Origin of the sequence: Tessaracoccus sp. MC1679 (genome assembly GCF_014164775.1) — a bacterium.
GTDB lineage: Bacteria > Actinomycetota > Actinomycetes > Propionibacteriales > Propionibacteriaceae > Arachnia.
On record NZ_JACJGB010000006.1, the window covers coordinates 1 to 364,303 of the forward strand.

The window sequence follows — 364,303 nt, forward strand, 5'->3', positions numbered from 1 at the left end:
AGCCACCAACCAGACCAGCAGTCGACAACGGGACTCTGGACAACGGCCGCCCGGACATCGACTCACGGCTCACCGCACCCGACCATGAGATTCGCACGAAGGTGGTAGTCACGACCCTTCGAGACGGGCCTCGCCGCTCCGCGGGCGGCCCTCCTCAGGGACCGAAGGGACGGGACACGCTCCGCGGGCGGCCCTGCTCAGGGAGCGAAAGGGGACGGGCCTCGCCGCTCCGCGGGCGGCCCTCCTCAGGGAGCGGGAGTCGACCTGCCACGCCGCTCCGCGGGCGGCCCTCCTCAGGGAGCGGGAGTCGACCTGCCACGCCGCTCCGCGGGCGGCCCTCCTCAGGGAGCGGGAGTCGACCTGCCACGCCGCTCCGCGGGCGGCCCTCCTCAGGGAGCGGGAGTCGACCTGCCACGCCGCTCCGCGGGCGGCCCTCCTCAGGGAGCGGGAGTCGACCTGCCACGCCGCTCCGCGGGCGGCCCTCCTCAGGGAGCGGGAGTCGACCTGCCACGCCGCTCCGCGGGCGGCCCTCCTCAGGGAGCGGGAGTCGACCTGCCACGCCGCTCCGCGGGCGGCCCTCCTCAGGGAGCGGGAGTCGACCTGCCACGCCGCTTCCGCGGGCGGCCCTCCTCAGGGAGCGGGAGTCGACCGGCCACGCCGCTTCCGCGGGCGGCCCTCCTCAGGGAGCGGGAGTCGACCGGCCACGCCGCTTCCGCGGGCGGCCCTCCTCAGGGACCGAAAGGGGACGGGCCTCGCCGCTCCGCGGGCGGCCCTCCTCAGGGAGCGAAGGGGACGACCTCGCCGCCAGAACCAGGACCCCAAGGAACCAATGAGGATGCCCCCTAGCCGCCAGGGGTGTCCTCTGCGGCGAGGACCAGACCGTGGTCGCCGTCGACGGTGACCCGCCGACCCGTTGCCAGCGTCGAGGTGCCGTCACCGACCCCCAGCACCGCAGGGAGGCCGTACTCGCGGGCGACGATGGCAGCGTGCGACGCGGGACCGCCGTGATCCACCACGACGGCGGCCGCCACCGCGAACAGTGGCGTCCAGGACGGGTTCGTCGCGGGGCACACCAGCACCTCGCCGGGGCGAAGGGTGGGGAACTCGCTCTGGTTCCTGATGACCCGGACCGCGCCAGTCGCGAGGCCCCCGCCCCCGGGCATGCCCGCAGCGAGGGCCTCACCCGAGGGGCGGCGTGGATACAGCGTCGACGACGCGATGAGGGGGGCGCCGGAGAGTGCCGCGGCAGCGCGTTTCCTCCGCGCGATGGCGTCCCGCAGACTGCCGTCGACGGGGTGATTCGCGGGATCGGGCAGCCGGTCGACCTCGCTCCACACGAGGAACCAGGCGTCCTCCGGCTCGTCGATCGCTCCCTGGAGGGCCATGCGACGACCCATCTCGAGCACCGCGCGGCGGACCGCGGGCATGGTGCGGACCAGCTCGAAGTGTGTGTCCTCGCGCAGCCCGATCCCCTCGCGGGCGTCGCTCAGCAACGAGCGGAGCGGGCGGCCGAGCCGGAGTCGGCGCACCCGGGGAAGCTCGAGGACCGCGCTCGCTCCGCTGCCCTCGTCCCTCGACTCACCGGCCGGCTGCCTGGCCAGCACCTGAACCAGGCCGAGGACCGTCGACGGCGAGTCTCCCCACGACGGATCCATCGGGAGGAGGATGCTCCCCGTCTCGCGGTGCCCGAAGCCGGCCATCAGCGCGTCGAGGCCTGTGCGGAACTCGCCATCGCGGGGCAGCGCCTCGACGACGGGGACGAGCTCGGCTGGCGAGAGTGCGGAGAAGTCGCGGGCCAGCGCTGCGTTCGACCGCACGATCTCGGCGAGGGCCTCCAGCGCGGCGTTGGCGCGCATCGTGTCGGTGGTGGCGCCGAGCGCCGCGGTCATCGCGCCCTCCGGGGCACCCAGGCGCGGGAGGATCAGACTGAGCACCGCGAGGGCCCGCCCACCCGCGGGGAGGTAGCGGCCGCGGAGCTCGGCGAGCTCGACAGCGAGAACCGAGGCCCGGTGCGGGATGGCGGTCAGCTCCGCCCAGGTCGCCCGCTTGACAGGAAACGCCTGCAGTTCCCTCCCACGGCGAACGATGTCCGGCCATCGAGGGTCGAGGCGCCAGTCCTTCGCCCGGTGCCGCGCGGCCCGCACGAAGGTGCGGACGAGTCGCGCGGGGGTCCTGCGCGTGGGGCGCGGGCTCGGCGGGACCAACTCTCTGAGGACGCCGTCGTTCGCCAGCAGGGCGTCGGCCACGCCCATCCTGACTCCGACGATTGCGTCGGTGAGGCGCTCCAGGTGCGGGAAGACAACCGGCTCGATCCAGGCCGTCAACTCCATCGGCAGGGGGCGGCGGGGCAACAGCTCGAGTACCACCGGCCCGGTCAACCGCTGCACGCGGCTGAGCCGGATCGGCGCAGGCGGCAACGCCGTCATGGGGCGCGACTGAGTGAGAAGGATCGCGTCGCCTGCCAGGGCCCACTCGATGTCCTGCGGGGCGCCGAAGTGCCCGGCCGCCCGTCGGCCCTGCTCCGCCAGGCGGCGCAGGATGGCGTCCGGCAACTCGTGGACGCCCCTGTCTCCCCGCGCCGTCGTCGTCCCGCCACCCGCGGCCGGGAGCACGACCGACTCCCGGTGGCCGATCCGCCGGTCGACGACCGCTCCGTCCGGGCCCACCACCGCGTGGTCCGGAGTCACCGCGCCCGACACCACAGACTCCCCCAACCCCGGGTTGGACTCGACGACGACCCGGTCCCGCGCCCCCGTCACCGGGTGCGCGGTGAACATCACCCCAGCCCACTCCGCGTCGACCATGGTCTGCACCACCACCGCCATCGCGACGGCGTCGTCGGGGATACCGAGCCGGGAGCGATAGGAGATCGCCCGGTCGGTCCACAGTGACGCCCAACAGCCGCGCACCCCGGCTACCACCGCATCGGCCCCGATCACATTGAGAAACGAATCCTGCTGCCCGGCAAAGGTGGCCCCCGGCAGGTCCTCCGCCGTCGCGCTGGACCGCACAGCCACAGGGCCCTCCCCCAGGCTTCGGTACGCCTCCCGGATGGCCGTCTCCACTGCATCCGGTATGGGTGCCGCGGCGATCGCCGCCCTCGTCGGCTGAAGCGGGCCGACGGCGAGCTGGTACGCGTCGGTGGTGACCACGAACCCGGGCGGGACGTCGAACCCGGCGCCGATCAACTCACCGAGGTTGGCGGCCTTGCCACCTGCCAGAGCGAGGTCGTCGCGTGTGAGGTCCGATAGCGGACGGCAGAGGCGCACCATGGGGCCACGCTACCCCCGGCTGGGCGCGGCCCGTCGGCTTCGGGAGTCACAGACATCTGCCGGCGCTGAGGGGCAGAATGACGGCATGGACATCAAGGAGATCCTGCTCAACCACCTCCGATCCTCCCGAGAGGCGCTCCTGTGGAAGACCGAGGGTCTGAGCGAACGCGAGCTCAGACTCCCCCGCACCGTCACCGGGACCAACCTGCTGGGGCTGGTCAAGCACTGCGCCTTCGTGGAGCACGGATACTTCATCGACTGCTTCGCCAGGACCTCCCCCATCGTGATCCCGGCACTGGACTACGGCGCCGACCCCAATGCCGATTTCTACGCCACACGCGACGAGCGGGCCGTGGACCTCGTCCGGCAGTACCGCGAGGTGGGCCAGGTGGTGGACAGCGCCATCGAAGAGATGCCCCTGGAGACGCCTGGCCGCGTCGCCTGGTGGGGCGAGAGGGGCGAGACCACGCTGGCCAGGATCCTCGTTCACGTTCTCAACGACATCACCCGGCACGCGGGGCAGGCCGACATCATCCGGGAGGGGATCGACGGGGCCGCCGGACTACTCAGCGGCAACACGAACCTGTGGGTACCGGCCGAAGGGTGGGCGGCCCACCGCACGATGCTGACCCGGCTCGCGGACGAGGCGTGACCGAGGCTGCTCAGTGAGCCGCGGCGACCAGGTTCTCCACGTCGGCAGGCTTCCTGAGGAACAGCCCCGCGACAACGGCGGCGGTCCAGATGGCTCCGGCCGCCATGAAGGCCCACCGGGCACCCACCAGCAGGGCCTCGGCCTCTGAGGCGGCCGTCGGGGCGGCCGCCGCCGACTGGATGGCGAAGATCGTGACGAAGATGGCCGTGCCCGTGGCGCCCGCGACCTGCTGCACCGTGCCCACGACGGCGGACCCATGGGAGTACAGGTGCCGCGGCAGCGAGCCCAGCGCCACGGTGAACAGCGGGGTGAACATCGACGCGAACCCCACGCTCATCACCACGTGGCCGAGCATGATCGCCCACCACGGGGTGGCCAGGCTGATCGTGGAGTAGAACACGAACACGCCCATCACGACGACGCTCGCCGGCACCACGAGAGCCCTCGGCCCGACCCGGTCGTAGAGCCGGCCGACCACCGGCGACAGGAGCCCCATCGCGATTCCGCCCGGCAGCAGCATCAACCCGACCTGCAGAGGCTCAAGCCCGAACGCCCGCTGGAGCAGGAGCGGCAGCATGATGATGGTCCCGAACAGCGCCATCATCGCGATCGCCATCATCACCACCGCCACCGTGAAGGTGGCGTAGGTGAAGGTCCGCAGGTCCAGCAGCGCCGCGCCGCGGGCCTGGAGCGCGGACTGTCGCGCCACGAAGGCCGCGAGGCCCGCGACGCCGATCCCGATGGCCAGCAGGGGCACCCAGAACTCCACCTCGTCGGACCCGACCAGGCTCAGCCCGTAGACCAGAGGGCCGAACCCCAGCAGGGTGAGCGGCACCGAGACGAGATCCAGGGGCGTGTCCTTCGTCTCCCCCACGTTGGTCAATCGGCGGGAGCCGAGCCACAGCATGAGGAGCGCGATCGGGAGCACGACCCAGAAGATCCCGCGCCACGACGCCACCTGAAGGATCACGCCGGACAGGGTGGGGCCGACGGCGGGGGCCACCGAGATCACCATCGAGACGTTGCCCATCACCCGGCCGCGATGCTCCCGGGTGACGAGTTGCATGATGGTGGTCATCAGCAGCGGCATCATAATGGCGGTGCCGGTGGCCTGGATCACGCGCCCCAGCACCAGGAACCCGAAGCTCGGCGCGACCGCGCATGCCAGTGTCCCGAGGCTGAACAGGCTCAGGGCGAGGACGAACACGCGGCGCGTCGGCAGCCGGTCCAGCAGCCAGCCGGTCACCGGGATGACGACGGCCATGGTCAACATGAACGCGGTGGTGAGCCACTGGGCGGAGCGCTCGGTGATGCCGAGATCGGACATGATCGAACTCAGGGCGACGTTCATGGTGGTCTCGTTCAGGATCACGACGAACGCGGCGACCAGGAGGATGGGGATGACCCTGCGGTCGGTGGGCCGAGGCATATCGGTGGACATGGGAGAGTCCCTTCGTGGCGGTCGGAGTGCGTCCCGCCACACTGCAGCGGTTCGCTAGCGGCGGTACCGCAGCGGGTTGGGACAGCCCGGCGCCTCGGAACCGATCGCCAGGCCCGGGGCAATGAGCCCGCGCCCGCGCAGATCGAGGAGAGCGCTGACCACCCGATCACGCAGCGTAGCCGGTGCGATGGTGTTGAGGTAGACCTTCGTGGCCCCCTCGAACCCGGCCAGCGTCGAGATGCGCCACTTCAGCATCACCCGCCACGGCATCGGGAGGGTGACGTCGATCGGGCGGTAGTGCCATTCCTCGTTGCAGGGGATGGCCGACCCTGTGGCGGCGTGCATGGCGTGGATCATGTCCGACATCCCCCGCACCTCGTCGTCGCGCTGCTCCCACGGGTCGGAGGCCTCGCTGGTGGAGTGGATCTCGATGGTGGGATACCGATGCCCGAATCCCGCGAAGGCGACGGCATAGCCGCTCTCGGCGATGACGAGGTTGCGGCGAGCCGCGTAGTTGGGGCCGGCCTCGTTGAAGAGGTTCGCGTTGCCCCTCAGCCGGGCAAGGGTGGCCTCGTGGTGCGCGCCCCTCTCATCGATGGTCACGAGTTGTTTGTGCAGGTGGTCGAACGAGGCGCCCGCGGGCTTCAACCAGTTCTGGAACACGGCCACGTAGCGCGCGTACCGGTTGATCTCGTAGGCCATCCGGGCCGACTCGATCGTGTAGGCGACGAATCGGGCGTGCTCGTCCGGGGTGAGGGTCCCGGACGAGGCGAGCTGGGAGTCGTCGGTGGCACCGTCGACGAAGTGGCGACGGGCCACGATGAGGTCGTGGCCGCCGCCGAAGAACCCGGAGGCGCGGCCGATCCTCTCCTCCTCGGGGAGGGCCGCGATCTCGGCGTCGGTCATCCCGGAGGCGCGCAGCTTGGCGCCGATGACGCTGAGGACGTGAGCCTTGCCCTCGGCTGAGGCAAGGTACGCGTCGCGGCGCAGGCGCACCCGGTCCGGCAGCTCGAACCCGTAGTTCTGATGCCAGTAGTCGAAGCTCAGGATCTCGAACAGGTTGGGGACGCGCCGGAACTCAGCGACGGTGGCGAAGAGGTCCTCCGCGGGGTTCCGGTAGATCGTCTTCCAGCCACGCTCCCCCAGGATCACGCGGGACTTCTCCGGCGGAGTCTCCAGGTAACGCTCCTCGCAGAACGGGCAGTGCCGGCCGTGCAGCCCGGGATCCACCGGCCGCGGTTCGTGGACGGGAAGGCCGAGCGGGCGGTTGGCCCGCCCCGCGACCGTCCACACCTCGGTGCCGGTGAGGGGATTGATCTGCTTGACGGTGCCATCGCGCAGCACAGTGACGTAATCCGGCTCCCGGGCGAAGGGCTGCATCCCCCGACGATAGTGCGCAGTGGCGGGCTGCGGAGGCTTGCTCGGCAGCTCCTACTGTTCGTCGAGCGAGGAGAACGCGGCGAGGCGCCGCTGGGGCGCCGTCAATCGCAGCGAATTCTGGCGCAGGACACTAGAACAGGAGCGGGTCGATGGCCACCGCGAGGAACAGCAGGGCCAGATAGGTGTTGCTCCAGTGGAACAGCCGCATTGCCTTGAGCTGGGGCCCCTCGGCGCCCGCCCTGGCTCTACGCCACAGCGCCACGGCCTCGGCGAGGAACACCGCGCCCAGCACGCCCGCGACAATCGGGTACAGCGGCCCGGTGGGGGTGACGGGCCACAGCAGCAGCGACACCACGACGGTGGCCAGCGTGTACCAGAAGATCTGAGCGGCGACCCGCGGCGGGGTCGACACCACCGGCAGCATCGGCACCCCGGCTGCCGCATAGTCCTCGCGGTAACGGAAGGCCAGCGCCCACGTGTGCGGTGGCGTCCAGAGGAAGACGACGGCGAACAGGATCAGCGGCGGCCAGGCGACGCTGCCCGTCACAGCTGTCCAGCCGATGAGCGGCGGGAAGCAGCCCGCGATGCCGCCCCACACGATGTTCTGCCAGGTGCGGCGCTTGAGCCACATGGTGTAGACGAACACGTAGAACGCGTTCGCGGTGAGCGCCAGGACGGCGGAGAGCCAGTTGGCGCCGAATCCGAGCACGAGCGTGGCAAGGACTCCGAGCACGACACCGAAGACCAGCGCGTTGCGCGTGGAGACCTGGTGTCGCGGGACGGGTCGGCGGCGGGTGCGCCGCATCACCTCGTCGATGTCCGCGTCGATCACGCAATTGAAGGTGTTGGCCGACGCCGCGGCGAACAGCCCGCCGATCATGACCACCACGATCAGCTCCCACGGCGGCAGCCCGCCGGCCGCCAGGAACATCGCCGGAGCGGTGGTGACGAGCAGCAGTTCGATGATGCGCGGCTTGGTCAGGGCAACATACGCCTTGACCACATCCCAGAAGCGGGCCCCCGAGGACGCAGCGACAGAGCCGACCGCCACATGCACCTCATTCCCTCACCTTCGCTCCCGGCAGTCTATCTCGCCCGATGGGGGGCACCCAAAGCGCGGCGCGGGATCCGTTCCCCCGCTGCCCTCGCAGGGATAGGGTTGGCGACGATGAACAGCTACGAGAACCCACTGCGCGATCCGCAGGACCGACGGCTCCCCCGGATCGCCGGGCCCTGCGTCCTCGTCATCTTCGGGGTGACCGGGGACCTGTCCCGCAAGAAGCTGATGCCGGCCGTCTACGATCTTGCCAATCGCGGCATGCTTCCCCCCGGCTTCGGCCTGGTGGGATTCGCGCGCCGGGACTGGGCGGACCAGGACTTTGCGCAGGTCGTCCACGATGCGGTGAAGGAGAACGCGCGCACACCCTTCCGGGAGGAGGTGTGGGAGCAGCTCCTGGAAGGCATCCGGTTCGTCTCCGGCACGTTCGACGACGACGAGTCGTTCGAGCGGCTGCGCGGCACCATCCGGGAGCTGGACACTGCCCGCGGCACCGGCGGAAACCACGCGTTCTACCTGTCCATCCCCCCGTCGAGCTTCGAGCAGGTGATGACGCAGCTGCGGCGCCACGGCATGACCGAGCGCTCCGAAGGCAACTGGAACCGGGTGGTCATCGAGAAGCCGTTCGGCCACAACCTGGCCTCGGCGCGCGAGCTCGACGACGTGGTCTCAGCGCTGTTTCAACCCCATGAGGTGTTCCGCATCGATCACTACCTGGGGAAGGAGACGGTGCAGAACATGCTGGCGCTGCGCTTCGCCAACCAGATGTTCGAGCCGATCTGGAACAACCACTACGTCAGCCACGTCGAGATCACGATGGCCGAGGACATCGGCATCGGTGGCCGCGCCGGCTACTTCGACGGGATCGGCATCGCCCGCGACGTCATCCAGAACCACCTCCTCCAGCTCCTGGCGCTGACGGCGATGGAGGAGCCCACCTCGTTCGAGGCCAGCCAGCTGCGTGCCGAGAAGCAGAAGGTCCTCGCCGCGGCCCGCGTCCCCTCGCGATACGACCTGCACACCGCGCGCGGCCAGTACGCCGCCGGATGGCAGGGCGGCAAGCCCGTGATCGGGTACCTGCAGGAGGAGGGCGTGCCGGAGGGCTCGAAGACGGAGACCTACGCCGCGATGCGCGTGGACATCGACAACCGCCGCTGGGCCGGGGTGCCCTTCTACCTCCGCTCCGCCAAGCGCATGCCCCGCCGCGTCACGGAGGTGGCGCTGAGCTTCAAGCGGGCACCCCACCTGCCCTTCACCGCCACTGATACCGAGGAGCTCGGAACCAACGCCCTCGTGATGCGGATCCAGCCCGACGAGGGGGTCACGCTCCGGTTCGGGGCCAAGGTCCCCGGCACCCAGATGGAGATCCGGGAGGTGTCGATGGACTTCGGCTACGGGGGGTCGTTCACCGAATCGTCCCCGGAGGCCTACGAGCGGCTCATCCTCGACGTCCTGCTCGGCGACCCGCCGCTGTTCCCGCAGCAGGAGGAGGTGGAGCTCAGCTGGAGCATCCTGGACCCGGTGATCGAGTACTGGGCCTCCGTCGAGGGTCAACCTGAGCAGTACGCGTCCGGCACCTGGGGCCCCGCCTCCGCATACGAGATGCTGGCCCGTGACGGTTTCAACTGGCGTAGGCCCTGAGGAGGATTGTCATGATCATCGAACTGACCGACACGTCGTCCCGAGAAGTGGCGTCCGCCCTCATCAGCGCCAAGCGCACCGCTGGGGCCAGCGGCCTCGTGCTGACCCTCCTCATCGTCACCACTGACGGGCACTTCGACGAGGTGCTAGAGGCCGCGAAGGCCTCAGCCACCGCCCACCCGTCGCGGGTCATCCTCGTGACCTACGTGGAGGCCGACCAGGCCCGGCTCGACGCGACCATCGAGGTGGGCGAGGGCCTTCCCGGGGATCTCGTCGTGTTGAGGCTCCACGGGGAGCTGCGCCACCACGGGGACTCGATCTGCCTTCCGCTGCTGCTGCCGGACTCCCCGACCATCGTGTGGTGGCCGCACGAGGCGCCGGACCATCTCGCCGACGACCCCATCGGTGGCCTCGCCGATCGGCGCATCACAGACGCGGCCGGCTGTCACGACCCTCAGGATGCGCTGCTGCGCCGCGCCCGCAACCACGCCCCAGGCGACACTGACCTCACCTGGACCCGGCTGACCCGGTGGCGCGCCCTGCTCGCGGCGGCCATGGACCAGACGCGCTCCGAGGTCATCGGCGCCATGGTCTCCGCCGCCCCGGACAACGCCCCCGCGACACTCCTGTCCGCGTGGCTGAGCGACAGGCTCGACGTCCACGTCGAACGCCGTGACGGCGACCAGCCCGGCGTCAACGAGGTGCGGCTCACCACCCTCGAGGGCGACATCACGGTGCGTCGCGTGGCGGAGGGCACCGCCCTCTACCAGGTGCCGCATCAACCGCAGCGCACCGTCGCACTCAGGCGCCGGCCGCTGACGGACCTCCTGACCGAGGAACTGCAACGCATGGACGCCGACGACATCTTCGAGGCGGCCACGAGCCGTCTCGTGGCCGACGCCGAGGGGCGCTGACGTGTACACCCGAGTGGTCCGGATGCCGGGCGCGGACGAGGTGAGCCACCTGGTGGCGCAGCGGTTGCTGGACCGCCTCGTCGAGCTTCAGGACACCCAGCCGATCGTGCACGTCTGCCTGACCGGGGGCAATGCCGCCAACGCCATGTATGAACGCTTCGCCGAGCTGGCCGTGGGCTCAGACCTCGACGCCGCGAAACTGCAGCTGTGGTGGGGCGACGAACGGTTCGTCCCCGCGACGGATCCGGACCGCAACTCGCTGCAGGCGGTGTCGCGGCTGGCCCGAACCGTGTCCATCAAGTCGGCCGACACCCACATGATGGCCGCTCAGGACGGGCGGAAGGACTCGCACGAGTGCGCCGCGGAGTACGAGGCCGAACTGGGTACCACCCATTTCGACATCATGCTGCTGGGCGTCGGGGAGGACGGACACGTCGCCTCGATCTTCCCGGGGCACCCCAGCTTCGATCCCACTACGCGCAGCGTGATCGGCGTCACGGATGCACCCAAGCCCCCGACGGAGCGGATCTCGCTCACCATCCCGGCGCTCAACAGGTCCACGGAGATGTGGATCATGGCCACCGGTGCGGCCAAGGCCGGCGCCGTCGCCGGGGCCCTGCAGGGGGATCGGAGGCTTCCCGCCTCTCACGTGCGCGGGGAGAAGGTCACCCTGTGGTATCTGGATGACGCCGCCGCGAGCGGCCTTCCTGCGCAGTACAGCTGCCCGTTCTGAGCAGGCAGCTGCACCGCAGGGGACTCAGTAGATGACCTCGCCGGAGGCGCGGCGCGCGCGCAGGGCGGACACGGCCTCTTCCAGGATCTGGGCAGCTTCCGCGTCGGTGCGGCGCTCCTTCACGTAGGCCAGGTGCGTCTTGTAGGGGGTGATCTTCGGCGGCGGCGGCGGATTGTCTGCGTCCATGTTCGCCGGGAGCCCGCAGCGGGGGCAGTCCCACGACTCGGGGATCGGTGCATCGACGGCGAAGGCCGGCCGGGTCACATGCCCACTGGCGCAGAAGTACGAGACGTGGAGCCGCGGCGCGGTATCGCCACGCTCTGCCTCACCCATCGGTCCGGCGCCGACACGGCTGCCGCGAATGGCGTTGCCACTTGCCACTTGTGTTCTCCTTGAGACGTGATGAAGGGGTCGTGCCGGGTCAGGCGCCGATGCGGTACAGCACCAGCAGCCCGATGATCGTCAGAAGCCAGACCAGCGACAACACGACCGTGATCCGGTCCAGCCGGCGCTCCGCCGTCGACGCTCCACCCATGGAGGTCGACATGCCGCCGCCGAAGAGATCAGACATTCCGCCGCCACGACTTTTGTGGAGGAGGACGGTGGCCGCGAGGAGGACGCTGAGGACAATCGCGATGATTGAGAGCGTCGTCACCGGCCAAGACACGAGGGGGACAATCACGCCGTACAGACTATCCGACGACGACCGGTTATCCACATTCGCCCCCGCCTGTCCGGCCCTGGACGGCGCGGTGGGCCGCAACGCCGAGCGGCGCGGGACCTATCGTCCCGCGCCGCCCGCCTGCTTGCTTTTCTCAGAGCTGGTAGAACCGCACGATGGCCGCGAACTCATCGGGCTTCAAGGCGGCACCCCCGACGAGGGCACCGTCGACGTCCGGCTTGCTCATGATCTGGGCCACGTTGTCCGCCTTGACGGAACCGCCGTACTGGATGCGCACGGACTCGGCCGTGGGCTCGTCGTAGAGCGCGGCGACCTCCTTGCGGATGGCGCCACACACCTCCTGCGCGTCGTCCGGGGTGGCCACCTCGCCGGTGCCGATGGCCCACACGGGCTCATAGGCGATGACGAGGCCGGCGACCTGCTCGGCCGTCAGACCGGCCAGGGTGCCGCGCACCTGATCGAGGGTGTACTCGACGTGGCGCCCCTCCTTGCGGATGTCCAGACCCTCGCCCACGCAGATGATCGGCGTGATGCCCGCGGCCAGGGCCTTGGCGGCCTTGGCGTTGATGATCTCGTCGGTGTCGCCGAAGTACTGGCGACGCTCGGAGTGGCCGACGACCACGTAGCTGACGCCGAGCTTCGTGAGCATCGAGGTGGAGATCTCGCCGGTGTAGGCGCCGTTGTCGAACTGCGAGACGTTCTGCGCGCCCAGTTGGAACGGCAGACGGTCGCCGTCGATCAGGGTGCGCACGGTGCGCAGGTCCGTGAACGGTGGGATGAGGACGGCCTCGGACTTCGACGCGTCGTAGTCCTTGTCCAGGAGTGCGTAGTGGATCTTCTCCACCAGTCCAGTGGCCTCGATGTGGTCGACGTTCATCTTCCAGTTACCGGCCATGATCGGCTTGCGGGTCATCAGTTGTCCTCCTCCAGAACGGAAATGCCGGGCAGTTCTTTGCCCTCCAGGAACTCGAGGGAGGCGCCGCCGCCCGTCGAGATGTGGCCGAACTCGTCGTCGGCGTGGCCGAGGACCCGCACGGCCGCGGCGGAGTCTCCTCCACCGACCACCGAGAGACCCTCGACCTTGGTCAGCGCCTTGGCCACAGCGGCCGTGCCGTGCGACAGTGCCTCGATCTCGAACACGCCCATGGGGCCGTTCCAGAACACCGTCTTGGCGCCGGTGATGGCGTCCGCGAACAGCTTTTCGGACTCGGGGCCGATGTCAAGGCCCTGCTTCCCGGCGGGGATGGAATGAGCCGAGACGACGTCCACGTCGCCCTTGACCTCCCGGGCGTCGAAGTCCATCCCGTCGGCGATGCGCACGTCGACCGGCAGCAGGATCGTCTTGCCCTTGGCCTTGGCCTCCTCCAGGTAGCCGCGGCAGGTCTCCAGGTTGGTCTCGTCGAGCAGGGAGTCACCGATCTCGTGGCCCTGGGCCTTGAGGAACGTGAACACCATGCCGCCGCCGATGACGAGAGTGTCGGCCACCTTGAGCAGGTTGTCGATCACCGACAGCTTGTCCGCGACCTTCGCGCCACCCAGCACCACGACGAAGGGGCGCTCGGGGGTCTCGGTGAGCCGACGCAGCACGTCGACCTCCTTGGCCACGAGGTAGCCGGCCGCGTTGGGGAGCAGTTTCGCCACATCGTAGACGGAGGCCTGCTTGCGGTGCACCACGCCGAAGCCGTCGGAGATGAACAGGTCACCGAAGGCCGCGTACTTGGCGGCGAGCTCCTGGCGGGCTGCCTCGTCCTTGGACTCCTCGGCCGGCTCGTAGCGCACGTTCTCGAGCAGGGCCACCTCGCCGTCGGCGAGCGCGTCGACGGTGGCCTTGGCGGACTCGCCGACGACGTCGTCGGCGAGCTTCACCTCGGCGCCGAGCAACTCACCGAGCCGCTTTGCGACCGGAGCCAACGAGTACTTGGGGTTGACCTGCCCCTTGGGGCGGCCGAGGTGGGCCATGACTACGACGCGGGCGCCGGCGTCGCGCAGGGCGTTGAGGGTGGGGAGCGCGGCGCGGATGCGGCCGTCGTCCCCGATGTTCTTGTCAGCGTCCAGGGGGACGTTGAAATCGCAGCGGATGAGTACCCGCGTGCCGTGGAGATCGCCCAGATCTGCAACAGACTTCACAGTGAGCCTTTCTTTGGTCGGTGTTGTTCGGTGGGGCGACGACGGCCCTGCGACCCCCGCGGGGATCACAGGGCCGTCGTTCAGACCACTGGGAGTCGGATCAGAGCTTCGAGCCGACCAGGACGGACAGGTCGACGAGGCGGTTGGAGTAGCCCCACTCGTTGTCGTACCAGCCGAGCACCTTGACCTGGTTGCCGATCACCTTGGTGAGCTTGGAGTCGAACACGCAGGACGCGGGATCCGTCTCGATGTCCTTGCTGACGATCTCGTCGTCGGTGTAGACGAGGAACCGGCCGTCTGCGGCCGCCTTGACGATCGCGTTGATCTCCTCGACGGTGGTCTCGCGGGCGGCCTCGAAGGTGAGGTCCGTGGCGGAGCCGGTGGGGGTGGGCACGCGCATGGCGTAGCCGTCCAGCTTGCCCTTGAGCTCGGGGAGCACGAGGGACACGGCCTTGGCCGCACCGGTGGTGGTGGGGACCATGTTGAGGGCGGCGGCGCGCGAGCGACGCAGGTCCTTGTGCGGGCCGTCCTGCAGGTTCTGGTCCTGCGTGTACGCGTGGATGGTGGTCATGAGGCCCTTGACGATGCCGATGCCGTCGTTGAGCGCCTTGGCCATCGGGGCGAGGCAGTTGGTGGTGCAGGAGGCGTTCGAGATGATGTTGTGCGCGGCGGCGTCGTACTTGTCGTCGTTGACGCCCATCACGATGGTGATGTCTTCGTTCTTGGCCGGGGCCGAGATGATGACCTTCTTGGCGCCGGCGGTGATGTGGGCCTTGGCCTTGGTGGCGTCGGTGAAGAAGCCGGTGGACTCGATGACGATGTCGACGCCGAGGTCCGCCCAGGGGAGCTGGGCCGGGTCGCGCTCGGCGAAGGCCTTGATCTCCTTGCCGTCGACGGTCAGGGCGTCGTCGTCGTAGCTGATCTCGCCGGGGAAGCGACCGAGGATCGAGTCGTACTTGAGCAGGTGGGCCAGCGTCTTGTTGTCGGTCAGGTCGTTGACTGCGACGACATCAAGATCGGCACCCGACGCGACGAGCGCGCGGAAGAAGTTACGGCCGATACGGCCAAAGCCGTTGATTGCAACCTTAACGGTCATGAGGAAATCGATCCCTTTCAGCTACCTTGCGCGAAAAAGCGCATGTGGACGCCTTCATCCTAACCAGTTGTGGCCTCCAGGGAAGGTGGGGGGTCAGTTTGGCCTGACCTCTACTTCGCGGTCATTCGTCGTCGCGGAGATCCGCGGGCAGGCTGGCCTCCGTCGTGGGGATGCCCATGTCCTCTGCCTGCTTGTCCGCCGTGGCCAGAAGCCGACGGATGCGGCCCGCCACCGCGTCCTTGGTGAGGGGCGGTTCGTGGAGGCTGCCCAGCTCCTCCAGGCTCGCCTGGCGGTGCGCGAGGCGCAGCTCGCCTGCGGTCCGCAGGTGCTCCGGGGCATCGTCGCCGAGGATCTCCAGGGCGCGCTCCACCCGTGCGCTCGCCGCGACAGCCGCGCGGGCCGACCGACGGAGGTTCGCGTCGTCGAAGTTGGCCAGGCGGTTCACGCTCGCTCGGACCTCGCGCCGCTTGCGCCGCTCCTCCCAGGCGAGCCGGGTCTCTCCCGCGCCCATGCGGGTGAGCAGCTCGGCGATGGCGTCGCCGTCGCGGATGACGACCCGGTCGATCCCGCGCACCTCGCGCGCCTTCACCGCGACACCGACCCGTCGGGCGGCGCCGACGAGCGCGAGCGCGGCCTCCGAGCCGGGGCAGGTGATCTCCAGCGCCATCGACCGGCCGGGTTCGGTGAGCGAGCCTCGGGCCAGGAAGGCACCGCGCCACATGGCCACGGCATCAGCCACAGACCCGCCCACGACCGAGGGCGGCAGGCCGCGGACGGGGCGGCGGTGCTGGTCGACCAGGCCGCTGAGCCTGGCCAGCTGTTCGCCGTCGCGCACCACGCGCAGCGTGTAGCGGGGGCCGCGCCTGACGCCGGAGCCGTTGATCACGAGCAGATCGCTCTCGACGTTGTAGAGCTCGGTGATGAAGGTGCGCAGACGGCGGGCCGCGGCGCCGGTGTCCAGCTCGGCCTCCACGACGATCCGACCCCCCACCAGGTGCAGCCCTCCCGCGAACCGCAGCAGGGCGGCAACCTCCGCGCGGCGCACTGACGGGTGAGGCGCGACGACCGTCGCGAGCTCGGACTTCACCTTCTGTGTCAGCGCCATGCTCGCAGTGTGCCACACCCTTCCGAGCACCCGTCAGCCGCCGATGACCTCACTGAACACGGCCGCCAGCCGGTTGGGGTCGTGCGAGGGAGAGCCGTCGCGGGCCATGATGTCCGCCGTGACGAGGCGTCCCCCGAGCGAGTGGACGTAGGCCGCGAGGTGCTCGTCGGTGTCGGCGAAGCGGCCGTCGGCGATCACCACGTCGAGCCTGAGGCCAGGGGCATGCTCCGCCAGAAGCTCGATGTGGCGCGACGGTGAGAACCCGTCGGTCTCTTCGGCGGGAGCGATGTTGAGGACCAGAATCCGCTGCGCGGAAGTCTCGAGCACGGCGCGCGCGAGGTCCGGCACGAGGAGGTGCGGGATCACGCTGGTGAACCATGAGCCGGGCCCGAGCACCACACTGTCCGCCTCGCGGATCGCGGCGATCACCTCCGGGCGCGCGGGGGGACGGTGGGGAATCAGCCTCACCGACTGGACCGTGGCGCGCGTCTTCGCGACGGTGGCCTGCCCGGACAGGGTGCACACCTCGTCGGGGGCCATCGGGTCCAGCCCCACCACGTCGGCCTCGATCTCCAGCGGCACGGAGCTCATCGGCAGCACCCGGCCGCGGGTCCGCAGGAGGTCCCCGACCATGTCCAGGGCGGCGACCGGATCGTCGAGTTGCTGCCAGAGGCCGGCGATGAGGAGGTTGCCGATGGCGTGACCGCCGAGCGGACCCTCTCCATGGAAGCGGGCCTGCAGCACACTGGCCCAGGTCCGGCCCACGTGATCGTCCGAGCAGAGCGCCGCCAGCGCCATCCGGAGGTCACCGGGCGGGAGGCAACCCAGCTCCTGACGCAGACGACCCGACGAGCCGCCGTCGTCGGCGACCGTCACCACCGCCGTCAACCGGTCGGTGACCCGGCGCAGGGCGGTCAGCGACGCGGCCAGCCCATGCCCACCCCCCAGCGCGACCACTCGGGGAAGCCGCTGAAGGGTCATTCCTTGCCCAGGTCCCGGTGGAGAACCGTGGTGGGGAAGCCCTTCTCGCGGAGCCTGACCGCGAACTCCTCGCTCATGGAGGTGGAGCGGTGCTTGCCGCCCGTGCAGCCGATGGCGACGGTGACCTGGCGCTTCCCCTCCGCGAGGTATCCGGGGGCAACCGTCTCCACCAGGTTGAGCATGGCCCCCAGGAAGTGCTGGGCCGCGTCGTGCTTGAGCACGTACTGCGCCACGTCCTTACTGAGGCCGGACTTCGGGCGCAGCTCCGGGATCCAGAAGGGGTTGGGCAGGAAGCGCACGTCGAAGACCATGTCGGCGTCGATCGGCACCCCGTTCTTGAAACCGAAGGAGATCAGCGCGATCTTCAGTTTGTCCGTCGCCTCGTCACCGAAGTGGTTCGACACCCGTTGGGTGAGCTGCCGCGCCGACAGGTACGTGGTGTCCACGACGATGTCGGCCTCCGCGCGGAGGTCGGCGAGCAGCCGCCGCTCCCGGTCGATGCCCTCGATGAGCCGGTCCCCACCCTGCAGCGGGAGGGGACGACGGTTGGACTCCTGCCTGCGCACGATCACGTCGTCGGCGGCCTCGAGGAACACGCTGGTCACCGAGGCCCCTTCGGACTTCAGCCGCTTGATGGCGTCGGGCAACTGCTCGAACTGCTCGCGCGAGCGCACGTCCGCCACCACGGCGATCCGCACCACCCCGTAGCCACGCAGGGTCTGGGCGAGCGTCGGCAGCATCACGGGCGGGAGGTTGTCCACGACATACCAGCCCAGGTCCTCCATGGTGTGAGCTGCGGTGCGACGGCCCGCGCCGGACAGGCCGGTGATGATGGCGATCTCCTGCGTGGCATCGGTCATGGCGTCAGCCTAGTAGCCGGAGCGCCAGTGAGCGCCCCCACGCTGGGCGAACCCGGACCCTATGCTCGGTCCATGTCGCTGACCTCTGCCGCATCGTCGACCGCCGGGCCGCACTCGGTCTCCCTTGCCGCCGGCCCCGGCATCGGGCCCGCCGGGAGGGTGGAGAGTCCGCACTTCTTCTCCGGAACTGTCGTCGACGCCGAACAGTGCGCTCGGGGGATCCTCGCCGTCGCCGACGTGGCGGCCACCAGCTATTACCGGCGGATCGAGTGGAGTTCGTTGGACCCTGTGGTCACCAGCGACGGGGAGCGCCTGCGGTTCGAGTCGTTCTCTGGCTGCGGCGGGGTCTACGCCCGTTTCGACCTGCTGCCAGAGGCCCTGTCCGGAGCGCCCGGCGAGCTGGGGACAACGAACATCGACGTCAACCAGCCCCTGCGACACGCGCTCGCCACGGTGCGCTCGGGCGAGCCGCTTCGGCTCGAGGTGGGCGCTGACTCGCTCAAGGCGTCCACGGTCACCGGGGAGGTCACCGAGCGCAAGGTGAAGCTGCCGGAGCGATGGATCCGCGGGTTCGGGGAGGCCTCGGTCGCGGCCTCCTCCATGAGACTTCGTGCGGAGGTGGGGCCGGCCGATGCGCTCCGGTTCCTCCGGTCACTTCCGCGCGACGGCCGCCGCCTCTGGATCGTCCCCTCGGGTCGGTCGCTGCGGGTCTCCGCCGTCGCCTCGCCAGGCGCGATCCACCTCGACGGCGTCGCCCGCCTGACCGAGCTGCAGCCGCTGCTGCGCTGGGCGACCGCACTGCGGGTCCACGCGCCTGAGTCCCCCGACGCGTCCCCGACAGCGAGCGCATGGGAGCTGGTCCTTCGGTCGGCCCGGCTGACCCTGACCATCTCCCCCGAGGTCCCACGCGGATTCAGCGGGGAAGGGGCTGTCCTGACGGACCTGGCCGCGGGAGACCCGGAGGATGCCGACGCCGTGCTGGAGCAACTCGCATGGACCCCCGGTGCAGCCTCCGACACAGTGGCGTTCGCGCTCGGCTGGGACGAGTCGCGGGTGGTCCGCGCACTCACGCTGCTGGGCACGTCGGGGCGCGTCGGCTTCGATACGGCAGAGAGCACCTACTTCCACCGCGAGCTGCCGTACGACTCGGCAGCGGCTGCGCGTCGGAACCCCCGGCTCGTCGGCGCCCAGCGGCTCGTCGCCGCGGGCGCCGTGACGTGGGAGGGTGATCGTGCTGTCGTCGACTCCGACGGCACGCTCTACCGGCTGCGCCGTCACGGCGATGGATGGGCCTGCACCTGCCCGTGGTGGACCCGCTACGAGGGCCATCGCGGCCCCTGCAAGCATACGCTGGCCGTGGAGCTCACACGATGATCGACCTGCGGCGGCTGGAGGCAGCCCTGCGCAGCGACGATTCCGCCGCTGTCGCCTCGGCGTTCACCGGCGCCTCCGAGGCGGATCGAAAGCAGGTCCGCCCGTTCCTTCGCGCTCTGCAGAAGGAGCGCTCCGAGTACTGGCGCACCGGACGCCGACCGGCGCGACCGGTGGGGGAATTCGCCCTTGACACCGCGCGGCTCGCCACCACGCCGTCGGCGGAGGGTGCGGCGAGCGTGCTGCGCGGGGGCGACCACCCGGTCCGCACTCAGGTCATCCTGGAGCGGCGGGTGAGCTGGCTGCCGAAGCTTCTCGTTCTGCTGACCACCGTGAGCGTGAGCGCCGAGACTGGGCGCGCGGAGGTGCCGTGGCAGGTGGTCGACGCGCTGCTGGACCGCTGCGGCCTCAGCCACCTGGACACGCCGGACTACGCCTTGAACTATCTGCGGAGGCAGGATCCGCGGCTCGACGCCGCGGCGCAGCTCGCCGTCGATCCCGCGCTGCCACACCTGCTGCTGCGCGCCCTTGAGTCGGATCGCCTGCACGACGCAGTCGTGGCCGACTGGGTGAATCCCCACGCCAAGGGCCGGGAGCGGCGCTGGGCCGAGATCGCCGCGGCCTGGGCCGCCTGGGGCGCGCTGGACCGCGCCGAGCTGCACCGTCGGGTGGTCGCCGCCCTGATCCGCGGCGGGATGCAGCCGCACCTGCGCGTTCTGGTGTGGATCCTCGAGGAGTTGGCTCCTGACCCCGCTGAGCTGCGCCCCCTGCTGCGCGACTATCTGGCACTCCTGGACAGTCGGCAGGGATTCGTCGCCGCTCGCGCCCTGCGGTCGGTCCGAGCCATGGACGCGGAGGAGCACCTCGTCGCCGCGACACTCACCGACGCGTGTGCCCGACTGCTGTCCCGCGCGGACACCTCGCTGCCCCAGGCGGCGCTCTCCTGGCTGCGGCTCCTCGCGGCACGGGAGCCGGCAGCCGTCTCGGAGGTCGTTCGAGCGGCCACTCTCGGACTGGGCCACCCCAAGCGGGCCGTCCAGGAAAAGGCTCTCGCGCTCATCGAGCACCTGGGCCCCGTCGACGACGCCTCATCCGCGGAGGTGGCGTGGGCCTTGGAGGGCGTGGACGCGACGGTGCGCGGCGCCACGGTGCGCGCGTCCGACCTGCTCCCGGAGCGGCCGCCGCTCCCCGCCTGCCCGCCTCTTGAGCCTGTGACCTCCGGCGATGAGCTGGTGGACCTTGCTCGGCGCATCGCGAGCGTGGAGGGGCGCTTCGGCGACGACGAGCGCCTCCTCAATGGCGTCGCCGCGTTCGGCGCCCGGCTCACCCGGGAGCAGAGGGCGGAGCTCTCGCAGCACCGTCCCGGCTGGGGGCTGACCGATCTCCTCATCGACGGCCTCACCAGACCGGCACCCGGCCTCCTCGGGAGGCTCCTGGGTTCCGTGCCTGGCACGCGACGCAACGGAATCACGCGAGGACAGGGCGAGCGGGCCGACGACGTCCTGGCCGCCGTCCGCGCCGGCACGTCCGCGCCGTTGGTGTCGTTCCCCCGGGACGCCTCCGGCCTGGTCGACCCTGACGCCGTGATCGCGGGCCTCGAGCGTGCGCTGTCCGAGCGGCGCCGGGTCCCCGCCACCGACCTGGAGGTCGCCTGGCTCCGGCTCCCCCTGAATCACTCCGCCGACCTGGCCCCCCGGATCGCGGCTGTGGGCGGCCCCGATGCGGCGTGGCTGTCGGCGCAGCTGGGGCACAAGCTGGAGCCTCCGGTCCTGGCTCTGCAGAACGTCCAGCGGGAACGCGGCGCCGGTGAGGAAGTCCGCCTGAGAGGTTCCTGGCCCGGGGCGAGGGGGCGCGGCGGAAAGGTGCTGGCCAGTTGGGGGGACCTGCCGGCACTGGACAGGTACGACCTGTCGACGCAGCTGCCCGAGGTGGCGCTCTTCCCCACACAGCGGGAGTTGCTCGCCGCGTATCTCCTCCGCACCGTCGCCTTCTGGATGGGCGACCAGACCCCAGCGCTGGCCCTCCTCCCCCACCAGCAGGGGCCGACCGGTCCCGTGACGGCAACGCTGCTCGCCCTGGGCGCGTCGAGCGATCAGATCCCGGCCCGGGCTGGAGCCATCGACGCCACCCTGGGCCTGCTGGCGAGGGGGCAGCTCACAGGCGACGCGGCGGGCGCCGCCTGGGCGAGGCTCGTCCCCCATCACCAGGTCAAGCTGCCTCGCTGGCACGCACACCTGCGCGACGTGGCGGGCTCCAGCGTCGCCGGAAACGAGTACGTCTGGGACGTGCTCCGGCAGGTGCTCGCGCTCGGGCTCCCCACAGGCCTCGCGAAACGTGCCGGGGCGGCGGACCTGGTGGGCCTGGCTGCGGAGGCTGCGCTGGCCATCGGTGCAGGAGGCGAGGTTCCCGGGCTGGACGAGGTGGCCGAACGCCCGGGTCGAAGCCGAATCGCCACAGAGGCGCGGCGCCTGCGCGACGTCCTCCGTGGCGGCACAGGCGCCGGCTAGGCCCCGTCGTCGGGGAGGCCCCTGGCGTGGAGGGCTTCGCCTGTGCGCTCCGCGTAGGCCACGGCCCCCACCACCACCGGGGTCAGCAGCAGGGCCGGATTGCGGTCCCGGCCGCGGGCGCGGGCGGCGTCGCGCGCGTCGTCGATGGAGCCGATGAGGTACGGCACTGAGCGGATCATCAGGGCGACGGCAAGAGCCACCTGCTGCGGGTCGATCCGCAGCCACCGCACCGGGGCGAGGCCGCGGGCCAGCGCGTCCATCAACACCGGGGTGGAGGTGGTGAGGGTGAGCATCCGCGCAGCCAGGACGGCGACGAGGATGTTGCCGGACTGCACCACCGCCGCTGTCGGATTGAGCGAGATCAGGTGGTAGGCCGCCATCACGGCGAGCAGCATCCAGAGCACCCACCCGATCCGCAGCGCCCGCACGGGCGTGATGCCCGAGGTCCACAGCAGCCCCAGCACCACCGCCAGAGCGGCGGCCGTCACCCACCATGTGCCGGCAGCCAGCGGAGGGATGGTCACCGCGAGAAGAAGCAGGTACTTGGCCCCCGTGCCGAGCCGGAACAACCAGCCCTCCCCTGGCTCGTAGAGCCCCAGTAAGGACGCGTGCGCGTTCACACCACCACCGCCTCGTAGGCCGCGAGCGCCTCGGCGGGGACTCCGTCGGCCACGACGCGGCCCTCGTGCACCACGATCACCCGGTCCGCATCGGCGGCGATGTCGAGGTCGTGGGTGGAGAAGATGATCTGTTGACCCAGCTCGGCGAAGGTCCTGCGCAGCTCCCGCCGGTTGCGGAGGTCGAGGAGGGTGGTGGGTTCGTCGGCGACGAGGATCGACGGCTCGACTGCCAGCACGCTGGTCAGCGCCACCAACTGGCGCTCTCCACCGCTGAGGTCGTAGATGCTCTGGTGCGCCAGGTGCCCCAGCCCACGGGCGTCAAGCATCTCCTGCGCGCGGCGGTTCCGCTCGGCCCGACCCCTGATCCGGCCACGGAGGCTGAGCTCGACGTCCTCGATGGGCGTCGACATCAGCAGTTGGGCGAGCGGATCGGTGAAGACGAAACCGACCCGCGCACGCACCGCCCTGGCGTCCTTGACCGTGTCCAGGCCGTCGACGGTGACCGTGCCCACCGTCGGACGCCGGAGGCCGTTGAGCAGACGCAGCAGGGTGGACTTCCCCGATCCGTTGGCGCCGACCAGCGCGATGCGCGGCTCGGCGAGGTCGAGGGTGACGGGATGGAGGAGCACGCGGTCGGCGTCGCCCCGGCGCACGGCCGGGATGACGACGGTGACCCCGCGCAGGCTGATCATCGGCCGAGCAGCCTCGGGAATGCCTTGTGCACGGCGAACGCGATGACGGCGGCAACGATTCCCTTGAGGATGTCGCCGGGCCAGAAGGCCAGGTCGCTCAGCCAGATCTCGCCGATGGGCTTGCCGACCGCGCGCGCGATGCCCGCCACGCCGAGCGGCCAGATGATCAGCACCCGGGCGGCGAAGACACCGAGGAAGAACAGCACGGGCGTCCACCTGCTCAGACCGCGGCGGACCGCCCACTGGGCGACGAGGCCCACCGCGAACGTCGAGAACAGGAAGGCCACGAGGTAGCCGCCGGTGGGGCCGACCAGCACGGCGAGGCCGGCGCGCCCCCCGGAGAAGACCGGCAGCCCCGCGAGGCCGACCAGCAGGTACAGCCCAACCGCGGCGGCGCCGCGCCAGGCCCCGAGGCAGAGCCCGGCAAGCGCCACGCCGAGCGTCTGCAGCGTGATGGGCACGCCCAGGCTGCCGATCGGGATGGGCGGTGTCAGCGCGAGGGCCGCGATCAGCGCCGCGAAGACGGCGACGTAGGCGAGGTCCGCCGGGGCGAAGCTGCGGACAGTTGGTGCGGTGGTGGCGCTCATGAAGGGCTCCTGTGGTGAGGTGTCGCCCCATCCTGCATCAGAGTTTGAACGTTGTTCAAATCGGCTCACGTCTCGGTCACCTCGCCGGTGGTGAGATTGATGGCCTCGCCGCCCGTATCGGCCACCGCCGCCTTGACGGTGAGCGCAAGCCGGGGTCCGAATCCGGGGACGGCGGCGATCTCGTCGACGCTGGCCTGCCGCAGCTTGCGCAGACTTCCGAAGTACGTGAGGAGCGCTTTGCGGCGCAGCTCGCCCAGGCCCGGAACGTCGTCGAGGACGGATTCGACGACCTGCTTGGCCCGTCGCGACCGGTGGTGGGTGATCGCGAACCTGTGGGCCTCGTCGCGCAGCCTCTGGAGGAGGTAGAGCCCCTCCGACGCCCGGGGCAGGATCACCGGGTACTCCTCCCCCGGCACCCACACCTCCTCGAGCCGCTTGGCCAGGCCGCAGAGCGCGATCTCACCGTCGAGCCCCGCCGCGGCCAGCGCGGCCGCGGCGGCGTTGACCTGCGGGAGGCCGCCGTCGACCACGATGAGCGCCGGAGGATAGGAGAACTTCGCCGCCTCGCCCGTGGTGGCGTCCACCTTGACCTCCGAGGCGCGGTCGTCGACCAGGCGGCGGAGCCTCCGCTGAAGCACCTCGCTGATGGCCGCCACGTCGTTGGAGCCCTCGAAACTCTTGATGATGAACCGCCGGTACTGGCTCGTGCGGGGAAGCCCGTCCTCGAACACCACCATCGAGCCCACCACCTCCTCGCCCATGGTGTGGGAGATGTCGTAGCACTCGATGCGCAGGGGCGGCTCGGACAGCCCGAGGGCGTCGGCGATCTCGTCGAGAGCCATGTTGCGGGTCGTGAGGTCTGAGGCGCGCCGGAGTTTGGCCTGGGCGAGCGCCATCTCCGCGTTCCTCACCGCCGTGTCCAGCAGCGCCCGCCTGTCGCCGCGGAGGGGGACCTTGATGCTGACGCGCGCCCCGCGCCGCGCGCTCAGGTGCTCGACGAGGGTGTCCTCGGCCTCCACGGAGGTGAGGATGTGCGGCGGGATCTCAAGGTCGTCGGTGTAGACCTGCTCGAGGAACACCTCCAGCAGCTCTGTGAGCTCCGTGTCGTCGGCGCGGTCCGCGATCCAGCCGCGCTCCCCCAGGATGCGCCCGTCGACGACGTGGAAGACCTGCACCGCCACCTGCTGCCCGTCGTCGGCGAACCCGACGATGTCCGCACGGGTGCCGTCGGCCAGCACCACCGAGTTCTTCTCCTGCACCCGCTTGAGCGCCCCCAGCGAATCCCGCAGGACCGCCGCCCGCTCGAAGTTGAGCTCGGCGGACGCCGCGTACATGTCGCGCTCGATCCGGCCGATGATGCCACCGGTGTTTCCGCCCATGAAGGAACAGAAGTCCTCCGCCACGGCCCTGTGCTCCTCTGCAGAGACCCGCCCCACGCAGGGCGCCGAACACTTGCCGATGTCTCCCAGCAGGCACGGCCTGCCCGAGGAACGGGCGCGGTTGAACACGCCCTGGGTGCAGGAGCGCATGGGGAAGACGCGCAGGAGAAGGTCCACCGTCTCCCGGATGGCCCAGGCCTGGCCGAAGGGCCCGAAGTAGCGGGTGCCGCGCTTCTTGGCACCGCGGCCCACGAAGACGCGCGGGTACTCGTCGCTCATGGTGACCGCGAGCCACGGGTAGGACTTGTCGTCGCGGTACTTGACGTTGAACCGCGGGTCGAACTGCTGGATCCAGGTGTACTCGAGCTGGAGCGCCTCGAGCTCGTTGGCCACCACGGTCCACTCCACCTTGGCGGCTGTGCGGACCATGGTCTGAGTGCGGAAGTGCAGCGCCGACGGGTCAGCGAAGTACGAGTTGAGGCGTTGGCGCAGGTTCTTGGCCTTGCCAACGTAGATGACATTGCCGAACGCGTCGAAGAATCGGTAGACCCCGGGACCTGTGGGAATGCTGCCCTGTGGGGGGCGATAGCTCGCGGGATCGGCCATGCGCGCAAGTGTAGGTGCGTAGGCTGAGGCCATGAACACGCGGAGAGAGCTGATCGCCGGCGGCGCCGCCATCGCCGCTGCCCTCCTGGCCGGATGTGCGGCGGATGAGACGTCGTCCAGCTCGGCCCCCGCCGACGAGGTGACGGTGGCCAAGGATTCGGTGCCAGTCGGCGGCGGCCTCGTGCTCGACGGCGGGTTCGTCGTCACCCAGCCCGAGGAGGGCTCGTACTTCGCCTTCTCGTCGCGCTGCACGCATCAGGGCTGCACGGTCTCCGACGTGCGCGACGACGGCATCTTCTGCAAGTGCCACGGCTCGCTGTTCGCGCTCCTCGACGGCACTCCGCTTCAGGGCCCGGCCACGGACCCGCTGGTGCGCGCCACCCTCACCGAATCGGGCACCGACCTGATCGTCACCGCCTGACCCGACGCGGCAGACCGGGAATACCCCCGCGCTGTCGGGGTTGGGACGCCCTGCGAGCCGATCGACGGGGTCCGACAGCCTAAATGTCACTTCTGGTGTCGACTACGGCACCACCTCTAACGTTTAGCGGGAGGAAGTTGGAGGCAAGGGCGCTAACCGTCACTTCTGGTGTCGACTACGGCACCAGAAGTGACAGCCAGGCGACAGCGACAGCTGCGGGGCACATTGGAAGACGACGCGAGGGTGAAGGACGGCAGCGTTGGCGCCTGCGGTAAGTCTGGCCGCCCGCGCAACAGCGCCGGCGGCTGAACCCAGGGCAGGCGGCTCCGGGGCGCCTGCGATCTAGCGCAGGCGCCGGGACACAAGCCAGGCGACTCAACGCAAGACAGGCGCCGAGACATAAGCCAGGCGACTAAACGCAAGACATAAGCCAGGCGACGAGACGGGGACAGCAGGACGGCGGGTGGTGGGGGCCGGGGCAGGTTGGGTGGGCGTTGATGACGGCGCGGCAGCGCGAAGCGCCGCCGCCGGCATCATGGGCGGCCCGGCCCCCACCACCCGCCGTCCAACCCGACCCCGCGCCAACCTCGGGTCCCATCGTTCAATGTCGCGAAGCCCCTCGCGGTTCCTGTTCCTCCAGAACGATGGCCGGGAGCCCTGGGGCATCGAGAGCCGATCTGGAGGAACAGCAACCGCGGGCAGGGCGGGCGCCCCAACCAGATGCGCTGGACGATGGGAACCCAGGGCTCCTCAGGAGCGGTCGAGAAGGGTCTTGAGGAACGTACCGGTGGCGGACCCCTCGGTGACGGCGATCTCCTCAGGGGTCCCCGTCGCGATCACCTGGCCTCCACGGTTGCCACCGTCGGGTCCCATGTCGATGACCCAGTCAGCCGACTTGATCACGTCCAGGTTGTGCTCGATCGTCACCACCGTGTTCCCGGCGTCCACCAGCCTCTGTAGGACCGCCAGGAGCCGCCGGATGTCCTCGAAGTGCAGGCCCGTGGTGGGCTCGTCGAGGACGTAGAGGGTCCGCCCGGTTGAGCGCTTCTGCAGCTCGGCGGCCAACTTGACGCGCTGCGCCTCTCCGCCGGAGAGCGTGGTGGCGGGCTGTCCAAGCCTCACGTATCCGAGGCCGACCTCCGTCAGGGTGCGGAGGAACCGCGCGATGGACTGGATGGACTCGAAGAACTCCACCGCCTCGCTGATCGGCATGTCCAGCACTTCGGCGATGGTCTTGCCCTTGTAGTGCACCTCGAGTGTCTCCCGGTTGTACCTGGCGCCGTGGCACACCTCGCACGGCACGTAGACGTCGGGAAGGAAGTTCATCTCGATCTTGATGGTGCCGTCGCCCATGCAGTGCTCGCACCGGCCACCCTTGACGTTGAAGGAGAACCGGCCCGGCTGGTAGCCGCGCACCTTCGCCTCCGGCGTCTGGGAGAAGAGGGTCCGGATCTTGTCGAAGACGCCGGTGTACGTGGCGGGGTTGGACCGCGGGGTGCGACCGATCGGCGACTGGTCCACCTGGATGACCTTGTCGATGTGCTCCAGCCCCTCCAGCGACTTGTGCCGGCCCGGTACCGCCTTCGAGCCGTAGATGGCCTTCGCCGCAGCGGTGTAGAGGATGGAGTTGACCAGCGAGGACTTGCCCGAGCCGGAGACGCCGGTCACGGCGATGAACTGGCCCAGGTTGAAGGCTGCGTCGATGCCGCGCAGGTTGTGCTCGCGGGCGCCTTTGACGACGATCTGGTGTCCGTTTCCGGGGCGCCGCACCGCTGGGACCGGGATGGACAGCCGGCCGGAGAGGTAGGCCCCGGTTCGTGATTCCGGATGGTTGAGGAGGGCCTCGACCGGGCCGGACACGACCACCTCGCCGCCGCCCTCCCCGGCGCCGGGGCCGATGTCGACGGCCCAGTCCGCGGCGCGGATGGTGTCTTCGTCGTGCTCGACGACGATGAGCGTGTTGCCGAGGTCGCGGAGCCGGTGCAGGGTCTCGATGAGGCGCAGGTTGTCGCGCTGGTGTAGTCCGATGCTCGGCTCGTCCAGCACGTAGAGCACCCCGACGAGGCCGGAACCGATCTGGGTGGCCAGCCTGATGCGCTGCGCCTCGCCGCCGGAGAGGGTGCCGGCCGCCCGCGACAGCGTGAGGTAGTCCAGCCCCACGTCGAGCAGGAAGCGGAGCCGGGCGTTGATCTCCTTGACGAGTCGCTCGGCGATGGCGGCGTCGCGCTCGGTGAGTTCCAATGCGGCGAGGAAGCTGGACGCTTCACCGATGGAGAGGCTGGACAGGTCCGCGATGGTGCGGCCGGCCACCGTGACCGCCAGGCTGGAGGGCTTCAGCCGCGCCCCGCCACATGCGGCACAGTTGATCTCCCGCATGTATCCGCCCCAGCGGTCCCGTGCCGAGTCGGTCTCCGCCTCTTCGTGGCGCCTGCGGATGAAGGGAATGACACCCTCATACTTTTGTGAGAAGGACCGCACACGGCCGAAGCGGTTGCGGTAGCTCACCACCACATTGCCCTTGGCGCCGTGCAGGAGGAGCTTCCGCGCCGCCGGCGACAGCTCGCGCCACGGCTCGTCCACCGAGAACCCGTGCTCCTCGGCCAGGGAGCGCAGCACGTGCTCGTAGTGTGACTTGATGGTGGGCGTGGTCCAGGGCGCGATGGCACCCTCGGCGACGGACAGGTCGTCGTTGGGGATGAGCAGCTCGGGGTCCGGGTCCAGCAGCGTGCCGAGGCCTGAGCATTCCGGGCAGGCGCCCCATGGCCCGTTGAAGGAGAACTGTCTCGGCTCCAGTTCGTCGATGTTGACATCGTGCTCGTTGGGGCAGCCCATCTTCTCCGAGAAGCGGCGCTCCCGTTCCGGGTCGGTCTCGGGCAGGTCCACGAAGTCGATGGTCACCACTCCGCCGGCCAGGCCCAGCGCGGTCTCCACGGACTCGGTGATGCGCTGCTTGGCGTTGGGCCGCACCACTGCGCGGTCCACCACCACCTCAACGTCGTGCTTGCGGTTCTTGTCGATCGACGGCAGTTCCGTGAGCGGGTATGTCTCACCGTCGATGCGGACCCGGCTGTAACCGTCCCCGACGAGCTGGCGGAACAGCTCGGCATGTTCGCCCTTGCGGCCGCGCACCAGCGGGGCGAGGATCTGGAAGCGGGTCCCCTCGTCCATCGACATCAGCCGGTCCACGATCTGCTGCGGCGTCTGCCGCCCGATCACGGCCCCGCACACCTCGCAGTGGGGTACACCGATCCTGGCGAACAGCAGGCGGAGATAGTCGTAGACCTCCGTGATGGTGCCGACGGTGGAGCGCGGGTTGCGGCTGGTGGACTTCTGGTCGATCGACACCGCGGGTGACAGCCCCTCGATGAAGTCCACGTCCGGCTTGTCCATCTGACCGAGGAACATGCGCGCGTAGGCCGACAGCGATTCGACGTAGCGCCGCTGCCCCTCCGCGAAGATCGTGTCGAAGGCCAGCGAGGACTTGCCGGAGCCGCTCAACCCGGTGAAGACGATCAGAGAGTCCCTCGGCAGCTCGAGGGAGACATTCTTCAGGTTGTGCACGCGGGCACCCCGCACGACGAGCCGATCATTCACGCCCGCCATGGTACGGCTTTGCTAGGTTGGGGCCATGCCCACGAGCCGTGCCCCCTTCGTCGACGTGGTTGCCGCGGTGCGCGAGCACACGTCCCAACTGCTGGGGCGGACCATCGGCCTGTCGGACGAGGATTGGGCCGCGCCGACGGCCTTGCCCGGCTGGACCCGCAGCCACGTGGCCGCTCATCTCGTCGACGGGGCCCGTAGACTCGTGCGCGTCATCGACGGGCTCCACTCCGGGCAGTCGCGGACGATGTACGACTCCGAGGCCGAGGAGCGGCGCACCATCGAGTTGGGCGCCTTGGCCGGCGGATTGGAGCTGCAGATTCAGCTGGACACCACCGCCAGCGAGCTGCAGGAGCTGTTCGGCTCGCTGGAGGGCGATTCGTCGCCGGTGGATCTTCGACCCGGATACCGCATCAAGGCGTGGCAGATCCCGCTGTCCCGGCTCGGCGAGGTGGTCGTGCACGAGATGGATCTCGACAGCCGCTCCACCACCATGGACCTGGCATCTGAGACCGCGGTGTCGCTGCTGGCCTTCCAGGTCGAGCGGCTGGCGCATCGCCACGACCGCCCTGCCGTTCGCCTGGTGGCCGACGAGGGCTACGAGGCCGTCCTCGACGGCGAGGGCGACTTCACCGAGGTGCGCGGCCCCGCCGCGGACCTCATCGCGTGGCTGGCGCGGGGCGTCAATTCCCCCCGCCTGATCCGCACCTTCTCCTGACGGGAGCCTTCCCTCGGGCGGGCTGTCGGTGGGCACTATTACCCTGGCTCTCATGCGTCCTCTCGAAGAGCTTCAGCGCCAGGTGGCGCCGCTGCAGGTGATCTCCGACTACGAGCCTGCCGGGGACCAGCCGCGCGCCATCGCCGAGTTGCAGCGCCGGATCGGGGCCGGGGAGAAGGACGTGGTGCTGCTGGGCGCCACCGGCACGGGCAAGACGGCCACCGTCGCCTGGCTCGCAGAGCGGCTGCAGAGGCCCATGCTGGTGATGCAGCCCAACAAGACGCTTGCCGCCCAGTTCGCCAACGAGCTGCGGGAGCTCCTGCCCAACAACGCCATCGAGTACTTCGTCTCCTACTACGACTACTACCAGCCGGAGGCCTACCTCCCCCAGACGGACACCTACATCGAGAAGGACTCCTCGCTCAACGAGGAGGTGGAGCGGATGCGGCACGCGGCCACCAGCTCGCTGCTCACGCGGCGAGACGTGATCGTCGTGGCCACGGTCTCGGCCATCTACGGTCTGGGCACGCCTCAGGAGTACCTGGAGCAGCGGGTCACCCTGCGCGTGGGCGACGAGATGGACCGGGACCAGCTGCTGCGGCACCTGGTGGACATCCAGTACGCCCGCAACGACATCGGCGCCGGCCGCGGCACGTTCCGGGTCAAGGGTGACACGCTGGAGGTGTTCCCGATGTATGAGGAAAACGCGGTGCGGGTGGAGTTCTTCGGCGATGAGATCGAGCGGATCGCCACCATGCACCCCCTCACCGGGTCCGTGATCCGGGAGGAGCAGGAGACCTACATCTTCCCTGCCACGCACTACTCGGCGGGCGCGCACCGGATGGAGCGGGCCATCTCCACCATCGAGGTGGAGTTGGCGCAGCGGCTCGCCGAGTTCGAGTCGCAGGGCAAGCTCCTCGAGGCGCAGCGCCTCCGGATGCGCACGAGCTACGACATCGAGATGATGCGCCAGATCGGCACCTGCTCGGGCATCGAGAACTACTCGCTGCACATCGACGGCCGAGCCCCCGGGTCGGCGCCGAGCTGCCTGGTGGACTACTTCCCGGAGGACTTCATGCTCGTCGTCGACGAGTCCCACGTCACCATCCCCCAGATCGGTGGCATGTACGAGGGCGACGCCTCCCGCAAGCGCACCCTCGTGGAACACGGCTTCAGGCTGCCGAGTGCCATCGACAACCGGCCGCTGAAGTTCGACGAGTTCGTGGAGCGGATCGGGCAGACGGTCTACCTCTCGGCCACCCCCGGGCCCTACGAGATGGAGCGCTCGGACGGCTTCGTCGAGCAGATCATCCGTCCCACAGGCCTCGTGGATCCGGAGGTGGTCTTGAAGCCCACCAAGGGCCAGATCGACGACCTCATGGCGGAGGTCAAGCAGCGCGTCGAGCTCAACGAGCGGGTGCTCGTCACCACCCTCACCAAGAAGATGGCCGAGGATCTGACGGACTATCTGATGGACCACGGGATCCGGACGCGGTACCTGCACTCGGACATCGACACGATCCGGCGCATCGAACTGCTCCGCGAGCTGCGCCTGGGCGAGTACGACGTGCTGGTGGGGATCAACCTGCTGCGCGAGGGCCTGGACCTTCCCGAGGTGTCGCTGGTGGCCATCCTGGACGCCGACAAGGAGGGGTTCCTGCGCTCGGCGCGATCCCTGATCCAGACCATCGGGCGCGCCGCCCGGAACGTGGCGGGCCAGGTGCACATGTACGCGGACAAGATCACGCCGTCGATGGCGCAGGCGATCGACGAGACCAACCGACGGCGGACCATCCAGGTGGCCTACAACCAGGAGCGCGGCCTGGATCCGCAGCCACTGCGCAAGCGCATCGCTGATGTCTCTGAGATGCTCGCGCGGGAGGACGCCGACACGGATCAGCTGCTTGAGGCGGCCAAGCCGTCGGGCCGTAAGGGCCTGGATCCGACGAGGCTGGCCCAGGACGAGCTGACCACACTGATCGCGGACCTCACGGCGGCGATGCACCAGGCTGCCGCGGAGCTGCACTTCGAGGTGGCGGCGCGGCATCGCGACGAGATCTCGGACCTGAAGAAGGAACTCCGCGGCATGATCGAGGCGACGAAGTAGGCCCTCAGGGCGCGCCCCTAGACTTCACCACACCCCATCACCTTCCTGAGAGAGGCCACTATGACCGTGCGTTTCGGTATCCTCGGCGCCGCCGGGATCACCCCGTCCGCCCTCATCGCACCCGCCCACGCCAACCCTGATGTGCGGCTGACGGCAGTGGCCGCCCGCAACCGGGCCCGCGCGGAGGAGTTCGCCGCCGAGCACGGCATCGAGCAGGTGTTGGACTCCTACGACGACCTTCTCGCCTCCCCGGATGTGGACGCCGTCTACATCCCGCTTCCCAACTCGGCCCACGCCGAGTGGACCGTGCGTGCGGCGCGCGCCGGCAAGCACGTCCTGGTGGAGAAGCCCTACGCCTCCAACGCCGAGGAGGCCCGGCGTGTCGTCAGCGAGATCGCGGGCCTGCCTGTGGTGGTGATGGAGGCCTTCCACTACCGCCACCACCCCCTCATCCACCGGGTTGAGGAGATCCTCGCCGCCGGCACCATCGGCACCGTCACCTCCGCGAGCGCCGTGTTCGACGTCCAGGTGCCTGACCGCAGCAACATCCGGTACAACTGGGAGCTCGCCGGGGGCGCCACCATGGACCTGGGCTGCTACTCCATCCACCTGCTGCGCACTCTGCTCAAGGCGGAGCCCACCGTCGTGTCGGCCCAGGCCCGGCGGTTTGAGGGGGGCCAGATCGACGAGGCCCTCACCGCGCAGCTGGAGTTCCCGGGCGGCGTGACGGCCACGGCGTCGAGTTCGCTGCTGGAGGACGTCCAGGCCCAGACCGCGCGCCTGGTGGGCACGCTCGGCACCATCGAGTTCGAGGGCTTCGTCAAGCCACACGGCGGGAACAGCCTCACGGTCACGGTGGGAGACCACTCCACGACGGAGACCGTGGCGCCGGATGTGACAAGCTACGGGGCCCAGCTGAGCGCCTTCGTGGCGGCCGTCGAGGAGGGCGGCCCCGTGGTGATCGACGCCGCGGACTCGATCGCCACCATGGAGGTCATCGACGCGTGCTACCGGGCGGCAGGGCTCGAGCCGCGGCGAGCCGTCCCCTGGGCCTGACGCCCCGGTGTCCATGGACTGAACAGAGTTGCCGGGGGTCACCTCGAGGACTTAGCCTTACCTAAGTTACATTTTTGCAATGTTCTTAGGAGCTATTTATATGTCGCGGACCCTTCTTGCTCTTCCCCTTGTGGTGAGCCTGTTAGCTCTGGGGGCCTGCTCCCCGGAGACGCCCGCCACCGAGGCGACGCCGGCGGCCGACGCATCGCTGGATGAGGCGACCACCCTGACGCTGTACTCCGGCCGCAGCGAGGATCTGGTGGCCCCGCTGCTCGAGAAGATCGAAGGTGCCACCGGCGTGACGGTGGAGGTCCGCTACGCCGGCACCGCAGAGTTGGCCGGCCAGCTGCTCGAGGAAGGCGACCGTTCACCCGCCTCGCTGTTCTTCTCCCAGGATGCCGGGGCGCTCGGTGAGCTGAACAAGGCCGGACTGCTGGCCCCGATGCCGCAGGACATCCTGGACACCGTCGAGCCGGCCTTCCGCGACCCCAATGGCAGCTGGGTGGCCACGTCCGGGCGGATCCGGGTGCTCGCCGTCAATCCCGAGACGGCGCCGGAGGCCCTCGGCTACTCGACCATCGACGACCTTCTCGATCCCGCCAACCGCGGCCAGATCGGCATCGCCCCCACCAACGCCAGCTTCCAGTCGTTCGTGACCGCGCTCCGCGTCGCCAAGGGAGAGGCCGCGGCCGAGGAGTGGCTCACCTCGCTCACCGCCCTCGAGCCGAAGACCTACGAGAAGAACACCGCGATCCTCGAGGCGGTGGATTCCGGGGAGATCGGCATCGGACTGATCAACCATTACTACTGGCACCAGCTGCAGGCCGAGGTGGGCGATGACATCGTCGCCGAACTCGTCTACCTGGACGCCGGGGACCCGGGTGCGCTGCTGAACGTCGCCGGGGTCGGCATCCTCAACTCCGCCGACGATCAGGAGGCCGCCGCGAAGGTCGCTGCCTTCCTGGTCAGCGACGAGGCGCAGCAGTTCTTCGCCGACGAAACCGCCGAGTACCCGGTGGTGTCGGGCATCACCAGCGAGTTCGATCTCGCACCCATCGACGCGTCGAGCCAGGAGGGCGTCGATCTCAACGACCTCGATTCCCTGGCCGACACCCAGGCACTGTTGAGGAAGGTCGGACTGATCTGAGCGTCATGAGCGTCGCGCTTCAGCGTCCGCACCTCCCGCGCATCGCGCTGTGGGTGTGGACGCTGGCGGTCGTTCTGGTGACCCTGATTCCGGGGATCTACCTTGTGGTCCGCGCCGGCCAGGCGGGGCTGGGCGGGCTGGTGCAGATCCTGGTTGAAAGCCGGGCGGCGGAGCTGCTGGTCAGCTCGTTGCTCCTCGTGGCGGCCGTCACCGCGGTGGCCTGCGTGGTGGGCGTGATCCTGGCGTTCCTCGTCGAGCGCACCGACCTGCGGGGGCGACGGGTGTGGCGCGTGGCCCTCGCCCTGCCGTTGGCGGTGCCCAGCTACGTGGCGGCCTACGCCTGGGTCTCCACCGTCGGCGCCCAGGGGTTCTGGTGGTCGGTGGTGGTGTTGGGGCTGGGCACCTACCCCTATGTCTTCCTGTCCGTGTCCGCCGCTCTGCGCCGCGCGAACCAGAACGCCGAGGACGTGGCCCGCAGCATGGGCCTGTCCGGCTGGGCGGTGTTCGGGCGGGTCACCTTCCCCCATCTGAGGCCATCGATGGCAGCGGGCGCCCTGCTGGTGGCCCTCTACGCGCTCTCGGACTTCGGCGCCGTCTCACTGCTGCGTTACGACTCGTTCACCCGCGCGATCTTCATGAGCTACCGCGCCTCCTTCGACCGGACCACCGCGGCCGTGCTGGCGTTGCTCCTGATGGCGTGCACGCTGGCGATCACCTGGGCGGAGATCCGGATGCGGGGCCGGGCGGCCCGATCCGACGCGGTGGCCCACCGCACCCAGCAGCCCCTGCTCCTCGGGGCCTGGTCGACACCCGCCTCGACCGCCGCCGCCGTCGTGCTCGGGCTCAGCCTCGCCTACCCGCTGAGCGTCGTCACCGGGTGGACGTTCGTCGGGCGGAGCGCCGGCGTGGACTGGGCCGACCTGGGCCTGGCGACGTGGTCCACGCTCTGGATCTGTACACTCGCCGCGGCCGTGATCGTGGCCGTGTGTCTGCCCGTCGGGTGGGTCACCGGCCGCTCCGAGTCGAGGGCCTCGGCGTGGGTCCAGCACAGCCTCTACGTCGCCCACGCGTTGCCTGGCCTGGTGGTGGCCTTGGCGCTGGTCTTCTTCAGCGTCCGCTTCCTCGAGCCCTGGTACCAGCGCACGCCGGTGCTCATCCTGGCCTACCTGGTGCTGTTCGCCCCATTGGCCGTGGGGGCCATCCGGAGCGCCGTTCTGCAGTGCCCCCCGTCGCTGGAGGAGGTGGCAGGCTCCCTGGGCCTTGGCCCGCTGGCCACCTTCTTCCGGGTCACCCTCCCTCTGGCTACCCCAGGGGTGGTCTCGGGGTTCGTTCTGGTGCTGCTGACCGCCATGAAGGAACTTCCCGCCACGCTCCTCCTCAAGCCCACGGGTGTGGACACGCTCGCCACCCGGCTGTGGATGAACACCGACAACCTCGCCTACGCGGCCGCCGCACCCTACGGTGTGGCGCTCGTGCTGGCCGCCGTCCCCGCCACCCTTGCGCTCTCGCTTGCAGAGCGCGGAAGGAGAACCCCATGAGCCTCCAGATCAGCGGAGTGAGGCACGCCTTCGGCGCCAACACCGTGCTCCGCGACGTCGACTTCACGGTGCAACGCGGGCACCTGGCCGCCATCCTCGGGCGCTCCGGCTGCGGGAAGACCACCCTGCTGCGCATCATCGCAGGCCTCACCCGCCCAGACCAGGGCAGCGTCGTGCTCGCCGGTCGGGATCTCACGGGGATCCCCGCGCAGCACCGACGCATCGCGCTGGTACCCCAGGAGGGCGCCCTCTTCCCCCACCTCAGCGTGGCCGGCAACGTCGGTTTCGCGGTGAGAGGGCGGCATCGTCAGAGCCGGATCGCTGAGATGCTTGAGTTGGTGGGCCTGCAGGACCTGGGCGACCGCATGCCGCACGAGATCTCCGGCGGCCAGGCCCAGCGGGTGGCGCTGGCACGCGCCCTTGCGGTGCAGCCGGACCTGGTGCTCCTCGACGAGCCCTTCTCTGCGCTGGATGCGGCCACCCGCACGGCGATGCGCAGCGACGTCCGGCGCGTCCTCCACGACGCCGGCGCCTCCGCGATCCTGGTCACCCACGACCGCGAAGAGGCGCTGTCCCTGGCCGACCACCTGATCCTGATGGCGGACGGGCGTGTCATCCAGGACGGACCCCCGAGTGACGTCTACGACCACCCCGTCAGCCCACAGGCCGCGCTGCTGGCCGGCGATGCGTTCATGATCCACGCGACGGCGCGCGGCATGGCCGCCGATACCTCCGTCGGCCGAATCCCACTCGGGGTGTCCGCGCACGGCGAGGGCATGGTCCTGGTCAGGCCGGAACAGATCACCCTTGACCCGGAGGGTGCGGTGTCGGCCCGGGTGCGCGACGTGACGTTCTACGGTCACGACGCCGACGTCCAGCTCCACGGGCTGCCGGGAGGCATCGAGATGGTGGCACGCGTGCAGCGGGCCACCTGCGCCCCCGGCGACGAGGTGCGGATCAGGGTGTCCCACGCCGCGCTCTTCTGCGCGGCGTGATCCTGGCCGGGGGCCGATGACGCCGGGGCCCTCGATCGCCTAGGATGGGCGCGTACGCGGGAGAATCGGCCGAGGCCGATGCCGAAGGAGCAACCGCCCCGGAAACTCTCAGGCCCCAGGACCGCGCACGCACTGCACTCTGGAAAGTGGCCGCCAGGCCCGCCGACGGATATCAAGATCTCAGGCACCGCGACAGAGGGGGCGCTGACTATTAGGGTGGGACACGCCACCCGACGGCGCCGGTACCCGGCGGAAGGGGCAGAGAAACATGACCTCGTCATTGACCACTGCGCTGCACAGCCTCCACCTCGCCACAGGCGGGAAGATGGTCGAGTTCGCCGGATGGGAGCTGCCCGTGCAGTTCGCCGGGGTGATGCCTGAGCATCTGCACACGCGGGCGCACGCCAGCCTGTTCGACGTCTCGCACATGGGCCAGGTCCTGGTCCGCCCCGTCTCGGGCTCGATGGAGGACGCTGCCGCGGCCCTGGAGCGGCTGATCCCCTCGAGCATCCTGGGCCTGGCTGAGCACCGGCAGCGCTACGGCCTGTTCACCGATGAGCGCGGCGGCATCCTCGACGACCTGATGGTCTCCCACCACGGCGACCGGTTCCTGCTGGTGGTCAACGCCGCCCGGACGGCCCACGACCTTCAATGGCTGGCGCAGCTCGACGGCGTCACCGTCGAACACGTCACCGATCGAGCGCTGCTGGCCCTCCAGGGCCCGGAGGCCGAGGCGGCCCTCGCCACCCTGATCCCCTCAGTGACGCGGTGCACCTTCATGGACTCCCTTCCCATGGAATGGGACGGCCGCGAGGTGTGGGTGTCGCGGTCCGGCTACACCGGCGAGGACGGCTTCGAGATCTCGGTGCCCGACACGGATGCCGAGCGGTTCGCCCGCGCCCTCCTCTCCGTCGACGGCGTGCTCCCAGCCGGCCTCGGCGCGCGGGACTCGCTGCGGCTGGAGGCCGGCATGCCCCTGTACGGGCACGATCTCTCCCCAGACGTGACCCCCGCGCAGGCCGCGCTCGGGTGGGCCGTCCCGAAGGTACGCCGCGAAGGTGGGTCACGCTCCGGCGGCTTCCCCGGCGCTGACGTGGTCCTCGCGGAGCTGCGCGACGGTGCCCCGCGGGTGCGCCGCGGTCTCCGGCCCGACGGCCGCGCCCCCATCCGGGAGGGCGTGCCGGTTTACGCCGACGACGCGGCCACCGAGCCGATCGCCACCGTCACCTCGGGCGGGTTCGGCCCCACCGTCGGCGGCCCCATCGCGATGGCCATGCTCCCCGCGGGCACCGGGCCCACCGTCGTGGCGGAGCTGCGCGGCAGGCGCGTCCCCGTCTCAGTCGTCGACCTCCCCTTCATCACCCCGTCCTACAAGCGTTGAGGAGACCAGCCATGATCAAGTACACCAAGAGTCACGAATGGATCGACACCACCGGGCCCGAGTTCGCCGTCGGCATCACGGAGTACGCCGCCAACGAGTTGGGCGAGATCGTCTTCATCGAGCTGCCCGAGGTGGGTACCGAGGTGACCGCGGGGATCGAGGTGGTGGTCATCGAGTCCGTCAAGGCGGCCTCCGAGATCATGTCGCCGCTGAGCGGGGTGGTGACCGCCGTCAACGAGGAGCTCACCGACAATCCCGCGCTCGTCAACGAGGACGCGGAGGGCACCTGGTTCTTCCGGGTGGCGCCGTCGGATCCCTCCGAGGCCGAGGAGTTCCTCGACGAGGTCGCCTATGCGGCGCACATCGGCGCATGACGGGGGCCTGGCAGAGGGTCGACTACAACCCCGACGACTTCGCTCACCGTCGCCACATCGGCCCCAGCCCGGCAGAGATGCAGCGGATGCTCGAGGCCATCGGTGTCGACTCCCTCGATGAGCTCATCGATCAGACCATCCCTGAGGGGCTGCGCCAGTCTGAGCCCCTCACCTGGGAGCCACTGACCGAATACCGGCTGACCCAGAAGCTGCGCGCCGTCGCGGCCAGGAACCAGGTGGCCACCTCCCTGATCGGCCAGGGCTACTACGGCACCGTGACGCCACCGGCGATCCAGCGCAACGTGCTGGAGAACCCGGCCTGGTACACGGCATACACGCCCTACCAGCCCGAGATCGCGCAGGGCAGGCTCGAGGCGCTGCTCAACTTCCAGACCATGGTGGAGGACCTGACAGGGCTGCCCATCGCCAACGCCAGCCTGCTGGACGAGGCCACCGCAGCCGCCGAGGCCATGGGCATGGCCAAGCGGACCGCCAAGTCCAAGAGCTCGCGGTTCTTCGCGGCCGAGGACCTGCACCCGCAGGTGCTCGCGGTCCTCGCCACGCGCGCCGAGCCCCTGGGCATCGAGCTCGTGACCGGCCCGGCGGAGGACTTCGTCGCCGACGACCTGTGCGGCGCGATCTTCGCCCACCCCGGTACCCACGGCCACGTGCGTGACCTCACCGCGCAGTGCTCCGCGCTGCGCGCCGCGGGCGCGGTGTCCATCGTGGCCACGGACCTGCTGGCCCTCTGCGTGGTGAAGGAACCCGGCGCCATGGGCGCCGACATCGCCATCGGATCGGCGCAGCGGTTCGGTGTGCCGATGGGATTCGGAGGCCCACACGCCGCGTTCATGTCCTGCCGAGACGACCTGAAGCGCGCCATGCCCGGGCGGCTCGTCGGCGTCTCCGTCGACGCGGCGGGCACCCGTGCCTACCGGCTCGCCCTCCAGACCCGCGAGCAGCACATCCGCCGCGAGAAGGCCACCTCCAACGTGTGCACAGCCCAGGCGCTGCTGGCGGTGATGGCCTCGTTCTACGCCGTGTTCCACGGTCCCCTCGGGCTCAGGGCCATCGCCCAGCGCACGCACCTGATGGCCGCCACGCTGGCAGCCACGCTCAGGGCCAACGGCGCTGAGGTGGAGCCTCGGCACTTCTTCGACACCATCACCGTGCGGGTCGGCGTGGGCCAGTCCGGGATCCTGGCCGCAGCCGAGCAGCGGGGCATCAACCTGCGCCGGGTCGGCCGGAGCCGGGTGGGCATCTCCGTCGACGAGACCACGGACCTCGACGTCGTGTGGCGGGTGCTGGACGCGTTCGGCATCGACGAGCGGCCGGACCTGGGCGAGGAGCCCGCCATCCCCGACGAGCTGCTGCGCACCAGCGACTACCTGACGCATCCGGTCTTCCACATGAACCGGGCCGAGTCGGAGATGATGCGCTACATGCGGCGCCTCAGCGACCGCGACCTGGCGCTCGACCGGGCGATGATCCCGCTCGGCTCGTGCACGATGAAGCTCAACGCCGCCGCCGAGATGATGCCACTCACCTGGCCGGAGTTCGGGGCCCTGCACCCCTACGCGCCCTCGCACCAGGCCGCCGGGTACGCGGAGATGGTGGCGGACCTGGAGCAGAAGCTGTGCGCGATCACCGGCTACGACGCGTTCTCCATGCAGCCCAATTCGGGCGCCCAGGGCGAGTACGCGGGACTGTTGACCATCGCCGCGTACCACCGTGCACGCGGTGAGCGGCGCGACGTGTGCCTCATCCCCACCTCTGCCCACGGCACGAATCCCGCCTCCGCGCAGATGGCGGGGATGAAGGTGGTGGCGGTCAAGGCCACCGCAGATGGCGAGATCGACGTCGACGACTTCCGCGCGAAGGCTGCCGCCGCCGGGGAGGCGCTCGCGGCGGTGATGATCACCTACCCGTCGACGCACGGCGTGTTCGAGGAGTCGGTGCGACAGGTGTGCGACATCACCCACGAGTTCGGCGGGCAGGTCTACATCGACGGCGCCAACATGAACGCGATGGTGGGCCTGGTACGGCCGGGCGACATCGGCGGCGACGTGAGCCATCTCAACCTGCACAAGACCTTCGCCATCCCCCACGGCGGCGGCGGCCCCGGCATGGGTCCCATCGGCGTGAAGAGCCACCTGGTGGAGCACCTTCCCTCGGATCCGCGCACCGGTGAGGCGGGGGCGGTGTCGGCCGCTCCGCTGGGCTCGGCGTCGATCCTGCTCATCTCGTGGGCCTACATCCTGCTCATGGGCGGGGCCGGCCTGACCCAGGCCACGCGGGTGGCCATCCTGAGCGCCAACTACCTTGCCACCCGGCTCGGCGGGGCCTTCCCCATCCTCTACCGCGGGGCCCGGGGCCGCGTCGCGCACGAGTGCATCCTGGATCCGCGGGAGTACGCCCACCACGGGATCACCGTCGACGACATCGCCAAGCGCCTGGTGGACCACGGCTTCCACGCCCCCACCATGTCGTTCCCGGTGCCGGGCACCCTCATGGTGGAACCCACCGAGTCCGAGACCCTGGCCGAACTGGACCGGTTCGTCACCGCGATGCTGGACATCGCCCGCGAGGCCGACGTGGTGGTCGCGGGCGGCATGAGCGCTGAGGAATCCCCGCTCAGGCGCGCCCCGCACACCGCCCAGGACCTGGTGGGCGAGTGGGACCGGCCGTACTCCAGGGAGCAGGGATGCTTCCCGCCGGGCGCGTTCCGGGTGGACAAGTACTGGCCCCCCGTCGGCCGGGTGGACAACGCCTACGGCGACCGGAACCTGGTCTGCGCCTGCCCTCCCTGGGAGGGGACCGACGCCTGAGCCTGACGGCTCAGCCGCTGAGGGCGACGAGGGCGGGCCACAGGGCCTCCACCTGACGCACGGTGGAGGCCTGGTCCCCCGAGTTGTCGATCACCCAATCCGCCGCCGCGCGCCGGTCCGCCCGCGACGCCTGGACCCGGACCCTGGCCCACGCTCGGTCCAGGCTCAGGTTGTTGCGCTGCATCAACCGCCTGACCTGGGTCTCGGTGGGCACGTCAACGCAGATGATGTGGTCGAAGGCCTTGTCCAGGCCGGTCTCGACCAGCAGCGGAATCACCTGGACCGCCACCGTGCCTGGCGGGGCGGCTGCCACCAGCTCGTCGGCGCGCTGCCGCACGAGCGGATGGACGATGGCGTTGAGGTCCGAGCGGGCCTCGTCGTCGACGAACACCAGGTCGCCCAGCTTGGTGCGGTCCAGCGTCCCGTCGGCGTTCAGCATCCCGGAGCCGAAGCGCTCAACGATGCGGTGCAGCCCATCGGTGCCGGGCTCCACCACCTCCCGGGCGACAAGATCCGAGTCGATCACGACGGCGCCCAGGCGGGCGAGCTCGTCGGCCACCATGGACTTGCCCGAGGCGATCCCGCCGGTCAAAGCGATGCGTGCCATGGCCCGATGCTACTGGGGTTAGGCTGGATGCACGATCATCCCACCTCAGGAGGTAAATCATGGCAAGGATTCTGTGGATCGTGTTCGCAGTCATCATCGCACTCTGGCTCATCGGGCTGATCGCCAAGGTGGCGGGCGGGTTCATTCATCTGCTGCTGCTGGTGGCCCTGGCCATCCTCGTCTACAACCTGATCACCGGCCGGCGCGCACTCTGACAAAGCAAGGAGCCGCCCCCTCTCATCGAGAGGGGGCGGCTCCTTGATGCTACGAGTCAGCGACCGCCGGTGAGCTTGTCCCGCAGTGCCTGCAGGGTCTCATCCGAGGCGAGCTCGCCGGAGCCCTCGGACTCGGTGGTGTAGCCAGCAGCCGCAACCGTGGCCGCATCGCGGTCCGCGGTCTCGGCCGATTCGACCTGACGCTTGTGGGTCTCCCACAGGGCGTGCGCCTGGGCGTACTGGGCCTCCCAAGCAGCGCGCTGCTCGTCGAAGCCTTCCTTCCAGTCGTTGGTCTCCGGATCGAAGCCCTCGGGGTAAATGTAGTTGCCCTGGTCGTCGTAGGACGCCTGCATGCCGTAGAGCAGCGGATCGAAGTCGTCAGCTGCGACGTCGACGCCCTCGTTGGCCTGCTTCAGCGACAGCGAGACGCGACGGCGCTCCAAGTCGATGTCGATGACCTTGACCATGCGGTCGTCGCCCACGGAGACAACCTGCTCGGGGATCTCCACGTGACGCTCGGCCAGCTCGGAGACGTGCACCAGGCCCTCGATGCCCTCGCCGACCCGCACGAACGCGCCGAACGGAACGAGCTTGGTGACCTTGCCGGGGACGATCTGCCCGATCTGGTGCAGGCGGGCGAACGTCTGCCACGGATCTTCCTGGGTGGCCTTCAGCGACAGGGAGACGCGCTCACGATCCATGTCCACCTCGAGCACCTCGACGGTGACGGGCATGCCCACCTCGACCACCTCGTTGGGGTGATCGATGTGCTTCCAGGAGAGCTCGGAGACGTGCACGAGGCCGTCGACTCCGCCGAGATCGACGAAGGCGCCGAAGTTGACGATCGAGGACACGACACCCTTGCGGATCTGGCCCTTCTGCAGCTGCGTGAGGAACGTCTGGCGCACCTCGGACTGCGTCTGCTCCAGGTAGGCGCGGCGGGACAGGACCACGTTGTTGCGGTTCTTGTCCAGCTCGATGATCTTGGCCTCGAGCTCCATGCCCACGTAGGGCTGAAGGTCGCGGACGCGCCGCATCTCGACAAGCGAGGCGGGAAGGAAGCCGCGGAGGCCGATGTCGACGATGAGGCCGCCCTTGACCACCTCGATGACGTGGCCGGTGACGACGCCGTCCTCTTCCTTGACCTTCTCGATCGTGCCCCAGGCGCGCTCGTACTGAGCCCGCTTCTTGGACAGGATGAGGCGACCCTCCTTGTCCTCCTTCTGCTGAACGAGGGCCTCGATCACATCGCCGACCTGGACCACGTCGAACGGGTCCACATCGTGCTTGATGGAGAGTTCCTTGGAGGGGATGACGCCTTCGGTCTTGTAACCGATATCGAGCAGGACCTCGTCCCGGTCGACTTTGACGACGGTGCCAGAGACAATGTCTCCGTCGTTGAAGTACTTGATGGTGGCGTCGACCGCGGCCATGAAGGCCTCTGGGGTGCCGTAGTCATCGACCGTAACGGTCGGTGCCTCAGTGGAGGAGGTCATGTAGTAAGGGCTCCGAAAGTGAATGACAGTGCACAGCAGCCCTGCCGAAACGCGCGGTCCCCACTCCGTCCGAGGGATCGCAGGCCACAATGCCTCCCCAGCCTAGCTTTGATGGGGTTCAGGAGCAACCTGGGTCAGTCCCTGCCACGGTGGGTTGTCCACAGGGCTTCTCGCCGGTCGTGGGCGCTGCCTAAGCTTGGTGTGTGACCACTCCTCCGCAGCAGTCGCGCTCGCGCCTCCCCCTGCTCATCGTCCTTGCCGCGGCGCTCGTGGTCGTTGCGCTGATCGCGCTGATGATTCCCAGGGGCGAGGACACTGACGCCCTCCCCGTCCCGGCCACCTCCACGCCCGTCCCCGCCGCCTCCGCGCGGCCCTCGCCGTCGACGGCTCCCCCGACGCCCTCCGTCAGCCCCTCTCCCCTGCCGGCGAGCTCCTCTCCGGCTGCCGGGCCCCCCACCCTCGGCACCGCGACGCCTGACTGCACGGATCCGGCCGCCGGCTTTGTCCCAACCCGCTTCGCGATCCCGGCCGTCGGTGCTGACGAGCCCGTGGTCTCGCTCAACCTCGACGAAGACGGCAACATAGCCGCGCCGCCCAAGGACGAACCGCGAACCGCGTCCTGGTGGAACGCCGGCCCGATGCCCGGCGGCGACGCGGGGAAGGCCCTCCTCTCCATCCACACGTACCGCACGGGCAAGGCGTTGGGCAACGAGCTGTACGCCGGCGGTGAGCCGCAGCTCGTGGCCGGGGACCTGATCAAGCTGTACGGCGACGACGGCGTGGTCCAGTGCTACGAGTTCACCAGCTCCACCAAGGTGTGGGTGGCGGACTACGACCCGAACTCCGACGTGATGGTGGACTTCGAGGGAGCCCCGCAGCTGGCCATCATCATCTGCTGGGACTACAACCGCTCCAGCGGGGAGTGGGACTCGCGGATCTTCTTCTACGGCACGCCGGTCAGCGCCTCGGCCTGATCCTCAGTGGGCCGCCGACTGCCACGAATCGCCCACCCCAACGGAGACTTCCAGCGGAACCGCAAGGCTGAACGCACCCGTCATCTCCGCCTGGACCAGGTCAGTCAACCGCTCGCGTTCGCCTGGGGCCACCTCGAACACGAGCTCGTCGTGGACCTGGAGGAGCATGCGGCTGGCCAGTCCCTCCGCCTCGATGGCCCGCGCCACGTTGATCATCGCCACCTTGATCACGTCAGCCGCGGACCCCTGGATGGGTGAGTTGAGCGCGGCCCGTTCCGCCATCTCCCGGCGCTGCCGGTTGGTGGTGGTGAGGTCCGGCAGGTATCGGCGTCGGCCGAGCATCGTCTCGGTGAAGCCCCGCTTGCGGGCCTCCTCCACGACGGCGGCCAGGTACTCGCGCACGCCCCCGACCCGCGTGAAGTAGTCCTCCATCAGGGTCTTGGCCTCGCCCACCGAGATCTTGAGCTGGTTGGACAGGCCGAAGGCACTCAGCCCGTAGGCCAACCCGTAGTTCATGGCCTTGATCTTGGCGCGCATCTCCCCGGTGACGTCCTGCGGCTCCACGCGGAACACCAGCGAGGCCATCTCGTTGTGGAAGTCGCGACCGGAGGTGAACGCCTCGATCAGGCCCTCGTCGCCGCTGGCGTGGGCCATCAGCCGCATCTCGATCTGCGAGTAGTCCGCCGACATCAGCGACTCGAACCCCGCCCCCGGCACGAACGCGGAACGGATCTGGCGCCCCATGGAGGTGCGGATGGGGATGTTCTGCAGGTTGGGATCCGTCGAGGACAGCCGGCCGGTGGCCGCGATGGTCTGCACGTAGGTGGTGTGGATGCGGCCGTCGTCGCCGATGGCGGCCAGCAGCCCGTCGACGGTCTGGCGCAGCCGGATCTGGTCGCGGTGGGCCAACAGGTGACCCAGGAAGGGATGCTCGGTCTTGACGAACAGCGACTCCAGGGCATCGGCGTCGGTGGTGTAGCCGGACTTCGTCTTGCGGGTCTTGGGCATGCCCAGCTCGTCGAACAGCACGGACTGCAGCTGCTTGGGGGAGCCGAGGTTCACCTCGTGCCCCAGCACGTCGAAGGCCGCCTGCTGAGCGGCCGCGACGGCGCCGTCGAACTCATCGCGGAGGGCCTGCAGCCGGGCGATGTTCACGGCCACACCCACCCGCTCCATCGTCGCCAGGGTCCGTTGGAGCGGAAGCTCGACGTCGGCCATCAGGGCCGCCGCGTTGCGCTCCATCAGCTGGCCTTCCAGCGCCTCGGCCAGGTCGAAGACGGCCCGAGCAAGCAGGAGCGCCCGCTCCATGGACCCGTCGTCGGGCTCGCCGAAGTCCAGCGTCGCCTGCGCGTCGTCCGGGGCCATGGGCTCTGCGGAGAGGTCGCGCTGCAGGTAGCGCACAACCAGGTCCCCCAAGTCGTAGGTCCGCTGGTCCGGGCGCAGCAGGTAGGCCGCCAGGAGGGTGTCCTGCGCGACGCCGACCAGATCCCATCCGCGGGCCCAGCACGCCAGGGTGGGTCCCTTGGCTTCGTGCACCAGCTTCCCGCGCGACGGGTCCGCCAGCCAGGCGGCAAGCGCGGCGTCGTCATCGGGGGTGAGGTCTGCCGTGTCCACATAGGCTCCGGCACCGTCGGCGGCTGCCAGCGCCAGCGCCGTGACGTCCCCGGTGCCGCCGCCCCAGCGACCCACCAGGTGCAGCGCGGTGCGCTCCGTGGCGTGGGCGTCGAGCCAGGCAGCGACCTCACCCTCCGCCAGACGGTCCCCCTGCACAGCGAAGCTCTCGGTGGCCACGGGCTCGGCGGGCGCCAGGTCCAGGAGCCGCTCGCGCAGCACCCGGAACTCGAGCGCGTCGAAGAGCTGGTGCACCCGCTCGCGGTCCCACTCGTGGCGGGCGGTGGCGTCGAGGGTGATGTCGAGGTCGAGGTCGCGGACGAGCGCGTTGAGTCGGCGGTTGCGCACCACGCCGTCGAGGTGGGCGCGGAACGACTCCCCCGCCTTGCCAGGCACCTGCTCGGCCCGGGCGACGAGGTTGTCCAGGCCGTCGAACTGGTCCAGCCACTTGGCTGCGGTCTTCGGGCCGACGCCCGGGACGCCTGGGAGGTTGTCGCTGGTCTCGCCGACGAGCGCGGCGAGCTCCGGGTATCGACTGGGGGCAACCAGGTACTTCTCGGTGACGGTCGCGGGGGTCATCCGGGCGAGGTCGGAGACCCCCTTGCGGGGATAGAGCACGGTGACGTGGTCGGTGACCAGCTGCATGGCGTCCCGGTCCCCCGAGACGATGAAGACGTCGTAACCTTCCGCCTCAGCCTTCGTCGAGAGCGACGCGATGATGTCGTCGGCCTCATAGCCCGGCATCTCCAGGTAGGGCACGTTGAGCGCGTCGAGGACGTCCTTGACAAGCGCCACCTGCCCCTTGAACTCCTCGGGTGACTTGGCGCGGTTGGCCTTGTACTCCGGGTACTGCTCAGTCCGGAACGACTCCCGCGCCACGTCGAACGCCACCACCAGATGCGTGGGCTGCTCGTCGCGCAGCACATTGATCAGCATCGAGGTGAAGCCGAACACCGCGTTGGTGTGTTGCCCCGTCGTGGTGGCGAAATTCTCCACGGGCAGCGCAAAGAAAGCGCGGTAGGCCACCGAATGGCCATCGATCAACAGCAGCTTGCCCGAGTCAGTCACACCGGCGAGCCTACCGAAGGTGTGGAAGAGTGCGGCCCATGAACAGCGTGCCCCCCTGGCTGCCCGACATCACCTCGCCCCTCGACGACAAGCTGGGCGTCGAGATCACCGAGCTGACGCCCGAGCGCGTCGTCGGCTCGATGCCCGTGGAGGGCAACCTGCAGCCGTTCGGGCTCCTGCACGGGGGAGCTTCGGGCGTCCTGGTGGAGACGCTGGCGTCGATGGGGGCGATGGCGCACGGCTATCCGGACCGCGTCGGTGTAGGGGTGGACCTGAACGTGACGCACGTTCGGGCGGCCAGGACGGGGCGCGTGACGGGGACGGCGACCGCGATCCACCTGGGCCGGTCCATCGCCACGTACCGCGTCGACATCGTCGACGACGAGGGTCGGCTCACTGCGACGGGTCGGTTGACGTGCCACATGATCTCGCCGCCCCGGTAGTTCGGTCGCTCTCGCCCCACCGTCGAGCCCGCTCCGAGCCACCCAACTGAGCACGACACGCCGCCCGAGTCCGCTCACACCCACACCCCTGGCCAAGCAACGCGCTTCCGACGGCGTTTCGTGCCCACCCCACCGATGCGCCCGCCCCACCGTCGCGCCCCATGCCGAGGCACCCACCGGAGCACGACACGCCGCCCGAGTCCGCTCCCACCCACACCCCTGGCCAAACAGAGAGCTTCCGACGGCGTTTCGTGCGCGACCTGCGGCCTGTCCACAGCCACGCGACGGGGTGGGAAATGGCCTGCGCGCTCCACGAACAAGGGCAGGTGAGGATCTACCATTCCCGCGGCGCCGGCGGCGTTGTCACACGCAAGGAACTTCTGGCTGAAGGTATGTCCCGCAGACAGATCGAGGCAGCAGAGCTCGACGGTTCACTCCTCCGCGTTGACAGGTGCAGGTATGCACGCGCCAACGCTATTCCGGAGGTCGTCGCCGCAGCGCGCGCTGACGCCACCCTGACATGCCTTTCTGCCTTGGCCGCACACGGCCTGTGGACCCTTCCGTCGACCGGTCTTCATCTGCGACGGGGTAGCTACGGGATGCGCAAACGCGACCTGCCCCCTGGCGGTCGGCTGTGTTTCAGTCCTTCAGCGCCGACGGTCAAACCGCTCGACTCGATACCTGCCGCGCTGGGTGCCGCTGTCCGCCACCACAGTGCCGAGGAAGCTGTCATGGCGATGGACTCGGTCCTGCATCGCCGACTGTTGACAAGGGCTGAGCTGGAGTCCCACTTTGCGGGAGAGGGGCCGCGGGCCAGGGAACTTCTGGCGCGCGCCGACGCTCGGACCGAGTCTGCACTTGAGTCCATCGCACGGCAGCGTCTCCGTGCTGCCGGCTTTCAACCCCGTGTCCAGGTGCCGATTCCACGGCTCGGGCGCGTCGACATGATGATCGGGCGGCGCCTGATCATCGAGACCGACGGTCATCAGTTCCACACCGGCGAGGACAGCTTTGAAGAGGACCGGCGCAGGGATCGTGTGGCCGCAAGTCTTGGGCTGGTATCCGTCCGGCTGACATGGACGCAAGTCCTCAACCAGTGGGACGAAGCGCTCGCAGACATCCGCGCCATTGCGGATCGCACGAGGCGCCGTCGGCCCTGACGGAGCTGTCACAGCGTCAGGGCCAAAGCCACCGAACGGTCCGTGCACGAATGTCCGGCCGAGTGCCCCACCGCCGCCACCGTCGTACCCGAGGAGCGGTTCCGACGGCGTGTCGTGCACAGGGGGGCGGCCCACACCCAGTCCTGTGGAGCGGGACCCGGGACCTGGGTGCGCACGAATGTCCGGCCGAGTGCCCCGCCGACGCCACCGTCGTACCCGAGGAGCGGTTCCGACGGCGTGTCGTGCACAGTGGGGCGGCTCACTCCCCGGCGTGTGCAGCGGAGACCCGGGGGATCCGGGTGCGCACGAATGTCCGGCCGAGTGCGCCGTCGGTGCCGTAGTTGCACACGAGGAGGGGTTCCGACGGCGTGTCGTGCACAGGGGGGCGGCCCACACCCAGTCCTGTGGAGCGGACTCGGGACCTGGGTGCGCACGAATGTCAGGCCGAGCGCCCCGTCGATGCCGCAGTTGCACACGAGAGGCGGTTCCGACGGTGGGTCGTGCCTCAGGGAAGGAACAGGGACTCGTACGGCGCAATGCGGACCAGCCCGTCGGCGCGCCCGGCCAGCCGCGGCTCCCCACACACCAGGGCATCCGCCGCAAGCCGGGTCACCGCGACATACTCCGCATCCCGCAGCGACTCCCAGCCGTGCTCGAGCGCCATCTCCCAGGCCAACCGCCGCGACACCCGGTCGTTGAGTACCCGAAGCTTCGCCTCAGCCACCCGATCCAACAGTCCCAGCGCATCCCGCCTGTCCAACCCGTCGCGGACGCGAGCGAGCACCAGCTCGAGGGCCTGGGCCCGGACAGGGTTGGGCGCGACGAGGCTGTGGTCTGGGTGGACCGGAACCCCGCCGTCGATGATCGACAGCAGGACGGGGGCGTCGACGACGAATCGAGTCACCGCGACCCCGCGCGTTACTTCTTCTTGTGCGAGATGACGCCGTCGGCGACGTCGCGCATGGACTTGCGCAGGTCCATGGCGGTCTTCTGGATCCAGCGGAACGCCTCGGGCTCTGTGAGTCCGAGGTCCTGCTGCAGGATGCCCTTGGCCTGGTCGATGACCTTGCGCGACTCGAGGCGCTCCTCGAGCGAGACCAGCTCGTCCTCGATGGCCTTGATCTCCTGGAAACGGCCCAGCGCGATCTCGATGGCGGGCACCACATCGGAGGCGCCGAACGGCTTGACGACGTAGGCCATGGCGCCGGCCTCGCGCGCGCGCTCGACGAGGTCACGCTGGCTGAAGGCGGTCAGCATCACGACGGGGGCGATGCGCTCCTCGGCGATGATCTCCGCGGCGGTGATGCCGTCCATCTTGGGCATCTTGACGTCCATGATCACCAGATCCGGCTCCAGCTCACGGGCCAGCTTGACGGCCTCTTCGCCGTCGCCGGCTTCGCCGACCACCTCATAGCCCTCCTCGGTCAGGAGTTCCACCAGGTCCAGGCGGATCAGCGCCTCATCCTCGGCGACGATCACTGTGGGCTTCTTATTCATCCGTTGGTCACTTCTTTCTGGCGGCCGGCCGCAAGAGGGCCTGAAATACCTGCGCTGATCCTACTCGGCATTGCCGCGGGATTCCCACTCAGCGCCGAGGGTGGGCGGTGTGGCACAATGTTTCACGCGCTGCGCCCGGGTGGCGGAATGGCATACGCGGACGGCTCAAACCCGTCTGGCCGAAAGGCCTTAGGGGTTCGACTCCCCTCCCGGGCACGAGCAGGAACGCAGAAAGGGAGCCCCGAGGGGCTCCCTTTCGCTGTTGTGACGGGCTCAGCTGAGTTCGCCGAGCTCCTTGACCTTGTGCACGCGCAGGGTATTCGTCTTGCCGGGGATGCCCATGGGCGAGCCCGACACGATGACGATGCGCTCGCCAACTTCGATCATGCCGCGGTCACGCAGGTGGCGGTCGACGGCCTCGACCATCTCCTCCTGCTCCGCGAACTCGGGCGTGATCTGGGTGTCCACGCCCCACGACAGGGTCATGGTCTGCTGGGTGGAGCGCTCCGGCGAGAACACCAGCATGGGGATGGGGGAACGAAGCCGCGACAGCCGGCGCCCCGTATCGCCCGACTTCGTGAAGGCCACCAGGTAGCGGGCGCCGATGCGCTCGGCCACCTCGGCGGCGGCCTTGGCCAGGATGCCTCCGGTGGTGTGCGGGTCCCAGTCGATGATGTGGATCTCGGCGTGGCCCTCGCGCTCGGTCTTCTCGACGATGCGCGCCATGGTGGAGACGGTCTCTACCGGGAAGTCACCGACGGAGGTCTCGCCCGAGAGCATGACCGCGTCAGCCCCGTCGAGGATGGCGTTGGCGACGTCAGAGGCCTCCGCGCGGGTGGGCCGCGGGTTGGTGATCATCGACTCCAGCATCTGGGTGGCGACGATGACCGGCTTGGCCCACTTGCGGGCGGCGCGGATGATGCGCTTCTGCACCAGCGGGACGTCTTCGAGGGGCAGTTCGACGCCCAGGTCACCGCGGGCGACCATGAACATGTCGAACGCGTCGATGATGTCCTGCAGGTTGGCGATCGCCTGCGGCTTCTCGAGCTTGGCGATGACGGGGACGTGGCGCCCCTCCTCGTCCATGATCTCGTGCACGCGCTTGATGTCGTCGCCGGAGCGGACGAAGGACAGCGCGACCATGTCGATGTCCTGGTGGAGGGCCCAGCGGAGGTCCCGCTCGTCCTTGTCGCTCAGGGCGGGGACGGACACCGCGACACCTGGCAGGTTGATGCCCTTGTTGTTGGACACGGGGCCGGGGACGGTGACGACGCACACCACGTCGGTGTCGGTCACTTCGAGGGCCTGGAGGCCCACCTTGCCGTCGTCGATGAGGATGTGGTCACCCACATGGACATCGCCCGGAAGGCCCTTGTAGGTGGTCGAGCAGCGCTCGACGGTACCCAGGATGTCGTCGGTGGTGATGGTGAACTGGGCGCCGGTGGCGAGGAAGACCTTCTGGTCATCCACGAAACGGCCCAGGCGGATTTTGGGGCCCTGGAGGTCCGCGAACACACCCACAGTCTTGCCGACGGCTTCTGAGGCGGCCCGCACATTCCTGAGGCGGTTTCCGTGCTCCTCGTAGTCTCCGTGGCTCATGTTGAGACGGGCGACGTTCATGCCCGCGTTCATCAGCTCGATCAGGCGGTCAACGGTCTCGGCGGAGGGGCCGAGGGTACAGACGATTTTTGCTCTACGCACGGGGCAACCCTACCGGAATGGGTGCCGTGGCGCAGCGGGGGTGGCGCCAACGACACCACAGGCGGGCTCAGCCCTCGCGGACGATGTCCAGCGCGCGACTGAGGTCCGGCGGATACGGCGACCGGAAGGTGACCTGCTCCCCTGAGGTCGGGTGGGTGAACCCGAGCTCGACGGCGTGCAGCCATTGGCGCACCAGCCCCAGCCGGGCCGCGAGCACCGGATCTCCACCGTAGAGGGGATCGCCCGCGCATGGATGTCCGATGGCGGTCATGTGGACCCGGATCTGGTGGGTGCGCCCGGTCTCCAGGTGGATCCGCAGCAGGGTGGCGGAGCGGTGTGCCTCAATGGTCTCGTAGTGCGTCACGGAGTGGCGGCCCCCCTCGACGATCGCCATCTTCCAGTCCGACCCGGGATGGCGTGCAATGGGGGCCTCGATGGTGCCTTCGAAGGGATCCGGATGCCCCTGGACCAGGGCGTGATAGGTCTTGGCGACGGTGCGGTCGCGGAACGCCTGCTTGAGCACGCTGTAGGCGATCTCGGACTTGGCCACCACCATCAGCCCGCTGGTGCCCACGTCGAGGCGTTGGACAATCCCCTGCCGCTCCGCGACACCCGAGGTGGAGATCCGCACCCCGGCCGCCGCCAGGTGCTCCACCACAGACGGCCCGTCCCAGCCGACGGTGGGGTGCGCCGCCACGCCCACCGGCTTGTCGACGACCACCAGGTCCGAGTCCTCGAACACGATCCGGACCCCGTCTGCCAGGTGGGGGGAGACCCGCACCCCGGCGGGGGCCGCATCGTCGGCCAGTTCCAGGAGCTCTCCGCCGGATACGCGTTGGGACCCTTTGGCCACCAGCACCCCGTCGAGCTGCACTCCCCCGGCCTCGATGATCGACTCGATGCGGGACCGGCTGTACCCGGAGACTCGGGCGGCCGCGGCGTCGATCCGCTCGCCGGCGAGTGCGTCCGGGACGATGAAGACGCTCACGCGTCCGCCTCGGCGGCCTGCTTGGCCTCCGCACGCTCGTCGCGGAATCCACCGATGACGATGAGCGCGGCCGCGGCGGTGATGCAGACGTCGGCGACGTTGAAGATCGCGCCGAAATACTGCAGCTGGAACATGTCGATGACGTGTCCGCGGAGGAACGAGGGCGGTTGTGTGATGCGGTCCACCAGGTTTCCGGTGATGCCGGCCAGCAGCAGGCCCAGCGCCACACCGTGCCACAGCCTGGTGATCCGGGGAAGCGCAACGACGAGGCAGACCGTGAGGGCCACGATCGCGAAGATGGAGAACACGATGGTGGCCTGCGCCCCCATGCCGAAGGCGGCGCCAGGGTTGCGGATGAGGTTCAGCTTCAGCAACTGGCCGACGAATTCGACCGGTTGGCCGGGCTCGAGGAAGGCCACGCTGGCGATCTTGACGAGCTGATCCACACCGAGGCCGAGGAGCCCGATGCCGACGGCGATCCGACGGATGCCGCGGCGTCGGGGGGTCAGCGCCGTTCCTCGCGCTGCTTGCAGGTGACACACATGGTGGCGCGGGGGAACACCTGGAGGCGACCCTTGCCGATGGGGTTGCCGCACACTTCGCAGTTGCCGTACTCGCCGCTGTCGAACAGGTGGATGGCCAGCCTCAGCTGCTCGGCCATCTCGCGCACGTTCTGTGCCAGCGACAACTCCTGATCCCGCTCGAAGTTGCTGGAGCCGACGTCTGCCGGATCTCGTCCGGCGCCGTCTGTGCCGCCCTTCAGGAGCGCCTCCAACTCGGCTTCGGTGACCTCGATCCGGCGTTCGAGCCGCTCCAGTTCGTCCTGAAGTTCGGCGCGCTGCTCTGCGACCTCTTCGGGCGTCCAGGGCTCCTCTCCCTCGAGGACCGGCAGCACCGCGTTGGGGTCTGCGGCTTTCTTCGACGTGGGCATTCTGTGCTCTCCTGTCAGGGCTGTTCGGGAAGGGTACACCACCGGCCGGTCAAGTCAACAGGCCGACGCCCGTGGGCGCCGGCCTGTGTGGTGATGCTGGGGTGACTAGTGGTTATCACCGTTAGTTCGTCGGGGGGATGGGTGGTCCAGGTGCGTGCAGTGCAAGGCGGAGGAGTGAGGCGATGCGGGGGTATCGTCGATCGACGACAACGAAGGAATGTGCGTGCCTGGGCCGGCTAGACCCCCGGTGACCTAGCGGTGATGACCACTAGCCCTGATCGCCGCCTGCCAGCGCGTCGAGGCGCGGGGTGCCGGACTGCCCCTGGGCAAGCTCGGGCACGTCCTCCGGCTCCGACTTCGCCCCGTCCAGGGTGCTCATGAAGCGGTGCAGGACACTGGACATGTTCTCGCGGAAGCTGGCTTCGAAGCCGCGCAGGTGGTCCACCTTGGTGGTGAGCTCGCCCTGCTCGCGCTCCAGGTCCGCGAAGAGTTCGCGACGACGCTCGGCCGCCTGGTGGTCCACCGCAGCGGCGCGTGTGGAGGCTTCGTGGGTCATCTGCTCCGCGTTGACGCGGGCCTCGGACTCGATGCGCTCGGCCTTGGTGCGGGCATCGGTCTTGATCTCACCGGCGCGCTGTTCAGCCTCATCCAGCTTGCGCTGAGCCTCCACCTGGGCCTCGTTGACGAGTGTGGTGGCCTGCTCTGTGGCCATCTGCAGCAGGCGGGTGACCGCGGGCGCGGCCTCGGCGCTGGAGGTGACGGTGAGGTGCTCGGCGCCGCCCACGGAGGTGACACGCTCGGAGCGCAGCCTGTCGTACTCGGAGCGCACCTGCTCCAGCTGGTTGCGCAGCTGCTCGTTCTCTGCCGTGAGCTCGCGGATCCGCTGCTCGGAGGCCGAGAGCGCTGCGTTGGCGTCTCCACCCTCGCTGAGGGCGCCGTTGAGCCGGTCCACCTCTGAGCGCAGGGACTCGATCTCGCGGTCCTTCTCCTGGAGCGCGGGCCCCGCCGAGGCTTCGTCGCCGCCCGAGACGCTGGCCTGCTGAACCGACTCGAGCTCGCGGCGCATGCGCTCGCGCTCCTTGTCGAATTCGTCGAAGGTCAGCTCCACCTTGTCGATGAACGTGTCAACGTCACCCACCTGATAGCCGGTCTCGCCACGGCGCGACATGCGGAAGCGGATCTGGCGAACCTCATCCAAGGTCAGGCTCATTGTTGCTCCAATAGATCGAAAGGAATCGGGCCGGACAAGCCCGGCTCAGTTTCAGGCTAGCGTAGCGCTTCGCGCCTGTGCCAACAGCTAACGGACGGGTTCAACCTTCTGTTAGAAGGGAATGAATCCCACGAATGACTGCAGGATCTGCAATCCGATGAACAACACCAGCACGCTGAGATCCAGCGACACGTTGCCGATGCGCACGGGCTTGATCACCTTGCCGAGCGCCTTCACGGGCGGGTCGGTCAGCGTGTAGACGAACTCCACGATGACGAGGATCAGCCCCTTCGGGGTCCACTGGGGCGCGAACATGGGGATCCATGAGAGGAGCACCCGGGCCAGCAGCACCCAGATGTAGAGGCCGATCAGCCACCAGAGGATGTAGGCGACCACGGGTCAGCTCTGATTGAAGAAGCCACCGGTTGCGATGCGCTCCTTGTCTTCAGGCCCTACCACAAGGTTGTGCGGGCACAACAGGAACACCTTGCTTGAGACTCGTTCGATGTTTCCGCGCAGACCGAAGATCAGCCCCGCTGCGAAGTCCACCAGCCGCTTGTCGTCGCCGTCCTCCATGTCCGAGAGGTTCATGATCACTGGGATCCCGTCGCGGAAGTTCTCCCCGATCACCCGGGCCTCGTTGTAGGAGCGGGGCCGGACGCTGACGATGCGGCTGAGATCGGCCACTTCCTTCTGCGCGGCCGGCGGCACCACGGTGGGGCGGCGCGTGGGAAGTGAAGCCACCTTGCTCATCTCTTCGCTCTCCTCATCCACGTAGACGTCGTCGGTGAGCTCCGCGTCGTCGTCACGATGGTCCTCGTCACGATAGCGGCCGTCCTCGACGAGACCCATCCACGCGGCAAGCTGTCGAACGCCCACGGTGCCTCCTTCATAGATATGGGAATGAGGCTAGCGCCCGTTTGCAACTGTGGGGCGGGCGACGCACCGAAGCGCGCCGATCACTTCATGAAGTCGGGCACGTCCAGGTCGTCGTCGTCCATCGGGCGGGGCGAAGGCTGCGCCGTCGGTGCGGGGCGCTGGCCAGGCATGGGGCTGACCTGCGGCGCGTTGCTGACCGGAGGCTGCGAGGAGGGGCGCGACGGCTGGCCCGCACGCTGCTCGACCGGGCGGGCCTGGCGCTTCTGGGGCTGGCCACCGTCGAAGCCGGCGGCGATGACGGTGACCCGTACCTCGTCGCCGAGGGCGTCGTCGATCACGGTGCCGAAGATGATGTTGGCCTCGTCGTGCGCGGCCTCCTCGATCAGCTGGGCCGCGGCAGAGACCTCGAACAGGCCCAGGTCCGAGCCGCCCGCGATCGACAGCAGGACGCCGTGTGCGCCATCAATGCTGGCTTCCAGGAGGGGGGACGAGATGGCCATCTCGGCGGCGGCGCGGGCGCGGTCCTCGCCGCGGGCCGAGCCGATGCCCATGAGGGCGGAGCCGGCCTGGCTCATGATCGATTTGACGTCCGCGAAGTCCAGGTTGATCAGGCCAGGGGTGGTGATGAGGTCCGTGATGCCGGAGACGCCCTGCATCAGCACCTGGTCGGCCTGCTTGAACGCGTCCAGAATGGCCACCTGGCGGTCCGTCATCTGGAGCAGCTTGTCGTTGGGGATGACGATGAGGGTGTCCACCTCTTCGCGCAGCCCCTCGATCCCGGTCTCGGCCTGGGAGGAGCGGCGACGGCCCTCGAAGGAGAAGGGGCGCGTCACCACGCCGATGGTCAGCGCGCCCAGCGAGCGGGCGATCTTGGCCACGATGGGCGCGCCGCCGGTGCCGGTGCCGCCGCCCTCTCCGGCGGTGACGAAGACCATGTCGGCGCCCTTGAGCGCCTCCTCGATCTCATCGGAATGATCTTCGGCGGCCTGGCGGCCCTTCGACGGGTCTGCCCCGGCGCCGAGCCCGCGGGTGAGTTCGCGGCCGATGTCCAGCTTCACGTCGGCGTCGCTCATCAGCAGCGCCTGCGCATCCGTGTTGATTGCGATGAACTCCACACCGCGGAGCCCGGCCTCGATCATGCGGTTGACGGCGTTGACGCCGCCGCCCCCGACGCCGACGACCTTGATCACCGCGAGGTAGTTCTGAGATGCGCTTGCCATGCCCCGAAGGCTATGGGAGCGCCACGTCCAGCGTCCAACGCCACGTCGTATTCGATCAGGATTGACCTCAAGTGCTACTTCAGGGTTGAGACATCGGCGCGCCGACGCTTCAACCCACCCGCGCGCGAAGGTAGTTGTCCAAGGGCCGACGGCGGTGCCAGCCGAGCGACAGAGCCGCCGCCAAGCTCGCCCCCAGGGGCGCCGACAGCGCGATCGGCAGCAGCTCGGCGAGCGGCACAGCGGCCGCCGCGGACCACCGGAAGGCGGCGGCGATCACCAGGATCGACCCTCCCAGCGCGGCACCGGCGGTCCCCCATGCCAGGGACTCGATCAGCGACTGGGCCGCATGGGCCGCCGCCGGGACCCCCGCTGCCCGAGCGGAGATGGCTTCGACCGCCCTAGCCCGCCAGGAGAGCCACCCGACGACGGCGCCACAGATCAGCGCGAGCAACCAGGCATAGGCGCGGACACCGCCCGTCGGCGCGCTCAGCACCCCGCCGGCGGCCGGATTCAGCGGCGTCACGGCCAGGTTCGCGTCCTCGGTGGACGCCAGCGCCACCACCGTCAGCCACGAGGGGGCCTCGCGCCTCGGGTCCGCGAGCCGGACCCAGCACTGGTCGGCGGCGTCGGTCAGGCCGCCCTGCACGATGCCGGCCCCGACAGGGGATCTGCGTCCGTCCTCGGGCCAGGCGAACGTCGCGTCGACGGGGGTCAGGTTGCCCTCCATCATCAGGCGGGCGCCCAACGCATCGCTGAGTGCCGACGCCGCCACCACCGACGCGGCACCTCCGGTGTGCCACTGAATCCAGGAGCGCGAGGCCGAGAAGAGCTCCAGGTCGTGGGCGGGCAGAACGGTGAGGGCCACGGCCCCCTCGCGGCGCACGGCGCCCGACGCCTCCACCGCGGACGACCCACGCAGAGCGTCGCAGCGACGCACGTCGATCGCGCCGGGTGCCTCGACGATGACGACGTCGCCGCCCATGGCGACATAGCGCTGCTCCTCCGCCTGGACGACCCAGGACTCCTCCATGGCCACGAGCCCGAGGACCGCCACGATGACGGCCACCGCGAGGCTGAGGGGGACGGCGTGCGCGGCCCCGGTGATCAGGTTGACGCGCGCCTCGCGCGCCACGAGCCGGGCCCTCACCCGTCCCCCGACGGTCCCGACAAGCGGACGGCCTGGCCACAGGCGTCCGCCACTCGTGGGTCGTGGGTGGCCACGACGAGGGTGGCGCCCAGGTCCGTGACGCGACGCAGCGAGGCGACCACCGACATGGCGTTGCCGGCGTCGAGGGACGCCGTCGGCTCGTCGGCGAGGATGAGGTCGGGTTGCTCGGCCATGGCGACCGCCAGCCTGATCCGCTGCGCCTCGCCGCCGGACATCTCAGAAAAGGGTCGGTGCAGCGCACCGTCGAGTCCCAGCGTCGCGGCGATCCGTTCGGCCTCATGCCAGCCCGTCGTCAGGTCGGCGCCGCGTGCCCACCAGGGCAGCGCGATATGGTCGACGACCGTCCGCGGACCAACGCCGTGGGGGGTCTGATGGACCAGGCTGATCCTCGTCGTAGGCGGGATCTCCACACTCCCCTCGGTCGGAGCCAGCGTTCCGGCAAGGATGCGCAGCAGGGTGGACTTCCCGCTCCCGGACGGACCGACCACGGCCACGCTCCCCTGCTGCGGTACCGAGAACGAGACGTCCCGGAACAGCCACGCATCGCCGAATCGGTGCCCGAGCGCACGCACGCTCACGGGCATCGCGACGCCACATCGGGGTCGAGTCGAACGGCCGATGGTGCCGATCCGCCCGGGAACTCCACGAGTGTCCTGCCCAACCTGGAGCTCACCACCGCGACGGACAAGGCGGTTCCCGAGTCCGAGATCACGCAGGGGGCAGCCGTGCCGGGCAGGACGGCGGATGCGGGGACGACCCCGACCTCCAGCGTCTCCGCCAACCGATACGTGCCCACGATGGGCACCTGCCCACCGGTCAGCCTCCACTGGGAGTAGGCCGCCGTGCCCATCAGCGCGGCGATGTCGGGCTGGCTGGTCACCCGGTCGTCCTCGACGACGACCTCGATGTCTTCCACGACGATGTGTCGGGGCCCCTCGATCGAGCCGACGGCGGTGGGGTCGACGGAGAAGGCCGTGACCGAGGTCAGCCCTCCGATCCGCTGATCCATCGCGACGCGCGACCCTCGCGGGCTCGCGCAGCTCTGCCAACTCATCGGCGACTCCGGAAGCCACAGCAGCGCTGAGGCCGGGATCTGATCAGCCTCCTCGGAGACCTCGACCAGCGCGGTCAAGGCCCGCCAGCTGGCGTCGGTGAAGGCCTCGCCAGGGTTGTCGGCGAGCGCGCCCGCCGCGACCAACGCCGCGTGCACATCGGCCACGGCCGCGCCGCGGTCCAGCCTGCCCACGGGTCTCGTCCACGGCAGCTGCGTGGAGAGCGCGACGGTGGTGGTCGTGCCCTGGGCGGACCGCACCCGGAACACGGGAGCCGCGGACGCCAGCTGCAGGCCGGGTTCGCAGGCGGTCCAGATGAGGATCCCCTCCGCCCGGGCGTCTACGGCCAACTCCGGACCCTGGGTGACGGTGAGCGTCACCTGGCGCGCGTCGTCGAAGCCCTCCAGGCTCACGGCCACCGAGTCCGGCCTCGACGACACCGCCTTCGCATGCCGCCCAACGACCATCGCCCCCACCGCCACGGCGGCGCCGGCGAGGAGCGCCGACAGCAGCATCAACAGCACCACCACCGAGCGGGCCGGCGGCTGGGCCCCGGCGGGGCGCGTCACCGGCTACTCCCCCTTGGGCAGAGCATCGCCCAGGGTGAGGCAGTCGAGGTAGAGCTGGAGTCCGGGCCCGAACGCCGTGTCGGCGGACGTCTGGTCGCGCTCCAGATCCGCCACGCTGTAACCCTCGCCGACGACGCCCATCCGCTTGAGGCACCGGACCGTGACCTCCGGCTGGGAGTCTCGCGCCGGATTACCACGAATCTGCACGAACCAGGGCTCGATGATGTCGATCGTCCCTGGGCGACAGGTCTCCGCCGCCTGGTCCGCGTCACCGCTTCCCGTGCTGAACCCCGCGAACTGGCCGTGGCTCTCCGTCATCTCGATGGCGACGCCGAGTCCATCCATGCACTCCTGGAACGCGGCGAACGCCTCGCGGAACTCCGCTTCGGTGATGGCACCGTCGCTCAGGATCTCGCGCTCCAGCGGCGAGGTGGCCTCCTCGGCCGCCCGAATCACATCCTCGCGCCATGCCGACGGCTCCGGCTCAACGGTGGGCGAACACCCTCCGGCGAGGAGCAGAGCCGCGAGCGGGAGGAGCGCCAAGCGCCAGATCAGCGACGCACTCCTCTTCATTGCATTCATTCGACCCCCGCGGTGAATTTTCGACGCGGCATTGCATCGTGACGCACCATAACAGGCGGGGTGGGTCACTTCACTTGGTGGTGGGGTGGCGGGGGGCGGAAACGTCGTAGACCTCCGCCTCCACCGACGCCAGCAGCGCCGCAGCCACCTCCGCCTTGAGCTCGGACTCCTCCGCGCTCCCCCACACCAGCGTCCGTCCCCCGTCGAGGGTGAGCGTGATCCTGTCCACCGCCTCCGCCGTCATCCTGCGCACCTCGGGCAGCAGGTCCTCGGGCACGTGCGCCGCGACGACCGCGACGTCGCGCAGGAGCCGTTCGTCGGTGCTGCTGCTGGTGACCTGGATGGTGCCCGGGCGCGGATCCGCGGTGCGGTGGAACACCACGCCGTCGGCATCCACCCAGTCCCACTCGCCCTCCCGCCGCCGCTGGAACGCTACCTCCCGCTCGGTCACCTCCACCGCGACAGTGTTGGGCACCCGCCGCGACACCCGCACCTCGCGCACCGGGGTCAACGCCCGGACCCGCTCGGTGATGGCGGCCACGTCCTGGCGCATCAGCGGCACGCCCAGCTCGACGCCGGCCGCGGCGGTCACCTCGTCGACCGTGAGCAGCGAGGTGCCCTCGACGACGACGGCGCGGGCCTCGAACACCGGGGAGAAGAACGCCAGCCAGCCACCCGCGAGCAGCAGGACCACGGCCGCGGCGAGCGAGCCGCGGATGATCCAGCGACGGCGCCGCTCCGAGGTCCGCTTCTCCTGCAGCGCTTTGGCGAACTCACCCGGCGGCAGGGCCTCCGTCACGAGGCCCGGGCGTCCGGCCGCTGCTTCAACAGGTCCGCGAGCAGGGGGCCGACGATGGTCACGTCGCCGCAGCCGAGCGTGATGATGAGGTCTCCGGGGCGGGCGATCTCGTCGAGGGCGGCGGGGAGGTCGTACTTCTCCTTCACGTAGACCACGTCCTTGGCGCCGTGACGGATGGCGGCGTCCACCACGAGTTCGCCGGTGACGCCGGGGACGGGATCCTCGCGGGCGCCGTCGACGTCGTTGATCACGGCGACATCCGCCAGCGTCATCACCTGCCCGAATTCGTCGGAGAAGTCCACGGTGCGGCTGTAGAGGTGCGGCTGGAAGCAGGCGATGAGGCGGCCCTGAAGCCCGGTTGCCTCGTTGCCGGCGGCGGTGGCGCGGCGGGCGGCCGTCAGCGCGGCGCGGATCTCGGTGGGGTGGTGCGCGTAGTCGTCGTAGACGCGGATCCCGGCCGTGTCCGTGATGAGCTGGAAACGGCGCAGCGTCCCCTCGAAGCGGCCGAGCGAATCGATGGCCTCCTGGTGGCTGAGCCCCAGGATGCGGCCCACCGCGTAGGCGGCCGACGCGTTGGCCAGGTTGTGGTTGCCCGGCACCTGCAGCACGATCCGGCCGGCCTCCTCGCCGTAGGTGAGGGTGGCCGCGACACCGTTGCCGTGGGCCACCACGTCGGTGATCCGCACGTCCGCGTCCGCGGACTCGCCGTAGGCGATGATGTGCTTGGCCTCGCCGATCAGGTCGTGGGCCAGCGCCCGGGAGCCCGGATCGTCGACGTTGATCACCACGTGCTGGACGTGCGGGCGGGTGGCGTAGGCGCGGAAGCCGTCCGCGTAGGCCTCGGGGGTGCCCCAGTTGATGAGGTGGTCCGCCTCCACGTTGGTGATGACGGCGATCTCGGTGGGGTACTGCAGGAAGGACGCGTCCGACTCGTCGGCCTCGACGACGAACGCCGGCCCCGATCCGATGGCGGAGCTGGCGCCGGTGGTGGACAGCGGCGCGCCGATCACGTAACTGGGGTCCCGCCCGGCCTCGCTCAGCATGACGGCCGTCATGGCCGTGGTGGTGGATTTGCCGTGGGTGCCGGAGACCGACACGCCGCGCTTGCCCTGCATCAGGGCGGCGAGCGCCGCGGAGCGGTGCCAGATCCGCAGGCCCCGCCGTCGGGCCTCCACCAGCTCGACGTTGTCCGGCCGGATGGCCGAGGAGATGACGACGGTGCGGGCGTCTCCGAGCTGCGACGCGTCGTGGCCCACGTAGGTGGTGACGCCGGCGCGGGCCAGGCTCCGCAGCGCCGTCGAATCCGAACGGTCAGACCCGGAGGTCTTGATCCCCAGCTCGGCGTAGAGGCGGGCGACGCCGCTCATGCCTGATCCGCCGGCGGCGATGAAGTGGACGGGGCCGACCTGATCGACCGGGACGACCTCAACGGGATTGAGGAGCATCACTCACACCTTTCCATCTGAGGCCACCGCAAGGACGGCCTCTGCAAGCACATCGGCGGCGTCCGACGGGTACATCCCTCGGCACGCCTCTGACATGGCGGCCAGCCGCCCGGGATCCCCGAACGTGTCCAGCACCAGCGCGGTCAGTCTACTCGGCGTCAACTCGTCGTCCGACACGAGGAAACCGGCCCCCGCCGCGACGAGCTCGGCGGCGTTGCGCGCCTGCTCACCGTTGCCGTAGGGCAGCGGGACGAAGATCACCGGCACCCCGGAGACCGCGGTCTCCATCACGGTGCCCGCCCCGGCCCGGCCCAGCATGAGGTCCGCGGCGGCGTAGGCCAGGGCCATGTCGTCGACGAACTCGACCGGGAGGTAGACCGCGCCGGAGGCGCCGCGGACTGGCACCAGGTCCGGGGTGAAGTTCTTCGGCCCCAGCACGTGCAGGATCTGGATGCCGGCGGCGAGGATGGCGTCCCTGGCCTCGGTCACCGCGACATTGATGCTCCGCGCACCCTGCGACCCCCCGCTGACGAGCAGGGTGGGGCGGTCCGGGTCCAGCCCGAACGACACCCTCGCCTCCGCCGGGGCGACGGTGGGGTGGGTGATGGAGCGGCGCATCGGCATCCCGATCAGGCGCGCGCCCTTCATGGTCGTCTCCCGGAAGGTGGTGCCCACGAAGCGGGCGAACCGGGCGCCGATCCGGTTCGAGATGCCCGGCAGCTTGTTCGCCTCGTGCACCACCACCGGCACGCCCGACAGGCGGGCGGCGAGGTAGGCCGGGATGGAGACGTAGCCGCCGAAGCCCACCAGCACGTCGGCGCGCGCGTCGGTGAGGATGCGGCGGGCCTGCCGCACGGACCGGGTGAGGGTGACGGGCAGCTTGAGCAGGTCCAGGTTGACGGTGCGCGGCAGCGGGACCGGGTCGATCAGGCGCAGCTCGAGCCCGGCCTCCGGGATGACCCGGGTCTCGAGCCCCTTCGCGGTGCCGACGCAGACGATCGACACCTCCGACCGCTCCTTGATGGCGTTGGCCGTGGCGATCAGCGGCGAGGTGTGCCCCGCCGTCCCGCCGCCGGCCATGACGATGCTGGGCATCTCAATCCTCCTTGGTGGCAGCCATGACGCTGGTCATCCGGGGCCGCGCCTTCCTGGAACGGGAGGCGATGAACGCCCGCGCGTCCGGTGTGTCGCGGGCGAGCGCCAGCAACACCCCGACCGCCATCAGGCTGGAGAGCAGCGCGGATCCGCCGTAGGAGACGAACGGCAGCGGCACGCCGAGGACTGGAAGCAGGTGCAGCACGACGAAGATGTTGATCACGGCCTGCACGAGGAACCAGCCGGTGATACCCGCGGCCACCACCTTGTTGAACATGGCATCCGAGCGGATGGCCACCTCCAGGCCGGCCCAGCCGAGCAGCGCGAACAGGGCGATGATGAGCAGCACCCCGAACAGGCCAAGCTCCTCACCGATCACCGCGAAGATGTAGTCGGTGTGGGCGCCGGTCTTCAGGCCACCCCACTTCTGCTTGCTGGCCCCCAGCCCCAGCCCCCACCATCCGCCGGAGGCCAGCCCGTACAGAGCCGCCATGGGCTGGGAGGAGAGGTCCGTATTGGACTCGGGGTTGAGGAAGATGCTGATCCGGTCCATGCGGTTGCCGGAGCCGTAGACCAGCAGGCCGACGAGGCCGAGCGCCAGGGCGCCGAGCGGCACGAGCACTCGCATCGAGGTGCCGACGAAGAAGAGCACCATCACGAGGATGGCGCCGATGATCAGGCCGGTGCCGAGGTCCCGGCCCGCCAGCACGAGCGCGAGGATCAGGCCGCCGAGGGGCACCAGGGGGATGGCCAGCTGGGCGGGCTCGTGCAGCCGGCCACGCTTGATGTGAAACACCGCCCCGCACCACACCACCAGGGCGAGTTTGGCGAACTCGGAGGGCTGGAACTGGAATCGCCCGAAGGCCAGCCAGTTTCGGTTGCCGTTGATCTCGGCGCCCATCACCACCACCAGGATCAGCAGCACCACGGCGAGCGTCCAGGCCGGCCAGGCCAGCCGTCGGAGGTAGTCGGGCTTGAGCCTGCTGAGCACCACCGCGGCGGCCACGCCGACGACGAGGAACTGCAGCTGCCGGATGATGAAGTAGTAGGGGCCGTCCTCGGTGGCCTGGGCCAGCACGGAGGAGGCCGAGAGCACCATGAGGGAGCCGACGAGCACGAGGACGGTGACGCTGGCCACGATGAAGTAGAAGGGTGCCATCGGGGAGGCCGCCAGGGCCTTGGCCTCGGACCAGAGGCTGACCGGCCGGGCGGGAGACGCTGCGTCGGACGCCATCAGGTGCTCTCCTCCCCTACCCGGCCAGGTACCGCTGGACCGCCTCGGCGAACTTCTCGCCTCGTGCTGAATAACTGTCGAACATGTCGAGGCTGGCGCAGCCCGGGGACAGGAGGACGGTGTCCCCCGGCCGGGCCATGGCGCCCGCCAGGGCCACCACCTCGTCCATCACCCCAGTCTCAGTGCTGTCCAGCACCCGCACGGGGACCTCCGGCGCGTGTCGGGCAAGCGCGTCGGCGATGAGGTGCCGGTCCACGCCGATGACCACGGCGCCGCGCATCTTGTCGTGGTGGCGGGCGATCAGGTCGTCGAACGTGGTGCCCTTGGCCTGGCCGCCCGCGATCCACACGAACGAGGGGAAGGCCTGCATGGCGGAGTTGGCGGCGTGGGGGTTGGTTGCCTTCGAGTCGTCCACCCAGCGGACCCCGCCGTCGTCGGCGATCTGCTGGATCCGGTGCCCGCCTAGCTGAAGTCGCTTCAGGCCGGCGGCCACGGAGGTGGCCTTGACCCCGTAGCTGCGCGCCAGCGCGGCCGCGGCGAGCGCGTTGGCCACGTTGTGGGGGGCGTAAGGCTGGACATCCGAGACCTTGGCCAGCTCCAGGGCCGAGTCGCGGCGCTGAGCCACGAACGCGCGGTCCACGATGAGGTCGTCGACGATCCCGAGCATCGAGACCGCGGGGGTGCCGAGCGTGAAGCCGATCGCGCGGGCGCCCTCCACCACGTCGGCGTTCTCCACCATGGTCTCGGTGGCTTCCTCGGCCACGTTGTAGACGCAGGAGTGGGTGACACCGGAATAGATCTTGGCCTTGTCCGCGGCGTAGAGCGCCATGGCCTCCGGGTCGCCCTCGTACCACTCGAGGTGGTCCGGGTGGAGGTTGAGCACCGCGGCCGAGTGCAGGTTCACGTTGTTCATCCAGTGCAGCTGGAAGCTGGACAGCTCGACGGCGAACACGTCGTAGTCGGTGTCGTCCAGGATGGCCTCGATGATGGGCCGGCCGATGTTGCCCACCGCGGCGGCCTTCCTCCCGTCGGCGATCAGCATGGATTCCAGCATCTGGGTGGTGGTGGTCTTGCCGTTGGTGCCCGTGATGCCGAGCCACGGGATGGCCCGGTCCGGCTGCATCATCCGCCAGGCCAGCTCGGTCTCGCCCCAGATCGGGATCCCCTCGGCGGCCGCCTGCCCCAGCAGCGGCGCGCTGGGCCGCCAGCCCGGGGAGGTGACCACCAGGTCCGTGCCCGGCGGCAGCTGCGCGGTGGCGCCGGGGCCAAGCACCACCGTCGCGTCGAGGTGCTCCAGCAGCGTGGCCTTGTCCGCGTGCGCCGTCGACTCGTCCAGCACGATCACCTTCGCGCCCAGCGAGATCAGGCCGTCCGCGGCGGCGAAGCCGGAGACGCCCAGCCCGGCCACGACCACCTGCGCGGAGGGCCAGTCCGAGAGCCGGGTGGCCTCGGTCATCCAGTGCTTCGTCACTGACCCACCACCCATTCGGCGTAGAAGATGCCCACGCCCAGCGCCACGCAGAGCCCGCCGATGATCCAGAACCTGATCACGACGGTGACCTCATCCCAGCCGAGCAGCTCGAAGTGGTGGTGGATGGGGGACATCTTGAAGATGCGCTTGCCCTTGGTGGCCTTGAAGTAGCTGACCTGCAGCGCCACCGATCCCACCTCGATCACGAACAGCAGGCCGAGGATGACCAGCAGCAGCTCGGTGCGGGTCATCATCGACAGGCCGGCCAGCGCGGCGCCGATGGCCATCGAGCCGGTGTCGCCCATGAAGATCTTGGCCGGCTTGGCGTTCCACCAGAGGAACCCGAAGCAGGCGCCGGCGAAGGCCACCGCCACGACGGCCAGGTCGTGCGGGTCGCGGACCTCGTAGCAGCGGGGCCCGGCGGTGGAGGTGCGGGCGCACCACTGGTTGAACTGCCAGATGTTGACGATGGTGTAGGCCGCGAACACCAGCGTGGCGCTGCCGGCGGCCAGCCCGTCGAGGCCGTCGGTGATGTTGACGGCGTTGGACCAGGCCATGATGAGGAAGATGATGAACGCCACCGCCACCACCAGCGGCAGTGTGAGCCATGGGACGTCGCGGAGGAACGAGATCGCGGGCGACGCGGGCGTCAGGCCCCGCTCGTCGGGGAAGTTCAGGGCGAGCAGCGCGAAGACGCCGCCGATGAGGAACTGGCCGAGGAGCTTCCCGCGCGGGGTGAGGCCGAGGCTGCGTTCCTTGGAGATCTTGGACCAGTCGTCGAGGAAGCCGAGGAAGCCCATGCCGACGGCGAGGCCGAGCACCAGGATCCCGGACAGGCTGGGCGCCTGCCAGCGCACCAGGTGGGACAGCGCGTAGGCCAGCACCGCGGAGCCGATGATGATCAGGCCGCCCATGGTGGGGGTGCCGCGCTTGACGTAGTGGGCCGTGGGCCCGTCCTCGCGGATGAACTGGCCGTACTGGCGGCGGGTGAGGAACTTGATCAGCATGGGGGTGCCCACCATGGCGAACAGCAGGGACAAAGCCCCCGCTGTGAGGATGTTGATCACTTGACGCCTCCGTTTCCGTCAGCCAGTTCGGCCGCGACGGTTTCCAGTCCGACGCCGCGGGACCCCTTGATGAGGACCACGTCGCCGGGGCCAAGGCTAAGGGAACCGGCCACGTTTTCCCGATCCGAGACCCGTGCCGGTAGCCCCTCGGCGGCGGCGCCGGCCACGACATACCCGGCCAGGTCCCCCACCGCGACCACCTCGGAGATGCCGAGATCGGCGGCGAGCCGGCCGAGTTCCTCGTGCAGCTGCGGCGCGAGGGGCCCCAGCTCCAGCATGTCGCCGAGGACGGCGATCACGCGCGCATCGGGATGCTCGGCGCGGGTGCCCTGGCGCAGCTCGACGGCGGTGCTGAGGGCCACTGCCATCGAGTCCGGGTTGGCGTTGTAGGCGTCGTTGAGGATCAGGACGCCGTCGGCGCGCGGGTGCAGCTCCATCCGCCAGTTGGAGCGGGGCGCCGCGCCGGACAGCGCGGCGGCGATCAGCTCGAGGTCCAGCCCGACGGCGAGGGCGGCCGCCGCGGCGGCCAGTGCGTTGCCCACCTGGTGGCGCCCGATCACCCGCAGGGTCACCGGCGCGGCGCGCTCGCCCGAGCCGTCGTCGGCCACCAGCTCGAAGCCGGCCTGGCTGAGGGCGTTGAGGGAGACGCCACGTGCCGTGACGCGCAACTGCCCGGCGGGGAGCTCCCCCTCGCCGAACCAGGCGATCCTGGCGCGGGTCCGGTCGCGCATCGCGGCCACGGCCGGGTCGTCGGCGTTGAGGACGGCCCAGCCGTCCTCGGCGAGGTCCGCGACGATCTCTGACTTCGCCTGCGCGGTGGCCTCCAGGCCGCCGAACTCCCCGACGTGGGCGCGGCCCACGTTGAGGCAGACGCCGACGTCCAGCCCCACCAGCGAGGTCAGCCACGCGATGTGACCCACCCCGCGGGCTCCGAGCTCGGAGACCAGGTAGGCGGTGTCGTCGCCGACGCGGCAGGCGGTCAGCGGGACCCCCACCTCGTTGTTCTGGGAGCCGACGGGGGCGACGGTGGGGCCGGCGGCCTCGAACACCTGCGCCATGAGGTCCTTGGTGCTGGTCTTGCCGGAGCTGCCGGTGACGCCGATGCTGACCATGCCGCGGGCGCGGGCCTCGCGGACGATGCCGCGGGCCAGCCAGCTGAGAGCGGCCACGGAGTCCTCGGCCAGGATGTGCGGGACGGGCGCCTCGGTGACCGTCATGCCCAGCACGCCCCCCGCGCCGGACTTGGCGGCGGCCGCCGCGTAGGCGTGGCCGTCGACGCGCTCCCCGGGGATGGCGACGAACAGGGCACCCTCGGTGGCCTCTCGGTTGTCGATCACCACGGCAGGACCCACCACGGCGTCCTCCCCCACGAGTTCGACGGGGGCGGGCTGCATCAGGTCGACGAGTTCACTCATCAGGCGAGGCCTCATGGGTGGCTCCTTCCTGCCTCAGGCGGCGCCAGGCGCGCGTCGCTTCCTCCACATCGTCGAAGTCGACGACGCGGTCGGCCAGAATCTGGCCTCGTTCGTGTCCCTTGCCGAGGATGGCCACCACCGTACCGGCGTCGGCCCCCCGCAGCGCCGCTTCGATGGCGGCGCGTCGGCCGGCCACCTCGAGCACGCGGGCGCCGTCGCGACGGGCCGACTCGGCTCCCGCGAGCGTCTGGGCGCGAATGAGGGCGGGGTCCTCGGTGCGCGGGTTGTCGTCCGTGACGATGGTGAGGTCGCTCCCCCGCGCGGCCGCCGCACCCATCTCGGGCCGCTTGTCCGCGTCCCGGTCCCCGCCGCAGCCGAGCACCGTGACCACGCGCCCCAGGCCGGCCAGGGACTCGACGGCCGCGCCCACGGCCTGCGGCGTGTGCGCGAAGTCCACCACCACCAGAGGGGCGCCCGGCCCCAGGTCCACGCGCTGCATCCGGCCCGGCACCTGGGCGCGGCGCAGCCCGGCCAGGGCGGCGTCGGCGGGGACCCCGACCGCCTCCAGCATGGCGAACGCCACCGCGCCGTCGATCATGTTGTAGGCCCCGGGGAGGGTCAGCTCCAGCTCCAGCCGTTCCCCGTCCCTGGTGAGGCTCGCTCGGCCGCCCAGCGGGGCGACGCCCCGGTAGTCCGAGAGCACGTAGTGGGCGTCGGGGGTGCTGCCGACGGTGACGAGCCGGCTGCGGCCGTGGGTCGCCACCCGGTGGGCGATCTCGCGGCCCTTGGGGTCGTCGATCCAGACCACGCTCGCCTTCGCCCGGCCGGGGGCGAAGAGGGCGGCCTTGGCCTCGAAGTAGTCCTCAAGGCTGGGGTGGAAGTCCAGGTGGTCGCGGCCGAGGTTGAGGAAGCCGGCCACGTCGAACTCGATCCCGTCCACGCGGCTGAGCGCCATGGCGTGGGAGCTGACCTCCAGGGCCACCGAGTCAGCCCCGCGCTGCTGCATGACGGCCAGCAGCGCCTGAAGGTCCGGCGATTCGGGTGTGGTGACCGTGGTGCGGGCGGTCCGCAGCTCCTCCTCGCCCAGCCGGAAGCCGATGGTGCCGATGGTGCCGGCCAGCCGGCCCGCCGCGGCCAGGCCCGCCTGGAGCAGCGCCACTGTGGTGGTCTTGCCGTTGGTGCCGGTGACGCCGAACATGGTCATCGCCCGGGAGGGCTCGCCGTAGAACCTGGCGGAGATCACGGCCGCTGCGTGCCTGGGGTCCTCGGTGTAGAGCACAGGGACGCCCAGGGCGAGATCGCCCCCGGCGTCGTGGTCCGTGAGGATGGCGGCAGCGCCGGCAGCGACCGCGGCGGCGGCGAACGCGGCCCCGTGCGTGCGGGTGCCGGGGAGTGCCACGTACAGCCAGCCGGGTTGCACGGCCCGGGAGTCAAGCGTGACCCCCGACACCGCGACATCGCCCTGCGCGTCGCCCAGCAGGCCCAGCCCGGCGGCGAGCACCGCGAGCGGCGCCGGCGGCGTGGTCGCGGGGCGGAGCGTGTGGTTCATTACTCGAACGTTAGCGGGATCTCGGGCGCCGGCGTCGTCGACGGGGCGACGTTATAGCGCGGGAGTGCGAGCTCGAGGATGTCGTTGACGGCCGGCAGGGCCAGGCGGCTGCCGAGGTTGCCGTTGGTGGGCTGATCCAGCACCACGTAGACCAGGATCTGGGGGTCCTCGGCGGGTGCGACGCCCACGAAGCTGGCGGTGAAGCCGTTGTAGCACTTGCAGGAGGGGTCGAAGCGCTGGGCGGTGCCGGACTTGCCGGCGGTGCGGTAGCCGGGGATGGCACGGTTTTCGTTGAGGGTGATGACCGATTCCATCATCTCCAGTGCGGTGTCCGCGGCCTCCTCGGAGACCACGCGGCGCGTGACGGGCTCGGGCAGCTCGACGGGGGTGCCGTCGGCCTGCGTGCCGGACTTGAGGATGGTGGGCTGGACGTAGACGCCGCCGTTGGCGACGGCGTTGACGGCCGCGGCCATCTGGATGGCGTTGACCGACAGGGCCTGGCCGAAGGAGATCTGGTCCCTGGTGTAGTCCGCCATGTCGGCGCCCGGCAGGCTGCCGGAGGTCTCGCCGGGGAGGCCGACGCCGGACTTGGTGCCGAGGCCGAATCCGGCGAGGTACTCGGCCAGCGTGGCCTTCTCCATCTGCCGGGCCAGCAGGATGGTGCCGATGTTGGAGGACTGCGCCACCACGCCGGCGCCGGTGAGCTTGATGCGGCCGTGATCGAAGGAGTCGCGCACGTAGCCGGCGCCCGAGGCGATCCGCTCCGGCACGACCACCTTCGTGGTGGGCGTGACCAGGCCCTGGTCAGCCAGGGCGGCCATCGTCAGGACCTTCTGCACCGATCCGGGCTCGTAGGCCTCCGTGACGGCGCGGTTGCCCAGGTCGGAGGTGTCCGCGCGCCCGGGATTGGCGGCGTCGTAGCCGGGTCCGTTGGCCAGCGAGAGGATCTCGCCGGTCTTGACGTTCATCACCAGGGCCTTGCCGGTGGTGGCGCCCGCCTGCTTCACGTACTCGGCCAGGATCTGCTCGGTCATCCAGTTGAGGTCCGAGTCCAGCGTCGTCTGGTAGGAATTGCCGTCGACGGCCGGGGTCATGATGTTGGTGCCCAGCGGGATGCGTCCGTAGGTGGACCAGTCGTAGACCATGCTGCCGGCGGTGCCGTTGAGGTCCGCGTTGAGCGCGTACTCAAGCCCGGCGGCGCCCTCGCCCTCACCGTTGACGAAGCCCACCACGTTGGCGGCCACCGAGCGGTTCGGGTAGACGCGGATGGGGTCCGGGTCACCGAAGACGCCCTTCCAGGGGCGGCTGCCGTCGCCGCCGAAGCCTTCCTTCATGTCCTTCTGGATGGCGGTGTAGGTTGCGGCCGGCACCTTCCGCTTCACGATCTCGTAGAGCGAGTCCGGCGTGTTGATCAGCTTGAGGTAGGTGGACTTCTGCCCGCCGAGGTGCTCGACGAGGATGTCGGCCACTGCGCTGGGCGCGGCTGCGGCCTCCTCCTGTTTCTTGGCGCTCATCGCGTAGCGCTTGTCCGCGCCGTTGGTGCGGATCATGTCCGGGTCGATCGAGACGATCATGGCGGGCTCGGTGGCCGCCATCACCGCCCCGTTGCGGTCGGTGATGGTGCCGCGGGTGGCGGGCAGGTCCCTGGTGGACTTCATCTTGGCAGCGGCCTCCGCCGCGAACGCCTGGGCGTCGATCCCCTGCAGCTGGACGGCGCGCACGCCGGCGATCCCGAGCAGGACCGCGAGCGTCACCATGAACACGCGGATCCGGACGCTGGTGCGTCCCACCGGGAGCCGCAGGGTCTTGCGGTAGCGCCGAGCCTCGGCCCGACGGCTGGGCGCGCCCGGGCGCGACGACGAGGCTCGCTTGGCAGACGACCTGCCGGCGGGCTTGGCTGCCGGGCGCGCGGTGGAGCGCTGGGTCGGGTCGCCGGAGGGCTTCCTCCCGCCCGCGGCGGCGCCCTTCTGGGGGCGCGAGGACGATGACGCACGAGTCCCGTTGGTGGCCCGCGGCCGCCCTTTGCGTTCCGCCATGGCCTTACTCCCCCGTCGTTCCGGCCGCGACGAGATCGTCGGGCAGCTCTACCACCGGCGCCTCCGGCCTCGGCGTGGTGACTGGGGCCGCCGTCGAGGGCGCCTCTGAGCGGCGGCCGCGCAGGTAGGGCAGCTCGTCTCCGGTGACGGCCGTCGGCACGCCGGTGACCGTGTGATCCGCCAGGTGGATGAACGCCGGGTACGGGTTGGGAACCATGCCGAGCTGGGAGGCCCGCAGCGCCAGCGCGTTGGCGCTGGAGACGTTCTGGAGCTGGGAGGTGAGGGCGGCCTGGGTGTAGCCGAGCTCGGTGGCCTCCCTGCGGAGGCCGGCCAGCTCGCGGGACTGGGCGCCCACGGAGGTGGTGACGACCATCACCAGGCCCAGGCCGGCGGCGATCAACAGGACCACGATGACGGCGAAGCCGAGGGGGGAGACGGTGCCGCCGGGCATCCTGACGACGCGCAGGCGTGGGGCGGGCGGGCTCCCGGCGGCGGTGATCGGCTGGGCGCTCATGCGGTGGCCTCCCTGATTCGTGTCGCTGCCCTGAGCCGCGCGGAGGCGGCCCGGGGGTTGCTGGCGGTCTCGTGCTCGCTGGGCCGTTCGGCGCCGCGGGTCAGCAGCATCAACTCGGCCTTGAGGTACTCGGGGACGACGGGGAGGTCGCGGGGTGCGCGGTCCGCGGACTTCGCGGCCAGGGTGCGCTTGACCAGGCGGTCCTCCAGCGAGTGGTAGCTGAGCACCGCGATCCGGCCGCCCACGGCCAGGGCGTCGACGGCCGCCGGCAGGACCCCCTCGAGGGCGGCCAGCTCCCGGTTGACCTCGATCCGCAGCGCCTGGAAGGTGCGCTTGGCGGGGTGGCCGCCGGTGTGGCGGGCGGCGGCGGGGATGGCCGCCGAGATGGTCTCCACCAGGCGCCCCGAGCTGGTGAACGGGGCGCGCTGCCGCTCGTCGACGACGGCGCGGGCGATGCGGTCCGCGAACCGCTCCTCGCCGTACCACTTGAGGATCCGCGCCAGCTCACGGGCCGGGTAGGTGTTGAGCACGTCAGCGGCGGTGGGGCCCTCCGTCGGGTTCATCCTCATGTCCAGGGGCGCGTCGACGCGGTAGGCGAAGCCGCGCTCCAGGCGGTCGATCTGGAGCGAGGAGAGGCCGAGGTCCAGCAGGATGGCGTCCACCTTCGCGACGCCGAGATCCTCCAGCACCTCGGGGAGCTCGTCGTAGACGGCGTGCACGAGGGTGGCCCGCTCGGCCAGCGGGCCCAGGCGGTCGCGGGCGACGGCGTGGGCGTCGGGGTCCCGGTCGATGCCGATCAGGCGGGCCTCCGGGCAGGCCTCCAGCACGGCGATCGCGTGGCCGGCGAGGCCGAGGGTGCCGTCGACGTAGACCGATCCCGGGCGCTGCAGGGCCGGGCGCAGGAGTTCGACGATGCGGTCTTTCATGACCGGTTCGTGAACGTCCGCGTAGCCCTGCATGTGTCTCGACCCTTGTCTTCTGATGGAAATTCGTCCGTCTCGTGCGCCCCACCCGGAGGTTCCCTTCCGGAGTGGACCTGACATCGGGGAAGTGAGGTCAGGGCCGCCGGCCGGGAGCCACCGGGTGGGCCGTCAGAGCCTGTGGAAGGCGCTGAGTTCGTCGTCCATGCCGGCGAAACCCTCTTCGCTGGCCGCGGAGTAGGTCTGCCAGGTCTCGGCGTCCCAGATCTCGGCGCGGTTCATCGCTCCGATCACCACGACGTCGCGATCCAGGCCGGCGTAGTCGCGCAGGATCTGGGGGATGGTCACCCGCCCTTGCCGGTCCGGAACTTCGAAGCTGGCGCCCGCCGTCATCATGCGCTGATAGTCGCGGACCTGCTTCACGGTGCTCGGGGCGCTCATGGCCTCTGCCATCAGCGCCTCGAACGTGTCCTTGGGGTAGACGGCCAACGCCCGCTCCTGGGTGCGGGTGACCACCAGTCCGGCCTCCAAGGCGTCGCGGAACCTGGCGGGCAGGATGAGGCGCCCCTTCTCGTCCAACTTGGGTGTGTAGGTCCCCAGAAACATCGGTGTGCGCCCCCCTTCGCTCCACTAGCCATCCACTTCGCTCCATTTCGCCCCACCGTACCCCACTTCCCCCCACCGGGGCACCACTTTGTGGCGTGTTGGCTGGTCGTTGCCGCTGGCAACTACGCTGGAACCGCCGTCCCGGCCCGCCACCAGAAGGAGTCCCGGTGAACCAGCCCGTCACCCCCTCGCTCGCCGAGGTCTCCAAGCTCGCCCGCGACATCGCCGCAGAGATGGGCCGGGTGATCGAGGGCAAGCCCCATCAGATCCGGATGGCCGTGGCGGTGCTGCTCGCTGAGGGCCACCTGCTCATCGAGGACGTCCCCGGGGTGGGGAAGACGGTGCTGGCGAAGTCGCTGGGCCGCGCCATCTCCGGCAACGTCAAGCGCATCCAGTTCACGCCGGACCTGCTGCCCAGCGATGTGACCGGCGTGTCGGTGTTCAACCAGGCCACGCGCGAGTTCGAGTTCAAGCCGGGCGGCATCTTCGCCCACATCGTGCTGGGCGACGAGATCAACCGCGCCTCCCCCAAGACGCAGTCCGCGCTGCTGGAGGCCATGGCCGAGGGCCAGGTGTCCGCGGACGGGCACACGTATCAACTGAGCGAGCCCTTCATGGTGATCGCCACCCAGAACCCCATCGAGATGGAGGGCACCTATCCCCTCCCCGAGGCGCAGCGCGACCGGTTCATGGCGCGCATCACCATGGGCTACCCGGCGCGGCAGGCCGAGGTGGCGATGCTCACCCACAACGCCGGCGGGGACCAGTTGGCCAGCATCTCGCCGGTCACCGACGCCGCCGCCATCGCCGCCGCCGTCCGCACCATCCGCAGCGTCTACGTGGCCCCGGTGATCAACGACTACATCGTCGCCATCTCCGAGGGCACCCGGCGCCACCCGGACCTCCGGCTGGGGGCCAGCCCCCGCGCGTCGCTGCACCTCATGCGGGCCTCCCGCGTGGAGGCTGCGCTGGCGGGCCGGGACTACGTGATCCCCGAGGACGTGCGCAGCCTCGCGGTGGCCGTGCTGGCGCACCGGGTGCTGCCGACGGTGGAGGCCCAGGTGTCGCGGCGGGACCCGGAGAGCATCATCGGGGCCATCGTCGACGCCACCCCCGCACCGAACCGGGGCTGAGGCGTTGCCCAAGCGGGGAACCCGGCTGACGGGCCGCGGCATCATGCTGCTGGTCCTGGGTGTCGCGGCCACCGCCGGGGCCGGCTACCTGGGTGAGCGCGACCTCATGTGGGTGGCGCTGACCCTGGCGGTGCTGCCCCTGCTCGCCGCGGGCTACCTCGTGCTGGCGCGCCCACGCGTCAGCCACCAACGCTCGCTCACCCCGCCCACCATCCCCGTCGGCACCTCCACCCGGGTGGTGCTGCAGGTGGCCAACCAGTCCCCGGCGCAGGCCAGCGCCCTGCGCTTCCTGGACACCGCACCCGACCCGCTGGGGGGTGGGGCGGCCTTCGTGATCGCCCGCGGCTTCGGCCGGTGGCGTCAGGCCGTGGGCTACACGTTGGAGGCTGCGCTCCGGGGGCGGTTCGAGATCGGCCCGCTGCTGGGCTCCGCCGCGGACCCGTTCGGCCTCGCCCTGCGCACGTTCACGGCTGCCGGCGAGACGACCCTCCTGCGGGTCACGCCTCGGGTGTGGCCGCTCGGCGAGCTCACCGGCGGGGCGGGGCTGGGCGCGGCGGGCGACGCGACCCCGCAGCGGATCGGGCAGGCCGGTCAGGACGACGTGCTGGTGCGCGAGCACCGCCACGGCGACGACATGCGTCGGGTGCACTGGAAGATGAGCGCCAAGCAGGGCGACCTCATGGTCCGGCTCGAGGAGCATCCGTGGGACCCGTCGAGCACGCTCATCGTGGACAACAGGCTCGACGCGCACCTCGGCGAGGGCCCCACGGGCAGCCTCGAGTGGGCGGTCTCCGCCGTCACCTCGATCGCGGCGCTGCTGGTGGAGGGCCGCTACCGGCTGTCCGTGGTGGCGCCGTCGGGGACGGTGTTCGAGTCTGGCCACGCCGTCGGGCACGGGGCGCGGCACGCGATGGTGGAGGCCATGACGGACCTGGCGCCGTCGGAGGAGACGTGGCTGGGGCGCGCCGTCACGGACACCGAGGCGCTCACCTCGGCGTCCTCGATCGTCGCGGCCACCGGCCTGCTGCGGGCGGCGGACGCGGCGGCGCTGGTGGCCGCCGGGGGGCGGGCGCGGAGCCTGGTGGCGCTGGTGCCGGACGCGCGCGCCTGGGGGGCCGCCGACGACGAGCACGACGACGCCTGCAGGCTGCTGCGCAACCACGGCTGGACCATCGAGGCCTACGCGCCGGGGGAGCCGATGCCCCAGGTGTGGAAGCGGGTGTCGCGGTGAGGTTCAGCTACCACCCCTGGACCAGCCTCGTGGCCGCGGTCGCGCTCTGGCTCGGGCTGCTCCCGCTCTCGACGATGGTGCAGGGCGCGGGCTACCTCGTCGAGTCCGCCGTCGTGCTGGGGATCGTCGGTGTCACCGGGGCCGCGCTCGCCGCGCTCCACCTGCCGCGGATGCTGGTGCTGATGCTCCAGATCCTCGCGGGCGGCGCCTACGTGGTCTGGCGGGCAACCTCCCTTGCCGGCGCGGGCATCACGGATCCGCTGGGCTCGATGCAGGCGCTGGTCGCCGAGGGCGTGGTGACCATCCGCACCAGCGCCGCGCCCGTCGAGCCCACCCCCGGTCTGATGTGGCTCATCGTGGCGCTCACCGGGCTGCTGATCCTGGTGGTGGAGCTGCTGGTCAACGTCCTGGAACAGCCGGCGTGGGCCATCGCGCCGGTGGCGCTGGTGTACGGCATCGCGTCCATCGCGGTCATCGACGAGCTGTCGTTCGTGTTCGTGCTGCCCGTGGTGGTGGGCTACCTGGCGTTGCTGGTGAGCGCCACGGGGCTGGCCGACGAGGTCACCGGCAAGGCGTCGCGCGTCGGCGCCTACCTTCTGTCGCGGGCGCAGGTGGCGGTGGCGTTCGGGGCGGTCGCGGTGGCCCTGGCGCTCGTGCTCGCCCCGCTGGTGCCGCTCGGGCAGAAGCAGCCCTGGAACAGCGACGGCCCGGACGGCCCCATCCAGCTCAGCGACCCCACCGTCCGCCTGGAGCAGGATCTCAAGCGGCCCGCGGACACCCGCATCCTCACGTATCGCACCTCCAACGACGAGAGCGTCTACATGCGCACCGTCGCGCTGCCGGAGCTCACCACCGCAGGGGCGCGCCTGCTCCCCATGCGCCTCTCGCGGATCGGGCTGGCGGGCGCCCACACGTTCCCCGGCGAACGCGTCGAGATCGACGTGGCCATGGCCGGCGTGCCGTCGGAGTACCTACCCGCCCCGTTCGCGGCCGAGTCCATCGACGCCGACGGCAGCTGGAGCTTCGACCCGGACACGATGAGCATCGTGGCCTCCGGCCCGGACCGCCTGGAACAGACGATCGACCTCAACTACTCCGTGGTCTCCACCCTGCCGTCCCCGTCGCGGGAGGACATCGAGGCGGCCGAGGCAGGCGGCGGCGTCAACGCCGTCACTGTCGCGGTGCCTGAGGGGCTCGCCCCCGTGGTCACGGACCTGACCGCCGACGTGGTCTCCGAGGCCGCCACCGCCGGCCAGAAGGCGCTGGCCATCCAGGAGTTCCTCCGCTCGGACGCCTTCACCTACTCGCTCGAGGCCCCGCCGTCGACCGGCTCCGACGCCATCAGCGCCTTCCTCCTCGAGGAGCGGGCAGGCTACTGCATCCACTTCGCCGCGGCCATGATCACCATGGCCCGCCTCGAGGGGATCCCCGCGCGGATGGCCGTCGGGTTCGCCCCCGGCGAGCGCCTCGAGGACGGCACCTTCGAGGTCACCGCGCACGACGCCCACGCCTGGCCGGAGCTCTTCCTCGACGGGCTCGGCTGGGTGCCGTTCGAGCCCACCCCCGCGTTCGACGGCCCTCCCGAGTACACCGATCCGGCCACGCAGCCCTCAGGCGCACCGTCGGATTCGCCGTCACCCAGCCCGTCGACGCCCACGACCCTGCCGTCTGCGCTCCCCTCCGAGGAGCCGATGCCCACGTTCCAGCCCAGCGCCCCGGGCGGCGACGGCGACGTGGGATGGCTGGACTGGCTGCTCGCCGGGATCGCGCTGGTCGCGCTGAGCGTGCCCGCCGCGGTCCGGCGGGGGCAGCGGTGGTGGAGGCTGCGCGGCGGCCAGGAGGCGAGGGTCGCGGCCGGTTCGGCGTGGACGGAGGTGGAGGCCCTGTTCCGGGACTTCCGCCGGCCCTGGCCGGACGGCTCCCCCGGGCCGGTGTCGGAGTCCGTGGACCTTCCCCCCAACGGCGCGGCGGCGCTGCGGGAGCTCGCGCACACCGTCGAGGTGAGTAGGTTCTCGCGTGACGCGGCGGATCCTGGGCGGCTGCCCGCCCAGGTGCGCGCGGTGCGGGCCTCGCTCTGGGCGGACTCCTCGGCCATGGTGCGGGCCAGGGCGATCCTCCTGCCGGCCTCTCTCTGGCGTCGACTTCCCGCCGGTTGACCCGGCGCATAGACTGGAACGAAAGGTCGACGAGGGAGAACCAATGGCGCTTTCTGAGCAGGAACGAAAGCTGCTGGAGCAGCTTGAAGCGTCCCTCATGGCCGAGGACCCCAAGCTCGCTGACACGCTGAGCGGGTCGTCGACCATCCGCATTCACCGCCGCAGGGCGGCCATCGCCGGCGTGGGGTTCATCGCCGGCGTCGTGGTGTTGTTGGTGGGGGTCCAGGTGCACCCCGCGGTGAGCGTGCTCGGCTTCCTGCTCATGCTCGGCGCGGCGCTGATCGGCATCAACTCGTGGCGCAGGGTGGGTGACGAGGGCGCCCAGCCCAGCAGGCGCGGGCCCAGCGCGCCGCGGCCCTCGCCGTCGACCAACCCATCGCAGGACTTCATGGACAAGCTTGAGGAGCGGTGGCGCCGTCGCCAACAGGGCGACCTCTGATCCTCCTCAGGCGCTCGCGCGGGGTGCCTCGGTGCTGCGGATGTGCGCGGCCAGCCAGCCCAGCAGACCGGTGAGCTGATCCGGCTCCGCCCCCTCGTCCTCCGGGTGCCATTGCACCGCCAGGACGGGGCGGTCCGGGTCCTCGATCCCCTCGATCACGCCGTCGTGAGTGGCCCACGCCGTGGGCCTCAGGCCCTCGCCCAGTCGTTCGACGCCCTGATGGTGCGAGCTGCGCACCGTCAACCGCTCAGCTGGGAGCGCGTCCGCCAACCGCGACCCGGCCTCCACGTCGACGAGGTGGTCCAACATGCCGCGCTGGCCGTCGGGGAGCCGGTGGGTCTGGGCGGTGAACAGGTCCGGAGACAGGTTCCCCCCGTAGGCCACGTTGATCAACTGCATCCCGCGGCAGATCCCCAGCAGCGGGCGGCGGTCCGCGCGGCAGGCCTGCACCACGGCGATCGAGCGGCGGTCCGCGGTGCCCAGGTGGTCCCCGGACCCGGGATACTCGTTCCTGCCCTTGTAGACGCGCGGGTCCACGTCGTGCCCGCCGAGCAGCACCACCGCGTCCGCGGCAGCGAGCGCCGCGTGCCACACGTGATCCCCGCAGTCCTGCATGCCGATGAGGGTGGTGATCCAGCCAGCCTCGCGGGCGAGGGCGACAGTCCGGTCCGCCAGCGCCACCAGGAGCTCGCCGAAGTGGCCGGGCTGATAGCGGGAGGCGGGCGCGATGACAAGGAGTTTCATCTCCCCCATGCTGCTGGGGGACCGTTGCGAATGTGTATCAGGCATGGATCAGGTGTGGATCAGTTCGCTCATCCCTTCGGCGGGTGAGGGTGGCCCGCCGCACGGCGTGCGGGCCGAACCGCAGCACCGCCTTGTCGATGGCCTGCTCTGCCTCCGTCCATCCGCGGGCCGGCTCGTCCAGCGCGGGCTGCTCGTAGGTGCTGGCCTTCGGCACCAGCTTCTCCATCCGGACCCCCACCCTGCGGATCCGGGCGCGCTGCAGGTTGAGCTTGGTGAACAGCCGCATCGCCTCGGCGTAGATGTCGTTGGTGCGGTCCGTGGGGGCGGAGATCGTGCCGGTGCGGGTGATGGTGGTGAAGTCCGCGAACCGCACCGACAGCGTCACCGTGCGCCCCACCATGGACTGCGCCCGCATCCGCGACGCGGTGCGGTCCGCCATCCGCAGGATCTCCGTGGCCACCACGCCCGCGTCGTCGGTGTCCTGCGGGAACGTCTCCTGCGAGCCGACGCTGTGCTCGGCGGGCTCTCGGGCCAGGACGGAGCGGTCGTCGCGGCCCCAGGCAAGGTCCAGCAGGAGCGCGCCCTGCCCGTCGCCGAGCGCCCGCTGCAGGGTGGAACGGGGGGTGTTGGCGATGTCGCGGACGGTGCTGAGGCCCAGCCGGTGCAGCCGCGCCGCCGTCGCCTCCCCCACCCCCCAGATGGCCTCCACCGGCAGCGGGTGCAGGAACGCGATGACCTCCTCGGGGCGGACCCGCACCAGGCCGTCCGGCTTGGCGGCCTTCGACGCCAGCTTGGCGATGAACTTGCTGGGGCCGATGCCCATCGAGCAGGGCACCCCCTGCTCGTCCATCACCTGGGCGCGGAGCGTCTCCCCGATGGCAACCGGGTCCCCGCCGAGGCGGCGCAGCGCCGTGGTGAGGTCGATGAACGCCTCGTCGATGGAGGCCATCTCCACCCGGTCCGTCACCGTGTCGAAGATCTCGCGGATGCCGTCGGAGACCGCCGTGTAGTGGTCGAAGTCCGGGTGGATCACGGCCACCTGCGGGCACAGGCGCCTGGCCCGGCTCGACGGCATGCCCGCGCCGATCCCGAACCGGCGCGCCGGGTAGTTGGCCGAGAGCACCACCCCGCGGGTGGAGCCGCCGACGAACATCGGCACCTCCCGCAGCTCTGGGTGCCGGGCCATCTCCACCGACGCGTAGAAGGCGTCCATGTCCACATGCGCGATGACTGGCATCTCATCTCCCTGAGCTTCCCGGGCTGGAGTGCCACAGCTTGCGTGGTGCCTCGGCCGCGCCGGTGCCCGCCGGCTTGATGTCCGCGTAGGGCGACTGCGTGAACCCGCTGGCGTGCACCAGCACCCGGCGGCGCCCCATGCCGCCCGCGCGGGTGTGTTCCTGCGGGTCCGGGGGCGGCTCCTCGTCGACGCCCGGTGCGGGCTGGGCGGCCGGGGCCTGCCGCTCGGCCGGCGCGGGGTGCCACTGGCCCACCAGGGAGTAGCCCACGGGCACCTCGTCGATGATGGCCGCCACCGCCGCGACAGCCTCGGCCTCGGTGGCCCCCTCGGACAGCGCCGCCCGCCACGCCTCGTCCAGCCTGCCCAGGTCCCAGCAGCCGGTGGCGCGGATGGAGACCCCCCGCGGGCCGGTGCGGCGGACCTTGCCGCGCACCAGCACCATCCAGGAGGCGAACACCGTGGCCGCGTACGGGCCCTGCGCGTCCTCGAAGAAGGTGGCGTCCACCGGGCCGGTGGAGTCATCCAGGGTGACGAAGATCACGCGCCGCCCGGAGCGCACCGGGGGCGTCTGGGTGGCCACCTTCACGCCCGCGACGAGGATCTCGGCCTGGTTGCGCTGCTGCAGCAGGGTGCGCGAACTGGTGGCGCCGAGCGCCCGCAGCAGCGGCAGGTAGCGCTCCATGATGTGGTGGCTGACGTCCAGGCCGAGGATCTCCAGCTCCGCCTTCAGCCGCTGCTCGTCGTCCATCTCCGGCAGCCCGGTGACCGGCACGTCCGCCGTCGGCTCCGTCTCACCGACGCCGAAGTCCAGCGCGCCCTGCACCGCCTGCGGCGGATGGCCCGCCCGCTGCCGCTGCGCCCAGGCGAGCTCCCCGGGGTCCGTCCCCGCGACACTCCTGCGCCGCCCCTTCGCCCGCGACACCACCCGCTCGTCCGCCCGCCGCTGGCGGTGCAGGTCCGCCAGCGCCAGCAGCAGGTCCCGGCGGGTGATCTGGCCGCGGCGCTGCACCGCGGCGTGACGGCCGATGCGGTAGAGGGCGTCGAAGGCGCCGGCCAGGATGAGCCGTTCGACGACGGGCTCGGCCACCCGGGCCCGCCCCCAGAAGTCCGTGAGCGAGGCGTAGGGCTGCCCGGCGACGATGCGCTCCATCTCCGCCTCGGCGATGCCCTTGACGTCTGCCAGCGAGAGCCGGATGCCCCAGCCGTCGACCTGCGGCAGCCCGTCCATGGTGGGCGGGGCGCCGATGGCGAGGTGCTCCGGCAGCGCCATCGGCTCCTCCGCGGCCTCGCCGTCGGCCAGCGCCTCGGCGCGGTACTGGGCGGTGCTGCGGTTGACGTCCAGGCCGAGCACCGCGATGTTCATGCGGCGGGCCTCCTCCAGCAGCAGCCGCTTGGGGTACATGCCCGGGTCATGGGTGAGGATGCCGGCGAGGAAGTGCGCCGGGTAGTAGCGCTTCAGCCACGCCGACTGGTAGGTGGGCAGCGCGAACGCGGCGGCGTGCGCCTTGCAGAACCCGAAGGAGGCGAACGAGACGAGGATCTCCCAGATCTGCTCGACGATGTGCTCGTCGTAGCCGCGGGCGCGGGCCTTGGGCCAGAACCACTCCTTGACCTGCGCCTGGCCCTCCTTGTCTCCGAGCGCCCGGCGCACCTCGTCGCCCTGGGCCAGGGTGCAGCCGGTGGCCACCGAGATGATCTGGATGATCTGCTCGTGGAACACGACCACGCCCTGGGTCTGCTCGAGGGCCGGGATGAGGCTGGGGTGCAGGTATTCGGGCTGCGCCCAGCCCTGCCGCGCCTCCAGGAACGGGGTGATCATGTCCGACTTCACCGGGCCGGGACGGAAGAGGGAGATGTCGACGATGAGGTCGTGGAAGGTCTCGGGGCCGAACTTGCCCACCAGCTCCCGCTGGCCGGGCGACTCGATCTGGAAGCAGCCGAGCGTGGCGCGGTGGGCGATCATGTCGTAGACGGCCGGGTCGTCGAAGGGGTCCAGGTCGTCGATGAGCGGCGGGGGCCCGGCCGGCGAGGTGCGCGCGATCTCCGTCAGCGCGTGCGACATGGCCGACTGCATCCGGATGCCGAGGACGTCCAGCTTGAGCAGGCCCAGGTCCTCCACGTCGTCCTTGTCGAACTGGCTCATCGGATAGCCGCCGAAGCTGGCCTCCAGCGGGGTGCGCTGCCCGAGCGACGAGTCGCTGAGGATCACGCCGCAGGGGTGCAGGGCGATGTGCCGGGGCAGCCCGTCGAGCGATTCGACCAGTGAGAACAGCACATCGAGGCGCTCCTCCCCCAGGCCTGCGGCGCGCAGCTCGGGCAGGTCCCGCAGGGCGGCGCGGGCGTCCCGGGCGCGGATGTGCGGGAACGCCTTGGCCATGGCGTCCACCTCCACCGGCGGCAGGCTGAGCGCGGCGCCCACATCCCGGACGGCGTGGCGCACCCGGTAGGTCTCGATCATGGCCACGCAGGCCACCCGCTGGCCGCCGAACGTGGCGAGGATTTTGTCGTAGACCTCGGTGCGGCGGGCGGATTCCACGTCCAGGTCGATGTCCGGCAGCGCCACCCGCAGCGGGGAGAGGAACCGCTCCATGATCAGGCCGTGCCGGATGGGGTCCACCCCGGAGATCCCGAGCGCGTAGTTGACCAGGCTGCCGGCGCCCGAGCCGCGGGCCGCGCAGCGGATGCCGAGCTCCCGGATGAGGCCCACCACGTCTGCCACCGTGAGGAAGTAGGACTCGAACCCGAGCCTGCCGATCACGGACAGCTCGTCGTCGAGACGGCCGGTCACCTCGGGGGTGAGGGTGGCGTAGCGCTGCGCCAGGCCCGCCTCGCAGCGCGCGCGCAGCACCCCGGGCGCCTCGACCAGCGTGGTGCCGAGGGTCTCGAACTCGGGCAGCCGGATCTCCCCCAGCCCGACGTCGCCGACGGGGTCCAGCCGGCAGCGCTCGGCCAGGTGCCGGGTGGCGCGCAGCAGCGCCGTGCCGTCCGGCTCACCCGCCAGGCGGGCCGCCTCCTCCGCCGCGGCCGCCATCGCCTCCCCCGGCTTCAGGTAGCCCTCGGCGTTGCGCCTGTCGATGGTGCGCACGTCCAGCGGGGCCAGCCGGCGGGCGGCGTCCAGCACGTCCGCGGTGGCGGCCTGCTCCCGCCGCGCCATCCGCGCCGCGTTGGTGAGGACGACGGGGACCGCGAGCCGGCGCGCCAGCCGGATCATGCCGGCGGCCTGGTGGGCCGACGCGGCCCCGCGCCCGCCCGTCTGATGGTTGGTGGCGGCCAGGACCAGCCCGTGCCCCAGCTCGGAGCGCCACCGGGTGGCGGCGTCCTCCGCGAGGTCCGGGCGGCCGGCGGCCAGCGCCTCGCCCACCTCCGAGTCCGCGCCGAGCAGCACCACCGCGTCGCGCCCCGCGCAGTGCCGCGCGATCATCTCCAGGGTGACCGCCGGGTCCCCCCGCTCGCCGGTGAGCTGGGCGGCGGTGATGAGCTCGCACAGCGTGCCCCACCCGGCCCGGGAGGTGGCCAGCACCACGAGCCGCGGGAGCCGCTCGTCGCGCAGTTGCCCGCCGCGGGCCGCCGTGGGGCGCCTGGTGGGGCGCCAGCCGTCCGGCCGGACCGCCAGGTCCACCCCGACGATGGGCGCGATCCCCGCCTTGAGGCAGGCCTTCGCGAACCGCACGGCGCCGTAGAGGCCGCCGCGGTCCGTGAGTGCGAGCGCGTCCATGCCGTGGCGCACCGCCTCGGCCACCAGCTCGCCGGGGTGGGAGGCGCCGTACTGGAAGGAGTAGCCCGAGGCCACGCGCAGGTGCACGAAGCTGTCCATCACGACGCCTTCGCGGCCGCCTGCTGCCGTCCCGCCTGCTGATGGCCCGCCTGCTGACGACCCGCCTGCTCCCGGCCTGCCTGCTGATGGCCTGCCTGCTGCCGTCCCGCCTGCTCCCGGCGGCCCAGCCAGCGCGCCGTCTCGGCGAGGTACTGCTGCGAGTCGCGGACCAGGTCCGCGGCGTCACGCTCGGTGACCAGCGCCCTGGCGCCCGCCTGTACGGCACGCGCCTTGGGCGCCACCGCGGCGAAGAACCCGGCCCACTCCCCGAACTCCGGCGCAACCCGGTAGAGCAGCGACCACACGTCCTGGCGGGGCCGCGTGCCCACGGGGGCTGCCGAGATGGCGGCGATGGCCACCTGCTCCGCCGAACGGTAGGCGGCCAGGTAGCGCTCCGTCGGCAGGTCCGCGTGCTCGGCCTCGGCGGCGAGGCGCCGGGCCTGGCTGAAGTCGATCATCAGTCAAGCACCGCCTGCAGCACCCAGTTGTCGGCATCGACGGTGCGCGCCAGCTCGTAGACGCCGCGATGGCTCCCGTTTCCGGCCTCCACCCGCCACACCTCCCGCTCGCTGAGCAGGTCGCCGCGGGCTGGCGGGACTTCGGCTCTGGGGGGCTCCTCCCCGTCCCGGGTGGGGGCGGGGGCGGGGGCGACCTCCTCCCCGCGGGCGGCGCGCACCTGCCGGCCCGACCACCACGGGGTGGCCTGGCTCCAGCGGCCCTGGACCTCCTTGACCAGCAGCAGCCGGTCACGCCAGATGAACTGCCGCGGCTCGTCGCGGAACAGCACGTGGATGGGTTCCTGATATGTGCGCATGGGTGCCTCCCGGGGATCGTCTGATGGACTGTGCGATTCGACCCGGGAGCCCCGGCCCGACGCAGGGGTCGAGGCTGCGCCGGGCCGGAGCGGCCCATACCGCGGCGCCGTGCCCAACCAGAGCTTCCCCGAACTAATCGAACAGGCGTGCGGTAGTTCCTACTATATGCCCCCCCTCCGACAGAACGTCAAGCCCTATCCTGGGCCGCATGCTCACGATCCGAGGCGGCACGCTGGCCGGCATGGCCTGCGCCGCGCGGCTGGCAAAACTGGGCCATCCGGTGCGCCTGGACCTGGCCGGCGGACCGCTCGGGGGGCGCTGGGCGGCGGAGCGCGGGCAGCTGCCCCCCGTCGTCACCCTGCCCGCCACCTGGCGCGACCTGTTCAAGAAATCCGGCCGCCCGCTCGAGGCCGAGCTGGCACGGGCCGGCCTGGCGATGGTGGAGGCGCCACCCGCCGTGCACCGCTTCGACGACGGCGCCGAACTGGCGCTGCCCACCGAGCGCGGGCGGCAGTTCGCGGTGCTGAGCGGGCGGTACGGGCAACCCGTCGCGGAGCGGTGGCGCGACCTCCTCGACTCCCTCGACGGGGCCTGGCTGGCCGCGCGGCGGTTCGGTGTGGAGCGGCCGGACGCGCCCCGGACCGCGGAGGACCGGCGGGCGCTGCTGCTGGACCGCCCGCTCGCCGATGTCGCGGACCGGGCGGGGCATCCGCACCTGGCGCGGATCGTGCTGGACCTAGCGCCGGTGGCCGGCACGCGGTCGCGGCGGGCGCCCGGGCTGCTGGCCACCCGGCTGGTGGTGGAGCGCACGTTCGGGCGGTGGCAGGTGGTCGACGACGCCGGTCGCGCGCAGCCGGGCGGGTGCCTGATCGAGCTGCTCGAGGGCCGCCTGGCCACGCGCCGGGTGGAGATCGTCGACGGGGTGGCCGGTGACGGGGTGGCCGTGGACCGCGTGGTCGGTGAGCCCGCCGTCGACTGCCTCCCCCGTCGGCCCCGGTGGGGGCGGGCAGCGCTGGCCCCCGCCGTCGGGCAGGCGGAGGTGGATGTCGCGGGCGAGGGTGCGGATGTCGCGGGCGAGGGGGCGGCCGAGACGGTGGACCACACCGGGCAGGCGCCGGTGCTGCGCTGGCGGATTCCCGGGCGCGAGCTGACGTGGGACTTCGGCCGGGCCTTGCCTGATGTCGAGTGGGGGGTGGAGCCGCGGTCGGCACGGGCGGTGCTGCGGCGGGCGCCGGTGGCATCGGGGAGGCCGGCCGCGTCGTCGTGCTCACCCGCCGGCCCGGAGCCCTGGGCGGAGCTGGCCAGCGCCGCGCTGGCCGTCTACGAGGTGCATGAGCGCCTCACCGGCGAGGACGCGCGCCCGACGAACAGGGCGCGGCGGTAGCTCAGCCCGCGCGTCGACCGATCCGGCGGTCGTCGTTGACGTAGGCGTAGTAGATGCCGATCAGCACGCCGCCGCCGATGAAGTTGCCCAGCAGGGCTATCGCCACGTTGCCCATGGCGGGCAGCACGTCGATCCCCTGGGTGAAGCCCACGATGGTGAACAGGACAGTGTTGGCCACCGAGTGCTCGAGCCCCAGGAACGCGAAGATGAACACCGACATCACCATGGTCAGCGCCATGGTGATGGAGTCCTTGAGAAAGCCGTTGTAGACCAGCAGCATCGCCACGTTGATCATGAGGTTGCAGAGGATGGCGCGGACGAACAGGTCGCCCATCCCCGACGCGGTGGTCATGTAGCCCAGCTTGACCTCCACCGCTCCCAGCATCTTCTCCCCGACGTGCCCGGCGGTCAGCGTGGAGAAGCGCGCCATGGTGGCGAGCAGCAGGCCGCCGATCGCGTTGCCCAGGAAGCACAGCACGAGCAGCATGAGCCCGCGCAGCTGCCCCAGCCGGCGGTGGTAGACCGCGATGGAGGTGACCATCATGTTGGAGGTGAGGAGTTCGGACTTGGTGTAGTAGATGAACACCAGCGCCCAGCCGAACACGAAGGCGCCGACGGCCTTGCCGAGCCCGTAGCCGCCCTCGCCGAGGGACTCGATGGAGTCGAAGACGGACAGCACCGTGAAGTAGGCCAGGTAGAACAGGCCGATGAGGATCCCCGCCATGGCGGCCCGCTGGAGGTACTGCAGCGTGATCCGGCTGGACATTTCCGCCTTGGTGTCGGCGGCCTCCAACACGGCGTCGATGAAGAAGAGGCCGGGGAACAGGCGTTGGCGAGAAGGGTCCACGCGACAAGTTTGACATGACTAACTTCTGGGGAATAGAGCAGCCCCGACATTGGTTTCGGCGCATTTGCGTGCACAATTCCGGGACCTACTGGGCTGGGCGGGCGGGGAGGCGCCGGCGTTACTTCTTGCCGCCTGCGCTACTTCTTGCCGCCTGCCCTCCTGCGCTCGGGACCGGACGGCGCCTGCGCTACTTCTCGCCGCCTGCCCTCTAGCGCTGGCGGCGAGACGCAAGGCAGGCGTGTAGGAGGCGCCAGCGCTAGATCGCAGGCGTCTGGACCTACCGCAGGCGTCTGGACCTATCGCTGGCGTCGAGCGGGATCGCTGGCGTCTGGACCTACCGCAGGCGTCTGGACCTACCGCTGGCGTCGAGCGGGATCGCCTGTCGTCGGCATGCACGGTGGGCACCCGGGGAGCGCCCAGCGTCGGCACACCTCCCACACCACGAACGCCGGTGAACCCCGGCCCATGAACCGAGTAGGCTTGACTGTCTGTCTCAACCGGAGGATGCAAAGAAGTTGACTACATCGCGCGCGGGACTCGAACAAGAGATCGCCCTGGAACAGGGCCACGTCGACAAGGTCTACGCCAACCTGTCCACCGCCACTGCCAGCGCCAAGTCGATGGCCCAGGCGGGACGGGAGATCTTCCTCACCGACCGCACCAACTTCCTTCGCGAGGAGGACGGCACCGCCCTGTTCGAGCGCGACGCGTTCGCCTACCAGGCCGCCCGACGGCTCGCCATCCTGGACGCCGAGCACGACGGCCTGGTCTTCGGCCGCATCGACCTCACCACGGAGGAGACCCGCTACATCGGCCGCATCGGGGTGCGCGACGAGGAGTACGAGCCGCTGGTGATCGACTGGCGCGCCCCCGCCGCCGAACCGTTCTACCGCGCCACGCAGGCCGAACCGATGGACGTGATCCGCCGTCGCGTCCTCCGCTGCCGCGACGACCGGGTGATCGGGCTCGAGGACGACCTCCTCGACGGCTCCGCCGAGTCCGAGCTGCCCATCTTCGGCGAGGGCGCCCTCATGGCCGCGCTCAGCCGGGCCCGCGGGCGCACCATGCGAGACATCGTCGCCACCATCCAGGCCGAGCAGGACGAGGCCATCCGTGCCCCCTACCAGGGAGTCACGGTGATCGCGGGCGGACCCGGCACCGGCAAGACGGTGGTGGCGTTGCACCGCGCCGCCTATCTGCTCTACACCAACCGTGCCCGCCTGGAGAAGGGCGGCGTGCTGGTGGTGGGCCCGTCGAACGTGTTCATGAACTACATCGAGCGGGTGCTGCCCAGCCTCGGCGAGGACACCGTGACGCTGAAGGCCATCGGCGGGATCGCGGGCGACGTGCTGGGCCTGACCAGCGAGCGGGTCGACGGGTCGGCCGCGGCGACCATCAAGGGCAGCCTCGGCATGCTGAAGGTCCTGCGGCGCCTGGTCCGCACCCCGATGATCGCCCACCCGGAGGCGCTGCGGGTGCGGGTCACCGTCAAGGGTGAGGTGCTCGGGCTCGGCGAGTCCGAGCTGAGCCGCATCCGGGATCAGGTGCTGTCCAACACCAAGCTCAATCGCGGCCGCAAGCAGGCCACGGATCAGGTGGTGCACGCCCTCATCCGGAAGTTCCCCGACGACGTGCCCATCGAGCCCGCCGAGCTGGAGGACAGGGTCCGCGAGCATCCCAGCCTGGCGATGTTCATGCACGCCTGGTGGCCCACCCTCACCGCCACCCGGGTGCTCGCCAGGTTGGCGGACCCCGCCGTCGTGGCCGCGGTGGCCCCGGAGCTGTCGGCCGACGAGCAGTCGGCCCTGGTGCGCTCCTACGCGTGGGTCGCGGGCGGGGACGAGGGGCCGGAGATCGTGCGCGGCTGGTCTGTGGCGGACATCGCGCTGCTGGACGAGCTGATCGACGTGCTGGGCGCGGCCCCGGAGGATCCGGAGCCCGAGATGGACGTGTTCATCGAGGGCGGGGACGTGCCGGAGGTGCTCAGCACCACGGATGTGCTGCGCTTCGAGCGGGTGGTGGACCCGGACGAGGATCCGCAGACCACCTACGCGCACATCCTCGTCGACGAGGGCCAGGACGTGACGCCCATGCAGTGGAGGATGCTTCGCCGACGGGGCCCCCAGTCGTCGTGGACCATCGTCGGGGACCCTGCGCAGAGTTCCTACCCGGACCAGGAGGAGACGTCGCGGGCGTTGGCGGACCTCGTGGGTCGCGGGCCCAGCCGGACGTTCACGCTGAGCACCAACTACCGCTCCCCCAGCGAGGTGTACGCGATGGCGGCGAAGGTGATCACCAAGGTGTTCCCGGGCGCGGAGCTGCCGAAGGCGGTGCGCTCGACGGGGGTCGAGCCCAGGCTGGTGCACGCCACCTCCGACGCGCTGCACGGCGTGCTGCGCGACGAGCTCATCGAGCTGGCCGGGCAGGTGAACGGCACCATCGGCGTGATCTGCCCGCCGTCGCTGATCCAGGACGTGCAGCGGTTCGTGATGCAGGACGTGCGGCTGCGCGAGTTCGAGAACCGGCTCATCGTGGTGACGGCGCTGCAGGCGAAGGGGTTGGAGTACGACGGCGTGGTGGTGGTGTCGCCGGACGGGATTGTCGCGGAGGCCCCGGGCGCGGAGCGGGTGCTGTACGTGGCGTTGACGAGGGCGACGCAGCGGATGGTGACGGTCGACGTCGACACCTCCGCTTGGCGCTCCCTCCTCGCCTGATCACTCCCTTGGGAGGGACCCGATCGATCCCTGAGGAGGTCCAGCCGCGCAGCGGCCTGGGCCGTCTCGAAGGGTCGTAACCTGACCTGACAAGCAGTCTTGCTCACAGGGTTGCGACACAACCCTTCGAGACACCGCCCGCGCCTCCGGCGAGGCGGCTCCTCAGGGAACGAAGACCGACACCGCCCGCGCCTCCGGCGAGGCGGCTCCTCAGGGAACGAAGACCGACACCGCCCGCGCCTCCGGCGAGGCGGCTCCTCAGGGGGCGGGGGCGGTGCCCTTCAGCTCGGCGAGGACCTCACGGGTCGCCTTCGAGCGGTTCTGGGTGAAGAACTGCAACCCGGGGGCGCCGGCGTCCAGCAGCCCGCGACACAACCGCACCGCGGCAGCCAACCCCGCCTCCCGCACCTCCTCCTTCGACGAGCAGGCCCGCAACTCCGCGACCAACGACGCCGGCAACTCCCGCCCGGACAGGTCCGCGAACCGCTCGATCTGCGACAAGACCGTCAACGGCATGATCCCCGGGATGATCGGCACCTCGCAGCCCAGCCCGCGCATCCGCTCCACCAGTTCGCCGTAGCGCTCCCCCTCGAAGAAAAGCTGCGTGATGGCGAACTCGGCGCCCGCCTCCACCTTGTCCAGGAGGATCTGCGCGTCGAGGTCCGGGTCGTTGCTGGTCTCGTGCGGGTTCGCGAACGCCGCGACACCCACGCAGAAGTCGCCCTCCGCCTTGACGAACTTCACCAGCTCGGTGGCGTTGGCCAACCCGTCGGGGTGCGCAGTCCACGGTCCGCCGCCGGGCATGTCTCCGCGGATGGCCAGGATGTTGGTCACGCCCGCCTCGCGGTACTCGGCCAGCGCCTCGGCCAGCTCCGCCTTCGACTGCGCCACGCACGTCAGGTGCCCCACCGTCAGCGGGCCTCCGGAGGCCGCGATCCGACGGGTGGCGCGGATGGTGCGGTCCCGCCGCGACCCGTTCGCCCCGTAGGTCACCGACACGAACGACGGCTCGAGCGGCGCCAGCGCCTCGACGGCGGCCCACAGCACGGGCTCCTCCTCCTCGGAGCGGGGAGGGAAGAACTCGAACGAGTACAGGGGGCCGTGGGCTGCGCGGATCAGCTCGCCCACGCTCCGCAGGCTCGTCTCGGTGACAGGCATGGGCCAACAATACGAGCCGGGCTACTAAGCTCGAACCGTGAGCCGCTCCCTGGACCCCTCCTCCCCGCTCGGTGCGCCGCTGCTGTCCGCGGTCAGCGAAACGATCGACGCCTACCTGGCCGCCCAGGAGCCCATGCTCACCGCCATCGGCGCCACCGCGCTGCTGGAGGTGGCCCGCGAAGGCACCTCCGGCGGGAAGCGGCTGCGGCCCGCCTACTGCTACTGGTCCTACGTGGCGGCGGCCGGGCACCCGCACGACGACGCGCCCCTCCTCAAGGTGGCCTCCTCCCTGGACCTGCTGCACGTCAGCGCCCTGGTCCACGACGACCTCATCGACGACGCCGACACCCGCCGCGGCCTCCCCGCCGCCCACAAGCGCTTCGAGCAGCTCCACGCCGGGCAGGAGGGTCGCGGCGCCGCCGCCGAGTTCGGCACCTCGTCGGCCATCCTGCTCGGGGACCTGCTGCTGATGTGGAGCGTGGACCTGGTGGATTCCTCCGGCGCCGCGCACCTGGACCGGGCGCGCCCGCTGCTCAGCCTCATGCGGGCCGAGGTCACCGCCGGGCAGTACCTCGACGTCGCCGCCCAGTACGGCGTGACCGGCGCGGTCACCGTCGCCGAGGAGCTGGACGTAGCGCAGCGCGTGCTGGAGTACAAGTCCGCCAGCTACTCCATCCGTCGGCCCGCCCAGATCGGGGCCGCGCTCGCGGGCGCCGACGACGCCCTCATCGACGCGCTCGGCGAGTTCGGCTCCATCATCGGGCGCGCCTTCCAACTTCGCGACGACGTGCTGGGCGTCTACGGCGACGAGGCCGTCACCGGCAAGCCCTACGGCGGCGACATCCGCGAGGGCAAGCGCACCGTCCTGGTGCTGCGCGCGCTCGCCGACTCGGCCCCGCAGGCCGCGGCCGAGCTGGAGGGCATCCTCGGCGCGCCGGGCCTGACCGACGCAGACGTCTCCCGCGCCGGCCGGCTCATCGACGAGTCCGGCGCCCGCGCCCACGTGGAGGGCATCATCGACGACAGCCTCACCCGCGCGCTCGCCGTGCTGGACCGGGCGAACCTCACCCCCGACGGCCGCACCGCGCTGGGCGAGCTCGCCGCGCGGAGCGTGCAGCGTGCCCACTGACCCGGAGCTGAGCGTGCAGAGTGCCCACTGACCCTGAGCTGAGGGGGCTGAGCTCTGCCGAGGTCGCGCAGCGGGTGGCCGCCGGGCAGGTCAACACGCTGCCGTCGCGCTCCGGCCGGACCACGTGGGGCATCGTGCGGGCCAACGTGGTGACCCGCGTCAACGGCATCCTGTTCGTGCTCTTCGTCATCGTGCTCAGCACCGGCAGCCCGAGCCAGGGGTTGTTCTCAACACTCATCGTTTTCAACTCCATCATCGGCATCATTCAGGAGCTGCGGGCCAAGCGCACCCTGGACAATCTGGCGGTGGTCGGCGAGGCGCACCCCGTCGTCGTGCGCGACGGCGAGCGCCGCCAGATCGCCCGCGACGACGTGGTGATCGACGACCTCATCGTCGTCCATCCGGGGGATCAGATCGTCGTCGACGGGACCGTGGTGGCAGCGGACTACCTGGAGGTGGACGAGTCGCTGCTGACGGGCGAGGCGGACCCGGTGGCCAAGGGCCCAGGCGACGAGGTGCTCTCGGGCGCCTTCGTCGTGTCCGGGTCGGGCGCCTACACCGCGGAGAAGATCGGCGCCGAGGCCTACGCCGCGCAGATCGTGGCGCAGGCCGCGAAGTTCACGCTGGTGCACTCGGAGCTGCGTCAGGGCATCAACCAGATCCTCAAGTACGTCTCGTTCCTGCTGGTTCCGGTGGGCGCGCTGACCATCTACGTCCAGTTCAACCAGCCGGATACGACGTGGCAGGAGTCGGCGCTGCGGATGGTGGGGGCGCTGGTGCCGATGGTGCCGGAGGGGTTGGTGCTGCTGACCTCCATGGCGTTCGCGCTGGGCGTGATCCGGTTGGGTCGGCGGCAGTGCCTGGTGCAGGAGCTGCCGGCGATCGAGGGCCTGGCGCGGGTGAGCGTGGTGTGCGCGGACAAGACCGGCACCCTCACCCAGAACGCGATGACGCTCGGCGAGATCGTGTGCCTCGCCGGCGACGACGCCCGCGCCCGCGAGGTGCTCGCGCAGCTGGTGGCGGCGGATCCCGCGCCCAACGCGTCGATGCAGGCCGTGGCCGCGGCAATCGGGCCGGCAGCGGAGCCGTGGCCGGTGACCGCCCGGGCGCCGTTCACCTCGGCCAAGAAATGGTCCGGGGCGAGCTTCGGCAGTGGCGAGACATGGGTGCTGGGCGCGCCGGACGTGCTGGCCGAGCCCGCCGTCGCCGCGCACGCCGACGCCATCGCCGCGTCAGGGCGCCGCGTGCTGATGCTGGGCAGCTGTGCCGCGCGGGTGGACGACGATGACGCCCCCGGGCACCTCACCCCCTTGGCGCTGGTGGTGCTGGACCAGCTGACCCGTCCGGACGCGGCGGACACGCTGGCCTACTTCCAGGAGCAGGGCGTGCGGGTGAAGGTGATCTCGGGCGACAACGCGGCCTCCGTCGGGGCCGTCACCCGCTCGCTGGGCGTCGACATCGGCGACCCGATCGACGCCCGCTCCCTCCCCGCCGGCGGCTCCGAGGAGCTGGCGGACGCCGTCGAGGCCAACGACGTGTTCGGCCGGGTGGTCCCGGAGCAGAAGCGGCAGATGGTCCGGGCGCTGCAGCACCGCGGGCAGGTGGTGGCGATGACCGGCGACGGCGTCAACGACGTGCTGGCGCTCAAGGACGCCGACCTGGGAGTGGCGATGGGATCCGGGGCGCCGGCCACGCGGGCGGTGTCGCAGATCGTGCTGCTCGACGACAGGTTCGCCACGCTCCCCTACGTCGTCGCGGAGGGGCGGCGGGTGATCGGCAACATCGAGCGGGTGGCGAAGCTGTTCCTCACCAAGACGATCTACGCGGTGGGTCTGGCGCTGGTGATCGGGCTGATGGGGCTGCCGAACCCGTTCCTGCCGCTGCAGATGACTGTGGTGGGGTGGTTCACCATCGGCATCCCGGCGTTCCTGCTCAGCCTCGCCCCCAACCGGGAGCGGGCGCGGCCGGGCTTCGTGCGCAGGACGTTGACGGTCGCGGTGCCCGGTGGCCTCACGGTGACCGCGGTGGCCACGGTCACCTACGTGATGACCCGCGGCTTCGGCGAGGTGTCGGACACGGTGCAGCAGCAGGCGTCGACGGCCACCCTTATCGCGCTGATCATGACCGCCACGTGGGTGCTGGCCACCGTCGCGCGGCCCTACTACTGGTGGAGGGTGGGGCTGGTGGCGTTCGCGTACGGGTTCTACTTCCTCATGTTCTACATCCCCGTGTGGCACGACGCGCTGCAGCTCGACACGACGAATTCGGCGGCGCTGACGGTGGGCCTCGTCGCGGGCGCGACGGGCATGGTCGCGGTGGAGGCGGCGTGGTGGATCACGGCGGTCATCCGCGGGGATTCGACCCGCCTGTGGGCTCCGCCCGTCAGGCCGTGAAGGCGTCCTGGCCGTAGGCCTCGGCGCCCGGCTCCGCGACCCACGCCGCCTTGAGCGCGTCGGCCAGCGCCTGCGTGACGGCGAACGGCTCGTCCGAGCGGAACACCGAGCTCGACACCGTCACCCTCCGCGCCCCCGCCGCGATCACCGCGGCCACGTTGCCCGGATCGATCCCTCCCGCCGCGAACCACACCGGCCCGGCCGGGAGCGCCATCGGCGGGTAGCGCCGAGCCATCTCCTCCAGCGCGTCCGTGACCCGGTCGTCGTCGACGGCGGGCCCGACGAAGGCGAAGTTGAACGGATCGCCGTCCACCGTGTCCCCCTGGTCCGCGCCGTCGATGGAGCGGCCCAGCAGGGAGTACTCGTGCGGCCTCCGGAACCCGAACGGGCGCCAGCCGGGCCGTCGGTAGTACACGACGTCGGCCTTGGACGCCTCGCCGACGTCCGCCGAATCCGTGGCCACGATGGTCTGCAGCCCGAAGAGCCGCCTGCGGGCCACGTCGATCACCTCCGCGGCCTCCTCCACGCTGCGTTCACCGCGCGTGAAGAGGAGCAGGTCGGCGCCGTGGGCCGCGAAGTCCGCGGCCTCCGGCTCAGCCTTGTCCGGCGGGATGACGACGGCGAGGCGCGCCAGGCGCAGGCGGGTCTTGAGTCCGACGAGGGCTGTCATGAAAGCCCAATTTAGCCGCAGGCGGGGCGGCGCGACCCCCTTCTTGGCCGACTCGCCGCGCCTCCGGCGTGGGCTGGACCCCGCGACGGCACTACACTCGGGGTCCAGACGGGCTCGTACGGCCTCTTCCCCGACCGTGCATGGAGTGGTATGAACAGCACTTTCGACCCGTTGGTCGGTCACGTGCTCGACGACCGCTACGAGATTGTGGCGAAAGTTGCGCGCGGCGGCATGGCCACGGTCTATCGCGCGCGCGACCTACGCCTGTCGCGCGCGGTGGCAGTCAAGGTGATGCGCAGCGACCTCGGCGAGGACGACGAGTTCGCGGCCAAGTTCGACCGCGAGGCCCGCTCCGCCGCCGTGCTCAGCCACCCCGCCGTCGTCAGCGTCTTCGACCAGGGCACCTCGCAGGGGCAGCCCTACATCGTGATGGAGTTCATCGACGGCGAGACGTTGCGCCGGGTGATCAGCCGGGAGGCCCCGCTGCCCCCCGAGCGGGCGCTGGAGATCTTCGAGCAGGTGGCCGCGGCCCTGGCGGCCGCGCACGAGGCCGGGGTGGTGCACCGCGACATCAAGCCCGAGAACGTGATGATCACCACGCGCGGGCAGGTGAAGGTGGCCGACTTCGGGTTGGCGCGCCAGGTGGGTTCGCCGCAGATGACGGCCACCGGCGTGCTCGTCGGTACCGCCAGCTACCTGCCGCCGGAGCTCGTGACGCACTCGCGGCCGGATTCCCGCAGCGACATCTACTCCGCCGGCGTCGTGCTCTTCGAGATGCTCACCGGCCGCAAGCCCCACACCGGCGAGAACAACTACCAGATCGCCTACCGGCACGTGAACGTCGACATCGAGCGGCCGTCGGATCGGCTGGCGGAGATCGGGCACGCGGCGGACTGGCAGATCCCGGACTACATCGACACGATCGTGCTGGCCTGCGTGGCGCGCGACCCGCGGGCCCGCATCGCCGACGGCCGGGAGCTGCTCACCGCCGTGCGGCGCGTGCGGCACGAGCTGGCGCGCACCGGCGGGTCGGACAACCCTGCGCTAGCGGCCGCGATCCTGCCGGCGAGTCCGGCGGAGGACGAGACGGTCGCGGGGTACCCGCGGACCTCGGAGCGCCCCAGGCCGGTGTCGCCGAACTCGCCCGAGACCGTCGTCGTGCGGCGCGAGGGTGACCAGTGGCGTCCGCAGGGTGGAGGTGTCGCGGGGGGTGGTGTCGCGGGGGCTGGGCTCGCCGCTGGGGTGTCGATGCCGGGTTCGACGGCTGGGTCGCGGCCTGGGGCCGGGGCTGGGTCGCGGTCGGGGGCGGCCGGGTCGCGCACGGGGCAGTCCCCGGTGTCGCCGAGACCTCAGCCGAGCTCAGCTCCCCGCAGCCACCGCACGCCCGTGTTCCCGCAGCTTCACATCTCCCACGACCCTGTGCACCGACGGCGACGCGGGGTGATCGCGGTGCTGCTGGTCGTGATGCTCACCGCGGGGGCCGGATTCGGCTCGTGGTGGTGGATGGCGGGCCGGTTCACCACGGTCCCCACGATGACCAACCTCAACGCCGCTAAGGCCGGGGAGGCCGCCACCGCCAATGCACTGGAGGTGTCCTCCAGCGAGGCGTACTCCGAGACGGTGCCCGCCGGGCTGGTGATCAGCACGGATCCGACGGCGGGTGACCGGCTGCTGCGCGGCTCCACGGTCAGCATCGTGATCTCGAAGGGCCCGGAGCGGTACCCGATGCCGGAGGTGGTGGGTGCCGCGCTGCCGGATGCTGAGCGGGCCATCGTCGAGGGCAGGATGACGGTGGGCACGGTCACGGAGGCGTTCTCCGAGACGGCGCCGGTGGGGCAGGTGCTGACGGCGTCTCAGGAGGTGGGGGCGCAGCTGAAGCCTGGCACTGAGATCAACCTGACGGTCTCGAAGGGGCCGGAGCCGATCGCCATCCCCGACACCACCGGAGAGGTGGCCGACGATGCCGTCAAGCGGCTGGAGGAGCTCGGGTTCAAGGTCAAGGTGCAGGAGGAGAACTCCCCCACCGTCGAGGCCGGCCGCGTGATCCAGCAGGACGTGAAGTCCGGCAACGGTAAGCGCGGAGACACGATCACGATCACGAAGTCGCTGGGGCCGGTGATGGTGACCATCCCTGAGGTGCGGTTGAAGAGCACCGAGGAGGCGACGAAGCTGCTGGAGGACCTGGATCTGAAGGTGGAGGTGCGGTTGTCGTCGGACTTCCCGATCGCGTTGAATATCGCCTCCGGCACCGATCCCGCCGAGGGGACGTCGGTCCCGGTGGGCTCGACGGTGGTTCTCTTCATCGCCTGACGCCTGCGTTCAGTCCCCTCGCCTGCGATAAGTCCCGACGCCTGCGTTAACTCCCCACGCCTGCGTTAACTCCCCACGCCTGCCCTTTATCGCAGGCGCCTCGCAGTCGCCTGCGTTAAGTCACACCGCCCGTGCTACAGCGCGGGCCGCGAGACTTAGCGCAGGCGCGAAGGCGGGACAGCGATTTCACACAACCGCAGGCGCCGCCAAGGCACCCGTCGACCACGCTCGGAGCCCGTCGAACGACAGGCACGCGCTAGCGTGTCCCGGTGACCTACCCCCGCGGCGCCTGTCTGCCCGTCGCCGCGCTGCTGGTGGCCGCCGTCGCGTGGGGGTCCACCGTCGTGGTCACCAAGAGCGCGTTCGCCACCCTCTCCCCGCTCGGCGTCGTCTCCCTGCGGCTGATCCTCACCGGGATCACGCTCGCGCTGATGTTCCCGCACCGGTTGCGGATGCCGCTGCGGGAGGCGGCCACCGGGGCGGGGCTCGGGTTGCTGCTTCTGGCCGGGTTGGCCACGCAGACGCTGGGCCTGCAGCTGATCGCGCCGTCGACCACCGGATTCCTCACGGCCACCTACGTGGTGTTCACCGCACTGATCACGGCAGTGTTCCTCCGCCAACGGCAGCCGGCGGCCACCTGGGTGGCGGTGGGCTTGACTGTCGCGGGGATCTCGGTGCTGGCGCTGGGGCATGACGGCGGCTCGAGCAACTTCGCCGTCGGCGCCGCGCTCACCCTGCTGAGCGCCGCCATCTATGCCGTTCACATCGTGCTGCTCGGCCGGCACGTGACCAGGCGCAACGTCATCCAGCTAACCCTCGCCCAGGCAGGGTCCGGCGCGGTGGCGAGCCTGGTGATCTGGGCGTCGCTGCGCGAGCCGCTGCCGACGGATGCGGTGACGTGGGCCCAGTTGCTGTACCTGGGGATCGTCTGCGGGGCGGTGGCGTTGCTGCTGCAGAGTTGGGGGCAGAGCCAGGTCGCGGCCACCCCCGCGGCGGTGATCATGTGTACCGAGCCGCTGTGGGCGGCGGTGTTCGCGGTGGGCTTCGGGTTCGAGCCCTTCACGGTGACGATGGCGGTGGGCGGGTCGCTCGTCATGGCCGCGCTGCTGCTCGCGGTCCTCCCCCGTCGCCCCTCGACGATTCCTGAGGTCGCGTCCATCCGCTGACCGTTGCCCCTCTGCAACTTGCTATCCATAGAGCGGCTTCTGTGGATATACGCAGATGCCGCTCTATGGATAGCAAGTTGCAGGCCCACCCCCGGTCCAGATGCTCCTCGAGTATGTGTAGGTTCGGGCCACGACCCTTCGAGACAGGTCCTCGCCGCTCCGCGGGCGGACCTTCCTCAGGGAGCGAAGAGATAGAGACAGGTCCACGCCGCTCCGCGGGCGGACCTTCCTCAGGGAACGAGAAAGGAACAATCCCCCATGTCCGAGATCGTCTGGATCCTGTTCGCCGTCGTCGCGCTGGCCGCCGCTGCGGGCGCCGTGTGGGGCATCCGGCGGCATCTGTACGTCAAGGAGCTCACTGAGCGCGGCTGGACCTTCGTCACGTCCCCGTCGATCGCCATCGCGTACGGACTCAACGTGCCGCCGTTCGGGATGGGGTTCAAGCGCTCTGTCGACGATCAGATCATCGGCCGTGCCTCCGACGGGACCCAGTTCTCCGCGTTCCGCTACAAGTGCTCGCAGTGGAAGTCGGGCGGCTACGTCGTGACCGTGCCGCTGGGCCGCTCCCTCCTCCCCGCCGAGGTGTTCCACGGCCCCGCGCCGAAGCTGAGCCTCCCCGGGCAGACGATGGTGCTCGGCGAGCTCACAGCCGCCGCCGGTGATCCGGCCTACGCGGAGGCCCTCGTCGAGGCCGCCGCCCCGGCGCTGACCGGGCCGTACCGGGTCACCGTCGACGGCGAGCACCTGGTCCTCGTCGACGCGCCGAAGGAGGCCGACGGGCTGGCCGCGGCCGTCGAGCAGCTCGCCGCGACACGCGCCCGGATCCTCGCCTCCCCCGCCGCGACATTCAAGGCCCCGCTGCCCCCGCCGTCGCTCAGCTTCTACGGCCGCCCGGACTGGACCTACGTCCCCCGCGACGACTCGTACCTGCAGCTCCTCGACCACTCCGGTGGCGGCCGCAACCACCAGGCCCACGACATCATCTTCTCCGACAACGACGGGCTCCCCTTCCTCCGCCTGCGCCACGAGTGGGAGACCACCCACACGCGCACCGACGCCCAGGGCCGCACCCACACCGAGACCCGCCATCACAGCGAGGAGCTGTGCGAGTTCCGCACCACGTTCCCGTTCCAGGACCTGTCGGTGAACTGGGAGTTGCTGGGGCCGTCGCAGAAGTTCGAGTGGGAGGACTTCAACCGGCGCTACAAGGTGCGCACCCCCGCGCCGCGGTTCGCCTCTGACGTGATGCATCAGCGCCAGATGGAGTACCTGATGGCTGGAAACGCGCCGAAGTTCGCGATCTCCGGGGACCGGATCATGGTGGGTGGCGGCGGGAGTTGGGAGCCGGAGGACATCGACGCCGCGTCCAGGTTCCTGCACGGCTTCTTCGCCCGCGTCCCCGACTTCGTGTGGCGGCAGCTCGGCGCCTGGCCGCGGCCCATCCCAGAGCTGGCCTACGACGCCTGACCCACCGCCTCTGCTGCGGGAGCGGGGGGGGCGACGTGGCCTGGGTGGGGGGAGGGTTTGAGCAAATGGCAGGGTTCGCGGTGCGGACCACGCTCAGTTCACGCGGGAGGCTCTCCGCGAACCCTGCCATTTGCTCAACGCCCCCCGGTCCACCGCCGAGGAGAGGGGGGTCAGGCCGGCGCCGCAGCTAGGCCGACGCCGCAGACAGGCCGACGCCGCAGTCAGGCCGACGCCGCAGACAGGCCGACGCCGCAGGCAGATCGACGCCGCAGTCAGGCCGTCGCCGCGGCCAGCGCGGCGCCGATGAGGGCGCCCGCCCCGCGACACTCCTCCTCAGTGACATCCATGTGCGTCACGGCCCGCAGCGACGACGGCCCGAGCACGCTGACCTTCACCCCCTGCTCGGCCAGCCGCGCAGCCACCGCAGGGGCCCCGGCCACCGGGATCAGCACGATGTTTGTCTCCACCGAGGCCTCGTCGACCGCGCCCGGGCACGCCTCGTTGATGGCCCTGGCCAGCGTCGACGCCGCCCGGTGGTCATCGACGATCCGATCCATGTTGTGCTCGATCGCAAACAGCCCCGCGGCCGCCAGCAGCCCTGCCTGACGCCACCCGGCGCCCAGCCGCTTGCGCTGCACGCGGGCCCGCGCCATCTCGTCGGCCGTCCCCACGAGGACGCTTCCGACGGGGGCGCCGAGCCCCTTGGACAAGCAGAAGGAGACGGTGTCGAACAAGGACCCGTAGTCGCTCAACGCCCGGCCCGTCACCGCGACAGCATTGCCCAACCGGGCCCCGTCGAGGTGCGTGGCGACACCGAAGCCCCGCGCTCCCTCGCTGAGGGCGCTGAGCTCGGCGAAGGACTGCACGGTGCCGCCGCCGAAGTTGTGGGTGTCCTCCACCGCGACACAGGCGGTCTCCACCAGGTACGGCCGACAGTTCACGGCCACCAGGCTGAGGGCGTCGTCGGCCACCAACCGCCCCGACGTCGAGACCCACGTTCGCATCGTCACCCCGTGCAGGGCGCCGTGCGCGCCCATCTCGGCGCGCGCGATGTGCGCGTACGCGTCGCACAGCACCTCGCGGCCGGGCTCGGTGTGCAGCCAGATGCCGAGCAGGTTGGACAGCGATCCGGTGGCGCAGAACAGCCCCGCCTCCTTGCCGAACAGCCCGGCCACGCGCTGCTCCAGCGCCGCGACACTCGGGTCCTCGCCGTACACGTCGTCGCCGACGGGGGCCTCGACCATCGCGGCCAGCATGCCGGCGCTGGGCCGGGTGACGGTGTCCGAACGGAGGTCGATCACAGCTCCCTCGCCATGTATTCCTGGACCGGGTTCACCCGCTTCAGCCGTCCGGAGCGCAGCCGTTGGGCGACGGTGAACGCCAGCTCCAGCGACTGGTTGCGGTTGAGGCGGGGGTCGCACACCGTCTCGTAGCGGTTGGCGAGGTCCTCCTCCATGAGGTTCATCACGCCGCCGACGCACTCGGTGACGTCGTCGCCGGTGAGCTCCACGTGCAGGCCGCCGGGCCAGGTGCCGAGCTCCTCGTGGACGTCGAAGAAGCCGTTGACCTCGTCGACGACGTCGGTGAAGGAGCGCGTCTTGTAGCCGTTGGCGGCCTCGAAGGTGTTGCCGTGCATCGGGTCGCACACCCACGCCACCTTGCGGCCCGTGGCCTCGACGCCCTTGATGACGCCGGGCAGGACGTCGCGGACCTTCTTCGCGCCCATCCGGGTGATGAAGGTGATGCGTCCGGGGACGCGGTGCGGGTCCAGCCGGTCCGCGAGCGCGATGGCCTGTTCGGCGGTGGTGGTGGGGCCGAGCTTGATGCCGAGCGGGTTCTGCACGCGGCGCAGCAGCTCCACGTGGGCGCCGTCGAGCTGCCGGGTGCGTTCCCCGATCCACAGCATGTGGCCGGAGCAGGTGTAGAGCTCCTGCGAGCGGGAGTCGACGCGGGTCAACGCGCGCTCGTACTCGAGCAGCAGCGCCTCGTGGGAGGCGTAGAAGTCGACGGTGTTGAGGGCCGAATCGTGGACGCCGCAGGCCACCATGAAGGCGAGCGCGCGGTCGATCTCGGAGGCGAGCTCCTCGTATTCGGCCTCGACGGCGGAGTCGCGGACGAACTGCCCGTTCCAGGTGTGCACGCCGCGGAGGTCGGCGAAGCCGCCCTTGACGAAGGCGCGCACCAGGTTGAGGGTGGCGGCCGAGGAGTTGTAGACCTGCAGGAGGCGGCCCGGGTCGTGGGCGCGATCCTCGGGGGTGAAGTCGAAGCCGTTGATGGCGTCGCCGCGGTAGGCGGGCAGCGACACGTCTCCGCGGGTCTCCATGTTGTTGGAGCGCGGCTTGGCGTACTGGCCGGCGATGCGGCCCACCTTGACGACGGGGACCTGCGCGGCGTAGGTCATGACCACGGCCATCGAGAGCTGGACCAGCAGCTTGGACTTGATGTTCTGCGCGGTGACGGCGTCGAAGGTTTCGGCGCAGTCGCCGCCCTGCAGGAGGAACGCGCGCCCGTCGGCGACGTCGGCCAACTTGGCGCGGAGGTCGTCGCACTCGCCGGCGAACACCAGTGGGGGCAGCGACTCGAGTGCGTCGATGGTCTTGTCCAGGGCGGCCTGGTCCGGGTACGACGGCTGCTGGACCATCGGCAGCGCGCGTAGTTCTTCCCGGGAGATGATGCTCGACATGGTGCGTAGGTTACTGCACCGCCCGTAGACCCCCCGCCCCGGGAACCGACGGTGGACCGACGGTGGACTCGTCACGGCGTTTCGACGCGCGCTGCGCAGCTCCGCTGCTTTGCGCGGCTCAACGAGCGGGGGGTGCGGGGACTCAGGCCGAGGGGTCGTGCCACCCCTGATCGATCGCGTACAGCGTCAACTCAACCCGGTTGTGCAGCTGCAACTTCCGCAACACGTTGTGCACGTGGTTCTGCACAGTCCGGTGCGACACGAACAGCTCGTCGGCGATCTCCCGGTACGCCATCCCCTTCGCCACCCGCCGAAGCACCTCGATCTCCCGCGACGTCAGCCCCGGGCTCTCCTCGTTGAGCGCCCGCGCCACGTTGACCATGCGGCGGAACTCCCCCAGCACCAGCCCGGCCAGCCCGGGCGTGAACACCGCGTCGCCCGCCGCGGTCCGACGCACCCCGTCGATCAACTCCTCCTTCGACGCCGACTTCACCAGATATCCCTTCGCGCCGGCCTTCATGGCCCGCAGCACGTCGTCGCGCTCCCCCGACGCGGAGATCACCAGCACCTGCAGGTCCGGGAACTCGCGCAGCAACAGCTCGATGCAGGTGGCGCCGTCGGGCTCGGGGATCTTGAGGTCCATCACCACGATTTCCGGCTTCGCGGCCCGCGCCCGTGCGACGCATTCGACGCCGCTCTTGGCCACCGCGACAATCTCGAATCCCACCTCGGTGAGGTCCTCGCTGAGGGCGTCGATCCACATGGGGTGGTCGTCGACGAGCATCACGCGTCGACGCTCGTGGACCTCAGGCGTGTGCGTCACTGCTGCTCCCTGCCTTGCCATCGATGGGGAACCGCAGCTCCCATTCCGTCCCGGCGCCCGGTGAGGTCTTGAGCATCGCGGACCCGCCGAGGGCCGCCATCCGCCCCACGATCGAATCCTTGATGCCCATCCGGCCGGACTCGGCGGCCTGAACCACCTGCTCCGGGGTCATGCCGACTCCATTGTCGCGGACCCAGAGGATCACTTCGTCGTCTCGTTCCTGATCCAGCAGGATCCAGGCCTGGGCATCCGCGCCGGCGTGGGAGGTGACGTTGGTGAGGATCTCGGTGAGGGCCGCCTCCACCTCCTCGGCGAGGCCGCGCGGCACGGTGACGCCGCTGGCCATCGTCGAGACGGTGACGTTGCCCGAGTGGTATCGGTCAAGGGCGGCGGCGAGGTCCACGCGTTCGGTGTGCTGGACGGGGGCGTATTCGCGGTCCTGGAGGAGCACCCGCAGCTGGGCCTCGGACTCGCGGGCCAGGGCCGCCAGCCGCACCCCGCGACCCCCGAGCGACGGCCCCTCCCGCTCCACGAGCGCCAGCACCTGGAGGGCGCCGTCGTGGACGATGCGTGAGAGTCGCTGCCTTTCGGCGAGCGCGGCGGAGCGGGCGCGTTCTTGTTCCTGTTCGACGAGGGTGGCGCGGAACTGCTCGATGAGCACCCCGAGGCAGGCGATGAGGACCACCGTCACGAACGACGCCCCCAGACGTTGCAGCTCGAAGTGCGACGGCGCCCCCAGCAGCGCCGCGGAGGTCACCAGCGCGAACCCGACGCCCCACCGGGTGCCGAGGAAGATGGCGGCGTAGGCGGCGCAGCCGCTGATCCAGTAGCCGGCCAGCGACAGCGGCGCCCCGCCGGGCGGCACCGTGAGCAGGGTGGTGAGGATGAGCGCGACCGTCACGCCGAGGTCCGCCACATGCGCCTGCCAGGTTCGGTGCGCGGGGGTGCGCATCCGCCACGAGATGAAGCAGTGCCAGGCGATCAGCGCGACGGTGGCGGCGACGACGCCCACCGGCCGGTCCGTGTAGTGCACCACATAGAAGAGGTTGACGAAGACGGCATGCAGTCCGAGGAGGGATCTGGCCACCACCGCGACGCCGTAGACGCGGCCGAGGAGGTCTGAGGGGTCGCGGAATCCGTGGGTCCCCACGGGCGGCCGGCCCAGGGTCGACGGCGGCCGGGGCCGGTCACTCACCCGGCTCCCTGGCCTCCACCTGGGGCTTGGGCCCGCCGCCGGGGCGCGGGAGGAGGTAGGCGTCGGAGCCGGGGACTTCGAGGTCGCCGTGCTTGACGCGGGCGGCGTAGACGTCCGCGTACTCCTGCCCGGTGAGCTGCTGGATGGCGGCCAGGACCTCGTCGGTGACCCAGCGGAGGACCTTCGTGTTGCCCGGCGTGTGCCGGAACTCGGAGAAGTCGAGCGGCTTGCCGATGATGACGACGGGACGCTTCGCCCACGGGATGCCGAGGGGGCCCTTGTGGGATTTGGTGCCGATGACGCCGACGGGGATGACGGGCACGTCGTTCTGGAGCGCGATCCGCGCCATGCCGGTCTTGCCCTTGTAGAGGCGGCCGTCGGGCGAGCGGGTGCCCTCCGGGTAGATGGCGACGACGCGGCCCTGGGCCAGCACGTCGGAGATGGCGCCGAGCGCGTCGGCGCTGGCCCGGCCGCCGCTGCGGTCCATCGGCACCATGCCCACCACGGTGAGGAACCAGGCCATGGCCTTGGCTCCGAGCCCGCCCTGGCCGACGAAGAGTTCGGCTTTGGCGGGGAACGTGAGGGGTCGCGGCATCATGGCGGGGACGACGAGGGAGTCCAAGGCGCCGATGTGGTTGCTGGCGAGGATGGCACCGCCGGTGCGCGGGAAGTTCTCGGCCCCGATGACCTTGGCCCCGTAGCCGTACTTGACGAGGGGGCGGGCGAGGAGGGTCTTGAAGAAGCGGTACCACATGGGTGGCAGTCTATGGCAGCGCTCGGCCGCTGATCCGGTCCCTGACGGGCCCGGCGCCGCACCGCGGTTGGCTGCCTGCCGCTGTCCGCGCCTGCCTTGGGGACCGACGCCTGCCTTGGGGACCGACGCCTGCCTTGGGGACCGACGCCTGCCCTACTGACGAACGCCTGCCTTGTGGGCGACGACGCCAGCGGTAACTCTGGCCGCCAGCGCTACAGAACAGGCGCCAGAAACTAGCGCTGGCGTCACGCTCGCCACCCCATCGCGCCTGCCCTACAGATCGACGCCAGCCTTACTTACCGACGCCTGCCCTGGGCACGGACGCCTGCCGTACTGACGGACGCCAGCCTTGCGGGCGACGACGCCAGCGGTAACTCCGGCCGCCTGCGCTACAGAACAGGCGCCAAGAATTTGCGCAGGCGTCACGCTTACCACGCCTCACTAACGCAGGCGTCCGTCACCTAGGCAGGCGTCCGTCGGTAGGGCAGGCGCTCACCACACCCTCACAAACGCTGGCGTCCGGCTGTAACGCTGGCGTCCATCTCTAAGGCTGGCGTCCGGCTGTAACGCTGGCGTCCGGCTGTAACGCTGGCGTCCATCTGTAAGGCTGGCGTCCGTCGGTTAGGCATGCGTCCGCCACCCAGCCACCCAGCCACCCGCGACCCAACCCCGGGCGATCCGCATCGGGCCTATCCTCGATCCATGTTCTTCTCGACGCCGTTCTCCCGCCCCGCCGCGACGCCCGTCTGGCCCGAGGCCCGGCCCCTCCATCTCGGCGACGGCGACATCGGCGTGGTGATGTGCCACGGCTTCACCGGCTCGGTGGCGTCCATCCGCCCGTGGGCGGAGGCCCTCGCCGCCCCCGCCGAGGAGTACCCGGGGGTGCGCGTGGTCGCGCCGAGACTGCCCGGGCACGGCACGTCGTGGCAGGACATGGCGCGGATGCGCTGGTGGGACTGGTTCGGCGCCGTCGAGGACGCCTATCTGGAGCTGGCGGGCGAGCAGAAGCGGGTGTTCGTGGCAGGTTTGTCGATGGGCGGGGCGCTGGCGCTGCATCTGGCCGCGCGGCACACCGTCGCGGGGGTGCTGCTGGTCAATCCGGCGATCGCGTCGCGGGATCCGCGTTACCCGGTGGCGTCACGGCTGCGGCACGTGCTGCCGCCCCAGAAGGGGATCGCTTCGGACATCGCGCAGCCGGGTGTGGTGGAGCCGGCCTACCCAAAGTTCGCTGTGGCCAGCCTGGGCACGATGATGGATCTGTGGAGGGAGGCCCGCTCGGGGCTGCGGCGCATTGACGCGCCGGTGCTGTTGATGCGCTCCCCGCAGGACCACGTCGTCGACGATCTGAGCTCGGAGATCATCAAGCGCGAGGTGCGCGACGTTCGCTTCGCCTCGTTGCAGCGGAGCTTCCACGTGGCGACGCTGGACTACGACGCGGACCTGATTGTCGCGGAGTCGCGGCGGTTCATCACCAGCGTCCACTGACGCGGGAGTGGAAGAAGGCCGCCGAATCCGGCGGCCTTCTCACAGAAGCAATGCTCAGCCGACGACGCGGCGCACGCCCGTGATGGGCATCGAGTGCAGGCTCGTGACGTTGACGCCGCTGCGCGGGTTGGCCGCGTGGACGATCTTGCCGTTGCCGATGTACAGCGCAACGTGGCTGACGGGGCTGTAGTAGAAGACGAGGTCGCCGGGCTGGATCTCCGACAGCGACACCTTGCGTCCCTCGCTCGAATACTGCGTCCTCGACGAGCGGCTCAGCGTGATGCCGACCTGGCGGTAGGCGTAGCTGGTGAGGCCGGAGCAGTCGAAGGTGTTGGGTCCGGAGGTGCCCCACACGTAGGCGCTGCCCACCTTGGCGAGGGCCGCGTTGATGGCACCCTGGACGCGCGACGACGACGCGGCGGTCACGGGAGCCGTCTGGGTCTCTGCCTTCGGCGCCGACGACGCGGTGGTCTCACGCGATCGGCTGGTGGTGGCTGCTTCCGCGGCGCGTGCCTCGGCCGCGGCCTGCTCGGCTGCGGCGCGGGCCTGACGCTCGGCCTCGATGGCGGCGAGGCGCTGGCGCTCCTCCTCCGAGAGGCGGTCGTAGACGCGCTGGGCCTCGGCCTCCTTGGCTTCGAACTCCTCGGCGAGCACGGTCTTGGCCGCGAGTTCCTTCTTGACGGTGGCCTCGGTGGCGGCCGCGTCTTCGCGGAGGGTGGTGAGCTTGGCCTGGTCCAGCTGGAGCTGCTGCACGCCTGCGTTGGAGCGGTCTAGCTCGCTCTGGTAGGTGGCGAGCCCGCTGAGGAAGTTGTCCGAGGAGCCGCTGGTGAGCAGCTGCGCGGTGACGCTGAAGGAGTCGTGGCGCATCTGGAGGGTGGCGACGTCGCCCATCTCGTCTGCGAGCGTCGACACCTTCGCCTCCTGCGTCTGCAGGTCAGCGGCGATGGTCTTGAGCTTGGCCTCGGCCTGCTGGGCGCGCTCGCTGGCCTCGATCAGCTCCTGATCGATGGCCGACGACTCCTGCTGGATGCGGGCCAGCTCTTCGCGGGCCTTCTCCACAGCGGCGGGGTCAGCCTGGGCGGCGACGCCCATGGTGGCGACGAGGGCGGCAGCGACGATCCCGGTCAGGGCGAGTCGGACTCGGTTCACGTGTAACTCCAAGCGTTGGGCAAGTCTGAGAGAATCTTAAGCGCCCTCAGGCTTTTCTCAAAATGTTTACGGAAGTTAGTGTCCCCCGTCGGACGTGCCCGCCTGGAGGCCTTGTCAGACTCACATTGCCTGATGGCGTATGTCGTCGTCCGGGTGGCTCAACCGCAGCGGTGGGACCAGCCCGGCGTCGGCCAGGACGGTGAGCGCCCGTTGTTCGGAGTCCTCGAGGCCCACGCCGGGCGGGCCGAGGAGGACGGAGATCACGCAGTCCGCGCACGCGTCTCCGCGCACGGTGCAGGTGGTGCAGTCAACATGCAAGGTAGCCATGACGCCACCCTTGCCCACCCCTCCGACAGTTTCTGTCAGACCCTGCCCCTACCGTGATCCCATGCCCGAGATCTCCGCCGCCCAACCCTCGTTCGAGGACCTCGGAGTCCACCTCTCGCAGGTCACGTTCGTCGTGGTGGACCTCGAGACGACCGGCGGCGCGGCGGACTCCGAGATCACCGAGGTGGGCGCGGTGAAGGTGCGCGGAGGCCAGGTGATCGGCGAGTTCCAGACCCTCGTCCGCCCCTCCACCCCTATCCCCGCCATGATCCAGGTGCTCACGGGCATCACCAACCAGATGGTGGCCACCGCTCCCCCACCGTCGCAGGTGCTGCCCGCCTTCGCGGAGTTCGCCGCGGGCGCGGTGATCGTGGCGCACAACGCCCGCTTCGACACCGGCTTCCTCAAGCGCGGCTACGAGCAGCTCGGTCTCGCCTGGCCGCGCCCCACCGTCGTCGACACCGTCGCCCTGGCCCGCACCGCCCTCCTGCGTGACGAGGTACCCAACTGCAAGCTGGCCACCCTCGCCCGCTTCTTCCGCGCCGGCACCGAGCCCAACCACCGAGCTCTCAGCGACGCGCGCGCCACCGTCGACGTCCTCCACGGCCTGCTGGAGCGGGTGGGCAACCTCGGCGTCCACACCCTGGAGGACCTCACCGAGTTCGCGCTCCAGGTCTCCCCGGACCGGCGCGCCAAGCGCACCTGGGCCACCAACGCCCCCGAGTGCGCCGGCGTCTACTTCTTCTACACAGATTCCGTCACCCCCGACGGCGAGAAGAAGCGCGAGATCCTCTACGTCGGCAAGTCCACCAACCTGCGCCGTCGAGTCCGCTCCTACTTCTCCGCGGCGGAGAAGCGCGGCCGCATCCACGAGATGGTGCGGGTGGCCTCCGGGGTGGAGTTCGTGAAATGCGCCACGGACCTGGAGGCGGAGGTGCGGGAGCTGCGGATGATCGAGTCGCTGGCCCCGCGCTACAACCGTCGCTCCAAGAACCAGCGGAAGGTGAGCTGGCTGAAGCTCACCGACGAGGCGTTCCCGCGGCTGTCGATCGTCACGCAGGTCAAGCAGGAGGGCACCTACTTCGGCCCCTTCCGATCCCGCGACGCCGCGGACGAGGCGGCCCTCACCCTCTACGACGCCTTCCGCCTACGCCGCTGCACCACGCGCCTCTCCCCCAAGAAGGCCTCCGCCTCCTGCGCGCTGGCGGAGATGGGCCGCTGCGTGGCGCCCTGCGAGCTGGGCGACGGCGCCGCCCAGTACCCGGCCATCGCCCAGGCCGTGTCCAGCAGCTGGCTGGGCGACGTCCGCCCGGTGCTGCGGAGCGTCCGGGTGCGGATGCGCAAGCTGGTGGCGCAGGAGCGCTTCGAGGAAGCGGGCACCATCTCGGACCGCCTGACGGCCTACTACCGCACGTCCATCCGCTTCCACCGCCTCCGTTCCCTGGCGCTGTGCCGGCAGCTGGTGGCGGCCATCCCGTCGGCGGCGGGTTGGGACATCCACGTCATCCGCTACGGCAAGCTCGCCGCCGCCACGACGGCGCCCTCAGCCCGCGCCCGCGCCGCCGCCGAAGGGGCCATGGCAACGGCGGAGACGGTCCTCGCGCCCCGCGGCGGACTGCCGGCGGGCAGCGTGGAGGAGGCGGAGCGGATCGCGGCGTGGCTGGAGCTGCCGGGTGTCCGGCTCATCGAGACCGACGGCGAATGGGCCTGGCCCCTCCACGCCGGACTGCCCGACGGCGCCCTCGCCGACGAGCTCCTGGGCCCGGCCCCGCCCCTGCCTGTGGACGATCCGCTCGGACGGACGGTCGCAGCCCTCCTCGCGTCCTGACGGTAATCATCATGTCACTCAGACATGTACATTCTTGGCCTCAATTCGTACATGTCCTGCGGACATGTCGACGCCGTCACCATGTCGATGCCGATCGAGCAGTCACGGGATGACTCTGGCTCTCGCCCTGGTCACCGTCCTTCGCACCTTCGTGCGCAGCTCCGCCGTCCAACCCGACACCTCAGCGGCCCCCCGGCTTGGGCGGGGACGCCCCTCGGACCCAAAGAGCGCTAGCGCATTGACGGCGCCGGGCGTGAACCGGGGAGCGTAGGCAATGGCGCTGAACCCGGCGGCCAGGAACGCCGCTGCATGCCGTTGGGTAAGCCCATAGCCAGCCCCCGCCGAGATCTCGCGTGTGACGTAGCCGGCGGCTTCGACACTTTGAGTATCTGCGATGTCCTCAGGCTCGCAGAAGGGCCTGAGGTCGACGCTGGAGACGGTGGTGCCGTCGAGTGCGACGGGTGGGAGAATGGGATGCGTCCCCCACACCTCCCCCAGCCGCTCTCGCACAGCGGCCTCGATGTTGTCCGCGAAGTAGCAGGTCCCTTCCGGCTGCGCCAGGTCGAAGCGCCCGTCTCCTGGCGGAATGGACGCGAACCACCAACAACCACGATCTGGCTCCGCCGGGTACCCGTCCGAGTGGGCCCGGTACCAGCGGCTCAGATCCACGCCCGTGCACCTGGGGAAGTCCGCGGCAAGTTCCGTCGAGGGATGCGGTTCTCCGAGGCTGATGTCCTCACGGCTCACCGGAGCATCCTCTCGACGTCGGCATGCGCGAGCGCGAGGACGGCGGCCGGATCCCTACCCTGGGCCAGCCAGTTCGCCGCGGAGACCTGGCCCAGTGCTCCTTGTGGTGTGGTCAACCAGAGCGCCTTGGACAGGCCATCCTTTGCCACCCGGTTCAACTCGCTCAGAACCTCCGACAGTCCAGCCAGCGGCTCGAGGTCTGGCGTGAACTGCCACGTGGGGTAGAGAAGGGCGCCGTCATCAGCCGGGACGGCGAGCAGCGTGTTCCGCTGGACCCGACCTGTGAGCGCCTGACGCGTGACGCCCAGGCGTCGCCTGAGCCCTTGCGTGTCGAAGTAGGGACCCAGGGCCTCCGTGGGGTCATCGTCGTCGGGGAGGCGGTTGGCGAACGCTTCGACCGCGGCTTCCGCCTCGCTTTCGGTCAGGGTGCCGGCGCCGACCCGTTGAACGAGCACATCGTGGAGACGATGAAGCACGGCTTCCGGACGGACACGCCCGGGCGCGGCCGTCAGGTCATCGTCATCGACGAGGCGGACGAAGGAGCCGGTCTTTTCGACGGAGACGCGCAGGACGCCGCCCACCGCCTTGGCGTGACCACTCTTCCCTTCCTCAACCAGCAGCAGGCGGTCCTGCTTGCCCGAATGCGACCTCTCCAGCAGGAGCGTGACAGGGACGAAGTCCGCATCAGTGACATCCTCCACCTTGGTGATCCCGCGCTCCCGCTTCGCGCCCATCCTCGTCCTGAGAGCCTTCCTCCGGGGACTCTTCAGCGATCTGGCCACATTGACCCCCTTGCATCCATCGTCAATTGAGTCAAGGCTACACCCGTGAGGAAGTCTGGGACTAGGCTTGACTAGTGGCGAAGGCGCCACGACGGACCCCGTCCACAATCGCGCCTTCAGCCCGACAGAAGGGAACCACCATGACGTTCGATCAACTCCTCGACCTCCCCACCGGCGTCCTCGTCCTGCTCGGCATCCTCATCGTCATCGAACTGGCGCTCCTCATCGTGGGCGTCGTCGCGTGGGCCCGCACGCCGGACGCGCAGATGCCCAGGCCCAACAAGTGGGTCTGGCTCGTGCTCATCCTCTTCGTGCAGATCCTCGGCCCCATCACCTTCCTCCTGGTCCGGCGCAGCGAGGCCAAGTACGCCTCCGCTGCCGCCCAGCCGGAGGCGCTGCCCGGGGCCCGCCACGCGGCGGGCCGCACCGCCGCCGACACCGCCGACCTCCTCTACGGCCAACGCGAGGACAAGGACCCCAAGTGAACGTGGTCGAGACCAACGGCCTCACCAAGCAGTACGGCGAAGTCCGCGCCCTCGACGGCGTCTCCCTGACGGTGCCGGAGGGCTCGGTTTTCGGCTTCCTCGGCCCCAACGGCGCGGGGAAGACCACGATGCTGCGCATCCTGCTGGGACTGGCGCGGCCCACCTCGGGAGGCGCCACGATTTTCGGCCATGACACCGAGTCCGGCCGCGACGCCATCCACGCCCGCGTCGGGTTCCTGCCGGACGTGCCGGGCTTCTACCCGTGGATGACGGGCGCGGAGTTCATGCGGTTCGCCGGCTCCCTCTTCGGAATCGCGGAGCCGGTCCTCACCGAGCGGGCCGACGCTCTCCTCGAGATGGCGGGACTGGCCGGGAACAAGAACCCGGTGGGCGGCTACTCGCGCGGCATGAAGCAGCGCCTGGGGATCGCGCAGGCCCTCATCAACGCCCCGGACCTGCTGATCCTCGACGAGCCCACCTCCGCCCTGGACCCCCTCGGCCGCGCGGAGGTGCTGCAGATGATCGCCTCGCTCCGCGGCCGCACCACCGTCCTGTTCTCCAGCCACCTGCTTGGCGACGTGGAGCGGATCTGTGACCAGGTGGCGGTCCTCGACCGCGGCCGGCTCGTCGTCCAGGGCACGGTCGCCGACCTCCGCCGCTCCCACGGCGGCTCGACGACGGTGCGCATCGCCGTCACCGACGGCATCGAGGCGCTCACCGCGACTGTCGCGGCCGAGCCGTGGTGCGTCCGCCACACCCCCGTGTCTGGCGACGATCAGGCCATCGACGTGATCGTCAGCGATCTCGACGCCGCACGCCAGGCCACCCCCGGAATGCTCGCCGGGCTGGGGCTGGGGCTGCGCCGCTTCGATGAGCTCGAGGTCTCCCTCGAGGACGTGTTCGTGGGTCTCGTGGGGGTGAACCGATGAGCTTCCGAGCCTTCCTGTCCAAGGACCTGCGCGAGATCCTCCGCACGTGGCGGATCATCGTGCTTCCGGGGATCCTGCTGTTCTGGGCCGTCACCGGGCCCCCGACAGCCGCCTACACCCCCGAGCTCCTCGCCACGCTGGGCGGCGACGTCTTCGCGGGCGTGATCCCGGACCCCACATGGGTGGACTCCTACGCCCAGTGGACCAAGAACCTGAGCCAGATTGTCGGCTTCGCCCTCATCATCATGCTGGGCAGCGCCATCTCGGGCGAGAAGCGTGCGGGCACCGCGATCATGGTGCTGACCAAGCCCGTGTCGCGCGCGGGCTTCGTGCTCTCGAAGTTCGTCTCGACGGCGATCCTCCTCATTGGCGCCACCCTGGCCGGGATGCTGGTGACCTGGGGCGTGACGCTGATCTGGTTCCCCGACGCGCCGTTCGGCCCGCTGTTGGCGGCGACGGCGGCGTGGCTGCTGTTCGCGCTGCTGCTGGTGGCTGTGGTGCTGCTGGGCTCGGCCGCGGTGGACTCTGGCGCAGGCGCGGCCGGCATCGGCCTGGGCTTCTTCTTCCTTCTGATGCTGTCTGGGATCTGGGGCCCGATGCTCCGCTGGACGCCTGCGGGGATGGTCAACGCCCCGGTCGCGCTCGGGGCGGACGTCGAGGTGGACATTCTGTGGCCCGCCCTCACGACGGCAATCCTCATCGTGGCCCTGGTGTGGGCGGCGGTGAAGGTCTTCGAGCGTCGCGAGCTCTGACCCTTTCCTCGTTGGCTGAGCCCCTCCGCTGGCTGAGGTGCGAGGAGCGAAGCGACGAGCCTCGAAGCCTATGAAACGCGAGCTGACAAGGTCACCCTTCGTAGGCTTCGAGGCCGCTGCGCGGCACCTCAGCCAGCGGGGGCGGGCCCGCTGCGGACGCTACCGGGACTGCTCGACGAGGGTGATGTTGTTGGCGTCTGCCCACTTGCGGGCGATCCTGGTGAACTGCTCGTCGCGGTAGCGGTACCAAGCATCGGCGAGGTCGTGGCGGTGGACGAGATCCTTGAACCGTCGGAACGCCCCGGCGCGGTGCAACCCGTCCCACAACCGTCGCCTCAGCTCCGACTCTGGGAGAGTCGCGGTGAAGTCGACCATGATGGAGTGCTCGTCGACGTCGAACTTCGTCGGCAGGGGCACGAACCGGTCGGTGGCGTCCTCCAGTATCAGCAGCGCGAGCTTGAGGGAGTCCACGTCGCCGCTGTTCGTGTAGGTGGCCGCTTCGGCCAAGTCGGCGGCTTCGGGAAGGTCCTCTGCGGTGGAGAGTTCGTCGCCCAAGACCCAGACCAGTTCGTCGTCCTGCCGGTCGTAGTAGATGCGGCAGTCATCGCCCATGGTCAGAGCGTCTGCCACGTCGGCGAGTCGCACAGCCACATCCACTCCACATCTGATGAGTCGCTTCAGCGTAACCCTTTCCGAGCCTGCCTGGAACACCGTCAAAGGCGGGATCGTCGGCGACATCGTCGTGGTGGTGGCTGCGGCCGCGGCGGGTGGCCCGCCCCCTTCGTTGGTTGAGGTGCTCGACGCGCAGCGGCAAGCCCCCCTCGTTGGCTGAGGTGCCGCGTAGCGGCCTCGAAGCCTATAAAGCGCGAGCTGACAAGGTCACTTTTCTTAGGCTTCGAGGGCGCTCCGCGCCGCCTCAGCCAGCGGTAGGGAGGCCTTTGCCTGTACTGAGGCGCGAGAAGCCAAGTGGCGCACCTGCACCGCGAGTTCTGACTCCCGCTGCCTGACTGACCCGCTGCACGCGCCCACTGCAATACTGAGGGCGCTCAACCCGCCCCACCCAGCACCGAAGGCCTCACCGTGATCCAGCGCCGCGACACCGGACGGACCCCGCATGGTCGCCGGTGACTCCGCCGGCGCCGAGTCCCGACGCCAGCTCGCCCTCGCCGACGCCCACGCCAAGGCCGCCGCCGAGGCCCGCGCCGCAGCGGGCCGCTTCGGGATCGCGGAGACCACGGAGCGTCAGACCGCGCGGACCCTCGCTCCCCTCTCCGCGCTCGGCTACTTCCTCCTGCCCGACCGCCGCTGGCCCGGCACCCGACGCGCCCAGGTGGATCTGGTCGTCGTCGGCCCCGGCGGCGTCTTCATCGTCGACACGAAGGCCTGGAAGGAGGTCGGCATCGACAACGGCCGGGTCCTGCGCGGCGACGACGACGTCACCGACGAGCTCCTCATGCTCAACGACCTGGTGGACGTCACCCAGGCCGACCTCGCCGAGGTTGGGCTCGCACCCGGGGAGGTCCGCTCCCTCGTCGTCATGGCGGGACGCCGCGGCCTCGACGCCACCGTCAGCGGGATCCGCATCGTCGGCGAGCGGGACGCTCTCAGCGCCATCGCCCGCCACGGCAATCGGCTGACGCCCACGCAGGTCGACACCGTGATGGGCCGCGCGCTCAGCTTCTTCCCTCAGGCCTCCGCCCCCGCGCCGGTGAGTGTGACCATCCCCGCGCCTGTCGTCCCAGCGGCCCCCAGCCCCGTCACCCCACCCCCGCCACACCAGGCCCAGCAGGACGCGCTCCTCACCCCCGAGGAGGTCAACGACGCCCTCCTCGAAGGCATCCTCGCCCAGCCCATCGAGGAGTGGATGTCCTTCCTCCATCCACAGCAGGCAAAGCTCGTCCGACGCTCCTTTCCCGGCCCGTCGCGCATCCGCGGCCCGGCGGGCACCGGCAAAACGGTCGTCGGCCTGCACCGCGCCGCGCACCTCGCCCGCAGCCAGCCGGGACGCATCCTGGTCACCACGTATGTCCGCACGCTGCCTGACGTTCTCCACGAGCTGCTCCGACGGTTGGCGCCGGAGGTGGTGGACCGTGTCGAGTTCGTCGGTGCGCACGCCTTCGCGCGCCGGATCCTGCGGGAGCGCGGGGTCCCTCACCGCATCGAACCCGCCCAATCACGGGAGGCCTTCGACGCCGCGTGGCACCGCGTCGGTGCCCCATCAGTCCTCGGCAGCTCGCAGGACCGGCGCTACTGGGAGGATGAGATCGAGCACGTGCTCAAGGGCCGAGGCATCACCCGGTTCGAGGACTACGCCGATCTCTCGCGCACCGGGCGGCGCCGCACCCTGCAGCTCTCGGGGCGTGAGGCCGTCTGGCGGCTCCACGAGGCCTACGATGCCGAGCTGCGCAGCCGCGGGATCATCGACTACGCGGACCCGATCCTCCTGGCCGAGGCCGAGCTCCGCCGGGAGCCGATGACCGGTGCGTACTCTGCGGTCATCGTGGACGAGGCGCAGGACCTGTCCTGCGCCATGATCCGCATCCTGCACCTGCTGGTCGGCAACGAGCCGGACGGGTTCACGCTGATCGGCGACGGGCAGCAGTCGATCTACCCCGGCGGCTACACCCTGGGCGAGGCCGGGATCTCGGTCGCGGGCCGTGGCGTGGTGCTCGACATCAACTACCGCAACACCGCCCAGATCGTGAACTTCGCCCAGCGACTCGTGGCCGGCGACGAGTACGCCGACATCGAGGGCGTCCTCGCCCGCGGCGACGTGCCGGCAAGCGTCCCGCGGAAGGGGGCAGACCCCGTCATCGCGCACTGCGGCAGCCGTCGCGAACTCAACGATGCCCTCATCGCCCGGGTCCGCACCGTCACCACGGACATCGGCACCGGCATCGGCGACGTGGCGGTGCTGTGCATCTCGCGGTGGGCGGCCCGCGACGCAGCCCGGGCCCTCGAGCAGGCCGGCTTCCCTGTCGTGGACTTGGAGAAGTACAGCGGCGTCCCTGTCGACGCGGTGAAGGTGGGCACCATCAAGCGCGCGAAGGGCCTGGAGTTCAAGCAGGTCCTCATCCCAGACATCCGCAACGAGCACACCATCACAGCGCCACCGGCCGACGACACGGCCCGCGAACGATGGGACCTCACCCGGCGCGAACTGTATGTCGCCATGACGAGGGCCCGTGACGGCCTCTGGGTCGGCATCTCCAACTGATCACACCCTCCCGCGGGCTGATGAGTCTCGACGCGCCCCCTTGGTGGCTGAGGTGCTCGACGCGCCACTTCGTGGCTGAGGTGCTCGACGCGGCAGCCGCGGCCCACTTCGCTGGCTGAGGTGCCGCGAAGCGGCCTCGAAGCCTCTGAAACGTGAGCTGACAAGGTCACTCACCTTAGGCTTCGAGGGCGTTCCGCGCCACCTCAGCCAGCGGTAGGGAGCCGCTCCGCGGCACCTCAGCCAGCGATATGGGGCCCTTCGCGGCCCTCATCCATCGAGGATGAGAAACGCCCGCCGGCGTCAGCCGGCGGGCGTTCCAGACGATCAGGTCAGGCGACCGTGACCGAGTTGATCACAACCGGCTCGACCGGGTTGTCACCCCGACCCACCTTCGTGGTGGCGATCGAGTCGACAACCTTCTGGCTGGCCGCGTCCTTCACCTCACCGAAGATGGTGTGGCGGCGGTTGAGGTGCGGGGTGGGGCCCACGGTGATGAAGAACTGGGAGCCGTTGGTGCCGGGGCCGGCGTTGGCCATGGCCAGCAGGTAGGGCTTGTTGAACGTGAGCTCCGGGTGGAACTCGTCGCCGAACTGGTAGCCCGGTCCGCCGCGACCGTCACCGTTCGGGCAGCCGCCCTGGATCATGAATCCGTCGATGACGCGGTGGAAGGTGAGACCGTCGTAGAAGTTGCCGGTGGTCTTCTTCCCCGTGGCGGGGTCGGCGTATTCCTTGGTGCCGGTGGCGAGGCCGACGAAGTTCTCGACGGTCTTGGGGGCGTGGTCGGGGAACAGCTCGATGACGATGTCACCGTGGTTCGTGTGGAGCGTAGCGGTGCTCACGCGTGTCCTTTCGTTGCCTTCTTGGTCGGGTCCAGTGTGTCAGAGCGGGGCAAGCGGGTCACTCCGCCGGAGGGAGCTGGGCCTCGATGTCGGCCACGAACTGCTCCACCTCGTCGATCCCGGTGACGGGTCCCCCGGCGATCATCCCGTCGGCGCCCAGCAGCACCGCGGCCACCTGCCCAGTTGCGCCGAGGGCCTTCGCCGCGAGCCCGGCGTGGTCGTACAGCGACACCTTCTCCACCTCCGCCGGGATGGTGCCCGCCGAGCGGGGGCGGATCGACGGCACCAGCCGCACCTGCAGCACCGGCAGCCGGCTCTGCCACTCCTCGATCCCGGCGATCCCGGCCCGCGCCGGCGTGCACAGGCAGTTGATGGTGACCAGCAGCTGCGCCTGCTGCCCTGCCAGCGCCCTGAGCGTGACGGGCTCGCCGTCGGGGCGCAGCAGCACGCCGTCGGGGATGGGGATGCGCTCGTAGTCCTCGAGGCCGTCGTCCTCCACCTCGACGACGGCGGGCTCAGCCACCACCGGCTCAGGCTCCACGGGCTCCCGCTCGGCCTCAACGGCCGCTGCAGCGGCCTCCAGCACCGGGCGGAGGATCAGGTCCCGCACCTGCTGCTCGCCCGTCACGGGGGCACCCACCACGGACCCAGCGGCGTCCAGCTCCACCGCCGACGGGGTGAACGCGCCTCCCAGCGCCTGGGCCACGTTGGAGCCCCAGTCCTCGTGGAGGTGGGCGAGGTCCTTCCACTTCGGGTCGTCCCGCTCGGAGCCCGACGGCCGCACTGGGATCACCGCGCGCCCGGGCACCTGCTCCAGCCACTGGGGAAGCTGGTCGAGCACACGCTCGCATCCCCCGCAGCCGGACACCACGAACAGCAGCACCACCCCGCCGTGCTCACGCGCCAGTGCCCGGAGCCGAACCCGCTCGCCGCTCTCGACGTCGGTGAGGGCGAGGTTCGGCGCGAAGCCGAGCGCGCCCGCCCCTGGACCTTCCGCCTGCTCGGACTGGGGCCCGGGCAGCAGGGAAAGCGTGACGACGAGCGCGCTGAGGGCGGACATCGCCAGCCATCCCCAGCCGTTGGCGTCCAGCCCGTAGACATCCTCGCCGGCAATCACGGCCATGAAGCCGAGCAGGGCCAGCAGCAGGAAGAGGACGTTGCGGGCCAGGGTCCGCGGGGACACGTCGTGCGAACCCAGGGCTCCGAAGCAGTTGCAGCGCACCGGCTCGTCGAACCGGAGAGCCCGCGCGATGATAACGGTGTAGGTGCCGAACAGCGCCACCGACGCCACCGCTCCCCCGACGAGCACCCAGCCGGACCCAACCACCAGCACCAAGGCCAGCAGAAGTTCCCCCCAGGGCAGCAGGGCCGGCGCGGGCGAGCGGCGCAGCCACCCGGGCAGCCGGAGCGCCTGGAAGGCGTCGCGGGTCTCGCTCCTGGCGGCCAGCTTCGCCATCCCGGAGATCGCCAGCAGGACGGCACACGTCAGGTTCCCCAGCACCAGATAACTCACTCGACGACCATATCCGTTGGCTGAGGTGCCGCGAAGCGGCCTCGAAGCCTATGAAACGCAAGCTGATCCGCTGGCTGAGGTGCCCCCGAAGCGGCCCTCCCCCGCTGGCTGAGGTGCCGCGAAGCGGCCTCGAAGCCTCAGAAACGCGACCTCTCCCGCTGACCCGACCACGCAATCCCCCAACCCCCTTGCACGAACCCCACAAACGGGTAGCGTAGAAACTGCTCGATTACGAGCCACAACAAGGGAGGAACTTGTGAAGAAGTCACAAGAGCTGAAGAAGGCCGCCGCGGAATCCGCTTCCGCCGCCGCCGAATACGGACAGCACGCACTCAAGGAAGGCCTTGAGCGTGCCCAGGACCTTTTGGACGAGGCCCGCCACCAGGCCGGCCCGCTCCTGCACGACGCCAAGGTACGTTCCGCCGACTTCGCGTCACGCCGGCTCGATGACCTTGAGCCCCATCTCAAGGACGCGCTGGACAAGGTGAACCCGGCAGTCGAGGCCGCCCGCGAGCTGCTGGAGGACGATCTCCTGCCGAAGCTCCAGGATGCCCTGCACGCCGCTGCCGAGCACCCCGCCATCGCGGAGGCCTCCAAGCGTGGTGGCGCTGCCGTCGCGGCACTGAAGGGTGAGCTGGAGGTGAAGCCGAAGAAGTCCAAAACCAAGGCGTTCTTCCAGTTCCTCGCCATCGGCGCCATCGTCGCCGGCGCGGTTGCCGCAGTGCGTCATTTCCTGGCCCCCAAGGACGACGGCTGGACGGCGCACGAGCCGTCGAAGGCGTATGTCAACAACAACGACACCTTCTCCACCGCCGCCAAGTTCGCCGCCGACACCGCCCCCGAGCCTGAGGCCGACGAGGTGGTGGAGCCCGCGGAGGAGCCCGAGACTGAGGTCCCAGCCGAGACCGAAGCCGCCGAGGCGAGCATCTCCGAGGTTGCGGCCGAGGAGCAGCCGAACGACGGCGCCACCGAGGAGACGGTCGACGAGCCGGGTGTCGCGGCCAGCGAGTCTGCCTACGGTGAGGGCGCCTACGTGGGCACTGAGCCGCCGGAGGGCTTCACCATCAAGGGCAACGAGCGCTCGAAAAAGTACCACGTCGAAGGCAGCGGTGGGTACGACCGCACGATCGCCGAGGTGTGGTTCAACTCCGAGGACGCGGCCAAGGCCGCAGGTTTCACGAAGGCCCAGCGGTAGTCTCTAACCACAACTGACAAGGGTGGCGCTCCCCCTTCGGGGGCGCCACCCTTGTTCGCACCCACCACCCGCGGTGTGATCCGCGGGTCAATATTCAGAGATGTCCCCGATGGGCGCGAATGCGTTCGAGCGCAGCATTCACCGCGTGACGGCAGGGCATCGGAGGGCCGGCTGGCTTAGTCGCGTGCCCTGATCGTTGATGTCGAAGACCTGGGCGAGCATGAGGATGAGATCAATGACGATGATCTGGACGCGGATCCCTACGTAGCCGTCCTCTGTGTCGACGATCCCGGTGATTCGATCTATGACGTAGGACTGGCCCGCCTGCCGGCGGCCGCTGTTGGTGGACCCCATGCGTGGACGCCGCAGGTTCCCGGCACGGGTCAGGCGTCCAGCCCGCTTTGAGCGGTAGGTCGTCTTCACTTCGAAGGCCACCAACTCCCCCTCAACGATGGCTATCAGGTCCAGATCCTGACGTCCGTCGACGCGTGGCATGCCGGCGTCGCCCAGAGCGACCACCGTCGCGCCGAGGTCCTCCTCGACAAAGACGGCCGCTGCCTCCTCGCCGAGAGCTCCCAACTGACCATCGGTCGCCCCGCCGAGTTCGGCCGCCAACCGATCCTTGTCCTCGATGTGATCAAACCGATTGCGGAACACCTGTGACTTGCCCCAGTTTGGGCCAAGGATTGCCAGCTGCACGAAACATGGCAGTGAAGACTGGTCCCTATAGATCAGGTACACAGCAAACTGGGCAGGCTGCGGGGCGGTTAGAGCCCGTCTCTCCATGTCGCGGTACCTTCGACCCTCACGGGACCAGCCTCGGTTGAGCGCACGGTCCTGAGCGAACAGATTCGGGCCGTAGCCACCACCGGCGGTGTGAGGCAGGAGGTGGCCTCGGGGACGGCGAAACCTTGGCGGATGCGGCGCAGGCGGAGATCGCGCAGCAGGTGGTGGACCAGCTCAGGTAGCAGCGGATCTAGGCAGGGCTCCTGCTCGTAGACACACAGGATGCCTTCCGCGACGGGTCCCACCGTGGCCACTCGAAATCGCCCGCGATCGGGGGCTTGAGAGTGGCGTTGGGCGCACCACGTACGAGCAGCGGCCAGCCATCGCGAGGTGACCGGCCGCTGCCGTCGGTGCTGGACCGGCTACTTGAAGACGTCCTTGACCTTCTCGGTGGCCTGCTTGATGTCGGCCGAGACCTGGTCGGCCTTGCCCTCGGCTTCGAGGCGCTCGTTGTCGGTGGCCTTGCCGAGGCCTTCCTTGACCTTGCCTCCCGCTTCCTCAGCCGCGTTGCGGATCTTGTCGTCGGCTCCCACGATGCCTCCTGTGGGATAGATGGTTACCTGTCTCGTACCCAGGTTGGAGGGGGCTCAAACCTCGTGGAACAGGCGGGGTCGCGTATGATCCGATGCCAGTAGCAGGACAGGCAGCAACGAGGAGGACCTGTGTCGTTGAACGGCGCACGCCCTTCAGTGATCGTGATCGGCGATCTCTGCCTCGACCACAACGAGGTGGCCGGGCGCGTGCTCGAGCCGTCGTGGGGGTCGCCCGCGCTGTTCATCGCCAGACAACTCCAGCAGGAGTACAGGCTCCGCGCCCTGGTCAGCGGGCCCTACGGCGAGGACCTGCTGCCGTTCCTTGGCGACATCGCGTGCGATCGTGGGCCGTCGGGCCAGCGCTCCTTGTCGTACAAGAACGTCGCCGAGCCGGCCCCGCCGGGCGACAACGACGCGGCAGCCGCCCCAGGCAGAGTCCAGCACTGGCGCCCCGCGGACCGCCCCCTGCAACCGATCAGCCCGAGAACCAACTGGGCCGGCTTCGATCTGGTCTACTTCTGCCCACTCGTCCCGGATCAGGATCGGGCAGCCGACATCGATGAGTTCCGCGCCGCGCGACAGGACGGCCACGCCGTCCACGTCCTCGTGGCGCAAGGCCTCATGCGGGTCAGCCGCGAGCCCAGCGGCGACCACTACAGGCGGGTGGAGCGCCGCGACATCACCGACGCCGAAGCAGCCACCTGGTCGTGCTTCGACATCGTCGTCTTCTCCGACGAGGACCAGACAGACGCGCTCGCCAAGGCGATCCGCTGGTCGGCCCATGGCGGGGCGGGCGGCACCGGCTTCGTGGTGACCCAAGGCCGGCGGGGCGCCACCCTGTGCTTCCAGGGCAGGGCCATCCCCATCCCGACGCGGCCGGTCGCCGACGAGTCCACCTCGGTGGGCGCCGGGGACGCTTTCGCCGCCACGATGGGGCTGGAGTTCTACCAGGCCTACGTCGTCGAAGCCCTGAGCAGATCCGCAGCCCTGCATCGGGCGACGGTGAGGGCCACGGCGGCGGCCTCCGCGCGCGTGCTCGCCGGCGTGTCCCTATCGACAGAAACTCGGTAGAGGGGTCCTGGCGGACGCGGGGGTAGAGTGAGGAATCCTCCGGGCCGCCGTGGCTCTGGACTTCACCTGAGGGTGGTGATCGGATGGCTGAGCAGGTGACGGATCACTCTGGCCTTGACGGATCAGAGTTCGACGGGTTCCTCACCTTCGCCGAGGTGGCGGCGCAGTTCGATCAGTTGTCGGACCGCCTCCGGGCGACGGAGAAGCCTCTGGCCAACGCGTTGGTGGAGGCCGCCATCGAGATGGCGGGCGCCCAATGGGGCACCATCACCCTCCAGGACGGAGACGAATTCCGTTCCCTGGTGGTCAGCGACGACTTCTCCCTCCAACTGGACCTCCTCCAGTACGCCTTCGGCTCCGGGCCATGCCTGGACGCCATCAAACACGACACCCCCTTCATGGTGCCCGACCTCCGTCACGAGAACCGCTGGCCGGAATACACCGCCAGCGCCCGCAAACTGGGCGTGCGCAGCATCTTCGCCCACCCCCTCCATCTCATGGATCAGGACCGCACCATCGCGAGCCTCAACCTGTATTCGGCCACCGAAGACGCCTTCCGCGACAGGGCGAACTCGGGCGAGGCGGCGGTGGTGTCGACGTTCGCCGCCATGGGCACCTCGATCGCGCTCAGCCAGTCCAAGGCCGAACAGCTGGAGAACGCGCTGCGCACCAACCGGGAGATCGCCATGGCGATGGGCGTGCTCATGGGCCGCCACTCCATCAGCCGCGACGCCGCCCTCAACCTCATGCGGCTGGCGAGCCAGAACTCCAACCTGAAGATGTCGGTCATCGCCGACGAGATCATCACCACCGGCGAACTGCCGATGGACCGCGTCAGACGCGGTGGCGCTGCAACCACATCTCCAACACGGTCAACTGCCACAAGCCGTTGACGCCGGCCGGGAGCAGGCTCCCCCGCTGCGCCGCCAGCAGCGTCTCCATCACCTGAGGCTGCAGGAGATGGAACGCGGGCGCCCTAAACTGGGGCGCGCAAGTGCCGACGCGATCAGGGAGGCCCACCAGCGTGCTCGTTCTCCACGCCCTCTGGATTCCCGGAAAACGGAACGCCGCAGTGTGGGCCGAAGACTCGGAGGCAATGATCACCAGCCCGAGCCAGGCCCTGCGGCAAGCCCGCCCGCACCCCTTCGCGGCCACCACGGGGGCCCTCGAGGCCCTGGTTCCCGGAACTCCCTCGACGGCGACGGTTCTCCTGCCATCACTGCGGAAGGCGCCCTTGGACTCCCCTGTCCTGTTCCGCATCACGCCGCGACGGCAGCCCGCCACCCGGCCCTCGGCGCTTGAGTGGAGGGTCCCGGTGCTCATGCTGGACCCGGCGAAGGTCGAAACCAGCCTCGCCCCCCTCGTCGACCCCGCCGCAGCTGACACCCCACCCGGACAGTGGCAGGACGTCGACGTGCGCGCCGCCCCGTCGCTGCGACACCTGTTCGACGTGGCCCGCTACGCCGCCGAGCTCGTCGAACGTGGGCGGGTGCTGCCCACTCTCGCGAACGCCCAGGCAGGTCCCGAGGCGCGTTGGAGAGCCGTACTGACGGGGCAGGACGCCGCGGCAGCGGTAGCGCTCATCGCCGCCGCTCCCCCGTCCGTCCGCGCCGCTAGCCCAACCTCCAGTGCCGCCGCGCTCGTCTCCGAGGCGCTGGACACCATCGCCGACGCGCTCGCCCGCACACAGCTGGTGGGATCGATCCTTCCGCCACGACGAGGCCGGCGCCCCGCTCGCCTGCCCGCCGCGGAGGCATGGCTGGAGGCCCTCACCGGACCGGATGCGCGGTTCGACGCCGACCCTGACGAGCTGCGAGAGCTCGCCGAGCGGCTGCAACCATGGGCCGACGCCCGCGTGGAAACCCCCGGCCCGGCGCAGCTCGTCCTGCGGCTGCGAGACCCGAACGTGCACGCTTCGCCGGAGGACGCATTTCTCGACGCTCAACCGGCGACCGCCCCGCCCGCGGCCGACGCAGGCCCGGACGCGGCAGCGGCACCCACCTGGGAACTGGAGTTCCTGCTGCGCTCGCGCACTGATCCGAGCCTGCTGGTCGACGCCCCGCGCATCTGGGGCGGCGACGGCTCCCTGGCCCGCTGGCTGGAACGACCACGCGAGGTACTGCTGACAGAGCTCGCCCGTGCCCAGCGCGCGTTCCCCCGCTTGGAGGCCGGGCTCCGACAGGCCCAGCCATCCGGCCTCAGCCTCGACGCCGAGGCCACCTACGACTTCCTCACCCAGGGCGCCACCGCACTCGACGACGCCGGCTTCGAGGTTCTGCTCCCCGCCTGGTGGCGTCGGCCCGTCCGCGTGGGGCTGCGCCTCAGCGCCACACCGTCGGACCACGGTGAGACCGGCGTCGGGTTCGGGCGCGAACAGTTGTGCGAGTTCCGCTGGGACCTTGCCGTCGGGGAACACGGGCTGAGTGACGATGAGATCGCGGTGCTCTCCGCCGCGAAGTCCCCGCTCGTGCAACTCCGCGGCCAATGGGTGGCCATCGATCCCGCCCAGCTGGCGCGTGGCCTGGAGTTCCTGCGCAGCGAAGGCACCGGCCGCCGGTCCGCCGCCGAACTGCTCACCCTCGCGCTCAGCCATCCCGACGACCTCGAGCTACCCCTTCCTCTGACGGACGTGGCTGCCGAAGGTTGGCTGGGCGACGTGCTCGTCGGCACCGTGCCCGACACAGTGACCGGCATCGAGCCGCCAGACAGCTTCACCGCCACGCTGAGGCCGTACCAGCACCGCGGCTTGGACTGGCTCTCCTTCCTCGGCCGTTTAGGGCTGGGCGCTTGCCTCGCCGACGACATGGGACTTGGCAAGACCATCCAACTCCTCGCCCTCGAGGCGACGGCCCGCCACCGTGCCGCAGACAGCGCGGACCGCCCGTCGGCCCCCACCCTGCTCCTGTGCCCGATGTCGCTGATCGGCAACTGGGAGGGCGAGGCGGCCAGGTTCGCGCCGGCGCTGAGGGTGCACGCGCACCACGGCCCGGAGAGGCTGCGGGACGAGGACCTCACCGCCGCTCTGGCCGGCACCGACATCGTCGTGACCACCTACGCCACCGCCCTGAACGACATGGACCAGCTCGCGGAGGTCGAGTGGGAGCGGGTGGTGCTCGACGAGGCTCAGGCCATCAAGAACCGGCTGTCGCGTACCGCCAAGGCCGTGCGCCGCCTGCAGGCCGGCCAGCGCATCGCCCTCACCGGGACACCGGTGGAGAACCGGCTCACCGAGCTGTGGTCCATCATGGACTTCCTCAACCCCGGCGTCCTCGGCTCGCCCGAGCTGTTCCGCGCCCGCTTCTCGACCCCGATCGAGCGCCACCGCGACGACGACGCCGCCAAGCTGCTGCGACGCGTGACCCGCCCCTACATCCTGCGCAGGGTCAAAACCGATCCGGCCGTCATCGACGACCTGCCCGAGAAGATCGAGATCAAACAGCACTACCGACTCACGGTCGAGCAGGCCTCCCTGTACCAAGCGGTGGTCGACGAGATGATGCAGCGGATCGAGGGATCCGAGGGCATCGAGCGGCGCGGCAACGTGCTCGCGGCGATGACCAAGCTCAAGCAGGTCTGCAATCACCCGGCGCAGCTGCTGCATGACCGCTCGCCGATCGGCCGACGCTCCGGCAAGCTCATCCGGCTGGAGGAGATCCTCGACGAGATCCTCGCCGAAGGCGACCGCGTCCTGTGTTTCACGCAGTACACCGAGTTCGCCGAGCTCCTGGTGCCGCACCTCGCGGCGCGATTCGACACCGACCCCGCCTACCTGTCGGGCGGCACCTCGCGCGAGCGGCGCAGTGAACTCGTCGAGCGGTTCCAATCTGGCGAGGGTTCGCCGCTGTTCGTGTTGTCGCTGAAGGCCGGCGGAACCGGGCTCAACCTGACGGCCGCGAACCACGTCATCCACCTCGACCGGTGGTGGAACCCCGCCGTGGAGGACCAGGCCACGGACCGGGCGTTCCGGATCGGTCAGAAACGCAACGTCCAGGTGCGCAAGTTCATCGGCACCGGCACAGTGGAGGAGCGCATCGATCAGATGATCGACGAGAAGAAGGAACTGGCGAACATGGTCGTCGGCGACGGCGAAGCGTGGCTGACCGAGCTGTCCTCCGCCCAGTTGCGCGACCTGTTCGCCCTGTCGAAGGACGCCGTCGGTGAATAGCGGCTTCGATCCGCGGTTCTTTCCGCCGTCGACGCCTCGCGCCGTTGAGGGCGGCCTGCGGGCGAGGAGTGCTCGGGGGAAGATCGCCAGCACCTGGTGGTCCACCCGTTTCATCCAGGTGCTTGAGGCCACCGGGATGGGGGGTCGGCTTTCGAGGGGCCGCAACTACGCCCGTCGGGGCCAGGTGATCTCACTCGAGCTGACCCCCGGGCAGGTGAGCGCCGCCGTCCAGGGTTCACGCGCCCGCCCGTACCGGGTGCGCATCGGGGTCACGGCCTACGGGAAGGACCAGTGGGCAAGGGTTGAGGAGTCGTTGGCCGCCGATGCCTGGTTCGTCGCCCAGCTACTGGCAGGTGAGATGCCGCCCGACATCGAGGGGGTCTTCGAGAGTCTCGGCCTGGCGCTGTTCCCGCAGAGCGCCAACGACCTGTCGCTGGATTGCTCGTGCCCTGACTGGAGCGTGCCCTGCAAGCATCTGGCCGCGGTGTTCTACCTGCTCGCCGAACGATTCGATGCCGATCCCTTCGAGATCCTCGCCTGGCGTGGCCGCGACAGGGAGGATCTGCTCTCCCGCCTCGACGCCGTCGCCTCCGATGCCTCGGAGGGCTCGGATGCGGCAACGCCGCTGACGGAGCTGCTCGAGGTGTTCTACGTTGCCGCGGCGCCGTCGCTCCGGCCGCCGACCGTGACCGGGCCGGACCTGCTGGATCAGCTCCCTCCTGTGCCGGTCACGGTGCGCGGCCGCCCGCTGACCGAGGTGCTACGCCTTTCCTACGACGAGTTCGCGGCTCTCCACGACGGCGGTGCCACCCGACGCCGGGGAGTCCCTCGTAGCGACGCCTGAGGCGCCCCGGGAGGCCAAGGCCACTCGAATCTACTCTAAGCGGTTTAGAGTAGATTCGAGAAGGTCTAAGAGTGGGTGTGCATCCTTCCTGAAGATGTCCGTCATCGCCGACGAGATCATCACCACCGGCGAACTGCCGATGGCCCGCGTCAGACGCGGTGGCGCTGCAGCCACATCTCCAGCACGGTCAACTGCCACAGGCCGTTGACGCCGGCGGGAAGCAGGCTCCCCCGCTGCGCCGCCAGCAGCGTCTCCATCACCTGAGGCTGCAGGATCTCCCGTCCCCGGGCCGCCCTCGAGGAGAGCGTGTCGCGTACCAGGCCCAGCACCGGGCCATCCAGGTTCATCAACGCAGGCAGCAGCAGGTGACCCTTCGGGCGGTGCACCACGCCGTCGGGCAGCAGGTGCCGGCCCAGAGCCGCCAACACGTCCGACCCGCCCCGCTCCCGCTCCGGGTGGTGGGCCGCCAGGTCCACCAGGTGCCGGTCAAGGAACGGCACCGTCGCCTCCACCCCCCACACCCTGGTCATCCGAGCCGCGTCCCCCAGCGGCTCGAGCTCCGCCCCGAAACCATTGCGGTAGTCCAGGGTGCCGCCGAGGACCTCGTCGGCGCCCTGCCCGGACATCACCGTGTCGGTGTGCTCCGAGGCGTGACGGGCCAGCAGATGGAACGCGGGCGCCTCGTGGGCGGCCATCGGCTCGGCCATGTCCTCCACCGCGGCGGCCACCGCGGGCACCAGCTTCGCTGTGGGGACGTGCAGGCAGTGATGGGTGGTGCCGAAGCGCCTGGCCACCACGCTGGAGTACTCGAACTCGTCCCCCGGAACGTCCTCCGAGCTGTCGAAGCCGATGCTGAACGTGTTGACCCCGCCCCGATGGCAGTCGGCGAGCAGGGCCACCAGCAAGCTCGAGTCCAGCCCTCCCGACAGCAGCACCGACACCGGCCCAGACCCCGGCAGCCGGCTCCGAACCGCCCAGAGCAGGGCCTCATGGGCGGCCTCATGCCACTCGTGTTGCGACCAGCGCTCGAGGTCGCCGTCGTCCCGGGAGTCCGGCCGCCAGTAGACGCGGTCGCGGGTGCCGTCGGCGTCGATGACCCGCAGGGTCGAGGGCGGGAGCTTGCGGACCCCCTTCACGATGGTCCGCGGCGCGGGCACCACCGAACTCCGGCTCAGGTAGTGATGCAGCGCCTCCGGATCGATCGAGGTGTCCACTCCCCCGGCCGCCAGCACCGCAGGCAGGGTGGAGGCGAACAGCAGGCTGGCGGGGGTGTCGGCCACATACAGCGGCTTCACACCCAAGGCGTCCCTGGCCAGCAGCACCTTCCTCTTGGCCCGGTCCACCAGCACCACCGCGAACTCGCCGTCCAGGTGCTCGACGAAGGCCTCGCCCCAGCGGGCGTAGGCGGCCAGGATCAGGTGGGCGTCGCCGTCGCGGGCGGCGCCCAGCTGTCGGCGGAGCTTCTCGCGGTTGCCGAGATGCGCGTCCACCACGATCGCCATCCCGGAATCGACGTCGACGACGGGCTGCAGATCGCTGCAGTCAGGGGTTCCGGCGTAGCGGTAGGCGAGCACCGCGTGCCCGTCGCCCCAGATCCGTCGCGGCCCCCACCGTCGACCCTCCAGGGCCTCCAGCATCCGGCTGACTGCGTCGACGTCGGGGCGAACCCCGCGGCCGAGGGTCACGGCCCCCGCGAGGCCGCTCATGGCGCCGGGTGTGGCACGGGGGGTTTTCGGTCTACACCACAAATGCGCACAGGTCTCACCTTCCAGCAGGAGGGGAGACACTCGTCGGCTCCCCTGACATGTCGCGGGGAGGAAGGGTCGCAGAAGCGGCCACCCCAACCGCGGGGCAGTGAGCCGGCTTCTTGACTCATCGAGCACCCTAACCCAGGCGGGGTGGGAGAGGGAATAGACGTTCGCCGTCAGAGGAGGGCGCGAGCGGGGATGCCCGCGTGGCGAGGGCTGGCTGCCGGTCGATCAGGGCCCCAGCGCGCCGATCGGGATGGCGACCACCCCGTCGGGCCTGGTGTAGCCGTAGCCGCCAGCGGTGATCACCCCTAGCACGGCCGGCTCCCCCACCTTCACCGTGTCGACCTTCGCAGCGAAGCTCAACAGCGATGCAGCCGCCCGGTCCACCTGCCCCGCACCCAGCTTCACCTCGAACGCGCCCCAGGTCCCATCCCTGGACTCGACGATGATGTCGACCTCGAGCCCGTCAGAGTCCCTGTAGTGGTACATGGAAGCGTCCGCGGCCTCGGCGTATACGCGGACATCGCGGACCGCGAGTGACTCGAACAGCAAGCCCAGAGTGTTGAGATCGCGGAGGAGCTTCGCGGGGCTGGCGTCGAGTGCGGCGGCAGCGAGAGACGGGTCGACGAGATGCGTGCGTGCCCTTTCACGCAGCCTCGCCCGCGATCGCAGGTGCGTGGACCAGGCCGGCTGGACCTCCAGGAGCATGAGCCGGGCCAGTGCATCCTGGTACTGGTGCGCCGAGGGACGCGAGAGCGAGATGTCTGGGCCATCAGCCTCCGCCGACAACTTGGTCACCACGTGTTCCATCGCGGTGTTCCGGGCGAGCGCCTGGATGAACCGCAGTACTCGAGCCGGGTCTCGCCGAGGTCCTGCGACCTGTCGAAGGTCCACTTCGGCGACGGTGCGCAGATAGTCGCGGTTGGCCGCAGCCGCATCCTGGACCGACAGGCCGAGGTTGATGGGCCACCCACCCCGGACGATGAGCTCTGCGGCGTGCTGAGGGGTGACAGTGTCGGAAGGCGACGTGGGTCGCTCGCCGGCGAGCAGCGCGCGGAGGGACATGGCGCCCGTGGAATCGGACGACTCGAAGAGGGTGAGCGGACGCATCACGAGACGCGCGAAACGCCCCGCGCCGGAGTGGCGGCGCACGTCGTCATTCGGCACAGCCGACCCGGTGAGGATGAACTGCCCGGGCTTCCCTCGCCGGTCCACCTCAGCCCGCACGTGATTCCACAAGCGGGTGCCGTCCAGCTGCCATTCGTCGACCAATCGCGGCGAAGGTCCGCCCAGTACGAGTCCCGGCTCAACGTCCAGCGCACGGATAGCTGCTTCATCGCGGTCCAGGTAGACGGCACTGGCGGCTGCCCGCTCGGCGCTGCGCGTCTTGCCGCAGGCCTTCGGCCCCTCGATGAGGACCGCGCCGGCGGAGTGGAGCCGCTTCTTCAGAAGGTCGTCGAGGATTCGGGGCTGGTAATCCACAATGCCTCCGATCAGGGTCGCATGACGAGAGTTTACACTTTGCAGAACTCAACGTTGACACTTTGCAGGACTTATCGTTGACAGCCTGCAGAGTGCAGGACGCAGGGTTCACACCGTGGGCAGGGGTGCGCGTAGGAGAGACGTCCTTGTCATCCCCATTGTCTCGAGTGAGTCCCGACCAACAGCAGCCCACTTGTGCGATTATCACGATCGGGTAACAGTCGTGCTGTGCGGCTTGGACCGGCACGTTTGTTCGATTAAAATGGGGCCATGCACCAACGGCGGCTCACCACGGACCAGGCGCTCACCGCGCTGGAATCCACGCTGTCGCTGGTTGATCACGCCGAGCGGGCCGCGCTTGATGCGCCAGCCAGGCTCCAGCTGATGCAGCGGGCACGGAGGCTGTCGGAGCGGCTTGAGTCGCTGGCCCACGTGCTGACAGACGAGGCCAACCGGGCGCAGGCGTCCATGAGGGCGGCAGGCACCCCCTTGACGTCCTTCCTCGCGGTGAGTGAGCAGCGCGATACCAGAGAAGCGGCCGCGCAGGTGTTCCGGGCGAGCGATGTGGCGGCCCACCCCCAGGTCAAGCAGGCCGCGCTCGACGGTGACGTCTCCCCCGCCCACGCCATGGCCATCACGAAGGGCATGGCGCAGCTGCCGGCCACCTTGAGCCCAGAGCAGCTGCAGCGGGCGGAGGAGGTGTTCCTCGGCAGGGCCGGGAGCACCACCCCGCGGGAGTTGTCGAAGCTGGCACCGGTGGTGCTGGCGGAGGTCGCGCCGGAGCAGCTGCCCACAGCGGAGCAGCGCGTGGCAGACGTGGAGGCGCAGGCGCGGCGAGCGAAGGCGAAGCGGTCGTTCAGCTATGGCGACGACGGCGACGGCTCTGTCTGGTTCCGCGGGTCGCTGCCGGCCGTGGACGCGGCGCCGCTGATCGCCACCGTCGAGGCCTACGTGCAGGCCGATCGACGGGCGGCGCGGGATCGGCTCACTGGTGTCCGTTCGCTGCGCCCCGGCCCGCAGGTGCTGCGCGATCACGCGGCGGCGGATCAGGGCCGCACCCCCGAGCAGCGCCGGGCGGACGCGTTCACGGTGATGGTCTCCCAGCATCGCGGGGCGCCGACGGTGGCCGGAGACCGGCCCCGGATCGTCGTCACCATCCAGGAGTCAGACCTACGCGAGCGCGCCGAGGCCGTCGGCGTGTTGGCCTCCGGCGCGGTGGTCGCGCCCGGGGACCTGCGCAGGCTGTGCTGCGACGCAGACCTCACCCCCGCAGTGCTCGGCGGCAGGTCCGAAGTGCTGGACCTCGGGCTCACCGAGCGGCTCGTCACCCCCGGCCTCCGCAAGGCGTTGACCATTCGCGACGGCGGCTGCATCTTCCCCAACTGCACCACCCCGGCCATCGCCTGCGAAGCCCATCATGTGGTCCCCTGGTACCTCGGCGGGCCCACGTCGCTGGGGAACATGGTCCTCCTCTGCGCCCACCACCACGCGGTGGTCGAACCGCAACGCTTCAACGACACCGCGGACCAATGGACCATCACCTTCGACCCGGTCACCCGGAAACCAGGCATCGCACCGACGAAACGGATGCAGCTCTACTTGAGCGGCAACGGCCGACGACCTGACCGGGATTCGCGACGCCCGTAGGTTCTCGCGCGCCTCGGCGCGGACAGCAGGCCGGGCCCGGGCCTCGAAACCTCGACAGGTGACCGTGCCCGTCTGAGTTTCCGAGGCTTCGAGGCCGCTGCGCGGCGCCTCAGCCAACTGTAAGTCTTGCCAGGGCGGGGGCTAGGGTGCCGGGGCCCGTGACCGCGACGTCCGACAGCCCCTGCCACTGGGCGGCCTCGGATAGGAGGGGCGCGACCCGGCTGGCCACCTCGTCGATCCTCCCCTGCTGGGCGGGCTCGATGTGGGCGTGCTGGACGCGCAGGACGCCCGCCTTGCGGTCGCTCTTGAGGTCCACGCGGGCCACGATCTGGTCGTCGAGCAGCACCGGTAGCACGTAGTAGCCGTGCTCGCGCTGCTCCTTGGGCGTGTAGATGGAGATGCGGTAGTGGAAGTCGAACAGCCGCTCCGCGCGGGGGCGGAACCAGACCAGCGGGTCGAACGGGCTGAGCAGTGCCGCCGCCTCGACCCGTCTCGGGACGCGCTGGCCGGCGGGCATCCAGGCGGGCTTCGCCCAGCCGTCGACGGTGACGGGCTCGAGGATGCCGTCGGCTGTGAGGTCGTCGACGGCCTGGCGGGCGGTTGCGGTCTTGAGTCGCGGGTAGTCGGCCAGATCCTCCAGGGTGGCCACCCCGTGCGCGACGGCGGCGCGGCGGATCAGCTCGCGGACGGCGTCTGGCTTCGGCATTGGGGCGAGGGTGTGGGGTGGGAGGGTGATGGCCGCCGGAGCGAGGATGCGCTCGAAGCGCTGGCGGCCGACGGTGACCAGCTCGCCGGTGTGGAACAGGTACTGCGCGGCCCAGTGGACGTCGTTCTTGTTCCACCAGCCGCCGCCGAGCGACACGTTCTCCGGATGGTCCAGATCGCGGATGCGCAGCGGGCCGCGGTCGGCGAACTCGGCCAGGACGTCGGCGATCAGGGACTGGTGTTCGCTGGCCCAGTTCTCGAAGCCGGGGCGCTTCGGGGCGGTGCGGTGCCAGTGCCACAGCGGCCAGTCCGCGACGGGGATGATGGTGGCCTCGTGGGCCAGGTACTCGGTGAAGCGGCCCAGGCGGGGCTTGGGGATGCCGTGGTGGAGGAGAGCGTCGAGCGTGACCTTGGGGTACGGGCCGAGGCGTGCCAGGAGGGGGAGGTAGTGGGAGCGCTCGAAGACGTTGACGGTGTCGAGCTGCAGGACGCCCATGCGGGCGATCGCTCTGGCGAGTGTCGCGGGGGTGGGGGTCGCTGGGCGCGGGGCGGCGAGGCCCTGGGCGGTGATGGCGACGCGTCTGGCTTCGGGGAGACTCAGCTGTCGCGGCATTGGGACAGGATAGGCGGCTAGGGTCAGGGGATGGAGATCCCGGGGCTGACCTTCGTGCCGCTGACCGTGCAACGCGACGAGGACGGCTGGTTCGCGGAAGCCTGGAACGAGGCCAGGATGAACGTGCTCGGGCTGCGCCACTTCCGGCCCGTGCAGCACAACGTGCGCCACTTCCACCGCAGCGGCGTCACGCGCGGGCTCTACGCCGAGCCGTGGGACCGGCTGATCACCGTCCTGCGGGGGCGGGCGTTCGGCGCGTGGGTGGATCTGCGCCCCGGGGAGTCGTACGGCGCGGTGGTCACGGCCGAGCTCGACGCCGACACCACCGTCTTCGTCCCCAGGGGCGTAGCAAACTCGGTCCAGATCCTCGAGGACGACACCACCATCTCCACCCTCCTCGACCAGCACTGGACCCCCGAGGCCCGAGCCCGGTACTCCACCGTCAACCTGTTCGACCCCGCGCTGGACATCCCCTGGCCCATCCCCGAGCGGCGCGCAACCGTCTCCCCCGACGACGCCGCCAACCCGATGCTGGCCGACGCCGTGCCCTTCCGCGTGGCAGGCCGGAGGGAGCAGCCGGCCGTCGACGCGCAGCGGGGCGCTCGGGGGACGGATCCTGGGCCTGTGGGCGAGGGTGGGGGCGCGGTCGGGGCGTTCGGGTCTGGCGGTTCGTTTGGGTCGGGTGGGTCGGGTGGGTCGGGCGATGCGCAACGCGGCTTCGGGCGGTGGGCCGACGCTGCCCCCCGTCGGGAGGAGGCGGACTCCCCCGCTGCACCCACCTCGCCCCGCCGTCGGGCATACAAGGTGCTGTTCGTGTGCACGGCCAACATCTGCCGCTCGGCGTACGCGGATGTCGCGGCCAACGCGGTGGCCCCGGCCGGGGTCCAGTTCTCGTCGGCGGGCACGAGGGCCCTCGTCGGGGAGGGCATCGACCCGCCCATGGCGCAGGAACTGAAGGTCGACGGGGACCCTGGGGCGCACCGGGCGCGTCAGGTCACCCGAGACCTCGTGGAGGACGCCGACCTCATCCTCACCATGGCCGGCGAGCACCGTCGCTACCTGCTCGACGAGTGGCCGGCGGTGGGGCGGAAGACGTACGTGATCGGGCATGCGGCGCGGGTGCTGGCTGAGCTTCCTGAGGGTGTCACCCTGGAGGGTTTGGCCGGGCACCTGTGGAGGAACCGGACGGTGCAGGCGGGCGACGAGGTGCGCGACCCGTACCGTCGGGGGCAGGAGGCGGCGGGTGTCGCGGCTCGGGAGATAGACGGGCACTTGTCGGTGGTTGTGGGGGTGTTGGGGACTTTAGTGTCGCGGCGGTAGGCAGGGCGGTGCCTCGGCCGGTGGGACGCTTGCGTTTCATAGCTTCGAGGCCGCTGCGCGGCGCCTCAGCCAGCGGGGTGGGCCGGTTCCGCGGCTCAAACGTCACCTTTCCGCGTCCACAAACGATACCTCTCCGACACGGACGGCCCTGGCCACCTGAGAATCGGCACTTCCTCAGTAGCAACTGACCACACTCTAACCGGACATTGCTGTCCGGTAGGCTGGGTGCGCGGCCCAGCGCCGACGAGCCAGAGTCCGGGTCGATGGCGATCCGGCAGAAGCGATGGAGGATCCGGCATGCAGATCAACGGCAAGGTGTTCGTCGTCACGGGAGGCGGACAGGGAATCGGGCGCCAGGTGGCACTCGGACTCCTGCGCAAGGGGGCCGAGGTGGCCGCCGTCGACCTCAACGCCGCCAAACTGGAGGAGACGCGCGAGCTCGCGGGGCGCGAGGCGCACCGCCTGTCGCTGCACGCGGTCAACGTCACCGACCGGGGCGCCGTCGCGGCGCTACCCGAGGCCGTCATCCAGGCGCACGGGCAGGTGGACGGGTTGCTCAACGTTGCAGGGATCATCCAGCGGTTCGTGAAGGTGGTGGACCTCTCGTTCGAGGACATCGACCGTGTCCTCGACGTGAACTTCTGGGGTGTCGTCGCCATGACGAAGGCGTTCCTGCCCGAGCTACTCAAGCGCCCGAAGGCCGCCGTCGTCAACGTCTCCAGCATGGGCGGATTCATCCCCATCCCCGGACAGACCCTGTACGGGGCGAGCAAAGCGGCTGTGAAGATGTTCACCGAGGGGTTGCATGCGGAGTTGCGGGAGACGAATGTCGCGGTGACGGTGGTGTTCCCCGGCGCGGTGCGGACGGGAATCACGGCCAACAGTGGGGTGACGACGCCCGGCGGCGGGTCGGGTGGAACGGAGGGCCAGGGCCGGATGAAGCTCACCTCCCCCGAGGAGGCGGCTCGGCTCATCATCCGTGGCATGGAGCGCGGGAGCTACCGTGTCGCGCTGGGACGGGACGCGCAGATGCTGGACCTGTTCACCCGGTTGGCGCCGGAGCGGGCGATGGCGCTGATCTCTGACCGGATGGGGTCGCTGCTGGACCGGTGAATCGGGATGCCTTGCGCCCTCGAAGTAGGGCCCGCGGACTGCTGAAACCTCGACTTCGATACTGCTGAAACTTCGAGTGGTGGCGCGGAGCAGGGATTGTTCGGAGGCCGCCATTGATTCCCGGTGAGATTCCGGGGAGATGGACCGCATACAGCGCCATCTCCCCGGAATCGCACTGGGATGGTGACGTTGGGTCACCGACCCTGGGACAGCCGGGGCGGCTGCTTGGACTGACCAGGGGGCGGACTGGGCAGGGGCTAGGGTCGGGGCATGGTGTGGGTGGCTGCCGGGGTGGTCGCGGTGGTGGCCGCCGTCGTGATGGCGTTCGCGGTGCCGCGGGTGCGCGTCCTGGACGACGACGAGGCGCCGGACTTCGCCCTCCTGGTCACGCCGTCGAGCGTGGTGGGGGTGACGGTGGCCGCGTTCGTGGCGGCGACGGTGCTGTGGGTGCTGCCGACGGAGCTGTGGTGGCTGTGGGTGCCGTACCTCGGGATCGGCGCTCCCCTGGCCTACATCGACCTCCGGACCACGTTCCTGCCCCGGCAGCTGCACTACGTGGGTGTCGCGGCGATGGCGCTCGGGCTGGTCGGGCTCGCGGTGCTCGACATCTGGGCGGCGCTGGGCGCCGTCGTCGGGGCGCTGGCGGCGTTCGGGCTGCTGTATCTGGCGTGGCACCTCTCCCCCGGGCTGGGGTTCGGGGATGTGCGGTTGGCGCTGTTGATCGGGGCGGTAGCCGGGCAGGGCGGGGTGTCGATGTGGACGGCGTCGCTGTTCTTCGGCACCGCCCTGGGCGCCGTGCACGCCGTCGGGCATGCGGTGTGGGCGCGGCGGGATTCGCGGCGGCCGGCGTACTTCCCTTACGGACCGGCGTTGTGGCTGGGCCCGATTGTCGCGGCGGGGTGGATGGGGCTGGTGTGAGTCGTCGCGAGCTGACCGGGGTTTGAGAGCTGGCCCCGCTCGACCTATCGTCTATCAGTCCTTTGTGTGGTGGCGCCACTATTACGATGACTCAGGGGCCTCCCTCAGATTCACAACCCATTGACAGGTGTGGCCATAGCCCTATCTTTAGCTCAACCTGCGCCCAGGGTGACAGCCGGAGGAACACCATGAATCAGGACGTTCTGATCGCAATTCTGGTCACTGCATTGGCTGGAGCCATCGGCGGCTTTCTGGCCCGAGTGGTACCCAATGGCGTGGGCAAGAAGCCACTCAAGGACGCACCCGCTGAGGCTGGGACAGTTGTCTCAACTCTTGCGGGTGCCGCGGTTGCCGTCGCGGCTTTTCTCGCCACCGAGCCCATCTCTGCTGTCGCTGTATTCGCCACTGCCCCTCCCGTCGAGCCCGCCACCGTCTGGATGTTCACCTGGGGCGATGTGGTGAATGCCTTCGTGGCCGGCTTGGCAGGCATCAAACTGCTGCTCACGTACCAGGACTCGAAGACACTCCGAACTGCGTTGGGAGTGGCCGCAGCCCGTCCTCCGAGCCCCGATTTGGCCGCCGCGGTCACCGCGACGCCGCGTGAAGTTCTGGCGACCGCTCGCGGCACCAGCCATAACTGACCAATTGTCGAGTGGGGGGAGAAGGCAATGCCTGAGAAGGTACGGATTGCGCTGGTCATGAACGGTGGGGTGAGTCTCGCGGTGTGGATGGGGGGCGTGACTCACGAGATCGACAGGCTGCGCAACGCCACGGTGAATGACCTGAGCCCCTGGGGGGTAATCCTCGCTGCCGCCAAGAGGGAGGTCGAGGTTGACCTGATCGCCGGTAGCAGTGCAGGCGGACTGAATGGTGCCATGTTGGCCACTGCCATCGCACGAGGCGGAGAACTTCCTCTGCTGCTCGACATGTGGCGAGCGCAGGCACGACTCCAAGGAGGAAAGCTCCTTCGAAGCGATCCTGGAGAATCGCCGAACTCACTTCTCGACGGCGACTTCTTCAGTAAATCGCTCACCATCGTGATGAATGGGATCAGTGCTTCGCAACCCGGAGGCGCGGACGTCACTCTCATGGTGACGGCTTCAGCGCTCCAGGGGTCGAGCAGGGCCGTGATCGATGCTTGCGGCGAGAAATTCGTTGCCTCCGACCATCGGCGGGTCTATCGATTCCGCAGGCGAAACGGCAAGAAAAAGTGGGATCAGATGCTTGGAGCCTTTACCCCATTGCCACTGGACGAGTTCACACCCCCACCAGAAGGTATCCATCCACTGATAGTGGCCGCACGGGCATCGGCCGGGTTCCCCGTCGCGTTCGAACCCGTCCAGGAGACCCCGGCCCTGCACGCGCTCAACGTTGTGGATTCAGAAGGCGAGCCGGCATGGCTGATGGATGGCGGTGTCCTGGACAACGCACCATTCGGCCCCGTGCTTGACGAACTCATCGAACGGCCCCGCGGAGACGCTGGTCCCCGATGGGTGGTCTACGTCGTCCCGCATACCGATATCCCCGCCCTCCCTACACCTGCCGACCCGAACCCCCGGCCCCCAGCGTGGAGCAATGTCCTGGGCGCGGTGCTCACGTTGAGCCGCGAATCCGACCTCCGTTCCGATGTGATGTCGGTCAGCGATCGACACCGGTCGGCGCACAGCACCGTCGCACGCCCCGAAGAGCTGCTCGGCGACGGAGTTCCGGGGGTGAACTGGGCCGACGCAGTTGCGCTGGCTAAGGATCTGCTGCCCGTGTACCGTCGCACCACTGCGAAGGAGACTGCCACCGATGTCCTCGGCGCCGGGGCGGCCGGCAGCCCCGTGGCTGCTGTTTCCGTCGCCCCGGTCTCGATTGATGCGGTCCTGGCGCTCAACCCGTTCTGGATCGCCACGAGCTTGAGTCCAACACGACTCATCGGCGGCAACCCACAGTGGCAGTGGGGCGTCGGCCGGGCCAAGCAGATGGCTACCTGGATCTCGCGGGCAGTTCGACAGCTCGATCTGGAACCGGCGGAAGCGGAGGTGGCGCTGGCGCAGATTGTCGCGCTGCAGGAGGATCTACTGGCGCTCCACGAGGGGTTCTCTGCGCTGCACTCGGAAGCATTCGCCGCGCCCGAGCCGATCGTGGGCAACCTCGTCGGGTTCAACGAGGCCGTTCAGGAGTCCCCGCTGCTGCCTGCACTCACCACCACGATGAGCAGCCTCGTCAACGTGTGGGAGACGTCCGCCGGCCTCAACGGTGGGGAGGGCATGCAGCGGCTCCTCACCGTCGAAGTCTTGAGTCATGCGCTGTCCTGGGGGCAACCCATGACCCCGCCCTTCGATCTGGTGCTCCTGGGGCCCAAGACGCCCGACGGACCGTGGTTGAGCCCCTATGAGATGCGCCCCAGCCTCTCCAAGCTCGACGGGTGGCCCAACCCGAAGTTGTACGGCGACCGCTTCATGAACTTCGGGGCGTTCGGCCGGGACAGCTTCAAGGAGTGGGACTGGATGTGGGGTCGGCTCGACGGAGCCATCACGCTGGCGAAGGCGCTGCTGCCGGACTCCTTGTCGGACGAAGCGACGTCAGCACTGATCACTCCCTTGGTTGACGAGATTCTCAGCGCCTGCGAGATGGATCTGAGCGCGGTGTACGACCACTGTGTCGAGGTTCTGTCGATGAAGCCGTCAGCACTGATTGCGTCCTCCCGCGACTCGGAAGAGACAGATCTCGAGCTGTTGATCGACCGCGCGGCGAGGATGCTGACAGAACATCAGATCGTGACCAGTCTGACGCTGCGTCAACGCCTGGCCACGCGAGGTGCAGTCTGGTGGCTGTCCCGGAAGGCGAAGCGAGCCGCCCGCAAGCCCTGATTACCCCGCAGGCATAGGTCCTTGCCAACGGCGTTTGCTGCTTCGACCGAGATCCTATTGCCGTACGACTGTTCGATTATCACGATTGGGTAACAGTGCCTCCCCGTGCTTGGATTGGTGCTTGTGTTCGATTAAAATGGGGGCATGCATCAACGGCGGCTCACCACGGATCAGGCGCTCGATGCGCTGGAGTCCACGCTGTCGCAGGTGGATCACGCCGAGCGCGCAGGGCTGGATGCCCCGGCGAGGCTGCGGTTGATGCAGCGTGCGCGGCGGCTGTCGGAGCGAGTGGGGACGCTGGCCCTCGTGCTGACCGACGAAGCCAACCGGGCGCAGGCGTCCATGCGGGCGGCCGGCACGCCGTTGACGTCGTTTCTGGCGGTGTCGGAGCAGCGTGACACGAAAGAAGCCGCAGCGCAGGTCTTCCAGGCGCGGGATGTCGCGGCCCACTCCCATGTGAAGCAGGCGGCGCTCGACGGCGAGGTGTCTCCGGCGCATGCCGTGGCCATCTCGAAGGGCATGGCAGAGCTTCCGGCCTCGCTGACCGCGGAGCAGCTGGAGCGAGCGCAGGAGGCGTTCCTCGGACGGGCAGGCACCACCACACCGCGGGAGTTGTCGAAGCTGGCGCCGCTGGTCCTGGCCGAGGTTGCGCCGGAACAGGTGCCCACCCGGGAACAGCTGGTCGCGGATATGGAGGCCCAGGCCCGGCGGGCGAAGGCGAAGCGCTCATTCTCCTACGGGGACGACGGCGACGGCTCGGTGTGGTTCAGGGGGTCGCTGCCCGCGGTGGACGCGGCACCGTTGATCGCCACCGTCGAGGCCTACGTCCAGGCGGATCGACGAGCGGCGCGAGATCGGCTCACCGGTGTCCGTTCGCTGCGCCCCGGGCCGCAGCTACTGCGCGATCACGCGGCCGCAGACCAGGGCCGCACGCCGGAGCAGCGCCGCGCCGATGCTTTCACCACCCTGGTCGGCGAGCACCGCGGGGCCCCGACTGTCGCGGGAGACCGGCCCCGGATCGTGGTCACCATCCAGGAATCCGACCTCCGCGGTCGCGCCGAAGCCGTCGGCGTGCTGGCCTCGGGCACGAAGATCTCCGCCGGGGAGCTGCGTCGCCTGTGCTGCGACGCAGACCTCACGCCCGTGGTGCTCGGCGGCGGGTCTGAGGTGCTGGACCTCGGCCTCACTGAGCGCCTCGTCAGCCGCGGCCTCCGCAAAGCGCTGACCATCCGCGACGGTGGCTGCATCTTCCCCAACTGCACGGCACCAGACACAGCCTGCGAAGCCCATCACGTGATCCCCTGGTACCTCGGCGGGCCAACCTCGATGGGAAACCTGGTCTTGTTATGCGCCCACCACCACGCCGTCGTGGAGCCACAACGCTTCAACGACGCGGCGGACCAATGGACCATCACGTTCGATCCGGTCACCCGCAACCCGATGATCTCGCCGACGAAACGAATGCGGCTGTATCTGCACGGTCGTGATCGACGGCCGGGCGAGGTCCACCGTCGGCCTTAGGACCCGGCCGCCCGGGTCTGAACGCGCGCGACACGACCCTTCGAGACAGCCGACGGTCGCTCCGCGACGCCGGCCTCCTCAGGGAGCGGGTGCAGGGCCGACCTTCGCGACGCCGGCCTCCTCAGGGAGCGGTGCAGGGCCGACCTTCGCGACGCCGGCCTCCTCAGAGGGCAGGCAGGAACCCGATGGCACTTCGCCTGCGAGGGTGCGTTACGACCCTTCGAGACAGGGCCACGCCGCTCCGCGGGTGGGCCCCTCCTCAGGGAGCGGGAATGAGCCCCCGCGGTGCCTCAGCCAGGGGGTCTTGAAGGTCGCGTTTCAGAGGCTTCGAGGCCGCTGCGCGGCACCTCAGCCAGCGGTAGGGGCCCTGCGCTGTACCTCAACCAGCGGTGATGGGCTGGTCCGGAAGGTCACGTTTCATAGGCTTCGAGGCCGCTGCGCGGCACCTCAGCCAGCGGTGGGGGTGCCTCAGCCAGGGGGAAGGCGGTCTGAAAGGTCACGTTTCATAGGCTTCGAGGCCGCTGCGCGGCACCTCAGCCAGCGGGAATGGGCAGCTCGGCCTGCGGGAAAGGGGCCCTGCGCCGTACCTCAGCCAGCGGAAAAGGGCAGCTCCGCCGGCGGGAAAGGTCTCGTCAGCGGTTGGTGGCTTCCACCCAGCGGTCGAGGGTCGAGGCGGCGGCGCCGGAGTCGACGGCGTCCTGGGCCGCCTTGAGAGGCTCGCGCATCTGGTCCACCAGCGGCAGCACCGTCGAGATCCCCCGATACGCCAACAAGGCCGCGGCCGCGTTCAACACAACGATGTCGCGCACCGGGCCCGGCTTGCCGGCCAGCATGTCCCTGGCCACCTGCGCGTTGTGCGGCGCGTCACCGCCGTGAAGGTCGTGCGGTGCCGCCGGCTCCAGGCCGAGCTCCTCCGGGTTCAGCACCGTGCGGTGCACCCGCCCCTCAGAGATCATCCACACGTCAGACTCCGACGTGGTGGTCAACTCGTCCAATCCGTCGAACCCGCGGAACACCATGCCCCGCGTGCCGCGCTCGGCGAGCACCCGCGCGATCACCGGGGCCACGTCGTCGTTGGCCACACCCAACGCCATCGCCCGCGGCCGGGCCGGGTTGGCCAGCGGGCCGAGGAAGTTGAAGGTGGTCTGGATCCCCAGCGCCTTGCGCACCCCCGCCACGTTCTTCATCGCCGGGTGGTAGAGCTGCGCGAAGAGGAACACGATTCCCACCTCGTCGAGGATCAGCGCCTGCTTCGCGGGCTCGACGTCAATCCGCACCCCCAGCGCCTCCAGGGTGTCCGCGGTGCCCGCCATCGACGACGCCGCCCGCGACCCGTGCTTGACCACCTTCGCGCCCGCACCAGCAGCGACGATGGCGGCCATCGTCGAGATGTTGACGGTGTTGGCGCGGTCGCCCCCGGTGCCCACGATGTCCACCGCGTCAGGATCCAGCGCGATGGGCAGCGCGTTGGCGAGCATCGCGTCCGCCAGACCTGCGATCTCGTCCTCGGACTCGCCCTTCGCGCGCAATGCCGTCAGCAGCGCCGCGATCTGCACCTCGGAGGCGCGACCCGCGAGGATCTCGTTCAGCGCCCAGGTGGCTGCGGTGGACTCAAGGCCCTCGCTGCGCACCAGGCCGGTCAGGATGTCGGGCCAGGTGTAGCCCGACATCAGCCGACCTGCGCCAACCGGGCGCGGATCAGGTTGGCCGCCTGGACGGGCATGGTGACCGGGTCGATCGGGAATGGGGCCACGGCCTCAGCACGCGCCCAGGACGCCAACCAGGCGTCCGCCTCGCGGGAGACCAGCAGCATCACCGGAGGACAGTCGGCGTACTCCTCCTTCACCTGGTGCGCCAGGCCGAACCCGCCCGAGGGCTGGGCGTTGCCGTCGAAGATCATCACCGCGTAGTCCGTGCCGGCGTCCAGCGTGCGCAGCAGCGCACCCTGGGTGGCGACCTCGAAGATCTCGATCGGCGGCAGATCGCGGGCGACGCTGCTGCCCAGGGTCAGCCGGACCTGTTCGCGCACCGTTCGGTCGTCGGAGAACACCAGCACCTTCGCGGTGGCTTCGCTCATCTTGGGTCTTCCTTCGCGTTGTCGCCGACAACCGTCGGCCGAGGATCCTTCTGGGGGTCATCGTAGCCAAGACCCGGCCGCCTGGTGCGCTGGGCCTCCTCCCGGTCCAGGGCCCTGTCCACCCGCTTGGCCTCCCGGTTGGAGTCCTTGATCCATTGGATGAAGATCGTGATCATGGCCGCGAACATCGTGATGTCCCCCGTGGCCCACATCAGTCCCCCCGCCCAGGACTGATCCTCCATCGGCGACAACCCCCACGACCGCTCAAAGGCCAGGTACCACTCCTCCGCGATCAGCCGCGTCGAGCCCATGATCGTCACGCCCAGGAAAGCGTGGAACGGCATCGTGAGCAGGAACAGCAGGATCCGGATGGGATACGGCATCTTGATCGGCACCGGATCCACCCCCAGCAGCGGGAAGAAGAACAGGCAGCCCAGAGTGATCAGGTAGAAGTGCAGGAAATCGTGCCAGAAGTCGTTCTGCAGCGTGATCTCGTACCAGCCCGACATGTACAGCGCGAACGGGCTGGCCACCATCAGCCCCGTGGTGAGCGGCGGAAACAGCAGCACCTTCGCCACCGTCGAATGCAGCACCGCCAACAGCCAGCCCCGCTGCCGCTTCGGGAGGGTGCGCAGCGCCAGGGTGGCCGGCGCCCCGAACACCAGGAACACGGGCGCGATCATGTTCAGCAGCATGTGCTGGAGCATGTGCACCCAGAACAGCACCGTGTCGTAGACGCCCAGGAAACTGAAGATGGCCACCGCGATGGTGCCCAACCCGAGTCCGACGAATGACACGGTGCGCATGACCGGCCACCGGTCACCGCGACGGTGCAGCGTCCACACGCCCCACAGGTACAGGCCGCCCACGACGAGCAGGCCCAGCACCGCGTAGAGCGGGAATTCCCAGGCGGTGAAGTAGCGCGCACCCACCAGCGGAATGATGTCGTCGTCGGGCTTGGCGTGCAGCGGAAGTGCGGCCAAAGCCTGGACAAACATGCGCGGATTATCGCATGCCCCTCCGCCGCGAAACCAGGGGGGTACCCCTAATCCGGCCGCTGGCGTGACCTCAACGGGTTTTACCGCAATAATGACCTCGTGGCGACCAATCATGACACCCTCATCGCACCGACGGAGCTGCCCACGGGCGCACTCCACGCTGTCCCCTCCGCACGACTGAACAAGCCGATGGGCAGGCCGGACACGGTCGCCGTCGGCACCATCGTGTGGCTCGCGAGCGAGCTGATGTTCTTCGCAGCCCTGTTCGCCGCCTACTTCTGGATCCGCAGCATCACCAACGACGCCGCGGCCGCCGCCGGGGTGACGTCGCTGTGGGACGCCAACACGGTGCACCTGGACACCACCTTCGCCGCCATCAACACCGCCATCCTGGTGCTGTCGTCGGTCACCTGCCAGCTCGCCGCAAACGCGGCCGAGGCCGGCCGGGTGTCTGGCTCCTGGCTCAACCCCATCAAGTGGGGCATGCGGCAGGGCTTCATCGTCACCGCCACCCTGGGCTCCATCTTCGTCGCCGGCCAGGTGTGGGAGTACTTCACCCTCTTCGGCGAGGGCTTCACCATCTCCACCAACCAGTACTGGTCCGTGTTCTTCCTCGCCACCGGCTTCCACGGCCTCCACGTCATCGGCGGCATCGTCGCCTTCTGGTTCATCCTGGCGCGCTCCTACATGACGCGCACCCACACCCACGAGCAGACCGTCGGCGCCCACGTCGTGTCCTACTACTGGCACTTCGTCGACGTGATCTGGATCCTGCTCTTCGGCGTCCTCTACTTCCTCCGCTGACCGCACTAGACCTGGAGACACCGTGAAGTTCCTGACCAACCTCCGGCGGCATGCGGCGGCGCGTCCCTTGCTGCTGATCTTGGCCCTCCTCGTCGTCGGCCTGGGCTACAGCGTCGTCAGCCCCCAACGGTCCTCCGCCGAGACCGAGATGACCCAGCAGATCGAGGAGGGCAAGGCCCTCTTCGACTTCACCTGCTCCTCCTGCCACGGCCTCGGCGGCGAAGGCACCTCCCAGGGCCCGTCCCTGGTGGGTGTGGGCGCCGCGTCCGTGGACTTCCAAATGGGCACCGGCCGCATGCCGGCGGCCCGGGAGCAGGCCCAGCTGCCCGCCCGCCAGGTCAACTACTCGCAGGAGCAGATCGAAGCCGTGGCGGCCTACGTCGCCACCCTCGGCGCCGGGCCCGCCATCCCGACGGAAGACCAGTACTCCCCGGAGGGCCTCACCGAGGAGGAGATCGCCCGCGGCGGTGCCCTCTTCCGCGCCAACTGCTCCGCCTGCCACGGCATCGTCGGCGGCGGCGGCGCGATGCCCAACGGCAAGTACGCCCCCTCCCTGGTGGAGACCGCACCGGTCCACATCTACGAGGCCATGCGCACCGGACCCCAGCAGATGCCCACGTTCTCCAAGGACGTCATGCCGGACCAGAGCGTCCGCGAGATCATCGGCTACCTCGACGAGGCCAACTCGCAACCCAACTACGGCGGCCTCACCATGGGCGACGCCGGGCCCGTCTCCGAAGGCTTCTGGGCCTTCGTGATCGGCATCGGCGGCCTCGCCATCGTCGCCACCTGGATCGCTAAGAAGGGGGCCCGGGCCCGATGAGCCACGACAACCTGCCGGTGCGTGACCCCGAACTGGGTCACAGCGTCGCCAACCCCGGCCTCGAGGAACACGTCGAGCGTTACGCCGACGCGGACAAGGGCGCGGGCAACCGCGCCTACACAGCCATCCTCCTCATGCTCGGCGCCGTCCCCCTCCTGTCCATCGCCTTCATCGTGATCTACTTCGCCGTCCCGCGCGACATGGTCATCGACTTCGGCATCCTCCGGGCGAACGCGCAGAACGTGGGCTTCGGCCTGACCGGTGGCCTGTCGGCCGTGCTGATCGGTGTCGCGGTGATCCAGTGGGCGCGCGTCATCATGGATGACCGCGAAATGGTCGAGACCCGCCACTCCGCCTCCTCCTCCCCGGAGGAGATGCGCACCATGCTGCAGGGCTGGGACGACGGCGTCGAACAGTCCGGCGTCCGCCGTCGCAAGCTGATCCTCGGCGCCCTCGGTGGCGCCGTCGGCATGTCGGTGGTTCCCCTCGTGGTCCTGCTGGCGGACATGGGGCCGCATCCCACCAAGGCCGTCCGCGCCGAGACCATCGAGCAGACCATCTGGGCCGAGGACGTCCTCATCCTCAACGACGAGAACTGGCTGCCGATCCGCCCCGAGATGCTGGAGGTGGGTCAGCTGGTCAACGCCCAGCCCGCCACCCTGCGGGACCTGCACGGCGTGGAGGCGCACCAGGCCAAGGCCAAGTCGTCGCTCATCCTCGTGCGGATGGACCCCAACTCGATCCAGATCCCGGAATCGCGCCGCGACTGGCACGTCTCCGGCATCCTCGCCTACTCCAAGATCTGCACCCACGTGGGCTGCCCCATCTCGCTGTGGGAACGCCAGACCCACCACCTGCTGTGCCCATGCCACCAGTCGACGTTCGACCTCGGCAACAGCGGCGTCGTGGTGTTCGGGCCCGCGGCCCGCTCGCTGCCGCAGCTGGCCATCAAGGTCAACGCGGACGGCTACCTAGTGGCCCAGGGAGACTTCACCCTCCCCGTCGGCCCGAGCTTCTTCGAGCGCGACTCGAGCAACGACTTCAAGGATGGTGACCAGTAATGGCCGATCCCACCACAGTCGCCCCGTCGTCGCCGACGATTGAGCCGAAGGTCGCGCCGGTGACCAACCCGGAGGCACCCGGCCTCGTCAAGTGGGCCGACGAGCGGGTCGGGCTCACGAAGCTCACCAAGCCCCTCCTGCGCAAGGTCTTCCCCGACCACTGGTCCTTCATGCTCGGCGAGATCGCGCTGTTCTCGTTCATCGTCCTGCTCCTCACCGGCGTGTTCCTCACCATCTGGTTCGTGCCGTCCATGGCGGAGATCGAATACGACGGCTCGTACCAGCTCCTCAAGGGCATGCCTGTCTCCGAGGCGTTCGCCTCCACCCTCAACATCTCCTTCGACGTGCGCGGCGGCCTGCTGGTGCGCCAGATCCACCACTGGGCGGCGCTGCTGTTCGTGGCGGCGGCCACGGTGCACATGCTGCGCGTGTTCTTCACCGGCGCGTTCCGCAAGCCGCGCGAGGTCAACTGGCTGATCGGCGTCGGCCTGCTGTCGCTGTCGCTGATCGCCGGATTCGCCGGCTACTCCCTGCCTGATGATCTGCTGTCCGGCACCGGCCTCCGGTTCGTCAACGGGCTCGTGCGCTCCATCCCGATCATCGGCACCTGGGCCGAGTTCTTCGTCTTCGGCGGCGAGTTCCCCGGCGACATCCTCATCCCCCGGCTCTACATGGTGCACATCCTGCTGGTGCCCGGCATCCTGCTCGGCCTGATCTCCGCGCACATGGCGCTCATGGTCTACCACAAGCACGGACAGTTCCCTGGCCCCGGCCGCACCGAGAACAACGTCGTCGGCTACCCGATGTTCCCCGTCTACATCTCCCACATGGGCGGCTTCTTCTTCATCGTGTTCGGCGTCCTGGTCCTCATGGGCGGCCTGTTCCAGATCAACCCGGTGTGGCTGTACGGGCCCTACGACCCGTCGAAGGTCACCGCGGGCTCCCAGCCCGACTGGTACATGGGCTGGGTGGAAGGCGCCATCCGCATCATGCCCGCCCTCGAATCCAGCTTCTGGGGCACCACCTGGACATGGAGCGTGTTCCTGCCCGGCGTCGGCCTGATGGGCGTGCTGTTCACCGCGCTCGGCGCGTGGCCGTTCATCGAGGCGTGGATCACCGGCGACAAGCGCGAACACCACCTTCTGGACCGTCCGCGGAACGCGCCGGTGCGCACGGCGCTGGGTGTCGCGGGGATGACGTCCTACGGCATGTTCTGGATCGCCGGCGGCAACGACATCATCGCCACCCGGTTCGCCTTGGATCTGAATGCCATCACGCTGTTCACGAGGGTCGCGGTGTTCGTCGGTCCCATCATCGCGTTCATGGTCACGAAGCGCATCTGCCTCAGCCTGCAGCGTGCGGACCGCGAACGTGCCCTGCACGGCTCGGAGGACGGCGTGATCGTGAGGTCGCCGTCGGGCGGGTACTCGGAGTCCCACGTGCCGGTGTCGCACGGGGAGCAGTTCGTGCTCACCCAGCACCTGCAGCACAAGGTGCTCGTCGCGGGGGCCGACACGGACGCCGCGGGTGTCCGCCGCAAGGGTGGAGTGTCGCGGCTGCGGGCTCGACTGTCGCGGTGGTACCTCGGCCACGACATCGCCAAGCCGACCGCCCAGGAGCTTGAGGCGGCTGCGCATCATGGGTCGCATGGGGGCCATGGGTCGCTCAATGGGGTCGGTCCGGATGGCCACGCCGTCGACGGTGTCGCGGTGGAGGGTCGCGAGCTGGACGGTCCTCGCCACGGGGCCGGAGCCGACAAGGCGGGTCTGCACCACTAGATGGGTTGAAGAGTTGGCCGGAGGGCGTCGTCTGAGGACGGCGCCCTCCGTCGCGTTGGGGGTCGCGGCCTTGGGGTCATGTCGGGGCCGCGCGGCTGATGTTCCTCCAGAACGCATGTCGACCCCCCAGGGGGCCCGAGGACCGGTCTGGAGGAACGTCAGCCGCGCGGGCCTGTCCCAACCGCCTGGGGAGGGCAGGCAGGATAGGCGGCGGGTTAGGCGCGACGGCGGCGGAAGCGCGGCTTGAGCCTCGCCGTCGGGAGGGGTGGGGCCTCGAGGCGCTGCGTGGCGCCCTTGTAGCCGCGGACTCCGCCGAACCTGTCGTCGCCCGCCTGCCACGCCTCACGCAGCTCGACGATCTCCTCGTGGCTGCGGCCGATGAAGTTCCACCACATGACGATGCCCTCCTCGAACGGCTCACCGCCGAGCAGCATGAGGCGGGCGTCGCGGTCTGTGGGGTTCCGGAGGCGGAGATGGTTCAGGCCGGCGTCGCGGACACCCATGGCGTCCTTGTCGATCAGCACCCCGTCCACCTCGACGGCGCCGACGTCGACCAGCACGCCGTGTTCGTAGCCGGGCTTCACCTCGAACTCCCACTCCGCCCCGGGCCGCAGGATGATCTCGGCGCCCAGCAGCCCGGTCTCAGTGGTGATCGGCGAGGATGCCCCCGCCAGGTCCCCCACCATGACCCGCGCGCTGCCGCCAGGAATCTCGATGACGTCGGGGCGGTGATGCTGAAATCCGCGCTGCATGTCCTTCGCGTGCTCGGGCAGCACCACCCACAGCTGCACGCCGTGGAGGTACTCGGTCTGGGCGGTGGTCACCTCAGAGTGCGAGATGCCGAAGCCGGACGTCATGAGGTTGACCTCGCCGGGGCGGACGAGGTCGTGGATCCCGCCGGAGTCGCGGTGCTCGATCTCGCCGTCGAACAGCCAGCTGACCGTCTGGAGCGAGGTGTGCGGGTGCGGCGCCACGTCCATGCCGCCGGTGGCCTCCACGAGGTTGGGGCCGTAATGGTCGGCGAAACACCAGGCGCCGACGAAGGACCGTTCGAGCTGCGGGAGGGTGCGTCGGACGGTCATCGCATCGGGTCCCTCGCCGAGGCTGACGAGCCTGGGTGCCAGCTGCTGGACTTCGGTGGGCGGATGGTTGTGGTGTGCGCAGTCGACGAACTGGGGCGAAGACTCGGTGTTGCTCATGCCACTCCTTACCACGGGTGCCTCCACGCTACCCGTTGGATGCTTCCTGCGCCGGGCACCACAGGCTTCGACACGATCGCGGCGCTACGCGCGCGCCCGGCTCACCCAGCGGGACTCAGGTAGACTCACCCGACGTGCGATTCCTTCACGGTGACCCCAGCTACGACCTGACCTACAGCGACGTCTTCATGGTCCCGAGCCGATCGAGCATCAGCTCCCGGCTTGACGTGGATCTCACCTCCACCGACGGCCTCGCCACCCCCACTCCCCTCGTCGCGGCCAACATGACGGCGGTCTCCGGCCGCCGCATGGCCGAGACCATGGCCCGCCGCGGCGGACTGGCGATCTTCCCGCAGGACATCCCCAGCGACGTCGTGGCCCGGTCCATCGACAAAGTCAAGGCCGCACATCCCGTCTTCGACACCGCCGTCACAGTCTCCCCCACCACCACCGTGGGGGAAACCCTCAGCCTGATCGGCAAACGGGCCCACGGCGTCGCCGTCGTGGTGGACAAGGACCGCCGCATCGTCGGCCTCGTCACGCCGCAGGACGCGTCGGACTCGGACCGCTTCGCGCAGGCCAAGGACGTGATGACCAGCGACGTCACGCGCGTTGCTGCGGACACCAGCCCCGCCGGGGTCTTCGCGACGCTCAGCGAGCAGCACCAGAAGGTGGCGCTGGCCGTCGACGCCGACGACCGCCTCGTCGGCCTGATGACCCCCAAGGGCGCCCTGCGATCCGCCATCTATTCCCCCGCCGTCGACCACGAGGGCCGCCTGCGCGCGGGTGTCGCGGTGGGCATCAACGGCGACATCTCGGCCAAGGTCAGAGCCGCGCTGGAGGGTCGCGCAGATGTGATCGTGATGGACACCGCCCACGGGCACCAGGAGAAGATGATCTCCGCGCTGAGTCTCGCCCGCGACGCACGCGACGCGTTCGAGGCCGAGACCGGCCGGCGGGTCCTCATCGTCGCCGGCAACGTGGTGACCACCGACGGCTGCGACGACCTCATCGACGCCGGCGCCGACATTCTCAAGGTGGGCGTAGGCCCGGGCGCAATGTGCACCACGCGGATGCAGACTGGGGTCGGGCGGCCGCAGTTCTCCGCCGTGCTGGAGTGCGCCGAGGCGGCGAAGGAGCGCGGGAAGTCGGTCTGGGCCGACGGCGGGGTCCGCCACCCCCGCGACGTCGCCCTCGCTCTCGCCGCCGGCGCCGGCTCGGTGATGATCGGCTCCTGGTTCGCGGGGACGCACGAATCCACGGGCGACCAGCTGATGGACAACCAGGGGCGCGTGTACAAGGAGTCGTTCGGGATGGCGTCGTCGCGGGCGGTGCGGCAGCGCACGCGCGAGCAGTCGGCGTTCGACCGGGCGCGTGCCGCGATGTTCGAGGAGGGCATCTCGTCGTCGCGGATGTACCTCGACCCGAGGCGCCCGGGGGTGGAGGATCTGATCGACTGGATCACCTCCGGCGTCCGTTCGTCGTGCACCTACGCAGGGGCGAGAAGCCTCGACGAGTTCGCCGAACGTGCCGTGGTGGGCGTGCAGTCGGGTTCGGGGTACGAGGAGGGTCGCCCGCTCGATCAGAGTTGGTGATCGTTCCGTTCGCGGACGCTAGCTTCGGTGCGGACCCGCTTGTAGGTGCGGTCACGACCCTTCGAGACGAGCCCCGCCGCTTCGCGGAGGGCTCTCCTCAGGGAGCGGGGGTGGTTCAGCCACCGCTCGCACGAAGGGCTCCTCAGGGAGCGGGGGGAGGTTCAGCCAACGCTCCCCCGGAGGGCTCTCTCTTCAGGCTGCGGGGGGGCTCCATCGCTCGCCCGGAGGGCTCTCCTCAGGGAACAGGGGGACGTTCACCATCGGCCAAACCTCTCCGGTGACACGCCTGTGGCTTGCGTTGGACCTGTATTCTCTCAAGGCCCTCTCAGGTGTTAAGGTGAGCTAGACCATACGCCTCGGTACAGACGTACCGTTTCAGAGGGGGATCCCACCATGGCTTTTGACTCAGCCGCACCTATTAATCGTCGCACCGTGGCCAAGGGCATCGCCTGGTCGGTGCCCGCCGTCGCCGTCGCCGGCGCCGCTCCTGCCTTCGCAGCCAGCCGCTGCGTTCCCAAGCCGGTAGTTGACGGCACCAAGTCCTGCAAGAAGGCTGGGTCGGAACAGTCCTACAAGCTCTACTTCGGGATCAGTGGAGCCGGTTGTGACCTTGGCACTTGCACCGGCACGATCACCCAGATCAAGGAGAAGACCGGACAGGCCACGGTTCTTTGGACTGGCAGCAGCCCTGCTGATGGGACTACAGCACTGATCGTGTGCAACACGAACAACATGGCGAGCAGTGTGCTGGTGAACGCCACCATCACGTGCGGCACCACCATCAGCACGTTCACAGACTTCGAAGTGAGCATGCCGAACTTCAACAGCGCTGGCAATACGTGCGCTGACAGCACATTCTGTGGCTGAGGAGTGAGTGACGAGGCGATAGCGGCCGATACGACCTAACCGTGATCGGCTTGGCGAAGAAGGGTTGACCATAGGTCAACCCTTCTTCGTCGTTAAAGGAATATGGAGACCCTACAGGGCTGTGACAGCACCGGAGGGCCGGTCTAGCATTGGACCGCGCCCTTCCCTGTTGCGCGGCTCAGTGCTTGTAGTCGCCTCGGTAGAACTCGAGGATCCAGCCGCTGGCCGACCAGATGCCGATCCCGAAGCCCACAAGGCTGATCCACGGCTGCGACAGGGCTGGCCCGAGGAAGATGACCATGACGGTCACCGCAGCGAAGAACGGCCAGATGCTCTTGGGTGCGAAGAAACCGATGGTGCCGGCCCCCTCGATCACCTCGGCGTCCTCACGATCCTCGGGACGCGGGTCGAAACTCCGCGCCGTCAGAGTCAGGTAGCCCGCGATCATCAAGCCCAGCAGCCCGCTGAAGCCCAACACGAACGTGCCGGCGATCTCCTGCGCCATGAACCAGTAGATGGGCGTCACCACCGCGAAGAAGACGAAGATGAACCAGAAGACGTACTTCTCGGGCCTCACAGCTTCTTACCTTCCGGCTCGACGATGGGGTTGACGCGGTCCAGCAACTCGCCCGGGTCTTCCGCGTGCAGGTTCGCGGCCTCGACCAGCTCAGGCCGGTGCATGTCCAGCGCGGGGCTGAGGGAGCGGATGCGCGGCAGCGAATCGAAGTTGTGCCGCGGCGGCGGGCAGGACGTGGCCCACTCCAGCGAGCGGCCCCAACCCCACGGGTCGTTGACGCCCACCATGGGCGACTTCCGCGTGATCCACACGTTCCACAGGAACGGCAGCATCGACACACCGAGCAGGAACGCGCCGAACGTAGAGAGCTGGTTGAGGAACGTGAAGCCCTCCCAGGCGCCGTAATCGGCGATGCGTCGCTGCATGCCCTCGACGCCCAGCCAGTGCTGCACGAGGAAGGTGGTGTGGAAGCCGACGAACAGGAGCCAGAAATGCACCTGGCCCCACGTCTCGTTGAGCATCTTGCCGGTGAACTTCGGCCACCAGTAGTAGAAGCCAGCGAACATCGCGAACACCACAGTGCCGAACAGCACGTAGTGGAAGTGCGCGACCACGAAGTAGGTGTCGGAGACCTGGAAGTCCAGCGCCGGCGCCGCCAGGATGATGCCCGTCAGGCCGCCGAACAGGAACGTGGTGAGGAACCCGATGGCGAACGTCATCGACGTATTCAACGTCAACGACCCCCGCCAGATGGTGCCGATCCAGTTGAAGAACTTCACGCCGGTGGGCACCGCGATCATGAACGTCATGAACGAGAAGAACGGCAGGTTGACCGAGCCGGTGACGAACATGTGGTGCGCCCACACCGACACCGACAGCGCCCCGATGGACAGCGTCGCGAACACCAGGCCGTAGTAGCCGAACACCGGCTTGCGGCTGAACGCGCTCAGGACCTCGGTGATGATGCCGAAGAACGGCAGCGCGATGATGTAGACCTCGGGGTGACCGAAGAACCAGAACAGGTGCTGCCAGAGGATTGGGCCGCCCGACGCGGGGTCGAACACGTGCGAACCCAGGACGCGATCCGCCTCGAGCACCAGCAGGCCGGCCGCCAGCACGGGGAAGGCGATGAGGACCATCAGCGAGGTGACCAGGATGTTCCACGCGAAGATCGGCATCCGGAACATCGTGAGCCCGGGGGCGCGCATGGTGATGATCGTGGTGATGAAGTTCACCGAGCCGAGGATGGTCGACAGGCCCAGCAGGTAGAGGCCCATCAGCCACAGGTCGTGCCCGATGCCGGGCGAGTGGATGGCGTTGGAGAGCGGCGCGTAGGCGAACCAGCCGAAGCTGGCGGCGCCGTCGGGGCTGAGGAAGCCGGCGCACGCCATGAGCGAGCCGAACATGTACAGCCAGAACGAGAACCCGTTCATGCGCGGGAACGCCACATCCGGGGCGCCGAGCTGAAGCGGCAGGATGGCGTTGGCGAAGCCCGCGAACATCGGCGTGGCGAACATCAGCAACATGATGGTGCCGTGCATCGTGAAGAACTGGTTGAACGTCTCGTAGTTGACGAACTGCATGCCCGGGGCGGCCAACTCAGCGCGGATGTACAGCGCCAGGATGCCGCCGAACATGAAGAAGCCGAACGCGGTGACGAAGTACATGTTGCCGATGACCTTGTGGTCCGTCGTCGTCAGGTACTTCATCACGGTCTCGCCGAGCCGGTGCGGCTCGGTGCGGGTCTCCTGCTGGATCGCCGTGCGCTCTGTGATGGTTGCGCTGCTCACTGGTGCTCCTCCGGTGCTTCCGTCGGCAGAACGGCCTGAAGGGCCTCCTGCAACTCCCTCTCGCCCGCGTTGCCGTTGGCGGCGAGCTCCCGAACGTGCTCTGCGTACTCCTCCTGAGTCACCACATGCAGCTTGAACAGCATCAGCGCGTGATACTCGCCGCACAACTCCGCGCACTTACCGTCGTAGATACCCAGACGGTTGGGCGTCACCTCAAAGGAGTTGGTGGTCCCGGGAATGACGTCCATCTTGAAGTAGAACGACGGCACCCAGAAAGAATGGATCACATCGGCGGACTGCAGATTGAACCGCACAGTCTGATCGACGGGCAGATACAGCTCCGGAATGGTCTCCAGCGTTCCGACGGTGAACGCATCAGTACCGATGTCCGGGTTGTCCGCCTCCAGGTAGTTGAACGTCCACGACCACTTCTGACCGATCACGTTGATGGTGACATCCGGATCCTCGGAGGTCTGCAGCACGGCGTCGGAGGCCTTGACGGTGTAGAAGAACAGCACGCCGATGATGAGGAACGGCACCAGCGTGTAGAGCAGTTCGAGCGGCAGGTGGTAGGTGGTCTGCCGGGGAGCCGGAGCATCGCCGTCGCGGCGGCGGTAGCGGATGACCGCCCATCCGATCAGGCCCCAGACCAGCAGGCCGATCACCAGGGACGCGATCCAGGCACCCACCCAGACGTCGCCCATCACGGGCGCCTGTTCGGTGGCCGCGACCGGAAGGCCGAACCGCGCCGCCTGCTCGGAACACGCCGTCAAGCCCATCAGGGAGAACGGGACTCCGACAAGCAAGGCTGCACGAACCATCCGCCGACGCGATGGAGCAGGATTGCCACTCACAAGTTGCCCTTCCGTAGACCGAACAGCCCTGCGAAAAACCATGATGGATTCACAGGACACCACTGCTGGGGCCCACCTTAACGCAAAAAGCCACCCCCGCGGAGATGTCTCCACAGGGGTGGCCTAGCATAGGAAGTTTCAGGCGAAACTCAGTGGAAGGAGTCTCCACAGGCGCATGACCCTCCCGCGTTGGGGTTGTCGATGGTGAAGCCCTGCTTCTCGATGGTGTCCACGAAATCGATGCTGGCGCCGCCCAGGTAAGGGGAGCTCATCTTGTCCGTGACGACGACCACGCCGTCGTAGTTGGTCGCGACGTCACCGTCGAGCTGACGGTCGTCGAAGTAGAGCTGGTAGCGCAGGCCGGAGCAGCCTCCGGGCTGCACCGCGATGCGCAGCGACAGGTCGTCGCGGCCCTCGGCGTCCAGCAGGGCGCGCACCTTCTGCACGGCCACGTCGGTGAGGACGACGCCGGTCTGGATCTGGGTATCGGTCACGCTTGACTCCAAATGTTGTAAGTACGTGTGGTGTGACGATTCTACGCCGCTTCTGAAGGAAACCCCATCCCCGTATCGCGGAGGGCGTAGGTTTCTGAGGCTTCGAGGCCGCTGCGCGGCACCTCAGCCAGCGGGAGCGGAACCGCGGAGGGCGTAGGAGATCTTCACCACGACCAGGTGGCGGCCACCTTCGCGGCCACCTCGGCCAACTGCTCCGGGGTCGACGGTTCGTCGCCCGCGCCCGGAAGCAGGGGGTAGGCGGACTCCAGCCCGGCCAGGCGCAGCTCTCTGGCGGAGACGAAGTTGCGGCCCACCACCGCGATCACCGGCCGCAACGCCTCCCCCGCCAGCGACACCACCCGCTTCACCACGGGCCCGCCGACGGCGTGGAAGTCCAGGGACTCGGCCCCCGTCACCACCACATCGGCCTGCCCCAGGGTGCCAGCGAGCCCGTAGCTCTCCTCGAGGAACGTCAGCGGGTCCGTCACCACCCCGCCCATGGCCTGGATCAACAGCCCCGCTCCCCCGGCGGCCCCGGCCCCCGGCCCGGGGACCAGCCCCAGATGAGCGGCCCAGCGCCCGGACACGGAATCCGCCGCGAGCACCGCCGCGAGGTCAGCGCCGCGCTCACGCCCCTCCGTCGCCGCCATCCCCGTCAGGCCGGTCAACGGCCGCTCGGGCTGGCCCTCGGGGACGAGCGCCACGAGCCGACGACCCTCCCACGCCTCCCCCGCGACCTTCAACGCCGCGACAGGCTGCGCATCGAACGCGTCCAGCGCCTCCCGGGCCAGGTCGTCGACCCGGCAGCCGGTGAGATCCACCACGAGGTCGCCGTCGGCCTCGGCAAGGAACCGACCCAGCTCGACGGCGTCCACCGGCGACGCCAGGGTGGCCGCTGGCGCCGCCACCGCGACCGCCGCGGCCAATGCCTCGCCCTCCACGCCCAGTGGGACGACGACCACCTGAGCGCCACGCTCCATGAACGCCCCGGCGATGAGTTCGGACGCCCCGGCCGCGCTGAGCCCGGCCAGGGCGTCCGAGGCAACAACGACTCTCAAAGCTCCGTCGACTCCGGGTCCGACTCGCTCAGCTCATCGTCGGCGTCCGGGATCAGCCCGTAGTACTCGCTGATCTCCTCCAGCAGCTCGCGCATCTCCTCAAGGGTGACATCCACGTCCGGCAGCACCAGATCCGACTCCGCCAGGACGTCCTCGGGAACCTCGATGCCCCGGGCGCGCACACCCTCGACGAGGCCCTTCAAGGCCTCGAGCATGCCGGGCTCGTCGCCCGCCGCCACCCGATCCTCCAGCGCGCGGTCCAGCTCGTTGAGCTCCATCAGATGCTCAGGCTCCAGGACCCACTGACCCTGGCCCATGATCCGCACGATCATGCCTGCGACTCCTGGCCGGGTGCCGGCTGCGCGGCGGGCTGCTGCGCTTCCACAGGGGTCGCGGGCGAGGCCGTCGTACCGTTGGCCGGCGCCGAGATCTCCGCGCGCGGCGCCGGGGCGCCGGTCAGCTGAGCCTTCAAGGCGGCGAGCTCGTCCTCGACGACGGAGTCAGAGGCCAGCGCGTCCAGCTCGCGGGTGATGTCGTCCTTGTACATGCCGCTGGGGTCCTCGAGCGCGCCGGAGGCGAGCAGCTCGTCGACGGCGGAGGCCCGCGCCTGCAGCTGCAGGGTCTTGTCCTCGGCCCGCTGAATCGCGAGGCCGACGTCACTCATCTCCTCGGAGATGCCGGTGAACGCCTCGTTGATGCGGGTCTGCGCCTCCGCGGCCGAGTAGGTGGCCTTGATGGTCTCCTTGCGGGTGCGGAACGCGTCCACCTTCGCCTGCAGGCGGGAGCTGGCGCGCACCAGCTTCTCCTCCTCGCCCTGAAGCTGGGCGTGCTGGGTCTGCAGGTCATCGAGCTGCGTCTGCAGGCCGGCCTTGCGGGTCAGCGCCTCGCGGGCGAGGTCCTCACGGTTGGCCTCCAGGGCGCGCGCCGCCGCCGCCTGCAGCCGCGCCACCTCCTGGCTCATCTTCGTGGCCTGCAGCTCCACGCGCTTGCGACTGGTGGCCACATCCGCGACGCCGCGGCGCACGTTCTGCAGCAGCTCCAACTGCTTCTGGTACGAGTAATCGAGGGTTTCACGGGGATCTTCGTACTTGTCCAGGGTCTTGTTGGCCTTGGACTTGAAGACCAGAGCGATGCGCTCAAAAATGCTGGCCACGGGGTGTCCTTCCACGGAAGTGCAATGTGCGCCTCCACGGTAGCGCGGCGCCGGTCCGCCTGGAGTGGATCGCTCCCCTGAATCAACCCTGAGGCGCCTCGGGTAGAATGGGCAGCCGTACCCGCCCCTCGCGCAAGGACACCAGCACCGTGGCACTGTTCCGCCCCTACGAGCGCTCGCAGAAGACCAGCTCAGCAGATCACATCTCGACGCTGACCCCCAAGGGGGAGAAGGCGGCCGCGAAGAATTCCTCCGGCGCCGCCCCCGCGCCCGCCGTCGAGCAGGGCACCCCGGCAGCCGCGCCGAAGCAGGCGGTGCGCAAGAAGGAAGGCGCCACGCCCACGCGTCGCGCCGCCGAGGCCGCCCGGATGGAGCGCCTGCACCCCACCCTCACCCCGAAGCAGCAGCGCAAGGCCGACGCCAACTCGAAGGCCCGCGCCCGCAACGAGGCCTGGGAGCGGGTGGAGAAGTCCCCCGAGCGCCAACTGGTGCGCGACTACGTCGACACCCGCTGGACTGTCGCGGAGTTCATGCTGCCCGCCATGATCCTCGTCATGGCCGCCGTGATGGTCACCATGAACAACGTCGTGCTGTCCAGCTGGATCTCGATGAGCCTGTGGGTGCTGCTCGGCCTCGTCATCATCAACGTCGGCATCATGTGGCGCGGCTTCAAGAAGCTGCTCGCCGAGCGCCACCCCGACGCCCCCACCAGGGGCCTGCTCGTCTACATGTTCAACCGCTCGCTGATGATCCGGCGCTTCCGCCAGCCGTCGCCCCGCATCAACCGTGGCGACCCCATCTGATGAGCTACCACTGGAAGCCGGAGACCGGCGCCTTCTCCCTCGCGGATTTGGAGGCTGTCGGGCTGCTGCACCGCTTCGAGGATCAGGCCGCAGCCGAGGAGTGGCTCGGCGTCTTCTACGGCGACCTGCTGGAGCAGGGTGTCGCGGAGGTCAGCCTCTACGAGGAGGACCGCCTCATCTACGGTCCGATGTCGCTGCATCCGTGACCCGCTGCTGACGCGCCACCACCACCCCGAAGGCCACCATGCCCAGGCCCGCCGCCACCGCGAACGGGGCCTGCTGCCTGGCCACCGCAATCCGATCCTCGTAGCGCTGCACCTTGCCGCCCCGCTCGTTGGTGAGGCTGGAGTACTCGCAGACGTCGCCGGGCCCCATCTCGATGCCGCGGCAGGACGTCGACGGCGCCGCCCACGACACCACACCCCACGCGGCCACGGCCAGGCCCGCCACGACGAACGCCCACAGGCCCACCCGCTTGATCATGGGCGCAAAGGTACCCGCGGGATGCGGACCGCCCCAACTCCCATGTCGGTAGGCTTGCGCGGGTGAGCCGGAACCCAAACCTGACCCTGACCAAGTCCCTCCCGAAGGGCGTCGACGTCGTCGTGCTCGGCCTGGTGACCATCAACCAGGCCGGCCAGGCCCTCGTCGGCCTCGTCGGAGACCTCGACAAGACGTGCTCGAAGATCTACGGTCGCGGCGTGGCCGATCTGGCCGCGGCGCTCGGCGCCTCCGCCAAGCGTGAAGAGGTCACCTTCCTCCCCGTCGTCGACGGCGCCCGCCTCGCGGTGGTCGGCCTCGGCGACGCGGACGTCACCCCCGCCGGGGTGCGGCTGGCGGTGGGCACCGCCCTGCGGAAGATCGCCGAGCTCCCCGAGGCTCAGGGGCTGGACGTGGCGGTGTCACTGGAGCTGACCGACCCCGAGCTGCTGCGCGCCGCCGGCGAAGGCGCGCTGCTGGGGGCCTACGCGTTCCAGCCGATCACGGCCACGTCAAAGGTCGCGGCGGTGGGCTCGGTGTCGCTGGTGTCGTCGATGCTCGGCGCCGAACAGAAGGACGCCGTCACGCGCGCCAAGACCACCGCCGACGCCGTCTGCCAGGCCCGCGACTGGGGCAACACGCCCCCCAACCTGCTCTACCCCGAGACGTTCGCCGAGGCCGCGCGGCTCCACGTACGCGACGAGCGGATCAGCGTCGAGATCCTCGACGACAAGGCCCTGGATCGCGGCGGCTACGGCGGCATCATGGCGGTGGGCGGAGGCTCCGCGCGCGGACCCAGGCTGGTGCGGTTGAGCTACGCGCCGCGGGGCGCCGAGACGCACCTGGCGCTGGTGGGCAAGGGCATCACGTTCGACTCCGGTGGCCTGGACATCAAGCCGGCCGGGCAGATGGCCGGCATGAAGTTCGACATGTCCGGGGCAGGCGCGGTTGTCGCGGCGACGCGCGCCATCGCCGCCCTGGGCCTCAAGATCAAGGTGACCGCCTACGCCGCGCTGGCGGAGAACATGCCCTCCGGCAGCGCGTACCGCTCGAGCGACGTGCTCACCATGTTCGACGGCCAGACGGTGGAGAATTTCAACACCGACGCCGAGGGCCGCCTCGTGATGGCCGATGCCATCGCCCGCGCCGGCCTGGACAAGCCCGACCTCATCGTCGACGTCGCCACCCTCACGGGCGCCTGCATGGTCGCGCTCGGGCTGCGCACCGGTGGGCTGCTCACCAATGGGGAGGCCACCTCGGACCTGCTGCTGGACGCGGCGGAGGCCGCCGGCGAGGATTTCTGGGAGCTGCCCATCACGGAGCACACGCGCGAGCAGCTGAAGTCCACGGTCGCGGATATGAAGTCGGGCGCCGGACACCGCTGGGGCGGCGCCCTGGTCGCGGCGGCGTTCCTGGAGCGCTTCGTGCCCAACGGCGTGGCGTGGGCCCACCTGGACATCGCCGGCCCGGCGGAGAACCCGGACGCGGCGTACGGCTACGTGCCGAAGGGCGGGACGGGTGCGGGTGTGCGGACGTTGGTGTCGCTGGCGGGGTTGCTGTCGGCCTGACCTGTTGAGGGGTGCCCCGGTTCCCGTTGCCCGGTCCCCTTTGCCCGGTCCCCTTTGCCCGGTCCCCGTTGTCGGTGCCGAGAGGCGTGACTCAAGGCCCGGGCGGCCGTTATCCACTCCTTACACCGTCGACGGTGCAGGGAGGTGGGAGTCGAGGCCGGGTCAGGGCGTGTGCCCGCAGGGCGGCCCTGGCATAGGTCTGCTCAGGCGGGATCCAGTTGAGTGATCCTCGGGCTGGGCATCCCGACGCGCAGCCGCCCTGCCGTCCCCCACCCTCGCGCACATCTCACGATCCGCCCTGCCGTCCCCCACCCTCGTACCCAACCGGCCTCTGGCGTTGGCCGGCTTCGGGGCGGTGGGACCCATTTGGCGCCTGCGTTGAGTCTCGCCGCCGGCGCTACAGCGCCGGCGGCCGAACATAGGACAGGCGGCTCCGGGCCGCCTGCGATACAGAGCAGGCGTCGAGACGCAAGCCAGGCGTCGGGACGTAAGGCAGGCGACGAGACATAAGCCAGGCGTCGGCCCGCTTCGGGGCGACGGCAGCGTTGGCGCCTGCGTTGAGTCTGGCCGCCTGCGCTGTAGCGCGGGCGGCTGAACGTAGGTCAGGCGGCTCCGGGCCGCCTGCGATACAGAGCAGGCGTCGAGACGTAAGGCAGGCGTCAGGACGTAAGGCAGGCGACGGGACGGTAGCAGGGCGGTGGGTGGTGGGGGCCGGGGCAGGTTGGGTGGGCGTTGATGACGGCGTGGCAGCGCGAAGCGCCGCCGCCGGCATCATGGGCGGCCCGACCCCCACCACACGTCGCCAACCCGACCACAGGTCCTGTAGGCAAGATGGGCCAAGTCCCTTGCCAGTTCACTTTCCTTAGGCTTCGAGGCCTCTCCGCGGCACCTCAGCCCGCGGGGGGACGCCGCCGGCTCGGGACGAGGTTACTGGCGGGCGCGCTTCGCGCGGAGGCCGTACTCGCGCATCCGCTTCGGGTACGGGACCACGCCGGCGTCGTAGCAAGGGATGTTGCAGCGGGCCGCGAACTCGTAGCCGTAGGCCGCGCTCGGCAAGCCGCGACGGGTGGACTCGCCGTCGGCCGCCACGAGCAGCAGCGACGGCTTGTTGAACGACGTGGGCTGCTCCACCCATGCCTCCACGCCTCGGCGGGTGGCGACGAAGTGGGTCAGGTGATCGCGCAGAGCATCCGGCACCTGGCGATCCTCCCGTGCCACCTGTGCCTCGCGCCGTCGCCGTCGAAACCAACCCACGGGCCAATTATGCCGAGTCGACGAAACCGCCGGTCCCCGCGGTCCGCCGCGGCGCCTCTCCGACGCCCGGACGGCCACCGCGAGCGCCGTCGAAGTCCACCACCAGCGCTGAGGCGCCATGGAAGACTGGGCCGCATGAGCGACCCCTTTGACGTGGCCATCCTCGGCGCCGGCTCAGCCGGCTACGCCTGCGCCCTGCGCGCCGCCCAGCTCGGGCTGCGGGTGGCCCTCGTCGACGACACCGCGCTCGGCGGCACCTGCCTCCACCGTGGCTGCATCCCCACCAAGGCATGGCTGCAGGCGGCCAAGGTGAGGCGGACGGTGGCCAAGGCGCCGTCGTTCGGGATCGGCGCCACGCTCGGCGAGACGGATGCGGGAGGGATCCTGCGCTACGCCGAAGGCGTCGTCGGGGGCCTGCACCGCGGTCTGGAGTCGCTGATCTCCCAGCGCGGCATCACCGTCATCCGCGAGCGCGGCACGCTGACGGTCGACGAACGTGGGCCCGGCATCGAGACCGGCGCCATCGTGCACCGTGCCCGCGCCGTCGTCGTGGCGACGGGGGCCGCGCCCGTGACGCTCGGCCTCGCGGTCGACGGGGTGCGCATTCTCACCAGCGACCACGCGCTCCGCCTGGAGTCCCTCCCCGAGCGGGCCGTCGTGCTCGGCGGTGGCGTGATCGGGGTGGAGTTCGCGTCGCTGTGGGCGGACCTGGGGGTCGCGGTGACCCTCGTGGAGGCCATGGACCGGCTGCTGCCCGCCGAGGAGCCGGGGCATTCGCGGATCCTGGCCCGCGCGCTCAAGGGTCGCGGGGTGGACGTGCGGCTGGGCGTCGCCGTCGACTCGGCCGAGGCCACCGATGACGGGGTGGCGGTGCGGATCGGAGGCGAGACCCTCCACACGGAGCTGCTCCTGGTGGCTGTGGGGAGGCGCCCCGCCACCGACGGCATGGGGCTGGCCGAGTCGGGCGTGGAGATCGGCCCGGGCGGGCACCTCGTCGTCGACGAGCACCTCCAGACCCGCGTCAAGGGCGTGTTCGCGGCGGGAGACGTGGTGGCGGGGCCGCAACTGGCGCACCGCGGCTACACGCACGGGATCTTCCTGGCGGAGCGGATCGCGCACCTGCAGGGCAGGCACCACGAGCGGCCAGCGCTGCCCCGCGACACCGACATCCCCCGCGTCACCTACTCCAGCCCCCAGCTGGCCTCGGTGGGCCTCACCGCGGCGGAGGCCGGGCCCGAGGCCGACGTCGTCGACTACCACCTCACCGGCAACGGCCGCGCCCAGATCCTGCGTGCACCCGGGGAGCGCGAGACCGGGGTGGTGCGGTTGGTGCGACGATCGGGCGGCGCCATCGTCGGCATGCACGCGGTGGGCGAGGACGTGGCCGAGCTGATCGCCGAAGGAAGCCTCCTGGTGGGCTGGAACGCCACTCCCGAGGACCTCGCCGGCATCGTGCACCCGCACCCGACCCTCAGCGAGGCGATCGCCGAAGCGAACTGGGCGTTGGCCGGCCGGGCACTGCACATGCACGCCTGAATCGCATATAGGCTGGGGGCAAATCGCGGTATGCAAAGGAGCCATCTCACATGTCAACCGAAGTAACTCTCCCGGCGCTGGGCGAATCCGTCACGGAAGGCACCATCTCCCGCTGGTTGAAGGCAGTCGGAGACACCGTCGAAGTCGACGAACCACTGCTCGAGGTCTCCACCGACAAGGTCGACACTGAGATCCCCAGCCCCATCGCGGGCACCCTGCTCGAGATCCGCTTCCAGGAGGACGACGTCGCGGAGGTGGGCGCAGTCCTCTGCGTCGTCGGTGACGCCGACGACGCGGGCGAGGCACCCGCTGCCCCTGCCGAGGAGGCCCCCGAGGCCGAACCTGAGCCTGAGCCAGCCGAGGAGAGCGCCGAGGAGGAGCCCGTCGAGGCGCAGGAAGCTGAGGAAGCACCTGCCGCTCCTGCCAGCGAGCCGTCGGCCGCAGCTTCGTCCGCCGGCGTCGAGGTGACCCTTCCCGCACTGGGCGAGTCGGTCACCGAAGGCACGGTGTCGCGGTGGTTGAAGGAAGTGGGCGAGACCGTCGAGGCCGACGAGCCGCTCCTCGAGGTCAGCACGGACAAGGTGGACACCGAGATTCCCAGCCCCGTCGCCGGGACCCTGCTGGAGATCCGCTTCAAGGAAGACGATGTGGCCGAGGTGGGCGCCGTCCTGGCGATCGTCGGCGAAGCCACCGCCGCCCCGGAGCCGAAGCCCGAGCCCAAGCCTGCGCCCGCAGCGAAGCCCGAGCCCAAGCCCGCACCCAAGGCCGAACCAGCGGCCAAGGCTGAGCCCGCTCCGGCGCCGAAGACCGAGCCCGCTCCGGCGGCTCCGACGCAGGAGCACTCACCCGCCGTCGAGGCCGCCGTCGCACGGCGCGCCGAAGAGGCATCAGCCGACGGCACCTACGTCACGCCGCTGGTGCGCAAGCTCGCGAAGGAACACGGCGTGGAGCTGTCCAGCGTCAAGGGCACCGGCGTCGGTGGCCGCATCCGCAAGCAGGACGTGATCGAGGCGGCTGAGGCAGCCAAGGCCGCGGCCGAGGCGGCGAAGGCCGCCCCCGCTCCGGCCCCCGAGGCCCCGAAGGCCGCTGCTCCGGCAGCCGCCGCCCCGAAGGCCTCGGCGCCCATCGCTCAGGTGCGCGGCACCACGGAGAAGCTGTCGCGGCTGCGCAAGACGATCGCGGCGCGGATGGTGGAGTCGCTCCAGGTCTCGGCCCAGCTCACCGCCACCGTCGAGGTGGACGTCACGGCCGTCAGCCACATCCGGACCCAGGTCAAGGACGATTTCAAGAAGCGCGAGGGCGCATCGCTGTCCTACCTTCCGTTCATCACGATGGCCGCCGTCGAGGCCCTCAAGCAGTTCCCGATCGTCAACGCCACCATCGACACGGAGGCGGGCACCGTCACCTACGCCGACGGCGAGCACATCGGGCTCGCGGTGGACACCGAGAAGGGCCTCCTGGTGCCCGTCATCAAGGATGCGGGAGACCTCAACCTCACCGGCCTGGCGAAGAAGATCGCGGACCTCGCGGCCCGCACGCGCGCCAGCAAGGTCACCCCGGACGAGCTGTCGGGTGGCACGTTCACCATCACCAACTACGGCTCGGCGGGCACCCTGTTCGACACGCCCATCATCAACCAGCCGCAGGCGGCCATCCTCGGCACCGGCGCGCTCGTCAAGCGCCCGGTCGTGGTCGAGGACCGCTTCGGCAACGAGTCCATCTCGGTGCGGCACATGATGTACCTGTCGCTCAGCTACGACCACCGTCTCATCGACGGCGCGGTCGCGGCCAGGTTCCTCTCCACCGTCAAGTCGCGCCTCGAAGAGGGCGACTTCGGGGGCGAGTTCGGCCTCTGAGCCACCACCGATCAACGACGAAGGGGCGCCATCCTGCGGGGTGGCGCCCCTTCTCGTTGCAGTCGGAAGGTCAGATGCGTCCGGCCGCGAGGCTGATGTGGAGGATCGATGCCGCCTCGGCCACCGCGTCGGGCAGCTGGTGCACCCCGGAGACGGAGGCCCGGTGGGACCCGCCCACCCACACCGACAGAGGCGGCGACACCGCGGCCAGCTGATTCACCACCGCCTGCGCGGGCTCGACGGAGCGCTCCGAGGTCACCCCGATCACCGCGGCCCGCGCGCGGCGACCGTCGGCCGCCCGGACCCACTCCTCCACCGGGATGTCGGAGCCCAGGTAGACCACGTTGACGCCGCGACGACGCAGGCAGGTGGCGAACGTGAGCAGCGCCAACTGGTGCCGGTCCCCAGCGGGAAGCCCGACGAGCACCGTCGGGCCGCCAGTGACGGCCGGCGCGGCGTCGAACTCGGCCGAGATCGCCCGCATCAGGCCGGCGCTGGCGAAGTGCTCCTGCGCCACGGACAGCTCGCCGCTCTCCCAGGCGTCACCGATCCGGGCCAGCTGCGGCAGGATCCAGCCGTCGGCCACCTCCTCGAACGGTCCGCTGGCGAACGCGCGCCGCAGCACGTCGTCGAGTTGAGCCGGCTCCAGCGACGCCGCGGCCGCGACGAACGCCTCGGGTCCCGGACGGCCCGAAACCGGGGAGTCCCCGGCGCCCGGCAGCCCTCGCACCGCCTCAGCCGCCCGCGATGCCGGCACGCCCGCCTCGACGAGCGAGGCCATCTCCCGGAGCGCCCCCACCTGTGAGTCGTCGTAGAGCCGGTACCCGCCGGGCGTGCGCGATGGGCGCACCACGTCGTAACGGCGTTCCCACACCCTCAAGGTGGCCTCAGCCACTCCAGTGAGCGCGGCCACCTGCTTGACTGTGTACATTCGCACGTCCCTCCAGGCCAGTCTGATGCACACCGTACCAAAGGTTGAACAAACCTTCTGCAATGCGTTGCATCCGGGTGCCGTTTTCGCTATCGTCGTGCGAAAGATTGAACAAACATTGGACACTCATGATCGCTGACACGAGCTCATCCAGACCGCGAGGCCGCACGGCCCAGCGCGACGACGTGGTCCTGCTCGACGAGGACGGCATGCCCATCGGCCGCGCCGACCGCATGCAGGTGCACTCCACCACCACGCCGCTCCACCTGGCCTTCTCCACCTACGTGTTCAACGCCCATGGCGAGGTGCTCGTCACCCGCCGCGCCCTGGCCAAGAAGACCTGGCCGGGCGTGTGGACGAACTCGTGCTGCGGGCACCCCAAGCCCGGCGAGTCCCTCGAGGACGCGGCCCGGCGCCGGATCCGCGAGGAGCTGGGCCTCAACGTCGGCCCCCTCGTCAGCCTCCTTCCGGACTTCCGCTACCGCGCCGTCGACGCCTCGGGGATCGTGGAGAACGAGATCTGCCCCGTCTTCGCGGCCTTCGTGCCCGACGAGCAGCCCATCGCCAACCCCGACGAGGTCTCCGAGTGGGCCTGGGTGCCCTGGGAGAACCTGTCCGCGGCCATCACCGCGACACCTCACGTCTACAGCCCCTGGGCCGCCCTGCAAGTACCCCAGATCGCCTCGGCGCACCCCGATGCCGTGTGGCGGCCCGCGCCGCCCACCATCGACGTCGGCGCGGCCATCGCGGACGTCGACGCCCTCCTCGCGGCGGAGGTCAACACCCTCACCGTCGAGTGGCAGAGCTACGCCGGAGACCTCGGCCTCGACGTGCTCGAGGCGGACCTGCCACGCTGGCTCGGCGGCCTGCTGGTGGGCCACGGCAAGCGGCTGCGCGTGGCCCTGGCCTACTGGGGGTTCATCGCCACCGGCGGGACCCACGGCTCCTCCGGGTACCGCAACCTCATCCGCTCCGCCTCCGCCCTTGAGACCCTGCATCTCTTCGCGCTCATCCACGACGACGTGATGGACGAATCGGACTCCCGCCGCGGGCGCCCGTCGGCCCACGTGGCCTCGGCGGGATGGCACCGCGCGGCCGGTGCCTCCGGCGACGCGGAGGTCTTCGGCCGCAACATGGCGATCCTCCTGGGTGACCTGGCCCACACCATCTCCGACAGACTCGTCGACGGCCTCCCGCAGCCCCTGCGCGAGGTCTGGTACGCGCTGTCGGTCGAGCTCATCGCCGGGCAGCGCGCGGACCTCACCGGCGCCGCAGCGGCCCGCCGCGACCGTCCCCACGCCGAGCACATCGCCCGCGCCAAGACCGGCCGCTACACCGTCGCCAGGCCCCTCCAGATCGGGGCCACCGCCGCCGGCGCCAACCCCGCCGTCGTCGCCACCCTCATGGAGTGCGGCGACCATCTCGGCCGCGCGTTCGCTCTCCGCGACGAATACCTCGGTGTCTGGGGAGACCCAGACATCACCGGCAAACCCGCCGGGGACGACCTCCTGGAAGCGAAGGCAACCGTGCTCCTCTCCCTCGCCGAGGACCGCCTCAGCGGCCCCGACGCCCACCTCCTCAGCCGCCTCGGCACCCCCGACCTGGCACGCGAGGACGTCGACCATCTCGCCGACGCCATCCGCGCCGCGGGCGTGGCCGACGAGCTCGAAGCAATGATCGCCGAGGCCGTCGACGACGGGCTGGCCTGCCTGGAGATGCCCCCACTCGTGGCGGCCGGCGTAGCCGGTCTCCGCGAAGCCGCCGGCTCGCTCGCCTGGAGGCAGTCATGAGCCGCGGACGACGGATCCCGGGGAAGTCCGGCGCGCAGCGCCACGTGGCCGTGGTGGGGGCGGGGCTCTCCGGCCTTGCCGCCGCGATGCACCTGGCCGGCGACGGCTACCGGGTCACCGTCCTGGAGCGCGAGGCCATTCCCGGCGGCCGCAACGGCCTGCTGGAGAAGGACGGCTTCACGTTCGACACCGGTCCCAAGGTCTTCACCATGGTCTCCCTGCTCCAGGAGGCGTTCAGCGCCGTCGGGAAGCGGGTGCCGGACTACGTCACCCTCAAGCAACTCGATCCCGCCTACCACGCGCACTTCGCCGACGGCTCCACCCTGCTCGTGCGCGCCGGCCACGAGGCCATGCGCGCCGAGATCGCCGCGCACAGCGGCGCGAAGGACGCGGCCGCGTTCGACAAGTTCGTGGTGTGGCTCAAGCGGCTCAACGATGTGGAGCTCCCGCATTTCATCGACGCCAACTTCAACTCCCCCCTGAGCCTGTTCCGGTCTCCGATGGCCGCGCTTGAGCTGATCCGGCTGGGCGGGTTCGGCCGGCTGGGCCCGGCCGTCGCTCGACGGTTCGACGACGAGCGCCTCCATCGGATGTTCAGCTTCCAGGCCATGTACGCGGGCCTGGCACCCGCCCAGGCGCTGGCGCTCTACGCCGTGATCACCTACATGGACTCCATCGAGGGCGTCTTCTTCCCGGAGGGCGGCATGCACGCCGTCCCGCGCGCCATGGCTGCGGCGGCCGCAGACGCTGGCGTCGAGTTCCGCTACTCCACCCCCGTGGAGCGGGTGGAGCGGCGCGCCGACGGCTCAGCGGCAGGTGTGCGCCTACCGGGCGGCGAGGTCCTGGCGGCCGACGCCGTCGTGGTGACGGTGGATCTCCCCGTCGCCTACGAGCGCCTACTACCCGACGTGCGTGCGCCGCGGGTGGCACGCAACGGTCGGTACTCCCCCAGCGCGCTGGTGTGGCACGTGGGCGTCCGCGGCACGCTGCCCGACGGCGTGGGGCACCACAACATCTACTTCGGCAAGGCGTGGGACGAGTCCTTCCGGGAGTTGCTCGACGGCGGGACGGCAATGACGGACCCGTCGCGGTTCCTGTCCGTGCCGTCGATCGACGACCCGGCTGCAGCTCCCGAGGGGTGCCACGTCCTCTACTACCTGGAGCCCGTCCCCAACCTCAAGGTGGGGCGCCTGGACTGGGACGTCGAGGGACCTCGCCTGCGGGAGCGGATGCTCGGCTCGCTCGAGAAGATGGGCTACCCCACCGACATCGTCACCGAGGAGCTCGTCACCCCGGTGGACTGGGAGCGCCAGGGCATGGCGGCGGGCACCCCGTTCGCGCTGGCCCACACCTTCCCGCAGACCGGCCCGTTCCGCCCGAAGAACGTGGATCGTCGCGTTCCCGGCCTGGTGTTCGCCGGGTCCGGCACCACCCCGGGGGTCGGCATCCCGATGGTGCTGGTGTCGGGGAAGCTGGCTGCGAAGAGGGTCGCGGAGATGGGGCGGTGAACGCATCCCTGGACGCCGGCTACCGGCGGTGCGCCGAGCTCACCCGGGAGTACGGCACCACCTACTACTGGGGTGCGCTGCTGCTGCCGAAGTCCCAGCGCAAGGACGTGTACAGCGTCTACGCGCTGTGCCGGCTGGCGGATGACATCGTCGACGAGCCGGACAAGGTGCAGGCCGACGACGCCGCGGTGCCGCGCGACGGGACCCCCCAGGAGCGGCTCGCGGCCTTCCGCGCCACGTTCTTCGACTCCCTGGCCCGCGGGATGGCCGAGCAGCCGGTGATGGCGGCCATCGTCGAGAGCATCAACCGGCGCGGCACGGACCCGGAGTGCTTCGAGCGTTTCTTCGACGCGATGGCCTCTGACTTCACCCGCGACACGTGGGAGACGTGGGAGGACCTGCGCGACGGGTACATGGAGGGCTCGGCCGCGGTGATCGGCGAGATGATGCTGCCGGTGCTCGAGCCCCTCACCCCGGAGGCGATGGGGCCGGCGCGGGCGCTGGGGCAGGCGTTCCAGCTCACCAACTTTCTGCGCGACATCAACGAGGACCTGGACCGCGGGCGTGTCTACCTGCCTCAGGAGGATCTGGCCAGGCACGGCGCGGATCCGTGGCTCCGCCGCGTCACGCCGCAGTGGCGGGCGATGATGGCCGAGCAGGTGGCCCGGAACCGGGAGCTGTACGCCGAAGGGGTCCGTGGGCTCGACATGTTGCCGCCGGCCTCCAAGCGCTGCGTCGGGACCGCGCTCGTCCTGTACAGCCGGATCCTGGACCGGATCGAGGCGGCTGACTACGACGTGTTCTCAGGCCGGATCCGGGTGCCGAACCGGGAGAAGTTGAGTGTCGCGGTGAGGGCGGTCGTGGGGGCGATGCCCTCGGTGAGCTTCGCCGCCGCCCACTGACCCTTCGGACCCTTCCCCGCTGGTTGAGCCGGGCCAAGTCGCGAAGCGGCGCAGCCCGCGTCGAAACCGACCCGAACCTGGCGCACGGACTCGCAAGTTATCCACAGGTGGGCGCATTGCCCTTGCCTGACGCTGTGTCGCAGCCACGATGGGGGCATGCCATTCACCTACATGCTCCAATGCTCCGACGGGAGCTTCTACGTCGGGTCGACCTGGGACCTCGGGGAACGGGTCACGCAACACATGTCGGGTCGTGGCGCCACGTACACCAGCCGTCGGCGACCCGTGCGCCTCGTCTGGGCCCAGGAGTTCGAGCGAATCGATGAGGCGTTCAACGTCGAGAAGAAGATTCAAGGCTGGGGCAGGGAGAAGCGGATCGCGCTGGTTGAAGGTCGGTACGGCGACTTGCCCGGCTTGGCTCGCAAGGGTCGCCAGACTCAGCCGTGTGAGATCTCGGATGGGGCGCGCGCACGTCTCGATTCCGACTGACGGTGCCGAGAGGCTGCCGGACCGCTGCCGGGTCACCGTTGACCCGGTGCTGGGGTCTTGCTGGAGGGTTGCGTCGGGTTTCGACGCGGGCTGCGCCGCTAAGCGGCTTTGCCCGGCTCAACCCAAGTCGACGCGGGCTGCGCCGCTCCGCGGCTCGGCCCGGCTCAACCAGCGGGAAGGTGCGGCTCTGCCATCCCGCTGGTTGAGCCAGCTACGGCGCGAAGCGCCCGCTGCTGCGTCGAAACCCATCGCATCTGTCAGCGATGTCCTGAGCACATATGTCAAGCGATGTCCTGAGACATCACCCAGAGTCCTGCTGGAGGCCTGCGTCGGTTTCGACGCGGGCTGCGCCGCTTCGCGGCTTGGCCCGGCTCAACCAGCGGGAGGGTGCGGCTTTGCCCGGCTCAACCAGCGGAGAAGGGTGCGGCTTGGCCCGGGACTCCGAAAATGCCCCGTCGCGCCTAGTCAGCTCGATGAGTCGAATCGGCATTCTCCGCCCTGAACGGGCGCCCCGCCCGGGGAGACCATGACTCAATCAGCGGAGGGTGCGGCTCGGCCCGCTCGACCCAGAGAGGGTCAGCGGCGGGGCCAGCGGCCCAGTAGCCCCTCCATCGGCACCGTCCACAGGTCGTGGCCGGCCGCGCCCCACCCCTCGAGGAGGGCGTTGGCCGCCAGGAAGCCTGTCGTGGCCGCCCGCTCCATCAGTGCCACCGGGTACTGGCAGCGGACCCAGTCGCCCGCCAGCACCAGCCGCGGCGACGGCGTCCTCACGCCTGGGCGGTCCGCCCACCTGCCCGGCCCGATCAGCGTGCAGTCGTCGCGCACCAGCACCTCGCGCTCCAGAACGCCGGCCGCGGCCGTCTCCGGGAAGATCCGGTGCAGTTCCTCCTCCAGCCTCGCCGCGACCCCCTCAGCCGCGCCCGGATCAGACGCCACCGCCGGGTCCGCGGCGTAGGCGTGCAGCTCGACGACGGAGCCGCGGTGCTCCGTCGCCCAGTCCGCGGCGCCCTTCTCGAAGCGCTCCAGCACCGAGACGTTGTCCAGCGGCCCGTAGCCGGAGGTGCCGACGAACGCCGGGCGCGACGCGTCCACCGGGGTGTCCAGCCACAGCCGCACCACAACGAACGGCGGCGCGTTGACCGTGCCCGCGACGCGTCGCTGCCACGCCCCCCAACTGCTGCCGGCCAGGTCCGAGATCAGCTCCCGGCTGGTGCGTGGGTCCGTGGCGAGGACGACGGCGTCGTAGGTGCTCGCCTCCCCGTCGATCACCACAGTGGTGGCGCCCTGCCCGATGCCGATCGCCTCGACGTGCTGGCCGACCCTGATGTCCACCCCGCGACCCGCGAGGTAGCGGCCGAGGGGCGCCCACAGGGCGGTGTCGTAGTCGTCGACGGGCACGTCGAAGAGCAGGCCCTCGGCCGATCCCATGAAGTAGGTGTGGAACATGGCCACCAGTTCCCCGGCGCCGAACTGCGACGGGTCGGCGAAGAACGACCGGGCGAACACCTCCAGGGCCAGGTCGCGGGCCGCCTCCGGGAAGCGCAACCTGTCCAGGAAATCCGCGGCGGACTCGCCGTCGTAGGCGGAGTAGGTCTCGGGGAACTTCACCCGGAGCAGTTCCATGGCCGCGGGCACGTTGACCTTGGCCAGCGTGCGCGCGCTGAACGCGGGGCTGCGCCACACGAACTGCATCACGGAGAACGGCGGCGTGGTGGCCAGCCCGGTGAAGGAGTCCCGCATCCCGTCCGGGCGCTGCAGCGGGTAGTCCTCGATCGGCACCAGCGAGTTCAGCTGCGGATCGATGCGCCGCAGCAGCCCGCGAAGGTTGTAGTACTGCCGGAAGAACGCGTGGAATCCGCGGCTCATGGTGCGGCCGTCGTCCAGCGGCCATGCCGCCACCCGCCCACCGAGGCGGTCCGAGGATTCGATGAGCGTGACCTGCACCCCGCGCTCGGCCAGCCCGGCGGCGGCGGCCAGGCCTGCGATCCCTCCGCCGACGACCGCGACCGACTTCGGCTCCCCCACCCGCGACACTCCCAGCGGGCCCGGATGTCGGACGGCCCGCTTGTCGCGGCCGGGGTAGGTGGTGGTGCTCATGCATGCTCCTCGGGCTTGCGGGCGACGAACGTGTGGAGGATGCCGCGCTGCCATCCGGAGGCGGTGCGGTGCGCGATGTCGACGAACCCGGCCCTGGTGAGCCGGTGCGCGAAGCGGTCGACGGAGTCGAAGTCGCGGACGCTGCGCCACAGGTAGCGGTAGAGGTCCACGTCGCGGTCCACGACGGTGCCCAGCGGAATGATCACGGCGCGGCACACCGCGTCCCAGACGCGCCTGGCCCGGTCGTCGCCGGCCACCGAGTACTCCTGGACGACGAGCCAGCCCCCGGGGCGCAGCAGCTGGAACACCTCCGTGACCGCGCGGTCACGCGTCATGGGCGGCACGTTGCGGAAGAGGTAGCAGGTCAGGATGCCGTCCCGGTCACCGCCGACGGCGTCGAGGTCCAGGGTGCCGGCCACGGCCTGCTCGAAGCTGACCCCGCTGGGCCACTGCTTGCGCCCGGCCTCGGCGAGCATCCCCGAGGACGCGTCGAGGCCGAGGATCTCCGTGCCCTCGGGGGCGGCACCAACCAGCGCCGCCGTCGAGGCACCGGAGCCGCAGGCCAGGTCGATCAGCCGCAGCCGGGCATCCCCGCCCACCCGCTCGACCAGCGCCGTGGCGGCGCGCCTGAGCTCGCGGTGGTACCCGGGGTTGAGGGCCACCATGAGGTCGTAGTGCCCCGCGCCCCGGTCGAACGCCTCGGTCGTGGTCACGCTTCCAGCCCTGTAATGGTCGTGCATTCAACGGCCTCCATTCCTACGTCGGATCAGGCTACTCGCGGCAGCGACCACGAGGGCCAGAGCGAGCAATGCGACCCCGAGGCGCGCGTAGGTGCGGCGGGGACGCGCCGGATCCACCTCCGCGGTGGCCTTCCGGACGGCGTCGTCGAACCCGGTCAGCCCACCCGGGGGGTCCCCGAGCAGGCCGGCGGCGTCGTCGTCGCTCTTGACGGCGTCGTGGATGAGGCTGCCCACCAGCGGCCTGGCGATCGCGGAGTCCACGGGGGTCACCAGACCCACCCACAGCGAGGCGAGGCGGGGTGTGAGGACGGGGAGCGTGACCACGAACGGCGGCTGCAGCCCGGTGGCCGTGGCGTAGCGGTGCATCATCTCCACATAGGTGAGCACCTCCTCCATCCCGACGTCGATGGCGCGGTTGACGTCTGGCTGGAGGTCGGCGGCGCGGACGAGGTAGTGGATGACGTCGTCGACGGCGATGGGCTGGATGCGGTTGCGCAGCCACTTGGGCCCCACCGCCACGGGGAGCCGCTCGGAGAGGTGGCGCAGCATGTCGAAGGACGCCGACCCCTCCCCCAGCACCACGCCGGCCTGGAGGACCGCCGTCGGCACCCCTGAGCCGAGCAGGATCTCACCCACCTCCACCCGGGAGGCCATGTGTTCCGAGAGCTTCCCCTCCGGGTGCAGTCCGCTGAGGTAGACGATCCGCTCCACCCCGGAGACCAGTGCGGCGGCGGCGAAGGTCTCGGCGAGCTCGCGGTCACGCCGGCGGTAGTCCCCGCGACCGTCCATCGAGTGCAGCATGTAGTAGGCCACCTCCACCCCGTCCAGCGCCCGGAGCACGTCGGAGGTGCGGGTGGCGTCTCCGGCGGTGACCTCGACCCGGTCACGCCAGGCGGGCGCGAGCTTCCCGGGGTTGCGCGACAGCACCCGGACCCGCCACCCGGCGTCCAGGAGCGCGGGGACGAGCCGGGCGCCGACGTGGCCGGTGGCGCCTGTGACGAGTGCGGTGCGGGTGGACATGTCAGCCTCCAAGGGACAACAACGGTGGGAGCAGGATCAGCATGCCCAGTGACCAGGTCAGGTGGGAGGCGATCGGCCCGAGGACCCCACCTGTGACCCTGCGTTGGGCGGCGGTGAGCAGGCCGAGGCAGACCGCGGCGAAGGTGAGCAGCGGGACCCCCGTGAACAGCGTGGACGCGGCATACAGGGCGGTGGAGCCGACGGCGTTGAACCGTCGGTCCAGCGACGCGTAGACGGCGCCCCGGAAGAACAGCTCCTCGGCCACCCCGTTGACGGCCGTGACGAGCGCCACGAGCCAGAGCGACCCGTAGCGGGCGTAGTCCAGCAGGTCCTCGACGGGGGCCGAGAGGACGGGGATCCGGTTGACGACGAGGGCGCCGGCGAGGAAGACGGCGAGCAGTATGAGCCCCAGCAGGAAGCCCTGCAGCGCGCCCCTGCTGCGGCCACCGTCGCGGGTGCGCCCCTCCCCGAGGTAGAGGGGGCCGGAGACGAACGCCCCGAGGATCCAGAGCGCCGCGACGCCGAGTGTCGCGGCGTAGAACTCGGGCGCGCCGGGTTCGATGGAGAGCGCCAGACCCAGGGCGACGGCGCCCAGGACAACCGTGACCCCCACCACGATCCGGCGACGGCGGCGCACGGCAGGCGTCTCCGTGCGGATCCGCTCGACGGGGTTGACCAGGGCGGCGGTCAGGAAGGCGCGCGGTTCGTGCAGGAATCGGCGCACGGTCCCCTCCTTCTCCCGCCGGTGCCCACAGCCTAAACGTTAAACAAAGTTTGAACAACTCGTCCGTGGCTGGTGGACAGCCCTCCCCCAGACTGGCACGGATCGACCCCCACGTAGGGCGGGAACGCCGGATCTGATTGGATGACAGGCGTGTTCATCGGGGTCGGGACTGTCGTCAACGTCATTACCGTGGTGGTCGGCGCCCTCCTCGGGATAGCCCTGGGCAACCGGATCCCCGAGAAGACCAAGGACACCGTCACCTCCGTGCTCGGCCTGGTCACCCTGGTGCTCGGCGGACTTTCTGTGGTGGCCATGGGATCGGAGGCGCTGCGGCACGAGGTCGACGGCGCGGCGATGCTGATCGTGCTCGCGTCGCTGCTCGTCGGGGCTCTGCTGGGGTCCTGGCTGCGGGTCGAGGACCGCCTCGAGCAGGGCGCCGCCTGGCTGCGGGGGCGCTTCACCGCCTCCGGGGATGCGGCGCGGTTCGTCGACGCCATGGTCACCTCCACGCTCCTGTTCTGCGTGGGTCCCCTCGCCATCCTGGGCTCGCTGTCCGACGGGCTGGGTCGCGGCGCGGACCAGCTGCTCGTCAAGTCCGTGCTGGACGGCTTCGCGGCCATGGCGTTCGCCTCCACGCTGGGCTGGGGAGTGCTCGCCTCAGCCGGGGCGGTGGCGCTCATCCAGGGGTCGCTGACCGCCGTCGGCTACTTCGCCGGCGACGTGCTGAGCACCGCACAGGTGGACGCGCTGACCGCCACCGGCGGCGTGGTGCTGCTCGCGCTCGGGCTCAGGCTGCTCAACCTCAAGCAGATCCCCGTCGGCGACCTGCTGCCCGCGCTGCTGCTGGCCCCGCCCCTGGTCTCACTCACCGCCGCCCTGTTCTGAGCGGTTAGCATCGGGCCCATGTTCACGTTCGACGATCGCGGCCTGGGCGAGTCCCTGGCCGACTACCAGGAGACCTGGGACCGGCAGCGCGCCCTGCACGCCGCGGTCGCGGGCGGCGCCCCCGGCCAGGTCCTCTACGTCGAGCACTCCCCCGTCTACACCGCCGGCCGCCGCACCACCGCCGAGCAGCGCCCCCAGGACGGCACCCCGGTCATCGACGTGGACCGCGGCGGGCTGATCACCTATCACGGCCCCGGCCAGCTCGTCGGCTACCCGATCGTGCAGCTGCGGGAGGGCGTCGGCGTAGTGGACTACGTGCGCGCCCTGGAGGCGGCCGTCATCGAACTGCTCACCGGCTACGGGCTGACCAGCGGCCGGGTCGAGGGCCGCACCGGGGTGTGGCTGCCCGCCGACGGGGATCGGCCTGAGCGCAAGATCTGCGCCATCGGCGTGCGCGTGGCCAGGCGCACCACGATGCACGGCTTTGCGCTCAACGTGCTGAGCTCGGCCGAGCGTTTCAGCAACATCATCGCCTGCGGCATCGCCGACGCGGGGGTGACGTCGATCGTCGAGGAGCTGCCCGGCCAGTGGAGCGTCAAGGCAGTGGCAGACGACCTGCGCACCCCCCTGACACGGGCCCTGGACCCGATCCTCGGCTGATCACTCGACGGCGTGCGGAGGCGCGGCCGCCCGTCGCGACGACAGCACCACCGCCGCCAGCAGCAGCGCCGCGCCGACGAGCCCGGCGGCGCTGAGGCGCTCCCCCAGCACCAGGAACGCCAGCGCGGCCCCGGTCAGCGGCTCCAGCAGCGCCACCATCACCCCGGTCGTCGAGCTCTGGGTGCGAAGCCCGCGCAGGTAGGCGAGGTAGGCGACGGCAGAGGGGATGAGGCCGAGAGCCACCACAAGTGCAACGCTCGCGGGCGTCGGAACGAACCAGACGCTCTGGCCGGCGACGGTGGCGGCGCCGAGCACCACCAGGCCACCGAGGAGGAAGGCCAGGGCCGAGCCGGTGGCGTCGTGGTAGTCCGCCACCGGACGGGCGCCCAGCAGGCTGATGACCGCGAACGCCGCCCCGGCCACCAGGGCCAGCCCCGCCCCCCAGAGCGCATCGGCCACCGACACCCCCTGCGGCGGCGCACCCATGAACAGGGCCAGGCCGACGGCGGTGAAACCCAGCGCCAGCGCCAGCGGCCGCGTGAGCCGCTGCCGGCCCGTCGCGAGGTCCACCACCAGCACCATCACGGGCGCCGAGCCGACGGTGACCAGCGTGGCGATGGACACGCCCAGCAACCCCACCGCGCTGAAGAAGCCGAACTGGTACACCGCCGAGCACGCGGCCATCGCCGCCACCCGCCTCCACCCGGAGCGACGGCGCGGCCACCGCACGCGGCCGGTCAGCGCCACCGCGAGCATGAGCAGCAGCCCGCCGACGAGGATCCGGTAGCCGGCGACGGCCAGGAATCCCAGCCCGGAGGTGCCGCGCAGGAGGGTGCCGAGCGTGCCGGAGGTGCCCCAGGCGACGCCGGCGACCACCAGGGCCGCGACACCGGCGGTCACCGGGCGGGTCGAAGTGGCGGGGCGCGTGAGCACCCGCTCAGGCTAGCGCCACGGCCGGGGCCCTCCCGGCGGCAGCGGGTAGGCTGTGCGGGTGACCGCAGTGCAGCCCGATGGACGTCGACTCCTCCGCGTGGAGTCGAGAAACGCCGAGACCCCGATTGAGCGCAAGCCGAGTTGGATCCGCACCACCGCGAAGATGGGCCCCAACTACACGGACCTGCAGAAGATCGTGCGCGACGGTGACCTCCACACCGTGTGCCAGGAGGCCGGCTGCCCCAACATCTACGAATGTTGGGAGGATCGCGAATCCACGTTCCTCATCGGCGGGGATCAGTGCACCCGCCGCTGCGACTTCTGCCAGATCGAGTCCGCCAAGCCCGAGAGCTACGACCCGTCGGAGCCCCTGCGGGTGGCCGCGTCGGTGAAGAAGATGGGCCTTCGCTACGCCACCGTCACCGGGGTGTGCCGCGACGACCTCCCCGACGAGGGGGCCTGGCTGTACGCGGAGACCATCCGCCAGATCCATGCGCTCAACCCGGGGGTCGGCGTCGAGATGCTGGCGCCGGACTTCTCCGGGCGCGCCGAGCTGCTCGGGCAGCTGTTCGACGCCCGCCCCGAGGTGTTCGCGCACAACGTCGAGACGGTGCCGCGGATCTTCAAGCGCATCCGTCCGGGCTTCCGCTACGACCGCTCGCTGCGGGTGCTGACTATGTCGCGGGAGGCCGGCCTGGTCACCAAGTCCAACCTCATCCTGGGCATGGGCGAGACCCGCGAGGAGATCAGCCAGGCGCTGCAGGACCTGCACGACGCGGGCGCCGAACTGATCACCATCACCCAATACCTGCGCCCCAACGCCACGCTCCACCCGATCGACCGCTGGGTCACGCCGGAGGAGTTCGAGGACCTGGCGGAGGAGGCGCGCGGGATCGGATATTCTGGCGTGCTGTCTGGTCCTCTGGTCCGCTCCTCGTACAGGGCGGGACGCCTGTACCGGACGGCGATGGACGCGCGCATCACAATCGGCTGAGACGGAGACACACGATGGCCAGCGAGAGAGCCAAGGCGCTAGCTGAAAAGCAGAAGGCCGAGCTGAAGGCCGCCAAGGCGGCCAAGAAGAACTCCACAGACCCCAAGGACTGGGGCTGGTGGAAGCAGCTCCGCGAGACCTACAAGGTCACGGTCAAGTACGACACGGTGCTGCCGTGGCTGATGCTGGCCGGCTTCCTCGTGCCCTGGGCTGCGCTGCTCATCCTCGGCTTCGTGCTCAACGCCCCCCTCATCTGGGGCATCGTGGGCGTCTCCGCCGGCATGCTCGGGGCGCTGTCGATCTTCACGTGGCGGGCCCGCAAGGCCGTCTACCGTCGCTTCGAGGGCCAGGCCGGCTCCGCGGAAGTGGCGCTGCAGATGCTGCCCAAGCAGTGGATCTCCACCCCCGTCATCACCGCGACCCGGAGCCTCGACGCCGTGCACCGCACGCTCGGTCCCGGGGGGCTGGTGCTCATCGGCGAGGGCGAGCCCGGCAGGCTGAAGCCGCTGCTGGCCAGCGAGAAGAAGAAGCACGAGCAGGTGGCCTACGGCGTGGACGTCACCATCATCCAGATGGGCAAGGGCACGGGCCAGGTGCCGCTGGACAAGCTCGCCGATCAGATCAAGAAGCTGCCCAAGAAGCTGTCGCCCGCCAAGATCACCGAGGTCAACCAGCGCCTCCGCGCTCTGGACGCCATGCGCCCCAAGGCCCCCATTCCGAAGGGCCCCATCCAGACGAAGGGCGCCCGGTCCGCCATGCGCGGCCGCTGACGCGTGGCGAACCTGGTCAACCTCGAATCCGTCACCCACGGCTTCGGGACGCGCATCCTGTTGGACTCCGTCTCGCTCGGCGTCGGCGCCGGTGAGGTGATCGGCGTGGTGGGCCGCAATGGAGATGGCAAGACCACCCTGCTACGCATCCTCACCGGAGACCTGGAGCCGGACTCCGGGCGGGTCACCGTCACCGGCAACGCCTCCATCGGTGTGCTGACGCAGGCCACCGTCGGGCAGGACTCGCAGACGCTACGGGACTGGATCCTCGACGGGGAGCCGGATCACGTGTGGGCGGCGAACGCGGAGAAGCGCGCCGTCGTCGAGGCACTGCTGGCGGACATGGAGCTGGACCGCCGGCTGGACACGCTGTCCGGCGGCGAGCGCCGACGGGTGGGGCTGGTGGCCGTGCTACTGGGCCACCACGACCTCATCGTGCTCGACGAGCCCACCAACCACCTCGACGTCGAGGCCATCGCGTTCCTCGCCACGCATCTGCAGGCCCGCACCAGGTCCGGGCTGTCCATGCTGGTAGTCAGCCACGACAGGTGGTTCCTCGACGCGGTCTGCACGCGCATCTGGGAGGTCCACGACGGCGTGGTCGACGGCTACGACGGCGGCTACGCGGCCTACGTGCTGGCGAGGGTCGAGCGGCAGCGGCAGTCGGCCGCCAACGAGTCGCGGCGCAAGAACCTCGCTCGCAAGGAGCTCGCCTGGCTCCGGCGCGGCGCCCCGGCCCGGACGTCGAAGCCGAAGTTCCGCATCGAGGCAGCCAACGTGCTCATCGCCGACGAGCCCGAGCCACGCGACAAGCTGGCGCTGCAGCAGTTCGCCGTGACGCGCCTGGGCAAGGACGTGTTCGACCTCATCAACGTCACCTACGCCATCCCGGACCGGACGCTGCTGGACAAGTTGACGTGGTCGATCGGGCCCGGGGACCGGATCGGGCTGGTGGGCGTCAACGGCGCCGGGAAGACCACGCTCCTGGATCTGCTCGCGGGGTTCCGGGAGCCGGACAGTGGCAAGGTCAAGCGCGGCAAGACGCTGCGGTTGGGCTTCCTGTCGCAGACGGTCGGTGAGCTGGACGACGCGGACCGGGTCCTCGATTCGGTCAAGCGCCTCAAGGAGGAGACGAAGCTCGCCACCGGGCGCGAGGCCACCGCGTCGTCGCTGCTGGAGGAGTTCGGGTTCACCGGGGACAAGCTGGTGGCACGGATCGGGGACCTCAGCGGTGGCGAGCGCCGCAGGCTGCAGTTCCTCCGTCTCCTTCTCACCGAGCCCAACGTGATGATCCTCGACGAGCCCACCAACGACCTGGACATCGACACCCTCACCATCATCGAGGACTACCTCGACAGTTGGCCCGGCACCCTGATCGTGGTCAGCCACGACCGCTACTTCCTCGAGCGGATCACCGACTACACCTACGCCCTGCTGGGCGACGGATCGTGCGCGCTGCTGCCGGGTGGGGTCGAGGAGTACCTGGAGCGTCGCGCGAGGGCCAAGGCCCCCGCCCCGACAGCCGGACAGGCTACGCCCGGGTCGCCGTCGGACGCTGCGGCGGAGCGCCAGAAGAAGAAGGACCTGGCCCGGATCGAGGGACAGTTGGAGAAGGCTGCGGCGTTGATCGAACGGCTGCACGCGGACATGGCCAAGGCCGGGACGGACTTCTCGCGGTTGGCGGCCCTGGACGCCGAACTGCGCGACGCGGAGGCCCGGCACGAGCGCCTCGAGGAAGCCTGGCTCGAGACGGCCGACTGACCCACCCGTCCGGCCCTGAAAAGCGTCGGGGGAGCCGCCTAGGGTGGCGGGCATGTATCGCACCCTCGCCGTCGCCGGATACCGGTCGCTGCGCGACGTCATCGTCCCCCTGGGGCGCGTCACCGTCGTCACCGGCGCCAACGGCTCCGGGAAGTCCAGCCTCTACCGCGCGCTCCGGCTGCTCGCCGGCTGTGCACTCGGGGACGCCGTCGGCTCGCTCGCCCGCGAAGGCGGCCTCAGCTCAGCGCTGTGGGCGGGCCCCGAATCGTTGGCGGGGGCGCGCCGGGGCCACGCCGTCGAGGGGACCAGGCGCGCAGGGCCGGTGTCGCTGCGGCTCGGCATCGGCTCCGATGCGCTGTCCTACCTCATCGACCTCGGGCTGCCCGTCCCCGGCCGGTCGGCCTTCGACCGCGACCCCGAGATCAAGCGCGAATCGGCCTGGGCCGGGCCCGTCATGCGGCCCGGCACCATGGTGGCCAAGCGCCTTCGGGCCGGGGTCATGATCCGCGACGACGGCCCCTGGACCGAGTTGCCCTTCCACCTCCCCACCCACGCGTCGATGCTGGCGGACGTGCCCGAGCTGCGCCCACTCCGCGACGACCTCGCCGCCTGGCGCTTCTACGACGCTCTCCGCACCGACGCCGACGCCCCGGCCAGGCAGCCCCGCGTCGGCACCCGCACCTGGGCGCTGGCCTCCGACGGCTCGGACGTGGCCGCGGCGCTTCAGACCATCATCGAGCGGGGGAAGGAGCCCCTGCACGAGTCGGTCGAGGACGCGTTCCCCGGCAGCAGGGCGGGGATCGAGGTGCGCGACGGCGTGTTCGACCTCACCCTCCAGCAGCCCGGAATGCTGCGCCCCCTCCGGGGCGCCGAACTCTCCGACGGCACCCTGCGCTACCTGATGTGGCTCGCGGCGCTCCTGGCACCCAGCCGGCCGCCACTGATGGCCATCAACGAGCCGGAGAACAGCCTCCACCCCAGCCTGATCTCTCCCCTGGCCCGGCTGATCGCCCGCGCCGCCGTCGACGCGCAGCTCGTGGTGGTGACGCACTCCCGGCCGCTGTTGGAGCAGCTCACCGAGGCCGTCCCCGCTGAGCACCTCGAGGTGGTGGAGCTCGGCAAGGATCTCGGGGAGACGATGGTCGAAGGCCAGGGACTGCTCAGCCGTCCGACGTGGGAGTGGGGCCGACGGTGAACCCGCGGATCAGCGGCGGTTGACCACCACGGTGCCCAGCAGCAGGTCCGTGAGCGCCCGGCGCTCGGCGCCCACCACGATCGCAGGCACCACCATGCACTTCATCGCGGTCCGCGCCACCGGGCGCCACCACCCGAGCGGCTGCCCGTCCAGGCGCGTGATCCCGATCCGCGCGATCAGCTGCCCGAATGATCCGCCGGCCAGGGCGGTCAGCACGCTGGCCTCCACGAAGTAGACGGCCAGGATCAGGAACGACTCCCCCTGGTAGCCGGTCATCACATCCATCCCGAAAAGGCCGATCGCCACGATCATGCTCGCCGCCCAGTCCCCGATCATGGCCGCCACCCGCGCCCGCCACGACGCCAGCGACCCTGCGCCGGACTCCGGAAGCCCGAGGGTTGAGCCGGGGTACTCAGCGGGGGTCGTCGTCACGGGCGGCAGCCTAGCAGCGACCGCCGGGTCTGCCCTCGGCGAACGAGGTTGGTCCCCACCCGGTGGGCGTGGGAGGGTGAGCCCATGCCTTTGCTCGTCGTCCGCCTGTGGGTGGACCTCTGCCGCGTCCAGGTCGGCAGCTGTCGCTGAACGCGCAGCGCCAACCCGCCACACCCCCAGCAAAGGAATTCCCTTCATGTCAACAGCCACGTCTGAGCGCGCCCTCGAGGCGACGCCGCAGCCACGCAAACCCTTCTACACCAACCTCGGCTTCCAGATCGTCGTCGGCCTCATCGTCGGCCTGGTTCTCGGCCTGATCGCCGTGGCCATCGGCCCCGACGGCGAGGAACGCAACTGGCTGGCCACGCTCCTCTCCGAGGTGGGCAACGCCTACGTCAGCCTGCTCACGCTCCTGGTGGTCCCGCTCGTCGTGACCGCCGTCATCTCCTCCATCTCCCGACTCCGTGAGGTGGCCAACGCCGCACGGCTGGCCGTCCAGACGCTCGTCTGGTTCGCCATCACGGCTTTCGCCAGCGTGGTTGTCGGCATCGCGGTGGGGCTCCTCTCCGCGCCCTGGCTGACCGCCGGCGTCAACGGGGAGGCGGCCGCCGAGCCGAGCCGCGTGGGCTCATGGTCGGCGTTCCTCCTCGGGCTGATCCCCAACAACTTCCTCGGCCTCGGCGTCCGCATCTCCGGCGACCCCGAGGCGGGCTTCACCGCAGCCGCCAACTTCTCGGTCCTCCAGGTCCTCCTGATCTCAATCCTGTTCGGCGTCGCCGCGCTGAAGGTGGGCGACAAGGCCGCCCCGCTGGTCGGGTTCATGGAATCCGCCCTCTCGGTCATCCAGAAGGTCCTCTGGTGGATCATTCGGTTGGCGCCCATCGGCACCGCGGCGCTGATCGGCAAGGCTGTCGCCACCTACGGCTGGACCTCTCTCGCCTCGCTCGGCTCGTTCGTGGTGGCGCTCTACATCGGGCTCATCATCGTGTGGGCGGTGGTCTACCCCGCCATCCTCAAGGCTCACGGCCTGAGCGTGCGTCAGTTCTACCGCAACGTCTGGCCCGCGATCTCCCTGGGCTTCGTGACCCGTTCGTCGATGGGCACCATGCCGGTCACCGAGCAGGTGGTGGAGAGGAACCTGGGCGTCGCGCGCCAGTACGCGAGCTTCGCGGTGCCGCTGGGCGCAACCACCAAGATGGACGGCTGCGCCGCGGTCTTCCCTGCGCTGGCCTCGATCTTCGTGGCCCAGTTCTACGGCATCGACCTGGGCGTCACCCACTACCTGCTGATCGCGTTCGTCGCGGTGCTTGGGTCGTCGGCCACAGCCGGCACCACGGGCGCGACGGTGATGCTCACACTGACGCTGTCCACCCTGGGCCTGCCGCTGGCCGGGGTCGGCCTCCTGCTGGCAGTGGAGCCCATCGTCGACATGGGCCGAACGGCGCTCAACGTCACCGGCCAGGCGCTGGTGGCCGCAGTCGTGGGCAAGCGCGAGGGCATCCTCGATCAGGCGACCTACGACGCCGAACCCCAGTTCAGCGCCTGACCCGCACCTCGCGCCCCGTCCTCCACCCAGGGGCGGGGCGTCGGCGCGTCGTTCCGCCCCGGACGCCGCGGCCGCCGGCGCGGGAGTAGATTCCGGGCCATGGCACATCCCGCCGCGGAGGCCCGCGGCCTCGTCGTCCATCGCGCCAGGAACGAGATCCTGCACGGGCTGGACCTGACCCTTGCCCCCGGCTCGGTCACCGGCCTCTTCGGTCCCTCCGGCTGCGGGAAGACCACCTTGATGCGCGCCATGGTGGGCGTCCAGAAGATCACCTCCGGCACGCTGAACCTGTTGGGGCTGCCTGCCGGTGACCCGCAGCTGCGCCGTCGCGTCTCGTACACCAGCCAGTCGCTGAGCATCTACCGCGACATCTCCGTGCGCGCCAACGTCCTCCTCTTCGCCCGCCTCCACGGCGCCCCCGACGAGGCCGCCGACGACGCGATCGCCTACGTGGAGCTGTCACACCTGGCCGCCAGGCGCGTCGAGACCCTCTCCGGGGGCGAGGCCAGCCGCGCGTCCCTGGCCTGCGCCCTCGTCGGGAAGCCGGAGGTGCTGATCCTGGACGAGCCCACCGTCGGCCTCGACCCGCTGACGCGGGAATCGCTGTGGGAGCACTTCCGGATGCTCGCCTCCTCCGGGACCACCCTGCTGGTGTCCAGCCACGTCATGGACGAGGCCACCCGCTGCGACTCGGTCCTGCTCATGCGCGAGGGCCACTTCCTCGCCAGCGGGCACATGGACGAACTGATGGCCGCCAGCAGCGCCGCGACCCCCGAGGCCGCGTTCCTGGCGCTGGTCCGACGCGAGGTCGCGGCGTGAACGGCCCTCGGCACGCGGCCCCGCGCAGCCGCGTGGCACCGTTGGCCACCGTCGCCCGGATCCTGGCCCAACTGCACGCGGACCCGCGCACCATCGGCCTGGTGATGGTGCTGCCCATCGTGTTCATCTCGCTCCTGTACTACGTGATGATCGACCTCCCCACCCCGCCCGGGGCGCCGACGGCGTTCGACACGATCGGGCCGACGATGCTGGCCGTGCTGCCGATGATGCTGATGTTCCTGGTCACCTCCATCGCCATGCTGCGCGAGCGCACCACCGGAACCCTGGAGCGGCTGCTCACGACGCCGCTGAGCCGCTGGAATCTGCTGGCCTCCTACGGGCTGGTGTTCGGCGTGCTCGGCGTGGCCCAGGCCTCGCTGCTGGCCACGTTCGTGCTGGGCGTGTTCGGCGTGGACATCGAGGGTCCCCTCTGGGTGCTGCTGGTGATCACCCTGCTCGACGCCCTCGTCGGGGTGTCCTTCGGGCTGCTGGCCAGCGCCTACGCCCGCACCGAGTTTCAGGCGGTGCAGTTCATGCCGATGTTCATCGGGCCCCAGATCTTCCTGTCCGGGCTCTTCGCCCCCGTCGATCTGATGCCCGACGCGCTGGCGGCGGTCGCGCGCGTCCTGCCCATGACGTGGGCCGCCGAGGCGGTCCTCGATGTGACCGGCAACGCCGAGGTGGCCTCCAGCACGTGGGTGGGCATCGCGCTGCTGGCCGCTCTGGTGATCGGGATGCTGGTGATCGCCGCGGCGTCGATGCCCCGCCAGACCCGCTGACGGCCCTCAGTTCCGGAAAAGCTGTAACAGCGCTGTTACTCATCGGCAACTGACGGACAAGTTTTTCCCCGTATGGTCTCATTCAAGACATCCCGACACGTGAGGAAAGATCCGCCCATGTTCCAAGGCGCAGACGACCTGCTGGCTTACGTCAAGGAAGAAGGCATCGAGACCATCGACGTCCGCTTCTGCGACATTCCCGGGGTCATGCAGCACTTCACCGTTCCTGCCGGCTCGTTCGGCCCTGAGGTGTTCGAGGAGGGACTCAACTTCGACGGCTCGTCCATCACGGGCTTCCAGAAGATCCACGAATCGGACATGTCGCTGCTGCCGGACCCCACCACCGCCTACGTGGATCCCTTCCGCAAGTCGAAGACCCTCAACGTCAACTTCTTCGTCCACGACCCGCTGACGAAGGAGCCCTACTCCCGCGACCCGCGCAACATCGCGCGGAAGGCGCAGGCGTACCTGGCCTCCACCGGCATCGGTGACACCGCCTTCTTCGCGCCCGAGGCCGAGTTCTACGTGTTCGACGACATCCGCTTCGAGACCACGGCCAACTCGTCGTACTACCACATCGACTCCGAGGCCGGCGCCTGGAACACCGGGCGCCTCGAGGACGGCGGCAACCGCGGCTACAAGGTCAAGTACAAGGGCGGCTACTTCCCCGTGGCGCCCGTCGACCACTTCGGCGACCTCCGCGACGACATCGTCCGCCACATGGAGGCCGCAGGCCTCGAGGTTGAGCGCGCGCACCACGAGGTGGGCACCGCCGGCCAGGCCGAGATCAACTGGCGCTTCGACACGCTGCTGAAGTCTGCCGACGACGTGATGAAGTTCAAGTACCTCGTCAAGAACACCGCGTGGGCCGCCGGCAAGACGGCCACGTTCATGCCGAAGCCCATCTTCGGCGACAACGGCTCCGGCATGCACTGCCACCAGTCCATCTGGAACGAGGGCGTGCCCCTGTTCTACGACGAGAACGGCTATGCCGGGCTCTCGGACATGGCCCGCTACTACATCGGCGGCCTCCTCAAGCACGCCCCCGCGCTGCTCGCCTTCACCAACCCGTCGGTGAACTCGTTCCACCGCCTGGTCCCCGGCTTCGAGGCCCCGGTCAACCTGGTCTACTCGCAGCGCAACCGCTCGGCCTGCATCCGCATCCCGATCACGGGCTCCAACCCGAAGGCCAAGCGCATCGAGTTCCGCTGCCCGGACCCGTCCTCGAACCCGTACCTGGCATTCGCCGCCATGCTGCTGGCCGGCATCGACGGCATCCAGAACCGGATCGAGCCGATGGCCCCGATCGACAAGGATCTCTACGAGCTGCCCCCCGACGAGCACGCCCAGGTTCCGACGGTGCCCGCCTCGCTCGGCGCGGTGCTGGACGCCCTCGAGGCTGATCACGAGTTCCTGCTCGCCGGTGACGTGTTCACCCCGGACCTGATCGAGACGTGGATCGAGCTCAAGCGAGCCGAGATCCAGGCCATCGCGATGCGCCCGCACCCGCACGAGTTCGAGCTGTACTACGCGCTCTGATCCGTAGCCCCTTGAGAGTGGCCCCCGTCCTGCACCGCAGGGTCGGGGGCCTCTGCCATTCACGCTCGGATGCAGAAGGTGATGCATATATTGGATTCAATCCATGCAGGATTGCTGTTTCAGCATATGCGATTTTAAGAGTTCATTCTAGGCAAAAGCTAGACTGGACTCATGTGCAGCTACAGACCACGCGTCGCTGACGGCGAACTCGCCCACCTGCGACGGGCGTTGGGGGCCATCCTCATAGAGGGCCCGAAAGCCTGCGGCAAGACCGAAACCGCCTCCCAGGTCGCCAGGACGGTGATCCAGTTCGACAAGGACGACACCGCTCGCGCCCAAGTCTCCTTGGATCCTGATGCGCTGTTCACGGGCGAGCCGCCGATCCTCTTCGACGAGTGGCAACTTGAGCCCACCATCTGGAACCGCGTCCGTCGTCAGGTCGACGACCGTCATGCCAAGGGGGAGTTCATCCTCACTGGATCATCGCGCCCCCGGGATGACGCAAGCCGCCACTCAGGCGCGGGACGCTTCGCAGTCCTGAGGATGCGCCCCATGAGCCTGTTCGAGTCGGGACACTCCAACGGGTCCGTCTCGTTCGCCGCACTCCTGTCAGGGGAGAGGCAACCCGGCGTGGGCACACACCTGACATTCACGGACCTGCTCAAGAGAATCGTCGTCGGTGGCTGGCCCGAGATCATCGACTGGGCCGAGGAGGATGCTCGTTCCTGGCTGAACGGATACCTTGACCAGATCGTCGAAACGGACATCCCTGCCATGGGGCCACGTAGGAATCCGCGCAACCTGCGGAGGCTGTTAGCCTCACTGGCCCGCAGTGTGGGTCAACCTGTGAAGCTGTCCGAGTTGGCGAGGGACGTGGGCGGCGACGCCGGACCGATCGCGCACGAGACGATCACGGGCTACATCGACGCACTTGAGCGACTCCGCCTCATCGACGACTCCGAAGCGTGGCGACCCCACATGCGCTCTCGGACACGACTTCGCGCGGCTCCCGTCCGCTACTTCGTCGACCCCTCACTCGGTCCGGCGGCACTTGGCATCGGCTCGGCTGAACTGCGCGCCGATCCGCGGGCCACCGGGTTCCACTTCGAAGCCCTTGCCATTCGTGACCTCCGAATCTTCGCCCAGCCGCACCGCGGCACGGTTGAGTCCTGGCGGGACTCCAACGGCAACGACGTCGATGCCATCGTCTCGATCCGCGACAACAAGTGGGCGGCCTTCGAAGTCAAGCTGAATCCACGCGACGTCGACGCAGCAGCTGCGTCGTTGTTGCGTTTCGCAGCCAATGTCGACAGGGACCGTCACGGCGAGCCGGCCGCACTCGGGGTCATCACCAGCACTGGCGCTGCGGGACGTCGCGATGACGGTGTCCATGTCATCCCCGTGGGGTGTCTGGGTCCTTGACGAGGAAGACATGGCAGCCCGCAGCCGAGCGGGACACGCCACGGCCTCTTCTCACACTCGACATCAACCGTTCGGCCGACCCCGCGACACTCCACTCCCCCGCCCCGCGACCCTAGGCTGAGCGCGTGTCCAAGACCCGTCTCGCGCGCATCGCGATCCCCGTTGCCCTCATCCTGATCTGGCTCGTCGGCGCCGCTGTGGGCGGACCCTACTTCGGCCGCATCGAGGAGGTGGCCACCAACGACCAGTCGACGTTCCTCCCCACCAGCGCGGAGGCCACGATCGTCAGCGAGCGCTACCTGGACTTCGTGGACAGCTCCACCATCCCCGCCATCGTCCTGTTCACCTCCGACGAGGCCCTGACGCCAGAGACGCTCACCGAGCTGGGCGAGCGAGCCGCGGCGCTGGCCGACGTCGAGGGGGTGGAGGAGGTCTCCCCCCTCATCCCGTCCGAGGACGGCAAGGCCGCGCAGGTCTTCGCCGGCGTGGACTCCGACGGCGAGATCGCCGAGGTCGTCACGCTCCTCCGCGAGGACTTCGCCGAGGGGCTCCCCGACGGCGTCACCCCCTACGTCACAGGCCCCGCGGGGTTCACCGCGGACATCACCGAGGCCTTCAGCGGCATCGACGGGCTGCTGCTGGTCGTCGCCCTTGCCGTGGTGCTGGTGATCCTGCTGGTGGTCTACCGCTCGCTCATCCTGCCGTTCGCGGTGCTGCTCACGAGCATCTCCGCCCTCGCCGTCGCGCTGCTGGTCAACTGGTGGCTGGCCAAGGCGGGCATCGTCACCCTGACCGGACAGACGCAGGGCATCCTGTTCATCCTCGTCATCGGCGCGGCCACCGACTACTCGCTGCTCTACACCGCGCGCTACGCCGAGGAGCTGAAGCGGCGCGCGTCGAAGGCCGACGCCACCCGGACCGCGCTCAAGGGGGTCATCGAGCCGGTGCTGGCCTCCGGCGGCACGGTCATCGCCGGCCTCATGTGCCTGCTGCTGAGCGATCTGGGCTCCAGCCGCTCGCTCGGCCCCGTCGCGGCCATCGGCATCGTGTTCGCGATGCTCGGCGCCCTCACGCTGCTGCCGAGCATGCTGTTCCTCATGGGCCGCGCCTCCTACTGGCCACGCCGCCCCCGCTTCGACCCCAACCGCGGCGACGACACCCAGATGACCACGGGCATCTACGCGAAGGCGGCAGGGCTGGTGTCGCGGCGTCCCCGGACCGTGTGGATCGCGTGCGCGATCGCGCTGGCAGCCGGCGCCGCGTTCGTGCCCACGCTCAAGGCCGACGGCGTCCCCCCGAGCGAGTTCGTGCTCGGAGCCTCCGAGGCCCGCGACGGCCAGGTCGCGCTCGCCGAGCACTTCCCCGCCGGGTCGGGCAGCCCCGCCCGCGTCCTGACCGACGAATCCCGGCTCCAGGAGGTGACCGACCTGCTTCTGGCCAACGACGGCGTGGACTCGGTCTCCGTGATCGCCGCCGACTCGCCCGCCGGCACCGCGCCGGTGACGTCCGAAGGCATCCAGCCGCTGGGCCCGCCCGGAACCCCGGCCCCGGCACCGTCCGTCAGCGACGGTCAGGTCCTGCTGCTCGCCACTCTGACGGACGCGGCCGACAGCGACGCCGCGTCGGACACGGTTCGCGCCCTCCGGCTGGACCTCGACGGCGCCGCCCAGATCGGCGGCGAGACGGCCACCAACATCGACACCCGCGACACCTCCATCCGCGACCGCAACGTCATCATCCCTCTGGTGCTGGTGGTGATCCTGCTGATCCTCATCCTGCTGCTGCGCAGCATCCTGGCGCCCGTGGTGCTGATCCTCACCACGGTGCTGTCCTTCGGCACCGCGCTGGGCACCGCCGCGCTCGTGTTCAACCACGTCCTGGACCTGCCGGGTGCCGACCCGTCGGTGCCGCTGTACGGGTTCGTGTTCCTGGTGGCGCTGGGGATCGACTACAACATCTTCCTCATGACAAGGGTCCGCGAGGAGTCGATGATCCACGGCACCCGCGAGGGCATCAAGCGGGGCCTGGCCGTCACCGGTGGCGTGATCACCTCGGCGGGCCTGGTGCTGGCCGCCACCTTCGCCGCCCTCGCCGTCCTGCCCATCCTGTTCCTCATCCAGCTTGCGTTCATCGTCGCGTTCGGCGTCCTCATCGACACCTTCCTCGTGCGGACCCTGCTGGTGCCGGCGCTGGCCTATGACATCGGCCCCGCCGTCTGGTGGCCGGCAAAGCTGAAAGCCGACCAGGCCGCGCACGCCAAGCTCGACTGACCGCGGCCGTCCGGGACCACTAGGGTGATGGCCATGCGTGGAATCGTGGTGCGGGACGACGGTGTGGCCCTCGAAGAGGGCTGCGAGGAGCTGCTGGGCGACGAGGGCGTCCTCGTCGAGGTGGTGTACTCGGACCTCAACTACAAGGACGCCCTGGCCGTCACCGGGCGGCCGGGCGTGGTGCGTCAGCGGCCGCTGATCGCCGGTGTGGACATGGTGGGCCGCGTCGTCGAATCGCCCGACGAGCGCTGGGCCCCGGGAGAGTGGCTGATCCTCAACGGCGCCGGCCTGTCCGAGACCAGGCACGGAGGGTACGCCACCCTGGCCAGGGCGGACGCCGAGCTCGCGGTCCGCGTGCCGGACGGCCTCACCCCGGAGCGCGCCGCGGCCCTCGGCACCGCCGGCTACACGGCGGCGCTGGCGGTGCTGCGGCTGGTGATGGAGGGTGCCTCACCCTCCGACGGTCCGGTGCTCGTGACGGGTGCGACGGGGGGCGTGGGGTCGATCGCGACGATGCTGCTGGCGTCGGCCGGCTTCGATGTCGCGGCGTCGACGGGGCGCCCCGACGAGTTCGGCGGCTACCTCCGGGAGCTGGGCGCGGACACGATCGTGGCCAGGGACGAGCTCGCCACGCCGGGGCGGCCGCTCCAGAAGGCCACCTACGTGGGCGTGATCGACTCGGTGGGTGGCCAGATCCTGGCCAATGCCATCGCGCAGACTCAGCCTCACGGCGTGGTCGCGGCCTGCGGGTTGGCGGGCTCCTCCGAGCTGCCGGCCACCGTGCTGCCGTTCATCCTCCGCGGAGTGACGTTGGCGGGGATCGACTCTGTGTGGGCGGACGTGGAGGACCGCGCCGACGCCTGGCGTGTGCTGTCGCGGGGGGTCGACACGGACCTGCTGGACTCCATGACCACCCGGATCGGGCTCGACGGTGTGATCGCGGCCGGCGAGGACCTGCTCGCCGGGCGGCGCCACGGCCGCACCCTCGTCGAGCTCTGACCATCGTTCCCTGAGGAGTCGACCCGCCGAAGGCGCGTGGGCGTCTCGAAGGGTCGAATCGCAACCTGACAACCCAGTCTCGCTCAAAGGTCACCACACAACCCTTCGAGACGGCCGACGGTCGCTCCGCGACGCCGACCTCCTCAGGGACCGATTGCGACGGCCGACGGTCGCTCCGCGACGCCGACCTCCTCAGGGACCGATTGAGACACGGCCGATGCGTCCCCACAAGGGAGGGTGACGGCAGGGCGGCACGGCGCAGTGATGCCCACCCCGACGATCGCCGAACTGGCGTCCCGCCCAGGCAGACCCGCACCGGGGCCGCCCTGCCGGCACACGCCCGAAGGTGACAACGCCACATCGGGACCAGCGCGGAGCCGGGAGACGCTGCCCGGGCAGCCCTCAACCACCCAGCCCCAGCGCGACAGGCAGGTGCCGATGCGGGCCAACCACCAGGGGCTGCCCGGGCAGCGGCTCACGTCTCCGCGCACCGTAGGCAGGTGGAAAGAGAACAATCAGGCGAGGTCGATGTAAGGGTTCGCCGGGGCCTGCTCGATCACGCCCACCTCGACGAGGAACTCCGCCATCCGGCCGAACGCCGCGACATCCAGCGACACGTCCACCTCCCCGTCCCTGGTCCACAGCCCCGTCGTGGCCTCCAGCACCCGGGCCGCCGACTCCCGCTGGGCGGGGTCCGCCAGGGCAGGCACCTGCTCGGCGGTGGCATCCAGCGCCGCCTCCGGGTCCGCGATGACCGCCTCCTGCGCCTCGCGCATCCCCGCCGCGACCGCCGCGAGCACGTCGTCGGGCACCTCGGTGCCGACGGTGACCAGGCTCGGCCCCACCAGCCGCGGCGACGCCGGGTCCGAGATCGGGATCGAGATCACGGGCTCGCCCTGGGCCTGCAGCTGCACCAGTTCGTTGTTGCGGAATCCCATGATGAAGTCCACCTGGCGGGCGGCCAACGCGCTGAGCTGCGTGTAGCCGATGTCCATCAGCTTGACGTCGGCCTCGGTGAGGCCGGCTTCGTGCATGGCGGCCAGAGCAGCGTAGTAGCTGGAGCCGAAGTGGCCGGGGATGCCGAGGCTGCGGCCGGCGAGCACGGTCAGCCCGTCGTCGGCCGACAGCCCCAGCCCGGCGCCTCCCATCACCTCAAGCGGGTAGGTCTGGTAGCTGGTGGCGAACGTGCGCAGGTCCTGCCCGTTGGCGGCCGCCACCATCGCCTCGTCGGCGGAGGCGAACACGACGTGCTCCTCGCGGGCCAGGACGGCGCCGAACACGTCCTCCTGCTGCCCGTGGTGACGCAGCGTCACGTCCAACCCGTGCTTGGCGAAGATGCCCTGCGCCACACCCAGGTAGAAGGCGCTGAACTGCACGTTGGGAATGTAGGTGAGGCCCACGGTGAGCGTGCCGTTGGCGAGCATGCTGCCGCTTGCGGTAGGTGTGGGGGTGGCTTCGGGCTGGGAGGAGCAGGCGGCGAGGCCGGCTGCGCCGGCCACGGCGAAGCCGCCGAGGACGAGGGATCGTCGGGTGATCATGTGGTTTCTCCTTGGAGTCTGGCGACCGCGGCGCGTTCAGCGACGAGGACGAGGCCGTGCAGGGTCAGTGAGGTGAGGCTGATCCAGGCGACGACGGCGAACAGGCCCGCTGTGTCCGCCGCCTCCCTGGTGAGGGTGAGGAGCGTGCCCAGTCCGGCGCCGCCCATGACGAGTTCCCCGACGACTGCGCCGGTCATGGTGAGGACCACGCCGCCGCGGACGCCGGCGAGGATGGCGGGGGCCGCCATCGGTCCCTCGACGTGGATCAGCCGCTGCCAGGCGCTGGCGCCGTCGAGCAGCGCGTTCTCGACCACCCGCATGTCGAGGGATCGGAGTCCCACCACCGTGGTGGTGATCATCGGGAAGAACGCGATGATGGCGCACAGCACCGCGATGGGCACGGTGCCGTAGCCGATCCACAGCACCAGCAGCGGCGCGATGGCCACGAGCGGAATGGTCTGCGAGATGGCGACGAACGGCTCGACGACGGCGGCCAGGAGCCGCGAGTGGGTGATCACCACGCCGAGCGGGATCGCCACGGCGATGGCCATGAACGCGCCGAGCAGGGCGGCTCCCAGGGTGGGGGCGAGGTAGCGCCAGGCCACGCCGGTGGTGGCCTGGGTCACCATCCGCGCCACCACGTCGACGGGGTTGGGCAGATAGACGGGGGCGACGAGACCGGTGGCGGTGACAGCCCACCACAGCAGGCCCACCAGCGCGAAGGAGACGAGCGTCGTCCGCCGCCGCCCCGCTGCGGGCCGGGTGCGGGCAGGGTAAGCGGACCACACGCCGAGATGCGCGAGGGTGCGCGCCCGTCGCCGCTCCTGGATGGTCATCGTCCCGGTCCTTCGTCTCAGGTCCCGGGGTACGCGCAGGCACGACGGCTGAATGCGCGCACGAAAGTGCGCACGCCGTCGCGCACGCGTGTTCCTCCCATCCAGACTTTGACTGTCGGTCTCGGAATTTCACCGAGTCAACCCTTCGGCCCTGATGGGCCTCGGGGGTCGCGGACTATCACCGCCGGTTCGGACTTACACCGACCCCGGAACACGTTTGCACAGATGGTAGCACCGGAGAACCGGCACACCGCCGCCGGTCTCGGGCTCAGCTCTCCCAGAAGACGGCGTCCACCACGTCCGAGGCGCGGCGTAGCAGCCGGCGGGTGTCGTCGACCAGCTGAGAGGCCGCCCTGGGGCCGTAGCCCAGGAGGACCGAGACGGCGGCCAGCTCGCGCACGTCTGCGGGCAGTGCGTCGCTGGCGCGGCCGCGCACAAGCATCACCGCGTCCCGCAGCCGGCTCGCCCTCACCCACGCCTGCTCCAGGCGCTCGGCCTGAGGCTGCTCCAGCAGCTCCAACCGGGCCAGGAGGCGCAGCGCGCCGAGGGTGGAGGTGGTGCGGAGCCCCGGGTGGGCGTACGCGTGCTGCAGCTGGAGCAGCTGAATTGTCCACTCCACGTCCGAGAGGCCACCGGGGCCGAGCTTGAGGTGCCGCTCCCGCGGCACACCCTTGGGGATGCGTTCGGTCTCCATCCGGGACTTCAGCTTGCGGATGTCGGTGACCTGCTCGGGTCGGAGCCCACCGACGGGATACCGGAAGCCGTCCAGCGCGGACAGCACCTGCTCGGCGAGGGCGCGGTCTCCGGCACCTGGCCGGGCGCGCAGCAGCATCTGCGCCTCCCAGGTCGAGGCCCATTTGGCGTAGTAGGCGGCATACGACGACACGGTTCTCACCTGCGGTCCGCCCTTGCCCTCGGGTCTGAGGTCCGTGTCGACGACGAGCCCCGGGTCCGGCCCAGGCTTCCCGATGATGTCGGAGGCCAGGCGGACCAGCTCGGTGGCGCGGGTGAGGTTCTCCCCCTCGACGCCGTCGGGAACCACAAAGATGCAGTCAGCGTCCGAGGAGTAGGACATCTCGCTTCCGCCCCACCGGCCCACCGCGATGACCCCCACCTGCGGGGCTTCGATGCGACGTCGGGCCAGCACGAGCCCCGCGTCGATGGTGGCCGACGCCAGGTCGCTCAGCGCCACCCCCACCGTCGCCAGGTCGGCGTCGCCCAACACATCACTGAGGGCGATCCGGCACAGCTCCGCGCGGCGCAGCGCCCGAACTGAGGCGATGGCCTTGTCGAGGTCCTCCTGCCGGCTGGCGGCCCGCGTCATGGCCTCGGTCAGCTCCTCGATGGCGCGCGGGCGCAGCTCGTCGTTGCCGGCCAGCATGTGGATGTGGTGGGGGGCGCGCTTGAGCAGGTTGACCACGTACCGGCTCGAGGACGCGATGCGCGCCAGCCGGTGCGCCATGAAACCCTCGTCGCGCAGCGTCCGCAGGTACCAGGACGTGGTGCCCAGCGCCTCCGACAGCTGCCTGAACGACAGCAGCCCGAAGTCCGGGTTGGGGCCCTCGGCGAACCACTCAAGCATCGCGGGCATCAGCTGCCGCTGGATCTCGGCGCCGCGGTCGGTCCCCCGGGTGAGCGCCTGGATGTGGCCGAGCGCGGCCCGCGGGTCGGCGAATCCCAGCGCCCGCATGCGCGTCATGGCCGCGTCGGGGGTCAGCTTGAGGCCGTCGGTGGGGAGGTGGCTGACGGCATCGAGCAGCGGGGAGAAGAAGATCCGCTGCTGGAGGCGCCGGACGCGGCGCGTGGACTCGCGCCACTGCCTGGTCAGCTCGTCTGCGGTGAGTCCCAGGGAGCGGGCGACGTGCCGCAGCGCCAGCTCCTCGTCGGGCACCAGGTGCGTGCGCCTGAGCCGCCTCAGCTGGACGCGGTGCTCGAGCACGCGCTGGAAGCGGTAGGCGTCTGCCATCTCAGCGCCGTCGGTGCGGCCGATGTAGCCGCTGCCCACCAGCGCCTTGAGCCCGGTGAAGGTGCCGCGGACGCGGAGCCGCTCGTCGGCCCGGCCGTGGACCAGTTGGAGCAGCTGCACGGAGAACTCGGTGTCGCGGAGGCCGCCGGAGCCCAGCTTGATCTCCTTGTCGGCCTGCTTGGCTGGGATCAGGGAGATCACCCGCTCGCGCATGCTGCGCACCTCGGCGAGGAACTCCGGCCGCTCCCCTGCCTGCCACACCATGGGCCACACCATGTCCACGAAGCCCTGGCCGAGCTCGAGGTCCCCGGCCGCGGGGCGCGCCTTGAGCATGGCCTGGAACTCCCAGTTCTTGGCCCACTTCTCGTAGTAGGTCCGGCAGCTGGCCAGGGTGCGCACCAGCGGACCGGCCTTCCCCTCGGGCCGGAGCGCGGCGTCGACCTGCCAGATGGTGCCCTCGGCGGTGTGCGCCGAGCAGAGCCGCGCCTGCGCGGCCGCCAGCTTGGTGGCCGCGGCCATCGCCTCCTCGACGGTGGCCCCCTCCGCGGGCTCGGCCACATAGAGCACGTCGACGTCGGAGATGTAGTTGAGCTCCTGCGCGCCGGTCTTGCCGAGCGCGATGACCGCCAGGCGCGCGGAGCGCCAGCCGGGGACCTCGGCCCGGGCGTGCGCCAGTGACATCTCCAGCACGGCGTCGGCCACATGGGCGAGCTCGCGGGCCACGTCGTCGGCGACGGCGATCGGGTCCGGGGCGGTGAGGTCGCGGGCCGCGATCTCGATCAGCGCCACCCGGTCCGCGAGGCGCAGGGAGTCCGGGTTGCCCTGGGCGACGCCGTCGACCAGTCCGACGCGTCCGGCGAAGAAGGCGTGCCACCCCTCGCGTCCGCGTGCGCGGGGCTCCTCCCGGAGCGCCTCTGCCTCCTCCGGGTGACGCACCAGGGTCTGGGCCAGCACGGAGGATCCGCCGAGCACGGCCACGATCCGCCGGAGCCAGCCGTCGTCAGCGACCATCCGGGCGAAGAGCTCCGGGGCGGATTCTGAGATGCGCTCCAGGGCGTCGAGGGCGAGGTCGCGGTCCGCGACCGGCTCGAAGACGGCGAGGTCGACGGGCGGGTCGCCTTGCACCCGCTCCCGCCAGCGGTCCCAGACGCGGGCGCTCGCGGTGGCGGAGTCGAACCCGCGTCGGGCGAACTCGCCGATCTGCGACTGGTACCTGGTCACCGGCTCAGACTATCGACGCCGGCCCGGCCCCGCGGGTCCCACGGCGCGCCGCCACTATCCTGGGCCGATCATGTTCAAGCCCACCCCGAAGGTCGTCGCCGCGTTGCGGGCCCACCTGAGCGACGACGCCGCGATCGACGCAGAGCTCGCCCGCCGTCGCCCGGACCTCACCGGGCTCCTCCTGCGCGCCGCGAAGCTCCCGGGGCTCCTGGACCGGGAGCTCACCGCCGCGGTGTGCCGGGCCGGGTGCGCCCTCCTCGGTGAGCGGCATCCGGGGGCGTCCATCGAGGTGCGGGTGCCGCCGTTCGCGGCGGTTCAGATCGGGTTCGACGCCGGGCCGAGGCACACGCGCGGCACCCCGCCCAACGTCGTGGAGATGACGCCGGAGACCTTCGTGGGCCTCGCCGTCGGGCGCCTCGACTGGTCCGGGGCGACGCTCAGCGCCTCCGGCGTGCACGCCGGCGAGGCTGCCCGCGCTTTCCCGCTGGTGCGGTGAAGGCCCTCACATGACGCGGATGTGGCGCTCCAGCTCCCAGGGCGTGACCTGCTTGCGGTAGGCCGAGAACTCCTCGTGCTTGTTGCGCAGGAAGTACTCGAAGACGTGCTCGCCGAGGGTCTCGGCCACCAGCTCGCTCTCCTCCATCAGCCGGAGTGCCTCGTCGAGGTTGTGCGGGAGCTCACGGATGCCGATGGCCTGACGCTCACGGTCCGTGAGGCGCCACACCTCGTCCTCGGTCTCCTCGGGGAGCTCGTACTCCTCCTCGATGCCCTTGAGGCCGGCGTTGAGCAGCACTGCGTAGGCGAGATACGGGTTGACCGCCGCGTCGACGGCGCGGTACTCGATGCGCGCCGACGAGGTCTTGCCGGGGGTGAACTGCGGGATCCGGATGAGGGCCGAGCGGTTGGCCCGCCCCCAGCAGGCGTACGAGGGGGCCTCGCCGCCGCCGACGAGGCGCTTGTAGGAGTTGACCCACTGGTTGGTCACCGCCGTGATCTCCGGGGCGTGCCGCATGAGGCCGGCGATGAACTGCTTGGCGGTCTTGGACAGGTTGTACTCGTCCGAGGCGTCGTAGAAGGCGTTGGTGTCGCCCTCGAACAGCGACATGTGGGTGTGCATGCCCGAGCCGGGGTGTTCGGAGAACGGCTTCGGCATGAACGAGGCGTGGATCCCCTGACTGACGGCCACCTCCCGGATCACCACGCGGAAGGTCATCACGTTGTCCGCCATGGTGAGCGCGTCGGCGTAGCGCAGGTCGATCTCATGCTGCCCGGGGGCGGCCTCGTGGTGGCTGAACTCCACCGAGATGCCCATCTGCTCCAGCATCGTGATGGCGTCGCGGCGGAAATCCGTGCCGTCGCCGAGCGTGGTGTGATCGAAGTAGCCGCCGTCGTCCAGCGGCACCGGCGGCGTCAGCGACCGGAGGAGGAAGAACTCGATCTCGGGATGGATGTAGAACGTGAAGCCCATCTGCCCGGCCTTCTGCAGGGCGCGCTTGAGCACGTAGCGGGGGTCCGCGAAGCTCGGGGAGCCGTCGGGCAGCTTGATGTCGCACAGCATCCGCGCCGTGGAACGGCCGGCCTGGCGCCAGGGCAGCACCTGATACGTCGACGGGTCCGGGTGCGCCACCATGTCGGACTCGAAGACGCGCGCGAAGCCCTCGATGGCCGACCCGTCGAACCCCACGCCTTCGGAGATGGCGCCCTCCACCTCGGCGGGCGCGATGGCGACGGACTTGAGGGAGCCCAACACGTCGGTGAACCAGAGTCTGACGAACCGGATCCCCCGCTCTTCCATAGAGCGCAGGACGAATTCAGTCTGCCTATCCATGGCCCCAGTCTGCCCGCACTTTGTTTCAAGCGCATGACGAACCGCGTCAGAGGTCGTGATTCCGAGCGTGGGTCCCGGCGCTTGCCAGCGCCCTTGGCGCCACTGGGCCCGTCCGGGGCCACCATCTACTATTGGCCCTATGGCAGAGCCCGGCTGGTACGCGGACCCGACTGCGCCCCACGGACGGCGCTACTGGGACGGTCAGCGCTGGATGCAGGCCGGGCCCGTGCGCCAAGGGCCTGGCACGGGTCTGTGGGTGGTGATCGCGCTGCTGGTGGTCGCCGCCGTGGTCGCGGCCATCATCCTCGTGCCCCGAGGCGCCAATCCGTTCGCGGCCACGCCCGAGGACAACAGGTCCGCCCGCCCCTCAGGCACCCAGTGGAACGAGCTCGTCCCCACGGAGACGCCCAGCCCCACCCCCGTCGAGACGGGATTCGGGCAGCCGATCGACTGCCCCATCACCGGCGAATCCCCCCGCAGCGACCTCCGCGACGGCCGCCTCCACGGTGGCGGGCTCTCCATCGAGCCGCCGTCGGGCTCTGACTGGTACCAGTCCGGGGCCTGGATCGAGTGGCTGTACGAGTCCAACGGGATGATCCGCGACATCGCCACCGGCTGGATCAGCAACGTCAACGTCGGCTACATCCGCGTATCGGACGGCTTCTCGCCGGTGATGAGCACGGCCGCGGAGCAGTTCGTCACGTGTATGGCCTCCTCGGGCATGTTCTTCGGCTTCGAGCGCCGCGAGATCCTCATCAACGAGGACTACGTCGTCTCGGACCGGATCGGCTGGCGGCTCACCTCCAACATCTTCGTCGGCAACCAGCGCCATCAGGGCATCGAGGGCGACGTCGTCGACGTCATCCTGGTGCCCACCGGCGACAAGGACCGGTTCGCGGTGTACGTCTCGTGCGCCACCATCGACCATGAGGAGAACCAGCGGGAGGTCGAGCACGCGCTGGCCTCCCTGCGCTTCGACGGCTGATTCACCCGCACGTAGACTGGCGCACTGTGAACCCAGTGACACCCCACACCATCACCCCCTTGCGCGACGTCCCCCGCTCCATCCCGCGCCCCGAGTACGTCGGCAGGCCCGCACCCAAGCGCTATACCGGCTCGGACGTGCAGACCCCCGATGTGATCGAGCGGATGCGGGTGGCCGGCCGGATCGCGTCGGAGGCGATGCACGAGGCGGCCAAGGCCATCGCGCCGGGCGTCACCACGGATCAGCTGGACGCCGTCGCGCACGAGTACATGCTGGATCACGGGGCCTACCCGTCGGCGCTGGGCTACCGCGGCTTCCCCAAGTCCATCTGCACCTCGGTCAACGAAGTGGTCTGCCACGGCATCCCGGACCTGCGCCCGCTGGAGGACGGCGATCTGGTCAAGATCGACGTCACCGCGTTCAAGGACGGCGTCCACGGGGACAACTGCGGCACCTTCTACTGCGGCGACGTCGACGAGGAGTCGCGGCTCCTCTCCGAGCGCACCCTGGAGGCGCTGAACCGCGCCATCAAGGCCGTCAAGCCGGGGCGTCCCCTCTCGGTGATCGGCCGCGTCATCGAGTCCTACGCCAAGCGCTTCGGCTACGGGGTGGTGCGCGACTACACCGGCCACGGCGTCCACACCGCGTTCCACTCCGGGCTGGTGGTGTTCCACTACGACGAGCCCCGGGTCACCACCATCATGCAGCCCGGCATGACCTTCACCATCGAGCCCATGCTCACCCTCGGCACCCACGAGACCGACCAGTGGGACGACGACTGGACCGTCGTCACCACGGACCGGTCGCGGGTGGCTCAGTGGGAGCACAGCCTGGTGGTCACCGCCGACGGCGCCGAGATCCTCACCCTCCCTGGCAACGCGGCGTGAGTATCAGGCGGGTCTCCAGCCACCTGGAGGTGGGGGTCGGCGCCACCGCGGACATGGTTTTCTCGGTCGCGGTGAGCACGCACTACCCGGAGGTCGACGAGACGCTGACCTTCAAGGTCGGCGACGACGAGCTCGAGGTCGAGGAACTGATCGCACCATCGGGCAGCCGCCTGCACCGGCTCCGCGACGCCCCCGTCGGCACCCTCCACGTGGACTACAACGCGGCCGTGCTGGCCCCCGCCCCCGAGTACCCCCTCCAAGGCATCGACGAGATCCTCTACACCCGGCCCTCGCGCTACTGCGACTCGGACCGGCTGGCCAACCTCAGCCACACCCACTTCGCCGGCCTCACCGGATTCGAGCTGATGAGCGCCGTCACGCAGTGGGTCCGCACCAAGGTGATCTACCGCCCCGGATCCAGCCGGGTCGTCGACGGCGCGCTGGAGACCTACCTCAGCCGGGCCGGGGTGTGCCGGGACTCGGCGCACCTCGTGGTCGCCTTCCTGCGCGGGGTCAACATGCCGGCGCGTCTGGTGTCGGTGTATGCCCCGGGCCTGACACCGATGGACTTCCACGCCGTCGTCGAGGCCTACTGGGAAGGGTCCTGGTACCTGCTCGACGCCACCGGGCTGGCGCCGCGCACCCCCATGGTGCGGATCTGCACCGGGCGCGACGCCGCCGACACCGCCTTCATGACCACGCTCGGCGGGCGCACCACCCTCAACCGGTTGTCGGTCACCGCGACCGTCGACGGCGAGCTGCCCTACGACGACAACTTCAGCTTCAGGACGCTCACCTGAGGCGCCTCGTCGCCCTCCATCGGGAGGACGTCGACACCGACGCTGAGCCGTGAGGTCGCGGCCTCGGTGACGATGACCCCCCGCAGCGGGCTCACGTCCGCGAAGTCGCGGCCCCAGGCCGTCACGATGTAGCGCGAGTCCGCGAACTGCCCGTTGGTGGGGTCGATGTCGATCCACGTCCCGGTGGGCGCCAGCACCGAGATCCAGGCGTGCGACGCGTCGGCGCCCTCCAACTTGGTCTGCCCGGGCCCCGCGACCGTCTCGATGTATCCGGAGACGTAGCGGGCCGGCACGCCGAGTGAGCGCAGGATCGCGATGCCGAGGTGGGCGAAGTCCTGGCAGACGCCGGCGCGCAGCTCGAGGAGCTCGTCGACGGTGGTGCGCACGGACGTGACGCCCGGCCGGTACGCGAAGTCCCGACGGATGCCCCTGGTGAGCTCCACCAGCGCCTCACCGAAGCCCAGCCCGGGCGCCAGGATGGTCTCGGCGTAATCGGCGAGGTCCTCCCCGGAGGCCACCGTCACATGCCGGGACGGCAGCGAGAACATGGCGCGGTCCAGCCGGAACGCGGCGTTGCCGGCGGTGGCGCGCCGGGCCGACGCCAGCGTCCACTGGTTGAGGGAGTCCACGTCCACCTCGGGCCAGGCCACGTCGACGATGGCCTCCTTGATCACCACGAGGTGGGTGTGAGGGTAGTGGATCTCCAGGTAGTGGCTGGTGTTGCCGAAACGGTCCAGATGCTCGGTGTGCAGCAGGGGATGCGGCAGCACCTGGGTGCCGTGGGCGCGGAGCCGCTGGGTGGCGGTGTCGCGGGGGGTGAGGAATCCCCGCTCGTAGCACAGCGTCACGGGCTCCGGATACTCGTAGCTGGTGCGATGCTTGACGAAGTAGCGGCGGGGCGTCAGGTTCTCGGGAAGCTGCCTCACGCGTCCTCCCCCAGGAGTGCCCCGGCGCTCCACTCGCTGAGCGTGGCCCGGCGCGGCGCGGACCGGGTCAGGTGCCTGCGGCTGAGCTCATCGGAGATCGCGCGAAGCTCGGACAGCTCGGCGGCCGCGAACCCGGTCACCAGCGCCCTCGGGCCGGTGAAGAGCCGCACCAGGTCCGCGTTGGCGAACGCCGCCACCAGCTCCGAGGCCCGCGCCGCCACCTCGTCGTCGCCGATGAGCTTGAGGTCCTCGACGAGCCGGTCCAGCTGGTAGGCCACGGATCGGGGGTTGGACCTGTCGCACAGCAGCAGTTGGGTGGCCGCCAGGGCCGGGCGACGGGGCCCCTCACCGGAGGCGGAGCGGCGGCGCTGCGTGATGAGCGACTCCCCCATCTCGAGGATCGCGTCTGCGAGCGGGTTCTCCACCACGGCCGCACGGTCGTCTCCGAGGGTGTGCAGCACCACAGCGAGCGTGCGCTGCGAGCGCTCGATCCGCACCCCGGCGTCGATGAACGCCCACGTCACGTCACGGGTCAGGCTCTCATTGTTCAGGCCCGCCACGGCCAGGGTGCCCGCGACGAGGTCGTCCAGGATGCCCGCCAGGTCGCGGCGCCTGCCCGCGTCGACGAGCAGCCGGTTGAGCTGGCTGAGGATGTGCCAGAGGTCGCTGGACATGATGTCGGGCACCTGGTTGGCGGCCTCCGTGAGGCGCCTGATCGCGTGCGCCACGGAGCCGGTGGAACTCCCGTCGACGACGGCGGGGCGCAGCCGCTTCAGAGCGGCGCCGACGTCGCCCGCGGACAGGTCCAGGCCGGTGATCCGCTCCCCGGCGACGAGGACGGCGCCGAGCACCTGGCCGCCGCGTGAGACCGGGCTCCGGCCATGGTCGTGGGCGAGGTCCACGGCCAGACGCAGCAGCCGCACCGTGCCGTCGGCGCGTTCCGCGTAGCGACCGAACCAGAACAGGTTGTCCGCGATGCGGGGCGCGAGCGTGGCCACACGCTGGATGGCGATCGGTCCCCCCTCGAAGGTGGGCGTCCACGTCTCCTGGACATCGTCCGGGTCCAGCACCCAGACGTCCTTGGTCAGGGCGCCGTTCATCGTGGTGATCCGGAACCGTTCGTCTGGCGCGACCCGCGCCAGGCCACCGGCCAGGATCTCGTGCGAGTGGTCCACCTGGGCGGCGAAGCAGCGCAGCACCACGCGACGCGGCTCCACGCCGTCGGCGGTGACCACCGGGGTGGTGGAGAGTTCGACGTTGTCCTGCCCGCACCACGCCCACGGCTCCGCCTCGATGCGGGCCACCAGCTCCGCCTTCTCGGCAGCGGTGAGCTCCCACCCGGCCAGCGTCGAGCCTCCGAAACCTCGATTGATGGGCTTGAGAAGCAGACTGTCCAGGTGCGTCAGGACGTGGCTGCGTTGCGCGTCGTCGCCGCACCACCACGTCTGGGCCGACGGCAGGAGGAGCTCCTCCCCGAGGAGCTGGACGGCCAACCCCGGGAGCAGGCCGAGGAGGGCCGGGTTCTCCAACACCCCGCTGCCCAGTGGGTTGAGGGAGGCGACGTTGCCGAGGCGCGCGGATTCGACGAGGCCGGCCACGCCGAGCTGGGAGTCGCTGCGGAACTCGAGCGGGTCACACAGATCCGAGTCCACGCGGCGGAGGATGACGTCGACCAGCGCCCGACCCTCAGGGGAGTTGACCCACACCTGCCCGTCGCGGAGCACCAGGTCCTCGGCCTCCACGAGCGCATAGCCCAGCAGCGTGGCGAGGAAGCCCTGCTCGTAGGCGGTCTCCGCACCGGCCCCGGACCAGAGGAGGACCCCCTTGGGGGTGTGTCCGGTGCGGGGGGCGAGCTGCTGCAGCCCGGCCCGCATCGCCGAGAAGTAGCTGCGCAGCCGCGCCGGGCGGGCGTCGTGGTGCAGGTCTGCCATCACGCGGGAGGTGAGCCTGCGGTTCGCCATCGCGTAGCCCATGCCCGACGGGGCATCGGTGCGGTCGGCCAGCACCGTCCACGCTCCCCCGGCTTCGCGGCCCAGGTCCGCGGCGGCCAGCGGCAGCCAGGCATGGCTCGGCGCCTCGATGCCGCTCGCGCGGTGCAGGAACCCGTGGTGGCCCCACACGATCTCCGCGGGCAGCGCGCCCGAGGAAAGGAGCCGCTGCTCGCCGTACAGGTCCCGCAACACCAGGCCGAGCAGGCGGGCCCGCTGCTTGAGGCCGGCCTCCAGCGCGTCCCATTCGTCGGCCCCGATGACGAGGGGAAGCGGGTCGATCATCCAGGCGAGGCGCAGTTCGCCGCCGTAGTGGATTCCCTCGTCCTGGACCAGGCGGTCCAACTCCTCACGGGCCGACTGCAGCCCCCGCAGGCCGAGCGTTCCGATGGCGCCCTCGAGGAACGACTTCCCGGGCGTGGCTTCAGCCCCGGAGGTCAGCTCGTCCCACCCTGTGGTCAGCCGCTCACGGTAGGCCGCCAGATGGCTGGTCGGGGCTGCCGGGGCTGTCACACCCGCCACCTTAGTGGTGCTCCCGGCGGGGGGCGCTGCCGTCGGCGGCGGTGGACGACGAGCGGCCCGCTCCCTACGGCGGCCCGCGGCGCGGCGTGGGCCGTCCATCGCTCCCTGAGGAGGGCCGCCCCTTCCCCGCTCCCTGAGGAGGGCCGCCCGCGGAGCGGCGTGGCCTGTCTCGAAGGGTTGTGACTACCACCTCTGCGCGGATCTTGTGGTCGGGTGCGGGGAGCCGTGCGTCGATGCCCGGGCGGCCGTTGTCCATGGTCTCGTTGTTCAGGCCGCCTGGGTCGGTGGTCGGGTTGTTGAGGCCGCCCGGGCGTCGTCTCCCGTCTCCCCGCACTCGTTCTCCTGTGGCGTTGCCTGGTTCGGGTGCGTCCCGGCAGGGCGGCGTTGCGGTTGGGTCTCCTTGAGCGGGATGCCGGTTGGGCGATCCTCGGGTTGGGCACCGCTGCGCAGTGCCGCCCTGCCGTCCCCCACCCTCGCTCTCAGCGGGACCCTCTGTGATCGAACCTGCCCGACCCCGCTGGGTGAGCCGGGCGCGCGCGAAGCGCCGCACCCGCGTCGAAGCCCCTGTCACCCGGTCCGGTGTCTCGACCGACGCTCCGCCGCGGAAGCGGGACGCCAGTGCCTCCCCTCACGCTCAGCCGAGGGCAGGGTGACCGGCGCTACAGGCACGTTTCCACGGAGGGGAGCGACCCACCATCGGCGGATCTGGGAGCTGCGGCCCTGCGCCCTCCTCGGCGAACTCGCGGCTGTCTCGGACCTCAGGAAAGTGGGGGCGCGGAATCGTGCCCGTAGTGGCACCCTCTGGTCAGCCCCTTGAGCGTGGAGCCCCGCACTGGCGCCCCGCCTCCGCGGACCTGGGACCCACCTGTCGGGGACCGGTCAGCCCAACAAGCAGAAACACCCCCCACAAGCCTGTGAGGGGTGTTCATAGTGGACGAGCCGGCCGGTAAGCCGGATTCTGTTTCCCAGATGATCATCTATCTGAGGCCCGACGTTGCCGCCGGGCTCCTGCAACCTACCCGGACGCCTCGCGCGAGCAGCGCTCAAGTGGCGTCCGCGGCCGGCCAAAGGCCGACCTTCTTGGTCTTGCTCCGGGTGGGGTTTACCTAGCCGCACCGGTCACCCGGCACGCTGGTGGTCTCTTACACCACCGTTTCACCCTTACCTGTTGCCAGGCGGTCTGTTTTCTGTGGCACTGTCCCGCGGGTCACCCCGGGTGGGCGTTACCCACCACCCTGCTCTGAGGAGTCCGGACTTTCCTCAGCCACCGAAGTGGCCGCGATCATCTGGCCGACTCGTCCGCAGACCATCGTACCCGCTGGATGGATGCGGTCAGTTCGGCCGCGACAGTGTCACCTTGCCCGACCGCACATCCACCTTGTCGACGCGGACGCGGATCTCCGAGCCCACCTCCTTCTGCGACGCCTTGACGCGCAGCTCGACGGCGGGGTCAGGCACCTGCAGGGTGCCGACTCCGGTCTTGGGGTGCACGTCAGTGACCACGCCGGTCAGCACGCGGCCCAGGGCGCCGCGCAGGACGAGCGCCTCGGCCAGGTCGAGCACCCCGTTCTCGTAGGCCCGGGCTGCCCGCCCGGAGTCGGCCATCTCGGCCGGCAGCGCATCGAGGCCGTCACGGGCCCACTGCGGAACCTCCACACCGTTGAGCAGCGCGTGGCACACCTCAAGGACGTAGCGGTCGACGAGGCGGCGCAGCGGGGCCGTGGTGTGCGCGTAGGGCGCGGCGAGGGCGGAGTGCTCCAGGTGTGCGTCGGGGACCGCGCCGTCGAAGGCCAGGTAGCCGGCGCCGCGGAACAGCATGGTGCATTTGGTGAGCACGGCCAGCTCACGTGGATTGTCCGGGGACAGCGAGCGCACGAACTCGGGGTAGCCCATGGACTTCGGCCAGGCGACGCCCAGCGTGGCGGCCGCTCGGCGGAGCTTCTCCAGCGACCACTGTTCGGCGGGCGGCAGCGTGCGCAGGATGCCCACCCCGCCGTCGAGCATGGTGCGGGCGGCAGCGAAGCCGGTGAGCAGGGAGATCTGCGCGTTGTGGTCCTCGACCGGCACCAGGCTCCGGAACTCCAGCTGCCAGGTCCCGTCGTGCTCGAGGATCTCCTGCTCCGGCAGATTGAGCGAGACGCCTCCCCGCTGGATCTCCAGCTGGCGACGCAACTCCCCCACCTCCGGCAGGAGCGCGATGCTGGGATGCGGCTCGTCGCGGTCGAGGTCGCGCTGGACGCCGTCGTAGTTGAGCTTCGCGCAGCTCAGCACCAGGGCCCTGGTCAGGGAGACCCCGCGGAGCTCCCCTGCGGAGTCGAGCCGGTGCTCCCACAGCATCGCGGGGCGTGGCACGCCGTCGGCCAGGAGGGAGGCCGCACCCTCCGCCAACACGGAGGGGTGGAGCGGGACGCGCGCGCTGGGGGCGTAGAACGTCTGGCCCCGGCGATGGGTCTCCTCCTCCAGGGCGGTGCCGGGCCGCACGAAGTGGGCCACGTCGGAGATGGCGTAGCGCACCAGGTAACCGTCGCCGTCGCGCTCGATCTGCAGCGCCTGGTCCAGGTCCGTGGAGGACTCCGGGTCGATGGTGACGAACTCGATGTCGGTGCGGTCCACATGCCCACTGGGCGGCAGCTGCGCCGCCAGCTCGGCCTCGGCCAGCACCTCCGCCGGGAAGGACGTGGGCAGCTCGAGCCGTCGCTGGAGATCCAGGAGGCCGTGGTGGACCTCAGCCGGGATATTGCGGATGTCCAGATGCGTCGACGGCATCAGAGGCCGGACTCCGCCGTGCGCACCAGGATGCGGTCACACTCGACGCAGCGCACCACCTGCTCCGCGGGCGCCCGACGGTAGAGATCCAGGTCCGAGACGGTCAGCTGCAGCTGGCAGCCGCCACAGCGCCCGGCCTTCAGGAGTGCCGCCCCCAGCCCGGACGAGGCCCGCATCTTCTCGTAGAGCGCCAGAACGGCGACCGGGATGCGCGCGGCGATGGGCGCGCGGGCCACGCTCAGGTCCTTCGCCTCCTGGCTCAGCTTGGCAACCGCCTCGTCGCGCACGGCCACCTCTTCGTGCAGCCGGGCCTCGATCTCGATCTTGCGGGCCGCGATCTTCTCCCGCTGTGCGACGGCCTCCTCCAGCCGGCCCATCACCTCCAGCTCCGAGTCCTCCAGATCCGAGATGCGGCGCTGGAGGTGGGCGACCTCGTCCTGGAGCGAGCGCAGGATCTTGCCGTCGGAAACCGAACCGTCGACGATGCGCTTCTCGTCTCGCGCCAGCCTGGCCCGCACCGGCTCGAGGTCCGCCTCCGCCTTGCTGACGGCCACCTGCAGATCGTCGGCCTCGGTGGTGGAGAAGATCAGCTCGTCGGTGACGCGCTGGCGGGCGGCGATGAGGTCCGCGATGGCCTTGTGCTGAGGAAGGGACCGGGCCGCGTGCTGAATCCTGGCCACCTCCGAATCGAGGTCGGCCAACGTGAGCAGCGAGCGTTGGGCGGCGGGGTCAGCGAGCATCGGGGCGTCCTTTATCCAGTTTGGGGTGCGCCCCAGACTACCCGCCGGGCCTGGCCCGGAGACTCAGAGCGCTAGACGCGACTTGACCTTCTCAGCGAGGGTGTCGGCGATCCGGCGCGCCGCCTCGTCCGTGGGCGCCTCCACCATCACGCGCACCACCGGCTCCGTGCCGGAGGGGCGAAGCAGCACCCGTCCCGCGTCGCCCAGCTCCCGGGACGCGGCCGCCACCGCCTGCTGAACCCCTGTGTCGATGCCGGCGCGCAGCTTGTCCACACCGCGGACGTTGATGATCACCTGAGGGAGCACCGTCATGACGGAGGCGAGCTCCTTCAGGGACCTGCCGGTGGAGATCATGCGGGCCGCCAGGTGCAGGCCTGTGAGGGTGCCGTCTCCGGTGTTGGCGAACTCGTTGATGATGACGTGGCCGGACTGCTCGCCGCCGAGGGCGAAACCGTTGGCGTTCATGGACTCCAGAACGTAGCGGTCCCCCACCTTCGTCTGATCCACGCGGATGCCGTGCTCCCGCATCGCGTTGATCAGCCCCAGGTTGCTCATCACGGTTGCGACGACGGTGTCGGAGTGCAGACGGTGCTCCTCCTTCATGGCGATGGCGAGGATGGCCAGGATGTGGTCGCCGTCCACCACGTTGCCGGCATGGTCGACGGCGAGGCAGCGGTCCGCGTCCCCGTCGAGGGCGATGCCCAGATCCGCGCCCTCGGCCTTGACGCGCGCGATCAGGTCGCCGAGGTGGGTGGAGCCACAGTCGCGGTTGATGTTGAGCCCGTCAGGATCGGCGTGGATGGCGATCACCCGCGCACCCTGGGCCGCGAACGCCTCCGGGGCGGTGGCCGAGGCGGCGCCGTTGGCGCAGTCGATCACCACGGTGAGGCCCTCCAGGGAGGCGTCCTCGCCCAACGAACCCACCAGGTGAGCGACGTAGGCCTCGACGGCGCCCAGATCGCTGCGGATGCGGCCGACGGCGTCCCCGATGGGACGCTCCCAGCCTTCACCCATCCGGGTCTCGATGGCGTCCTCCAGGTAGTCGTCGAGCTTGACGCCGCCCTTGGAGAAGAACTTGATGCCGTTGTCCGGCATGGGATTGTGCGAGGCGGAGATCATCACGCCCAGATCAGCGTGCAGGCTGTTGACCAGGAAGGCGACGCCCGGCGTGGGCAGCACCCCGAGCCGCAGCACATCCACACCCGCCGAGGCCAACCCGGCGATGACTGCCGCCTCGAGGAACTCGCCGCTGGCTCGCGGGTCTCGGCCGACGAGGGCCACGGGCCGATGCCCGGCGAAGGCGCCGGCCTCCCCCAGGATGTGCGCCGCCGCGACCGAAAGGTCGAGCGCCAGCTCGGCGGTCAGTTCGCTGTTCGCGACGCCACGGACGCCGTCGGTACCAAAGAGTCGTGCCACGCAGGCGAGACTACCGCCGCCTGACGCAGCCGGGCGAATTCCTCGTCGAATGCGACGAACGCCCACCCCCTGCGCGGGGATGGGCGTTCGAGGAGCGGCTGGAATCAGCGCTTGCTGTACTGCGGGGCCTTGCGGGCCTTCTTGAGACCGGCCTTCTTGCGCTCGATGATGCGGGAGTCACGCGTCAGCATCCCGGCCTTCTTGAGGGCGGGACGCGAAGCCTCGGTGTCCACCGCGTTCAGCGCGCGGGCGATGCCCAGGCGGAGGGCGCCGGCCTGGCCGGTGATGCCGCCGCCGTGGATGCGGGCGATCACGTCGTAGGAGCCGGACACGCCGGCCACCACGAACGGGTCGCTGACGAGCTGCTGGTGCACCTTGTTGGGGAAGTAGTCCTCAAGGGTGCGGCCGTTGATGGTCCAGGAGCCGGAGCCGGGAACGATGCGGACGCGGGCGACCGCCTCCTTGCGGCGGCCGGTGGCGCCCATGGGGGCGACGACGGCGGGACGCACGTCGGAGCCGGCGGCGGCAGCCGGGTTGGCGTCCGAGCGGTAGGCGATCTCGCGGTTCTGATCGTCGACGAACGGGGTGATCTCGTCCGCGACGGTCTCTTCGATGTCAGCAGTCTGGGTCATGGGATGCGTCTCGCTCTCGCTCACTGGGCGATCTGGGTGATCTGGTAGGCCTGCGGCTGTTGCGCGGCGTGCGGGTGCTCCGGGCCGGCATAGACCTTGAGCTTCCCGATCAGCTGACGGCTCAGCTTGTTCTTGGGCAGCATGCCCCACACAGCGAGCTCAACCGCCTTACGGGGATCCTTGTTCAGCATCTCGCCGATGGAGACGGCCTTGAGGCCGCCCGGTCGGCCGGAGTGCGAGTAGCGCATCGAATCCGTGCGCTTGTTGCCGGAGACGGCGATCTTCGAGGCGTTGACGACGACGACGAAATCTCCGCCGTCGACGTGCGGGGCGAAGGTGGCCTTGTGCTTGCCGCGCAACAGGGTGGCAGCGGCCACGGCGAGACGCCCGAGGATGACGTCCTCGGCATCAATCACATGCCAGTTCCGGGCGATTTCGCCCGGCTTTGGGGTGTACGTAGACACGAGACCAACTTCCATTCGTTTCCAAACAAACTGCGGATCGCACTGGCGGCGTCGACTCGCGGAGCCGCAGCCGACCCCAGAAAGTCGCACAGGCCTCTCGGCGCGCAACAGCTGCCAAGCTTACGTGGCCGGAGGGCGGCGGGGCAAATCGGTGCGCCACCTCGACGGTGCCCGCCCGGGAGGCGCTCCCCCACCGATTTGCGGGGGTTGCCTCATTGCGCCCTCACGAGGGGTCTAACGTTAGGCCATGGCCTCAAAGACGAGTCCCCAGATCGCCGTCTCGACCCCCATCGACGTCCGCAACGTCGTCCTCGTGGGAGCCAGCGGCTCGGGCAAGACAACACTGTTCGAACATCTTCTGCGCGCCCGCATCGAGGGCTACCGCGGCGAGAAAGACACCCCCGAGAGGGGGGCATCGCTGACGCTGGCCTCGATCCCGTCCAACAATGTGCAGATCAACCTCCTCGACGCCCCCGGGCATGCGGAGTATGTCGGCGAGCTGCGGGCGGGCCTTCGGGCTGCCGACGCGGCGATCTTCGTCGTCGCCGCCGGCGAGGACATCGACGCCGGCACCGTCGCGCTGTGGCACGAATGCCAGGACGTCCAGATGCCCCGCATCCTCGCCATCACCAAGCTGGACCAGGGGCGCGCGGACTTCGAGCTGATGGTCTCGGTCGTGCAGGACACGTTCGGCGACAACATCATCCCTGCCCTCATCCCGCTCGAGGTCGACGGGGAGAACGTGGGCAACCTCTCTCTGCTGAACAAGCGCGCGCACGACTACTCGTCGGGAGTCCGGGTGTCGCGGGATGCCACGGAGGAGGAGTTGGCGCTCATCGACGAGCGCCGCGCCCCCTTGCTGGAGGCCATCATCACCGAGGTGCAGGACGAGGACCTCATGGAGCGCTACCTCGAGGGCGAGGAGCTGGCCGCCGAAGAGGTGCACACCGCGCTGCTGGCGGCGGTGGAGTCGGGACGGTTCTTCCCGGTGCTGCCTGCCCACACCACCTCGGACAAGGGCACCGAGGAGCTGATGCGCTGGATCGAACGCGGCTTCCCGGCCCCGGCGTCGCACCACATCCCACCGATCACCACACCCAACGGCGCCACGCTGCCGCCTGCGTCGTGCGAGCCTGACGGCCCGCTCGTCGCGCAGGTCATCCGCACCACGTCGGACAACTTCGCCGGCCGCACCAGCCTGGTGCGGATCTTCAGCGGGTCGCTGAGGGTAGACGACGTCGTCCACGTCTCGGGGCACCGCGAGCTCTTCGGCGCGGAGGCCGACCCGATGCATCCGGACCACGACGACGACGAGCGGATCGGCCCGATGAGCGTCACCCTCGGCGGCGAGATCGTCGCCAAGCCGGTGGCTGTCGCGGGCGAGATTGTCGCGGTGACCCGGCTCTCGAAGGCCGAGACCGGGGACACGCTGTCGGATCCCGCCCGCCCCGCGCTGCTTCCGCCCTGGTCTCTACCCTCGCCTCAGCTGCCTGTCGCCATCCACGCGGCCAGCCGCGGCGATGAGGACAAGCTCGCATCCGCCCTCCACCGTCTCGCGCTGGAGGACCCCACGGTGCATCTGGAGCGCAACGCGGGCACCGAGCAGCAGCTGCTGTGGGTGATGGGCCAGGCCCACAAGGAGCTGCTCTTGGCGCGGCTCAGGGACCGCTACCAGGTGGGCTTCAAGGAGGAGCCGGTGCGGGTGGCGTTGCGGGAGACGTTCGTGGCGCCGTCGAAGGGCAAGGGCCGCCACGTCAAGCAGTCCGGCGGGCATGGTCAGTTCGCGGTCTGCGACGTCGAGGTGGAACCCCTCCCCCGTGGCGGCGGTTTCGAGTTCGTGGACAAGGTGGTGGGCGGTTCGGTGCCGCGTGCCTACATCGGCTCCGTCCAGAAGGGCCTCGAGCAGCAGCTTGCGCACGGCACCACCTTCGGGATGCCGATGGTGGACGTGCGGGTGACCCTCTACGACGGCAAGTCCCACTCGGTGGACTCCTCGGACATGGCGTTCCAGGTGGCCGGCCAACTCGCGCTCCGGGACGCCGCCGGCCCCGGGAAGGTGGGCCTGCTGGAGCCCATCGACCGGGTGCGCGTCACCACCGGCGACTCGTTCATGGGCTCGGTGCTCACGGACCTCGCCGGCCGCAGGGCGCAGGTGCAGGGCAGCGACCTCGACGGCCAGGGCCACGCCACCATCGAGGCACTGGTTCCGCAGAGCGAGCTCGTGACCTACCCGATCGACCTGCGCGGCGTCGCGCAGGGCACCGGCAGCTTCACCCGCGAGTTCCACGGCTACGAGTTGATGCCCGAGGAGCTCTGGCCGAAGCAGTAGTTCCAGGCAGAGTCGCGGCCGCGTGTTCCCGTCAGGGGCGCGCGGCCGCGCCGCGTCCGGGATGCCCCACGACGGCGTCGAGGAGCGCGTCGGCGACCTCACGTTTGGTGCCTGCCGACTCGGCGATCACCGCATCGTCGGCGCCCAGGATCAGCACCCTGTTGTCCGCCGCCTCGAAGCCCTTGTGCCAGCCCACCTCGTTGACGGCCAGCAGGTCGACGCCCTTGCCGCGACGCTTGGCGACGGCGCGGCGCAGCAGTTCGTCGCCGGTGGAGGTCTCCGCCGCGAAGGCGACGATCAGCTGCCCGGGGCGGCGCCGGGCGGCCAGGCCGGCGACGATGTCCTCGTTCTCCACCAGCGTCAGCACCGGCGGGGCCCCCGCCTCCTTGGTGAGCTTCCCTTCGGAGGTTTCAGCCACCCGGTAGTCCGCGACGGCGGCCGCCATGATGACGACGTCGGCCGTCCGCGTCAGCTCTCCCATCACGGCCGACAGCTCGGAGGCTGACCCGGCGGTGCGCGTCTCGATCCCGGGCCGCTGGGCGGGGCGCAGCACGTCGGCGTCGATGTTGCAGGCCGCGAGGTAGACCCTCGCGCCGCGCTCGGACGCCGCCACCGCCAGCGCCACCCCCTGCCGACCGCTGGACCGGTTGCCGAGGTAGCGGACGGGATCGATGGGCTCGCGGGTCCCTCCGGCCGACACCGCGACGGTGAGCCCCGCGAGATCCTGCCGGTGGGCGCTGATCCGCCGCGCCGCCGCGTGGATCTCGTCGGGTTCGCTCATCCGGCCCGGCCCGGAGTCGCCGCCGGTGAGCGGTCCGTCTGCCGGCCCGATCACGTGCACGCCCCTGGACCTGAGCGTGGCCATGTTCGCCACCGTCGCCGGGTGCTGCCACATCTCGGTGTGCATCGCCGGCGCGATCAGCACCGGTGCGCGGGTGGCGAGCAGGGTGGTGCCGAGCAGGTCGGAGGCGAGGCCGGCCGCCATCGACGCGATCGTGTTGGCGGTGGCCGGCGCGACCACCACCAGGTCGGCCCGCTGGCCGAGCGCCACGTGCCGCACCTCGGGCACGTCGTCGTGGACGGAGGTGGTGACCCGGTTGCGGGAGATCGCTTCCCACGTGGGAAGCCCGACGAACCGCAGAGCATCCTCGGTGGGGACGACGTGCACCTCGTGCCCGTCGAGTACGAACAGGCGGACGAGCTGGACGGCCTTGTGGGCGGCGATGCCGCCCGTGACTCCCACGACGATGACCATGCCGACGATTCTTCCAGAGGCATCCGCGTTGCGCGGGTACGGCGACCGGGGCCGGGTACTGTCGCGGCATGTGCACTGTGGTGATCCGGGTGCCGGAGCCGGGTGAGGGTCCGGTCCGGGTGCTGGCGGTCCGAGACGAGGACCCGGAGCGTCCCTGGCTGCCGTGGGGCGCCTGGTGGCCGGATCGGCCGTCGGTACGCGGGGTCCGGGACGAGCTTGCCGGCGGGGCCTGGCTCGCCGCCGACGGGTCGCGGCTCGCCGTGCTGCTCAATCGCGCGGGCGGCGCGGACGTGCCGGTGCCCACCTCGAGGGGATCGCTGGTGTTGGACGCGGTGGCGGGGCGGCCGCTGCCCGAGCCGCTGACCACCCTGGGCTTCAACCTGGTGGAGGCCCACGCCGAGGGCGCGCGCGTCACGTCGTGGGAGGGCGGGCGCCCCAGTGTCACGGACCTGGCGCCCGGCACGCACATGGTGGCCCACGAGGACGTCGATGATCCCACCACCCCGAGGATCGCGCAGTGGTTGGGCCGCTTCGCGACCACCGCCACCGACGACCGGGGCGACGGCCGCTGGTGGGAGGCTTGGCTACGGGTGCTGGAGGAGTCCGCCCGGCTCGAGGCCGCCGACGACAGGGCGATCATCCGCGACAACCGGCCTCACGGCTACCCGACGCTCAGCCTGCTGGTGGCCGTCGCGTCGCTGGACGCTTCGGGGGTCCGGGTAGCCACGGACGCGCTGGCGCGACCCGGTCAGTGGAACCGTCCGCGCCTCTGAAGGGTGGCTCAGAAGATGGAGCCGTTGTCCACGATCTGCTTGCCGAAGGGGAAGCAGGTCACGGGGATCATCTTGAGGCTGACGTAGGCGTTCGCGATGCCGATGATCGTGAGGGTCTGCGCCAACGCCGCGGCGACGTGCGCCAGGGCCAGCCACCAGCCGGCGATGAGGAACCAGATCACGTTCATGATCGCGGATCCGGCCCCGGCTTCCGGCCGCCTGGTCACGCTCCGCCCGAAGGGCCAGAGGACGTAGTTGGCCATCCGGAACGAGGCGACGCCGGCGGGGATGGTGATGATGAAGATGCAGGCGATCACGCCGGCGACGAAGTAGCCGAGGGCGAGCCAGAACCCGCCGAAGACGACCCAGATGATGTTGAGCAGTGTGCGCATTGTCTCTCCTTGTGGCGCGGCCGACATGCACAAGCGTATGCGCTGCGCGGCGGGCTTCGGGCGGGCCGGGCCGGGTAGGGCCCAGGCTGAGCCGACGGCGATCACCACTAGGCTGGTCCGGTGGATCCGCTGCCCCCCAGACTGCACCGCGACGTTGTGAGCTTCGTCCGACGCAGCGCGCGCATGAACGAGTCCCAGGCGAGGTCCTGGGAGCGCCACCGCGACACCTACGTGGTCGACCTGCCCCGGGGGCCGTTGTCCACCTCAATCGCCGACGATGCCACCGTGGACTGGGCTGCGGAGTTCGGGCGCGAGGCACCCCTGATCGTGGAGATCGGCTCCGGCACGGGAGACTCGCTGGCCCCGATGGCCGCCGGTCGGCCGGAGGCGGATGTGGTGGCGTTCGAGGTTTTCGAGCCCGCCATCGCTTCCACGGTGGGGCGGCTGGCCCGTGCCGGGGTGCGCAACGTCCGCATCGTCATCGCCGACGGCGCCCAGGGCCTGGACAGGCTCTTCGGCGACGGCACGGTCAGCGAGCTGTGGACGTTCTTCGCTGATCCCTGGCACAAGAAGCGCCACCACAAGCGGCGGCTGGTGGGGCCGGACTTCGCGGATGTGGTGACGGCCAAGCTCGCCCCCGGGGGACTGTGGCGGCTGGCCACCGACTGGGAGGACTACGCGCTCTGGATGAGGGATCACCTCGATGCCGCGCCGGGCCTGGTCAACGAGCACGACGGTTGGGCGCCGCGTCTCGCGGAGCGGCCCGTGACCAAGTACGAGGCCAAAGGGCTCGCCGCGGGCCGCCGCGTCTACGACCTCACGTATCGGAGGATCGATGCGGCTCAGGCTTGATCTGGCCTACGACGGCACCGCGTTCCACGGCTGGGCCACCCAGCCAGGGTTGCGTACCGTGCAGGAGGTGGTGGAGGAGCGGATCGGGCAGCTGCTGAGTCTGCCGGTGAGGCCCACGCTGGTGGCCGCCGGGCGCACCGACGCGGGCGTCCACGCCCGCGGTCAGGTCTGCCACCTCGATCTCGTCCTCCCTGAGGGTGCACCCGCCGCGCACCAGCCGGACGGCGCGGCCTACCTCTACCGCCGCCTCCGCCGCGCCCTCCCCGCCGACGTGGTCGTCAAGGCCGTCTCCCCCGCCCCGGCGGGATTCCACGCCCGCTATTCCGCCATCTGGCGGCGGTACTGCTACCGGGTCCTGAGCGCCGACTCCCCGCCGGACCCGTTGGTGCGGAGCCACGTGGTGTCGCTGCGACACACCGTCGACTTCGACCGCTTCAACGCCGCGGCCGCGACCCTCATCGGTTTGAGGGAGTTCGCGCCGTTCTGCAAGCCCCGCGACGGTGCCACCACCATCCGCGAGCTGCGGGAGTTCAGCGCCACCCGGCGCAGCGACGGCCTGATCGAGATCCATCTTCTGGCCGACGCGTTCTGCCACTCCATGGTCCGCTCACTGGTGGGCGCCGTCACTGCGGTGGCCGCCAGCCGCCGCGACCTCGCCTGGCTGGAGCGGGTCGCCGCCACCCCTGCCAGGCACGGCGAGGTGCTCGTGATGCCCGCCCGTGGGCTCACCCTCGAAGAGGTGGGCTACCCCGCCGACGACCGCCTCGCGGCCCGCGCCCTCGAGGCCCGCGCCACGCGCACCCTGGAGGATCTGTGAGCCACTACTTCCACACGCCGGAGGGTCCGGTCTCGACCCGGCAGATCACCGCGCACATCTGGGGCATGGAGCTGAGCTTCACCACCGCCGGCGGCGTGTTCTCCGGGGCCCGCCTGGACCCAGGCACGGCGATCCTGCTGAGGGAATCGCTGCCGCCTGAGGAGGGTCACCTGCTGGACCTGGGGTGCGGCTTCGGACCCATCGCGGTGGCTCTGGCTGCGGCCTCCCCCGCGGTCACCGTCGACGCCGTCGACGTCAACGCCCTCGCCGTCGAGCTCACCGGTCTCAACGCCGCTGCTGCCGGGGTCGCGGAGCGGGTGCGGGCCACGGCCCCCGACGGCGTCGCGGCGGAGGTCCGCTACCGCGAGATCTGGTCAAACCCGCCCATCCGGATCGGCAAGGTGGCCCTGCACCAGCTCCTGCTCACCTGGCTCCCCCGCCTTGAGCCGGGCGGCGTGGCGCGCCTCGTGGTGAACAAGAACCTTGGCGGTGACTCGCTCCAGCGCTGGCTCATCGAGCAGGGCTATCCCACCGAGCGGGTCGCCTCCGCCAAGGGCTTCCGGATCCTCGAGGTGTCCCCGGGCCCGTCGCCCGAGTGATCGCGCCCCTGAGGGTGGCGACGCGGTGATCCGCGACTCGAAGGACAGCGGGTTCTGCCTAGACTGACGTCTCGAAGCGCCATAGTTGAAGCACGAACTATTTTTCGCCCCTAGGATGGGAGAGTCAGCGCGCCCCCGGGCGCGAGTCTTTCCACAAGGAGTGAGCATGACCTACACCCTCCCCGACCTCGACTACGACTACAGCGCGCTTGCGCCCCACATCGCCCCCGAGATCATGGAGCTGCACCACAGCAAGCACCATGCCGCCTACGTCAAGGGCATCAACGACGCGCTCGAGCAGCTCGCCGCCGCGCGCGAGAAGGGCGACCTGGGCGCCGTCAACAAGCTGAGCAAGGACGCCGCCTTCCACCTCGGCGGGCACATCAACCACTCCGTGTTCTGGAAGAACATGTCCCCCGACGGCGGGGACCGCCCCGACGGCGAGCTCGCCTCGGCGATCGACGAGTACTTCGGCGGCTTCGAAGGCTTCCAGAAGCATTTCAACGCCGTGGCCAACGGCATCCAGGGCTCCGGCTGGTCGATGCTCGTGTGGGACACCCTGGGCCAGCGGATGAACATCAACCAGCTGTTCGATCAGCAGGGCAACCTGCCGGCCGGCCAGATCCCGCTGCTGCAGCTCGACATGTGGGAGCACGCCTTCTACCTGCAGTACAAGAACGTCAAGGGCGATTACGTCAACGCCTGGTGGAACGTGGTCAACTGGGCCGACGTCGCCGAGCGCTTCACGAAGGCCAAGGCCGCCTCGGCCGCCCTCGCCTGATCCGACGCCGACACGTTGAAGGGCCCCGGGGATTCCCCGGGGCCCTTCAACGTGATCGAGTCAGTCGAGGAGGGTGCGGTCCGCCAGGCTGGCTCCCTTGATCTTCGAGAACTCCTCCAGCAGGTGCTCGGCGGTGATGTGCTTCTTGGCCGCCTCGTCGACCTCGAGGACCACCTTGCCCTCGTGCATCATGATGAGCCGGTTGCCCAGCTCGATGGCCTGGTGCATGTTGTGGGTGACCATGAGGGTGGTGAGGCGGTGGCGGGCGACGGCCTCCCCGGTCAGCCGGGTGATCAGCTCCGCCCGCGACGGGTCCAGGGCCGCGGTGTGCTCGTCGAGCAACAGGATCGACGGCTGGGCATAGGTGGCCATGAGCAGGCTGAGCGCCTGCCTCTGACCGCCCGACAGCATGCCCACGCGCATCTGGAGCCGGTCCTCCAGGCCGAGTTCCAGCGTGGCCAGCGCCTCGCGGTACAGCGCCCGCTTCGGCTTGGTGACCGCCATCCCCAGGCCCCGGCGCTTGCCGCGCTCGAAGGCGATGGACAGGTTCTCCTCGATGGTGAGGTGCGGCGATGTCCCGGCCATGGGGTCCTGGAACACGCGCGCCACCCACTTCGCGCGGCGGTGCTCGGGCATCCTCGTGACCTCGCGTTCGTCGATCAGCACCTGTCCGCCCTCGGCGAGATAGCGACCCGCCACCACGTTGAGCATCGTGGACTTGCCGGCGCCGTTGGAGCCGATGACCGTGACGAAGTCGCCCTCGTGCAGGGTGAGGGTCAGGCTGTCGAGCGCGAGCCGCTCGTTGACGGTACCGGGGAAGAACCGCTTGGTGACGTTGACGAGCTTGAGCATCAGGCAGCCGCCCCTTCGGTGATCGCCTTGGCGCGCCTGGACTGCGAGCGCAGCCGCCGGATCGGATCCCACGCAGGCAGGACGAGGGCGAGGACGACGAGCACCGCGGAGACGAGTTTCATGTCGTTGGGGTTGAACCCGTTGCTGAGCGCCACCTGGATGACGCCACGGTAGATCACGGAGCCGAGCGCGGCGGCCATGACGGCCTGCCACACCGAGGTCAGTCCGAAGATCGCCTGGCCCACGATCACCGACGCCAGCCCGGCGACGATGAGGCCGATGCCCATGGAGATGTCGGAGAAGCCCTGATACTGGGCCACGAGCGTCCCGCCGAGCGCCACCAGGCCGTTGGAGATCATGAGGCCGACGATCTTGGTGGACCCGGTGTTGATGCCCTGCGACTGGGCCATCAGCTCGTTGTCGCCCGTGGCGCGCATCCCGACGCCGTAGCTGGTGCCGAGGAACCAGTACACCAGCACGCCGATCACGATCACCACGACCGCGAAGAGGCCCACCGACGTCCAGGTGCCCAGCACCTTGTCCGCCCGCAGGCCGGAGAACAGCGTCTCCTGGCGCAGCAGCGGGACGTTGGCCTTGTTGCCCATGATCCGCAGGTTGATCGAATACAGGGCGATCTGGGTCAGGATGCCCGCCAACAGCGGGTTGATCCCGCCCCACACGTGCAGCAGGCCGGTAACGGCGCCGGCGATCATGCCGGCCACCACCCCGGCCACCATCGCGAGCGGGATCGGGGCCCCGTTCACGATGAGGATGGCGCAGGTGGCCGCCCCCGTCGTGAAGGAGCCATCCACCGTGAGGTCCGGGAAGTCCAGGACCCGGTAGGTGAGATACACCCCCAGCGCCATGACGGCGTAGAGGAGTCCGATCTCGAGCGCGATGATCATGGTGTGTGTCTACTCGTCGGTCAGAACTGCTTGGTGGCGCGGGAGACGATGGCCTCGGGCAGCGTCAGGCCCTGCTTCGCGGCGCCCTCCACGTTGACGAAGAGGTCGAACTCCTTCTGCGTCTCCACCGCGATCTCGGAGGCCGGGGTGCCCTCCAGCAGCTTGAGGAACACCGCTGCGGCGTCCTTGCCCTGCTGGGTGTAGTTCACCGACAGGCCGGCGGCCGCGCCGCGCTCCATCGTCGACTCGTCCGAGGCGAACACGGGCTTCTGCTTCTGTTCGGCGACCTGGATGAGCGACTCTGCGGCGGAGACCACGGTGTTGTCGGTGGGGATGAGGTAGGCGTCGACGTCGAGGGACTCGGCGGCCTGCTGGACCTCAGACGAGTTCGTGACGGTGGCCGACACGATCTCGATGCCCATCTCGCCGGCGGCCTCCTCGGCCTCCGTGACCTGGACCTCGGAGTTGACCTCGCCGGAGGAGTAGACGATGCCGACGGTCGCCACCTCGGGCAGCGCCTCCTTGATCAGCTCGAGCTGCTCCTTCATCGGGTTGAGGTCCGAGACGCCCGTGATATTGGCGTCCGGGGCGTCCCACGACGACACCAGCCCGGCCTCAACCGGGTCGGTGACGGCCGCGAACACGATGGGGCGGTCCGTGATGACGTTGGCCAGCGACTGCGCCGTGGGCGTAGCGATGGCGAGGAAGCCGTCGTAGTCCGACGAGGCGAACGTGTTGGCGATGTTGGTGAGCGTGGACTGGTCGCCCTGGGCGTTCTGGAGGTCGAACTCCGCGTTCTCGCCTTCCACGTAGCCGGCCTCGGCCAGCGCGTCGATGAAGCCCTGCTGGGCGGCGTCGAGCGCGGGGTGGGACACGATCGTGGCGATGCCGACGCTGATCGACTCGGGCGCAGCCTGGGACTCGGCGGCCGAGCTTGAGGCGGCGACGGTGGACTCGGCGGGGCTGGTGGCGGGGCTGGTGGTGCCGCCGCAGGCGGTGAGTGCGAGGGCGCTGGCTGCGCCGATCGCGAGGGCCTTGAGCTTCATGATTCTCCTAGAAGGGGTTCCGCTGATTCGGTGTCTCGCTGATGGCTCAGCGTAGTTTCAGGGCGGGGGTCGCAACGAGCCCGTCCACATCAGTAGGTGGTGGCCGCGTCTTCAGCCACGTCGTCCGGGATGGTGACGCCCATCCGCTCCGCGGCCGCCGGGTTGATCACAAGATCGAGCGCCTCCGCCAGCTCCACAGGCGTCTCGGCGGGGTCAGCGCCCTCGATGATGCGGGCGATCATGGCCGCGGTCTGCAGACCCTGGGCCTTGTAGTCGGTGGCCAGCGCCGCGGCGGCGCCCCGCTCCACGGAATCAGGATCGGAGGTGACGAGGAGGCGCTGGCGCTGCTCCGCCACCTGGATCATGGATTCCATCGCCGAGACCACCGTGTTGTCCACCAGCACGAAGTAGGCGTCGACGTCCAGGGACTCCGCGGCCTGCTGCACCTCGGAGGAGTTGGTGATGGTGGCTGTCTTGACCTCGATGCCCAGCTCGGCGCCGGCCTCGATGGCGGCCTCCGCCTGCACCTGGGCGTTGACTTCGGCCGACGAGTAGACGATCCCGACGGTCTTCACCTCCGGCATGATGCGCTGGATGACGGCGAGCTGCTCGTCGGTGGGCAGCTGGTCGCTGGTTCCGGTCACGTTGCCGCCGGGGTTGTCCATGGATTCGACGAGCCCCGCGGCAACGGGGTCCGTCACAGAGGCGAACACGATGGGCCTGTCCTGGACCACCTGTGCCAGGGCCTGCGCCGGCGGCGTGGCCAGCGCGACGAACAGGTCGTGGTCCGAGGCTGCGTAGGTGTTGGCGATGCTGGTGAGCGTCGCCTGGTCCCCCTGCGGGTTCTGGAACTCGAGCGTCAGGTTCTCGCCCTCCACGTAGCCGGCCTGCGCCAGGCCCTCCCTGATGCCCTCGAACACTGCGTCCAGTGACGGGTGGGACACGATGGTCACCGCCCCGATCGACACGGTCGCCTTCTCGGGGGCGCCGGAACCGCCGTCTCCGGGCGCGGCCTCGGAGCCCCCTGGGTCGGTGGTGCCTGTTCCGCACCCGGCCACCAGCAGTGCACCGGCCAGAGCAACAGCCCACACTTCGCGTCGCGTCATCACAGTCTCCTCCTTCGGCGTCGCCCAACCTTATCTACGACGGGCGTCGCCACCGAAACCGGGCCCACCAGTGGTGTCCGGGAACGCAAAGAGGGGGCCCTCGAAGGCCCCCTCTCTGTAGTGTGCGTGCTACTTGGCGTCGGTCTCCTCGACCTCAGCCTCGTCAGCCTCGTCAGCGGCGGCCGGGGCCTCGTCGACGAGGTCAGCCTCCACAGTCTCGTCGGCAGCGGACTCCTCGACGACCGGGGCCTCGTCGACGACCGGGGTCTCCTCGACCTTGTCGGCCTTCTTCGCGGCCTTCGGCTTCGACACGACGGGCTCGGTGATGATCTCGATCACCGCGAGCGGGGCGTTGTCGCCCTTGCGGTTGCCGATCTTCGTGATGCGGGTGTACCCGCCTTCACGACCCTCGAGCGACGGCGCGATCTCCTCGAACAGGCGACGCACGACGTCCTTGTCCGTGACGGAGGTGAGCACGAGGCGACGCGCGTGCAGGTCCCCCCGCTTGGCCTTCGTCAGCAGCTTCTCAGCCAGCGGCTGGACGCGCCGGGCACGCGTCTCGGTGGTGGTGATGCTTCCATGCTCGAAGAGCTGGGTGGCGAGGTTGCGCAGGATGAGGCGCTCGTGGGCCGGGCTGCCGCCCAGACGAGCGCCCTTGGTTGGCTTGGGCATGTCTATTCTCCAGAACTAGTGGGCGGTCAGTACTGCTCGGTCTCGGCGAAGTCAGCGTCCTCGTCGTTGTCCTCGTCGTAGCGCTCGATGGCCTGCAACGGGTCGAAGCCGGGGTGCGAGTCACGCAGCGCGAGACCGAGACCGGCCAGCGTCTCCTTGACCTCGTCGATGGACTTCGATCCGAAGTTGCGGATGTCGAGCAGGTCCTCTTCGCTGCGGGCCACGAGCTCGCCCACGGTGTGGATGCCCTCGCGCTTGAGGCAGTTGTAGGAACGCACCGACAGCTCAAGATCCTCGACGGGGAGGTTGAGCGACTCGGCGATCTGCTCGTCGACGGGCGACGGGCCGATCTCGATGCCCTCGGCATCTGCGTTGAGCTCCCGGGCGAGGCCGAAGAGCTCCACCAGGGTGCGGCCGGCCGAGGCCATGGCATCGCGGGGGGCGATCGACGGTTTGGTCTCCACGTCGATGATGAGGCGATCGAAGTCGGTGCGCTGGGCCACGCGGGTGGCCTCCACCTTGTAGGTCACCTTCAGGACCGGCGAGTAGATCGAATCCACCGGGATCCGGCTGATCTCGGCGTCGGGGTTCTTGTTCTGCACGCTGGACACGTAGCCGCGGCCTCGCTCGACCACCAGCTCCATCTCGATCTTCCCGTTGTCGTTGAGCGTGGCGATGTGCAGCTCCGGGTTGTGGATCTCGACGCCCGCGGGGGGCTGGATGTCACCAGCGGTGACGGTGCCTGCGCCGGCCTTCCGGAGGTACATGACCACCGGCTCGTCCTCCTCGGAGGAGAGCACGAGGCTCTTCAGGTTGAGGATGATCTCGGTGACGTCTTCGACGACGCCCTCAAGGGTGGAGAACTCGTGCTGGTTGCCCTCCACCTTGATGCTGGTCACCGCGGCGCCAGGGATCGAGGACAGCAGGGTACGGCGCAGTGAGTTGCCGAGCGTGTAGCCGAAGCCGGGCTCCAGCGGTTCGATCATGAACCGTGAACGGAACTCGGAGACGACGTCCTCGGAGAGGCTGGGGCGCTGTGCGATAAGCATGGGTGTTCCTTCCCGCACCAACCGATATCTGATGGTGCGAATGCGGCCGCGAGGCCTGAGGGTGATACGGGCCGACCGGAACTCCCGGCCGGCCCATCAGCATTACTTCGAGTAGAGCTCGACGATCATCTGCTCCTGGACATCCACGACGATCTGCTCGCGGACGGGGAGCTGGTGCACGAGGATCCGCATCCGGTTGGGACGGGCCTCGAGCCACGCGGGGACCGCGCGGTCGCCGTGGGTCTCGCGGGCGATGACCAACGGGGCCATGGTCAGCGACTTCTCCGCGACGTCGATGATGTCGTGCGCGCGGACGCGGTACGACGGGATGTTCACGCGCTGACCGTTGACCAGGAAGTGGCCGTGGACCACGAGCTGGCGGGCCTGCCGACGGGTGGTGGCGAAGCCTGCGCGGTAAACCACGTTGTCCAGGCGCGACTCGAGGATCTGCAGCAGACGGTCACCGGTCTTACCCGGGTGACGATCAGCTTCCTGGTAGTAGCGGCGGAACTGCTTCTCCAGGACGCCGTAGGCGTAGCGCGCCTTCTGCTTCTCCTTGAGCTGCAGCGAGTACTCGGAATCCTTCGTGCGGCCGCGACCGTGCACACCCGGGGGGTACGGACGGCGCTCGAAGGCCTTGTCGTTGCCAACCAGGTCTGTCCCGAGACGACGAGACTTCTTGGTCAAAGGGCCGGTGTAACGAGCCATTTTCTTCTAGTCCTTTTCTCTCGGGCGATCAGACGCGACGGCGCTTGGGCGGGCGGCAGCCGTTGTGCGGCGTCGGGGTCACGTCCGAGATGGCGCCGACCTCGAGGCCGACGGCCCCCAGGGAGCGGATCGCGGTCTCACGGCCGGAGCCGGGGCCCTTGACGAACACGTCGATGCGCTTCATGCCGTGCTCCATGGCACGACGGCCAGCGGCCTCGGCAGCCATCTGCGCAGCGAACGGCGTCGACTTGCGGGAGCCCTTGAAGCCGACGGTTCCGGCTGAGGCCCACGCAATCACAGCCCCGGTGGGATCGGTGATCGAGATGATGGTGTTGTTGAAGGTGCTCTTGATATGCGCCTGACCGGCGAGCACGTTCTTCTTTTCCTTGCGGCGCACCTTGGTTTTGGTGGCGGCCGCCTTGCGGCTTGCAGTAGCCATTGAGTCCTTCTCCTAAGTCCTGCAGAGGGGCGCGGGTTAGCGCGCCTTCTTCTTGCCAGCGACGGCCTTCTTCTTGCCCTTGCGGGTGCGCGCATTGGTGCGCGTGCGCTGACCACGAACCGGCAGACCACTGCGGTGGCGACGGCCCTGGTAGTTACCGATCTCAACCTTGCGGCGGATGTCGGCGGCAACCGTACGGCGGAGGTCGCCCTCGATCTCGTACTTGCCTTCGATGTGGTCGCGCAGGGCGACGAGCTGGTCCTCCGTGAGCTGGTGGACTCGGACATCTCCGCTGATACCAGTGGCGGAGAGGGTCTCGGCGGCGCGGGTCTTCCCGACGCCGAAGATGTAGGTGAGTGCGACTTCCAGACGCTTTTCGCGCGGGAGGTCAACACCAACGAGGCGTGCCATCAGGCGGTTACCTTTCTCAAACATGTCGATCCTGACTCGATGAGGAGCCCGGTCGCGGACCGCGAAGGTGTGTGGCGTGAAGCGTCCCCGCCGCCTGTGGTGCACTCATGCACCGACGGGGCCCTGGCCTTCGCCCAGGGGTGGGGACCCCGAGAGGGGTCCTTGCGTTCACGTTGCTTTCAGTTGTCGGCGGAGTGGGCGATCGACCCGTCCCGCGGTGTTCTGCATGCCAGGGGCCAGTGGCCCCGGGTCAGCCCTGCCGCTGCTTGTGGCGAGGGTTTTCGCAGATCACCATCACACGACCGTGCCGGCGGATGACCTTGCACTTGTCGCAGATCTTCTTGACGCTCGGCTGAACCTTCATTCGAGCAACCTTTTCAATCGGCGACTGGGAGCGCGGACGCGCCCAATCTTGTGGTGGATAGCTTGATCGACATGCCGGGCATGCAGACATGTCCGGTCATAGACGACCGACGCACCACTCTACGTGACGAGGGCTCGAGTTGCCAAAACGAGGAGGCTCCCCTGGGCTGGGGTGGCGGTGGCGCGACGGGAAAAGCAAAAAGGGCCCCCGCCGTCGATCGGCGAGGCCCTTCTCTGTGGCGTGCGACGGGTGTGCCGCGCTCACTTGTGACGGTAGACGATGCGTCCGCGCGTCAGGTCGTAGGGAGACAGCTCCACCACGACGCGGTCCGCGGGGAGGATGCGGATGTAGTGCTGGCGCATCTTGCCGCTGATGGTCGTGAGGACCTTGTGTCCGTTGGCCAACTCCACGCGGAACATCGCGTTGGGCAGGGCCTCGACCACGGTGCCCTCGAGCTCGAGGGCTCCTTCTTTCTTCGCCATGTATTCTCTCTCGTTGCCCCGGCCCGCCCACTGCGCGCCGGTTAGTACCAATCGGCTATTCTACGCTGCCCCGCCCGGCAAGGCCAAACACTGACCCCACCCGTGGGGCTAGCCTGGGGCCATGAGCTACTTCGTGGTCCAGTACACCTACACAGACGACCCGCGGGCCCTCGACGCCGAGCGCCCCCACCATCGCGCCTACCTCACGTCCCTGCTGGACGACACGCTGGTGACAAGCGGTCCATATGTGGGAAGCGACCTCCCTGGGGCACTGCTGATCTTCACCGCCGATTCCGCCGCCGAGGTCGAGGACCTCCTGGACCGCGACCCCTTCTGGGCGGCGAACCTGATCGCCGAGCGCTCGATCGAGGAATGGAACCCGGTCCTCGGTTCGCTGGCCTGATCCAGGGGAGAATTCAGCGCTGGAACAACTCGGCGATCGACGGATGGGCAGCCGCGTAGCCGTCGAGCAGCTCCTTGCCCAGGCGCGGCGAGGCCACCAGGGGATGGATGGAGAAGCCCTCCCACGCCTTCTCGCGGTTGCCCGTGAGCGCCGCCTCGGCGATCGCCTGCTCGGCGGCCCGGAGGGTGCTCATCTGACCCAACTGCTGCAGCGTCAACGGCGCGACCGGCTGCGGGTGAACCCCCGTCCCGTCCGCGAGGCAGCCCACCTCCACCACGACGTCGTCGGGCAGCTCCGGCACGATCCGCCCGGCTGAGCTCCGGTTGCCCACGTCGAGGATCATGCGTTCCGGAGCTCCGGTGGCCAGCGCGGTCATGAGCCGCAGCGCCACCTCCTGGTAACCGCCACCGGCGACATCCTCGTCGTTGCGGGCCTCGTCGCCCTCGCGGGCCTCGGCCATGTAGGTGGCCTCGCGTTCGTGGAGGGCATCGTGCCAGAGCCCTAGCGGCGACTCGCAGCAGGCGACCGCATCGTAGAAGCGGCCCTGCTGGTCGCCCAGGTACTGGCCGCGCGTCTGCGCCGCGCGACGGATGTTGCGGATCGCCTCGTCGGTCTTCCAGTAGTAGTAGAGGTATTCGTTGGGCAGCGCGCCCATCGCCCTGACCCACGGCTTCTCCAGGAGCCGCGCCTCCTCGACGTGCTCCAGCGCGTCGTCCGAGGCGAGGAGGCCTGGGAGCAGGTCCACGCCGTCCACGCTCACCGACCTCAGCCAGCCGAGGTGGTTGAGGCCCACGTAGTCGTAGTCGACGCGATCGCGGTCGTGCTCGAGGGAGACCCCGAGCAGCCGCGACACGCGCCGCACCAGGCCGATGGGGGTGTCGCAGATCCCCACGACGCGGTCGCCGAGGACCGTGCGCATCGCCTGGGTGACGATCCCCGCCGGGTTGGTGAAGTTGATGGTCCAGGCCTCGGGTGCGACCTCAGCGATGGTCTCGGCCACCTGCCTCATGACAGGCACCGTGCGCAGCGCGTAGGCCAACCCTCCGGGGCCGACTGTCTCCTGGCCCAGGAGGCCCAGGTTGAGGGCGACCCGCTCGTCGGCGATCCGCCCCTCGGCGCCGCCGACCCGGATGGCGGCGAAGACGAAGTGGGCGCCGACGAGGGCGTCGCGCAGGTCCGTGGTGACGCGCAGGCTGGGTGGATCGACGAGCTGGCGGGCCCGTTCGCCGATCACCCGTCCGATCGCTTCGAGCCTTGAGGCCGAGGTGTCGTGGAGGACCACCTCGGTGATGTCTACCGCGGGACGTCCCGAGGCGGACAGCGCGTTGGTGGCGACGGCGTCGTAGACCAGCGGCACGCGGAAGCCGCCTCCGCCAAGGATCACGAGCTTCATGGGTGGCAACCTCCGGTCGACAATGATCCGCTCAGCCGGCGGAGTCGCCGACGTCCAGCTCGCGGCCCTGCAATGAGTGGCAGTATCGAGCATAACGATTCGATTCCGGTACGCCGGAAGGAGCGGCCACGCCATGACGGAGCACGAGCACGCCGAGGACGACGACACGCCGCTGTGCGAGGAATGCTCGCCGTGGGACCCCCTCGAGGGTCAGCGCACACCTGAGGATCCCCCGCTGGACGTCATGACCACCGGGACCATCTTCTTCGACATCATCTTCACCGGTCTCCCCCGCCTGCCGGAGCCGGGCGAGGAACTCTCCAGCGCGGGCATGGGCTCGTGTCCAGGCGGGATCGCCAACCTCGCCACGGCGGCCGCGAGGCTCGGGCTCCGGACCGGCCTGGTGGCCGGGTTCGGCGACGACACGTACGCGGACTGGATGTGGGACACCCTCAGCGGGCAGGAGAAGATCGACCTCACCGCCTCACGTCGATTCTCGAACTTCCACTCGGCCCTCACCGTGTCCATGGCCTTCAAGGGCGACCGCGGCATGGTGACCCACATGCACCCCCTGCCCGAGTCCCTCGAGACTGACCTCTTGGCCGCCCCCGCTGCCCGTGCGGCCACCGTTGAGCTGACGGACCCCGCCTCGTGGTGGCGCACGTTCAAGGATCGCGGCAGCCTGATCTTCGCCGACGTGGGCTTCGACGACACCGGGCGCTGGGACCGATCGGTTCTACAGCTCCTCGAGGACTGTCATGCCTTCACTCCCAACGCGGTGGAGGCCATGTGCTACACCCGCACAGACCGCCCCACCGATGCCGTGCGCAAGCTGGCTGGTCTGGTGCCCCTGGCTGTGGTGACCGACGGCGTCCACGGCTCCTTCGCCATCGACCAGGCGACCGGGGAGGAGGCCTACTGCCCGGCGGTCCCCGTCGAGGCGATCGACCCCACCGGCGCGGGCGACGTGTTCGCCGCGTCGATCCTGTTGGGGACGCTGGCCGGCTGGCCGCTGCAGCACCGCCTGCATTTCGCGGCCCTGACGTCCTCGCTCGCCGTGCGCCAGTTCGGCGGCTCGCTCGCGGCGCCCGGCTGGGGCGACGTGGCGGACTGGTGGCGGTCCACCTCCGCCCGTGCCGCCGGGGGCGACCTCAAGGCCTCCTATGTCCTTCGGGACTACGGCTTCATCCGGGACCTGCTTCCGGATCATCCGGTCCTCGGGGTGCGTCGGGCGCAGGGCACCTTCGCGATGGCGTCGGACGCCGGTGCCCGCCACGCCCCTTCCCGCGGCTGACGGCGGTTTCTTGACGAAGCCTTGACCTCAAGCGCACTTCAGGTCCTAGCGTCGATGACATGAACGTCCTCACTGGCACCGTCCGCACGCTCTACGCCGCCGCCGCACTGCTCCAGGTGGTCCTGGCCGTGGCCGTCTTCACCCGCGCCTGGGGGATCGCTCTCATCTTCCTCGGAGCCGCTGCCCTGTTCGCACGTGGCGCAGTCCGCGGTTGTTCGCGCAACTTCCTCGTCGGTTCGATCCTCGCGCTTGCCGCGCCCCTGCTGATCGGGCTGACGGGAATCGAGCCGTTCGAGATCCTGCACCACCTCCTCCGGCTCGCCGTTCTCGGCGGCATGCTTGTGGCATGGCACCTGATCAAGCGCTCAGCATCGGCGCCGTCGCCCGCGCCGTCGGCCTGAGCGTCGAGGCCGTCCGTTACTACGAGACCGAAGGCCTGCTCAGCCCTCAGCGCGACCAGTCAGGACACCGTCGCTACACACAGGTGGATCTCGATGCGGTCAAGGTCATCACCGCGCTGCGTCAAGCGGGGTTCGGGATCCGAGACATTGAGCAGGTCATCGGCGCGAAGAGGGCTGAGGACACCCCCGAGCAGCGGATCAGCGCCGCCCTCGAGGTGCTGGCCGAACTCACCGAGCGCCTCGACGCCCGTCAGTCCGCGCTCGACGCCGCACGTGCGCTGTGCCGCGGTTGGCAGCATGACCTCAGCGCAGCCCGCGATGCGATCGCGGCGGGCGGCGACGTCGAACACCTGGTGCGGGACCAGGGCTGACCGAGGTGTGATCGGGCCGCTCTCAGGCATTCAGTCCACGTCGGCGGGGTCCGCCGTCCAGGTGTTGCAGTTGGCAAGCGTGGCGGAGTACAGGCCGCGCATGCCCCAGGTGGCCACCGAGTCCTGTGAGCCGTGGATCCCGTCCTCGATGACGGCACGCAGATAGGGCTCGAAGGAGTCGTACACCTCGCGGGTCATCTCAAAGGACCCGTCGTGGGCCATCATCGCGTAGGAGAAGCAGGTGGCCTGAAGCTCGAGCCGGCGAGCCGACTCGTTGTCACCACCCACGCTGTACTCCGCCATGAACATGCCCGCCTCTGACTGGAGGTGGTGCCCGTATTCGTGCCCGGCCATGTCCTTGACGCCGAAGTCGTGCCAGGAGGCGCCGTTGAGTGTGGTCTCCCCGAAGTAGATGGCGCCCCCCTGCGCCGAGCAGTACAGCGCCGGCGCGACCACCTCGCCACACGGCGTCTCCACCCGGTCGCCTGCGTAGAAGAAGACCGGGATGTCCTCGGTGCTGTAGCCCAGCGACGCCAACGTGGGCTTCCACGCCTCCTGGAGACAGGCCATCTGCGCCCGGGCGGCGCCTTCGAGCTCCTCCAGCGAGAACACCGCCGCCGGAGTCGGGCAGTCGTCAAGGGTGGGCAGGGCGGGTCCGTAGAGCGCGCTCTGCTGCAGCGTGATCCAGTCCGGGTGGGTGGAGTTGGGTCCGGGGAGAGGAGGCCAGTCCCGGGCCGGCAGCCCGAGGGGCTCCGGCTGCACGCTCGGCGTGACGGGCTCCGACGCGGCCGGTGTGGGCGGCGCGGAGTCCTGTGCCACGGTGGGCTCGGGGACGGACGGGGGTGGGTCCGGCAGGACGATCTGCGGATCGCGGGAGGTCATCCCCACCAGCGCGCCGAACAGTGCGGCCGCGACGATCAGGCCCACTCCCCCGAGCACAAGCAGAACCAGGAGCACGACGCCTGCGCCCCCACGCGAGCGTCGCGGCGGCGGCTGGACCCAGACGCGGTGCTGCGAGTACCAGTCCTGCATCAACGACCTCCTCGGCCTCGGGAACCCAGCGGCAGCGGCTCAGAGAAAGGTGATCACCAGAAGGAGAAGCAGGACGGCCACCAGCGCCACGCCGACGACTCCCACACCGAGGGCGATCGGCACCAGGTTGCGGGGTTCTGACACCCTGCCGGCCGGAGGACCGCCCTGCTGGACGATGGCGGGAACTTCGGTGGCGGCGGCGGGCAGCCGCTCGATGACGGGGACCAGGTCCCCCAGCGTCCGCGCCGCGTAGACGACATCCATGGAGCCGGCGTACTCGTCGTGGGTGATCCGCCCGTCGGCGAACGCCGAGTTCAGCCTGGTGGTGAGAGACTCGCGCTCAGTCTCGTCAACCGGGTCGGCTGCGCGTTGGAGGTATTTGGAGGACGGTGGGAGCGCCATGGCCCCATCTTAGGCTGGGCCGGCAAGCCCCTGATCCTCGCTCACCAGCGACGCCCTGTCGTCAGTCGGCCAAGGGGCCGAAGAGGTCTCCCAGCCTCTCGGCGCCCCCGTCGTGCTCGGTGAGGACCCACAGGCCCTTCGCGGTGAGGGCGACGGTGTTCTCCCAGTGGGACCCGCGCGATGAATCCCTGCTCGCCACGGTCCAGCCGTCGTCGAGCTCGATCGTCTGATGGAGGCCTGTGGTGAGCATGGGCTCGATGGCCAGGGCCATGCCCACCGCGAGCTTCGGGGTGGGGCGCCGCCGGTACCAGTTAGGCACGTCCGGCTCCATGTGCATCTCGGAGCCGATGCCGTGCCCTGTGTATTCGCGGAGGGTGGCGTAACGGACCGGCAGCGACTTCACGTAGTCCTCGATGGCCCGCGACACATCACCGACGCGCCCACCTGCGCGCATCGCGCGCGCACCGGCCCACATGGCCTCACGGGTGGCGTCGATCATCGCCACGTCCTCCGGCACGGGGGTCCCGACGATGATGGTGCGGGCGGCATCGCCGTGCCAGCCCTGCACGATCGCGCCGAAGTCGATCGAGACGAGGTCGCCGTCGCGCAGGACCCGCTCCCCCGGCACGCCGTGGACGAGTTCGTCGTTGACGGAGATGCAGGCCACTCCCGGGAAGCCGACGCCCCACATCGAGCCGTAGTCCAGGAAGGAGGACTCGGCGCCGTGGCGGGCGAGGACCTCGCGCCCGATGGCGTCGAGTTCGCCTGTCGTGATGCCCACCGCGGCGGCGCCGCACATGGCGTCGAGGCCCTCAGCGACGACGAGACCGGCCTTGCGCATCAGCCGGAGCTCGTCGGCCGACTTCACCTCGATCATCACGGTGTGCGATCGGTGTGCGCGTCGACCATGTCGAACATGCGCTGGCGCACCTCGTCCACGGTGCCGGTGCCGTCGAGATCAACCAGGAGGCCCTTGCTCTCGTAGTGGAAGAGGAGGGGCGCGGTCTGGCCGGCGTAGACCTCCATCCGGCGACGGATGGTGTCGGCGTTGTCGTCTGCCCGTCCCTCCTTCGCGGCGCGCGCGAGCAGCCGTTCGACGAGGGCCTCCGGCTCCACGTGCAGCGAGACGACGGCGTCGAGCTGCTGGCCCTGCGAGGCGAGGTAGCGGTCGAGGAAGTACACCTGGTGCATGGTGCGCGGGAATCCGTCCAGCAGGAAGCCTGCCTCGCAGTCCGGGGCCGCCAGGCGGTCGGCGACGATCTCCTCGGTGACGTCGTCGGGCACGTACTCGCCCGCGTCGATCATCTCCTTGACCTTGACACCGAGGGGGGTCTGGTTCTTGATGTTGCTCCTGAAGATGTCCCCTGTGGAGATCGCCGGCACACCGTAACGCTCGGCGAGCGCGGTGGCCTGTGTTCCCTTCCCCGCCCCCGGCGCACCCATGATCAGCAGCTTCATCGCAGGAAGCCCTCATAGTTGCGCTGCTGAAGCTGGCTCTCGATCTTCTTGACGGTGTCCAGCGCGACGCCGACGATGATGAGGATGGAGGTGCCGCCGAAGGGGAAGTTCTGCTGGGCGCCAACGGCCATGAAGGCGATGGTGGGGATGAGCGCGATGATGGCGAGGTACAGCGACCCGGGAGCGGTCAGCCGCGACAGCACGTAGGCCAGGTAGCGCTCGGTGGGCTTGCCCGCGCGGATGCCGGGGATGAAGCCGCCGTACTTCTTCATGTTGTCCGAGACCTCCTCCGGGTTGAAGGTGATGGACACGTAGAAGTAACAGAAGGCGATGATCAGCACGAACTGCACCAGGTTGTACACCCACGACTGACCGCCCTGGCCCGTGAAGTTCGCCTGGATCCACTGCGAGATGGCGCCGTCCGGCCGGAAGGTCGAGTAGAGCACCGGGAGGTACAGCATGGAGGAGGCGAAGATCACTGGGATGACGCCGGACTGGTTGACCTTGAGCGGGATGTAGGTGGTGGATCCGCCGACGAGGCGTCGGCCCACCATGCGCTTGGCGTACTGCACGGGGATCCGGCGCTGGCCCTGCTCGACCCAGATGATGCCCAGCATCACGAGCAGGCCGATACCGATCACGAGGAAGAACAGGAACCAGCCCGTCACGCCCTCGTGGCTCTGCTTGATGGACCACAGGCCGGCGGGGAAGCTGGCCGCGATCTGCGTGAAGATCATGATCGACATCCCGTTGCCGATGCCGCGCTCGGTGATGAGCTCGCCCATCCACATGATGACAGCGGTGCCAGCCGTCATGATCATCACCATGGTGATCAGGGGCAGCAGCTCGTCGCTGTACAGAATGCCGTCGCAGTCCGTGAAGAGCTGACCGGTGCGGGCCAGGGTGACGAAGGCCGTGGCGTTGAGGACCGCGAGCACCAGGGTGAGGTAGCGCGTGTACTCGGTGATCTTCTGCTGGCCCGTGCCGCCCTCCTTCTTGAGGGCCTCCAGCTTCGGGATCACGACGGTGAGCAGCTGGAGGATGATCGAGGCGGTGATGTAGGGCATGATCCCGAGCGCGAAGATCGTCAACTGGAGCAGCGCCCCACCCGAGAACAGGTTGATCATCGAGTAGAGGCCGGCCGAGTCGCCCTGCGCGGCGAGCGCCATACACTGGTCGATCCGCGAGATGCTCACGTTGGGTGAGGGGATCGTGGATCCCAGGCGGAACACGGCAATGATGCCCAGCGTGAAGAAGATCTTCCTGCGAAGATCAGGTGTCTTCAACGCATTAGCCAAGGCGGAGATCATCCGACCCTACTTTCGGTTTCGTTGTACAACACGGCGCCGTGCAGTGTCGGCACGGCAACCAGGGAAGCCTATCAAGGCACGTACTGGCACCAAAACGCCGGAGCACCCGAGGGGCGCGCCGGAAACGCCGACGGGGTGGACCCGGGAGACCCCGGGCCCACCCCGACGGTGGTGTAGCTGGTGCGCGACCGACTCAGAGTTCGGTCACGGATCCGCCGGCGCCTTCAAGCTTCGCCTTGGCGGAGCTGGAGAACGCGTGGGCGGTCACGTCGAGCGCCACGGTGACGTCGCCGTTGCCGAGGATCTTGACGAGGTTGCCGGAGCGCACAGCGCCTGCATCCACGAGTTCCTCGACGCCCACGGAACCGCCCTCGGGGAACAGCTCGGAGAGACGGCCGACGTTGACCACCTGGTACTCAACCCGGAACGGGTTCTTGAAGCCCTTGAGCTTCGGGATCCGCATGTGCAACGGCATCTGGCCGCCCTCGAAGTTCTGGGGAACGTTCTTACGCGCCCCGGTGCCCTTCGTACCGCGACCAGCGGTCTTACCCTTCGAACCCTCACCACGGCCAACACGGGTCTTAGCCGTCTTGGCGCCGGGGGCGGGGCGCAGATGATGCAGCTTGAGCGTCATCGTCACTTCACCTCTTCCACGGTAACCAGATGGGCGACGGTGCGGATCATCCCGAGCACCTCGGGGCGGTCCTCACGGACCACCGAGGAGCCGATGCGACCCAGACCGAGCGTCCGCAGCGTCTCACGCTGGTTCTGCTTTCCACCCACCCCAGACTTTGCCTGGGTGATCTTCAGCTCGGCCATCAGTGAGCCACCTCTTCCTTCGAGGCGCGGATGAGCGCCGCCGGAGCGACGTCCTCGATCGCCATGCCGCGACGCTTGGCCACGGCCTGGGGCTCTTCGAGCTGCTGAAGCGCATCCACCGTGGCGTGCACCACGTTGATGGCATTGGACGAGCCGAGCGACTTGGCGAGCACGTCGTGCACGCCGGCGCACTCGAGGACGGCGCGAGCCGACCCACCGGCGATGACGCCGGTACCCGGGGACGCGGGGCGCAGCATGACCACGCCCGCGGCCTTCTCACCCTGAACCGGGTGTGGAATCGTGCGCTGGATCAACGGCACGCGGAAGAAGTGCTTCTTGGCCTCTTCAACACCCTTGGCGATCGCGGCCGGCACCTCCTTCGCCTTGCCGTAGCCGACGCCCACCATGCCCTCGCCGTCGCCGACGACGACCAGAGCGGTGAAGCTGAAGCGACGACCACCCTTGACCACCTTGGCGACGCGGTTGATGGTCACCACGCGCTCGAGGTACTTGCTTTCTTCCTTCGGAGCCTGGCCACGACGATCGTCACGGCCACGACGCTCACCTGTAGCGCCAGAACCTCGGCGCTGTTGGGTTTCACTCATCGTGAAAAACCTTTCCTTTCGTCGTGTTAGAAGCCGAGCCCGGCCTCGCGGGCTGCATCCGCCAGAGCAGCGATCCGCCCGTGGTACTTGTTACCCGCACGGTCGAAGACGACCTGCTCGACGCCGGCAGCCTTCGCGCGCTCGGCGATCAGGACACCGACCTTGCGTGCCTTCTCGGACTTGTCCGCCTCGGTGCCGCGCAGGTCGGCCTCCATGGTGGACGCGGACGCCAGCGTCTTGCCCTGGACATCGTCGATCACCTGAACGAACAGGTGCCGGGAGGACCGGTTGACCACCAGACGGGGACGATCGGCCGAGCCGTTGATCTTCTTGCGGCCACGGAGCTGCCGACGGGCGCGGGACGCCGTCTTGGGAGCCAGCGACTTGCGGTTGCTGAGCGAAATGGCCATCACTTGCCAGCCTTTCCGGCCTTGCGGCGGACTTGTTCGCCCGCGTAACGGACACCCTTGCCCTTGTAGGGCTCGGGCTTGCGGATCTTGCGGATGTTGGCCGCGGTCTCGCCGACAAGCTGCTTGTCGATGCCGTGGACGCTGAACCTGGTGGGCGCTTCCACCACGAAGGTGATGCCCTCGGGGGCGTTCACGATCACGGGGTGGGAGAATCCGAGCGCAAATTCCAGCTGCTGCGGGCCCTTGAAGATCACGCGGTAACCAACGCCGACGATCTCAAGCTTCTTTTCATAGCCCTCGGTCACGCCCTGGATCATGTTGCTGATCAGGGTGCGGGTGAGGCCATGGAGGGACCTGCTCTGACGCTCGTCGTTGGGACGGGCGACGGCGAGCTGGCCGTCTTCCTGCTTCTCGATGGTGATGGGCTCGGCGACGGTGAGCGTCAACGACCCCTTGGGTCCCTTGACGTCAACCTGTCGGCCGTCGAGCAACACGTCGACGCCGGATGGGATGGCGATGGGGAGCCTGCCAATACGCGACATTAGTTTTTCTCCTTACCTTCGCCGGTCACCAGACGTAGGCGAGTACTTCGCCGCCCACGGACTTGGCTTTGGCGTCCCTGTCGGTCAACAGACCCTGGGACGTCGAAATGATGGCGATGCCGAGACCGCCCAGCACCTTCGGCAACTCCGTGGACTTCGCGTAGACGCGGAGCCCCGGCTTGCTGATGCGACGAATGCCCACGATGGAGCGCACGCGCGAGTCGCCGTACTTCAGAGTGACCTTGAGGACCTTGCCAACCTGCCCCTCAACCTCGGTCAACTCGAAATCCGAGATGTAACCGTTGGCCTTGAGGATCTCGGCGATGCCCACCTTGATCTTCGACGACGGCATGGTCGTCGAGTCCAGGAACGCCTGGTTGGCGTTCCGCAGACGTGTCAGCATGTCTGCAATCGGATCAGTCATTGTCATGACTTGTTGCCTCTTTCTCGCGCCGGTTTCCGGGGGACCCGGACCTGTCGCAACTTGAATTCCTTAGGAACAGTGGTTCCGGATCACCAGGACGACTTGGTCACACCGGGCAGTTCGCCGGCGTGCGCCATGTCGCGCAGGCAGATGCGGCAGAGGCCGAACTTGCGGTAGACCGAGTGGGGCCTGCCGCACTTCTGGCAACGGGTGTAGGCGCGCACGCCGAACTTCGGCTTCCGGGCCTGCTTGACCTTGAGTGCTGTCTTTGCCATGGGTCAGCTCACTTCTTCTTCTTGGCGTAGAACGCGGGGCCGCGCTTCGACTTCTGCTTCTTGGCGTCATCGACGGCCTTGAAGGGGAAGCCGAGGAGCTTGAGCAGCGCCAGGCCTTCCGCGTCGTTGGCCGCCGTGGTCACGAAGGTGATGTCCATGCCGCGGACACGATCCACCTTGTCCTGATCGATCTCGAGGAACATGACCTGCTCCGAGAGGCCGAAGGTGTAGTTGCCGTTGCCGTCGAACTGGTTGCCGTTGAGTCCGCGGAAGTCGCGGATACGGGGCAGCGCGAGCGTCAAAAGCCGGTCTGCGAACTCCCACATGCGGTCGCCGCGCAGCGTGACGTGGCAGCCGATGGGCTGACCCTCACGAAGCTTGAACTGGGCGATCGACTTGCGGGCCTTCGTCACCGACGGCTTCTGGCCGGTGATGGCGGTGAGGTCCTTGATGGCGCCCTCGATGATCTTCGAGTCGCGCGCGGCCTCGCCGACGCCCATGTTGACCACGATCTTGACCAGACCGGGGATCTGCATGACGTTGTCGTAGTTGAACTCGTCCTGCAGTGCCGGGACGATGCTCTCGCGGTACTTGGCCTTCAGCCGCGGAATCGCGGTGGGGGCTGCGGTGGCGGTCATCAGATCTCCTCCCCGGTCTTGCGGGCGATGCGCACGGAGCGCTGCGCGGTGTACTCGGAGCCGTCGGGGCGGCGCTTGGTGACGTCGACGCGCTTGTGACCGATGCGCGTGACGACCTCCTTGCCGTCGACCTTGACCACGAGCTGCACGTTGGACACATGGATGGGGGCCTCGACGGTGATCACACCGCCCTCGACCTTGCGGCCGGCCGCGGTCTGGGACTCGCGACGGTGCTTCTTGACGAGGTTGACACCCTGCACGGTGACGCGCTTCGTTTCGGGGTTCACGGCGATGACTTCGGCGACGACACCCCTGTCCTTGCCCGAGATGACCTTGACGCGGTCACCCTTCTTGATGTTGAGCGATGCCATGATCAGATCACCTCCGGGGCGAGCGAGACGATGCGCATGAACTTCTTCTCGCGGAGTTCGCGCGCAACCGGGCCGAAGATGCGGGTGCCGCGGGGCTCCCCGTCGTTCTTCAGGATGACGGCGGCGTTCTCGTCGAACTTGATGTAGGACCCGTCGGCGCGGCGACGCTCCTTGACGGTGCGGACGACGACGGCCTTGACCACGTCGCCCTTCTTGACGTTGCCGCCAGGGATCGCGTCCTTGACGGTGGCGACGATGGTGTCGCCGAGGTAGGCGTAGCGGCGCTTAGAGCCACCGAGCACACGGATGCACAAGATCTCCTTGGCACCAGTGTTGTCGGCGACTTTCAGTCGCGACTCCTGCTGGATCATCTACTTCTCCTTGATCCACCGGTTCCCATGCATGGGGCCTTGTGAAACTAGAAATGAACCCCCTGGATTTTGCCAGGCGGCAGCCCCCAGCCCGAGAGAGAGGGAGCGTGGTGTGAACCCGGGAAAGGTCCCCTCGAAAGGGCACAGTCCCAAGGCAACTGGGACAGTCTAGCCCGTAGTGGACCCGGGGAAGAAATCAGCCCCGACGAGGCCCTCTCCCGTCTCCACGCGCCTCTGCCGTCATTCGCTGCGCAGCGCCTCGACCGGGTCCTTGCGCGACGCGGCCGACGCCGGGATCAGGCCCGCCAGCGCCGTCAACCCCATGCTGACCAGCACCAGGATCACAGCCGCCTGCAGCGGCAGCTGAGCCACGTTCGGCACGTCGAAGTTGGCCTCGACGATGGCGTTGGCGGGAATGGTCAGCAGGAACGTGACCACCACGCCGAGCAGGCCCGCCACGAACCCGACAATGAGGGTCTCGGCGTTGAACACGCGCCTGATGTCGCGCTTGCTCGCACCGATGGAGCGCAGGATTCCGATCTCCTTCTTGCGCTCCAGCACCGAGATGTAGGTGATGACGCCGATCATGATGGAGCTGACCACCAGGGAGATCGCCACGAAGGCCACCAGCACGTAGCTGATGGTGTTGATGATGTCGGTGACCGAGCCCATCAGCGCCCCGACGATGTCGGTGAAGGTGATGACGCGATCCTCGTCGCCGGCCTCCTTGGCGCTGGCGTTGTAGGCGTCGAGGATGTCCAGCACGCGCTCCTTGGACTCGAAGTCCTTGGGAAAGATCTGGATGGTGGACGGGTCGGTGAGATCGGCGAAGCCGAGCGTACGCAGGTTGCCCTCGTAGGAGCTCAGCTGCCGCGTGGTCATCGCCATCAACAGCTGGGTCAGCTCGTCCTGGTTGCGGTTGAGCTGGAACGCGTCGGCGAAGACCGCCTCGTCGATGCTCATGGCGTCGGCCATGTTCTCGCTCAACCGGCCCATCGAGCCCTCGATGGCGGCGGAGACCTGGGTGCCGAGCGCGTCCGCCAGCTGCGTGGACAGGGCGCCGGTCAGCTCTCCCATCACATCCGCGATGTAGGAGCCCATCGCGCCTTGCAGCTGCGCGGTGAGGGCGTCGGTGTCGATCAGGTCCCCGGCCGCGGCGAGGAGGTCCGCGCCTTGAGGCGAGGCGAGGAAGCCGTCGAGGTTAGCCTCCACGCCGTCGATGGGCAGGCCGTTGTCGACGGTGTAGGCCAGGTAGCCGCGCACCAGCTGCGTGAGCAACCCGGCCTCCTCCCCCGGTGCCTCGGCAGCCGGTGCCTGCCCGGGGGGCGTCGCCCCCAGGCGCGTCAGCAGGTCCAGGCCCTGCGGCGAGTCCAGGAAGGCCCGCACCAGCGCCGCGACGTCCGGCTGCTCGTCCGTGGCCGGCTGCGCCTGCTCGACGAACCGGTCATAGGCCTGAGCGGCGGCCACCAGCGCCTCCGGGTCGATGAGCCCGCCGGTGGCCGCCAGCGCCGCCTGACCCTGCTCCGAACTCAGGAACGCCTCGACCCTCGCCTCAGCGCCGGGCGACGGGGCGCTCGGCGCGGGGGCGGGCTGCTCGGGGGCGTCGGACGGCGGTTGAAGGGGCGTCGCGGCGAAGCCGAGGAGGGCCTCCAGCAGTCCTGCGAGAGTCTCGGCGTCGAGCGGACGAGGTTCCTGCACGGTGCCGACGAGGAGCTGTTGCCCGGTCGGCGATTGGAGGAAGAGCCGGAAGTTGGCCTCCGTGTCGGCCGGATCGAGCTGGTTCTCAGTGACGAAGACCGCGAACGAGGTGGCCAGCGAGGTGGTCCAGCTGACCACCTGACCGGCCTCGGCGCCCATGTCTGGCGCCGCGACGACGGAGGCCAGGTCGAGCTCCCCCAGGAGTGCGGCGAGATCCAGCTCCGGCAGGGACGAGGGGTCCAGAGCGAACTCCGGCAGGCTGAGATTCTCCAGTGCTGAGGTGTCGATCTCGAGGGCGTCCGCGTCGAAGGTGAAGGCCCCAGCGATGGCATCCTGGTCGAAGCTGATGAGCTGCGAGAGGTCCATCTCCTCGGCGGCGGCCCGGTCGTCGGCGAAGCTGCGGCCGGTGAGCACGTTGGTGTCGCTACGGGCCAGCTGGTCGGCGACGATCTCGCTGCCCGCCGCCTTCTCGATGACGTGCCTGGTGAGCGCGGGGGTGTAGTAGATGCCAGACTGCAGGATCGTGCTGTCCTCCACGGCCTGCACGACGCCGACCACCTCCAACGTCTCGGCCGAGTCGACGACGCTCGCCACGTGGCCCTCGTCGGAGCTCCGGTCGGTCCACACGCCGAACTCGGCGTCGTAGCTGTAGAGGTCGGGCACGTTGACGAGCCGGAATGTCGCGGCCAGCAGGTCGTCGTAGGTGACGGTGATCGCGGCACCGGGCTCGGTGATGGGTTCCTCGTTCGCGAGTTGGGTGACCATCACGTCGAGCTCAGCCGGGTCGCGCAGCCCCATGGCATAGAGCGTGAGGTCGCTCACCCTGCCGCTGGGGCTGAGCACGACGACGGTCTCGAGGGCGTCGTCGGGCCAGTCTCCGGCGAGCACCTCGTAGTGTGTCTCCACCAGCGACAGGTCCTCGACCAGCTCGCTGAACACCCCGGATCCCGCGCCGGGGCCCAGGAGCGAGTTGACGGTGGAGGTAGGGTCCAACCCGACGGAGTTGAAGGTGGTGTCGGGGTTGACCTGGCGGGGCCCTTCCCGCGTCTCGGCGTAGATCCGCGGGGTGACGTCGTAGCTGTACTCGATGGAGTTGACGAAGTCGTCGATCCCGCTGTCGCCGTCGTCGAAGTATCTCTTCAGGGAGGCGAGGTCGTTGGTGCCGACCCCGCCGAGCATCCTGGAGACGCGCTGGGCCTCCGGCACCTCACCCTCGACGGGCTCCGGGGCATCGTCGTCGCGTCCGTCTGGCGACCCCGCCAGTAGGGAGGTGAGGTCGAAGCCCTGCCGCTCGATGGACAGCGGGTACATCGACAGCGTGTCCTCCTCGACACCCTTGATGTAGAGGCCGACGCCGTTGGCGAGCGCGAGGATCGCGGCGATGCCGATGATGCCGATGCTGCCCGCGAACGACGTCATCAGGGTGCGGCCCTTCTTCGTCATCAGGTTGTTGAACGACAACGCGATGGCGGTGAGGAAGCTCATGGACGTGCGCCGCGCCGGGCGCCCGCTCTCCTGCTGCTGCTCGGGCTGGTAGGGGTCGGTGTCGGAGAAGACGACCCCGTCGCGGAGCTGGACGGTGCGGGTGGCGTACTCCTTGGCCAACTCGGGGTTGTGCGTGACCATGATGACCAGACGGTCGCGGGCGATGTCTGTCAACAGGGCCATGATCTGGACGCTGGTGGCCGTGTCGAGGGCGCCGGTGGGCTCGTCTGCCAGCAGGATGTCCGGGTCGTTGATCAGCGCGCGGGCAATGGCGACGCGCTGCATCTGGCCGCCGGAGAGCTGGTTGGGGCGCTTGTGCACGTGCTCGGCCAGGCCCACCTCGGACAGCGCCGCCATGGCTCGTCGCTTCCGCTCGGAGGGCGAGACGCCTGCCAGCGTGAGGGCCAGCTCGACATTGGAGAGGACGCTCTGGTGCGGGATGAGGTTGTACGCCTGGAAGACGAACCCGATGCGATTGTTGCGGTAGGTGTCCCAGTCACGGTCGCGGTACTCGTCGGTGGGGATGCCGTCGATGACGAGGTTGCCCGAGTCGTAGTGGTCGAGACCGCCCACGACGTTGAGCAGGGTGGTCTTGCCGGAACCTGAGGGACCGAGGATCGCGACGAACTCGTTGTCGCGGAAGGCGATGGAGACGTCGTCCAGTGCCACCTGGGTGAAGTCGCCTGTGGTGTACGACTTGCGGACTTTCTCAAGCTGCAGCATGGGGCCTCGGTGACAGGATGTCGCGGCTTCTGGGCCGTGAGCCTTCCAGGATACGTCACTGCATCCAACAGACCAGAGCCGGTTCGCCGGACGTGCGAGTCGCCCGGGCCGCGTGGTGCGGACCGGGCGACTTGTGACAGCTCAGGATGAGTGTCCCGCTAGCGGCTCCTGCGACGACCGCTCTCGGCCGAGAACCGGGCGACTCCACCCGCCGAGGCGGTGGCCGCAGCGGCGGGCCGTCGGGAACGGCCCTCGGCGGGACGCTCGCCGCGCTGGACCTGGGGACGCTGGCCGCGACCACCCTGCGGACGGTCGGACCCACTGCGCGGTCGCGCTGACGCCCCACCGCGACGGCCGCCACCGCCCTGCCCCTCCTGGGGTTCGGGCTTGATGAGGCCGCCCGGGAAGGAGCGCTCCCCGGGCGCGATCTCGCGCAGCACCGGGTGTCGCGCGTCGGCGCGGGTGATGGTGGGATTGACGCCCGCCTTGCGGGTGAGGTCGCGCACGTCCGAGCGCTGCCCGTCGAGCATGAGCGTGACGACGGTGCCCTCGGCCCCGGCGCGGGCGGTGCGGCCCGAGCGGTGCGTGTAGGCCTTGTGTTCCACCGGCGGGTCCGCGTGGATGACCAGGCCGACATCGTCGACGTGGATGCCGCGCGCCGCGACGTCGGTGGCCACGAGCGTCTGGGCCGTGCCTGCATGGAAGGCCGCCATGGAGCGCTCGCGCGCGTTCTGGCTCATGTTGCCCTGCAGCTCGACGGCCGGGATCCCGGCGGCATTGAGCTGGCGGGCGATCTTCTTGGCGCGGTGCTTGGTGCGGGTGAACACCACCGACCGGCCCGGAGCGGCCGCGAGGTCGATGAGGACCGGGAGGTGGTGGTCGTCTGCCACGTGCAGCACGTGGTGGGTCATCGTGGCGACGGGCGACTCGGCCGAGTCCGCCTCGTGCACGACGGGGTTGGTCATGAACTGGTTCACCAGGGTCCCCACGGCCTTGTCCAGGGTGGCGGAGAACAGCATGCGCTGCCCGGCCTTCGGGGTCTGGGACAGCAGCCGGCGCACGGACGGCAGGAACCCGAGGTCCGCCATGTGGTCGGCCTCGTCGATGATGGTGATCTCGACGCCGGCCAGGGAGGCGACGCCCTGGGCGATCAGGTCCTCCAGACGGCCCGGGCACGCGACGATCACGTCAACGCCCCTGGTGAGGGCCGCCGCCTGCGGCTTCTGGTTGACGCCGCCGAAGATGGTGCGCGAGGTGAGCCCCGCGGAGGCCGCCAGCGGCGCGAGCGCCTCGTCGATCTGGATCGCGAGCTCCCGGGTGGGGGCGAGGATCATGGCGCGCGGCCGCTTGGCGGCGCGACGGGTGCCGGAGGAGGAGAGGCGTGCCACCAGCGGCAGCAGGAAGGCGTAGGTCTTGCCCGAGCCTGTGCGGCCCCGGCCCAGCACGTCGCGGCCGCTGAGCGAGTCCGGCAGCGTCGCGGCCTGGATGGGCGTGGGGAGGGTGATGTCTCGCTCAGCGAGGATGGAGGCGAGGGGTGCGGGCACGCCGAGCGCGCCGAAGGACAGTGAAGACATGAGGAAAGACTCCCGTGTGGGGGTGATGCAGCGGTTCTGCCCGGCGCGGACTAGGAGTGTGCTGAACAATGCTGTCTCCGGCGAGGACGTGCCGGGCGGGATGAGGTGGTGCCACTACATCTGGTGCGTGTACTTGACGTCCATATCCAGATGGAGGGGTGCCAGATCGCCCGATCCGGTGCGCCGCAGCCGAGGCATGATTGTTCAGCAGGCTCCTAGGTGTCCGCAGCGCGATGGCATCGGAGAAAGAAGCTAGAGGAACTCAGAGCAGAACGATCCGAGTGCTGGGCGGTACTCTACCCCACGCGTTCCACGGAGGCCGCATCGTGCCTCGTCGCCGCTGGCAGGATGGGCGTCATGGCACAGCGCAGAATCCTCATCACGGGCGCCACAGGCGGCATCGGAGCACTCCTGGCGCGCCGGTTGCGCGACGAGTACGACCTCGTCCTCCAGGGGCGTCACCCCGACGATGACGACCCGGACACCATCCGCATCGCGGACCTCACGGACTACGACGACACCCTCGCCCTCATGGAGGGGGTGGACACCGTCGTCCACATGGCGGGCGCGGCATCGCCCGAGTCGACGTGGGACGCCGTGCTGAGCGCCAACATCGTGGGCCTGCGCAACGCGCTGGAGGCCGCCCGCGAGGCGGGGGTGCGGCGCTTCGTCTTCGCCTCCTCCAATCACGCGATGGGGATGTACGACCGCGACGAGCAGTGGCCGGTGTATCCGCACATGCTCCCCCGCCCGGATTCGCTCTACGGGGTGTCAAAGGTGTTCGGCGAGGCGCTCGGCCGGTTCTACCACGACCAGCACGGCATGGACTTCATCGCGTTGAGGATCGGCTGGAGCTCAAAGACCACCCACGACACCGACCTCGACCTGCTGCGGGCGATGTGGCTGAGCGAGGACGACACCGTCGAGGTGGTGCGCTGCGCCATCGAGGCGGAGGTGCGGTTCGGGCTCTACTACGCCGTCTCGGACAACCCCAATCGTCGTTGGGACCTCACCAACACCATGCTGGAGCTCGGCTACCGGCCGAAGGACTCGTGGACCGACCATTCCGAGGCCGAGGAGGACACCGCGGAACCCACGCCGGACTCCTGGCCCGAGGGCTCCTGAGCCTGCCGGGCGGCGCCCTTCCCTCCACAGCACGAGGTCGGCGCGGCTGACACGTTCTCCACAGGCCGCACGTGACCTGGGAAAGCGGTGGGGTTCTCACCAAGAGTGGTGCGAACCCGACCGCAACCAGGAAGCCCCTGATCATGAGACCACGCCCCGCCACCGCCCTGCTCATCACCGTGCTACTGACCCTCCTCGTCGCGCCCGCTCCCGCCGACGCCCGGCCCCAGGACGGCCCGCTGGCCGGCGCCGGGCACACGGTGTCGATGCCTCGCACCGGGCGGGACTGGTACGGCGCCTACCGGATGGGCCCGGTCACCGCGTACTGCGCGGACCTGATGTCCGCACCGCCCAGGCGCGCCACGGACTGGGAGGAGGCTCCCGCGGGGACGCCACTGGTCAAGCAGTCGGGTCTGGCCGACGACGGCGCACTCCTGCACGGCAACGGCACCGCGACACTCTCCGAGGCTGAGACGGCGGACCTCGCCTGGGTCCTCACGCACACCGGGCAGAGTCCCTCAGCCGACACCGGCGCCGCCGTCGAGCACTTCGTCCGCGTGCGGACGGTCGACGGGGCGCAGCAGCGGGCCCGCGAGTCCGCCCGATGGGCGGCCGTGGTCGCCGCGCAGCCGTCGACGGGGACGGAGTTCGACCGGCTCACCCGCGCGGCGGCCAGATTCGCGGGGCCGTACACGGCCCGGCTCGAGTGGGTCTCCCGCCCCACCCTGGCGGCGCCCTCAGGCCAGCTTCGCGCCTCGGTGACCTCGAGGGCGGGCATCGCCGTGCCAGGAGTCACGCTCTCGGTCGCGCCAACGGGGGCCTCCACCGTCGAGTCGGCGCCCTCCACGACGGGGACCTCCGGCGTGGCCGACATCCGCGTGACGATGGCACGCCCAGGATCCGAACCCTCGGTCGGCAATGTGTCAGTCACCTTCGCTGGGCTGGCGGGATCGGCACCCCGGGTCTTCGTGCCCGCCGAGCGGACCGTCCAGCGGCTGCTCGCGGCGCCCAGGCCTGAATCGGTCGTCGCCACCGTGGAGGCCTCGCTGGCTCCCCACTTCACCCCCGCCGTCACCACGCGCACCCGGGACCTGGTGGCCGTGGCCGGCGAGCCGGCGGTGGATCTGGTGACCGTGGCCGGCGGCAGGCCAGGAGCGCGCTTCTCCGGCACCACCACCCTCTACGGTCCCTTCGCCTCCCTCGAGGACCTCGCTGCCGCATCCGCGGCCGACACCCAGCCCGTGGGCGAGGCGGTCTTCTCCGGACGCTACGGCCCCGACGGCTCGGCCGAGGCCGCGTCCACCTCGCTGAGGTTCCCCGGCCCCGGGTACTACCACTGGGTGGAGGCCCTTGCGCCGGCTGAGTTCGTCACTCCCCCGGACGCGCCCAGCTGGCCCCAGCTGCCCGAGACAAGCCTGGTGCTCGCCCCCATGATCACCACCCGCCTGAGCCCGCACGGCACGGCTCGTGCCGGGGTCGAGGCCTCTGACGCACTGAGCCTCGACGGCGTGCCCGGAGTGGCGGTGCCCGATTCGACGGAGCTGGCCGTGAGCGCCTCAGGACGCATCATCGGGCCCGTCAGTCCGCGGCAGACCGACGGCGGGCCCACCTGCGAGGGCGTGGACTGGTCCGGGGGAGCCACCGCCGGGCGCTACGACGATGTGCCGCTTCCTGGATCAGGCGCCGGCTTCGGGGCCACGGGGCTGGCCCGGACCCGGCTGGCCCTGCCGGGGTGCTACTCGGCTGAGGCTACCGTCACCATCGAGCACCCCAGCCGTGCCCCCATCATCGCGCGCCACGAGCTGGGCCACCCGTCCCAGACCGTGTTGATCACCGAGGAACCACGGCCATCCCCCTCCCCCACGCCCACCCCGACTCAGGCTCCGACGCCGACGCCGACGCAAAAGCCCAGCAAGGCGCCCGCGCCTGAACTCGCCCGTCCCGGTCTCCCCTCCACCGGCCGGTAGCCAGGCCAGTCGCCGGACATGCAGAAGGCCCGCTCCCCAAGAGGGGGTGCGGGCCTTCTGCTGGTGAGTCTGCCTTACTTGGCGCGCTCGATGATCTCGACCAGGCGCCAGCGCTTCTGCGCGGACAGCGGACGGGTCTCCATGACGCGAACGCGGTCGCCGATGCCGGCCGAGTTCTCCTCGTCGTGCGCCTTCAGGCGGGACGACTTGGTCATGACCTTGCCGTACAGCGGGTGCTTGACGCGGTCCTCGACGAGGACCACGATCGTCTTGTCCATCTTGTCGGACACGACAACGCCCTGCAGCACCTTGCGGGCGCCGCGCTGTTCAGTGGTGGTGGTGTCTTCGCTCATATTCACTTCTCCTCAACAACCGGCTCGTCGACGATGCCGAGGTTGCGCTCCTGCAGCACGGTGTAGATGCGTGCAATGTCCTTGCGGACGTTGCGCATGCGGCTGCTCGACTCCAGCTGGCCGGTGGCAGCCTGGAACCGAAGGCCGAACAGTTCCTCCTTCAACTCAACGACCTTGGCGTTGAGCTGATCACGCGACAGACCACGAAGATCGTGTGCGGCGAGAGAGTTACTCATCAGATATCACCTGCTTCGCGCTTGATGAAGCGTGCCTTGAAGGGCAGCTTGTGGATGGCCAGACGCATGGCCTCGCGGGCCACGTCCTCCGGGACGCCGGACAGCTCGAACAGCACGCGTCCGGGCTTGATGTTGGCGATCCACCACTCGGGGGAACCCTTGCCGGAACCCATGCGGGTCTCGGCCGGCTTCTTGGTCAGGGGGCGGTCCGGATACACGTTGATCCAGACCTTGCCGCCACGCTTGATGTGACGGGTCATGGCGATACGAGCGGCCTCGATCTGACGGTTGGTCAGGTAGGACGACTCGAGCGCCTGGATGCCGTACTCACCGAAGGCGAGCTTGGTGCCGCCCTTGGCCGCACCGTCACGCGTGGGGTGGTGCTGCTTACGGAACTTCACGCGACGAGGAATCAGCATGATCAGGCTCCTGCGTTCTCGGTTGCGGGCGCAGCCGGGGCCTCAGCCTGGGCTGCGTCGGCGCGACGGCGACCGCCGCGCTCGGGACGATCCCCACGAGCCTCGCCGCGGGCGGGACGACGGCCCGGACGCTGCTGACGGCCACCGGGGGCGTTGTTGCGGGCGGCCTTCTGGGCAGCGCGCTCAGCGCGGGTGCCGGTGACGTCGCCCTTGTAGATCCACACCTTGACGCCGATCCGGCCGAACGTGGTGCGGGCCTCGAAGAAGCCGTAGTCGATGTCGGCGCGCAGCGTGTGCAGCGGCACACGGCCTTCGCGGTAACCCTCGGAGCGCGACATTTCGGCGCCACCGAGACGACCCGAGCACTTGATCTTGATGCCCACGGCGCCGGAACGCATGGCCGTCTGCTGGGCCTTGCGCATGGCGCGACGGAAGGCGACACGGGCGCCGAGCTGCTCGGCGACTCCCTGAGCCACGAGCTGCGCATCGATCTCGGGGTTCTTGACCTCGAGGATGTTCAGCTGCACCTGCTTGCCGGTCAGCTTCTCCAGCTCGGCGCGGACGCGCTCCGCCTCGGCGCCGTTGCGGCCGATGACGATGCCCGGACGTGCGGCGTGGAGGAAGATGGTCACCCGCTCCGAGCGACGCTCGATCTCGATCGACGAAACGCCGGCGCGCTCAAGAGTCTTGGTCAGGTACTGGCGGATCTTGACGTCCTCGCCGACGAACTCCGAGTACTGCTTGTCGCTGTACCAGCGGGAGTTGTGATCGGTGGTGATGCCGAGGCGGAAGCCAATCGGGTTGATCTTTTGGCCCATAATCAGGCTCCCTTCGTCTCGCGGGGTTCGACGACCACTGTGATGTGGGCGCCGCGCTTGAGGATGCGGCTGGCCGACCCCTTCGCACGGGGCCGGATTCGACGCAGCGTCACGCCCTCGTCGACGAACGCCTTGGAGATGTACAGGTCGCCGGAGCGCAGGGCCTCGGCCGACTCCGCGTTGGCCACGGCCGAGGCCACAACCTTGTACACGGGCTCGGACGCGGCCTGCGGGGCGAACTTCAGGGCGACAAGGGCGTCCTTGACGTCCATGCCGCGGACCAGGTCGACGACTCGACGGACCTTGGTGGGGCTCATCCGGACGTGGCGCGCGATGGCGAACGAGCCAGGACGATCACCGAGCAGGTTCTCGCGACGACGGCTGTTGCCGTTTTCGTTGCTCATAGTTGATTCAGTTCCTTATCTCGCGCCTCAGCGGCGACGGGCCTTTTTGTCGTCCTTCACGTGACCCTTGAAGGTGCGCGTGGGAGCGAACTCGCCCAACTTGTGACCGATCATCGACTCGGTGACGAACACCGGGACGTGCTTGCGGCCGTCGTGCACTGCGATGGTGTGCCCCAGCATGTCGGGGATGATCATCGAGCGTCGCGACCAGGTCTTGATGACATTCTTGGTGCCCTTGTCGTTCTGAACGTCCACCTTCTTCTGCAGGTGGTCGTCGACGAAGGGGCCCTTCTTCAGGCTGCGTGGCATATTTCCTCAGGCTCCCTATCAGCGCTTCTTGCCGGTCTTGCGACGGCGGACGATGAGTCGACTGCTCGCCTTGTTCTTGTCACGGGTGCGTCCCTCGGGCTTGCCCCAGGGCGACACAGGGTGGCGGCCACCCGACGTGCGGCCCTCGCCACCACCGTGGGGGTGGTCGACGGGGTTCATCACGACGCCGCGGACGGTCGGGCGGATGCCCTTCCAGCGGTTGCGGCCGGCCTTGCCCCAGTTGATGTTGGACTGCTCGGCGTTGCCGACCGTGCCGATCGAGGCGCGACAGCGGACGTCGACCAGGCGCATTTCACCAGAGGGCATGCGCAGCGTGGCGTACTTGCCCTCGCGGGCAACCAGCTGGATGGCCGCGCCGGCCGAACGGCCGAGCTTGGCTCCGCCGCCCGGGCGCATCTCCACCGCGTGCACCGTGGTGCCGACGGGGATCTGGCGCAGCTCGAGGTTGTTGCCCGGCTTGATGTCCGAGCCCTCGCCGGCGGTGACCACAGTGCCCTGAGCCAGGCCGTTCGGCGCGATGATGTAGCGCTTCTCGCCGTCGGCGTAGTGCAGCAGCGCGATGCGGGCGGTGCGGTTGGGGTCGTACTCGATGTGAGCGACCTTGGCCGGCACGCCGTCCTTGTCGTAGCGCTTGAAGTCGATGATGCGGTAGGCCTGCTTGTGGCCTCCACCGATGTGACGCGTCGTGATGCGCCCGGTGTTGTTGCGGCCACCGGTCTTCGACTTCGGCGCGAGCAGCGACTTCTCCGGCGTGGAGCGCGTGAGTTCAACGAAGTCGGACACGCTGGAGCCGCGACGGCCCGGCGTGGTCGGCTTGTACTTACGGATACCCATGAGTCTAAGTTCCTTCTCTCAGCGGCTCGCCGGTCAGTTGACCGGGCCTCCGAAGATGTCGATGCTCTGGCCCTCGGCCACGGTGACGATCGCACGCTTGGTGTCGACCTTTTTGCCGTACCCGTACTTGGTGCGGCGGCGCTTACCCGTGCGGTTGAGGGTGTTCACGGAGGTGACCTTGACATCGAAGATGGCCTCAATGGCGATCTTGATCTCGGTCTTGTTGGCGTCCGGGGAGACGATGAAGGTGTACTTGCCGTCATCGAGCAGGTTGTAGCTCTTCTCGCTCACCACGGGGCGCAGGATGACGTCGCGGTGATCGCGGATCTTCAGCGCAGTGGTCACTTGTCCTTCTCCTCAGTCTTCTTCTCGGCCTTGGGGGCCTCGACAGCGGTCTCCTCGGCGGCGGCCTCGGATTCGGTGGCGACGGCCTTGGCCGACTTGCCCACCGCGGGACCGGCCGAGAACGCGGCCAGTGCAGCCGAGGTGAAGACCACCTTGTCGTTGACCAGCACGTCGTAGGTGTTGAGCTGATCGACGGCGAGCGCGTGCACCGTGGGGACGTTGCGCAGGCTCAGCCAGGCCACGTCCTCGAAGCGGTCCAGCACGACCAGCACCTTGCTCAGATCCCCGGCCACGCTCGTCAATGCCTCGATGGCTGACTTGGTGGAGGGCTTCTCCCCCGCCACGATCTCGGAGATGACGAACACGCCGCCCTCGCGGGCCCGGTCCGACAGCGCGCCGCGCAGTGCGGCGGCGATCATCTTCTTGGGGGTGCGCTGCGAGTAGTCGCGCGGCTGCGGGCCGTGCACGACGCCGCCACCGGCCCACTGGGGGGCGCGGCGCGAACCCTGACGGGCGCGGCCGGTGCCCTTCTGGCGCCACGGCTTGATGCCACCGCCGCGGACTTCACCGCGGGTCTTGGTGGAGTGCGTGCCCTGACGGGCCGCGGCCAGCTGGGCCACGACAACCTGGTGGATCAGGGGAATGTTGGTCTGCGTGTCGAACAGATCGCCGGGAAGGTCGACCTTGCCGGCCTTCTTGCCCTTGGCGTCGACGACGTCAATTGTCAGATCGCTCATGCGACAACACCCTTCTTGGCTGCGCTGCGGACGACGACGAGCGACCCGTTGTTACCGGGGATGGCGCCGCGGACCAGCAGCAGACCACGCTCAGCGTCGACGGCGTGGATCTTGAGGTTCTGGATGGTGACCTTCTCGTTGCCCATCCGGCCGGCCATCTTGAGGCCCTTGAAGACCTTGCCGGGGGTGGAGCAGCCACCGATGGAGCCAGGCGAGCGGTGCTTGCGGTGCACACCGTGCGAGGCCTTGAGGCCGTGGAAACCGTGGCGCTTCATGACGCCCGCGGTGCCCTTGCCCTTGGTGGTGCCGGTCACGTCGACGATCTCGCCGTCGGCGAAGACCTCCGCGGTCAGCTCCTGGCCCAGGGTGAACTCCGACGCATCAGCGGTGCGGAGCTCCACCAGCCGCTTGCGCGGGGTGACGTCCGCCTTGGCGAAGTGCCCGGCGGCCGGCTTGGTGACCTTCTTGGCCTTGATGGCGCCGAAGCCGAGCTGCACGGCGGAGTAGCCGTCGGTCTCGGGGGTGCGCACCTGCGTGACGACGCAGGGTCCGGCCTGGATCACGGTCACAGGGACGATCTTGTTGTTCTCGTCCCACAACTGGGTCATGCCGAGCTTGGTGCCCAGGATGCCCTTCACGATTCGTTCACTCATCACTTCAGACCTCACGGGAGCTTGATCTCGATGTCAACACCGGCGGGCAGATCGAGGCGCATCAGCGAATCGACGGTCTTCGGCGTCGGGTCGAGGATGTCGATGAGGCGCTTGTGCGTGCGCATCTCGAAGTGCTCGCGGCTGTCCTTGTACTTGTGGGGCGAACGGATGACGCAGTACACGTTCTTCTCCGTCGGCAGCGGCACCGGGCCGGCCACCTTCGCGCCCGTGCGGGTCACAGTGTCGACGATCTTGCGCGCCGAGCTGTCGATGACCTCATGGTCATAGGCCCGCAGCCTGATGCGGATCTTTTGTCCAGCCACGTCGTTCCTTACTTCTAGCCCTGTGGAAATTTCACGTTCCTTTGAGGGTATAAACCCTTGTCACCCCAACCCCCGAGGTCGGGAGTGTCGCGCCCTCAGCCGCAAGGTAAGACAACCCTTCCGGTGAAGGAAGGCCACATCTCGCGCTTGGGCGTCTGCTCGACCTCACTCGCGGGGCATGGCGCCAAGGACGCCGACCCCATCGCGGAGCAACCGGACCATTCTGGCATGCCTGGGGCGAGGCGCCAAATCGCGGGGTCCCTCAGCAGGGGAGCGTCAGTACACCACGAGCCCCCGGCCGCGGAACAGCGCCCGCGCCTCTTCAACCATCTCCGGCGACGGCGCCCGCGTGTCCGCGAGGGAGTACTCCAGTCCGGCCTCCGCCCACTTCTGCCGGCCCATCTGGTGGAACGGGAGTACCTCGACACGCCCGACCGCGGGGAGTGAGGCAGCATACTCGGCGATCGGCGCGATGGTGGCGGGGTCGTCGGTCAGGCCGGGGACCAGGACGAACCGGATCCACGTCTCGATGCCGAGCCCTGACAACCGTCGGCCGAACTCCAGCGTGGGGGCAAGGGACCGCCCCGTCACCCGCCGGTAGGTGGCCTCGTCCCCCGCTTTGACGTCCAACAGCACCAGATCCACGTCGGCCAGCAGCTCGTCGGTGGCGTGCCGGCCGAGGAACCCGGAGGTGTCCAGGGCTGTGTGGACGCCCATCTCCTTAGCGCCCCTCAGAACCCGCGCCGCGAACGCCGGCTGCTGGAGCACCTCGCCGCCGGAGAGGGTGATCCCGCCGCCCGTGGCGCGGAAGACGCCCCGGTAGCGCCGGATCCGGGCCAGCAGGTCCTCGGCCCGCACTGGAACCCCGCGCGAGGCCGCCATCGTGTCCGGGTTGTGGCAGTAGAGGCAGCGCAGCGGACACCCCGCGAGGAAGGTCGTCATCCGCGTGCCCGGACCGTCGACGGCGGTGACCAGCTCCCAGGAGTGCACCGAGCCCACCTCGCCGGCGCGCTGCGCGGCCAGGAGCTCCGAACGGCCCAGCGCCTCCGCCGTCGGGATTCCCCCGAGCATGGAGGCGTGACGCGCCGCGGGCGCCGCCGGGGAGGCCACAGCCACCTAGAGGGCCTCGTGGAAGGTCCGCGAGAGCACGTCGAGCTGCTGCTCGCGGGTCAGCTTGACGAAGTTGACCGCATACCCCGAGACGCGGATGGTGAGCTGCGGATAGTTCTCCGGGTGCTCCATGGCGTCGAGGAGAGTCTCGCGGTTCAGGACGTTGATGTTGGCGTGGTACAGCCCCTCCTCCATGCCCGCGTCGAGGATGCCGACCAGGTTGGCGACGCGCTCACCCTCGGTGCGGCCTAGCGCCTGGGGGGTGATGGTGTTGGTCAGCGAGATGCCGTCCAGTGCGTCGTCGTAAGCGAGCTTGCCGACGCTCATCATGGAGGCGAGCATCCCGTGGGTGTCGGCCCCGTTCTCCGGGTTGGCACCGGGCGCGAAGGGCGTGCCGGCGGCGTGGCCGCAGGGGAAGGCACCGGTGGCCTTGCCGTAGACGACGTTGGAGGTGATGGTCAGCACCGACTGGGTGGGCACTGCGTCCCGGTAGAGCCGGATGGCGCGGATCTTGTCCATGACGGTGGAGACCACGAGTTGGGCGAGCTCGTCGGCGCGGTCGTCGTCGTTGCCGTACCTCGGGAAGTCCCCCTCGGTGAGGTAGTCGATCACCAGGCCCGTGTCGTCGCGCACCGGGGTGACGGAGGCGTACCGGATGGCCGCGAGCGAGTCGGCCACGATGGACAGCCCGGCAATGCCGCAGCCCAGCGTGCGCACGATCTCGTCGTCGTGCAGCGCCATCTCGATGGCCTCGTAGGCGTACTTGTCGTGGCAGTAGTGAATGATGTTGAGCGCCTCGACGTAGGTCTCGACGGCCCAGGTGAGCATCTCGTCGTAGCGCGCCCAGACGGTCTCGAAGTCCAGCGGCTGGTCACCGGTGATGGGCGCATAGCCGTCCACCACGGTCTTGCCGGTCATCTCGTCCCGGCCGCCGTTGATGGCGTACAGGAACGCCTTGGCGGTGTTGAGCCGCGCGCCGAAAAACTGCATCTGCTTGCCGATGGCCATGGGCGAGACGCAGCACGCGATGGCGGTGTCGTCGCCCCAGTGGCACCGGATCTCCCGATCCGACTCGTACTGGAGCGCGGAGGTCTCGATCGAGATGAGCGAGCAGAAGTCCTTGTACCCGGCCGGCAGCGCCGCATCCCAGTAGACGGTGATGTTCGGCTCCGGCGCGGGGCCGAGGTTGCGCAGCGTCTGCAGCAGCCGGAACGACGTCTTCGTCACCAGGGTGCGGCCGTCGTCGGCGAACCCGCCGTCGGACCAGGTGGCCCAGTAGGGGTCCCCGGAGAAGATCTGGTCGTAGTCCTTCGTGCGGAGGAACCGGACGATGCGCAGCTTGGTGACCAGCGCGTCGATGACCTCCTGCACGCCCTCCTCGGTGAGGAGGCCGGCTGCGAGGTCGCGTTCGGCGTAGACGTCGAAGAAGCCGGAGAGCCGGCCGATGCTCATCGCGGCGCCGTCCTGGCTCTTCACCGAGGCGAGGTAGGCGAGGTAGGTCCACTGCACGGATTCGACGAAGGTCGCGGCGGGGCGCCGGAGATCGAAGCCATAGCTGTCGCCCAGGTTCTTCAGCTTCTGGAGCGCCTTGATCTGCTCGGCGTGCTCCTCGCGGTAACGGGCCCAGTTCTCGGAGAACGGCTGGCCGGCCACTGCGTCGAGGTCGACCTTCTTCTGCTCGATGAGGCGGTCCACCCCGTACAGCGCCACCCTTCGGTAGTCGCCGATGATCCGCCCGCGACCGTAGGCGTCCGGCAGGCCGGTGATGAGGTGCGCGCTGCGCGCCTTGCGGATCCGGGGGGTGTAGATGTCGAAGACGGCCTCGTTGTGGGTCTTGCGGTACCGGGTGAAGATCTCCTTGACCCGCTGGTCGGGCTCCAGCCCGGCCTCGCGGATGGCCGTCTCCACCATCCGCCAGCCGCCGGCGGGCATCATGGGGCGCTTCAGCGGCGTGTCGGTCTGCAGCCCGACGATGACATCGTCGTCGCCGCAGATGTAGCCCGCGGGGAAGGCGTCCACGTCGCCGGGGATGTGGGTCTCGACGTCATAGACGCGACGGGCGCGCTCCACGCTGAGGAAGTCCCGCTGCAGGGTCTCCCAGACGCGCAGCGTCTTCTCCGTGGGTCCGGTGAGGAAGGCGGCGTCACCGGTGTACGGGGTGAAGTTGCTCAGGATGAAGCTGCGCACATCGATGCTGTGCTGCCACGGCCCCGGGCGGAAACCGCTCCAGGGGTCTTCTGCGGTGTCGGTGTTGCGGAGGGTGGCCGAGGCCGTCATGGTGCTCCCTGTGAGAAGGATCAAGAGTGTCTCTCACTGGCGAGCGACGTCGGCCGAGCACCGGGGCGGTTCCGTCCAGGAGCCGGCCACCGCGGTGTCGCCAACGATGGAATTGATACTACTCCTCGTAGGAACTCCGCCGGGGGCCGGCCCCACCTATCGCGGGCTACTCGGCGGCCCACCTCAATGACCACGCGGCGGCGCGGGGGCGCAGCATATACTCCGGCCGCACGTCGGGCCCGCAGGATCGGGAACCGAGCCCGTGCTGTTGGGCGTCGACGTACAGGTGCATGGCAGTGGGCTCCCCCAGTTCGTGCGGATGGCGGGCCGTCGTCACCTGGTGGGCGTCGTGGGCGCGCAGGGAGAAGCCGGGCAGCTCCCCTCCGGCCCGCTCGGCGTGGAGGGCGAGGCCCAGCTCGGGGAGGCTCAGCTCGCGCAGCTCCATCCGATGCCCGCTCTCCTGCGGGACGGCGTAGTTCACCACCAGATCCTCGATCATCGACCGGAATCGCCCCACGTGGGCGGCGGTCGAGGAGTCCACATAGTTTTCGTGCGGGCCGGTGCCGAACCAGGCCGCGCGGGTGAGCCCGAGGGGAAGCTCGAAGTGGAGGCCGATCCGCGGCCACGTGCCCTCCCAGTCCTTCGTCGGCTCGGCTGAGGCATCAAGCCGGAGGTCGTCGCCGTCGAGAGACCAGATCAGCTCGACGGTGACCGCCTGCCTGGTGGCGGCGGGGGCGTAGCGATGCAGGACCGTGAGGCGGCCGGGACCAGGGGTGACCGACAGCACACGACGGTGCAGGCGGTCCAACCCTGCGTCTCGCCACTGCTCAAGCGACGACGGCGCGGGCGCGCCGACGCCACGCGAGGCGGTGGCCTCCACGTCCACGTAGGAGTTGAATCCCGCGAGCGAGTCGTTCTCGGTGGGGGCCCGCCACAGCTCCAGCCGCGGGCCGCGGACATCGCGGCCGGCGAGTTCCAGGAGGTCGCCCGTGCGCGCGTCGAAGGCGGCGGGGCCGAGGTTGTAGACGCCGCCGGACGCCGTGGGCGTCTCGCCGGTCACCGGGTGTCGCGGGGCGGACGGCGCCTCGGCGAGAAGCGACTGGACTCGGCTGACCACGTGCCCGGCCGGCGCCCACGGCCCCTCGTCGGCCATCACGGCCTCGACGGTGCGCCACAGCTCCCCGGCCTCTGGGGCGTGGAACGGCGGCAGCTCGACGCAGACCAGCTCCCCCGGGGCCACCGGCCGGATCTCCACCTCGCCCGAGGCGATCTCTCGGCCGTCCAGCTCGTCGCGCCACACGATGCGCAGATCGCTGGTGTCGCCGTCGTGGCGTCGGTTCTCCACCCCGAGCTCCTCGTCTGTGACGGTGAGCTTCACGGGGGTCACCACCGCGGCGTACTCGGCCAGCATCGTGGTGGGGGTCCCGTCGGAGAGCACCATGCCGTCGCAGACGAAGGAGCCGTCGTGGAGCTGCTCGCCGAAGTCGCCGCCGTAGCCGAAGTACTCCACGCCGTCGGGTGTCGTGGTGCGCAGCCCGTGGTCGCGCCACTCCCACACGAAGCCGCCGTGCCATTGGGGCAGCGTGTCGAAACGCTCCTCGTACTCGGCCACCGCCCCGGCGCCGTTGCCCATGGCGTGCAGGTACTCGCACAGGATCATGGGGCGGCCCGCGAGCACGGCGCTGCGCCCCGCGGAGCCACGAAGGTTGCGGCCGGTCCCGGCGGACAGGTCCTCCATCTCCTCCACCGTGGCGTACATGCGCGAGACCATGTCGGTGTAGCGGCCCTCGAAGTCGGGCTCGTAGTGCACGGGGCGGTCGGGGTCACGGCGGTGCAGCCACGCGGCCATCGCGGCGGCGTTGGCCCCGGTGCCGGCCTCGTTGCCGAGCGACCACGCGACGATCGACGGGTGGTTCTTGTCGCGTTCGAACATCCGGATCACGCGGTCCACGAGCGCCTCGCGCCAGCGGGGATCGTCCGTGGGGTTGTCCACCCACCCGCCGCGCTCGAAGCCGTGGGTCTCGAGGTCGCACTCGTCGATCACCCACAGCCCCACCTCGTCGGTCAGCTCGAAGAACTCCGGGTGGGGCGGGTAGTGCGAGGTCCGCACCGCGTTGATGTTGTGGCGCTTCATCAGGTGAAGCTGGGCGCGCACCCGGTCGCGATCGAAGACCCGGCCGTGGTCGGGGTCGTACTCGTGCCGGTTCACACCTCGGATACGCAGCTTGCGGCCGTTGACGAGCCACTCGTGGCCCACGATCTCGATGCGCCGGAACCCCACTCGCAGGGTTCGCGTCTCCGCGGCGTTGCTCACCCGGGCGTCGTAGAGGCGAGGCCGGTCCGCGCTCCACGGCTCGACGACGCCCACCGGGATCGGCGCAACGTCTCCTGGGGCCTCGAAGGTGTGGGCCAGGCCGAGCTCGTCGAGACTGATCGTGACCGGGAACGCCGCGGCGTCGGCGCGCACCTCGGGCATCAGGGTGCCCTCGCCGGTCTCGGGATCGAAGTCCGCGCGCAGCCAGAGGTCGTCGATCCCGGCAGCGGGGCGGGCAAGGACGGTCACCGGCCGGAAGATGCCGGGCAGCCACCATTGGTCCTGGTCCTCCACGTAGCTGGCCGCCGACCACTGGTGGACGCGCACGTGGAGCACGTTGCGCCCGGGCCTGGCCTCGTCGGTGACGTCGAGCTCCTGGGCCAGCCGGCTCCCCCGCACCACGCCCACCAGGGAGCCGTTGAGGGACGCGATGGCAAGGGACTCCACGCCGTCGAAGCGCAGGAACACCCGGTCCCCGAAGCCGTCGGGCAGGTCGAACTCGACGCGGTAGTCGCCGGTGGGGTTGTCGTCGGGGACGTGCGGGGGCTCCACGGGGAAGGGGAAGTTGACGTTGGTGTAGGCAGGTCTGCCCCAGTCGCCGCGACCCTGGAGGACCCAGTGGCTCGGCACGTCGATCTGGTCCCAGCCGGAGTCGTCGAGGTCGACGGCGGCGGCACCGTCGGGCGCCAGGTCGGGCCGGGCGGAGTACCGGAAGCGCCACGTGCCGCTCAGGTCGATCTCGGCGGCGTCCGAGGCCACCCGCGACCTCGGCTGCACCCGTCGCCCCGACCCCGGCGCGAACGACTCGATCTCCGACACTGCTCTGCCCTCCATGGCTCGTCCAGACTCCCCCTCACCCTATCCAGCGCCCTCTCCCCGTGCACGACACGCCGTCGCATCCCTACCCCGGCGCCCTCCCGGTACCCGAGACCCCACTCAGACGGCGAGTCGTGCCCGGCGCAGGGGCGACGGGTAGGCTGCGCGCAACGAACGATCGAAGGGGATCCGCCGTGTCTGAGCTTGCCGACATCACCCAGTTCCTGGCCGCGCGCGAGCCGTGGTCCCTGCTCCCTCCCGGCCGGATCGCCGCCTTCGCGAAGCGCGCCGTCGGGCGCTATGTCCGCAGGGGCACGGTGATCCTCGCCGCCGGCTCCGCCCCCACTGCGATGTTCCTGGTCCGCTCGGGGGCCGTGGAGATCGTCGACGCCGGGGGCGACCTCATCGACAACGACGAGCAGGGCGCCTGCTTCGGGCAGCTGTCCATCATCGAGGAGCGGCCGTCCCGCTTCACGTTCACCGCGCTCGAGGACACGTTGCTGTGGTCGTTCGCCCCGGACGCGGTCCGGGAGCTGCTCGCGGTGCCGGAGGTGCGGCGTTACTTCACCGAGTCGCGGTTGAGCGATGCCACCCGCCAGGTCCCCGAGGGCGGCCCCGTCCTGCAGGTTCCCGTCTCCGAGATGATCACCCGCTCCCCCATCACCATCCAGGCGGACGCGACCGTCGGCGAGGCCGCCCAGGCGATGGACGAGGCGCGCGTCTCGGCCATCCTCGTCACTGAAGCTGACGCCCTGGTGGGCATCCTCACCGACCGGGACCTGCGCCGGGTGGTCGCGCGGGCCGTGGCGCCCTCGTCGCCGCTGGCGGAGTCCATGTCCACCGCGCCGCACACGATCAGCCACGACGCCCTCGCCCTGGACGTCCTGCTGAACCTCGTGGAGCACAAGATCCACCACCTCCCGGTGATGGATGGCGACCGGGTCCTCGGCATGGTCACCTCAGGCGATCTGATGCGGTTGGAGCGCTCGAGCCCGCTCTACGTGGTCGGGGACCTGGCGCGGCAGTCGGACCCTGCCTCGCTGGCGCGCGTCATGGGGAGGGTACCGAAGCTGGTGGGTCGCCTCCTGCGCCAGGACGCCACCGCCGAGGACATCACCCGGATCGTGAGTCGGACCACGGAGGCGCTGTGGCAACGGCTGCTGGAGCTGGCCGAGGAGCAGCTCGGCGCCCCCCCGGTGCCCTACTGCTGGGTGGCGCTGGGCTCGCTGGCCCGCGGGGAACAGGCGCTCGCCTCGGACCAGGACCACGCCCTGATCCTCAGCGACGACTACGAGCCCGGCCACGCGCCCTACTTCGAGCAGCTGGCCGAATCGGTGACCTCCGCCCTCGTCGAGTGCGGCTTTCCCCGCTGCAAGGGGGATGCCATGGCCACCAACCCGCAGTGGCGCAAACCGCTGGCGGCGTGGAGCCGCGAATTCGTCTCCTGGCTCGCGGCCCCCACGTCGGAGGCCGTCCTCAACTCCTCGATCTTCTTCGACATGCGCCCCGTCCACGGCGACCACACGCTGTACACGGCCCTCCAGCAGCGCATCCTGCGGACCGCGCCGTCCTCGACGCGGTTCCTCGGCCACCTGGCCAAGCACGCCAACGACGCCGAGGTGCCGATCGGGTTCCTCCGCGGCCTCGTCGTCGAGAAGAAGGGCCAGCACCGCGACCGTCTCGACATCAAGCTGGGCGGCATCAACCCCATCGTCGACGTGGCCCGCATCCACGCGCTGCACAAAGGGCTGCCGCAGGTCTCCACCCGGGGGCGGCTGCTGGCCGCGGCCGAGCACGGCGCCGAGGTGGACAACCTGCTCGACGCCTACGAGTTCCTCGGCTACACGCGCCTCCAGCACCAGGGGAGGCAGGTGGCCGCCGGCGAGGAGCCTGACAGCCACATCGATCCCGGGGACCTGTCGGACTTCGAGCGCCGCCACCTGCGCGACGCCTTCTCGATCGTCGGCAAGGCCCGATCTGCGCTCACCGTGACGTTCCAGACGCACTTCATCTCATGAGGTGGCCGTTCCGCCGCACCAACGCGGGGGCCGCGGACAAGGTGCCCGACGGCGCGCTGCGCCGCTACCTCAGCGCCGAGCCTGTGCCACGAAGCACCCCGATCTCCGAGCTGGCCCTGCTCGCCGTCGACTTCGAGACCACCGGCTTGACCCCGGCCGCCGACCACATTCTCTCGGTCGGGATGATCGACGTGACGGGGCTGAGTATCCCGCTCGGCACCGCCACCAACTTCTACGTCAACCCCGGTCACGAGGTGGGCCAGTCCGCCGTCATCCACCAGATCACCGACGACGAGCTCGCCGACGCCATCCCCAGCGCCGAGGCGCTGGACCGCGTGTTCGAACGCCTCACCGGCAGGGTGCTGCTGGCCCACCATGCCGCGATCGAGGTGGGGTTCCTGGCCGCCGCGGTGCGCCTCCTCTACGGCGTGAGCATCGAGCTGCCCGCCGTGGACACGATGGCGCTCGGGCATCGGGCACTGGGCTTCGACGAGGACCACCCCCGCGACGCGCTGAGGCTCTGGAAGCTGCGCTCACGCGCCGGGCTGCCGCACTACCGCGGCCACGATGCCGTGGTCGATGCCCTGGCCTGCGCGGAGCTGTACCTGGCCCTGGCCCAGGAGCTGGGAGTCAAGGACCTCGGCCAGCTCCTGCGCTTCTCCTGACCCCCGCCACTACACTCGCCCCACGTCCCTCGCGCGCCCCGGCCGCGGCGATCACAGGAGCTTCGATACCCGATGACCACCATCTGCTGGTTCAGGCGAGTACTTCGCGTCGAGGACCATCCGGCCCTCGTGGCCGCCGCCGCCGAGGGCAGCGTCGTGCCGCTCGTCATCCTCGATCCCGACGAGGCGGCCGCGCACCCCGCCTCCGCCGAACGGCAGGCCTTGAGCCTGCCCGCGCTGGACGCCGAGCTCCGGCGCCACGGCAGCAGGCTCACGGTGCGGCGGGGGCGCCCCACGGACGTGTTGGCCTCGGTCATCCGCGACACTGACGCGCAGTCGGTCCACACCACCGTCGGCTTTCCCTTCGCCGCCGACGACGGCCTCGACGACGCGGTCACCCGGGCCGGCGCCCGGCTGAGCCTCCATCCCCTGGCGGACCTGGTGCCGCGCGGCTCCGTGAGGACCGGCTCGGGCGGCACGTTCCGCGTGTACTCGCCCTTCTTCAAGGCGCTCAAGCAGCTGGACATCCGTCCACCCGTGGCGCCACCGGAGCTCCGGCCCCCCGACTCCTGGCCGTGGTCGGACCCGCTGGACTGGCCCGAGGCCCGGGCGGCGATGCGCCGCGGCTGGGACGTGGTGGCCGGCCACGTCGACGCCGGGGAGGCGGCCGCGGTGCAGCGGCTGGAGGACTTCCTGGACGGCGCCGTCGAGGACTACCCGGCGCACCGCGACGACCCGTGGCGCCCTGCCACCTCGGGCCTGTCCGATGCGCTGGCCGTCGGCGAGATCAGCGCGCGCACCATCTGGCACCGGTGTCTCCCGGCCTGGCACGAGGGACGCCCCGGCGTGGAGGGCTTCCTCTCCGAGCTGGCCTGGCGCGAGTTCGCCCGCGACCTGTTCCACGAGTCCCCCACCCTCGGCGAGCGCTGCTGGCGCCCGGAGTGGGAGTCCTTCCCGTGGGACGGCGACGGGGAGGCGGCCGAGCTGTGGCGCCGCGGCCGCACCGGGGTGGCCATGGTCGACGCGGGGATGCGGGAGCTGTGGGCGACCGGCCGGATGCACAACCGGGTGCGGATGATCGCCGCCAGCTACCTGACCAAGCACCTTCTCGTCGACTGGCGCGTGGGGCTGGGCTGGTTCGAGCGGACGCTCACCGACTGGGACGCCGCCTCCAACGCGATGAACTGGCAGTGGGTGGCGGGCTGCGGGCCCGACGCGTCGCCCTACTTCCGGATCTTCAACCCCGACACGCAGGCCACCAAGTTCGACCCACGAGCCGCCTACCGCTCGCACTGGCTCGCCCCGGAGGCCGACGGTGCCCGGGACTTCGCCGCGGCCGCCCCACTGTCCTGGCACGTCGACCTCGCCGATCGACCCGAGCCCGTCACCTCGCTCGCCGACGGCCGAGCCCGCGCGCTCGCCGCCTACGAATCCCTCCGCGCGGGAAAGGCCGGCTGAACGCCCTGTCCGGCGTGTCGGGGCTTGGGTCACGGCGCACCCGGCGGCTAGAGTCACCGACCGTATGTCTTCCTCCGCCCTGGACCACCTGTCCCCCGCATTCCCGCAACGGGCGGCGTGGGGTACCGCGTCGTCGCTGCGGGCCTGGCAGGCCGCGGCGCTTGAGCAGTACGCGCGGGACCAGCCCCGCGACTTTCTCTGCGTGGCCACCCCCGGAGCAGGCAAGACCACGTTCGCGCTGAGGGTCGCGCTGACCCTGCTGTCGTCGCGGACGGTGCGCCGCATCGTCGTGGTGACCCCCACCGAGCACCTCAAGGTGCAGTGGGCGGACGCCGCCGCCAGGGTCGGGATCCAGCTGGACCCGGGGCTGGGTGGGTCGTCGCGGCGGGGCCGTGCGAAGGAGTACCACGGGTCGGCCGTCACGTACGCGGGGGTCGCGGCCCGCTCCTACGTCTACGAGGCGCTGTGCCATTCGAAGGAGACCCTGGTCATCTTCGACGAGATCCACCACGCGGGCGATTCCAAGAGCTGGGGCGAGTCGATCTCCTACGCGTTCACCCACGCCACCCGCCGGGTCGCGCTGACGGGCACCCCCTTCCGTTCGGACGACCACCCCATCCCGTTCGTCGCCTATGCCGACATCGCCCCCGGCGTGCAGCAGTCGCGCGCCGACTACACCTACGGCTACACCGAGGCCCTGGCCGACCACGTCGTGCGGCCGGTGATGTTCATGAACTACGGCGGGCAGATGCGGTGGCGCACGAAGTCCGGCGACGAGCTGGGCGCCGACCTGGGCGTCCCGATGACCAAGGACCTCACCGCCCACGCCTGGCGCACCGCCCTGTCGCCCACCGGCGAATGGATCCCGGCTGTGCTGCGCGCGGCGGACAGGCGACTCAGCGAGGTCCGCCGCCACGTCCCCGACGCCGGGGGCCTCGTCATCGCCACCAACCAGACCACCGCGCGCGCCTACGCCCGGCTCCTACACGACCTCACGGGCAGCAAGCCCTGCGTCGTGCTCTCCGACGACGCCAAGGCCACGACCCGCATCGAGACGTTCGCCTCGTCCGACGAGCGGTGGATGGTGGCCGTGCGAATGGTCTCGGAGGGCGTCGACGTGCCCCGCCTGGCCGTCGGGGTCTACGCCACCGCAACCTCCACGCCGCTGTTCTTCACGCAGGCCGTCGGCCGATTCGTGCGCAGCCGACGACGGGGCGAGGTGGCCACCGTCTTCCTCCCCACGGTCCCGGTGCTGCTCGCCCACGCCGCGACCCTCGAGCGGCAGCGCGATCACGTCCTCGGTAAGCCCAAGGGCGACGACGTCGACATCTGGGCCGAGACGGAGGCGCTGATCGAGCAGGCCAATCGCAGCGAGACGACCGCCGACGACCTGCTCGGCCAGTTCGAGGCGCTGGAATCCTCCGCGACCTTCGATCACGTCCTGTTCGACTCGCAGGCCTTCGGCATGCATGCCGAGCCCACCTCGGCCGACGAGCAGGACTACCTCGGCCTGCCCGGCCTGCTCGAGCCAAGCCAGGTCAGCGCCCTCCTCGCCGACCGGCAGCGTCGGCAGCTCCGGCGGCGTGAACGCGACGACCGGAAGGCCGAGCCCGAGGTGGCTCTGCACCGGGCGATCGCCTCGAAGCGCAAGGAGCTGAACTCGCTGGTGGCGCAGTTCGCGCGGCACAAGGGCGTTCCGCACAGCCACGTGCACGCGGACCTCCGTCGAGAGTGCGGCGGGCCGCCGCTGGCGCAGGCCTCGCAGGCGGAGGTGGACCAGCGGGTCAGCACCATCCGGGCCTGGCTGCGCGGCTGACCGTTCCTGGCGGCTCCGAACCGGCGGCTAGCCTGGGGCCATGACCGAGCACACTGAACACTCAGCAGGCGGCGTCTACTCCGTCAAGGGACGCGAGTTCACCCGCGACTCCCGCTACATCGAGACCCGCATCGTCGCCGATCCGCGTCCGGGCACCGACGACTACCCCGTCGAGCCTGGGCGCTACAGGCTGGTCGCGGCCTACGCGTGCCCGTGGGCCAACCGCGCCATCATCGTCCGCGAGCTCCTGGGCCTGCAGGACGTGATCTCGCTGGGCACCCCAGGCCCCACGCACGACTCCGACTCCTGGACCTTCGACCTCGATCCCGGTGAGGTGGACCCTGTGCTCGGGATCCCCCGCCTGAAGGACGCCTACGAGAGGCGCTTCCCCGGCTACCCCCGTGGCATCACGGTCCCCGCCATCGTCGACGTGCCCACCGGGATGGTGGTGACCAACAACTTCCCCCAGATCACCGAGGACCTGTTCTTCGAGTGGCGGTCCTTCCACAAGCCCGATGCGCCGGACCTCTGGCCCGAGGGCCTGCGGGGCGAGATGGATGAGGTGATGCAGCGCGTCTTCACGGAGGTCAACAACGGCGTCTACCGGTGTGGCTTCGCCGGGTCCCAGGAGGCCTACGACGCGGCCTACGACCGGCTGTGGACGGCGATGGACTGGCTGGAGGAACGGCTGGCGGACAGGCGCTACCTGATGGGGGACTCGATCACCGAGGCCGACGTGCGCCTGTTCACGACGCTGGTGCGCTTCGATCCCGTCTACCACGGCCACTTCAAGTGCAACCGCTCCAAGCTCTCGGAGCTGCCGAACCTGTGGGGGTACGCCCGCGACCTCTTCCAGACGCCGGGCTTCGGCACCAACGTGGACTTCGAGCAGATCAAGCGGCACTACTACGTTGTGCACACGGACCTCAACCCGCTCAGCATCGTGCCCAAGGGACCCGACCTGTCCGGATGGACCACCCGTCACGGTCGCGGCTGACCCGGCACGCACGACGGCGGGGCGCCCCTGGGTGGAGCGCCCCGCCGTCGTTGTCCGCGGTCAGGATTCAGGCTGTGCCGCGTCGGTCTCGACGCTGCCCTCGATCTGATTCATCTTCGCGGAGTGCTGCACCTCGATCTTGCGGGGCTTGGCGGTCTCGGCGACGGGGATGGTGAGGGTCAGGACGCCGTCGGAGTACGAGGCGCTGATCTTGTCCACCGCGAGCCCGCGGCCGAGCGTCAGCTGGCGGGCGAAGGTGCCGACGGCACGCTCACGGGTCAGCCACTGGGCGCCCTCGTCCTGGGCGGGCGAGGTGCGCTCGGCGCGGACGGTGACGGTGGCGCCGTCCATGTCGATGTCGATGCTGGCGGGGTCCACACCGGGCAGGTCGATGTGCGCGACGAACTCGTCGCCGGTGCGGTAGAGATCCATGGGCATCGCGACTGAGGCCGGGGTACGGGTGACGTCGCCGAGGAGGCGGTCGATGTCGCGGAAGGGGTCGAAGCCAGGCATTGTGCGTTCCTTTCTGAATTCATCGGGTGCCGGACTTGGTTTCAAGTTGAGTGTACCTCGCTCAACACGTGAGTCAAGTCCAAGTTGAGCGCCCTCGGCTCAAGTCACGCCGTGCCAGACGATGCCCGTCAGAGGGAGGCGCGCAGAGCTCGGAGGCGGGCGAGCGAGGACTCCCTGCCCAACAGCTCCATCGACTCGAACAGCGGCGGTGAGACCTTCCGGCCCGAGATCGCCACGCGGATGGGGGCGAAGGCGAACTTGGGCTTGATGCCCATCCCCTCGACGATCCGCTCCCGCAACCCCGCCTGGATGGCGTCGGTCGAGAACGGCACGGACTCCGCCACGGCGATGGCCGCGTCCAGCACCTCAGCTGCGTTCTCAGCGAGGCCGGCCAGGGCGTCGTCGTCGATCACCAGCGCCTCGTCGACGGCGAAGAGATAGTCCAGCTGGGGCCGCGCATCCTTCAGCAGCACCAGGCGCTCCTGAATGAGCGGCACGGCGCTGCGCAGCAGGGCGGCCTCGGCCCCGGTGGGCGCCCAGTCCGCCTCGAACTCCAGGATCCGCGACGCCAGCTCCCCGGCGGACAGGCTCCGGATGTAGTGCCCGTTGAGCCAATCCAGCTTCTTCAGATCGAAGATGGGGCCCACTGTGTTGACCTTGGACCAGGAGAATCCCTCGACGAACTGCTCGAAGGTGGACACCTCGGACTCCTCGTCTCCCGCGTAGCCGAGCAGCTGGAGGAAGTTGCGCACGGCCTCGGGCAGATATCCCTGCTCCTTGAACCACATCAGCCGCGCGGCGGGGTTCTTGCGCTTCGAGATCTTGGACTTGTCCGTGTTGCGCAGCAGCGGCATGTGGGCGAACGCCGGCCGCTTCCAGCCCAGCCAGTCGTAGAGCAGCACGTGCTTCGGCGTCGAGGAGATCCACTCCTCGCCGCGCACCACCGTGTCGATCCCCATGAGGTGGTCGTCGACGACCACGGCGAGATGGTAGGTCGGGAAGCCGTCGGCCTTGAGGATGACCTGGTCGTCCGGGCGGGGCGCCTTGACCGTCCCGCGGACGATGTCCTCGAACTCGAGCGGCGCGTCGTCGGGAATCAGCATCCGCACCACCGGGGTCTCGGAGAAGCCCGGCAGCGCCGCCCTCTCCTCCCGGGTCTTCCCCAGGCACAGCCGGTCGTAGCCGGTCACCGACAGCTTGAGCGCCTCCTGCTCCTTCCGCAGGCCCGCCAGGCGCTCCGAGGAGCACCAGCAGTGGTAGGCGTGGCCGTCAGCGAGGAGCTGCTCGACGAACGGGCGGTAGGTGTCCAGCCGCTCCGACTGACGATACGGGCCGAAATCGCCTCCGAGATGCGGCCCCTCATCGGCCTGCAGCCCAAGCCACTCGAGCGAGTCGTAGATCTGCTGCTCGCTGCCCTCCACCAGCCTGGCCTGATCCGTGTCCTCGATCCGGAGCACGAACGCCCCGCCGGTCTTTCGAGCCCAGGCGAGGTCGAACAAAGCCATGAAAGCGGTGCCGACGTGCGGGTCGCCGGTGGGCGACGGGGCGACACGGGTCCGGGCCGGGGTGGGTGTAGCGCTCATGGGAGTTCACCCTATCGGGCATCCTTGGGGCTATGACGACCGAACCGGGCCCCACCCCAGCCAAGGCGCTCCAGCACGCGCGGGACGCGGTCGACGACGCTGCACGCGGACGGATCCGCGGCTACCTCGCCTCAGATCCTCCGCCGAAGCCCGCCCAGATGACGCGCACCCTGAGCTACTTCCTCGACGATCTCGTGCAGATCCCCGGCACCAAGGTCCGCGTCGGACTGGACCCGTTCCTCTCCTTCATCCCTTGGGCGGGCACCGCCGTGGGAGCGGCATTCGGCAGCGTGGTGATGGCCGACGCCATCCGGCTCCGGGCTCCATTGCCGGTTCTGCTCCGGATGGGCACCAACTCACTGCTGGACTGGGCCCTGGGCATGGTCCCCTTCGTGGGCGCGTTCTTCGACGCCGCGTACCGCGCCAACAAGATGAACCTGAAGCTCCTGAACCGCACGATCGAGAACCGGGAACTGGTGCGTCAGGCCTCCGTCCGGTACTGGATCGGCGTCGCCGTTCTCGTGGCCCTGCTGGTGGCCGCGATGGTGGCCATCCCCATCGCGTTCATCATGGGGATCAACCACCTCATCGCCACCACCGGCTGACCGGCCCCACCGCGGGTGGCGTGCTAATTTACCCGCATGACCGAGCCCTCCGCCATGCCCTCCAACTTCATCTACGAGGCCGTGGACGCGGACGTCCAGGCAGGGAAACGCGGCGGCCGGGTCCAGACGAGATTCCCTCCCGAGCCCAACGGATACCTCCACATCGGGCACGCCAAGGCGATCGTCGTGGACTTCGGGGTGGCTGCGGACTTCGGCGGCATCTGCATCCTGCGCCTCGACGACACCAACCCGGAGACCGAGGACACCAGCTTCGTCGAGGGGATCGTCGAGGACATCGAGTGGCTCGGCTACGAGCCTGCAGACGTGCGCTACGCCTCCGACTACTTCGAGGAGTTGTACTCGTGGGCCGAGCGGTTGGTCAGCGCAGGCCTCGCCTACGTCGATGATCAGGACGGCGAGGCCATCTCGGCCGGCCGCGGTGGCTTCGGCAAGCCAGGGGTGAATTCGCCCTTCCGCGACCGCTCCCCCGAGGCGAACCTGGACCTGTTCCGGCGCATGCGCGCCGGTGAGTCTTCGGATGGTTCGAGGGTGCTGCGCGCCAAGATCGACATGGCCCACGAGAACATGCAGCTGCGCGACCCCATCATGTACCGGATCCGGCGCGTGACGCACCACCGCACGGGCGACGACTGGGCGATCTATCCCACCTATGACTGGGCGCACGGCCAGTCCGACGCCATCGAGGGCGTCACCCACTCCATCTGCACTCTCGAGTTCGAATCACACCGCCCCCTGTACGACTGGTTCCTGACCCAGCTGGGCGTCGAGGAGCCCCCGCGACAATACGAGTTCGCCCGCCTCGAGCTCACCCACACCGTCACCTCCAAACGGCGGCTGGCGAAGCTGGTCATGGACGGCGTCGTCGACGGGTGGGACGACGCCCGGATGCCCACCCTGCGGGGCCTGCGCCGCCGGGGCTACCCGCCCACCGCGATCCGCACCTTCTGCCGAGAGGTGGGCACCACCCGCACCAACTCTCGACAGTCCATCGAGGCCCTCGAAAGCTATGTCCGGCGCGAACTCAACTCCACGGCCCAGCGCCGGATGGCGGTCATCCGCCCGCTCAAGCTGCGCATCACCAACTGGCCGGTCGACGACGCGGGCCTGCCCGTGGTTGAGCACTTCGAGCTGGCGAACAACCCGGAGCGAGCGGAGGACGGCACCCGCAGCGTCGCGTTCAGCGGCGATCTCTGGATCGAGCAGGAGGACTTCCAGGAGGTGCCCCCGCCCAAGTACTTCCGGCTCTCCCCCGGCCGTGAGGTGCGCCTTCGGGGCGCCTACTTCGTGACCGCCACCGACGTCGTCAAGGACGAACAGGGCAACGTCGTGGAGGTGCTCGCCACCTACGACCCGGCCTCAAAGGGGGGCAACTCCCCGGACGGCCGCAAGGTCAAGTCCACGATGCACTGGGTGTCGGCGCAGCACGCGGTGGCCGCCACCGTGGCGCTGTACGGCCGGCTCTTCACCGCCGAGGCCCCGGGGGACGCGACGGGCGAAGCCCTGGACGATCTCAACCCCGATTCACGAGACGTCCTCGCCGGGGCGAAGGTGGAGGCGGCGCTGCTCGATGCGCGGCCCGGTGAGGTGGTGCAGTTCGAGCGCCTGGGCTACTTCGCCGCGGACCTGGACGAGCCGATGCACTTCCACCGCACCGTCGGCCTCCGCGACGAGTGGGCGGCCATCCAGAAGCGCGGCTGACGCCGGGAGGAAATGCGAAGAGGGCCGTGCAGCGGAAAGCTGCACGGCCCTCGTCGGGCTTTTCAGGCCAAGATCACTTGAGGATCTTGACGACGTTGCCTGCACCCACGGTGCGGCCGCCCTCACGGATGGCGAACTTGAGGTTCTCCTCCATGGCGATCGGCTTGTTGAGGTGCACGGTCATCTCGGTGTTGTCACCAGGCATGACCATCTCGGTGCCGGCAGGCAGCTGGACGACCCCGGTCACGTCCGTGGTCCGGAAGTAGAACTGGGGGGAGTAGTTCGAGAAGAACGGCTTGTGACGGCCACCCTCCTCCTTCGCCAGCACGTAGACGTTGGCCTCGAAGTCCGTGTGGGGAGTGGTGGAACCGGGCTTGATGACAACCATGCCGCGCTCCACGTCTTCCTTCTTGGTGCCGCGAAGCAGAAGGCCGACGTTCTCGCCCGCGCGACCCTCGTCGAGGATCTTGCGGAACATCTCCACACCGGTGACCGTGGAGGACTGCTTGGTCTCACGGATGCCGATGATGTCGACCGTCTCGCCGGTCTTGACGATGCCGCGCTCGATGCGGCCGGTGATGACGGTGCCACGACCGGTGATCGTGAAGACGTCCTCGACGGGCATGAGGAAGGGCTTGTCGGTGTCGCGAGCAGGCTGCGGGATGTTCTCGTCGACGGCGTCCATGAGATCGAGGATCGTCTGGGCCCACTTCTCGTCGCCCTGGAGGGCGGGGAACGCGGCGACGCGGACGATCTTGGTGTCTTCGAATCCCTGAGCCGACAGGATCTCGTCGAGTTCCATCTCGACGAGCTCGATCAGGTCAGCGTCCGCGTCGTCGATCATGTCGCACTTGTTGAGGGCGACGACCATGGCGGGCACGCCGACCTGGCGGGCCAGGAGGATGTGCTCGTGGGTCTGAGCCATCGGGCCGTCGGTGGCGGCGACGACGAGGATCGCGCCATCCATCTGGGCCGCACCGGTGATCATGTTCTTGACGTAGTCGGCGTGCCCGGGGCAGTCGACGTGCGCGTAGTGGCGCTTCTCGGTCTGGTACTCGACGTGCGAGATGGAGATGGTGATACCGCGCTGACGCTCTTCGGGCGCCTTGTCGATCTGATCGAACGCCGACACAGCATTCCACTGCGGGTACTTTTCGTGGAGCACCTTCGTGATCGCCGCGGTCAGAGTGGTCTTGCCGTGGTCGACGTGTCCGATTGTGCCGATGTTGCAGTGCGGCTTAGTCCGCTCAAACTTGGCCTTTGCCACGAGGGCTCCTTCTTGGGATCTCGCCTCGCTGGTTGCGGGGCGTCGCTTATGGTTCCTCTAGAGAGGTCAGCATCTGAGCTTAGCGCCCAAACGCATACCTGACCAATCCTATAGGAGCCTGGTTCTCAGTCAAACCGGGCGAGGTGGACTCACCCGGAAACGGCGGATGGCCGGGGTCTCCCCCGGCCATCCGTTGTCGCAGCGCGTCGCAGAAGCTCACTCGCCCCCGCGGGACTTCGCGACGATCTCCTCGGAGATGAACTTCGGCGTCTCAGCGTAGGAGTCGAACTCCATCGAGTACGAGGCCTGACCCGAGGTCTTCGACCGCAGGTCACCCACGTAGCCGAACATCTCGGACAGCGGCACGAGGGCCCGCACCACGCGGTTGCCGTGCTGCTCATCCATGGCCTGGATGTGGCCGCGGCGCGAGTTGATGTCGCCGATGACCGTGCCCAGGTAGTCCTCCGGCGTGGTGACCTCGACCGCCATGATGGGCTCCAGGATCGCCGGGTCCGCCTTGCGGGCCGCCTCCTTGAACGCCATGGAGCCGGCCAGCTTGAAGGCGAGCTCCGAGGAGTCGACGTCGTGGTAGGCGCCGTCGGTGAGGGTCACCTTGATGTTGTCCACCGGGTAGCCGGCCAGGACGCCGAACTGCAGGGCATCCTTGACTCCGGCGTCCACCGCGGGGATGTACTCCCTGGGGATGCGTCCGCCGGTGACGGCGTTGACGAACTCGTAGCCCGAGCCCGGCTCCGTCGGCTCCAGGTCGATGATGACCCGCGCGAACTGACCCGACCCACCGGTCTGCTTCTTGTGGGTGTACTCGATCTTCTCCACCTTGCGGCGGAGCGTCTCGCGGTAGGCCACCTGCGGCTTGCCGATGTTGGCTTCGACCTTGAACTCGCGACGCATGCGGTCGATCAGCACATCGAGGTGCAGCTCGCCCATGCCCGCGATGATGGTCTGCCCGGTCTCCTCGTCCGTGTGCACACGGAAGGTGGGATCCTCCTCGGCCAGGCGCTGGATCGCGTGCGACAGCTTCTCCTGGTCCGACTTGGTCTTCGGCTCGATGGCCTGCTCGATGACGGGGTTCGGGAACGTCATCGACTCCAGCACGATCGGGTTCCCCGGATCACACAGGGTCTCTCCCGTGGTGGTGTCCTTGAGGCCCATGACCGCGCAGATCATGCCGGCGCCGATCTGGGGGATCTCCTCGCGCTTGTTGGCGTGCATCTGGTAGATCTTGCCGATGCGCTCCTTGCGGCCCTTGGTGGCGTTGAGCACCTGGGAGCCGGAGTGCAGGACACCGGAGTAGATGCGCACGAACGTCAGGCGCCCGAGGTGGGGATCAGCGGCCACCTTGAAGGCCAGGATCGACAGCGGCTCGTCGTCGGCGGGGTGACGCTCCATGCGGACCGTCTCGTCGTTGGGCTTGAACCCCTCGATGGCCGGCACGTCGAGCGGGGACGGCAGGTAGGCGTTGATGGAGTCGAGCAGGGGCTGGACGCCCTTGTTCTTGAACGACGACCCGCACACCACAGCGGTGAACGTGTTGGAGATGACGCCCTTGCGGACGGCCGCCTTGATCTGCGCGACCGTGGGCTCCTCGCCCTCCATGTAGAGCTCCATGATGTCGTCATCGACGTCAGCGATGCGCTCGATCAGGACGGCGTGGGCGGCCTCGGCGGCCTCCTTGAGGTCCGCGGGGATCTCCTCGACGGTGTAGTCCTCACCGATCGTGGTCTCGCCGTGCCAGGTGAGCGCACGCATCTCGACGAGGTCAACCACACCCAGGAAACCGCCCTCGGAGCCGATCGGGAGCTGAAGCAGCACCGGATCGGTGTTGAGGCGCTCCCGGATGGTCTTGACGCAGTGGTCGAACGACGCGCCCGTGCGGTCCAGCTTGTTGATGTAGCAGATGCGCGGCACACCGTACTTGGTGGCCTGACGCCACACCGTCATCGACTGCGGCTCAACGCCGGCCACGCCGTCGAACACCGCGACGGCGCCGTCGAGCACGCGGAGCGAACGCTCCACCTCGACGGTGAAGTCGACGTGCCCGGGCGTGTCGATGATGTTGATCAGGTGGTCCTTCCAGAAACAGGTCGTGGCGGCCGACGTGATCGTGATGCCGCGCTCCTGCTCCTGCTCCATCCAGTCCATCACGGCGCCGCCCTCATGAACCTCACCGATCTTGTAGGTCTTGCCGGTGTAGAACAAGATGCGCTCGGTGGTGGTGGTCTTGCCGGCGTCGATGTGCGCCATGATGCCGATGTTGCGAACCTTGGAAAGGTCGGTCACTGTGCAGTCCTTATGTCTCTGGGTAGTAGACGGTGAAGGCCCCCGGGGTTGAAACCCGGGGGCGACCGATCACCAGCGGTAGTGCGCGAAGGCGCGGTTGGCCTCGGCCATCTTGTGCGTGTCCTCGCGACGCTTCACCGAAGCACCGAGACCGTTGGAGGCGTCGAGGATCTCGTTCATGAGGCGCTCGGTCATCGTCTTCTCGCGACGGGCGCGGGAGAAGCTGACCAGCCAGCGCATCGCCAGCGTGTTCTGGCGGCCGGGCTTGACCTCGATCGGCACCTGGTAGGTGGCGCCGCCGACACGACGGGACTTCACCTCAATGGAGGGCCGGACGTTGTCCAGTGCGCGCTTGAGCGTCTGCACCGGATCCGTGCCCGTCTTGACACGGGTGCCCTCGAGGGCGTCGTAGACGATCGACTGCGCGATGGTCTTCTTGCCGTCGAGCAGAATCTTGCTCACCAGCTGAGAGACGAGCGGGGAGCCGTACACCGGGTCGATGGGGACCGGGCGCTTCGGGGCGGGACCCTTGCGTGGCATTACTTCTCCTTCTTCGCGCCGTAGCGGCTACGGGCCTGCTTGCGACCCTTGACACCCTGGGTGTCGAGCGAGCCGCGGATGATCTTGTAGCGCACACCGGGGAGGTCCTTCACGCGACCGCCGCGGACGAGCACCATCGAGTGCTCCTGCAGGTTGTGGCCGACGCCCGGAATGTAGGCGGTGACTTCGATGCCGGAGCTCAGGCGCACACGAGCGACCTTGCGCAGCGCGGAGTTCGGCTTCTTCGGGGTCGTGGTGTACACGCGGGTGCACACGCCGCGACGCTGGGGCGAGCCCTTCAACGCGGGCGTCTTGTTCTTCGAGACTTTGTCGGTGCGGCCCTTGCGGACCAGCTGCTGAATAGTTGGCACCTGTTGGTATCACTTTCGTTGTCTGGGTGGACGTTTGTCATCCCTGGCGCAACCCTTCGACGTGGGGCCGGGTCACCGTTTCCAACCTCACGACACATCGAGTTGCCGTGCGAACTCCGCACAGGTCTGGTCTCTTCGCAACGAATAAGAACGCCAGGATCATGCCAGGGCACGCACATATGGGCCCGAGCAACCGAGCACGCCCACTTAGGGTACTCCAGCGCCACACCATGGTCAAAAACGCGGCGGAGGGCCCCGGACTCTTCAGTCCAGGACCCTCCTCCGCTGGGAACGTCAGCGAAGCTCGCCGAAGTCCATCTCGTCGAGCGGGACGGCGGGGCCGACCACGTCAGAACCGAACGAGTAATCGTAGGGGTCGTAGCTCATCGTGAAGGCGCTGGCCCGCGCCTCCTCGGTGGGCTCCACCCGGATGTTGCGGTACCGCTCCAGGCCGGTGCCGGCCGGGATCAGCTTGCCGAGGATGACGTTCTCCTTGAGGCCCTTGAGCGTGTCGCTCTTGCCCTGGATCGCGGCATCGGTGAGGACCTTGGTCGTCTCCTGGAAGGAGGCGGCCGACAGCCACGACTCGGTGGCCAGGGAGGCCTTGGTGATGCCCATGAGCACCGGACGACCCTCAGCGGGCTTGGCGCCCTCGGTCAGCGCCTGACGGTTGGCCGCCTCGTAGGACGCGCGGTCCACGAGCTCGCCCGGCATCATCGAGGTCTCGCCCGAGTCGATGACCGTCACCCGGCGCAACATCTGCCGGATGATGATCTCGATGTGCTTGTCGTGGATGGGGGCGCCCTGCGTGCGGTACACACGCTGGACCTCCTGCACCAGGTGCTCCTGCACCTTGCGCAGCCCACGCACGCGGAGCACGTCCTGGGGATCCACCTGGCCCGCGGTCAGCTGCTGACCGATGGTCACGTGCACGCCGTCCTCGATGTGGGTCCGGTGGCCGGAGTGGTCCTCGAACTCCAGGCGTGCGCGGCGCGCGACCGGGTACTCGAGATCCTCGCCGCCGTCGTCACGCACGATGACGATCTTGCGGCTCCGGTCCCCATCCTCGATCCGCACCACGCCGTCGGCCTCGGTGATCGGGGCCTTGCCCTTGGGCTGACGGGCCTCGAACAGCTCGGTGACGCGCGGAAGACCCTGCGTGATGTCGTCTCCAGCCACACCACCGGTGTGGAAGGTACGCATCGTCAGCTGGGTGCCGGGCTCGCCGATGGACTGCGCCGCGACGATGCCGATGGCCTCGCCGACGTCGACGATCTTGCCCGATGCCAGCGAACGGCCGTAGCACATGGCGCACGTGCCCACCGCGGACTCACACGTGAGGACGGAGCGGACCTTGACCTCGGTCACGCCTGCCTGCACCAGGGTGTGGATCTCCTCGTCGCCCAGGTCGGTGCCGGCCTTGACCAGCACCTCCCCCTTCGCGTCGAGCGCGTCGACCGCGAGGGAACGGGCATAGACGGCCGTCTCCACCTCGTTCGACATCTCCACCGTGGCGCCCTCGGCGAACGGCTCCGCGGCGATTGCCACCGGCCTGCCGTTCTCCCCGACGCCCGGCTTGGTCCACTTCGCGATCGGCCGGATGAGGCCACGCTCGGTGCCGCAGTCCTCCTCGCGGACGATGACATCCTGCGACACGTCCACCAGACGACGGGTCAGGTAGCCCGAGTCCGCGGTCCGCAGGGCGGTGTCCGCCTGACCCTTACGTCCACCGTGGGTGGAGATGAAGTACTCGAGAACCGACAGGCCCTCACGGAAGTTGGACTTGATCGGGCGGGCGATGATGTCGCCCTTCGGGTTGGCCACCAGACCTCGCATGGCGGCGATCTGACGCATCTGCGTCATGTTTCCGCGGGCCCCGGAGTCCACCATCATGAAGATGGGGTTGTCCTTGGTGAAGTTGGCCTTCATCGCCTCGGTCAGCTCGGCCGTGGCGTCGGTCCAGATCGCGATGAGCTCCTGACGGCGCTCATCCTCGGTCACGGTACCGCGCTCGTAGAGCTTGTCGATCTTGGCTGCGCGGGTCTCGTATCCTTCCAGGATCTGAGCCTTCTGCGGCGGGGTCTGGACGTCCCCGATCGACACCGTCACCCCGGAGCGCGTGGCCCACTGGAAGCCCAGGTCCTTGAGGTTGTCCAGCGCGGCGGCCACGACCACCTTCGGGTAGCGCTCGGCCAGCTCGTTGACGATGCCGCCGAGAACCTTCTTGCCCACCACTTCGTTCACGAAGGCGAAGTCGTCCGGGAGCGCCTCGTTGAAGAGCGCCCGGCCCAGCGTGGTCTCCACGATGATCGAGCCGTCGGCGCGGGGCGTCGAGCCCTCGACGACGACGCCGGTGAGGCGGATCCTGATGTTCGAGCCGATGGACAGGTGACCACGGTCGAACGCCATGATGGCCTCGGCCAGGGACGAGAATGTCCGACCCTCGCCCGCCCCCGGACGCACCAGCGTCAGGAAGTAGTGGCCGATGATCATGTCCTGCGTGGGCATGGTCACGGGTCGGCCGTCGGCCGGCTTCAGGATGTTGTTGGTCGAGAGCATCAGGATGCGGGCTTCGGCCTGGGCCTCCACCGACAACGGGAGGTGCACGGCCATCTGGTCGCCGTCGAAGTCCGCGTTGAACGCGGTGCACACCAACGGGTGGATCTGGATGGCCTTGCCCTCGATCAGCTGGGGCTCGAAGGCCTGGATGCCGAGGCGGTGCAGCGTCGGTGCGCGGTTCAGCAGCACCGGGTGTTCGGCGATGACCTCTTCCAGCACGTCCCACACGACGGGGCGCTGGCGCTCCACCATCCGCTTGGCGGCCTTGATGTTCTGGGCGTGGTTGAGATCATCCAGGCGCTTCATGACGAAGGGCTTGAACAGCTCCAACGCCATGGCCTTGGGCAGACCGCACTGGTGCAGCTTCAGCTGCGGGCCCACCACGATCACGGAACGGCCCGAGTAGTCCACGCGCTTGCCGAGCAGGTTCTGGCGGAACCGGCCCTGCTTGCCCTTGAGCATGTCGGAGATCGACTTCAGCGGGCGGTTGCCCGGCCCCGTGACTGGACGGCCGCGACGGCCGTTGTCGAACAGGGAGTCCACGGCCTCCTGCAGCATGCGCTTCTCGTTGTTGACGATGATCTCGGGCGCGCCGAGATCCAGGAGGCGCTTGAGCCGGTTGTTGCGGTTGATCACGCGACGGTAGAGGTCGTTGAGATCGGAGGTGGCGAAGCGGCCGCCGTCGAGCTGCACCATCGGGCGCAGGTCCGGGGGGATCACCGGGACCACGTCGAGCACCATGGCCGACGGGTGGTTCTGGCCGGACAGGAACGCCGCGACGACCTTGAGGCGCTTGAGCGCCCGGGTCTTGCGCTGGCCCTTGCCGGTGGCGATGGTCTCGCGCAGCGACACGGACTCGGCCTGGAGGTCGAAGGACTGGAGGCGCTTCTGGATGGCCTCGGCGCCCATCGATCCCTCGAAGTACTTGCTGAAGCGCTTCTTCATCTCGCGGTAGAGCATCTCGTCGCCCTCGAGGTCCTGGACCTTGAGGGTCTTGAAGCGCTGCCACACCTCGTCGATGCGGTCCAGCTGACGCTGCGAGCGGGTGCGGATCTGACCGGCCTCGCGCTCGGCCGCTTCGCGGACCTTGCGCTTGATGTCCGCCTTCGCGCCCTCTGACTCGAGCTGGGCGAGGTCCTCCTCCAGCTTGCGCATGCGCGCCTCGATGTCGGCGTCGCGGCGGGTGGCGACCTGCTTGGTCTCCACCTCCACCTTCGCCTGCAGAGACGCGAGGTCCCGGTGACGGGCCTCCTCGTCGACGGCGGTGATCATGTGCGCCGCGAAGTAGATGACCTTCTCCAGGTCCTTCGGGGCGATGTCCAGCAGGTAGCCGAGCCTGCTGGGGACACCCTTGAAGTACCAGATGTGCGTGACGGGGGCGGCCAGCTCGACGTGCCCCATCCGGTCGCGGCGCACGTTGGAGCGTGTCACCTCGACGCCACAGCGCTCGCAGATGATGCCCTTGAACCGCACCCGCTTGTACTTGCCGCAGTAGCACTCCCAGTCCCGGGTGGGACCGAAGATCTTCTCGCAGAAGAGGCCGTCGCGCTCAGGCTTCAGCGTGCGGTAGTTGATGGTCTCCGGCTTCTTGACCTCGCCGTGCGACCATTCGCGGATTTGGTCGGCGCTCGCGAGACCGATCCGCAGCTCGTCATAGAAGTTCACGTCCAGCACGTTGCTTCTCTTTCCCCTACGCGTGACGCGTAGGCGCTGTTTCGATGTGAGTCTGAGGTGTTGATTCGGACCGTGTCAGGCCCGAGGGGTGACTGAGCGCAACACTCAGACTTCACCGACGTCCATGAAGTTGTCGCTTCCGGGACGGCGACCGAGATCGATGCCGAAATCCTCCGCCGAGCGGAGATCATCCTCGGAATCGCGCAGGTCGATGACCCGACCGTCGTCCGAGAGGACCTCCACGTTCAGGCAGAGCGACTTCATCTCCTTGACCAGAACCTTGAACGACTCCGGGATACCCGGCTCCGGGATGTTCTCGCCCTTGACGATGGCCTCGTAGACCTTCACGCGGCCGGGGACGTCGTCGGACTTGATGGTCAGCAGCTCCTGGAGTGCCCAGGCGGCGCCGTAGGCCTCGAGGGCCCACACCTCCATCTCGCCGAATCGCTGTCCGCCGAACTGGGCCTTACCGCCCAGCGGCTGCTGCGTGATCATCGAGTACGGGCCGGTGGAGCGGGCGTGGATCTTGTCGTCGACGAGGTGGTGGAGCTTGAGCATGTACATGTAGCCCACGCCCACCTTCTCCGGGTAGGGCTCGCCGGAGCGGCCGTCGAACAGGCGCGCCTTGCCGCCGGAGTCCACGAGGCGTTCGCCGTCACGGGTGGTCAGCGAGTTGGCCAGCAACCCGCCGATCTCCGATTCGTTGGCGCCGTCGAAGACGGGGGTGGCCACCTTCGCGTTGCCCTCCATGCGGCCGAGGCCGACGTCGCGCAGACGCTCCGCCCATTCCTCCTGGACGTCCGTGACGTCCCAGCCGGTCTTGGCGATCCACCCGAGGTGGTTCTCAAGCACCTGCCCGATGTTCATCCGGGAGGGCACGCCGAGGGGGTTGAGCACGATGTCGACCGGGGTGCCGTCCTCCATGAACGGCATGTCCTCGATGGGGAGGATCTTCGAGATGACGCCCTTGTTACCGTGGCGTCCGGCGAGCTTGTCGCCGTCGGAGATCTTCCTCTTCTGCGCCACGTGGACGCGCACCAGCTCGTTGACGCCGGGGGGGAGCTCGTCGTCGTCCTCACGGTTGAACACGCGCACCGCGATGACGGTGCCGGACTCGCCGTGGGGAACCTTGAGGGACGTGTCGCGCACCTCGCGGGCCTTCTCGCCGAAGATGGCGCGCAGCAGGCGCTCTTCCGGCGTCAGCTCGGTCTCACCCTTCGGAGTGACCTTGCCCACCAGGACGTCTCCGGCCGAGACCTCGGCGCCGATGCGCACGATGCCCCGCTCGTCGAGGTCCGCCAGCATCTCGTCCGAGACGTTGGGGATCTCGCGGGTGATCTCCTCCGCGCCCAGCTTGGTGTCGCGGGCGTCCACCTCGTGCTCCTCGATGTGGATCGAGGTCAGCACATCGTCCTGGACGATGCGCTGGGACAGGATGATGGCGTCCTCGTAGTTGAGGCCCTCCCACGGCATGAACGCCACAAGGAGGTTCTTCCCCAGTGCCAGCTCGCCCTGATCCGTGCAGGGGCCGTCTGCCAGCGGGGTGCCCACCTCGACACGGTCCCCCGGCTTCACCAGCGGGCGCTGGTTGATGCAGGTGCCGGCGTTGGAGCGCACGAACTTGTCCAGCTTGTAGGACTGGTAGGTGCCGTCGTCGTTGGTGATCTCGAGGAGATCCGCAGACACGGAGCTGACCACACCCGGCTTCTTCGCAAGCGTCACGTCACCGACGTCCACCGCGGCACGGTACTCCATGCCGGTGCCGACGATGGGGGCCTCGTTGCGGATCAGCGGCACGGCCTGGCGCTGCATGTTGGCACCCATGAGTGCGCGGGACGCATCGTCGTGCTCGAGGAACGGGATGAGCGCCGTGGCGATGGAGACCATCTGCCGCGGGGACACGTCCATGTACTCCACATCGGAGGCGTGGATCTGGTCCACGTCGCCGTGCTTGATGCGCACGAGGACGCTCTCCTCCGTCAGGCGGCCGGACTGATCGACATGGGCGTTGGCCTGCGCGATCGAGTAGCGGTCCTCCTCATCGGCGGTGAGGTAGTCGATCTGGTCGGTGACCATGCCGTCGACGACCTTGCGGTACGGGGTCTCGATGAAGCCGAAGGCGTTGACCCGGGCGAACGAGGCCAGCGAGCCGATGAGGCCGATGTTGGGGCCTTCAGGGGTCTCGATGGGGCACATGCGGCCGTAGTGCGACGGGTGGACGTCACGGACCTCCATGCCGGCGCGGTCACGGGAGAGTCCGCCGGGGCCCAGCGCCGAGAGCCGGCGCTTGTGGGTGAGGCCGGCCAGCGGGTTGTTCTGGTCCATGAACTGCGACAGCTGCGAGGTGCCGAAGAACTCCTTGAGCGCAGCGGTCACCGGGCGGATGTTGATCAGGGTCTGGGGCGTGATGGCCTCAATGTCCTGGGTGGTCATCCGGTCCCGGACGACCCGCTCCATGCGGCCGAGGCCGGTGCGCAGCTGATTCTGGATCAGCTCGCCCACGGTGCGGAGGCGGCGGTTGCCGAAGTGGTCGATGTCGTCGGCCTCCACCTGGAGGTCTCCGAGCGTCTCGCGGTGCTCGTGCAGGGCCACGATGTAGCGGATGGCGCCGACGATGTCGTCGAGGGTCAGGACCTGCTGGTCGTACGGCAGATCGAGGCCCAGCTTCTTGTTGATCTTGTACCGACCGACCTTGGCGGTGTCGTACCGCTTGGGGTTGAAGTAGTAGTTGTCCAACAGCGCCTGAGCCGCGTCACGCGCCGGCGGTTCGCCCGGGCGCAGCTTGCGGTAGATGTCCAGGAGCGCCTCGTCCTGGGTCTTGACGGAGTCCTTCTCCAGCGTCAGGCGCATGGACTCGTACTCGCCGAACTCCTCGAGGATCTTGTCCTCGGACCAGCCGAGGGCCTTGAGTAGAACGGTCACGTTCTGCTTGCGCTTGCGGTCCAGGCGCACGAACACCATGTCGCGCTTGTCGATCTCGAACTCAAGCCAGGCGCCGCGCGACGGGATCACCTTGCAGGAGAAGATGTCCTTGTCAGAAGTCTTGTCGGGGGTCTGCTCGAAGTACACGCCCGGCGAGCGGACGAGCTGGGAGACCACGACGCGCTCGGTGCCGTTGATGATGAAGGTGCCGCGGTCCGTCATCAGGGGGAAGTCCCCGATGAAGACGGTCTGGCTCTTGATCTCGCCCGTGTCGTTGTTGACGAACTCGGCGGTGACGAAGAGGGGCGCGGCGTAGGTGACGTCGCGGTCCTTGCACTCCTCGATGGTCCACTTCGGGGACTCGAAGCGGTGGTCGCGGAACGAGAGCGACATCGTCTCGTTGAAGTCCTCGATGGGCGAGATCTCGGCGAACATCTCCTCCAGTCCGGACCGGGTGTTGACGTCGGTGCGGCCGGCGGCCAACTGGTCCGCGACCCTCCTCTGCCAGGCGTCGTTTCCGATCAGCCAGTTATAGGCGTCAATCTGCAAATCCAGGAGGTTTGGGACCTCGAGCGGCTCATGAATCTTCGCGAAGGAGATTCGGCCGGTGGATGAGACGACATTGGTGTTCTTCAACGCAGAGCGCGAGGCGGCCAAGATTCGGTCCTTCCAAGAACGCTTGAAGCAGGTTTTCCGTGCATGGCGAAATTCCCGTGTCAAATCACGGGCGCAACGCATAGCTGGGCAAACAACCACTATAGAGCAAGATGCACAGGACGGCAACTACCGCAGGCCTCACGGGCCCTGCGGTCGACTTCGATCCACGGTGATCTCTTCTGATCCTGATGATAGCGGGCGGGGCGCGGGGCGCAACCCTCAGCCCCGGGCATCCGGAGCCGGGGACGCGCAACGGCCCGCCCCCACTGGGGACGGGCCGTGTGCCGAGCTGAGCCGGGGCTCAGATCACTTGAGCTCGACGCTGCCGCCGGCGGCCTCGAGGGCCTCCTTGGCCTTGGCAGCGGTCTCCTTGTCGACCTGCTCCAGGACGGCCTTGGGGGCGCCCTCGACGAGGTCCTTGGCCTCCTTCAGGCCGAGCGAGGTCAGCGCGCGGACCTCCTTGATGACGGCGATCTTCTTGTCGCCGCCGGCGGTCAGGATGACGTCGACCTTGTCCGAGACAGCCTCTTCCTCACCGGCGTCGTCGCCGCCAGCGGCGGGGGCGGCAGCGGCGACGGCGACCGGCGCGGCAGCGGTGACACCGAAGGTGTCCTCGAAGATCTTCACGAACTCAGAGAGCTCGATGAGGGTCATCTCCTTGAAGGCGTCAAGGAGCTCGTCAGTGGTGAGCTTCGCCATGGTGGGCGTTCCTTTCGTTGAAAAAACTGTGATCGCAGCGGGTGCTGCAACGGATCACTCCGCAGCGTCAGCTGCAACGGGTGCCGCATCAGCGGCGGGGGTGTCGTCCGTGGCTTCGGCGGCCGGCGCGGAGCCGGTGCCACCGATCAGGGAGGGGTTGGCCTCGGCAGCGGTCTGCAGAGCACCGAACAGACGGGCGCCCTGCGACAGCGGGGCGGCCAGCATGTAAGCGGCCTTGGCCAGGTTGGCCTGCATTGCGCCGGCCATCTTGGCCAGCAGGACCTCGCGGGACTCGAGGTCCGCGAGCTTCAGCACGGCCTGCGCGTCGAGGAACTTGCCCTCGAGCACACCACCCTTGATTGCCAGAGACGGATGTGCCTTTGCGAAGTCACGCAGCCCCTTGGTGGCGGCGGCGATGTCACCGTTGACGAACGCGATGGCGGTGGGGCCGGTGAGGGTACCTTCGATGCCCTCGATACCGGCTTCCTTGGCCGCGATCGCCGCAAGGGTGTTCTTCGCAACGGCGTAGGTGGCGTTCTCACCGAGGGATCGACGAAGTGTCTTCAGATCCTTGACGGTGAGACCGCGATACTCGGTGAGAACTGCCGCCGCAGAGTTACTGAACTGCTCAGTGAGGTCTGCGACCTTGGCAGCCTTGTCCGGCCTCGCCATGTGGTCTCCTTCCGGTGAAACATCCGCCCTCCACCCGGGTGGGCGGAAGGAGGGCCGAAGCCCCGCCGACGCAAAAAACGCCCCGACGCCGGCGGCGCGGGGCGATCCGAGGGACTCGGGAAGCTGATCACGTACACCTGCGCGGGAGCCTTGCGGCGTTATGGCTGGGGAGCCACCTGCGGTCTTCGGCCTGACGAACTATACCCAGCCCCATCCGGAGCCCCAAATCGACCGGGTCGGCGGCGGCGGGCCGGGCACCAGGTCCCACCGTCGGAGGGCGGTGGCGGGCCGCGCGGGAGCGTGCATTAACCTCTAGACCTTGAAGAGAGCAATTCCTGGAAGGACCCTCATGCGTCGCATTCTCGCCGCCGGCCTGCTGGCCACCCTCGCCGTGAGCGCCTGCAGCGCCCCGGCCACCACCGAGTCCGAATCAGGGTCCACGGACTCCTCAGACCGCACCCACGACGTCTCCGGTGTCGCGAAGGTCGACGACCTCGCCGCCCTCCTGCCGGCGGAGATCCGCGACAGGGGAACCCTGACGATCGGCGCCGCCATCGACTACGCCCCCGCGGAGTTCCGGGCCGAAGACCTCACCACGGCCATCGGCTACGACGTCGACCTCGGCAAGGCCATCGGCCGGGTACTCGGCGTCGAGACCGAAGTGGTCGACGGCGAGTTCGCCTCCCTGCTGCCGGGCATCGGCACCAAGTACGACATCGGCATCTCGTCGTTCACCGTCACGGAGGAGCGCACCGCCAACTTCACGATGATCTCCTACATCACGGTGGGCTCCAGCTTCGCGGTGAAGTCGGGCAACCCGGACGGGTTCAACCCCGACGAGCTGTGCGGGCAGACCATCGGCGTCCAGACCGGCACCTGGCAGGAGGAGGAGCTCGCCGCGTTCACCGAGGCCTGCGAGGCCGACGGCAACGAGCCGATCGAGGTCCTCCCCTACGCCAAGCAGTCCGACGTCACCACGAACCTGGTCGGCGGCAAGGTCGCGGCGTTCTACGCGGACTCGACGGTGGCCTCCTACGCCGTCGCGCTCACCAACGACCAGCTCGAGGTCGTGGGCGGGGTCCGCGACGCTGCCCCGCAGGGCATCGTCGTGGCCCAGGACGACGCCGAGCTCACCGCGGCCATCCAGGGCGCCGTCCAGCATCTGATGGACGACGGCACCTGGGGCGACATCCTGGACAGCTGGGGCGTGACCGACGCGGCGCTTGAGACCGCCGAGATCCACTCGCAGGCCTGAGCATGCCTCCGCCCACGCCGGAGCTGATCCGCGCCCGCCCCGTCCCCAGGCCAAGCCTGTGGCTCTGGGCGGGCATCATCCTGGTGCTCCTGGCCATGCTGATCCATGGCCTGCTGACCAACCCCAACTACCGCTGGGACGTGGTCGCCGGGCATCTGCTTGACCCGCGGATCCTCTCCGGCATGGGCTGGACCCTGCTCCTCACCGTCGGCGCAATGGCGCTGGGCATCACGCTCGCGGTCACCACCGCCATCATGCGGATGGGCACCAATCCGATCCTCCGCGGCGTCGCCTGGGTCTACATCTGGTTCTTCCGGGGCACGCCCGTCTACACCCAACTGGTGTTCTGGGGCCTGTTGCCGGTGCTGTATCCCAGGCTCAGCCTGGGCATCCCCTTCGGGCCCGAGTTCTTCGAGTTCACCACCCAGGACGTGATCAACGCGGGTGTCGCGGCCGTCCTCGGGCTCGGCCTCAACGAGGGCGCCTACCTGTCCGAGATCGTGCGCTCTGGCCTCAACTCGGTGGACAAGGGGCAGTGGGAGGCGTCCACTGCACTGGGGATGAGGCGCTCGACGACGTTGCGCCGGATCATCATTCCGCAGGCCATGCGCGTCATCGTGCCCCCCACGGGCAACGAGACCATCTCCATGCTGAAGACCACCTCACTGGTGCTGGCGGTCCCCTTCAGCCTGGAGCTCACCTTCGTCACCAACGCGATCGGCAACCGGAACTTCCTCCCGGTCCCCCTGCTCATCGTCGCCGCGATCTACTACCTCGTGGTCACGTCCATCCTGATGGTCGGGCAGTCCTACCTGGAGGCGTACTACGGCCGGGGCTTCGACACGGACACCACCTCGCGGCAGAAGCCCGCCAAGGCCATGTCCAAGCGGCAACAGGCCATCCTCGCCTCGGGCACCGTCCACGCCGACCCCAACCAGGAGGTGACCCCGTGACCGCCATGGTGGAGGCCAGGGCCGTGCACAAGCTGTTCGGCGACCTGCACGTGCTCAAGGGCGTGGATCTCACCGTGGAACGGGGCGAGGTGTGCGTGATCCTGGGCCCGTCGGGCTCCGGGAAGTCCACCCTCATCCGCTGCATCAACGAACTGGAGCAGATCAGCGCCGGCCGCATGTACGTCGACGGTGAGCTGATGGGCCTGCGTGAGGTCAACGGACGCCTGCACCGCCTGGGCGACAAGGAGATCGCCGCCCAACGCGCCAAGGTGGGCATGGTGTTCCAGCGGTTCAACCTCTTCCCGCACATGACCGCAGTGGAGAACGTGATGGAGGCGCCGCGCCAGGTGCGCAAGCTGGCCGGTGCGGAGGCCGAGAGGCTGGCCCGCGCCCAGCTCGAGCGCGTCGGGCTCTCGGACCGCGCCGAGCACTACCCGTCGCAGCTCTCCGGCGGTCAGCAGCAGCGCGTCGCGATCGCCAGGGCGCTGGCCATGGAACCGGAACTGATGCTCTTCGACGAACCCACCTCCGCGCTGGACCCCGAGCTGGTCGGCGAGGTCCTCGCCGTCATGCAGGCGCTGGCCGCAAGCGGCATGACCATGATCGTGGTCACCCACGAGGTGGGCTTCGCCCGCGAGGTAGCGGACCAGGTGGTCTTCATGGACGACGGCATCATCGTCGAACGGGGGGCGCCGGCGCAGGTCATCGACGCCCCGGAGCAGCAGCGCACGAGGGACTTCTTCGCCAAGGTCCTCTGAGGCCCTGAGGCCCACCCGCCAAGGCCGACCAGGCTCACTCGGGCCGCCACGTGAACCGCGCGGGCCGGCGCTCACGGAAGGCGGCGATCCCCTCGGGAAGGTCGGGGCCCGAGTTGGCACGTTGGACCCAGGAGATGGCGGTCTCGGCGCCGAGGTCGCGGGCCACGAGGCCGTCGACGATCTCCTTGGATGCGCGCAGGGTCAGCTGTGAGAGCCCCGCCATGCGCTCCCCCATCACGATCGCCGTCTCCAGCGCCTGGCCACCCTCCACGACGGCATTGAGGAGCCCGACCGAGAGCGCGCGCTGCGCGTCGAGGCGGGCGGCGGTGAACAGCATCTCCTTGGTCACCGCCGGGCCCATGAGGTGGATCATCCGCTGAGTGGCGGAGACCGGGTAGACGATGCCCAGGGTGGCCGGCGGCACCGAGAAGGTCGCCGAGTCCCCCGCGACCCGGAGGTCGCAGCCGACGGCGAGCTCGAGCCCTCCGCCGAAACAGGCGCCCTCGATGGCGGCGATGACGGGCTTGGGGCTCCGGGCCAGAGCCAGCTCCGCGTTGATGGGGCCCTCGGCGTGATGGAGTTCGTCGAGGCCACTGATGTCCGAGCCCGCGCAGAAAGTGCCACCGGCGCCGGTCAGCACCACGACCGCGACCTCCGGGTCCGCGTCCAGGCCCCGCATCAGTGTGGGAATCCTTCGCCACATGTCGTCGGTCATGGCGTTGCGCTTGCCGGTGTTGTTCAACGTGATGACGGCGATGCTGCCCTGGCGGTGGAGGTCGACGGTGGCCATGGCCCCATCCTGTCACCGGAGACAGCCAACGGGGCGGGCGCCGTGATGGCGCCCGCCCCGTTGGGCAGTGGTGTGTCTCAGTCCTCGGCGGGCTTGGTGACCGTGATGTCGACGAGCACGCTGGGGCTCATGGTGCCCGACACCGCGATCTTGCGGAGGTAGCGGCCCTTCGACGCCGAAGGCTTGAGCCGCATGATCTCCTCGATCACCGAGAAGTAGTTGTCGATGAGCTGCTGCTCGCCGAAGGACGCCTTCCCGATGATGAACTGGAGATTGGCGTGCCGGTCCACGCGGAACTCGATCTTGCCGCCCTTGATCTCGGAGACGGCCTTGGCCACGTCCATGGTGACGGTGCCCGTCTTCGGGTTCGGCATCAGGCCGCGGGGGCCCAGGACGCGGCCGAGGCGGCCGACCTTGCCCATCAGATCCGGGGTGGCCACGACGGCGTCGAAGTCCAGGTAGCCGCCGGCCACCTTCTCGATGAGCTCGTCGGTGCCGACCTCGTCGGCTCCAGCGGCGCGCGCGGCGTCAGCCTTGTCACCGGCAGCGAAGACGAGGACCCGAGCCGTCTTGCCAGTGCCGTGGGGAAGGTTGACCGTGCCGCGGACCATCTGGTCTGCCTTACGGGGATCGACGCCCAGACGGACGGCGACGTCGATGGTCTCGTCGAACTTCGCCGACGCCATCTCCTTGATGAGGCGGAGCGCCTCCTGCGGGCTGTAGGCCTGCTCCTCGTTGCGCTTCTCCGCGGAGGCGCGGTAAGCCTTGCTGTGCTTCATGCTGGTTCCTTCAATTCAGCCGGCCTCGTGGGGCCGGTCGACCAGTTCTGGTGTGGGGAGCACTCCCCTGCCAGGGTTTGTGTGTGGGTGGCAGATCAGTCGACGGTGACGCCCATGGAGCGGGCGGTGCCTTCCACGATCTTCATGGCGGCCGCGACGTCGTTTGCGTTGAGGTCCGGCAGCTTGGTGGTGGCGATCTCGCGGACCTGGTCCTTGGTGATCTTCGCCACCTTGGTGGTGAGCGGGTTCGCGGAACCACTCTTGATCCCGGCGGCCTTCTTGATCAGCTCGGCGGCGGGCGGCGTCTTCGTGATGAAGGTGAACGTGCGGTCCTCGTAGATGGTGATCTCGACGGGGATGACGTTGCCGCGCTGGGACTCCGTGGCGGCGTTGTACGCCTTCACGAACTCCATGATGTTGACGCCGTGCGGACCGAGGGCGGTACCGACCGGAGGTGCGGGCGTGGCAGAGCCAGCCTGCAGGGCGACCTTGACGAGGGCCGCTACCTTCTTCTTGGGAGGCATGGGGGTCCTTTACCTATGTGGATGGATGAGCCCGCGAGCGGGCGCAACGCACAATCTTAGACGACTTTCTCGACCTGCTTGAACTCGAGGTCGACGGGGGTCTCACGCCCGAGGATCTCGACCAGCGCGATGATCCGCTGGTTGTTCGGATTGATCTCGGTGATCGTGGCGTGCACACCCGTGAAGGGGCCGTCGGTCACCATGACGGAGTCGCCGACTGCAAAGTCGACAACTTCGACCTTCTTCCTCCGCGCCACCGCCGCGCCCGCCTGGGCGGCGTTCACGGTGGCGATGACGGAGGGAGTCAGCATATTGAGGACCTCGTCGATCGAGAGCGCCACCGGCTGCTGTCCGTGGCCGACGAAGCCGGTGACCGACGGGGTCTGACGCACGACGCTCCACGAGTCGTCGGTCAGCTCCATCCGGATGAGGACGTAGCCCGGCAGGACGCACCGTGTAACGGTCTTGCGTGCGTTGTTGCGGATCTCGACGACCTCTTCGGTGGGCACGACCGTCTCGAAGATGTACTCCTCCATGTTGAGGCTCTGCGCACGGGAGTCCACGTTCTGCTTGACGCGGTTCTCCATGCCGGAGTACGTGTGGATGACGTACCACTCGCCGTACTTCGACTCGAGCTCGGCGCGCAGCTCGCTGAGCGCGACCGCCAGGGCGTCGTCGGCGGCGGCGTCCCCGTCCGGGTCCTCCGACGGCTCGTCGGCCAACAGGACGGGTTCTTCCTCGGCCTCGACGTCCTCGGCGAACCCGCCGAGGTCGATCTCCACCTCGTCGGAGGCCGTCTCCTCGGGGCCGCCGAGGTCGATCTCGAAGTCGAGGTCGGAATTGTCAGAATCTGTCATGCGTTGCTCCCAAAGATCTGCAGAAGAAACCAGCCGAACGCGAGGTCCAGCAGTCCCACGATGAGGATCATGATGAGCACGAAGACGAGCACCGCGCCGAACATGGTCACCAGTTGCGGCCAGGTGGGCCACACCACTTTCTTGAGCTCCCCGGCGGACTGCCGGACGAACTCGGCCGGGTTGCCGGCCCGGTAGGGGTCTTCATCCTCGGCCAACGCGGCGTTCCGCTTGCGGGTGGGGGCGTCCTTGCGAACCGGCGCCTTGGCGGTGCGCCGCTGGATGACCGGCGTCTGTGAGGCCTCCGGGTCCGCCGCGAACTCGCGTTCGTGCTCCGAGATCACCTCGTCATCAGAGGGCGCCGGCCCCTGGCCGAGCGTCACGTCCTCGTCCGCGGCGATAGCCGCGGCTTCCGCCTCTGCGAGCGCCTCCCCGTCGGAGACGACCTCGTCGGCGTCGAGCGCATCAGGGCCCCCGGACACGACTTCCTCGTTGTCCGGTTCCGCGTCGTGCGACTTGTCGCTCACCGCTGGACTTCCCTTCGCTCTAACAAACAAAATGCCTCACCGACAACGCGTGTCGGTAGGCGTGCGAGGCGACCTGAATCGATGGCTGCCTGGGGGAATCACTGATCAATCATGTTCTGGCTGCGGCGCACCGGACCGGGCGATCTGGCACCCCTCCATCTGGATATGGACGTCAAGTCCACGCACCAGATGTAGTGGCACCACCTCATCCCGTCCGGCGCGTCCTCGCCGAGAACAGCATTGATCAGTGGTTCCCCAGCAGGGCAGGAGGGACTCGAACCCCCAACCTGCGGTTTTGGAGACCGCTGCTCTGCCAATTGAGCTACTACCCTGTGACGGTTCACCCACCTGGACGGAGGGTGCATTTGAGCACGCTTCGACCTTGGCAACTTAAACCGGCCTGCCCCACTATATGCGCTTTGGCATCGGGACGCGAACCAGCCGTCACGCCAACGACGCCATCCAGGCGCGGTGCAGGTCCGCGTAGCGACCCTCGCTGCCCACCAGCTCAGAGGGCTCCCCGTCCTCGACCACCCTCCCGTGCTGGAGGACCAGCACGCGGTCTGCGATCTCCACCGTCGAGAGGCGGTGGGCGATGATGATCGCCGTCCGATCGGCCAGGATGGTTCCGAGCGCCCGCTGCACGAGCCGCTCGGTGGGCACGTCCAGCGACGACGTTGCCTCATCGAGGATGAGGACCCGCGGGTCGGCGAGGACCACCCGCGCGAACGCGACCAGCTGCCGCTGCCCAGCCGAGAGCCGCGAGCCGCGCTTGCCCGTGTCCGTGTCGTAGCCCGCCGCCATGTCCTGGATGAACGTGTGCGCCCCCACGGCCCGGGCTGCGGCCACGACCTCCTCCCGCGTGGCGTCCGGGCGGCCGAAGGCGATGTTGTCTGCCACAGAGCCCGCGAAGATGAAGTTCTCCTGCGTCAGGAGCGTCACGTGCCGGCGCAGCGTGACGTCGTCGAGCGCCCGCAGGTCCACCCCGTCGAGGGTCACGACGCCCGCCTGGGGGTCGTAGAAGCGTGCGATCAGCTTGGCGATGGTGGTCTTGCCTGCGCCCGTGGTGCCGACGAGTGCCACCGTCTGCCCGGCCGGGATGGCGAGGGTCAGGCCGGGCAACACCGTGGCGCCCTCGATGTAGGAGAAGTCCACGCCGTCGAAGGCCACCTCGCCGCGCGCCTCGGGCATCGGCACCGGATGCTCGGGGTCCCGCACGTCAGGCTCCTCGGCCATCACGCTGGAGACCTTCTCCAGCGCGGTCAACGCCGACTGGAGGGACGAGATGAACTGGCCGAGGTCCTGCATGGGATCGAAGAACATGCGGACGTAGAGCACGAACGCGGCCAGCGTCCCGACGGTCAGCTCGTCGGCGAGGGCCATGTAGCCGCCCACCGTCACCACCACGACCACGCCGACGTGGCCGACGAACTGGATGCCGGGCATGGCGCGGGCGAACACGCGCAGCGCAGTGGTGTTGGCGTCGCGGTACTGCAGCGCGACGGCCTCGAAGATCTCCCGCGACCGGGGCTCCCGACGGAACGCCTGGACGGCCTTGATCCCGGTCATCGTCTCGATGAACTGGACGATGACCACCGCCGACAGGGTCCGGACGTGCCGGAACGCCCGGGTGGAGGCCTTGGCGAACCACCGCATGATCAGCCACAGGAGCGGATAGGTGGCGAACGCCACCAGCGCGAGCCGCCAATCCAGCAGCAGCAGGATGACGGTGGAGCCGACGATGGTGAGCAGCGCCGCCACGACGACGTCCAGGCCCTGGAGGACCAGTTCCTGCACGGCCTCCACGTCGCTCGTCATCCTCGACACGGCGCGACCGGAGGTGTACCGGTCGTGGAAGCCCACGCTCAGGCGCTGGAACTTCGCGTACAGCCTCCGGCGAAGCGTGAGAAGGAGCTCGTTGCCGATCACGCCGGACTTCCGCAGGAAGAACGCGCGGGAGGTCACCTGAACGACGATGGCTCCGATCATCACGCCCAACAGCGTGAGGAGGGTGGATGATTCACCCCCCTGCATCGCGGGGATCCCATCGTCCAGCACGCGCTGCACGATGATGGGCACGACGAGACGGGCCATGGATTCCAGCACCACCACGGCGATCAGCACCGCGCCCCAGCGCCGGTACGGGCGGACCAGGTCCGCGAGCAGCCGGCGGCTCGCGGGCCGCAGCGCCACCGTCGAGTCCGACTCCTCGGCGATGTCCTGCTTGACCCCGCGCCAGTCCTCGAGTGCCGTGTCCTGGGTGTCGCTCATCGGGCCACCTCCTCTGCCAGTTCGGGCTCGATGCTGTAGTCGGCCGACAGCAGCTCGCGGTACTCGGGGACAGTGGCCAGGAGCTCCTGGTGCGTGCCGACATGGGCGATCCGACCCTCCACCAACATCGCGACGCGGTCGGCGATGAGCACCGTGGATGCGCGGTGGGCCACGACAACCCCGGTGACGCCGGTGAGGGTGGAGGTGAGGGCCGCCTCGACCTCCGCCTCCGTGTGGATATCCAGCGCGCTCAGGGTGTCGTCGAGGACGAGGACCTTGGGCCGGACAAGGATGGCGCGCGCCAGGGCGAGCCGCTGCCGCTGCCCGCCGGACAGGCTGAGCCCCTGCTCCCCCAGCCTGGTCTCCAGGCCCCACGGCAGGTCGTAGACGAACTCGGCGGAGGCCACCCGCACCGCGTCGGCGATGTCGTCAGCGGTGGCGTCGGGGCGGCCGAGGGTGAGGTTCTCGCGTGCCGACATCGAGAACAGGATGGGGTCCTCGAAGGCGGTGGCCACCAGGGAGCGCAGCTGGGTGAGCTCCAACTCGCGGATGTCGATCCCGTCGAGCAGGATGGCGCCGCCGGTCACGTCCTGAAGGCGCGGGATGAGTGAGACGATGGTGGACTTGCCCGACCCTGTGCCGCCCACCAGGGCCACCGTCTCGCCAGGGGCGATATCGAGGGTGACGCCTGAGAGGGTCGGGGTGTCCGAGTCGTCGAATCTGAAGGAGACGTCCCGCAGGCTGAGCGCGCCGCGTGGGTTCGCCAGGCGGCGGGTGCCGGAGACGATGGTGACGGGGGCGTCGAAGACCTCGCAGACGCGGTCCGCGGCGGTCTGGGCCTCCCGCATGAAGGACAGCAGGAAGCCGAGTGATCCAACGGGCCAGGCCAGCGACAGCAGCAGGGTCACGAACGCCACCACCTCGCCGAGGGTGAGCAGACCCTGCGCCGAGGCGACGGCGGCGCCACCGAGCACCATCACCAGCAGCACCGACGGGAACACCTCGAGCAGCGTCCACAACACCGAGGCGAGGCGCATGCGACGGACACCGGAGTCCCGAAGCAGGACGGCCCGACGGTCGAAGCCGCGGAACGCGAAGGGGACCCGCCCGAAGGACCGGATCACGCGGACGCCGTGCAGCGCCTCCTCGGCCGTGGACGCGACGTCGCCCGTGCGGTCCTGCACCTCCCGCGACACCAGGCCGAAGCGATGGACCAGCGAGGTGGTCACCGCCACCACGGGGAGCACGGTGACCAGCACAGCCACGCCCAACGGCCAGTGCATGGCCACCATGATGGACACCACCACGACGATCTGCACGGTGTTCATCAGCAGCATGAGGACGCCGAAGGACATGAACCGTCTGAGCAGCCCGAGGTCGCTCATGATCCGCGAGAGCAGCTGGCCCGACTCCCACCGCTTGTGGAAGCCGAGTTGGAGCGCCTGGAGCTTGTCGAACAGGTCCAGCCGGAGGTTCGCCTCCAGCGCCGACGTGGCGCGCGTCATCATCCACCGACGCAGCAGGTTGACCCCCGCGTCGACCGCCCCGGCCACCAGGATCAGCATCGCGTAGAGCGCCACCCCCCAGCCGTCGCGGCCCGCGATGGGCCCGTCGACGATGCGACCGAGCAGGAGGGGGATGAACACCGCCATCGCCACGCCCAGCGGAGCCAACGCCAGGGCGAGCGCGAACTGCCGCCAGAAGGGGCGCAGGTAGGGAAACAGCCGCAGCAGACTGGAGCGCCGGGGCGCGGCGGGACGAAGGGTGGTGGGGGGCTGGGGCACCACGACAGGCTACTCCGGTCCCGATCAAGGGTTCCCGACTAGACTCCGTGGCTATGACATCGCCCCTGCTCAGCGCCCTCGTCGAGGGCATCGATCGGGCACTCCCGGACGCGGCGGCGCTGCGCCGCGCCATTCACGCCGAGCCTCATCTGAGCGGCGAGGAGGAACCCACCCGCGACACTTTCGTGCGCGCCGCGGAGTGGACGCACTGGACCCACGTGGCCCATACCGGGGCATGGGCGCGGCTGGGCCCTCCCGGCCCTTCCATCGGGCTCCGCGCCGAGCTCGACGCGCTGCCGGTCACGGAATCAACGGGGATCGAGTGGGAGTCACGCAGGCCAGGCGTCATGCACGCCTGCGGGCACGACGTGCATCTCGGCGCCCTGTGGGCCCTGATCACCGCGGCACGCGGCCTGGAGCTTCCGGTCGGCATGGTGCCCATCCTGCAACCGCGCGAGGAGATCACTCCCCCGGGCGCGAGCGACGTGGTGGCCTCCGGCCTGCTCGACGACCAGGAGGTCGAGGCCATGGTCGGGGTCCACGTCCAGCCTGAAGTGGACCGCGGCGTCGTGTCCACCGGCGCCGGCGCCGTCAACGCCGCCTACGACGAGTTCGAGATCGTGGTGCGCGGGCGGCCCGGCCACGGGGCCTATCCGCACGTGGCCATCGACCCCATCACCACGCTGGCCAGCATCGTGACCGCCGTCTCAGGCCTCCCGAACCGGATCATCGATCCCACGCACCCCACGGTCGTGTCGATCGGCCAGATCTCCGGCGGGACGGCCCCCAACATCATCGCCGACGAGGCCCGCTGCCGCGGCACCATCCGCACCTACTCCGACGAGGATCGGGCCCTGCTGCACGAGGCCATCGCCCGGACCGCCGACGCGGTGGCGCTCGCCCGGGGCGCCGCCGCGGCCACCCGCTTCGTGCACGGCGGGCCGGCGCTGGTCAACGATCCCGGGCTGGTGCGGCGGCTGGATCCCACCCTCTCTTCGCTGGGGATCACGGTGGCGGAGACGCCGTTCCGGTCCTGCGGCTCGGATGACTTCGGGGAGTACGGCCTGGCCACCGCCTCGGTGATGTGCTTCATCGGCACCGGCCGGGTCGACGGCGTGGGGCTGCACCATGGCGCCTTCCTCCCGGGCCGCGACGCGCTGAGGTTGGCGGCGCACACCCTGGCGGCCGGCTATGTGGCCGCCGCCGAGACGGTGCTGGGGCGGCGCGACTGACCCGCGCCCCGCTCATCCCCGTGGAGTCAGAGGCTGACGCCCACGAGGTTGACCTCCGGCACCAGGCGCACCCCGAAGCGGGCCTCCACCCCGTCCCTGACCTCTCTGGCCAGCGCCACCAGGTCCGCGGCCGTGGCGCCGCCGCGGTTGGTGAGGGCGAGCACGTGCTTGCCCGACAGCGCCGCGCGGGGCCCGCCGTGCCCCCTCCCGAACCCGGAGTGCTGGATCAGCCAGGCGGCGCTGGTCTTCACGTCCTGGCCCGAGGCGAAGCGGGGCGCGTCGGCGGGCAGCGCGGCCGCCTCGTCGGGGGTCAGGATGGGATTGGTGAAGAAGGAACCCGCGCTCCAGGTGTCATGATCCGCCGGATCGAGCACCATGCCCTTGCCGCGCCTGACGGCGAGCACGGCGTCGCGGACCTCCCCCGCGGGCACCCTCCGGCCCACATCCGTGCCCAGGCGGGCGGCCAGCTCGGGGTAGGCGATCGGTGCGCCGAGCGACCCGAGGGGGAGCTGGAACCCCACGTCGAGCACCACGTAGCGGCCCGGCTCTCGCTTGAACCGGGAGGACCGGTAGGCGAACCCGCACTCGGTGAGCGGAAACGTGCGCTGGGTGCGGTCGTGGCGATCCCAGGTGCGCACCGAGGTGATCGTGTGAGAGACGTCCGAGCCGTAGGCGCCCACGTTCTGGATGGGGGTTGCGCCCACGCTGCCGGGGATCCCCGAGAGCGTCTCCAGGCCGCTCCACTCCTGCTCGACGGCGTAGGCCACCACGTCGTCCCAGTTCTCGCCCGCCGCGACCCGCACCGCAGCGCCGCCGCAGGTGGACACGTCGGCGTCCAGCCCCGCGAGGGCCACCCGCACCACTGTGCCGGGGAAGCCGTCGTCGGAGATCAGCAGGTTCGAGCCTCCGCCGAGGATGAGCAGCGGCTCGGCCGCCTCGTCGCACTCGGTGACCAGGTCGATGAGCTCGCGCTCGGTCTCGGCCACCGCGAAGCGTCTGGCCCGGCCACCCACCCGCAGCGTGGTGTGGTCCGCCAGCAGGGCCGAGTCCGCCACGCGTGGTGCGCCCGTGTCCACCGAGAGCCGGTCGATGCGGCACTCAGTCAACGCGCACCTCGGCCTTGGCCGCCCCCAGCACGGCGTCCTCGCCGCAGGTGGCGGTGATGGCGACGGTGGCCACGCCGTCGCTCAGGTGCGTGACTGTCGCGGTGTAGGTCACCTCGGTGCCCTCATCGGTGTCCGGGACGACGACGGGGCGCGTGAAGCGGACGAAGTAGCTGAGCACCCGGGCGGGATCCTCCGCCCAGTCGGTGACGATCTTCAGCCCCGCGCCCATGGTCCACATTCCGTGGGCCACCACGCCGGGCAGACCGATGGCGCGGGCGTGCCGGTCCGAGAAGTGGATCTCGTTGAAGTCCGTGGAGGCGCCCGAGTAGCGCACCACGGTGGAGCGGGTCACGGGGACCCGGAGCTCCGGCAGCTGCTGGCCGACGGTGGCGTCAGGCATGGTCGTCCTCCCGGGTGTGCATGAGGGTGGAGCGGGCCTCGCAGACGGTGGCCCCGTCGACGGCGAGGTCCACCAGGACCGTGATCATGTCCAGTTGGCCCCGGTTGCGCACCTTCTCGATGCTCAGCTCCGCGACGACGACGTCTCCCGGGCGCAGGGGGCGGTGGAAGGTGAAGCTCTGGTCCGTGTGCATGGTGCGGTTGAGCGCCAGGCCCAGTTCCTCGTCGCCGAAGAGGGCTCCCCAGGCCTGGGCCGCGATCACGGCGGCGAAGGTGGGCGGGGCGATGGGGTGTTCGCCCCGGTAGGCGGGATTCTCGTCGCGCAGCGCCTCGGCGAACTCGCCGATCTTGGCGTGGCTGATCACATACGGCGGGGCGGCGGGGTAGCGGCGCCCGACGTGTTCGGCGGTGATGGGCATGGGCGCAAGGCTACAACGGCGGAGCGGGGATGAAACAGACCGGCCACCCCTGCGAGAGGGGTGGCCGGTCCGGTGGAGCGGGGGCGTGTTCAGCGGGTCTCGCGGTGCGCCTTGTGGGTGCGGCAACGCGGGCAGAACTTCTTGATCTCGAGACGATCGGGATCGTTTCGACGGTTCTTCTTGGTGATGTAGTTGCGCTCCTTGCACTCGGTGCACGCGAGCGTGATCTTCGGACGAACGTCCTGACTCTTCTTGGCCATGATCAGATTCCTTAGCTAGCTTCGCGCGGTGCGCTGGTGTGGCGGTATCGGTGACGAGGGCGGGATTCGAACCCGCGACACAGCGATTATGAGCCGCTTGCTCTACCGACTGAGCTACCCCGTCAGAGTTCCCCCCTGGTGGTGCAGGAGGGAACCGAGCCCCCATGCGGAATCGAACCGCAGACCTTCTCCTTACCATGGAGACGCTCTACCTACTGAGCTATAGGGGCCAGCCGACGACCAACCATACATGGGCCGCGACGATCACCACAAATCGCGTCCGCGTCGCCGTGACTGCGCGGCCGATCAGGCCTTGAGGGCCGCCACCGCGACCTCCAAGGCCCCCTCGAACAGCGTCTCGCGTTCCTCTGCGGAAAGGTCCGACGAGCCGTCCTTCAGGTGGTCCGAGACGGTCAGCACCGCGAGCGCCTCCGCGTTGTTGGCCAGGGCGCACGCGTAGAGACCCGCGGCCTCCATCTCGACGCCCAGGGTGCCCAGGCGGTCGAGGCCCGGGATGATGTCCGTGCGCGAGGAGTAGAAGAAGTCGCTGGTGAACACGGCCCCGACGTGCACCGGCCGGCCCGAGGCGCGGGCAGACTCGACGGCGCCGCGCAGCATGTCGTAGGACGCCGCCAGCGAGAGGCTCACCCCGGGGATGTCGAGCGTGGCCACCGCGGAGTTGGTGTGTGCCGCCGAGGCGACGATGACGTCCTTGACCGCGACCTTGGACGAGATGCCCCCGCAGGTCCCGACGCGGCAGATCCGCTGCACGCCGAACTGGGAGAAGAGCTCGGTGGCGTAGATCGACAGCGACGGGACGCCCATCCCGGAGGCCATCGCCGTCATCGGCAGGCCGTCGACGGTGCCCGTCCAGGCCGCGATGCCGCGCACGTCGGAGACGAGGCGCACGTCCTGCATGCGGGTCCTGGCGATCCGCTCGGCCCGCTTCGGATCTCCGGGCATGATCACCAGTGGGGCGATGTCGCCGGGCTCGCAGGCGATGTGTGGGGTGGCCATCGTCGGCCCCTCTCTGAGGATGAAAACGAAACTAGGCCCCGTACCAATCCGGTCCGAGGCCTAGTGGCAGGTGTTGGATTTGAACCAACGTAGGCTACGCCGACGGTTTTACAGACCGCTCCCTTTGGCCACTCGGGCAACCTGCCATGCCGGGCATCCCGGCGACGCACGAGCTTAGCAGCGCCCGGGCCCCATCGCCAACGCACCCCCGCCGTGCAGGTGGCGCCCCCGCCCCCAGGCGGGCTGGCACAATGGGGCCCAACCACCCCGAGACTCACCGCAGGAGGCCACCCATGGCTGCAGACAGCTCATTCGACGTCGTCAGCAAGGTCGACCGACAGGAGGTCGACAACGCGCTCAACCAGGCGGTCAAGGAGGTCGGCCAGCGGTTCGACTTCAAGAACACCGAGGCCAAGATCGCCTGGTCCGGCGAGAACATCGAGATGGAGGCGGTCTCCGAGGAGCGCGTCAAGGCGGTCCTCGACGTGTTCCAGTCCAAGCTGGTCCGCCGCGGCGTCAGCCTCAAGGCCCTGGACGCCGGCGACCCGCGCCCCTCCGGAAAGATCTGGAAGATCACCGCCACCACCAAGCAGGGCATCACCACCGAGAACGCGAAGAAGATCTCCAAGCTGCTGCGCGACGAGGGACCCAAGGGCGTCAAGTGCCAGATCCAGGGCGAGGAGCTGCGCATCTCGTCGAAGAGCCGCGACGACCTCCAAGCCGTCCAGGCGATGATCAAGGAGCAGGACTACGACTTCGCGGTCCAGTACGTGAACTACCGCTGACGCGGTGGTGACCGACTCCATGCGCATCGGCACCCACAACGTCAATGGAATCCGTGCCGCCCTCCGGCGCGGCTTCCGCCCCTACTGGGACGCCACCGCCGCGGACGTCATCGCGCTGCAGGAGGTGCGCTGCCGCGTCGAGGACCTCCCGTTCGAGGCCTTCCACGGCTATCACGTGACCCTGGACCCCGGCCAGCGGGCCGGCCGCAACGGGGTCGCGGTGCTCACCAGGACCCGGCCGGCGCGCGTGCGCAGCCTCGACGGCACCGCCACCCAGTTCGGGCCGGACCTCAGCCCGGAGCCGGTGCCGGCCGTGCGGATCATCAACCGCGACCTCGCCAACTTCGCCACCGAGGGCCGCTACCTCGAGGTCGACCTGGCGGATGCGCCCCTGCGGGTGGCCTCGCTCTACCTCCCCAAGGGGGCCGCGTGGCCCCACGAGGAGGGCACCGAGGAGAAGTACCTGCGCAAGATGCGCTTCATGCGGGGGTTCGCCCGGCTGCTGACCACCTCCCGGCGCGAGGCGGCGGCCGAGGGCCGCGAGTTCCTCGTGATGGGCGACTTCAACATCGCCCACACCCGGCAGGACCTGCGCAACTGGCGCACCAACCAGAGGTCCGAGGGCTTCCTCCCCGAGGAGCGCGACTGGTTCGGCTCCATCCTCAGCCCCCGCAGCCTCGTCGACGTGGTCCGCCGCGTCCACCCGGACGCGGAGGGCCCCTACAGCTGGTGGTCGTGGCGCGGCCAGGCCTGGGCCAACGACGCCGGGTGGCGGATCGACTACCACCTGGCCTCCCCCGGCCTGGCCCGCAGCGCGACGGCGGCCTGGGTGGGGCGCGAGGCCAGCTACGAGGCGCGGATCAGCGACCACTCCCCCGTCGTCGTCGACTACCGACTCCCGGAGCGGGCCTTCACGCCGTGACGGTCTCCGCCTCGTCCATGGGCTGGCTCAGCTCGTGGGTGTGCATGATCCAGTAGCCGGCGGCGAACAGGATCAGCACTAGGGCCCACGCCCCGTTGCGCAGCCCGAAGGTCAACGCCCCGAAGCCGAGCAGCATCACCGTCATCACGATGGCCGCGCGCAGCATCTTCGACGAGGGGTGCGCCATCGGCAGCAGCACCGCCCCCCACAGCAGGTACCAGGAGTGCAGCGCGGGGGCGCACAGCGCGAACCACAGGAACGAGTAGGCGAGGAAGTGCAGCGGCCGGCGGCCGAGGTGCTGGTGGGCGAACACGGCGATTCCGATGAACGAGACCACTGCCCCGATGCCGCGCACGACGGTGACCACCGCGCGTCCGCTGGGGTCCCATCCGAGGGCGGTGGCCGGGTACTGCAGGGCGTGACCCAGCAGGGTGAACGGGGAGATGGTCTCGGCCATGCCGGGCACGTTGAGGGCGTTGATCCACCCGAAGCCCATCCCGGAGACCACGGAGATGAGCGCGAACACCGCCACCGCGAGGGCCAACGACGTCAAGGCCTTGGCTGCCGCCCACGCCACGTCGCGGGGCCGCCAGGAGGTCCACGGGGTGACCAGGAACGGGAGCGCGACGGCGGCCAGGAAGGCGGGCTGCTTGATGGCCGCGGCCGCGCCGACGATGAGCGCCCCGGCCCACCAGCGGCGGTACCGCATGGACACCCAGATGCCGAGCAGCATCAACCCGACCATGAGGGCGTCGTTGTGGGCGCCACCGACGAAGTCGATGATCAGGATGGGGTTGAGGACCGCGAACCAGCTGGCGGCCGACGGGTCCACGCCCACCCGCCTGGCGATCCGGGGCACCAGGGCACCGATCAGCAGCACGCCGATCAGCGCGGGCACCCGCATCAGGACGGCCGAGAGGAAGGGATCGAATCCGGCCAGGATCACGATGCCGTGGCTCATCCACAGCGACAACGGGCCGTAGGGCGCCGTCGTCTCCCGCCACACCCATGCCACCTGGTCCGCGTAGTAGCCGGGAAGAATCCCCGGGCCCACCTGATAGGGGCTGAGGTTGTTGTGGATGAGCCAGCCGTGCGCAGCGTAGGAGTAGGCGTCGTGCGAGAAGATCGGGGGCCCGAACGCCAACGGGGCAGCCACGATGGCCAGCACCGCCCAATGCCGCAGCTGCGGATGCCCGGCCGCGCGCCGCCTGGCCGGCCGCAACCTGAACCATGCCTCCAGGAGCAGCGCGAGACCACCGAGGGTGGCGACGCTGCCGACGACCTTCGTGGTGTCCCCGTCGATGCCCAGGCCGCGCAGCACGTCCCACATCGGGGAGGCCTGCGGCAGGTACGCCGGGCTCAGCGAGCCGACCAGGATGCCGAGGCTGCCGAGAAAACCGAACCAGACGGCGCGCGTCGAGGCAGCCTGCTTCAGGTCCCGGGTCGCCGTCTCGAGGCCCCTAGCCAACGCCGTCCTGTCGGGGGGCGAGACGGTCGCGGTGGTGGACGAGATCCACGAGCCGGTCCGCGGACGGCACCCGCGCGCCTCCCCACTCGAGGGCGTCGGTGGGGCACTGCTCGATGCACACGCCGCAGTACATGCACAGCGCCCAGTCGATGGTGAACGTGTCCAGCACGTTGTGGGTCCGGGGCCGGGCGCCGGGCGCCGGCACCGACTGCTCGAGGTGGGAGGTGAGCGTGATGCACCAGGTGGGGCATTCGCGGGCGCAGATCATGCAGGAGGTGCACCGGTCCTCGATCAGGGCGATGGAGCCGTGGGCGGTCATCGCGTCCTCCTGACCCGGGCCCCCGTCGCCGACAGCGCGATGTCCGCGGCCGTGGCCTCCGGATCCGCCACGACGGCGGGGTCCGGGACGCCGGGGGGCACCAGCGCCCTTCGGCCGGGTGACTGCTCCGTCTCGCCCGGTTCCAGCGCGCCCGGCCAGTGCTGGGACTGCCGGGGGGCGAGCAGCACGTCCTTGCGCATCGGGGCGCCCCCGCCGTGATGGATCAGCGGCCGCTCGTCGGCCCCGTCGAAGCGCACGCCGAAGAAGTCATGGATCTGGCGCTGCAGCCAGGCGGCGCCGGGCAGGATGTCCGCGAGGTCCGGGAGGTGGGGGTCGTCGCGATCGGCCAGCACCGCCAGGCGCAGAGGGGCGCCGTCGTCGGGGTTCTCCAGCCAGAGCAGCACGCGGATGTGGTCCGAGTGGCCCACCTCGTCGACGGCGGTGAGGTTGGCCAGGAACGTGAACCCCTCGGACAGGGCCGCGGCCGCCCGGGAGTGCCAGTGTGCGGGCTCCACCATTTCCACCGCCCCAGCTCCCCGACGGGGCGGGTCAGGCTTGGGCGACGTCACGACGGATCCCCTCCAGGTATGACGTGAGTGCCTCCGGCGGGGGCGGGCAGCCGGCGATGAAGTGGTCCACCCGCACGAGCGACTCGGCTCCCGCGAGCACCGAGTACGAGTCCCAATAAGGTCCGCCGACGCAGGCGCACGCACCGAAGGCCACGACGGTCCTCTCGGCGGGAAGCCGGTCCAGCGTGTCCATGATGGCCGGGACGACGGGGGCGGTGAGGGTGCCGGACAGCGTCACCACCAGCTTGGCACCCGGCGGAATCGACGAGGCGTCCACCCCGGCCCGGTCCCCGGCGGCGGCCTGCGTTTCCAGCGCGCAGCACGCCAACGGGACGTCCACGACGAACACCGAAGCATCGTCGAACCAGTCCCGGGCAGCCAGCATGAGGGAAGTCTAGTGGCGGCAGTTCACTCTCAGCGCAACGAGGGAGGCGGGCTCAGGAGGCGGTAACCCTACAATGGGCCAGGTCATCATCACAGATCCTTGAGGTAGATAGCACGTGGCTGAGCAGCTCCCCCTAGACCGGGTTGTCATTCGATTCGCCGGTGATTCCGGTGACGGCATGCAACTGACCGGCGACAGGTTCACCGCGGAGACGGCGAGCTTCGGCAACGACATCGCCACCCTCCCCAACTTCCCCGCCGAGATCCGGGCACCGCAGGGCACGCTGCCCGGGGTCTCGAGCTTCCAGCTGCACTTCGCCAACTTCGACATCGTCACCCCGGGCGACGTGCCGGACGTATTGGTGGCGATGAACCCGGCGGCGCTGAAGGCCAACCTGCGGGATCTTCCGCGCGGCGGGGTCATCATCGTCGACACCGCGGACTTCACCAAGCGCAACCTGGCCAAGATCGGGTGGGCCAGCAACCCGCTGGAGGACGGCACCCTCGCCAACTACTCCGTGCACGCCCTTGACCTCACCGGGCTCGCCACCGGCGCCGTCGCGGAGTTCGAGCTGAGCCGCAAGGACGCCTCCCGCACCAAGAACATGTTCGCGCTCGGGTTGCTGAGCTGGCTGTACTCGCGGCCCACCGAGGGCACGGTGAAGTTCCTCTCGCAGAAGTTCGCCAAGAAGCCGCTCATCCGCGACTCCAACATCGCGGCCTTCAACGCCGGCTACGCGTTCGGCGAGACCACCGAGGTGTTCGAGGTGCGCTACCACGTGGCCCGGGCGCCCATGGCGAAGGGCCGCTACCGCCAGATCTCGGGAAACCTTGCCACCGCCTACGGGCTGATCACCGGCGCACACAAGGCCGGCCTTCAGCTCTTCCTCGGCTCCTACCCCATCACGCCGGCCTCGGACATCCTGCACGAGCTGTCCCGCCGCAAGGACCTGGGCGTCATGACGTTCCAGGCCGAGGACGAGATCGCCGGCGTCGGCGCCGCCATCGGGGCCTCGTTCGCGGGCGCGCTGGGCATCACCACGACCTCCGGCCCAGGCATGGCGCTGAAGGGCGAGGCGATCGGCCTGGCTGTGATGACCGAGTTGCCGCTTGTGGTGGTCAACGTGCAGCGCTCCGGCCCCTCCACGGGCATGCCCACCAAGACAGAGCAGGCGGACCTGATGCAGGCCCTCTACGGGCGCAACGGTGAGGCGCCGGTGCCGGTGATCGCGGCCAAGTCGTCCACGGACTGCTTCGAGACCGCCATCGAGGCCTGCAGGATCGCGGTCAAGTACCGCACCCCCGTGATCATGCTGTCCGACGGCTACCTCGCCAACGGCGCCGAGCCGTGGCGGATCCCGGACCTGGACGCCATCCCCCCGATCGAGCCCGGGTTCGCCGTCGCCCCCAACGCCACCGACGAGTCCGGCAAGGACGCCTACTTCCCCTACGACCGTGACCCGGAAACCCTGGCCCGGGCCTGGGCGGTCCCCGGCACCCCCGGCCTCGAGCACCGGATCGGCGGCATCGAGAAGGCGGCCCGCACCGGCAACGTGTCCTACGACCCGGACAACCACGAGCTGATGACCCGCACCCGGCAGGCAAAGGTCGACGGCATCGTCGCGGACATCCCCGACGTCGTCGTCGACGACCCGAGCGGCACGGCGCGCGTCCTGGTGCTCGGCTGGGGGTCCACCTACGGACCCATCACCGCCGCCGCCCGCCGCGTCCGGCTCAGCGGCCGCGAGGTCGCGCTGGCGCACCTGCGCCACCTCAACCCCATGCCCGCGAACCTCGGCGAGGTGCTGCGCGCCTACGACAAGGTGGTGGTCCCGGAGATGAACCTCGGCCAGCTGGCCTCCGTGCTGCAGGCCCGCTACCTCGTCGAGATCTCCAGCTACTCCCGAGTCCGGGGGCTGCCGATCTCGCTGAGCGAGCTCGAAGTGGACCTCATCGCTGAAATCGACGCACTCCAGGAGGAGAACTGATGACCACCGGCCTCGTCGGAGTCCCGCTGAGCCTCTCGCCGCTGAGCAAGAAGGACTACACCACGGACCAGGAGGTGCGCTGGTGCCCAGGCTGCGGCGACTACGCCGTGCTGGCCACCTTCCAGTCGATGATGGCCACGATGGGGATCAAGCGCGAGAACACCGTCATCGTCTCTGGCATCGGCTGCTCGTCGAGGTTCCCCTACTACGTGGACACCTACGGCATGCACTCCATCCACGGACGCGCCCCGGCCATCGCCACCGGTGTCGCGGTGACCCGCCCGGACCTCAACGTGTGGGTGGTCACGGGCGACGGCGACGCGCTGTCGATCGGCGGCAACCACCTCGTCCACGCCCTGCGGCGCAACGTCAACATCACCATCATGCTGTTCAACAACCGCATCTACGGCCTCACCAAGGGGCAGTACTCGCCCACCTCCGAGCTGGGCAAGGTGACGAAGTCCACGCCCTACGGGTCCCTGGACACGCCCTTCAACCCCATCTCGCTGGCGCTGGGCGCCGAGGCCTCGTTCGTGGCCCGCACCATCGACTCGGACAGGGCGCACCTCACCGAGGTCCTCACAGCTGCCACGCAGCACCGCGGCGCGTCGCTGGTGGAGATCTACCAGAACTGCCCCATCTTCAACGACGACGCCTTCGCCACCCTCAAGGGCCCCGAGGGCGCGCTGATCTCCCTCAAGCACGGCGAGCCCATCATCTTCGCCGGTGGCCAGCAGTGCGTCATCAGGGACGCCGACGGCGACCTGAAGATCGCCGACACCGCCACCGCGGACCCCGCACGGATCGTGGTCCACGACGAGACGCGAGCCGATCCGTCGCAGGCGTTCTCGCTGTCGCGGCTCACCGAGTCGGGCGTCCTGAAGCAGGCACCCATCGGGATCTTCCGCAGGGTTCCCAGGCCCAGCTACGACGACCTCCTCCGCGAGCAGATCGCCTCGGTCCGCGCGGAGGACACCGCCTCGGCGCTCGCCTCCGTGATCGCGGGCACGGATACGTGGGAGGCCGACGAGCTGTAGCCCGTCGGGAGCGGGTGGTTTCCCCGCATCGCTAGGCTGGCGGGCATGACTGCCGCCATCGCCTTCGAGCACTTCGACCACGCCGTCCGTCCCCAGACAGACCTCTTCCGCCACGTCAACGGCACCTGGCTGCGCAGCGCACCGATCGCGCCGGACCGGTCCTCGGCCGGCGGTTTCGTGGACCTGGTGGAGCAGGCGGAGAAGGACGTGCTGACGCTCGTCAGCGAGCTCCCCCAGTGCGACGTCACCACGGACGAGGGGAAGGTCGCGGCGCTCTACGCGGCGTTCATGGACGTCGAACGCGTCGAATCGCTGGGGGCCGCCCCGCTTGCCCCCGTGTTCGCGTCCATCGACGCCATCGACACCCCCGCCGCCATGGCCAGGCACCTCGGATGGTCGCTGCGCCACGGGCTGAGCCCGCTGGTCCACCTCTACGAGGAGTCGGACCCGGGTGACCCCACCCGCTACGCCGTCTTCACCTCCCAGGGCGGCCTCGGGCTGCCGGACGAGGCCTACTACCGCCAGGACGAGCACGCCGAGATCCGCGAGCAGTACCTGGCGCATGTGACCCGGGTCCTCGCCCTTGCCGGATTCGACGACGCCGCCACCCAGGCACAGGCGGTGCTGGACCTGGAGACCGCGATCGCCGCCCACCACTGGGACCGCGTGCGCTGCCGCGACCTCCGTGCCATGTACAACCCCACCGCCTACGACGACATGGTCGCGGCGTCCCCCGGCTTCGACTGGGCGGCCTTCATCGACGGTGCCGGGATCCCCGCCGGGAAGCTTGCCGAGGTGATCCTCGCCCAGCCGTCGTTCCTTGAGGGCGTCGCCCCCCTGTTGTCCTCGACGCCGCTGGACGCCTGGCGCAGTTGGGCGCGATGGAAGGCGATCTCGGGCCTCTCCCCGTACCTGTCGTCGGACTTCGTCGAGGCCCGGTTCGAATTCTACGAGCGCACCCTCAACGGCAACGAGGAGCAGCGGCCGAGGTGGAAGCGCGCTATCGCCTTCGTCGAGGGCGTCGTCGGGGAGGCCGTCGGCCGCGCCTACGTGGAGCGGCACTTCCGGCCCGAGGCCAAGCAGGCGATGGACGTCCTGGTGGGCAATCTGATGGCGGCCTACCGCGGGTCCATCGAGCGCCTGGCCTGGATGACCGACGAGACGCGCACCGAGGCGCTGCGCAAGCTGGAGCAGTTCACCCCGAAGGTGGGCTACCCGGTGAAATGGCGCGACTACTCGGGCCTAGTCGTCACCCCGGGCGATCTGGTTGCCTCGGTGATGGCCGCCAACTCCTTCGAGCTGGACTACGCGCTGGGCCGGATCGGCGGACCGATCGACCTCGACGAGTGGCAGATGTTCCCGCAGACCGTCAACGCCTACTACCACCCGTTGCGCAACGAGATCGTGTTCCCGGCCGCCATCCTGCAACCGCCGTTCTTCAACGCCGGGGCCGACGACGCCGTCAACTACGGCGCCATCGGCGCGGTGATCGGGCACGAGATCGGACATGGCTTCGATGACAAGGGGTCCACGTGCGACGGGGACGGCCGGCTCCGGGACTGGTGGCAGCCGGCGGACCGGCAGGCTTTCGAGGCGCTGGCCAAGCGGCTCATCGCCCAGTACGACGGCCTCGTGCCGGACGGCGTGGACAGCGGCTCGGTCAACGGGGAACTCACCGTGGGCGAGAACATCGGCGACCTCGGCGGGCTGGGGATCGCCTACAAGGCCTGGCTGCTGGCGGGCGGGGATCCCGACGGCGAACCGATCGACGGGCTCACCCCGGCTCAGCGGTTCTTCGTCGGCTGGGCGCAGGCGTGGAGGGGGAAGCGTCGCCCCGAGGCGATGAAGGTGCTGCTCGCCACCGACCCCCACTCCCCCAGCGAGTTCCGATGCAACCAGATCGTGCGGAATCTGGACCCGTTCTACGATGCGTTCGGCGTCACGCCCGACGATGACCTCTGGCTGGCAGAGGAGGACCGCGTCACGATCTGGTGAGCGGTCGCCCCGCCGCCCTTTTGCCCGTCTGCTTGATGGGCGTGTGTCAGGAAGCCGATGCCAGGGCGGCCCGCTGTGGGCGGTCTCCGTTGTTGTCACCTGATCGGCGGTGCCCGGGCTGGGGAGGGCCGCCCTGGCATCGGCTTCCTGACGCACGCCTCGTCCTCCTGTGGCGTGGGCAGGTCCGGGCGATGCTCGGCACGGCGGCCCTGGGTTGGGTCCGCGCAGGCGGGACGCCAGTTCGGTGATCCTCGGGTTGGGCAGCCCTGCGCAGTGCCGCCCACCGACCCCCACCCTCGTGGCCTGCGAGCCTTCGCCTGATGACCCTCTCACCACGCCGGGTGGGGAGCCGCGCTCGGAAGGCGAGAGCATCTGCTGAGGGGAAGCGGCCAGGCAGAGACAGGCATCGATAGCGAGAGCGGCTCCTGAGGGGGACCGGTCGCGGTGGGTCGGGCGTTGGGAAAGGCACGCCGCGTTTGGGCGTGCCGAGGGCGCCCATGGGCGAGGCCGGTCCCCCTCAGGAGACGCGGAGCCCCACCAGGCGTGGACGCGCGACTGGCTAAGCGGTGCGGTCCACCAGGTCGGTGCAGACCCTGAGCAGGGCATCCTTCGCGTCGCCCTCGGGGAGGGGGGCCAGGTGGGCGCGCGCGCGGTCGGCGCGACGCTCCACCTCAGCCTTCGCCCGGTCCATGACGGGGTGGGCCCGGAGCCGTGCCAGCACGTCTGCCAGGACCGCGTCGCTGGTGAGATCCCCGTCGACCATCGCCAGGATGTCGTCGTCCGCGGGGTCCTTGGACGCACGGAGCATGAGCACCGGCAGGGTGGGCACCCCCTCGCGGAGGTCCGTGCCCGGGGTCTTGCCCGTGGTGGTGGAGCTGATGTCGATGAGGTCGTCGGAGAGCTGGAAGACCAGGCCCACCTCCTCACCGAAGGCCGCCAGCGCGTCGATCACCTCGCGGCTGGCCCCCGCGACCATGCCGCCGAAGATCGCCGACGCCGCGATCAGGGAGCCGGTCTTGTCCGCGATCACCCGGACGTAGTGTGCCAGCGGGTCCTCCCCCTCGCCTGGGCCCCTGGTCTCCGCGATCTGCCCCTGCACGAGACGCGAGAACGTCTCGGCCTGCAGGCGGACGTAGTCGACGCCCAGCTCCGCGACCGTCGTCGAGGCGCGCGCGAACAGGAAGTCCCCAACCAGGATGGCCACCGAGTTGCCCCAGAGGCGGTTCGCAGACGGTGCGCCGCGGCGCAGGTCCGCGACGTCCATGACGTCGTCGTGGTAGAGGCTGGCGACGTGGGTGAGCTCCATCACCATCGCTGCGCGCATCAGGTTGTCGGTGTCCACAGGGCCGCCGAACTGCGCGGCGAGGAACACCAGGAGCGGCCGGAAGCGCTTCCCGCCGGCGGCGATGATGTGACGCGACGCCTCCGTCACGAACGGGGAGCTGGCCACTGCCGTGTCCACCAACCGCTCCTCGAACTCGTCGAGAAGGGCGGTCAGGTGCTCATCGAGCGGGGCGTCCGCCACGGGGTCTCCTAGTCAGGGTTATCGAATGAACTGGGCCGCGTTCGCGATGAGCGTCAGGACGCCACCGGGAATGAGGCCGAGCACAAGGGTAACCACTCCGGCGACAACAAGCACAGACCAGGTCCACAGCGACGGCGTCTCCACGGTGCCGACGGTGGCCTCATCCTCATCCTGGAACCACATGGCCACCACGACCTTGAGGTAGAAGAACGCCGCGACGACGCTCATCACCACTGCGACGAGGACCAGCCAGCCGTAGCCGCCCGCCCAGGCCGCCGCGAAGACAGCGAGCTTGCCGATGAAGCCCGCGGTGAGCGGGATGCCGGCGAAGCTGAGCAGGAACAGGGTCATGAGAGCCGCGATCACCGGGTTCCGGCGGCCGAGGCCCTTCCACGCGTCGAGATTGTTGGCCTCGCCGCCGGAGCGCCGCACCATGGTCACGATGGCGAAAGCGCCGAGCGTGGCCACGCCGTAGGTCATCAGGTAGAACCCGATGGCACCGACGCTGGAGATGCTCACGTCGTCGCCCGCCTGCACCGCACCCACGACGCCCACGAGGATGAATCCGCCGTGCGCGATCGACGAGTAGGCCAGGAGCCGCTTGACGTCGTTCTGGGCCAGCGCGACGGTGGCGCCGAGCAGCATGGTGAGGATGGCCACCACGGCGAAGAGCAGCTGCCAGTCCCAGCGCAGGCCGCCGAGCGCCACGTAGAACACGCGCAGCAGGCCGGCCACGGCGGCCGTCTTGGTGGCCACCGCCATGAAGGCGGTCACGGGCGACGGGGCTCCCATGTACACGTCCGGGGTCCAGGCATGGAACGGGACGGCACCGATCTTGAACAGGAGCCCGACGGCGGTCAGCAGCATGCCGGTGAGCAGGAGCGCGTGACTGCCGGTGCCGGCGGCGATGGCCGCGTCGATGTCTGCCAGCTGGAAGGCGCCCGCGTAGCCGTAGAGCATCGCGATGCCGTAGAGCATGATGGCGGAGGCCAGTGAGCCGAGCAGGAAGTACTTGAGCGCGGCCTCCTGGCTGAGGAGGCGACGCCTGCGGGCCATGCCGGTCAGCAGGTAGAGCGGCAGCGAGAAGATCTCCACGGCCACGAAGAGCGTCAGCAGGTCGTTGGCGGAGGCGAAGATCATCATGCCGAACAGCGAGAACAGCAGAAGAGGGAAGACCTCGGTGTGTTCGCGGCGGAGCCTGTCCGCCTCGCGCTCAAGCGGCGATCCGGGGACCGTGGCGGCCGACGAGGCGAAGGCCGACTGGCCGTTGCCCAGGCCGCGCTCCGCGAACAGGGCCAATCCCCGAGCCCGAAGACCAGGAGGAGGCTCCAGAAGAAGAAGGCCGGCTGGTCGATGGCCAGGACGCCCATGGCCGCGATCTGCGGGGCGGCCTGGATCCAGTTGAGGATGGTCAGGCCCAGCGCCACCAGCACCGCGAGGGCAGCCAGGGCCGATTGGATGACGTAGCGCAGCTCACGCGGTGCAAGGGCCTCCACGAGCACGCCGAGACAGGCGGCGGCCAGGATCACGAGCAACGGCGACAGCAGCATCCACTCCAGGGTGGGAGCGGCGATCTCCAGGAGGTTGATCATCGGTTGCCTTCCTTGACCTGCGGGGCGGGATCCTCGACACCGACGACGGCCATGATCTGGGCGGCCGTGTCGTCAGCCATCGCCAACACCGGCTTCGGGACGAACCCGAAGACGATGAGCAGGATGAGGAGCGGAGCCACGACGGCCTTTTCGCGAGCGCTGAGGTCGTGTGTGACGTGGGTGGCGACCTGGTCCGTGACCGGTCCGGTCATGGTGGTCTTGTACATGCGCAGCACGTAGACCGCGGCCATCACCATGCCCAGCGTGATGACTGCGGTGTGCACCGGGTACACCTGCCAGGCGCCGGCCATGACCAGGAACTCGGAGACGAAACTGCCCATGCCCGGCAGCGCCAGTGCGGACAGGCCGGAGATCAGGAGGACGCCGGCCAGGACCGGGGCCACCTTCTGCACGCCGCCGAAGGCGTCGATGTGCTGCGAGCCGCGGCGCCGGATCATGAATCCGACGACGAGGAACATTGCGGCCGTCGACAGCCCGTGGTTGAGCATGTAGAAGATCGAGCCGCTGATGGAGGGGGTGGTGAGGGCGAAGATGCCGAAGACCATGAACCCGAAGTGGCTGATCGAGGTGTAGGACACCAGGCGGAGCAGGTCCGTGGCCCCGAAGGCCATGAACGCGCCGTAGAGCACCGACACGATCGCCCAGACGAGGATCACCGGGGTGGCCCACTGGGTGGCCTCGGGGAACGCCACGAGGCAGATCTTCAGCATCCCGAAGGTGCCGATCTTGTCCAGCACGCCCACCAGCAGGGTGGAGGTGCCGGGGGTGGACTGCTCGGCGGCGTCCGGCAGCCAGGTGTGCAGGCCCGCCAGCGGCGCCTTCACCGCGAAGGCGAAGAAGAAGCCGAGGAAGAGCCAGCGCCCCATGTCGGTGCTCATCTCGACGCCGACCAGATCCCCGATGAGGAAGCTGGGGCTGCCCGCGGCTGCGGTCACGGCGTACACACCGGCCACGGCCACCAGCATCACCAGGCCGCCGGCCAGGGAGTAGAGCAGGAACTTCATCGCCGCGGCCGCCCGCTTGGGGCCGCCGAATCCGCCGATGAGGAAGTAGGTCGGGATGAGGGTGGCCTCGAAGGCCACGTAGAACACCAGGATGTCGGAGGCCATGAAGACGAACAGGGCGAACGACTGCAGCATCAACGCCAGGGCGAAGAAGGTCTCGGCGCCCCAGCGGGCCTCGGGTGCCTCGCCGACGCGCCACTCGGCGAGCAGCACCACCGGCACCAGGATGACGGTCATCAGGACGAGGATGGCGCCCATGCCGTCGAGGTCCAGGGCGTAGTGCGCCCCGATCTGCGGGATCCAGGCGACCTCCTCGGCCAGCGGCACGCCGCGGGCCTGCAACACGACGGCGAGCACCCCCAGGATGGCGGTGGTGAGCGCGAAGCCGTAGCCGATCAGCCTGCCGGCCTGGCCCTTCACGATGAACAGCACAAGCGAGCCGACGAGCGGCACCAGGGCAAGGATGGTCAGTAGTGGCAATGGCATATCTTCAGATTCTCCTTAGCCCAGCTGCCCGATGATGACGACGCCCGCGAGGACGAGGACGCCGACACCGAGGATGAGGCCGTAGCTGCGCACGTAGCCGTTCTGGCTCCTACGCAGCCAGGCACCCAGGCCGGTGGCGAGGCTCGCGCTGCCCATCGCGGCCCCGTCGACGGTGCCGCGATCGAACCATGCGAGGCCGGTGGCCAGGCCCTTGGCGGGGCGGACGATGGCGTGCTCGTTGAAGGCATCGCCGTACAGGTCGTTGCGGCCCGCGAGCACCAGGGGGTTGGCGGTGGCGGGTGCGTCGACGGGGATGTCGTGGCGGTGGAGGAACCATCCGATGGCGACACCGACGGCCACCACGGCCATCGTCAGCAGGCCCACCGGGGTGAAGGTGAACAGGCCGGTCTCGTGGGGATGCTGTCCGGTGGACTCCTCGAGCCACCCCTGGATCCAGCCGTTCATGAACAGTCCGGAGACGATGGACAGCACGGCGAGCACGATCAGGGGCACGGTCATGACCAGTGGCGACTCGTGGGGGTGCACGTCCTTCTCCCAGCGCTTGGCGCCGAAGAACGTCATCATCATCAGCCTCGTCATGTAGTAGGCCGTCACCCCGGCGCCGAGCAGCGCCAGGACCCCGATGACCGTGTTCTCGTGGAACGCGGCCTCGATGATGTGGTCCTTGGAGTAGAAGCCGGACGTGAACGGGAAGCCGATGATGGCCAGGTAGCCCATCGCGAACGTGTAGAAGGTGACCCGCATGCTCTTGGCCAGGGCACCGTAGTGGCGCATGTTCACGTCGTCGTTCATGCCGTGCATGACGGAGCCGGCGCCGAGGAACATGTTGGCCTTGAAGAAGCCGTGGGTCAGCAGGTGGAAGATGGCGAAGGAGGCTCCTGCCGGGCCGAGGCCCGCGGCGAGCATCATGTAGCCGATCTGGGACATGGTGGAGCCGGCGAGGACCTTCTTGATGTCGTCCTTCGACGAGCCGATCCAGGCGCCCGCCAGCAGGGTGACGGTGCCGACGATGGCGACGGCCGTGGTGGCCACCTCCGTCTGCGCGTAGATGGCGTTTGAGCGGACCACCAGGTAGACGCCCGCGGTCACCATGGTGGCGGCGTGGATGAGGGCCGACACCGGGGTGGGGCCCTCCATCGCGTCAAGCAGCCAGGACTGCAACGGGACCTGCGCGGACTTACCGGCGGCGCCCAGCAGCAGCAACAGGCCGATGAGCGTGGCCCACACCGGGTCCAGCGACGCGGCCCCGGCGTTGACGTCTGCGAAGTTCACGCTGCCGAACATGGCCAGCATGGTGAAGATCGCCATGCTGAGGCCCAGGTCGCCGACGCGGTTGACGATGAACGCCTTGTTGCCGGCGGCCGCGGCCGAGGGCTTGTGCGCCCAGAAGGAGATCAGCAGGAACGACGCCAGACCGACGCCCTCCCAGCCGAGGAACAGCACCAGGTAGTTGTTCGCCAGCACCAGCGTCAGCATGGCCGCGATGAACAGGTTGAGGTAGGCGAAGAACCGACGGCGACGGTCGTCGTGGGCCATGTAGCCGATCGAGTAGACGTGGATCAGGGACCCGACGCCGGTGATCAGGAGCACGAACAGGATGGACAGCGGATCGACCAGCAGGCCGAACTCGATGGTCCATGCGCCGGTGGCGATCCACTCGTAGACGGACACATCGAGGTGCCGCGCGTCCGCGGGGCTGGTCAGGAGCTGAATGAACAGCACGAGGCCCAGTGCGAAGGACACGATGGGAGCGAGGGTGGCCAGCAGGTGGCCCCAGGAGTCGCTCATCCCGCCGGCCAGCAGCAGGAACGCCGCGGTGGCCAGTGGAATCGCGATCAGCAGCCAGGACATGGCGCCCGATGCGGACAGGGCGGAAACGGATTCGAGGAGTTGCACGCTTCTAAACCCCTTAGAACTTCATCAGATTGGCGTCGTCGACCGAAGCCGAGCGGCGGGCACGATACACGGCGACGATGATCGCCAGGCCCACCACGACCTCGGCGGCCGCCACCACCATCACGAAGAAGGCCGCGACGAGTCCGTCGAGGTTTCCGTGATAGTTGGCGAAGGCGACGAAGGCGAGGTTGGTGGCGTTGAGCGTCAGCTCGATGCTCATGAAGGCGATGATCGCGTTGCGGCGCAGCAGGAAGCCCGCGACGCCGATCGCGAAGAGGATCGCCGAGAGAACCAGGTAGCCCTCGGGGTTCATTCGTCGTCTCCTTCGATCTCGTCGGTCTTGCCGGCGATGGCGGCGTAGGCCGCGGTGGTGGGCGCGCGCAGCTCGTTGACGTCCACGATCGCCCCACGCATGGCGAGCGTCTTGGACACCGACTTCTCCGCGACCGAGCCGTCGGGGAGCAGCGCCGGGGTGGAGATGGCGTTGTGGCGCGCGAACACGCCCGAGCTGGGCAGCGGACCAGGGTGCACGCCGTCCTCGGCGTAGGCGCGGACGCGTTCCTGCAGGGACTCGGTCTGCGAAGTCTTCTTCGACAGCTGCTCGCCGTGCGCAAGGATCATGGCCCCGACGGCGGCCGTGATGAGCAGCGCGGCGGTGGCTTCGAAGATGAACACGTACTTGCTGAACAGCAGCGCGGCGAGCGAGGGGATGTTGCCCCCGTACTCCGCGTTGGCCTCCGTCAGCCCGGCGGGAGCGCCGTTGACAGCGAACTGTCCGACCCCCATCACCAGCAGGGCGCCGAGGCCGAGGGCAACCAGCACGGCCGAGACGCGGTGACCCTTGATGGTCTCCACCACCGAGTCGGTGGAGTCCACGCCGACGAGCATCACCACGAAGAGGAACAGCATGAGGATGGCGCCGGTGTAGACGATGATCTGGATGACGAAGAGGAAGGGGGCGTCGTTGGCGGCGTAGAGCACAGCCAGGCTGACCATGACTCCGGCCATGAAGATGGCGGAGTGGACCGGCTTGCGCGCGAGCAGGAGACCGAGCGCGCACACCACCGCGATGGGGGCGCACACCCAGAAGGCCACTTCGCTGGCGGTCACCAGCGGGATCAGGGGGATCATTGGGCCGCTCCTGTGGTGGTGGCTGTGCGCGTGTCCGGCTTGCCGGTCTCCGGCAGGCCGAGGAAGTAGGACTGCTCGTCGTCCCCGAGCCTGCGGGGGTGCGGGGGCTGCTCCATGCCACTGAGCAGAGGAGCCAACAGGTCCTGCTTCTCGTAGATCAGCTTGGTGCGCGAATCGTCGGAGAGCTTGAAGTCGTTGGTCATCGTCAACGCCCGCGTGGGGCAGGCCTCGATGCACAGGCCGCAGAAGATGCAGCGCAGGTAGTTGATCTGGTAGACGCTGCCGTAGCGCTCTCCGGGTGAGTAGCGGTCGTCGTCGGTGTTGTCGCCGCCCTCGACGTAGATCGCGTCCGCGGGACAGGCCCACGCGCACAGCTCGCAGCCCACGCACTTCTCCAGGCCGTCCGGCCAGCGGTTGAGCTGGTGGCGGCCGTGGAAACGCGGCATGGTGACCTTCTCCGCGCCCTTCTTGTGCGGATAGGACTGCGTGAAGGTCTTGCGGAACATCGTGTTGAACGTGACGCCGAAACCGGCCCACGGGTCAAGTAGTCCCATCAGGATTCCTTCCCTTCGGAGGCGGCCGGCTCGGCCGGCTCGGTCGTGTCATCCCCGCGGCCGGAGACGACGCCGGCGAATTCGGGAAGCAGCTGGCCTGGACGTGGCGGAGTGGGATAGCCACCGGCGAACGCGTCGAAGATCTCGCCGTCGGGTGCCACAAAGGGCTCCGGCTCGTCGGAGACGCGGTCCTTGCCGCCGAAGATGAGATACACCACCACGACGAGCGCCAGGCCCAGGCCGATGGTGTATCCGGGGGCGATGGCGATCATCAGGATCCACACCAGCGAGATCGGGATGAGTCCCTTCCATCCGAGGTTCATGAACTGGTCGTACCGGAAGCGGGGCAGCGTGCCACGGAGCCAGACGAAGACCGAGATGAGCAGCTGCACCTTGATCATGAAGAAGATCGGGCCCAGCCATGGGTTGTTCAGGAACGGGATGAGGTTGAGCGGCCACGGGGGCAGGTAGCCGCCGAGGAACAGCGTCGTGCACACCGCCGAGACAGTGGCCATGTTGATGTACTCGGCGAGGAAGAACAGGGCGTACCGGAAACCCGAGTATTCGGTGAGGTAGCCCGAGACCAGCTCCGACTCGCACTCCGGCAGGTCGAAGGGTGCGCGGTTGGTCTCGCCCACCATGGAGATGCCGTAGATCACGAAGGAGGGGAACAGCAGGATGGCGTACCAGCCGGTGATGCCCGGGTCGAAGGTCATGTCCGTGAGCGGGACGCGGAACAGGATGGTCTCCCGCTGCGCCTCGACGATCTGCGAGGTCGACATCGATCCCGCCTGCAGGAACACCGCCACCATGGACAGCCCCATCGCGATCTCGTAGGAGATCATCTGGGCGGTGGAGCGGATCGAGCCGAGGAAGGAGTAGGTGGAGTTACCAGCCCACCCCGCCAGGACGATGCCGTAGATGCCGATCGAGGCTATCGCGAGGATGAACAGCGCGGACACCGGCAGGTCGGTCACCTGGAGGCGGGTGGTGACGCCGAACATCTCCACCTCCCCGCCGAAGGGGATCACGGTCCAGATGGTGAAGGCCGCCACGGCCGTGAGGATGGGGGCGAGGTTGAACACCACCTTGTCCGCGTTCTTGGGGCGGAAGTCCTCCTTGACGAGGAGTTTCGCGCCGTCCGCCAAGGCCTGGCCCAGGCCGAACGGGCCGTTCATGATGGGGCCCAGGCGGTGCTGCATCTTGCCGACGAGGCGGCGCTCGTACCAGACGTTGAAGATGGTCCAGACCAGGAGGATGACGAAGACCGCCACCACCTTGATCAGGATCAGCCACCAGGGGTCCTGGAAGAAGATGTTCATGGCTCAGACTCCTTCATCCACTGAGACGGCCGTCACACGGACGGGTGCGCCGGGCGTCACGGGGAGGCGTTCGGCGCTGTTCGGGTTCAGGGGAACCCACACCACGTCGTCGGCCATGTCCGGGGTGACCTCGACCGGAAGGACGACGGACACTCCCCCGGCTTCGACGGTGGCCACCTCGCCGACGCCGAGGCGCTCGGCGGTGGCGGCGGAGACGCGGGCGACCGCAGGGCGGGCCGTGGCGCGCAGAGCCAGCTCGAAGTCGTTGCCCTGCGAGGCGTCCAGCAATTCGCGCCACCCGGCCAGGAGGAGGCCGGGCGCGGAGGGTGCGGCAGCACGAGTGGTGGGTGCCATCGCCCGCTGACCCTCCCAGGTGCCCAGCTCAGCCATGTCCGCGTAGGCCTGCTTCGAGGCTCGGAAGCCGAGGTTGGATCCGAGCGCGTCCGCGAGGGCGGCGAGGATCCGAAGGTCCGTCATCGGCGAGGTGAGGTTCTTGTTGACCACCTTCACGCGGCCGTGGCGGTGCTCCCAGTTGAGGAAGTGGCCGGACTGCTCCTCCAGGAGGGCCGCGGGGAACACCACGTCCGCCCGCTCGGTGACCGGCGACATGCGCTGCTCGATGCTCACCACGAAGCCCGCCTTCTCCAGCCCGTTGAGGGCGGCTGCGGGATCGGCGAGGTCTGAGGGGTCAACACCGGCCACGACCAGCGCCGCGAGGGTCCCGTCCGCGGCGGCGGAGAACTGCTCATCGGCGGACAGGCCGGTCTCCGAAGGCAGCGACGGCAGGCCCCAGTGGGACGCGACGTCCACCCGGGCCGCGGCGTCGCTGACCGGGCGTCCCCCGGGCAGCAGCCCGGGGAGGCAGCCGGCCTCGATCGCGCCGATGTCGCCGGCTCGGCGTGGGATCCACGCGAGGCGGGCGCCCGTGGCGTCAGCCTTGGCCGCGACAGCGCTGAGCAGGCCTGGGAGTGTTCCGGCGCGCTCACCCACCAGGATCACCGTGCCGGCATTGAGATCGGTGAGCCCGCCCAGAGCCGCGACCTCGCCGCCCGGGGCGACGGGGACGACGGTGGCGGCGAGCTTCTCGGAGCCCCGCGACGCGAAGGGCGCCAGCGTGGTGACCTTGAGCCGGTTCTTCCGGACCGCCTTGCGGAGGCGGAGGAACACGATGGGCGACTCGTCCTCGGGTTCGAAGCTGACGAGCACCACGTGGGACGCGCTCTCCAGATCGGAGTAGGTGACCGACTGTGTGAGGTGCTGCCCGGCCACGCGGGCGGCGAGGAACTCGGCCTCCTCCGAGGACGCGGGACGCGAGCGGAAGTCCACGCTGTTGGTGCCCAGGACGGCGCGCGCGAACTTGGCATACCCGTAGGCGTTCTCGACGGTGAGCCGGCCGCCGGTCTGGACGCCGACGGAGGCGCCTGCGGCCGTCAGCCCGTCAACGGCTGCGTCGATGGCCTCTGGCCACGAGGCGGGCCGCAGCACGCCGTCGCGGCGCACGAGGGGGTGCGTGATCCGGTCATCGCCGCGGCCATACATGAAGCCGAAGCGGCCCTTGTCGCAGCTCCACTCCTCGTTGATCTCCGGGTTTTCCGAGGCGAGGCGACGCTTGACCTGGTGGTGGCGCTGATCCGCACGCAACTCACAGCCGGAGGCGCAGTGTTCGCAGGTCACCGTCGTCGACACCAGGTCGAAGGGGCGGGCCTGGAAGCGGTAGGCCGCGGAGGTGAGGGCCCCGACGGGGCAGATCTGCACCACGTTGCCCGAGAAGTAGGAGTCGTAGGGATCCTGCTCGTAGGTGCCGATCTGCTGGAGGGCGCCGCGCTCCACCAAGGCGATGAACGGATCACCGGAGATCTGCTCCGAGAAGCGGGTGCAGCGTGCGCACAGCACGCAGCGCTCGCGGTCCAGCAGGATCTGCGCGGAGATGCTCACCGGCTTGGGGAAGGTGCGCTTCAGCTCGCGGAAGCGGCTCTCCCCCGGGCCGTGCGAGAGCGCCTGGTTCTGCAGCGGGCACTCCCCGCCCTTGTCACAGATGGGGCAGTCCAGCGGGTGGTTGATGAGCAGGAGCTCCAGCATGCCCACCTGCGCCTTCTTGGCGACCGGCGAGGTGACCTGGGTGTTGACCTTCATGCCCTCGGCCACCGGCATGGTGCAGGAGGCCTGCGGCTTGGGGAACCCCCGGCCGTTGCCGGCGTCGGGGATGTCCACCATGCACTGGCGGCAGGCGCCCACCGGGTCCAGCAGTGGGTGGTCGCAGAACCGCGGGATGGCGGTGCCGATCATCTCGGCGGCCCGGATGATGAGGGTGCCCTTGGGGACGCTCACCTGCGTGCCGTCGATGGTCAGCGTGACCTGCTCCGGCTTCGGCGCGAGCTCCTCGCCGGTCGTCGTCTTCGTGTCGACGCTCATGAGAGGTCTCCTTCCACGGCGAACAGCGCGCTCTTCTCGTAGGGGAACAGCTCCTGGGCCGGGGTGTGATAGCCCAGCTCGAACTCAGACCTGAAGTGCTTCACGGCGCTGGTGACGCAGGCCACTGCGCCGTCGGCGAGGGCGCAGAACGAGCGCCCGCCGATGTTGTCACAGATGTCGAGCATCTTGTCCACATCGCCCTCCTGGGCGGTGCCGGCCTCGAACCTCATCAGCATCTGCACCAGCCACCAGGAGCCCTCGCGGCAGGGGGTGCACTTGCCGCAGGACTCGTGCTTGTAGAACTCGACGAAGCGCAGCGTGGTGCGCACGATGGAGGTGGTGTCGTCGAAGACCTGCAGGGCCTTGGTGCCCAGCATCGTGCCGGCCCCGGCCATCCCCTCGTAGTCCAGGGGGACGTCGAGGTGTTCGGCGGTCAGGATCGGCGTCGAGGAACCGCCCGGAGTGAAGAACTTCAGCTCGTGTCCGGCACGGATGCCGCCCGACAACTCCAGGAGCTGGCGCATCGTGATACCCATCGGGGCCTCGAACTGGCCGGGCCGGGCCACGTGTCCGGACAGCGAGTAGAGGGTGAAGCCGCTGGACTTCTCGGATCCCATGGCCTTGAACCAGTCCGCGCCGTTGGCGAGGATCGCGGGCACCGAGGCGATGGACTCGACGTTGTTGATCACCGTCGGCGAGGCGTAGAGGCCGGCGACGGCGGGGAACGGGGGGCGCAGCCGGGGCTGGCCGCGACGACCCTCGAGGGAATCCAGCAGCGCCGTCTCCTCGCCGCAGATGTAGGCGCCGGCGCCGGCGTGGACGATGATGTCCAGGTCGTATCCGGTGCCCAGGATGTTCTTGCCCAGGTAGCCGGCCGTATAGGCCTCCCGGACCGCCTGCTGGAGCCTCCGGATCACGTGCAGCACCTCCCCGCGACAGTAGATGAACGCGGTGTGCCCGTTGATGGCGTAGGAGGAGATGATCACGCCCTCGACGAGGGTGTGGGGGGTGGCGAGCATGAGCGGCATGTCCTTGCAGGTGCCGGGCTCGGACTCGTCGGCGTTGACCACGAGGTACTTCGGATTGGGGTTGTCCTGCGGCACGAAGGACCACTTCATGCCGGTGGGGAAGCCTGCGCCGCCGCGGCCCCGCAGGTTGGACTCCTTGACGAGGCTCACCACGTCCGCGGGCTGCATGGCCAGTGCCTTGCGAAGCGCGCGGTAGCCGCCGGTGGCCTCGTAGCGCGAGAGCTTCCAGGAGTTGTCCTCGCCCCAGTGGTTGGACAGGACCGGGGTCAGCAGATCGGTCACTTGGCGGCCTCCGGCTTCTGAGCGGCCGGCCTGGTGGGGGCCGACGGCGCGGTCCAGTTGTTCTCGCGGGCGATCTCGCGGCCCAGCAGCGATGCGGGGCCTGCGGAGGGCCCTTCGTCGGCGCGGCCGTCGGGGAAGCCGGCCAGCACGCGCTCGGCCTCACGCCACGAGGTGAGCGTGGCGCCGCGCGGCGAGACGACCTCCTCGCCGGACATCAGGGCGTCGAGCAGTTCGTCGAGCTTCGCGGGGTCCATATTGTCGAAGAACTCCCAGTTGACCATCGCCACCGGCGCGAAGTCGCAGGCCGCGTTGCACTCGAGCCGCTCGAGCGAGACCTGACCGTCCGGGGTGGTCTGGTTCTCGTCGATGCCGAGGCGCTTCTTGGCGCGGTCGAGGAGGGCGTCGCCGCCCATGACGGCGCACAGCGCGGTGGTGCAGACCCCCACGTGGTGCCTGCCTGCGGGGCGCCGCTTGTACATGGTGTAGAAGGTGGCGACGCCGGAGACCTGGGCGGTGGTGATGCCGAGGACGTCCGCGCAGACCTCGATGCCGCGGGGGCTGACCCGGCCGTCGACCGACTGGACCAGGTGCAGCATCGGCAGCAGCGCTGAACGCGGCTGCGGGTAGCGGCCGGCGAGCTCGCGGAGCTCGTCGATCGTGGTGTCGTCGATGTTGGTCGACTGATCCGAGTAGTCCACCGAGCCGGACTCGGGGAAGTTGCTGGCAAAGTGGCCGCTCATCGGTCCACACCTCCAAGGACGGGGTCGAGGCTGGCGATCGCGACGACGACATCGGACATCATGCCGCCCTCACACATGGCGGGAATGGACTGCAGGTGGTTGAAGCCGGGGTCGCGGAAGTGGACCCGGTAGGGGCGGGTGCCGCCGTCGGAGACGATGTGACAGGCCAGCTCGCCCTTCGGGGACTCGATGGCCTCGTACACCTGGCCGACCGGCACCTTGAAACCCTCGGTGACGATCTTGAAGTGGTGGATCAGCGCCTCCATGGACTCGCCCATGATGTGCTTGATGTGCTCGTTGGAGTTGCCCTGTCCGTCCGCGCCCACGGAGAGCTGCGCCGGCCAGGCGATCTTCGTGTCGGCCACCATCACGGGCTGACCCTGGGTGCGCTCGAGGCGCTCGAAGCACTGCTCAACGATCTTCAGCGACTCCCAGCACTCCTGAAGGCGGATCCGGAAGCGTCCGTAGGCGTCGTTGGAGTCCCACGTGACGGTGTCGAAGTCGTAGGTCTCGTAGCCGCAGTAGGGCTGGGTCTTGCGCAGGTCGAAGTCGTACCCGGTGGAGCGCAGCGGCGGCCCGGACATCCCCATCATGGTGGCGGCGGTGAGGTCCATCACGCCGACGCCGGAGAGGCGCCCGATGAAGATGGGGTTCTCGTTGCAGAAGATGGCGTACTCGGGCAGGTGCTTCTTCAGCCAGTCGATGACGGTGCGGAGGTGGCTGAGGCCGTCCTCCGGGAGGTCGTTGGCGACGCCGCCGGGGCGGATGTAGGCGTGGTTCATCCGCAGGCCGGAGAGCCCCTCGAGGAAGTCGAGGATCATCTCGCGCTCGCGGAAGGCCACCGTCATGACGGTCAGGGCGCCGATCTCCATGCCGCCGGTGCCCATGGCCACCAGATGGGAGGCGATCCGGTTGAGCTCCATGACCAGGACCCGGATGATGGTGGCCCGCTCAGGCACGTCGTCGGTGATGCCGAGCAGCCGCTCGACCGCCAGGCAGTAGACGGCCTCGTTGAACAGGGGCGCGACGTAGTCCATGCGCGTGACGTAGGTCACGCCCTGGGTCCACGTTTTGTACTCCATGTTCTTCTCGATGCCGGTGTGCAGGAAGCCGATCCCTGGCCGGATGGAGGTGACCGTCTCGCCGTCCATCTCGAGGAGGAGGCGGAGCACACCGTGTGTCGACGGGTGCTGCGGGCCCATGTTGACGACGATGGTCTCGTCGCCGCGCTCGGCCTGCTCGGAGGCGATATCTGCCCAGTCGCCGCCCTGCGCCAGGTAGACGCGGTCCGTCTTCTCCTCCGTCGACCCGGCGAAGACGTCTTCGGTGGCTGCGTGCGTGCTCATCAGGAGTACTTCCTCCGGTTATCGGGAGAGGGAACCTTGGCGCCCTTGTACTCGACGTCGACGCCGCCGAGGGGGTAGTCCTTGCGCTGCGGGTGGCCCTGCCAGTCGTCGGGCATCAGGATGCGGGTCAGCGACGGGTGCCCGTCGAAGACGATCCCGAACATGTCCCAGGTCTCGCGTTCGTGGTAGTCCGTCATCGGGTACGTGGCCACCACCGAGGGGATGTGCGGATCCTCCTCCGGGCAGGTCACCTCGAGACGCACGCGACGGTTGTGCGTGTAGCTCAACAGGTGGTAGACGGCGTGGAGTTCGGCGCCCTTCTGCTGCGGGTAGTGCACGCCGGAGACCGACACGCACACCTCGAAGCGCAGGTGGGCGTCGTCGCGGAACTGGCGCACGACGTCGAGGAGCTGCTCGCGGGGCACGTAGATGGTCAGCTCGCCGCGATCGAACAGGAAGCGGGCGTCCGCCAGCCCCGGCAGAACTGCGAGGGCGCGGCTCTGGATGGTGTCGAAGGGCTCCCCGAAGGGGCCCTCAGAGATCCCGGGCATGGCGAGGTCGCGGACCATGCCACCGTAGCCGGAGGTGTCACCGGACCCGCGGGACCACATGCCCTCCTGCCTGGCGAACACGGGCTGGGACGTGGGGGCGGCGGCCTCGGCCGGCAGGTTCTGCTCGGGCTGGGTCTCGCTCATCGCATGAGTCCCTTCATCTCGACCTTGGCGGGGGCCACCAGCGCTGCCTGCTCCGCCTCTTCGATGGCGGTCACCTCGTTGGGGCCGATGGGCCGGTTCTGGACCTTCTCGCGCAGCTTGAACATGGCCTCGATGAGCATGTCCGGGCGGGGCGGGCAGCCGGGGATGTACATGTCCACGGGGAGGAAGTGGTCGCAGCCCTGGACGACGGCGTAGTTGTTGAACATGCCGCCCGAGGAGGCGCAGGCGCCCATCGAGATGACCCACTTCGGGTTGGGCATCTGGTCGTAGACCTGGCGCACCACGGGAGCCATCTTCTGGGACACGCGGCCGGAGACGATCATCAGGTCCGCCTGCCTCGGGGAGGCGCGGAACACCTCCTGGCCCCACCTGCCCGCGTCGTAGCGCGGGGTGCCGTAGGCCATCATCTCGATGGCGCAGCAGGCCAGGCCCATCGTCGCCGGCCAGAAGGAGGCCTTGCGGAGCCAGCCGAACACGCCCTCGACGGTGGTCAGCAGGATGCCGCTGGGGAGCTTATCTTCGATACCCATGGTGAGATTTCCCCTCAGTCCCAGTCAAGGCCGTTGCGGCGCAGGACATAGAAGTACGCGATGAAGACGGTGACGATGAAGACGATCATCTCGACGACGGCGAAGGTCCCCAACTGCCGGTAGGCCACGGCCCACGGGAAGAGGAACACCACCTCGATGTCGAAGATGATGAACAGCATCGCGGTGATGTAGTACTTGACCGGGAATCGGCCGCCGCCCACGGGCTGCGGGGTGGGCTGGATGCCGCACTCGTAGCTGTCGTACTTGGCCCGGTTGTAGCGCCGGGGGCCGACGACGAGGCTGAGCGACATCGAGATCACGACGAAGGCGGTGGCCAGGACCACCATGCCCACGATCGGGATGTAGTAATTCATATCCGTGCTACTTCCTTCCGGTCAGGCCGAGGGCGCGGCCTTGCACAGCCCGTTGATGATGCGGTCCATGGCATCACCGCCATGCGAGTCGGTGAGGTTGGCGAGCAGCTTCATCACGAAGCGCATCAGGGTCTTGCGGGGCAACCCGTACTTGGTGCACAGGTGCATGATCCGCGGGTCACCGATGAGCTTCACGAAGATGGTGCCGAGGCGATAGTAGCCACCCAGGCTCGCCTTCAATTCCGCGGGGTAGGCCTGCATGGCCTTCTCCGCCGACCTTGTGCCGGCCCCGCGCGAAAACGCCTCAGCAAGGGCTGAGGCGGCCATCTCGGCGGACTCCATCGCGTAGGCGATGCCCTCGCCGTTGAAGGGGTTGACCATGCCGCCGGCATCACCGACCAGCACGAGACCCCGGCCGTAGTGGGGCTGGCGGTTGAACGCCATGGGCAGGGCGGCGCCCTGCACCTTCCCCACCATGTTCTGGTCCCTGAATCCCCACTCCTCCGGCGTGTTGTCCAGCCACGTCTTGAGGAGCGCGCGGTAGTCCGTGTGCCCGAAGCTCTTGGACGTGTTGAGCACTCCGAGGCCCACGTTGCACGTCCCGTCGCCCATGCCGAACACCCAGCCGTAACCGGGCATCAGGGTGGAGGCGTGCGGCTTGCCGTCCCACAGCTCCAGCCAGGACTCCAGGTAGTCGTCGTGGGTGCGCGGCGACGTGTAGTAGGTGCGCACGGCCACGCCCATGGGGCGGTCGTCGCGCTTCGTGACGCCCATCGAAACCGCGAGGCGGGAGGAGTTTCCGTCGGCCGCGACCACGTAGGGGGCGCTGAAGGAGCGCCCGTCCTTGGTGGTGACGCCCGTGATGCGGCCGGTGCGGTCGTCGAGCACGGCGCCGTCGACGTTGGCGCCCTCGATGAGGGTGGCCCCCTGCGCGACGGCGTGGCGCGCGAGCATGTCGTCGAAGTCAGAGCGGGGACGGACCAGCCCGTAGGGCGGGAAGTCAGTGAGGTCCGGCCAGGCCAGCTCGAAGGGCTCGGTGCGGCCGCCGTAGACGCGCAGGCCCTTGTTGTGCAGCCAGCCGTTCGCCTCGGAGGTGTCGATCCCGATCCGGGTCAGGGCCCGGGTGGCGCGCGGGGTGAGGCCGTCACCACAGACCTTCTCGCGCGGGAAGTGCGACTTCTCGAGGAGCGTCACGGTCAGTCCGTGCCGTGCCAGGTACGCGGCCGTCGACGATCCTCCCGGCCCGGCGCCAACGACGATGACGTCTGACTCGGTGGGGGTATCGGCGGGCGCCGCGCCATCAGGCTTGGCGAACGACATGCGTGACTCCTGTCATCGGCGGCGGATCTCGTGGTCAGTCTAGGGGGTGCCCCGAGATTTCGGCCAACCGACCGGGAACAGGCCAACCGCGCATGACAAGGCGCTCTGCTTCCATTTACACCACTACTACGTTGCGTAATCCATCGCCCCTAGCCGGGCGTTTATCGGCCGCGCCATCGCGTCGAACCGCGTTGCCGGGTGGCCTCGTGCCCAGTGCGCGGCTATGCTCGCGAAGGTGATTCTGGACTTCGGCAGCGCGAGGATGCGCGCGACAACTGTCGCCATCGCAGACCCTGGCCCGCTCGAGCGGTTCCTGCCGGAGTCGGCGCCTGGCTTCGCCTTCGTGCGCCGCGGCGAAGGGTTCGTCGCCCTCGGCGAGGTGGCCCGCTTCGAGACGGACACGCTCGAGGCCGCCGACGTCTGGTGGGACGAGATCTCCAGCCAGATCGATCACGATTCCGAGATGCCCGGTGAGTTCGGCACGGGTCCCCTGGCGGTGGGCAGCTTCACGTTCGACCCGGACCGGTCCGAGGACCGATCGGCGCTGATCGTGCCCGAGGTGATCGTCGGGCGCCGCGGAGGCACGGCCTGGATGACCCGCCTCGGCGAGTCTCACCGGACCACCTCTCTCCCCCCCGTCGGAGAACCCACCTCGCGTCCCACGGGCGTCGACCTGGTGGGCGGGTCGATGAGCGAGCGCGTCTGGACCGACATCGTCGGCGAGGTGGTGGAACTGATCCGCCGCAACGAGGTGCACAAGGTGGTGCTGGCCCGGGACCTGCGTGTCCGCGCGGACGCACCCCTGGATCTCCGCCACATCCTCGGCGAGTTGATGGCCCGGTACCCGATGACCTGGGCGTACCTCGTCGACGGCATGGTCGGGGCCACCCCTGAGCTGCTGCTCCGCCGCCATGGCGGGCTGGTCACCTCGCGGGTCCTGGCCGGAACCGTCTGGCGGGACGCCGAGGGCACCGATCCCCTGGCGAAGGCGGCCGAGCTGGCCCGTTCACAGAAGGACATCTCGGAGCACGAGTTCGCCGTCGAGTCCGTGGCCTCGGCTCTGGCGCCCTACTGCCAGGCGATGAACGTGCCCGAGTCGCCGTCGGTCCTCAAGCTGCCCAACGTGCTCCACCTCTCCACCGACATCACCGGCGTGGTGAGCATGCCGGCCAGCGCGCTGACGCTGGCGGCCGCGCTGCACCCCAGCGCGGCCGTCTGCGGCACGCCCACGCACCTGGCCCTGGACATCATCAGCGAGCTCGAGTCGTTGGACCGCGGCCGCTACGCCGGGCCGGCGGGCTGGGTGGACACCCAAGGCGACGGTGAGTGGGCCATCGCGCTTCGCGGCGGTCAGGTCCGGGCCGAGAGCCCGGAGGAGATCCAGCTGTTCGCCGGCGCCGGGATTGTCGCGGACTCCTCGCCGGAGGCCGAGCTGGAGGAGACCGGGGCGAAGTTCATCCCGATGCTGCAGGCCCTCGGCCTCGCCTGAGGCCGCCCCATCAGCGCTTCCGCTGGACCTGGATCTTCTGCTTTCCGGGTGCCGTGCCACCGCTGCGTCGGGCCTTCTCCTCGTCGAGGAGCCTCTTCTGCTCGGCCTGCTGCTCCATCATCGCGTCCCGGTCGAGGCCGGAACGGAGCAGGAAGAAGGCGATCAGGGCGATGATCAGCGAGATCCACACGGGCCAGTTGAAGACGATGGGCAGCGTCACCAGAACGACGATGTCCACCCCCCGGACCAATGAGAACAGCAGCCCCGGGGGCATCGCCCCGATGCCGGTGGCCACGATGGGGCCCGAGTAGTCGGCCGGCTTGGCCGAGACCCACCGCACCGCGGCCAGCAGTCCGGCGATGCCGGTGACCAGGGCCGACGACGCGGCCGTCACCGGGTCCGACTCCACTCCCCCGGCCACCCCGAGGAACGCCGGGAAGACGCCGATGGTCCACAGCAGCGCCAGCACCGCCGGGACGATCATGGAGGCCTGCTTGATCTGGCCGGGATCGAACGGGAAGCAGCGCTGCAGGCCCTTGGTGCGGGTGAGCACCCGCAGCCCGTTCATGAACGGCACGAGCGCGGCCAGCAGCACCAGCGCCGAGACCGGCGGGTTGAGCATGGCGAGGCCGAGCGCCTGGACCGCGTAGGGGATCACCATGGTCGCGATCAGCGTGATCAGCGGCATCGGTTGGCGCCACAGCCGCTGGACGTCGCGCATCACCAACGCGGTGAGGCCGGAGCCGACTCCGCGGGTGGGGCGCACGTGGCCCCGCTTCTTGGACTTCGCCTCGACGAGGATGTCGCGGATGAGCGCGAACTCCAGCGCGAACGCCGCGCCCTGGAGGCCGCTGAGCAGCGACCCGCCTGAGGTGAGGCGCTGCCGCCGGATGTTGCGCAGCCGCTTGGCGGCGAGCGCCCCCGCCACCACGATGAGGAGCAGACCGACGCCCGCGATGATGTAGGCCAGCTCGACTGCCAGCTCGGTGAGGCCGCCGAGGCTGACCCAGCCCGCCGCGCCGCTGACGAGCAGCACCATGGTGCCGATGGCCGCGGCGCCGATGATCCACTGCACACCGGTGACGATCCAATGCCTGTCCAGCCCCTGCTCGGCGGCGGCGAACGCGATCAGCCCGGCCGCGCCGAGCCCACCGGCCAGCGCCCAGATCCCGATCTCGGCGATGCCCGATCCGGTCAGGGACGCGATGAGCGCCCCCGCGACAGCACCCGCGACAGCCGCGGCGGCGATGGCCCCGACCAGGCGACCCAGCAGGAGCCGGCGGCGGTCCGTGGGTCCGTCCATCAGCCAGAATCCCTCGGCCGCCGAGGCCACCACGGGCCCGAACAGCCTGGCCACCACCAGCGTGAACGCCAGCACCCCCGCCACCGAGGCCCACGGGAGCAGGCCGCGCGCGGCGAGGCACCCGTCGGTCACACACACCGAGGCGGTCTGTTGGGCCTGAAGGATGGAGGAGACGAGCATGGCGCCGATCAGCACGATCGAGAACACCGTGACGTAGCCGTCGGAGAGCGCCTGCCACAGATTGCGATCCGCGCGTCCCCTGCGCCAGTCCCGCATCAGCAGCTTGAGCTGCTTTTCGTCGACGACGCCGACCTCCGTCAGCCTCTGGTCCATCATCGGGCGCCCTCCAGGCGGAGTTCGCGCGCCCCGATGGCCTCAAGCAGAGACGGTTCGTGGCTGGCCAGCACGATCGCCAGGCCGCCGGCCAGCTCGGCCTTCAGGCGCTCGCCGAGCCACTTCACACCCTCGACGTCGAGGCGCTGCTCCGGCTCGTCGAGCACGAGCAGCTGGCGCGGCCTCACGAACGCGGTGGCCAAGGCGAGGCGGCGGCGCTGACCAGACGACAGGGTGCTGGGCAGCTGCCCGGCCTGCGGCACCAGCTGCACCTCTTCGAGCACCTCGTCGACGAGGGCGTCAGGGTCGTGCAGCCCGTGCGCGCGGGCGAGCAGGTCCAGGTGCTCGACGACGCTGAGGTCCGGGAAGAAGTCCAGGTCGTCGATGACGGTGGCGAGGGCGCGCCGGATCACCGGGTTGGTCTCGGTCACCTTCGTGCCGTTGACGGTGACGGTGCCCTCGTCCGGCCTGTCCGCGCCGACGAGGCAGCGCAGCACGGTCGACTTGCCCGCGCCGTTGCGGCCGGTCAGCGCGACCGCCTCGCCCGCGTGCACCTTCATGCTGAAGTGCTCGATGATGGTCACGGGCCCATAGGCCTTCTTGAGGTTGTCTACCTGGAGTACGACGTCTTTCTTAGCCACGCTGGCCATTGTGACCCATCAACGAAGGAGGGGGCACATCGGCACCCCCCGCTCGCTGGGGCGGGTGTCACAGACGGGCGACGAAAGACCTGATCAGGTCCGCGACCACCGGGGCGTGGGTGAGCGGCGAAAAGTGCGTGGCGCCCGGAACGATCGCCAGCTCGCCCCGGTGCACGACGCTCAGGTAGCGCCGCTCGTCGATGCGCATCTGGTCGTAGCGCCCGTTGATGAACAGGACCGGGCAGGAGAGCCCCCGCAGGATCCGAGGGGGACAGTCGTCGGCCACGGCCCGCCAGATCGCGGGCAGGTCCGCGTACGACGCGTCACCAGGGAGCAGACCCTCCCGCACCCCGAGGCGGCGCGCCACGGCCACGCGCATCCGGCTGAGGCGGCGGTGGCTCACGCGCCGGGTCAGCCAGGCGAAGCCCCGGTACGGCCCGGCCACTCTCCCCCTCGGGTTGCCGGTGGCCCCGATGAGGACCAGGCCGACGACGCGTTCCCCCATCCCGGCGGCGGCCAGGCCAGCGAGGTAGCCGCCGAGGCTGTGGCCCACCAGCACCACTGGCCGATCCCCCGCCGCGAGCGAGATGGCGGCCAGCGCGGCGGGCGTCGAGAAGGGTTCGGCCCTCCGCGACCCGTGACCCGGTAGATCCACAGCCACCACGTCGAACTCGGGCAGCAGCGCCGGATAGTCGGCCCACTGCACCGAGGAGGACATCGACCCGTGGACCAGGACGAGGCGGGTCCCCCGCGGGCTCGGGTCGGTCACAGCTCAAGCATGCCGTGGGACCGGGCGGGCTGTCGGGGATGACCACGAGTGTCCTGCACCAGGAGTTCGCTGCGATTGACGGCCCCCCAGAGGCGCCTCGCCGCGTTCTCCTCACTCGACGAACGACCAAGTGCTACTTCGCTCGTCGGCCTTGCGATCCATCCCCTGGAACACCGTCACCCATCAACGAACTCCTGGCGCAGGACACTAGGCTGCAGCAATGCAGAATCAGCGAGCCACGATGGAGAAGCGGCGCGGAGAGGTGGCCGCCATGTTCGACGGCGTAGCCAAGCGCTACGACCTGTTCAACTCCGTCCTGAGTCTCGGCCAGGTGCACGCCTGGCGCCGCGCCACGGTCGCGGCCATCGCCCCCCGGCCCGGGCAGCGGATCCTGGACCTGGCCGCCGGCACCGGCACGTCGTCAGCAGTGCTCGCGGAGGCCGGGGCCTACGTGGTGGCCTCGGACATCTCGCTGGGCATGCTCACCCAGGGCCGGCTGCAGCAGCCCCACCTGGATTTCGTGGCGGGGGACGCGTTGGCGTTGCCCTTCGCGGATCACACCTTCGACGCCGTGACCATCTCCTACGGACTTCGCAACGTGGAGCGCACCCTGGATGCCCTCGTCGAGATGCGACGGGTGACCAGGCCCGGAGGCCGGCTGGTGATAGCGGAGTTCTCCACGCCACGGAACCCGGTGTTCCGGCACGTCTACACCAACTATCTGGTGGCGGCTCTGCCCACCATCGCCAAGCTGTCGAGCAACCCCGTGGCCTACGGCTATCTGGCCGAATCCATCCTCGCCTGGCCGGACCAGCCGGGCCTCGCCGCCCTGATGTCCGAGGCGGGATGGCAGGACGTGGAGTGGCAGGACCACGCGGGGGGCATCGTCGCGCTGCATCGCGGCTGGAACGCCTGACGTGAGTGGCTTCGTCCTTGACGCCTACGCGGCGCGCAGCTGCCCGGTGAAGACCTTCCACACCTTCGATCCCACGGCGGAGCAGCCTGAGAAGCCCAACGACGAGTCACTGCGGGAGTCCTTCCAAGGTGGCTCGGACTTCCGCGACGAGGTACTGAACCGCCTCGTCGAGGACAGCGAGGGGGCCGTGGACCTCCGGTCCCTCCACGCACAGGGCGCCACGTGGACGGAGCGTGAGGCCGCCTGCCTGCACGCCATGGGCGCTGGAGCACCGGTCATCGTCGGGGGCGTACTGCCGCTGGATCTGGACGGGCACCGCAGCGGGCGCCCGGACGCCCTCATCCGGGGCGCGGACACGCCTTCGGGCGCGCCCGGCTACTGGCCGCTGAAGGTGAAGCCGTACCGGGTCCGCGAGAAGCAGGTGGGCGCCACGGCACTCCGGTGGTCGCCGCTCGGAGACATCCACGGCCTCGAGGTGCTGCCGGACCAGCGCTACCGCGTCTACCGGGAGGGCGCGCTGCTCGAGCTGGCGCACCACTGGCGGCTCCTCGAATCCTGCGGCTTCGCCTCGTCCGAGGCGCTCGCGGCTGTCGTCGGCGACGACAGGGCCGCCGGGGCGGAGCCCACCGCCACCTGGGTGGATCTCACAGCCAGGTTCATCCGCACCTACTCACGCTCGGCCGGGCACAAGCTCCGCTCGGCGCTGGAACGCTACGACCACGAGCACCAGTTCCGCGTCTACGTGGCGGAGCAGGCCTCCGAACGGACAGGGGTGGACGACCCGCCGCCGGTGGTGCGACCCATCCGGGTCAAGGAGTGCGAGTGGTGCTCGTGGTGGTCGGTCTGCCGCACCCGGATCGACGACGACGACCTCTCGCTGCGCATCTCGAAGGCCCCCCTGGACGTCCGCGAGCTGCAGACGCTGATGAGCCTCGGCATCACCACGGTGGCTCAGCTGGCCGAGGCGGACGTCGAGGAGCTCCTGCCCCGCTACCTGCCCCTCACCCAGCACCGCGACCGCCCGGAGCAGCGGCTCCGCCAGGCGGCGCGGCGGGCGCGGATGCTGGCCAACGGTGTGGAGCTGGAGCGGGTGAGCGTCGAGCCCATCGGGGTCCCCCGGGCCGCTGTCGAGGTGGACCTGGACATCGAGACCGCAGATGACGGCAGCGTCTACCTGTGGGGGGCACTGGTCACCGGCGTGGACGGGGCCGGCGAGTCGCGCTACGTGCAGTTCAGCCGGTTCGAGGCGCTGGCCGGGCGTGCGGAGTTCGAGCTCGCCGAGGAGCTCGCCGAGTGGCTGCTGGCGATGGTGGCGAGGCACCCTCGGCTTCGCGTGTTCCACTACAGCGACTACGAGACCGTTCACCTGCACCGCCTGGCGGAGCGTAGCGGCAGCCCGGCGCTGAAGGAGGCGTGCCGGCTGATCCGCACGCATTTCGTGGACCTGTTCAGCTATGTGCGGGACAACTTCGTCGGCGTGGACGGCCTGGGGCTCAAGGTGGTGGCCACGCGGGGCGCGAAGTTCGCGTGGCGCGACGAGGAGCCGGGCGGCCTGGCCTCACAGAGCTGGTTCCGGGAGGCGGTCAGCGGACCCACCGCCGAGGCGCGGGCCTCCGCCCGCGAGCGGGTGCTGCAGTACAACGAGGACGACGTCCGGGCCACCCTCGCGGTACGGGAGTGGTTGACGGCGCTCGACGCCGCGCCCGGGGTGGGCTCAGCCCCGGCTTAGCCCGGCCACGATCAGCTCGGCGTCACCGGCGAGCGCCTCGGCGAGCTCCCCCTGGGTCCGCACCATCCGCGAGCGCCAACCCAGCGCGCTGCCCACCGCCGCCAGGTCCACTCCCTGGGGGGTGCCGAAGACCCGCTCGAAGCTGTCCGCGTAGGCCGGCGCGCCCTGCTCGAGCCCGTGGAAGATCGACCCACCGCCGTCGTCGGCCACCACGATCCGCAGCCGCGCAGCTGGCTCCTGGGCGGGGCGGACGAGGGCGCCGAGGTCGTGCTGGAGGGTGAGGTCGCCCAGTAGCACGGTGGTGGGGCGCCGCCCAGCGAGCGCGATGCCCGTGGCGGTGGCCACCGTGCCGTCGATCCCCGCCAGCCCACGGTTGGCGAACACCCGCGGTGGTGCCGGGGAGATCGGGGACAGGTCCGCCGCCCGGATGATCGAGCTGGAGCCGAGGACCAGGTCGTCACCGGCGCCCAGCGAGGCCAGCACCGCGTCGGCCACGTGGCGCTGGGTGAGGCCCTCCGGCAGCCCAGGCCCGGCGTCGGCGGCCCGCCAGCGCGCAAGCCAGGCGGGATCCTGATCCCCGAGCAGCACCCGGTCCGCGACGACGTCCGCGCGGTGGCCGGGGTCGATCCAGGAGGCCGCCGAGGCCACCACGACCAGCTCCACGTCCGCCCGCGACAGCAGCGCCGTCACCGGCCGCGACAGCGTGGGATGCCCCACCACGATCACCCGCTCGATGTCCGCCCCGACGCCGGCCAGCAGGTCGCGGTAGCCCGCGATGGCGTTGGGGCCGCTCCGGGCGTTCGACGACGGCTCGGCCAGCAGCGGAGCGCCGGAGACCTCGGCGAGGGCCCGCGCTTCCAACCCGACGGCGGGTGTCGCGTCTCCCACCAGCACCACGGTGCGGCGCCCGTCCAGCTCGACGGCGGTGTGGCCGCCCGACCGCGACACCTCCAGCCCCCGGCTGCTCAGCGGCGGCAACTCCCCCAGCAGCGGGGTCGCGAACTCGACGTTGAGCTGCACCGGACCCGGCTGCCGCGACCGTCGCCCCTCCGCCAGCACGATGGCGCGGTGCACCCCCGCCGCCCACGCGTCGGCGTCGCCGGACTCCGACGACAGCCGCACCACGCCCAGCGCGGAGGGCCCGAAGGCGCCCACCTGGTCTGCGGTCTGGTTGGCCCCGGTGCCGACGAGGTGCGCGGGGCGGTCCGCCGTGATCAGCACCAGCGGCACGCCTGAGGCGCGGGCCTCCATCGCGGCCGGGGCCAGGTTGGCCACCGCGGTTCCCGACGTGGTGATCACCGCGACCGCCCGGCCGGACTCCTTCGCCAACCCCAGCGCCGTGAAGCCGGCCACGCGCTCGTCGATGCGCACGTACAGCCGCAGCGCCCCGGCCCTGTCCGCCCGGTCGGCCGCGAGGGCGAGGGCGGCGCTGCGGGACCCTGGTGCCAGCACCACGTCCGTGACGCCCATGCCGAGGAGCGCGTCGATGACCACCGCGCCGAGCTCGATGCTGCTCATCGCCCCTCCTCCACCACGCGGCGGACCCGCTGCCACCGATCCAACCAGACGCGGGTGAGCTCGGGGCCGGCGGCGTGCCGCTCCAGTAGCTCGGGCTCAGGCTCGACGTCGCGCACCCGGATCGTTCCCGCTTTCGGGAGCAGGGGCCTGCCCGCCACGTCGCCGTCGAGCAGCCGACCCGTCTCCAGGCCACAGGCGTAGGGCAGCTCGGGCAGGGCCGCGGCCAACGCCACCCCGGCCCGCAGGCCGACGGAGGTCTCCACCGCGCTGGAGACCACCACCGGGAGCCCGATCTCCTCGGCGAGGCGCAGGCAGGCGCGCACCCCGCCGAGCGGCTGCACCTTGAGCACGGCGATGTCGGCCGCCCCCGCGTCGCGCACCCGCAGCGGGTCCGACGCGCGCCGGATCGACTCGTCTGCGGCGATGGGCACGCCCAGGTCCATGGCGCGCAGCCTGGCCAGCTCCTCGACGCTGGTGCACGGCTGCTCGGCGTATTCGAGGCAGTGGACGGCCAGTTCGCGCAGCGCGTCACGGGCCTGGATGAGGCTCCAGCCGCCGTTGGCGTCCACCCGGATCCTGGCCTCAGGGAGGGCCGAGCGCACGGCCGCGACCCGCGCCACGTCGTCGTCGAGCCCCTGGCCCCGCTCGGCGACCTTGATCTTGATGCTGCGGCACCCGGAGGCCACCGCGCGGGCCGCTGCTTCCCCCGGGGCCAGGGCGGGCACGATCCCGTTGACCTCGATGCTGTCTCGCACCGCGTCCGGGTGACCGAGCTCGGCCGCCTCCAGCGCCGCCCTCAGCCAGGCGGCGGCCTCCTCATCGCCATACTCGGGGAAGGGACTCCATTCGGCCCACCCGGCCGGGCCCCGGAACAGGATCCCGCTGCGCCGGCTCAACCCGCGGAACGGCACCCGCAGCGCGACGTCGTAGACGTGGAGCCTCATACCAGGGAGGTTCCCACCAGCAGGCCTGCCGCAATGCCGATCTCGGCCATGCCCGTGGAGGCGATGACGGGGATGAGGTCACGCCCGACGGCGCCGCCGAGGACGAGGCGAAGGGGGGCGATGAGGAGCGGGACGCCCATCAACCCGAGGAGGGCCCACCACGTGGTGAGGGCGGCGAACCCGAGTGTCGCGGCCACCGCCACCGCGGCCAGCACCGTGAAGAAGATCCGGCTGCCCCGGTCCCCCAGCCGCACCGGAAGCGTCATCTTGCCTGACAGCGTGTCGGTGGCGATGTCGCGGAGGTTGTTGGCCACCAGGATGGCGCTGGCCAGCGATCCGACGGCGGTGGCCGCCAGCCAGGCGTGCAGCGGTGCGGAGCCACCTATGACGTAGCAGGTGCCGATGGTGGCCACCAGCCCGAAGAACACGAACACCATCACCTCGCCCAGGCCCAGGTAGCCGTAGGGGGTGTCCCCGCCGGTGTAGTACCAGGCGGCCAGGATGGACAGTGCCCCGACGGCCAGCAGCCACCAGTGGCCGGTGAGCGCCACGACGGTGAGGCCGGTGATCCCGGCCACCGCGAAGGCCGCGAACGCGGCCAGCTTCACCGCCCGGGCCGACGCGAGGCCCGAGGCCACCAGCCGTATCGGCCCGACGCGGTCGTCGTCCGTGCCGCGCACCCCGTCGGAGTAGTCGTTGGCGTAGTTGACGCCCACCTGCAGGGCCAGAGCGACCAGGAGGCAGAGGGCGGCGAGGCCCCAGTCCTGGTGGCCGAGCGCCAGCGCGCTGGCGGCCCCGGCGAGGATGGGGGCGAGGGCGGCGGGCAGGGTGCGCGGGCGGGCGCCGGCCACCCAGACGGAGAGAGTCTCGTTCATGACCGGAGCAACTCTAGGAGCTTTTCGCGGTCCGGCTTGCCACCGGCGGTCCGCGGCAGTGCGTCGACGAGCACGAGCTGCCGCGGGAGGGCGGCGGCCGGGAGCGCAGGGCGGAGCCGTTCGCGCCACTGGTCCAGGCCTCCGTGACGGGCGAAGAGCACCAGCCGCACCCCCCATTCGTGGTCGGGGACGGCCAGCACCTCGGTGTCCGCGTCCAGGCCGCGGGCCGCGGCACGGACCTGGGCGAGGTCCACGTTGACGCCGCCGCTGATGACCACGTCGTCGATCCTGCCGTCGATGTGGAGGCGACCATCCACCCAGCGGCCACGGTCGCGGGTGAGGACCGCGCCGTCGCGCAACGCCTCTGAGGTGAGCCCGGGTTCGCCGAGGTAGCCGCTGAACACGGTTGGCCCCGCCACCGACACGCGACCCTCGGGTCCGAGCCGCACGCCGACGCCGGGCAGCGGCACCCCGTCCCACACCACGCCTCCGCAGGTCTCGCTCATTCCGTAGGTCTCGATCACCCGGATCCCCACCGCCTCGGCCCGGGCGCGCAGCTGGGGGCTCAGCGCGGAGCCCCCCACCAGCACAGCATCGAACCGCGCCAGCGTCGCCGCGAGGGCGGGCGCCTCAAGTGCGCGGTAGAGCTGCGTGGCCACGATCGACACCGCGTTGCGGCCCGCCACGGGCGCCAGGCCCGCGAGCGTCGGGTCCGCGGCCCGGACCCCGTCTCCCCTCAGGCCGCGCACCAGCACCATGAGGCCCGCCACGTATCGGGGCGACAGCGTGAGGTGCCAGGTGGCGCGGAATCCCAGCCGCCCGTGGGCCGCATCGGCCGCCGCCGCGAGCGCCTCGCGGGACAGCAGCACGTGTTTGGCCTGCCCGGTGGAGCCGGAGGTGCCGACCACCGCGTGACCGGCCGGCGCCGTGCCTGCCCCGTCCGCGAGCCACAGGCCCTCGCCGTCGTCGAGGAGGTGTCGCACGGCGTCGATCCACTGCTCCATTGCGCCACCCTAGCCACCCCGCGACGCCAGGTAGGATGGCGTGGTGACCCGGGTCCTCTTGATCATTGCGATCGTGATGCTGACCGTGTACTGCGTCGTCGAAGTGGCGCAGGCGCGGGGCTATCGCGTGCGCGCCATGCCGCGCTGGCTGTGGGCGTTCGCCGTCGTCGGGCTCCCTGTCGTCGGCCCCGTGGCCTGGCTGCTGCTCGGACGTCCCGTCACGAAGAAGCGGCCCCTGGACCGTGGCCCCAGCGCCCCGGATGACGACGAGGACTTCCTCCGCGGCCTCCGTTGAGCCTGCCGCTGGCCCCGGCGTATTAGCCTTGAGAGTGACCCGGCGATTGTCGGATGAAGGAGTGAGTCATGCCTGGAGCGGTGGGCGCGGTGTCCGAGTGGCTCCGCGATTGCGCCCGCGAGTTCGTGGCGCGCAGCGACGAGCTCGACGAGCTGGACCGGATCCTCGGGGACGGGGACCACGGCACAAACATGAGGCGCGGCACCGAGTCCGCGCTGACGATCAACTTCGACGAGGCGCCCACCGCTGCGGAGGCGCTCCGGCTGGTGGGCATGACCCTGGTCAGCACCGTCGGCGGCGCCTCGGGGCCCCTGTTCGGCACATTCTTCCTCCGGGCGGGCGCCGCGTGGCCCCAGCAGGTCACCACCGTGGGCGTTGCCCGCGCGATGCGCGCCGGCCTCGACGGGGTCGTGGTGCGTGGCCGCGCCAAGGTGGGCGACAAGACGATGGTGGACGCGCTGGCCCCCGCCGCGGATGCGTTCGACGACGTGGCCGCCCTGGGTGGAGACCTGCGCGAGGCCCTGACCCTGGCCGCGAGGGCCGCCGAGGCAGGCCGGGACGCCACGAAGGAGATGGTGGCCAAGAAGGGCCGTGCGGCACTGGTTGCCGAGCGCTCCGTCGGCGTCATCGACCCCGGCGCGGTCTCCATGGCCCTGATTCTCACCACGGCGGCCAAGCACGTCCGCTGACCGGTACGGCACTGTGGCACGATCGCTGATGTGACCGACGACGAGGGCTTCACCCCGAGCACCCTCCAGATCCGCGACCTCACCGTCGTGGTCCTGGACTCCCGTCCGGACGCGCAGCCGCTTGAGAAGGCGTTCGTGCTGGTGCACGGGCTGGGGGTGTCGTCGCTGTACTTCCGCGAGCTGGCCCGCCACCTTCGGCCGCATGCCCGCGTCGTGACGGTGGATCTGCCGGGCTTCGGGCGCGCCGCGACCCCGGAGCGAACCCTTCGAATCGCCAGCTTCGCGCTGGTGCTGAACGAGACCATCGAGCGCCTGGGCCTGGCGGACGCCGTCCTGGTGGGGCACTCGATGGGGGTGCAGGTGGTGGTGGAGGCGCTGCGCCGCAGACCCTCGATCGCCACGGCCGCGGTCCTGATCGGCCCGGTGGTCAACGGCGCCGAGCGCCGGGCCCCGACTGTGGTGCGGCGGTTCCTGCAGGCCGCGGCCAAGGAGACCCCTGCGTCGGCCTGGCCCTCCGTGCGGGCCTGGCTCAGCTGCGGCCCGCGCTGGTTCATCGACACCTTTCCCGCGATGCTGGCCTACCCGTTGGAGGAGCGGATCGCCGAGGTGCGCAATGACCTTGCCCTCGTCGCCGGCGAGTACGACAGGCTGGCGCCGGGGCCCTGGTTGGAGATCCTCCGCGACCTCGCGGGCGGGGAGCGCGTCACCGTCGACATCGTGCCTGGCGCCTCCCACCAGGTGATGGTGACGCATCCGCAACGGGTAGTGTCGGCCTGCCTCGACATCGCAGGGCTGACGTGATCCGGGTCCGGGCGGCCGCACGTCGGGCACGGGGGGCCGCCATCGACTGGGGCATCGCCGGCGGGGACATGGCCGCCGCGCTGTGGCGACGCGTCAGCCGCTGGAGCCACCAGTCCGGCGGTGCGCCCCACTCCCCCTGCCGCGACATTCCTGTCGTGCTGCTGCCCGGCATCCTGGAGCCGTGGAGCTACCTGGCGCCCCTGGCCCGGTGGCTCGGCCGGCACGGCCACCCCGTCGAGTTCGTGGAGACCCTCGGCTGGAACCTGCACAACCTCGACGCCTCGGCCGAGCGGTGCCTGGCGGTGCTCCGCCAGCGGGGGATCCGCCGCTGCGTGCTGGTTGCCCATTCGAAGGGCGGCCTCATCGGGAAGGCGGTCCTGCTGCGTCAGGGCGACGACGGGGTGGCCCTGGGTCTGGTGGCCGTCGCCACGCCGTTCGGCGGCTCCTCGATCGGGAGGCGGCTGCACGGGCTGGTGGCCCGCTCCCCGCTGGGGCTGTTCTCCCCCGGGAATCCGGTCCTGCGGGGGCTGGCCGACGAGGCGTCGGTCAACGCGCACATCGTGTCTCTGGCGCCTGCCTGGGACCAGGTGATCCCCGAGGGCTCGCGCCTCGCGGGCGCCGTCAACGTCGATCTCGACGTGCCCGGCCACTTCCGCCCGATGCGCGACGAGTCGGTGTGGAGGATCATCCACGAGCACGTCCACCGCCTCGCCGACGCCCCCTGACGGACCCGACGGGGGGCTCAGTCGATGTGGATGTCTTCGTAGCTGCGCGGATCCTCGATCGGTTCCAGGTGGCCGATCACCCGTAGCTCGGTGAACTCCGCCTGGATCAGGTCCACGAGGTCCTCCATCGCGTCATGCCCCTGCTGCACGGACCACGCACCGGGCACCAGCATGTGGAACTCCATGAACGCACGCGCCCCTGAGATGCGGGTGCGGAAGGCGTGAAACTTCACCGTCTCCTCCTCGTGGGCGGCGAGGATCTCCCGGAGGCGTGCGTTGGTCTCCTTCGGCAAGGCCTCATCCATCAACCCGGAGGCCGATTCGGAGACCAGGCGCCATCCGGTCCACAGGATGTTGACGCCCACCAGGAGTGCGACGAGCGGGTCCAGCCAGTTCCAGCCCGTGAGCCACACGAGGCCGATGCCGATGACGACGCCGGCGGAGGTGATCACATCGGTCATGAGGTGGTGACCGTCGGCGCGCAGCGTGATCGAGTTGTGCCGGGCGCCCGCGCTGAGCAGGACGACGGCGACGGCGCCGTTGATCAGTGAGGCGCCCACGGTGATGATCAGGCCCAGCCCGATCTCTTCCAGCGGTCGCGGGACGATCAGGCGTTCGATGGCGAACCCGACGATGACCACCGCCGCCACGAAGATCATCACGCCCTCGATGGCCGAGGAGAAGTACTCGGCCTTGGAGTGCCCGAAGTGGTGGTTCTTGTCCGCGGGCCTCGCCGCGACCCTCAACGCGAACAGCGCGACCACCGCCGCCACGAGGTTGACGACGGACTCCGCGGCGTCGGAGAGCAGGCCCACCGATCCGGTGATCAGCCACGCGGCGGTCTTGAGCGCGATGGTGACGAGCGCCGCGGCGATCGACAACCAGGCGAACTTCGTGAGATCGACGCGGGCTTCAGGCATGGGCCAATCCTGACGCCTTCAGGGGCGCTGGATCAAAGCGGACCAGCGGGTCATGGGTCTCATCGGTTCAGCACGTTGCGCAGTTCGCCGTCGCCCCACAGCGCGGCCACGTTGAGTTCGATCAGCCGGTGCGCCTCCTGTGGGCGGCCGCTGGCCACGTGCGGCGTGATGAGCACGTCTGCTTCGTCCCACAGCGGCGACTCGGCGGGCAGCGGCTCGATCGCTGTCACGTCCAGCGCGGCCGCGGCCACCTTCCCGGACCGGACCGCGTCGAGCAGAGCAGCCTCGTCGACGGTGGCCCCGCGGCCTACGTTGACCACCAGCGCCGAGGGCTTCAACTGGGCCAGGCGCCGGGCGTTGAGTGCCGCGTGCGTCGTCTCATGCCGGGGCAGGATCATGATGAGGACGTCGGTGTCGGCCAGCACCTCCGGGAGCGCGTCCTCGTCGAACACGTCGAATCCGTGCCTGGGTCCGGTCGAGCGCGCGATTCCCGTCACCCACGCGCCGAGCGCCCGCAGCAGCGGCGCGAGCCTGGCGGCGATGGACCCGAAGCCCCAGATGGTCACCTTGGCGCCGTCGAGGGAGATGATCCGCCCGTCGTGCGCCCGCTCGAGCATGGCACCGCCCAACTCGCCGTCCCACAGGTGGTCGTGCTGGTTGCGCATCGCCATCGGCAGCATCCGCACCAGCGCCAGGGTCAGTGCCAGCGCATGCTCGGCGACGGGGCCGTCGTGCAGCCCCACCCCGCTGGACAGCATCACCCCGGGCGGGAAGCCCGCCGCCCGCACGTTGTCGGGCCCCGCGGCGAGCCCCTGCACCAGCAGGAGGGAGGTCATCCGCCGCGCGGCGTCGGGCAGGACGTCGTCGCTCTGACCCCACACCACAAGGACCTCGGCATCGACATGCTCCTCGGGGACCGGCCGGTCCCCCGGCACGACGACCACCTCGGCGCCGTCGATGCGCGGGAGGGGACCGGTGTAGGTATCTGGGATCAGGATCTTCATGTGACGTGCACCTCCGTGGGACCGGCCCCAGCATCCCATAGTCGGGTGGGCGGTCAGCCGAAGAACTCGGTAACCTGCAGGGGTGCTGACCATGCAAGACGCCCTGCGCCGCCTGTCCGACTACTGGACCTCGAAGGGCTGCCTCACGTGGCAGCCGTTCAACTCCGAGGTCGGGGCGGGGACGATGAACCCGGCCACCGTGCTGCGTGTCCTCGGCCCCGAGCCGTGGGATGTGGCCTACGTGGAGCCGTCGGTGCGCCCGGACGACTCCCGCTACGGGCAGAACCCCAACCGGCTGCAGATGCACACCCAGTTCCAGGTGATCCTCAAGCCCGAGCCCGGCAATCCCCAGGAGCTGTACCTGGGCTCGCTGGAGGCGCTCGGCATCGACCTGTCCAAGCACGACGTCCGCTTCGTCGAGGACAACTGGCAGCAGCCGGCCATCGGCGCCTGGGGCCTCGGCTGGGAGGTGTGGCTGGACGGCATGGAGATCACTCAGTTCACCTACTTCCAGCAGGTGGGCGGGCAGAACCTGGACCCGATCCCCGTGGAGCTCACCTACGGCGTGGAGCGGATCCTGATGGCGCAGCAGGGGGTCACGCACTTCAAGGACATCGTCTACTCCATCGCCTCCGACGGCCGCCCCGTCACCTACGGCGAGGCCTTCGGCCAGCAGGAATACGAGATGAGCCGCTACTACCTCGACGACGCGGACGTCGAGGCCAACCGTCGCCTGTACGAGACCTACGTGGGCGAGGCCACCCGGATGGTCGAGGCCCGGCTCCCGGTGCCCGCCCACGGCTACATCCTCAAGTCCAGCCACGCCTTCAACGTGCTGGACGCGCGCGGCGCCATCTCCACGACCGAGCGCGCCAAGGCCTTCGCGACGATGCGCCGCCTCATGCGCGACACCGCGGCCCTGTGGATCGAGCGCCGCGAGGAGCTGGGCTTCCCGCTGATGCGCGAGCCCGCCGTCGACGAGTCGGCGCCGTCGCCCGCCGTGGACCGTGCGGCGCTGGGCACGGAGCCGCAGACGTTGGCGTTCGAGATCGGCGTGGAAGAACTGCCCCCGCACGTGGTCCCGCAGACCGTCGACGCCGTTCGCGAGGCGCTCACCGCGAAGCTGGCGGCCACCCGGCTCGCGCACGGCGCGATCACCGTCGAGGGCACGCCGCGCCGGATCGTCGCGGTGGTGGAGGCCGTGGGGGCCCAGGAGCCCGACGCCGAGCAGCTACGCAAGGGGCCGAAGTGGGCCGCCGCGTTCGACTCCGACGGGAACCCGACCAAGGCGCTGCAGGGCTTCATGCGGGGCCAGGGCGCCGAGGCTTCGCAGGTGGTGCGCGCCCAGATCGGCGGCCAGGAGCACGCCGCGGTGTCTGTGACTGTCGCGGGGAGGCACGTGCTGGATGTCGCGGGCGAGGCCCTCACCGACATCGTCTCCGGGCTGCGCGCCGAGAAGAACATGCGCTGGAGCGACGCCTCCCTGTCGTTCTCCCGCGCCATCCGCTGGATCGTGGCGCTGTGGGGCGACACCGTCGTGCCAGCCACAGTCTCCGGCCTAACCGCCGGGCGGACCACCTACCTGCAGCGCGCTGTCTCCGGCGAGGAGACAGGCACCCGCTCCGACGGCGCACGCGTCGGCTGGGTGGAGGTGGCCTCCGCCTCCGAGCTGCTGCCGACCATAGCCTCGGGCGCGATCACGCTGTCCACCGCTGAGCGTCGCGCCGCCGTCGTCGAGCAGGCCGTGGCGTTGGCCGACGGCGTGGCCGGCACCGTCGACGTCGAGGCTGAGGGTGCGGTGATCGACGAGATCACCAACCTGGTGGAGGACCCCCGCGGTGTGCTCGGCCACTTCGACGTGCGCTACCTCGAGCTCCCCGAGCGGATCCTCACCGCCGTCATGCGCAAGCACCAGCGCTACCTGCCGGTGTTCCGCGACGGCGCGCTCGCCCCGCACTTCGTCACCATGGCCAACGGCCTGTGCGACGACGACACCGTCCGGGCCGGCAACGAGTCGGTCATCCGGGCCCGCTACGAGGACGCCCTGTTCTTCTGGAACGCGGACCTGGAGGCGGCAGACGTCGACGGCTTCGTGCCCGGCCTGGACAAGCTGACCTTCGAGGAGCGCCTGGGCTCGGTGGGCGCGCGGGCGCGACGGATCGCGGATGTCGCGGCGAGCCTGGCGGACCGCGTCGGCCTGGCCGGCGAGGACCGCACGACGCTGACCCGCGCCGGGCAGCTCGCCAAGTTCGACCTCGCCACCCAGATGGTGGTGGAGATGAGCTCGCTGGCCGGGTTCATCGCCCGCGAGTACGCCGTCCGCAAGGGCGAGACGCAGGACGTGGCGGACGCGCTGTACGAGATGGAGCAGCCGCACACCTCCGCCGACCCCGTGCCCGCGTCGGTGCCCGGCGCGCTGTTGGCGCTGGGCGACCGCTTCGACCTGCTGGCCGCGATGTTCGCGCTCGGCGCCAAGCCGACGGGCTCGTCGGACCCCTTCGGACTGCGCCGCGCCGCGCTCGGCGTGGTGCGGATCCTGCGCGAGTCCGCGGGGACGCCCCTGGAGAGCCTGACGGTGCGCGCCGGCCTGGAGGATGCGGTGGCGCGGCTGGCCGCGCAGGGCATCGATGTCGCGGCGGACGCCGTCGACGCTGCCCTGGAGTTCACCGTCGGCCGGTTCGCGCAACTGCTGCGCGACGAGGGCACCTCGGCCGATCTGGTCGCGGCCATCCTGCCCGCGGCCGACGCGCCCGGGCGTGCCGCGCGGATCCTCGGCGAGCTCAACGACACCCAGGCCGACCCGCGCCTGAAGGCCCTGGTCGCGACCCTGGTGCGGATCGGGCGCATTCTGCCCGCGGGCACGGAGGCCGGTTACGACGCGGCCCTGCTGACCGAGCCTGCCGAGGTGGAACTGCGGACGGCGGTGGAGGCGGTCCCGGCAGGCACCGCGGACGCGTCGATCCCCGCGCTGCTGGACCGCACGGCAGACGTGGTGGCCGCCGCGGACCGGTTCTTCACCGACATCCTCGTCAACGCCGAGGATCCGGCCGTTCGGGCGTCGCGGCAGGGCCTGCTGGCCTCGGTCCTGGCCCTCGCCCCGGCTGGGATCGACTGGAAAGCTTTGGACATCGCACTCGGGTGAGATTGCCCGAAGCCCTGGGTGGTTTCGACGCGGGCGCGCGTCGCTCGCGTTCCTTGCGGCCCGGCTCAACCTGCGGGGGTTCCGCTGGGTGAGCCACGCCAAGCCGCGAAGCGGCGCAGCGTGCGTCGAAGCCTCCGGCGCCCGGTGCTGGGACTACCCGGTGGGTCCCAGACGCGTTGGATGCCACATACGACAAGATGGGGATTCGCGCCCGAGCGCGATCTGAAGCCGCAACGCCGTAGGAGTATCCCTCGTGGTGAATCACGTCTCGTTCATCTGGAACATCGCCGAGTCACTACGAGGTCCGTTCAAGCCATCCGAGTACGGATCGGTGGTGCTCCCCTTCACGGTGCTCCGCCGCCTCGACGCCGTCCTCGCAGAAACCAAGCCCGCCGTCCTCGCCGCCGCTCCCGAGGCGGAGGGCCTCCCGGACATGCTCCGCGATGTGAAGCTCACCACGGCCTCGGGGCGCCAGTTCTACAACACCAGCCCGTTCGACTTCTCCAAGCTCGTCGCCGACCCCCAGGACCTGCGCCCGAACATCGCCGCGTACATCGCCGGCTTCTCCCCCAACGTGCGCGACATCTTCGACCGCTTCGACTTCGACAAGACCCTGGACAAGCTGGCCGACAAGAACAAGCTGTTCGCCGTCACCGAGAAGTTCGCCCAGGCCGACTTCCACCCCGCCACTGTCTCCAACATCCAGATGGGGCTGGTGTTCGAGGAACTCATCCGGTGGGCGAACGAACGCTCCAACGAGACCGCCGGCGATCACTACACCCCGCGCGAGGTCATCTCACTGATGGTGCAGGTCCTGTTCGCCACCGACGACGCCGCCCTGTCCAAGCCCGGCGTCGTGCGGTCGATCTACGACCCCACCGCCGGCACCGGCGGCATGCTGTCGGTGGCCGACGAACACCTCCGCGGTATGAACCCCGACATCCAGCTCGCCCTCTACGGGCAGGACTACAACGACTCCTCCTACGCCATCTGCAAGGCCGACATGGTCATCAAGGGCCAGGACGTCGACAACATCCGCCTCGGCGACACCCTCACCGAGGACCACTTCCCGGATAAGAAGTTCGACTACGCACTGTCCAATCCGCCGTTCGGCGTCGACTGGAAGGACCAGCGCGACGTCGTCGACAACGAGCACAAGACCCTCGGCTTCGTCGGGCGCTTCGGCCCCGGCACCCCCGCGGTCTCCGACGGCGCGATGCTGTTCCTGCTCCACCTCGTGTCGAAGATGCGCCGGCCCGCCTACGGCGGCTCCCGAATGGCCATCGTCCTCAACGGCTCACCGCTGTTCTCCGGCGGCGCCGGGGGCGGCGAGTCCAACATCCGCAAGTGGCTCCTCGACAACGACCTCGTCGAGGCGATCATCGGCATGCCGAAGGACATGTTCTACAACACCGGCATCTCCACCTACATCTGGATCCTCACCAACCGCAAGGACCCCGAACGCGAGGGCACGGTCCAGCTCATCGACGCCCGCGAGTTCTACGGCAAGCTCCGCAAGGGCCTCGGCTCCAAGCGCAACGAACTCACCCCCGCCGACATCGCCCACATCGTCACCCTCTACTCCGGCTACACCGACGGCGAGCATTCCAAGATCTTCCGCAACGAGGACTTCCTCTACCGCACCATCACCGTCGAACGCCCCCTGAAGCTCCGCTGGCAGGCCACCCCCGACGCCATCGATGCCGTCTTGGACGCCAAGCCCGTCCAGAAGCTCACCGAGCACGACGCCGCAAGCCTCCGAGCCGCCCTCGAAGCGCTGGGCCACGACCAGGTGTGGACCCACCGCGACCAGTTCCACAAGGCCCTGAAGTCCGCCACCGCGGCCCAAGGGCTCAAGCTCGCCGCGCCGCTCCTCAAGGCGGTCACCGCTGCGCTCGGCGTCCAGGACGACGCGGCGGACGTCTGCACCGACGCCTCCGGCAACCCCGAACCCGACACGTCTCTGCGCGACACCGAGAACGTGCCCTGGGACCAGGACGTCAACGAGTACCTCCAGCGCGAGGTCCTCCCCTACGCCCCTGACGCCTGGATCGACCACGCCAAGACCAAGGAAGGCGCGGAGATCCCCTTCACCCGCCACTTCTACAAATACATCCCGCCGCGGTCCTTGGAAGAGATCGACCGCGACCTCGAAGCAGTCATGAACGACCTCCGCGCCATGCTCACCGAGGTAGAGAAGTGACCGCCTACGGGTGGATGCCAGCCAAGCGCCTTCTGCGGCCGATTAGCGCTTCATCAGGTCTCATCAAGGGCCAAGTCGCCCTCGAGGAGGGTCCGGATCTGTTTCCAGGCTTCAGCGCATCAGGTCAAGACGTTTGGCTTCCTGCCTCCGCCGCCAGAGCAACTGGCCCGGGAATCGTGCTGAGTGCTGTTGGTGCTCGCTGCGGGAAGGCGTTTCTCGCTGACTTCGAGAGATGGGGAGCGGTCGCGAATACTGCTTCCTTTGGCGTTGCCAGTGGATTCGACAAAAACTTCGTCCACTACATCCTTAACCATGAGGATTTCTGGATAAGGGGCGGAGCAGCCCAGCCCTACGTGATGGTGTCTGAATCACTCAAGCAGCAGGTATGGGCTCCCGAGTTGGCCCACCAGAGGGCGATTGCAGATTTCCTGGATCGGGAGACGGCCCAGATCGACGCGTTCATCGCGAAGAACGAAGAACTCATCGCCCTCCTCACCGAACGCCGCGCAGTGGCGGTCAACCACCTCGTGTGGGCCGGCGTCTCCTCTGACGCCATCCCCTCAGCTGCAGGAGACCGGCTGCCTGACGCGCCAGCGCACTGGCTACGCGTTCGCAACAAGCAGCTCTACCGCGAGCGCACGGGCGTGTCCCTCTCTGGAGCCGAGGAACTACTCACCGTCTCCCATATAACAGGCGTAACAACACGGGCCGAGAAGAACGTGACGATGTTCGAGGCGGAGTCAACCGTTGGCTACAAGTTGGTTAGCCCAGGCGACCTCGTGATTAACACGATGTGGGCATGGATGGGAGCGCTGGGCGTTTCCGCACTTGATGGCATTGCCAGCCCCTCATACGGCGTCTACTCCCCCCTCCGCAACCTGCCCTATGAGCCCCGATACTTTGATCATCTGTACCGATCTGCGCCATATGTGGCGACAATGACAGTCCACTCACGTGGCGTGACGGAGTCGAGGTTGCGCCTCTACCCCGATGCCTTTCTCAGTCTGCCGACCGTCGTTCCCCCACTTGAAGAACAGCGAGAGATAGTGGACCGAATCACGACGCAGACCACGCATCTTGACGCAATGACGTCCGCGGCACGTCGCGCCATCGATCTCGCCCGTGAACGGCGCGCGGCGCTGATTTCTGCGGCGGTCACGGGCAAGATCGACATGGGGGTGAGCGCATGAGCGGCGTGGCTGGGGCGCATCTGGAATCGGTGCTGGAGACGGAGATCGCAGAGCATCTGGCGGCCAACGGCTGGCTGTACTCGCCGTCGGACGCCGGTTATGACCGGGCGCTGGCGCTGTTCCCCGAGGACGTGCTGGGTTGGTTCGAGGACACGCAACCTGTCGAGTACGCGAAGGTTGTCCGTCCGGCTGACAGTCAGTTGCGGCAGGAGGCGGCGAAGGCACTGTTCCTGAAGCGGCTGGCGAAGGCGTTGGATAACGATCCGTTCAAGAACGGCGGCACCCTGGAGGTGCTGCGCGGCGGGTTCAGTTTCGTGCCGCCGACGGGTGGCACGGTGAAGGTGCGGATGGCGCAGTTCCGGCCCGCGACGTCGATCAACCCGGACACGCTCCAGGACTATTCGAAGATGCGGCTGCGGGTGATGCGGCAGGTGCACTACTCCGCGAAGCATCCGCACAAGGCGCTGGACCTGGTGTTCTTCGTCAACGGGTTGCCGGTGGCGACGGTGGAGCTGAAGACGGACTTCACGCAGGCGTTGTCGAACGCGACGAAGCAGTACCAGTTCGACCGCAGCCCGGCCGGGGAGCCGCTGTTCGCGTACGGCCGCCGCGCGCTGGTGCACTTCGCGGTGTCGAACTCGGAGGTGGCGATGACCACCCGGCTGGCCGGGCCGAAGACGCGGTTCCTGCCGTTCAACCGCGGCAGCGATCAGGGTAAGGGCAATCCGCTGAACCCGGACGGGTCGGCGTCGGCCTACTTCTGGAAGGAGATCCTGCAGCGCGACACCTGGCTGCGGATCGTCGGGTCGTTCATGCACACCCAGGTCGAGACCGAGGTGGATCACGACACGGGCAAGAAGACCCGGGTGGAGAAGATCCTGTTCCCCCGCTACCACCAGTGGCGGGCCGTGACCCGCCTCGTCGAGGACGCCCGCGCCGAGGGGTCCGGCCAGAGGTACCTGATTCAGCACTCCGCGGGATCGGGCAAGACCAACTCGATCGCGTGGCTCGCCCACCAGCTTTCCCAGCTCCATGACGACGACAACGCGAAGGTGTTCGACACCGTCGTCGTGGTGACCGACCGCACGGTGCTGGACAAGCAACTCCAGGACGCGATCGCCCAGTTCGAGCGCCACGCGGGGGTGGTGAAGTCGATCACCCGCGCCGACGGCGAGTCGAAGTCGAAGGAGCTCGCCGCGGCGCTGACTGGCGGGAAGCAGATCGTGATCGTCACGATCCAGACCTTTGAGGCGCTGATCAAGCTCATCAGCACCGAGAAGCAACTACAAGGGCGACGGTTCGCGGTGATCGCCGACGAGGCCCACTCCTCGCAGACCGGCTCCACCGCCGGCGCGCTGACGAAAGTCCTCTCGCCCGATGAGCTGGCCGCCGTCGCCGAGGGTGCCGAGGTGGACGCCGAGGCCTACCTGCAGTGGGCGATGGAGGTCACCGCGCACGCGCCGAACATCTCCTACTTCGCGTTCACCGCCACCCCGAAGGCCAAGACCCTCGAGCTGTTCGGGCGGATTCCCGAGGGTGGGGAGTTGCCGGAGCCGTTCGACCTGTACTCGATGCAACAGGCCATCGAGGAGGAGTTCATCCTCGACGTACTGGCCAACTACACCCCTTACAAGGTGGCCTGGCAGCTCCAGCACCCCGGCCAGGACTACGACGCCCCCGGTGAGGTCGACGAGTCCACCGCGGTCAAGGCGCTGGTGCGGTTCGTGCGGCTGCACCCGACGAACATCTCGCAGAAGGTCAAGATCGTCGTCGACCACTTCCGCACCTTCGTCCAACCCCTCCTCGACGGCAAAGCCAAGGCCATGGTGGTCACCGGCTCCCGCAAAGAGGCCGTGCGGTGGAAGAAGTACCTCGACGCCTACCTCGCCGACGGCCACATCCAGGACGTCAAGGCGCTCGTTGCGTTCTCCGGCACCGTCGACGACCCCGACGACGTCGGCGAGGGACTGACCGAGAAGACACAGAACCCCGGCCTGTGGACCTCCGACCTGGCCGCCGCGTTCAAACCGGCGGTCTACAACGTGATGATCGTGGCCGAGAAGTTCCAGACCGGCTTCGACCAGCCGCGCCTGGTGGCGATGTACGTCGACAAGAAGCTCGGCGGCGTGCAGGCCGTGCAGACCCTGTCGCGCCTCAACCGCACCTACCCGGGCAAGGACAAGACGTTCGTGCTCGATTTCGTCAACGAACCCGAAGCGATCCTCGAAGCGTTCCTGCCGTACTACCGCAAGGCCACGCTCACCGCGACCACAGACCCCAACCTCGTCTACGACCTCAAGAGCAAGCTCGACTCCGCAGGCCTCTACCACTGGTCCGAGGTCGAGCAAGCATTCGACGCGGCCCTCGCGGGCGGGGTCGAGTCCAACAGCGCCCTCCACGCCGCGACAGAGCCGGCCGTCGACAGGTTCACGAAACGCTGGCAGGGGGCATTCATCGCCGACGACCGGGCCACGCTGGACGAGCTGAAGCTGTTCAAGTCCGACGCGGCCGGGTTCGTGAAGTTCTACGACTTCATCTCTCAGGCCCGGAACCTGGAGGATACCGACCTGCCCAGGCTGCACTTCTTCCTGCGCCGGGTCCTGCCACGTCTGTCCACGGCGACGATCGAGAACCCCGTCGACATCTCCGAGGTCGTGCTGGCCGGCTACACCATCGCCCAAGGCGACTCAGTCAAGCTCACCCTCGCCGAGGGCCCAGGTTTGAGCCCCATCACCGCCATCGGCTCCGGCGCCATCCACGAGAAGCACTTCAGCGCCCTCGAGGAGATCATCGCCAAACTCAACGAACGCTTCGGGGACAAGTACGGGCCGGGCGTCGTCGCGGGCACCATGTCCAGCATCGTCGTCAACCTAGCCCACGACGAGACCCTCGCAGGCCAGGCCAGGGCCAACACAGCGCAGCAGTTCAGCGAATCGCCGGCGCTGCCCAAGGCGTTCATCGACGCGGTGATGGGCGTCCGCGACCGCACTCCGCTGCTCGTCTACGACATCTTCAGCGACCAAGACCTGTACCAGGAACTCTCGAAGGCGCTCCCCGCCATGCTCTACGAGCACCTCCACGCTGGCCGGTGAGGACTCGCACGGCCTCAGTCCCAGTGGATCCAGGCGGTGCTCTTGTCGTACGGTTCTCCCGCGGCGGCCTTGAGGAGCCACCCGTTTGGGCCGTCGGGGTCGATGGGGCCCAGCATGTCAACGACAAGACTCAGCACCTGCTGAGGATCATCGGGATCGCCCCCCGCCGCAGCGAAGTCGTCCATCGCTTGGCGCCTTCGGCTCTCCACTGAACCTTCTGCATCCGCTGGCGGTGACCACGTGTCCGCTGCTTCATCCTCCAGGGTGCGGGAGGCTTCCTCGTTCGCGGCAAACAGTTGCTGCGCGTGCTCTGCGGCAGCAGCCCGTGATGGATGGAGGCTGGTGGCAGCGTTGGCCAGAAACTCAACGGAGATACCGATCGTGGCGACACGGAACCATGCGGTCGGGTTGTTGAGAAGGCGGGGGTCGGCCATTCGCGTGAACGCCTCAAGGCGCTCGGGTCCGAACCAGGCGCGGTCCGCATCCGGCCACAGATACTCCGCCCCATGGCTGGTGACAAGAAGTGCCCCATGCGTGATCCCATACGAATCGGTGAAGGGTTGAAGCCACACGCCCTCATCCGCGGCCAGCCCGCCTTGCTCAAGGTCCTTCGGACCGGCCTCCCCGGTGGTCGCCAGATTCTGGGGAGGCTCGTCTTCGCGGGGCTGAAATTGTTCCCGGTCGGCCAGGGAGTCGGACGGTGGAGGATCCATTCCGAGAGCGAGGAGGGCGCTCCGGGTCACAGTCGCCATGACGTCTGGACGATCCAAGGTCTCGTCAGAGAACCGGAGGTACCAGGTGCGGGAGTTCTTGCGCTCGAGGGTTCCGCCCGTGCCTTCCAATACTGCTGCCGCCGCATCAGGAGACAGCAGCACGGTGAGGCCCGTTCTGCGGACGTACACCCCGATTGAGGACTCTGAGTCCCTCTTCAGGCCGAACCACGGCTGTCCCTGTCGTGCATGTACCACGGCCCCAGCAGCCAGTGCTGCGTGCACCACATTCGCCACGCGTTCAGAGGGCGTGAAGGGTAGCTCCACCGGATCCTTCTGAGACTCCGGCGTGCTGGGAGTCTCGATCCTCCAAGGGATCTGCTCCCCCAGGAAGGACGTCCCGACGATCTCGACATTCGGGTAGTCGGGCAACGCGACGGCTGCCAAGTCCGCGGGAGTGAGAGTGAACTCAGATTCGTCCGTGATGCCGTAGACCTCAACCAGGGTGCGGAGTATGAATCCGGCCACATTTCCAGGAACGATCCGGTCCGGGGAGAGGTGGCGCCAGAAGTTCGGCAGATCCGGCTCCGGAGGCTCCCAACCCAGTTCGCTCAGGTGCCGCTCTTGGGCAAGGGATAGTGGAGGTCGGAAGAACTCGTTGCTCGGCACCTCAAGGAGTAGTGATCCATCCTCTTCCAGCCTTCCCTGGACGTAGATGCCTTCCGGGTGCTCAGGGGTGTGCGCGTCCAGTTGAAAGTAGTCCGTCATCACGGTCAACACAGCCGCCAGGGCCTGCAAGAGTGGATTGAGATCCGGTCGCAATCCCACTTCGGGTGGCCGTGGGTGGTCCCGCTTCTCTGTTCGGGTCGCCACGGGCACGGGCTCCGAAACCTTGCGGTCATCCAGCGGCGCCGGGTCCATGCGCTCCTCATCCAAACGAGCCAGCATCGTGCTCAGCTCCGTCACCAACCACTCTGTGACGGCCGCGCGCGGCCAGCGGCTCCCACCCCTTTGGATGTTGTAAGAGGCGCCGACGATCTTGGTATTCCGGTACCAGCCTCGGAAGAAGGTCGTTGACGAGTTGTCCGTACCGGGCGTAGGCAGCACGTGCTGGGTCAGCGGTGCCTCCGGGAAGACGGAGATGAACTGGTCACACACGCTCCTACCGTTGAGGTAAACGATGTCCAGTTGGTCAGCGCTCAGCTGCCACCTCAGGAAGTCCTCATCCTGGCTCAGCAGACTCTGCCGCACCCCTCGGCTGAGATCGCCCCAGAGCGGGGACGTCGCCCACTGGACCAGATCCAGGTGGCAGGCCGTCCCATCCAGGTAGCTGGCGTCGGCCAACGGCTTGATGATGTCCTCAAGATGGCGAAACCATTCCGTCCAATAAGCCGTCGCCCGAGGTGCAACACCAGTCTCGGGATCGCGGAAGTAGTTGACACACCTCCGATAGATAGCCTCGACATGCGAGTCCTCGGCCTCCGCCACGGACTCGATATCGAGACTGTCGAGGGTCTCAAACCGACGCTGGTCCCCGTCGAGCATCTGACCGTTGACCGCAAACTCACCGCTGCTGGGGTTGATGCCGAGGGTTGCGACCCGTGCGCCGGGCTGGTTGCCGAAGAACACGACCGGAGTCGACCCCTCCATGATGTGATGCCCCGGCTCGAGAGGCCGACGAATCCGGGCGGCGACTTGATCTGGTACTGCGGTCACAGCGACTCCTCCTTGAGGCGATGAGAGCCTAGATCTTCGAGTATGACATGGCATGTGACAGCTTTCTTGGCAGGTGGATTGCTGATCAGGGCTGCGGTTTGGGGCTTGTCGGCGGCTACGGCGAACTTCAGGACAGCGGCTCTAGGGGGCGCCGGCCGAGCTCCAAGCACGTCTGCTGCGGAACCTCGCACCGACCCGCCCAGTGGCTGGGATGCTGGTTCCAGGGCATCGTCGGCGACGCTCCCCGACGCCGAGCGGGCCCGGAGGAGGGCAGTGCAGTGATCGACAACGGAGTCCAGCTCATCACCTACGCCGACCGCTTCGGCGGCACCCTGACGCGAAGCGCCGACACCGTCGCGAGAGTCTTCGGCGATGCCGTGACCGGCATCCACTTCCTCCCCTTCTTCACCCCCTACGACGGCGCCGACGCGGGCTTCGACCCCGTCGACCACACCACGCCCGACCCGAGGCTGGGCACGTGGGACGACCTGCGGGAGATTAGCGGCCGCTTCTCCACCTGCGTGGATGTGATCGTCAACCACGTGTCGTCGGGCTCGGCCTCCTTCCGCGACTTCGTCGAGCGCGGCGACGACTCCCCCGCCGCGGAGCTCTTCCTCACCTTCGACCGCGTCTTCCCCGACGGTGCGACGGAGGCCGACCTGCTGACGATCTACCGTCCCCGCCCCGGTTTGCCGTTCACGACCATCCCGGTCGCCGGCGCCAACCGGCTGGTCTGGACCACCTTCACACCCCAGCAGATCGACATCGACGTCGAGAGCCCATCCGGATGGAGCTACCTGATGGGCATCCTCGACGAGCTCGGGCGCAGCGGCGTCGGCCTCATCCGGCTCGACGCGGCCGGCTACGCCATCAAACGCGCCGGGACCAGCTGCTTCATGATCCCGGAGACGTTCGCCTTCATCGACCGGTTCACCGCAGAGGCGCACGCCCGAGGGCTCGAGGTCCTCGTCGAGATCCACTCCCACTACCGCACCCAGATCGAGATCGCCTCCCGGGTCGACCGGGTCTACGACTTCGCCCTCCCGCCCCTGCTGCTGCACTCCCTCTACACGGGCGACGACAGTGTCCTGGTCGAGTGGCTCCGGGTCCGGCCCGCCAACGCGGTCACGGTGCTCGACACGCACGACGGCATCGGCGTCATCGACGTCGGTCCGGACAAGACCCGAGCCGACGGCGCGGGGTTGCTGACGGCCGCGGAACTCGACGCCCTCGTCACCACGATCCACGCGAAGACCGACGGCCAGAGCCGGGAGGCCACCGGCGCCGCAGCGTCCAACCTCGACCTCTACCAGGTCAACAGCACCTTCTACGACGCCCTCGGCCGCGACGACGCCCACTACCTCGCCGCCCGGGCCGTCCAGTTCTTCCTGCCCGGCGTGCCGCAGGTCTACTACGTCGGCGCCCTCGCGGGGAGCAACGACATGGAGCTGCTCCGGCGGACCGGGGTGGGCCGCGACATCAACCGCCACACCTTCACCGACGACGAGATCGACGCGGCCCTGGAGCGTCCCGTGGTGGTGGCGCTCCGGGCACTCATGCGCCTGCGGAGTCAGCACCCCGCCTTCCGGGGCGAGTTCAGCTGGTCGGCCGGCGACGGCTCGCTCCGGCTGGGCTGGGAGGCAGGAGACGACCGCGCCTGGCTGACCTTCACCGCTCGGGACGGCTCGGCGGTGGTCGGTTGGACCGAGCCGAGGAACGACGGCGGCTCGACGGAGCGCGAGGTCGCCGTCGAGGCGTTGGCCGGCCCGGGGGCGGGTTTCGAGGGGAGCGTGTGACCGGCTGGCGGGTCGCCGTCACCGGGGCTGCCGGGTTCCTGGGCGGCACCCTGGCCAGGAGACTGCTCGCAACCCCCGACCTGCGGGTCGGCGGGGACGCGCCGTCGGCCGTCGGATCCCTGCAACTGCTCGACCTCGTCGATCCACCGCCCGACCTTGCCGCCGACCCCCGGGTGCATGTGCTGACCGGCGAGCTCCATCAGACGGTGCGGCACGTGAAGGATGCCGACCTCGTGTGCCACCTGGCGGGCGTCGTCAGCGGCGCCGCGGAGGCCGACTTCGACCTGGGCATGCGCACCAACCTCGACGCGTTGAGGCTGCTCCTCGAGCGCTGCCGAGCGATGGCCGCGCCGCCGGTGGTCCTCTTCACGAGCTCGCTCGCGGTCTTCGGCAGCGACCCGGCGATCGGGCCGGTGGGGCCGATCGACGACGACACCCTCCCTCGCCCGCAGTCCAGCTACGGCATCCAGAAGTTCATCGGCGAGCAGCTGGTGGCCGACTACACCAGGAAGGGCTTCATCCGGGGCCGGAGCGCGCGGCTCATGACGGTGGCGGTGCGCCCCGGGCGGCCCAACGCGGCGGCGTCGAGCTTCATCTCCGGCATCATCCGCGAGCCGCTCGCCGGCGTCCGCGCCGCCTGTCCCGTCCCGGAGGCCACACCGATCGCCCTGTCGTCGCCTCGCCGCACCCTCGACGCGATGATGACGGCGCTCGCCACCGACGACCGGACCTGGGGCAGCACCACGGCGATGAACCTCCCCGCCCTCTCCACCACCCCGCGCGAGATGGCGGAGTCGCTGGACCGGGTGAGCGGGACCGAGGCCAGCCGCCTCATCGACTGGGTCCCCGACGCGGCGATCCAGGCGATCGTCGGCGGGTGGCCGGCGGCGTTCTCGACGCCCAGGGCGGAGGCCCTCGGGCTCTCGGCGGTCCCCTCGTTCGACGAAGTGGTCCGCGAGTACCTCGAGGCCGACGGCGCCCGTACAGGGCGGTAGACCCGACCGGCCCGTTCCCCCGGATCCGGCTCAGGAACGCTCAGCGGGCGGCGTCGCGCTTCGGGCGGAAGACCAGCCAGTAGAACAGCCCGATCATCAGGCCGCCGCCGATGATGTTCCCCAGGGTCACCGGGATCAGGTTGGCCGTGAGGAAGTGGCCCCAGGTCAGGGGCTCGAACCCGACGGGGGCCAGCTCCGGCTGGATGAGGATGGCGAGCGGCACCAGGAACATGTTGGCCACAGAGTGCTCAAAGCCGGTAGCGACGAACAGCGCCACCGGCCCGACGAGGGCGAGGATCTTGTCCGTGGTCGTCCGCCCAGAGAACGCCGCCCACACCGCCAGGCACACGAGCAGATTGCACGCGATCCCGAGCGCGAGCGCAGCAACGAACGAATGGTCGAGCTTGTGACTGGCGGAGGCGAGCACCACCCGTCCCCAGGCGCTGTCGGCGCTGCGTTGCACCCCGCCGACGAAGATCAGCGCGACGATAACCAGCGCTCCCGCGGCGTTGCCGAGATACACCAGGCCCCAATGCCGCAGCAGCCTCCACCAGGAGAGGTGCCCCGAGGCCTTGAGCATCAACGTCATGGTGGTGGACGTGAACAGGTCCGCCCCGGTGAGCACCACCATGATCAGGCCGACGCTGAACACCACGCCGCCCAGCACCTTGGCCACGCCCCAAGGCATCGCCTCCGCGCCCACCTGGGAGGTCACGTAGAACACGAAGCCGAGCGCGATGTGCGCGCCGCCGGCCAGCGCCAGCAGCAGGGTGCGTTGGACGGTCGCCTGCGCCTTGTAGAGCATGGCGTCCTGTACCAGCCTGGCCATCTCGGCGGGCGTCGCCATCAGAATCGTTCGCTCGTCACTCACGCAGGGAGACTAGCCACGACCTTCCGTGGAACGAGTGGGTAGTGGGGGTCGTGAGCCGGACCCGCGAGTGATAGTGGGCGGTCTTCACGCGGCCCCCGACGACGGGCGCCAGCCCGCCCAACCCGACCGTTGAGCCTGACGCGGCCGGTCACCGCCCTCTGTGATCTGTGTCCGGGCACACCCCCACGAAGCGTTATCGAACTGTGACCAAGATTGGTCCCGATGGGGCGCCCCGGGGGCCGTTTCTGTCAGTGGGGGACGATGTAATAGTGCGTATGAACGACGCGGGGGTGTGGGAGCTTGAGCAGCAGTTCATGGCTGCCGCCTGGGATTCCGCCCGCGCCGCCACAGCCGCCGGCCCCGAGAGCGTCAGCGGCTTCCTCGAGGCCCTGGCCCAGACCGAAGCACACCTGGCCGGGCTCCGGCTGGCCGTCCTGGACCAGGCCCGCTTCATGCCCGAGGCCACCAAGGTCCTCGACGCCGTCACCTCATCCACCC

Annotated in this window: 323 protein-coding genes, 5 tRNA genes, 1 other RNA gene, 3 pseudogenes and 2 riboswitches; of the genes and pseudogenes, 126 read left to right on the forward strand and 206 right to left on the reverse strand. The window is 69.5% G+C overall.

Annotated features, from left to right (window positions below; translation table 11 throughout):
- Positions 1 to 842 precede the first annotated feature (842 nt).
- Positions 843 to 3,272, reverse strand: a complete 2,430-nt coding sequence (locus H5398_RS10675) for a PEP/pyruvate-binding domain-containing protein (RefSeq protein WP_182799997.1) — start codon at positions 3,270 to 3,272, stop codon at positions 843 to 845.
- A gap of 85 nt (positions 3,273 to 3,357) precedes the next feature.
- Here H5398_RS10675 and H5398_RS10680 point away from each other — a divergent pair, with 85 nt between their 5' ends.
- Positions 3,358 to 3,924 carry a DinB family protein gene (locus tag H5398_RS10680; RefSeq protein WP_182799998.1) on the forward strand — a complete coding sequence of 189 codons (567 nt, stop codon included), beginning with the start codon at positions 3,358 to 3,360 and terminating at the stop codon, positions 3,922 to 3,924.
- A gap of 10 nt (positions 3,925 to 3,934) precedes the next feature.
- Here the strand turns inward: H5398_RS10680 and H5398_RS10685 are convergent, their stop codons facing one another.
- The 3 genes from H5398_RS10685 to H5398_RS10695 all read right to left on the reverse strand — a co-directional run bounded on the left by H5398_RS10685 (position 3,935) and on the right by H5398_RS10695 (position 7,802).
- Positions 3,935 to 5,365, reverse strand: coding sequence for an MDR family MFS transporter (locus H5398_RS10685; RefSeq protein ID WP_182799999.1), 1,431 nt, complete (start codon positions 5,363 to 5,365; stop codon positions 3,935 to 3,937).
- A 54-nt stretch (positions 5,366 to 5,419) separates the two neighbouring features.
- Complete coding sequence (locus tag H5398_RS10690) at positions 5,420 to 6,745, reverse strand: DUF4921 family protein (RefSeq protein WP_182800000.1); 1,326 nt, start codon at positions 6,743 to 6,745, stop codon at positions 5,420 to 5,422.
- 130 nt (positions 6,746 to 6,875) lie between these two features.
- Positions 6,876 to 7,802: a heme o synthase gene (locus tag H5398_RS10695; protein ID WP_182783056.1), complete on the reverse strand. Its 927-nt coding sequence runs from the start codon at positions 7,800 to 7,802 to the stop codon at positions 6,876 to 6,878.
- A 111-nt stretch (positions 7,803 to 7,913) separates the two neighbouring features.
- On the opposite strand from H5398_RS10695, the gene zwf reads away from it, so the two are divergent.
- The 3 genes from zwf to pgl are packed head-to-tail and all read left to right on the forward strand — an operon-like array spanning position 7,914 to position 11,090.
- Entirely contained in the window at positions 7,914 to 9,443 is a 1,530-nt protein-coding gene (gene zwf / locus H5398_RS10700; protein WP_220489349.1) for a glucose-6-phosphate dehydrogenase, read from the forward strand.
- Positions 9,444 to 9,454: 11 nt separating this feature from the next.
- Positions 9,455 to 10,357, forward strand: a complete 903-nt coding sequence (locus H5398_RS10705; protein WP_182783058.1) for a glucose-6-phosphate dehydrogenase assembly protein OpcA — start codon at positions 9,455 to 9,457, stop codon at positions 10,355 to 10,357.
- 1 nt (position 10,358) lies between these two features.
- Complete coding sequence (gene pgl / locus H5398_RS10710) at positions 10,359 to 11,090, forward strand: 6-phosphogluconolactonase (RefSeq protein WP_182783059.1); 732 nt, start codon at positions 10,359 to 10,361, stop codon at positions 11,088 to 11,090.
- Positions 11,091 to 11,114: 24 nt separating this feature from the next.
- On the opposite strand, the gene H5398_RS10715 is transcribed toward pgl, so the two are convergent.
- From H5398_RS10715 to rapZ, 8 genes are all read right to left on the reverse strand, one after another.
- Positions 11,115 to 11,471 carry an RNA polymerase-binding protein RbpA gene (locus H5398_RS10715; RefSeq protein ID WP_182783060.1) on the reverse strand — a complete coding sequence of 119 codons (357 nt, stop codon included), beginning with the start codon at positions 11,469 to 11,471 and terminating at the stop codon, positions 11,115 to 11,117.
- A gap of 40 nt (positions 11,472 to 11,511) precedes the next feature.
- Positions 11,512 to 11,772, reverse strand: a complete 261-nt coding sequence (gene secG / locus H5398_RS10720) for a preprotein translocase subunit SecG (RefSeq protein WP_370585751.1) — start codon at positions 11,770 to 11,772, stop codon at positions 11,512 to 11,514.
- Positions 11,773 to 11,905: 133 nt separating this feature from the next.
- Positions 11,906 to 12,685: a triose-phosphate isomerase gene (gene tpiA, locus H5398_RS10725; RefSeq protein ID WP_182800001.1), complete on the reverse strand. Its 780-nt coding sequence runs from the start codon at positions 12,683 to 12,685 to the stop codon at positions 11,906 to 11,908.
- Complete coding sequence (pgk, locus tag H5398_RS10730; RefSeq protein WP_182783062.1) at positions 12,685 to 13,899, reverse strand: phosphoglycerate kinase; 1,215 nt, start codon at positions 13,897 to 13,899, stop codon at positions 12,685 to 12,687. Before pgk ends, tpiA begins: the two co-directional genes overlap by 1 nt.
- 100 nt (positions 13,900 to 13,999) lie before the next feature.
- Complete coding sequence (gene gap, locus H5398_RS10735) at positions 14,000 to 14,995, reverse strand: type I glyceraldehyde-3-phosphate dehydrogenase (RefSeq protein ID WP_182800002.1); 996 nt, start codon at positions 14,993 to 14,995, stop codon at positions 14,000 to 14,002.
- 121 nt (positions 14,996 to 15,116) lie between these two features.
- Complete coding sequence (gene whiA, locus H5398_RS10740) at positions 15,117 to 16,100, reverse strand: DNA-binding protein WhiA (protein ID WP_182800003.1); 984 nt, start codon at positions 16,098 to 16,100, stop codon at positions 15,117 to 15,119.
- Positions 16,101 to 16,133: 33 nt separating this feature from the next.
- A complete protein-coding gene (yvcK, locus tag H5398_RS10745) occupies positions 16,134 to 17,081 on the reverse strand; it encodes a uridine diphosphate-N-acetylglucosamine-binding protein YvcK (protein WP_182800004.1) in 948 nt (315 codons plus the stop codon).
- Entirely contained in the window at positions 17,078 to 17,941 is an 864-nt protein-coding gene (gene rapZ, locus H5398_RS10750; RefSeq protein WP_182783066.1) for an RNase adapter RapZ, read from the reverse strand. The genes yvcK and rapZ overlap by 4 nt, the downstream gene beginning before the upstream one ends.
- Positions 17,942 to 18,013: 72 nt before the next feature.
- On the opposite strand from rapZ, the gene H5398_RS10755 reads away from it, so the two are divergent.
- Both H5398_RS10755 and H5398_RS10760 read left to right on the forward strand, forming a co-directional pair.
- A complete protein-coding gene (locus H5398_RS10755; RefSeq protein WP_182783067.1) occupies positions 18,014 to 19,315 on the forward strand; it encodes an SWIM zinc finger family protein in 1,302 nt (433 codons plus the stop codon).
- Complete coding sequence (locus H5398_RS10760) at positions 19,312 to 21,819, forward strand: DUF6493 family protein (RefSeq protein WP_182800005.1); 2,508 nt, start codon at positions 19,312 to 19,314, stop codon at positions 21,817 to 21,819. Before H5398_RS10755 ends, H5398_RS10760 begins: the two co-directional genes overlap by 4 nt.
- Here H5398_RS10760 and H5398_RS10765 read toward each other — a convergent pair.
- The 4 genes from H5398_RS10765 to uvrC all read right to left on the reverse strand — a co-directional run bounded on the left by H5398_RS10765 (position 21,816) and on the right by uvrC (position 25,703).
- Positions 21,816 to 22,439 carry a CbiQ family ECF transporter T component gene (locus H5398_RS10765; protein WP_182783069.1) on the reverse strand — a complete coding sequence of 208 codons (624 nt, stop codon included), beginning with the start codon at positions 22,437 to 22,439 and terminating at the stop codon, positions 21,816 to 21,818. The two genes, H5398_RS10760 and H5398_RS10765, sit on opposite strands and share 4 nt — an antisense overlap.
- Complete coding sequence (locus tag H5398_RS10770) at positions 22,436 to 23,131, reverse strand: energy-coupling factor ABC transporter ATP-binding protein (protein ID WP_182800006.1); 696 nt, start codon at positions 23,129 to 23,131, stop codon at positions 22,436 to 22,438. The genes H5398_RS10765 and H5398_RS10770 overlap by 4 nt, the downstream gene beginning before the upstream one ends.
- Complete coding sequence (locus H5398_RS10775; protein WP_182783071.1) at positions 23,128 to 23,718, reverse strand: biotin transporter BioY; 591 nt, start codon at positions 23,716 to 23,718, stop codon at positions 23,128 to 23,130. The genes H5398_RS10770 and H5398_RS10775 overlap by 4 nt, the downstream gene beginning before the upstream one ends.
- 65 nt (positions 23,719 to 23,783) lie before the next feature.
- Positions 23,784 to 25,703: an excinuclease ABC subunit UvrC gene (uvrC, locus tag H5398_RS10780; protein ID WP_182800007.1), complete on the reverse strand. Its 1,920-nt coding sequence runs from the start codon at positions 25,701 to 25,703 to the stop codon at positions 23,784 to 23,786.
- Between the two features lie 31 nt (positions 25,704 to 25,734).
- On the opposite strand from uvrC, the gene H5398_RS10785 reads away from it, so the two are divergent.
- The gene (locus H5398_RS10785) at positions 25,735 to 26,124 is read left to right on the forward strand and encodes a Rieske (2Fe-2S) protein (protein WP_182800008.1); all 390 of its coding nucleotides are present in this window, start codon (positions 25,735 to 25,737) and stop codon (positions 26,122 to 26,124) included.
- Positions 26,125 to 26,874: 750 nt separating this feature from the next.
- Here H5398_RS10785 and uvrA read toward each other — a convergent pair.
- Complete coding sequence (gene uvrA, locus H5398_RS10790) at positions 26,875 to 29,727, reverse strand: excinuclease ABC subunit UvrA (protein ID WP_182800009.1); 2,853 nt, start codon at positions 29,725 to 29,727, stop codon at positions 26,875 to 26,877.
- Positions 29,728 to 29,752: 25 nt separating this feature from the next.
- On the opposite strand from uvrA, the gene H5398_RS10795 reads away from it, so the two are divergent.
- From H5398_RS10795 to gcvP, 9 genes are all read left to right on the forward strand, one after another.
- A complete protein-coding gene (locus H5398_RS10795; protein ID WP_182800010.1) occupies positions 29,753 to 30,442 on the forward strand; it encodes a maleylpyruvate isomerase family mycothiol-dependent enzyme in 690 nt (229 codons plus the stop codon).
- Between the two features lie 52 nt (positions 30,443 to 30,494).
- Complete coding sequence (uvrB, locus tag H5398_RS10800; RefSeq protein WP_182800011.1) at positions 30,495 to 32,549, forward strand: excinuclease ABC subunit UvrB; 2,055 nt, start codon at positions 30,495 to 30,497, stop codon at positions 32,547 to 32,549.
- Between the two features lie 60 nt (positions 32,550 to 32,609).
- A complete protein-coding gene (locus H5398_RS10805; protein WP_182800012.1) occupies positions 32,610 to 33,605 on the forward strand; it encodes a Gfo/Idh/MocA family protein in 996 nt (331 codons plus the stop codon).
- Between the two features lie 133 nt (positions 33,606 to 33,738).
- Positions 33,739 to 34,752, forward strand: a complete 1,014-nt coding sequence (locus tag H5398_RS10810; RefSeq protein ID WP_220489350.1) for an iron ABC transporter substrate-binding protein — start codon at positions 33,739 to 33,741, stop codon at positions 34,750 to 34,752.
- A gap of 5 nt (positions 34,753 to 34,757) precedes the next feature.
- Positions 34,758 to 36,290, forward strand: a complete 1,533-nt coding sequence (locus tag H5398_RS10815) for an iron ABC transporter permease (RefSeq protein WP_182800014.1) — start codon at positions 34,758 to 34,760, stop codon at positions 36,288 to 36,290.
- Complete coding sequence (locus H5398_RS10820; protein ID WP_182800015.1) at positions 36,287 to 37,285, forward strand: ABC transporter ATP-binding protein; 999 nt, start codon at positions 36,287 to 36,289, stop codon at positions 37,283 to 37,285. Before H5398_RS10815 ends, H5398_RS10820 begins: the two co-directional genes overlap by 4 nt.
- A gap of 47 nt (positions 37,286 to 37,332) precedes the next feature.
- A riboswitch (glycine riboswitch) is annotated at positions 37,333 to 37,419 on the forward strand.
- A 134-nt stretch (positions 37,420 to 37,553) separates the two neighbouring features.
- Complete coding sequence (gene gcvT / locus H5398_RS10825; protein WP_182800016.1) at positions 37,554 to 38,666, forward strand: glycine cleavage system aminomethyltransferase GcvT; 1,113 nt, start codon at positions 37,554 to 37,556, stop codon at positions 38,664 to 38,666.
- Positions 38,667 to 38,677: 11 nt separating this feature from the next.
- The gene (gcvH, locus tag H5398_RS10830) at positions 38,678 to 39,040 is read left to right on the forward strand and encodes a glycine cleavage system protein GcvH (protein ID WP_182783081.1); all 363 of its coding nucleotides are present in this window, start codon (positions 38,678 to 38,680) and stop codon (positions 39,038 to 39,040) included.
- The gene (gene gcvP / locus H5398_RS10835; RefSeq protein ID WP_182800017.1) at positions 39,037 to 41,868 is read left to right on the forward strand and encodes an aminomethyl-transferring glycine dehydrogenase; all 2,832 of its coding nucleotides are present in this window, start codon (positions 39,037 to 39,039) and stop codon (positions 41,866 to 41,868) included. Before gcvH ends, gcvP begins: the two co-directional genes overlap by 4 nt.
- A gap of 10 nt (positions 41,869 to 41,878) precedes the next feature.
- Here the strand turns inward: gcvP and coaE are convergent, their stop codons facing one another.
- A complete protein-coding gene (coaE, locus tag H5398_RS10840; RefSeq protein ID WP_182783083.1) occupies positions 41,879 to 42,475 on the reverse strand; it encodes a dephospho-CoA kinase in 597 nt (198 codons plus the stop codon).
- A 59-nt stretch (positions 42,476 to 42,534) separates the two neighbouring features.
- Between coaE and H5398_RS10845 the strand changes: the two genes are divergently transcribed.
- The gene (locus tag H5398_RS10845) at positions 42,535 to 42,690 is read left to right on the forward strand and encodes a lmo0937 family membrane protein (RefSeq protein ID WP_182783084.1); all 156 of its coding nucleotides are present in this window, start codon (positions 42,535 to 42,537) and stop codon (positions 42,688 to 42,690) included.
- A gap of 56 nt (positions 42,691 to 42,746) precedes the next feature.
- Here the strand turns inward: H5398_RS10845 and rpsA are convergent, their stop codons facing one another.
- Positions 42,747 to 44,186 carry a 30S ribosomal protein S1 gene (rpsA, locus tag H5398_RS10850; RefSeq protein WP_182783085.1) on the reverse strand — a complete coding sequence of 480 codons (1,440 nt, stop codon included), beginning with the start codon at positions 44,184 to 44,186 and terminating at the stop codon, positions 42,747 to 42,749.
- A 203-nt stretch (positions 44,187 to 44,389) separates the two neighbouring features.
- Between rpsA and H5398_RS10855 the strand changes: the two genes are divergently transcribed.
- Complete coding sequence (locus H5398_RS10855) at positions 44,390 to 45,160, forward strand: class F sortase (protein WP_182800018.1); 771 nt, start codon at positions 44,390 to 44,392, stop codon at positions 45,158 to 45,160.
- Positions 45,161 to 45,163: 3 nt separating this feature from the next.
- On the opposite strand, the gene polA is transcribed toward H5398_RS10855, so the two are convergent.
- Positions 45,164 to 47,839 carry a DNA polymerase I gene (polA, locus tag H5398_RS10860; RefSeq protein WP_182800019.1) on the reverse strand — a complete coding sequence of 892 codons (2,676 nt, stop codon included), beginning with the start codon at positions 47,837 to 47,839 and terminating at the stop codon, positions 45,164 to 45,166.
- A gap of 38 nt (positions 47,840 to 47,877) precedes the next feature.
- On the opposite strand from polA, the gene H5398_RS10865 reads away from it, so the two are divergent.
- Together H5398_RS10865 and H5398_RS10870 are read left to right on the forward strand one after the other, a co-directional pair.
- Complete coding sequence (locus H5398_RS10865) at positions 47,878 to 48,282, forward strand: PaaI family thioesterase (RefSeq protein WP_182782624.1); 405 nt, start codon at positions 47,878 to 47,880, stop codon at positions 48,280 to 48,282.
- Between the two features lie 731 nt (positions 48,283 to 49,013).
- A complete protein-coding gene (locus H5398_RS10870; protein ID WP_182800020.1) occupies positions 49,014 to 49,442 on the forward strand; it encodes an endonuclease domain-containing protein in 429 nt (142 codons plus the stop codon).
- 259 nt (positions 49,443 to 49,701) lie between these two features.
- Here the strand turns inward: H5398_RS10870 and H5398_RS17385 are convergent, their stop codons facing one another.
- The 3 genes from H5398_RS17385 to H5398_RS10880 all read right to left on the reverse strand — a co-directional run bounded on the left by H5398_RS17385 (position 49,702) and on the right by H5398_RS10880 (position 50,939).
- Positions 49,702 to 49,836 carry a hypothetical protein gene (locus tag H5398_RS17385; RefSeq protein WP_255443686.1) on the reverse strand — a complete coding sequence of 45 codons (135 nt, stop codon included), beginning with the start codon at positions 49,834 to 49,836 and terminating at the stop codon, positions 49,702 to 49,704.
- Positions 49,837 to 49,947: 111 nt separating this feature from the next.
- Positions 49,948 to 50,346 carry a hypothetical protein gene (locus tag H5398_RS10875; RefSeq protein ID WP_182782623.1) on the reverse strand — a complete coding sequence of 133 codons (399 nt, stop codon included), beginning with the start codon at positions 50,344 to 50,346 and terminating at the stop codon, positions 49,948 to 49,950.
- A 14-nt stretch (positions 50,347 to 50,360) separates the two neighbouring features.
- On the reverse strand, positions 50,361 to 50,939 hold the full coding sequence (locus H5398_RS10880) for an ANTAR domain-containing response regulator (protein ID WP_182782622.1): 579 nt from the start codon (positions 50,937 to 50,939) through the stop codon (positions 50,361 to 50,363).
- Between the two features lie 133 nt (positions 50,940 to 51,072).
- Here H5398_RS10880 and H5398_RS10885 point away from each other — a divergent pair.
- Positions 51,073 to 51,155 (forward strand) — tRNA-Leu (locus tag H5398_RS10885).
- 57 nt (positions 51,156 to 51,212) lie between these two features.
- Here H5398_RS10885 and pyk read toward each other — a convergent pair.
- The 24 genes from pyk to mraZ all read right to left on the reverse strand — a co-directional run bounded on the left by pyk (position 51,213) and on the right by mraZ (position 75,390).
- A complete protein-coding gene (pyk, locus tag H5398_RS10890; RefSeq protein WP_182782621.1) occupies positions 51,213 to 52,640 on the reverse strand; it encodes a pyruvate kinase in 1,428 nt (475 codons plus the stop codon).
- A 67-nt stretch (positions 52,641 to 52,707) separates the two neighbouring features.
- Entirely contained in the window at positions 52,708 to 53,628 is a 921-nt protein-coding gene (locus H5398_RS10895) for an RluA family pseudouridine synthase (RefSeq protein WP_182782620.1), read from the reverse strand.
- Positions 53,625 to 54,170 carry a signal peptidase II gene (lspA, locus tag H5398_RS10900; RefSeq protein ID WP_182800021.1) on the reverse strand — a complete coding sequence of 182 codons (546 nt, stop codon included), beginning with the start codon at positions 54,168 to 54,170 and terminating at the stop codon, positions 53,625 to 53,627. The genes H5398_RS10895 and lspA overlap by 4 nt, the downstream gene beginning before the upstream one ends.
- Positions 54,134 to 54,559: a TraR/DksA C4-type zinc finger protein gene (locus tag H5398_RS10905; protein WP_182782619.1), complete on the reverse strand. Its 426-nt coding sequence runs from the start codon at positions 54,557 to 54,559 to the stop codon at positions 54,134 to 54,136. The genes lspA and H5398_RS10905 overlap by 37 nt, the downstream gene beginning before the upstream one ends.
- A gap of 268 nt (positions 54,560 to 54,827) precedes the next feature.
- The gene (locus H5398_RS10910) at positions 54,828 to 55,769 is read right to left on the reverse strand and encodes a DivIVA domain-containing protein (protein WP_182782618.1); all 942 of its coding nucleotides are present in this window, start codon (positions 55,767 to 55,769) and stop codon (positions 54,828 to 54,830) included.
- A 111-nt stretch (positions 55,770 to 55,880) separates the two neighbouring features.
- A complete protein-coding gene (locus tag H5398_RS10915; RefSeq protein ID WP_182782617.1) occupies positions 55,881 to 56,165 on the reverse strand; it encodes a YggT family protein in 285 nt (94 codons plus the stop codon).
- Between the two features lie 3 nt (positions 56,166 to 56,168).
- Positions 56,169 to 56,621, reverse strand: a complete 453-nt coding sequence (locus H5398_RS10920; RefSeq protein ID WP_182782637.1) for a cell division protein SepF — start codon at positions 56,619 to 56,621, stop codon at positions 56,169 to 56,171.
- Between the two features lie 107 nt (positions 56,622 to 56,728).
- Positions 56,729 to 57,868 (reverse strand): cell division protein FtsZ, encoded by a 1,140-nt coding sequence (ftsZ, locus tag H5398_RS10925; protein ID WP_182782616.1) that lies wholly within the window; start codon positions 57,866 to 57,868, stop codon positions 56,729 to 56,731.
- Between the two features lie 109 nt (positions 57,869 to 57,977).
- Complete coding sequence (locus H5398_RS10930; RefSeq protein WP_182800022.1) at positions 57,978 to 59,015, reverse strand: hypothetical protein; 1,038 nt, start codon at positions 59,013 to 59,015, stop codon at positions 57,978 to 57,980.
- A complete protein-coding gene (locus tag H5398_RS10935; RefSeq protein WP_182800023.1) occupies positions 59,012 to 59,620 on the reverse strand; it encodes an ATP-binding cassette domain-containing protein in 609 nt (202 codons plus the stop codon). The genes H5398_RS10930 and H5398_RS10935 overlap by 4 nt, the downstream gene beginning before the upstream one ends.
- On the reverse strand, positions 59,611 to 60,657 hold the full coding sequence (locus H5398_RS10940; RefSeq protein WP_182800024.1) for a hypothetical protein: 1,047 nt from the start codon (positions 60,655 to 60,657) through the stop codon (positions 59,611 to 59,613). The genes H5398_RS10935 and H5398_RS10940 overlap by 10 nt, the downstream gene beginning before the upstream one ends.
- A 3-nt stretch (positions 60,658 to 60,660) precedes the next feature.
- On the reverse strand, positions 60,661 to 61,230 hold the full coding sequence (locus H5398_RS10945) for a hypothetical protein (protein WP_182800025.1): 570 nt from the start codon (positions 61,228 to 61,230) through the stop codon (positions 60,661 to 60,663).
- Positions 61,231 to 61,309: 79 nt separating this feature from the next.
- Positions 61,310 to 62,038: an FtsQ-type POTRA domain-containing protein gene (locus H5398_RS10950; RefSeq protein ID WP_182800026.1), complete on the reverse strand. Its 729-nt coding sequence runs from the start codon at positions 62,036 to 62,038 to the stop codon at positions 61,310 to 61,312.
- A complete protein-coding gene (murC, locus tag H5398_RS10955; protein ID WP_182800027.1) occupies positions 62,035 to 63,486 on the reverse strand; it encodes a UDP-N-acetylmuramate--L-alanine ligase in 1,452 nt (483 codons plus the stop codon). The genes H5398_RS10950 and murC overlap by 4 nt, the downstream gene beginning before the upstream one ends.
- Positions 63,487 to 64,578, reverse strand: a complete 1,092-nt coding sequence (murG, locus tag H5398_RS10960) for an undecaprenyldiphospho-muramoylpentapeptide beta-N-acetylglucosaminyltransferase (protein WP_182800028.1) — start codon at positions 64,576 to 64,578, stop codon at positions 63,487 to 63,489. It lies immediately after the preceding gene.
- A 1-nt stretch (position 64,579) separates the two neighbouring features.
- Positions 64,580 to 65,812, reverse strand: a complete 1,233-nt coding sequence (gene ftsW / locus H5398_RS10965) for a putative lipid II flippase FtsW (protein WP_182782608.1) — start codon at positions 65,810 to 65,812, stop codon at positions 64,580 to 64,582.
- A gap of 16 nt (positions 65,813 to 65,828) precedes the next feature.
- The gene (gene murD / locus H5398_RS10970) at positions 65,829 to 67,298 is read right to left on the reverse strand and encodes a UDP-N-acetylmuramoyl-L-alanine--D-glutamate ligase (RefSeq protein WP_182800029.1); all 1,470 of its coding nucleotides are present in this window, start codon (positions 67,296 to 67,298) and stop codon (positions 65,829 to 65,831) included.
- The gene (gene mraY, locus H5398_RS10975; protein WP_182782606.1) at positions 67,280 to 68,350 is read right to left on the reverse strand and encodes a phospho-N-acetylmuramoyl-pentapeptide-transferase; all 1,071 of its coding nucleotides are present in this window, start codon (positions 68,348 to 68,350) and stop codon (positions 67,280 to 67,282) included. The genes murD and mraY overlap by 19 nt, the downstream gene beginning before the upstream one ends.
- Entirely contained in the window at positions 68,347 to 69,780 is a 1,434-nt protein-coding gene (murF, locus tag H5398_RS10980) for a UDP-N-acetylmuramoyl-tripeptide--D-alanyl-D-alanine ligase (protein ID WP_182800030.1), read from the reverse strand. The genes mraY and murF overlap by 4 nt, the downstream gene beginning before the upstream one ends.
- Complete coding sequence (locus H5398_RS10985; protein ID WP_182800031.1) at positions 69,758 to 71,314, reverse strand: UDP-N-acetylmuramoyl-L-alanyl-D-glutamate--2,6-diaminopimelate ligase; 1,557 nt, start codon at positions 71,312 to 71,314, stop codon at positions 69,758 to 69,760. Before H5398_RS10985 ends, murF begins: the two co-directional genes overlap by 23 nt.
- The gene (locus tag H5398_RS10990; RefSeq protein WP_182800176.1) at positions 71,314 to 73,071 is read right to left on the reverse strand and encodes a penicillin-binding protein 2; all 1,758 of its coding nucleotides are present in this window, start codon (positions 73,069 to 73,071) and stop codon (positions 71,314 to 71,316) included. The genes H5398_RS10985 and H5398_RS10990 overlap by 1 nt, the downstream gene beginning before the upstream one ends.
- Positions 73,072 to 73,354: 283 nt before the next feature.
- On the reverse strand, positions 73,355 to 73,864 hold the full coding sequence (locus H5398_RS10995; protein ID WP_182782603.1) for a hypothetical protein: 510 nt from the start codon (positions 73,862 to 73,864) through the stop codon (positions 73,355 to 73,357).
- Positions 73,861 to 74,823: a 16S rRNA (cytosine(1402)-N(4))-methyltransferase RsmH gene (rsmH, locus tag H5398_RS11000; protein ID WP_182800032.1), complete on the reverse strand. Its 963-nt coding sequence runs from the start codon at positions 74,821 to 74,823 to the stop codon at positions 73,861 to 73,863. The genes H5398_RS10995 and rsmH overlap by 4 nt, the downstream gene beginning before the upstream one ends.
- A 132-nt stretch (positions 74,824 to 74,955) precedes the next feature.
- Positions 74,956 to 75,390 carry a division/cell wall cluster transcriptional repressor MraZ gene (mraZ, locus tag H5398_RS11005; RefSeq protein ID WP_182782601.1) on the reverse strand — a complete coding sequence of 145 codons (435 nt, stop codon included), beginning with the start codon at positions 75,388 to 75,390 and terminating at the stop codon, positions 74,956 to 74,958.
- A gap of 233 nt (positions 75,391 to 75,623) precedes the next feature.
- Here mraZ and H5398_RS11010 point away from each other — a divergent pair, with 233 nt between their 5' ends.
- The 4 genes from H5398_RS11010 to H5398_RS11025 are packed head-to-tail and all read left to right on the forward strand — an operon-like array spanning position 75,624 to position 80,349.
- A complete protein-coding gene (locus H5398_RS11010) occupies positions 75,624 to 76,523 on the forward strand; it encodes a MoxR family ATPase (protein WP_182782635.1) in 900 nt (299 codons plus the stop codon).
- A 4-nt stretch (positions 76,524 to 76,527) separates the two neighbouring features.
- A complete protein-coding gene (locus H5398_RS11015; protein WP_182782600.1) occupies positions 76,528 to 77,754 on the forward strand; it encodes a DUF58 domain-containing protein in 1,227 nt (408 codons plus the stop codon).
- Positions 77,733 to 79,910 (forward strand): transglutaminase domain-containing protein, encoded by a 2,178-nt coding sequence (locus H5398_RS11020; RefSeq protein WP_182800033.1) that lies wholly within the window; start codon positions 77,733 to 77,735, stop codon positions 79,908 to 79,910. Before H5398_RS11015 ends, H5398_RS11020 begins: the two co-directional genes overlap by 22 nt.
- A gap of 43 nt (positions 79,911 to 79,953) precedes the next feature.
- Positions 79,954 to 80,349, forward strand: a complete 396-nt coding sequence (locus H5398_RS11025; RefSeq protein WP_182782598.1) for a DUF3040 domain-containing protein — start codon at positions 79,954 to 79,956, stop codon at positions 80,347 to 80,349.
- Positions 80,350 to 80,355: 6 nt separating this feature from the next.
- Here H5398_RS11025 and H5398_RS11030 read toward each other — a convergent pair whose 3' ends face one another.
- Genes H5398_RS11030 through H5398_RS11050 form a run of 5 tightly spaced genes read right to left on the reverse strand, consistent with a single transcriptional unit; the run spans position 80,356 to position 86,958 of the window.
- Entirely contained in the window at positions 80,356 to 81,093 is a 738-nt protein-coding gene (locus H5398_RS11030; protein WP_182800034.1) for a gamma-glutamyl-gamma-aminobutyrate hydrolase family protein, read from the reverse strand.
- A 37-nt stretch (positions 81,094 to 81,130) separates the two neighbouring features.
- Positions 81,131 to 82,330, reverse strand: coding sequence for a DNA polymerase IV (dinB, locus tag H5398_RS11035; RefSeq protein ID WP_182800035.1), 1,200 nt, complete (start codon positions 82,328 to 82,330; stop codon positions 81,131 to 81,133).
- Position 82,331: 1 nt separating this feature from the next.
- Positions 82,332 to 86,144 carry a DNA polymerase III subunit alpha gene (locus H5398_RS11040; protein ID WP_220489352.1) on the reverse strand — a complete coding sequence of 1,271 codons (3,813 nt, stop codon included), beginning with the start codon at positions 86,142 to 86,144 and terminating at the stop codon, positions 82,332 to 82,334.
- Positions 86,144 to 86,602: an SAV_6107 family HEPN domain-containing protein gene (locus H5398_RS16850; protein ID WP_220489353.1), complete on the reverse strand. Its 459-nt coding sequence runs from the start codon at positions 86,600 to 86,602 to the stop codon at positions 86,144 to 86,146. Before H5398_RS16850 ends, H5398_RS11040 begins: the two co-directional genes overlap by 1 nt.
- Positions 86,602 to 86,958, reverse strand: coding sequence for a DUF6504 family protein (locus H5398_RS11050; RefSeq protein WP_182782593.1), 357 nt, complete (start codon positions 86,956 to 86,958; stop codon positions 86,602 to 86,604). Before H5398_RS11050 ends, H5398_RS16850 begins: the two co-directional genes overlap by 1 nt.
- A 209-nt stretch (positions 86,959 to 87,167) precedes the next feature.
- Here H5398_RS11050 and H5398_RS11055 point away from each other — a divergent pair, with 209 nt between their 5' ends.
- Complete coding sequence (locus H5398_RS11055; protein ID WP_182800037.1) at positions 87,168 to 88,343, forward strand: hypothetical protein; 1,176 nt, start codon at positions 87,168 to 87,170, stop codon at positions 88,341 to 88,343.
- 1 nt (position 88,344) lies between these two features.
- On the opposite strand, the gene H5398_RS11060 is transcribed toward H5398_RS11055, so the two are convergent.
- Positions 88,345 to 89,190, reverse strand: a complete 846-nt coding sequence (locus tag H5398_RS11060; RefSeq protein WP_220489354.1) for a formate/nitrite transporter family protein — start codon at positions 89,188 to 89,190, stop codon at positions 88,345 to 88,347.
- Between the two features lie 515 nt (positions 89,191 to 89,705).
- On the opposite strand from H5398_RS11060, the gene H5398_RS11065 reads away from it, so the two are divergent.
- Positions 89,706 to 91,904 (forward strand): UvrD-helicase domain-containing protein, encoded by a 2,199-nt coding sequence (locus tag H5398_RS11065; protein WP_220489355.1) that lies wholly within the window; start codon positions 89,706 to 89,708, stop codon positions 91,902 to 91,904.
- Positions 91,905 to 92,162: 258 nt separating this feature from the next.
- On the opposite strand, the gene H5398_RS11070 is transcribed toward H5398_RS11065, so the two are convergent.
- Positions 92,163 to 93,062, reverse strand: coding sequence for a methylenetetrahydrofolate reductase (locus H5398_RS11070; RefSeq protein WP_182800038.1), 900 nt, complete (start codon positions 93,060 to 93,062; stop codon positions 92,163 to 92,165).
- Between the two features lie 37 nt (positions 93,063 to 93,099).
- Between H5398_RS11070 and H5398_RS11075 the strand changes: the two genes are divergently transcribed.
- Together H5398_RS11075 and H5398_RS11080 are read left to right on the forward strand one after the other, a co-directional pair.
- A complete protein-coding gene (locus H5398_RS11075; RefSeq protein WP_370586114.1) occupies positions 93,100 to 94,191 on the forward strand; it encodes a polyprenyl synthetase family protein in 1,092 nt (363 codons plus the stop codon).
- A gap of 20 nt (positions 94,192 to 94,211) precedes the next feature.
- Positions 94,212 to 96,584 carry an HAD-IC family P-type ATPase gene (locus H5398_RS11080; protein WP_182800039.1) on the forward strand — a complete coding sequence of 791 codons (2,373 nt, stop codon included), beginning with the start codon at positions 94,212 to 94,214 and terminating at the stop codon, positions 96,582 to 96,584.
- Here H5398_RS11080 and H5398_RS11085 read toward each other — a convergent pair.
- On the reverse strand, positions 96,574 to 97,254 hold the full coding sequence (locus H5398_RS11085; protein WP_182800040.1) for a thiamine phosphate synthase: 681 nt from the start codon (positions 97,252 to 97,254) through the stop codon (positions 96,574 to 96,576). The genes H5398_RS11080 and H5398_RS11085 overlap by 11 nt on opposite strands.
- Before the next feature lie 150 nt (positions 97,255 to 97,404).
- On the opposite strand from H5398_RS11085, the gene H5398_RS11090 reads away from it, so the two are divergent.
- The 3 genes from H5398_RS11090 to H5398_RS11100 all read left to right on the forward strand — a co-directional run bounded on the left by H5398_RS11090 (position 97,405) and on the right by H5398_RS11100 (position 102,197).
- The gene (locus tag H5398_RS11090; RefSeq protein WP_182800041.1) at positions 97,405 to 99,564 is read left to right on the forward strand and encodes a Stk1 family PASTA domain-containing Ser/Thr kinase; all 2,160 of its coding nucleotides are present in this window, start codon (positions 97,405 to 97,407) and stop codon (positions 99,562 to 99,564) included.
- Positions 99,565 to 99,833: 269 nt separating this feature from the next.
- On the forward strand, positions 99,834 to 100,730 hold the full coding sequence (locus H5398_RS11095; RefSeq protein ID WP_182800042.1) for a DMT family transporter: 897 nt from the start codon (positions 99,834 to 99,836) through the stop codon (positions 100,728 to 100,730).
- A gap of 258 nt (positions 100,731 to 100,988) precedes the next feature.
- Positions 100,989 to 102,197: a hypothetical protein gene (locus H5398_RS11100; protein WP_182800043.1), complete on the forward strand. Its 1,209-nt coding sequence runs from the start codon at positions 100,989 to 100,991 to the stop codon at positions 102,195 to 102,197.
- Positions 102,198 to 102,469: 272 nt separating this feature from the next.
- Here H5398_RS11100 and H5398_RS11105 read toward each other — a convergent pair whose 3' ends face one another.
- From H5398_RS11105 to H5398_RS11125, 5 genes are all read right to left on the reverse strand, one after another.
- Positions 102,470 to 103,498 carry a GntG family PLP-dependent aldolase gene (locus tag H5398_RS11105; protein WP_182800044.1) on the reverse strand — a complete coding sequence of 343 codons (1,029 nt, stop codon included), beginning with the start codon at positions 103,496 to 103,498 and terminating at the stop codon, positions 102,470 to 102,472.
- Positions 103,495 to 104,880 carry a class II 3-deoxy-7-phosphoheptulonate synthase gene (locus H5398_RS11110; RefSeq protein WP_182800045.1) on the reverse strand — a complete coding sequence of 462 codons (1,386 nt, stop codon included), beginning with the start codon at positions 104,878 to 104,880 and terminating at the stop codon, positions 103,495 to 103,497. Before H5398_RS11110 ends, H5398_RS11105 begins: the two co-directional genes overlap by 4 nt.
- 142 nt (positions 104,881 to 105,022) lie before the next feature.
- On the reverse strand, positions 105,023 to 105,664 hold the full coding sequence (locus H5398_RS11115; protein ID WP_182782631.1) for a response regulator transcription factor: 642 nt from the start codon (positions 105,662 to 105,664) through the stop codon (positions 105,023 to 105,025).
- A 22-nt stretch (positions 105,665 to 105,686) separates the two neighbouring features.
- A complete protein-coding gene (locus H5398_RS11120; protein WP_182800046.1) occupies positions 105,687 to 106,898 on the reverse strand; it encodes a sensor histidine kinase in 1,212 nt (403 codons plus the stop codon).
- Positions 106,891 to 107,652, reverse strand: coding sequence for a 1-acyl-sn-glycerol-3-phosphate acyltransferase (locus H5398_RS11125; RefSeq protein WP_182800047.1), 762 nt, complete (start codon positions 107,650 to 107,652; stop codon positions 106,891 to 106,893). Before H5398_RS11125 ends, H5398_RS11120 begins: the two co-directional genes overlap by 8 nt.
- A 702-nt stretch (positions 107,653 to 108,354) precedes the next feature.
- On the opposite strand from H5398_RS11125, the gene H5398_RS11130 reads away from it, so the two are divergent.
- Positions 108,355 to 109,137, forward strand: coding sequence for a carboxylesterase (locus H5398_RS11130; RefSeq protein ID WP_182800048.1), 783 nt, complete (start codon positions 108,355 to 108,357; stop codon positions 109,135 to 109,137).
- A gap of 54 nt (positions 109,138 to 109,191) precedes the next feature.
- Here H5398_RS11130 and H5398_RS11135 read toward each other — a convergent pair whose 3' ends face one another.
- Together H5398_RS11135 and H5398_RS11140 are read right to left on the reverse strand one after the other, a co-directional pair.
- Entirely contained in the window at positions 109,192 to 110,286 is a 1,095-nt protein-coding gene (locus tag H5398_RS11135; RefSeq protein ID WP_182800049.1) for a C40 family peptidase, read from the reverse strand.
- A gap of 120 nt (positions 110,287 to 110,406) precedes the next feature.
- A complete protein-coding gene (locus H5398_RS11140) occupies positions 110,407 to 110,613 on the reverse strand; it encodes a hypothetical protein (RefSeq protein WP_182782579.1) in 207 nt (68 codons plus the stop codon).
- A gap of 61 nt (positions 110,614 to 110,674) precedes the next feature.
- Between H5398_RS11140 and H5398_RS11145 the strand changes: the two genes are divergently transcribed.
- Entirely contained in the window at positions 110,675 to 112,441 is a 1,767-nt protein-coding gene (locus H5398_RS11145; protein WP_182800050.1) for a DEDD exonuclease domain-containing protein, read from the forward strand.
- A gap of 102 nt (positions 112,442 to 112,543) precedes the next feature.
- On the opposite strand, the gene H5398_RS11150 is transcribed toward H5398_RS11145, so the two are convergent.
- Complete coding sequence (locus H5398_RS11150) at positions 112,544 to 113,188, reverse strand: RES family NAD+ phosphorylase (RefSeq protein WP_182800051.1); 645 nt, start codon at positions 113,186 to 113,188, stop codon at positions 112,544 to 112,546.
- On the reverse strand, positions 113,185 to 113,922 hold the full coding sequence (locus tag H5398_RS11155; protein WP_182800052.1) for a hypothetical protein: 738 nt from the start codon (positions 113,920 to 113,922) through the stop codon (positions 113,185 to 113,187). Before H5398_RS11155 ends, H5398_RS11150 begins: the two co-directional genes overlap by 4 nt.
- Positions 113,923 to 114,110: 188 nt before the next feature.
- Here H5398_RS11155 and H5398_RS11160 point away from each other — a divergent pair, with 188 nt between their 5' ends.
- The 3 genes from H5398_RS11160 to H5398_RS11170 are packed head-to-tail and all read left to right on the forward strand — an operon-like array spanning position 114,111 to position 116,136.
- Positions 114,111 to 114,455, forward strand: a complete 345-nt coding sequence (locus H5398_RS11160; protein ID WP_182800053.1) for a PLD nuclease N-terminal domain-containing protein — start codon at positions 114,111 to 114,113, stop codon at positions 114,453 to 114,455.
- Positions 114,452 to 115,384, forward strand: a complete 933-nt coding sequence (locus tag H5398_RS11165; protein WP_182800054.1) for an ABC transporter ATP-binding protein — start codon at positions 114,452 to 114,454, stop codon at positions 115,382 to 115,384. Before H5398_RS11160 ends, H5398_RS11165 begins: the two co-directional genes overlap by 4 nt.
- A complete protein-coding gene (locus H5398_RS11170) occupies positions 115,381 to 116,136 on the forward strand; it encodes an ABC transporter permease (protein WP_182800055.1) in 756 nt (251 codons plus the stop codon). The genes H5398_RS11165 and H5398_RS11170 overlap by 4 nt, the downstream gene beginning before the upstream one ends.
- Before the next feature lie 159 nt (positions 116,137 to 116,295).
- On the opposite strand, the gene H5398_RS11175 is transcribed toward H5398_RS11170, so the two are convergent.
- The gene (locus H5398_RS11175) at positions 116,296 to 116,787 is read right to left on the reverse strand and encodes a UPF0158 family protein (protein WP_182800056.1); all 492 of its coding nucleotides are present in this window, start codon (positions 116,785 to 116,787) and stop codon (positions 116,296 to 116,298) included.
- Between the two features lie 16 nt (positions 116,788 to 116,803).
- Between H5398_RS11175 and H5398_RS11180 the strand changes: the two genes are divergently transcribed.
- A complete protein-coding gene (locus H5398_RS11180) occupies positions 116,804 to 116,968 on the forward strand; it encodes a hypothetical protein (RefSeq protein ID WP_182800057.1) in 165 nt (54 codons plus the stop codon).
- Positions 116,969 to 117,250: 282 nt separating this feature from the next.
- Positions 117,251 to 119,353 carry a nuclease-related domain-containing DEAD/DEAH box helicase gene (locus H5398_RS11185; protein WP_182800058.1) on the forward strand — a complete coding sequence of 701 codons (2,103 nt, stop codon included), beginning with the start codon at positions 117,251 to 117,253 and terminating at the stop codon, positions 119,351 to 119,353.
- A gap of 329 nt (positions 119,354 to 119,682) precedes the next feature.
- On the opposite strand, the gene H5398_RS11190 is transcribed toward H5398_RS11185, so the two are convergent.
- On the reverse strand, positions 119,683 to 120,192 hold the full coding sequence (locus H5398_RS11190; protein WP_182800059.1) for a peptidylprolyl isomerase: 510 nt from the start codon (positions 120,190 to 120,192) through the stop codon (positions 119,683 to 119,685).
- A gap of 58 nt (positions 120,193 to 120,250) precedes the next feature.
- Positions 120,251 to 121,705: a MauE/DoxX family redox-associated membrane protein gene (locus tag H5398_RS11195; protein WP_182800060.1), complete on the reverse strand. Its 1,455-nt coding sequence runs from the start codon at positions 121,703 to 121,705 to the stop codon at positions 120,251 to 120,253.
- Between the two features lie 256 nt (positions 121,706 to 121,961).
- Here H5398_RS11195 and H5398_RS17810 point away from each other — a divergent pair, with 256 nt between their 5' ends.
- A complete protein-coding gene (locus H5398_RS17810; protein ID WP_182800061.1) occupies positions 121,962 to 122,900 on the forward strand; it encodes a hypothetical protein in 939 nt (312 codons plus the stop codon).
- Between the two features lie 138 nt (positions 122,901 to 123,038).
- Here H5398_RS17810 and H5398_RS11205 read toward each other — a convergent pair whose 3' ends face one another.
- Positions 123,039 to 123,686, reverse strand: coding sequence for a hypothetical protein (locus H5398_RS11205; RefSeq protein WP_182800062.1), 648 nt, complete (start codon positions 123,684 to 123,686; stop codon positions 123,039 to 123,041).
- Between the two features lie 362 nt (positions 123,687 to 124,048).
- Positions 124,049 to 124,219 carry a CsbD family protein gene (locus tag H5398_RS11210; RefSeq protein ID WP_182800063.1) on the reverse strand — a complete coding sequence of 57 codons (171 nt, stop codon included), beginning with the start codon at positions 124,217 to 124,219 and terminating at the stop codon, positions 124,049 to 124,051.
- Between the two features lie 129 nt (positions 124,220 to 124,348).
- Between H5398_RS11210 and H5398_RS11215 the strand changes: the two genes are divergently transcribed.
- The 4 genes from H5398_RS11215 (at position 124,349) to H5398_RS17815 (ending at position 130,299) form a co-directional block, all read left to right on the forward strand.
- The gene (locus H5398_RS11215) at positions 124,349 to 125,290 is read left to right on the forward strand and encodes a hypothetical protein (protein ID WP_182800064.1); all 942 of its coding nucleotides are present in this window, start codon (positions 124,349 to 124,351) and stop codon (positions 125,288 to 125,290) included.
- A gap of 83 nt (positions 125,291 to 125,373) precedes the next feature.
- Positions 125,374 to 126,183, forward strand: a complete 810-nt coding sequence (locus H5398_RS11220; RefSeq protein WP_182800065.1) for a GAF and ANTAR domain-containing protein — start codon at positions 125,374 to 125,376, stop codon at positions 126,181 to 126,183.
- A gap of 203 nt (positions 126,184 to 126,386) precedes the next feature.
- Positions 126,387 to 129,455 carry a DEAD/DEAH box helicase gene (locus tag H5398_RS11225; RefSeq protein ID WP_182800066.1) on the forward strand — a complete coding sequence of 1,023 codons (3,069 nt, stop codon included), beginning with the start codon at positions 126,387 to 126,389 and terminating at the stop codon, positions 129,453 to 129,455.
- Entirely contained in the window at positions 129,448 to 130,299 is an 852-nt protein-coding gene (locus H5398_RS17815) for an SWIM zinc finger family protein (protein ID WP_182800067.1), read from the forward strand. Before H5398_RS11225 ends, H5398_RS17815 begins: the two co-directional genes overlap by 8 nt.
- A 149-nt stretch (positions 130,300 to 130,448) precedes the next feature.
- On the opposite strand, the gene H5398_RS11235 is transcribed toward H5398_RS17815, so the two are convergent.
- Together H5398_RS11235 and H5398_RS11240 are read right to left on the reverse strand one after the other, a co-directional pair.
- Positions 130,449 to 132,005, reverse strand: coding sequence for an asparagine synthase-related protein (locus tag H5398_RS11235; protein ID WP_182800068.1), 1,557 nt, complete (start codon positions 132,003 to 132,005; stop codon positions 130,449 to 130,451).
- A gap of 273 nt (positions 132,006 to 132,278) precedes the next feature.
- Positions 132,279 to 133,532 (reverse strand): DUF4143 domain-containing protein, encoded by a 1,254-nt coding sequence (locus H5398_RS11240; protein ID WP_182800069.1) that lies wholly within the window; start codon positions 133,530 to 133,532, stop codon positions 132,279 to 132,281.
- Between the two features lie 270 nt (positions 133,533 to 133,802).
- Between H5398_RS11240 and H5398_RS11245 the strand changes: the two genes are divergently transcribed.
- Positions 133,803 to 135,179, forward strand: a complete 1,377-nt coding sequence (locus tag H5398_RS11245; RefSeq protein WP_182800070.1) for an HNH endonuclease signature motif containing protein — start codon at positions 133,803 to 133,805, stop codon at positions 135,177 to 135,179.
- 109 nt (positions 135,180 to 135,288) lie between these two features.
- Here H5398_RS11245 and H5398_RS11250 read toward each other — a convergent pair whose 3' ends face one another.
- On the reverse strand, positions 135,289 to 136,497 hold the full coding sequence (locus tag H5398_RS11250; protein WP_182800071.1) for a winged helix-turn-helix domain-containing protein: 1,209 nt from the start codon (positions 136,495 to 136,497) through the stop codon (positions 135,289 to 135,291).
- 30 nt (positions 136,498 to 136,527) lie between these two features.
- On the opposite strand from H5398_RS11250, the gene H5398_RS11255 reads away from it, so the two are divergent.
- The 6 genes from H5398_RS11255 to H5398_RS11280 all read left to right on the forward strand — a co-directional run bounded on the left by H5398_RS11255 (position 136,528) and on the right by H5398_RS11280 (position 144,227).
- The gene (locus tag H5398_RS11255; protein ID WP_182800072.1) at positions 136,528 to 137,817 is read left to right on the forward strand and encodes a dTDP-4-dehydrorhamnose 3,5-epimerase family protein; all 1,290 of its coding nucleotides are present in this window, start codon (positions 136,528 to 136,530) and stop codon (positions 137,815 to 137,817) included.
- 297 nt (positions 137,818 to 138,114) lie between these two features.
- Positions 138,115 to 138,930: an SDR family oxidoreductase gene (locus H5398_RS11260; RefSeq protein ID WP_182800073.1), complete on the forward strand. Its 816-nt coding sequence runs from the start codon at positions 138,115 to 138,117 to the stop codon at positions 138,928 to 138,930.
- Between the two features lie 270 nt (positions 138,931 to 139,200).
- Positions 139,201 to 139,848 carry a prepilin peptidase gene (locus H5398_RS11265; protein WP_182800074.1) on the forward strand — a complete coding sequence of 216 codons (648 nt, stop codon included), beginning with the start codon at positions 139,201 to 139,203 and terminating at the stop codon, positions 139,846 to 139,848.
- A 188-nt stretch (positions 139,849 to 140,036) separates the two neighbouring features.
- On the forward strand, positions 140,037 to 140,489 hold the full coding sequence (locus H5398_RS11270; protein ID WP_182800075.1) for a hypothetical protein: 453 nt from the start codon (positions 140,037 to 140,039) through the stop codon (positions 140,487 to 140,489).
- Between the two features lie 27 nt (positions 140,490 to 140,516).
- The gene (locus H5398_RS11275; protein ID WP_182800076.1) at positions 140,517 to 142,706 is read left to right on the forward strand and encodes a DUF3376 domain-containing protein; all 2,190 of its coding nucleotides are present in this window, start codon (positions 140,517 to 140,519) and stop codon (positions 142,704 to 142,706) included.
- Between the two features lie 144 nt (positions 142,707 to 142,850).
- Positions 142,851 to 144,227 carry an HNH endonuclease signature motif containing protein gene (locus tag H5398_RS11280; RefSeq protein ID WP_182800077.1) on the forward strand — a complete coding sequence of 459 codons (1,377 nt, stop codon included), beginning with the start codon at positions 142,851 to 142,853 and terminating at the stop codon, positions 144,225 to 144,227.
- Positions 144,228 to 144,859: 632 nt separating this feature from the next.
- On the opposite strand, the gene trpD is transcribed toward H5398_RS11280, so the two are convergent.
- From trpD to H5398_RS11295, 3 genes are read right to left on the reverse strand one after another with little or no spacing between them, the layout of a single operon-like run.
- Positions 144,860 to 145,897 (reverse strand): anthranilate phosphoribosyltransferase, encoded by a 1,038-nt coding sequence (trpD, locus tag H5398_RS11285; RefSeq protein ID WP_182800078.1) that lies wholly within the window; start codon positions 145,895 to 145,897, stop codon positions 144,860 to 144,862.
- Positions 145,897 to 146,304, reverse strand: a complete 408-nt coding sequence (locus tag H5398_RS11290; protein WP_182782534.1) for a response regulator — start codon at positions 146,302 to 146,304, stop codon at positions 145,897 to 145,899. The genes trpD and H5398_RS11290 overlap by 1 nt, the downstream gene beginning before the upstream one ends.
- Entirely contained in the window at positions 146,301 to 147,302 is a 1,002-nt protein-coding gene (locus H5398_RS11295) for a cytochrome c oxidase assembly protein (protein WP_182800079.1), read from the reverse strand. The genes H5398_RS11290 and H5398_RS11295 overlap by 4 nt, the downstream gene beginning before the upstream one ends.
- A gap of 189 nt (positions 147,303 to 147,491) precedes the next feature.
- On the opposite strand from H5398_RS11295, the gene H5398_RS11300 reads away from it, so the two are divergent.
- From H5398_RS11300 to H5398_RS11315, 4 genes are read left to right on the forward strand one after another with little or no spacing between them, the layout of a single operon-like run.
- Positions 147,492 to 148,106, forward strand: a complete 615-nt coding sequence (locus H5398_RS11300; protein ID WP_182800179.1) for a heme-copper oxidase subunit III — start codon at positions 147,492 to 147,494, stop codon at positions 148,104 to 148,106.
- 22 nt (positions 148,107 to 148,128) lie between these two features.
- Positions 148,129 to 148,929 carry a c-type cytochrome gene (locus H5398_RS11305; RefSeq protein WP_182782532.1) on the forward strand — a complete coding sequence of 267 codons (801 nt, stop codon included), beginning with the start codon at positions 148,129 to 148,131 and terminating at the stop codon, positions 148,927 to 148,929.
- Positions 148,926 to 149,990, forward strand: coding sequence for a ubiquinol-cytochrome c reductase iron-sulfur subunit (locus H5398_RS11310; protein ID WP_182782531.1), 1,065 nt, complete (start codon positions 148,926 to 148,928; stop codon positions 149,988 to 149,990). The genes H5398_RS11305 and H5398_RS11310 overlap by 4 nt, the downstream gene beginning before the upstream one ends.
- Positions 149,990 to 151,768 (forward strand): ubiquinol-cytochrome c reductase cytochrome b subunit, encoded by a 1,779-nt coding sequence (locus tag H5398_RS11315; RefSeq protein WP_182782530.1) that lies wholly within the window; start codon positions 149,990 to 149,992, stop codon positions 151,766 to 151,768. The genes H5398_RS11310 and H5398_RS11315 overlap by 1 nt, the downstream gene beginning before the upstream one ends.
- A 215-nt stretch (positions 151,769 to 151,983) precedes the next feature.
- On the opposite strand, the gene H5398_RS11320 is transcribed toward H5398_RS11315, so the two are convergent.
- Positions 151,984 to 152,967, reverse strand: coding sequence for a pirin family protein (locus H5398_RS11320; protein WP_182800080.1), 984 nt, complete (start codon positions 152,965 to 152,967; stop codon positions 151,984 to 151,986).
- Positions 152,968 to 153,101: 134 nt separating this feature from the next.
- Between H5398_RS11320 and H5398_RS11325 the strand changes: the two genes are divergently transcribed.
- On the forward strand, positions 153,102 to 154,562 hold the full coding sequence (locus H5398_RS11325; protein WP_182800081.1) for a GuaB1 family IMP dehydrogenase-related protein: 1,461 nt from the start codon (positions 153,102 to 153,104) through the stop codon (positions 154,560 to 154,562).
- 393 nt (positions 154,563 to 154,955) lie between these two features.
- A complete protein-coding gene (locus H5398_RS16855; RefSeq protein WP_220489357.1) occupies positions 154,956 to 155,429 on the forward strand; it encodes a hypothetical protein in 474 nt (157 codons plus the stop codon).
- Positions 155,430 to 155,607: 178 nt separating this feature from the next.
- Here H5398_RS16855 and H5398_RS11335 read toward each other — a convergent pair whose 3' ends face one another.
- The 7 genes from H5398_RS11335 to H5398_RS11365 all read right to left on the reverse strand — a co-directional run bounded on the left by H5398_RS11335 (position 155,608) and on the right by H5398_RS11365 (position 161,295).
- The gene (locus tag H5398_RS11335; RefSeq protein WP_182800082.1) at positions 155,608 to 156,006 is read right to left on the reverse strand and encodes a cytochrome c oxidase subunit 4; all 399 of its coding nucleotides are present in this window, start codon (positions 156,004 to 156,006) and stop codon (positions 155,608 to 155,610) included.
- Positions 156,003 to 157,736: a cytochrome c oxidase subunit I gene (gene ctaD / locus H5398_RS11340; RefSeq protein WP_182800083.1), complete on the reverse strand. Its 1,734-nt coding sequence runs from the start codon at positions 157,734 to 157,736 to the stop codon at positions 156,003 to 156,005. The genes H5398_RS11335 and ctaD overlap by 4 nt, the downstream gene beginning before the upstream one ends.
- The gene (gene coxB / locus H5398_RS11345) at positions 157,733 to 158,440 is read right to left on the reverse strand and encodes a cytochrome c oxidase subunit II (protein ID WP_182800180.1); all 708 of its coding nucleotides are present in this window, start codon (positions 158,438 to 158,440) and stop codon (positions 157,733 to 157,735) included. The genes ctaD and coxB overlap by 4 nt, the downstream gene beginning before the upstream one ends.
- Before the next feature lie 299 nt (positions 158,441 to 158,739).
- Positions 158,740 to 159,096: an iron-sulfur cluster assembly accessory protein gene (locus H5398_RS11350; RefSeq protein ID WP_182800084.1), complete on the reverse strand. Its 357-nt coding sequence runs from the start codon at positions 159,094 to 159,096 to the stop codon at positions 158,740 to 158,742.
- Positions 159,097 to 159,248: 152 nt separating this feature from the next.
- Positions 159,249 to 160,142, reverse strand: coding sequence for a glycerate kinase (locus H5398_RS11355; RefSeq protein ID WP_182800085.1), 894 nt, complete (start codon positions 160,140 to 160,142; stop codon positions 159,249 to 159,251).
- A complete protein-coding gene (locus H5398_RS11360; RefSeq protein WP_182782524.1) occupies positions 160,139 to 160,474 on the reverse strand; it encodes a hypothetical protein in 336 nt (111 codons plus the stop codon). Before H5398_RS11360 ends, H5398_RS11355 begins: the two co-directional genes overlap by 4 nt.
- Positions 160,471 to 161,295, reverse strand: coding sequence for a PspA/IM30 family protein (locus H5398_RS11365; protein ID WP_182800086.1), 825 nt, complete (start codon positions 161,293 to 161,295; stop codon positions 160,471 to 160,473). The genes H5398_RS11360 and H5398_RS11365 overlap by 4 nt, the downstream gene beginning before the upstream one ends.
- A gap of 149 nt (positions 161,296 to 161,444) precedes the next feature.
- Here H5398_RS11365 and H5398_RS11370 point away from each other — a divergent pair, with 149 nt between their 5' ends.
- Both H5398_RS11370 and H5398_RS11375 read left to right on the forward strand, forming a co-directional pair.
- Entirely contained in the window at positions 161,445 to 162,098 is a 654-nt protein-coding gene (locus tag H5398_RS11370) for a DUF3043 domain-containing protein (RefSeq protein ID WP_182782522.1), read from the forward strand.
- On the forward strand, positions 162,098 to 162,304 hold the full coding sequence (locus H5398_RS11375) for a hypothetical protein (RefSeq protein ID WP_182782521.1): 207 nt from the start codon (positions 162,098 to 162,100) through the stop codon (positions 162,302 to 162,304). The genes H5398_RS11370 and H5398_RS11375 overlap by 1 nt, the downstream gene beginning before the upstream one ends.
- Here the strand turns inward: H5398_RS11375 and H5398_RS11380 are convergent.
- Positions 162,273 to 162,581 (reverse strand): hypothetical protein, encoded by a 309-nt coding sequence (locus H5398_RS11380; RefSeq protein ID WP_182782520.1) that lies wholly within the window; start codon positions 162,579 to 162,581, stop codon positions 162,273 to 162,275. The genes H5398_RS11375 and H5398_RS11380 overlap by 32 nt on opposite strands.
- A gap of 62 nt (positions 162,582 to 162,643) precedes the next feature.
- Here H5398_RS11380 and H5398_RS11385 point away from each other — a divergent pair, with 62 nt between their 5' ends.
- Positions 162,644 to 164,146, forward strand: a complete 1,503-nt coding sequence (locus tag H5398_RS11385; RefSeq protein ID WP_182800087.1) for a leucyl aminopeptidase — start codon at positions 162,644 to 162,646, stop codon at positions 164,144 to 164,146.
- A gap of 927 nt (positions 164,147 to 165,073) precedes the next feature.
- Here H5398_RS11385 and H5398_RS11390 read toward each other — a convergent pair.
- The gene (locus H5398_RS11390; protein WP_182800088.1) at positions 165,074 to 165,400 is read right to left on the reverse strand and encodes a hypothetical protein; all 327 of its coding nucleotides are present in this window, start codon (positions 165,398 to 165,400) and stop codon (positions 165,074 to 165,076) included.
- A 135-nt stretch (positions 165,401 to 165,535) separates the two neighbouring features.
- On the opposite strand from H5398_RS11390, the gene H5398_RS11395 reads away from it, so the two are divergent.
- Together H5398_RS11395 and sucB are read left to right on the forward strand one after the other, a co-directional pair.
- Positions 165,536 to 166,936, forward strand: a complete 1,401-nt coding sequence (locus tag H5398_RS11395; protein WP_182800089.1) for an FAD-dependent oxidoreductase — start codon at positions 165,536 to 165,538, stop codon at positions 166,934 to 166,936.
- A gap of 50 nt (positions 166,937 to 166,986) precedes the next feature.
- On the forward strand, positions 166,987 to 168,792 hold the full coding sequence (gene sucB / locus H5398_RS11400) for a 2-oxoglutarate dehydrogenase, E2 component, dihydrolipoamide succinyltransferase (protein ID WP_182800090.1): 1,806 nt from the start codon (positions 166,987 to 166,989) through the stop codon (positions 168,790 to 168,792).
- Between the two features lie 70 nt (positions 168,793 to 168,862).
- Here the strand turns inward: sucB and H5398_RS11405 are convergent, their stop codons facing one another.
- Positions 168,863 to 169,723, reverse strand: a complete 861-nt coding sequence (locus H5398_RS11405) for a MerR family transcriptional regulator (RefSeq protein ID WP_182800091.1) — start codon at positions 169,721 to 169,723, stop codon at positions 168,863 to 168,865.
- A 128-nt stretch (positions 169,724 to 169,851) separates the two neighbouring features.
- Here H5398_RS11405 and idi point away from each other — a divergent pair.
- The 5 genes and pseudogenes from idi to H5398_RS11425 all read left to right on the forward strand — a co-directional run.
- A pseudogene (gene idi / locus H5398_RS17820) lies at positions 169,852 to 170,394 on the forward strand (isopentenyl-diphosphate Delta-isomerase); the annotation flags it as partial.
- A gap of 216 nt (positions 170,395 to 170,610) precedes the next feature.
- Positions 170,611 to 171,513 (forward strand): annotated as a pseudogene (locus H5398_RS17825) (polyprenyl synthetase family protein); the annotation flags it as partial.
- Positions 171,510 to 173,021, forward strand: coding sequence for a phytoene desaturase family protein (crtI, locus tag H5398_RS11415; RefSeq protein WP_182800093.1), 1,512 nt, complete (start codon positions 171,510 to 171,512; stop codon positions 173,019 to 173,021). The pseudogene H5398_RS17825 and the gene crtI, both read left to right, overlap by 4 nt.
- Positions 173,018 to 173,923: a phytoene/squalene synthase family protein gene (locus H5398_RS11420; protein ID WP_182800094.1), complete on the forward strand. Its 906-nt coding sequence runs from the start codon at positions 173,018 to 173,020 to the stop codon at positions 173,921 to 173,923. The genes crtI and H5398_RS11420 overlap by 4 nt, the downstream gene beginning before the upstream one ends.
- A 156-nt stretch (positions 173,924 to 174,079) precedes the next feature.
- The gene (locus H5398_RS11425; RefSeq protein ID WP_182782450.1) at positions 174,080 to 174,412 is read left to right on the forward strand and encodes a GIY-YIG nuclease family protein; all 333 of its coding nucleotides are present in this window, start codon (positions 174,080 to 174,082) and stop codon (positions 174,410 to 174,412) included.
- A gap of 576 nt (positions 174,413 to 174,988) precedes the next feature.
- Here the strand turns inward: H5398_RS11425 and H5398_RS11430 are convergent.
- The 4 genes from H5398_RS11430 to H5398_RS11445 are packed head-to-tail and all read right to left on the reverse strand — an operon-like array spanning position 174,989 to position 178,993.
- Positions 174,989 to 176,509 (reverse strand): FAD-dependent oxidoreductase, encoded by a 1,521-nt coding sequence (locus H5398_RS11430; protein WP_182782449.1) that lies wholly within the window; start codon positions 176,507 to 176,509, stop codon positions 174,989 to 174,991.
- The gene (locus H5398_RS11435) at positions 176,506 to 177,222 is read right to left on the reverse strand and encodes a class I SAM-dependent methyltransferase (protein WP_220489358.1); all 717 of its coding nucleotides are present in this window, start codon (positions 177,220 to 177,222) and stop codon (positions 176,506 to 176,508) included. Before H5398_RS11435 ends, H5398_RS11430 begins: the two co-directional genes overlap by 4 nt.
- A gap of 27 nt (positions 177,223 to 177,249) precedes the next feature.
- Positions 177,250 to 178,269 carry an NAD(P)H-binding protein gene (locus tag H5398_RS11440; RefSeq protein WP_182800096.1) on the reverse strand — a complete coding sequence of 340 codons (1,020 nt, stop codon included), beginning with the start codon at positions 178,267 to 178,269 and terminating at the stop codon, positions 177,250 to 177,252.
- Between the two features lies 1 nt (position 178,270).
- Positions 178,271 to 178,993, reverse strand: a complete 723-nt coding sequence (locus H5398_RS11445; RefSeq protein ID WP_182800097.1) for a CPBP family intramembrane glutamic endopeptidase — start codon at positions 178,991 to 178,993, stop codon at positions 178,271 to 178,273.
- A 141-nt stretch (positions 178,994 to 179,134) separates the two neighbouring features.
- Between H5398_RS11445 and H5398_RS11450 the strand changes: the two genes are divergently transcribed.
- Positions 179,135 to 179,878, forward strand: coding sequence for a DUF554 domain-containing protein (locus H5398_RS11450; protein WP_182782445.1), 744 nt, complete (start codon positions 179,135 to 179,137; stop codon positions 179,876 to 179,878).
- A gap of 18 nt (positions 179,879 to 179,896) precedes the next feature.
- Positions 179,897 to 180,538, forward strand: coding sequence for a lipoyl(octanoyl) transferase LipB (lipB, locus tag H5398_RS11455; protein ID WP_182800098.1), 642 nt, complete (start codon positions 179,897 to 179,899; stop codon positions 180,536 to 180,538).
- Here lipB and H5398_RS11460 read toward each other — a convergent pair whose 3' ends face one another.
- Positions 180,539 to 181,471 carry a DMT family transporter gene (locus tag H5398_RS11460; protein WP_182800099.1) on the reverse strand — a complete coding sequence of 311 codons (933 nt, stop codon included), beginning with the start codon at positions 181,469 to 181,471 and terminating at the stop codon, positions 180,539 to 180,541.
- 58 nt (positions 181,472 to 181,529) lie between these two features.
- Between H5398_RS11460 and H5398_RS11465 the strand changes: the two genes are divergently transcribed.
- Genes H5398_RS11465 through H5398_RS11480 form a run of 4 tightly spaced genes read left to right on the forward strand, consistent with a single transcriptional unit; the run spans position 181,530 to position 186,191 of the window.
- Positions 181,530 to 182,465 carry a lipoyl synthase gene (locus H5398_RS11465; protein ID WP_182782442.1) on the forward strand — a complete coding sequence of 312 codons (936 nt, stop codon included), beginning with the start codon at positions 181,530 to 181,532 and terminating at the stop codon, positions 182,463 to 182,465.
- Positions 182,466 to 182,479: 14 nt separating this feature from the next.
- Positions 182,480 to 183,235 carry a DUF4191 domain-containing protein gene (locus H5398_RS11470; RefSeq protein WP_182800100.1) on the forward strand — a complete coding sequence of 252 codons (756 nt, stop codon included), beginning with the start codon at positions 182,480 to 182,482 and terminating at the stop codon, positions 183,233 to 183,235.
- 3 nt (positions 183,236 to 183,238) lie between these two features.
- On the forward strand, positions 183,239 to 184,996 hold the full coding sequence (locus H5398_RS11475) for an ABC-F family ATP-binding cassette domain-containing protein (RefSeq protein ID WP_182800101.1): 1,758 nt from the start codon (positions 183,239 to 183,241) through the stop codon (positions 184,994 to 184,996).
- Between the two features lie 52 nt (positions 184,997 to 185,048).
- Positions 185,049 to 186,191 (forward strand): AAA family ATPase, encoded by a 1,143-nt coding sequence (locus H5398_RS11480; RefSeq protein WP_182800102.1) that lies wholly within the window; start codon positions 185,049 to 185,051, stop codon positions 186,189 to 186,191.
- Between the two features lie 9 nt (positions 186,192 to 186,200).
- On the opposite strand, the gene H5398_RS11485 is transcribed toward H5398_RS11480, so the two are convergent.
- Complete coding sequence (locus H5398_RS11485) at positions 186,201 to 186,623, reverse strand: RDD family protein (protein WP_182782438.1); 423 nt, start codon at positions 186,621 to 186,623, stop codon at positions 186,201 to 186,203.
- Between the two features lie 196 nt (positions 186,624 to 186,819).
- Here H5398_RS11485 and H5398_RS11490 point away from each other — a divergent pair, with 196 nt between their 5' ends.
- From H5398_RS11490 to H5398_RS11520, 7 genes are all read left to right on the forward strand, one after another.
- The gene (locus H5398_RS11490) at positions 186,820 to 188,169 is read left to right on the forward strand and encodes a dicarboxylate/amino acid:cation symporter (RefSeq protein ID WP_182800103.1); all 1,350 of its coding nucleotides are present in this window, start codon (positions 186,820 to 186,822) and stop codon (positions 188,167 to 188,169) included.
- A 99-nt stretch (positions 188,170 to 188,268) separates the two neighbouring features.
- Positions 188,269 to 188,988, forward strand: coding sequence for an ABC transporter ATP-binding protein (locus tag H5398_RS11495; RefSeq protein ID WP_182800104.1), 720 nt, complete (start codon positions 188,269 to 188,271; stop codon positions 188,986 to 188,988).
- Positions 188,985 to 189,767, forward strand: coding sequence for an ABC transporter permease (locus tag H5398_RS11500; protein WP_370586115.1), 783 nt, complete (start codon positions 188,985 to 188,987; stop codon positions 189,765 to 189,767). The genes H5398_RS11495 and H5398_RS11500 overlap by 4 nt, the downstream gene beginning before the upstream one ends.
- A 117-nt stretch (positions 189,768 to 189,884) precedes the next feature.
- Entirely contained in the window at positions 189,885 to 191,306 is a 1,422-nt protein-coding gene (glnA, locus tag H5398_RS11505; RefSeq protein ID WP_182782435.1) for a type I glutamate--ammonia ligase, read from the forward strand.
- A gap of 171 nt (positions 191,307 to 191,477) precedes the next feature.
- Positions 191,478 to 192,728 carry an ATP-binding protein gene (locus H5398_RS11510; RefSeq protein ID WP_182800105.1) on the forward strand — a complete coding sequence of 417 codons (1,251 nt, stop codon included), beginning with the start codon at positions 191,478 to 191,480 and terminating at the stop codon, positions 192,726 to 192,728.
- 125 nt (positions 192,729 to 192,853) lie between these two features.
- Complete coding sequence (locus tag H5398_RS11515; RefSeq protein ID WP_370585714.1) at positions 192,854 to 194,998, forward strand: MMPL family transporter; 2,145 nt, start codon at positions 192,854 to 192,856, stop codon at positions 194,996 to 194,998.
- A gap of 33 nt (positions 194,999 to 195,031) precedes the next feature.
- Positions 195,032 to 195,997 (forward strand): MDR family oxidoreductase, encoded by a 966-nt coding sequence (locus H5398_RS11520; protein ID WP_182800106.1) that lies wholly within the window; start codon positions 195,032 to 195,034, stop codon positions 195,995 to 195,997.
- 515 nt (positions 195,998 to 196,512) lie between these two features.
- Here H5398_RS11520 and H5398_RS11525 read toward each other — a convergent pair.
- The 3 genes from H5398_RS11525 to H5398_RS11535 form a co-directional block, all read right to left on the reverse strand.
- Positions 196,513 to 197,535 (reverse strand): ABC transporter substrate-binding protein, encoded by a 1,023-nt coding sequence (locus H5398_RS11525; protein ID WP_182800107.1) that lies wholly within the window; start codon positions 197,533 to 197,535, stop codon positions 196,513 to 196,515.
- Positions 197,532 to 198,371 carry an ABC transporter permease gene (locus tag H5398_RS11530; protein ID WP_182800108.1) on the reverse strand — a complete coding sequence of 280 codons (840 nt, stop codon included), beginning with the start codon at positions 198,369 to 198,371 and terminating at the stop codon, positions 197,532 to 197,534. The genes H5398_RS11525 and H5398_RS11530 overlap by 4 nt, the downstream gene beginning before the upstream one ends.
- A gap of 85 nt (positions 198,372 to 198,456) precedes the next feature.
- Positions 198,457 to 198,589, reverse strand: a riboswitch (FMN riboswitch).
- A gap of 50 nt (positions 198,590 to 198,639) precedes the next feature.
- Entirely contained in the window at positions 198,640 to 201,558 is a 2,919-nt protein-coding gene (locus tag H5398_RS11535) for a bifunctional [glutamine synthetase] adenylyltransferase/[glutamine synthetase]-adenylyl-L-tyrosine phosphorylase (protein WP_182800109.1), read from the reverse strand.
- A 70-nt stretch (positions 201,559 to 201,628) separates the two neighbouring features.
- On the opposite strand from H5398_RS11535, the gene H5398_RS11540 reads away from it, so the two are divergent.
- Positions 201,629 to 202,054 (forward strand): sterol carrier family protein, encoded by a 426-nt coding sequence (locus H5398_RS11540; protein ID WP_182800110.1) that lies wholly within the window; start codon positions 201,629 to 201,631, stop codon positions 202,052 to 202,054.
- 6 nt (positions 202,055 to 202,060) lie between these two features.
- Here the strand turns inward: H5398_RS11540 and H5398_RS11545 are convergent, their stop codons facing one another.
- Complete coding sequence (locus tag H5398_RS11545) at positions 202,061 to 203,353, reverse strand: glutamine synthetase family protein (protein WP_182782515.1); 1,293 nt, start codon at positions 203,351 to 203,353, stop codon at positions 202,061 to 202,063.
- Between the two features lie 172 nt (positions 203,354 to 203,525).
- Between H5398_RS11545 and H5398_RS11550 the strand changes: the two genes are divergently transcribed.
- From H5398_RS11550 to H5398_RS17830, 3 genes are read left to right on the forward strand one after another with little or no spacing between them, the layout of a single operon-like run.
- Positions 203,526 to 204,371 carry a DUF2510 domain-containing protein gene (locus H5398_RS11550; RefSeq protein WP_182782428.1) on the forward strand — a complete coding sequence of 282 codons (846 nt, stop codon included), beginning with the start codon at positions 203,526 to 203,528 and terminating at the stop codon, positions 204,369 to 204,371.
- A 26-nt stretch (positions 204,372 to 204,397) separates the two neighbouring features.
- Positions 204,398 to 205,258 (forward strand): type I methionyl aminopeptidase, encoded by an 861-nt coding sequence (gene map / locus H5398_RS11555; RefSeq protein ID WP_182800111.1) that lies wholly within the window; start codon positions 204,398 to 204,400, stop codon positions 205,256 to 205,258.
- Positions 205,255 to 206,058 carry a transglutaminase family protein gene (locus tag H5398_RS17830; protein WP_220489360.1) on the forward strand — a complete coding sequence of 268 codons (804 nt, stop codon included), beginning with the start codon at positions 205,255 to 205,257 and terminating at the stop codon, positions 206,056 to 206,058. Before map (H5398_RS11555) ends, H5398_RS17830 begins: the two co-directional genes overlap by 4 nt.
- Here H5398_RS17830 and H5398_RS11565 read toward each other — a convergent pair.
- The 8 genes from H5398_RS11565 to rplM all read right to left on the reverse strand — a co-directional run bounded on the left by H5398_RS11565 (position 206,022) and on the right by rplM (position 215,512).
- On the reverse strand, positions 206,022 to 206,984 hold the full coding sequence (locus tag H5398_RS11565; protein WP_182800112.1) for a transglutaminase family protein: 963 nt from the start codon (positions 206,982 to 206,984) through the stop codon (positions 206,022 to 206,024). The genes H5398_RS17830 and H5398_RS11565 overlap by 37 nt on opposite strands.
- Entirely contained in the window at positions 206,981 to 209,485 is a 2,505-nt protein-coding gene (locus H5398_RS11570) for a circularly permuted type 2 ATP-grasp protein (RefSeq protein ID WP_182800113.1), read from the reverse strand. The genes H5398_RS11565 and H5398_RS11570 overlap by 4 nt, the downstream gene beginning before the upstream one ends.
- Before the next feature lie 940 nt (positions 209,486 to 210,425).
- An RNA gene (rnpB, locus tag H5398_RS11575) (RNase P RNA component class A) lies at positions 210,426 to 210,792 on the reverse strand.
- Between the two features lie 34 nt (positions 210,793 to 210,826).
- Positions 210,827 to 212,260 (reverse strand): RNB domain-containing ribonuclease, encoded by a 1,434-nt coding sequence (locus tag H5398_RS11580; protein WP_182800114.1) that lies wholly within the window; start codon positions 212,258 to 212,260, stop codon positions 210,827 to 210,829.
- On the reverse strand, positions 212,260 to 213,000 hold the full coding sequence (locus H5398_RS11585) for a zinc ribbon domain-containing protein (RefSeq protein ID WP_182800115.1): 741 nt from the start codon (positions 212,998 to 213,000) through the stop codon (positions 212,260 to 212,262). Before H5398_RS11585 ends, H5398_RS11580 begins: the two co-directional genes overlap by 1 nt.
- A gap of 63 nt (positions 213,001 to 213,063) precedes the next feature.
- Positions 213,064 to 214,416, reverse strand: coding sequence for a phosphoglucosamine mutase (gene glmM, locus H5398_RS11590; protein ID WP_182782422.1), 1,353 nt, complete (start codon positions 214,414 to 214,416; stop codon positions 213,064 to 213,066).
- A gap of 104 nt (positions 214,417 to 214,520) precedes the next feature.
- Entirely contained in the window at positions 214,521 to 215,048 is a 528-nt protein-coding gene (gene rpsI, locus H5398_RS11595) for a 30S ribosomal protein S9 (RefSeq protein ID WP_182800116.1), read from the reverse strand.
- 20 nt (positions 215,049 to 215,068) lie between these two features.
- Positions 215,069 to 215,512 (reverse strand): 50S ribosomal protein L13, encoded by a 444-nt coding sequence (gene rplM / locus H5398_RS11600; protein ID WP_182782420.1) that lies wholly within the window; start codon positions 215,510 to 215,512, stop codon positions 215,069 to 215,071.
- 247 nt (positions 215,513 to 215,759) lie between these two features.
- Here rplM and H5398_RS11605 point away from each other — a divergent pair, with 247 nt between their 5' ends.
- Positions 215,760 to 217,841, forward strand: coding sequence for an elongation factor G-like protein EF-G2 (locus H5398_RS11605; protein ID WP_182800117.1), 2,082 nt, complete (start codon positions 215,760 to 215,762; stop codon positions 217,839 to 217,841).
- A 31-nt stretch (positions 217,842 to 217,872) separates the two neighbouring features.
- Here the strand turns inward: H5398_RS11605 and coaBC are convergent, their stop codons facing one another.
- Positions 217,873 to 219,096, reverse strand: coding sequence for a bifunctional phosphopantothenoylcysteine decarboxylase/phosphopantothenate--cysteine ligase CoaBC (gene coaBC / locus H5398_RS11610; protein ID WP_182800118.1), 1,224 nt, complete (start codon positions 219,094 to 219,096; stop codon positions 217,873 to 217,875).
- Between the two features lie 68 nt (positions 219,097 to 219,164).
- Here coaBC and H5398_RS11615 point away from each other — a divergent pair, with 68 nt between their 5' ends.
- Positions 219,165 to 219,869, forward strand: coding sequence for an NRDE family protein (locus H5398_RS11615; protein WP_182800119.1), 705 nt, complete (start codon positions 219,165 to 219,167; stop codon positions 219,867 to 219,869).
- 8 nt (positions 219,870 to 219,877) lie between these two features.
- Here H5398_RS11615 and H5398_RS11620 read toward each other — a convergent pair whose 3' ends face one another.
- Entirely contained in the window at positions 219,878 to 220,261 is a 384-nt protein-coding gene (locus tag H5398_RS11620; protein WP_182800120.1) for a YccF domain-containing protein, read from the reverse strand.
- Positions 220,262 to 220,381: 120 nt separating this feature from the next.
- Between H5398_RS11620 and trmB the strand changes: the two genes are divergently transcribed.
- The 4 genes from trmB (at position 220,382) to H5398_RS11640 (ending at position 223,310) form a co-directional block, all read left to right on the forward strand.
- Positions 220,382 to 221,113, forward strand: coding sequence for a tRNA (guanosine(46)-N7)-methyltransferase TrmB (gene trmB / locus H5398_RS11625; protein WP_370586116.1), 732 nt, complete (start codon positions 220,382 to 220,384; stop codon positions 221,111 to 221,113).
- Positions 221,097 to 221,930, forward strand: a complete 834-nt coding sequence (locus H5398_RS11630; protein WP_182800121.1) for a tRNA pseudouridine(38-40) synthase TruA — start codon at positions 221,097 to 221,099, stop codon at positions 221,928 to 221,930. The genes trmB and H5398_RS11630 overlap by 17 nt, the downstream gene beginning before the upstream one ends.
- Positions 221,927 to 222,529 carry a class I SAM-dependent methyltransferase gene (locus H5398_RS11635; protein ID WP_370585712.1) on the forward strand — a complete coding sequence of 201 codons (603 nt, stop codon included), beginning with the start codon at positions 221,927 to 221,929 and terminating at the stop codon, positions 222,527 to 222,529. The genes H5398_RS11630 and H5398_RS11635 overlap by 4 nt, the downstream gene beginning before the upstream one ends.
- Before the next feature lie 166 nt (positions 222,530 to 222,695).
- On the forward strand, positions 222,696 to 223,310 hold the full coding sequence (locus H5398_RS11640) for a superoxide dismutase (protein WP_182782414.1): 615 nt from the start codon (positions 222,696 to 222,698) through the stop codon (positions 223,308 to 223,310).
- 60 nt (positions 223,311 to 223,370) lie between these two features.
- Here the strand turns inward: H5398_RS11640 and H5398_RS11645 are convergent, their stop codons facing one another.
- The 11 genes from H5398_RS11645 to infA all read right to left on the reverse strand — a co-directional run bounded on the left by H5398_RS11645 (position 223,371) and on the right by infA (position 231,344).
- Positions 223,371 to 224,162 carry an ABC transporter ATP-binding protein gene (locus H5398_RS11645; RefSeq protein ID WP_182782413.1) on the reverse strand — a complete coding sequence of 264 codons (792 nt, stop codon included), beginning with the start codon at positions 224,160 to 224,162 and terminating at the stop codon, positions 223,371 to 223,373.
- Positions 224,162 to 225,067: an ABC transporter permease gene (locus H5398_RS11650; protein WP_182800122.1), complete on the reverse strand. Its 906-nt coding sequence runs from the start codon at positions 225,065 to 225,067 to the stop codon at positions 224,162 to 224,164. Before H5398_RS11650 ends, H5398_RS11645 begins: the two co-directional genes overlap by 1 nt.
- Before the next feature lie 20 nt (positions 225,068 to 225,087).
- Positions 225,088 to 226,113 (reverse strand): ABC transporter substrate-binding protein, encoded by a 1,026-nt coding sequence (locus H5398_RS11655; protein ID WP_182782411.1) that lies wholly within the window; start codon positions 226,111 to 226,113, stop codon positions 225,088 to 225,090.
- An 89-nt stretch (positions 226,114 to 226,202) separates the two neighbouring features.
- A complete protein-coding gene (locus H5398_RS11660) occupies positions 226,203 to 227,219 on the reverse strand; it encodes an ABC transporter substrate-binding protein (protein WP_182800123.1) in 1,017 nt (338 codons plus the stop codon).
- A 129-nt stretch (positions 227,220 to 227,348) separates the two neighbouring features.
- On the reverse strand, positions 227,349 to 227,891 hold the full coding sequence (gene rplQ / locus H5398_RS11665) for a 50S ribosomal protein L17 (protein WP_182782409.1): 543 nt from the start codon (positions 227,889 to 227,891) through the stop codon (positions 227,349 to 227,351).
- Positions 227,892 to 227,917: 26 nt separating this feature from the next.
- Complete coding sequence (locus H5398_RS11670; RefSeq protein WP_182782408.1) at positions 227,918 to 228,940, reverse strand: DNA-directed RNA polymerase subunit alpha; 1,023 nt, start codon at positions 228,938 to 228,940, stop codon at positions 227,918 to 227,920.
- A 102-nt stretch (positions 228,941 to 229,042) separates the two neighbouring features.
- On the reverse strand, positions 229,043 to 229,648 hold the full coding sequence (rpsD, locus tag H5398_RS11675) for a 30S ribosomal protein S4 (RefSeq protein ID WP_182782407.1): 606 nt from the start codon (positions 229,646 to 229,648) through the stop codon (positions 229,043 to 229,045).
- A gap of 28 nt (positions 229,649 to 229,676) precedes the next feature.
- Positions 229,677 to 230,087, reverse strand: a complete 411-nt coding sequence (gene rpsK / locus H5398_RS11680; RefSeq protein ID WP_182782406.1) for a 30S ribosomal protein S11 — start codon at positions 230,085 to 230,087, stop codon at positions 229,677 to 229,679.
- A 36-nt stretch (positions 230,088 to 230,123) separates the two neighbouring features.
- Positions 230,124 to 230,498 (reverse strand): 30S ribosomal protein S13, encoded by a 375-nt coding sequence (gene rpsM / locus H5398_RS11685; protein WP_182782405.1) that lies wholly within the window; start codon positions 230,496 to 230,498, stop codon positions 230,124 to 230,126.
- Between the two features lie 250 nt (positions 230,499 to 230,748).
- On the reverse strand, positions 230,749 to 230,862 hold the full coding sequence (gene rpmJ, locus H5398_RS11690) for a 50S ribosomal protein L36 (protein ID WP_020575560.1): 114 nt from the start codon (positions 230,860 to 230,862) through the stop codon (positions 230,749 to 230,751).
- 260 nt (positions 230,863 to 231,122) lie between these two features.
- A complete protein-coding gene (gene infA, locus H5398_RS11695; RefSeq protein ID WP_068749455.1) occupies positions 231,123 to 231,344 on the reverse strand; it encodes a translation initiation factor IF-1 in 222 nt (73 codons plus the stop codon).
- 121 nt (positions 231,345 to 231,465) lie between these two features.
- On the opposite strand from infA, the gene H5398_RS11700 reads away from it, so the two are divergent.
- Entirely contained in the window at positions 231,466 to 231,747 is a 282-nt protein-coding gene (locus tag H5398_RS11700; RefSeq protein WP_182782404.1) for a YciI family protein, read from the forward strand.
- Between the two features lie 13 nt (positions 231,748 to 231,760).
- Here H5398_RS11700 and H5398_RS11705 read toward each other — a convergent pair whose 3' ends face one another.
- Positions 231,761 to 233,140 carry a 6-phospho-beta-glucosidase gene (locus tag H5398_RS11705; protein WP_182800124.1) on the reverse strand — a complete coding sequence of 460 codons (1,380 nt, stop codon included), beginning with the start codon at positions 233,138 to 233,140 and terminating at the stop codon, positions 231,761 to 231,763.
- A gap of 133 nt (positions 233,141 to 233,273) precedes the next feature.
- On the opposite strand from H5398_RS11705, the gene H5398_RS11710 reads away from it, so the two are divergent.
- Genes H5398_RS11710 through H5398_RS11720 form a run of 3 tightly spaced genes read left to right on the forward strand, consistent with a single transcriptional unit; the run spans position 233,274 to position 235,206 of the window.
- The gene (locus tag H5398_RS11710) at positions 233,274 to 234,434 is read left to right on the forward strand and encodes a carbohydrate kinase family protein (protein WP_182800125.1); all 1,161 of its coding nucleotides are present in this window, start codon (positions 233,274 to 233,276) and stop codon (positions 234,432 to 234,434) included.
- Between the two features lie 59 nt (positions 234,435 to 234,493).
- A complete protein-coding gene (locus H5398_RS11715; RefSeq protein WP_182782398.1) occupies positions 234,494 to 234,835 on the forward strand; it encodes a hypothetical protein in 342 nt (113 codons plus the stop codon).
- Positions 234,781 to 235,206 (forward strand): MerR family transcriptional regulator, encoded by a 426-nt coding sequence (locus H5398_RS11720; RefSeq protein ID WP_182800126.1) that lies wholly within the window; start codon positions 234,781 to 234,783, stop codon positions 235,204 to 235,206. The genes H5398_RS11715 and H5398_RS11720 overlap by 55 nt, the downstream gene beginning before the upstream one ends.
- 30 nt (positions 235,207 to 235,236) lie before the next feature.
- On the opposite strand, the gene H5398_RS11725 is transcribed toward H5398_RS11720, so the two are convergent.
- The 17 genes from H5398_RS11725 to H5398_RS11805 form a co-directional block, all read right to left on the reverse strand.
- On the reverse strand, positions 235,237 to 236,238 hold the full coding sequence (locus tag H5398_RS11725) for a hypothetical protein (RefSeq protein WP_182800127.1): 1,002 nt from the start codon (positions 236,236 to 236,238) through the stop codon (positions 235,237 to 235,239).
- A 39-nt stretch (positions 236,239 to 236,277) separates the two neighbouring features.
- Positions 236,278 to 236,640, reverse strand: coding sequence for a DUF1707 domain-containing protein (locus H5398_RS11730; protein ID WP_182782395.1), 363 nt, complete (start codon positions 236,638 to 236,640; stop codon positions 236,278 to 236,280).
- A gap of 61 nt (positions 236,641 to 236,701) precedes the next feature.
- Positions 236,702 to 237,517, reverse strand: a complete 816-nt coding sequence (gene map / locus H5398_RS11735; protein ID WP_182800128.1) for a type I methionyl aminopeptidase — start codon at positions 237,515 to 237,517, stop codon at positions 236,702 to 236,704.
- Positions 237,517 to 238,098 (reverse strand): adenylate kinase, encoded by a 582-nt coding sequence (locus H5398_RS11740; protein WP_182782393.1) that lies wholly within the window; start codon positions 238,096 to 238,098, stop codon positions 237,517 to 237,519. Before H5398_RS11740 ends, map (H5398_RS11735) begins: the two co-directional genes overlap by 1 nt.
- Positions 238,095 to 239,408, reverse strand: a complete 1,314-nt coding sequence (gene secY, locus H5398_RS11745; protein ID WP_182782392.1) for a preprotein translocase subunit SecY — start codon at positions 239,406 to 239,408, stop codon at positions 238,095 to 238,097. The genes H5398_RS11740 and secY overlap by 4 nt, the downstream gene beginning before the upstream one ends.
- Positions 239,409 to 239,601: 193 nt before the next feature.
- Positions 239,602 to 240,042: a 50S ribosomal protein L15 gene (gene rplO, locus H5398_RS11750; RefSeq protein ID WP_182800129.1), complete on the reverse strand. Its 441-nt coding sequence runs from the start codon at positions 240,040 to 240,042 to the stop codon at positions 239,602 to 239,604.
- A 2-nt stretch (positions 240,043 to 240,044) separates the two neighbouring features.
- Positions 240,045 to 240,227, reverse strand: a complete 183-nt coding sequence (rpmD, locus tag H5398_RS11755; RefSeq protein WP_182782390.1) for a 50S ribosomal protein L30 — start codon at positions 240,225 to 240,227, stop codon at positions 240,045 to 240,047.
- Positions 240,227 to 240,832: a 30S ribosomal protein S5 gene (rpsE, locus tag H5398_RS11760; RefSeq protein ID WP_182782389.1), complete on the reverse strand. Its 606-nt coding sequence runs from the start codon at positions 240,830 to 240,832 to the stop codon at positions 240,227 to 240,229. The genes rpmD and rpsE overlap by 1 nt, the downstream gene beginning before the upstream one ends.
- 26 nt (positions 240,833 to 240,858) lie before the next feature.
- A complete protein-coding gene (gene rplR, locus H5398_RS11765) occupies positions 240,859 to 241,242 on the reverse strand; it encodes a 50S ribosomal protein L18 (RefSeq protein ID WP_182782388.1) in 384 nt (127 codons plus the stop codon).
- Entirely contained in the window at positions 241,242 to 241,784 is a 543-nt protein-coding gene (gene rplF / locus H5398_RS11770) for a 50S ribosomal protein L6 (RefSeq protein ID WP_182782387.1), read from the reverse strand. Before rplF ends, rplR begins: the two co-directional genes overlap by 1 nt.
- A gap of 25 nt (positions 241,785 to 241,809) precedes the next feature.
- Positions 241,810 to 242,214 carry a 30S ribosomal protein S8 gene (gene rpsH / locus H5398_RS11775; protein WP_182782386.1) on the reverse strand — a complete coding sequence of 135 codons (405 nt, stop codon included), beginning with the start codon at positions 242,212 to 242,214 and terminating at the stop codon, positions 241,810 to 241,812.
- Between the two features lie 83 nt (positions 242,215 to 242,297).
- The gene (locus tag H5398_RS11780) at positions 242,298 to 242,483 is read right to left on the reverse strand and encodes a type Z 30S ribosomal protein S14 (protein ID WP_182782385.1); all 186 of its coding nucleotides are present in this window, start codon (positions 242,481 to 242,483) and stop codon (positions 242,298 to 242,300) included.
- Between the two features lie 8 nt (positions 242,484 to 242,491).
- Positions 242,492 to 243,121: a 50S ribosomal protein L5 gene (gene rplE / locus H5398_RS11785; protein ID WP_182782384.1), complete on the reverse strand. Its 630-nt coding sequence runs from the start codon at positions 243,119 to 243,121 to the stop codon at positions 242,492 to 242,494.
- Positions 243,121 to 243,492, reverse strand: a complete 372-nt coding sequence (gene rplX, locus H5398_RS11790) for a 50S ribosomal protein L24 (protein WP_182782383.1) — start codon at positions 243,490 to 243,492, stop codon at positions 243,121 to 243,123. Before rplX ends, rplE begins: the two co-directional genes overlap by 1 nt.
- A gap of 2 nt (positions 243,493 to 243,494) precedes the next feature.
- On the reverse strand, positions 243,495 to 243,863 hold the full coding sequence (gene rplN / locus H5398_RS11795) for a 50S ribosomal protein L14 (RefSeq protein WP_068749476.1): 369 nt from the start codon (positions 243,861 to 243,863) through the stop codon (positions 243,495 to 243,497).
- Between the two features lie 240 nt (positions 243,864 to 244,103).
- Entirely contained in the window at positions 244,104 to 247,769 is a 3,666-nt protein-coding gene (locus H5398_RS11800; RefSeq protein ID WP_182800130.1) for an ABC transporter ATP-binding protein/permease, read from the reverse strand.
- 158 nt (positions 247,770 to 247,927) lie between these two features.
- The gene (locus tag H5398_RS11805) at positions 247,928 to 249,343 is read right to left on the reverse strand and encodes a DEAD/DEAH box helicase (protein WP_182800131.1); all 1,416 of its coding nucleotides are present in this window, start codon (positions 249,341 to 249,343) and stop codon (positions 247,928 to 247,930) included.
- A gap of 357 nt (positions 249,344 to 249,700) precedes the next feature.
- Here H5398_RS11805 and H5398_RS11810 point away from each other — a divergent pair, with 357 nt between their 5' ends.
- Together H5398_RS11810 and H5398_RS17605 are read left to right on the forward strand one after the other, a co-directional pair.
- On the forward strand, positions 249,701 to 250,468 hold the full coding sequence (locus tag H5398_RS11810) for an NAD(P)-dependent oxidoreductase (protein ID WP_182782380.1): 768 nt from the start codon (positions 249,701 to 249,703) through the stop codon (positions 250,466 to 250,468).
- 143 nt (positions 250,469 to 250,611) lie between these two features.
- Positions 250,612 to 252,435, forward strand: coding sequence for a hypothetical protein (locus H5398_RS17605; protein WP_182800132.1), 1,824 nt, complete (start codon positions 250,612 to 250,614; stop codon positions 252,433 to 252,435).
- Positions 252,436 to 252,509: 74 nt separating this feature from the next.
- Here H5398_RS17605 and rpsQ read toward each other — a convergent pair whose 3' ends face one another.
- From rpsQ to H5398_RS11885, 14 genes are all read right to left on the reverse strand, one after another.
- The gene (gene rpsQ, locus H5398_RS11820) at positions 252,510 to 252,788 is read right to left on the reverse strand and encodes a 30S ribosomal protein S17 (protein ID WP_182782378.1); all 279 of its coding nucleotides are present in this window, start codon (positions 252,786 to 252,788) and stop codon (positions 252,510 to 252,512) included.
- A gap of 2 nt (positions 252,789 to 252,790) precedes the next feature.
- Positions 252,791 to 253,024 (reverse strand): 50S ribosomal protein L29, encoded by a 234-nt coding sequence (gene rpmC, locus H5398_RS11825; protein WP_182782377.1) that lies wholly within the window; start codon positions 253,022 to 253,024, stop codon positions 252,791 to 252,793.
- Complete coding sequence (rplP, locus tag H5398_RS11830) at positions 253,024 to 253,443, reverse strand: 50S ribosomal protein L16 (protein WP_182782376.1); 420 nt, start codon at positions 253,441 to 253,443, stop codon at positions 253,024 to 253,026. The genes rpmC and rplP overlap by 1 nt, the downstream gene beginning before the upstream one ends.
- 2 nt (positions 253,444 to 253,445) lie before the next feature.
- Positions 253,446 to 254,261 (reverse strand): 30S ribosomal protein S3, encoded by an 816-nt coding sequence (gene rpsC / locus H5398_RS11835; protein ID WP_182782375.1) that lies wholly within the window; start codon positions 254,259 to 254,261, stop codon positions 253,446 to 253,448.
- A 2-nt stretch (positions 254,262 to 254,263) separates the two neighbouring features.
- Positions 254,264 to 254,665, reverse strand: coding sequence for a 50S ribosomal protein L22 (gene rplV, locus H5398_RS11840; protein ID WP_182782374.1), 402 nt, complete (start codon positions 254,663 to 254,665; stop codon positions 254,264 to 254,266).
- Between the two features lie 27 nt (positions 254,666 to 254,692).
- The gene (rpsS, locus tag H5398_RS11845; RefSeq protein ID WP_182782373.1) at positions 254,693 to 254,974 is read right to left on the reverse strand and encodes a 30S ribosomal protein S19; all 282 of its coding nucleotides are present in this window, start codon (positions 254,972 to 254,974) and stop codon (positions 254,693 to 254,695) included.
- An 18-nt stretch (positions 254,975 to 254,992) separates the two neighbouring features.
- Positions 254,993 to 255,829 (reverse strand): 50S ribosomal protein L2, encoded by an 837-nt coding sequence (gene rplB, locus H5398_RS11850; protein ID WP_182782372.1) that lies wholly within the window; start codon positions 255,827 to 255,829, stop codon positions 254,993 to 254,995.
- Positions 255,830 to 255,862: 33 nt separating this feature from the next.
- A complete protein-coding gene (rplW, locus tag H5398_RS11855; RefSeq protein ID WP_370585710.1) occupies positions 255,863 to 256,174 on the reverse strand; it encodes a 50S ribosomal protein L23 in 312 nt (103 codons plus the stop codon).
- On the reverse strand, positions 256,171 to 256,911 hold the full coding sequence (gene rplD / locus H5398_RS11860; protein ID WP_182800133.1) for a 50S ribosomal protein L4: 741 nt from the start codon (positions 256,909 to 256,911) through the stop codon (positions 256,171 to 256,173). Before rplD ends, rplW begins: the two co-directional genes overlap by 4 nt.
- Positions 256,908 to 257,567, reverse strand: coding sequence for a 50S ribosomal protein L3 (gene rplC, locus H5398_RS11865; protein ID WP_370585709.1), 660 nt, complete (start codon positions 257,565 to 257,567; stop codon positions 256,908 to 256,910). The genes rplD and rplC overlap by 4 nt, the downstream gene beginning before the upstream one ends.
- Positions 257,568 to 257,575: 8 nt before the next feature.
- Positions 257,576 to 257,887, reverse strand: a complete 312-nt coding sequence (gene rpsJ / locus H5398_RS11870; protein WP_040284687.1) for a 30S ribosomal protein S10 — start codon at positions 257,885 to 257,887, stop codon at positions 257,576 to 257,578.
- A gap of 276 nt (positions 257,888 to 258,163) precedes the next feature.
- Complete coding sequence (gene pflA, locus H5398_RS11875) at positions 258,164 to 259,003, reverse strand: pyruvate formate-lyase-activating protein (protein ID WP_370586117.1); 840 nt, start codon at positions 259,001 to 259,003, stop codon at positions 258,164 to 258,166.
- Entirely contained in the window at positions 259,004 to 261,274 is a 2,271-nt protein-coding gene (pflB, locus tag H5398_RS11880) for a formate C-acetyltransferase (RefSeq protein WP_182800134.1), read from the reverse strand.
- 166 nt (positions 261,275 to 261,440) lie between these two features.
- Complete coding sequence (locus tag H5398_RS11885) at positions 261,441 to 264,422, reverse strand: glycoside hydrolase family 2 TIM barrel-domain containing protein (protein ID WP_182800135.1); 2,982 nt, start codon at positions 264,420 to 264,422, stop codon at positions 261,441 to 261,443.
- 176 nt (positions 264,423 to 264,598) lie between these two features.
- On the opposite strand from H5398_RS11885, the gene H5398_RS11890 reads away from it, so the two are divergent.
- From H5398_RS11890 to H5398_RS11910, 5 genes are all read left to right on the forward strand, one after another.
- Positions 264,599 to 266,422, forward strand: coding sequence for a DUF294 nucleotidyltransferase-like domain-containing protein (locus tag H5398_RS11890; RefSeq protein ID WP_182800136.1), 1,824 nt, complete (start codon positions 264,599 to 264,601; stop codon positions 266,420 to 266,422).
- Entirely contained in the window at positions 266,419 to 267,087 is a 669-nt protein-coding gene (locus tag H5398_RS11895) for an exonuclease domain-containing protein (RefSeq protein WP_182782367.1), read from the forward strand. Before H5398_RS11890 ends, H5398_RS11895 begins: the two co-directional genes overlap by 4 nt.
- 72 nt (positions 267,088 to 267,159) lie before the next feature.
- Positions 267,160 to 268,545 (forward strand): deoxyribodipyrimidine photo-lyase, encoded by a 1,386-nt coding sequence (locus H5398_RS11900; protein WP_182800137.1) that lies wholly within the window; start codon positions 267,160 to 267,162, stop codon positions 268,543 to 268,545.
- Between the two features lie 64 nt (positions 268,546 to 268,609).
- Positions 268,610 to 270,361, forward strand: coding sequence for a DEAD/DEAH box helicase (locus tag H5398_RS11905; RefSeq protein WP_182800138.1), 1,752 nt, complete (start codon positions 268,610 to 268,612; stop codon positions 270,359 to 270,361).
- A 40-nt stretch (positions 270,362 to 270,401) separates the two neighbouring features.
- The gene (locus H5398_RS11910) at positions 270,402 to 271,358 is read left to right on the forward strand and encodes a glutathione S-transferase family protein (protein WP_182782364.1); all 957 of its coding nucleotides are present in this window, start codon (positions 270,402 to 270,404) and stop codon (positions 271,356 to 271,358) included.
- Positions 271,359 to 271,418: 60 nt separating this feature from the next.
- Here H5398_RS11910 and H5398_RS11915 read toward each other — a convergent pair whose 3' ends face one another.
- On the reverse strand, positions 271,419 to 271,871 hold the full coding sequence (locus H5398_RS11915) for an Hsp20/alpha crystallin family protein (protein ID WP_182782363.1): 453 nt from the start codon (positions 271,869 to 271,871) through the stop codon (positions 271,419 to 271,421).
- 128 nt (positions 271,872 to 271,999) lie between these two features.
- The gene (gltX, locus tag H5398_RS11920; protein WP_182800139.1) at positions 272,000 to 273,454 is read right to left on the reverse strand and encodes a glutamate--tRNA ligase; all 1,455 of its coding nucleotides are present in this window, start codon (positions 273,452 to 273,454) and stop codon (positions 272,000 to 272,002) included.
- A gap of 32 nt (positions 273,455 to 273,486) precedes the next feature.
- Here gltX and H5398_RS11925 point away from each other — a divergent pair, with 32 nt between their 5' ends.
- Both H5398_RS11925 and H5398_RS11930 read left to right on the forward strand, forming a co-directional pair.
- Complete coding sequence (locus H5398_RS11925; protein ID WP_182782361.1) at positions 273,487 to 274,059, forward strand: DUF4112 domain-containing protein; 573 nt, start codon at positions 273,487 to 273,489, stop codon at positions 274,057 to 274,059.
- Between the two features lie 36 nt (positions 274,060 to 274,095).
- Complete coding sequence (locus H5398_RS11930) at positions 274,096 to 275,778, forward strand: glutamine--tRNA ligase/YqeY domain fusion protein (protein ID WP_182800140.1); 1,683 nt, start codon at positions 274,096 to 274,098, stop codon at positions 275,776 to 275,778.
- Between the two features lie 73 nt (positions 275,779 to 275,851).
- On the opposite strand, the gene tuf is transcribed toward H5398_RS11930, so the two are convergent.
- The 8 genes from tuf to rplJ form a co-directional block, all read right to left on the reverse strand.
- The gene (tuf, locus tag H5398_RS11935) at positions 275,852 to 277,045 is read right to left on the reverse strand and encodes an elongation factor Tu (protein ID WP_182800141.1); all 1,194 of its coding nucleotides are present in this window, start codon (positions 277,043 to 277,045) and stop codon (positions 275,852 to 275,854) included.
- Positions 277,046 to 277,261: 216 nt separating this feature from the next.
- Positions 277,262 to 279,346 (reverse strand): elongation factor G, encoded by a 2,085-nt coding sequence (gene fusA / locus H5398_RS11940; RefSeq protein ID WP_370586118.1) that lies wholly within the window; start codon positions 279,344 to 279,346, stop codon positions 277,262 to 277,264.
- Between the two features lie 69 nt (positions 279,347 to 279,415).
- Positions 279,416 to 279,886: a 30S ribosomal protein S7 gene (rpsG, locus tag H5398_RS11945; protein WP_182782358.1), complete on the reverse strand. Its 471-nt coding sequence runs from the start codon at positions 279,884 to 279,886 to the stop codon at positions 279,416 to 279,418.
- Complete coding sequence (gene rpsL, locus H5398_RS11950; RefSeq protein ID WP_077340453.1) at positions 279,886 to 280,257, reverse strand: 30S ribosomal protein S12; 372 nt, start codon at positions 280,255 to 280,257, stop codon at positions 279,886 to 279,888. The genes rpsG and rpsL overlap by 1 nt, the downstream gene beginning before the upstream one ends.
- Positions 280,258 to 280,551: 294 nt before the next feature.
- Complete coding sequence (rpoC, locus tag H5398_RS11955; RefSeq protein WP_182800142.1) at positions 280,552 to 284,490, reverse strand: DNA-directed RNA polymerase subunit beta'; 3,939 nt, start codon at positions 284,488 to 284,490, stop codon at positions 280,552 to 280,554.
- 105 nt (positions 284,491 to 284,595) lie between these two features.
- Positions 284,596 to 288,069 (reverse strand): DNA-directed RNA polymerase subunit beta, encoded by a 3,474-nt coding sequence (rpoB, locus tag H5398_RS11960; RefSeq protein WP_182782356.1) that lies wholly within the window; start codon positions 288,067 to 288,069, stop codon positions 284,596 to 284,598.
- 306 nt (positions 288,070 to 288,375) lie between these two features.
- Entirely contained in the window at positions 288,376 to 288,768 is a 393-nt protein-coding gene (rplL, locus tag H5398_RS11965) for a 50S ribosomal protein L7/L12 (protein ID WP_182800143.1), read from the reverse strand.
- 54 nt (positions 288,769 to 288,822) lie between these two features.
- The gene (gene rplJ / locus H5398_RS11970; RefSeq protein ID WP_182800144.1) at positions 288,823 to 289,440 is read right to left on the reverse strand and encodes a 50S ribosomal protein L10; all 618 of its coding nucleotides are present in this window, start codon (positions 289,438 to 289,440) and stop codon (positions 288,823 to 288,825) included.
- Positions 289,441 to 289,789: 349 nt separating this feature from the next.
- Here rplJ and H5398_RS11975 point away from each other — a divergent pair, with 349 nt between their 5' ends.
- The 3 genes from H5398_RS11975 to H5398_RS11985 are packed head-to-tail and all read left to right on the forward strand — an operon-like array spanning position 289,790 to position 292,406.
- Entirely contained in the window at positions 289,790 to 290,695 is a 906-nt protein-coding gene (locus tag H5398_RS11975) for an ABC transporter substrate-binding protein (RefSeq protein ID WP_182800145.1), read from the forward strand.
- A gap of 2 nt (positions 290,696 to 290,697) precedes the next feature.
- Entirely contained in the window at positions 290,698 to 291,648 is a 951-nt protein-coding gene (locus H5398_RS11980) for an amino acid ABC transporter permease (protein WP_182782352.1), read from the forward strand.
- Positions 291,649 to 291,653: 5 nt separating this feature from the next.
- Positions 291,654 to 292,406 (forward strand): amino acid ABC transporter ATP-binding protein, encoded by a 753-nt coding sequence (locus tag H5398_RS11985; protein ID WP_182782507.1) that lies wholly within the window; start codon positions 291,654 to 291,656, stop codon positions 292,404 to 292,406.
- A gap of 34 nt (positions 292,407 to 292,440) precedes the next feature.
- Here the strand turns inward: H5398_RS11985 and H5398_RS11990 are convergent, their stop codons facing one another.
- The 8 genes from H5398_RS11990 to H5398_RS12025 all read right to left on the reverse strand — a co-directional run bounded on the left by H5398_RS11990 (position 292,441) and on the right by H5398_RS12025 (position 299,935).
- Positions 292,441 to 293,196, reverse strand: a complete 756-nt coding sequence (locus H5398_RS11990; protein ID WP_182800146.1) for an enoyl-CoA hydratase/isomerase family protein — start codon at positions 293,194 to 293,196, stop codon at positions 292,441 to 292,443.
- A gap of 77 nt (positions 293,197 to 293,273) precedes the next feature.
- Entirely contained in the window at positions 293,274 to 293,975 is a 702-nt protein-coding gene (rplA, locus tag H5398_RS11995; RefSeq protein ID WP_182782348.1) for a 50S ribosomal protein L1, read from the reverse strand.
- 95 nt (positions 293,976 to 294,070) lie between these two features.
- Positions 294,071 to 294,499: a 50S ribosomal protein L11 gene (rplK, locus tag H5398_RS12000; protein WP_182800147.1), complete on the reverse strand. Its 429-nt coding sequence runs from the start codon at positions 294,497 to 294,499 to the stop codon at positions 294,071 to 294,073.
- 56 nt (positions 294,500 to 294,555) lie between these two features.
- On the reverse strand, positions 294,556 to 295,356 hold the full coding sequence (gene nusG, locus H5398_RS12005) for a transcription termination/antitermination protein NusG (protein WP_182782346.1): 801 nt from the start codon (positions 295,354 to 295,356) through the stop codon (positions 294,556 to 294,558).
- Positions 295,353 to 295,880, reverse strand: a complete 528-nt coding sequence (gene secE / locus H5398_RS17835) for a preprotein translocase subunit SecE (RefSeq protein ID WP_370585706.1) — start codon at positions 295,878 to 295,880, stop codon at positions 295,353 to 295,355. Before secE ends, nusG begins: the two co-directional genes overlap by 4 nt.
- A gap of 259 nt (positions 295,881 to 296,139) precedes the next feature.
- A tRNA-Trp gene (locus H5398_RS12015) sits at positions 296,140 to 296,212 on the reverse strand.
- A gap of 112 nt (positions 296,213 to 296,324) precedes the next feature.
- On the reverse strand, positions 296,325 to 298,151 hold the full coding sequence (locus H5398_RS12020; protein WP_182800148.1) for an ABC transporter ATP-binding protein: 1,827 nt from the start codon (positions 298,149 to 298,151) through the stop codon (positions 296,325 to 296,327).
- Entirely contained in the window at positions 298,148 to 299,935 is a 1,788-nt protein-coding gene (locus tag H5398_RS12025) for an ABC transporter ATP-binding protein (protein WP_182800149.1), read from the reverse strand. Before H5398_RS12025 ends, H5398_RS12020 begins: the two co-directional genes overlap by 4 nt.
- A gap of 53 nt (positions 299,936 to 299,988) precedes the next feature.
- Here H5398_RS12025 and H5398_RS12030 point away from each other — a divergent pair, with 53 nt between their 5' ends.
- On the forward strand, positions 299,989 to 301,167 hold the full coding sequence (locus H5398_RS12030; RefSeq protein WP_182800150.1) for a M20 family metallopeptidase: 1,179 nt from the start codon (positions 299,989 to 299,991) through the stop codon (positions 301,165 to 301,167).
- A gap of 26 nt (positions 301,168 to 301,193) precedes the next feature.
- Here H5398_RS12030 and H5398_RS12035 read toward each other — a convergent pair whose 3' ends face one another.
- The 8 genes from H5398_RS12035 to H5398_RS12070 all read right to left on the reverse strand — a co-directional run bounded on the left by H5398_RS12035 (position 301,194) and on the right by H5398_RS12070 (position 304,514).
- Entirely contained in the window at positions 301,194 to 302,258 is a 1,065-nt protein-coding gene (locus tag H5398_RS12035) for a UDP-N-acetylmuramate dehydrogenase (RefSeq protein ID WP_370586120.1), read from the reverse strand.
- A 7-nt stretch (positions 302,259 to 302,265) separates the two neighbouring features.
- Complete coding sequence (locus tag H5398_RS12040; RefSeq protein WP_182782342.1) at positions 302,266 to 302,673, reverse strand: MaoC/PaaZ C-terminal domain-containing protein; 408 nt, start codon at positions 302,671 to 302,673, stop codon at positions 302,266 to 302,268.
- On the reverse strand, positions 302,666 to 303,091 hold the full coding sequence (locus H5398_RS12045; RefSeq protein ID WP_182782341.1) for a MaoC family dehydratase N-terminal domain-containing protein: 426 nt from the start codon (positions 303,089 to 303,091) through the stop codon (positions 302,666 to 302,668). Before H5398_RS12045 ends, H5398_RS12040 begins: the two co-directional genes overlap by 8 nt.
- A gap of 89 nt (positions 303,092 to 303,180) precedes the next feature.
- Complete coding sequence (rpmG, locus tag H5398_RS12050) at positions 303,181 to 303,351, reverse strand: 50S ribosomal protein L33 (RefSeq protein WP_182782340.1); 171 nt, start codon at positions 303,349 to 303,351, stop codon at positions 303,181 to 303,183.
- Positions 303,352 to 303,402: 51 nt separating this feature from the next.
- Positions 303,403 to 303,475: transfer RNA gene (locus H5398_RS12055), tRNA-Met, on the reverse strand.
- A 33-nt stretch (positions 303,476 to 303,508) separates the two neighbouring features.
- Positions 303,509 to 303,581, reverse strand: a tRNA-Thr gene (locus H5398_RS12060).
- Positions 303,582 to 303,657: 76 nt separating this feature from the next.
- Entirely contained in the window at positions 303,658 to 304,368 is a 711-nt protein-coding gene (gene deoD, locus H5398_RS12065; protein WP_182800151.1) for a purine-nucleoside phosphorylase, read from the reverse strand.
- A 64-nt stretch (positions 304,369 to 304,432) separates the two neighbouring features.
- Positions 304,433 to 304,514: transfer RNA gene (locus H5398_RS12070), tRNA-Tyr, on the reverse strand.
- Positions 304,515 to 304,661: 147 nt separating this feature from the next.
- Between H5398_RS12070 and H5398_RS12075 the strand changes: the two genes are divergently transcribed.
- Complete coding sequence (locus tag H5398_RS12075) at positions 304,662 to 305,153, forward strand: YajQ family cyclic di-GMP-binding protein (RefSeq protein WP_182800152.1); 492 nt, start codon at positions 304,662 to 304,664, stop codon at positions 305,151 to 305,153.
- A gap of 19 nt (positions 305,154 to 305,172) precedes the next feature.
- Entirely contained in the window at positions 305,173 to 306,075 is a 903-nt protein-coding gene (locus H5398_RS12080; protein WP_182800187.1) for an exodeoxyribonuclease III, read from the forward strand.
- Here the strand turns inward: H5398_RS12080 and mptB are convergent.
- Genes mptB through H5398_RS12100 form a run of 4 tightly spaced genes read right to left on the reverse strand, consistent with a single transcriptional unit; the run spans position 306,065 to position 308,816 of the window.
- On the reverse strand, positions 306,065 to 307,543 hold the full coding sequence (mptB, locus tag H5398_RS12085) for a polyprenol phosphomannose-dependent alpha 1,6 mannosyltransferase MptB (protein WP_182800153.1): 1,479 nt from the start codon (positions 307,541 to 307,543) through the stop codon (positions 306,065 to 306,067). The genes H5398_RS12080 and mptB overlap by 11 nt on opposite strands.
- Positions 307,536 to 307,862: a 4Fe-4S binding protein gene (locus tag H5398_RS12090; RefSeq protein WP_182782336.1), complete on the reverse strand. Its 327-nt coding sequence runs from the start codon at positions 307,860 to 307,862 to the stop codon at positions 307,536 to 307,538. Before H5398_RS12090 ends, mptB begins: the two co-directional genes overlap by 8 nt.
- Positions 307,859 to 308,380 carry an NADH-quinone oxidoreductase subunit C gene (locus tag H5398_RS12095; protein ID WP_182782335.1) on the reverse strand — a complete coding sequence of 174 codons (522 nt, stop codon included), beginning with the start codon at positions 308,378 to 308,380 and terminating at the stop codon, positions 307,859 to 307,861. The genes H5398_RS12090 and H5398_RS12095 overlap by 4 nt, the downstream gene beginning before the upstream one ends.
- A gap of 31 nt (positions 308,381 to 308,411) precedes the next feature.
- Positions 308,412 to 308,816, reverse strand: a complete 405-nt coding sequence (locus H5398_RS12100; protein ID WP_255443690.1) for an NADH-quinone oxidoreductase subunit B — start codon at positions 308,814 to 308,816, stop codon at positions 308,412 to 308,414.
- Positions 308,817 to 308,931: 115 nt separating this feature from the next.
- Between H5398_RS12100 and H5398_RS12105 the strand changes: the two genes are divergently transcribed.
- From H5398_RS12105 to H5398_RS12115, 3 genes are read left to right on the forward strand one after another with little or no spacing between them, the layout of a single operon-like run.
- Complete coding sequence (locus H5398_RS12105) at positions 308,932 to 310,803, forward strand: 2-oxoacid:acceptor oxidoreductase subunit alpha (protein WP_370585705.1); 1,872 nt, start codon at positions 308,932 to 308,934, stop codon at positions 310,801 to 310,803.
- On the forward strand, positions 310,803 to 311,840 hold the full coding sequence (locus H5398_RS12110; protein ID WP_182800154.1) for a 2-oxoacid:ferredoxin oxidoreductase subunit beta: 1,038 nt from the start codon (positions 310,803 to 310,805) through the stop codon (positions 311,838 to 311,840). The genes H5398_RS12105 and H5398_RS12110 overlap by 1 nt, the downstream gene beginning before the upstream one ends.
- Positions 311,841 to 311,885: 45 nt before the next feature.
- A complete protein-coding gene (locus H5398_RS12115; RefSeq protein WP_182800155.1) occupies positions 311,886 to 313,835 on the forward strand; it encodes a M13 family metallopeptidase in 1,950 nt (649 codons plus the stop codon).
- Between the two features lie 559 nt (positions 313,836 to 314,394).
- Here the strand turns inward: H5398_RS12115 and H5398_RS12120 are convergent.
- The 16 genes and pseudogenes from H5398_RS12120 to H5398_RS12195 all read right to left on the reverse strand — a co-directional run bounded on the left by H5398_RS12120 (position 314,395) and on the right by H5398_RS12195 (position 332,135).
- Positions 314,395 to 315,360, reverse strand: coding sequence for a polyprenyl synthetase family protein (locus H5398_RS12120; protein ID WP_182800156.1), 966 nt, complete (start codon positions 315,358 to 315,360; stop codon positions 314,395 to 314,397).
- A gap of 18 nt (positions 315,361 to 315,378) precedes the next feature.
- Positions 315,379 to 316,952 (reverse strand): annotated as a pseudogene (nuoN, locus tag H5398_RS12125) (NADH-quinone oxidoreductase subunit NuoN).
- Positions 316,949 to 318,463 (reverse strand): NADH-quinone oxidoreductase subunit M, encoded by a 1,515-nt coding sequence (locus H5398_RS12130; protein WP_182800157.1) that lies wholly within the window; start codon positions 318,461 to 318,463, stop codon positions 316,949 to 316,951. Before H5398_RS12130 ends, nuoN begins: the two are co-directional and overlap by 4 nt.
- Before the next feature lie 15 nt (positions 318,464 to 318,478).
- Entirely contained in the window at positions 318,479 to 320,335 is a 1,857-nt protein-coding gene (gene nuoL / locus H5398_RS12135) for an NADH-quinone oxidoreductase subunit L (RefSeq protein WP_182782502.1), read from the reverse strand.
- A gap of 58 nt (positions 320,336 to 320,393) precedes the next feature.
- On the reverse strand, positions 320,394 to 320,693 hold the full coding sequence (gene nuoK, locus H5398_RS12140) for an NADH-quinone oxidoreductase subunit NuoK (protein WP_182782328.1): 300 nt from the start codon (positions 320,691 to 320,693) through the stop codon (positions 320,394 to 320,396).
- Entirely contained in the window at positions 320,690 to 321,511 is an 822-nt protein-coding gene (locus H5398_RS12145; RefSeq protein WP_182782327.1) for an NADH-quinone oxidoreductase subunit J, read from the reverse strand. Before H5398_RS12145 ends, nuoK begins: the two co-directional genes overlap by 4 nt.
- Positions 321,508 to 322,065: an NADH-quinone oxidoreductase subunit NuoI gene (gene nuoI, locus H5398_RS12150; RefSeq protein WP_182782326.1), complete on the reverse strand. Its 558-nt coding sequence runs from the start codon at positions 322,063 to 322,065 to the stop codon at positions 321,508 to 321,510. Before nuoI ends, H5398_RS12145 begins: the two co-directional genes overlap by 4 nt.
- The gene (gene nuoH, locus H5398_RS12155) at positions 322,065 to 323,387 is read right to left on the reverse strand and encodes an NADH-quinone oxidoreductase subunit NuoH (RefSeq protein WP_182800158.1); all 1,323 of its coding nucleotides are present in this window, start codon (positions 323,385 to 323,387) and stop codon (positions 322,065 to 322,067) included. Before nuoH ends, nuoI begins: the two co-directional genes overlap by 1 nt.
- Before the next feature lie 3 nt (positions 323,388 to 323,390).
- Positions 323,391 to 325,799 (reverse strand): NADH-quinone oxidoreductase subunit G, encoded by a 2,409-nt coding sequence (locus H5398_RS12160; protein ID WP_182800159.1) that lies wholly within the window; start codon positions 325,797 to 325,799, stop codon positions 323,391 to 323,393.
- A complete protein-coding gene (gene nuoF, locus H5398_RS12165) occupies positions 325,796 to 327,109 on the reverse strand; it encodes an NADH-quinone oxidoreductase subunit NuoF (RefSeq protein ID WP_182782323.1) in 1,314 nt (437 codons plus the stop codon). The genes H5398_RS12160 and nuoF overlap by 4 nt, the downstream gene beginning before the upstream one ends.
- Positions 327,106 to 327,849: an NADH-quinone oxidoreductase subunit NuoE gene (nuoE, locus tag H5398_RS12170; protein WP_182782322.1), complete on the reverse strand. Its 744-nt coding sequence runs from the start codon at positions 327,847 to 327,849 to the stop codon at positions 327,106 to 327,108. The genes nuoF and nuoE overlap by 4 nt, the downstream gene beginning before the upstream one ends.
- On the reverse strand, positions 327,846 to 329,195 hold the full coding sequence (locus H5398_RS12175) for an NADH-quinone oxidoreductase subunit D (RefSeq protein WP_182782321.1): 1,350 nt from the start codon (positions 329,193 to 329,195) through the stop codon (positions 327,846 to 327,848). Before H5398_RS12175 ends, nuoE begins: the two co-directional genes overlap by 4 nt.
- The gene (locus tag H5398_RS12180; RefSeq protein WP_182782320.1) at positions 329,195 to 329,890 is read right to left on the reverse strand and encodes an NADH-quinone oxidoreductase subunit C; all 696 of its coding nucleotides are present in this window, start codon (positions 329,888 to 329,890) and stop codon (positions 329,195 to 329,197) included. Before H5398_RS12180 ends, H5398_RS12175 begins: the two co-directional genes overlap by 1 nt.
- Positions 329,887 to 330,441: an NADH-quinone oxidoreductase subunit B family protein gene (locus tag H5398_RS12185; protein WP_182782319.1), complete on the reverse strand. Its 555-nt coding sequence runs from the start codon at positions 330,439 to 330,441 to the stop codon at positions 329,887 to 329,889. Before H5398_RS12185 ends, H5398_RS12180 begins: the two co-directional genes overlap by 4 nt.
- Before the next feature lie 14 nt (positions 330,442 to 330,455).
- On the reverse strand, positions 330,456 to 330,815 hold the full coding sequence (locus tag H5398_RS12190; RefSeq protein WP_182782318.1) for an NADH-quinone oxidoreductase subunit A: 360 nt from the start codon (positions 330,813 to 330,815) through the stop codon (positions 330,456 to 330,458).
- Positions 330,816 to 330,836: 21 nt separating this feature from the next.
- The gene (locus H5398_RS12195; RefSeq protein ID WP_182782317.1) at positions 330,837 to 332,135 is read right to left on the reverse strand and encodes a geranylgeranyl reductase family protein; all 1,299 of its coding nucleotides are present in this window, start codon (positions 332,133 to 332,135) and stop codon (positions 330,837 to 330,839) included.
- Between the two features lie 235 nt (positions 332,136 to 332,370).
- On the opposite strand from H5398_RS12195, the gene H5398_RS12200 reads away from it, so the two are divergent.
- Positions 332,371 to 333,624 carry an isochorismate synthase gene (locus H5398_RS12200; protein WP_182800160.1) on the forward strand — a complete coding sequence of 418 codons (1,254 nt, stop codon included), beginning with the start codon at positions 332,371 to 332,373 and terminating at the stop codon, positions 333,622 to 333,624.
- A gap of 10 nt (positions 333,625 to 333,634) precedes the next feature.
- Here H5398_RS12200 and H5398_RS12205 read toward each other — a convergent pair whose 3' ends face one another.
- The 3 genes from H5398_RS12205 to H5398_RS12215 are packed head-to-tail and all read right to left on the reverse strand — an operon-like array spanning position 333,635 to position 336,670.
- On the reverse strand, positions 333,635 to 335,263 hold the full coding sequence (locus tag H5398_RS12205; protein WP_182782315.1) for a DUF6297 family protein: 1,629 nt from the start codon (positions 335,261 to 335,263) through the stop codon (positions 333,635 to 333,637).
- A complete protein-coding gene (locus tag H5398_RS12210; protein WP_182782314.1) occupies positions 335,260 to 335,910 on the reverse strand; it encodes an ABC transporter ATP-binding protein in 651 nt (216 codons plus the stop codon). Before H5398_RS12210 ends, H5398_RS12205 begins: the two co-directional genes overlap by 4 nt.
- Positions 335,911 to 335,968: 58 nt before the next feature.
- Positions 335,969 to 336,670 carry an alpha/beta fold hydrolase gene (locus H5398_RS12215; RefSeq protein ID WP_182800161.1) on the reverse strand — a complete coding sequence of 234 codons (702 nt, stop codon included), beginning with the start codon at positions 336,668 to 336,670 and terminating at the stop codon, positions 335,969 to 335,971.
- A gap of 220 nt (positions 336,671 to 336,890) precedes the next feature.
- Here H5398_RS12215 and H5398_RS12220 point away from each other — a divergent pair, with 220 nt between their 5' ends.
- Both H5398_RS12220 and H5398_RS12225 read left to right on the forward strand, forming a co-directional pair.
- Positions 336,891 to 337,586, forward strand: a complete 696-nt coding sequence (locus H5398_RS12220) for a demethylmenaquinone methyltransferase (protein ID WP_182782312.1) — start codon at positions 336,891 to 336,893, stop codon at positions 337,584 to 337,586.
- 1 nt (position 337,587) lies between these two features.
- Positions 337,588 to 339,315, forward strand: a complete 1,728-nt coding sequence (locus H5398_RS12225; RefSeq protein ID WP_370586119.1) for a TM0106 family RecB-like putative nuclease — start codon at positions 337,588 to 337,590, stop codon at positions 339,313 to 339,315.
- On the opposite strand, the gene menD is transcribed toward H5398_RS12225, so the two are convergent.
- From menD to H5398_RS12245, 4 genes are read right to left on the reverse strand one after another with little or no spacing between them, the layout of a single operon-like run.
- A complete protein-coding gene (menD, locus tag H5398_RS12230; protein ID WP_182800162.1) occupies positions 339,301 to 340,833 on the reverse strand; it encodes a 2-succinyl-5-enolpyruvyl-6-hydroxy-3-cyclohexene-1-carboxylic-acid synthase in 1,533 nt (510 codons plus the stop codon). The genes H5398_RS12225 and menD overlap by 15 nt on opposite strands.
- The gene (locus H5398_RS12235; RefSeq protein ID WP_182800163.1) at positions 340,830 to 341,777 is read right to left on the reverse strand and encodes an o-succinylbenzoate synthase; all 948 of its coding nucleotides are present in this window, start codon (positions 341,775 to 341,777) and stop codon (positions 340,830 to 340,832) included. Before H5398_RS12235 ends, menD begins: the two co-directional genes overlap by 4 nt.
- Positions 341,774 to 342,652, reverse strand: a complete 879-nt coding sequence (locus tag H5398_RS12240; RefSeq protein ID WP_182800164.1) for a 1,4-dihydroxy-2-naphthoate polyprenyltransferase — start codon at positions 342,650 to 342,652, stop codon at positions 341,774 to 341,776. The genes H5398_RS12235 and H5398_RS12240 overlap by 4 nt, the downstream gene beginning before the upstream one ends.
- Complete coding sequence (locus tag H5398_RS12245; protein ID WP_182782308.1) at positions 342,649 to 343,656, reverse strand: AMP-binding protein; 1,008 nt, start codon at positions 343,654 to 343,656, stop codon at positions 342,649 to 342,651. The genes H5398_RS12240 and H5398_RS12245 overlap by 4 nt, the downstream gene beginning before the upstream one ends.
- A gap of 43 nt (positions 343,657 to 343,699) precedes the next feature.
- On the opposite strand from H5398_RS12245, the gene H5398_RS12250 reads away from it, so the two are divergent.
- The 4 genes from H5398_RS12250 to H5398_RS12265 all read left to right on the forward strand — a co-directional run bounded on the left by H5398_RS12250 (position 343,700) and on the right by H5398_RS12265 (position 346,166).
- The gene (locus H5398_RS12250; protein ID WP_182782307.1) at positions 343,700 to 343,951 is read left to right on the forward strand and encodes a PLDc N-terminal domain-containing protein; all 252 of its coding nucleotides are present in this window, start codon (positions 343,700 to 343,702) and stop codon (positions 343,949 to 343,951) included.
- A gap of 68 nt (positions 343,952 to 344,019) precedes the next feature.
- Complete coding sequence (gene dhaL / locus H5398_RS12255; protein ID WP_182782306.1) at positions 344,020 to 344,640, forward strand: dihydroxyacetone kinase subunit DhaL; 621 nt, start codon at positions 344,020 to 344,022, stop codon at positions 344,638 to 344,640.
- A gap of 30 nt (positions 344,641 to 344,670) precedes the next feature.
- Positions 344,671 to 345,441, forward strand: coding sequence for an alpha/beta fold hydrolase (locus H5398_RS12260; protein WP_182800165.1), 771 nt, complete (start codon positions 344,671 to 344,673; stop codon positions 345,439 to 345,441).
- Complete coding sequence (locus tag H5398_RS12265; RefSeq protein ID WP_182800166.1) at positions 345,438 to 346,166, forward strand: triacylglycerol lipase; 729 nt, start codon at positions 345,438 to 345,440, stop codon at positions 346,164 to 346,166. Before H5398_RS12260 ends, H5398_RS12265 begins: the two co-directional genes overlap by 4 nt.
- 17 nt (positions 346,167 to 346,183) lie before the next feature.
- Here the strand turns inward: H5398_RS12265 and H5398_RS12270 are convergent, their stop codons facing one another.
- Both H5398_RS12270 and H5398_RS12275 read right to left on the reverse strand, forming a co-directional pair.
- The gene (locus H5398_RS12270; RefSeq protein ID WP_182800167.1) at positions 346,184 to 347,086 is read right to left on the reverse strand and encodes a cation diffusion facilitator family transporter; all 903 of its coding nucleotides are present in this window, start codon (positions 347,084 to 347,086) and stop codon (positions 346,184 to 346,186) included.
- A gap of 59 nt (positions 347,087 to 347,145) precedes the next feature.
- The gene (locus H5398_RS12275; RefSeq protein WP_182800168.1) at positions 347,146 to 348,090 is read right to left on the reverse strand and encodes an NAD(P)-dependent oxidoreductase; all 945 of its coding nucleotides are present in this window, start codon (positions 348,088 to 348,090) and stop codon (positions 347,146 to 347,148) included.
- A gap of 91 nt (positions 348,091 to 348,181) precedes the next feature.
- On the opposite strand from H5398_RS12275, the gene H5398_RS12280 reads away from it, so the two are divergent.
- The 4 genes from H5398_RS12280 (at position 348,182) to H5398_RS12295 (ending at position 357,717) form a co-directional block, all read left to right on the forward strand.
- A complete protein-coding gene (locus H5398_RS12280; RefSeq protein ID WP_220489419.1) occupies positions 348,182 to 351,232 on the forward strand; it encodes a glycine--tRNA ligase in 3,051 nt (1,016 codons plus the stop codon).
- Positions 351,233 to 351,485: 253 nt separating this feature from the next.
- Entirely contained in the window at positions 351,486 to 353,435 is a 1,950-nt protein-coding gene (locus tag H5398_RS12285; RefSeq protein WP_182800170.1) for a class I SAM-dependent DNA methyltransferase, read from the forward strand.
- A complete protein-coding gene (locus H5398_RS12290; protein WP_182800171.1) occupies positions 353,432 to 354,625 on the forward strand; it encodes a restriction endonuclease subunit S in 1,194 nt (397 codons plus the stop codon). The genes H5398_RS12285 and H5398_RS12290 overlap by 4 nt, the downstream gene beginning before the upstream one ends.
- Positions 354,622 to 357,717 carry a type I restriction endonuclease subunit R gene (locus H5398_RS12295; RefSeq protein WP_182800172.1) on the forward strand — a complete coding sequence of 1,032 codons (3,096 nt, stop codon included), beginning with the start codon at positions 354,622 to 354,624 and terminating at the stop codon, positions 357,715 to 357,717. Before H5398_RS12290 ends, H5398_RS12295 begins: the two co-directional genes overlap by 4 nt.
- A gap of 14 nt (positions 357,718 to 357,731) precedes the next feature.
- On the opposite strand, the gene H5398_RS12300 is transcribed toward H5398_RS12295, so the two are convergent.
- A complete protein-coding gene (locus H5398_RS12300) occupies positions 357,732 to 360,143 on the reverse strand; it encodes a hypothetical protein (protein ID WP_182800173.1) in 2,412 nt (803 codons plus the stop codon).
- Between the two features lie 278 nt (positions 360,144 to 360,421).
- On the opposite strand from H5398_RS12300, the gene gtfA reads away from it, so the two are divergent.
- Both gtfA and denD read left to right on the forward strand, forming a co-directional pair.
- Positions 360,422 to 361,939, forward strand: a complete 1,518-nt coding sequence (gene gtfA, locus H5398_RS12305) for a sucrose phosphorylase (RefSeq protein WP_220489364.1) — start codon at positions 360,422 to 360,424, stop codon at positions 361,937 to 361,939.
- Entirely contained in the window at positions 361,936 to 362,934 is a 999-nt protein-coding gene (gene denD, locus H5398_RS12310; protein WP_182800174.1) for a D-erythronate dehydrogenase, read from the forward strand. The genes gtfA and denD overlap by 4 nt, the downstream gene beginning before the upstream one ends.
- Before the next feature lie 40 nt (positions 362,935 to 362,974).
- On the opposite strand, the gene H5398_RS12315 is transcribed toward denD, so the two are convergent.
- The gene (locus H5398_RS12315; protein ID WP_220489366.1) at positions 362,975 to 363,805 is read right to left on the reverse strand and encodes a formate transporter FocA; all 831 of its coding nucleotides are present in this window, start codon (positions 363,803 to 363,805) and stop codon (positions 362,975 to 362,977) included.
- 269 nt (positions 363,806 to 364,074) lie between these two features.
- Here H5398_RS12315 and H5398_RS12320 point away from each other — a divergent pair.
- Positions 364,075 to 364,303 (forward strand): hypothetical protein (locus H5398_RS12320; protein WP_182800175.1); only part of this gene is annotated, 229 nt, incomplete at its 3' end.

Coding starts and splice junctions, on each gene's coding strand:
- H5398_RS11810 (WP_182782380.1), top strand. CDS start 249,701: ATGGCACAGCGCAGAATCCTCATCACGGGCGCCACAGGCGGCATCGGA.
- H5398_RS11235 (WP_182800068.1), bottom strand. CDS start 132,005: ATGAGCGGCCTCGCGGGGGCCGTGACCCTCGGCCGCGGGGTTCGCCCC.
- H5398_RS11180 (WP_182800057.1), top strand. CDS start 116,804: ATGAGTCGCTTCAGCGTAACCCTTTCCGAGCCTGCCTGGAACACCGTC.
- H5398_RS10770 (WP_182800006.1), bottom strand. CDS start 23,131: ATGATCAGCCTGCGCGGGGTCACCGTCGTCATCCCGGCCGTGCGCCGG.
- dhaL (WP_182782306.1), top strand. CDS start 344,020: ATGCCTGGAGCGGTGGGCGCGGTGTCCGAGTGGCTCCGCGATTGCGCC.
- H5398_RS11630 (WP_182800121.1), top strand. CDS start 221,097: ATGCGGCTCAGGCTTGATCTGGCCTACGACGGCACCGCGTTCCACGGC.
- deoD (WP_182800151.1), bottom strand. CDS start 304,368: ATGGCCACCCCACACATCGCCTGCGAGCCCGGCGACATCGCCCCACTG.
- H5398_RS11975 (WP_182800145.1), top strand. CDS start 289,790: ATGCGTCGCATTCTCGCCGCCGGCCTGCTGGCCACCCTCGCCGTGAGC.
- rpsG (WP_182782358.1), bottom strand. CDS start 279,886: ATGCCACGCAAGGGTCCCGCCCCGAAGCGCCCGGTCCCCATCGACCCG.
- rplV (WP_182782374.1), bottom strand. CDS start 254,665: ATGAGCAACGAAAACGGCAACAGCCGTCGTCGCGAGAACCTGCTCGGT.
- pflB (WP_182800134.1), bottom strand. CDS start 261,274: ATGACGGCCTCGGCCACCCTCCGCAACACCGACACCGCAGAAGACCCC.
- H5398_RS10990 (WP_182800176.1), bottom strand. CDS start 73,071: ATGGTGACGCTCGCGGTCCTGCTCGGGATCGCCGGCGTGCGCGCCGTC.
- H5398_RS10795 (WP_182800010.1), top strand. CDS start 29,753: ATGCCCACGAGCCGTGCCCCCTTCGTCGACGTGGTTGCCGCGGTGCGC.
- coxB (WP_182800180.1), bottom strand. CDS start 158,440: ATGGGCGACGTCTGGGTGGGTGCCTGGATCGCGTCCCTGGTGATCGGC.
- H5398_RS11270 (WP_182800075.1), top strand. CDS start 140,037: ATGAATCAGGACGTTCTGATCGCAATTCTGGTCACTGCATTGGCTGGA.
- H5398_RS11085 (WP_182800040.1), bottom strand. CDS start 97,254: ATGACAGCCCTCGTCGGACTCAAGACCCGCCTGCGCCTGGCGCGCCTC.
- rapZ (WP_182783066.1), bottom strand. CDS start 17,941: ATGACCGATGCCACGCAGGAGATCGCCATCATCACCGGCCTGTCCGGC.
- H5398_RS11710 (WP_182800125.1), top strand. CDS start 233,274: ATGACGGAGCACGAGCACGCCGAGGACGACGACACGCCGCTGTGCGAG.
- H5398_RS11705 (WP_182800124.1), bottom strand. CDS start 233,140: ATGAAGCTCGTGATCCTTGGCGGAGGCGGCTTCCGCGTGCCGCTGGTC.
- H5398_RS10705 (WP_182783058.1), top strand. CDS start 9,455: ATGATCATCGAACTGACCGACACGTCGTCCCGAGAAGTGGCGTCCGCC.
- nuoL (WP_182782502.1), bottom strand. CDS start 320,335: ATGTCCTGGCTGCTGATCGCGATTCCACTGGCCACCGCGGCGTTCCTG.
- rplB (WP_182782372.1), bottom strand. CDS start 255,829: ATGGGTATCCGTAAGTACAAGCCGACCACGCCGGGCCGTCGCGGCTCC.
- H5398_RS10815 (WP_182800014.1), top strand. CDS start 34,758: ATGAGCGTCGCGCTTCAGCGTCCGCACCTCCCGCGCATCGCGCTGTGG.
- H5398_RS11250 (WP_182800071.1), bottom strand. CDS start 136,497: ATGCCGCGACAGCTGAGTCTCCCCGAAGCCAGACGCGTCGCCATCACC.
- H5398_RS11140 (WP_182782579.1), bottom strand. CDS start 110,613: ATGGCTACCTTGCATGTTGACTGCACCACCTGCACCGTGCGCGGAGAC.
- gltX (WP_182800139.1), bottom strand. CDS start 273,454: ATGAGCGCTACACCCACCCCGGCCCGGACCCGTGTCGCCCCGTCGCCC.
- dinB (WP_182800035.1), bottom strand. CDS start 82,330: ATGCCAGTCATCGCGCATGTGGACATGGACGCCTTCTACGCGTCGGTG.
- H5398_RS11295 (WP_182800079.1), bottom strand. CDS start 147,302: ATGTTTGTCCAGGCTTTGGCCGCACTTCCGCTGCACGCCAAGCCCGAC.
- H5398_RS10785 (WP_182800008.1), top strand. CDS start 25,735: ATGAACACGCGGAGAGAGCTGATCGCCGGCGGCGCCGCCATCGCCGCT.
- H5398_RS11885 (WP_182800135.1), bottom strand. CDS start 264,422: ATGGAGGGCAGAGCAGTGTCGGAGATCGAGTCGTTCGCGCCGGGGTCG.
- H5398_RS11205 (WP_182800062.1), bottom strand. CDS start 123,686: ATGGAGAGACGGGCTCTAACCGCCCCGCAGCCTGCCCAGTTTGCTGTG.
- H5398_RS16850 (WP_220489353.1), bottom strand. CDS start 86,602: ATGATCGACTTCAGCCAGGCCCGGCGCCTCGCCGCCGAGGCCGAGCAC.
- H5398_RS11545 (WP_182782515.1), bottom strand. CDS start 203,353: ATGGAAGAGCGGGGGATCCGGTTCGTCAGACTCTGGTTCACCGACGTG.
- H5398_RS10870 (WP_182800020.1), top strand. CDS start 49,014: ATGGCGATGGACTCGGTCCTGCATCGCCGACTGTTGACAAGGGCTGAG.
- H5398_RS11655 (WP_182782411.1), bottom strand. CDS start 226,113: ATGAAGCTCAAGGCCCTCGCGATCGGCGCAGCCAGCGCCCTCGCACTC.
- H5398_RS11040 (WP_220489352.1), bottom strand. CDS start 86,144: ATGGACAGCTTCGTGCACCTGCGCGTGGCCTCGGGCTACTCCTTCCAG.
- H5398_RS10805 (WP_182800012.1), top strand. CDS start 32,610: ATGACCGTGCGTTTCGGTATCCTCGGCGCCGCCGGGATCACCCCGTCC.
- whiA (WP_182800003.1), bottom strand. CDS start 16,100: ATGGCGCTGACACAGAAGGTGAAGTCCGAGCTCGCGACGGTCGTCGCG.
- rpsH (WP_182782386.1), bottom strand. CDS start 242,214: ATGACAATGACTGATCCGATTGCAGACATGCTGACACGTCTGCGGAAC.
- rpmJ (WP_020575560.1), bottom strand. CDS start 230,862: ATGAAGGTTCAGCCGAGCGTCAAGAAGATCTGCGACAAGTGCAAGGTC.
- H5398_RS11310 (WP_182782531.1), top strand. CDS start 148,926: ATGAGCCACGACAACCTGCCGGTGCGTGACCCCGAACTGGGTCACAGC.
- H5398_RS12185 (WP_182782319.1), bottom strand. CDS start 330,441: ATGGGTATCGAAGATAAGCTCCCCAGCGGCATCCTGCTGACCACCGTC.
- H5398_RS11320 (WP_182800080.1), bottom strand. CDS start 152,967: ATGAGCAACACCGAGTCTTCGCCCCAGTTCGTCGACTGCGCACACCAC.
- H5398_RS11800 (WP_182800130.1), bottom strand. CDS start 247,769: ATGCTGCAGCTTGAGAAAGTCCGCAAGTCGTACACCACAGGCGACTTC.
- nuoK (WP_182782328.1), bottom strand. CDS start 320,693: ATGAACCCCGAGGGCTACCTGGTTCTCTCGGCGATCCTCTTCGCGATC.
- H5398_RS12245 (WP_182782308.1), bottom strand. CDS start 343,656: ATGGAGCAGTGGATCGACGCCGTGCGACACCTCCTCGACGACGGCGAG.
- H5398_RS11930 (WP_182800140.1), top strand. CDS start 274,096: ATGACCGAGCCCTCCGCCATGCCCTCCAACTTCATCTACGAGGCCGTG.
- H5398_RS11010 (WP_182782635.1), top strand. CDS start 75,624: ATGGGCCGGGTGATCGAGGGCAAGCCCCATCAGATCCGGATGGCCGTG.
- rplQ (WP_182782409.1), bottom strand. CDS start 227,891: ATGCCCAAGCCAACCAAGGGCGCTCGTCTGGGCGGCAGCCCGGCCCAC.
- H5398_RS11915 (WP_182782363.1), bottom strand. CDS start 271,871: ATGCCTGGCTTCGACCCCTTCCGCGACATCGACCGCCTCCTCGGCGAC.
- gcvH (WP_182783081.1), top strand. CDS start 38,678: ATGATCAAGTACACCAAGAGTCACGAATGGATCGACACCACCGGGCCC.
- gcvP (WP_182800017.1), top strand. CDS start 39,037: ATGACGGGGGCCTGGCAGAGGGTCGACTACAACCCCGACGACTTCGCT.
- H5398_RS12030 (WP_182800150.1), top strand. CDS start 299,989: ATGACATCGCCCCTGCTCAGCGCCCTCGTCGAGGGCATCGATCGGGCA.
- H5398_RS11315 (WP_182782530.1), top strand. CDS start 149,990: ATGGCCGATCCCACCACAGTCGCCCCGTCGTCGCCGACGATTGAGCCG.
- tpiA (WP_182800001.1), bottom strand. CDS start 12,685: ATGACCCGCAAGCCGATCATGGCCGGTAACTGGAAGATGAACGTCGAC.
- H5398_RS11640 (WP_182782414.1), top strand. CDS start 222,696: ATGACCTACACCCTCCCCGACCTCGACTACGACTACAGCGCGCTTGCG.
- H5398_RS11110 (WP_182800045.1), bottom strand. CDS start 104,880: ATGTCGAGCATCATCTCCCGGGAAGAACTACGCGCGCTGCCGATGGTC.
- crtI (WP_182800093.1), top strand. CDS start 171,510: ATGAGCCGCGGACGACGGATCCCGGGGAAGTCCGGCGCGCAGCGCCAC.
- H5398_RS11405 (WP_182800091.1), bottom strand. CDS start 169,723: ATGTACACAGTCAAGCAGGTGGCCGCGCTCACTGGAGTGGCTGAGGCC.
- rplP (WP_182782376.1), bottom strand. CDS start 253,443: ATGCTGATTCCTCGTCGCGTGAAGTTCCGTAAGCAGCACCACCCCACG.
- H5398_RS11220 (WP_182800065.1), top strand. CDS start 125,374: ATGGCTGAGCAGGTGACGGATCACTCTGGCCTTGACGGATCAGAGTTC.
- H5398_RS11480 (WP_182800102.1), top strand. CDS start 185,049: ATGTATCGCACCCTCGCCGTCGCCGGATACCGGTCGCTGCGCGACGTC.
- H5398_RS11395 (WP_182800089.1), top strand. CDS start 165,536: ATGAGCGACCCCTTTGACGTGGCCATCCTCGGCGCCGGCTCAGCCGGC.
- H5398_RS11670 (WP_182782408.1), bottom strand. CDS start 228,940: ATGCTTATCGCACAGCGCCCCAGCCTCTCCGAGGACGTCGTCTCCGAG.
- H5398_RS11470 (WP_182800100.1), top strand. CDS start 182,480: ATGGCCAGCGAGAGAGCCAAGGCGCTAGCTGAAAAGCAGAAGGCCGAG.
- nuoI (WP_182782326.1), bottom strand. CDS start 322,065: ATGGGACTACTTGACCCGTGGGCCGGTTTCGGCGTCACGTTCAACACG.
- H5398_RS11980 (WP_182782352.1), top strand. CDS start 290,698: ATGCCTCCGCCCACGCCGGAGCTGATCCGCGCCCGCCCCGTCCCCAGG.
- H5398_RS12270 (WP_182800167.1), bottom strand. CDS start 347,086: ATGCCTGAAGCCCGCGTCGATCTCACGAAGTTCGCCTGGTTGTCGATC.
- H5398_RS12240 (WP_182800164.1), bottom strand. CDS start 342,652: ATGAACGAGACTCTCTCCGTCTGGGTGGCCGGCGCCCGCCCGCGCACC.
- zwf (WP_220489349.1), top strand. CDS start 7,914: ATGAACAGCTACGAGAACCCACTGCGCGATCCGCAGGACCGACGGCTC.
- rplA (WP_182782348.1), bottom strand. CDS start 293,975: ATGAAGCACAGCAAGGCTTACCGCGCCTCCGCGGAGAAGCGCAACGAG.
- H5398_RS11510 (WP_182800105.1), top strand. CDS start 191,478: ATGTGCAGCTACAGACCACGCGTCGCTGACGGCGAACTCGCCCACCTG.
- H5398_RS11115 (WP_182782631.1), bottom strand. CDS start 105,664: ATGCTCGTCGACGACCACCCCATGTGGATCGACGCCCTCAGCGAGGAC.
- H5398_RS10910 (WP_182782618.1), bottom strand. CDS start 55,769: ATGAGCCTGACCTTGGATGAGGTTCGCCAGATCCGCTTCCGCATGTCG.
- H5398_RS11440 (WP_182800096.1), bottom strand. CDS start 178,269: ATGTCCACCCGCACCGCACTCGTCACAGGCGCCACCGGCCACGTCGGC.
- H5398_RS12210 (WP_182782314.1), bottom strand. CDS start 335,910: ATGGCCAGCGTGGCTAAGAAAGACGTCGTACTCCAGGTAGACAACCTC.
- map (WP_182800128.1), bottom strand. CDS start 237,517: ATGATCGAGGTGAAGTCGGCCGACGAGCTCCGGCTGATGCGCAAGGCC.
- rpmD (WP_182782390.1), bottom strand. CDS start 240,227: ATGGCCGAGCTGAAGATCACCCAGGCAAAGTCTGGGGTGGGTGGAAAG.
- H5398_RS11275 (WP_182800076.1), top strand. CDS start 140,517: ATGCCTGAGAAGGTACGGATTGCGCTGGTCATGAACGGTGGGGTGAGT.
- H5398_RS11070 (WP_182800038.1), bottom strand. CDS start 93,062: ATGCCTGTCACCGAGACGAGCCTGCGGAGCGTGGGCGAGCTGATCCGC.
- rpsE (WP_182782389.1), bottom strand. CDS start 240,832: ATGAGTGAAACCCAACAGCGCCGAGGTTCTGGCGCTACAGGTGAGCGT.
- H5398_RS12275 (WP_182800168.1), bottom strand. CDS start 348,090: ATGAAGATCCTGATCCCAGATACCTACACCGGTCCCCTCCCGCGCATC.
- H5398_RS12280 (WP_220489419.1), top strand. CDS start 348,182: ATGCAAGACGCCCTGCGCCGCCTGTCCGACTACTGGACCTCGAAGGGC.
- H5398_RS10985 (WP_182800031.1), bottom strand. CDS start 71,314: ATGAACCACACGCTCCGCCCCGCGACCACGCCGCCGGCGCCGCTCGCG.
- H5398_RS11245 (WP_182800070.1), top strand. CDS start 133,803: ATGCACCAACGGCGGCTCACCACGGACCAGGCGCTCACCGCGCTGGAA.
- rplD (WP_182800133.1), bottom strand. CDS start 256,911: ATGAGCGATCTGACAATTGACGTCGTCGACGCCAAGGGCAAGAAGGCC.
- H5398_RS11160 (WP_182800053.1), top strand. CDS start 114,111: ATGACGTTCGATCAACTCCTCGACCTCCCCACCGGCGTCCTCGTCCTG.
- H5398_RS11720 (WP_182800126.1), top strand. CDS start 234,781: ATGGCACCTGATCAAGCGCTCAGCATCGGCGCCGTCGCCCGCGCCGTC.
- glnA (WP_182782435.1), top strand. CDS start 189,885: ATGTTCCAAGGCGCAGACGACCTGCTGGCTTACGTCAAGGAAGAAGGC.
- H5398_RS11895 (WP_182782367.1), top strand. CDS start 266,419: ATGAGGTGGCCGTTCCGCCGCACCAACGCGGGGGCCGCGGACAAGGTG.
- H5398_RS11650 (WP_182800122.1), bottom strand. CDS start 225,067: ATGATCATCGCGCTCGAGATCGGACTCCTCTACGCCGTCATGGCGCTG.
- H5398_RS12110 (WP_182800154.1), top strand. CDS start 310,803: ATGACCACCGGCCTCGTCGGAGTCCCGCTGAGCCTCTCGCCGCTGAGC.
- H5398_RS12195 (WP_182782317.1), bottom strand. CDS start 332,135: ATGTCGTTCGCCAAGCCTGATGGCGCGGCGCCCGCCGATACCCCCACC.
- H5398_RS11910 (WP_182782364.1), top strand. CDS start 270,402: ATGACCGAGCACACTGAACACTCAGCAGGCGGCGTCTACTCCGTCAAG.
- coaE (WP_182783083.1), bottom strand. CDS start 42,475: ATGGCACGCATCGCTTTGACCGGCGGGATCGCCTCGGGCAAGTCCATG.
- H5398_RS11780 (WP_182782385.1), bottom strand. CDS start 242,483: ATGGCAAAGACAGCACTCAAGGTCAAGCAGGCCCGGAAGCCGAAGTTC.
- rpsI (WP_182800116.1), bottom strand. CDS start 215,048: ATGACCCAGACTGCTGACATCGAAGAGACCGTCGCGGACGAGATCACC.
- H5398_RS11425 (WP_182782450.1), top strand. CDS start 174,080: ATGCCATTCACCTACATGCTCCAATGCTCCGACGGGAGCTTCTACGTC.
- H5398_RS11525 (WP_182800107.1), bottom strand. CDS start 197,535: ATGATCACCCGACGATCCCTCGTCCTCGGCGGCTTCGCCGTGGCCGGC.
- H5398_RS11805 (WP_182800131.1), bottom strand. CDS start 249,343: ATGTCTTCACTGTCCTTCGGCGCGCTCGGCGTGCCCGCACCCCTCGCC.
- H5398_RS11155 (WP_182800052.1), bottom strand. CDS start 113,922: ATGGGCGCGAAGCGGGAGCGCGGGATCACCAAGGTGGAGGATGTCACT.
- H5398_RS11050 (WP_182782593.1), bottom strand. CDS start 86,958: ATGCGCACATATCAGGAACCCATCCACGTGCTGTTCCGCGACGAGCCG.
- H5398_RS11380 (WP_182782520.1), bottom strand. CDS start 162,581: ATGATCAAGCGGGTGGGCCTGTGGGCGTTCGTCGTGGCGGGCCTGGCC.
- H5398_RS10680 (WP_182799998.1), top strand. CDS start 3,358: ATGGACATCAAGGAGATCCTGCTCAACCACCTCCGATCCTCCCGAGAG.
- rpsS (WP_182782373.1), bottom strand. CDS start 254,974: ATGCCACGCAGCCTGAAGAAGGGCCCCTTCGTCGACGACCACCTGCAG.
- H5398_RS12160 (WP_182800159.1), bottom strand. CDS start 325,799: ATGAGCGTCGACACGAAGACGACGACCGGCGAGGAGCTCGCGCCGAAG.
- H5398_RS12100 (WP_255443690.1), bottom strand. CDS start 308,816: ATGCTGGCTGCCCGGGACTGGTTCGACGATGCTTCGGTGTTCGTCGTG.
- H5398_RS11125 (WP_182800047.1), bottom strand. CDS start 107,652: ATGTGGTACCGCTTCTTCAAGACCCTCCTCGCCCGCCCCCTCGTCAAG.
- H5398_RS12020 (WP_182800148.1), bottom strand. CDS start 298,151: ATGAGCGACACCCAGGACACGGCACTCGAGGACTGGCGCGGGGTCAAG.
- infA (WP_068749455.1), bottom strand. CDS start 231,344: ATGGCGAAGAAAGAAGGAGCCCTCGAGCTCGAGGGCACCGTGGTCGAG.
- uvrA (WP_182800009.1), bottom strand. CDS start 29,727: ATGGCGGGCGTGAATGATCGGCTCGTCGTGCGGGGTGCCCGCGTGCAC.
- H5398_RS12175 (WP_182782321.1), bottom strand. CDS start 329,195: ATGAGCACGCACGCAGCCACCGAAGACGTCTTCGCCGGGTCGACGGAG.
- H5398_RS10905 (WP_182782619.1), bottom strand. CDS start 54,559: ATGCCCACGTCGAAGAAAGCCGCAGACCCCAACGCGGTGCTGCCGGTC.
- H5398_RS11255 (WP_182800072.1), top strand. CDS start 136,528: ATGGAGATCCCGGGGCTGACCTTCGTGCCGCTGACCGTGCAACGCGAC.
- menD (WP_182800162.1), bottom strand. CDS start 340,833: ATGAGCAGCATCGAGCTCGGCGCGGTGGTCATCGACGCGCTCCTCGGC.
- ftsZ (WP_182782616.1), bottom strand. CDS start 57,868: ATGGCAAGCGCATCTCAGAACTACCTCGCGGTGATCAAGGTCGTCGGC.
- H5398_RS11030 (WP_182800034.1), bottom strand. CDS start 81,093: ATGAAACTCCTTGTCATCGCGCCCGCCTCCCGCTATCAGCCCGGCCAC.
- H5398_RS11900 (WP_182800137.1), top strand. CDS start 267,160: ATGACCACCATCTGCTGGTTCAGGCGAGTACTTCGCGTCGAGGACCAT.
- trpD (WP_182800078.1), bottom strand. CDS start 145,897: ATGTCGGGCTACACCTGGCCCGACATCCTGACCGGCCTGGTGCGCAGC.
- rpsA (WP_182783085.1), bottom strand. CDS start 44,186: ATGACCTCCTCCACTGAGGCACCGACCGTTACGGTCGATGACTACGGC.
- H5398_RS10880 (WP_182782622.1), bottom strand. CDS start 50,939: ATGAATAAGAAGCCCACAGTGATCGTCGCCGAGGATGAGGCGCTGATC.
- H5398_RS12075 (WP_182800152.1), top strand. CDS start 304,662: ATGGCTGCAGACAGCTCATTCGACGTCGTCAGCAAGGTCGACCGACAG.
- rpsD (WP_182782407.1), bottom strand. CDS start 229,648: ATGGCTCGTTACACCGGCCCTTTGACCAAGAAGTCTCGTCGTCTCGGG.
- H5398_RS11280 (WP_182800077.1), top strand. CDS start 142,851: ATGCATCAACGGCGGCTCACCACGGATCAGGCGCTCGATGCGCTGGAG.
- H5398_RS11620 (WP_182800120.1), bottom strand. CDS start 220,261: ATGCGCACACTGCTCAACATCATCTGGGTCGTCTTCGGCGGGTTCTGG.
- rplE (WP_182782384.1), bottom strand. CDS start 243,121: ATGACCGCCACCGCAGCCCCCACCGCGATTCCGCGGCTGAAGGCCAAG.
- H5398_RS16855 (WP_220489357.1), top strand. CDS start 154,956: ATGGCTTTTGACTCAGCCGCACCTATTAATCGTCGCACCGTGGCCAAG.
- rpmG (WP_182782340.1), bottom strand. CDS start 303,351: ATGGCCAAGAAGAGTCAGGACGTTCGTCCGAAGATCACGCTCGCGTGC.
- gap (WP_182800002.1), bottom strand. CDS start 14,995: ATGACCGTTAAGGTTGCAATCAACGGCTTTGGCCGTATCGGCCGTAAC.
- H5398_RS11585 (WP_182800115.1), bottom strand. CDS start 213,000: ATGCTCGCTGACCCCGCCGCCCAACGCTCGCTGCTCACGTTGGCCGAC.
- H5398_RS11580 (WP_182800114.1), bottom strand. CDS start 212,260: ATGCCGTCGACGCATCTGGACATCCGCAATATCCCGGCTGAGGTCCAC.
- H5398_RS11100 (WP_182800043.1), top strand. CDS start 100,989: ATGTCCGAGATCGTCTGGATCCTGTTCGCCGTCGTCGCGCTGGCCGCC.
- H5398_RS10935 (WP_182800023.1), bottom strand. CDS start 59,620: ATGCCCGTGAGCGTGCGTGCGCTCGGGCACCGATTCGGCGATGCGTGG.
- H5398_RS12080 (WP_182800187.1), top strand. CDS start 305,173: ATGCGCATCGGCACCCACAACGTCAATGGAATCCGTGCCGCCCTCCGG.
- rplR (WP_182782388.1), bottom strand. CDS start 241,242: ATGGCCATTTCGCTCAGCAACCGCAAGTCGCTGGCTCCCAAGACGGCG.
- H5398_RS11130 (WP_182800048.1), top strand. CDS start 108,355: ATGTTCTTCTCGACGCCGTTCTCCCGCCCCGCCGCGACGCCCGTCTGG.
- H5398_RS11375 (WP_182782521.1), top strand. CDS start 162,098: ATGAGCTACCACTGGAAGCCGGAGACCGGCGCCTTCTCCCTCGCGGAT.
- H5398_RS11025 (WP_182782598.1), top strand. CDS start 79,954: ATGGCGCTTTCTGAGCAGGAACGAAAGCTGCTGGAGCAGCTTGAAGCG.
- H5398_RS12045 (WP_182782341.1), bottom strand. CDS start 303,091: ATGCCCATCACCGCCGAACACGTCGGGCGCCGCTACCCCGCCGCCCCG.
- H5398_RS10775 (WP_182783071.1), bottom strand. CDS start 23,718: ATGAGCGCCACCACCGCACCAACTGTCCGCAGCTTCGCCCCGGCGGAC.
- ftsW (WP_182782608.1), bottom strand. CDS start 65,812: ATGGCGTCCGACGCAGCGTCTCCCGCCCGGCCGGTCAGCCTCTGGTCC.
- H5398_RS12220 (WP_182782312.1), top strand. CDS start 336,891: ATGCAGAATCAGCGAGCCACGATGGAGAAGCGGCGCGGAGAGGTGGCC.
- H5398_RS11055 (WP_182800037.1), top strand. CDS start 87,168: ATGCTCACGATCCGAGGCGGCACGCTGGCCGGCATGGCCTGCGCCGCG.
- H5398_RS11540 (WP_182800110.1), top strand. CDS start 201,629: ATGTTCAAGCCCACCCCGAAGGTCGTCGCCGCGTTGCGGGCCCACCTG.
- rpsC (WP_182782375.1), bottom strand. CDS start 254,261: ATGGGCCAAAAGATCAACCCGATTGGCTTCCGCCTCGGCATCACCACC.
- rsmH (WP_182800032.1), bottom strand. CDS start 74,823: ATGCAGGGCTACGCGGACGTTCACGAACCGGTCATGAAAGACCGCATC.
- H5398_RS11185 (WP_182800058.1), top strand. CDS start 117,251: ATGGTCGCCGGTGACTCCGCCGGCGCCGAGTCCCGACGCCAGCTCGCC.
- rplX (WP_182782383.1), bottom strand. CDS start 243,492: ATGGCATCGCTCAACATCAAGAAGGGTGACCGCGTCAAGGTCATCTCG.
- H5398_RS10995 (WP_182782603.1), bottom strand. CDS start 73,864: ATGAGCGCCCAGCCGATCACCGCCGCCGGGAGCCCGCCCGCCCCACGC.
- H5398_RS11530 (WP_182800108.1), bottom strand. CDS start 198,371: ATGACCATCCAGGAGCGGCGACGGGCGCGCACCCTCGCGCATCTCGGC.
- H5398_RS11605 (WP_182800117.1), top strand. CDS start 215,760: ATGGCCTCAAAGACGAGTCCCCAGATCGCCGTCTCGACCCCCATCGAC.
- rplJ (WP_182800144.1), bottom strand. CDS start 289,440: ATGGCGAGGCCGGACAAGGCTGCCAAGGTCGCAGACCTCACTGAGCAG.
- H5398_RS11145 (WP_182800050.1), top strand. CDS start 110,675: ATGCCCGAGATCTCCGCCGCCCAACCCTCGTTCGAGGACCTCGGAGTC.
- H5398_RS17605 (WP_182800132.1), top strand. CDS start 250,612: ATGAGACCACGCCCCGCCACCGCCCTGCTCATCACCGTGCTACTGACC.
- H5398_RS11615 (WP_182800119.1), top strand. CDS start 219,165: ATGTGCACTGTGGTGATCCGGGTGCCGGAGCCGGGTGAGGGTCCGGTC.
- nusG (WP_182782346.1), bottom strand. CDS start 295,356: ATGACAGATTCTGACAATTCCGACCTCGACTTCGAGATCGACCTCGGC.
- H5398_RS11730 (WP_182782395.1), bottom strand. CDS start 236,640: ATGGCGCTCCCACCGTCCTCCAAATACCTCCAACGCGCAGCCGACCCG.
- H5398_RS12205 (WP_182782315.1), bottom strand. CDS start 335,263: ATGATGGACCAGAGGCTGACGGAGGTCGGCGTCGTCGACGAAAAGCAG.
- H5398_RS11660 (WP_182800123.1), bottom strand. CDS start 227,219: ATGACGCGACGCGAAGTGTGGGCTGTTGCTCTGGCCGGTGCACTGCTG.
- H5398_RS11740 (WP_182782393.1), bottom strand. CDS start 238,098: ATGAAGCTGCTGATCATGGGTGCGCCGGGGGCGGGGAAGGGAACACAG.
- H5398_RS12095 (WP_182782335.1), bottom strand. CDS start 308,380: ATGGTGGAGCCCGCACACTGGCACTCCCGGGCGGCCGCGGCCCTGTCC.
- H5398_RS11090 (WP_182800041.1), top strand. CDS start 97,405: ATGAACAGCACTTTCGACCCGTTGGTCGGTCACGTGCTCGACGACCGC.
- H5398_RS12190 (WP_182782318.1), bottom strand. CDS start 330,815: ATGAATTACTACATCCCGATCGTGGGCATGGTGGTCCTGGCCACCGCC.
- rpmC (WP_182782377.1), bottom strand. CDS start 253,024: ATGAGTAACTCTCTCGCCGCACACGATCTTCGTGGTCTGTCGCGTGAT.
- H5398_RS11225 (WP_182800066.1), top strand. CDS start 126,387: ATGATCACCAGCCCGAGCCAGGCCCTGCGGCAAGCCCGCCCGCACCCC.
- H5398_RS12090 (WP_182782336.1), bottom strand. CDS start 307,862: ATGACCGCCCACGGCTCCATCGCCCTGATCGAGGACCGGTGCACCTCC.
- lipB (WP_182800098.1), top strand. CDS start 179,897: ATGTTCACGTTCGACGATCGCGGCCTGGGCGAGTCCCTGGCCGACTAC.
- H5398_RS11490 (WP_182800103.1), top strand. CDS start 186,820: ATGTCAACAGCCACGTCTGAGCGCGCCCTCGAGGCGACGCCGCAGCCA.
- rplN (WP_068749476.1), bottom strand. CDS start 243,863: ATGATCCAGCAGGAGTCGCGACTGAAAGTCGCCGACAACACTGGTGCC.
- rplK (WP_182800147.1), bottom strand. CDS start 294,499: ATGCCTCCCAAGAAGAAGGTAGCGGCCCTCGTCAAGGTCGCCCTGCAG.
- nuoE (WP_182782322.1), bottom strand. CDS start 327,849: ATGAGCGGCCACTTTGCCAGCAACTTCCCCGAGTCCGGCTCGGTGGAC.
- H5398_RS11700 (WP_182782404.1), top strand. CDS start 231,466: ATGAGCTACTTCGTGGTCCAGTACACCTACACAGACGACCCGCGGGCC.
- rpsM (WP_182782405.1), bottom strand. CDS start 230,498: ATGGCACGCCTCGTTGGTGTTGACCTCCCGCGCGAAAAGCGTCTGGAA.
- H5398_RS10675 (WP_182799997.1), bottom strand. CDS start 3,272: ATGGTGCGCCTCTGCCGTCCGCTATCGGACCTCACACGCGACGACCTC.
- gcvT (WP_182800016.1), top strand. CDS start 37,554: ATGACCTCGTCATTGACCACTGCGCTGCACAGCCTCCACCTCGCCACA.
- H5398_RS11265 (WP_182800074.1), top strand. CDS start 139,201: ATGGTGTGGGTGGCTGCCGGGGTGGTCGCGGTGGTGGCCGCCGTCGTG.
- H5398_RS11715 (WP_182782398.1), top strand. CDS start 234,494: ATGAACGTCCTCACTGGCACCGTCCGCACGCTCTACGCCGCCGCCGCA.
- H5398_RS11170 (WP_182800055.1), top strand. CDS start 115,381: ATGAGCTTCCGAGCCTTCCTGTCCAAGGACCTGCGCGAGATCCTCCGC.
- H5398_RS10685 (WP_182799999.1), bottom strand. CDS start 5,365: ATGTCCACCGATATGCCTCGGCCCACCGACCGCAGGGTCATCCCCATC.
- H5398_RS10920 (WP_182782637.1), bottom strand. CDS start 56,621: ATGGGTCTCGTCGAGGACGGCCGCTATCGTGACGAGGACCATCGTGAC.
- H5398_RS10865 (WP_182782624.1), top strand. CDS start 47,878: ATGAACAGCGTGCCCCCCTGGCTGCCCGACATCACCTCGCCCCTCGAC.
- rplL (WP_182800143.1), bottom strand. CDS start 288,768: ATGGCGAAGCTCACCACTGACGAGCTCCTTGACGCCTTCAAGGAGATG.
- H5398_RS12130 (WP_182800157.1), bottom strand. CDS start 318,463: ATGCCATTGCCACTACTGACCATCCTTGCCCTGGTGCCGCTCGTCGGC.
- H5398_RS12295 (WP_182800172.1), top strand. CDS start 354,622: ATGAGCGGCGTGGCTGGGGCGCATCTGGAATCGGTGCTGGAGACGGAG.
- H5398_RS12180 (WP_182782320.1), bottom strand. CDS start 329,890: ATGAGCGAGACCCAGCCCGAGCAGAACCTGCCGGCCGAGGCCGCCGCC.
- rplO (WP_182800129.1), bottom strand. CDS start 240,042: ATGACGCTCAAGCTGCATCATCTGCGCCCCGCCCCCGGCGCCAAGACG.
- H5398_RS10945 (WP_182800025.1), bottom strand. CDS start 61,230: ATGAAGAGGAGTGCGTCGCTGATCTGGCGCTTGGCGCTCCTCCCGCTC.
- murG (WP_182800028.1), bottom strand. CDS start 64,578: ATGCCCAGCATCGTCATGGCCGGCGGCGGGACGGCGGGGCACACCTCG.
- H5398_RS10755 (WP_182783067.1), top strand. CDS start 18,014: ATGTCGCTGACCTCTGCCGCATCGTCGACCGCCGGGCCGCACTCGGTC.
- uvrC (WP_182800007.1), bottom strand. CDS start 25,703: ATGGCCGATCCCGCGAGCTATCGCCCCCCACAGGGCAGCATTCCCACA.
- uvrB (WP_182800011.1), top strand. CDS start 30,495: ATGCGTCCTCTCGAAGAGCTTCAGCGCCAGGTGGCGCCGCTGCAGGTG.
- H5398_RS12235 (WP_182800163.1), bottom strand. CDS start 341,777: ATGAGGCTCCACGTCTACGACGTCGCGCTGCGGGTGCCGTTCCGCGGG.
- H5398_RS11450 (WP_182782445.1), top strand. CDS start 179,135: ATGACAGGCGTGTTCATCGGGGTCGGGACTGTCGTCAACGTCATTACC.
- H5398_RS11725 (WP_182800127.1), bottom strand. CDS start 236,238: ATGCAGGACTGGTACTCGCAGCACCGCGTCTGGGTCCAGCCGCCGCCG.
- murF (WP_182800030.1), bottom strand. CDS start 69,780: ATGAGGCCTCGCCTGATGAGTGAACTCGTCGACCTGATGCAGCCCGCC.
- rpsK (WP_182782406.1), bottom strand. CDS start 230,087: ATGGCTACTGCAAGCCGCAAGGCGGCCGCCACCAAAACCAAGGTGCGC.
- rplF (WP_182782387.1), bottom strand. CDS start 241,784: ATGTCGCGTATTGGCAGGCTCCCCATCGCCATCCCATCCGGCGTCGAC.
- murD (WP_182800029.1), bottom strand. CDS start 67,298: ATGGGTGGTGGGTCAGTGACGAAGCACTGGATGACCGAGGCCACCCGG.
- H5398_RS11905 (WP_182800138.1), top strand. CDS start 268,610: ATGTCTTCCTCCGCCCTGGACCACCTGTCCCCCGCATTCCCGCAACGG.
- H5398_RS11360 (WP_182782524.1), bottom strand. CDS start 160,474: ATGATCGTGCGGATCATGGGCCAGGGTCAGTGGGTCCTGGAGCCTGAG.
- H5398_RS11260 (WP_182800073.1), top strand. CDS start 138,115: ATGCAGATCAACGGCAAGGTGTTCGTCGTCACGGGAGGCGGACAGGGA.
- H5398_RS11645 (WP_182782413.1), bottom strand. CDS start 224,162: ATGCTCAAGCTCGTCAACGTCACCAAGCGGTTCTTCCCCGGTACCGTC.
- H5398_RS11300 (WP_182800179.1), top strand. CDS start 147,492: ATGGGCAGGCCGGACACGGTCGCCGTCGGCACCATCGTGTGGCTCGCG.
- H5398_RS11925 (WP_182782361.1), top strand. CDS start 273,487: ATGACGACCGAACCGGGCCCCACCCCAGCCAAGGCGCTCCAGCACGCG.
- coaBC (WP_182800118.1), bottom strand. CDS start 219,096: ATGGTCATCGTCGTGGGAGTCACGGGCGGCATCGCCGCCCACAAGGCC.
- secY (WP_182782392.1), bottom strand. CDS start 239,408: ATGATCTCCGCCTTGGCTAATGCGTTGAAGACACCTGATCTTCGCAGG.
- H5398_RS11550 (WP_182782428.1), top strand. CDS start 203,526: ATGGCAGAGCCCGGCTGGTACGCGGACCCGACTGCGCCCCACGGACGG.
- rpsQ (WP_182782378.1), bottom strand. CDS start 252,788: ATGAGCGAAGACACCACCACCACTGAACAGCGCGGCGCCCGCAAGGTG.
- H5398_RS10845 (WP_182783084.1), top strand. CDS start 42,535: ATGGCAAGGATTCTGTGGATCGTGTTCGCAGTCATCATCGCACTCTGG.
- H5398_RS11985 (WP_182782507.1), top strand. CDS start 291,654: ATGGTGGAGGCCAGGGCCGTGCACAAGCTGTTCGGCGACCTGCACGTG.
- H5398_RS10690 (WP_182800000.1), bottom strand. CDS start 6,745: ATGCAGCCCTTCGCCCGGGAGCCGGATTACGTCACTGTGCTGCGCGAT.
- mraZ (WP_182782601.1), bottom strand. CDS start 75,390: ATGTTTCTGGGGACCTACACACCCAAGTTGGACGAGAAGGGGCGCCTC.
- yvcK (WP_182800004.1), bottom strand. CDS start 17,081: ATGACCCTTCAGCGGCTTCCCCGAGTGGTCGCGCTGGGGGGTGGGCAT.
- H5398_RS12145 (WP_182782327.1), bottom strand. CDS start 321,511: ATGATCCCCCTGATCCCGCTGGTGACCGCCAGCGAAGTGGCCTTCTGG.
- H5398_RS11520 (WP_182800106.1), top strand. CDS start 195,032: ATGCGTGGAATCGTGGTGCGGGACGACGGTGTGGCCCTCGAAGAGGGC.
- H5398_RS10760 (WP_182800005.1), top strand. CDS start 19,312: ATGATCGACCTGCGGCGGCTGGAGGCAGCCCTGCGCAGCGACGATTCC.
- H5398_RS10820 (WP_182800015.1), top strand. CDS start 36,287: ATGAGCCTCCAGATCAGCGGAGTGAGGCACGCCTTCGGCGCCAACACC.
- H5398_RS11495 (WP_182800104.1), top strand. CDS start 188,269: ATGGCACATCCCGCCGCGGAGGCCCGCGGCCTCGTCGTCCATCGCGCC.
- nuoH (WP_182800158.1), bottom strand. CDS start 323,387: ATGAACATCTTCTTCCAGGACCCCTGGTGGCTGATCCTGATCAAGGTG.
- H5398_RS11430 (WP_182782449.1), bottom strand. CDS start 176,509: ATGAGCACCACCACCTACCCCGGCCGCGACAAGCGGGCCGTCCGACAT.
- H5398_RS11290 (WP_182782534.1), bottom strand. CDS start 146,304: ATGAGCGAAGCCACCGCGAAGGTGCTGGTGTTCTCCGACGACCGAACG.
- H5398_RS12040 (WP_182782342.1), bottom strand. CDS start 302,673: ATGCCTGACGCCACCGTCGGCCAGCAGCTGCCGGAGCTCCGGGTCCCC.
- H5398_RS12115 (WP_182800155.1), top strand. CDS start 311,886: ATGACTGCCGCCATCGCCTTCGAGCACTTCGACCACGCCGTCCGTCCC.
- sucB (WP_182800090.1), top strand. CDS start 166,987: ATGTCAACCGAAGTAACTCTCCCGGCGCTGGGCGAATCCGTCACGGAA.
- H5398_RS11990 (WP_182800146.1), bottom strand. CDS start 293,196: ATGGCCACCGTCGACCTCCACCGCCAGGGCAGCATCGCCGTCATCACG.